At 59.5% G+C, this 461373-nt stretch carries 347 protein-coding genes, 2 pseudogenes and 1 other annotated feature (2 of these 350 only partly in view); of the genes and pseudogenes, 182 read left to right on the top strand and 167 right to left on the bottom strand.

Annotation, left to right across the window (positions count from 1 at the left end):
- Positions 1-2211, top strand: partial view of an ATP-dependent chaperone ClpB gene (gene clpB, locus H6650_11150; GenBank protein ID MCB8952560.1) — the 3' portion only. The gene continues 393 nt to the left of window position 1, outside the view; 2211 of the gene's 2604 nt are visible here — the last part of the coding sequence; its start codon lies off the left edge, out of view; its stop codon occupies positions 2209-2211.
- A gap of 306 nt (positions 2212-2517) precedes the next feature.
- On the opposite strand, the gene H6650_11145 is transcribed toward clpB, so the two are convergent.
- The 5 genes from H6650_11145 to H6650_11125 all read right to left on the bottom strand — a co-directional run bounded on the left by H6650_11145 (position 2518) and on the right by H6650_11125 (position 8007).
- Positions 2518-2979, bottom strand: coding sequence for a hypothetical protein (locus H6650_11145; GenBank protein ID MCB8952559.1), 462 nt, complete (start codon positions 2977-2979; stop codon positions 2518-2520).
- A gap of 189 nt (positions 2980-3168) precedes the next feature.
- A complete protein-coding gene (locus tag H6650_11140) occupies positions 3169-4245 on the bottom strand; it encodes a redoxin domain-containing protein (GenBank protein MCB8952558.1) in 1077 nt (358 codons plus the stop codon).
- Positions 4246-4462: 217 nt separating this feature from the next.
- Positions 4463-5098, bottom strand: a complete 636-nt coding sequence (locus H6650_11135; protein ID MCB8952557.1) for a hypothetical protein — start codon at positions 5096-5098, stop codon at positions 4463-4465.
- Positions 5099-5113: 15 nt separating this feature from the next.
- On the bottom strand, positions 5114-5416 hold the full coding sequence (locus H6650_11130; protein ID MCB8952556.1) for a hypothetical protein: 303 nt from the start codon (positions 5414-5416) through the stop codon (positions 5114-5116).
- 140 nt (positions 5417-5556) lie between these two features.
- Positions 5557-8007: a copper-translocating P-type ATPase gene (locus H6650_11125; protein ID MCB8952555.1), complete on the bottom strand. Its 2451-nt coding sequence runs from the start codon at positions 8005-8007 to the stop codon at positions 5557-5559.
- Positions 8008-8401: 394 nt separating this feature from the next.
- Here H6650_11125 and H6650_11120 point away from each other — a divergent pair, with 394 nt between their 5' ends.
- Genes H6650_11120 through pabB form a run of 3 tightly spaced genes read left to right on the top strand, consistent with a single transcriptional unit; the run spans position 8402 to position 17600 of the window.
- Positions 8402-14884, top strand: a complete 6483-nt coding sequence (locus H6650_11120; protein MCB8952554.1) for a PHP domain-containing protein — start codon at positions 8402-8404, stop codon at positions 14882-14884.
- Positions 14885-14891: 7 nt separating this feature from the next.
- Entirely contained in the window at positions 14892-15833 is a 942-nt protein-coding gene (locus tag H6650_11115) for a DMT family transporter (protein MCB8952553.1), read from the top strand.
- A 6-nt stretch (positions 15834-15839) separates the two neighbouring features.
- Positions 15840-17600 (top strand): aminodeoxychorismate synthase component I, encoded by a 1761-nt coding sequence (gene pabB / locus H6650_11110; protein MCB8952552.1) that lies wholly within the window; start codon positions 15840-15842, stop codon positions 17598-17600.
- Between the two features lie 199 nt (positions 17601-17799).
- On the opposite strand, the gene H6650_11105 is transcribed toward pabB, so the two are convergent.
- Both H6650_11105 and H6650_11100 read right to left on the bottom strand, forming a co-directional pair.
- A complete protein-coding gene (locus tag H6650_11105) occupies positions 17800-20556 on the bottom strand; it encodes an exo-alpha-sialidase (GenBank protein ID MCB8952551.1) in 2757 nt (918 codons plus the stop codon).
- Positions 20557-22251: 1695 nt separating this feature from the next.
- Complete coding sequence (locus tag H6650_11100; GenBank protein ID MCB8952550.1) at positions 22252-22479, bottom strand: hypothetical protein; 228 nt, start codon at positions 22477-22479, stop codon at positions 22252-22254.
- A 271-nt stretch (positions 22480-22750) separates the two neighbouring features.
- Here H6650_11100 and H6650_11095 point away from each other — a divergent pair, with 271 nt between their 5' ends.
- The gene (locus H6650_11095; GenBank protein ID MCB8952549.1) at positions 22751-23794 is read left to right on the top strand and encodes a hypothetical protein; all 1044 of its coding nucleotides are present in this window, start codon (positions 22751-22753) and stop codon (positions 23792-23794) included.
- Positions 23795-24040: 246 nt separating this feature from the next.
- On the opposite strand, the gene H6650_11090 is transcribed toward H6650_11095, so the two are convergent.
- From H6650_11090 to H6650_11045, 10 genes are all read right to left on the bottom strand, one after another.
- Positions 24041-24919, bottom strand: coding sequence for a hypothetical protein (locus H6650_11090; GenBank protein MCB8952548.1), 879 nt, complete (start codon positions 24917-24919; stop codon positions 24041-24043).
- Between the two features lie 335 nt (positions 24920-25254).
- Entirely contained in the window at positions 25255-26928 is a 1674-nt protein-coding gene (locus H6650_11085; protein ID MCB8952547.1) for a hypothetical protein, read from the bottom strand.
- Positions 26929-26947: 19 nt separating this feature from the next.
- Entirely contained in the window at positions 26948-27904 is a 957-nt protein-coding gene (locus tag H6650_11080) for a pyridoxal-phosphate dependent enzyme (protein ID MCB8952546.1), read from the bottom strand.
- A 325-nt stretch (positions 27905-28229) separates the two neighbouring features.
- On the bottom strand, positions 28230-28979 hold the full coding sequence (locus H6650_11075) for a GNAT family N-acetyltransferase (GenBank protein ID MCB8952545.1): 750 nt from the start codon (positions 28977-28979) through the stop codon (positions 28230-28232).
- A 191-nt stretch (positions 28980-29170) separates the two neighbouring features.
- Positions 29171-29536, bottom strand: coding sequence for a response regulator (locus H6650_11070; GenBank protein ID MCB8952544.1), 366 nt, complete (start codon positions 29534-29536; stop codon positions 29171-29173).
- An 81-nt stretch (positions 29537-29617) separates the two neighbouring features.
- The gene (locus H6650_11065) at positions 29618-30019 is read right to left on the bottom strand and encodes a PPOX class F420-dependent oxidoreductase (protein MCB8952543.1); all 402 of its coding nucleotides are present in this window, start codon (positions 30017-30019) and stop codon (positions 29618-29620) included.
- A gap of 148 nt (positions 30020-30167) precedes the next feature.
- Positions 30168-30425, bottom strand: coding sequence for a Trm112 family protein (locus H6650_11060; protein ID MCB8952542.1), 258 nt, complete (start codon positions 30423-30425; stop codon positions 30168-30170).
- Positions 30426-30558: 133 nt separating this feature from the next.
- Positions 30559-31269, bottom strand: coding sequence for a metal-dependent transcriptional regulator (locus tag H6650_11055; GenBank protein MCB8952541.1), 711 nt, complete (start codon positions 31267-31269; stop codon positions 30559-30561).
- Between the two features lie 153 nt (positions 31270-31422).
- Positions 31423-31575 carry a hypothetical protein gene (locus H6650_11050; protein MCB8952540.1) on the bottom strand — a complete coding sequence of 51 codons (153 nt, stop codon included), beginning with the start codon at positions 31573-31575 and terminating at the stop codon, positions 31423-31425.
- A gap of 6 nt (positions 31576-31581) precedes the next feature.
- Complete coding sequence (locus tag H6650_11045) at positions 31582-34113, bottom strand: tetratricopeptide repeat protein (protein MCB8952539.1); 2532 nt, start codon at positions 34111-34113, stop codon at positions 31582-31584.
- A 193-nt stretch (positions 34114-34306) separates the two neighbouring features.
- Between H6650_11045 and H6650_11040 the strand changes: the two genes are divergently transcribed.
- The 10 genes from H6650_11040 to H6650_10995 all read left to right on the top strand — a co-directional run bounded on the left by H6650_11040 (position 34307) and on the right by H6650_10995 (position 56359).
- Positions 34307-35494 carry an ABC transporter permease gene (locus H6650_11040; protein MCB8952538.1) on the top strand — a complete coding sequence of 396 codons (1188 nt, stop codon included), beginning with the start codon at positions 34307-34309 and terminating at the stop codon, positions 35492-35494.
- A gap of 38 nt (positions 35495-35532) precedes the next feature.
- Entirely contained in the window at positions 35533-36510 is a 978-nt protein-coding gene (locus H6650_11035; GenBank protein MCB8952537.1) for an ABC transporter permease, read from the top strand.
- A gap of 335 nt (positions 36511-36845) precedes the next feature.
- Positions 36846-37817: a hypothetical protein gene (locus tag H6650_11030; protein MCB8952536.1), complete on the top strand. Its 972-nt coding sequence runs from the start codon at positions 36846-36848 to the stop codon at positions 37815-37817.
- A 1150-nt stretch (positions 37818-38967) separates the two neighbouring features.
- Positions 38968-41256 (top strand): tetratricopeptide repeat protein, encoded by a 2289-nt coding sequence (locus tag H6650_11025; protein MCB8952535.1) that lies wholly within the window; start codon positions 38968-38970, stop codon positions 41254-41256.
- 24 nt (positions 41257-41280) lie between these two features.
- Positions 41281-44145 carry a CHAT domain-containing protein gene (locus H6650_11020; GenBank protein MCB8952534.1) on the top strand — a complete coding sequence of 955 codons (2865 nt, stop codon included), beginning with the start codon at positions 41281-41283 and terminating at the stop codon, positions 44143-44145.
- A gap of 191 nt (positions 44146-44336) precedes the next feature.
- Entirely contained in the window at positions 44337-48233 is a 3897-nt protein-coding gene (locus tag H6650_11015) for a CHAT domain-containing protein (protein MCB8952533.1), read from the top strand.
- A gap of 79 nt (positions 48234-48312) precedes the next feature.
- Positions 48313-50115 carry a hypothetical protein gene (locus H6650_11010; GenBank protein MCB8952532.1) on the top strand — a complete coding sequence of 601 codons (1803 nt, stop codon included), beginning with the start codon at positions 48313-48315 and terminating at the stop codon, positions 50113-50115.
- A gap of 641 nt (positions 50116-50756) precedes the next feature.
- A complete protein-coding gene (locus H6650_11005; GenBank protein MCB8952531.1) occupies positions 50757-52574 on the top strand; it encodes an ABC transporter ATP-binding protein in 1818 nt (605 codons plus the stop codon).
- Positions 52567-54447, top strand: coding sequence for an ABC transporter ATP-binding protein (locus H6650_11000; protein MCB8952530.1), 1881 nt, complete (start codon positions 52567-52569; stop codon positions 54445-54447). The genes H6650_11005 and H6650_11000 overlap by 8 nt, the downstream gene beginning before the upstream one ends.
- A gap of 178 nt (positions 54448-54625) precedes the next feature.
- On the top strand, positions 54626-56359 hold the full coding sequence (locus H6650_10995; protein MCB8952529.1) for a Rieske (2Fe-2S) protein: 1734 nt from the start codon (positions 54626-54628) through the stop codon (positions 56357-56359).
- 66 nt (positions 56360-56425) lie between these two features.
- Here the strand turns inward: H6650_10995 and H6650_10990 are convergent, their stop codons facing one another.
- From H6650_10990 to H6650_10980, 3 genes are all read right to left on the bottom strand, one after another.
- The gene (locus H6650_10990; protein ID MCB8952528.1) at positions 56426-57409 is read right to left on the bottom strand and encodes an HD domain-containing protein; all 984 of its coding nucleotides are present in this window, start codon (positions 57407-57409) and stop codon (positions 56426-56428) included.
- A 72-nt stretch (positions 57410-57481) separates the two neighbouring features.
- Positions 57482-58186 carry an SDR family oxidoreductase gene (locus tag H6650_10985; protein ID MCB8952527.1) on the bottom strand — a complete coding sequence of 235 codons (705 nt, stop codon included), beginning with the start codon at positions 58184-58186 and terminating at the stop codon, positions 57482-57484.
- Between the two features lie 3 nt (positions 58187-58189).
- The gene (locus tag H6650_10980; protein MCB8952526.1) at positions 58190-59464 is read right to left on the bottom strand and encodes an MFS transporter; all 1275 of its coding nucleotides are present in this window, start codon (positions 59462-59464) and stop codon (positions 58190-58192) included.
- A gap of 257 nt (positions 59465-59721) precedes the next feature.
- Here H6650_10980 and H6650_10975 point away from each other — a divergent pair, with 257 nt between their 5' ends.
- The gene (locus H6650_10975; GenBank protein ID MCB8952525.1) at positions 59722-61416 is read left to right on the top strand and encodes a PPC domain-containing protein; all 1695 of its coding nucleotides are present in this window, start codon (positions 59722-59724) and stop codon (positions 61414-61416) included.
- 184 nt (positions 61417-61600) lie between these two features.
- Here the strand turns inward: H6650_10975 and H6650_10970 are convergent, their stop codons facing one another.
- Entirely contained in the window at positions 61601-62248 is a 648-nt protein-coding gene (locus H6650_10970) for a sulfite oxidase-like oxidoreductase (GenBank protein MCB8952524.1), read from the bottom strand.
- A gap of 497 nt (positions 62249-62745) precedes the next feature.
- Here H6650_10970 and H6650_10965 point away from each other — a divergent pair, with 497 nt between their 5' ends.
- Positions 62746-63924: an MFS transporter gene (locus H6650_10965; GenBank protein ID MCB8952523.1), complete on the top strand. Its 1179-nt coding sequence runs from the start codon at positions 62746-62748 to the stop codon at positions 63922-63924.
- Positions 63925-63948: 24 nt separating this feature from the next.
- On the opposite strand, the gene purB is transcribed toward H6650_10965, so the two are convergent.
- Complete coding sequence (purB, locus tag H6650_10960; GenBank protein ID MCB8952522.1) at positions 63949-65346, bottom strand: adenylosuccinate lyase; 1398 nt, start codon at positions 65344-65346, stop codon at positions 63949-63951.
- A 107-nt stretch (positions 65347-65453) separates the two neighbouring features.
- Complete coding sequence (locus tag H6650_10955; protein MCB8952521.1) at positions 65454-65687, bottom strand: hypothetical protein; 234 nt, start codon at positions 65685-65687, stop codon at positions 65454-65456.
- On the opposite strand from H6650_10955, the gene H6650_10950 reads away from it, so the two are divergent.
- Together H6650_10950 and H6650_10945 are read left to right on the top strand one after the other, a co-directional pair.
- On the top strand, positions 65686-65958 hold the full coding sequence (locus tag H6650_10950) for a hypothetical protein (GenBank protein MCB8952520.1): 273 nt from the start codon (positions 65686-65688) through the stop codon (positions 65956-65958). The genes H6650_10955 and H6650_10950 overlap by 2 nt on opposite strands.
- Before the next feature lie 415 nt (positions 65959-66373).
- On the top strand, positions 66374-67642 hold the full coding sequence (locus H6650_10945; protein ID MCB8952519.1) for a dienelactone hydrolase family protein: 1269 nt from the start codon (positions 66374-66376) through the stop codon (positions 67640-67642).
- Between the two features lie 155 nt (positions 67643-67797).
- Here the strand turns inward: H6650_10945 and H6650_10940 are convergent, their stop codons facing one another.
- The 7 genes from H6650_10940 to H6650_10910 all read right to left on the bottom strand — a co-directional run bounded on the left by H6650_10940 (position 67798) and on the right by H6650_10910 (position 81428).
- On the bottom strand, positions 67798-69591 hold the full coding sequence (locus H6650_10940) for a hypothetical protein (GenBank protein MCB8952518.1): 1794 nt from the start codon (positions 69589-69591) through the stop codon (positions 67798-67800).
- A 138-nt stretch (positions 69592-69729) separates the two neighbouring features.
- Positions 69730-71193, bottom strand: coding sequence for a hypothetical protein (locus H6650_10935; GenBank protein MCB8952517.1), 1464 nt, complete (start codon positions 71191-71193; stop codon positions 69730-69732).
- Entirely contained in the window at positions 71193-72023 is an 831-nt protein-coding gene (locus H6650_10930) for a hypothetical protein (protein ID MCB8952516.1), read from the bottom strand. The genes H6650_10935 and H6650_10930 overlap by 1 nt, the downstream gene beginning before the upstream one ends.
- A 64-nt stretch (positions 72024-72087) precedes the next feature.
- Positions 72088-77712 carry an EVE domain-containing protein gene (locus tag H6650_10925; protein ID MCB8952515.1) on the bottom strand — a complete coding sequence of 1875 codons (5625 nt, stop codon included), beginning with the start codon at positions 77710-77712 and terminating at the stop codon, positions 72088-72090.
- 172 nt (positions 77713-77884) lie between these two features.
- Entirely contained in the window at positions 77885-79144 is a 1260-nt protein-coding gene (pepT, locus tag H6650_10920; protein ID MCB8952514.1) for a peptidase T, read from the bottom strand.
- Between the two features lie 73 nt (positions 79145-79217).
- Complete coding sequence (locus H6650_10915) at positions 79218-80252, bottom strand: polyprenyl synthetase family protein (GenBank protein MCB8952513.1); 1035 nt, start codon at positions 80250-80252, stop codon at positions 79218-79220.
- Positions 80253-80372: 120 nt separating this feature from the next.
- Positions 80373-81428, bottom strand: a complete 1056-nt coding sequence (locus H6650_10910; GenBank protein ID MCB8952512.1) for a type 2 isopentenyl-diphosphate Delta-isomerase — start codon at positions 81426-81428, stop codon at positions 80373-80375.
- Positions 81429-81905: 477 nt separating this feature from the next.
- Between H6650_10910 and H6650_10905 the strand changes: the two genes are divergently transcribed.
- The 5 genes from H6650_10905 (at position 81906) to H6650_10885 (ending at position 86651) form a co-directional block, all read left to right on the top strand.
- Positions 81906-82847, top strand: coding sequence for an SDR family oxidoreductase (locus tag H6650_10905; protein MCB8952511.1), 942 nt, complete (start codon positions 81906-81908; stop codon positions 82845-82847).
- A gap of 17 nt (positions 82848-82864) precedes the next feature.
- A complete protein-coding gene (locus H6650_10900; protein MCB8952510.1) occupies positions 82865-84376 on the top strand; it encodes an O-antigen ligase family protein in 1512 nt (503 codons plus the stop codon).
- Positions 84373-84933, top strand: coding sequence for a GtrA family protein (locus tag H6650_10895; protein ID MCB8952509.1), 561 nt, complete (start codon positions 84373-84375; stop codon positions 84931-84933). The genes H6650_10900 and H6650_10895 overlap by 4 nt, the downstream gene beginning before the upstream one ends.
- A gap of 78 nt (positions 84934-85011) precedes the next feature.
- Complete coding sequence (locus H6650_10890) at positions 85012-85431, top strand: four helix bundle protein (protein ID MCB8952508.1); 420 nt, start codon at positions 85012-85014, stop codon at positions 85429-85431.
- A gap of 23 nt (positions 85432-85454) precedes the next feature.
- Positions 85455-86651 (top strand): glycosyltransferase family 4 protein, encoded by a 1197-nt coding sequence (locus tag H6650_10885; protein ID MCB8952507.1) that lies wholly within the window; start codon positions 85455-85457, stop codon positions 86649-86651.
- A 461-nt stretch (positions 86652-87112) separates the two neighbouring features.
- On the opposite strand, the gene H6650_10880 is transcribed toward H6650_10885, so the two are convergent.
- Complete coding sequence (locus tag H6650_10880; GenBank protein MCB8952506.1) at positions 87113-88009, bottom strand: sulfotransferase; 897 nt, start codon at positions 88007-88009, stop codon at positions 87113-87115.
- A gap of 83 nt (positions 88010-88092) precedes the next feature.
- On the opposite strand from H6650_10880, the gene H6650_10875 reads away from it, so the two are divergent.
- On the top strand, positions 88093-89265 hold the full coding sequence (locus tag H6650_10875; protein MCB8952505.1) for a hypothetical protein: 1173 nt from the start codon (positions 88093-88095) through the stop codon (positions 89263-89265).
- 87 nt (positions 89266-89352) lie between these two features.
- On the opposite strand, the gene H6650_10870 is transcribed toward H6650_10875, so the two are convergent.
- Both H6650_10870 and H6650_10865 read right to left on the bottom strand, forming a co-directional pair.
- A complete protein-coding gene (locus H6650_10870; GenBank protein ID MCB8952504.1) occupies positions 89353-91224 on the bottom strand; it encodes a bifunctional homocysteine S-methyltransferase/methylenetetrahydrofolate reductase in 1872 nt (623 codons plus the stop codon).
- A gap of 20 nt (positions 91225-91244) precedes the next feature.
- Complete coding sequence (locus tag H6650_10865; protein ID MCB8952503.1) at positions 91245-92333, bottom strand: LCP family protein; 1089 nt, start codon at positions 92331-92333, stop codon at positions 91245-91247.
- A 753-nt stretch (positions 92334-93086) separates the two neighbouring features.
- Between H6650_10865 and moaA the strand changes: the two genes are divergently transcribed.
- Positions 93087-94067: a GTP 3',8-cyclase MoaA gene (gene moaA, locus H6650_10860; protein ID MCB8952502.1), complete on the top strand. Its 981-nt coding sequence runs from the start codon at positions 93087-93089 to the stop codon at positions 94065-94067.
- Positions 94068-94151: 84 nt separating this feature from the next.
- Here the strand turns inward: moaA and H6650_10855 are convergent, their stop codons facing one another.
- The 5 genes from H6650_10855 to H6650_10835 form a co-directional block, all read right to left on the bottom strand.
- Positions 94152-95093, bottom strand: coding sequence for a glycosyltransferase family 2 protein (locus tag H6650_10855; GenBank protein MCB8952501.1), 942 nt, complete (start codon positions 95091-95093; stop codon positions 94152-94154).
- 206 nt (positions 95094-95299) lie between these two features.
- Positions 95300-96082 carry an endonuclease/exonuclease/phosphatase family protein gene (locus tag H6650_10850; GenBank protein MCB8952500.1) on the bottom strand — a complete coding sequence of 261 codons (783 nt, stop codon included), beginning with the start codon at positions 96080-96082 and terminating at the stop codon, positions 95300-95302.
- Between the two features lie 90 nt (positions 96083-96172).
- Positions 96173-97672, bottom strand: a complete 1500-nt coding sequence (locus H6650_10845) for a glycoside hydrolase (protein MCB8952499.1) — start codon at positions 97670-97672, stop codon at positions 96173-96175.
- Between the two features lie 167 nt (positions 97673-97839).
- Positions 97840-98568, bottom strand: a complete 729-nt coding sequence (locus H6650_10840) for a hypothetical protein (GenBank protein MCB8952498.1) — start codon at positions 98566-98568, stop codon at positions 97840-97842.
- A gap of 64 nt (positions 98569-98632) precedes the next feature.
- Positions 98633-99958 (bottom strand): peptidylprolyl isomerase, encoded by a 1326-nt coding sequence (locus H6650_10835; protein ID MCB8952497.1) that lies wholly within the window; start codon positions 99956-99958, stop codon positions 98633-98635.
- 407 nt (positions 99959-100365) lie between these two features.
- Between H6650_10835 and H6650_10830 the strand changes: the two genes are divergently transcribed.
- Together H6650_10830 and aroC are read left to right on the top strand one after the other, a co-directional pair.
- Complete coding sequence (locus H6650_10830; protein MCB8952496.1) at positions 100366-100815, top strand: hypothetical protein; 450 nt, start codon at positions 100366-100368, stop codon at positions 100813-100815.
- A gap of 5 nt (positions 100816-100820) precedes the next feature.
- Positions 100821-102008: a chorismate synthase gene (gene aroC, locus H6650_10825; protein ID MCB8952495.1), complete on the top strand. Its 1188-nt coding sequence runs from the start codon at positions 100821-100823 to the stop codon at positions 102006-102008.
- Positions 102009-102268: 260 nt separating this feature from the next.
- On the opposite strand, the gene H6650_10820 is transcribed toward aroC, so the two are convergent.
- Positions 102269-102730, bottom strand: a complete 462-nt coding sequence (locus tag H6650_10820; protein ID MCB8952494.1) for a hypothetical protein — start codon at positions 102728-102730, stop codon at positions 102269-102271.
- A gap of 624 nt (positions 102731-103354) precedes the next feature.
- On the bottom strand, positions 103355-103789 hold the full coding sequence (locus H6650_10815) for a hypothetical protein (protein ID MCB8952493.1): 435 nt from the start codon (positions 103787-103789) through the stop codon (positions 103355-103357).
- On the opposite strand from H6650_10815, the gene H6650_10810 reads away from it, so the two are divergent.
- Complete coding sequence (locus H6650_10810; protein ID MCB8952492.1) at positions 103788-104228, top strand: hypothetical protein; 441 nt, start codon at positions 103788-103790, stop codon at positions 104226-104228. The two genes, H6650_10815 and H6650_10810, sit on opposite strands and share 2 nt — an antisense overlap.
- A 321-nt stretch (positions 104229-104549) precedes the next feature.
- Here the strand turns inward: H6650_10810 and H6650_10805 are convergent, their stop codons facing one another.
- The gene (locus H6650_10805; protein MCB8952491.1) at positions 104550-104984 is read right to left on the bottom strand and encodes a hypothetical protein; all 435 of its coding nucleotides are present in this window, start codon (positions 104982-104984) and stop codon (positions 104550-104552) included.
- 566 nt (positions 104985-105550) lie between these two features.
- On the opposite strand from H6650_10805, the gene H6650_10800 reads away from it, so the two are divergent.
- From H6650_10800 to H6650_10790, 3 genes are read left to right on the top strand one after another with little or no spacing between them, the layout of a single operon-like run.
- A complete protein-coding gene (locus tag H6650_10800) occupies positions 105551-106741 on the top strand; it encodes a phosphotransferase (protein MCB8952490.1) in 1191 nt (396 codons plus the stop codon).
- A gap of 29 nt (positions 106742-106770) precedes the next feature.
- Complete coding sequence (locus H6650_10795; protein MCB8952489.1) at positions 106771-107271, top strand: DUF456 domain-containing protein; 501 nt, start codon at positions 106771-106773, stop codon at positions 107269-107271.
- Positions 107272-107279: 8 nt separating this feature from the next.
- The gene (locus H6650_10790; protein MCB8952488.1) at positions 107280-107648 is read left to right on the top strand and encodes a hypothetical protein; all 369 of its coding nucleotides are present in this window, start codon (positions 107280-107282) and stop codon (positions 107646-107648) included.
- Between the two features lie 147 nt (positions 107649-107795).
- Here H6650_10790 and H6650_10785 read toward each other — a convergent pair whose 3' ends face one another.
- From H6650_10785 to H6650_10770, 4 genes are all read right to left on the bottom strand, one after another.
- Entirely contained in the window at positions 107796-108788 is a 993-nt protein-coding gene (locus H6650_10785; protein ID MCB8952487.1) for a M42 family metallopeptidase, read from the bottom strand.
- 181 nt (positions 108789-108969) lie between these two features.
- Positions 108970-110448 (bottom strand): IMP dehydrogenase, encoded by a 1479-nt coding sequence (gene guaB / locus H6650_10780; protein ID MCB8952486.1) that lies wholly within the window; start codon positions 110446-110448, stop codon positions 108970-108972.
- Positions 110449-110571: 123 nt separating this feature from the next.
- The gene (gene lgt, locus H6650_10775; protein ID MCB8952485.1) at positions 110572-111459 is read right to left on the bottom strand and encodes a prolipoprotein diacylglyceryl transferase; all 888 of its coding nucleotides are present in this window, start codon (positions 111457-111459) and stop codon (positions 110572-110574) included.
- A gap of 114 nt (positions 111460-111573) precedes the next feature.
- Positions 111574-113136 carry a sulfatase gene (locus tag H6650_10770; protein ID MCB8952484.1) on the bottom strand — a complete coding sequence of 521 codons (1563 nt, stop codon included), beginning with the start codon at positions 113134-113136 and terminating at the stop codon, positions 111574-111576.
- Between the two features lie 315 nt (positions 113137-113451).
- Between H6650_10770 and H6650_10765 the strand changes: the two genes are divergently transcribed.
- The 5 genes from H6650_10765 (at position 113452) to H6650_10745 (ending at position 120841) form a co-directional block, all read left to right on the top strand.
- A complete protein-coding gene (locus H6650_10765; protein MCB8952483.1) occupies positions 113452-114732 on the top strand; it encodes a DNA replication/repair protein RecF in 1281 nt (426 codons plus the stop codon).
- A gap of 265 nt (positions 114733-114997) precedes the next feature.
- Positions 114998-116959 carry a response regulator gene (locus tag H6650_10760; GenBank protein MCB8952482.1) on the top strand — a complete coding sequence of 654 codons (1962 nt, stop codon included), beginning with the start codon at positions 114998-115000 and terminating at the stop codon, positions 116957-116959.
- Positions 116960-117269: 310 nt separating this feature from the next.
- Positions 117270-118202: a succinate dehydrogenase, cytochrome b556 subunit gene (gene sdhC / locus H6650_10755; GenBank protein ID MCB8952481.1), complete on the top strand. Its 933-nt coding sequence runs from the start codon at positions 117270-117272 to the stop codon at positions 118200-118202.
- Positions 118203-118229: 27 nt separating this feature from the next.
- Positions 118230-120020 (top strand): succinate dehydrogenase flavoprotein subunit, encoded by a 1791-nt coding sequence (locus H6650_10750; protein ID MCB8952480.1) that lies wholly within the window; start codon positions 118230-118232, stop codon positions 120018-120020.
- A gap of 95 nt (positions 120021-120115) precedes the next feature.
- Positions 120116-120841, top strand: a complete 726-nt coding sequence (locus H6650_10745) for a succinate dehydrogenase iron-sulfur subunit (GenBank protein MCB8952479.1) — start codon at positions 120116-120118, stop codon at positions 120839-120841.
- A 49-nt stretch (positions 120842-120890) separates the two neighbouring features.
- On the opposite strand, the gene H6650_10740 is transcribed toward H6650_10745, so the two are convergent.
- The 13 genes and pseudogenes from H6650_10740 to H6650_10680 all read right to left on the bottom strand — a co-directional run bounded on the left by H6650_10740 (position 120891) and on the right by H6650_10680 (position 133786).
- Positions 120891-121790, bottom strand: a complete 900-nt coding sequence (locus H6650_10740) for a R2-like ligand-binding oxidase (GenBank protein MCB8952478.1) — start codon at positions 121788-121790, stop codon at positions 120891-120893.
- Positions 121791-121927: 137 nt separating this feature from the next.
- On the bottom strand, positions 121928-122788 hold the full coding sequence (gene pheA / locus H6650_10735) for a prephenate dehydratase (GenBank protein ID MCB8952477.1): 861 nt from the start codon (positions 122786-122788) through the stop codon (positions 121928-121930).
- A gap of 3 nt (positions 122789-122791) precedes the next feature.
- Positions 122792-123727 (bottom strand): universal stress protein, encoded by a 936-nt coding sequence (locus H6650_10730; protein MCB8952476.1) that lies wholly within the window; start codon positions 123725-123727, stop codon positions 122792-122794.
- 178 nt (positions 123728-123905) lie between these two features.
- Positions 123906-124472, bottom strand: coding sequence for a 2-oxoacid:acceptor oxidoreductase family protein (locus tag H6650_10725; GenBank protein ID MCB8952475.1), 567 nt, complete (start codon positions 124470-124472; stop codon positions 123906-123908).
- 118 nt (positions 124473-124590) lie between these two features.
- Positions 124591-125862 carry a PLP-dependent aminotransferase family protein gene (locus H6650_10720; GenBank protein ID MCB8952474.1) on the bottom strand — a complete coding sequence of 424 codons (1272 nt, stop codon included), beginning with the start codon at positions 125860-125862 and terminating at the stop codon, positions 124591-124593.
- Between the two features lie 20 nt (positions 125863-125882).
- Entirely contained in the window at positions 125883-126674 is a 792-nt protein-coding gene (locus H6650_10715; protein ID MCB8952473.1) for a 2-oxoglutarate oxidoreductase, read from the bottom strand.
- Positions 126658-127758, bottom strand: a complete 1101-nt coding sequence (vorB, locus tag H6650_10710) for a 3-methyl-2-oxobutanoate dehydrogenase subunit VorB (GenBank protein ID MCB8952472.1) — start codon at positions 127756-127758, stop codon at positions 126658-126660. The genes H6650_10715 and vorB overlap by 17 nt, the downstream gene beginning before the upstream one ends.
- Positions 127751-128005, bottom strand: coding sequence for a 4Fe-4S binding protein (locus tag H6650_10705; GenBank protein MCB8952471.1), 255 nt, complete (start codon positions 128003-128005; stop codon positions 127751-127753). The genes vorB and H6650_10705 overlap by 8 nt, the downstream gene beginning before the upstream one ends.
- 560 nt (positions 128006-128565) lie before the next feature.
- Positions 128566-129045 carry an NUDIX hydrolase gene (locus tag H6650_10700; GenBank protein ID MCB8952470.1) on the bottom strand — a complete coding sequence of 160 codons (480 nt, stop codon included), beginning with the start codon at positions 129043-129045 and terminating at the stop codon, positions 128566-128568.
- A gap of 79 nt (positions 129046-129124) precedes the next feature.
- Positions 129125-131239, bottom strand: a complete 2115-nt coding sequence (locus H6650_10695; GenBank protein MCB8952469.1) for a UvrD-helicase domain-containing protein — start codon at positions 131237-131239, stop codon at positions 129125-129127.
- A gap of 31 nt (positions 131240-131270) precedes the next feature.
- Positions 131271-131618 (bottom strand): annotated as a pseudogene (locus H6650_10690) (type II toxin-antitoxin system PemK/MazF family toxin).
- The gene (locus tag H6650_10685; GenBank protein ID MCB8952468.1) at positions 131615-131854 is read right to left on the bottom strand and encodes a DUF2281 domain-containing protein; all 240 of its coding nucleotides are present in this window, start codon (positions 131852-131854) and stop codon (positions 131615-131617) included. Before H6650_10685 ends, H6650_10690 begins: the two are co-directional and overlap by 4 nt.
- 30 nt (positions 131855-131884) lie before the next feature.
- Entirely contained in the window at positions 131885-133786 is a 1902-nt protein-coding gene (locus tag H6650_10680) for an FHA domain-containing protein (protein MCB8952467.1), read from the bottom strand.
- Positions 133787-133932: 146 nt separating this feature from the next.
- On the opposite strand from H6650_10680, the gene H6650_10675 reads away from it, so the two are divergent.
- From H6650_10675 to H6650_10665, 3 genes are all read left to right on the top strand, one after another.
- Positions 133933-135849, top strand: coding sequence for an FHA domain-containing protein (locus H6650_10675; protein ID MCB8952466.1), 1917 nt, complete (start codon positions 133933-133935; stop codon positions 135847-135849).
- Between the two features lie 261 nt (positions 135850-136110).
- Complete coding sequence (locus H6650_10670; GenBank protein ID MCB8952465.1) at positions 136111-136425, top strand: hypothetical protein; 315 nt, start codon at positions 136111-136113, stop codon at positions 136423-136425.
- A gap of 3 nt (positions 136426-136428) precedes the next feature.
- A complete protein-coding gene (locus H6650_10665; GenBank protein MCB8952464.1) occupies positions 136429-137118 on the top strand; it encodes an HAD family phosphatase in 690 nt (229 codons plus the stop codon).
- A 5-nt stretch (positions 137119-137123) separates the two neighbouring features.
- Here H6650_10665 and H6650_10660 read toward each other — a convergent pair whose 3' ends face one another.
- From H6650_10660 to H6650_10615, 10 genes and pseudogenes are all read right to left on the bottom strand, one after another.
- Positions 137124-137969 carry a winged helix DNA-binding domain-containing protein gene (locus tag H6650_10660; protein MCB8952463.1) on the bottom strand — a complete coding sequence of 282 codons (846 nt, stop codon included), beginning with the start codon at positions 137967-137969 and terminating at the stop codon, positions 137124-137126.
- Positions 137966-138430: a DUF1003 domain-containing protein gene (locus H6650_10655; protein MCB8952462.1), complete on the bottom strand. Its 465-nt coding sequence runs from the start codon at positions 138428-138430 to the stop codon at positions 137966-137968. Before H6650_10655 ends, H6650_10660 begins: the two co-directional genes overlap by 4 nt.
- Before the next feature lie 298 nt (positions 138431-138728).
- Positions 138729-139742, bottom strand: coding sequence for a fumarylacetoacetate hydrolase family protein (locus tag H6650_10650; GenBank protein MCB8952461.1), 1014 nt, complete (start codon positions 139740-139742; stop codon positions 138729-138731).
- 122 nt (positions 139743-139864) lie between these two features.
- Positions 139865-140125, bottom strand: coding sequence for a hypothetical protein (locus tag H6650_10645; protein ID MCB8952460.1), 261 nt, complete (start codon positions 140123-140125; stop codon positions 139865-139867).
- 365 nt (positions 140126-140490) lie between these two features.
- On the bottom strand, positions 140491-142845 hold the full coding sequence (locus tag H6650_10640; protein ID MCB8952459.1) for an SUMF1/EgtB/PvdO family nonheme iron enzyme: 2355 nt from the start codon (positions 142843-142845) through the stop codon (positions 140491-140493).
- 249 nt (positions 142846-143094) lie between these two features.
- Positions 143095-143292, bottom strand: a complete 198-nt coding sequence (locus H6650_10635; GenBank protein MCB8952458.1) for an SUMF1/EgtB/PvdO family nonheme iron enzyme — start codon at positions 143290-143292, stop codon at positions 143095-143097.
- The gene (gene avd, locus H6650_10630; GenBank protein ID MCB8952457.1) at positions 143292-143663 is read right to left on the bottom strand and encodes a diversity-generating retroelement protein Avd; all 372 of its coding nucleotides are present in this window, start codon (positions 143661-143663) and stop codon (positions 143292-143294) included. Before avd ends, H6650_10635 begins: the two co-directional genes overlap by 1 nt.
- A pseudogene (locus H6650_10625) lies at positions 143641-144770 on the bottom strand (group II intron reverse transcriptase domain-containing protein). Before H6650_10625 ends, avd begins: the two are co-directional and overlap by 23 nt.
- Before the next feature lie 105 nt (positions 144771-144875).
- Positions 144876-146942 (bottom strand): SUMF1/EgtB/PvdO family nonheme iron enzyme, encoded by a 2067-nt coding sequence (locus H6650_10620; protein ID MCB8952456.1) that lies wholly within the window; start codon positions 146940-146942, stop codon positions 144876-144878.
- A gap of 366 nt (positions 146943-147308) precedes the next feature.
- Complete coding sequence (locus tag H6650_10615; GenBank protein ID MCB8952455.1) at positions 147309-148433, bottom strand: MBL fold metallo-hydrolase; 1125 nt, start codon at positions 148431-148433, stop codon at positions 147309-147311.
- A 181-nt stretch (positions 148434-148614) separates the two neighbouring features.
- Between H6650_10615 and H6650_10610 the strand changes: the two genes are divergently transcribed.
- Positions 148615-149403 carry an SDR family oxidoreductase gene (locus H6650_10610; protein ID MCB8952454.1) on the top strand — a complete coding sequence of 263 codons (789 nt, stop codon included), beginning with the start codon at positions 148615-148617 and terminating at the stop codon, positions 149401-149403.
- A 71-nt stretch (positions 149404-149474) separates the two neighbouring features.
- On the opposite strand, the gene H6650_10605 is transcribed toward H6650_10610, so the two are convergent.
- Together H6650_10605 and H6650_10600 are read right to left on the bottom strand one after the other, a co-directional pair.
- Positions 149475-150545, bottom strand: coding sequence for a hypothetical protein (locus H6650_10605; GenBank protein MCB8952453.1), 1071 nt, complete (start codon positions 150543-150545; stop codon positions 149475-149477).
- Entirely contained in the window at positions 150542-150832 is a 291-nt protein-coding gene (locus H6650_10600) for a cupin domain-containing protein (GenBank protein MCB8952452.1), read from the bottom strand. Before H6650_10600 ends, H6650_10605 begins: the two co-directional genes overlap by 4 nt.
- A gap of 364 nt (positions 150833-151196) precedes the next feature.
- On the opposite strand from H6650_10600, the gene H6650_10595 reads away from it, so the two are divergent.
- Positions 151197-152345 carry a creatininase family protein gene (locus tag H6650_10595; GenBank protein ID MCB8952451.1) on the top strand — a complete coding sequence of 383 codons (1149 nt, stop codon included), beginning with the start codon at positions 151197-151199 and terminating at the stop codon, positions 152343-152345.
- Positions 152346-152418: 73 nt separating this feature from the next.
- Here the strand turns inward: H6650_10595 and H6650_10590 are convergent, their stop codons facing one another.
- The 4 genes from H6650_10590 to H6650_10575 form a co-directional block, all read right to left on the bottom strand.
- Positions 152419-154149 (bottom strand): thiamine pyrophosphate-binding protein, encoded by a 1731-nt coding sequence (locus tag H6650_10590; protein ID MCB8952450.1) that lies wholly within the window; start codon positions 154147-154149, stop codon positions 152419-152421.
- 215 nt (positions 154150-154364) lie between these two features.
- Positions 154365-154994 carry a DUF47 family protein gene (locus tag H6650_10585; protein MCB8952449.1) on the bottom strand — a complete coding sequence of 210 codons (630 nt, stop codon included), beginning with the start codon at positions 154992-154994 and terminating at the stop codon, positions 154365-154367.
- Positions 154995-155085: 91 nt separating this feature from the next.
- Entirely contained in the window at positions 155086-156072 is a 987-nt protein-coding gene (locus H6650_10580) for an inorganic phosphate transporter (protein ID MCB8952448.1), read from the bottom strand.
- Positions 156073-156461: 389 nt separating this feature from the next.
- Positions 156462-157511 carry a twin-arginine translocation signal domain-containing protein gene (locus tag H6650_10575; protein MCB8952447.1) on the bottom strand — a complete coding sequence of 350 codons (1050 nt, stop codon included), beginning with the start codon at positions 157509-157511 and terminating at the stop codon, positions 156462-156464.
- Positions 157512-157723: 212 nt separating this feature from the next.
- On the opposite strand from H6650_10575, the gene H6650_10570 reads away from it, so the two are divergent.
- The 11 genes from H6650_10570 to H6650_10520 all read left to right on the top strand — a co-directional run bounded on the left by H6650_10570 (position 157724) and on the right by H6650_10520 (position 169315).
- On the top strand, positions 157724-158590 hold the full coding sequence (locus H6650_10570; protein ID MCB8952446.1) for an ABC transporter permease: 867 nt from the start codon (positions 157724-157726) through the stop codon (positions 158588-158590).
- A 389-nt stretch (positions 158591-158979) separates the two neighbouring features.
- Positions 158980-159516 carry a hypothetical protein gene (locus tag H6650_10565; GenBank protein ID MCB8952445.1) on the top strand — a complete coding sequence of 179 codons (537 nt, stop codon included), beginning with the start codon at positions 158980-158982 and terminating at the stop codon, positions 159514-159516.
- A 384-nt stretch (positions 159517-159900) separates the two neighbouring features.
- Positions 159901-160356, top strand: coding sequence for a hypothetical protein (locus tag H6650_10560; GenBank protein ID MCB8952444.1), 456 nt, complete (start codon positions 159901-159903; stop codon positions 160354-160356).
- Positions 160357-160781: 425 nt separating this feature from the next.
- Positions 160782-161021 (top strand): DUF433 domain-containing protein, encoded by a 240-nt coding sequence (locus H6650_10555; GenBank protein MCB8952443.1) that lies wholly within the window; start codon positions 160782-160784, stop codon positions 161019-161021.
- A complete protein-coding gene (locus H6650_10550; GenBank protein MCB8952442.1) occupies positions 161018-161242 on the top strand; it encodes a DUF5615 family PIN-like protein in 225 nt (74 codons plus the stop codon). Before H6650_10555 ends, H6650_10550 begins: the two co-directional genes overlap by 4 nt.
- A 279-nt stretch (positions 161243-161521) precedes the next feature.
- Positions 161522-163084 (top strand): LCP family protein, encoded by a 1563-nt coding sequence (locus H6650_10545; protein ID MCB8952441.1) that lies wholly within the window; start codon positions 161522-161524, stop codon positions 163082-163084.
- Between the two features lie 350 nt (positions 163085-163434).
- Positions 163435-164763: an MFS transporter gene (locus H6650_10540; GenBank protein MCB8952440.1), complete on the top strand. Its 1329-nt coding sequence runs from the start codon at positions 163435-163437 to the stop codon at positions 164761-164763.
- A gap of 321 nt (positions 164764-165084) precedes the next feature.
- Positions 165085-165597 (top strand): thioredoxin family protein, encoded by a 513-nt coding sequence (locus tag H6650_10535; GenBank protein MCB8952439.1) that lies wholly within the window; start codon positions 165085-165087, stop codon positions 165595-165597.
- Positions 165598-165640: 43 nt separating this feature from the next.
- Entirely contained in the window at positions 165641-166576 is a 936-nt protein-coding gene (locus H6650_10530) for a hypothetical protein (protein ID MCB8952438.1), read from the top strand.
- A gap of 228 nt (positions 166577-166804) precedes the next feature.
- Entirely contained in the window at positions 166805-167299 is a 495-nt protein-coding gene (locus tag H6650_10525; GenBank protein ID MCB8952437.1) for a flavin reductase family protein, read from the top strand.
- Positions 167300-167659: 360 nt separating this feature from the next.
- Positions 167660-169315 (top strand): NAD-dependent malic enzyme, encoded by a 1656-nt coding sequence (locus H6650_10520; GenBank protein ID MCB8952436.1) that lies wholly within the window; start codon positions 167660-167662, stop codon positions 169313-169315.
- 132 nt (positions 169316-169447) lie between these two features.
- On the opposite strand, the gene H6650_10515 is transcribed toward H6650_10520, so the two are convergent.
- Positions 169448-169999 carry a PadR family transcriptional regulator gene (locus H6650_10515; GenBank protein MCB8952435.1) on the bottom strand — a complete coding sequence of 184 codons (552 nt, stop codon included), beginning with the start codon at positions 169997-169999 and terminating at the stop codon, positions 169448-169450.
- A gap of 137 nt (positions 170000-170136) precedes the next feature.
- Here H6650_10515 and H6650_10510 point away from each other — a divergent pair, with 137 nt between their 5' ends.
- The 8 genes from H6650_10510 to H6650_10475 all read left to right on the top strand — a co-directional run bounded on the left by H6650_10510 (position 170137) and on the right by H6650_10475 (position 184480).
- Positions 170137-172026: an alpha/beta fold hydrolase gene (locus H6650_10510; GenBank protein MCB8952434.1), complete on the top strand. Its 1890-nt coding sequence runs from the start codon at positions 170137-170139 to the stop codon at positions 172024-172026.
- 1082 nt (positions 172027-173108) lie between these two features.
- Entirely contained in the window at positions 173109-174404 is a 1296-nt protein-coding gene (locus H6650_10505) for a glycosyltransferase family 1 protein (protein ID MCB8952433.1), read from the top strand.
- 396 nt (positions 174405-174800) lie between these two features.
- Complete coding sequence (locus H6650_10500) at positions 174801-176375, top strand: methionine--tRNA ligase (protein MCB8952432.1); 1575 nt, start codon at positions 174801-174803, stop codon at positions 176373-176375.
- Between the two features lie 222 nt (positions 176376-176597).
- Positions 176598-177104, top strand: coding sequence for a GNAT family N-acetyltransferase (locus H6650_10495; protein MCB8952431.1), 507 nt, complete (start codon positions 176598-176600; stop codon positions 177102-177104).
- 26 nt (positions 177105-177130) lie between these two features.
- On the top strand, positions 177131-179239 hold the full coding sequence (locus H6650_10490; protein ID MCB8952430.1) for an SAM-dependent DNA methyltransferase: 2109 nt from the start codon (positions 177131-177133) through the stop codon (positions 179237-179239).
- A complete protein-coding gene (locus H6650_10485; protein ID MCB8952429.1) occupies positions 179236-180633 on the top strand; it encodes a restriction endonuclease subunit S in 1398 nt (465 codons plus the stop codon). The genes H6650_10490 and H6650_10485 overlap by 4 nt, the downstream gene beginning before the upstream one ends.
- A gap of 217 nt (positions 180634-180850) precedes the next feature.
- On the top strand, positions 180851-181426 hold the full coding sequence (locus H6650_10480; protein MCB8952428.1) for a transposase: 576 nt from the start codon (positions 180851-180853) through the stop codon (positions 181424-181426).
- 18 nt (positions 181427-181444) lie between these two features.
- The gene (locus H6650_10475; GenBank protein ID MCB8952427.1) at positions 181445-184480 is read left to right on the top strand and encodes a type I restriction endonuclease subunit R; all 3036 of its coding nucleotides are present in this window, start codon (positions 181445-181447) and stop codon (positions 184478-184480) included.
- On the opposite strand, the gene H6650_10470 is transcribed toward H6650_10475, so the two are convergent.
- From H6650_10470 to H6650_10435, 8 genes are all read right to left on the bottom strand, one after another.
- Positions 184424-185446: a YihY/virulence factor BrkB family protein gene (locus tag H6650_10470; protein ID MCB8952426.1), complete on the bottom strand. Its 1023-nt coding sequence runs from the start codon at positions 185444-185446 to the stop codon at positions 184424-184426. The two genes, H6650_10475 and H6650_10470, sit on opposite strands and share 57 nt — an antisense overlap.
- A gap of 53 nt (positions 185447-185499) precedes the next feature.
- Positions 185500-186831: an FAD-dependent oxidoreductase gene (locus H6650_10465; protein ID MCB8952425.1), complete on the bottom strand. Its 1332-nt coding sequence runs from the start codon at positions 186829-186831 to the stop codon at positions 185500-185502.
- A 14-nt stretch (positions 186832-186845) separates the two neighbouring features.
- Positions 186846-188009 (bottom strand): cystathionine gamma-synthase, encoded by a 1164-nt coding sequence (locus H6650_10460; GenBank protein MCB8952424.1) that lies wholly within the window; start codon positions 188007-188009, stop codon positions 186846-186848.
- A gap of 376 nt (positions 188010-188385) precedes the next feature.
- A complete protein-coding gene (locus H6650_10455; protein MCB8952423.1) occupies positions 188386-188778 on the bottom strand; it encodes a hypothetical protein in 393 nt (130 codons plus the stop codon).
- Between the two features lie 24 nt (positions 188779-188802).
- Entirely contained in the window at positions 188803-189726 is a 924-nt protein-coding gene (locus H6650_10450) for a hypothetical protein (GenBank protein ID MCB8952422.1), read from the bottom strand.
- A complete protein-coding gene (locus H6650_10445; GenBank protein MCB8952421.1) occupies positions 189726-191993 on the bottom strand; it encodes a hypothetical protein in 2268 nt (755 codons plus the stop codon). Before H6650_10445 ends, H6650_10450 begins: the two co-directional genes overlap by 1 nt.
- Before the next feature lie 816 nt (positions 191994-192809).
- Positions 192810-193595, bottom strand: a complete 786-nt coding sequence (locus H6650_10440) for a hypothetical protein (protein ID MCB8952420.1) — start codon at positions 193593-193595, stop codon at positions 192810-192812.
- A gap of 421 nt (positions 193596-194016) precedes the next feature.
- The gene (locus H6650_10435) at positions 194017-194181 is read right to left on the bottom strand and encodes a PLP-dependent transferase (protein ID MCB8952419.1); all 165 of its coding nucleotides are present in this window, start codon (positions 194179-194181) and stop codon (positions 194017-194019) included.
- Between the two features lie 299 nt (positions 194182-194480).
- On the opposite strand from H6650_10435, the gene H6650_10430 reads away from it, so the two are divergent.
- Positions 194481-198281, top strand: a complete 3801-nt coding sequence (locus tag H6650_10430) for a PAS domain S-box protein (protein MCB8952418.1) — start codon at positions 194481-194483, stop codon at positions 198279-198281.
- Between the two features lie 52 nt (positions 198282-198333).
- Here H6650_10430 and H6650_10425 read toward each other — a convergent pair whose 3' ends face one another.
- The 10 genes from H6650_10425 to H6650_10380 form a co-directional block, all read right to left on the bottom strand.
- On the bottom strand, positions 198334-198804 hold the full coding sequence (locus H6650_10425; protein ID MCB8952417.1) for a nuclear transport factor 2 family protein: 471 nt from the start codon (positions 198802-198804) through the stop codon (positions 198334-198336).
- An 18-nt stretch (positions 198805-198822) separates the two neighbouring features.
- Positions 198823-199737: a restriction endonuclease gene (locus tag H6650_10420; protein MCB8952416.1), complete on the bottom strand. Its 915-nt coding sequence runs from the start codon at positions 199735-199737 to the stop codon at positions 198823-198825.
- Positions 199738-199767: 30 nt separating this feature from the next.
- Entirely contained in the window at positions 199768-200664 is an 897-nt protein-coding gene (locus H6650_10415; GenBank protein MCB8952415.1) for an alpha/beta hydrolase, read from the bottom strand.
- Between the two features lie 11 nt (positions 200665-200675).
- Positions 200676-201095: a redoxin domain-containing protein gene (locus H6650_10410; GenBank protein ID MCB8952414.1), complete on the bottom strand. Its 420-nt coding sequence runs from the start codon at positions 201093-201095 to the stop codon at positions 200676-200678.
- Between the two features lie 183 nt (positions 201096-201278).
- Positions 201279-202631: a membrane dipeptidase gene (locus H6650_10405; GenBank protein MCB8952413.1), complete on the bottom strand. Its 1353-nt coding sequence runs from the start codon at positions 202629-202631 to the stop codon at positions 201279-201281.
- Entirely contained in the window at positions 202628-203416 is a 789-nt protein-coding gene (locus H6650_10400; GenBank protein ID MCB8952412.1) for an SDR family oxidoreductase, read from the bottom strand. Before H6650_10400 ends, H6650_10405 begins: the two co-directional genes overlap by 4 nt.
- Before the next feature lie 5 nt (positions 203417-203421).
- A complete protein-coding gene (locus H6650_10395) occupies positions 203422-204297 on the bottom strand; it encodes a deoxyribonuclease IV (protein ID MCB8952411.1) in 876 nt (291 codons plus the stop codon).
- Between the two features lie 67 nt (positions 204298-204364).
- Positions 204365-205045 (bottom strand): hypothetical protein, encoded by a 681-nt coding sequence (locus H6650_10390; GenBank protein ID MCB8952410.1) that lies wholly within the window; start codon positions 205043-205045, stop codon positions 204365-204367.
- A 286-nt stretch (positions 205046-205331) separates the two neighbouring features.
- On the bottom strand, positions 205332-205556 hold the full coding sequence (locus H6650_10385; protein ID MCB8952409.1) for a hypothetical protein: 225 nt from the start codon (positions 205554-205556) through the stop codon (positions 205332-205334).
- A 98-nt stretch (positions 205557-205654) separates the two neighbouring features.
- Complete coding sequence (locus tag H6650_10380; protein ID MCB8952408.1) at positions 205655-206449, bottom strand: LysM peptidoglycan-binding domain-containing protein; 795 nt, start codon at positions 206447-206449, stop codon at positions 205655-205657.
- Positions 206450-206740: 291 nt separating this feature from the next.
- Here H6650_10380 and H6650_10375 point away from each other — a divergent pair, with 291 nt between their 5' ends.
- The 5 genes from H6650_10375 to H6650_10355 all read left to right on the top strand — a co-directional run bounded on the left by H6650_10375 (position 206741) and on the right by H6650_10355 (position 212118).
- Positions 206741-208174 carry a glycogen synthase gene (locus H6650_10375; GenBank protein ID MCB8952407.1) on the top strand — a complete coding sequence of 478 codons (1434 nt, stop codon included), beginning with the start codon at positions 206741-206743 and terminating at the stop codon, positions 208172-208174.
- A 165-nt stretch (positions 208175-208339) separates the two neighbouring features.
- Positions 208340-210511, top strand: coding sequence for a DUF1926 domain-containing protein (locus H6650_10370; GenBank protein MCB8952406.1), 2172 nt, complete (start codon positions 208340-208342; stop codon positions 210509-210511).
- Positions 210512-210617: 106 nt separating this feature from the next.
- Positions 210618-211241: a class I SAM-dependent methyltransferase gene (locus tag H6650_10365; protein ID MCB8952405.1), complete on the top strand. Its 624-nt coding sequence runs from the start codon at positions 210618-210620 to the stop codon at positions 211239-211241.
- A gap of 307 nt (positions 211242-211548) precedes the next feature.
- The gene (locus tag H6650_10360) at positions 211549-211860 is read left to right on the top strand and encodes a nucleotidyltransferase family protein (protein ID MCB8952404.1); all 312 of its coding nucleotides are present in this window, start codon (positions 211549-211551) and stop codon (positions 211858-211860) included.
- Positions 211861-212118 (top strand): DUF86 domain-containing protein, encoded by a 258-nt coding sequence (locus H6650_10355; protein ID MCB8952403.1) that lies wholly within the window; start codon positions 211861-211863, stop codon positions 212116-212118.
- 438 nt (positions 212119-212556) lie between these two features.
- Here H6650_10355 and H6650_10350 read toward each other — a convergent pair whose 3' ends face one another.
- Together H6650_10350 and H6650_10345 are read right to left on the bottom strand one after the other, a co-directional pair.
- The gene (locus tag H6650_10350; GenBank protein MCB8952402.1) at positions 212557-213891 is read right to left on the bottom strand and encodes an MFS transporter; all 1335 of its coding nucleotides are present in this window, start codon (positions 213889-213891) and stop codon (positions 212557-212559) included.
- A 72-nt stretch (positions 213892-213963) separates the two neighbouring features.
- Positions 213964-214704 carry a 1-acyl-sn-glycerol-3-phosphate acyltransferase gene (locus H6650_10345; protein MCB8952401.1) on the bottom strand — a complete coding sequence of 247 codons (741 nt, stop codon included), beginning with the start codon at positions 214702-214704 and terminating at the stop codon, positions 213964-213966.
- Positions 214705-214843: 139 nt separating this feature from the next.
- Here H6650_10345 and H6650_10340 point away from each other — a divergent pair, with 139 nt between their 5' ends.
- Positions 214844-217921: an SUMF1/EgtB/PvdO family nonheme iron enzyme gene (locus H6650_10340; protein MCB8952400.1), complete on the top strand. Its 3078-nt coding sequence runs from the start codon at positions 214844-214846 to the stop codon at positions 217919-217921.
- A gap of 1450 nt (positions 217922-219371) precedes the next feature.
- Here H6650_10340 and H6650_10335 read toward each other — a convergent pair.
- A complete protein-coding gene (locus H6650_10335; GenBank protein ID MCB8952399.1) occupies positions 219372-220502 on the bottom strand; it encodes a hypothetical protein in 1131 nt (376 codons plus the stop codon).
- A gap of 49 nt (positions 220503-220551) precedes the next feature.
- Positions 220552-220896, bottom strand: coding sequence for a hypothetical protein (locus tag H6650_10330; GenBank protein MCB8952398.1), 345 nt, complete (start codon positions 220894-220896; stop codon positions 220552-220554).
- Between the two features lie 115 nt (positions 220897-221011).
- Positions 221012-221276, top strand: a binding site (T-box leader).
- Between the two features lie 355 nt (positions 221277-221631).
- Between H6650_10330 and H6650_10325 the strand changes: the two genes are divergently transcribed.
- The 8 genes from H6650_10325 to H6650_10290 all read left to right on the top strand — a co-directional run bounded on the left by H6650_10325 (position 221632) and on the right by H6650_10290 (position 231112).
- Positions 221632-224319, top strand: coding sequence for a valine--tRNA ligase (locus H6650_10325; GenBank protein MCB8952397.1), 2688 nt, complete (start codon positions 221632-221634; stop codon positions 224317-224319).
- Positions 224320-224332: 13 nt separating this feature from the next.
- Positions 224333-224710, top strand: coding sequence for a hypothetical protein (locus H6650_10320; GenBank protein ID MCB8952396.1), 378 nt, complete (start codon positions 224333-224335; stop codon positions 224708-224710).
- Positions 224703-225911 (top strand): glycosyltransferase family 4 protein, encoded by a 1209-nt coding sequence (locus tag H6650_10315; GenBank protein ID MCB8952395.1) that lies wholly within the window; start codon positions 224703-224705, stop codon positions 225909-225911. The genes H6650_10320 and H6650_10315 overlap by 8 nt, the downstream gene beginning before the upstream one ends.
- A 13-nt stretch (positions 225912-225924) precedes the next feature.
- Positions 225925-226413 (top strand): hypothetical protein, encoded by a 489-nt coding sequence (locus H6650_10310; GenBank protein MCB8952394.1) that lies wholly within the window; start codon positions 225925-225927, stop codon positions 226411-226413.
- A gap of 40 nt (positions 226414-226453) precedes the next feature.
- Positions 226454-227662, top strand: a complete 1209-nt coding sequence (locus H6650_10305) for a PQQ-dependent sugar dehydrogenase (protein MCB8952393.1) — start codon at positions 226454-226456, stop codon at positions 227660-227662.
- On the top strand, positions 227659-228732 hold the full coding sequence (locus H6650_10300; GenBank protein MCB8952392.1) for a glycosyltransferase family 4 protein: 1074 nt from the start codon (positions 227659-227661) through the stop codon (positions 228730-228732). Before H6650_10305 ends, H6650_10300 begins: the two co-directional genes overlap by 4 nt.
- Before the next feature lie 173 nt (positions 228733-228905).
- Complete coding sequence (locus H6650_10295; GenBank protein MCB8952391.1) at positions 228906-229913, top strand: FkbM family methyltransferase; 1008 nt, start codon at positions 228906-228908, stop codon at positions 229911-229913.
- Positions 229910-231112: a glycosyltransferase family 4 protein gene (locus tag H6650_10290; GenBank protein MCB8952390.1), complete on the top strand. Its 1203-nt coding sequence runs from the start codon at positions 229910-229912 to the stop codon at positions 231110-231112. The genes H6650_10295 and H6650_10290 overlap by 4 nt, the downstream gene beginning before the upstream one ends.
- Here H6650_10290 and H6650_10285 read toward each other — a convergent pair.
- Positions 231102-233423: a PD40 domain-containing protein gene (locus H6650_10285; GenBank protein ID MCB8952389.1), complete on the bottom strand. Its 2322-nt coding sequence runs from the start codon at positions 233421-233423 to the stop codon at positions 231102-231104. The two genes, H6650_10290 and H6650_10285, sit on opposite strands and share 11 nt — an antisense overlap.
- 499 nt (positions 233424-233922) lie before the next feature.
- Here H6650_10285 and H6650_10280 point away from each other — a divergent pair, with 499 nt between their 5' ends.
- From H6650_10280 to H6650_10240, 9 genes are all read left to right on the top strand, one after another.
- Positions 233923-235902, top strand: coding sequence for a VCBS repeat-containing protein (locus tag H6650_10280; GenBank protein ID MCB8952388.1), 1980 nt, complete (start codon positions 233923-233925; stop codon positions 235900-235902).
- A 291-nt stretch (positions 235903-236193) separates the two neighbouring features.
- Entirely contained in the window at positions 236194-238179 is a 1986-nt protein-coding gene (locus H6650_10275) for a VCBS repeat-containing protein (GenBank protein MCB8952387.1), read from the top strand.
- A gap of 10 nt (positions 238180-238189) precedes the next feature.
- Positions 238190-239542, top strand: a complete 1353-nt coding sequence (locus H6650_10270) for a glycosyltransferase family 4 protein (protein MCB8952386.1) — start codon at positions 238190-238192, stop codon at positions 239540-239542.
- A gap of 110 nt (positions 239543-239652) precedes the next feature.
- Positions 239653-240933: a glycosyltransferase family 4 protein gene (locus H6650_10265; GenBank protein MCB8952385.1), complete on the top strand. Its 1281-nt coding sequence runs from the start codon at positions 239653-239655 to the stop codon at positions 240931-240933.
- A gap of 168 nt (positions 240934-241101) precedes the next feature.
- Entirely contained in the window at positions 241102-242355 is a 1254-nt protein-coding gene (locus H6650_10260) for a glycosyltransferase family 4 protein (GenBank protein MCB8952384.1), read from the top strand.
- A gap of 642 nt (positions 242356-242997) precedes the next feature.
- Entirely contained in the window at positions 242998-244059 is a 1062-nt protein-coding gene (locus tag H6650_10255) for a DUF4097 family beta strand repeat protein (GenBank protein ID MCB8952383.1), read from the top strand.
- A gap of 59 nt (positions 244060-244118) precedes the next feature.
- A complete protein-coding gene (locus H6650_10250; protein MCB8952382.1) occupies positions 244119-244859 on the top strand; it encodes a DUF4157 domain-containing protein in 741 nt (246 codons plus the stop codon).
- A 100-nt stretch (positions 244860-244959) separates the two neighbouring features.
- Positions 244960-247557, top strand: a complete 2598-nt coding sequence (locus tag H6650_10245; GenBank protein ID MCB8952381.1) for a protein kinase — start codon at positions 244960-244962, stop codon at positions 247555-247557.
- 659 nt (positions 247558-248216) lie between these two features.
- Positions 248217-250196: a peptide ABC transporter substrate-binding protein gene (locus tag H6650_10240; protein ID MCB8952380.1), complete on the top strand. Its 1980-nt coding sequence runs from the start codon at positions 248217-248219 to the stop codon at positions 250194-250196.
- A 123-nt stretch (positions 250197-250319) separates the two neighbouring features.
- Here the strand turns inward: H6650_10240 and H6650_10235 are convergent, their stop codons facing one another.
- Complete coding sequence (locus H6650_10235) at positions 250320-251447, bottom strand: molybdopterin-dependent oxidoreductase (protein MCB8952379.1); 1128 nt, start codon at positions 251445-251447, stop codon at positions 250320-250322.
- A gap of 594 nt (positions 251448-252041) precedes the next feature.
- Here H6650_10235 and H6650_10230 point away from each other — a divergent pair.
- The 6 genes from H6650_10230 to H6650_10205 all read left to right on the top strand — a co-directional run bounded on the left by H6650_10230 (position 252042) and on the right by H6650_10205 (position 260177).
- Positions 252042-253991, top strand: a complete 1950-nt coding sequence (locus H6650_10230; protein ID MCB8952378.1) for a peptide ABC transporter substrate-binding protein — start codon at positions 252042-252044, stop codon at positions 253989-253991.
- A gap of 441 nt (positions 253992-254432) precedes the next feature.
- Complete coding sequence (locus H6650_10225) at positions 254433-255620, top strand: ABC transporter permease (GenBank protein ID MCB8952377.1); 1188 nt, start codon at positions 254433-254435, stop codon at positions 255618-255620.
- A gap of 38 nt (positions 255621-255658) precedes the next feature.
- Positions 255659-256636: an ABC transporter permease gene (locus H6650_10220; GenBank protein ID MCB8952376.1), complete on the top strand. Its 978-nt coding sequence runs from the start codon at positions 255659-255661 to the stop codon at positions 256634-256636.
- A 25-nt stretch (positions 256637-256661) separates the two neighbouring features.
- Entirely contained in the window at positions 256662-257642 is a 981-nt protein-coding gene (locus H6650_10215; GenBank protein ID MCB8952375.1) for an ABC transporter ATP-binding protein, read from the top strand.
- A 17-nt stretch (positions 257643-257659) separates the two neighbouring features.
- Positions 257660-258715, top strand: coding sequence for a dipeptide ABC transporter ATP-binding protein (locus H6650_10210; GenBank protein ID MCB8952374.1), 1056 nt, complete (start codon positions 257660-257662; stop codon positions 258713-258715).
- Positions 258716-258929: 214 nt separating this feature from the next.
- A complete protein-coding gene (locus H6650_10205; protein MCB8952373.1) occupies positions 258930-260177 on the top strand; it encodes a response regulator in 1248 nt (415 codons plus the stop codon).
- A gap of 101 nt (positions 260178-260278) precedes the next feature.
- Here H6650_10205 and H6650_10200 read toward each other — a convergent pair whose 3' ends face one another.
- Positions 260279-261184, bottom strand: a complete 906-nt coding sequence (locus tag H6650_10200) for a RimK family alpha-L-glutamate ligase (protein ID MCB8952372.1) — start codon at positions 261182-261184, stop codon at positions 260279-260281.
- Between the two features lie 250 nt (positions 261185-261434).
- Here H6650_10200 and H6650_10195 point away from each other — a divergent pair, with 250 nt between their 5' ends.
- The 16 genes from H6650_10195 to H6650_10120 all read left to right on the top strand — a co-directional run bounded on the left by H6650_10195 (position 261435) and on the right by H6650_10120 (position 279516).
- A complete protein-coding gene (locus H6650_10195; GenBank protein ID MCB8952371.1) occupies positions 261435-262223 on the top strand; it encodes a polyprenol monophosphomannose synthase in 789 nt (262 codons plus the stop codon).
- The gene (locus H6650_10190) at positions 262220-263122 is read left to right on the top strand and encodes a class I SAM-dependent methyltransferase (GenBank protein ID MCB8952370.1); all 903 of its coding nucleotides are present in this window, start codon (positions 262220-262222) and stop codon (positions 263120-263122) included. The genes H6650_10195 and H6650_10190 overlap by 4 nt, the downstream gene beginning before the upstream one ends.
- 48 nt (positions 263123-263170) lie before the next feature.
- Positions 263171-264610, top strand: coding sequence for a hypothetical protein (locus H6650_10185; protein ID MCB8952369.1), 1440 nt, complete (start codon positions 263171-263173; stop codon positions 264608-264610).
- A gap of 61 nt (positions 264611-264671) precedes the next feature.
- Positions 264672-266246, top strand: a complete 1575-nt coding sequence (locus tag H6650_10180) for a hypothetical protein (GenBank protein ID MCB8952368.1) — start codon at positions 264672-264674, stop codon at positions 266244-266246.
- 11 nt (positions 266247-266257) lie between these two features.
- Positions 266258-267847, top strand: a complete 1590-nt coding sequence (locus H6650_10175) for a hypothetical protein (GenBank protein ID MCB8952367.1) — start codon at positions 266258-266260, stop codon at positions 267845-267847.
- A gap of 243 nt (positions 267848-268090) precedes the next feature.
- Positions 268091-268783: a response regulator transcription factor gene (locus H6650_10170; protein MCB8952366.1), complete on the top strand. Its 693-nt coding sequence runs from the start codon at positions 268091-268093 to the stop codon at positions 268781-268783.
- Positions 268784-268895: 112 nt separating this feature from the next.
- On the top strand, positions 268896-269963 hold the full coding sequence (locus tag H6650_10165) for a sensor histidine kinase (GenBank protein MCB8952365.1): 1068 nt from the start codon (positions 268896-268898) through the stop codon (positions 269961-269963).
- A gap of 225 nt (positions 269964-270188) precedes the next feature.
- Positions 270189-270344: a Flp family type IVb pilin gene (locus tag H6650_10160; protein ID MCB8952364.1), complete on the top strand. Its 156-nt coding sequence runs from the start codon at positions 270189-270191 to the stop codon at positions 270342-270344.
- 368 nt (positions 270345-270712) lie between these two features.
- A complete protein-coding gene (locus tag H6650_10155) occupies positions 270713-271960 on the top strand; it encodes a response regulator (GenBank protein MCB8952363.1) in 1248 nt (415 codons plus the stop codon).
- A 157-nt stretch (positions 271961-272117) separates the two neighbouring features.
- Positions 272118-273494, top strand: a complete 1377-nt coding sequence (locus H6650_10150) for a CpaF family protein (GenBank protein ID MCB8952362.1) — start codon at positions 272118-272120, stop codon at positions 273492-273494.
- Between the two features lie 138 nt (positions 273495-273632).
- Entirely contained in the window at positions 273633-274625 is a 993-nt protein-coding gene (locus H6650_10145) for a type II secretion system F family protein (protein MCB8952361.1), read from the top strand.
- Between the two features lie 363 nt (positions 274626-274988).
- Entirely contained in the window at positions 274989-275930 is a 942-nt protein-coding gene (locus tag H6650_10140) for a type II secretion system F family protein (GenBank protein MCB8952360.1), read from the top strand.
- A gap of 280 nt (positions 275931-276210) precedes the next feature.
- Positions 276211-276813 carry a ComF family protein gene (locus tag H6650_10135; GenBank protein MCB8952359.1) on the top strand — a complete coding sequence of 201 codons (603 nt, stop codon included), beginning with the start codon at positions 276211-276213 and terminating at the stop codon, positions 276811-276813.
- 76 nt (positions 276814-276889) lie between these two features.
- The gene (gene raiA / locus H6650_10130) at positions 276890-277456 is read left to right on the top strand and encodes a ribosome-associated translation inhibitor RaiA (protein ID MCB8952358.1); all 567 of its coding nucleotides are present in this window, start codon (positions 276890-276892) and stop codon (positions 277454-277456) included.
- Positions 277457-277554: 98 nt separating this feature from the next.
- The gene (locus tag H6650_10125) at positions 277555-278661 is read left to right on the top strand and encodes a hypothetical protein (GenBank protein MCB8952357.1); all 1107 of its coding nucleotides are present in this window, start codon (positions 277555-277557) and stop codon (positions 278659-278661) included.
- A gap of 369 nt (positions 278662-279030) precedes the next feature.
- Positions 279031-279516, top strand: a complete 486-nt coding sequence (locus H6650_10120; GenBank protein MCB8952356.1) for a low molecular weight protein arginine phosphatase — start codon at positions 279031-279033, stop codon at positions 279514-279516.
- Positions 279517-279530: 14 nt separating this feature from the next.
- On the opposite strand, the gene H6650_10115 is transcribed toward H6650_10120, so the two are convergent.
- Entirely contained in the window at positions 279531-280034 is a 504-nt protein-coding gene (locus tag H6650_10115; protein MCB8952355.1) for an HNH endonuclease, read from the bottom strand.
- 459 nt (positions 280035-280493) lie between these two features.
- Between H6650_10115 and H6650_10110 the strand changes: the two genes are divergently transcribed.
- From H6650_10110 to H6650_10080, 7 genes are all read left to right on the top strand, one after another.
- Positions 280494-281765, top strand: coding sequence for a PQQ-dependent sugar dehydrogenase (locus tag H6650_10110; protein MCB8952354.1), 1272 nt, complete (start codon positions 280494-280496; stop codon positions 281763-281765).
- A 734-nt stretch (positions 281766-282499) separates the two neighbouring features.
- Positions 282500-284239, top strand: coding sequence for a hypothetical protein (locus tag H6650_10105; protein ID MCB8952353.1), 1740 nt, complete (start codon positions 282500-282502; stop codon positions 284237-284239).
- A gap of 1 nt (position 284240) precedes the next feature.
- On the top strand, positions 284241-284840 hold the full coding sequence (locus H6650_10100; GenBank protein ID MCB8952352.1) for a hypothetical protein: 600 nt from the start codon (positions 284241-284243) through the stop codon (positions 284838-284840).
- Between the two features lie 65 nt (positions 284841-284905).
- The gene (locus tag H6650_10095; GenBank protein MCB8952351.1) at positions 284906-285727 is read left to right on the top strand and encodes a hypothetical protein; all 822 of its coding nucleotides are present in this window, start codon (positions 284906-284908) and stop codon (positions 285725-285727) included.
- A gap of 97 nt (positions 285728-285824) precedes the next feature.
- The gene (locus tag H6650_10090; protein MCB8952350.1) at positions 285825-286580 is read left to right on the top strand and encodes a Nif3-like dinuclear metal center hexameric protein; all 756 of its coding nucleotides are present in this window, start codon (positions 285825-285827) and stop codon (positions 286578-286580) included.
- Between the two features lie 544 nt (positions 286581-287124).
- Positions 287125-288396 carry a Glu/Leu/Phe/Val dehydrogenase gene (locus H6650_10085; GenBank protein ID MCB8952349.1) on the top strand — a complete coding sequence of 424 codons (1272 nt, stop codon included), beginning with the start codon at positions 287125-287127 and terminating at the stop codon, positions 288394-288396.
- Between the two features lie 192 nt (positions 288397-288588).
- Positions 288589-289767 (top strand): glycine C-acetyltransferase, encoded by a 1179-nt coding sequence (locus H6650_10080; GenBank protein ID MCB8952348.1) that lies wholly within the window; start codon positions 288589-288591, stop codon positions 289765-289767.
- 218 nt (positions 289768-289985) lie between these two features.
- Here H6650_10080 and H6650_10075 read toward each other — a convergent pair whose 3' ends face one another.
- The 7 genes from H6650_10075 to rfbD form a co-directional block, all read right to left on the bottom strand.
- Positions 289986-291395, bottom strand: a complete 1410-nt coding sequence (locus H6650_10075) for an MBL fold metallo-hydrolase (GenBank protein ID MCB8952347.1) — start codon at positions 291393-291395, stop codon at positions 289986-289988.
- A gap of 138 nt (positions 291396-291533) precedes the next feature.
- Complete coding sequence (locus H6650_10070) at positions 291534-292673, bottom strand: HRDC domain-containing protein (GenBank protein ID MCB8952346.1); 1140 nt, start codon at positions 292671-292673, stop codon at positions 291534-291536.
- A gap of 3 nt (positions 292674-292676) precedes the next feature.
- Entirely contained in the window at positions 292677-294575 is a 1899-nt protein-coding gene (locus H6650_10065; protein ID MCB8952345.1) for an ABC transporter ATP-binding protein, read from the bottom strand.
- Positions 294576-295053: 478 nt separating this feature from the next.
- Positions 295054-295692, bottom strand: coding sequence for a ribonuclease HII (locus tag H6650_10060; protein MCB8952344.1), 639 nt, complete (start codon positions 295690-295692; stop codon positions 295054-295056).
- A gap of 19 nt (positions 295693-295711) precedes the next feature.
- The gene (locus H6650_10055) at positions 295712-296449 is read right to left on the bottom strand and encodes a glycosyltransferase family 2 protein (GenBank protein ID MCB8952343.1); all 738 of its coding nucleotides are present in this window, start codon (positions 296447-296449) and stop codon (positions 295712-295714) included.
- Between the two features lie 143 nt (positions 296450-296592).
- On the bottom strand, positions 296593-297558 hold the full coding sequence (locus H6650_10050) for a glycosyltransferase family 2 protein (GenBank protein ID MCB8952342.1): 966 nt from the start codon (positions 297556-297558) through the stop codon (positions 296593-296595).
- 75 nt (positions 297559-297633) lie between these two features.
- The gene (gene rfbD / locus H6650_10045) at positions 297634-298467 is read right to left on the bottom strand and encodes a dTDP-4-dehydrorhamnose reductase (GenBank protein MCB8952341.1); all 834 of its coding nucleotides are present in this window, start codon (positions 298465-298467) and stop codon (positions 297634-297636) included.
- Between the two features lie 98 nt (positions 298468-298565).
- Here rfbD and trmD point away from each other — a divergent pair, with 98 nt between their 5' ends.
- The 24 genes from trmD (at position 298566) to H6650_09925 (ending at position 327116) form a co-directional block, all read left to right on the top strand.
- A complete protein-coding gene (trmD, locus tag H6650_10040; protein ID MCB8952340.1) occupies positions 298566-299303 on the top strand; it encodes a tRNA (guanosine(37)-N1)-methyltransferase TrmD in 738 nt (245 codons plus the stop codon).
- A gap of 334 nt (positions 299304-299637) precedes the next feature.
- Entirely contained in the window at positions 299638-300063 is a 426-nt protein-coding gene (mraZ, locus tag H6650_10035) for a division/cell wall cluster transcriptional repressor MraZ (protein MCB8952339.1), read from the top strand.
- 3 nt (positions 300064-300066) lie between these two features.
- The gene (rsmH, locus tag H6650_10030; protein ID MCB8952338.1) at positions 300067-301008 is read left to right on the top strand and encodes a 16S rRNA (cytosine(1402)-N(4))-methyltransferase RsmH; all 942 of its coding nucleotides are present in this window, start codon (positions 300067-300069) and stop codon (positions 301006-301008) included.
- A gap of 14 nt (positions 301009-301022) precedes the next feature.
- Entirely contained in the window at positions 301023-301505 is a 483-nt protein-coding gene (locus H6650_10025) for a septum formation initiator family protein (protein MCB8952337.1), read from the top strand.
- On the top strand, positions 301495-303195 hold the full coding sequence (locus H6650_10020; protein MCB8952336.1) for a penicillin-binding protein 2: 1701 nt from the start codon (positions 301495-301497) through the stop codon (positions 303193-303195). The genes H6650_10025 and H6650_10020 overlap by 11 nt, the downstream gene beginning before the upstream one ends.
- 31 nt (positions 303196-303226) lie before the next feature.
- Entirely contained in the window at positions 303227-304660 is a 1434-nt protein-coding gene (murF, locus tag H6650_10015) for a UDP-N-acetylmuramoyl-tripeptide--D-alanyl-D-alanine ligase (protein MCB8952335.1), read from the top strand.
- A 16-nt stretch (positions 304661-304676) separates the two neighbouring features.
- Positions 304677-305675 carry a phospho-N-acetylmuramoyl-pentapeptide-transferase gene (gene mraY, locus H6650_10010; GenBank protein ID MCB8952334.1) on the top strand — a complete coding sequence of 333 codons (999 nt, stop codon included), beginning with the start codon at positions 304677-304679 and terminating at the stop codon, positions 305673-305675.
- A 4-nt stretch (positions 305676-305679) separates the two neighbouring features.
- Entirely contained in the window at positions 305680-307053 is a 1374-nt protein-coding gene (murD, locus tag H6650_10005) for a UDP-N-acetylmuramoyl-L-alanine--D-glutamate ligase (protein MCB8952333.1), read from the top strand.
- Between the two features lie 240 nt (positions 307054-307293).
- Complete coding sequence (ftsW, locus tag H6650_10000; protein MCB8952332.1) at positions 307294-308490, top strand: putative lipid II flippase FtsW; 1197 nt, start codon at positions 307294-307296, stop codon at positions 308488-308490.
- Entirely contained in the window at positions 308487-309590 is a 1104-nt protein-coding gene (locus H6650_09995) for a UDP-N-acetylglucosamine--N-acetylmuramyl-(pentapeptide) pyrophosphoryl-undecaprenol N-acetylglucosamine transferase (GenBank protein ID MCB8952331.1), read from the top strand. The genes ftsW and H6650_09995 overlap by 4 nt, the downstream gene beginning before the upstream one ends.
- A gap of 3 nt (positions 309591-309593) precedes the next feature.
- Positions 309594-310199 (top strand): CvpA family protein, encoded by a 606-nt coding sequence (locus H6650_09990; protein ID MCB8952330.1) that lies wholly within the window; start codon positions 309594-309596, stop codon positions 310197-310199.
- Positions 310200-310239: 40 nt separating this feature from the next.
- Positions 310240-311658 (top strand): UDP-N-acetylmuramate--L-alanine ligase, encoded by a 1419-nt coding sequence (murC, locus tag H6650_09985; GenBank protein MCB8952329.1) that lies wholly within the window; start codon positions 310240-310242, stop codon positions 311656-311658.
- Between the two features lie 87 nt (positions 311659-311745).
- Complete coding sequence (murB, locus tag H6650_09980; protein ID MCB8952328.1) at positions 311746-312708, top strand: UDP-N-acetylmuramate dehydrogenase; 963 nt, start codon at positions 311746-311748, stop codon at positions 312706-312708.
- Entirely contained in the window at positions 312708-313853 is a 1146-nt protein-coding gene (locus tag H6650_09975) for a D-alanine--D-alanine ligase (GenBank protein MCB8952327.1), read from the top strand. Before murB ends, H6650_09975 begins: the two co-directional genes overlap by 1 nt.
- 12 nt (positions 313854-313865) lie before the next feature.
- Positions 313866-314831: an FtsQ-type POTRA domain-containing protein gene (locus H6650_09970; protein MCB8952326.1), complete on the top strand. Its 966-nt coding sequence runs from the start codon at positions 313866-313868 to the stop codon at positions 314829-314831.
- Positions 314832-315216: 385 nt separating this feature from the next.
- On the top strand, positions 315217-316434 hold the full coding sequence (gene ftsA / locus H6650_09965; GenBank protein MCB8952325.1) for a cell division protein FtsA: 1218 nt from the start codon (positions 315217-315219) through the stop codon (positions 316432-316434).
- A 339-nt stretch (positions 316435-316773) separates the two neighbouring features.
- Entirely contained in the window at positions 316774-317898 is a 1125-nt protein-coding gene (gene ftsZ / locus H6650_09960; protein ID MCB8952324.1) for a cell division protein FtsZ, read from the top strand.
- A 116-nt stretch (positions 317899-318014) separates the two neighbouring features.
- A complete protein-coding gene (locus H6650_09955; GenBank protein MCB8952323.1) occupies positions 318015-319799 on the top strand; it encodes a lipase maturation factor family protein in 1785 nt (594 codons plus the stop codon).
- A gap of 294 nt (positions 319800-320093) precedes the next feature.
- Positions 320094-320558, top strand: coding sequence for a transcriptional repressor NrdR (gene nrdR, locus H6650_09950; GenBank protein MCB8952322.1), 465 nt, complete (start codon positions 320094-320096; stop codon positions 320556-320558).
- Between the two features lie 276 nt (positions 320559-320834).
- Positions 320835-321731, top strand: a complete 897-nt coding sequence (locus tag H6650_09945) for a site-specific DNA-methyltransferase (GenBank protein ID MCB8952321.1) — start codon at positions 320835-320837, stop codon at positions 321729-321731.
- Positions 321728-322678, top strand: a complete 951-nt coding sequence (locus H6650_09940) for a hypothetical protein (GenBank protein MCB8952320.1) — start codon at positions 321728-321730, stop codon at positions 322676-322678. Before H6650_09945 ends, H6650_09940 begins: the two co-directional genes overlap by 4 nt.
- A gap of 51 nt (positions 322679-322729) precedes the next feature.
- Positions 322730-323110 carry a hypothetical protein gene (locus H6650_09935; protein MCB8952319.1) on the top strand — a complete coding sequence of 127 codons (381 nt, stop codon included), beginning with the start codon at positions 322730-322732 and terminating at the stop codon, positions 323108-323110.
- A 68-nt stretch (positions 323111-323178) separates the two neighbouring features.
- Positions 323179-326721 carry a ribonucleoside reductase class II gene (locus H6650_09930; GenBank protein ID MCB8952318.1) on the top strand — a complete coding sequence of 1181 codons (3543 nt, stop codon included), beginning with the start codon at positions 323179-323181 and terminating at the stop codon, positions 326719-326721.
- Positions 326722-326951: 230 nt separating this feature from the next.
- A complete protein-coding gene (locus H6650_09925) occupies positions 326952-327116 on the top strand; it encodes a hypothetical protein (protein MCB8952317.1) in 165 nt (54 codons plus the stop codon).
- A 129-nt stretch (positions 327117-327245) separates the two neighbouring features.
- Here the strand turns inward: H6650_09925 and H6650_09920 are convergent, their stop codons facing one another.
- The 3 genes from H6650_09920 to H6650_09910 all read right to left on the bottom strand — a co-directional run bounded on the left by H6650_09920 (position 327246) and on the right by H6650_09910 (position 332673).
- Positions 327246-330611, bottom strand: coding sequence for a lamin tail domain-containing protein (locus H6650_09920; GenBank protein MCB8952316.1), 3366 nt, complete (start codon positions 330609-330611; stop codon positions 327246-327248).
- A 32-nt stretch (positions 330612-330643) separates the two neighbouring features.
- Positions 330644-331240 (bottom strand): GNAT family N-acetyltransferase, encoded by a 597-nt coding sequence (locus H6650_09915; GenBank protein ID MCB8952315.1) that lies wholly within the window; start codon positions 331238-331240, stop codon positions 330644-330646.
- 122 nt (positions 331241-331362) lie between these two features.
- Positions 331363-332673 (bottom strand): hypothetical protein, encoded by a 1311-nt coding sequence (locus tag H6650_09910; GenBank protein MCB8952314.1) that lies wholly within the window; start codon positions 332671-332673, stop codon positions 331363-331365.
- A gap of 425 nt (positions 332674-333098) precedes the next feature.
- Here H6650_09910 and H6650_09905 point away from each other — a divergent pair, with 425 nt between their 5' ends.
- The 5 genes from H6650_09905 to H6650_09885 all read left to right on the top strand — a co-directional run bounded on the left by H6650_09905 (position 333099) and on the right by H6650_09885 (position 342155).
- Entirely contained in the window at positions 333099-334010 is a 912-nt protein-coding gene (locus tag H6650_09905) for a pseudouridine-5'-phosphate glycosidase (GenBank protein MCB8952313.1), read from the top strand.
- 403 nt (positions 334011-334413) lie between these two features.
- A complete protein-coding gene (locus tag H6650_09900) occupies positions 334414-335883 on the top strand; it encodes a GAF domain-containing sensor histidine kinase (GenBank protein MCB8952312.1) in 1470 nt (489 codons plus the stop codon).
- Positions 335884-335979: 96 nt separating this feature from the next.
- A complete protein-coding gene (locus tag H6650_09895) occupies positions 335980-337476 on the top strand; it encodes a hypothetical protein (protein MCB8952311.1) in 1497 nt (498 codons plus the stop codon).
- A 252-nt stretch (positions 337477-337728) separates the two neighbouring features.
- Positions 337729-339315: a murein biosynthesis integral membrane protein MurJ gene (gene murJ, locus H6650_09890; protein MCB8952310.1), complete on the top strand. Its 1587-nt coding sequence runs from the start codon at positions 337729-337731 to the stop codon at positions 339313-339315.
- A 464-nt stretch (positions 339316-339779) separates the two neighbouring features.
- The gene (locus H6650_09885) at positions 339780-342155 is read left to right on the top strand and encodes an AAA family ATPase (protein ID MCB8952309.1); all 2376 of its coding nucleotides are present in this window, start codon (positions 339780-339782) and stop codon (positions 342153-342155) included.
- Between the two features lie 70 nt (positions 342156-342225).
- Here the strand turns inward: H6650_09885 and H6650_09880 are convergent, their stop codons facing one another.
- Together H6650_09880 and H6650_09875 are read right to left on the bottom strand one after the other, a co-directional pair.
- Positions 342226-343131 carry an FAD-dependent oxidoreductase gene (locus H6650_09880; protein MCB8952308.1) on the bottom strand — a complete coding sequence of 302 codons (906 nt, stop codon included), beginning with the start codon at positions 343129-343131 and terminating at the stop codon, positions 342226-342228.
- Positions 343132-343140: 9 nt separating this feature from the next.
- The gene (locus H6650_09875; protein ID MCB8952307.1) at positions 343141-344511 is read right to left on the bottom strand and encodes an NADP-dependent malic enzyme; all 1371 of its coding nucleotides are present in this window, start codon (positions 344509-344511) and stop codon (positions 343141-343143) included.
- Between the two features lie 557 nt (positions 344512-345068).
- On the opposite strand from H6650_09875, the gene H6650_09870 reads away from it, so the two are divergent.
- The 3 genes from H6650_09870 (at position 345069) to H6650_09860 (ending at position 348969) form a co-directional block, all read left to right on the top strand.
- Positions 345069-346847, top strand: coding sequence for a formate--tetrahydrofolate ligase (locus tag H6650_09870; protein ID MCB8952306.1), 1779 nt, complete (start codon positions 345069-345071; stop codon positions 346845-346847).
- A gap of 62 nt (positions 346848-346909) precedes the next feature.
- On the top strand, positions 346910-348298 hold the full coding sequence (locus H6650_09865; GenBank protein MCB8952305.1) for a cytochrome P450: 1389 nt from the start codon (positions 346910-346912) through the stop codon (positions 348296-348298).
- Entirely contained in the window at positions 348295-348969 is a 675-nt protein-coding gene (locus H6650_09860) for a DUF3159 domain-containing protein (protein ID MCB8952304.1), read from the top strand. The genes H6650_09865 and H6650_09860 overlap by 4 nt, the downstream gene beginning before the upstream one ends.
- A 43-nt stretch (positions 348970-349012) precedes the next feature.
- On the opposite strand, the gene H6650_09855 is transcribed toward H6650_09860, so the two are convergent.
- Positions 349013-349582 carry a GNAT family N-acetyltransferase gene (locus tag H6650_09855; protein ID MCB8952303.1) on the bottom strand — a complete coding sequence of 190 codons (570 nt, stop codon included), beginning with the start codon at positions 349580-349582 and terminating at the stop codon, positions 349013-349015.
- 534 nt (positions 349583-350116) lie between these two features.
- Positions 350117-353116, bottom strand: a complete 3000-nt coding sequence (gene priA / locus H6650_09850; protein MCB8952302.1) for a primosomal protein N' — start codon at positions 353114-353116, stop codon at positions 350117-350119.
- A gap of 143 nt (positions 353117-353259) precedes the next feature.
- Between priA and H6650_09845 the strand changes: the two genes are divergently transcribed.
- Both H6650_09845 and H6650_09840 read left to right on the top strand, forming a co-directional pair.
- A complete protein-coding gene (locus H6650_09845; GenBank protein ID MCB8952301.1) occupies positions 353260-353982 on the top strand; it encodes a hypothetical protein in 723 nt (240 codons plus the stop codon).
- A gap of 66 nt (positions 353983-354048) precedes the next feature.
- On the top strand, positions 354049-355212 hold the full coding sequence (locus H6650_09840; protein MCB8952300.1) for an acyl-CoA dehydrogenase family protein: 1164 nt from the start codon (positions 354049-354051) through the stop codon (positions 355210-355212).
- Between the two features lie 361 nt (positions 355213-355573).
- On the opposite strand, the gene H6650_09835 is transcribed toward H6650_09840, so the two are convergent.
- The 15 genes from H6650_09835 to H6650_09765 form a co-directional block, all read right to left on the bottom strand.
- Positions 355574-357223 carry a CTP synthase gene (locus H6650_09835; protein ID MCB8952299.1) on the bottom strand — a complete coding sequence of 550 codons (1650 nt, stop codon included), beginning with the start codon at positions 357221-357223 and terminating at the stop codon, positions 355574-355576.
- A gap of 343 nt (positions 357224-357566) precedes the next feature.
- Positions 357567-357935 (bottom strand): roadblock/LC7 domain-containing protein, encoded by a 369-nt coding sequence (locus H6650_09830; protein ID MCB8952298.1) that lies wholly within the window; start codon positions 357933-357935, stop codon positions 357567-357569.
- Positions 357936-358258: 323 nt separating this feature from the next.
- A complete protein-coding gene (locus tag H6650_09825; protein MCB8952297.1) occupies positions 358259-359761 on the bottom strand; it encodes a DUF4129 domain-containing protein in 1503 nt (500 codons plus the stop codon).
- Between the two features lie 9 nt (positions 359762-359770).
- Positions 359771-361234: a DUF58 domain-containing protein gene (locus H6650_09820; GenBank protein ID MCB8952296.1), complete on the bottom strand. Its 1464-nt coding sequence runs from the start codon at positions 361232-361234 to the stop codon at positions 359771-359773.
- 113 nt (positions 361235-361347) lie between these two features.
- Positions 361348-363180 (bottom strand): sulfatase, encoded by a 1833-nt coding sequence (locus tag H6650_09815; protein MCB8952295.1) that lies wholly within the window; start codon positions 363178-363180, stop codon positions 361348-361350.
- A gap of 264 nt (positions 363181-363444) precedes the next feature.
- On the bottom strand, positions 363445-364380 hold the full coding sequence (locus H6650_09810; GenBank protein MCB8952294.1) for a MoxR family ATPase: 936 nt from the start codon (positions 364378-364380) through the stop codon (positions 363445-363447).
- Positions 364381-364547: 167 nt separating this feature from the next.
- A complete protein-coding gene (locus H6650_09805; GenBank protein MCB8952293.1) occupies positions 364548-365213 on the bottom strand; it encodes a glycosyltransferase family 2 protein in 666 nt (221 codons plus the stop codon).
- A gap of 220 nt (positions 365214-365433) precedes the next feature.
- Complete coding sequence (locus H6650_09800; protein MCB8952292.1) at positions 365434-366633, bottom strand: AMP-binding protein; 1200 nt, start codon at positions 366631-366633, stop codon at positions 365434-365436.
- 58 nt (positions 366634-366691) lie between these two features.
- A complete protein-coding gene (locus tag H6650_09795; protein ID MCB8952291.1) occupies positions 366692-367489 on the bottom strand; it encodes an ABC transporter ATP-binding protein in 798 nt (265 codons plus the stop codon).
- 153 nt (positions 367490-367642) lie between these two features.
- Positions 367643-369442 (bottom strand): ABC transporter substrate-binding protein, encoded by a 1800-nt coding sequence (locus H6650_09790; protein ID MCB8952290.1) that lies wholly within the window; start codon positions 369440-369442, stop codon positions 367643-367645.
- Between the two features lie 215 nt (positions 369443-369657).
- On the bottom strand, positions 369658-370782 hold the full coding sequence (locus tag H6650_09785; protein ID MCB8952289.1) for a branched-chain amino acid ABC transporter permease: 1125 nt from the start codon (positions 370780-370782) through the stop codon (positions 369658-369660).
- Positions 370783-371012: 230 nt separating this feature from the next.
- Positions 371013-372044 (bottom strand): branched-chain amino acid ABC transporter permease, encoded by a 1032-nt coding sequence (locus H6650_09780; protein MCB8952288.1) that lies wholly within the window; start codon positions 372042-372044, stop codon positions 371013-371015.
- A 144-nt stretch (positions 372045-372188) separates the two neighbouring features.
- Positions 372189-374108 (bottom strand): AMP-binding protein, encoded by a 1920-nt coding sequence (locus tag H6650_09775; protein ID MCB8952287.1) that lies wholly within the window; start codon positions 374106-374108, stop codon positions 372189-372191.
- A 262-nt stretch (positions 374109-374370) separates the two neighbouring features.
- Positions 374371-375144: an ABC transporter ATP-binding protein gene (locus H6650_09770; GenBank protein ID MCB8952286.1), complete on the bottom strand. Its 774-nt coding sequence runs from the start codon at positions 375142-375144 to the stop codon at positions 374371-374373.
- Between the two features lie 236 nt (positions 375145-375380).
- Positions 375381-376193 (bottom strand): 3'(2'),5'-bisphosphate nucleotidase CysQ, encoded by an 813-nt coding sequence (locus tag H6650_09765; GenBank protein ID MCB8952285.1) that lies wholly within the window; start codon positions 376191-376193, stop codon positions 375381-375383.
- A 258-nt stretch (positions 376194-376451) separates the two neighbouring features.
- Here H6650_09765 and H6650_09760 point away from each other — a divergent pair, with 258 nt between their 5' ends.
- A complete protein-coding gene (locus H6650_09760) occupies positions 376452-378491 on the top strand; it encodes a glycosyltransferase family 39 protein (protein MCB8952284.1) in 2040 nt (679 codons plus the stop codon).
- Positions 378492-378802: 311 nt separating this feature from the next.
- Here H6650_09760 and H6650_09755 read toward each other — a convergent pair whose 3' ends face one another.
- Complete coding sequence (locus tag H6650_09755; GenBank protein ID MCB8952283.1) at positions 378803-380191, bottom strand: cystathionine beta-synthase; 1389 nt, start codon at positions 380189-380191, stop codon at positions 378803-378805.
- Between the two features lie 371 nt (positions 380192-380562).
- On the opposite strand from H6650_09755, the gene H6650_09750 reads away from it, so the two are divergent.
- Positions 380563-381948: a LysM peptidoglycan-binding domain-containing protein gene (locus tag H6650_09750; GenBank protein MCB8952282.1), complete on the top strand. Its 1386-nt coding sequence runs from the start codon at positions 380563-380565 to the stop codon at positions 381946-381948.
- Positions 381949-382492: 544 nt separating this feature from the next.
- The gene (locus H6650_09745; protein MCB8952281.1) at positions 382493-383821 is read left to right on the top strand and encodes an FAD-dependent oxidoreductase; all 1329 of its coding nucleotides are present in this window, start codon (positions 382493-382495) and stop codon (positions 383819-383821) included.
- Positions 383822-384105: 284 nt separating this feature from the next.
- On the opposite strand, the gene H6650_09740 is transcribed toward H6650_09745, so the two are convergent.
- The 3 genes from H6650_09740 to H6650_09730 form a co-directional block, all read right to left on the bottom strand.
- Entirely contained in the window at positions 384106-384420 is a 315-nt protein-coding gene (locus H6650_09740) for a hypothetical protein (GenBank protein ID MCB8952280.1), read from the bottom strand.
- Between the two features lie 193 nt (positions 384421-384613).
- Complete coding sequence (gene lon, locus H6650_09735; protein ID MCB8952279.1) at positions 384614-387061, bottom strand: endopeptidase La; 2448 nt, start codon at positions 387059-387061, stop codon at positions 384614-384616.
- A gap of 32 nt (positions 387062-387093) precedes the next feature.
- Entirely contained in the window at positions 387094-388494 is a 1401-nt protein-coding gene (locus H6650_09730; protein MCB8952278.1) for a bifunctional folylpolyglutamate synthase/dihydrofolate synthase, read from the bottom strand.
- Positions 388495-388712: 218 nt separating this feature from the next.
- Between H6650_09730 and H6650_09725 the strand changes: the two genes are divergently transcribed.
- Together H6650_09725 and H6650_09720 are read left to right on the top strand one after the other, a co-directional pair.
- On the top strand, positions 388713-389078 hold the full coding sequence (locus tag H6650_09725; protein ID MCB8952277.1) for a hypothetical protein: 366 nt from the start codon (positions 388713-388715) through the stop codon (positions 389076-389078).
- Between the two features lie 323 nt (positions 389079-389401).
- Positions 389402-389926 (top strand): YIP1 family protein, encoded by a 525-nt coding sequence (locus tag H6650_09720; GenBank protein ID MCB8952276.1) that lies wholly within the window; start codon positions 389402-389404, stop codon positions 389924-389926.
- Between the two features lie 90 nt (positions 389927-390016).
- Here H6650_09720 and H6650_09715 read toward each other — a convergent pair whose 3' ends face one another.
- The 4 genes from H6650_09715 to uvrB form a co-directional block, all read right to left on the bottom strand.
- The gene (locus H6650_09715) at positions 390017-390466 is read right to left on the bottom strand and encodes a DUF402 domain-containing protein (GenBank protein MCB8952275.1); all 450 of its coding nucleotides are present in this window, start codon (positions 390464-390466) and stop codon (positions 390017-390019) included.
- Positions 390467-390503: 37 nt separating this feature from the next.
- Positions 390504-392237 (bottom strand): dynamin family protein, encoded by a 1734-nt coding sequence (locus H6650_09710; protein ID MCB8952274.1) that lies wholly within the window; start codon positions 392235-392237, stop codon positions 390504-390506.
- A gap of 110 nt (positions 392238-392347) precedes the next feature.
- The gene (locus H6650_09705; GenBank protein MCB8952273.1) at positions 392348-392653 is read right to left on the bottom strand and encodes a hypothetical protein; all 306 of its coding nucleotides are present in this window, start codon (positions 392651-392653) and stop codon (positions 392348-392350) included.
- Between the two features lie 163 nt (positions 392654-392816).
- The gene (uvrB, locus tag H6650_09700; protein MCB8952272.1) at positions 392817-394889 is read right to left on the bottom strand and encodes an excinuclease ABC subunit UvrB; all 2073 of its coding nucleotides are present in this window, start codon (positions 394887-394889) and stop codon (positions 392817-392819) included.
- Positions 394890-395257: 368 nt separating this feature from the next.
- On the opposite strand from uvrB, the gene cadA reads away from it, so the two are divergent.
- Positions 395258-397675: a cadmium-translocating P-type ATPase gene (gene cadA / locus H6650_09695; protein ID MCB8952271.1), complete on the top strand. Its 2418-nt coding sequence runs from the start codon at positions 395258-395260 to the stop codon at positions 397673-397675.
- 198 nt (positions 397676-397873) lie between these two features.
- On the opposite strand, the gene H6650_09690 is transcribed toward cadA, so the two are convergent.
- Positions 397874-399988 (bottom strand): Ig-like domain-containing protein, encoded by a 2115-nt coding sequence (locus tag H6650_09690; GenBank protein ID MCB8952270.1) that lies wholly within the window; start codon positions 399986-399988, stop codon positions 397874-397876.
- A gap of 594 nt (positions 399989-400582) precedes the next feature.
- Between H6650_09690 and H6650_09685 the strand changes: the two genes are divergently transcribed.
- The 4 genes from H6650_09685 to H6650_09670 all read left to right on the top strand — a co-directional run bounded on the left by H6650_09685 (position 400583) and on the right by H6650_09670 (position 404707).
- Positions 400583-401398 (top strand): CHRD domain-containing protein, encoded by an 816-nt coding sequence (locus H6650_09685; protein MCB8952269.1) that lies wholly within the window; start codon positions 400583-400585, stop codon positions 401396-401398.
- A 473-nt stretch (positions 401399-401871) separates the two neighbouring features.
- Entirely contained in the window at positions 401872-402912 is a 1041-nt protein-coding gene (locus H6650_09680) for a quinone-dependent dihydroorotate dehydrogenase (protein MCB8952268.1), read from the top strand.
- 244 nt (positions 402913-403156) lie between these two features.
- Positions 403157-403429 (top strand): acylphosphatase, encoded by a 273-nt coding sequence (locus H6650_09675; GenBank protein ID MCB8952267.1) that lies wholly within the window; start codon positions 403157-403159, stop codon positions 403427-403429.
- A 9-nt stretch (positions 403430-403438) separates the two neighbouring features.
- The gene (locus H6650_09670; GenBank protein MCB8952266.1) at positions 403439-404707 is read left to right on the top strand and encodes a hypothetical protein; all 1269 of its coding nucleotides are present in this window, start codon (positions 403439-403441) and stop codon (positions 404705-404707) included.
- A 40-nt stretch (positions 404708-404747) separates the two neighbouring features.
- On the opposite strand, the gene H6650_09665 is transcribed toward H6650_09670, so the two are convergent.
- The 7 genes from H6650_09665 to H6650_09635 form a co-directional block, all read right to left on the bottom strand.
- Positions 404748-405989: a hypothetical protein gene (locus tag H6650_09665; protein MCB8952265.1), complete on the bottom strand. Its 1242-nt coding sequence runs from the start codon at positions 405987-405989 to the stop codon at positions 404748-404750.
- 476 nt (positions 405990-406465) lie between these two features.
- Entirely contained in the window at positions 406466-406951 is a 486-nt protein-coding gene (locus H6650_09660; protein ID MCB8952264.1) for a DUF3368 domain-containing protein, read from the bottom strand.
- Positions 406951-407226, bottom strand: a complete 276-nt coding sequence (locus H6650_09655; protein MCB8952263.1) for a UPF0175 family protein — start codon at positions 407224-407226, stop codon at positions 406951-406953. Before H6650_09655 ends, H6650_09660 begins: the two co-directional genes overlap by 1 nt.
- A 401-nt stretch (positions 407227-407627) precedes the next feature.
- Positions 407628-407903 (bottom strand): BrnA antitoxin family protein, encoded by a 276-nt coding sequence (locus tag H6650_09650; protein MCB8952262.1) that lies wholly within the window; start codon positions 407901-407903, stop codon positions 407628-407630.
- On the bottom strand, positions 407893-408159 hold the full coding sequence (locus H6650_09645; GenBank protein MCB8952261.1) for a BrnT family toxin: 267 nt from the start codon (positions 408157-408159) through the stop codon (positions 407893-407895). Before H6650_09645 ends, H6650_09650 begins: the two co-directional genes overlap by 11 nt.
- Before the next feature lie 614 nt (positions 408160-408773).
- Positions 408774-410357, bottom strand: a complete 1584-nt coding sequence (locus H6650_09640) for an ATP-binding protein (protein ID MCB8952260.1) — start codon at positions 410355-410357, stop codon at positions 408774-408776.
- A gap of 304 nt (positions 410358-410661) precedes the next feature.
- A complete protein-coding gene (locus H6650_09635; GenBank protein ID MCB8952259.1) occupies positions 410662-411423 on the bottom strand; it encodes a hypothetical protein in 762 nt (253 codons plus the stop codon).
- 278 nt (positions 411424-411701) lie between these two features.
- Between H6650_09635 and H6650_09630 the strand changes: the two genes are divergently transcribed.
- Positions 411702-413570: a VCBS repeat-containing protein gene (locus H6650_09630; GenBank protein ID MCB8952258.1), complete on the top strand. Its 1869-nt coding sequence runs from the start codon at positions 411702-411704 to the stop codon at positions 413568-413570.
- A gap of 51 nt (positions 413571-413621) precedes the next feature.
- On the opposite strand, the gene H6650_09625 is transcribed toward H6650_09630, so the two are convergent.
- Both H6650_09625 and H6650_09620 read right to left on the bottom strand, forming a co-directional pair.
- Positions 413622-414659: a GNAT family N-acetyltransferase gene (locus tag H6650_09625; protein MCB8952257.1), complete on the bottom strand. Its 1038-nt coding sequence runs from the start codon at positions 414657-414659 to the stop codon at positions 413622-413624.
- 12 nt (positions 414660-414671) lie between these two features.
- Positions 414672-415292 (bottom strand): HAD family phosphatase, encoded by a 621-nt coding sequence (locus tag H6650_09620; protein ID MCB8952256.1) that lies wholly within the window; start codon positions 415290-415292, stop codon positions 414672-414674.
- A 589-nt stretch (positions 415293-415881) separates the two neighbouring features.
- Between H6650_09620 and H6650_09615 the strand changes: the two genes are divergently transcribed.
- On the top strand, positions 415882-416901 hold the full coding sequence (locus tag H6650_09615; protein MCB8952255.1) for a zinc-binding dehydrogenase: 1020 nt from the start codon (positions 415882-415884) through the stop codon (positions 416899-416901).
- Between the two features lie 55 nt (positions 416902-416956).
- On the opposite strand, the gene H6650_09610 is transcribed toward H6650_09615, so the two are convergent.
- The 3 genes from H6650_09610 to H6650_09600 all read right to left on the bottom strand — a co-directional run bounded on the left by H6650_09610 (position 416957) and on the right by H6650_09600 (position 419428).
- Positions 416957-417535, bottom strand: coding sequence for a hypothetical protein (locus tag H6650_09610; protein MCB8952254.1), 579 nt, complete (start codon positions 417533-417535; stop codon positions 416957-416959).
- A gap of 233 nt (positions 417536-417768) precedes the next feature.
- Positions 417769-418563, bottom strand: coding sequence for a sortase (locus tag H6650_09605; GenBank protein ID MCB8952253.1), 795 nt, complete (start codon positions 418561-418563; stop codon positions 417769-417771).
- An 85-nt stretch (positions 418564-418648) separates the two neighbouring features.
- A complete protein-coding gene (locus H6650_09600) occupies positions 418649-419428 on the bottom strand; it encodes an NAD-dependent deacylase (protein ID MCB8952252.1) in 780 nt (259 codons plus the stop codon).
- Positions 419429-419736: 308 nt separating this feature from the next.
- On the opposite strand from H6650_09600, the gene H6650_09595 reads away from it, so the two are divergent.
- The 5 genes from H6650_09595 to H6650_09575 all read left to right on the top strand — a co-directional run bounded on the left by H6650_09595 (position 419737) and on the right by H6650_09575 (position 425115).
- Positions 419737-420930, top strand: coding sequence for an acyl-CoA dehydrogenase family protein (locus tag H6650_09595; GenBank protein ID MCB8952251.1), 1194 nt, complete (start codon positions 419737-419739; stop codon positions 420928-420930).
- A gap of 3 nt (positions 420931-420933) precedes the next feature.
- Positions 420934-422004: a phosphotransferase family protein gene (locus tag H6650_09590; GenBank protein MCB8952250.1), complete on the top strand. Its 1071-nt coding sequence runs from the start codon at positions 420934-420936 to the stop codon at positions 422002-422004.
- A 63-nt stretch (positions 422005-422067) separates the two neighbouring features.
- A complete protein-coding gene (locus H6650_09585) occupies positions 422068-424221 on the top strand; it encodes an SBBP repeat-containing protein (GenBank protein MCB8952249.1) in 2154 nt (717 codons plus the stop codon).
- An 88-nt stretch (positions 424222-424309) separates the two neighbouring features.
- Positions 424310-424573 carry a UPF0175 family protein gene (locus tag H6650_09580; protein ID MCB8952248.1) on the top strand — a complete coding sequence of 88 codons (264 nt, stop codon included), beginning with the start codon at positions 424310-424312 and terminating at the stop codon, positions 424571-424573.
- Positions 424570-425115, top strand: a complete 546-nt coding sequence (locus H6650_09575; protein ID MCB8952247.1) for a DUF3368 domain-containing protein — start codon at positions 424570-424572, stop codon at positions 425113-425115. Before H6650_09580 ends, H6650_09575 begins: the two co-directional genes overlap by 4 nt.
- Positions 425116-425190: 75 nt before the next feature.
- Here H6650_09575 and H6650_09570 read toward each other — a convergent pair whose 3' ends face one another.
- The 6 genes from H6650_09570 to H6650_09545 all read right to left on the bottom strand — a co-directional run bounded on the left by H6650_09570 (position 425191) and on the right by H6650_09545 (position 430566).
- The gene (locus H6650_09570; protein ID MCB8952246.1) at positions 425191-426168 is read right to left on the bottom strand and encodes a D-cysteine desulfhydrase family protein; all 978 of its coding nucleotides are present in this window, start codon (positions 426166-426168) and stop codon (positions 425191-425193) included.
- Between the two features lie 405 nt (positions 426169-426573).
- Positions 426574-426723, bottom strand: a complete 150-nt coding sequence (locus H6650_09565) for a hypothetical protein (GenBank protein MCB8952245.1) — start codon at positions 426721-426723, stop codon at positions 426574-426576.
- The gene (locus H6650_09560; GenBank protein MCB8952244.1) at positions 426720-426905 is read right to left on the bottom strand and encodes a hypothetical protein; all 186 of its coding nucleotides are present in this window, start codon (positions 426903-426905) and stop codon (positions 426720-426722) included. The genes H6650_09565 and H6650_09560 overlap by 4 nt, the downstream gene beginning before the upstream one ends.
- Entirely contained in the window at positions 426902-427144 is a 243-nt protein-coding gene (locus tag H6650_09555; protein MCB8952243.1) for a hypothetical protein, read from the bottom strand. Before H6650_09555 ends, H6650_09560 begins: the two co-directional genes overlap by 4 nt.
- Before the next feature lie 109 nt (positions 427145-427253).
- Positions 427254-428654: a cytochrome P450 gene (locus H6650_09550; GenBank protein MCB8952242.1), complete on the bottom strand. Its 1401-nt coding sequence runs from the start codon at positions 428652-428654 to the stop codon at positions 427254-427256.
- A gap of 577 nt (positions 428655-429231) precedes the next feature.
- Positions 429232-430566, bottom strand: coding sequence for a choice-of-anchor B family protein (locus H6650_09545; protein MCB8952241.1), 1335 nt, complete (start codon positions 430564-430566; stop codon positions 429232-429234).
- Positions 430567-430983: 417 nt separating this feature from the next.
- On the opposite strand from H6650_09545, the gene H6650_09540 reads away from it, so the two are divergent.
- Entirely contained in the window at positions 430984-431427 is a 444-nt protein-coding gene (locus tag H6650_09540; GenBank protein ID MCB8952240.1) for a copper chaperone PCu(A)C, read from the top strand.
- 3 nt (positions 431428-431430) lie between these two features.
- Entirely contained in the window at positions 431431-432654 is a 1224-nt protein-coding gene (locus H6650_09535) for a metallophosphoesterase (protein ID MCB8952239.1), read from the top strand.
- A 15-nt stretch (positions 432655-432669) separates the two neighbouring features.
- On the opposite strand, the gene H6650_09530 is transcribed toward H6650_09535, so the two are convergent.
- Positions 432670-432888, bottom strand: coding sequence for a hypothetical protein (locus H6650_09530; GenBank protein MCB8952238.1), 219 nt, complete (start codon positions 432886-432888; stop codon positions 432670-432672).
- Between the two features lie 227 nt (positions 432889-433115).
- On the bottom strand, positions 433116-434222 hold the full coding sequence (ansA, locus tag H6650_09525) for an asparaginase (protein MCB8952237.1): 1107 nt from the start codon (positions 434220-434222) through the stop codon (positions 433116-433118).
- Between the two features lie 35 nt (positions 434223-434257).
- Here ansA and H6650_09520 point away from each other — a divergent pair, with 35 nt between their 5' ends.
- The 4 genes from H6650_09520 (at position 434258) to H6650_09505 (ending at position 440834) form a co-directional block, all read left to right on the top strand.
- The gene (locus H6650_09520) at positions 434258-435586 is read left to right on the top strand and encodes a restriction endonuclease (protein ID MCB8952236.1); all 1329 of its coding nucleotides are present in this window, start codon (positions 434258-434260) and stop codon (positions 435584-435586) included.
- A 117-nt stretch (positions 435587-435703) separates the two neighbouring features.
- On the top strand, positions 435704-437161 hold the full coding sequence (locus tag H6650_09515) for an arginine decarboxylase (GenBank protein MCB8952235.1): 1458 nt from the start codon (positions 435704-435706) through the stop codon (positions 437159-437161).
- A 352-nt stretch (positions 437162-437513) separates the two neighbouring features.
- A complete protein-coding gene (locus tag H6650_09510) occupies positions 437514-439145 on the top strand; it encodes an ABC transporter substrate-binding protein (GenBank protein ID MCB8952234.1) in 1632 nt (543 codons plus the stop codon).
- A gap of 27 nt (positions 439146-439172) precedes the next feature.
- A complete protein-coding gene (locus H6650_09505; GenBank protein MCB8952233.1) occupies positions 439173-440834 on the top strand; it encodes a substrate-binding domain-containing protein in 1662 nt (553 codons plus the stop codon).
- 49 nt (positions 440835-440883) lie between these two features.
- On the opposite strand, the gene H6650_09500 is transcribed toward H6650_09505, so the two are convergent.
- The gene (locus H6650_09500; protein ID MCB8952232.1) at positions 440884-441969 is read right to left on the bottom strand and encodes a L,D-transpeptidase; all 1086 of its coding nucleotides are present in this window, start codon (positions 441967-441969) and stop codon (positions 440884-440886) included.
- Between the two features lie 127 nt (positions 441970-442096).
- Positions 442097-442798 (bottom strand): hypothetical protein, encoded by a 702-nt coding sequence (locus H6650_09495; GenBank protein ID MCB8952231.1) that lies wholly within the window; start codon positions 442796-442798, stop codon positions 442097-442099.
- A gap of 249 nt (positions 442799-443047) precedes the next feature.
- Between H6650_09495 and H6650_09490 the strand changes: the two genes are divergently transcribed.
- Entirely contained in the window at positions 443048-443242 is a 195-nt protein-coding gene (locus H6650_09490) for a hypothetical protein (protein MCB8952230.1), read from the top strand.
- A gap of 275 nt (positions 443243-443517) precedes the next feature.
- Here H6650_09490 and H6650_09485 read toward each other — a convergent pair whose 3' ends face one another.
- Complete coding sequence (locus H6650_09485) at positions 443518-443883, bottom strand: response regulator (protein MCB8952229.1); 366 nt, start codon at positions 443881-443883, stop codon at positions 443518-443520.
- Positions 443880-445736 (bottom strand): PAS domain-containing protein, encoded by a 1857-nt coding sequence (locus H6650_09480; protein MCB8952228.1) that lies wholly within the window; start codon positions 445734-445736, stop codon positions 443880-443882. Before H6650_09480 ends, H6650_09485 begins: the two co-directional genes overlap by 4 nt.
- A 345-nt stretch (positions 445737-446081) precedes the next feature.
- Here H6650_09480 and H6650_09475 point away from each other — a divergent pair, with 345 nt between their 5' ends.
- From H6650_09475 to H6650_09465, 3 genes are all read left to right on the top strand, one after another.
- Complete coding sequence (locus H6650_09475; GenBank protein ID MCB8952227.1) at positions 446082-447170, top strand: peptidoglycan bridge formation glycyltransferase FemA/FemB family protein; 1089 nt, start codon at positions 446082-446084, stop codon at positions 447168-447170.
- Positions 447171-447258: 88 nt separating this feature from the next.
- On the top strand, positions 447259-448317 hold the full coding sequence (locus H6650_09470) for a peptidoglycan bridge formation glycyltransferase FemA/FemB family protein (protein ID MCB8952226.1): 1059 nt from the start codon (positions 447259-447261) through the stop codon (positions 448315-448317).
- 182 nt (positions 448318-448499) lie between these two features.
- The gene (locus H6650_09465; protein MCB8952225.1) at positions 448500-449579 is read left to right on the top strand and encodes an isocitrate dehydrogenase; all 1080 of its coding nucleotides are present in this window, start codon (positions 448500-448502) and stop codon (positions 449577-449579) included.
- Positions 449580-449660: 81 nt separating this feature from the next.
- On the opposite strand, the gene H6650_09460 is transcribed toward H6650_09465, so the two are convergent.
- Both H6650_09460 and H6650_09455 read right to left on the bottom strand, forming a co-directional pair.
- Positions 449661-450095 carry a YccF domain-containing protein gene (locus H6650_09460; protein ID MCB8952224.1) on the bottom strand — a complete coding sequence of 145 codons (435 nt, stop codon included), beginning with the start codon at positions 450093-450095 and terminating at the stop codon, positions 449661-449663.
- Positions 450096-450173: 78 nt separating this feature from the next.
- Positions 450174-450836: a DUF4389 domain-containing protein gene (locus H6650_09455; protein ID MCB8952223.1), complete on the bottom strand. Its 663-nt coding sequence runs from the start codon at positions 450834-450836 to the stop codon at positions 450174-450176.
- A gap of 344 nt (positions 450837-451180) precedes the next feature.
- Here H6650_09455 and H6650_09450 point away from each other — a divergent pair, with 344 nt between their 5' ends.
- From H6650_09450 to H6650_09440, 3 genes are all read left to right on the top strand, one after another.
- Positions 451181-452239 (top strand): PQQ-dependent sugar dehydrogenase, encoded by a 1059-nt coding sequence (locus H6650_09450; GenBank protein ID MCB8952222.1) that lies wholly within the window; start codon positions 451181-451183, stop codon positions 452237-452239.
- A 153-nt stretch (positions 452240-452392) separates the two neighbouring features.
- On the top strand, positions 452393-452938 hold the full coding sequence (locus H6650_09445; protein MCB8952221.1) for a hypothetical protein: 546 nt from the start codon (positions 452393-452395) through the stop codon (positions 452936-452938).
- Between the two features lie 51 nt (positions 452939-452989).
- Positions 452990-453940: an aldo/keto reductase gene (locus H6650_09440; protein MCB8952220.1), complete on the top strand. Its 951-nt coding sequence runs from the start codon at positions 452990-452992 to the stop codon at positions 453938-453940.
- A gap of 23 nt (positions 453941-453963) precedes the next feature.
- Here the strand turns inward: H6650_09440 and H6650_09435 are convergent, their stop codons facing one another.
- Positions 453964-454722, bottom strand: coding sequence for a carbon-nitrogen family hydrolase (locus H6650_09435; protein ID MCB8952219.1), 759 nt, complete (start codon positions 454720-454722; stop codon positions 453964-453966).
- A 245-nt stretch (positions 454723-454967) separates the two neighbouring features.
- Here H6650_09435 and H6650_09430 point away from each other — a divergent pair, with 245 nt between their 5' ends.
- The 3 genes from H6650_09430 to H6650_09420 all read left to right on the top strand — a co-directional run bounded on the left by H6650_09430 (position 454968) and on the right by H6650_09420 (position 458331).
- Entirely contained in the window at positions 454968-456167 is a 1200-nt protein-coding gene (locus tag H6650_09430) for an aminotransferase class I/II-fold pyridoxal phosphate-dependent enzyme (protein ID MCB8952218.1), read from the top strand.
- Position 456168: 1 nt separating this feature from the next.
- Positions 456169-457203, top strand: a complete 1035-nt coding sequence (locus H6650_09425; GenBank protein ID MCB8952217.1) for a hypothetical protein — start codon at positions 456169-456171, stop codon at positions 457201-457203.
- 114 nt (positions 457204-457317) lie between these two features.
- Entirely contained in the window at positions 457318-458331 is a 1014-nt protein-coding gene (locus tag H6650_09420) for a choice-of-anchor L domain-containing protein (GenBank protein ID MCB8952216.1), read from the top strand.
- Here the strand turns inward: H6650_09420 and H6650_09415 are convergent.
- Entirely contained in the window at positions 458274-459605 is a 1332-nt protein-coding gene (locus H6650_09415; GenBank protein ID MCB8952215.1) for an AAA family ATPase, read from the bottom strand. The genes H6650_09420 and H6650_09415 overlap by 58 nt on opposite strands.
- A 924-nt stretch (positions 459606-460529) precedes the next feature.
- Between H6650_09415 and rpoC the strand changes: the two genes are divergently transcribed.
- Positions 460530-461373: the 5' portion of a DNA-directed RNA polymerase subunit beta' gene (gene rpoC, locus H6650_09410; GenBank protein ID MCB8952214.1), read on the top strand. It continues 3482 nt past the right edge of the window; only the first 844 of its 4326 coding nucleotides appear in the window; it begins with the start codon at positions 460530-460532; its stop codon lies beyond the right edge, outside the window.

Genomic DNA, 461373 nt, shown 5'->3' with positions numbered 1-461373 from the left:
GGCATCACCCCCGACAACGTTCTCCAGGCCCTTTCCACCATTCGCGGCGGCCAGCGCGTCACCAGCCAGGACCCGGAAAGCACCTACGACGCCCTCGCCAAATATGGCCGCGACCTCACCAAAATGGCGCGCCTGGGCAAACTGGACCCCGTCATTGGCCGCGACGAGGAAATCCGCCGCGTTAGCCAGGTCCTCAGCCGCCGCACCAAAAACAACCCCGTCCTCATTGGCGAGGCCGGCGTGGGCAAGACGGCCATCGTCGAGGGATTGGCGCAGCGCATCGCCAACGGAGACGTGCCGGAAAGCATGAAGCACAAAGACCTGATCGGTCTCGATCTCGCCAGCCTCGTTGCCGGGGCCAAATATCGCGGCGAATTTGAGGAACGGCTGAAGGCGGTGCTGCAAGAGATCACGGACAGCGAAGGGCGCATTATTTTGTTCATTGACGAACTGCACACGATGGTGGGCGCGGGCGCGGCGGAGGGGAGCATGGACGCCAGCAACATGCTCAAGCCGATGCTGGCCCGCGGCGAACTGCACACCATCGGCGCCACCACGCTGGACGAATACCGCAAATACATTGAGAAGGACGCCGCCCTGGAGCGACGCTTTCAGCCCGTTTTCGTGGACGAGCCATCCGTGGAAGATACCATCTCCATTTTGCGCGGCCTGAAGGAGCGGTACGAGGTGCATCATGGCGTGCGCATCCAGGATGGGGCCGTCATTGCCGCCGCGACCCTCTCCCAACGTTACATTACGGACCGCCAGCTTCCCGACAAGGCGATTGACTTGATTGACGAAGCGGCCAGCCGTCTGAAGATGGCGATTGAGTCCAAACCGGCGGAACTGGATCGGGTGGATCGGCAGATTTTGCAATTGGAGATTGAGCGAGAATCGCTGCGGAAGGAGCGGGATAAGGCGTCAAAGGATCGCCTGGGCGTGATTGAGGCGGAAATCGCGGAATTGCAGGAGCGGGGTAATGCGCTGCGGGCGCAGTGGGAAACGGAGAAGACGGCCATCCAGGAAGTGCGAGCCACAAAGGCCAGGATGGACGAGACGCGCACGCAGATTGAGCAGGCGGAGCGGGAGATGGACCTGGCGGCGGCGGCCCGCTTGCGCTATGGCACGTTGGTGGAACTGGAGCAACAGTTGACGAAGCAGGAGCAGCGGCTGGCGCAATTGCAGCATGGCGGCGCGCTGCTGAAAGAGGAGGTAGACGCGGAGGATATCGCCGATATTGTTTCCCATTGGACGGGTATCCCCGTGAGCAAGCTGTTGGAAGGGGAGGTGGAGAAGCTGTTGCACATGGAAGAGCGGCTGCACCGGCGCGTCGTGGGGCAGGATGAGGCCATCCGCGCCGTGAGCAGCGCCGTGCGGCGGGCGCGCGCCGGCTTGCAGGACAGGCAGCGACCGATTGGCTCCTTCATTTTCCTGGGACCGACGGGCGTGGGCAAGACGGAACTGGCGCGGGCGCTGGCGGAATTCCTGTTTGATGACGAGGCTGCGATGGTGCGCATTGATATGAGCGAGTACCAGGAGCGGCACACGGTTAGCCGCCTGATTGGCGCGCCCCCCGGTTATGTGGGGTACGACGAGGGCGGGCAGTTGACGGAAGCGGTGCGCCGCCGTCCGTATTCCGTTGTGCTGTTTGACGAAATCGAGAAAGCGCACGCGGATGTGTTCAACACGCTGCTGCAAGTGTTGGACGATGGCCGCCTTACGGATGGGCATGGTCGCTCGGTCAATTTCAAGAATACGGTGGTGATCATGACCAGCAACGTGGGCAGCCAGTTCTTGTTGGGGGACAGCTACGACCCACAGCGGGCGCTGACGGCGCTGCGGACGACGTTCCGCCCGGAGTTCTTGAACCGCGTGGACGAGATCATTACGTTTGATCCGCTGAGCCGGGAAGACCTGGCGCAAATTGTGGAGATTCAGGCGGAGCGGATGCGGGGGTTGCTGGCGGAGCGGCGCATGTCGCTGGCCTTTACGGAGGCGGCGCGGCAGTTTGTGGCAAATGAGGGGTATGACCCTGCGTATGGGGCGCGGCCCATCAAGCGCACGCTGCAAAGGCTGGTGGCGGATCCGTTGGCGCTGGCGATTCTCCAAGGCGCGTTCGCGGATGGTGATAGGATTGTGGTGGATGTGGCGGATGGGGCGCTGACGTTTCGCAAGGCGTTCCCCATGAGTGAGGTATACCATGAGGGGTGAAAATAGTCACGGCGTGCGCGGATGACGCGGATTTGTCTTGACGATGGTTGGCGGGCGGCGCTTCTGACAATTATCGACTCGAGTCTGGCGAAATCCACATATGGTGACCGGAGTCGAGGCTTTAGCCGGGTTAAACCATATGGTGACCGGAGTCGAGGCTTTAGCCGGGTTAAACCATATGGTGACCGGAGTCGAGGCTTTAGCCGGGTTAAACCCCATATATGGGCCGGCTGAAGCCTCCATGCCTAAAACGCCAGAGTCCCGTTATCAATTGACCATTGCTCACTACCAACTGAACACTACCACTTACCGTTTGGTCCACTCCCACATGCCATAGGCGATTTCTTTGCTCAGGGGGTGGCCGGCTTCACGCAGGGCGACGCCGATTTCGCCAAAGTGGTAGGATTCATGGGCGATGAGGTAGCCGAGAAATGCCGGCACGCTCCCCCCAAACCCCTTAATTTTCCCCGCCGCCACGCCCCGCTCAAACAAGACCGCCACGGCTGCGCCGGACGCCGTCAACGCCCGGCGCAGCCGCTCGCGGTCCAGCGCGTCGCCGCGGGCAATGCGCGGCAGCGGCTCCCACAAATCCGCCGCCGATACCTGCAACCAGGTCAGGCGCACACCGTGGATGTGGGCAAACATTTGCGCGAATCCCCGCCCTTGCTTCCGCTTTCCTACAGCAAAAGCCTCCTCCGCCACGCCATCCAGCAAATACAAGCCAATGCGGTTATGAATCCGCCATGCTTCGACAAGTTGTTCATCCATAATAGTGTTTAGTGGGTGGTGGTCAGTTGACAGTTGGTAGTTTTTCGTTGACTGTTTGTGACTATACAGGTCATCTGCCCAGATTGGACCAATTTGCTCTGGTTAAATCCTGTTAATGTCTACAAAATTGGTCCAATCTCTCGGAGACGTGAATAGATACGACTGTTTTTCGTTGACTGTTAGACAAGTTTACTCGCCCCTCGCCCCTCGCCCCTCCCTGACGCACGTCGTAAAGGTAAACGAGTAGACGGCGAGGCCGGTTGCCTGGAAGATGAGTTGCAATTGGTGTTCGCCGAAGTCAGGGTTACGCACGAGTTCGTAGAGGCGGGGGCGGGTGACGTTGACGAAACTGATGCCGTATTCGTCGATTTGCACGTCCTGACCGGCGATGCCTGGATGCAGCCAGCGCCGGTCTTGTTTGAGCAGCACGCGCCTTTCTTGTGCCGGCATTAACCCCAAGCGCAACGCCACCTCATCCCCCGTCGGGCTAAGGACAGCGTTTACACCCACGGCGGCAAAAGGCAGTTCCAGATAGCCGTTGTCCTGCCCGGCGAAGGCGATGTACTCCGGGTGCGCTTGCCAGAAACCGTCTACGTAGAAGGAGCCAGTTTGCCACGCCTCGCGCGGGGGCAGGCGGTAGAGCATAGGGGTTTCCAGAACGTACCCTTCCGGGTTGCCCAGCAGGCCGCCAAAGAGGCCGGTGGCGAAACCGGTGTGCAGTTCGGGGGTGGAGGGGTAGCAGACCGCGCCGGATCGATCTTCGGGACGGAGGGGGGGCATGAGTGCCGGCAAGGTCGCTGCCGGATCGCGGAGGCGCAGCAGTTCTTGGATGGCGCGCTCCGTCTCGGCGTAATACCCCTCACCCTGTCGCCGGTAGCGAATGTAGCCGTCGGCATCTACCAGGACTTTCGTGGGCCAGGCGCGGGTGGCGAAGCGATGCCAGTTCTCATACGCATTGTCGAGCAGAATGGGGTAGTCAAGACCAAACTCGGCCGCGGCCATCTCCAGTTGTTGGCGGTCATGGGCGAATTTGAATTCGGGGGCATGGATGCCGATGATGGTCAGCCCTTTGTCCGCGTAGCGCGCGTGCCACGCGCGCATGTAGGGCAGGGTGCGCAGGCAGTTGATGCAGGTGTAGTCCCAGAAGTCGATCAGGAGAACCTGTCCGCGCAGTTGTTCGCGGGCGAGTGGGGGTGTGTTTAACCAGGGGCCGGGGGCAAATGCCGGCATTCTCACTATCCGCGCGTCCAACAAAGAATCAGTCATGCCCCTATTTTATTGCGAATTTGCCGCCTTGCCAGCCGCGCGGAAGCGAGATTGGTTCATTCCCCAAGAACGGCAACTACTAACGCTCACTAGTACCTCGACAACCTAAAAATGAGGGGTGAGGAGTGCGGCATCCTCAGATGCCGCCCATTCGCATCTGAGGATGCGAACTCCTCCAAATTACATTGTTGAGGCACTAGAAGAACTGCCATGGCCTTTAGAGGGCGGGGCGTTGGTGGTCGTTCTGGCCCCAGCGCCAGGTGAGCCAGGTGGCGGCGATGGCGAAAAGGAGGAACATGCCGGCAAATGTCACCTGAATCCCGCGCGAAGAGGACGAGCTGATCGGGTTGCGTGGGTGCAGCACCAGTGGCGTCACGCGCATGACCCACACCATGAACAGCGCCAGCGCCAGGTGCAGCCCGCCGCGCAAACGCGGCCACGGCAGCCAGCCGCCGGCGACCTGCGTAATCAAGCCGAAGGCCAGCAAATTGAGTGCGGCGGCCATGCGCGGCTCCTGCCAAAATGGCGCACCCCAGTTCACCCGCGCCGCCAGAATGCTCAACAACAGCCCTGCCGCGAAAAAGCCCAACCCCACCCAGCCGATACGTTGGCTCCACGCCTGTGCTGACAGATTGGCCGTGAATAGGGTCACGGCTCCGATCACGCCCGCTACGGCCAGGGACGTCATGCCGACCCAGGTGAGGGCGACGTGGACGTACACGGCGCGAATGCCCTGCCCCAACGTTTGTTCCGCCGGAGCCAGGCGTAAAATGAGGAGGGCGAGCAGGAGCGTGCCGGCAAAAACAAGCCAGTCAGCGAGGCGAATGGAGGAGCGCGTCTTGTTCGTTTTCATAATAAAGGTTTGGCGTTACATCAATGTGAGGACGATGTCGCGCACGCTGCCGTCCACCGTCAGGGCGTCGCCGCGGCGAATCAGGGCGTTGTAGGCATCATCCTTGCGCAGTTGTTGTGACAGGCTATCCAGCGCATTCAGATCGCGAAAGTCCATGACCCAATGAATCGCCCCCAAATCGCCAAATCGCTCGGTGTAGACCTCGATCTGGCCCACGGTGTAATGTGTGTTGAGGTATTCGGCCACCTCTTTGGCCCAGGCAACGGCTTCGATGTTCTTGCCGTTGCGGGGACGAATGCTGCGCTGGAGTCTGATCATGGCGTACGGTTGCGTTGTGATGCCTGAATGCCCGTGCGGGGTTGCGCGAGACAAGGAAAAGGGTGTGCCCAACCCAAACGGGAGCACACCCATGATTATGCGGCTGCGTGTTAATCGCTGGTTCTATTGTACCGGCCAGTTTACAGTTTGACACGCCGCAGGCGCAAGGCATTGGAGACGACGCTGATGCTGGAGAAGGCCATGGCCCCGGCGGCGAGTATGGGGTGAAGTTGGCGCAGGAATGTGGGAGCCCAGTCGAAGGGAGCGAGAATGCCGGCAGCAATCGGAATCAACGCCGCATTATACCCAAACGCCCACAGCAGATTTTCCTTGATATTGCGCATCGTCGCCTGCGACAGCCGGATCGCCTGTGGTACGCTGCGCAAATCCCCGCGCATCAACGTCACATCCGCCGTCTCCATGGCCACATCCGTACCCGTGCCAATCGCCATGCCCACATCCGCCTGCGCCAGCGCCGGCGCGTCATTGATGCCGTCCCCCACCATCGCCACGCGGAATCCCTCCTGTTGCAAGCGCGCCACATGCGCCACCTTGTCCCCCGGCAGCACCTCCGCGAACACGCGATCAATCCCCACCTCCGCCGCAATTTGCCGCGCCGTTGCCTCGTTGTCCCCCGTGAGCATCACCACTTGCAAGCCCAGGTCGTGCATGGCGGCCACCGCCTCCCGCGATCCCTCCTTTATCGTATCCGCCACGCCGATCAAGGCGCTGGCCTGACCATCCACCGCCAGCCACATGGCCGTTTTCGCTTCTCGCTGCAACTGTTCCGCCCGCCGTTCCAGGCCATGCAACGCCACCTGCTCTTGCCGCATCAGGCGCAGGTTACCCACCAGCACCCTGCGCCCGTCCACCTGTGCGGCAATACCCTGCCCGGTAATGCTGCGGAAGGCGGCGGGCTGGCTCAGCGGCAACCCCTTTTCCAACGCCGAACGCACAATCGCCTCCCCCAGGGGATGCTCCGACCCGCGCTCCGCCGAGGCCGCCAGCCGCAGCAGTTCGTCTGCTTCCGCCGCCGCTGCTTCGTCGGCAATGACGTCCGTCACCGACGGCTCGCCCCGCGTAATCGTGCCCGTTTTGTCCAGCACCACGGCGGTCAGCCGTTGCGCTTGCTCCAATGCCGCGCTGTCTTTGAAGAGAATGCCCTGCTCCGCCCCCTTGCCCACGCCGACCATGATGGAGGTGGGCGTGGCCAGGCCCATGGCGCAGGGGCAGGCGATGACCAGCACGGCCACCAACCGCACCAGCGCCGGCGTGAAGCCCGACCCGCTCGCCAGCCAGATGACGAATGTGAGCAGCGCCAGGCTAATGACCACGGGCACAAAGACGGCGGCTACCTGGTCTACCACGCGCTGGATGGGGGCTTTGCTGCCTTGCGCCTGTTCGACCAGCTTGATAATTTGCGCCAGGGCCGTTTCCTTGCCCACCTTCGTTGCTTCAAAATGGAGCAGACCTTGCTTGTTCAGCGTGGCGCCGATCACGTCGTCCCCAACTTGCTTACTGACGGGCAGGCTCTCGCCGGTGATCATGCTTTCGTCTACGGCGGAGCGCCCTTCGATGATGACGCCATCGACGGGGATTTTTTCTCCGGGGCGCACGACGACGATGTCCCCGGCGATTACTTCGGCGATGGGGATGTCCACCTCATTGCCGTCGCGCGCCACGCGCGCCGTTTTCGGTTGCAGGCCGATTAGCTTCTTAATGGCTTCGCTGGTGTGGCCTTTGGCGCGCGCTTCCAGCAGCTTGCCCAACACGATCAGGGTAATGATGGCCGCGGAAGTCTCGAAATAGACGTGTCCCGGCGCGCCCAGGATAACGGCGACGCTGTAGACATAGGCCACCGAGGAGCCGAGCGCAACCAGCACGTCCATGTTGGCGGAGCGATTCCGTAGCGATTTGAACGCGCCGGTGTAATAATCCTTGCCCACGTAGAACTGCACCGGCGTGGCCAGCACCCAGAACAGCACATTGACCCAGGGAGCGTGCGCCCATTCGCCCAGCAGGCCAAAGTCGCGCCCCATGCTGAGTAGAAACAGGGGCAGCGTGAAAATGAGGCCGACGAGAAAGCGCCGCTGCTGGTGGCGCATTTCGCCGGCGCGGGCTTCCGCTTCGGCGTCGGGCAGCTCTTCCAGTGCGGCGGCTTCCACCACATCGTAGCCGGCCCGGCGCACGGCGGCGACCATGTCCGCGCGCGCCACCTGGCCGGGCACGTAGCGGATGGTGGCTTTTTCGCTGGCCAGATTGACGCCGGCTTCCAGCACGCCCGGTAGTTTGTTCAGGCGGCGTTCGATGGTGTTGGCGCAGTTGGCGCACGTCATGCCCAGCAGGGAGAGGTCGAGGCTGGCCGTGGGCACGTCGTAGCCGGCGCGCTGGATGCGGGCGATCACGTCTTGCGTGACGGCGCGTGCGTCGCCGGCATCGCGGTCGTAGCTGAATGTGACTTTTTCGCTGGCGAAATTAACGGTGGCGGTTTGGACGCCGGCGGCTTTTTTGGCGTTGCGTTCGACGGCGGCCACGCAGTTGGCGCAGGTCATGCCGAGTACGGGGAGGGTGATTTGGTCTTCGTGTGTCATGGGGGGAGTTGATAGTTGGAAGTTGGTCGCGTTTTATTTGGTGACGATGATACCCATACCCCCTGGGGGGGGATATGGGTGGATCATAGCAGATTTGGGGGCGGATTTCAAGTGACAATCAACAGGTCAATGGAAGACGGGAAACGGAATGAGCGCCACACCAACCGTCAACTTCCCCCTGTCGCAATGGCGCAATCATGCTATACTGGTCGTGCGGGAGATTACAACAAAACATCTCGCATAGCCATCGGAACGGCGGAATGCCGGCATCTAGTAACCGTCCACAAATAAATCCCCGGCGTCGCGGCTCAGCCGGCAGCGTTGCCGGCTGAAGCCGCGATGCCGAAATGGGAAGGAAATGTGGACAGCCACCTGACACCCCGGGCCAGACATCATGAGCAACGACCAGAAGGAATTTGTCCACCTCCACGTCCACAGCGAATACTCCCTCCTCGACGGTCTCAGCCGCCTCAAAGACCTCGTCAACCGCGCCATCGAACTCAACCAGCCCGCGATTGCCCTCACCGACCATGGGGCCATGTACGGGACGATGGAATTCTACAAAGCGTGCAAAGCCGCCGACCTCAAACCCATCATCGGCATAGAGACCTACCTGGCCGCCCGCACCCTGGCCGACCGCGACCCCTATCTGGACAAAAACCGCTTCCACATGCTGCTGCTGGCCGAGAACGACGCCGGCTATCGCAACTTGCTGGAAATCGCCACCACTGCCCAACTCGAGGGCTACTACTACAAGCCGCGCATTGACCGCGACTTTATGGCGCGCCACGCCGAAGGACTGATCGCCACCACCGGCTGCATGGCCGCCGAAATTCCGCGGGCCATCGGCGACGGCAACATGAAGCTGGCGCACCAGCTCATGGGCGAATACGTGGACATTTTTGGTCGGGATCGCCTCTTCATTGAACTACAAGAACACAGCATACCGGAGCTGACCCATATCAACAAAATGCTGTTGGAAATGGCCCCCCAATATGGTTTGGCGGGCAATTTCCTGGCGACCAACGATGTCCACTACACGTTAGCCAGCGACGCCGACCCCCATGACATTCTCCTCTGCGTGCAGACGAGTTCCACGTTCCAACAGGAAAAGCGGATGCGCTTTTCCGATAAAGGGTACTACCTGAAGTCGTACGATGAGATGGCCGCGCTGTTTGGCCATATCCCGGGCGCGCTGGACAACAGCTTGCGCGTGGCGGAGATGTGCGACGTCAGCCTCGGTTTCGGTGGGTATCATCTACCTGTTTTTGCAGTGCCGGCATCATACACCCCTGAAACCTACCTGCGCGAACTGTGCGAAGCGGGCCTGATCTGGCGTTATGGCGCGGAACGGGCCGCCTCAGACCAGGGACTGCGCCAGCGCCTCAACCACGAACTGGGCATCATCCACCGCATGGGGTTTAACTCCTACTTCCTCATCGTCTGGGACCTGTGCGAGTGGGCTGCGCGCAGCGACCGCTGGTGGCAATTGCACCACGACCCGCACCCCTACGATAGTTACGAAGCGTGGAAAAAGCACGACATCTGGTGGAACGTGCGCGGTTCGGGCGCCGGCTCCGTCGTCGCCTACACCCTGGGCATCACCAGCATCGATCCCCTGGCAAACGGCCTGATTTTCGAGCGATTCCTCAATCCCGGGCGCGTTTCCATGCCCGACATTGACCTGGACTATCCTGACGACGTGCGCCATTTGATGGTGGAATACACCATGCGCCGCTACGGGCGCGACAAAGTCGCCCAGATCATCACGTTTGGCACGATGGGCGCGCGCGCGGCCATCCGCGACGTGGGGCGGGCGCTGGATATGCCGCTGCCCGACGTGGACCGGCTGGCGCGCCTGATTCCGGCTGTACCGGGCAAGCCCGTGAAGATTGAAAACGTGCTGGACAAAGAGCATGAGTTCTACTCCGCGGAACTGGAGGAGGTTTACCGCTCCGACAAGGCCGCCCGCGAGTTGATCGAAACCGCGCGCAACCTGGAAGGGATCACGCGCCATGCCTCCAGCCATGCGGCGGGCGTGATCGTCTCCGATAAGCCCCTGCAGGAATACGTCCCCCTGAACCGCCCCACCAGTGGCGACGAAGGCCTGGGGGGCCTGGATCGGGTGACGCAGTGGCCCATGGAAATCGTGGAAGGGATCGGGCTGCTTAAGGTTGATTTCCTCGGCCTGAGTACGCTCACGGTGATGCGGCGCGCGGCGCGCCTGATTGAAGAGCGACACGGCGTCGTGTACACGATGGATAATATCCCCTATGACGAGGGACACGTCGGGCCAGATCCGGAACGACGGCCAGAGAAACTGTTCGACATGCTGGCGCGCGGCGAAGTAGCGGGCGTCTTCCAGGTGGAAGGGGCGGGCATGCGCAAACTGATGATGGAGATGAAGCCGCATCGCTTCGACCACATCGTCGCCGCCATCTCTCTCTACCGCCCCGGCCCAATGGAAAATATCCCCACTTACATTGACCGGATGCATGGCAAACAGCCGGTTCAGTATCACCACCCTGATTTAGAGTCGATTCTGGGTGATACGTATGGCATTTGTGTCAGCGGCGATAGCCTGGTGACGGACGTTCGCACCGGTCAACGATTTAGGCTGGATGAACTGAGTGATTGCGATGATTTTATGATTCAGGGCGTTAATGAACGGTGGGAAATGGCTGCTGGCCAGGTACTCCACTGGATTGACAGCGGTTACAAAGAAGTGTACCGTCTTACTTTACGTAATGGTGCATCCATCAAGATCACGGCGGATCACCGATTGTTAACCGAACATGGTTGGCGTCCGCTCGTCGATCTGCAAGCCGGCGATTATGTAGCTGTTCCACCGCGACTACTTGAGCCACAAGAACCTCTGAGTTTTGATCGACGCAAGCTGCGGCTGCTGGCCTATCTGATAGCGGATGGCAGTTTGGCTAGCATGGCATCTGTTGACTTTGTTTCCGAGGAGTCTGCATTATTAAAAGAGTATGAAATGTGCCTGGCCGCTTTTCCAGGGATTCGGGCGTCCTTCACGCAACAGGTGCGTGGCGTTGTCCGGATTGGCGCCGCCAAAGAAACTAATTTGGAAGCACATTATCATGCGCCTAATGAATTGCTGGCCTGGCTGCGTGAATTGGGCCTAAAACACGCTCCCGGTAGTGCACCCGGAGGCTTGCGGAGTCATGAGAAGTTTGTACCATCATTTGTCTTTGCCCTTAATAATGAAGATGTGGCATTTTTCTTGGCTTCGTTATGGGATTGCGATGGATATGTGGGGCGCAAACTGTGTCACTACAAAACAATCTCATGCCAGCTAGCAGAAGATGTCAAAACCTTACTGCTTCGCTTGGGTATCTCGACTTCCATTTATAAAAGTCACTACCACAACGGTAATGAGGCACGGATCGGGTATCAGGTGACATTGTACGATACGGCTTTTTTTGCAGAGCAAATCGGCATATGGATGGTGTCAGAAAAGCGAAACAGAGCGGGTCATGGACAGGTGCATCCTACTATTGCCCGCGACCTATTTGTCAAAGAATTGGAACAGGCGACCGATCTTTCCTATCGGGCACTGATGGCAGAGTACGGTATCAGCCGACAACATTTCGGACCCAAGGGTCGTCAACGTGAACGTATAGCGTCTCATATCGTACGTCCAGTTGCTGAAGCGCTGAATTTATCAGGAACTGAGCGGCGACTCAAGGTGCATTGGGAAGAAATCACAGCTATCGAACCGGCAGGCGTTGATCACGTTTACGATTTGACCGTCGCGGGATTACATAGTTTCGTTGCCAACAACATCATTGTTCACAACTGTATCTATCAAGAACAGATCATCCAGATTGCTTCTAAACTGGCGGGGTATGAGCCGGGCGAGGCGGACATGATCCGCAAGGCGGTGTCGAAGAAGAAGAAAGATTTGATGGAGAAGCACCGCATCCAGTTCACGGAGGGGGCGATGGCGCGTGGCCTCAGCCGCGAGACGTGCGATGCTATTTGGGGGGATATTGAGTTCTTTGCCCGCTATGGTTTTAACAAATGCTTGCCCGGTGATGTGGAGGTGGTGGATGGGGAGAGTGGCCGTCTCCTGCGCATTGAGGACCTGTACAACCGCAAAGCTGCCATTGATCAAACCGTTACTTGTGATGTTTCATCATTAAAATTGCAAACGGGACAGGTCGTGGAGGTGCTGGACAATGGCGTAAAGCCTGTTTATCGGCTCACGACAGCTTTAGGCAAACAGATTGAAGCCACCTCGAATCATCCTTTTTATACTTTTGCTGGTTGGCAATGGTTGGGTGATCTGGAAGTTGGGCAGCAGATTGCTTTGCCTCGTTCACTGCCGATTGAGGGCAAAAATGAGTGGCCGGAACATGAGGTCATTGCCTTAGGTCATTTGTTAGCGGAGGGGAATTTGTGCCATCCTCACTCGGTTTATTTTTATAGCCAGCAGGAAGCCAGTTTGCAGGATTATGTAAAAGCGGCAGAACATTTTGACAATGTGGCCTGTTCGGTGTCGCTGCATCACGAGACGTATTCAGTGTATGCGCGGCGGGTGAATCGACAGAAGCCGCCGGGAATTGTAACATGGGCAAAGCGGTTGGGTATTTGGGGCAAGAATGCTCGGGAGAAAGAAATTCCGGCGGAGGTTTTTACCCTGAATAATGGGCAACTCGCTTTGTTATTGGGGCGAATGTGGGATGGGGATGGCTCTGTGCTTACCCAAGCGCGGAATTCAGTACATGCCTACTATGCGACAGCTTCAGAGCGGTTGGGACGGCAGGTGCAGCATTTGCTGCTGCGTCTAGGGATTATGAGCAGTTTTCGGATGCAGCAGTTTGGGTATAAGGACGGTCGCATTGGTTATCAAGTGCATGTGATGGGTAGTGAACACATGCTTCGCTTTGCGCAATTGCTTGGTCCTCATTTGCCGCGGGAGGATCAGCGAGCGATTTGTACCGCTCTGGTGAAACAGATGGGACAGGCAGATACGTCGGCGCGAGATACGATTCCGCTGGCTGTTAAGGAGATCGTTCGTGATGAGAAAGCGAATGCCGGCATAACCTGGACGCAGTTAAATGGGGATACAGGGATTGGGCAACGCGAGTTTTATCCCACAAATGCGCCTACGAAGAAGGGATTTCGGCGGGAGACGATTGGCCGTCTAGCCGGCTATTTTGACAGCGATGAGTTACGTCGTTACGCGGAAAGCGATATTTATTGGGATGAGATTGTGGCGATTGAGTATGTGGGGGAGAAGCAGACGTATGATTTGACGATTGCCGATACCCATAACTTAATTGCCAATGATATTTTGGTGCATAACAGTCACGCCGCTGATTATGCTAAAGTGACTTGCCAGACCGCCTTCTTGAAGGCGCATTATCCGGTGGAGTACCTGACGGCCATGCTCAGCGTGGAGCGGGACAACACGGAAAAGGTGCGCCGCTATTTTGCCGAGGCGCAAAGCCTGGGTATTGCCGTGGCCCCGCCGGACGTGAATCTTTCCGGGCTGGACTTCACGATTGAGGATGAGGGAGAGCGGCACGTTATTCGCTTTGGGTTGGGGGCGATCAAAAATGCGGGCGAGGCGGCGCTGCGGTTGATTCTGGATGAGCGGGAAGCCAATCGTCCGTTTACGGACTTGCAAGATTTGTGTAATCGCGTGGATTTGCGGCGGGTGGGCAAGCGCGCCCTGGAGTTTATGGCGAAAGGGCGGGCGTTTGATTCCTGGGGGACGCCGGCGCAGTTCCTGGAGGCGTTGGACCGCATCCTGAGCGAAAGCGGAACGTCGCACGACGCGGCGGCGGCGGGGCAGTTGAGCCTGTTTGATGGGTTGTTTGGCGCGCAGGTGAAGATTGAGGTGCAACTGCTGCCGGAGGCGAAGAAGGTCGATTACAAGCAGGTGTTGGAGTGGGAGAAAGAGGCGCTGGGGGTGTACGTGTCGGAGCATCCGCTGGAGCGGCCATTGGCGCTGTTGCAGTCGCGCACAAACGCGGTACTGTCGGAGTTGGATGAGTTGTGGCAGGGGAGGCCGGTTTGTGTTGCCGGCATGATCAGCACCCTGCGCACCCTCACCACCAAGAAAGGGGACCCCATGGCTTTCGGTGCCCTCGAAGACCTGGAAGCCAGCGTCGAAGTCGTCTTCTTCCCGCGCACCTGGAAACAAGTGCGCGACCAGGTGCAGGTAGACCAGGTGATGCTCGTGCGCGGCAAGGTCCAGGTGGAAGAGACGCGCACCAAAATCATCGTGGATTCGGTGCAAACGAGCCTGGAACTGGCCTCCGACGCCGACGAGCCGACGTCGGGCGTGGAAGCAAACGCTGGCCGCGCGGCGGGGGAAGCGACGCTGCCGCCGGGCCAATCCCGTCTGGCCGAACCGACAGCGAATTATGCATTGGATGACGGCGACTATGGTCCGCCGCCGCCCTTCGACGATGATTGGGAGCCAGATTATTTGCCGCCGCCGCCGCCCAACTTCATGGAGGGGCTGGCGATGGCCCCATCGGCGGCGTCTCGGGAAAAGGGAGCAGCAAATGGGAACGGCGCGGGACGCGGCAATGGCAAACCTGCCGGCCAGCCCGCGTCGCCGTCTGTGGCCACGCCGGAAAATGTGACCACATCCGCCGCGTCCGCCGCGCCCGCGCCATCGCGGACGCTGGTGGTGCAGATTGATCCGCGGCGCAACTGGCGTGAAGCGTGCCGGCAATCGGTGAAAATTGCCGGCAAATACCAGGGCCACGACCGCCTCCGCCTGCAAATCGTGGGGCAGCGCGGCCTCGTCATGGACTTTCCCAACCACCGTACCCAGGCGTGCGCCGAACTGGTGCAGGCATTAAGCGGCGTGCCTGGGGTCACACACGTGGAATAACCCGCCCTTGTCTACCTCCCAACCAACTGAGCGTACCATTCTATTCAGCTATCTGGCGCTGGCGGCCGGCGTCATTTGCATGGGCTTCTCCGGCATCTTCGTCAAGTGGGCCAACGCCCCCGGCCCCGTCACCGGCTTTTACCGCATGATCATCGTCGTGCTGCTGCTGGCGGGTCCCTTCTGGCGGCGCGTGCGCCGACGTCCGCAGCCCGGCGCGTCCTGGTGGAGCCGTTTTCCGCGGTCGGCCACGCGCATCGCCTTGCTCAGTGGTCTTTTTTTCGCCTGCGATCTGACCTTGTGGAACACGGGGATTTTGCTCAGTGGGGCCACGAATCCCACGTTGATGGGCAATACGTCACCGCTGTGGGTGGGGATTGGCGCCTATTTTCTTTTCCGGGAGAAACTGGGGCGTCATTTCTGGCTGGGGTTGGGGCTGGCGCTGGCGGGGGCGGTGCTGATTCTGGGGTTGGATGCGCTGCGAGGGTTTTCGTTGGGACTGGGGACGTCACTGGGGCTGTTTGCCGGCATGTTCTACGGCGCATACTTCCTGGCCACCCAACGCAGCCGCCAGACGTTGGATTCCCTCACCGCTTTCTGGCTGGCCGCCGCCAGTTCCACCGTCGTCCTGCTCCTGTTTTGCCTCGTCGCCCGGCTGCCGCTACTCGGTTACTCAATGAAATCCTACCTCAGCTTCCTGGGGTTGGGGTTGATTGTGCATGGTTTAGGGCAGTTTGCGTTTAGTTACGCGTTGGGGTATTTGCCGGCATCCCTCGTCTCTCCCGCCGGCCTGGGCCAACCCATCGTCACCGCCCTGCTGGCCGTTCCCCTCCTGGGCGAAACGATCACGCGCGGGCAGATCGTCGGTGGCCTGGCCGTACTCACGGGCATTTACATCGTCCATCGCAGCCGCCAGCGCCCCCGCCGTTCCGCGGCCCTGGCTCGCGGGTAGATACTGATGGCTGCGCGGGTGATGATCCAGGTTGGCGATGGTTGGCTGTTGTTTCAGCGGCCGCGGCGCGTTGTGGTGGCTGATGGGGTGGAGGGGGTAATGCCGGCACTCCAGGCCATCGAAACCGCCGTGAATCAAAATGGACAATACGCCGCCGGATTCCTCGCCTACGAAGCCGCCGCCGCCTTCGGGCTGACCGTCTACAGCGCGGACCAACTGCCCGGCGGATTGCCCTGGCTCTGGTTTGGCCTCTTCGACGCTCCCACCCGCCTCCCCCGGCTCTCCCCCGCTGCCGCCGCCTACCAGATCGGCCCCTGGCAGCCCGTGCTGACCCCGGCAGCCTACCATGCCGGCATCGGTCGGATAAAGTCCCACATCGCCCGCGGCCAAACCTACCAGATCAACTACACATTTCCGCTCCACGCCCCTTTTGCCGGAGACCCCTACGCCCTCTTCGTGGACCTGGCCGCCGCGCAACAGGGAGAGTACGCCGCCTACCTCGACAACGGCGAGTGGGCCATCTGTTCCGCTTCGCCGGAACTCTTTTTCCGCCTGGATGGCGACCGCCTGACATCCCGCCCGATGAAGGGTTCCGCCCCACGCGGGCGCACACTGGAGGAAGATGAAGCCAACATGGCCTGGCTGGCGCAGTCGGAAAAGAACCGGGCCGAGAATGTGATGATCGTGGATATGATCCGCAATGATATGGGGCGGATTGCCGGCACGGGCAGCGTGAGCGTGCCCCATCTGTTTACCGTGGAGCGGTATCCCACCATTCTGCAAATGACGTCCACCGTGACGGCCACCACCGACGCTCCCGTAACCGATATTTTGGCGCATATGTTTCCCTGCGCGTCCATCACCGGTGCGCCCAAAGTGCGCACCATGGAGCTGATCCGCGACCTGGAGCCGCAGCCGCGCGGCGTCTACACGGGCAGCATCGGCGTCATCGCCCCCGGGCGGAAAGCTCGGTTCCAGGTCGCCATTCGCACCGTCGTTGTAGATCGCTCGCGGCAGCAAGCCATTTATGGCGTTGGCAGCGGCGTGGTATGGGATTCTGACGCTGCCGGCGAGTGGGAGGAATGCCTGCTCAAGGCGCGGGTGCTGACTGCCCGGCGTCCCCCCTTTTCACTGCTGGAATCGCTGCTGTGGGACGAGAGGGACGGTTACTTCCTTTTGCCTGACCACCTGGCGCGCCTCTCTGCTTCCGCCGCCTATTTTGCGATTCCGCTTGACCTGCCCGGTATCGAACGGGCGCTGATGCGCTACGCGGTCCATCTGCGCGGGCGCTGCAAAGTACGGCTGCTGGTGGGCGCGGCGGGCGAATCACACATCATGCACGAGCCGTTAGCGCTCATGCCGGCATCCGAAACCATACCCATCGGCCTGTCGCCCACGTCCATCGACAGCAACGATGTCTGGCTGTACCACAAGACGACGCACCGCGCCGTTTATGACGCCGCCCGCGCCGCCCGTCCCGATTGCGACGACGTGTTGCTGTGGAACGAGCGCGGCGAACTGACGGAAACGACCACCGCCAACATCGTCCTCGAACTGGACGGCGTCCTGGCCACGCCTCCCGTCACCTGCGGCCTGCTTCCCGGCACCCTTCGCGCCAGCCTCCTCCGCCGCGACCCCCTGACGCCCACCCCCAACGGCCTCCCGCTTCAGGAGCGCACCCTCACCCCCGCAGATCTCAACCGCTGCCAGGCCATCTACCTCATCAATTCTGTCCGCCGCTGGCGTCCCGCCCGCCTGCTTTCCTGAAACAAAGGCCCACGAAGCTGAAATACAGTTCCGCAGGCCTTTGTTTTATGTCAATGGAGACGCCGTGAACGGTGGCACATCATCATAGATTTCGCGGATTTTTGATTTATCCGCGCGTTTCCGCGTTCATCGGCGTCCTACTCTCGCAGGGAATGCCGGCAGTTCACCAGTTGCATTGTCCCGGCGTCGGTGTGTTTCCCTACTTGGGTTGCACCGCTACGCCGTTGCCGCAGGTGGTGTAACCTGGATACAGGTAGCACACTGCCAGCGACGACGCCAGCGGAGCATTGCCGTAGTAGTAGGAGAGACCCACCGTGCCGCCTTGATTTTCAATGCCGGCAGAATGGTTCCCGCCATCCGAAGGCGCATTCATGTAGTGGACCTCAACGTTGTTGCTGTTGGCGAACAACTTGAACTCCATCGTCACCAGGTTGCCACTCGGATAGTGCGGCACATTGGTGAACTGTACCACAAAACGCTGGTTGGGAGCCGTCCCCAACGTCTGGTAGTGAATCGTCCCACCCGCGGCCGGATTCAGATCTTCCCACCAGCCGGAGATGACGCCGTTCGGCGTCGCCGAATTCGGCAGTTGCTGCCCGGAACAGCAGCCGCTGCTCGAACCCGCGTTCACCGTCAGGAAACCATTAGAACTGACGTAAATGCTGGTGTAATCCGTGCCATAGTAGTTGAAGGTGAACCCTGTGGGGATCGCCACGCTCACCTGATCATCACCGAGCGTCAACGACGTGCCCGTTCCGGAGATGTCCTCGAAGTTGTACGACACCGGACCGGAATTGGAGTCGGTGCAGGAGTAGCCGTAGGCATCAGGCGGGCAGACGGGCGCGAATTCCTGGGTGCGGAAGTAGCGTGGCGCGGAGAAACTGCCGGCACCGCAGGCGTTGTAAGCGCGCACAGACCACAAGTAGTTGGTGAGCGTGTCCAACGGCGCGGCAAACGTGTAGCTCGTGTCGGTCGTGACCCCATAAACGAGTTGTCCGGTGGTCAGGTTCTTCACGATGATCAGGTACTGCAAACCCTGAGCCGGGGCGTCCCAGTCAAAGGTTGGCGTCACCGATACGTTTTGCTCGTTGGCCATGGGGTAAACCAGCGGGGAAGCGCCCGGGGCGGCGGTGAACAGGTTCAGATCCACCGACTTGGTCTTGGTTCCGGTCGTGGATGTGCCGGAAACATCAATGGTGTAACTGCCGGGAGCCGCGCTGGAGCCGGCCAGAACCAGGTAGCTGGTTCCGGGCGGGATCACCGGGTTGGTGCTGAAGTACGGGTTGTAGCCGGTGGGCACGCCGCTGGCGCTCAGCGCCACCGGGTCGGTGAAGCCCAACACCTGGCCGACCGCTACGTTATAGACCGCATTGTTGGGCACGCAGATGTTGCGATTCGCGGGCGTCACGTCCAGCGTGAAGTCCGGGGAGAACGCCTGCTTGTCGAACCACACGTCCGGGTCCTGGTGGCCGCTGACGACGTTGCGGTCATCCGACCACTGGATGTAGCCAAAGCCGGGAACCTGCGTCTGGGTGTCATAGTCACCGTGGTAGCAGGTGGCCAGGTTCGGGTCCAGGTAGATGGGGGACTGCACGTCGCTGATCAACTGGCTGGGTTGCCAGGTGACGCCGCCATCCTCGGAAACGCGGATGTAGTATTGGAAGAGCAGGTTGTTGCCATCATTGCGCCGGTCATACCAGCCGGCGACGACGCGCCCGGTGGCGCTCACGCTCAAGGTGGGCTGATACTGGTCGCGGGTGGTGCCGTCATCGTTCAACAGGATTTCTGGCTGCCAGGTGGCGCCATTGTCCGTGGAACGACGATAGTACACGTTAACCACGTCACCGGTGTTGTAGCCATCGGGGTCGTAGGAGTAAATGGCGTGCAGGTTGCCATTGGGGCCAACGGCGATTTGCGGTGAGGGCAGGTAACGGATGTTGCCGTTCAACGCCGGACGTCCGCAACTGGCGGTAGGCGTCGCGGCGCGCGGATTGACCTGACCCGTCATGGGGTTCGTGACCAGGCTGTAGGAGACGCCGCCGTTGGTGGAGCGGGCGATTTCGATGTCAATCGGACCGGAGGAGTACGGATTCCAACGCACCCAACCCACGTACACGTCCCCGTTGGGGGCGACGGTGGGCCAGGCGCCCTGGACATCCACGCCGGAGGCGCTCAAGGCCACGGGCGTGGACCAGTTGGTGCCGTTGTCGGAGTAGGTGCTGAAGATGCGCGCGCCGGCATTGAAGTCGGTCCAGGCAACGTAGAGACGGCCATAGTGCGGGCTGGCCGGGGTATTGTCCACGGCCATCAGCTCTTTGTCGTCCCCGCCGCCGCTGTGAATCAGGGCATGGAACTGGAACGAGGCGCAGTCATTGGTGGAGCGCCAGATACCCAGACCGCTCTGGTCCAGGGCGGCGAAGTAGAAGTAGCCATCCGACTTGCGCCAGACGAGGCTGGGGTCGCCAAAGGAGCGGCTGCCCAATGCGCCGCCGTCCACGAAGCTGGCGCCGCCATCGGTGGAGCGGCTGAAGCCGGTGTACCCCTGACCCTGCACGACGCCACTGTAGCCGTCGTTGTAGCCGGAGCAGATGGTGCCGGTGTTTTCGTTCACGGCGATGGTGGTTTCGCTTTGGGTCGTGGCCGTGCCCGTCTCGCCGGTGGAGTTATTCACTTGTACGTCCACGCCACCGAGGAGGGCGGCGGTTTCCGGCGTCATGGGGGCGCTGACCTGGCCCAGCTCATTGGCGCGGCCACAGGCCAGCAGCAGTTTGGTCTCGAACATGCCACCCATGCGCTCGCGGGCGGCGGGGTTGTCCAGCAGGCTACAATTGTTTTCGGCGGCAGCCTTTTCCGCGCCAAGAAGTGCGGGCGCATCTGCGTGAGTTGCCAGAACCTGGGTGAACAACAACGTTAAAGTCAAGAGCGAACCAAAAAACAAGACCCGTATTTTTGACATGACACTTTTTCCTTTCTTGTCTGGGTGGGAACAGCTTTCTTGGCACTTGGGAATCATCTTGATTGAACGCAACCACTAACGTTCTCTGGAGATTGGACCAAATTCACGTAGTCAATGGCCATTTTCACCAGAGAAAATGGGTTCAATCTGGCCTAGCAGTTACGATTGAACAACTGGACATAGCACCTCCTTTAAGTCGCCGTCCGCAATTAAATCAGCGGAAATGTGCGGACAGCGGCTATCATGAATAGCTTGTCAGTAACCGTCCGTAAAAAAGCGTGAAGTTATTTTCGGGCGGTTACTAAGAATGGGGGTCAGTGGATAGCGGGCAGTGATCAGAAGCGCCGCCTCTGAACTATCCATCAAGGGGGGGACGCGGAAAAACGCGGACGAAGCAAAACCCGCGCACTCCGCGAGATCTTGATAAATTCTATCCATCGTGGTGTGCCCCGCGCATGGGTGACTCCTTGCTGGATGCTGGGAATGGCATGTGGGCGGAATCGCTCTGGATTGTGAGTCTTGTGAGCATCTTCCACATGTTGGTTTCATTCGGTTCGGTCGTACACGCCCCATAAAACGGGTTGCCATCAACAAAGATATTCAGTTGGTTGCTTCAATTGAGTGAGAAAGACAAAGAAGTCCATCATGGCGCTGTCCGCCGCCACGTTGGATGAAAGACGACAAAAGTCCTGGCCGGGCAAAATGATGTCAAAGCTCGTTCGAGACTCTTGTAGTCTGTTTTCAGGACAGTCTTGGCCAGGCGTGTCGACGTCAGTGTTGGTGAGCGTCCAGAATTTAGTTCTCTCCAAGATTGGTTCATTCTCCAAGAATGAACCAATCTGAAAAGGGGGAGCCTTGCTAGACACTCACTTGGTTGAAGCCTTGTGCCGTCTATTTTCAAGACGTCCAACGGTGCAAGTGCAATACACTTCTGGACTCTGGCGTTTTTGGAGTAGAGGCTTCAGCCGGTCCACATATGGGGGTTGACCCGGCTAAAGCCTCGACTCCGATCACCCTATGTGGAATTCGCCAAACTCCAGTACACTTTTCCAGAGTGCGCGTGACAAAGATCTGGTTTGTAAGTGCGCCGCGCCTCCGGGGGGAGCCGTGACGAGAAGGTTACATCTGGCATGACATGCGTACTATAGATAGTTACTCCATATTTGTCAAAGGGTGTTTTCATTTCAGTTGACTGTGGCTTGCTGTAGGACAATTCGCTGAATTGCCCTCCGCCGTGAAGGGACAAGTTAGGCAAATTGTCCTACGGCGCGGGCAGCCTGAGCAACCTATTTGAAACACACGTTTTGTCAAAAAGGTTCGGTGGGCCGCGACTATTCCCATTTTGACGCTTGATAGCGGGGCCGGGACGGGCGCCGTCTGAATAACGACCAACACGCCGTCACCCGCCTGTCTCGCCCCTTTGCCGGTGGCAAAAGGGTGCGATGGCATGGCGAAACCGCCGCTCCTTTGTCGCCATAGGATTCCGGACCATGCCACCCTGCGTTGCATTATCCCAAGTTGAGCATTGCCGGAGCCTGTGGATAGTGTGTCCGCGTGTATCTATTCAGCCTCTAGGGTATATGGTCCCAGATATCTTCCCGGAAGCTCGATTTCAAGCTCAAAACGCCGCATTATTCCGTTCATTTGGCATCGAAACAGCTTCCGGGAAGGTGGTCGTGAATTGTTACGTCCGCGTTAGCCTTTTTTCTTTTCGTCCGGGGAAGGTTTCCTGCCATCTCCCAGTTTTGCCAGCCGCCCGCTGGCGTAATATTCATCCCCTGTATCCCCATTCTTTTTCAGCCGCCCATCGGGATAGTATTCATCGCCAGAGGCCCCATTTTTCTTCAACTGTCCGTCGACGTAGTACTCATCGCCGGTGTCCCCGTTCTTTTTCAGTCGTCCATTCTCCCAGTATTCGTCCACGTTTTTCTCCCTGTGTTTTCAGAAGCGATGGCAGCGGTGCCGCCGGATGCGTTTACTTCCACAAACTTTATGACTTTTGCGGACCGGATTTGCTCTTTTTGGGGGAGAGGAGGGGCGGGACTTAAGGATGTGTTAACCTGGCGGGGTGGGGGAAAGATGCCGGCATTTCACTTGTCATGCCAGAAACATCCGGTAGAATGCGGTTTGCAATTCGCGGACGACTGCCTTTTGTTGTTCATGTGCCGGCAAAAACCCAAAAGAAGATAATGTCATGGGGAATTTCAACCCAAAACGACAGCGGCAATTGCCGCCATCGATTTACATCTGGCGCGTGGCGCAAATCGCATCCTGGCTGGTAGGCCTTTACATTCTCTATAACCTGATTTTCCACGCTGCCGTCGGCCTCAATCTGTTTTGGAATATCTTGATCACCCTCGCTCCGGCGATCCTGGTTCTGGCTACTGGCGCGTGGCGCAACCTCTGCCCCATGGCGACCACGGCGCTGTTTCCGAGTCGCCGCGGTTTTGCGCGCCGCAAGAGATTGACCAGGGCACAGATCAGCCGCCTTAACCTGGTCGCCGTCATCGCCTTGTTTATCCTGGTCCCATTGCGACACGCGATATTTGACACGAATGGCCTGGCTACCGCTTTCCTGATCATGGGGCTGGCAACGATAGCGGTCTTTGTCGGCATCCGTTATGAGTGGAAAAGCGCCTGGTGCGCCGGTTTATGCCCCATCTACCCGGTGGAAAAGCTGTATGGGTCGCGCAACAGCGTGTCGTTACCCAATATCTTTTGCCAGGAGTGCTACCGCTGTGTTACGCCTTGCCCGGATATAACGCCCGGCCTGCATCTTCTATCCGTGAAGACGACGGTTCACGATAGGCTGGCGGGGGTTATGATGGTTGGGGCGTTTCCGGGATTTGTCTGGGGATGGTTCCAGGTCCCCAGTACCTCCAGCGCGATTAACCCGCGGCAGTTGCTGGCGATTTTTGTGCCTCCGCTGTTCGGGTTGGTCGTCACGACGCTGTTGTTTCTGGCGTTACGCCGGTTTGTGCCGGCAAACGTTCTTGTCAGGTTGTTCTCCGCCGCCGCTGTATCCTGCTACTATTGGTTCCGGCTGCCGGCATTTTTCGGGTTTGGGAGCTTCCCTGGCGCGGGAGTGGTGCTGGATTTGTCGGGGAAGATGCCGGCATTTTTCATGCCGGCAATTACCGTGGCGACCACCGCCTTCTTCGTCTGGTGGATCGTCCTCCGCAAACAAAAAAAGACGGGTTGGCTGCTGCGACCCGTCCATGCGGATAAAGAAACCTGAACACGGCAACCGCCCACTCCCGAAGTGCCAGCCGTGCCAGACTGGGAATGGGTTATGACTTGTGCCGGCATCTGGTCAAGCGTGCGCTTCATTTCCGGCGAAAAAACATGGAGGGGCGCCTGTCCTCCCTGCTTCCCCAGGAATCCACGCCGGGGAAGCGGGTTGTCCGATTTGGAAAATCGGACTACGAAGGGGTTGTGGGAATGAAAAGCCGAGTCCGTTCAACCTCACCTGGACCCCCCCCGGTTACTCGACCCCACCCAATTGTCGTAGCCGTGCCAGGCGTTCCGGCTCATTGGCGACGAGCCACGGGTCTTGTGAAAGTTGAGCATAGGCGAGGGCAAATGCACGGCGGGCTTCTTCCGGGTTGCGTTGTAGCGCGTGCAGGCATTCGGCGATTTCCTCTAGCACATACATCCCCGGTTCGCCGGCTGCTTCGTACTCGGCCATCAACTCCCGCTGCATCGCCAGCGCCGTTTCGACTTCGCCCAGAGAGCGCAGCGCGCGCGCCACGCACCAGCGAGCAATGCGAATCTGCGCGCGTCCGCCCTGCTGTTTGCGCCAGGCCAGCGCCTTCTCAAAATAGGCCAGCGCCTGCACGTAATCCTCCTGGTCGTGCCAACTCCAGCCCATGTTATTGTAAAGGGAGCCAAGCCAGTTTCGCGCGCGGGCATCGTTGGTTTGTTCCGCCAGAGCCACGGCTTGCAGATTCCATGCCATTTGCGCGGCGGGCGGTTCGATAATGCCCATCATGTGCGCGGCGTCGATGGCGTAGAAATCTTCGCCGGCGGCTGAGGCTTCTTCCCAGGCAGTCAGGAACAAGGGACGAGCCTCCTCGGGGTGTCTGGCGGAGTTATAGACGCGACCTCGTTCCAGCAGATAACGAACACGGGCGCGCGGCCAGTCGGGTTGCAGCATCGCTTCCGCCGTGTCCAGAGTCTCGTGCGCGGCGGCAAACTGGCGCTGTAGCCCCTGCGTGCGGGCGATCTGGGTGAGGAGTTGCGCTGTGTAGGAGGTGTGTGGCGCAGCCTCCGCCAGCCGTTCCCGAAACAGGGTTTCCGTCTGTGCCGGATGGTCATAGTCCCAAAGCGGGTCAAAATCGGTCGTCTCATCCATTCCTGACATGGGCTGTCCTCCAGAAAACTGTCTCACAAAAGATTGGACCAATTTTCTCTGGTGAAAATGGCTATTGAGCGCGTGAAATTGGTCCAATCTATCACAAATAACACAAATTCACCTTTGCGCCTTCATTCCTACTGTTCTGTCTGAAACCTTTCTGGAAGCTCACTTCCAGGCCAGAGTCGCCTCATAAACAGCTTCCAGGAAGAATCGTTACTGGACACTGGCGTTTTGGGCGTGGAGGCTTCAGCCGACCCCCATATGGGGGTTTGAGCCGGCTAACGCCGCGACTCCGGCTACCATATGGGGGTTTCGCCAGACTGCGGTACGTTAACAAGACACTACTCGTCCAACAAAATAACGGGTTCTTGATAGTAGCGCAGGCGGCTGCGGGCGAGTTTTTCCGCCAGGAACTGGTTGAACCAGGAGCGTTTGGCGGCGAGGGGTTCGTCTTGCTTCAGGTGCGCCAGGTCGAGATTGAGGCGGAGGATGCGGCCAGGAATGATGAAACGGGTGAGACCTGCCGGCATTAAATCCCCGCGACTGGCTACTTCAAACACCGTTTCCGGGCTGAACTGCGGGAAAACCACCAACGTTTGCATCTGCGGATACTGCCCCAGCAGCCGCCCCAGGTCTGTCGTCAGCGTGCGTTCCACGCTGCCCCAAACCGTATAGGCATGGACAATCTGGTTCAGCATACCCAACCGCGACCCCTCAGACACGATTTCCGCCAACAGCGCCGAGCCATCCTGATTGAGAAAGTAGCAAAGAGCGTTGCGCTCTTGCAGCGCCAGATGCGCCTGGTCCGCGGAGATGGATGTGAGGCGCAAACCGGCCAGGTCGCGCAGCCGGGCGACCAGCTCCGCGAAAGGAGCTTCGCTGGAGACGGCGTGATACCAGGTGTGCAGCCCGAAGCCTTCCCGGTCGGTGGGCACGACCTGGACCACGGTGTAGGGGAAGCCGAGACGTTTGAGGGCGGTGGAGCGAGTGGCGCCATCGAGAACGATATACTGCTCGCCCCATTCGGCCACGATAGGCGGGTTCACGAGGCGGCCTTCCGCTTCCAGCCCTTCCATGAGGCGGGCGACGCGCTTGTCGTCGGTGTATTCGTGGGGGATGACGCGCTCGCTGGGCACGATTTTGAGGGAAAGCGAGTCGCTGGGCGGCTGCACCCGCAGCACGTCAATCACCTGTCGCGCCAGGTCGCGGTCGCGTGCCTGGCTGTCGTGTTCTTCCCAGTTAAGGGGGGGCACGGGGATGAGGCGCGGATGCGTGAAGTCGTAATCCGGGGGCAGGGTGAGGGCCGCGCCGGTCAGGTGTCCGCTGCTGAGGGCCTGGGCGACGGCGTGGAGATCGACGATGCCGGCATGGGCCGTATTCACCAGAAACGCACCCGACGGCATCAGGGCCAACTCGTCCGCGCCAATCAGGTGGCGCGTTTCCTCATTAAAAGGCACGTGCAGGCTGACGAAATCCGCCTGGCGCAGCAGGTCGGGCAGATCGGCGACTTCCACGCCCGCCGCCAATGCCAGTTCGGGCGTGAGGCGGGGCTGGTTGACCAGAATGTGCATGTCGAAGGCGTGGGCGCGTTTGGCAACCTGACGCCCCACGCGGCCAAACCCAACGAGGCCGATGCGCCGGTCGGCCAGGGAGAAGCGATGGCCGAGGCTGGTCAGCCGTAGCAGCAAGCTGATGGTTTGTTCGGCGAGGGCCACGGAGTTGCCCACATCGCCGGAGCGCACTTCGATGCCCATGAGGCGGGCGGCGCTGACGTCGATCTGGTCCAGGCGGCTGCCTGTGCAGGCGATCACGCGCAGGTTGTAGGCGGCTTCGATCAGCCGCTCGTCTACATGGGTGTCGCTGCCGACGATGAGGGCGTGGTAGGGGCCGATCTGTTGTGCCAGGTCGCCGGAGTTGAGGTGTGGGTGTATGTCTACTTTCGCTACCTGGCGCAGGAGGGAAATGCCGGCACTATCAAATGAATCAACTATTAGCACACGTGTGGGATCGGACAAAATCAAACCTCCAATGTTCTTACTCTTTCAAGTATAGCGCCACATTACCGCCGCTAAAAATGACACCCACCCGCTGCCCCGGCTGCGAGAATGTGCCCATCAGCAGAGGGGCCAGGGCGACGGCGGCGCTGGGTTCAATGATCAGCTTCAGCCGCTGCCAGACGAATTGCAGTGTCTCGCGGATGGCCTCCTCGCTCACGGTGGTCATGTCCGCCACGTATTGGCGCATGATGGAGAGATTGCGCCGGCCAATGAATCGCGTACGCAGGCCATCGGCGATGGTGTCGGGCACCGTGGGCAGGGTGTGGATAACGCCGGTGCGGAAAGATTCGTTGGCGTCGGCGGCTTTTTCCGGCTCTACGCCAATGACGCGGCAAGTGGGGCGGCGACCGGCGGTGGCCAGGGCCGTGCCGCTGATTAAGCCACCGCCGCCCACGGGCACAAACAGCAGGTCCAGGTCGCCCACTTCGTCGAACAGTTCCCAGGCGGCTGTGCCCTGCCCGGCAATGACGTATTCGTTATCATACGGGTGGATGAGTGTGTAGCCGTGAGCGCGCACCAGTTCGGCGGAAACGCGCTCGCGTGCGGCGGCATCGCAAGGGATGATGGTGGCGCCGTATCCCGCGGTGGCCGCGCGCTTGACGGCAGGGGCGTCGTGGGGCATGACGACGTAGGCGGGCACGCCCAGCAGCCGGGCGGCCAGGGCCACGCCCTGGGCATGGTTGCCGCTGGAATGGGTGATGACGCCGCGCGCGCGCTGCGCGGCGGTCAGGTGGCTGATGGCGTTGTAGGCGCCGCGAAATTTGAATGCGCCTACTCGCTGGAAGTTTTCGCATTTGAGGAAAATTTCCCGCCCACAGCGGGCGTTGAGGGTGCGGGAGGTGAAGACGGGGGTGCGGTTGACCACCCCGGCCAGGTGGGTGGCCGCCTGCGCGACGTCGGCGGGCGTGGGGATGATGATGTCGTTTGGGGTCATTAGCTTGTCTTGTTTGCGAGTGATGACTTGGCGACCCTCCGGGAATGGCTTTACACTTTTCGCGGACGGTACTGACAAGGTTGGTTCATTCTCCAGGAATGGTAACGGCTAAGCCAGACTGGACCAATTTTCTCCGGTGAAAATGGTCAGTGAGTGCGTGAAATCGGTCCAATCTCCAGAGAGAACGACATTTTGGACGCTCACTGCCAGGCTGTCCGTCCATTTCCGCTAATTTTATTGCGGACAGCCGCTAATTTTATTGCGGACAGCCGCTAATTTTATTGCGGACAGCCGCTAATTTTATTGCGCCCAGCCATTGACGTGTTTATGGGCGCACCATTTCGATGCGGCGGAAGGCGTCGAAGTAGCCGACACGCTGAAAACCGGGCCATTTGGGGTCGGCGGCGGCGATGTTTTCGATCATGGTGTCTTTGCGCGGGTGGTGCTGGTGAATGGCGTGCAAGATGGCGGCGGTGACGATGACGGGGTCGCCGGCCATGACTTCGACGACGATGCGCGTGAGTTGGAATTTGCCGACGTCGAAGCTGGCCCATCCGTAGCCGCCATGCCGGCATTTAACCATCAAAGCTTCGAGTTGGTCCACGTTGTGCATGGATTCCGTCTCGTTGAGCCAGTTGGGTTTTTCGCGGCGGTTGGCGAGGAGGGGCAGGACGTCGGCGCGGGTGAGGGGGATGATCTCGCGGATGGTGCTGGCGATGGTGGCGGGGGAGTCGCGGGGGATGGGGGAGCGGCGGACGACGAGGAGTTCGCGGGTTGTGCGGAAACCGTATCGTTGGAAGAGGTGAAATGCCGGCATATTCCCCTTAATCACCTCCAACCACACCGTTTCGATCTGTCGCTCCCGTGCCGCGTCTAGCAGAAAAGTCATGATTGCCCGCCCCGCGCCCGCCTGTCGCCGCTCCGGGATCACGCCCAACCGCGTGATCCACGCCCGCCCCGGACGCACGCCCAACATGCCCAAGCCAAATGGTCCCGCCTCATCCGTGAGGACGCAGGAGGCGGATAGCGACACATCGTAGACGCGCATGTACTCCGCCAGACGCGCCGCACTCATAGGCATGGGAACGATGTAATCGGAGCGCGTCTGGTTATAAAGCTCGGTAAGCTCCTCCAGGCTGAACTGGTCAGCAGGTTGCGCTTTCAGGGTGACACTCTCTTTTGTGGCGCGGCAGCCCCCTGGCTCCGTTGATCATCCACTACCAATCCCGGAGGCTGCGCCATGATGAATCCCCTTGTCGGTCGGGCCTATGATTGGATGTAGGCCGCAATTTGCGTGGGAAATTCGCGCACGTTGATCGGTTTGAGGATGCAGCCGTCGCATCCGTAGCGCTCGGCCATGGCCAGCGCTGTGTCGCGTGGCCAGGCGGTGATGGCGACGATGGGGACATGGGCCAGGTGGGGAAGTTCGCGCAGCAGCAGGATAACGGTTTGCCCGTCGATGTCGGGCAGGCCGAGGTCAATGAGGATGAGGTCCGGCTGTTCGCGGCTGGCGATCTCCAACCCTTGTTCACCCGTGCCGGCATCCAGCAACCGGTAAGGATGCGGCTCCAAGATACGGTGAATCAACAGCAAATTGCGCGGATCATCTTCGATATGCAGGACAGTCTTCATAACCTGGCAACCATACCAATCTGTGTCGTGGATGGCGAAATTCCCGCCGACGTCAAAAAAGCTCCCTGAAGGGAGCTTTTTTCAGCGGTTGCTGGTATTCACCCGCGTTGGTTCAATCTTGTAGATGCAGCGCTGCTCGCCTTCGGGCAGCGGGTACCTGGCCCAGTCCGTGTATTTTCGCGCCAGCGCGTTAATGTGCGCCTCGGCAGCCGAACCTGTCTCGTACGCAACGACCGTGCCGCGAATCTCCAACCAGCGGTACGGATTGGTGGGATCAATGGCCGTGATGGCTACCTGGGGATGGGCGCGCATGTTTTTGTCCTTTTGCCGGCCCAGGGCGGAATTGACCCAGACCTGATTGCCGTGGCGGTCGCACCAGACGGGGGTGGCCTGCGGCTGCCCATTCGGCATCACGGTCGCCAGGACGACGACGACGTTCTTGTCGAGCAAATCGTAATAATCTTCGGGAATTTGTGCGCTCATGAAGTGTTCCTTGCCAGGGGGCAAATTGGGTGGTAAATGAGGACGAGAGGTTTCCCTGTGGGTTCGCGCCAAATCAGCTTTGGCCTGGCCGATACACAAGAACCCTTCCCGTGTACCCGTCATTTCCAATCTTAAATACGGACGCGCCCTATGCAGCCGGCGGGGGCACGGGCAGGTCTTCCACGGGTGTGTCTTTCCATTTTTCCCCTTCTTCGATGAGCATGACGGGGATGCCATCCCGAATCGGGTACTTCAGCCCGGAGTCGGCGCAGACGAGCCAGGTGTTCCGCACAAGTTCCAGCCGTCCCGGGTCGTCGCCGTATTTTTCTTTTTCCTGAACGGCCAGAGGGCAGCGGAGAATTTCCAGCAGGTCCGCGCTAATAGGAAGGGTGGCTGTTTCGCTCATGAGTGTTCCTTGCATAGTGGTTGGTTGGTGGTTGTTAATGGGTGAAATGATACGTCTTTCATGGATATGGGGCAAGGGGTGGCGCGTGTGCGTGTGTGGGTTTGCCGGTCCCTTGCTCCTCGCGCCATGCCCCTCACTCAATGACTTCGACCATGACGGCTTGGGCGATGGCCTGGCCGACGATGCGGTCTTCGTTGTCGATGACGACGGTGATAGGGCCGGTGAAGGGGGCGACGTGCTTGACTTTGAGCATGGTTCCGGGGGTGAGGCCGAGTTCGGCGAGGTAGCGGAGCATTTCGCTATTTTCATCATTCAAAACGTAGGCGACGCGGGCGTAAGTGCCGGCATTTAACCCCGCCAACGATTCCGCCTCCACCACCGCCATCACCCCATCCTTGCTGGGGATCGGGTTGCCGTGCGGATCAAAAAGCGGGTAGTTCAACGCCGCGGCAATACGCTCCTCCAGCTTCTCGCTAATCACATGTTCCAGTATATCCGCCTGCTCGTGCACCTCGTCCCAACCAAAGCCCAGCGCCTCCATCAAGAAAAGCTCAATCAGGCGGTGATGGCGAATCACCTCCAGGGCGATGCGCGTCCCCGTTTCCGTCAGCGTAACCCCATAATGCTTCTCGTAATTAACCAGGTGCAGCCGGGCTAATCGTTGGATCATACTCGTCACCGACCCCGGCTTCACATCGCGCGCCTCGGCGATGCGCGAGGTCGTCACCGGCGATTCCTCCTCCGCGAGCATGTAGATAGTCTTCAAATAATCCTCAATCGCCTGATGGTTCAGACTATTTCGTTGTTCCGACGAACCTGTCTCCAGGGTATTGATTTTTGGCATACTGACCTCTGAATTTAGGTGTTTCAAAAAATTTAACATAGCCCACCATGATTGTCAAGTTGCCGTGAAAACAGGGGGCGGAACGCGGGTTGGTGGACTGCAAACGTTGTTTACGCACGGAGTGTGCCATGTGGAATGAACATCCTCAGGCGTTCACGGACGATGGGGGCTTTGGGTCAGGCTGCCGGCATTATTGGCGCGTGGTCTTGTCTCTGACAGGGAGGTGGTGGGGCGGGCGTGATGCCGGCACTGTTCATACCGACCAGAAGGAGCCGTGCGAAAACTCCCCGCGCGACGGATCACCACGGGGGGTTATACCTGATGCGGTTGGATGGCGTGGGCCTGCTGCCAGATTATCACTTCGGCGGCCTTGGGGTGGCCGATGGTCTTGAACAGGTTGACGCTGGCGGCGGCGTGCGCCTGCGCCTGTGGCCAGCGGGCCTGGATGGCGGCGGCGCGGGCCAGTCCAAACAATGCTTCCGCCATCATGGCTTGATTGCCGGCATCTTTGGCCATTCCCAACACCTCCACAAACATCCCTTCCGCCTCGACCCCCGCATCCCGCAGCAGCAGCACCTCCCCCTGCGCCAGCAGGATACCGCTCAGGCGTGAAAAGTGACCCAGCGCCCGCGCCAATGCCATCGCCTCCCGCAAACAGGTCGTGGCTGCCGGCAAATCCCCCTCCTCAAGCGCGATCAACCCCAGATCGCGCAAGATCGCCGTCTCCCGTTCCCGCTGCCCCATCTGCCGCACCAACTCCAGGCTGGCGTGCAAATAGCGCGCGGCCTCCCCCAGGTCTCCCTGATCCTCCGCCAACATCCCCAGCGCCCAATACAACCCGCTGCGCAAATCCAACTCCCCCGCCGACTGCGCCAGTGCCAGCCCTTCCTCATAAAACGCTTCCGCCCGCGCATAATCGCCGCGCATAAACGCCTGCACCCCCAGGCCACGCAGCAAGTTGCTGACGACGTTGCTCTGCCCCACCCCCCGCGCCAGCGCCAAACCCTCCTGATAGTACGCATCCGCCAGCGCATAATCGCCGCGCCGCGCCGCCAATACCCCCAGATTCCGCAGTAGATCGCTGATCAGGGCCGCGTTTGCCTCATATGCCGCACCATTCTCCGGTTCTGGTGGCTGGGCGCGGGCCAGCGTCAGCCCTTCCTCATAGTATGTTTCCGCGGCATCGTATTGACCACGCCGCTGCGCCAACCGCCCCAACCCGCGCAGCACGGGCACGAGCGCCGGGGCTGGTTCCCCCCGCCGCAGTGCGTTTTCCGTACGCCCCAATTGCTCCGTCGCCAGGTCGTAGTAGCCGTGTGTTTCCCAAAAGGAGTAAATGGCGGCGACGCCGGCGGGGAGCACGGATAGGAGTGCCGTGTCTGCCGGGAGGCTGTCCTCCTCAGCCTGGGCGGTGGCAATTTGCACGCTGTTAAGCAGATGATCCTGCTCCAGGGTCAGCGCCTGCATATCGCGCGCGTGGGCGGCGGCAAAGGTCAAGTAGTAGACGGCCAGCCGCCGCTCGTGGTCAAGACATGCGGCTGGCGACAGTTGCTCCCGCGCGAATGCGCGCACGAGTGGATGAAGTTGATACCGTCCCGGACGTCCTTGCTGTACCAGGGAGAGGCTAAAGAGCTGCCGCAGCAGATCTTCCGCATCTTCCAATGGCGTGGCGCTGATGACGGCTGCCGCCTCCGGGCCAAAATCCTCCCCCCTGATCACGCCCAGCGCCGCGAAAAACTGGCGCGCTGCCGCCGATAGCCCATCGTAGCTGGCGTGCAACGAGAGGCGCACGTTCTGGTCTTCAAAGGCGAGTTCCTGCAAGCGGCGCTGTTCTTGTCGCAAGCGGCGCAGGAAGGCGGATTCCGACCAGCCGGGTTCGTAGGCCAGGCGGCTGGCGGCGATGTCCACCGCCAGGGGCAGATGGCCGAGGGCGGCGGCGATGGCGCGCCGGCTTTCGCGCACCGCGGGGTCCGGTTCTTCTCCCAGCAGTTTGCGGAAAAGTTGCAGCGATTCCCGCCCGTCTTCGTTAAATGGGCCGACGGGGAACTGTGCGCCGCCGCGCGCTACGGAGAGATTGCGGCGGCGGGTGGTGATGAGGACGACGCAGTGGGTGGTGGGAGGCAGTAGCGGCTGCGCCTGCGCGCTCCGTTCCACATTGTCCAGCACGATTAGGGCGCGTTTGGCGGCCAGCAGTTCGCGCACGACGCGCCCGCGGCTGTCAATGTCCACATAGGGGGACGCGTCCACGCCATAGGCGTTGGCGAATGTACTCAGGATGGACATGGGGTCGGAGATGTCTACGCGCGCCCACAGAATGCCGTCCGGGAAATGGGGGCGGAGTTGGTATGCCAGGTGTGCGGCGAGCGTGGTTTTGCCCGCGCCGGCCATACCGTATAGGGTGACAACGGCCCCCTGCTGGCTGCTGAGGAGGGTGTTGGCGAGGTGTTCCAGGAGGGTGGCGCGTCCTACAAAATAGGAGAGGTCGGGGATGGCCTGGAAGGGGGCCGGGAGGGGGGGCGTGTCGGCGATGGGAGTGGTCCAGGAGGCAAGGAGATGCGTGAGTTCGACGTTGGCTTCGTTTTGGGCCAGCAGGCGCAGTTCGGCGAGACCTGGGTGTCCGGCGGCTTCTAGCAGGCGGCTGGCTTCCGTGGGGGAGAGGCGCAGGGCGGCGAGGAGGCGTAGCAGGTCTTCATGTCCGCGTGGTCGCTTGACACGTCCTTCAGTCCAGTTGACGATGGTGGCTTTGGGAATGCCGGCAAGTTTGCTCAACTGACCGGTCGTGTATCCAGAGCGCTCCACAAACTGGCTCAATATCTCCGCGAATAAGAAGGGGTCGGTGGCCATTTGCGCTTTTACTGTCGCCAAATCATAGTAATTGGGTTCGTCAGGGTGATGGTAGCATGATAAATGCCGGCAAACTAATACACTTTTGATACAAAAACAGGCCAGAAATCAGCTCGTGTTTATCGTATTCTAACATAAGACCCACCAACTCGCGGTGACCAGACTTACACCCAATCGAACAGAGGAGACAAATATGACGAATTATCTCATTCGGCGAGGGCTACAGATGATCATGGTGGTATTCGGAGCCACCATTGCCATCTACGTGCTGCTGCAAGCCGCACCGGGCGACCCGTTGTCCGGCATCAACCTGGGCGGAGACCGCCGCGCCCGCTTCACGGAACACGAGATCGACGTGATGCGCGCGAACCTGGGGCTGAACCGGCCGGTGTGGCTGGGGTATTTGACCTGGGTTGCGGGGGAAGATTGGGTTGATGAATTGGGGAACGCCATCGGCAACCCGGGGAACGCCAAGACGTTGCCGGTGACGGGCACATGGGCGGACTTCCAGTTGGCGCAATGCCGGGATGCGGGGGGGACGAACGAAGGGGTAGATACGTCCCGGGGGTATCCGTGTCAGCGGGGGATCGTGCGCGGGGACTGGGGTAAGTCGTGGAAACTGGCGCGGGGACAGGACGTGATGGGCATCATCGAAGGGCGCATCAAGGACACGAGCATCCTGATGGCCTCGGCGACGCTGTTTTCGCTGCTGATCGCCGTGCCCATCGGCATCATCTCGGCCGTGCGGCAGTACTCGGCGCTGGACTACGCGGTGACGACGTTCAGCTTCTTTGGGATATCGATGCCGGCATTCTGGTTTGGCCTGATGCTGGTCATCCTCTTCGGACTCACCTTCAAGAACTGGGGGCTGCCATTCTTCCCCACGGGGAACGTGGTGGACCTGCGCATCTTGCCGGGCAGCATTCAGGACGTACTGGGGGTGAGCGCCGGGTCACTGGGGGACCGCATCATCCACCTGATCCTGCCGACCATCATGCTCAGCCTGCTGTACCTGGCGGGGTGGAGCCGCTTCCTGCGTTCGTCGATGCTGGAAGTGCTGCGGCAAGACTACGTGCGCACGGCGCGGGCCAAAGGGCTGAGCGAGCGGGTCGTCATTCTGAAACACGCGACGCGCAACGCCCTCATCCCGCTCATCACCATCGTCGTGTTCCAGATACCGGGCATCTTCGGCGGGGCGATCCTCACCGAAACCATCTTCAACTATCCGGGGATGGGGCGGTTGTTCATCTCCGCGCTGGGGCAGAGCGACTGGCCCATCGTCATGGGCTACCTGTTCATCACGGCCATCCTGGTGGTCGTCGCCACCCTGGTGGGCGACCTGCTGTACACGGTGGTAGACCCGCGCATCCGCTTCGAGTAAACCGCATAACCCATACCATACACCAGAAGGAAGGAATCATGTCCGTAGCCGAACTAGACGTAGATGCCCTGCAGGCGGAAGCCCTGCTGACGAGCAAACCCGAACCCCTGTTACTGACCTATTGGAACCGGCTGCGCCGGCATCGCCTGGCGACCGCCAGCCTGGTGGTCATTCTGCTGATGCTGCTGACCGTGGTCGTCGGTCCGATGGTGATGGGGAGTCGCACCTACTACAACTACGCGCAGAAGCAAGACATGCCGTACACGCGAGACACGCAAGACCTGCTGAACCGCAACGCCGCGCCCTCGGTGGAACATCCGCTGGGGACGGACGAATTGGGGCGGGACGTCCTCATGCGGCTGCTGCTGGCGGGGCAACTCTCCCTATTCATCGCCTTCACCGTGACCATCTTCCAGGAAACGATAGGCATCTTCATCGGAGCCGTCTCCGGGTACTTCGGTGGCCTGGTGGACAACCTGATCCAGCGGCTGGTGGAATTCATCATCATCCTGCCCGGGCTACCGCTACTGTTGACCCTCTCGGCGCTGTTGCGGAACGTCTCCATCCCGTTCCTCAAGCCGGAGTGGGGGCAAGCGGTGGTCATCGTCCTCATCCTGGTGACACTGGGGTGGACCGGGTCGTGCCGCCTGGCGCGGGCGATGGTGCTGAGCCTGCGCAACCAGGAATTCACGGAAGCCTCGAAAGCACTGGGGCTGTCCGACCTGCGCATCATCGTGCGGCACATGCTGCCGAACGCGCTGCCGCCGATCATCGTCAGTGCCACGCTGGGGTTTGGCGGCGTGATCATCTACGAATCGGCGTTGAGCTTCCTGGGGTTTGGCATTCAGCAGCCGGTGGCGACGTGGGGGAACATGCTGCAAGACGTGCAGAAAGACATGTTCACCGCGCCGTGGAAGGCCTTCTATCCGGGATTTGCCATCTTCATCACGTCGCTGGCATTCAATTACTTTGGTGACGGTCTGCGGGACGCCCTTGACCCGCGCCTGAAGCTGTAGCACGCTCCTGTTTGCGCGTTTTACCATTCAGAAGTTCAACTTCTCCGAGAAGTTGAACTTCTTGGTTTGTTCCCAACCCTCTCCTTAATGTGTCGCGCCCTATATTCTGGCTTCGAATAAGATGACACAGATCGTGTATTTTGACGGAATTTGTCACTTTTTCCCCGGCAAACTCCAATTTAGAATCAATCCGGCGCAGGGAGAGACGGCGCGACTTCTCTCATGCGTCATGAAGGAGGCGAGACCGGCGGAAGACAAGGCGTTAGCCATTGTCCAGATAGATGATGCGCTGCCTGTCCCGCCCCTGTCGTACGCATGTCCCCAAAGGCACTGTTTTGATTTCTTTGCTCCTTGCCGCCTTTTCTGAACAGGCGTACAATGCAGCAGTTTTCACCCCAAGTAGTTCACTGAATATGGAGGACAAAATGAAGGTTTCCGCAAGAGTTTTTACGTTACTCGGCTTGATGGCGCTTGCCTTGTTTGTAGCTATGCCGCACCAGCAGGCTGTCGCCAATGATGCCCAGATTGATCGTATCGTGCGTAGTGGCAACACGATTGTCAATCTGGATACGATGGAAGTTACATTCCTGGGCGCCGATGCGGTTGCGCCCGCTGCTCCGGCAGCCGAAGTATTACAGAACCCTGGTTTTGAAACGGGCGTCCTGGCTCCCTGGTACACAACCAATAACCAGTGGTCCGTGATCAACTCCGGATGTCAGAGCGGTTCGTATTGCGCGACGGATATTGGCAATTATTGGATTCAGCAGGATTTTGCCGGCATCCCCGGTACCCAGATCACCAGTATTGCTTTTTGGAGCCGTCAACCAGAAGCCGCTATTCAGGCTGTTGACCTGTTGTACTCGGACGGCACCTACTATGAGAACATCGTCTTCCCGACTGCTGACTGGCAGCGGTTTGATGTGACCTCCTGGCTGGACCCGAACAAGACCTTGACAGGCATTCGTCTTTGGGGATACTCCGGTGGCGGTGGTGACCCGGATGTTACCGTCATTGACAACGTTTCCGTGATTGGCGGTTGCAGTCCCGTTAGCACGAGCGTGACTCTGAGTCCAAATCTCTCCCTTAGTGTTTCCACCGGCGACACCAACAAGTATTGGCTCGTACGGCTGTACTTCGCCAACGGCACGTCCCAGACAGCTGTTCAGACCGGTTTGCCGGCATGTTTCTCCAACACCTTCAACACCAACTACGTTCCGACCAATCCCCCGGTGACGTCCATCTGTTCCTTTGTGTATGATCCGGCGGTACCGGGTGTGGTAGCGCAAAATTGCGCCCCCGTACCGTAGGCAAAGGCGGCGCGCCTTTTCGGTAACATATCTTCCTCTTGAGAAAGGAGACAGGCAATTGCCTGTCTCCTTTTTTTGAAGTATTGTCTTCTTGATGACCTTGTCCTCTATCTGCCGGCAATTGCATTTGGGTTGATCAGATTCCCACTTTCATAGACAATGGGCAAGAGTAATATGCATGTTTGTGCGACGACTGGCTCCGGCACATAAGGTGCGTTAGCGCGATACAACTGGTCGATCCACCGTTTTATTTGGCTCATTCGGATTTCGCGGGGTTTGCCCCACATATGGGTTTGGCGTCGCGGCTTTGGCCGGTTCTTGCGCACATATTCCGGCTAAAGCCTCCACTCTCCGCGAATTCCTGGAGAACCTTTTATTTTAGGGTGATTTCTTACTCCAGTAGTGGCAATGTGCCTTACCGAATTTACATATGACTATAAATGACCCGTTATCTGTCCATGAACTTAATCTACGGTGCTTATTAAAAAAACTGGGCAAAGAGCACCCTCATTACCAGGAAGCGTTGGTTTACCAGCAGCGCTTGATGGACAATATCAATCATGCGCGCCGATTTGGGGACTCAAACAATCTAAAATCTGAAAGAGCAGAGATTATCGATCATCTGAATTTTCTATCCTTGTCTGTTTGGGGCATTCCATTTGCTGAATTGTGTCCTGAATCTGATGTGGAACTTCCGCGGCCACGGGCGGAGACGCCGGTGCAGACGGACGAACAGCCTTATGAAACGGCCTGGAAATGGACATTGCGCATAGTCGTGTTCCTGGCGGGAATCCTATCGGTCCTCTGGCTTGTTTTTGAGCCGGGTTTCGAACCGCTGATTGCGACAATTACCAGTGTTTCCGGCCTTGTTACTTATCTGGTACTGAGTCATTCCCGGTCGCAGCAGTATCTGGATCGTTTCCTGGCGATCATTTTGGTATTTCTTGCGCTCATATTGGTCAGCCTGTTTGTTTTAAGCAAGGAGCCATCCAATCCGATAGTGACCGTGACGGTTCCCGCTATTCGAACGACGATTAACGCTGATCCTTCTGTTCTTCCCCCGACGGACCAACTTGACACGTCTCTTCTTGTTAACCTGGCAATTGCGGACTTCTCACACCTTCAGCGGACCATCCAGGAAAATTCTCGCTTGCGGACGTTTCTGTACCATCCTGCCCCTGCCCTGAGTCTGGCGGTTTACGATCAGGTCCTGGCCGCGGGTTATGAGGATGGCAGCCTGATTCTTTGGGATTTGAATGCCGGTCAGACTCTGGGCCATCCACGGGGTAGTGAATCGGAAGCAGGGGTATGGAGTTTGGCGTTTAGTCCTGATGGTCAAATGCTGGCTGCCGGCATTGCGGACGGAACTATCCTGCTTTGGGACGTAACCACCCAACAACAAATAGGCTCTGTCACCCAGGGGCATCATGGTGTTGTCTCCAGCGTTGCCTTTGGCCCGAATGGGGCCACGCTGGTGTCCGGCGGGGCCGATGGGGCGATCATTTTTTGGACCAGTGATCTTCTGCAACAGCAGGCAAGCATGACCCAGGCGCATGTCGCTCCTGTATGGCGGATTGCCTTCCATCCTGATGGCAACTGGCTGGCATCGGCCGGTGAGGATGGACAGATCATTTTGTGGGATGTGGCGACGCGAGAACCTGTGCAACAGTGGTCGCAAGGGTTTGGCATTAAAACGTTGGTGTTCAATGTTGATGGAACGCAATTGTTGGTTGGCAACAATCATGGCCAGATAGACACGTACGATGTATCCGGTAATAATGATCATGGCATTCCTTTAGCGGAACAAGCATCGGCAATTACAGGCATGGCGCTCAGCCCGGATGGGCGGATGTTGGCTGCCGGTAGCTGCGTGAAAAGAGAGGCGTATGGTTTTTGCCGGCAGGGAGAAGTGCGTCTCTGGCAGATGGATTCAGGCCAACCGGACGCTTCCCCCATTTCGACAACCGTACTCAAAGGTGAGGTCTGGGATGTCGTATTTAGTGCGGATGGGAAGTTCCTCGTTGCCACCAGTCCTGATGGCGTGATACCGGTTTGGTTCCTTGATCCCCCGCTGTTGCCATCCGTAGAGGATTGGACTGCCTGGGAAGCGCGGGCCTGCAAAATGGCGAACCGTAATCTGACGGAGAGCGAATGGCAGATGTATTTGCCGGGGGAGCCGTATCGTTTACTTTGTCCGGGATTGCCGGCAGTTTCTTCCTCCCTTGCCGCACCGGAGACAGGCCTGTTGTTGTTAGCAGAGGAAGGGCGGGTTGAGTGGAAGACGGAGGGGATGGAGAAGTTTGTGCCGGCATCTCCCGGCACAAACCTGCTTGCCGGTGACGAATTACGCCTTGAACCCGCTATGGCCGCCTTGTTGTTATGTGAAGACATGACCGTTTTCCAGATTCCCGAGGGGATTTACCCCATTGGCGCACACTGCGTCTCGCCGCGAGAGGACGTGAATTTGCTTGTTGACTGGCAAGGGGAACTCACCGTGAAGCGGGCAAATTGGACGGATTCCAGGCCGGCTGCCCCGCATATGGTTCTTCATCGCGGGGATATATTGTCGCTGTCCGTGGGAGGGAATGCGCGACTACTCTGCGAAAATGGGGATTACCGGGAAATGCCGGCAGGCGTCACCCTGGACGTGCGCGATATTTGTCCCAGAGGCATTGCCCGACTGGGAGACCTGGAAGACAGCAGCCGGGGGACTCGTGGGGATACGGATCCCCTCATTCCATACATCATTAGCCCGCGTATGACCCATTTACTCACGCGCCAACCCACGCTGCGCTGGCATGAGGCGCCGGGCGCAACCCTGTACACCGTGCGCATTGTTGGGCTTAATTGGGAGACGGAAACAAGCGAGACGTATGTGAATGGCGCTGATGTTCCGCCCCTGCAAGAGGGGGAAATCTATTTGCTGATTGTGGAGACGGATAATGATCGTTCCTCGCGCGAAGAAGGTGTGCCCGGTTTAGGATTCTTGCTGTTGCCGGAAGCAGAAGCCACGGTTGTGCAAAAAGCCCAGGCGGACATCATGGCGCTAGGTCTGCCGCCTGAATCGGAGGCGCTGACCCTGGCGCATTTGTATATTGAGTATGACTTGCTCGCGGAAGCGATTGAATACCTGTCTGCGGTGGTAGATGCCGGCACACAAACGGCTGCCATCTATCGTCTTCTGGGCGCACTATGCCGGCAAATTGGTCTACCCTTAATGGCGGAGTCGCAATACCTACAAGCCATCTCCCTGGCACAAAACGAGAACGAGATCGACGGATTAGCCTTGTATCAGGCGGAATTGGGGGAAATTTACCTGGATTTAGGGGATAAGGTAGAAGCAGTGCGCTGGTTTGAGGCAGCGCGCCGGAATTATGAAATTCTAGGTGACGCGCAGCAAGCGGAAGACGTGATCCAGAAAGTTGAAGATCTCAAATAACCTCTCGTTCTTGAGGATTGCCTGATGAATCTGATGCCCAAATATGCTTTATTCGCTTTGATTTTGCTCATTACCCGGTTGGCAAACTCGCCGGCTTTGGCTAACCACCTGCCGCGTACACAATCAGCACCGGTTGAACAGTGCGCCCTTGGCATGGTGTTTTTCACGGCCGGTCAGCGCACGACAGCAAAGCAGCAGCTAGAAACAGGATTTGCTGGCTTACAGGAGACGGATAATCCTGACCCGAATATTTTCGGACAGTGTGCGCTTTTCTTGGGCCATTTACGCTTTAGTATCGGCAACCTGGACGCGGCAGTGGCGGCATACAATGTGGCGCTAACGCAGTTTGAAACAATCGGCGACGATCAATTGCGTTGGACGGCTCTGTTTGGCATCGGCTCTATATTGATGCAGCAAATGCGCCTCGAAGAGGCCCAAAACACGCTGACCACAGCCTTCGAACTCGCTCGTGATTCCAGGCAAGTTTGGGTTCCCGCGGACATTCAGTTCCTGGCTAGAGTTATTTCATTGAATAACCTGGCCGTCGTTGGATCTGGGCTTGCGGTACAGGATGAAGCGTGCGCGGAGGACCTACATTGCGGGCCTTTTGAAGAAGTTATGAAGCAGTTCAAATCAGTTTTGACAGAACTCCAAAGTATGACGGTTGCTGTTACTCCTAATGATGCGCAGGATCAGCCGGGACTATTATCGCTGCTGCAAAACGGGACCATCACTGTCCCGCTCAACCAGGGTATGCAAATGGTCGTCCTGATAAGTATTGGGGAGGCATATCGTTCGCAAGAAATGTATGCCGAGGCCTATGAGTCGTATGACCAGGCGCAATTGCTCGCGGAACGTGCCTTGGAAGATACGGGAATTGCCCGCAATATCAGCCAACAATTCGGCCTTATTACCAACGCGCTTGCGCTGAAGGGGGAAGGGCTGGCATTGCAGGCGGAAGGCGATTTGGACACGGCGCTTACCTGCTTACGGGAGGCGGAAACTTTACTGCGGCAGGGAAACAAACGGCTTCTATTGGCGCTTGTTTTGGCGGACATTGGCGACCTGTTGCAGGCGCGTCACGAGCCAGATGAATCGTTTGCTGCCTTTGCAGAAGCGTTTGATCTGCTGGCGGAGATGCGCCTTGTCACCAATCAGCAGGCGAATTTCGTGCCTGTTGATAGCGGCGCGCAAATGACGCCGTTTCTTTTGACGGATTCCCTCACGCAAGTGGTTGACTTGTACAAGCACGTTACCAACCTGTACTATGAAGCAGGGCGATATGAGGAGGCTTTTTATACGGCGGAACGAGGGCGCGCGCGCGTGTTTCTGGACATGATGCGCGTGAAAGCCCCCGAGATATTGGACGATCAGGGAAACAATTTGCTTGTACGCGAACAAGAAGCGTATATTCTGCGACAATTGGCGGAGGACGACCTGACTCTGGCGCAGCTTTTGGATCTGGATGGTCTGACAAAAGTTGCTATGCAACGGGAATTAACCGGCGCTGAAGCGGCGTATGCCGAGATTGTCAAACAAATTCAAGCGCGCGGGGAATCCACTAACATGTTCTTTACCGGGGAGGATGAACATGTCCTTACGGTGCCAGAGATACAGGCGCGGCTTGATTCAGAAACAACATTGGTTTCGTACTTTCTCTACACCGACTTAAACAAACAAGACCATTTTTACGCCTTCGTTATCACCCGGGAAGCGTTTACAACCATTCCGTTACCCATTACGCGCGACGAATTGGAGAACACTATCTTCAACTTTCGCTCTTTTCGCAAGCTGGATGCGCCCCCCCATACGGAGGAGTTGCGACGCTTATATGATACCCTTATCAGCCCCTTTGTTGATGAATTAAACACCCCCTATTTGCTGATTGTTCCACATGACGTTCTGCACTATGTGCCATTTACAGCTTTGAGCGATAGGGAACTATTCTTGGGTGAGCAATTTATTGTGACGATTTTGCCCTCCGCCAGCACGCTGGCTTCCTTGCCGGCAGCGCGAGAAACGACTTTGCCGCCACTTCTCCTGGGAGACCCGCGTAACCAACTTGAGTTTGGCGATGAAGAAGTAGAGGCGATAGCCGAATTGTATGCAACTATCCCCTTTACCCGGTCCGCGGCAACGGAAGGGCTTGTCTGGAGGCAGGCCGGTCAGAGCGGTATTTTGCACATTGCCGCCCACGGCACGTTTGATAATCAGGCTCCGATGGAAAGTCGGTTATTTTTGGCTCCTGAGGGTGATTTTGATGGCGACTTGCACGTTTACGAGATGTACGGCCTTGATCTGAAGCAAACGAACCTGGTCGTTTTTACAGCGTGTCAATTGGATCTGGAAAAGGGTGTCGGCGCCGGGGATGATGTGGTGGCCATGAATCGCGCTTTGCTTTATGCCGGCACGCCCTCCGCCATAACCAGCCTTTGGAATGTAGATGACGAAACAACGACCTTACTGATGACGTCCTTTTATGCCCATTTGCAGGCGGGTCTGGGTAAGGCTGTTGCCTTACAGCAGGCGCAAATTGATTTACGCGCGCAGTATCCGCAATATGCACACCCTTACTATTGGGCAGGGTTTGTTTTTATGGGAGATGCCGGCAAAACAAATACTTCCCTACCAGGCACCCCGCCCCCCATCTCGACCGTCACGCCCACGGAGTTTCCAACGCCGACGTTGCTGGCTACGGCCATGTCCACGGCGACGCCAACGCCGCTGCCGTTGAGTACGACAATATCCACAGCGACAGCGCCCATAGCCGCACCAACCGGTCAACCCAAAAGTGAAAATTCAGGTGGCGGCGGTCTTTGTAACAGTGTGATAGGCCCTGTTGGATTAGTCCTGCTATTTGGTCTGCGAAAGATACGTCGGCGGACTTGATCTTGATATTGCTGGGATAAGCATCAAACGTCGTAACTATGCACGTCTCCGAGAGATTGGACCAATTTTGTAGCATTAAAGATTGACTCTACTGAAAAAAGGTCAAAAACCGGGTTTTTAAACCCGGTTTTTTCAGTGAATCTGGGCAGATGACCCGTATAGTCACTTTTTACATTGACAGGATGAATAAAATGACGGGCAAACGTTATTATCGTCGATTTTGTGTTTGGCTAATCATATTCGCGGTCGGTTTCATGGAGATGCCGGCATCAGCCCACGCCGCCCCCATCACGCCCCACAGCACCTTCCAGATTCCAGCACCCACGGAAAACGCGCCCATTTGCCCCGCTCCGCCCCAACCGGAAACCTCTCCTCCTCCCCCTCTCGCTGAAACCGATTCAATTGTCGGCCTACCCACCGCGGGAGAGACGTTTGCGCCTGTTCCTGCCTTTAGCCCCCAACTGGAAGCCCTGCGCGCAGCCGCTTTCTTGCTGGGCGAGGGTGATCGCCTCCAGGCAAGCGATATTGACGCGGCGCGAGATAAATGGTTGGCGGCAGCCGACGCCTACACGGACGCGGGGGACCAATTAGGCGTAGCCGATGCCTACCTGCGTCTGGCGGACTCTTACCAGGCAGCAGCCATTTTCGACCCGGTGAGCCTGGATCTGGCAATCACGTATTACCAGCAAGTGATATGGGCCGCCGCCGATGTATACGAAACCCTGATCCAAAAGGATCTGACGTTTGACCAGGATTTGTTAAATGAAGCAGAGAGTCAGTATGAACAAGGGGTGGCCGCATACGATGCCGGCAATTGCGCCGCCGCAACCCCATTTTTTACACAAGCTCGCCAGCTTTACCAACAAGCCGATTTTGGTTCTGGCGAAATGCGCGCGATCGTTGGCATTGTTCGTTGCAAGATTGATAACAATGACTTTCTCGGGGCGATGCTGCCGCTATTCGATGCGCTCACCATTGTCAGTAAACTCCCTCTCGGTAGTTCCGCTGATGAACGCTACCTGGAAGGAATGGACTTTTACGAACAAGGGCGTTGGGATGAAGCCGTCACCGCCTTAGAGGAAGCGCAAGCGCAATACGAGGCCGCCGGTCAACAGTCAGAAGTTGCCCAGGTAACCCAAGACCTGGCCAACGTTTATGCCAGTAAAGGAGATTTCCCTCAGGCGCAGACTCTGTACCAGGACGCCTTAAACCTGTTTTTGTCCATTGATGACGAATATAGCCTCTACAATCAGGCCGCCGCACACCATAATTTGGGCAACCTGGCCATGCAAATGGGGCGTTATGAGGAGGCAATTCGTCAACTGACGACGGCGATAGAATTATGGCAGGGTATTGGCGAGCCAGCGCAAGAAGTGGATTCGCGCAACAGTCTAGGGTTGACTTTGCGCGAACAGGGCAATTATGGCCTTGCATTGCGCCGCCTGGAAGAGGCGTTGGCGCTGCAACAGGAACTACCGCCTGATTCAGGAACGGAGGGGGATTTGTTGACCAATGTCGGCTCCGTTTACTATGCCCAGGGTAGGTATGAGCAGGCCATTCTCTTGTACCAACAGGCGCTTTCTTTGTACCAGGAACTTCCGCTGCGCCTGAAGGAAGCGCAGGCTCTTAGCAATATCGCCTCCGCATACGCCGGATTAGGGCGTTATGATGAGGCGTTAGCGTTGTATGACCAGGTTTTAGCCATTGCCGCTGCTTCTGGCGTTCCCCGCCTGACGGACATCACGCAAATGAATATCGCCAACGTCCAGACGCAACGGGGTGATTACCAACAAGCATTGACCATCTACCTGACTATTTTGCCCCATTTTATGGCTAATGGAGAGGACCCCGCCGTTGCCAGCGTGGAAGCCAATATCGGCGCCGCCTACCAGCGCCTCGGTGACTGGGAAAATGCCATTGCTCATTTGTCCGTGGCGCGAAGTTCTGCCGATACCAGTGGTAATCTCTCCACGATAGGAGATATTCGGAATAATCTTGGCGCTGTAGCCGTTGCCGCGGGCGATTACGCTAATGGGGAGGCTTGTCTACAACAGTCGCTGGACATCTGGCAAGTAAGCAACAACCAGGTTGCGGCCGGTCGCGTTTTGGGTAACCTGGCGTTGTTGTCTGTCGGGGAAAACGATTTCTCCCAATCCGTTACCTGGGCAGAAGAAGGCATCCACCTCAACGTCCAAAACGCCAATCAGGCTGACCTGGGTCGGCTCTGGCTTGCTCTTGGTCTCGGCCATTTCGGTATGGGTGATGCTGTTTCTGCCCTGGCGGATGGGCGGCAGGTCGTGCGGTCAGGCGAGGAAAGTGGGGATTTAGCTTTAGAAATGGCGGGACACGTTCTTGTTGCCGGCATTTACGAAATCAACGGCGATACGCCCACTGCCTACGCTCACGCGCAGACAGCCGTCGCCCGGTTGGAAGCGTTGCAGGGTTTGATCACCGTGGCGGAACTGAAGACAATGTTCTTTAACCAATTGGTGGACGCCTACACGCTGGCCGTGGAATTAGCCGTCAAACAAGGCCTATTTGAAGACGCCTTCCACCTGGCGGAACAAGCCCGCGCCCGTGCTTTTCTCGATCAGGTAGTCAATGGACAGGTCAATTTTCGCCTGAGAGCAGATTCGGCTTTGTTAGCCGAAGAGCAAACACTGCGCGAACAACTGGCGGCTCGTCGTACCCAGCTGATAACCCTGCGTGCGCAATCTGGCACTGATGACAATGTGGAAGCAATTGCGGCGGTAACGGCGGAAATCGAAGGGTTAGAGGAAAATTACACAGACTTATTGCTGCGGTTGCAATTACTCAGTCCAGAAACCGGCTCTCTGTTCTCCGTAGAAGCTGCTTCGTTGGCTGAAATACAACAAAACCTGCTCCCTGACACCACGTTAGTTTCCTATTTTGTGCTTTCGGACAGCAGCCTGGCATTTGTACTTACAGCGGACAGTTTCACGTCCGTTTCTTTACCTGCTGGTCGGCAGGCCTTACTCGCCCAGGTGGAAACGCTGCGCCTGACGGATTTCGCCCGCCTGGACGAAACGCACTTGACTTCTCTTCGCCAGTTGTATGACTGGCTCATTGCCCCTTTGCTTCCTCACTTACAGACCGGGCGCTTGATTATTGTGCCCCACAATGTCTTGCATTACGTTCCATTCGCCGCATTGACGGATGGAGAGCGTCATTTGCTTGACGATTATACCCTTACTTCGCTGCCCACTGCCGGCATTTTGCGCTTCCTGGTAGAAAAACGTAAACCAGAGGCGGGTTCTCTCCTGGCCATGGGTGGACCAACAAGCGACGAACCCGGACTCGGCGTGCTAAGATCTGCCCCCAAAGAAGTCGAGACGATTGCCACCTTGTTTAACAGCCGGCCCTTTCTCGGTGCGGCAGCTACTGAGAGCGAGGTGGTGGTTCACGGTGGGCGGAATAATATCCTACACCTGGCGGCGCACGGGAAATATAACGCCGCAAACCCTTTGTTTAGCACCATTTACCTGGCGGCGGATGATGCCAACGATGGCCGATTGACGGTGCAAGAAATTTACGAGTTGGATCTGAATTCGGCCACGAATCTGGTTACTTTAAGCGCCTGCGAGACGCAAGTGGGTGAATTTAGCGCGGGGGACGAGGTGGTGGCTTTGAATCGGGCTTTCTTATATGCCGGCACGCCATCCGTCATCGCCAGTCTCTGGAATGTCAATGATGAAGCCACCGCCCTGCTGATGGAGCGCTTTTACACGCATTGGCGGAATGGCCTGAGTAAGGCCGCCGCGCTACGACAGGCGCAAATAGATACGCGTCGCCAATATCCGCACCCCTACTACTGGGCCGGTTTTGTGTTGACGGGGGATGGGGGGGATACGATAGGGGTTTTGCCGGCAGCAACCAGAACACCTGAACTATCCGTAACCGCGTCGCCTGCCCTGTCCATGACGACAACGCCCGTTGCTACAAACCCGGCAGCAGACCCGGAAGAAAATGCGCAAACCAATGCCGGCAACAATGGACAATACATCGCCCTTGTCTTTCTCATAGTAGCCGTCGTCGTCATTATCTGGCTCGGCGCAAGACGGAAATAAATCCTCTCGCGGCGACTTCCATCCGTTCGCCCGCTGAAATGATCCGGCGATTAATCCTTTACCAAAAGCAGGATGCCCTATGAACAGTGACGTGCCTCAGATTGAGAACCGCCTTACGACCTCCCTGCCCGCTCACGTTAAAAAAACGCTGCGGGCTATGTTTCCCGACTATCGTCGAATCGTCGTCAAATCCGAATTCCAAAGCGGCCTTAGCGGCGGGCGCGTCTTTCTGATTCGGCCTATTCAACACAACGGACCAGAACTGCCGGGAGTTGTCAAAATCGATTACCATGAACGTATCAAACGTGAATGGCTTGCCTATCAAAAGTATATCCGCAACAAACTACCGCGTGTTGCCGAGATTCGAGATGAGCCTGTTTATTTACCCGGTACGTCATGGGGCGGCTTATGGTATCCTTTGGCCGGCGCAGGCGCTTTCGAAATCACCAGTTTGCGTCGTTTCCTCTCCCAGGAAGCCATAAATAACGGACAAGAGACCCTGGCAAACAGCGTGTTCAAAAGTCTCCACACCCTCTGGCGGCAAAATAGCGTTCAACCCGAATTCGATTTTCAAGCACACTATAACGATTTTCTCCCCGTCAATTTATCCATTGAGGTCGCTACTCCTCCCCAGGGGACACAGTTACGCTGGCTGCATCCCGACACGACATCTCAAACCTGTTATACAGGTGAGTACGTTCAGATTTCCGGTTTCCAGGTCGTTAACGTGTCCCGCGCGAAGCACCGGATCACGCTGGATATCCCCCCTACTTTGCCTGGCGCTTATCGTCTACACCTTTCTCCTGTTGACGTGACGCAATATGAAATGGGGGAAATCGTGAACGAACCGTTTATTGGCAAGATCCAGGCAACTCGCGGGGAACAATTGCATCGACAAGTCACGGATGCGCTTGGCGAACAGGCTGATTTAACTTCTCCGGTCCTGGTGCTGCCTGATGGAGAAACGCTGCCCAACCCACTTCGAACGTGGACCGACAGCCTCAATCAGTCACGCGACGTGTATGTTGCCGGCATTCATGGCGACATGAATCTGGAAAATATACTCATCGAGATGGATAGTGGCGTTGCCTACCTGATCGATTTTGCCAAATCGCGGCAGGATCATGTGCTGCGCGACTTGTTGCACCTGGAAATGGCCGTTGTCACGGAGATGATGTCCCAGGCTTTTTCCGAGGCAGCACTGTCACCGGAAAAAATCTGCGCTTTCTATCAACGGTTGCATTGCGCCATGTCATACCCTGACCAGATCACCCCCCTTCCTGGTTTGGAAAAACCGTTCACGATTCTCCTGACCATTCGCCAGGCTGCCGCCGATTATTTGTTCACGCGAGACGATTGGACAGAGTATTATCATGGCCTTACCCTCTACCTGATGGGCGCCCTGAAATTTCCGCACCTGGATAGGTTGCCCACCGCCCCCCTCCCTAAGCAATTGGCCTTTTGGGGAGCCGCCGTATCACGGAAGTTGCTGCAAGCGTCAACTCCCTGTAACCAATACATGTCCAACACGCCAATCGGGCAAAACGATCCCGCCTCTACAGAACGGCGCGATATTTCTCCCGGTCCTCTCCCTCCAGGTGCGCCTGATGCCGGCACAATCCCCCCAGTTTCGTACCCATCCAATGATCTGTTTTCTGGCTACCGACGCGGCCTGGCGTACCTGCTAGAACAGATGGGGCGGCAGCACCCGCGTTATCACGAAGCGCTGCAATATCAGCAGCGGCTAAACGAAAGTCTCGCGCGCACGAAACGCTTTGGCGACACGGAAACGCGCCGGGCCGAACGGTCCGAGATCGTTTCTTATCTCAATGAACTGACGCTGACCGTTCTGAATCGGTCTTTCAACGAGCTTTGGCAGTGAAAGGAGAATCCAATTCCCCATATCCATACTGTTTGACATAGCACCTGCCAGCGAGTAAAATTTCCATAATGGTTAGATAATTGTCGAACAACCTGGAGGTTCGTAGATGGACTCTCGCCTGATGTTCCATCAAGTTCCATGCGGTTACGGGACGCAGCATCTGGCAAACCGACAGCGCGTGTCTCTGGTTGTCTCTGGCACTGCATCATCGCCAGTAAGCTAAAGCGGTCATTGGAATTCGGCTCTCCCCGCCCCGCATGTTCGATGAAACCATGCGGGGCTTTTTTATTGCCGGCATGCCCCGCGAGCGCCGAAATTGAGCTTCCCCAAAAAAACAAAAAACGGCGCAAGCCAAAGAGCCACGCCGTTTCTACAAGTATACTCACATTGTACCACAAATCGCCCCATCGCAAAATGACCTAAAGTCTAGTTTACATCACTGCTCTTTCTCGTTATGCTGCTTATTCCGTAGTAACGACGAGTCAAACCCGCAATAGTGGATGGCCCTATGGCCCCAAAGGAGCAGCAATCGTAAGGCAACGGTGGCGCAAGTGGCGGGCGCGCGCCCGTTTGCGCGTAATGGCACGCGCTACAATCAATTGGACATTCATCAAAATTCTCTACCGCGGAGGAAGGCGCTTATGACCAGACGACTTGGCATTTACAGCCGCTTGCTCAATTATCTTCGCCCTTACTGGAAACAGGTGCTGCTGGCCTATGGCGGAATGCTCTCGGCTACGCTGCTGAATCTGTTCGTACCGCAAATTATCAAAGACGCGATTGACCGGGGGGTGAATGCCGGCATTTCTCGTCCCCTCTTCATTGCCGGCAGCATCATCCTGGCCATCGCCCTCGTGCGCGCCATCGCCGGCTTCTGCGAACTCTTCTTCGGCGAATGGCTCACCCACCGCGTCGCCTACGACCTGCGCAACCAATACTACGACCGCGTGCAAAACCTCCCCTTCGCCTTTCACGACCAATCCCACACCGGCGACCTCATGAGCCGCGCCACCAGCGACATCGGCGAAACCGAACGATTCGTCGGCGTCGGCCTCATGGGACTCTTCTCCACCACCCTCATGCTCATCGGCGTCATCATCGCCATGTTCCTCGAAAGCGGACAACTCGCCCTCCTCGCCCTCCTACCCATGCCCATCCTCATCTACGCCACCCTCCGTTTTGGCCATATCGTGCGCGGCATGTCCAAGACCGTCCAGGCCCAGGTAGGAACCATCTCCAAAACCATGCAAGAAAGCCTCACCGGCATTCGCGTCGTCAAAGCCTTTGCCCGCGAACCCTACGAACTGCAAAAATTCGACAAAGAAAACGGCCAATGGTTTTCTGATCGCTACAGCCTCATCCTGCAATGGGCCAACCACTGGCCCTTCTTCACCTTCCTCGTCGCCGCCAGCATCTTCCTCCTCCTCTGGTTCGGCGGCCCGCGCGCCCTGGCCGGCGACATCACCGTCGGCACGCTTTTTGCCCTCATCTCCTACGTCCTCATGCTCAACGGCCCCGTCCAGCGGCTTGGCTTTCTCGTCAACCTGGCGGCCTCCGCCGGCGCCAGCGCCTCCCGCGTCTTCGAGATTGTGGACACTCCCAACGAAGTCGGCGACCGACCCGACGCCGCCACGCTCACCCAGGTCCAGGGAGCCGTCACCTTTGATCGCGTCAGCTTCGGCTACCGTGACGACCAGCGCATTCTGCACGAGGTTTCCTTCCACGCCGCCCCCGGCCAGACCATCGCCCTCATTGGCCCCACCGGTTCCGGCAAATCCACCATCACCAACCTCATTCCCCGCTTCTACGAGCCAAGTCATGGGCGCATCCTCGTTGACGACCACGACGTGCGGCACATCACGGCGCACAGCCTGCGCCAGCACATCGGCATCGTGCTGCAAGAGCCGTTCCTCTTTAGCCAGAGCATCGCCGAGAACATCGCCTATGGCAAGCCGCACGCATCGCCGGAGGAGATTGTCGCCGCGGCACGGGCGGCGCGCGCCCATGATTTCATCAGTGAGTTCCCAGAGGGGTACGATACGCGCGTGGGCGAGCGTGGCGTCACCGTCAGCGGCGGTCAAAAGCAGCGCATCGCCATCGCCCGTGCCCTCCTCGCCGATCCGCGCATCCTTATTCTCGACGACTCCACCAGCAGCGTGGACACGGAGACGGAACACCTGATTCAGCAGGCGCTGAACACCCTCATGGAAGACCGCACCACATTCATCATTGCCCAACGCCTGCTCACGCTGAAAAATGCCGACTGCATTCTGGTGCTGGATGGCGGGCGCATTGTGCAGCGGGGCACGCACGACGAACTGCTGCGGCAGGAGGGGCTGTACCGCGAGATTTACGACCTGCAGCTACGCGACCAGGAAGCGTTTGTGGCGCTGCAAGGGCGCATGGCGATGATGGCGAGCAGCGAGCAGCAAAGTATAGGAAGGGAAGGAAATGTTTAGGACAAGAAACACGGATGACGAAGAGCGACTGCGCCGCGAGGCGCGCGTCAAAGATTTGCTGCCCGATGAAAGAGACGAGGACATTCTGGGCAAGGCGTACGACAGCCGATTGACGGCCCGCCTCCTGCGCTACAACCTGCCCTACGGCCGGCGCTGGATTCTGGCGCTGGTCTTGATGATGGCGACCGCACTGTTTAGCGTCGCCGGGCCATGGCTCATTGGCCGCGCCATCGATGACGGCGTGCGCGCGGGGGATTGGCAGCAGTTGCGCTATTGGACATTGGTATTCGTGATGGTGGCTCTGGCGGAATGGATCACCAACCGTTTTCGCGTGGCAATAATGGGATACGTGGGGACGCGCGTGGTGGCGGACATTCGCAGTGAACTGTTCCGCCATCTGCACCGTCTGTCGTTGAACTTCTACAACAATTACAGCGTGGGCCGCCTCATGAGTCGCCTGCTCAGCGACGTGGACGTGCTGCAAGATTTCATCACCTGGTCGATTACGGGGTTGGTGCGAGCGGTGTTCACGCTGGTGGGCATCATCATCGCTATGCTGGCGCTCAACTGGAAGCTGGCGCTGGTGGCCTTTGCCGTCCTGCCCCTGATGATTGCCCTCACGAACTACTGGCGCGTGCGCGTGCGCCAGGTCTATCGCGCCACACGGACCCGGCTGTCATTGATTAACGGCTATCTCAACGAATCCATCACGGGGATTCGGGTGACGAAGAGCTTCACCCGCGAGGAACGCAACGCCCGCTATTTTGATGATCTCAACCACTCCTATTTTGACGCTAACGTGAACGCTTCCCGGCTCACGGCGGTTTTCTTCCCCGGCGTGGACTTCATGGGGTCTTTTGCCACGGCGTTGGTCATTGGCGTGGGTGGGCTGTTGGTCATTGGCAGCTCGCTTACGGCAGGCACGCTGATCGCGTTTGTGCTGTACGTGGAGCGGTTCTTTGAGCCGGTGCGTGAACTGGCGCGCCGCTACAACTCTTTTCAATCAACGATGGCCGCCAGCGAGCGCATGTTCCGTCTGTTGGATACGGAACCTGATCTGGTGGATGCGGTGGATGCTTATGAAATGCCGGCAATTTCCGGCCACGTCCAATTCGATCACGTCAGCTTTGGCTACAAAGAAGATGAACCCATCCTGCAAGACTTCAACCTGACCACGCAGCCGGGGCAGCGCATTGCCCTCGTGGGCGAGACAGGCGCGGGCAAAAGCACCGTCATCCGTCTCCTGTCCCGCTTTTTTGACGTGCGGGATGGGGCTATCCGCATTGATGGTCACGACATCCGGGAAGTCACTGCCGCCAGCCTGCGCACGCAGTTGGGCATTGTGCTGCAAGACACCTTCCTCTTCTCCGGCACGATCCTGGACAACATCCGCTATGGGCGGTTGGAGGCCACGGATGCGGAAGCCGTGACCGCGGCCAAAGCCGTAGGCGCGCACGCCTTCATCAGCCGCATGCCTGATGGCTACGATACGGAAGTCGGCGAGAACGGCGTCAATCTGAGCGTGGGGCAGCGGCAGCTTGTTTCCTTTGCGCGCGCGCTGTTGGCGGATCCGCGCATCCTCATTCTGGACGAGGCCACCAGCAGCGTGGACACGACCACGGAGAAGGTCATTGAGCAGGCACTAGATCGGCTGATGGCCGGGCGCACCAGCTTCGTCATTGCCCATCGCTTGAGCACCATTGTCAATGCGGACCAGATTGTGGTGATGGATCATGGTCGCATTGTGGAGTTGGGCACGCATGAGGCGTTGCTGCGGCGGCGCGGGCGCTACTACAACCTGTACACGATGCAGTGGGCGGCGCAGACCGCGGAACAACCCATTCTGGCGGGAGCGAACGGGCAACAACATTAGGCGCGGCGCACTTCCCAGACTGGAGCCGTTTGCAAAAACGGCTCCAGTCTCCCGCCCCCTGTCCCTTCGTACAGGTTCCCCCATGTCCCTGCGGCGGATGCGGTCGGGACCGATTCATGCTATCCTGAGCCAACCATCAACTGACAACCATTAACCATTAACTCCTCAGGAATTTGCCATGACTTCTCACCACTTTGTTCGCGCTGCTTCGCTGGCTGACGTGCGAGAGCAGGGTATTTTGACGACCCAGGTAGACGGCCACACCGTGGCTATTTTCAACACCAGCGAGGGCATTTTTGCCGTGGATAATCGCTGCCCGCATATGGGGTTTCCGCTGGACCGGGGGACCGTGCAGGATGGTATTCTCACCTGTTACTGGCATTACGCCCGGTTCGACATGAAGAGCGGCGGTACATTTGATCTTTTTGCCGACGATGCCCGCGTTTTCCCTGTGGAAGTTCGGGATGAGGCGGTGTGGGTGGACGTGCGCGCGCGCGCGAATTCCCACGCCCATCAGGAAGAGCGGCTGCGCGTGGGCCTGGAGCGGGATTTGCCGCTGGTGATTGCCAAGTCGGTGCTGACGCTGTTGGGGGATGGGGCGGATTGGCGCCGCGCCGTCGCCCCTTTTCGCATTGGTCTGGATTTTGGGGCGCGCTATCGCCAGGGGGGCTGGGGGCAGGGGTTGACGATTCTCACGTGTATGATGAATTTATTGCCGGCATTGCCGCCTGAAGACCGCCCCCGTGCCCTGTATCAAGGGCTGTCGGCGGTGGCCGCGGATAGCTTTAACCACCCACCGCGCTTCGTCGTGCGCCCGCTACCGGGCGAGCGTGTGGACGTGGGCACGCTGAAGCGCTGGTTTCGCCAGTTTGTGGAGGTGCGGGACGACGAGGGGGCGGAGCGGTGCATCATCTCCGCTATTCGCGCGGGCGCAGACCAGGCGCAGATGGCGGATATGCTGTTCGCGGCGGCCACGGACCACCGCTACATCCAGATCGGGCACGTGTTGGATTTTACGAACAAGGCGCTGGAGGCGTTGGACGTGGCCGGCTGGGATATGGCGGAGCAGGTGCTGCCCAGTCTGGCTACCAATTTCGCGCGCGCCAGCCGCATGGAGGAGGCGAATGCGTGGCGCAATCCGGTGGACCTGATTGCGATCCTGGAGGCGGCGTTCGCGGAGATGCCAGGGGCATTGTCACAAGGGCAGGCGAACCGGGGACATTGGGCGGGAGAGGCGGCGCTGCTGGCTGTTTTGCTGCAAGATGATCCGCGAGCCATTGCGGATGGCCTGTTGGCGGCGTTGGCGGACGGGGCGACGGAAGTGGCGTTGGCGGCGGTGGTGAGTCACGCGGCGGCGCTGCGTATTGCCCGGTTCCATACGAGTAATGAGTTTGGTGACTGGGATACCGCTTTGCATACGTTTACGTTTGCGAACGGGGTGGAACAGGGACTGCGGCGCGCGCCGTCCGTGGAATTGCTGCGCGGGGTGTTTGACGCGGCGATGAGTGTGTATCTGGATCGTTTTTTGAATATCCCGCCGGCGCGGCTGCCGCGGGTGGGTGATGCGGGCGGGGTTTTGTTGGAGGAGATGCCGGCACTACTCAATCAACAGCAGCAGGTGAATAATGCCGGCACAACCGTCGCCCAATTCCTCTATCAAGACGGCGACCCGGCCCAACTGCGCGCCATGCTGGGCAAACTCCTCCTCCGCGAAGACCGCGACTTCCATACCATCCAGGCCATCGAAGCCGCCTGCAAACAATCCACCCTCCTGCCCCCAGCCGCCGCCGCCCACGCCCTCATCGCCGCCGCCCGTTACCTGGCCGCCCACGCCCCCACCGTGCGCGCCCAGGGGCAGACCTATCAGATTGCCAATCGCCTGCATCGGGGCGAGAAGCTGTTTGAGGGATAAGCACCACCTGCCTTCCCGGAAGCTATTTCGACGCGAGATGCCATGAATCGAGCTTCCGGGAAGGTCTCATTGCGGGATCACGCGCATGGGCCACTTGCCCTGCTTCCGCGCCAGGTAAGCACGCCGCCGCGCCGCAAAGTCGGCATCCAGCGCGGAGAGGGGCAGAAGCTGCCCATTTTGCCACACATCCGGGTCAATGGTTCGGATTTTGGTGCTGATAGTAAAACTGGGAGCAGCCTCGTCCCGGATAAAACGTGTGCCCGGGTGGACCAGGCACAACAGGTCTTGCAGCGGGGCGTCCTGGCTTTCCTGCATCCGTGCCCAGACCACCTCATCCGTGAGCCAGAAATCGTCTTCCGTCAGCACCCCCACCTCCAGCGCCCGCCGAATGGCCCGCGCCGTCAGCTCATACAGCCCTACCTCCCGAAAGTCAGCCCAACTGCAATTGTCGGCCATCATGTACACGTCCGCCAACCAGCGGGCAACGCCCACATCATCCACGGCCACCCGCCCGTCGCGCACGACCAGATGGTCCAGTGCCCGGTGTACCTGCGCCGTTGTCGCCAGGCCCAGGTCCTGGGAATCCCGCAGACAGTAATCAAGTCGATCGGCGCATAGGGCGGGAGCCGACTGCTCCAGCAAGGGAAAAGCCGCCTCATCCATAAAATCGCGCCAATCGCGGCCCCATTGCGCCAGTAGTTGCGGTAGGTCGCTGCGCGCCACAAACGCTTCCTTTACCTCTTCGTGGTAGCTTTGGCCGTCATGGTTATCGAAGACGTAGTCAATGACGTGGCTGAAGGCGGTGTGGCTGATGTCGTGCAGCAGGGCGGCGATCTGTTCGTCGAGGGAGCCCCCGAGCCGCCGCACCAGCAGCATCACGCCCACGGAATGGTCGAAGCGCGTGATCGGTGTGGTGATGCGCAGCAGGCCGGTGATGCCGTGTTGCAGTACGCCGCGCAGCCGCTGCACCGCGGCCGATTGCAGGAGCGCGAGCAGAATTGGTTCGTTGAGTTCTACCTGTCCGTAAACGGGATCGTGAATGGTTGACATAGCGGGTCTTCCCGGCGTTACCGTTCCTTCAAACTGACGATGCAATTCCGTACTTCATTTCATCGTCAGCTCTTACCAGGAGATGGGGCGGCGGTCGCGGAAGAACTGACCGCTGGGGCCGTCATCGGGCAGCAGCGCCAGCCAGACGGCCGTGTCGGCTCCTTCGGCAATGGAGCGGGGCGCGCCGGGACCGCCCATCTCGGTGCGTACCCAGCCCGGACACATGGCGTTGACCAGAATTCTCGCGCTCCGTAGCTCATCCGCGAGGATGCGTGTGTGCAGGTTGAGAATGATTTTGGAGAGGCTGTAGGCGGGGTAGCTGGAGCCGAGGTTGCCCAGTTCCCCGTAGCCGCTGGAGACGTTGACGATGCGCCCGTGCCCGCTTTTGCGGAGCAGGGGGACGAGCGCCTGGCAGAGCATGAGGGGACCGAAGGCGTTTGTGTCCAGGGTACGTTGCAGTACGTCCATGTCCAGGGTGAGGAGGGAGTGGTGGTTGTCGATGTAGATGCCGGCATTATTCACCAAAATGTGCAGCCGTCCGTAAAATTGGGTGACAAACGTCGCTAGCCGGGCAATGCTCCGCGCGTCCGTCACATCCAGTTGGTGAAACGCGACATCCAACCCCTCAGCCGCCAACGTTTCTCGCGCGGCCTCTCCTTTGACTGTATCCCGGCTGGTGAGGACCACACGAACGCCTTGCTGCGCCAGTTGCCGGCATATCTCCAACCCAATCCCCCGATTTGCTCCCGTAACAACCGCAATCCTGTCTTTCATCATTATTCAGGCCGGTAAATGAGTGGTGCGCGGCGAGAGGATCCGCCAGATCGTGAGCGTGAGCAGCAGCAGCCCAAACCCCAGGCCGATGCTGCTTACCAACCTGATGCCGCCGCCGGCGAAAATGAGACCGGAACTGAGACTGGCCGCGCCGCCCATCAACCCTACCACCGTCTCGCTGGCGCCTTGCGTGCGCCCCCGTTCCGCCGGCGCCAACTGGCTGGCGAGGAGAGAAGAGCCGGCGATGTAGCAGAAGTTCCAGCCCAGGCCTAGCAGGAACAGCGCCACAACCAGAGGAACGATCTGCGGCGAGATGGGGGCGATGAGGCTGGAGAGGAGCAACAGCAACGTGCCGCAGGCAATGATGGCGAACTGGCCGAAGCGTTCAATTAACCAGCCGGTGACGCTGGAGAGACCAAACATACCCAGCGTATGCGCCATGATCACCCCGGAGATGGCCTCGCGGGAGTGGTCGAAGTGACTCATGTGTACGGGGGTAATCACCATGAGCAGGCTCATGATGAACTGGCTGATGGCCATGGAGAGGACGGCCAACTGCGCTCTGCCGCCCCGGAATATCTCCAACAGGGGGCGCGCCTGCCGGTCGGATTGATCCGCCAGATCGGGAAGGGGGTAGGCGGCGGCTATTTGGCGACCAATTTGGAGGGGGTCGGGGCGCAGCAGGAGGAAGGTGATGAGCAGCCCGAGGGCGAAGAGGAGCGTGGCGGCCAGGAAGGGGCCGGCATTTTCCGGCAGGCCCCAGGCGGCGGCCAGTCGGGAGGTGGGGCCAACGAGTAGAGGACCGCCAATGGAGCCAATTGTGCCGGCAAAAACCACCAACCCAATCGCCCGTGCCTGTTCCGCCGGTGGCTGTACTTCCGCCGCCACATAACGCGCCTGATCCGCCCCGGCGCGCATCATGCCCATTAGCGCCGCCCCCGCCAGGAATCCCCACAGAGAGCCGTTGACAATGGCCGCCACGGAGACAAACGCCCCCAGCGTGCCCAACACAAACCCCAGCGACAGCCCGGAGCGCCGCCCCCAACGATCCATCAGCCAGCCGATGGGGTAGGCCATCAGGGCGCGGCTAATCAGCGTGACAGTGCTGGGCAGGCCCGCCGCTTGCTCATTGGCCGCCAGCGTGGAGGCGATGATGGGGGACAGGGTGAAAGCGGCAATAAAGGCCGCCGAGAATAGGCTCTGTCCAATGAACAAAGCGTTGATAATGCGGCGCGCGGTGGCGCGCAGGTCACTGGTTTCAGGCGGGGGTTGTCGCGTCATGGGGCGCAATGTTACCACAGATGCGTGAAAGGACAGCAGGAGTTTGGTCTTGCCGGGTAGGCGCGCGCCGGTCACTTCTTTTGGGTTCGTTCGAGAATTACTTTGGATTTTCCCACAAGTAAGAACCCTTCCAGCGCATCCGTCATTTCCAAATCTATTAACGGATGCGCCCTTATGGCCGCATGAGCATTTACCGTACTCGCGGCAAATGCTGGTATGATCGGGAAGAGAAGCGTACAATGGACAAGGACCGAGAAATGATGCGCATTCGTTCAACTACTGTTTTTGTTACTGCCACACTCATCATCGTCTCCGCCCTGTTGCTGATTGGTTGCCGCGAGGGGGGCGCGGAGAGTACGTTTGCCGGTTGGGCATCGGGGGGAACGCTGCCACCGTTGGTAAATCGCACCGAGACGTTGTCGCTGGCTGAACTGGCGCAAAATCCACGGGCTTATGCCGGCATCACCCTCCAACTCACCGGCCAATTCCACCGCGCCGCTCCGCTTGTCTGCTCCTCCGTCACCCGCCGCTCCCCCGCCGCCTGGCTGCTCAGCGACGGCCAGAACCAGATTGCCATGGGCGGCAGCTTCGACCAGTTGAGCCGTATCGCCCCCGATAACCTCACCATCACCGTTGTCGGGCGTTGGTGGGTGTGGCGCGGCCCCGTCGGCTGTGGCAAAAACCTCCCGGCGACCGAAGTCTGGTATCTCGACGTGAGCGAAATCGTGGCCCCCAACCCCCTCACCAACGCCACGCTGACGCCCACCGACGAGGAAATTGCCGCGCTGCCGCCCACACCCGTGCCGCCGGAAATCCCGCCGCCCCCATCAGAAACCGCGCTTCCCACCGCGGAGACCCCGCCGCCGGAAGCCACCCTGCCTTCCGACCTCAGCGATCTGCTCACTATCACACCTGATCTGGGCGGTTTTCCCACGCTGCCGCCCGACCTGGGGCTAGGGGATCTCGGCTTCACGCTCACGTTGGAGCTGCCCCCCGAACTGCTCACGCCACCCGTCTTTAGCGAAACGAAAACGGCCACGCCAACGCCATCGGGATCAGGAGGTGGCGCTGGCACGCCCACCATGACGACCACGCCCACGCCCACAACGGAACAGAAACAAACCGAGACGCCCACGCCCCCCGTTGGCCTGTCGCCCACGGCCACGGTCACGCCCACGCCAAACCCCAACAATACGCCTACGCCTACGGCGACAACGGGACCATCTCCTACGCCCACGCCCACGGCGACGACGGGACCATCCCCCACGCCTACGGCGACGGTGTCCGGCAACCTGGTAGACAAAGGCAGCCTGGAGGCGCAGGACCTGGTGATTGAGATATTGGCGGCGGGGTTGACGGATCAATGGTCTTTTGTCGTGGATAACACGGACGTGCTGACCATCAATGTTGATGCGCCTGTGGACATGAATATGGTTGTCACTGTGTTAGACGGCAATAATAATGTGATTAAGACACAGGATAACGCGACCGGCGGCGCTCCCGAAATCGTGGTTACGGAGTTGCCCGGTGCCGGCACTTATTTCATCCGCGTGAACGAGGCAACGGGTCAGTCAGGCAGCTACTCCATGATCTTGCAAGACAGCGGCGCCTACCCCTTCATTTTCCAGGGCACGCTCGTCTATGGCGATGCCGAATCCGCCTTGATAGTTCCAAATAGCGACCACTTCTGGCACTTCATGGGGAATCAAGGAGATAGCATCGCCATTCTCGTCGCTCCCAACGACAATGAGTCGGACGTCTTTTTCGAGTTGTTCGGTCCTGACGCCACCGACCTGTTGGGTGAACCGGTAGATGATGGCGGCGCGGGTGTGCCTGAATTCTTGATCAGCTTTACGCTGCCGGAAACAGGTTTCTACGCCATCCATGTGGGCGAGTACAACTTCGCGGCGGCGGATTATTCCATATCACTGGATTCTTTTTCCTTTCCATAACGCCCCGTCGCTATTGGACAGTCGGTAAAACAAAAACCTTAAAGGTCTTGGAGACCTTTAAGGTTTGGTCAATTGGCGGTACTTCATCCGCCTGATTATGCCGCATGGCGAATGGCCGTACGTTTATAGGCCAATTCGCCAGATAAACCGAACAAGACAGCGTCTTATTCGGCTGACGTGTGAATTACCAGCGGTAACTGAACCGCTGTTCTTGCCACGGGTCCGCCTCGTTGTTGTAACCATTGCGTTCCCAGAATCCCGGTTGGTCCGTGGCGCGGAATTCTAGCCCCCGTAGCCACTTGCCCCCCTTCCAAAAATAGGCCGTACGCGACTCGCTGCGGTCCGCGAAGCTGCCCACCACCACACGCAGCGGGTAGCCATGTTCCGGGTCCAGCGGCTTCCCATCAAAATGCGTCGCCAACAGCACATTGTCCATCAGCAGCAGATCCAACGGCGTGTTCGTCGTATACCCTTGCTCGCAGTGCTGAATCACAAATTTAGCATCCGGCTTTGGGCGCACAATGCCTTCGTCCACCAGCGTCTTTAGCGACACGCCTTCCCATAACGTGTCAAACTTCGACCAGCGCGTGACGCAGTGTATGTCCATCGTCACCTGTGTGCGTGGTAGTTGGTTGAATTCCGCCCAGTTCCACACTTTTTCTTCCTCAACCAGGCCAAAAATGCGAAAATTCCAGGTGTTGGGATTGAAGGGGGGAACTGTGCCGTAATGCAGCACGGGAAATTTCTGCGTTAGCGACTGCCCTGGGGGCAGGCGATTCTGCTCGCGGGCATCATCCTCTTGCTTACGGCGTTCAGTAATTCTCCGAAACATAAAAACGCTCCTTCACTGTTGAATCTTCCCGGAAGTTTTTTCGGACCAGCAGTGTCTCCTGACAGCTTCCGGGAAGGTGGTGGTGAATCGTCTGTTGCTGAATCTTCCCGGAAGCTAGATTGCGGGCCAGCAGTGCCTCCTGACAGCTTCCGGGAAGGTGGTGGTGAATCGTCTGTTGCTGAATCTTCCCGGAAGCTAGATTGCGGACCAGCAGTGCCTCCTGACAGCTTCCGGGAAGGTGGTGAATAGATACGGTTATTGTAGCAAAAGATATTGCGTAGGGCTTACGAGAACATAAGAGACCGATACAGTTTTGGCCGTGAAATGTGTACAATCCTGCCGGCAATCATGCCATGAAGAACGTCATTGCGCCACAGTTTCGTCATCTTACTCTGGAGATTGGATCAATTTCACGCACTCAACGACCCTTTTCACAAGATTGGTTTATTCTCCAAGAATGAACCAATCTGAATGAAACTTGATGATGGGAAGGTAGTATGCTCCGACAAAACAAGGCGTATGTGGCGGTGGCCCTGACGCACTTCACCGTGGATGTGTTGAACAACAGCCGCACGCTACTGATTGCCATTCTGGCGCTGAGCCTGGGGTTGAGCAACGCGCAGGTGGCCCTGGTGGCGCTGCTGTATAACGTGGGCAGCGCCGTGATGCAGCCCCTGTTTGGCTGGCTGGCGGATCGCTTTGGCGCGCGCTGGTTGGTGCTGGGGGGGATTGGCTGGATGATCCTGTTTTATGGGCTGGCGGCGTTGGCGGGGGATTGGCTGGCGCTGGTGGCGTTGACGGTGGCCGGCGTGGGGTCGGGGGCGTTCCATCCCACGGGGACGATGGTCGCCAGTCAGGCGAGCACGACGCGACGCACGCAGGCAACGGCTTACTTTTTCACGGCGGGGCAGTTAGGGTTGTTTTTGGGGCCGGTTTTTGCCGGCATTCTCCTCCAACTCCGCGGCCGTCCAGGTGTCATTCTCCTGCCCCTGCTGGCCCTCATCGTCTTCCTCCTCGACTGGCGCTGGCTCCCACCCACCGCGCCGCCCCACGGACACGACCATGCCTCATCCACCCCCGCCCGCACCCGCGCCGCGCCGCGCGGCTTTCTGGCGCTCCTCCTCTTCGTGATCATCATCAGCGCGAACACCGTGAGCATCTCCACCCTCACCTTCGCCCCCAAGCTGTTCACCGAGGCGGGTTACGCCGCCGGCTACGTGGGCTGGCTCACCGGCTTGTTCATGCTCGGGTCCGCCGTGGGCGGGATAGTGGGCGGCCACCTGGCGGATCGCCGGGGGGGCAAGTGGCCGATTCTGTTGGGGATGAGTGCCGGCATCCTCCCCGCCTACTTCTACATCCCCAATCACGGCATCGTCCAACTCCTCCTCCTCCTCCTGGCCGGCTTCTTTGTTGGCATGCCGCACAGCGTCCTCGTCATTCAAGTGCAATCCATGCTGCCGGGGCGGCAGGCACTGGCCTCCGGCCTCACCCTGGGCGTCATGTTCTTTGGCGGCTCCGTGGGCAGCACCGTCGTAGGCGCGTTGGCCGATCAGGTGGGCCTGGCGACTGCCCTGCAGCGCACGGCCTTTGTCCTGTTCGCCGCCCTGCTGGCCGCGCTGCTGTACCCGGCGCGGAAACGCGCTCCGGTCGTGGTCGCCGCATCCCCCCCATCCTAAGCCTTACCGGTCTCCGAAGACCTGTCAAGTTTCCACGATGGCTTGCGCCTGCTGCGCCAGGGCGCGGGCGCGGGCGGCGGCTGTGCCCGTATGGGCGGCGGCGGACATCAGGTCACGGATGGTGGCCGGCGGCAAATGGTCCGTGAAGCGGGCGTCCGCGGCCAACCGCTCCGCGAGCGGATTGGGCGCGCCCTGGCGGATGGCTTCCCATGCTGCCAGACTATGCTCGCGTAGCCACTCATGTCCCTCCTGGCGGCTAACGCCCGCGCCCACCAGCGCCATGAGGACGCGCTCCGTGGCGGCAAAGGGGCCGTAGATGTCCATGTTGCGGGCGATGGCCGCTTCGTCTACGTGCATCTGGGAAATGACGCGCGTCATGCGCCGCAGCATCTCGTCCGTGGCCAGGAAGGCTTCCGGTTGAAACAGGCGGCGATTGGCGGAGTCATCCAGGCTGCGCTCCAGAATGGCCTGGCTGGCGTTGTCCCAGGCCATGCTTACCGTTCCGGCCACGAAGCGGGCCAGGGAGCAGACGTTTTCCATGTTGATGGGGTTGCGTTTGAAGGGCATGGCGGAAGAGCCGACCTGCCGCGCGGCGAATGGCTCCGCCCACTCGCCAAAGGGGGGGGATTGTAACACACGGAAGTCGAAGGCCAGCTTGTGCAGCGAGGCGGCCAGCGCCGCCAGCGTCTGCTGCACGCGCAAATCCTGCTGGCGGGTGTAGGTCTGGGTGGTGATGGGGAAGGTGGGCAACGCCAGCCGGGACATGGCGCGCGCCTCCATTTCCGCCGCACTCATGCCGCTGCCCTGGAGGATTTCCACGAAGCTGGCCTGTGTGCCCACCGCGCCTTTGAAGCCTTTGCCTTTGATTCCTGCCTTGAGCGTTTGCAGGGCGGCGTAGTCGGCAAGCAGGTCTTGCGCATAGACAGCGAAGCGGTAGCCGAGGGTGGTGGGTTCGGCGGGTTGGATGTGGGTGAAGGCAAGGGTGGGCGTGCCGGCATATTGCTCGATTTTGGCGACCAGAGCCAGGAGAAGCTGCCGCAGTTGCGCGATGAGGAGGTGGGTGGCCTGGCGCAGGCGCAGGGCATTGACGTTGTCGTTGACGTCGGCGCTGGTAGCGCCCCAATGGATGACGCCGCCGCCGATGGGGCATTGTTCCGCGTAGCAGCGGATTTCGGCCATCACGTCGTGGCGCGTCTCTTGTTCGATAGCCAGGGCGCGGGGGATGTCGATGTCGTCGATGTGGGCCTGCAGGTCGGCAAGTTGGGCGGGGGTGACAATGCCGGCATCCTGCTGCGCTGCCGCCAATGCCACCCAAACCTGCCGCATCAAGCGCCGCTTGTGTTCCTCAGACCAGACGTGGCGCATCTCGTCGCTGCCGTAGCGCCAGGTGAGGGGGGAAATGAATGTATCGTGATTGAACATGGGCGTGGTGCGTGGCGAGTGGCGAGTGGTGAGTGGCGAGTGGCGAGTGGCGAGTGGCGAGTTCACTCGCAAACTCGCAGACTCGCAGACTCGCAGACTCGCAACCGCTACCGCTCGCGGGCGGCGACGCGGCTTTCGGCGATGGCGGTCACGAGGGCCGCCGCCAATTGCGTGGCTTGCTCCGGCGTGAGGAAGATGTTGGTCTCGTCCGCGATGAAGATCTTCTCGTTGGGTGGACAATCTTCCTCGAAGCAGATGCAGATATTGTCAGCAAACGCCTCGTCTGTTTCCTCGTAAAAGACTTCCACTTTCAAACTGTCGTCAAGTAACATGATAGGCATGGTCGTGACTCCTTCGAAAATAATCTTCCCGGAAGCTTCGTCACGGATGATGGCCCTGGGTAACAGCTTCCGGGAAGATGTTGTCAATGATGGTGGCGTGCCGCGGCGCATGAAGTCTCCTCTGCAAATAATCTTCCCGGAAGCTTCGTCACGGATGATGGCCCTGGGTAACAGCTTCCGGGAAGATGTTGTCATTGATGGTGGCGTGCCGCGGCGCATGAAGTCTCCTCTGCAAATAGTGGTCAGTTGGCAGTTTGCAGTTGACAATTGACTCTACTGAAAAAAGGCCCAAAACCGGGTTTTTACACATGAACCACTCTGGTAATTTCGGCCGGACACTCGAAAAACCCGGTTTTTTCAGTGAACTCACAATTGGTAGGAGCGCCGCGCGCAGGGGGGACTCCTTTGAAGATAACTTGTCGGGCAAGTTCTCAACGACTGTTGGTGAGTTTCTAGCCCCCTTGGTGGTCTTTGCTTTCACGGATCTGCTGCCATTTTCCGCGGATCGGGCCGCATACTACGCATTATTATAGCCGGGGTTTATGGGCATAACCAGATAGAACAGGTGCGCGATTCATGTTCGATACATAGACAATCATTGTGCAAAAATTGGAATCGTTTATAATGGAGATGTCGCCGCGATTGGGGCGGCGCCGATGATGTTTACATCCATACAGGAGTGAGCGATGAGCAGAAAACTGTCCTTGAGTATTCTCGTTGTGTTTGTCATGCTGTTTGCGGTGACGCTGGTGGCGGCGCAAACTGGACCGGTCGCTGAGCCGGAAATGCCGGCATTACCCCAAATTCCCGACCCCGCGCAACCAGGACCCTATGAGGTAGGCTGGCGGCTGATTACGGTAACGCGCCCCGACGCCACCACATTTGAAGCCTGGTTCTTCTATCCGGCAATTGCGACCGGCCCGGATCAACCCTACGACAGCAGCGGCGCGCCGTACGCGGCCATCTCGTTTGCCCATGGCTATCTGGCTCCGCCTTTGATCTACCAGGGTAATTACGAGCATCTGGTTTCCTGGGGCTATTTCCTGATTGCTTCCAAATCGGGTAGTGGTTTGTTCCCCTCGCATCCCGCGTTTGCCGATGATTTGCAATACACATTGACCTGGCTGGAAGATGAAAACGGGAACGCGGCTTCGGAACTGTACCAGCAGGTGGATACGGACCATTTTGGCCTGTCCGGGCACTCCATGGGCGGCGGGGTGAGTATCCTGGCGGCGGCGGAAGACCCGCGCGTGAAGGCGGTGATCAACCTGGCGGCGGCGAAGACGTTCCCCGATTCGGCGATTGTGGCCATGGAGAACATTCACGCGCCGATTGCGCTGTTGGGTGGCAGTGATGACTTCATCGCGCCCGTGGCGAATCACCAGCAGCCGATGTATGACAACGGCAATGCGCCGCGCCTGTTGGCGGTGCTGCAAGGGGGCGACCATTGCGCCTTTGCCAGTGGATTGGGGAATTGCGGCGGGGGGATGCCGGCAGAAACCCAACTCACGATCACCAACCGCTGGCTTACCGCCTTCTTTAACCTCTACCTGAAAGAGCAGCCCATCTACGCCTGGTACGTCTGGGGACCGATCATGACCTTTGACCCGCAAGTGACGACGCAGCATGACGCGGGCTTTGTCGTGGCCCCCTTCTTCCAGAACGACAGCGGCGGTCCCGGGCAAACCGTTAGCTACACGCTGACGCTGACCAATAACGGCGATGATCCCGCCGCCTTCAGCCTGTCGGCTTACCTGAACCAGTGGACCACCACCATCACGCCTGCCGTCACGCCCACGCTGTCCCCCGGCGAAAGCGCCACCATCACCGTGGACGTGCTCATCCCTGGCGCGCCGGGGACACTCAACGACAAGGCCCTCATCGTCGCCACCAACAACAACGATGGCCTCACGATTCAATATGGCCTGCTTGTGACGACCATTCCCACGCCGTAGGGAGTTTGCGGGTTTGCGAGTTTGCGAGTGGCGAGTTTGCGGGTTTGCGAGTGGCGAGTTTGCGGGTTTGCGAGTGGCGAGTTTGCGGGTTTGCGAGTGGCGAGTTTGCGAGTTAACTCGCCCCTCGCCCCTCGCCCCTCGCCCCTCGCCACTCGCTACTCGCCCCCCGCCTCTTTCTTGTTGTAGATGCTGCTGAGGTTGATGGTTTGCGCGCCGATGAGGTTCGTGCCTACGCCCCAGAGCAGAATGGTGATGTAGTCCTCGCGGTTGGCCCCGAAGGTGGGGGCGTTGGCGTAGAGGGTGATGTAGCCGACGAGGAGGGTAAAGAGGAAAACGGCCAGCATCAGGCCGAGGCGGCCCCATTGCAACCCCAGCGCCACGCGGCGCAGCGCGGACTCGCGCCGGTTGAGTGACATGGCCAGCTCCGCCACGGGCGTAGCAGGCCCAACGCCGACCCCATGCGCCTCCTCAATGAAGCCCTCATCGCTGATCCGCGTCGCGGCCTGGGCCTCGCTGATGATTTGCTGGATTTCGGCGAGGCTGGCGGCGTTGTTGACTTTGCCGGCAATTTCCGCCGCGGTGGATGCCGGCAATCCGGCCATCTCCGTCACCATCTTTTGCGCCGTTTCCAGGTTGCCCTTCACCTCACCGAGCGACGCGCGCGCGCTGCCCAGCGACAACAACTCGCCTATCCGCGCATCCGACTCAATGGCATCGAGGACTGCCAGTAGCTTGCGTTCATACGTTTCCATCCCCTTCAGCTGATCCACGCCCTCCCGCACAGGGACCAACTCCTGCCGCAAAAACTGCACACTGGCGTCCATCGCCGCGTCAATGTCCGTCTGCACCTGCTTCACCAGCGTTTCCAGGTCGCCGGCAGGCGCTCCCGCCAGCAATTTGTCCTGCGCCTTCCGCAGCTTGTCGCCGATGGCGGCTTGCTGGTCTTGCTGGAGGTGATCGTGCGCCGCCAGTTGCGCCTCCAGTCTCTCCATATCCTTGAGCAGCTTATAGCGCGCCTGGCCGCCGTTGTTCCACCAGTTGATGGCCAGGCCGAGGATGGGGCCGATGAGCAGCAGAAGAATGGGCAGCAGGGGACCATCTTTCACCTTGATGGTGAGCGGAATCTGGATGGCGGTGTCCTGGTTGCGCACGGTGATGTGCAGGATGCCGTTGTATTCGTCTGCCGGCAAATTGCGCCCCGCCACCACCACTTCCACTGTCTTCGCTTCCTGGCTTTGCAGTAGCAGCGGCAGCGCCGTGGTCACGCTCACGGCGTCTTGCGGCAGCGTCTCCCCTTTGGTTCCGCGCATGGTGAGGACCGTGGCGCTTTGCACGGTGGCTTCCCCTTTTCCACTTTGCAGCAGGGTGAGGGTGACGTTGCTCAGGGGCGGGTCATCCGTGACGACGTTGGGGCGGCCAAAGGGGGTGCTGAGGATGCCGGGATTGACGGAGAGGGTGAGGCTTTTGGAGTTGATGCCGGCATCTACATTTGGCGTCAGCTCCAGCGTCACGTCCAGCGGCAGCGTCAACGGCTGGTCCGCCGGGCGCTCATCATATAGCAGTTCGATCTCCCCTTGAAAATGCCCCTCTTTCGTTCCATTGATGGAGACCGTAAAACTTTGCGGCTGGCTCAACGAGTCCACCTGCGCCGGATTGAGGGTGACGGCGCTGCTGACCAGCACGGTTCCCGTTGTCGTGTCCACCAGGTCATTAATCACGAACGAAAGATTCGTGACGGTGGTATCTTGCACAATCAAGGTGAAGGTGCGCTGGCCTGGTTCGTTGACTGTGCCGGCATACGTCAACGCCGTCTCGCTCAACCGAACAATGCCCGCCGGTTCCGCCTGACTGGTGTCCTCCGCGGGCGTGTCCGGTCCTTGCGCGTAGGCCACGCGCGCGCCCAGGCCGATGAGTAAACTAACTAACAAGAATCGCCAAACTTTCGACATTTTGACATCCTCCTTAATTTCAGAGACGGAGAACACAAACGCCTCGCAGACTTTTGTACTCCGTTCGTGGCTCAAATCTTCCCGGAAGCTCGATTCACAACCCAAGTCATTTAGTGCCCAAATAGCTTTCGGGAAGGTCTACGCGCCGCTGGCGGCCATCCGCGCGGGGCGCAGCCGCGCCGCCGGGTCGCCGCAGATGACAAAGGCGCGCGCGTCGTTGGCCGCCGTCCACAGGCGCACAACGTCTTTCTCCTTTGGCTGCAACTTCTCAAATTTCTCCAAAAATCCCCCTTTGTTCGTCAATTCCGCCAGCAAATCCAAAAACGTGCGCTTAAACGTCTGCGTAGCGCAGCCGATAGGCTTGCCCACGAGCATCAGTTGCAGCGAATCCTCAAACGAACCGGTCCAGTACCCCACGCCCGGCCAACCGTAAGAGTAGCTCCAGGTGCGCTCCACGTGCCCCACGAAGGCCAGCGCCCCTTGCGCCAGCAACCGCTGCGGCAGCGCGGACATGAAGGGGGCGGGGGCGATTTGCCGCGGTACGCGGTTATAGAACTGGGCGAAATCTTCGATTCGCGGCGTGCCGGCACTGTAGCAGGCATACGAGAACATAATCAAACCGTTCAGGTCCAGGTCCGGGGAGACATCCTGCCCGCGCACGTACATGGATGCCGGCACTTCACCACCCGTCCATGCCTTGCTCCCCGGCCACTCCGCGCACAACAGCCCGCCCTGGTCGCTCGCCTGCCGTTGATGCCCGCTGTCAAAACCGATGCCGTGCGAGGTGGAAAAGATCATCGCGGGCTGGTCCGTGCCGCGCCCCAGCAGGTCGAGAAGCGCGGCGCGGGTAGCCGCCGCGTCCGTGATGGGTTCTGCTCGATATGCCTGGGGCAGCTTTTTGAGCAGGCGCAACTCGTTATTCTCTAATTTTTGCAGCAACGGTTTCGCCAGATGCGTCACCGTCTGGTCAATCAAGGGATCGTTCTCGTGCGTGGGCGCGAAAACGGCCACGCGCCGCTGCCGGTCAATGGCCGTTGCCTCCTCATAAGCAATCAGGCCGTCCACATAGCGGCGGAAGGCGGCCACGTCATACCCATTTGGCCCTTGCGGATTGCCGAAAAAGAGCCGCCCCACCGCGTGTTCGCGCAGCTCATATTGAAAGGTGAAGGAAATTTCCGTGGGCGCGGCGACGATGAGCAGGTAGTAAGGAAGGATTTCGGGGTCAATGAGGCCGGGCGGATGCTTATGGCGCAGATGGAAATCAAAAACGGACTCTCCGGGGACGTAAATGAACGGTTCCCACGCGCTCTGGCGGTGCGCCAGCAGGTCGGCGATGATGGCGCGCACCGACGTGGGGGTGTTTGGATGGTAGATGACGCCCCAGCCGACGTCGGCGACGTCGGTTTCGTCAAAGCCGGCGCGCACGCCGAGGACGTTTTCGTTGAACGCTTGCTGCAAATTGGAGAGCAGCGTGCGCTCCTGTTCGGGAACGCCCTTGTCTTTCTTGCTGATCGCCTCCGCCAGGTCCAGGGCGTTGGCGGGGGGCGTGAGCGGTTGCCCCGTGCCGCCATTGACGCCGTTGAAGTTCAGTTCAAAATCCATCAGGTTCCTCCCTCTGGGGTTGAGCGCAGCAGCGATGCGCTGAGTGCTATCCAACCATCTTCCCATGGGCCGGTTTGTGCCGGCAAACACACCACCCGCGTCCCCACTTCCTGCAACGCCTCCCAGGAGGGTTGCAGCACCAGCGCCCGATACCGCCGGTACAGCCGCGCCGCGTGCGCGTACTCCTCAAAACGCACCGTTTGCGCCTTCAGCAAATGCTGCTCCGTGACGTAATCGGGCGTGCTGATTTCCGCCAGGCGCACGTTGCGCCACAAGACGTTCAGGCTGGTTTCGATCTGCCCCAACGGTTCGGCGGTGGCGCGCAGCGGCTGATTCGGTCCCATCTGGTAGAAGAAGCCGCGGCGAATGCTCTCCGGGACCAGGCGCAGGCAGTCGTTGATCTGCGTCATCAGGTATTTCAGAAGTTGGTTTTCCGGTGTGTCGAATCGTTGATGGACTTGCCGGCATACATACCGGTTCGGATTAAAGCCATCGTTGTGGCGCGCCTTGTACGTGGCCGGCCACAGAATGCGCCCGCGCACCTGCCCTTCGTAGAGGACGGCCTGTTGCTCCGTGCTGCGCGTGAGCTGTTGCAGCAGGCGGCTGAGGGTGTGCGTGACGAAGGCGACAGTACTCTGATTGCCATTGTTGTCCAGGTCGAGCAGGAAGTAGGTTGCCAGGAGGACGGGGTCCAGCGCAATCGCGGGCGCAGTCGGGGCTTCCACGCGCGCCAGGTGGTAAATCAGCCGCCCCATCACGGCAGGGAAGCCTTGCGCGTCTACTCGCGGGCGGGGGGCAAAACCAATGGGCGGGGCAAGAGGAGCAAACATCACTCTCTATGGTTCATGAGGGAGGGCAAGTTCGTAGAAATTCGTGTCATTCGTGTCAAAAACGCTAATGCGCCTTGCTCCAGTCGCGGATGTGCGGGTAAAGTAGTTGAATGCGGGTCAGGATTTGTTCGCGGTGGGATGCCAGGGGGGGGGCGCTAAACTGGATATCGCGCAAGTGGTGGTGGATGGCGAGGATGCTCTCGTAGTCGAGCGCATCCAACTGCGGCACAACGTAGAGCAGGAACGATTCCGCCATCAGCCTGCGGGCCAGGTTGTCGTTAATGGGCGGAGGCGCGGGCGGCTCCGCCGCGAGGACGGGCGGGGCCTGGTTTTTCATTTCCTCGCGATAACGATCACCTAAATACTCAATCATGTCTTTGATGATGGCCGGCCCCAGAGCGCGTCGCTTCATGAGTGGGTTTTCGCTGTTTGCAGCCAGTAGGATAGGTGTCTTTTTCTCGCGGTCCAGGAGGACGCGGAAGGCCTGTTGCACGACGCTCATGGCTTCCCAGGCGGGTTCGTCGTCGTCCGCGCTCTTTTTGGCTGCCAGCGTTAACTGCTGCTTGCCCAGCCATTTGTCCACGAGCCAGTTGTACGTTTCTGGGGCGGGCAGGTCCAGGTCAATGAAGGCGAAGCGGCGCATGAAGGCCAGGGACATGGCGAAGAGGGAGGATTTGTCGTAGACGTTCATCGTGCCGATGATGCGCCAGTTGGGGTGGATGATGTAGCTGTAGGGGGTTCGGTCCGGGGGATACCAGGATTCGCCGCCGGATGCCGGCAAAACCCGAATCTCCTCCTTCCCCACCCGATAAGGCAGCGTCACCGCCTGCCCGGAAAGAACCGTGAACAACTCGCCAAACGCCTTGTCAATCTCGGCGCGGTTGATCTCGTCAATGATCAGCCAGTTCGCGGTGCGGATTGCCTCCAGGAAGATGCCCAGGCGGAATTGCAGCGTTTGCTGCTGCGTGGGCACGTAGCCGCCTACGGTGTCGAAGGTGGTCCAGTCGGCGGTGGCGGTGGCAAGGACGCCGCCGGGGGTGAAGTTCTGTTTGTCCTGTTCGTCCTGTTTGTCCTGTTCGTCCTGTTTGTCCTGCTTGTCCTGTTTGTTTTTGGCGGCAAAGGCGCAGATGTCTTGCGCCAGGGAGGTTTTGCCTGTGCCTGGGGGACCGGTGAGGATGATGTGTTTGCCGGCATTCAACGCCGAAGCAATCTGCGCGAAAATTTCCGACGGCAATTCAATCCCGCTGTTCTCCTTCACATGTTTTTGTAGCGCCGACCCGCTCATCCGCACCGGGCGCGCCAGCGTCCGATCCAGCCCCGCCTGATCCTGCGTTGGCGGCCCCGCTTCCGGCGACACGGGCGCATCCAGGCGGTTGGCGAGCAACCCTTGCAGCGCCCCCACGAGGCTGGTCGCGTCCACCGTGCTGGCGCTGCCCAACTGCGCCAGCGGGCGGCGGTCCAACTGCGCCAGCGGCGGGCGGAACGTGTCCTTTTCCTGCCGCTTCACCGCGAACAGCTTGCCATCTTGCTGCCCCATGATCAGCACGGGAATGCCCCAGGTCCAGCTATCCGGCTGCGCCGTGTACAGGTCGTGGCGCGTGGCCGCCATGGCCATGTCCACCCGCCCGCTGCGCGCCAGGTCGCCATAGAACCGCTGCGTGAACACCTGCGCCGCGTCAATAGGTATGTTTTTCTGCATGGCGATGACAGCGGGGACGTTTGCGCCCACCAGCCGCGACGCCAGTGAGCGATACACCTGGCCTGTCTCCAGGAACGCCCCTTCCGCCGCCGCCGCTTCTGGCCCCGTAGCCGCGCTGAGGCAGGTTGCCAGCACAATCAGGCGCAAATCCTCGCTGCTCGTCACCCCGTTCACAAAATCTTGCGCCGAAATGAGTTCAAATTCGCGCGCCCTGTTTTCCAGGACGACAAAAAATTCATCCCCCAGGTAGATGCCGTGGGCGATCAGGTGCAGCGCGTGAATGTTGCGCGCGCCCGGTGCGTGGCTCTTTTGCAGCCGTTCCTTGATGGCGTCCAGGTCAAAACGCTCGTCGGCGGCGCTGTGCATCACCTCGTAGCTCATCCATCCCTTTTCCACCAGCGGGGCCATCGCCCGCCGAATCACGTCCAGTTCCTTGTCCACCAGCAGCGGTTGCAGCTTGCTGATGGGGCCGCGCCCCTCGCTGAGGTTGGCGGGGTTGGCGATGACGAAGAGGGCATTGACGGGCTGCGCTTCCAGCGGCGGGATCGCCTCGCGCCCCCCTTGCAGGCGGTAATAGGGAGAGAATTCGCGCACGGCCAGGGGTTTCTCTTCCCCCTCTTCCGCCAGAAATTCCCACTTGTAAGGATACGCCTCGGAATCCGCGTCCACACGCAGTTGCCAGCGCATCTTTCCTTTGGTGCGGTCGCGGGCGATGATGTAGCCTGCTGCTGTGTCGCGTCCCTGAAAATCTGGCGCGGCGTCGCTGTTGATCAAACCCTTGAACAGCAACCGCCCGTACCGCATCGGCGCCAACAACATCTCTTGCCGCAGTTCGTTGTGCGACAGGAGGTTGCGGCTGCGGAATTCCGTTTTATTGTTCAACGTCAGGCTGATGGTTCTGTCGTTCACGTCCACGATGATGCGCCCTTCGTCCGGGGGCGGTTCGGGCAGCTTTTGCCAGCCAATGACCACGGGGGTAATCACTTGCGTTCGTGTTTCCGTTCGCGTGCCGTTGGCAACCTCTTGCGGTGGGAGTTCCTGTAGCTCTTCCCCCTCCTGTTCCTCTTTTGCCGGCACTGACGGCGTTGGCTTTGTTCCTTCTTCCGTGGAATGCGTCGGCGCGCTTATTGGCGCGGCCTCCGTGACCTGAATCTCCGCGAACAGCAAGGGGCCGAACGGTTCCTCCTTTTCGTTGTGTAATCTCCAGGTGCTGCGCCGTTTCCCTGGCGTTTCTGGCGCAATCATGGGTATGTCCAGAACGGTCTCCGCGCCGGGAGGGACGGTTTCGGGCACGGTGACGATATCCGGCGCGCCCATGCGGTCGTCGCTGACGCAAGCAAGTTGATAGCGATCATCCCAGGTGGTGTTGCCGCTGTTGCGCACGCGCCACGCTTTGCTGAAGGTTGCGCCTGGGGCAACTTCCGTCCCCTCTTCCGTGTCCACGTCTTCCAGGAAAATGGCGTCGTCCACCGGTTCCGGGGGAATCACCTCAATGTCCATGAAAAAGGAGTCGCTGAATAACTGGCCCTGTTCATTCCGCAGCCGCCAGGTGCTACGCCGCTTGCCCGGCTCCGTCGGCGCAGTCAGGGAAACGGAGAGAATGGTGTCCGCTCCCGGAGCCACTTCTTCATCCAGCGACGCCGCATCGGGGCCGTCCAGGTGGTCACCGCCAATAAACACGAGTTGATACTGCTTGTTCCAGGTTGTGTTGCCGGCATTGTGGACGCGCCACTGTTTCTCGAAGCGGGACCCAGTGGCAACCTCCGACCCAGGGGGAAAGGATTCGTCTGACACAAACATGGCATTGTCGCGCGGTTTGGCCTGCACAGTGACGGACATTTGATATGGGTCTGAGGTGACGGCTTCCGTGCCCGTGTGCAGCGTGTAGGTCCAGGCTAATGTTTGCGGGCCGGCGGCGGTGGGGCGGAGGATGGGCGCGAGTTCGACTATTTGGCCGGGGGGGATGTCTGCCGGCATTGTCGCCGGACGTATTCGTAATTCAATCGAGGCGCTTTCCAGCCTCAAGTCGCCTGCGGTTCCCTTCTCCCAGGTCACGTTGCCGCGATTGCGCACCGTCACGCGGGCGGGCGTCTCTCGCCCTGCCATCAGATCGGTGGGCAGCGCCACGTCGGTGATGATGGGATGGTATTCGAGGGGGGTGTGGGATGCCGGCAAATCCGCCGCATTCAGGTCTGGATTGTGGTAGCGAATCAGCTCACGAATCACGGACCACTCAAACGGCGTCACGGCGGCGAAGCCAATCTGGTTCACGCGCACCTTTTCCGTTTCCGGCACGGCGTCGCGCAGCATTTCCAGCGTAATCGGCTTGTCCAGCAGCCGATCCGGGGCGATATTCACCGCCTGAGCTGCTTCATGATCATAAGGCTGCCCCACAATGTGCCCCAGCCCCACAATCGCTCGCTCGTCGCTGGCGGAAGCGTAAGCCAGCACCACGTCCCCGTCGCCCGCCTCGCGCAGGCGGCTCTGGTTTAAGGAACCGGTTGCCCCCGTCCAGTTAATGGGCGTGCTGTCGTAGCTGGCCGAGGCGAACGCTTGCCGCCAATCAAAACGATCCGCACTCGCCACGACCAACCATACCTGCTTCTCTCGCTGTTCCGCCCGCTTTCTGGCGTCCTCCAGCGCCGATTCCTGGCGGGCGACCTCGCTCTCGAAGGCGCGCCACGCTTCCGCGCCTACCAGGGGCAGTTGCTCTAGCTTGCCTTGCATGCCGGTTACTGCTTGCACAAAAGGCGCGCGTTGGTCGGCGGGGAGCGCGTACAAACGTTGATTCAGTTCGTTGATGCGCCCCTGCAAGTCTTCATACTGGTGCAATACGGCTTCCAACTGCTCCAGGTCCCGCCGCCAGGCTTCGGCGGTATCCGTTGTGGCCGGACGGCCTGCCAGGTCTCGCTGCGCGGCGCTCAGTCGCTGTCTGAATTCGGATTCCGCGCCCAGGGCGGCGATCTGCTCAATCAGCTTTTGCTGGAACCCATAAGCGGAGAGCCATGCGTCCCGGTGTTCGTCCCAATTGTCCCAGACATCTTCGGCCGTTTTGAGCGTGGCCGCGGCCATCTCCAGTTGGTTGTCGTCAATAGATCCTTTTGTCAGGCTTACATTTTCGGTGATGCTATTTTGGAAGCGCCGTGGCAGGCGTTCGTCTTTCTCGACCCGTGTCTCCAGGTCGCGGATACGTGACAGGAGCGCATCCCGCTGCTGCTGGGCATCCATTTCTGCTTGCAGGGCATGGACGCGCTCATCCTGGGGAGCCAGCCTGCTGGCCCGCGCCAACACCTCGCGGGCTTCATCCTTTCCGCCTTGCCGGAAGATGGTGGCTGCAAGCGTGACATTGGCGAATACATTTTGGGGATCTCTCTCCAGCGCTTTCTGAAGATAATCTGTTGCCTCCTCATAACGTCCCTCGCGGTAGGCCAGATCGCCGAGTCTCCCGAGCGCGGTTACGATGGCTTCTTGATCTCCTATTGATTCGAAAATGTCCAAAGCTCTTTCGAGAGACTCTTTGGAGTCTCGTTCTTCCAGAAGTTGATACGCCTGGCGGCGGCTGGCGTCGCCAACATCAGCCGCGTATTTCGTGGTTGATGCGCTGCTCGGTGGCGCGTAGGTTTGTGGGCCGATGCTTTGCGCGGAATAGGCCTCGTCAGGGGGATTGAGGCGATCGATGAGGTCGGCCAGTTGGCCGGCGCAGCTATCTTTGGGGTTGGCGCGGTCGCGTAGGACTTGCAGGAACAGGAGGAGGGCGTTTTCACCGCTGTTGTTCTGGCGTGGCAGCAGGTAGCTGATGAGGGCGTCTACGCGGGCGCTGGCGTTGCCCGCTTCGGGCACGTTGTCGCGCCAGGGGGACAGGCGGCTGTCTACAAAGACGGCGCGCAGCTTGGGGTCGTCGTCAAAGGGGCCGCAGTTGCGCAAGACGCGGCGCAGCGAGGCCAGCGTCGCGGGATCGAGATCGGTTCGGTTGCTGTTGTATGGTGTCACGTTCCCTCCTGGTGAGCGGTTTACATAAACACTTTACACGATTTAGAGGGGCAAGTCAACGGGGCGGAGGGAGGGGGGGGAGAGAGATTGGACCAATTTTGTAGACATTAATAGGATTTAACCAGAGCAAATTGGTCCAATCTGGGCAGATGACCTGTATAGTCACTCTTTTTTAAGGTTCAGGTCCAGGACTTCCAGCCCAGAGTTGGACGAGGTTGAGGCAGACCTGGGTGGCGCGGGCCATGTCTTGCAGGCTGACGTATTCGAGGGGGCCGTGGATGTTGTGCATGCCGGTGAAGAGGTTGGGGGTGGGCAGGCCGCGTTCGGTGAGGCGGGAGCCGTCGGTGCCGCCGCGAATGGGGCGGATGATAGGGGAGATGCCCGCCTGCTCAATAGCCGCCACCGCCAGTTCCACGGGTTTCATATTATCTTCCAGCCAGTAGCGCATGTTGCGGTACTGTGGGGTGATCTGGCAGTCAATGCCGGCACGTGGTTCCGCAACCCGCAGCCGATCACACACTTCCCGCAGCCGCGCGCCATGCGCCGCCAACCCTTCCCGCTCGAAATCGCGCAAAATAAAGTGAATTTCCGCCTGCGCCGTGCTACCGCTTAACTTATACGGATGGATAAAGCCTTCCTTCTCACTGGTGGTGGCCGGCGTGAGCGTGTCCTGGGGCAGCGCCAGCAAGAGTTGAGCGGCCAGCGTGAGGGCGTTGACCATCTTCCCTTTGGCGTCGCCGGGATGGATGGAAACGCCTGTGATGGTGACGACCGCTTTATCGGCGGAGAAGGTTTCGTAGGTGATCTCGCCCGCTTCGCCGCCGTCCAGCGTGTAGGCCACGTCGGCGGCCAGGTCCTCCAGGCGCAGCCCTTCCGTGCCCCGCCCCACTTCTTCGTCCGGCGTGAAGCAGACGCGCACGTCGCCATGGGGGATTTCCGGGTGCGCCAGAAGATTCGCGGCCAGGGTCATGATGATGGCCACGCCCGCCTTGTCATCCGCGCCGAGCAGGGTTGTGCCGCTAGCCGTCACCAGGTCCTCCCCGATTTGCCCGGAGAGGAAGCGGCTGTTTTCCGGCGTGAGTACCTGGGCGGGGTCGTCGGGGAGGGTGATGGGACCGCCCTGGTAGTTGCGGTGGACAATGGGCTTGACGCCGCTGCCGCTGAAGTCGGTGGCGGTGTCCACATGGGCGAGGAAGGCGACGGCGGGGGCGTGGGGTTGGTTGCCGGGGATGGTGGCGAGGACGCAGGCGTAATCGGTGAGGCGCACGTCGCTGGCCCCCATCTGGCGCAGTTCGTCCGCCAGCAGGCGCAGCAGGTCAAGCTGGCTGGCGGTGCTGGGGGTGGTCTGGTTGGCCTCGTCGCTTTGGGTGTCTATCTGGACGTAGCGGAGGAAACGGTCTTCGAGTTCGAGTAGGTAATTTTGCCAGGTCATGTCTATCCTCAAGATCACAGATTGCTGATGGCGGCACTTCTGACCACTGACAACTATCCACTGATCACTCTTTCTAGCTGATGCGGCCGAGGAGTTGGTGGGTGAGGTGGATGAGGGGTTGGCTGGTGTGGTGAATGCCGGCAACTTCCCCCAAATAACCCAGCGCCAAATCCGTATACGCCCGCTCCTGGGTTTCCGCGTATGGTCGCGCTTCGGCCTCATCCAGCAGCGCAATCGCCCGCGGCACAAAATCCGCCGGCGCGGGGTCGGCGGCGTAAAGCTGGCGCAGCGCCTCGCTGCGCTCCAGGCCATAGAGAACGGGCAGGCTCTTCTTGCGCGTGACGATGTCCGTCGCCGCCGACTTGCCGATCACGGCTTCTTCGCCCCAGATGCCCAGAATATCGTCGCGCACCTGGAACGCCAGCCCCAGGTTGAGCGCGAAGGCGGCGAAATGGGCTATCGTCTGGGCGTCTTTGCCGGCGACCAGCGCCCCCAATTCGGCGCTGAGGGCGATCAGGACCGCCGTTTTGCCGCGAATCATCTCCAGGTATTCGTCCACGCTGACGTTGGCGCGTGTCTCAAAGCGCATGTCCGCGTACTGGCCGCGCGTGAGGTCCATGCACGTTTCATCCAGGCGGCGCAGGGCGCGCACGACGGCGGCGGCGGGCACGTTGTTGTCCAACAGGCGCGCCAGAGCCAGGTGCGCGGCGGCAAACATGGCGTCGCCGCTGTTGATGGCCTGCGGCACGCCCCACAACGTCCAGAGGGTAGGACGCCCGCGCCGCGTGGGACTGTCGTCCTGAATATCGTCGTGAATCAGGGTGAAATTGTGCAGGATTTCGATGGCGGCGGCGGCGGGGACGGCCTGCTCCCAGTCGCCGCCGGCGGCGTGGCAGCAGAGGAGGCAAAGGAGGGGGCGGATGCGTTTGCCGCTGTGGACGCGCACGGGGCGCAGGTCGGCGTCTACCCACCCCATGTGATAGTGCATCATACCTTGAAACAGGTCGGGTGGGGCGTCGCCGGCTTCCAACACGCTGCGCATTTCGGTTTCCACGGCGGCGATCATTGTTTTGGAAAGAGTGGTAAACGTGTCTGTCGTTGGCTGCATGTTCCCAAAAACCTTTGTTGGCTAACGGCGCATCCGAGAACACCTTGCGGAATCGTTGGATGCGCTTGATGTGACGTTCTAACCCGCAGAAGGGCAAGTTGCTTTCGGCGGTCACTAAAATCAGGAGAAGGTGGGGTGGAGGGGTGTCTGGCCGAGTTGGTGGAGGTCGGCGGCCCCGGCGCAAAACATGGCGATGCGTAGTTCTTGCGTGATGGTGTCGGCCAGTTCGACGACGGCGTCCGCCCCACCGGAGACGGCGGCGCGGAGGAAGTCGCCGGCGATGCCGCCCAGGTTGGCGCCGAGGGCGATGCACTTGGCGATGTCGATGCCCGTTTTCAGGCCGCCGCTGGCGAAGATGGGGAGGTTGGGCGCGCCTTGCCGGCAAAAACGTACGGCGTCGGCGGTGGGAATGCCCCAATCAATGAAGTTGCCGGCAATGCGCGCATGGCGACTTGTGGGGGCGCGGTACATTTCTACCTGGCTCCAGCTTGTGCCACCCGCGCCGGCGACGTCGATGGCGGCGATGCCGGCATCGGCCAGGCGGCGGGCGGTGGCGGCATCGAAGCCCCACCCCACTTCTTTGGCGATGACGGGTACGGGAAAATGCCGGCACAACGCCTCCACCTTACCCAACAAACCCCGAAAATCCCCATCCCCTTCCGGCTGCACCGCCTCCTGCAGCGCATTGAAATGCAAAATCAGCGCATCCGCCTGGGCCATCTCCACCGCCCGTTGCATCTGCGCCGGTCCATACCCATAATTAAGCTGCACCGCGCCCACGTTAGCGAACAACAGAATATCCGGGGCCACGTCCCGCACCTGGAACGTGTACGCCAGATTGTCGTTTTCAATCGCCGCGCGCATGGAGCCTAGCCCCATGGCCATGCCCACCTGCTGCGCCGCCATCGCCAGGGCGCGGTTGATCTGGTACGCTTCCTCGGTTCCCCCCGTCATGGAAGAAATAAAGACAGGCGTGGACAGCCGCTTCCCCCAAAGAACGCTCGACGTGTCAATCTCCGCCAGGTTGTATTCAGGCAGCGCCTGATGCAAAAACGTCACCTTCTCCAGTCCTGTACTCAGGGCTTTGAAGGCGACATCTTCCTCGACGTTGATGCGGATGTGGTCTGCTTTGCGCTGCTCAACCTGGCTGGCGCCAGGGCCATCCTCATGGATCATGGAGATTCTCCCGCGGAAACAGTGATTGGTTGAAGGACGAGTTACGAGTTACGAATGACGAGTTACAAATGACGAAGGACAAAAGATTGCCCTGCGCCAGCGGCAGGCAGGGAAGCTTGTCGCAAGGTGCAAACGTATCTCTACAGGAAAAGTATACCTTGCCCAGGATGGTTTTGCGAACACGACCGCGAATTGCCCTTGCCCCCGCCGGGCGGCAATTTCCGCAAATGCTGATGGGTATTTGCCGGATTCCGTGTAATATAGGGGGAGATGCCAGCGCCGGGTAAACGTGGTCATATCACGGGTTTTTGCCGGCGGCTTGGGTGTTACAATGAATGAAAAGGACGGTTGTCCGCGCGAGCCTGTCGAAATTGCCGGAGATGCCAGATGGCGATCCCCACGAGGCGATGGAGCGTCGTGGTAACGGGCTATGATCCACTGATTACCGTTCACCGACCACTTCTTTGAGGAGGAAATATGCGTGTACTGATCACGGGGGGCGCGGGTTTTCTTGGTTCCCATTTATGCGAAAGATTCCTGGCGGAAGGCCACACGGTCGTTGCCATGGACAATCTGATCACGGGTAGCACCGATAACATCGCCCATTTGATCTCCCACGAACGTTTCAGCTTTATCAAGCACAACGTCAGCAACTACATCTACCTTGATGGTCCGGTGGATGCGGTGTTGCACTTTGCCTCGCCGGCCAGCCCCAATGACTACCTGGAGCATCCCATCCACACCCTAAAGGTTGGCTCGTTGGGCACGCTGAACACGATTGGTCTGGCCAAGGCGAAGGGTGCGCGCTACCTGCTGGCTTCCACCAGCGAAGTGTATGGCGACCCGCAGGTCAATCCCCAGCCCGAAACCTACTGGGGACACGTCAATCCCATTGGTCCGCGTGGCGTCTATGACGAGGCCAAACGATTTGCCGAGGCGATGACGATGGCTTACCAGCGGTATCACGGCGTGGAGACGCGCATAGTGCGCATCTTCAACACGTATGGGCCACGGATGCGTTTGAATGATGGGCGGGTTGTGCCCAATTTCATCAAGCAGGCGCTGTTGGGCGAGCCGCTGACGGTGTACATGGGTGGCAAGCAGACGCGCTCCTTCCAGTATTGTAGCGATCTGGTAGAGGGCATCTATCGGCTGCTGCTGTCGGATGAGCGTTTGCCCGTGAACATTGGCAATCCGAACGAGATGACGATTTTGGACTTTGCGCATGAGGTGGTGCGAATTGCCGGCAGCAAATCCGAGATTCATTTCGTGGAACCAACCGACGAGCGCATCACCGACGACCCCAAAGTGCGTCGCCCGGACATCAGCAAAGCGCGTGCCGTGTTGGGCTGGGAACCGAAAGTTGGCCTGGAAGAAGGGCTGCGCAAGACCCTGGATTACTTCCGCGGCCGCGTCTAAAGGTAGCCTGTTACCCTATGTTAGATGTGCGCGTGAACGCCAGGCGGCAGCGTATCGGGCTGCTTGCCTGGCCTCCCTATCATGTGGGGTGGGGGGCCGCGCTGGCGGCGTTGGGCCTGGGGTTGGCGGTGGCGCTGCTGCCGTTGTGGGCCGCCGTCGTGCTGGTGGTTGCCGCGGTGGCTCTGCTGCTGACGTTGATCGATCCGCTGGTCGGATTGGGGCTGGCGCTGCTGGCGGGGCCTTTTGGCGCGTTTGAGAATCGGGTGTGGGGCAACCAACTCCTGGACAGCGGCCAACTGCTTTTTTTTGTGGTGGTGGCTGTGTGGCTGAGCAAAGGGGTGTTGCGGCGGGCGATCAAGCTGCCGCTGTCGTGGCCCCATTTGCCGCTGGCCCTGTTCGCCGGCGTGGCGACTATCTCGCTGTTGGATGCGCCGTCGTTGGTTTTGGGGTTTCGGGAGTTGATTAAGTGGGTGGAGATAGGCTTGTTGATGGTTATGGTGGTGGATTTGCCGGAGGTGTCGCCGTTGTTGCGGCGAATGCCGGCATCCTGGACCCCGCGACTATTTGTCGGTATCCTGCTGCTGGCGGGGATGAGCCAGGCCCTGGGCGGCATCTGGCAGGCCGTCATTCGCGGCAGCGGTCCCGACTTCTTCCACGTCTCCGGGCGTTTCTACCGCCCCTATGGGACGTTTGACCAGCCGAACCCGTTTGGCGGCTTCGTGGGCATGAATGCCTGCCTGGCCTGGGGGACGCTGGTCGGCCTCGTCGTGGCGCATTGGCGCGCCCGTTCCTGGGGGACATGGACAGACCGGGGGTGGCTGCTGTTTCTGGGCGTGGCGGCGGGGACGACGACGGCGGCGCTGGTGCTTTCCTGGAGTCGGGGGGCGTGGTTGGGCTTTGTTGCCGGCATCGCAACCCTGCTTTTTTTCTGGCCACGGCGGCGGGTGTGGGGCGCGGCGGTGCTGGTTGGGGGGCTGGCGCTATTTGTGCTGGCGCTGGCCGCCGGATGGATTCCGGCGTCAATTACGGCGCGCCTCACCGGGTTTACGGCGGAGTTTAGTCTGGGCGACGTGCGCGGCGTGGATATTACGCAGGCGGACTATGCTGTGTTAGAGCGGCTGGCTCATTGGCAGTCGGCGCTGGAGATGGCCCGCGACCATCTGTGGCTGGGGGTGGGCTTTGGCAATTATGAAGCGGCTTACGCGGATTATGCCTTCCTCAACTGGCCCGCGGCGCTGGGACACGCGCACAATTACTATCTAAACCTGCTGGCGGAAACAGGCGTGGTCGGTATAATCGCCTACTTTGTGTTCTGGCTGGTGGTGGTCGGGCAGGGCGTTTGGCTGCTGCGACGATTACCATCGGCGGAGCGGGGCATGGCGCTGGGGTTGCTGGCGGTGTGCGCGGCTCTGGCGGTGCATCATCTGGTTGACAAGCTGTACGTGAATAACATTTATGTTCATTTGGGCGTGATGTTGGGGTTGCAGCAGCTTTTGGCGCGAAATGGTCTGGCGCGGAGTGAGTTATGAGTGCGTTTTTTCATGCGATTGTGGGCAGAACGGGGCTGAATCCGGTTGAGGCGAAGCGGTTTGTGAAGTTCACGGTGGTGGGGGCGGTGGGGGCCGTGGTGGATTTCGGCTCGTTTAATCTGTTGGTGAGTGTTTTTCAGCATACGGGGTGGGTGACGGGACGGATTATGCCGGCATTTGCCGGCACTCTCTCCTTCATCCTGGCCATCATCAGCAACTTCATCTGGAACCGCTACTGGACCTACCCTGACTCGCGCAGCAAGCCTCTTGTACGCCAGTTCCTGCAATTCTTCTTCGTCAACGCCCTCGCCCTTCTCATCCGCGTGCCCATCCTCACCTACACCTCCCAGCCCTTTGCCCACCTGACCGCCTGGCTCGTTCCATCGTTCAGCGAAGCCGTCACCCTGCGCCTGGGCAAAAACCTGGCCCTGGCGTTGGCCGTCGGCCTGGCCATGTTCTGGAACTTTTTCGTCAATCGCTACTGGACGTACAGCGACGTGGACAAGGGGAGGGGTGAGTGGCGAGGGGTGAGTGGCGAGGGGCGAGTGAGCGAGTGAGCGGGGGGCGAGGTTGGTTGCGATAGGCTCAAACGGGGCCGCCTCGAGTTGTTGAGATGATATGTGTGAGGGTTGAAGATGAGGGAAAGGCCACGCAGTTTTGATGCCTGGCGTGAGACGGTACATCCTTCGCTGTTGCATGATCCTTTGTGGCAGTTTCATGTTTATCCGAAAGCGCTTTTCTTGTACGATCTTGCCTGGGGAGATTGCGAATATCTACTGAAGGATGTGAGGGGAGCGACCATTGCGAAGCAGTTGATCCGCAGTGTCGGGTCCATCAGTGCCAATATCGAAGAGGGATATGGTCGTGGCTTTGGCAAGGATTATGCATTTCGTTTGCGCATAGCGGTGGCGGAAGCTCGTGAATCTCGCGGGTGGTATTGGCGAGGGCATCTGCTTTTGCCCGCCCAGGTGTTGACGCATCGACTTGATTTGCTGAATGAAATCATCTCTATGCTCGTTCCCAATGTTGTAAGTCAACGTAAACATGGTGAGTGAAAGGCAAGGGCAAAGGGTGCGTGGTGAGTAAACTCGCAAACTCGCAAACTCGCAAACTCGCAGACTCTCCGCGAATCGGGATTGACGTGACGGCGGCGGTGACGCAGGGGGGAGGGATTGGGCGGTATACGCGGGAGTTGGTGTGGGCGCTGGCGGAGGCGGATAAGACGACGGCGTATCATTTGTTTCATGCGAAAATGCCGGCATCTCCCCCCGTCCCCAATCCGCTTCCCACCGCCGCCAACATGCGCCGCCACCCGGCTCCCCTCAGCGACCGCTGGCTCTACCGCCTCTGGCATCGCCTGCGCGTCCCCCTCCCCGTCAACTGGTTCACCGGTCCCATTGATCTCTACCACTCCCCCGATTTCGTCCTGCCCCCCGTGCGCGGCGGCGTGCCCACCCTCCTCACTGTCCATGACCTCTCCTTCATCCACTACCCGCAAACCTTCACGCCTGCGTTGGTTGCTTATTTGAACCGGGTTGTGCCGGCATCCGTTGCCCGCGCCACCCACATCCTCGCCGACTCCCAGGCCACCCGTGCCGACCTCATTGACCTGTGGCAGGTTCCCGAAACCAAAATCACCGTCCTCTACAGCGGCGTCAGCGAGAAATTCCGCCCGGTCACGGAAAAGCGGCGACTGGCCGCCGTGCGTGACCGCTACGGGTTGGGCGAATCCCCCTACCTGTTGAGCGTAGGCACGCTGCAGCCGCGCAAAAACTACCAGATGCTCGTGCGCGCCTTCAAAGGCGTGGCCGCGCAGTGGCCGCACAACCTGTACATCGCCGGCGGCAAGGGGTGGCTCTACGAGGAAATGATGGCCGAAGTCGCCGCGCAGGGCTTGCGGGAGCGCGTCAAATTCCTCGGCTTCGTCGATGACGCGGACCTCCCCACCCTCTACAGCGCCGCCACACTTTTTCTCTTCCCCAGCCTCTACGAGGGGTTCGGGCTGCCCCTGCTGGAAGCGATGGCCTGCGGCGTGCCCGTGGTCAGCGCCGCGACGTCCAGCCTGGTGGAAGTGGCCGGGCAGGCCGCCTGGCTGCTGCCGCCGCGTGACGAGCGCGCCTGGCAGGACACCATGCACCGCCTGCTGCTGGACACGCCCCGCCGCACCAAAATGGTGGCCGAAGGCTTCCGCCAGGCGCACCGCTTCACCTGGCGCGAAACCGCGCGGCAACTGCTGACCATCTACCGGCGACTGTTGAAGAGGTATGAGGTATGAGGTATGAGGTATGAGGTATGAGGTATGAGGTATGAGGTATGAGGGGGAGTTGGTTCGTGGATTTGTTGCTCGCTAAGCTGCCCTCGCAAACTTGCCACGCGCCACGCGCCACTTGCAAACTTGCCCCCGCAAACTCGCCACTCGCCACTCACAAACTCGCCACTCACAAACTCGCCCCTCGCCCCTCGCCACCTGCAAACTTGCGCCTCGCCCCTCGCCCCTCGCCACCTGCAAACTTGCGCCTCGCCCCTCGCAAACTTGCCCCTCGCCCCTCGCCACCCGCAAACTTGCCCCTCGCCCCTCGCCACCCGCAAACTTGCTCCTCGCCCCTCGCCACCTGCAAACTTGCCCCTCGCCCCTCGCCACCCGCAAACTTGCCCCTCGCCCCTCGCCACCTGCAAACTTGCGCCTCGCCCCTCGCCACTTGCCAGTTGCAAACTCGCCACTCGCAAACCGGCCCCTCACCCTAGCCAGGCGGAAAGGTCGCGTTGGAGGAGGTCTTGCAGGTGGAGGATGTCGTCGCGGAAGGTCGCGGTGAGGTTGGCGCGGAGTTGGGGAGGGAGCGGGGGGCGGCGCAGCGGCCAGGCGTTCAGTAAGCGGCGATAGCGGTGACGCAGTCCGGGGGGGATTCGTTGCCGCGCGCGTTTCCAGCGGGCGGCGGCCAGCAGCCGGTATAACGGCTCGCCACGCGGCACGCCGCCGACGTTGGTGCGGTGCGGCAGCGCGGGCGTGAAGGAGTCCTCTACCCCCAGAAAGGCGAAAATCCGCCGCGCCGTGGCGGTCGGGTCTGCCTGGAAGTCGTCATAGAGGCAGACGTGCAGCCGCGCCCGCTCGAAGTGCGCCAGATACCGCCGCAACTGCGCCGCATAGGCCCCCATCTGGCGATAATGCCACAACGGCTCCCAGCCCTGGGCAATGCGCTCCGGTTCGGCGCGCAGGGCGGCGGCGAAATCCAGCGTCTCCCGCCCGTCGCGCAGGAGGTGCAGGTAGGCGGCGTAGGCGCGGTCCGCCGGGTGGCGCAAGATGGCGATGAGGCGCGCATCGGGCAGGGCGTGGGCGATGCGCGCGGCGGCATATGGGTGGTAGAGGTAGGCGGTGGAGGCTTCGCCGATGGCGGTGGCTGTGCCGGCATTTGCGAACAACCGCGCATAATCCGCCCATCTCGTGACCACATACGGGCTGAGGGCAGCCCAGTCCCCCGGTCCGCGCACATCCAGCGACTGCTCCATCCAGGCAAAATAACTCGGCTCCTTATTGCCGGCAAAATACACATCAGGATGCTGATCCAGGGTGGCAAAAAGAGCCGTCGTGCCGGCTTTGGCCGCGCCGATGAGGAGGAAGTTGGGCAGGGGCGTCATGGCGCGATTATATCCGCTGTGTATCTTGAGACGAGACCCAGTACAATAGAGGTATGCAGCAAGGAAGAAAGGGAAACGAGCGTATGATGGACCGGGTGAATGGGGCGCGACGGGTGTCCTGGAAACGGGCGTTGGCCCTGTTCTTGGCGCTGCGATTGTTTCTCACCCTCTGGGGCGGTGTCGTGACGACGCTTGTGCCCCTTCCGGCCACGCCGGACGAGGAGCTGCGCCCCTATCTCGGCGCGGAGATTCTCCGCGAGGGGGCGGCGGGGTTGTTGTTGGGGCCGTGGCAGCGCTTTGACACCAACCGGTACGTGCGGATTGCGCGCCAGGGGTATGCCGCCGTCGAGGATTCCGTCTTTCCGCCGCTCTATCCGCTGCTGATTCGCGCCGGGGCCTGGCTGATTCCCGCCGCGCCCACGACGGCGGCCATGATGGCGGCGATGGTGGTGAGCAATCTGGCCTGTTTGGGGGCGTTTTATCTGTTTCATCGCCAGGCGACGCGGAAAATCGGCGAAAGCGGCGCGAATCGGGCGCTGGTGTACCTGGGATTGTTTCCGACGGGCTTTTTTCTGTTTGCCGGGTACACGGAGCCGCTGTTTTTGCTGTTGGCGTTGGCGAGTTTGGTGGCGGCGGAGAGGGGAGAGGGGGTGAATGCCGGCATTTTCGCCCTCCTCGCCACCGTGACCCGCACCACCGGCGTCCTGCTCATCCTCCCCCTGGCCTATGCCGCCTGGACCGCCCGCCCCCGCCGCTGGTCCTCCCTGTTGTCGGCCACCCTGCCCGCCTGGGGTTTCCTCGGCTTCCTCCTCTATCGTCATGGAGTGGGGCTACCGCCCATCGGCCAGGTCTATGCCCGGTTCTGGCATCAGACCACCAGCCTGCCCGGCGCCGACCTGATCACGGCGGCCCGCATCCTGCTCACGGGTCGGGGCGTGCGCGCGGGCGAGTTCACGCTGCTGCTGGACTTTGGCGTCGTCTTCTTGCTGCTGGCGACGATCGGGGTCACGTTTCGCCGCTTCGGTCCCCTCTATGGCCTCTACGCGGCGGCCATGCTCCTGTTCATGCTGCTGCCCCGCTCCGACCTGAAGCCGTTGTACTCTTTCATGCGCTATGCGTTGGCCTTCTTTCCGCTGTTCTGGTGGTGGGGTGTGGCGGGCCAAAACCCGTGGCGTCACCGCCTCATTCTCTATCTCTCGTTGCTGCTCTGGTTCTATTTCAGTGGGCAGTTCTTTATCTGGGGGTGGGTGGCGTAGGGAGTGGGCGCGTGGCGAGTTTGCGGCGCCGGTTGGTATTATTGGGGCAGTCCTTGACGCCAGCGCGTGTCCCTAACCCTCATCCCTTCACAAAACGTCTAACACGTCGGCAACGAGGTCGTAGCGGCCAAATGCCGGCATCAAATAAACCCCCTGCGTAAATTCGCGCATCTCTAACAGGAGTTCCTGGGCGATTTTCACCCCTTCCTGCTGTGGATCGACGGTCTGGCGCATCCGTTCCCGGTAAATGTCCGGGATGTGGATGCCGGGCACTTCGTTGTGTAGGAATTCGGCGTTATTGCTGTTGAAGAGGGGGTTAATGCCGGCAATCACCGGAATCAAATCCCCATACGTCTCCGCATATTGCCGCAAAAACGCACGCGCTGCCGGCACGTCAAACACTGGCTGCGACAGGGCAAAATCCGCTCCGCTGCGAATCTTCTTCCGCAGCAGGCGCATCTCCCGTTGCGGGTCTCCGGGATTCAGGCTGATAGCGCAGCCGACAACAAAGCCCGTCGGCTGGTCAATAGACTGCCCCGCCTTATCCACGCCCTGATTAAGCTGCATCTTGATCAACTCAATCAAGCCCGTGGGCACAATGTCATAATTGTCCATCGCTTCCGGGTAATCCCCGATCCGCGTCGGGTCGCCCATCACCACAAACAGGTTGCGTACCCCCAGCGCGTGCGCCGCCAGCAAGTCCCCCTGCACGCGCAGCAGGTTGCGCCCGCGCGTGGGGAAGTGCAAGATCGCTTCCATGCCCACCTGCTGCTGCACCAGGTACGCCGCCGCCCAGGCGCTCATGCGCATCCGCGCCAGCGGGCTGTCCGCCACGTCGATGAAGTGCGCGCCCGCTTCTTTGAGCATATGCGCGCCGGCCAGCAAACGCTCCGTAGTCAGGCCGCGCGGTGGACTCATTTCCACGGTGACGACGAACCGGCCTGCCTCCAACATTTCCGCCAACGCCGTGGGGCGTTCTGCCGGCACTTTTCCCCCCTCACTCCCCTCTACCGACACCCGCGGCAGCTCCCGCGCACTGGCTCCAGGCGTATCCAGCGCCGCCCGCATCGCCCGAATATGCGCCTCCGTCGTGCCGCAGCAGCCGCCCACCAGACGCGCCCCCGCCTTCACAAACGCGCGCGCATACTCGCCGAAGTACGCCGGCGTCGCCGGATAAAGCACCCGTCCGCCCTCCGTCTGTTGCGGCCAGCCCGCGTTCGGAGAAACCGCCAGCACCGCCTCCGGAACCGCCGCACGCATGGCCACCAGCAAGCGCAACACCTGCGCCGGGCCGCTGCTACAGTTAACGCCCACGGCATCCACGTCCAGCGCCATCAACTTCTGCGCCACGTCCGCCGGCCGGTTCCCCAGCAGTGTGCGGTCATCCCGCGTGAACGTCATCTGCGCCACGATGGGCAGGTCGGGCGCGATGGCGCGCGCCGCGCGCACCGCCGCCTCCACCTCCTTCACATCGGACATCGTTTCAATCAGTAGCAGGTCAATGCCCGCCGCGCCGGGCAGCCCTTCAGGTGGGGCCACCAGCGCCGCAAGCTGTTCGCCAAAAGCCGCTTCCGCCTGCTCGCGCTTCACCCGACCCAGCGGGGCCAGGCGCACCCCCAATGGTCCCACGGACCCGGCCAGCAGCACGGGCTTGAACGCGCCCATGATGACGCGCCGCGCCAGAGCCACGGCGGCCTTGTTGATGGCTTCTACCTCGTCCTCCAGTCCGTATTCGCTCAGTTTGTAACGATTCGCGCCAAAGCTGTTCGTCTCGATCATGTCCGCGCCGGCGTCAATGTACAGGCGGTGAATTTCCGCCACCAGCGCCGGATTGTCCCGGCTGAGGGCGTCGAAACATTGCCCGATGTGCGCGCCCCGCGCGTGCAGCATCGTGCCCATCGCCCCATCCAGAAGCAGTGGCCCCTGGTTCAATCGTTCCCGGAATGCTTCTCGATTCATACGATTTCCTCTTCCCATGCCTATTGATCGAAAAACAGTGACTGGATCAGCGCTGCCGCCTTGTCGTTGACCAACACCAGCACGCTCGCGCCCGCTTCCGTGGTGTAGCTGATCACATAATCGTAGTCCAACACGTCGCTCCTGATATTCTCCGCCGGAATGTCGCTGGCCGTCTTCGCCAGGCGCAAAATCTGGTCCAGGCTCAGGTCGGTCCGCACCCCTTCGCCCACTTGTTGGAACAGGAAAGGAACCTGCCGCAGTAGATCGCCTACGCCCATGTTTAGCATGTGGTCGCGCACGGCCAGGACAACCTGCTGCTGCCGCTGTGCCCGCCCGAAGTCGTTGTCTACGTGGCGCGTGCGCGCATATTTTAACGCCAGCGCCCCGTCCATATGCTGCCAACCGGCGGGGATATACAGCGGATCGTAGCCGTAATACATGTCCGGGTAGGTTGGATCGTAAATGTCAAAGGGCACGTTGACGTCAATGCCGCCCAGCGCGTCCACCGTTTGCACCACGGCGTTGAAGTCTACGAGAATGTAGTGGTCAATGGGGATGCCCAGGTTGTAGGTGATGGTTTGCATGGAGAGCGCCGCGCCGCCGGCCGGGTTGTTGCCGCGCGCGCCGTAGACGAAGGCGGTGTTGATGCGATCCCGGCCATAGCCGGGGATGACGACGTAGAGGTCGCGGGGGACGGAGAGGATGGATGCCTGGTTGGTGGCGGGGTTGAAGGAGAGGAGCATCATGGTGTCCGTGCGGGAGATGAAGGGGTCGCCCGGACGACGGTCAATGCCCATCAAGAGGACGGTGATACGCTGCGATCCTTGCCACGGCTCTTGCGTGGGCAGGGGGGTGGGCGTTGGCTCGTCAGGTGGTAGGGAAGGGACAAACGGCGGTCCCTCCTGCCCCAACGGGCTCAAGTCAATGCCGGCTACTTCTTCCGCCGCCGCCGCTACCGGATTGAAGGGGCGATGCAAGAAGGCGTCGGCGGTGAGGAAGACGAAGATAGAGACGCTGATGCCGGAGGCGACAAAAGCGATGGTCAAAATGGCGCTGAGCCACGCGGGTAAAATGACCCGCCTTACTTTGCGAGGGGAGAAGTCAGACACACACTCTCCTTGTAGGGCGAGTTTCCAAACTCGCCTGAAAAAAGTTAACGGTTGACTCACCCGCGCCGCCCAGGAACCGGGTTTGGGGGGTGTTGTCGTTGGCGGTGGATGCCGGCATGACGAGCATTCTCATCGTACGGTTATTCCGGCGCGACGCGCTTTCCCAGCGTGTCTTCCAGGTAAGGTTCTGGCGTCTGGCGAAATCCGCATAAAGTGATCGGAGTCGAGGCTTTAGCCGGATAAAACCCCATACGTGGGGCGGCTGAAGCCTCCAAGCCTATAACGCCAGTGTCCCGTAAGGATTATAGCCAGCCTGCGTCAATAAAGCAGATGTACGCCCACCGCTTGTACTACGAGTGAGCGGCGTCGCCACCACCTATTTTTGTTAAAAAGCTAAGAAAAATAGCAAAAACCTTTGACTTTCGGTGGAATTGGCGTTAGATTACGATGCGGATGCGACACACTTTCTCCGTGTGCCGCGCTTAAAATGGTATGTGCAAGTGCTGCCGTTTGGGTGGCTATTCGTTGTTTTCGGGTAACCGCTTAACCCATTGCCTGAGCCTGCCGCAGGCAATGGGGACTTCCACAAGGATTTCGACAAGGACTTCGACAAGGGCTTTGACAAGGGCTTTGTTTGACGAGCCTGGCCCACAAGAGAGTTAGCCGTTTCGTTTTCGGGGCACATATGGAAGACGCGCGCGGCGCGGCATTTCCTTCTGGCGTCCCGGTTTCGCAAGTGAGAACAGGTGATTCATGGCTCAAGACCGCTTTGGCCGCGACATCAGCTACCTACGTATTTCCCTCACCGACAAGTGCAATTTGCGCTGCGTCTACTGCATGCCGGAAGATATGACGTTCCGTCCGCGCCAGGAACTGCTGCAAGATGAGGAGATATTGCGCCTGGTGGGTGTGTTTGCCGACCTGGGCTTCCATAAATTTCGCCTCACGGGGGGCGAACCGACGGTGCGCGCGGACCTGGTCGGGTTGGTGCGGGGCATTGCCCAGACGCCCGGCGTGGACACGGTGGCGATGACGACCAATGGGGTGCTGCTGGAGCAGATGGCGCAGCCGTTGGCGGAGGCGGGTTTGCAGCGGGTGAACGTGAGCATTGATACGCTGGACCCGCGGAAGTTCCGCCAGGTGACGCGGTGGGGGGATGTGCAGGATGTGTGGGCGGGCATTGCCGCGGCGGAGCGCGTCGGGCTGCGTGTGAAGCTGAACGCGGTGGTGGTGCGCGGCTACAATGATCGGGAGGATGTGGTGGACCTGGCGCGACTGACGTTGTTCAAGCCGTGGCAAGTGCGCTTCATTGAGATGATGCCGTTTGGGGATGTGGCGGATTTTCAGCAGGCGGGCGTGGTTCCTGAAGAAGAATTGCGGGCGACGATTGTGGCGGCGTTGGGGCCGCTGACGTTGGTGAATGCGGGGGAGTTGGATGGCGAGGCGCGTATCTATCGGCTGGCGGAGGGATTGGGGACGCTGGGCTTTATCAGTTCCGTGACGCAACCTTTTTGCGCTTCTTGTACGCGCGCCCGGCTGACGGCGGATGGCAAGCTGCGGTTGTGCCTGCTGCGGGAGCGGGAGTTTGACGTGCTAACACCGCTACGCCAGGGAGCCAGCGATGAGGCGCTAAAGGCGGAACTGCGCGAGGCGATCTGGTGGAAGCCGTGGGGGCATGGCTTGTCGCAAAACGTGATTCCGCTGAATCGCGTCATGTCTGAGATTGGGGGGTGAAGGGGAAAGCATAAGGTATGAACTTCATACCTCATACCTCATACCTCATACCTCATACATACCTCATACCTCATACCTCATACCTTATTCTTCGACTCCCCATGCCTTGTCGATCAGGTACAGAGGCCGGCCTTTGACTTCGTCGTAGATGCGGCCGAGGTATTCGCCGATGATGCCCAGGCTGATGAGTTGGACGCCGCCGAGGAAGAGGACGGCGACGAGGGTGGTGGCCTGTCCGGTGAGTTCTGTGTGTGCGGTGAAGAGGCGCAGGAAGATGACGATGAGGATGGCCAGGGCGGAGATGCCGGCCATGGCGAAGCCGAGGTAGGTGGCGAGTTGGAGGGGGAAGTAGGAGAAGCTGGTGATGGCGTTGAGGGCGAAGGGGAGCATTTGCCGCACGCTGCCGAACTTGGAAGTGCCGGCATATCGCGCATGACGCCGATAGGGAACCCCCGTTTGCCTGTACCCCACCCAGGGAACCATCCCGCGCAGAAACCGGTTCCGTTCCGGCATCCGCCGGATCGCCTCCACGACCCGCCGATCCATTAGCCGAAAGTCCCCCGTATCCAGTGGAATGCCAATACCCGTAATCCGGTCAATCAGGCGATAGAACACCACCGCCGTAAACTTCTTAAACCACGTCTCCCCTTCCCGCTCCGTACGCACCCCATAAACCACATCGTACCCCTCGCGCCATTTAGCGATCATCTCCGGGAATACCTCCGGCGGGTCCTGCAAGTCCGCGTCCGTGAGGATAATGGCATCCCCGCTAACATGGTCCAGGCCGGCGGTGACGGCGATCTGGAAGCCAAAATTACGTGAAAAACTGATCCCCTTCACGCGCTCATCCTGGTTGTGTAACTCGGCAATGATGGCCGCCGAGCGGTCGCGGCTGCCGTCATTGACCAGCACCAGTTCCCAGCTTTCTTTCATGCCGTCCATCACGGCGGCCACCCGTCGATACAACTCAGGCAGCACTTCTTCTTCATTGTAGACCGGAGCGATAATGGAAATTGTTGGCTTCATCTCATTAACTCTATCTCGGGTACGACCAGCGGCGCAATAAAGGCGTCACCCTGGTATTCATTTGGCGTGTTTCCACTCCTTACGGTGGGCAATTCGGCGAATTGTCCTACAGTCGGCATGCCACGGTGGGCAGTTCGGCGAATTGTTCTACGGTGAGTGACACATAACGCGAATCACACTATTGTTGTTATACACGCCTGCTTTTGTCAATGCGGAGAGACGTTTTCCACTTCAATCACCGCCAGCACGCCTACGTGGTCCGATGGGTAGAGGGTGTTGTCCGTAGGCGAGGGGGACTTGCAGATGAGGTGCGCCTGTTTTACCCGGTGTATGGCCGGGGAGACAAAAATGTAGTCCAAACAGCCAGACCAATCGGACGGGCCGGACAGAGCCGTGGGAAAGGTTGCCAACGGCTCGTGCCCCACGGCTTCGGCAAAGGCAGAGCGGTATACCTGCTTCATGCGCCGGATGGCCGGTCCCGTTGGCGTCTCGTTGAAATCTCCGGCGATGATTTGATAAGGCACGCGATTGCGGTCATTGAGCCAGCCCATCAATCTCGTGACCTGCTCGGTGCGTGCTTCCTGGTCGCGGGCGACGTGGTGCAAGTGCAAAGCCACGAAATCAACTGTGCGGCCCGATGGCAGTTCCAGGTTAGCCCGCAGCGCCACGCGCCCCTCATACCCCAACCCCAGGGTATCGCGGGCGACGACGGGCAGCCGTGTAAGAATGCCCACGCCCTCGAAGTATCCCTTGATCAGGTGGCGTTTGCGGGCCAGCAGCAGGCGATAGGGATGCCGCCGAGAGCCACTGAGGCGCACGTTTAGCTGCCGCTGCAACCAGTGGCCTTGCCCAATAGGGAAAGAGATTTCCTGCAAACTGATCAGGTCGGGCTGCGCCTGGAGAAGCTGCGACGCCAACAGATCTCGCCGTTGCAGCCAGCGGTCGGCCCGGTTGCGCAAGTTGAGCGTGGCTACCCGTAAAGTGGACATAGGGGAATGGCGAGTGGCGAGTAGCAAGGGGCGCGTCGCATAGCCCCCTCATACCTCATACCTCATACCTCATACCTCATACCTCATACCTCATACCTCGATCACCGTTGTGCCGGCAGGAACGGCCATCTGCACTTTTCCTTCCACATCCTGCACCACCAACGTAAACGGCAGCGTCGTTGTCACCGTGATCCGCTCCCGGTCGCCCAGGATGTCCAGCGTGCCATCAGGCCCCAGCGGGTACTGATACACTCCATACGCCGCCTCCGCCGCCAACTGGCGATCCCAGGTCACCCGTCGCTGCGGCCAATCCACATTCAGCCCGATCACATCTTCCAGCAACACGGCAATCGGCGTCAGGCCCGTCCAACCAACGAAGTTTGGCTTGGCCGGCTCTCCGGGCGCGGCGCTTTCTGGCGCATAATTTTCCCAGAAAGTGTCCGTCCGTTCAAACACCGTGCACACATGCGTGAGGTGGTTCACGGCGATTTCGTGCGCCAGCGCCGCCTGGTTCACCGCCCGTAGCCCTTTCAGTACCATGTAGTTGGTGGGGGACCAGATGCCTCCTCGCCAATAGTCGCCATTGGCCGCATAGCCATCGCTGTCGGCGGCCTGGCTGGGCACGCGGTGGAAGCGGTTGAACGTGAGCGGGTCGCGCAGATGCTTCACGAATGGGAGCAGACGCTCCCCCGGAACCATTTCCGGGTCTAGCAGCCCCCAGTAAGCGCCAATGCTTTTCACGGGCGAGAAGTGCCCTTGCGCGTCAATGTCGTGGTAGAAACTGGTTTCGCTGTTCCACATGCGCGCGTTGACTTCCTGAATGAGGTGAACGCGCTCGTGCACCAGTGGTTGGATATACTCCCGTTCGCCGAGCAGTTCGGCCATCTGCCACAGGAGCAGGCAGTTCAGCGCGGCCTGGAGATTGGCGTCCAGCCAGGTCCAATGCCGGTGATGGTGCATGCCATCCGGCACGCGCGTCTGGTTGTCCATGCCGCTGCTGAGGCCGGTGGTCCAGTAGAGGCCATTGGGCCAGGTGCGGTTGGCGCGACACCAGCGGTGATAGGTGAGCAGGGGCCAGAATACGTCATGCAGGCGGCTGCTGTCGCCCGTGGCGCGGAAGTAGTCCCATTCCGCCCAGGCCAGGATATTGGGGCCGGTGCTGTTGGGATCAAAAGGATGGAAGAAATCGTGGCCGTCTTCGGTATTGATTTCGCGGCAGATGTAGCCATCACGGTGCTGGTGGGCGTAGAAATTATCCAGCGTGCCCATGAAGTAGAAGGCGCGCCGTCCATAGAGGCCGAAGTGCATCATGAAGGCGCTGTCCCACAGGAAGGTGTTTTCGTTGAAGGCGGTGTCGATGAAATTGGCGATAAAGCCGGCCAGGGGGCTGGCGCGGCGGAGGTTGAGCCAGGCGAGTTCCCAGGCGCGCCAATACATTTCGACCCACTGCGGATGCTCCGGCAAGATGGGGATGGGCAGGCGAGCGCGGACTTCTGTGTACAGAGGGATGCGGGGCGCGTGGCAGGTGCGGTCAAGAAAGGGGTTTTTGTTTACCAGCGGTTCGGTGGGGCGTAAATAGGTGGTGGGCATGGGCGAGTAATGTGTGTGCGAGTGGCACTGGTCTTCGTTTTCCGTGGTTTGTTACAAACTTCTTGAGATTGGACCAATTTCACACGCTCAACGGCTATTTTCACCAGAGAAAATTGGTCCTATCGGACTTAGCAGTTACCTTCTCGATATTTCGGGGAATACGTCCGTTATTTGTTATCCACCCACAGTTCGGCGGAGCCGGCGACGCGGAGGCCGTCGTCGCCAAGACCGGCGACGCGAAGGCTATAGCTGATGGAGACGTTATTGCGTAGTTGGCCGGTCCAGGCGATGGAGTCGCCAAAAGCGAAATAGGGATAGCCGTTGCCGCCGGAGAGGCGAGCCATGCGTTGGGGGACGTTTTCCGGGCCGCCGGGTTCGACGATGCTTTCGTAGACGAGGGTGGTGCCGGGGATGGTTCTGCCGGCAGGAATCAGATATTGTACGACGATATTGGTGTAATGGAGGCTGGCCGCCGCCGGGGGCGCCGCCGCCGGAGTGGGGTTGAAGATGTTCAATGTAACGGGGCCGGCGGCGACCAGTTTACCCAGGAGGGTGGTCGTGAGACGCAGGTTATAGTTGCCGACGACGCCGGGGGCCACCACGCCGTTCCAGGCAAAGGAGTCGCCAGACCGTTTGCTGGCGGACAGTCCACCGATGGTTACGTCGTAGCTGCCGGCATTTTGCCCCACATAGCGTAATTCGGACCCAGGCACGGTGTCCCCGGGATTGAGGCCGATGCGGTAGAGGGGGATGGTGAGGATGAGGGTGTCGCCCATGGGGGTCGGCAGAGGCGCGGGGGTTGGCTCCTGGTTGCCACCGATGTTGGGGATGGCGCAGGCAAGTGCCGGCATCATCAACAAAACCATCAAGCCGAGAAGAGGCATCCACTTCTTCATTTTTGCTCCGACGCCAGAAAACGCGCGGCGCGCCTCCGCGGAAGCGCGCCGCGCCGGTTCCACTTTATGGTGCTTGCTCCTCAATCGTCACCGATTCGATGACGTCACCGGGAGGCGCCTCCGGATCCGTGGATGGATCGCGCGGCGTGATTTTTTGCACCACGTCCATCCCGTCGATCACGCGGCCAAAGATAGTGTAGCCGCCGTCAAGCTGGCTCACGTCGCCCAGTGTGATATACCATTGGCTGCCGTTCCGGTCCGCGCCGGAATTGGCCATCGCCACCATGCCCACCTCCGCGTGCGTCAGCGCCGGGTCAATTTCATTGGGGATGAAGTAGCCGGGGCCGCCAAAGCCCGTGCCCGTGGGGTCGCCCGTCTGAGCCACGAAATCCGGCAGGACGCGGTGGAAAGTGATGCCGTCGAACCAGCCCTCCCGCGCGAGGAAGACGAAGTTGTTCACCGTCTCTGGCGCGGATTTCGGCAGCAGTTCGATCACAAACTCGTCGCCGGAGGCCATCTTTACGCGGGCGTAGTAAGTCGCGTCTGTGTCAATCGTCATAGGTGGCGGGGCAGCGTAGGCACGTTGCTCCAGCAACGTCAGTCTGATCACGGCGTCCCAATAGTAGTAAGTGGGGGGAACTTGTTCACCGGTGACCACTTCGCCATTAAAAAAGAGGGACGGGGTTCCGGGCAGACTCAGGTTGATAGCTTCTTCGCGGGAAACGTCCACAAGGTTGAAATACACGCCATCGTCCAGCTCCGTGGTAAATTTATCCACGTCCAGACCTAACTCACGGGCATAGCTGATGAACTGCTCACGCGCGCCGGCGGCGTCCAGGTTGGCAAAGTCCGCCTGGTGCGCAAACAACATGTCGTGGTATTCCCAGAACTGGCCTTGCGCGCCGGCGGCTTCCGCGGCTTCCGCGGCCTTCTGGGCGTTGGGGTGAATGTTTACCAGGGGGAAATGACGGTAGATAAGGCGTACGTCATTGGGGTAGGCGTCGAGAACCTGGTGCAGCAGTGGGGCCAGGCTGCTACAGCCCGGACATTGGAAATCGCTGTACTCAATGATGGTGATGTAGGCATCCGTGGCCGCGCCGCGAACGTGGTCGTCAGGACGAACCATGCTGGCGGCGGCGACGGCGGCGGCAAGGTCTTCCGCGGGGGCGTCCGTGGTGGTGTCGGTGGGGGCGGCGGTGGTAGCGGGGGCGTCTTGCGCGGCGTTGGTGTCTGTGGCGACATCGGCCGTGGTGTCGGCGTCAGCGGCGTTGGCGGTTTCATCGCCGGCGGCGGTCGTGGCGGCTGGGGCGGTGGGTTCTTGCGTTGTACCTGACGCCCCGCAGGCGACCAGGAACAAGAGTGTGAGGAGTAAGAATACGACTTTTTTCATTAATACTTCCTTCGAGAATTTCCTGTAAGGCGAGTCTCTCACTCGCTTGAAAAAAAGTTGACAGTTGACACTTGGAAGTCTTTCGTGCCGGTTTGGGCCGACACGAGGAACCTTTTCATCCGTCGTGGCGCGCTCCGCGCACGGGGAACGCCTCTGGACTTCATGGGAGAATGCCGGTTTGGGAGACGAAAATGGGAGAGGGGGCAGAATTCCCTCAGGCAGGTATGGTGACGTTGTCAATGGCGACGTGCCGGCATTTCACAAGCGATGGAATGTGTCGCGCGTCGCGCATTCTACCATGTAACAGGGGATGAGGGTAGAATTGGAACTATGAGGTAGGCGGTAGGCGGTAGGAGGCGGGAGGGGGAACTTGTCGCGCGTAAACTTGCGGACTTCTGGAGGTTTTGATGATGAAACGGTTATGGCTTGGGATGATGGTGTTGGCGTTGGCGCTGGTGTTGGCGGCTTGTGGGGGGGGCGGTGGGGCGGAGACGCCGGCGGCGACGGCTGCGCCGGTGGAAGAGGGATATCCGCCGCCAACCGTGGCGATTACGCCGGCGCAAGGGTATCCCGCGCCGCGCCCGACGCCGACGCTGCCCACGGGGTATCCTGATGACGGGCGCGTGTGGTTGATTAAGCCGGTGGGGATGCAGTGCCAGGAGCCGGAGTCGAATTTGAATCAGGAGGTAGCGGTGTTGCAGAACAATGGCATTCTCGTGTTGGCCTCCCAGATGACCAGTCTGGCTGTGTGTGAGGCGTGCGAGGTGTGTCCTACGAGCGAGCATTACCGCATTTTGGTGGCCCCGGAGCAGATTGAGGCGGCGAAGCGGTTTGGCTGGGAAGAGGAGCCGCGATGAATCGTTTGCGTTTCCTCACGGCGGGCGAGTCCCATGGTCCCGGATTGACGGCCATTTTGGAAGGAATGCCGGCAGGACTCCCCCTCGACCACGCCCAACTCAACCAGCAAATGGCCCGGCGCCAGGTGGGATACGGCTCCGGCGGGCGCATGAAAATCGAGAAGGACGCCATCCGCCTCAGCAGCGGCTACATGAACGGGCACACCACCGGTGGTCCCATTGCCCTGCATATCGACAACCTGGACTACGCCAAATGGCGCGACCGCCTGATTCCGCCGATGACGACGCCCCGCCCCGGTCACGCCGACCTCACCGGCGCGATCAAGTACGGCTATGGCGAACTGCGCCTGGCGCTGGAGCGCGCCTCGGCGCGGGAGACGGCGGCGCGTGTGGCTGTGGGGGCGGTATGCCGGCAACTGCTGGCCCACTTCCACATCACCATTGGCAGCTACGTCGTCAGCATCGGGGAGGTGGTGGCGCACATTCCCGATGAGATGCCTTACGCGGCGCGATTCGCCGCCGCCGAGGGTAACGAAGTGCGCTGCCCCTTGCCGGAGACAGCGGCGCAGATGGAGGCCGCTATCTGGCAAACGATGCAGCAGAAGGACACCATCGGTGGCGTCTTTGAGGTCGTGGCTTTGGGTGCGCCGCCCGGATTGGGTAGCCATGTGCATTGGGACCGTCGTCTGGACGCGCTACTGATGTGGGCGATTGGCTCCATCCATGCCGTGAAGGGGGTGGAAATTGGCCCGGCGTTTGCCAACGCGGCGCGCCCTGGCTCCGAGGTCCACGACGAGATCTTTCTGGCACAGAATGGGCAGCGGCTCTATCGCCAGACGAACCACGCTGGCGGCTTTGAGGGGGGCATCACCACAGGGGAGCCAATTGTGGCGCGGGCGGCCATGAAGCCCATCTCCACCGTGCTGAACCCCCGCCGTTCCGTCAATCTGGCGTCAGGCGCGGCGGACGTGACCACGTATGAGCGCAGCGATTTTTGCGCCGTGCCCCGCGCCGCCGTGGTGGGGGAGGCGATGATGGCGATTGTGCTGGCGGATGCGCTGCTGGAGAAGTTGGGGGGGGATAGCCTGGCGGAGATGTCGCCGCGCTTTGCCGCGCTGCGTCGGGCGCGTCTGGATGCGCTGCCTATGGATGACGCTCCCTGGCGGTTCGACTATGATGACGCGGCACAGTGAAAGGAGTTGACCGCCCCGAAGCCCGATTTGCATTGTTTGTTGCGTATCTTCTCAATAAAGTGGGGCGAAGCTGGTTGAGCCTGTCGAAACCAATGGCCTTCGACAGGCTCAGGCCGCGGTTCCCCCGACATATTAAGGAGCTACCTGAATTGAGACAAAAAAAGAGGGCTAACGACAGACTCTGTCGTTAACCCTCTTGTAACAGGATGATCAGTGGCCGACCATCAGGAAGGCCAACTGATCTATCCGTCACGAGTGCATTAGTTGCCCAGGGAGGAGCCGGTGGCCTCAGGAGCGAACGGGCAGGTCGCGCCCCACGCATAGTCACCAGAGTTGAGTGGCGGATCGCCAGGGGTGTAGGGCAGCCAGTAGTGCGCCCATTGGCGGGGGGTGAAGTCGAGTTTGGTGAGGACGTTGGAGCCGATGTTGAAGACGACTGCCGCGCCCAGGCCGCTGGCCGGCGGAATCGGGACGCCCGCGGGCGTGAAGGTGCCGAAGACGAACGGTTCGGTGGCGCAGCCAGTGCGGTTACCGGTGATGGTGGGCGGGGTGGTCCATGCGAGGTGCATGCCGTCGCAGTAGCAGCTGGTGGGGCTGCTGAGGAAGATGAGGTCAACGGAGCCTTGCGTGCCGGCATCTTTGCCAGAAGCGAAGGCGGAAACGGCTACCATCAGGGAAGCCATCAAAACAAAAACGAACAACAGGGTAAGCTTTTTCTTCATGTCTCCTGGTTCTCCTTAGACTGAAACCTGCTGGTATCCGTGCGACCGGACGTCTATGCAAGCGTATTGATGAGACATTACTGCTTTGCATGAAATGCCGGCAAAACACAACGAGTTTTCAATCTTGTCTTCTGCTTTTTTTGATACAACGAATACTGTACAGTATGGGCACGGACGAGGAAATAATACTTGACAATGGGACTGCTGTCAACTGATTGATCACGTGAGGGTGCGCGGGGTTTTGGTTGACGCCGTCGTTTTTGTAGGGCAAATAGCGTCCCGCGCGAGGGCGCTGCGCGCCTGACGACGCCCTCGACCCTGGCAGAAACCCGTGGTTTTCCCTCGTATTTCTGTGAGAGATTTCGGACTTGCGGGTCATCAACAGAAGTTCCGCACACCCATCACGCGAATCCCCTCATATCGGAACAGGATGCTGGCGTTGTCGCCGACCTCCGTATGGGGTTTGATCCCGGCCAAAGCCGTGACTCCGATGCCGCGTAGGGGTTTCGCCGGACTTGAGTCAAGACGTGTGCCCAAAACAAAAAGAGCCAACCACGTAATGGTTGGCTCTTTTGCAGAACCAGGAGATCTGGTTACTTGTACTTATTGGTCGAGTGTGTACGCTTAGTTGCCGAGGGAGCTGGCGCCGCCTTCCATCGCGGGGCAGCCGAAGCCGAACGTGCCACTATTGACCAGGTTGCCACCGAAGTCATAGTGCGCCCAAGCGCGCGGATTGAAGGTCATCTTGGTGTAGATTTGCCAGTCGGGAATGACAATGATAGCGCCCGTGCCCGTGGGGACGACGGGGTTCTGCTGGCCGACGAAGGAACCCTGGATCGCGCCGGTGACGCAGCCGCACTGCGCGCCGCTGATGCCGTAAGCATTGGGCAACTGGTGACCCATGGAAACACCGTCGCAATAAGGATTGCCGGCAGCATCCTGGAAGGTGATGTCAATGGGATTCGGGGGCACGTTGACAGCGGCGAAGCTGCTGCCAGAACGGAAGGCGAAAAGGCCAACCAGGACGACAAACGCGAACAAAAGACCAAACTTTTTCATGCTATTCTCCCTTGAGATTTGGATGATTTGCGACTTGCGCAACCGATGGAACCTTTTGCCGCGCAACCAAAAGCGAACGTGGCTTAATCCACATCCCCATTGGCGGCACTGCCAGGAAAACGCCGATTGGCAGCCTGTTGGTTTGAGCTTGGATCAAAAACTGATGGTAGTATTGCAGTACTGCTCTACGAAACGTCAATATGTTAGCGGAAAACCATTGATCGTGCAAGGGTTTTGTATAAAGTTCGGCAATATTCGTTTAGCGACGTTTTATGCAGGGGCGGACACGCAGGACATCATCCTGGCGACAATCAACACCCTGTCGCTCGCCCGTCTCTCCCCTTTGTGTCGTGACAAAGGCGCGACGGCGCGGAGCAGAGACGGCTTATCCGGTGATATGTCCGATCACCACGTGTGGATTTCGCCGGATTCAAGCTGAGAATGGCTGCTGCGCGAATCTTTTGGAGCCAGGTTGCGTCCCCAAACGAAAAAGAGCCAACCACCACGTGGTTGGCTCTTTCGCAGACTAGATGGCTTGTTGTTTGAGCCTATGTGCTCAGGGCGCATCCGTTGTTAAATCTGGAGTGACTATACAGGTCATCTGCCCAGATTGGACCAATTTGCTCTGGTTGAATCTTATTGATGTCTACAAAATTGGTCCAATCTCTCGGAGACGTGAATAGTTACTATCTGGAATTGACGGATGCGCGGGAACGGTTCTTGCTTGTCGGGCAACCCAACGTTGCTTTTGAGCGAACCCTTAGTTGCCGAGGGAACTGACGCCCCCTTCCATCGCGGGGCAGCCATAGGCAAATGTACCGCTGTTGACGTAGCCCCCACCATAGGCGTAGTGCGTCCAGGCGCGGGGGTTGAACGTTAACTTGGTGTAAATCTGCCAATCGGGGATGATGACGAGAGCACCCGTGCCCGTGGGAACGATGGGGTTGTTGGGACCTACGAAGGAACCCTGAATCGCGCCCGTGACACAGCCGCATTGGCTGCCGCTAATGGCGTAGCCATTGGGCAACTGGTGGTTGATGGAGAGGCCGTCGCAATAGGGGTTGCCGGCGGCATCCTGGAACGTGAGGGGAATGGGGTTTGGGGGTACGTTCACGGCGGCAAAGCTGCTGCCAGAACGAAATGCAAAGAGACCGACCAACACGACAAACGCGAACAGCAAAACGAACTTTTTCATGCTACTCTCCTCTAATCGTGAGTGATTCGCGCCTTTTATTGTTAACGCGGCTGGTCAGCACGGCCTATGTTGGGAAGGGGTTCCGCACAAACAGCGTTCCCGCCAGGAAGCGCCAACTTGTAAGGTCGCATTGCCGAAATATGAAATTTCTTGGATAGTTGTGGGTGAAATGGTGCAGCAAACACCAAGATGCGCACATAATAGATCAAGGGCATCGAATTGTCAATATGCCCCGTCGTCACGTTATCGAAGCGGAATTACTTGATTTTGCCGCGTTTTGCCGCATAATCTTCAAGGTTCGGCGATGGGCCAGGCCTGGACTATGGCCTGTTTTACGAAATGCGCATTCCGCATTACAATCTGGTTGGCTGCCTCTAGTGATAACCCGGACCTGTTCGAGACTGACGCAGTCTCGGAGTCTGCTTCAGTCTCCAACCACGAAACAATCAGGGTAACTACTAACGCTCTCTGGAGATTGGACCAATTTTACGCGCTCAATGCCCATTTTCACCAGAGAGAATTGGTCCAATCTGGCTTAGCAGTTACCAATCAGGAAGTAACCAAGCGTGAGAGGAATTGAGCTAATCAGCCGTGACCCGGCTGCCTGGACGGCTATATTACAAGAACGCGCGGAGACGGACGCGGTCGTCGTGCGGCACGTGCGCGCCGTCTCGCTGGGCGACGGCTTCACGCGCTACTTCCTCACCTTGAAGGGGCATTCTGATCCGATTACGCTGATAGGCAAGCGCACCACCCCGACGGAGGCTGCCTTTTACCGTGATTTCAGCGCCCGCCTCGGTTTCCTCGCGCCGCGCTGTTGGTACAGCTACGTGGATGAGGAACGGGGCTGGGTTGTGATGGAAGATGTGCCCAACGACCGCCCACCGAGACGGTGGGGAGACCGTGATGTGGAGCGCGTGGTGGGGAATCTGGCGGCGCTGCATATTGCCTGCTGGAACCGGGTGGAGGATTTGCGGGTCTTTGATTGGCTGCCGTGGCGATTATGGCCGATGGGCATTGAGTCGTCCCGGTCGCGGAAATTGAACGCGGGGCTGCTGTCGTTGGGGGATTTGGAAATGCCGGCATCTCACGCCCTCGCCAGCGCCGGTCCTCTGATAGGAGAATTCGAGCGCGCCGCCCGTTGCCTGGAACGGCTGCAACAAGGAGGCCCGTGGCCTGGCGTGATTGAGCAGGAGCATATTGACGCCCTGGCCGATTTGCTAGACGATCCTGTACCCATGCTGTACCCTTTGCGCTCGCTGCCCAGTACGCTGCTGCACGGGGAGCCGGGGTTGCGGCATTGGCGGTTGACGCTGTTTGGGGATTGTAATCTGCTTGATTGGCGGACGGTGTGCATCGGTCCGTCTTTGTGCGATCTGGTGAGTTTTATTGAGGATATGGAGCGGGTACATACGCTAGATGCCGGCAGGCAACCCCGCGAGGTAACGCAACTGCGCGCAGAAACAATCGTAGACACCTACCTTCTGCGACTCTACGAAGCCTTGTGGCCCCTTTTCAATGCCCGCGAGGTACGCAAGGCAATGCCGGCAGCCCACTGCCTCTACATCATCACCCACTGGTTGCCCATCCTCGACGACTGGGTCGCCCCTCTATCCCCGGACAATGCGACTCCGGCGTATTCTCCACGTATAACGGAACAGCAATTACGACAAGCCGGTCGCCTCGCCGCCGTCCGCTACCGCCCCTACCTGACCGACCTGTTCCAGCGTTTTCTACATGCTTATCGCAATTTGTAGGCGCGACGCGCCACGGTAGGGAGCAATCCGTGTTAGCTTACTTTTTTCAATCACTTACGTTTGGCGTCACCGTTGGCTTTATGCTTCTGGGCGTCGTGGGTGTCATCGTGCCCGTCTTCCCCGGAATGCTCCTCGTCTGGCTAAGCCTGCTAGGCTACGCCATCTTTGATGGCTTCCACGCCATTGGGTGGGGGTTGTTCCTTGTCCTGTCCCTGTTCGCGCTGGCGACGGGCACCGCGGATCTGTGGCTGCCCCTGGTGGGCGCAAAGGCCACGGGTGCTTCGCGGCGGGGCATGATCTACGGTACGGTGGGCGCACTGGCCGGTTTCTTGATCTTCAACTTGCCGGGAGCCATAATCGGCTATGCGTTGGGGGTTGTGCTGGGCGAATACCAGCGACATGGTGATTGGCGGCAGGCGCTGCGGGCCAGCATGGGGGGATTGGCGGGCATGGGGGTTTCTACCTTAATCCAGTTGGGGGCCAGTATCATCATCCTGGTCGTGTTTGTATGGCGTGTTCTCAGCTTCTAGGAGGCGACATGACGGCGGAACAATTACGGTCGATTGGTTTGGTCGCTGCCGGCATTCTCGCCATCAACCTCATGCTCTTCACCCTCCTCATTATTCTCGCCTACCGCCGCGTCCGCCACCTGCATATCCCTCCCGACGCCGACTTCACGCAAACCCTGCTCCACGTCCCCCTCCTCCTCGTACTGGCGATTGACCTCCTCGATCTCACCCTCGACATCTTCAGCGTCCCCATCGTCTGGATCATCCTCGACCGCATGAACCTGCGCGCCCTGCGCAACGTCTCCGTCATCGAAGCCGCCATTCCCTTCACCCAACCCATCCCCACCCTCACCCTCGCCTGGTTCGGCGTCAGGCTGTTGCGGCGGGAGAAGACTTGAAGGACGAAGGATGGGAGCGGATGACGCGCGGATTGGGGCGGATGACGCGCGGATCGGGGCGGACGACGGTCACTAAAATGGGTCCAATCTCCAGAGAGCGTTAGTCGTTACCAAGACTGAACCAATCCCGCCCTTCGTCTCTCGTGGTTACAGGTCAATCGGGTTGGCGAGGATTTCCACCAGCAAGCGCACGCACTGCTCCACGTCACCCGCGTCCACCGTTTCGCTGGGGGAATGCACGTAGCGACACGGGATGGAAATACAGCCGGCGGCGCAGCCCGGTCCGGCGATTTGCATCGGGCGGGCATCCGTCGTGCCCCCGTCCAGCACTTCCAACTGGTACGGAATTTGCGCCGCCTCCGCGTGCCGGCGCATCAAGCGCACCAGGCCGCTGTGGGCGATCATGCCGCTGTCCTTCACCTTGATAGCCGCGCCATCCCCCAGGCGCACAGCCATCGGGCGCGCTTCCGGCACGTCTCCCGTCAAGGTTACGTCCAGGGCAATGCCCACATCCGGGCTGATGGCATTCGCCGCCGTTTGCGCTCCGCGCGTGCCCACTTCCTCCTGCACGCTGAAGACGAAGTAAACGTCGTGCGGCGTGTTCGCCAGCCGCTGCAGCGCCTCAATGGACACCACGCAGCCGATGCGGTCATCCATGGATTTGGCGGAAAGGCGGTTGCCCTGAATCACCAGTGGGCGATAGAAGCCGGCGGGCGCGCCCACACTCACGGGGCAATCCTCACGGCTGGTCGCACCCACGTCAATGAAATACTTATGCAGCGGGTGCAACCGGTCCCGCTCCTCAAAGCGGTCCGCGTGGATAACGCCCACCGTGCCATCGGCGAACTGCACGCGCCCGCCCAACAGCGTATGCGGAGAAACGCCGCCGATGTTGGTGAAGCGGAGGAAGCCGTCGGCGGTGATGTGCGTGATCATCACGCCAATCTCGTCCATATGCGCGGCGATCATCACCTTCAGGCCGCTGCCGTTTCCCTTTTTGCGCGCAATCAAATTGCCCAGAGCGTCCACACTGACTTCGTCGGCGTAGGGGGCGATTTCGGGATGGATGATCTGGCGCATCTGGTCTTCAAAACCAGAGGGGCCAAACGCTTCAACGAGTTTCTTGATCAGTTCGTTCATCGGAAATCCTGTGGGAGCGCTTGCGGGCGGTTGGGAGATACAGTAGAGCCAGAAAGCGATGCGAGTTTGACGAATTCTTACAAAACTATCTTCTCGGAAGCTGTTTTCATGCCAAATAACGGGCATGATGAGGCGCTCTGGGTCTGAGCGCGCTCCCGGAAAGGTTCGCATAACGCCGACATCAACGTCGGAACTGGTAATTGGGCGCGTCCTGGATGATGCGGATGCTGTGTGGGTGGCTTTCCATGAGGCCGGCATTGGTGATGCGAATAAACTGGGCTTTTTGGCGCAGTTCTTCCAGGTTGCCCGCGCCGACGTAGCCCATGCCGGCACGCACGCCGCCCACCATCTGATACAGCACATCCGCCAGCTTCCCTTTATAGGGAACCTGCCCCTCAATTCCTTCGGGGACCAGTTTGCTGCGTTCGCCCGACGCCTGACCACTGCCATAGCGGTCCGCGCCGTACCCCTGCATTGCGCCCAGGCTGCCCATGCCGCGATACACCTTGTAGCGGCGGCCTTCGTAGTGGATGATCTCGCCCGGGCTTTCCTCCAGGCCGGCCAGGAGGGAGCCGAGCATGACGGCATCCGCGCCGGCGGCCAGGGCTTTGACAATGTCGCCGCTGTACTTGATGCCGCCGTCGGCGATGGCCGGGATGTTTTGACGGTGGGCTTCGGCGGCGCACTCAAAAACGGCATGAATCTGGGGTACGCCGACGCCGGAGATGATGCGGGTGGTGCAGATGGAGCCGGCGCCAATGCCAATTTTGACGGCGTCGGCGCCGGCGGCGATGAGATCGCGTGTGCCTTGCGTGGTGGCGACATTGCCGGCAATCACCGGCACGGACGGATAGCGGCGTTTTGCTTCCGCCAGCGTGTCGATGACCGAACGGGCGTGGCCGTGCGCCGTGTCAATCACCACGGCGTCCACGCCGGCGTGCACCAGCCCCTCCATGCGCTCCAACCCTTTCTCGCCCACGCCCACCGCTGCCGCGCACAGCAGCCGCCCATTGTCGTCCGTGACCGCCAGGGGGTAATCGATCTTCTTCAAAATGTCCTTGACCGTGATCAAGCCCTTGAGGCGGCCCTCGTTGTCCACCAGCGGGAGTTTTTCGATGCGGTGACGGTGCAGGATTTCTTTGGCGTTTTCCAGGCTGGTTCCCACGGGAGCCGTGATCAGGTTGTGGGCGGTCATGAAGTCGGCGACGGGCTGCGCCCCAGGCGTGACGAAGCGAGTGTCACGATTGGTGAGGATGCCCACCAGCCGTCCGTTTTCATCGGTGATCGGTACGCCGGAGATGTGGTAGCGGCTCATGATGGCTTCCGCGTCCGCCAGGGTAGCGGTCGGGGGTAGCGTGATGGGGTCCACAATCATGCCGGCTTCGGAGCGTTTTACTTTGTCTACCTCGTCGGCCTGTTCGCCGGCGGAGAGGTTGCGGTGGATGACGCCCACGCCGCCCAGCCGCGCCAGGCTGATAGCCATTTTGCCTTCGGTGACGGTGTCCATGGCGGCGGAGAGGATGGGGATGTTGAGGTGTAAATTGCCGGCAAGTCGCGTACTCAGGTCGACTTCCGACGGCAATACGGAAGACGGCCCTGGTGCTAACAAAACGTCATCAAACGTCAGCGCCAGGGTATTGAATTTCTCTTCAATCGTCATAGTTGCTCCTGCATTCGTGTTACCACGTACCGCGGCCCAATTAGGGATGGCAAAAGAACGAGGAAAGCCGCACGCTACATGGGTTCATTCTCTCGGAATGGACCCATCTTAAACGGATGCGCCCTAACGAGATTGCTGCCGTCGTGGCTTAGGTTTGCGCACGCGCGGTTTGCGTCGTGGTGCCAGCGCCAGCTTGCCGTAGCGGCCCATGATTATGAGCGCGCCGACGACGGCCAGACCTAACGCCAGCAGCATGGAGTAGGTGATCAGGCTGTTGCCGATGGCGGGTTGGTCGGGGCGGAACAGTTCGATCCAGGCGCGCCCGCCACCCCACCAGATCAGAAAGGCGCCAAAAAGTGTACCCGCCTTCCACTGGCCGCGGAAACGGCGGTTGAGATAGGTGAGCAAGAAGAAGCCGATGAACAGCCAGATGGATTCGTAGAGAAAAGTGGGATGAAAACGAGTATCCGGCGGGTAGAGGGCAAGGTCATTGTACGGGGGAATGCGGTTGTCAATCAGGATGCCCCAGGGGAGTTTGGTGGGAGGGCCGTAGAGTTCCTGATTGATGAAGTTGCCCCAGCGACCGATGGCTTGTGCCAACAGCAGCGCGGGTCCGGCTACGTCGGCGTAGTCCCAGAAGTTGAGTTTGCGCCAGCGGATGTAGAGGAAACCGACAAGGGCGGCGCCCACGAAGCCGCCGAGGATGTTGGCCCCGCCGGCGCGGATGTTGATGACGTCCAGGAAGGAGGTGTAGGCGGCGCGATTGCCGGCAATAATTGCATCCTGAAACACGTACCACAAGCGCGCAAACAGGTAGCCAAACAGAACCACCAGCAGCAGCCCGTTGTACAGATCATCAACGCTCTGCCCGCGCTTCTCAATTTCGCGCCCGGCCCACCACGCACCCAGCACAATGCCGACGGTGATGATGATGCCGTACCAGTAGACGGGGAACCCGTTGCCAATAGGAATGGTAAAAGCCACCGGATCAATTTTCAAAAAATCGAGCATGAATTAATTCCTTTTTCACCCTGTCGGTTTGATCTATTGCACACGCACTCGTCACTGCAAAGCCCGATTGGACCAATTTTCTCTGGCGAAATTGGTCCAATCTCCTGGTAGCACTCACTCAATATAACCCAATCCCCGCAGGCGCTGCAAAAGCTTATCGTCGTCCATCTGTAACAGCGCGCCGGCGGTCAGTTGGTCCCGCTGGTTTTCCACGCGGCGGGCGACGCGGTTGAGCATCCGCGCCAGTTGATCCGCTTCCGTGGGCATGTGCGCCAGGCGGTTGTGCAATTCCAGAGGATCGTGTTGGAGTTGAAACAACTCGTCTGGCTGGCCGTCTACCTGAATCAGCTTCATGTCGTCCTGAACTATGGCTTGCCGCCGCGCCAGGCAGCGGAATGGCTCCAGGAGTTCCGGCTGGCGATGTTCGATAGCGCGCACGAAGTTCAGCGGCGGGTAGACATCGGCGTAGGCAACGCCTTGTTCGGGGTCCTGGCCGCGAATGGTTTGTTTAAGGGAGAGGTTGTGGATTTCGCCTGGGTCGAGTTGGGGGATGTCGGGGAGAATGCCGGCAGCGTCCAATAAAGTGTGGTAGACGCGGCGCGTGCTCACGGGGGTGGCGACGCGGGTGGGGGCCATCTGCGCCGGCCAATGCAGCAGCATGGGCACATGCACCAACTCCTGGTAGGCGACAAAAGCGTGCCCGAAATATCCATGCTCTCCCAGGCTGTCTCCGTGATCGGCCACGACCAGCGTCATCGTGTTTTCTCGTTGGCTCCGCTCCGCGAGCGCATCGAACAGTTGCCCCAGGTAATGGTCCTGATAAGCCACTTCCGCGTCGTACATATCGTTGAGAACCCGAGCCTCCAGTTCGTCCAATGGTTGGGACAATGGCGCGGCCCAGCGATATGCTTCCCGGTTCCAGGCATGCAGAATGGCGCGGGCTTCGCGGTTGGTGCGCAGCGTGGGCGCCACCTGGTCAATAAACGACTGCGGAGGCCAGAAGGGCAAATGCGTTTCCATCAAGTTGAGGAAGAGGAAAAGCGGCTGGGATGATTGGCTGCGCTCCCGTTGGCGCAAAAACCAGGCTACATCCTGTACGGAGCGTTCGTTTTGCCCCTTGAAACGGGCCAACCGTGACCAGAGTGGTGTGAGCCAGGTGTTTAAGGATACGCTAAAGGCAAGGTCCGATTGTCCGAAGAAGTTCTGGATGGGGTAGGAGATGCGGCGCAGGAACTGCGTGTACCATTCGGCGGCGATATTGAAAGGCCAGGGGAAGCGGCTGGAGCTGCGGGGTACGGTGGGAATGGCCCCCCCATAATTGTAGAAGGTGTGGAAGCCGCGCTTGAAGCCGTTGTCCAGGATGCCCACCAACGGATTGTTGCAGAAGCCAACGGTTTGGTAGCCGGCTGCTTGCAGCACTTCGGCCAGATGGGGACGATCTGGGGGGAGGCTCTGGTTGGATTGGGTTACCTGGTGCGCGGTGGGGTAGAGGCCGGTGAACATGGAGGCATGGCTGGGGATAGTCCATTGGGCGGCGGAAATGGCCTGTTCGAAGAGGACGCTCTGGGCGGCGAAGGCATCCAGGTGGGGGGTGAGAGGCCGATGATAACCGTAACAGCCGAGGCGGTCGGCGCGCTGGGTGTCAAGTACAATGAAAATGATGTCAGGTTGGTTCATGGCATGACCGAGACTTTTCTTCGTAAGGGTCAATACAGATGTGAAGCATTTTTACAGGATGCCACGCTATGAGAGCGGCGTTTATAAGTGCGTCGCGCCGCTGAATCGTGAAGCGTAACCGTCGCATACGGAAAAGATGGCGTGTGTCTGGGAATCCGCGCGGTTTTGATTGTTCCCGTAAATGCGTGATTGCGTGCTTCTTTACCAGCGCACAAGCATAGCATGGAGGTAATAGCGTCGCAAACTTTACACCGGCGCAGCAAACTACGGCATGGCATCCCGTTTTGCTTATGCTAAAATTCACGAGTAACGTCATTGACTTTCCCCGATTCCACGTATATGTATCTCTCGCATTTATCGCTGACGAATTTTCGCAATTATGGCCGACTAGAACTTGACTTCAATGCGGGTCCGGTTTTGTTGTATGGGCGGAATGCGCAAGGGAAGACGAATTTGTTGGAGGCGGTTTATTATCTGGCAACGACGCGCTCGCCGCACGCGGATACTGATCAACAGTTGTTGAACTGGACGGCGAATGAGACGGAGGATGTGGTCGTGGTGGGGAGATTGGCGGCGCAGGTGGTGACAAATGCCGGCACAAAACACCTGGAAATGCGCCTCATCAAAGAGCAAAAAAACCGCAATGGCAGTAGTTTTCGCCGCGAAGCACTCGTCAACCGGCGCAAAGTGCGCCTGATGGACCTGATTGGCAACCTGCGCGCCACCCTCTTTTTGCCAGAAGACCTCCAACTCGTGACCGGTCCTCCCGCCAGCCGCCGCCGCTACGCAGACATCACGCTTTGCCAGGTGGATCCCATTTACTGCCGCAACCTGGCCGCCTACAACAAAGTCCTGGAACAACGCAACGCCCTCCTGCGCCAGATCAACGAAAGCGGCGGCGGGCGAGATGTGCTGCCCATCTTCACGGACAGATTGGTCAAACTGGGTAGCCACATATTTGCGCGGCGGGCCATCCTTTTCGCCTATCTTGCCCATGCCGCGCAGCGCATTCATTACGAAGATTTGACCAATCGCCTGGAAACGATCCGCCTCAATTATTTGCCGCGCTTGGAAGATGCGCAACCTGGTCGCAGCCGTGAAGAAAATGACGCCGTGGCGGACATGATCACGATAGCCGATTGGCTGCGCACACAGCCCGAAGGAAAGCAGGAAGCCATCATCGACCGCTATCAGCGCGCCATTGAAACGAGCGTGGATCAGGATATTGCGCGTGGCAGCACCAGTCTCGGTCCACACCGCGACGACTGGTTCTTCCAGGTGAATGGCCGCCCCCTTTCCAGCTATGGCTCCCGCGGCCAGCAGCGCAGCGCCATGCTGGCGCTGAAACTGGCGGAAATCGGCTGGATGAAGGAGCAGACGGGCGAGACGCCGATTTTGCTGTTGGATGAGGTAGCGGCGGAATTGGATGCGCGGCGGCGGGAACTTCTGCTGGAAGTGACGCAAAAGGCCAGCCAGGCGATCTTGACAACGACGGATCCAGGGATGTTTGCCGGCACTTTCCTGCAACAAGCCCAAACATTACATGTATCCAACGGGCGCGTCACCCACGACGCGCCACTTAGGAACGGAAATTAAATCAGACAATGAAGTTGTTTCCTTACCGTTCCTGCAAACTGACGATGCAATTCCGTACCTTATTTCATCGTCAGTCCTTAGCCGCATAACACCATAGACGAACAGGACAAGTCGCCCATCAACCCATGCTCGCGCGGCCCCGTGAAGCCCATGATCCCACGGAAACGGCTGCCCCAGGCGCCAACGCCCGATCTGCGCTCAGGTTTACACGAACGCGCCGCGGCTCATTTCAGGACACGTATATGGCCGCCCGGAAAAGAAACCCATGAATGCCTATTATCATTCCGCAGCGTCAGAGACTATCCTAATCGTAGATGATCACGAAGCCAACCGAATGCTCCTGGCCTCCCAATTGCAGCTTGAAGGATACCGCACTATCCAGGCCAGCGACGGGCAGGAAGGCGTGAACCTGGCGGAAACGGAACGCCCTGACTTGATTCTGCTCGACGTGATGATGCCCGTGATGAACGGATTTCAGGTTTGCAGCCAGCTCAAAAGCCAATCCGAAACCGCCGTCATTCCCATTATCATGGTCACGGCACTGCGGGACGTGCAGTACCGCATCAAAGGTATTGAAGTCGGGGCCGACGAGTTCCTTTACCGTCCCCACCATCGAGAAGAGTTGTTGGTCCGCGTGCGTTCGCTCATCCAGCTCAAACATACGCGGCAGCGGCTGGAGCAAGAACGAAATCGCCTGCAACTGTTGTACACCATTGGCCAGGCCATCAATACCCAATTGAACCTGGAGCAAATGATGGCTGACATCATTGTACATACGCAGCAAGCCGTGGAAGCGGAAAAGGGGAATATCATTCTCCTGAACGACAAGGGACAGGTAACACACAAAATTATGGTGCGGGCGGGTAAGAAGGCGGAAATATCCCATCAGGCTTCTCCTACCGTTATGCGACAGGGGCTGGCGGGTTGGCTGGTGCGGCACAATCGTGGTGAGATCATTCCCGATGTAGCCGTAGACAAACGTTGGATAACGTTGCCGGATGACACGGAACAAGTCGGTTCGGCCATCGGTGTGCCGCTCTCTCGTGCCGCCCGCAGAGTGGTGGGTGTGTTGATCCTGGTACACAGTCGGCGGAATTATTTCCAGCCGGAACATCTCTCGCTGTTGGAGACTATTGGTAACCAGTTGACGGCGGCCATTGAGAATGCCTATCTGTTTGCCGAAATCAGTGAACAACGGCAGAAGTTGGAGGCGTTGTTGGCGCAATCTTCCGATGCCATCATCACGACGGATGAGCGCGGACGTATCGCGCTAGTCAACCATGCCGCGGAGTCTTTGTTTACCTTGAATGGGCGGGAAATTGCCGGCAGGCTCGTACAAGACGTGCCCCATCTCAAATCCATTCTCTCCCTCTTCAACAACGGACGGCTCTCCTCCAAAGGCGAAATTACCCTTTCCGACGAGAAAACATTGCACGCCAGTGTCTCCGCAATCCCGGAAGTGGGCTATGTAGCCGTGATGCAGGACATTACTGAGCTGAAAAGATTGGAAGCGCAGCGACTACAGCAAGAACGCAGCGAAAAAATCAAGGTCAAGGAAACCTTCTCCCGCTACATGGGACCGGGTCTATTGGAACACGTACTCTCCAAAGAACCCAGCCTGCTGGGGCGACGCGAACGGCGGCAGGCAGTGGTTATGTTTGCCGACCTGCGCGATTCTACGCGCATGATCGTCGATGTCGAAGCCGACCAGGCGATTAAAGTATTGAATGAGCATTTCACGCACATGACGGAGATCGTTTACGAATACAACGGCACCATTTTTGACCTGGCCGGCGATGAACTGATGATAGGTTTCAATGTTCCGTTCGATCAGCCTGACGCCGTGCGGCGCGCTGTACTCACGGCATTACGAATGCAGCGAATATTCGACCGATTACGGCAGAAATGGTATGAGCAAGTCGGCACGGAACTGGGGTTGGGCATTGGCATTGACCAGGGCGAGGTTGTTGTCGGAAACGTGGGCGCGGAAACGCGCATGAACTTTGCCATGGTGGGGGAGGCGGTGAACACAGCGCACCGGCTGGTAGACCTGGCCGGCGACGGGCAAATCATCATATCGCAGAGTATCTACGATGCCATCAGCCCGTCGCCAGCCTCGTTATTCAACCTGGTCGAATTCACACCCATGGGGCCAACGGCGCTCAAAGGCAAATCGCGCGCGCAAGAACTTTACATAGCCCACAGCGTCCGCACTCCGCTGCAATAAGGGGGCAGACGGCAACGCGCGCCCAAAATACCCCTCACCCGCAATCTTTCACTGTCCCCCATTTACAGACAGTGCTATAATCCCTCAAGCGTTTTTACAGTGTTCAGTTACCCTGGAGGCATTTGGAGACACATCCCCATGATGTCCAAAGGGCGATGTCCGCCGGAAGCCTCTCCAGATTGCGCCCGCCAATGCTCCGCAATGCCTCATTTTCCTGAATGAGGCCCGCGATTATCAGCATACAATTACTGCGGACGCGCTCCCTCACGCTGTCACGACGGCGTGTCACCCTGACCCATTGGAGGTACTTATGTCATCATTGAAGCTCACAGTCGTGGAGAGCATCCGTTACCGTGGGAACATAGGCCAATGGAGTTGGATTTCACACCGCATTTCCGGCCTGGCAATCCTCTCCTTCCTCGTCATTCATGTCTGGGACACAGCCAACGCCACCTTCTGGCCCGAGATGTACGGCTATACCGTGGAAGTCTTCAAATGGCTGCCTTTCAGCGTCGGTGAAATCGGCCTTATGGCCGCTATCCTGTTTCACGCCTTCAACGGCATTCGCATTAGCCTGCTCGACTTCAAGCCCGCCTGGTGGAAATATCAGGAACAAACCGCCCGCTTCGTCTGGGGGCTGTTTGCTGTTGCCTTCGTGCCGTTGGGCTACCTGATGCTCCGCTCCACCATCAGCCACTGCCGCGAACTATCCGCGGAGGGCCTCAGCTGCATGACCTTCCCCGTGCCTACGGGCGTTAACGCCAACGGCACGGTTTTGGGCATCGCCATTGGCGTCCTCGTCGTCGGCGTAATTCTGTGGTTTGTGCTGCGGCGGCCACCGGCCAACGCCGGCGACCGTCCTCGTCGTCCGGCGGGCGGGTCCACCCTGGAACGCTACGGCTTCCTCTTTATGCGCCTCTCCGGTATTTCGCTGCTGCTGCTGGCCGTCGGTCACATGGTTTTGCAACACATTTTCCGCGACGTGCATAATCTGACGCTGCAAGTTGTCGCCGATGCATGGCGCTCCTGGGGCTGGCGCGCCTATGACCTGTTTCTGCTGGCCTTCGCCGCCACACATGGCCTCAACGGTTTCCGCAACGTGCTGGAAGATTACGTTCACGATGAAGCCAAAGTGCGCGGCATCAATCGCGCGCTGGCTATTTTCCTGATCATTACCATTATCTGGTCGGCTATCGCCATCTTCAGCTTCCAGCCGACTGCCGTTATGGCCCAGGTCCCCTGAGAGCCACAGACATAGAGGCAAAATCACATGTCACAACCTCACATACACCATTTTGACGCCGTCATCGTGGGCGCGGGCGGCGCTGGCCTGATGGCGGCGCTGCACGCCAGTAAGTCGGTCAAAGTCGCCGTTTTGTCCAAGCTCTACCCCACACGCTCCCACACGGGCGCGGCCCAGGGAGGCATCAGCGCTGCTCTGGCGAACAAAGATGACGAGACGGACAGTTGGGAATGGCACGCCTACGATACTGTAAAAGGCTCCGATTATCTCGCCGACCAGGATACGGTAGACGTGATGTGTAAGGAAGCCATCGATGCCGTCATTGAACTGGAACACATGGGTCTGCCCTTTGATCGCTTCCCCAACGGCAAAATTTCGCAGCGCCGCTTTGGCGGTCATACCAATAACGAAACCGGCAAGCCGGTCCACCGCGCCTGCCACGCCGCCGACCGCACGGGGCACATGATCTTGCAGACGCTGTACCAGCAGTGCATTAAGAACAACGTCAATTTCTACGACGAGTACCAGGTCGTAGACTTGATCCGCGTGGGCAACCAGGTGCGCGGCATTGTTGCCGTGGATATTGCCACGGGCGATTTCCACATCTTCCACAGCAAAGCGGTGCTTTTTGCCACGGGCGGCTGGGGTCGTTGTTGGGAAGTGACTTCCAACGCCCATTCGCTCACCGGAGATGGCGCGGCGATCTGTTTGCGTCGCGGTGTACCGTTGGAGGATATGGAATTCTTCCAATTCCATCCGACGGGCATCTTCAAACTGGGCATCCTGATCACCGAAGGCGTGCGCGGCGAGGGCGGCGTGCTGCTGAACGCGGACGGGGAGCGGTTTATGGAGCGGTACGCGCCTTCCATCAAAGACCTGGCCAGCCGCGACGTGGTCAGCCGGGCCATTTACCTGGAAGTAGAGCGCGGCAAGGGCATCAACGGCAAGAACTACGTGCATCTGGACGTGCGTCCGCAGACGGTCAACGCCTATTTCGAGAAAGAGGGGGAGACGAAGCGCATTGACGATGCTTATATTGAAGCGAAATTGCCGGACATCGCCGACTTCACGCGCACCTATCTGGGCATTGATCCCTTGAAGGAGCCGATGCCGGTGCAGCCGACGGCTCACTACGCCATGGGGGGCATTCCTACGGACGTGGACGGGCGCGTGGTGCTAGATACGCAGGGGACGGTGCTGGACGGGATGTACGCGGCAGGGGAGGTCGCCTGTGTCTCCGTACACGGCGCGAACCGCCTGGGGACGAATTCGCTGGTAGACCTGGTTGTGTTCGGGCGGCGTAGCGGCAAGCACATGGTTGAGTATTGTAACCAGACTGACCTGGCTCCGCTGCCCGATGGGGCTGCCGACGAGATCATGGCGGAGTTCGAGCGCATTCGCGCGCACAAGGGAACCGTCAAGCCCCACCTGGTGCGGGAGAAGATGCAGAAAGCCATGACGGCCAATGTGGGCGTCTTCCGCACGGAGGAACTGCTGCAACGGGGGAAAAACACGCTGCGCGTTTTGCAGCAGGAATACCGGGACATCCTGGTGGATGACAAGGGCAAGCAGTTCAATACGGACTTGCTGGAGGCGTGGGAACTGGGCTGTCTGCTGGACCTGGCGGAGGTGACGACGCTTTCGGCGCTGGCGCGCACGGAGAGCCGTGGCGGCCATGCGCGTGATGATTATCCAGAGCGAGATGATGTGAACTGGCTGAAGCACACCTTCTGCGCGCGCCGGGAAGATGGCAGCTATGAATTGCGTTACAAACCCGTGACGTTGGGACGTTACGAGCCGAAAAAGCGCGTCTACTAGGAAATCACAGATGGCGCAGATGACGCCGATGGCGCAGTTTTTCTCGTCGGCGTTTTTCCGCGTGAATCAGTATCCTGTTATTTGAGGAGATGATGATGCAAGTTTTATTACGCATTCGACGCTACAACCCGGAACTGCGGGACAAACCGTGGTGGGGTGAGTATACGCTTGATAACGTGGCTCCCAACGATACGGTGTTGGAACTGTTGCATCGGGTGAAGTGGACGATGGATGGTTCTTTATCGCTGCGACGTTCGTGCGCGCATGGCGTGTGCGGTTCCGATGCCATTCGCATCAATGGGGCTAACGCGCTGGCGTGCAAGACGTTGGTGAGCCGTCTGGCAAAACCGGGCCAGGAGGTTTTGAAGATTCAGGTGGAACCGATTCTGGGTTTGCCGGTGCTGAAGGACTTGATTGTGGACATGGGGCCGTTCATGGACCACTACAAGTCGGTGATGCCGTATTTCATCAATGATAGTCCCGTGCCGGCAAATGGCCGCGAACGCCTGCAATCGCCAGAAGACCGGGCCATCTTCGACGACACCACCAAGTGCATCTTGTGCGCCGCCTGCACCACATCCTGCCCCAGCTTCTGGGCCAACGACCAGTACGTGGGACCGGCGGCCATTGTGCAGGCGCACCGCTTCATCTTCGACAGCCGGGATGAGGGCGCGGAGGCGCGGCTGGCGGTTGTTGGGGACACGATGGGCGTGTGGAAGTGCCGCACCGTGTTTAACTGCACCAACGCCTGCCCGCGCGAAATTGAGATCACGCGGGCGATTGGCGAGGTAAAACACGCGCTGACGAGCGGCAAGCGTTAACGCACTGATGAAAACCGGGTTTCTATGAGAAACCCGGTTTTTGTTTTTTTCAGGCGTCGTCGTGGTCTATGGCGTCTTGGGTGACGCGGTAGATGTCGTTGAGGGAGGCGCCGCGGGCGCGTTCGAGGCGGGCAATGCGTTTTTCCACCTGGCTCATGGCGTAGCCGATGAACTCCGCTTCCGTGATGTCGAAGGGTTTGGGGTCGTCGTAGGCGGATAGTCCCTCGCTGATGATGGTGATTGCCGGCATCACCAACTCATTAAACGTATCCTCCACCACCTGCCATAAAGAGTCATCCGCCGCGATCAGGCGCGAAAGCAGGTAAATGCCATAGGCGATGTGGCGGGATTCGTCCTGCTTCAGATAGTAAATGCCTTGCCGCTGACCGGGGAATAAATCTCGCTTTGCCATCACCGTAAAATAGGCGTGGTAGCCTGTTTCCGCCAGCATGCCTTCCACGACCATGTTGTAGGTCACGGAGGCGCGCACCTGGGCGGCGGGGGAGGGATCGTCGCGCAGGGCTTGCAGGGATGCCGGCAGCGCCTCATAAAAAATTGCGCGGTAACTGGGCGTGTGGTAATGATTCAGATTCCCCTGGACGCCCGCTACCTCCACCAGAAAGCGGTTGAAGAAATCGGTGTGCTTCGCCTCCTCCCAGAGAAACGTCGTCAGATACATCTCCTCTTCCAGGCGACCCTCCCGGGCAATCGCCATGATCAGGGGCAGCAAGTCCAGCGTCACCGCCTCCTCGCCCGATTGAAACAGCGAGGTCAAACGCAACACCAGGTCTTGTTCATCCGGCGTCAGGCGCTGCCAATCCGCCTTGTCCTGGCTAAAGTCCAGGTCGTCGGGATTCCAGATGCCCAGCCGTTTCGCCTTTTCGTATAGACGCATGGGCGGGGAGGTGCGGTCTAATCCGCGCGTGGTAGTGACAAAAGATTGGTGCATGGGAGACTCCTGGAAACAGTAAGTGGTTTGTAACTATTCACGTCTCCGAGAGATTGGACCAATTTTGTAGACATATAGGATTTAACGAGAGCAAATTGGTCCAATCTGGGCAGATGACCTGTATAGTCACGGTGGTTTTAGTTTTCGGTTGGTGGTTCGTCGGACATCGGTTGTTGGGCGGCGGGGTAGGAGCCGAGGAGTTTGAGGGAGGAGGCGCGTTTGAGGATGCCCAGCAGGGCGGCGCGTACGTGGGGGTCGTCCTCGTGCCCCTCGAAATCAACGAAGAAGCGGTAATGCCAGGGGCGGTTACGCCGGGGGCGGGATTCGATCTTGGTCAGGTTGATGTCGCGCCGGGCCAGTTCGCCCAGGACGTGATAGAGTGCGCCGGGGATGTGGCGGGTGGTGAAGATGATGGAGGTTTTGCTGGGGTCGCGGCGGGGCGGGTCGGCGCTGCCGAGGAGAAAAAAGCGCGTATAATTGGCGGTTTCGTCCTCAATGCCGGCATTTAACACCTCCAACCCATAAATTTCGGCGGCGAGGCGGCTGGCGATGGCCGCCGTGTGTGGTTGGGGATGGGCGGCCAGATCGCGGGCCGCGCCCGCCGTATCGTAATCCACGACCGGCTCCAGTTCCAGGCGGCGCAATGTGCGCGCGCACTGCGCCAGCGCCTGCGGATGGGAGCGCGCGCGCCGCACGTCGCTGAGGGGCGTGGCCGGCGGGGCCAGGAGGCAGTGGCTAACGCGGAAGATGACTTCCGCCTGGATGCGCAGGTCGTGGTCGCTGAGTTCGTCGTAGGCGGGGATGACGGTTCCGGCGAGGGAGTTTTCCACGGGGAGCATTCCGTGCGTGGCTTGACCGTGGTGGATGGCGTCGAAAATGCCGGCAAAACTCACGCAAGGCAGCACACGCACCCGGTCGCCAAAATGCTGGTGGATGGCCTGATGCGAGTATGCCCCCAGTTCTCCCTGGAAGGCGACGACGGGCGCGGATTCGCTCATCATTTACGGGGTTGGCTGGCCGGCGGATGGGGATCGAATGATCAGGAGCGAGGCTTCCGTGCCGCGCATCACTTTTTCCGTGACGCTGCCGTAGACCCAGCGCTGCACGCCCGTGCGCCCGTGCGAGGCCATGACGATGAGGCTTTCCGGGACTTCTGCCGCCGTCTGCAGAATGCGCTCCGCGGCAGCGCCGAGGAGGAGCGATTTTTGCGGCGTGCGCCCCGGCTGCTCGTGGCGGGCGGCGATTTCGTTCAGGTAGAGGGCGGCGTTTGCCAGGGCCGCGTCGGTCAACTGCTCCACGGCGTCATCGTCGGCGAGGGCCAGTTCGATGACCATCTCCTCGACGACGTTGTGGGCTACGGGGGGTTCGACGCGCAACAGGGTGACGGGCGCGTGCAGCAGGTCGGCCAGGGCCAGGCCGGGGGAAAGGGCTTGTTCGGCTACGGTGGAGCCGTCGAGGGTGATGAAGATGCGTTGAATGCCGGCATCCTGCGCGCGCGAGACGAGGACGGGACAGGGCGCGTGGCGCAGCACCCGCTCCGTGACGCTGCCGAAAACCCAACGGGTGAGGCCGGCGATGCCCCGCGGCGACATCACGATCAGGTCTATGTTTTCCGTTTGCGCCATGTCCACGATAATGCCGGCCGGGTCTCCCTCCACCACGCGCGTGTACACCACAATCCCCTCTTCGCGCAGATTCGTCGCCAGGCGGTCCAGATACGCGGCGGCGGCGCGCACGGCATCCTCCGCCGTATACTCCCGCCAGCGCGCGTCGTAATGCTCCGTCACCGCCGGCAGCAGTGACTCTTGCAGGTCGAAAATGGGCACGCGCAGCAACATCAAGCTGCCGCCTCCTTGCGCCGCCAGCGCCGTCGCCAGGGGCAAGGCGCGTTCGGCCAACTCAGAGCCATCTAAAGGGACGAGTATCTTCTGGAACATAAAGTGTCTCCGCGTATGATGAAAGCTGTTGATGATGGATAGGCAGTAGATCGTTGTCCGCCGATTGCGGAATACATAAGAGGGGCGCGGCGTCCCTGTGAGAAGACCCAACGCCCCTCTTCTTTATAGCGCAAAAAGGGAGATGCGCCCACTAGTTGCAGGCGCATCGGTGGCGCGTCTATTCGCTCAAGTTCAAGCTAACCGTTTCGCCGCTGGCGAGGGCAAAGCCGCGCCGCAAGACTTGCAGGTTGCTCTCAATCAGATGCTCTTTGGTAGCGGGCAGGTGTTCTACCAGCGCGTTTGCCACCACGGAGAGCGGCAGCACGGGGCGTTTGCCTAGCATGGCGCCCACGGCGGCCATGTTCAGCATTTTGTCGCTGCCCAGTTCGTTGGCAATGGTGTTTGCCGGCACGTAGACAACATCAATGTCCGTGCGGGTGGATTGCATGGCGACGATGGCGCTGTTGACGACCAGCAGGCCGCCTGGCTTGACCAGCGGCTCATATTTCTCGAAGGAGGGTTGGTTAAGAACGATGGCGATGTCTGGGCGGGCGACGATGGGCGCGCCGATGGGCGCGTCGCTGATGATGACGGTGCAGTTAGCCGTACCACCACGCATTTCCGGGCCGTAGGAGGGGATCCAGGTGACGTTGTGGCGGTAGTCCATGCCGGCATATGCCAGCAACTGCCCCGCGAACAACACCCCCTGACCGCCAAAGCCGGCGATAACGATTGAAGTCTCCATTATATACTCCTCTGAAAATGATCTTCCCGGAAGCTCATTCACGGATGATGGTCCTGGGTAACAGCTTCCGGGAAGATGTTGTCATTTATGGTGGTGTGCTGCCGCACATGAAGTCTCCTCATGCAAAACTCAGTTCCCGTGGCATTTCCACGGCCAGCGCCGCGGCAATGACTTCTCCCAACCGCTTGATGCCCAACTCAATGTTTTCCGGCTGGGCATTGGAAAAATTCAGGCGGAATGTGTTATGACCGCTGCCATCCGGGTAGAAGGCCGTGCCCGGCACGAAGGCCACCTTGTTGGCGATGGCTTGTTCCAGCAATTTGGTCGCGTCCAGAGATGCCGGCAGCGTCACCCACAGGAACAGGCCGCCGCGAGGCCGCGTCCAGCTCACCTCCGGTGGGAAGTACCGTTCCAGCGCCGCGAGCATAATGTTCCGTCGCTCGCGGTAAACGCGGCGAATCAGGCGCACATGCTCCTTCAGGAACCCATTTTTGATCACTTCATGGGCCACCATCTGCACGAAAATGCTGCTGTGCAGGTCCATTCCCTGCTTGGCCATCACGCACCGCTTGATCACGTCCGTCGGGGCCACCACCCATCCCAGGCGTAGACCGGGCGCCAGCGTCTTGGAGAACGTACTCAGGTAGATGACGTTGCCGCGCAAATAGCCGCGCCCGTTGCCGTTGTTGCCGGGGCGGTGGTTGAGTTTGGCCGCGTCCAGCACGACCAGCGGTGGCAGATGTTCCTCTTCAAAACGTAACGAGCCGTAGGGATCGTCTTCGATGATGGGGATGCCATACCGGTCGGACATGGCGATTAGTTCTTGTCGTCGTTCCAGCGAGAGGGTGACGCCGCCCGGATTCTGGAAGTTGGGCAAGATGTACATGAATTTGGGGCCGCTGCAGAGCGCCTCTTCCAGCAGGTCGGTGCGCAGCCCATCGTCATCAATGGGCACGGTCACGAATTCCGCCTGGTAGGCGTGCCACGCTTGCAGCGCGCCGAGGTAGGTGGGACGCTCGGTGAGGACGGTGTCGCCGGGGTTGATCAGGACTTTGCCGATCAGGTCCAGCGCCTGTTGCGATCCGCTGGTGATGAGCACGTTTTCCGGCGCGGCTTCGATGCCGTATTGGGCCATTGAGTCCACAATAAACTGGCGCAAGGGCAAATACCCCTCGGTGGTGCTGTATTGCAGCGCCTTGCTGCCGTGCGCCCGCAAAACGCGCGCCGTGGCTTCCTCAAATTGGGTTACGGGGAAAAGTTCGGGGGCGGGCAGGCCGCCGGCGAACGAAATGATGTCCGGTTGTTCGGTTAGTTTGAGCAGTTCGCGGATGACGGAACTGCCCATGCCATGCATTCGCTGCGCATAGCGGTTTTTCCACGGGGTCGTCATGGTCTCATCTCCTGTGAGAATTAGCGGCGACCGCGCCGCGTCGTGTCTTGCAGTTCGTCGATCACTTTGTAGTCGCCCAGAGGGTAGTAGGGGATCATGCTTTCCTTGATCCAGTCCAGCGCGTCGCAAGGCGTCAGGCCCCAGTTGGTGGGGCAGGAGGAGAGCAGTTCCACGATGCTGAAGCCGAGGCCGCGCATTTGGGCGGTAAAGGCAGTTTTGACGGCTTTTTTCGCCTGGATGACGTGACGGGCATCGTGCAGGCTGCGGCGGACGCTGTAGACGGTTCCGGGTAGGCCGGCCAGCAGTTCCGCCATGCGGACCGGCTGACCGGTGAGGTGGGCGTCTCGTCCGAAGGGGGAGGAGGTGGTTTTTTGCCCGATGAGGCTGGTGGGGGCCATTTGCCCACCCGTCATGCCGTAGATGGCGTTATTGATGAAGATAACGGTGATTTGCTCGCCGCGGCTGGCGGCGTGGACGACTTCGCCCATGCCGATGGAGGCCAGGTCGCCGTCGCCCTGGTAGGTGAAGACGATTTTGTCGGGGTGGACACGCTTGATGCCGGTGGCCATGGCGGGGGCGCGCCCGTGGGCGGCTTCGCAGGCGTCTACGTCGAAGTAGTTGTAGGCGAAGACGGAGCAGCCGACGGAGGCGACGAGGATGGTGTCGTTTTGCAGGCCGAGTTCGTCGATGACTTCGGCGACGAGGCGGTGGGCGGTTCCGTGGGTGCAGCCGGGGCAGTAGTGCGTGTAGACGTCGGCCAGGGATTGGGGACGCTGATAGACGATTTCTTCCTGGTTAGTTAAGGTGACCATTGCCGCCCTCCGGGGTAAATGCCGGCACTTCTTCCCGCGCCAGCAGCATACGAACCTCATTCTCTACTTCTTCCGGCATCGGAATGGTGCCGCCCATGCGACCCAGGAACCGCACCGGAAGACGATTGCCCAGATACTCACGCACATCATGCACCATCTGGCCCGCGTTCATCTCCACAACCAGCACGGCCTTTGCCGGCCGCGTTGCCGCCAACAGCGCCTTTTCCGGGAAAGGCCACAACGAAATGGGGCGGAACAACCCCACTTTCAGCCCTTCGCCCTGCAAGCGCTGCATGGCCGTTTGCGCCACGCGCGCCGCCGTGCCAAAGGCCACCAACAGCACATCCGCGTCTTCCGTGTTTTGTGTTTCGTAGCGCACTTCGCGCGCCATGATGCGCATGAGCTTGGCCTGAAGCTGCTGGTTCAAGGTTTCCAGGTTGGCCGCCCCCAGGTACAGGGAATTGATGATATTCCGTGGGCGTCCTTTTGCGCCCGTGAGCGCCCATTGCGGGCGTCTTTCTGGCAGCGGACGCATGGGGGGGAGTTCCGCCGGTTCCATCATCTGCCCGATAGCGCCGTCGGCCACCACGAAGACCAGTGTGCGGTACTCCTGCGCCAGATCAAAGGCCAGCACCGTCAAGTCGATGGCTTCCTGCACGGTGGAAGGAGCCAGCACAATCGGGTGGAAATCCCCATGACCCGCCGATTTGGTTACCTGGTAGTAGTCGGATTGGCTAGGCTGGATGTTTCCCAGGCCGGGGCCGCCGCGCATGATGTCAATTACCACGGCGGGCACTTCGGAGCCGGCCATGTAGCTGAAACCTTCCTGCATGAGGCTGATGCCGGGGCTGCTGGAGGAGGTCATGACGTGCGCGCCGGCGGCGGCGGCGCCGTAGACCATGTTCACGGCGGCTACTTCGCTTTCCGCTTGCAAGAAAACACGCCCGAGTTCGATCATGCGTTTGGACATGTGTTCCAGCAGTTCTGTCTGGGGCGTGATGGGATAACCAAAATAGGCGTCGCAGCCCGCGCGAATGGCGGCTTCGGCGAAAGCAACGTTTCCTTTGAGCAATTCCTTAGGCATAGCTCATTTCCTCCTGTTTGCGGGCTGGGGCAACGTCCTTGTAGACGGTGATGCAGCCATCGGGGCAAACGGTGGCGCAGAGGGCGCAGCCGGTGCAATCGTGCATCGGGTCTAGCAAGATGACCGGACGATACCCTTTGGCATTGAGTTCTTCCGCGAATATCAGGATGTCTTTTGGACAGGCATCGCGGCAGAGTTCGCAGCCTTTGCACCGTTCGACGTCAATGACGATACGACCGTGGGCCATTATCTTTATCCTCCATTTGGCGTATCAATTGGGAAATTGATTGAGGTTGGTTGTGTGAAAAGAAGGGATGGCAGTCTGGGGGCCATGAACCGGGCAGGCGACGCCGCCAGTCGGGATGTTTGGGGTGGGGTAGTGCCCCGTGCCGGCATTTGTGGACGAGTACGTTTGTGGGGTCACTAAGTCGGCTGGTGGCGGACATGCAGGCTGTCATCTCCAACGAAAGGAAAATCAGACCTGGAGCCGAGAGGGGCAAAATAATCCGCGAATCGGGTTGCCTGGCAAAGGGTTGGTTTCTCGGAGGGATCGAAAAATATCCAGGCAACGAAATCGTTTCCTGACCGTTCCCGCGGACTGACGAGGCCGTTTGGTATTGTATGCTATCGTCAGACCTTGTTGCGGCGTTTGCTCCAGCCCTCGCTCCAAATCTAAATGTGCAATCGGATCAAGCTGGGAATGATGAAAATGGTGCAACCAGGGAAGCAATAATCCACCATCAGTATCGCAAATGTGGGCTGACATCCGTAGTGACAAACGCAGTCATCTGTCATGACCAATGTCATTTATGGATGGTAGTCCGTTGGTGGTTGGCGGTTGATGGTTGGCGGCGCGGATTGCGTCCGCATCAAGTCCAGCAGCCCGGTGGGATAGAGCGGGGGCGCGCCGGGGGCGCGGAAGAAGTCCAGCGACTTCCAGTGCGCGTAGAACGGTTTCCCGTTGTCCTCAACGCCCTGGACGCGCGGGGGCACGTAGAAGGAGGGATCGACGAAGGTGGCGTCATATACCAGCACGATCTCATGGCCGGGGCGGCTGGCATAGGTGAAGATGTTCTCCAGTGTGCCCAGGTAGCGCAGGGCGGTAATTTCCGCGCCCAATTCTTCGCGTAGTTCGCGGCGGAGGGCGATGGCGCTGTGTTCGCCAAACTCAATGCCCCCGCCCAGGGGCCGGTAGAACGTCTGTTGCTTGACGGGATCGTAACCCTCCATCACGAGGATGTGGTTTTTGTGGCGGAAAAGGCAGATGACGAGCGGGCGAATGGGCATGGGAATGGGCAACAATCACTGAAAAAACCGGGTTTTCATGTGTAAAAACCCGGTTTTTGGCCTTTTTTCAGTAGAGTCATCATTCCACTTGCAACCAACCATTTCCTTCCTGGATGGGTTGGAGGGCGCGCCAGAGTGCGCCGGTCTGGCGTTGGCCGCGGCGGTCAAGGTCGCTGTAGGTGATGAGGACGGCTTCGGCGCAGCGGCTGGTGAGGCCGTGGATGACGCTGTTGAGCAGTTCGGTGCGCACCTCGATGTCTTCTTGCGCGGTCCACAACTGCGCTTCGGGGCGGCTTTGTACCATGACGAAGGCGTTGCTCAGGGGTTGGTAGGGGGTTTGCCACCAGCCCATGATGTTGCATTCGAGCCAGACCTGAATGCGGCTGCTGATGCCGGAGAGGAGGTAGCCGTAGGTGGTGGCGATGACGACGCCGTCGGGGTCGGGCGGGTCGCCCAGGTCGGGTGGGTTGGCGGTGACGAGGCCTTGATGAATGCCGGCAATAAACGCTTCCCCAATCGCCGCCGGTGTGTCCAAACCAATCGCCGCCGCCGACTCCCGCAGGCGCGTGGCCGTGCGCACGAGCCAGTCGCAGATGGCCGCGCCCGCCAGGTCCGGTTCCGGCTGAAAATCCGTTTGCGAGAGCAAATCGTTGAACAACTGGTAGAGGAAGGCATCCAGTGGCAGCGCGCCGCCGCCATATTCCTGCAACCATAGGCGCAGCCGCTCAATCAACGCCACCATGCGCGGCCCAATGCGCGCTTCCATTTCCGGCAGGAGGTGGTCGGCGGGCATGAGAACGCCTGCCGCTGTGTCGTACAGGTGTCTGACGGCCAGGCTGGCGCGAATGGGATCCAGGCCGGCGATGCTCAGGGTGAGGGCTTCGGCGACATCGTAGGTGGAGGGGCGGATGTCGTGATCTGGCGTGGTGGCCCATTCGGGGTGGGCCAGCGCCAGCCAGGTGAGCCAGGCGCGCACGCGCGGTTCTTCGCGGGGGCTGGATCGGCGGCGCAGCAGGCGGTAGGGAATGCCGGCACGTCGCAGTTCTTCGCGCAGGGTATATTGCAGCGCCCCGTCGAGGTAGGGGGCGATCAGGGCGATTTCGGCGGGCGGGACGTTTAATTCCTCTATGATGCGGTGCAAAATTGCCGGCAGCATCAGCAACATCTCGCGGCGGTAGCGCGTCTTTACCGTGCCCAGCATGGCCTCCGTGGCCTGCGTTGCCGCGCCATCGTGCTGGATAAGCAGGAAATTGCCGATATGGCGCGCCAGGTGGGACATGGCCGGATTGGAAGTGTGGCTTTCCGCATCGGTGAAGTGGAACCGCTGCGCGCAGTGGTCGGCCAGCCGTCGCGCGCTGGCGGGGTCGGCGGAGAGGAAGCGACGATACCCGCCCCCCTCGTCATAGGCGATGACCACCGACTCAATCTGGTCCATCAGGTCGGCGACGAGGTTTTGCGCCGCGTAGGTGTGTTCCTCAATGTTGTCCACCATCACGTGGCGGTATCGCTCGCTGAAATAGTGGCGGAAGTGGGGCGCGTGCACCAGGTGGGTATCAAAAACCTGAATCGTGAGGGAGAAGTCCAGCAGGCTGTTTTCCAGGCAAAACTGGCGAAAACGGCGCGCGGCCGCGGCGGCGTCCGCGAGCAATCGGAGTTGGTCCGGCTCGTGCTGCCACACTTGCGCCTGGCGGGCGATGGCTTCGTCCAGCGTGAGACCATTGAAGGCGGCGCGATTGAGGATGTCAATAAGTTGGCTGACGATGCGCTGCGGACGCAGGCGCAGGCCGGCAAAGGCACCTTCCGCCTGCATGGGCGCGAGGATGCGCCACATGAGCAGTTGGGCCATGTCATATTCGAGAAAGGCGGGGGGCTTGTGGGGGTTGGTGAAGCCGGCGACGCGGGCCACGAGGGGCCAGAAGAGGACGACCATTTCCCGCGCCAGGCTGTTGTAGGTGGTGATGTTCAGTTGGGCGTAGGGGCCGAGGTTGGAGGCCTGGATCAATTCCAGGAAGGGTTGCTCGTGGCCGTATTCGGAGACGAGGACGAGGATGTTGTAGGCGGAGACGCCTTCTCGCAGCAGGCGCAGCAGGCGGTGTTGCAGGACGGTGGATTTGCCCGTGCCGGCATTTCCGAGCAGCAATGTGTTTCCCTCTGTCTCAATGGCTTCCAATTGCAGCGGCGTCAATTCAATCATGGAATGTCAATTTGTTGGTGGTTGGCAACAACTATTGAGATAGCAACCAGTTAGCGAGATTGGTTCTGATACGCGCTAAACGAGAGGCATCTACCTCACCAATTGCGCCCAGCAATAGGCTTTCATTCACTACTGCCAGACGCCCCACACGAACCAGGCTGGTGTTTTTTAGGCCGGATTGAACGAAATCCAGGTCCGTTGTCTCAATAACATCGTCGAAATCATGAGTACGATGGTGGATCTGAGAAGAAATCATGCAAAGTAACCAATCATCAAAAGAGCCAGGCAACTGCCCTACGATGAGGGCGGGGCGAAGTTTGCCTTCTTGCGGATTGGTCAGCGGGAAAGGGAAGAGAACGATTTACCCGGCGCGTGTCATCCAAATCTTTCCTTCAAATCGGCAACCGTGTAATCTGGTCCCTCTTCTTCTTCCATTCCACGCATCGCCATCGCCAAAGACATCTTCATCCATTCGCGGTCTTCGTGGTTCGGCAAATCGTTTTTGGGGGGAGATTCGACTTTTGCTAATAGGAACTCAACGAAATTCAGAACCTCAATTTGCAACGGCTCAGGAAGGTTAAGAATGCGTTGCTGAACTTTCTCCGCGACGGTCATACCCTGGTCTCCTTAAATCGATACACTTCCTTACCGCCAATGAAAAATCAAACTCACCGCCCCCAGACGAATCTCGTCCCCATCCAGCAGCGGCGTGCCGTAGCCGGGAACCACCTGCCCATTGACCAACGTGCCACTCGTACTCTGCTCGTCGTACACGCGAAACTCATCATCTTGCTCGCTGTAAATGATGCTGGCGTGCAGGCGAGAGACGGTGATGTCGTTCTCAAAGACAATATCCGAGTTGGCCGGGGAGCGCCCCAGGCGCGTCTCCACAATTTCAATCGGGATGTAGCGCGGCAGGTCGGTCACGGATTCCACGATCTCCAGGTAGGGCGCGGTCTCCTTTTCCGCGGCGGGGGCGGGCGGGGGCGGCGCGGCGGGGGCGGCGGGTGTGGTGGGCGTGGCGCGGCGGGCGCGTGGGGCGCGGGATGGCAGGCGCAGCGAACTCAGCCATTCGCCTGCGCCGGAGAGGTTTTGCGGCAGGCGGGCGCGTACCGCCGGATTCCTGCCCAGCAAGACCAGAACGGCCAGCACCAGCGCCAGACTGAGGCAGTACAAAACCAGCCGCCCCAGGAGTGACAGAAAAGAGCTGCCCGGCGCGATCTCTTCGGGAACCTGCTCAGCACCCTCCTCAATGCGCAGCGTGACGACGGGGCTGGTGGCGCGCAGCCCTTGCTCGTCCTCAATAACAATTTCCAGGGTGTTGTCGCCATACTGAAACTGGCTGATCTCCACCTGGAAATCGTCCAGCGATTGCACGTTAGGCTCCGCGGCCACCAGCCCGTTTACGAGAAGTTGGGCGCGATTGATGGCGCGCGGCGTGCCATCCAGCCAGGAGACGGTGGCGCTGAGGCGTAGTTTTACGGGGGAATCCAGATCGGGTAGCGTGAGCGTGCGGCTTTCCGGGGGAAGGTTGATGACCACGCTGGGGGTGTTGGCGGCGACGCTAACAGTGGCGGAGGCGCTCACGCCCGGTTCGTTAGCCAGGCTGACGTTGATGGGAAACTCGCCCCCCGTGGGGTTAGGGATGGTGTAGCGGATGATGGTGCGCGGGCTGAACTGGGCGATGCGCGCCCAGATAGCGGTGAGCGATTCCGCGTCGTCCAGCGCGCCGGCAAGGCCGCGGGCGTTGGCGGCGACCGTTTGCAGATAGGCGCGACCCGGTTCAGGCAGGTTCAGGTTGGCGTTGTCCAGCCAGATGGTGTGGATGGGGATGCCCTGCGCGGCGGCGGTCTGGTACAGTGCGGCGGGTTCGTGCTGTGTGCTGACCACGTCTGTGCCGTCGGAGATGATCACGAGACTGGGGGCCAGTCCGGGATGGGGCAGCAGGGAGGGCATGGATGCCAGCAAACCCACGGCGCTGTCCACGAGGGCGGTGGGGCCGCTGAGGGTGGGCAGTGGCTGGCCGAAGAAGTTGATGACGGCGTTGTGGAAGCCGGTGGGGGCCAGAAGTTGCTGCGCGCCGGTTTCGCCGACCTGGTAGATGGCGATGTAGTCCACGTCTTCGCGCATGTAGAGGTTGCTGGCGTAGGTGAGGATGGCGTTTTGCAGTGTGGGGAGGCTATCGCTGACGCCGGGCGGGGTGTCTACGAGAAAGAGGGTGAATGTGCCGGTGGTGTTGGGGGGGAGTGTGCCGGCATCTCCCAACCCCGCCACCTGCACGTCCAACGCCTGCTCCCCATTGTGCTGCACCACCACCTGCGCCGGCGTCAGCGCCAACGGCTGGCCTGCGCCATCAAAGCCGTAGACATACACGTCAACCGTGGGGGCCGTGCCGGCATTTGTCCCCGAAATAAACAGGCGACTCCCCGGACGCGGCGCGCCTTCCTGCGCCTGCGCCGCCGTTGACCCCAAATCCGCCGCCAGCCAGAGCATGGCGACCATTCCCAACCAGATAATCTTCCTGAAAAACGCTCGTTTGTGTGGCATGTCCCTTCCTCTCTCTGACGATGACCATGATATAATAACAGACGTGAGGGAAAACGTCATGAGGTATGAAGGTATGAAGGTATGAGGTATGAGGTATGAGGTATGAGGTATGAGGTATGAAGGTATGAGGTATGAAGGTATGAGGTATGAGGTATGAGGGGGGCGAGGGCGTGAAGCGGTTGCGTGTTTGGTGGGGGTTGGGCGGTTTGGCGCTGGCGCTCCTGTTGACGGGCGTGGTGGGGGCGCAGGCGGGGGCGCGGCTGCGGATTACGCAGGTGGATACGGCGGCATTTCCCACGGTGCGCCTGAACGTGATCGCCAGCGACGAAGCCCTCAGCCCGATCACGGACCTGAGCGCGTTAACCCTTACGGAAGCAGACCAGAGCATCTCCGACCTGACTCTGACGCGCGTGCCCGTGGGCGTGGAGATGATTTTCGTCATTGATGCCGACGACAGCCTGTTGCAGACGGATGGCGGTAATGCCCTGAGTCGGCGCGAAATCGTGCGCGACGCCATTTTGCGCTACGCGGCGGAATACATGAACCCCGCCGGGCGGGATCGGGTGAGCATCATCATCCCGGATGGGCAAGAGGGGGCGCTGCTCCTGGAGCGGGCGAGCGCGGCGGCCCAAGTGGCGGAAGCTATTGATGCGTATGAGCCAACGGAACTCCCCCTGACGACCCCGCTGGCGGCGATGATGGACCTGGCGCTGGGTCAGGCGACGGCGGGCGCGGCGGAGGGGCGGTTCCAGGCGGTGTTGCTGTTCACGAATGGGGGCGAAATGGCCGGTCAACTGGATGTTGCCGCGTTTAATGCGGCGGCGCAAGGGTTGTCACTGCCTGTGTTTGCCGGCATTCTCGGCGCGCGAGCCGATGCGAATGAGATTGCCAATGTGGAGCAGTTGACGGAACCGGGGCGCGCTTTTTGGGTGCATATGCCGGCATCCACCGACGCCGACCCCATCTACACCACCATACAAGCCCATGCCACCCAGACCCAAATCAGCTACCCCTCCAACCTGCGCCGCGGCGGCAGCTACACCGTCACCGTCAGCCTCGGCGACGCCCAGGCCAACCGCGCCTTCTCCCTCACTATTGAGCCGCCGCAACTGCAACTGATCAGCAGCAACGCCCAACCTCTCCAGCGCGTGGGGCAAGCGGCGGATACCCCCCTCTTTCAACTCCAGCCCGCCGACATGACCCTGCAAGCCCGCGTGCGCTGGCCGGATGGATACGCGCGCGCCCTCTCCCAGGTGACGCTGCTCGTTGATGGCGTCGAATCGCTGCCCCTGAATACGCCAGAAGTAGATGCCGACGGGATTTTGCAACTGGTCTGGGACATTGGCGGACTGGACGCCGGCGTTTACGCCGTCACCCTGCAAGTCGCCGATGTCTTTGGCTACACCGCGCAGACGGAACCGGTTCCCTTCACTATTGCTGTCAGTCGGCCACAGCCTACCGTCGCTCCCACGCCTACGGCCACGCCCCCGCCGCCGCCGACTGCCTCCGCCGCGCGCCTGGTTGCCAGTTTGTTGGGACGTCTATATGCCGGCATGGGGGGTATGCCGGCACTGCTGACGGTGGGGCTGGGAGTGGCGGCAGTGGGCGTGCTGGTCCTCTTGCTACGGCTGCGCCGCCGCCGCCAGCGCCAGCCGGTGCAGAACAGTTCCGTGGCCGACCGGCTGGATGCCCTGCTCGAACCGGCGACCACGCCCGCCCTTGTGGAAGAGGAAGCCGACGCGCCCGTTCTCGCCCCTACCGCCGGCCCGCGCCTGGTGATCCAGGCGAATGGCGAACCACAAGAAGGCGACATCTCCCTCGCCGGTGGCAACGTGACCATGGGGCGCGACCCGGAACTGGTGGACGTGGTATTCGCGCACCGCAGTGTTTCCCGCCTGCACGCGCGCATCAAGCAGAGCGAGGGGCGTTTCTGGCTCTACGACGAAGGCAGCGCCACGGGCACGTATTTGAACTACGTGCGCGTGGGCCTGATGCCGCAGCCGCTACAAGATCGGGACGAGGTGCATGTGGGGCAGGTGCATCTGCGGTTTTTTAGCGACTAAACCGGCGTAACTGATAAGCCAGATTGGACCAATTTTCTCTGGCGAAAAGAGTCATTGAGCGCGTGAAATTGGTCCAATCTCCAGAGAGCGTTAGTAGTTACAAACCGGCGCGGAAATGGAAAACGGTTAACTTGTGACTCTACTGAAAAAAGGCCAAAAACCGGGTTTTTACACATGAACCACTCTGGTAATTTTGGCCGGACAATCGAAAAACCCGGTTTTTTCAGTGAACTCACAATTAATTGCTCCGGAGTTGAAACAATGATCCTCAACAAAGATGATGCTGTTGTTACCCAAGATGGCGTACAGTTGGGCGTGGCGCGCGTGGTTTATCACCGCGATCCCACGGAAGTGAATCCTGATCTGCTGCTCTATGGCAGCTATCTGGAGGTGGAAAATCTGGATTACGGGGATAACTACTTCGTGCCCATGGATTTTGTGGCGGCGCATGATGCCGGCATTCACCGCCTCACCCTCGCCGTCAAATTCAAACAAGTGCTGGACCGCACCTGGACTCGCCAGCCCGACTTCGTCGCGCATGGCCGGGCCGTCGTCGAACACCTGATTGCGCCTTAAACCATGCCCCGATTGCGCCGCCCCCATGCGCCGATCCGCGCCCTTGTTCTCGACCTGGACGGGACAATGGTGGATTCAGAACCCCTTTCCCGTCATGCCTGGGGCATCTTCTTGCAACAACATGGCCTGGTTCTGGATGAAGCCGTTTACGCGCGCATGGTGGGGCGGCGCGCTGACGAAAGCGCCCGCCTGTTGCAAAGTCATTTTGGTCTGGCGCTGTCGGTGGGGGAGATTATTGCCGGCAAAAACGCGGTCTGGTCGCACATCTGGCAGCAAGGTTTGCCGCCTATGCCCGGTTTGGATGCGTTGATTGCCGGCATTTCCGCGCGCGAATTACCCTGGGCCGTGGCCACATCCAGCCCGAGTCACTATGCGCGGCAGGTGCTGTCCCGGCTGCGCTTGCGTCCGTGGGCCATCGTGGGGGGAGATGAGGTGGCGCATGGCAAACCCGCGCCGGATGTCTACCTCACCGCTATCACGCGGTTGGGCGTGGCGGCGGCGGATTGTCTGGCGGTGGAGGATTCTGGACCGGGGTGTGTGGCGGCGTTAAATGCCGGCATGACCGTCGCCGCCATCCCCAACCCCCTCACGCCCGTCGCCAGCCTTCCTCCTGTCCATTATGTTTGTGAGTCACTTGCCGGCATCCTCCCTCTCCTCCCCAACTTTTCAGATGGATTCATTCTCCCGGAATGAACCCATCACGCCCCCACCACCAGGCTACCCAGCGCATAGCCGCCCTTAACCTCTGCCACCAGCACCCCTTTCGCCACCAGCGCCGCCAACGTCTTCCCCACATCCCCCGCCTTCCACTGGAATAATTTCCGCGCCTCTTCCGCCGTGGCCGCACCCATGGCAGCGAAGTAGGCGGACAGGATTTTCTCGCGTGCTTCCTTACGGCTGATGGGACGGGCCAGCGCGGGCAAATCCGCATACCACTGATGCACGCACGCATAAACGTGGCTGTAGCGCCACGCACCCGCCTCCGCCACCCCCACCGGCAAAATCCTGAAATCCTGTTGCAGCGTCACCAGCGCCCGGTCAAACGCGCTCTTGCTCCCCTTGCTGCTCAAATGCGCCTCCCGCCGCAGCCGCACCGTATCCATCGGTCCCCCCGCCAGTAGCGTTTCGTACACCAGCCTCGCTTCCCGCGTCATCAGTCCCTGCTGATACTGCGCCAGATAATCGCTCTCCGGCGCGCCAAAGTTCTCGCTCAAGGCGTAAAAATAGGGCGTCATCTCCAGCGAAATAAACGTCCCCTTCCCCCGCAGAATCTTCGCGTAGTACCACGCCCGCGCTCCCAACATCCCGTCTTTCCAGCCCCAGGTTACGTGCCCCGGATCATCGTGTTCGTCCGCCACGGGCCGCTCCCCTGCCACCGCCGCCCACAGGCTGGGAAACAGGACGCCCTTGATCGGCCAGAAGTAAACGAACCCCCGTTCCGCCACAAAATCAACCGCTTCCGCCTGTGTCCGCACAGGCTGGCGCAAGCGAAACGTCTCCGCCCGATGCGCCGCCAGCCGTGCCATGTCCAACGTCGTCGTCATGGCTGTTGCCCCTGCTGCGCTTGCAATTCCACCAGCATCTCATGCAGGCGGGCGATGGCCTCATTTTGCGCCGCCAGGTTATCCAACATGGCCCGGATTTCCTCCTCCGCCTTCTGATTGATGAGGAAATCGTTGTGCGCCTCCAACCGGTCGCGCGCCGCCTGTCGGTTCTGGCTCATCATGATCACGGGCGCGGTGAAGGCGGCTTGCGTAGACAGAATCAAGTTCATGAGGATGAACGGGTACGGGTCCCAATGCCGCAAAAAACCGACCACATTCAGCATGATCCACAGCAGCAGCAAAAGAGATTGCCCAATCAGAAAAGGCCAGGAACCGACAAAATTAGCAACCCAATCCGCCGCCCGTTGTCCTGGCGTAAGTTGCGCCGTGAACACCTGGTTTACGTCTTGCACCGGTGGGTGATAATGAATGAATGGTTGGGGAAATTTCAACTTGGGCATGTTGTGCTCCTGGTTTGTCAAGGCGTTCATCTTCCTCGGAGAAGTTGAACTGCTAAAACGGATGTGTAATGCTGCCATGCATTGGATGGACAGATGCGGACAATTCCCCCCAAAAGAGAGGACAAAATGATCAAGGTATCCGTACCCAAAATGTGCTGCTGGTTATTTTGCTGGTTGTGGGAATCGCCAATGGCGCGTCATTGGTGGCCTGATTAGGCTCCTGCAAGAAGTTCAACTTCTTCAGAGAAGTTGAACTTCTAAAATGGGAAGTTGTTTTTAGACGGTCACTTAATAAGCGTTAGCCGGCGCGAATGACCCGGTTGCGCAGCGTGCCCAGGCCCGTCACCGAGAGGGCCACCACGTCGCCCGCCTGCAAATAGCGCCCCATCTCCATGCCGCAGCCGCGTCCCTCCGCCCCAGAACAGGTGCCCGATCCCAAAAACTCGCCCGGATAAAGTGTTTCCGCCTGCGAAATGTAGGCGATGATGTCCGCGAAAGTCCAGTGCATATCCGCCGTGCTGCCGCGTGACCATTCCTCCCCATTAATGGTCGCCGTCATGGTCAGGCTGTAGGGATCGGGCACCTCCTCCGGCGTCACCAGATACGGGCCAATGGCGTTACCCCCGTCAAAATCCTTCCCTTTCGCCGGTCCCAGGCGGCCTCCCTGTTCCTTCATCTGCATGTCGCGGGCCGAGAAATCGTTGTAAATAGTGTAGCCGCCAATGTAGTCGTGCGCCCGGCTTGTGGGAATATCCCGCCCCGTCCGGCCAATGTACACGCCCCACTCCAACTCATAGTCAAACCGCCGCGTATACGGCGGCATCGTCACATCCGCGTCCGGGCCAATCACAGAGAAGCGGTTGCCCTTGTAGTAAATGGGGCGCTCATACCACGCCTTGTTCAGGCGATACGCCAGCGAACGTCGCCGACCAAAGCGGCGCTCAATCCACTCATCCACCGGAGCCAGTTTCTTCAGCCCCGCCACGCGGATGCTGTTGATGATGTGCTGCTCAAACGACATGCAATCCCGCAGCGACTCCGGGCGCGGCACGGGGGAGAGCAGCGTCACGTCCGCCAGGGGCACCACGGCCTCCGGCGGGCGCTGGTCGGCCACGTAGGCCGCCACTTCCTGCGCCAGTTCCCGCGCTGCCACGCCGCCGCGCAAAAAGGCCAGCATATCCGCAAAATGGGGAGAGGATTTGCCGCTGCGGGCCCGCATCCCCGCCGCTAACGCCGCAATCGTTTGTTCCCCATCCAGCAAAACCCCAATCTGCGGGGAGTCGCCTGACTTTACAAAGGTGGCTAATTTCATGGTTGCCCTCCCAAGAGGAAAATTACCCGGCTAGCCAATTCTCGGTTTGCAGTGCATCAATGAAAGTAAAGTGCCGATCAGCCCCCATCAGCCGGCTGGCATGGTTGGTGTCGAGCAAGTACTTAGCCATGTTCTAGCAAGTCCATTTGGCGCATGGCTTCGATATCTGCCAGGAGCATTTCCAGCTCCCCTTCCTCGAATTGAAGCGGCCCGATTTCTGCCAGTTTTTCCAGGATGGCCGATGCTGAACCACGTGGAGGTTGAGGCGTGTACCGCTGGCGTAAGTAGTGTGCAAAATCCATCAATGCCTGCGCTTTTTCAAATGGCAAATCGGCGAGGATGCTTTCCAGTTCTTTGGTTTGTGTGGCGATCGTTGGAGTCATGTTTAATCTCCTGCGAAAATAATGAATGGTGAATGGTGAACTGTGAATTATGAAGTAGTGACTTCTTCGAAAATAACCTTGTAGGGCGAGTTTCCAACTCACCTCACACTTACATCTCTCGTGGTGCGCCCAGCTCATGGGGAACTCGTATACAAGCGACGATGACATTGCCGATTAATGTTACCTTCCTGCCTAATTGTAGCACAAGCAAAGAGCTTATTCGTAGGTAAAGATAGTGGGTCTTCATCTATTGCGCCCGTGCTGGCGGCGAAATTTTGGGCGACCCGCTGCGCGGGGAAGGGTGGGGGACACCCCCACACCCCCGCGGAAAAAAACCAGAAAACAGCATTCCAGTAACCAGTAGTTCAGAAAGGCGTGCTCGCGCAGCGGAACCCCACATTGATGTTCCTAATGTGGGGAGTGAGCCTGTTGCGGAGGGCGCAGCGCACGAGGTCGCGGTCGTCGTACCACGAGCCGCCCCGCATCACGCGAACATTTGTTCCACCCTCGTCATTGCGGTCATCATCCTTTTCATAAGGGTAAGCAGCATATTGGCTGCGACACCACTCCCAGACATTGCCCGCCATATCCGCGCCGCCATAGGGACTGTCTCCTTGTGGACTATACCGGCCCACCGGCGTGGTCTGGCCCACCTTACTGCCATGGAAGTTGCACAGCTTATCATTCGGTTCCGCTGCGCCCCAGGGAAAAGCGCGACTGTCCGTACCTCGCGCGCCCTTCTCCCATTCCGCTTCCGTGGGCAAATGGATGCCCCCGCCCGTCGCTGCCGCCGCCCAGGCGCAAAACGCGGCGGCCTCATACCAGCTGACGCCGACCACGGGCTGCTGCGCTCCATTCCACTTTTTGTCCGTCCAATAGCGCGGCTGCGTCCACTTAGCCGCCTGTCGCTGCTGCCACCCTGCCGCCGTCCACCAACGCTTTTCTTCATAGCCGCCCGCCTCCATGAACAGGCGAAACTGCGCGTTCGTCACCGGATACCGCGCCAGCCAGAAGCCGCCCACATGCACCTCGTGGATCGGTTTCTCGTCGCCAAAATCCTCGCTCCCCATCGTAAACTTTCCGCCTGGCACCCAGCACCAGGCCATTTCCAGCGGCGCCGCGCCTGTGACGATGTGTGGGATGGCGACGTTGGCGGGCGGCGCGGCCAGGACGGGCGCTTTCGCTACCGGGATTGGCGCGGGAATTGCGCTTCTCGTCACCGCCTCGTCGCGGCTCCCTATTTCCTGCTGCCACGCCTGCGCCAGTTGCGCCAGCCGCTGTTGGCAGGCATCCCCCGCAGGCGCGCGCTCGCTCAGGACGTGCAGAAACAGCACCAGCGCATTCTCTCCCGCGTCGTTGTCGCGTTGATACAAATATTCGATGGTGTACGCCACCCGCTCCGCCTGGCTAGCCGCCTGCGGCAGCCCACTGCGCCACGGCGCCAGCCGCCTGTCCACGAAAACGGCTCGCAACGCGCGGTCCGTGGCAAAAGGACCGCAGTCGGACAGCGCGCCGCGTAACTGGCTGTAAAGGTGGGGAGGAATGCCGCCGCTACGTTCGTCAGGCGGCGTGGCGGGCGGGGTTGCGCCCGCCTGAAGGTCGAAAATGCGCCCATCTCTGGCGCGCATGAACAACACAGGCGTGCCCCACTCTAACGAACGGTCGTTCGCCAGGGCAATTGCCTTACGCGCTTCCGTGACGGCGGTGTCTACGGGCAGGTCATCGGCCAGGCTCTCATAAAACCACTCCGCCAGCAGCAGAGCGGCCGCGTCGCTAATCTCGTACTGCATCGCCAGCACCGCGGGAACGCCGCGCCGCACCAGCGTGGCCGCCGTGCTGGAGAAAACGTCCAGGTCGCCGCCGCGCGCTCCCTCGCAGGCATTGAGCACGACCAGTCGCAGCGAATGGTGATCGCCCAGCAACAGCGCCAGTTTGTTGGCCGTGAGCGCCTGCGCCCGACCTTGCTGATCCGCTAGCCAGAGTACGCCTTCGTCTCGCGCGGCGTCAAAGCTGCCATGCCCAATAAAATGGAAGATGTGGTACGGCTCGCGGCGCGTGCGGCGCAGCGCCCGTTGCAAATCGGTGACGGTTTGTCCCGTCAGCCAGGTTATGTCAATAGCCGCGCCGCGCTGTGCCGCCAGCGCCTGTTCCACGCGCTGTTTTTCCAGGTCAACGTCTAGCTGCGGCAAATCATATGGACTGCACACCATGCCCAGGATGCGCAACGGCGGCGTGACCTGCAATGGGGTGACCGGTTGCGCCAGTTCCAGGTAGCGCACAATGGGCGTGTCCCGCGAGAGGCAAATGAATTCATCACGACGCGGCTCCAGCAGAAACTCCCACGGCAGGCGCGCCCATTCGGGCGGCTGCAGCCGCAGCTTGATGCGCACGCCCTGCGCGGCGCCGCCGGCCAGGAGGCGACTTTCGTAAAACAGGCTGCGCACGTCTCCCTGGAAGACGGTCTCAAAGAGTCTCTGACCAAAGCGGCGCACTGCCTCTTCCTCGGGAGAGAGGGCGCGACGGCTGCGCGTGCGCGACCGCAGCAGCGCGTTTTCCAGGCGTAACTGTAGCCGCTCCATATCGCGGGCGTCGAACGGGAAGGGAATAACCTCAGGCCGCTGCGTTTCGCCCGCCGGAGAAGCAACGACGGAAACCTCATACTGCCCTTCCGTGTTGGCCGGTTCAATTTGCAGTTCAAAGTCAAGATAATGTCCGCTCATGGTCGTATGATGGGGTAACAGGTGATTGATTATAGACGGAAGGCAGGCTGTGCCCTGCCTTCGGGTGGCCGCCGCGCCGACGTTCGGTGGGGTACACCTACCAGAAGGCGCTGCCGCCGGGATTATCTGGTTGCCTGTAAAAGCGTCAACCTGGAACGGCGCGTGCACTCCTTTCTGACACAGTGGTTGAGCAGCATCTGCCGCCCATCACCGTCGGGCGTTGCCGCCCCGACACCAGCCGCCGTCGCTTTAAGACGACTGCGGCATCTTGATCGGTCTCCAACGAGTGTTCGCGCAGCGGAACCCCACATTGTTGTTCCTATTGTGGGGAGTGTTCCTGTTGCGGTTGGCGCAGCGCACGTGGTCGCGGTTGTTGTTCCACGAGCCGCCCCGCACCTCTGCGCGCCGTCCCAACAGAGGGCGTACACAGCGCCCTATCTGCCACATTAGCTGACATTGCTGCCTTTTTCCCTTTTCTGCTTAGCCAGCCAGCCGCCGAGCAGCCGTCCGATTTCGTCCAGCAGCCGCGCCGCATGTTCATATTGGCGCGGTCCCATGAGCTTCATGTCGCGGCACAGTCGTACATTGAGTCGAATTTGCTCTAGCAAGACGTCTGCCTGCTTCAGATTCTCGTCTACATCCACGCGCCGCCCGGCGGCAACCAGGTGGTCGTAGAAATCCAGCGACTTTTGCTGCAGCCGCTGCGCCAGGAGGAACCGTTGGGATTTGGGGAAATCCAGCGTCAACGGCAGCAGCCAGCGCAGCCAGTCGTAGGTGCGCACGAAAATGGGGGACTCAGGCCGCTTCGGGGACGTCATGGGGCGTTTCCAAAACAAATGGCGGCGGCGCTAACAAAAGCACGCTGCTCAATACCGCTTCACGCAAATGCCAGGTATTGCCGTGCGCCGCATGGGCTACCCAGCTTTGGACGGACTGGTTCACTTTCTCCAGGGGGAGTTCTCCGGCGGCGTAAGCGGCTGCCTGCCGCCGCAGTTTGCGCTGGAAGCGACGGGCGTTGCCCTGGCGCAGCCGCCGATGCGTGGCAAAGTGGCGAAAGCCAAGAAAGTCAATGCCCAGGTGGGTGGGGAAGACGACGCTTTTGCGCGGATGAAGCTGCAGCCGCCTTGCGTCCAGGAAAGCGGCAATGGCTGCCTTCCATTCGTGAAGCTGCGCCTTGTCGTCATGAAAGAGGAGAAAGTCGTCCACGTAACGAATGTACGCTTTGCATTTCAGGTCGCGCTTCACGTATTGGTCCAGTTCGTTGAGCAGGACGTTGGCCCAAAACTGAGAGGTGAGATTGCCTATGGGTAAACCGCGGGGGCGCATCACGGCTAACAAATTGCCCTGGCCGCCAGCAGTGAAGTCTTCGGAGAACCAGTGTGGGGTATATTCGCTGGACAGGACGCCGGCGCCGCTGTCCAGAATGAGGTCAATGAGGCGCAGCGTCTGCTTGTCGCGCAAGGGTCGGGCGAGGATGTGGCGCAGCACGGCATGGTCTATGCTGGGGAAGAACTGGGCAATGTCCCCCTTGAGGACGTAACGATGGCCGCGCAAGAAGTGCGTGCAGCGGTCCAGGGCGCGATGCGTCCCTTTGCCCACCTGGTTGGCGTAGCTGTCGTGAATGAACTGGCGTTCGTAAATGGGCCGGTGACGTTCATGAGCGCGTGGTGGACGACGCGGTCGGAGAAAGGGGCGGCGCTGATTTTGCGCCGCTTCGGTTCGTTGATGTAAAAACTGGTGTAGCCGCCAGGTCGCCAGGTTTCACTTTGCAGTTCGCGTTCCAGGCGCAGTAGTTCTCGCTCCAGGTTATATTCAAAAGCGGCGACGCCAGATTTATCCCGTTTACCTTTACGCGCTTTGTAAAAGGCGTCTAAAAGATTCGGGAAAGAGGCGATTTGCGCATAGAGATGGCGGTAGGTCTTCATCACTTTTGCCAAATTTTTAGCGATCCGCTACGCGGAGAAGGGTGGGGGACACCCCCACACCCCCGCGGAAAAAAACCAGAAAACAGCATGCCAGTAACCAGTAGTTCAGAAAGGAGTGCTCGCGCAGCGGAACCCCACAAAGGCGTACCTACCGTGGGGAGTGTCCCCGCGGCGGGAGGCGCAGCGCACGTGGTCGCGGAGGTTGAGCCACGAGCCGCCCCGCACCACACGATATTTCCAGCCAAAATCATCATGCTGCGCCGACGATGCGGGATAAGCGGCATACCAGGCGTCGCACCACTCCCAGACGTTGCCGCTCATATCCAGCAGACCATATTGGCTGGCGCCCGCGTAGTAGCTACCCGCGGGCGTTGTATTCACCTTTTTCAACAGGTCGCCGCTGTTCTTATCCCACCATTTGTTCCATTCACTGGCATTCTTGATTTCACGCCCGGCTAATCGTTCCGCGCTGTTGACGCGGGCGCTGTCCCATTCATTTCCCCAGGGATAGCGCCGCCCGTCGCCGCCGCGCGCGCCTTTTTCCCATTGTTCCTCCGTGGGCAGGGCTTTGCCCGCCCAACGGGCGTAGGCCTGGGCGTCTTCCCAACTGACCAATACGACGGGATGCCGCCGCAAACCATCTGGGGGACGCCGCTGTTTTTCATCCCAATTATACGGCTGTCCCCAATCTTCCGCGACCAGGGGAACCGGGTAATCGGGGTTTTCAGCCAGGAAACGTATGTAGTCGTGATGCGTCACCGGGGTCAAGTCCATGTAATAAGCGGGCAACGTGACGGTGCGCCGCGGCGTTTCGGCCATCGTCCAACGAATGTCCCAACCAAACTCTTCTGACAGCGCCCGCGCTTCCTCTTCCGTTGTCCCCATGATAAAGGGGCCGGCGGGAATGAGCGCCATTTCCTTCTCGTCTTTGACCCAGACAATGCGCGGCGGCAGCTTTTCCACGCCCCGCAACTGCTCCCAGGATTCAATCAGGGGCAAGCCGCGCGCGTTTAAGCGCCAGGGCGGCGGTTGTTTTTTGCGCTCCTTTTGCGGCAAAGCGGGCGCATCCGCCAGGTCAAACAAGACGCCGTCGGGAGCGTGCGTGAAGATGACGGGCGTGCCCCATTCCAGCGAGTTCTGGCGGCTGAAGGTGATGCTCTTGCGCGCATCGCTGACGGCGGTTTCCGTGGGCAGCCCGTCGGCCAGCGCCTCGTAAAACGTGCGCGCGAATTCAATCGCGGCGGCGTCCGTAATCGCGTACTGCATGGCCAGGACGCAGGGGATGCCGCTGCGCACCAGGGTAGCGGCGGTGCTGGAAAAGACGTCGTCGCCGCTTTGCCCCCCCTCGCAGGCGTTGAGCAGGACCACGCGCAGCGGGTCGTGGTCGCCCAACAGTCGCCCCAGGCTGGCAGCCGTCATGCGCCGCGAATTACCTTGCGTATCAGCAAAGAGGAGATACCCCTCGTTTTGCAGCCGGTCAAAGCCGCCGTGCCCGATGAAGTGGAAAATGTGCCATTGTTGGCGGCGCAGCGCCCGGTGCAAGTCGCGCCAGCCCTGCCCGTCCAACCAGGTGAGTTCCACCAGCCCATCGGTGCGCAGGTCAGCCAGCGCCTGTTCGACGCGCTCCTTTTCCACGGCTACGTCTAATTGCGCCTGATCGGCGGGGTTGGCGACCATGCCCAGGATGCGCAGCGGCGGCGTCACGGTTAGGGGGCGCAGCGGGCGCGGCAGTTCCAGGTAGCGCAGCAGGGGCGTGCGTTGAGAGAGGGCCAGGTACGCGTCATACCGCTGGTCGTAGAGGAATTCCCAGGGGAGCGCCGCCAGCGCCGGGTCCTGGATGCGTAGTTTCAGCCGCAGTCCTTTGCCTGACTGCCGGCAGCGGTCATGGCTGACGGCGTAGCGGCGGCCAATTTCGCCCACCATGAGGAAGTCAAAGAGGGCTTTGCCAAACGCCATCACGTCCTGCTCGCTTTTCGTGAGGGCGCGGCGGCGACCGCCGCTGGATTTGAGCAGGGCGTTTTCTAGCTGCGCCAGGCGCAGTTTCAGGGCGACGGCATCAAAGGGGAAATCAACCGTCTCCTGCGCTTCGCCGGCGGGGGAGTGCAGCACCGCCACGCGGTAGGTGCGGCCAGCGATGGCTTCGATACTGACGTCAAAATCCTCATATTGCACGGGTGCTTCTCCAGAAGTATGCTGCCGGGTAGATTATTCTCGAGTCTGGCGAAATCCACATATGGTGATCGGAGTCGAGGCTTTAGCCGGGTCATATGGTGATCGGATCGGAGTCGAGGCTTTAGCCGGGTCATATGGTGATCGGAGTCGAGGCTTCAGCCGGGTCAAACCCCATATGTGGGCCGGCTGAAGCCTCCACTCCCAAAAACGCCAGAGTCCAGATTATTTATGAACCAGATGTGACGATGGGGTTGCCCGGCGGCGATTATACTGCATTATGATGTGAAGGGCGTTCTTGTCGCGCAATTCGCCGAATTGAGGGGACAAAACGGCGTTTTGTCCTACGAGGGGGTGATGGCGGTACGCTCAGGCCTGGCCGCGCCGGCGCATGATGGTGGGGGCGGCATGGGGGCGTTCGTGGGCCAGGAGGGCTTGCCGGCGCATGATGTTCAGCAGTTCCGGTGGTTTGGGGTGGTCGGTGCGCCCTTGCAGGTGGCGGTAGAGGGTATGCGTGCTGGTGAGGAGGCGTTCGGGGGAGTCCCAGTCGGCGAAGGGCTGGCGGGCGTAGTCGGGCGCGAGCAGGATGTCGCGCGCGGCGGCCCGCGGAGAAAGCCCCGCCTGATACCGTTCCGTCACCTCTTTTTGTACGTATTCCCAATACCCCTTCACCAGGCGCACGCCTTCTTTGTCCGTGAGCGGGCCATGTCCGGGCACAATCAGGTCCACGTCCAACGCCAGGATGTGGTCCAGAGCCGCAAGCCAGTTCTCCACCGGGCCGGCCCACATCACGGGCGTGGAGCCGATGAAGAGAATATCGGCGGCGTAGAGGAGGCGGGCGTCGGGGACGTGAACCATCAAGTCGCCCTGCGTATGGGCGGGACCGACTTCGATGAGGTGGACGCCGCGCCCGCCTACGTCCAGCGCCAGTTCGCCGCTGAAAGTGCGTTTGGCGGGGAAATGCACCACCCCGGCGAAATCATAGGGGCGCACCATCTGTTGGAACCAGTGTCCGACTTTGGCCGCGCCGAACAGATGCAGCAGGCTCAGCGCCCGCCCCACGTTGCCCAACAGCAGCATCGTGCGCGGCTGCGTCACCAGCATCTCGCGGTAACTGGCTTCCGAGGTGATTATGTCCGCCTGGCTGACGAGCAGGTTGCCCCAGAAATGGTCGCCATCGGCGTGCGTGTTCACCACGGTGTGCAGGGGGGCATTCCGCAGCAGCGGCTCCAGGGCGGCGAGCATGGCGCGCGTGTAGGGCAGGTCCCAGAGCGTGTCTACCAGCAGCGAGGCTCCGTCGCCGACGATCAGCCCGGCGTTGGATTCACCCCAGGAGCCGTTGGGCACGAGCCAGGCGTAGCTGTCGCGCCCCAGGTCGTACAGTCCTTCGGTGTAGTGGGGCACGGCCTGATAGCGCGTGCGGGTCGCGCCGGAAGCGGTGATGGGTTGGCGGTTTGCCATGAGGGATAGATAGGCGGGGGTTGGGTCCGGCATGGGCTGTCTCCAAAGGAGTTATGTAAATTGGGTGATACGGGGTGTAAAAAAGCACGCGCCTATTGTAGCCGTGCTATACTTGCAAGACCATAACTACTAACGCGCTCTGGAAATTGGTCCAATCTGGCTTAGCCGTTACGCAAGACCAATCAATGATGTGAATCAGTGGAGGAATGAGGCGATGGATTTGCAATTAGAAGACAAGGTGGCGCTGGTGACGGCGGCTTCGAAGGGGTTGGGCAAGGCGGCGGCGCGGGCGCTGGCCGCTGAAGGGGCGCGGGTGGTGATGTGCGCCCGGAGCGAACTGATTGAAACGGCGGCGGCGGAGATTCGCGCGGAAACGGGGGCGCGGGTGGTGGCGGCTCGCGCCGATGTGACGGTGGCGGCGGACGTGGCGCGGCTGGCGCAGGTTGCGTTGGACGAGTTCGGGCGCATTGATATTCTAATTACCAATGCGGGTGGTCCGCGTCCGGGGCGATTTCTGGATTTGATGCCGGCAGATTGGGAAGCCGCGGCCCAGTTAACGTTGATGAGCGCCGTGCGCCTCTGCTATGCAGTTGTGCCCATTATGCTGGCGCAGGGGAGTGGCAGCATCGTAGCGATTGAGTCGGTATCCATCAAGCAGCCCGTGGACAACCTGATTTTGTCCAACGCGCTGCGGCTGGCCGTGATCGGCATGTTGAAGTCGATGGCGAACGAGTTGGGACCGCGTGGGATTCGCGTGAATTCGATCAATCCGACTTTTACCTGGACGGAACGGGTGGCGCAGTTGTTGCAGAGCCGGATTGCCGGCACGGGCGCGGACATTGAGGAAGAGGCGGAGAAAATCGCGGCCACCATTCCCCTGCGGCGGATGGGGGATGTGGCGGAGTTTGGGCGGGCGATTGCCTGGCTGGCTTCTCCCGCGGCCTCGTTTATTCACGGCCACAACCTCATGTTTGATGGCGGGGCGTCGCAGTTTCCTGTTTAGGAACCATCCAGAATCAAGTTCTCCCCAAGATTGGTTCATTCTCTAAGAATGAACCAATCCTGGGGGGACGGTTACGCACGGGCGGGGGTTGGTTGGCGCAGGCTGATGGCCGTGTTGAGCAGGAAGAGGAGGAGGACGGCGACGTTCAGCAGGCCGCCCCAACGACGGGCGAAGGGGGAGAGGGTCAGGTCGCCAATGAGGCGCAGTAGGAGGGAGAGGTGGAGCAGCACCAGAGGCAGGTAGAAGCGGACGTGATAGGTGATGGGGCGTTCGAGGATGGCGGGGAAGATGATGGGGGCGTGGCCGAAGATCATGGCGAAGACGAAGCCGAGAAACCAGGCGTGCAGAATGGCGTCGTAGTAGACGCCGGCGGGCATGCCGCCGAAGATGAGGGCGAGCAGGCTGCCGACGCCCAGCCAGGCGTAGCCGGATAGGAGGCAGATGGCGATAAAGCGGGGGAGGCCGTGTTGGCGCACGGTGCGCCGGGCGAGGTCGTAGCGCAGGAGCCAGGCGGCCAGGGCCAGGAATCCTATGCTGGTGAGGCGAATGCCGGCATCATACACCCCCACGGAAAGCACCAGTCCGATAAGGACCAGCAACAACGCCCCCAGGAACAACTGCCGGGCGCGGCGTGGCGGACGCAGAATGCGGCTCAATTCCAGCCGCTCTCCGGCGATGGTGAGAATGAGAAAACTCGCCCACCACAAAACGGCCTGATGGATCGGACGCCCCAGCAGCCAAATGACGTTGCCCACGAACCAGAGCCAGGCCGCCCCCGCCATAACGCCCGTATGCAGCGCGGGATGCTGCCGCAGCATGACGAGGAACAGGGCGGCCAATCCCAGGCTGCCGAGCGTGATGAGCCAACTGCCCCACCCGATGATGCCGACCATCAAGGCCAGTGCGCCGGCGGCGGCGACTCCGGGGATGATGTAGGCGGCGCGCCGGTTGAGGCTGACGACGCGCTCCAGAGCGATCAGCGTGCCCAGGAAGCCACCAATCATGAGGGGGCCGTGGCTTTGGGCCAGGCGAGGCTGCCAGGTGGGTAACGTCCAGCCGATGCGCAGCAGGCCGGCCCACATGGCCACGAGCAGGGCAAGGATGGCGAGGAGGAGAAGGGGGAGGCGGAGGGCCGGCTTCATGATTTTAGCAGGAGGAGGAGCATGGTGACGGGGGTTTGGGCGAGGATGGCGTGGGGGAGATGTGCCGGCATATGCACCCACGTCCCCGCCTTCGCCATCTTCACCTCCTCACCCAGCGTCAACCGCGCCTCGCCGCTGAGAAAGTGCAAAATTGCCGGGTGCGAGGCCGTATGTTCCGACAACTCCTGCCCGGCGGCGAAGCCGAATAAAATGGCGTTGGCCTTCTCGCCACGGAAAAATGCGCGGCTGACAATGCTTTCCGTTGGCGCATCCCCCACCAGCGTCATCAAATCAGGAATAAACTCAAAAGCCTCCATATTTTTCTCTCCGTTGTCAGATGTTCGTTTTTAGTTGCTAGCTGCCTGTCGGAAATAGAAAGTAGAACGCAGATTTCGCGGATTGCACGCAGATTTCGCAGATTTTTACGACCAAGAGAGCCTGAATCCGCGTTTTCCGCGTTAATCCGTGTCCCCAAAGAGAAGCAGAAAGAGTTCTCCGACAGCCAGCCAGGACTCTATGTTACCAGATGGCGGATGCATGACCAGGGGGACGCCGACGCCAGGTGGCGGCGTGCAAGGGAGGTGGAATCGTGCCTTGCTTTTTGCCCCGCACCGCTTGTCACCATTCACGCCTCTCGTACAATGGATGGGCATGAACACCGAATTCTTTTCCTACGAGACGATGACGTGGCCGGAGGTGGCGGCGCTGCCGCGCGATACGCCGCTGCTGCTGCCGCTGGGCGAGGGGTATGACCTGGCGCGGGCGGCGAGCGCGTTGGGGCAGCCCGCGCGCGTGGGCGTGCTGCCGCCGCTGCCGTTTGGCTGGCGCGGCAGTGGGTTGGCGGTGGCGGAGTCGCTGTTGGGGCGGCTGGTGGCGAATCTGCTGGATAGTTTACGCGAGGATGGTTTTTCCCGCGTGTTCGCGCTGACGCCCACGGGGGTGGACCTGGGGTTGGGTGGCGGTCGGCTGGCGCTGCCACATGTGTCGCAAGCCGCGCCTGCTCTGCCGCTGCCGGCATTTTCCGAACGGGACAAAGTGGTCATCATCCCCATCGGGCACACGGAGCAGCACGGCTTCCATCTCCCCCTGTCCACGGACACGTTGATTATTGAGGCGATTGGGCAGGGGGCGACGGCGGTTGTGCCGGCATTAGCCACCTGCCTGCCCGTGTTTCCTTATGGCGTGAGTACCCATCGGTACGCTTTTGCCGGCACGCTCAACACCGGCGGCCGCGCATTCGAGGATTTTTGGCTGGCCATCGTGGACGCCCTCGTCGCCCGCGGCTTCGACCGTTTCTACCTCATGAGCGGGCACGGCGGCAGTTGCTCCTTCCTCGTCAACGTCGTCAAATACGCGGGCGAACGCCACCGCCGCATCTTTTGCGCCACCGCCTGGCTGCACACGTCCGCGCACATCGCCGCCCCGGTGGTGCAGGCTGCGCGCCGCTCCGCCCGCGGCGGCATGGGGCACGCGGGCGAGTTGGAAACGGCCATGATCTTGCATTTGCGCCCCGACCTGACGCGCATGGATCAGGTGGTGGACGAGACAGACTTCATTGCCACGGACAGTTATTACATGGATTGGGTCGAAGGGGGGGCGCTGGTGGCAAATCCGCCGTGGGAGGATGACACGGCCACGGGGGCATATGGCGCGGGCAGTCTGGCGACGGTGGAGAATGGGGTGAGGTGGTTAAATGCCGGCATTGCCGAAAAGGTCGCCCACATCCACGAAATCCACGAACAGCACACGCGGCGGGAAGCCAAACGCCAGCGCGTGCTCGGCCCGTTCTCAGACACTTGAGCCTCCTGTTATTTTCTGATGCCGCCATCGGCCCGGGTCCATTGCGCGTCCCGCGGGCCGATGGTGGTTTGCGCTACATGGAGATGGACCCCTTGCGGAAGTCGGTGCGGCCAATGAGGATGTTCACGAGGACGGGGCGGCCCTGGCGGGCGATGGCTTGCGCTTCACGCAGGCAGGGGAGCAGGTCTTCTTCCCGTTCGATGAGGATGCCCGCGCCGCCGTATCCTTGCGCGGCTTCGTGGTAGGCGGTGTGAACGAGGTCGGTTCCCACGGAATCGCCGAGGAGGTCCACCTGGTCGCGGGCGATCTGGGACCAGGCGGCGTCGTTTCCGATGATGGCGATGATGGGGAGATTGTGCCGGCAAAACGTATCAAATTCCGCCAGGCTATACGCCACCGACCCATCCCCATACAACACCCACACCTCCGCTTGCGGTCGGCACAACTTCGCCCCCAACGCAAAGCCACCCCCCACCCCCAACGTGCCAAACACCCCCGGATCGAGCCACGACAGCGGCGCGCGCGGGCGCACAATGTAAGAAGCAGTAGCGACAAAATCCCCCCCGTCTCCTACAATCACGCTCTCCTCGTCAATGACCGCCTCCAATGCGCGGCACACCTGAATAGGATTGACATAATCCGTCGGCGCGGACGCCTGCGCCGCAATGTCCGCGTCACGGGCCGCGTTGCGCTGGCTTAATGTCTCCTGCCACGCCGCCCATTGGCCGCTGGAGACCGGGGCCGCTGCCGCCAGCGCGCGCAAAAAGAGACCGGCATCCGCCGCCACGCCCAGCGTTGGTCGGCGATTTTGACGCATCTCCGCGCGGCTGCGGTTGGCGGCGATCACGGGCGTGCGACGCGGCGCATACGCCCCATACTTGAGGCGGAAATCATTGGGCACGCCCGCCAGGATGATCAGGTCCGCTTCCTTCAGCGCCTGCCCACGCCCATGCCGCATGTGCAGCGGATGCCGGCCCAACAGCCCGCGCCCCATCCCGGAAAGGTACGTGGGAATGCCCAGGCGCAGGATCGCGTCGCGCAAGGCGGCGGCGTCCGCCGGCGCGCCCAGCAGCGCCTGGCTGCCCACGACGAGGACGGGGCGCCGCGCCGCCGCCAGCATCTCCGCCGCTGCCCGTACCTGACCCATAGGCGGTCGCGGCGCGGAAACGGGCGTCGGTTCCTCCGCGCGCTGCTCCCCGGCGCGGGCGAACACGTTGTTCACGTGCCAATTTACATACCCATTGGTGACGCGGCTGGCCAGGGAGCGCCCGCGGCTGAGGCTGGCCGCCGTCCACTCGCGCACCACTGCTTCCGGGTAAAGGATGTCGATGGGCAGTTCCACGAACACGGGGCCGGGGACACCGCTTTGGGCGATGGCGAAGGCGCGCGTGAGCGCGGGCACGATCTCGCGCACGGCGCGCACCGCTTTCGCCCACTTCACATGCGGGCGCATCAGGGCCATCTGGTCAATATCTTGCAGCGCGCCGCGCCCCTTGAGCAGCGTGGGAGCCGCGCCGCCCAGCAGCACCACGGGCGACTGCGCCAACTGCGCGTTTTTCACGGCGGTGATGGTGTTCGTCAGGCCGGGGCCGGCCGTGACCGCGGCCACGCCCGGTACGCCCGTCAGCCGCGCCGCCGCGTCCGCCGCAAACACGGCGGTTGCCTCGTGGCGCGTATCCACGATGCGGATGCCCAGCGCTTTGGCGGCTACGAGGATGGGGGAGATGTGCCCGCCGCAGAGGGTGAAGAGAGAAGGCACGCCCTGCCGGCGCAGCACTTCGGCGACGAGGACGCCGCCATGCAATGTTTCGGCGCGAGGGGTCACGAATTCCTCCCGTGAAAATAATCTTCCCGAGTAACTGTTCAGCCTCAGGGGTATATGGTTCAAGATATCTTCCCGGAAGCTCGATTTCAAGCCCCAAATGCCTCACCATTCAATTCATTTGGCATCAAAACAGCTTCCGGGAAGGTGGTCGTGAATAGTTGCCTCTTTTGGTGGCATATGGCTCCCCCTGCGCGTCAGCTCCACTTGATGTGGATGTCCATGATCACGTCCGCGGCGCGGTCCCCCTGGTCGGCGGCGTTGGAGAGGTGGCGCAGCACTTCCCGCGTTTTCAAGATAAGCATGAGATTTTCGTCTGCGTCAGGCTCCTGGAACAAGTCGGCGAGGATAACGCGATAGGCGGCCTCCACTTGATTTTCCAGCTTTTTGGCCCGCCGCGCATGTTCGGAGGCCACGCCCGGATTGTCCGATAAGCGCAATGTGGCCAGGTGCAGTTCACGGGCCATGTCCATGAGCAATCCGGCGATCTGCACCAGGGCGGGGGAAGGCTCAATCTGGAAGATTTGCATTTCCTCCACAGTTGAGTAGACATAATCAACAAAGTTGTCCAGAGCGCGGGAGAGGGCGAAGAGGTCTTCGCGATCCAGGGGCGTGACGAATGTATCCAGCAGGTTGTCAATGAGGATACGCTGCACCTCGTCCGCTTCTCGTTCGACCATTTTGGCCTGCTCCCCTTTCTTGGGAATGGGCTTGCGCAGGTAGGCTTGCAGCGCTTCCACGCTGGCGACGGCGTACTCGCCCTGCTGGATGATCAGGGGGACGAAGGTGTCTCGCTTGGGTTGCAAGAATCGTTTTAGCCAATCCATGTTGCGCTCCTGGATGTAAACCTTCCCGGAAGCTTTCTCATTCGCGCAATTCGGCTGCAACACGGCTTCCGGGAAGATGTTCGATAAGACATTAGGTCAGCAGCCAGTTCATCGGGAAGTAAAAAAGGACGGCAAGGAGGGCGGAAAGGGGGATGGTGAGGACCCAGGCGACGAGCATTTCGTAACCGACTTGCCAGCGTACTTTAGAAACGCGCTGGGCCGCGCCCGCGCCCATGATGGCGGAACTCATGACCTGGGTGGTGCTGACGGGACCGCCAAACATGGCCGCGCCGAGGATGACGCCGGCGCCGGCGATCTGGGAGACGAAGCCGTCCACGGGGCGGATTTTGTAGATGCGACCGCCGAGGGTTTTGATGAGTCGCCAGCCGCCTGTTGCCGTGCCCAGGGCGATCATGCCGGCACTGATCGCAATCACCCACAGTGGCACCGCAAAGGAGTCAATCGCCCCCTCAATCACCAGGCCCAGCGTGATGATGCCCATCGTCTTTTGCGCATCATTCGCCCCGTGGCTCAACGCCAGCGCCACCGCCGTCACCACCTGCGCCCGCTTGAAAAAGCGATTGATGCGCGGCGTCGCGCCCCGCGCCAGGAACCGCGTTAGATTCATCAGAATATAGCTGGTGATCAAACCCAGCACGGGCGAAATAAACAAGGCAATGACGATTTTGATCAGCCCTTGCATGTTGACGGCGGCCAGCCCGTTGCTAATGGCGACTGCGCCGATCAGGCCGCCAACCAGTGCGTGCGAGGAACTGGAGGGAACACCGAGCAGCCAGGTGATGATATTCCAGACGACGGCGGACAGCATGGCGGCAATGACGACGGGCAGCGTCACGTGTGCGGGGTCAACCAACCCCTCTCCGATGGTCTTGGCGACGGCCACGCCAAACAGAAACGGGCCAACGAAGTGCGCCGCCGCCGCCAGTAGCAGCACGGCTCGTGGGGACATGGCCCGCGAGGCTATCGGCGTAGCTACGATGTTGGAACTATCATGAAAACCGTTCAGAAAGTCGAAGGTAACGGCCGTCAGCAACAGCAGGTAGAAAGAGAAACTCATATAGGAACGTGAAATGCAACTACTAACGCTCTCTGGAGATTGGACCAATGTCACGCGCTCAATGGCCATCTTCACCAGAGAAATTTGATCCAATCTGGCGTAGCAGTTACTGAGAAATTAAGGTCAACGAGTCGCCAGGTCGTTTGCGACGCAAATGGCGAAGCGTGGCCACGAGATGGTGTGATGTTAACAGAATGTTAACAGGTCGCTTAGTATAGAAAAAAAAGGGAAATGTGGCAAAAAGGTGATTACAGAACGACGGATCCTATCGTGGGCTGAGTCTGGCGAAGCCCAGGTTGCCTGCTCAGGCTCAGGCAACGGGCACGTAGTGGCGCAAAAAGGGGAAAAGGCGTGGCGCGCCGACAGACGGGGGCATCGCACGGTGGTGGTCAGATTTGGTGTTCCTGGCGGTAGTCGGCGATCAGTTGGCGCACGAGGCGGCGGTCGGCGATGGCTTGCTGTACAGGCGTGGCTAACTGCTCTTCGTAGGTGGCGTGGGTCTCGCGGGCGCGGGTGATCGCCGTGGGGATTGGGTCCATTGTTTGCTGGCGCAGCGGCGTGATCAGGCGGCTGTGGATGCGCTGCTGTCCCGCTTCTTCCGCCAGCCATAGGTCCAATGGGTCGGCGACGTTGGCGCGCAGGCCGTTGATGGTGTGTGGCGTTTCGTTGAGGAGGGCGGTGAGGGCGTCAATGACGAGGATGGCGGTGCTGCCAATGCCGAAGGGGAGCCATTTGAGGATGTCTTTGAACCAGTCGTCGAGCATGTCGAAGAAAGTGCCGGCACGAGCCACCACCTGCCGCAAGACCTGTTCCAACCCATCGAGGTATCCGCCCAGTTTGCTCATTTGATTCGCGAGCCAGCGCCGCCCGCTGTCCACCAGCGGAACTTGCGCTTCCAGTTCCGCCAGGGCGCGTTCTCCGGCGTCCAGCCCTTCGCTGAGCGTGGGCAGGTGGTCCAGCAGCCCCCCCAGCGTCTCCCCGACGGCGTTGAGGCCGTTGTCGATCAGGGTCTCCACGTCCAGGCCATCAAGCTGATCATAGAGAGCCACCAGCCCGGAGAGGACGCCCAACTCGTTGTGGGCGGTGTTCAACTCCTGCTGCATCGCCTGCACCATGTCCCCCTGGCCGGTGGCCGTTTGCAGACTTTCGATCTTGCGCTGCGCGGCGGCGAGTTCCGCCTGCAGGCGCATGTTGTCCGCTTGCGCGGCTACAAGTTGACTGAAGAGATCGGCGCTTTCTTGCGCCACGGGCATGGTGGTTTGGGCGCGGGTGAGCGGCGCGACGGGCGCGGCGGCGGGCATGATGGCGGCGCTTTCGCCTGCATTGTTGAGGACAAAAGCCGCGCTGGCTCCGGCAGCGGCGGCTCCGGCGGCGGCGGCCACGGCGGTTTGCAGGAAGCCGCGACGGCTGAGGTTGTTGTTGACGGGCGTCTGGGACATGATAACCTCGCTGTGACTTGAGCAAGACCTGCCAGGTTTAGCTTGTTTACAGGACCGCTTCTTGAGAAACCCCGGCAGGTTCATGGGAATACGTGGATTATATGGGGTTGGGGGAAGCGGGACAATGGCGACTGCCGCTTGCCAATTGCCGGTTGTGGGGGAACTTACTATAATCGCTCATATGGATGCCAAAGTATGCGAGAGATCCGTTTATGCAACAATCGCTGACCGCTGAAGAGACGATCGGCTCCGCCGCGCGCCGGCATGTACGCGAGCTGGTTCAATACCGCTTTTTGCTGCGTAATTTGGTCGCCCGCGACCTGAAGGTGCGCTATAAGAATTCCCTCCTGGGTGTTTTTTGGAGTTTGCTGAATCCGCTGCTGATGATGGTCGTCTTCAGCCTTATCTTTACGATTTTTCGCAATGACGGGGTGCGCGATTATTCCGTCTTTTTCCTGGTGGGGCTGATTCCGTGGAACTTTTTCAGTTCGTCGCTGATGGCGGGGACGGTTTCCATCACCAGCAATGACGCGCTGATTAAGAAAGTGTATTTTCCGCGTGAATTGTTGCCGTCGGCGGCCATTCTCTCCAACCTGGTCCATTTTCTGATAGCCTTGCTGGTGTTGGTGGGCTTTCTCTATGGCTCTGGCCTGGGGCTGACGGTTCACGCGCTGTGGGTTCCCCTGATTTTGTTGACGCAACTTATCTTTACGCTGGGGTTGGCACTGTTTTGTGGCGCGCTGCACGTTTTTTATCGGGATGTGGTGATGATCCTGGACGTGCTGCTGTTGGCGGGTTTTTTCCTGACGCCCATTTTTTATCCTTTGGAACTGTATGGGGCGCGGCAGGTGATTGCCGGCATTTCCTTTGTCCCGGCGCAACTGATGCGCTGGCTCAACCCCATGGCCTCCATTGTTGACGCCTATCGCACCGTCCTTTGGGGCACGACCGGCAGCAGCGGCCCCGCGCCCATGGATCTTGCCTTCTTCGCGCGCACCCTGATCACGGCCATTATCACCTTGCTTGTCGGGTACACTCTTTTCGCACGCACACAGCACCTTTTTGGCGAGAAGCTGTAACCATATCCGAGCCATCAACTGCAACGGCCACCCCACCGCTCCCCGCCAGGCTGAATTTGATTTTGCTATTTATGCCGGCAGTTGAGCGCCATCTCCTGCCCCCAATCGCCATCACTATCGGATTTTCGATAGCGATGGCGATAGCGACATGAGTTAGCGCAACAGCGGCGGGTTTAAGACCAGATTACGTGCCAACGTGCCATAAATGGCTGGACATCTTTGGTTTCCCCTAATCGAGAGAAAATAGGGGGTGCAAAAAAGGGCGTGTTGATGGATGATTAGTATGTGAAAACAAACACCAACACCAACACGCCCACAGCTATCAATTATCAGGTGCAACAAGCAGCGGTGATACGAGTCAATACGCGCCATCCGCGGAGATGGAAAAGGTGTACAAGCAGGTCGGCAAAAAGCTGACGGAGACAGACCTGGCCCTCTTTGATGCTGGATTTTCATTGGTTGATGCTGTCAGGCATGGGGTGAATAACTGTGTGGTACGGCTAGCCAAAAATTGCACCTTTGGCAAGACAGCGGGCAAGATACCGCCACGAACCGCCAAGAAGGGGCCAACGCCCAGCCACCGCCAGGCTGAAGTGGTGCGCCCATTGGCGCGAAAGCATGGGGACAATCTTCTGCCTGCGTCCAAACCAACGCAAACGCACACACTTGTTGCTGAGGATAGCGTTGAAATAAAGGTTGAGGTCTGGTCCCCCGTCTACTTCCTGGAGCGACATCTGGACCGGGTTGAAGACGAAAAGCGTAAGCGCCAATTACGACACACACGCCTACAGGTTGTCGCTATTCACCACCCTGATTTCGAAGACCCGCTGCTGCTGGGTACGCCTGTGTTGGAACTGACCGCTGCCTCCATGCAGGCGGTTTATCCAGAACGCTGGCTGATTTGCTCTGTCCTGCCGGGTGGGTAAACAAGTTGTCACGATAGGGGATGCCAGGTGGGGTGGTGGGAATGCCGGCAATTACCCCACCCCGCAAACCAGCCACAAATCTAAATGAAACCGGGCGAAATTGTTCCTCATTGTAAAGGTGCTAAAATATCCGTCATGAACGATGGGTGTTGGACAATTTCTCTTCGTGGCGGTTGAAAAACCGCATCTAACACAACCACCCGTTCCACGTCTTTTTTGGCGAAGGTATTGTAATGACACAAACTGTTTCTTTTGAACGCAGGGGCAAAATCAGCGAACTGGATCGTTCATTTGATCTGGATTTTTGGCAAGCCCAATCCTCAGAAGCCCGTTTTGAGGCGACCTGGGAGCTAATTGTTCATTATGTCAAAGTTAAGGGCATAGATGTTCGTCAACTCCGATTACAGCGATCTGTTGAAAATTTTCAACGACAACAAGGTTAAGTATCTGGTAATTGGCGGGTACGCCGTCATCCAGTACGCCGAACCCCGCTTCACAAAAGACCTTGACCTTTGGATCAGCACTGATGTGGATAACGCTCAGGCTGTTTACAACTCTCTTCAAGAGTTTGGCGCGCCACTTGTCGGTTTAACCGAAGCTGATTTTGCCGAGGAAGGCTATTTTTACCAAATGGGTGTTCCGCCGGTACGGATAGATATTTTGATGGGTATACCTGGTTTACAGTTCGCCGAAGCATGGCAGCGAAGAATTGAAGTGAAATTTGATGATCTTCCAGTCGTTTTTATTTCGCGCCAAGACTTGATTACTTCCAAACGTGCTTCTGGACGTCTACAAGATAAGATTGATGCTGACCTGTTATCCCAGACCAAAGATGATTGACTGCTATTGTTTGATTGGTTGATTGGTTTACGAATGGCGCTTAAATAAGTTGGTCAAGATTGGTTCAATTTTCGGAGATTGAACCAATCTGAGTGGATAAGCTATTTAATTTTCGTTCCTTAGCCATGTCTGTTGTCGCCAGTTGTACCGGTTGCGCTGACCTGCCGGATGGGCAAACAAGTTGTCATGATGGGGGACGCCAGGTGGTTTGCTGAGAATGCCGGCAATTACCCACCCCACAAACCAGCCACGAACAAAGTTTTGTCAAATCTTCAGAGATGATTTGACAAATCTACCCCCCCACAAACCAGCCACAGCAGGAATGCCGGCATTGAGCCACTACCTGTGATCCTGTGCCGCCTGAGAGCCTGGACGAAGCTGTTGATCAGTTTTATACTTGTCTTCAAGACCTCGGCGATGGAGAAATGGAAACATTGGCCTTGCTAAAGCGCATCACGATTAACCCGGAAATCTGTCATGGGAAGCCATGCATTCGCGGATTACGCTACCCGATCGAGGTGATCCTGGAATTGCTGAGTGCCGGCATGAGCAATGAGGAAATTCTGGCGGACTATGAAGATCTGGAGCCTGAAGATATTTTGGCCGTACTTGCCTTTGCTACACGGCTCAGTCAAGTGAAACGGCTAGAGACCGTATTGGCATGAAGTTCCTCGTTGATGCACATTTGCCCAAACGTTTAGCCGTACAACTGATTGTGGCAGGGCATGATGCACTTCATACCCTCGACTTGCCGTTAGAAAACTACACCCCTTCACTGAAAAAACCGGGTTTTTCGATTGTCCGGCAAAAATTACCAGAGTGGTTCATGTGTAAAAACCCGGTTTTTGACCTTTTTTCAGTAGAGTCAAGGTTAAATATCTGGTAATTGACGGATACGCCGTCATCCAGTACGCCGAACCCCGCTTCACAAAAGACCTTGACCTTTGGTGTTGTCCACAAGATAAGCCTGATGTTGACCCGTTATCCCAGGCCACAGATGATTGACTGCCACAGCTATCTTGATAGCCGCTATCTTGATAGCCGCTATCTTGATAGCCGCTATCTTGATAGCCGCTATCTTGATAGCCGCTATCATAGATAGCTTTCCGATGAAAACATGAAGTTGCTTTCGGATGGCACTAACGCCATTGCCACGCCCAGACATATGATGAATTGGACCCTTCGCCGCCTGCTTTGCTCTGTCGTCTGGCTCTTCCTTCTGGCTGCTCCGCCGCTTGTTGCCTGCCAATCTTCCCGCCCAATGGGTGCGCAAAGAGTGGCGGGTGTACCCACCCTCGTGCCGACTGCCCGGGCAATGACCGAAACGCCGCCCCCGTCGCCTCGCTTCACCATGACGCCTACCCCGCCCTTGACCGTCACGCCCGGTCCTTCTGGCACACCCACCCGCACTGCCGCGCCGACACGCACCCCGGTTCCCTCTCCCACGCCCACGGAAACGCCCACACCCGTGCCGCCGTGGCTATCTACCATTGCCGTGGACACGCCGCGCCCCAACGCCACCGATTCACGCGAACTGCCCATTCCCACGGCGGTTCCTACCTACGAGTTGCCCGATGGCGCAATCAACATCCTGCTGCTGGGTAACGACACTCCCCTTAGCTCCGGCGCCTCCAATACGGATACTATTTTGATCGTTTCCGTCAACGTCAGGAACAAGACAGCCGCCATGCTCTCCCTTCCCCGCGATCTTTACGTTTATGTTCCTGGCTGGCGCATGGCGAACATCAATCAGGCCCTCTCACATGGCGATGCCGTCGGCTACCCGACGGGGGCCATTGGCCAGGTCAAAGACACCATCCTCTACAATTTTGGCGTACCGGTTCATTATTTTGCCCAGATTGACTTCGCCGGTTTCCGGCAAGTTGTGGACGCATTGGGGGGGGTGGACATTGCCGTGGGTTGTTCGCTGACGGATTGGCGGCTCAAATCGCCTGATCTGAATGTGAATGTGGAGGAAAACTGGGAGATGTTTACGCTGGAGCAGGGCGTTTACCATATGGATGGCGACCTGGCTTTATGGTATGCGCGCTCGCGCAAGACGACGAGCGATTTTGACCGCAACCGCCGCCAGCAGCAGATTTTGCACGCGCTCCTGAATAAGGGGGTTGATCTCAATTTGCTCGAAGATATACCTGCCCTGTGGGAAACCTATCGGGATTCGGTGCGGACGGACCTGGACATTGGTCGTATTTTACAGTTCGCCACCATTGCCTCGTCTATTCGCGAAAATGGTATTGAGCATTTGCACCTTCTGCCGGAGGACATGATTATTTGGCGTCCTCCGACTTACCAGCAGGATGTGTTTTTGGTTAACTGGGACACGACACAGACGGTCGTGCAGCGGTTGTTCACCCTCTCCAGCCTCAATCGGTCCAACCGCGTGCCTGTTTACGTGGAGTTGCTCAACCACACGGGCAATCCGGACATGGCGCTGCTGGCGGCGGACAATCTTGCCTGGCAGGGATTTATTCCCATCATCAACCCGGAGGAAGGATCGGTTGATGATTATACGGAAGTGACTTATTATGCCAGTTCTTTCAAGGGTTCCTATGACTGGCTGCTGAGTTGGGTACTGGACCAGGAATCATCTACTTTTCTCTTGAATCAAGACGATGATGCTTATCCCTATAATTACCGGGTGGTCTTGGGCGCGGATTTTAATCCCTGCCGCCGCCAGCAGTATGCTCCCCGCGAGAATTTGCCGTAGGAGAATGCCGGCATTCTCCCCCTCACCCCACCATCATCCCCCCAATTGTCTGATTCCATGCAAAAAGTGCGGCGCGCGCGTATAATCACGCCGCGTGCGAAGTAGTCGGCTGCCGCGCCGCTGCTCTCATTTTGTGCTAATTCTAATTCGTGCCAACCAGATTCCGTATCATCTTCCCGGAAATCGATCTTCCGGGAAGATTCGGACAAATCCGCCTCATGTCAAGACCCCCTTCCCGGAAGCTGTTTTGACGTCAACGAACATTGAGCTTCCGGGAAGATTCAGGCAGATCTGCCTCATGATCGCCGTCCAGGTCGCGCTGGACGCACTTTCGCAGGAGGGATGATTGTATGAATGACAGGCGTGAGATATTGGGATGGACGATGTACGACTGGGCTAATTCAGCCTTCAGTACAACCGTCGTCACGGCGTTGTTAGGTCCGTACATTTTGGCGCTGGCGGAGGCCAGCAGTACCCCGCTGGTTCTGCTGGGCCTGCGGATCGAGCCGGCGGCTATTTATCCTTTTTCGGTCTCATTATCCGTTTTGCTGCAAGTTTTATTTCTGCCGCTTTTGGGGACGGTGGCGGACTATACCAACCTGAAGAAGCGCATGATGATGACGTTCGCCTACGCCGGCGCCGCGGCGACGATTCTGCTGTTCTTCGTGAAGGCGGATATGCCGCTCTTTGGCACGAATGGGGCCGTGCTGGTGGGCAGCATCCTCTTTATTGTGGCGAATCTCTCTTTTGGCGCGGCCATTGTCTTTTACAATGCGTTTTTGCCGGACATCACCACGCCGGATCAGCGGGATGCGGTCAGTTCGCGCGGTTTTGCCTATGGGTATTTGGGCGGCGGCTTGCTGCTGCTGCTGAACCTGGGTTTGTTGGCGATGATGGAGGATACGGCGTTGGCAGTGCGTATCAGTCTGGCAAGTGCCGGCATTTGGTGGCTCCTCTTCACCATCATCTTCCCTCAAAAACGCCTCGTCCAACGCGACCCCGCCCGCCAGCTCCCCGAAGGCGAAAACCTGCTCACCCACGGCATCAAACAAATCTACCACACCCTCAGCGAAATGCGGCGCAAATACCCCGCCACCCTGCGCTACCTCATCGCCTACCTCATCTACAACGACGGCATCCAGACCGTCATCGTCGTCGCCGCCGCCTACGCCAGCGACGAACTCAAAGTCGAAGCCCAAACCATCCTGCTTCTCGTCCTCATGATCCAGTTCGTCGCCTTTGGCGGCGCGCTCCTCTTCGGCTACATGGCGCGGCGCATAGGCGCGAAGCGGTCCATCATCATCAGCCTCGTCCTCTGGTCCGCCGTCGTCATCTATGCCTTTGCCTTCCTCACCAATACCGTCCAACTTTTCATCCTCGGCGTCGTCATCGCTACCGTCCTCGGTGGCTCCCAGGCGCTCAGCCGCTCCCTTTTCTCCCAAATGATCCCTCCCGACCAGGAATCGGAATACTTCGGCTTCTACGAAATCAGCGAACGAGGCACTTCCTGGATTGGTCCGCTCGTTTTTGGCCTGGCAGTGCAAATCTTCGGCCAACAGCGACCGGCCATCATCTCCCTGATCATCTTCTTCATCGTTGGCCTGTTGCTGCTCAGCCGCGTGGACGTGCGCAAAGCGATCCTGGACGCCGGGCACGATCCCACGGGCGTGGTGTTGTAGAGGTATGAGGTATGAGGTATGAGGTATGAGGTATGAGGTATGAGGGATGAGGGATGAGGGATGAGGGATGAGGTATGAGGTATGAGGGATGAGGTATGAGGGATGAGGTATGAGGGTTTAGTTGGTTAGTGGTGGGTTGGGTGCGAGCCTGGATGCTCGCCACTCGCAAACTCGCCACTCGCAAACTCGCCACTCGCCACTCGCCACTCGCCACTCGCCACTCGCCACTCGCCACTCGCCACTCGCCACTCGCCACTCGCCACTCGCCACTCGCCACTCGCCACTCGCCACTCGCCGCTCGCCAACCCGCAAACCGCAAAAATGCTGCAAATCGCCAATCGTTTTTCCTTCTTGCTCTTTGTTCTGCCCACCGTCGTGATCGGCATCATCCTGCTGCTGCGCACCCGGCGTACGCCACCACGCCTGGCCGTCGTAGGGCTGATTATGCTGGCGTTAGCATCGGGGTACTTTCTGCTGCGTCCGGGCGCGGGTACGGCCCCGCCGGACGAACTGGGAGTGCTGCTGGTGCAGCCGGTCAGCCGCCCCGTGCTGCTGGAGATATTCTCCAACTACTGCGTCGGCTGCCTGCGCGCCGAGCCTGTGGTTGACGGTCTGCGCCAGGAGTGGGGCGATGCCGTGGAGGTGGTGCGGCTAAACATCAACGAACCCCGCGCCGCCGAGGTGGCAACCCGTTTCAACTTCCAATTTACGCCCACCTTTATCCTGTTCACGGCGGATGGACAGGAGGTGTGGCGGCAAGTGGGGGGCATTGACCCGGCCGCGGTGCGCAGCGTGGTTGATGCGCTGCTGCAAAATGGCGGAGGCGAAACATGAGTTTGTATCAGGACGACCGACGTGCGGAGGTAAGTGCGGCGGTATGAACGGTAAATCGGTGCTGCTGTTCTTCATGGATGGCGTAGGCATGGGCAGCGATGACGCGGATGCCAATCCGTTTGTGACGGCGCGGATGCCCCGCCTGCGGGAATTGCTCGGCGCGGATTGGTTCCTGGCGGGACGCGGACGGATCACCACGCCCCGCGCCAGCCTCATCCCCACGGATGCCAATCTGAACATGCCGCGTAGCCCGCAGAGCGCCACGGGGCAGGCCACCATCCTCACGGGGCGCAACGTGAGCGCCCTTATCGGCCAGCATTATGGCCCCAAGCCGGACAGCCAGATCACGGCCATCATCGCGGAGGGGACGCTGTTTCATGAGGTCGTGAAGACGGGGGGGCGGGCAGCCTTAATCACGCCTTACCCGGAACGCTTCTTCGAGGGCATCAGTAGTGGTTTGCGCTTGCTTTCCGCCGTGCCGCTGGCGGCCACCAGCGCGGGATTGTCGTTGATGACGGTGGATGATTTGCGCGCGGGGCGAGCGGTTAGCCCGGACTTTACAGGGCAGGCGTGGCGTGACTTCCTCGGCTACGACGATGTGCCCCTCCTTAGCCTGAACGGGGCAGGGCGGCGCATCGCGCAAATAGCGCGCCAATATCAGTTTTGCTTCTTCGAACATTGGCCTACTGACCATCGTGGCCATCGCGGTTCATTGGCGGAGGCGCGGCAGCATTTGGAGATGGTGGACGGGGCGATCGGTGGCATCCTCGATGGCTGGGCGGAGGCGGGAGATGAGGGCATGGTGATCATCACCAGTGATCATGGTAACATTGAAGACAAGACGCATCGTCAGCACACGCTCAATCCCGTGCCCACGATCCTGGTGGGCCGGGGGCATGCGGAGATGGCGGACCTCGTTCATGATTTGAGCGATATTGCCACGATTGTGCGGCGGGTGCTGGCATTGGACGCGGATTGACGTGGAGGAGCGGATTTTTTCGGGTCTTTTGGGTCTCGCGGGGTTTTCGGCCGGTCACACTGAATGAACAGGAAAACGGGCGGTCCGTCTTTATCCGCGTCTTCTCCCATTTACTCATTTGCGGTACCTGCTAAGCCAGATTGGCCCCATTTTCTCTGGTGAAAATGGCTATTGAGCGCGTGAAATGGGTCCAATCTCCAGAATGCGAAGGATCACTGAAGGCTGTTTATGTTGGTAGACTCTTTCGATTTTCGTGATGCGCTGCGCCATTTTCCTTCCGGCGTGACCATCGTCACTATCAAATGCGGTGAAATCGTTCATGGTCTCACCGTTTCCGCTTTCGCTTCTATTTCTCCAACGCCGCCGTTGATCATGGTGGCGATTGACCACAAACATACGGCTTTCTCTTTGCTGGAGACGCCGGGAGCCGTCTTTGCCGTGAACATTTTGCACGAGGACCAGGCCCCGCTCTCGGATCGTTTTGCCTGGATGCCGGAAGAGACACGCTTTGACGGGGGCGAATGGACCACGGCGGCGACGGGCGCGCCGATTTTGGCGAATGCGCTGGCCTGGCTGGATTGTACGATTTACGCGACGTATGTTGCCGGCACGCACAACATCTACGTGGGCGAAGTCATCAGCAGCGGCGTGCCCCGTCCCGATGCGCCCCCGCTCGTCTACTGGAACCGTGGCTATCGCCACCTGGCAACAGAACGCGACTAGACGCGGAAGGACGAGAGCTACATTCGTCCGTATCTATTCAGCCTGGAGATCTTCCCGGAAGCTCAATGTGAAGCCAAAACGCCTCATCGTTCAAATCATTTGGCATCAAAATAGCTTCCGGGAAGGTGGTCGTAGTCACATTCGTCCTTCGTCATTCATCCTTCGTCATTCATCCCTTCCCGCGAATACCTGACAAAACTCACGTGCCAGACGTGACGTTCTAATATATCGTCTGCTCTCCCCCCGTCTTATAATCAGGCGCAGTTGCTTATGAAGGCAACTGGAGTCATGTGCTGGCCACAAGATGTCGGTTGGCACTATGTCTCTGATTCTTTCTTACATTTCACGGAGAGCACTCCCATGTCCGCTAAAGTTGAACAACTGTCTGAACTGCCACACGGGGTGGACCTGCTGCATAATCCACTCTTGAACCAGGGAACCGCTTTCACGGAGGCGGAACGCGATCAACTAGGGCTGCGCGGCCTGCTGCCGCCCCGCGTTATTCCCATGGAGATGCAGGCGTGGCGCATTCTGGAGAATTTCCGCCAGAAGAAGTCTGACCTGGAAAAATATGTTTACATGATTGACCTGGAGGATCGAAACGAAACGCTTTTCTACCGTGTGATCATCGACAATCTGGAAGAGATGATGCCCATCATCTATACACCCACGGTGGGGAAGGCGTGCCAGGAGTATGGGCACATTTTCCGCCGCCCGCGCGGGCTGTACATTTCTATTAAGGATCGGGGTCGCGTGGCGCAAATACTGGAGAACTGGCCTTTTGATGATGTGCGCGTGATTGTGGTCACGGATGGGGAACGTATTTTGGGGTTGGGCGACCTGGGCGCGAATGGGATGGGGATTCCGGTGGGCAAGCTGTCGTTGTATACGGCTTGTGCCGGCATTCATCCCGCCACCACCTTGCCCATCACCATCGACGTCGGAACCAACAACAAAGAACTGCTGGACGATCCTCTCTACATCGGCCTCGGTCAGCATCGCGTGCGTGGCGCGGAGTACGACGCCCTCATTGACGAATTCGTGCAGGCCGTACGGCGGCGCTTCCCCCATGCCCTGATCCAGTTTGAAGATTTCGCCAACATGAACGCCTTCCGCCTGCTGCAACACTATCGCCATCAGGCGTGTGCGTTCAACGACGACATCCAGGGGACGGCCGCCGTCACGCTGGCGGGGCTGTTGTCGGCTTTGCGGCTCACGGGCGGCAACCTGGCGGACCAGAAGATTCTCTTCCTGGGCGCGGGCGAGGCGGGGATCGGGATTGCGGATTTGATTGTGTCGGCGATGGTCGATGCCGGCATTCCCGAAGAAGTCGCGCGCTGGCAATGCTGGTTCGTGGACTCCCGCGGCCTCGTCGTCAAAAGCCGCGCCGACCTGGCCCCCCACAAGCGCCCCTACGCCCACGAACACCCGCCCGTGTCTGACCTCCTCTCCGCCGTTGAAGCCCTGCACCCCACCGCCCTCATTGGCGTCTCCGGGCAGCCGGCTACCTTCACCCAACCCGTTGTCGAAACCATGGCGGCCCTCAACGAACGACCCATCATCTTTGCCCTCTCCAACCCCACCGCCAACTCCGAATGCACCGCCGCCCAGGCGTACACCTGGAGCCAGGGCAAAGCCATCTTCGCCAGCGGCAGCCCCTTCCCCACTTTCACTCTGGGCAACCAGACCTTCGTTCCTGGTCAAGGGAATAACGCTTACATCTTTCCCGGCGTCGGGCTTGGCGTGGTTGTTTCCGCGGCGCGCCACGTGAGCGACGAAATGTTCCACGCCGCCGCCAAAACCCTGGCCGCTCTCGTCTCCGAAAGCGACCTGGACAAAGGGCGCATCTACCCCTCGCTCAAGCGCATCCGCGAGGTCTCCCTGGCTATCGCCGTGGCCGTGGCCGAGGTGGCTTACGAGCAGGACCTGGCTGCCGCTCCCCGCCCCGCCGATCTCGTGGCCGCCGTTCAGGCGATCATGTACGAGCCTGTCTACAAAAATTATTCAGCGGGGTAGGTGACTGCGCGCCAGGATCGGCGTTTCTGATCGGATACTTGACTGGACGCGGTGGCTTGAATGCCGGCATGAGATCTGCCAGGTTTGCTTGCAAGACGCCCTCTTGCGGGAAAACCCGGCAGGTCTTTTGTTTTATGGCGCCATTTTTAAGATGCGAATGGTATTTTCCACCCACTCGATCTCAAACTGGTAGCGGCGGATACCGTATTCCAACGAGAACATCTCCCGTATCATCCCCTGCCGTAGCGCATCCGCGGGGAGAGGTACGGGCATATGCAGCGATGCCGCCCGCCGCTGCAATTCCTTTATCTCCATCCCCAGTTCCGCCAGCCGAACCTCCAGCACACGCAGTTGTTGCGCCACGGTGATGGCATCGCTGAAATGTAACTGCGCCAGGAAAGCATTGTTTGTTCCTGATGTTTTTCCCGGTTCAGCCAGCCAATCTCGCAGTTCTTGCCTTCCCGCATCCGTCAGCGAATAAACCTTCTTGTTCGGGCTGTCCTCCTGAATAACAACCTCAAACGCCACCCATCCTTTCTTCTGCATTTCGCTCAGGGAGCGATAAATACGGCTGGTGTCCGCTTCCCAGAAGAAGTGGATGACCATCTCTAATTCTTTCTTCAAATCGTAGCCAGACTTCGGTTCTTTCCGCAGCATACCCAAAATAATATGTGGTAGGGACATTGGTGATTTCCTCTTGACAGGTGGACCGCTCCTGTGTACTATATGCGCATGTCTATATTTGCGGACGCAGATAGATGCGCGCACAAGTATTCTACCACTCTTCGTCTGAAAGGGCAATCACTGTTGTGGAGGTTGAGATGAACAAGTTCTTCTGGTTGGCGCTCGTCGGCGCGTTTTTTGCGCTCACGCTCGGTCCCGTGGTGGTGAAACAGGTGTCTCCCGCGGAAGCGCGTTCCTACGATGGCGCGCATCTGGCCGATCTGCAATACACGGAGGTTTCGTTTCGTAATGAGGCGCAAGATTTGAATCTTGCCGGCATGTTATTCATTCCTGAAGGCGTGGGACCCTTCCCCGCTGTCGTCGTCATACACGGTGCCAATACCAGCGTCCGCGACAACATCTGGTATCTGACCATGACGCAGTACCTGCAAGAGAATGGCGTCGCCGTCCTCCTGCCCGACAAACGCGGGTCCGAGAAATCCGAAGGCAATTGGCGCACTTCCAGCTACGAAGACCTGGCAACCGACACGCTTGCGGCCATTGACTTTATGCGCAATCAGCAACTCGTCCGCGTCTCTCAGTTAGGCATTATCGGCATGAGCCAGGGCGGGCAAATATCGCCCCTGGTTGCCGTCCAATCGCCCGATGTTGCTTTCCTCGTAGCCGTGGTGGGCACATCGCTCTCCAGCTATGACGTGTTGCATTACGAAGAAGTCAACAACCTGCGAGAAATCGGTTTCTTGCCCGGCATTGCCGACCTGATTGCCTATCCTTCCACCTACGTACTGCGGAAATTCCGACAGCGGGATTTCTGGGACGCGGTGGGCAACTTTGATGGCCTGCCATACTGGCAAAAACTCTCGATCCCGGCCCAGGTGATGTATGGCAGCGCGGATCCCAACGTTCCCGCTGCCGCCAGCCAGGCGCGGCTGGAAGCGCTGCGCAAGGACAACATCCGCGTGATCGTCTACGAAGGCTCGGAACACGCGCTGCAAGACCCGCCGGGAGAAGGCAATAGCATCTTTCGCACCGCCGCGCTGCAAGACCTCCTCGATTTCATCACGACAGTCGTTCCCGCGCCTTCCGTCACCTTTGCCGCCCCTGATTTTGTCTTCCAGGGTGACGATCCATCAATGCCCATCCTCGCGCATTCGCCATCGCCGGACATGGCCGATCTGTACATCAATCCGGGGGCGATTCTGTTTCACGATGGTCAGTTCCATATGTTTTGCAACAGCTTTACCGGTTGGCCCGGCGTGATCAAAGTCGGTTATGCCACATCCCCGGATGGCTATCATTGGCGACTGGCGCAAGACGCACCCGTTTTCAGCACGGATCAGATTCCCTTTGGCAATGGCATGGCGGACATTTCCTCCGTCGTTGTTCTGGACGATGGAACGTGGGTAATGTATTTCCATACATTGGGCACTGGCGAGATAGGACGTGCCGTTGCCACCTCGCCCTTTGGCCCCTGGACAGCGAACCCACAACCCGTGCTGACGCCTGGCCCGCGGGGGGCGTGGGACCACGGCGGCTTACGTTGGCCCAGCGTGATCCGGGATGGAAACGCATTTTTCATGTACTACGGCGGGCAAACCATTGGCGTGTATGGCATTGGCGCGGCCACGTCCCCCGATGGCATTCATTGGCGGAAATACAATGATCCGGCCACCACGGAAGAGGCTTTTGCGGAGAGCGATCCTGTCCTCATACCGGAGGTGGAGTGGGAATCTATCAAAGCGGATCGCCCGCACGTGACTCGCTCCGCTGATGGCTTTGTCATGTTGTACCAGGCAGGCGTATCCCTGAACACGCGCGGGTTGGCTATCAGCGATGATGGCCTGCACTGGCACAAGTATGCTGACAATCCGGTTATCACCCAGAGTATGTTCCCCGTCGCCAATGGTAAAACGTGGGATGCCACGCTGCTGTATCACGATGATGTGTACTATTACGTCATGGAAATTGGGACGCTAAGCGGGACGGATCTGTATCTGGCGACTCATCAAGGTGCACTGCGGCGGTGAGAGGAGAGGGGAAACATCATCTTGATTGTAATTCTCCAGAAGTGACGCACTTTTGCGGCGCGCTGAGTCAAGAAAATGGCGTTCAGAAGTGCGTCACACCTCGGGAGGGCGGATAGTTGCGGCGCGGATTTTGCGCACGACACAGATTGTATTTTGCCCCTGCTGATTCCTGTTCTGTCTTCGAAGGAAAAACCTCATGCCGAATTATCAATTCAAAAAAGGAGTGTTTTTTGTCAAGGGCGCGCGCCGTGGTGCCATTCTGGACACCAACACTGAAATTGTAAAGCCAACTGGTCATTGAGAACTGAAAGAATTCAAAGAGTGTGACCTTCACAATCAAACAGGAACTGAAGATGAAAGAGCTTGAATTGTTGTTAGAAGACGAACCTGAGATCATCTGCGTATCTTCCCATCATACGGACTACGAGTCTATGGCTTGTTCGCCGGAGAGGGTCCCATCTATGGCTTGTTCGCCTCAAAGAGAAACTTTTCCAAGTTGTTCTCCGGAGCGGTGAAAGAGGTTCATGCCTGCCACACGGTTTGCGCAGTTGTGTCTCGTGTATCAATTATGGCCGGCTCCGCAGTCCATTTTCGTCTCTATGGATGTGGGCCTGCCAGGTTTCCTCGCGAAATAGGCCCGTAAGCAAGCAAAATATGGGCATGTCTTGCTCGAGAAGCTGGAGATTGAACGGCCACCGTCGTTTGTAGCTGCCAGACTTTGGCGTTTTTGGAGTGGAGGCTTCAGCCGGCCCACATGCGTGGGTTGACCCGGCTAAAGCCTCAACTCCGATCACCATCTATGGACTTCGCCAGACTCGAAAGCTGTATATGTCAGTCGAGGGCTGAGTTTGTCAAAGCCCGGCTCCCTTCGACAAACGCAACCAACGCTGCCACGATCTATTGGAATGACGCCTGCGCTGCCCAAATGGTCTGATTACTGACCTCTCGCCAAACAGCAAACCAAAAATGCAACGATACAGTTCTACATAATTGTGATAATTGGGTACACTTATCGGCGTTTAGAGACGTAACACGCGGGATATGCTCAGTCATCCCATTCCGTATGCTGAAAGGCGGCCAATATGAGAGTTTTTATTCTAACGGCTGGTTCGCGGGGTGATGTCCAACCTTACGTGGCCTTGGGCAAAGGACTCATAGCGGCAGGGCACGCTGCTACGTTGTGTACTTGTTCCAGTTTCGAGCCGTTTATCACCCAACATGGCATCGCCTATGGGTACATGAATAACGACTTCATCAAGCTCGTTGATTCAGAAGCGGGACGAGAAGCCATGGAAGGCGGGGCCAATGCCATCAATTTAGTCAAGTCCATGATTAAATTGATGAAAGAGTCCAAATCCCTGAACCGAGAGATGATGAAAGATGCCTGGATCGCCGCGCAGGAGGCGGAACCGGACATCATCATTTTCCACCCAAAAGCCCTGGCAGGTTCGCATATCGCGGAGAAATTGCGTGTTCCTGCCATCCTGGCGGTTCCCGTGCCTGTTCTTGTGCCGACGGGAGAATTTCCGGCAGTGGGCTTCCCCGATCTGAAACTGGGAAGCGGGTTTAATAAGCTGTCATATGCGATATTGCACAGGGGATATCACAATTATGACGATGTCGTAAACGAATTTCGGCAGGACGTTTTGGGCCTGGGCAAATATCCAAAATCAACAACACCGATGCAAATGGCCGACGGCAGTCCGATACCAGTTCTTCACGCATATAGTGAACACGTTTGGTCGCGGCCACATGACTGGCCGGAAACAGCCCATGTAACCGGCTACTGGTTTTTAGACCGGACAGAGGAGTGGAAACCACCAAAAAGGTTGGAGATCTTCCTTGAAGCGGGGGAACCGCCGGTTTATGTTGGTTTTGGCAGCATGGCCGGACGCGACCCGGAACGGATAGCGAATATGGTTGTGAAGGCTTTGCAAAGAGCCAGGCTGCGCGGCATTATGGCTACGGGGTGGGGTGGATTGTCGGCGATTGATTTGCCGGCAACAATCTACCAGATTGAGAAAGTTCCCCACGACTGGCTGTTTCCCAGAGTTGGCGCAGTCGTGCATCACGGTGGCGCGGGAACGACGGCGGCGGGACTAAGGGCAGGAAAACCATCGGTCATTTGCCCATTCATTATCGACCAGCCGCTATGGGGGGCAAGCGTGCATTCGCTTGGTGCTGGTCCCAAACCCATCCCGCAAAAAAAGCTAACCGTTGATAATCTGACACAAGCCCTTGAGGAAGCGACATCCAATCCTTCCATTCGAGAAAGAGCCGAACAGGTTGGCAGGAAAATCAGCAGTGAAAATGGGATTGCGAGCGCCATCACTCTTATTGAGAACTTCGCCAAGAATGCGCGGGCATCAAGCGTCTGACAGTCCCGTGCTCCCGATTTGTGCCCACGGCAGCGGGGCGAATCGGACGATTTTATGGTCGGGTGTGACGCCGCCGCCGGGGGGCGCTGGCCTGCGCGAATTCAAGCAGGTGCGTGAAAACGCACGAATACGGGCTGATTCTGGCGGCAAAAGACCAACGTTTTCTTGACAACTTGCCCCAGGACTGGGTATCATTTGGCTGCGATGATGAATCAGGTTGCTCCCTCTTCACTTAATATGATGCGCATGGGTCCATTCACACCCATGCGCCCAGCCGCCTGAGTCGTTCGCGTTTTTTATCTGTTAGAAAAGGCCGCCCGCATGGGCGGCCTTTTTTGTTTTCTCTCCACGGCAACCGGCAACCAACAACTGACCCCACTCAACTGGAAAGCGCTCATGAACAACACCATCCCCTGGACTATCACAACGGCAATTCCCTACGTCAACGCTCGCCCGCATCTTGGCTTTGCCCTGGAAATCGTGTTGACCGATGCCCTGGCCCGCTTTCAACGCCTGCGCGGGCGGGATGTCTGGTTTCTCACGGGCACGGACGAAAACAGTCTGAAAAACGTGCAGGCTGCCGCCGAGGAAGGTATTCCCACACAGGCGCTGGTGGACCGCAACGCGGCAGCTTTCTACGATTTGCGAGAGGCGCTAAACCTCTCTTTTGACGACTTCATCCGCACCAGCGTGGACCCGCGCCACCTGGCGGGCGCGGCCCGTTTGTGGCGTGCCTGCGCCGATCATGGCGACATCTACAAGCAGACCTACGGCGGCCTTTACTGCGTGGGCTGCGAGACGTTTTACACGGAAAAGGAACTGTGGCAGGGGCTTTGCCCGGAGCATCTCACCGCGCCGGAGTGGGTGGAGGAGGAAAACTACTTTTTTCGCCTTTCCCGCTATGAGGAAACGCTGCTGGCGCTGATCGAATCGGGCCAACTGCGAATTGAGCCGAACCGCCGTCAAAATGAGGTGCTCAACTTTATTCGCCAGGGTCTGCGGGATTTTAGCATTTCCCGTAGCGTCAACCGCGCCCGCGGTTGGGGCATCCCGGTTCCTGACGATCCCACGCAGGTGATGTACGTCTGGTTTGACGCCCTGGGCAATTACATCACCGCCCTGGATTATGCCACGGAAAGCGCCCACTATCGTCGCCGTTGGTTGGAGTGCCCTGACCGCATTCACGTCATTGGCAAGGGGATCATTCGCTTTCACGCGGTGTACTGGCCGGCGATGCTGCTCAGCGCGGGCGTGCCGTTGCCTACGACGATTTTCGTGCATGGTTACGTGAACGTGGATGGTCAGAAGATCGGCAAAAGCCTGGGCAATGCCATTGATCCGGTAGCTTTGGTAAACGAGTATGGCGTGGATAGTGTGCGCTACTACCTGCTGCGAGAGATTCGGGCGGTGGATGATGGGGATTTTACGCCGGCGCGCTTCGTCCAGGCGCATAATGGGGACCTGGCGGATCGGCTGGGCAACCTGCTGAATCGGGTGATGCGCATGATAGGACGGTATGAGCATGGGGTGATTCCCGCGCCCGACCCGGCGGTGCGGGGGGAGGCGGATGCACGCCTGATCATGACGGCCCGGCAGATGCCGGCACTAATTGAATCAGCCATGTCGCAATTCCTGCCGCACGATGCCCTGGGCGCGATTTGGGGCTTGGTGGCGGCGGGAAACCGGTACGTGGATGAGATGGCGCCGTGGGTGTTGGCGGGACGACGCCGGGCAGGGGACGCGGAAGCCGCCGCCCTTCTGTCCACCACCCTCTACAATCTTGCGGAAGCGCTGCGCCTGATAGCGTATCTTTGCCAGCCCTTTCTCCCGCACACCGCCGCCGCCATCGCCGCGCAGCTTAACGTCTCCCTGGAAGGCGCATGGGCAGAGGCGACCGCCTGGGGTGGTTTGCCGCCGGGTCGCTCCGTGCAACCCGGTCCGGTATTGTTTCCCAAGCTGCCCGAGGCGTAACCGCCGGTCGTCGCGCAGGCAAGAAGAACCGGATAAAATAGGGGCGCGTTTTTCTAGAGATTGGAGTAACATCTCAATATTTCGGGGGAAACGAGGCCTGAGCCTGTCGCAGGCCGTTGGTTTCGACAGGCTCAACCAACTTTGCCGCAATTTATTGAGAAGATACAGATTGGACCAATTTGGCTTAGCCGTTGCGCTGCCAGAAACAAACCGGATTTTCCCATGGATGCAAGACTGCCGATCCTCCAGCCTATTCGCCAGGAGCAGATCGCCGAAGCCAAACGGCTCATTGTCACGGTGGCGCGCAACATCTACCGCTGGCCCGCGTCCGTGGACGAGATGCTGCGCCATTTTGCCGCGCGCGGCGAACTGAGCGACATGGACGACATCCAGGCGAACTATCTCGACCAGGGCGGGCTGTTCCTGGCGGTCATGCACGACGGGCGGCTGATTGGCACAGGCGCGCTGCGGCGGTTGGATGCGGACACGGCGGAACTGAAGCGGCTGTGGCTGCTGGAAGCGTACCACGGCCAGGGCATCGGCTTTCGCCTGATGCAAGAACTGCTGACCTTTGCCCGCGCATCCGGCTATGCGCGTATCGTGTTGCAAACCGATTATGAGCAAACACGCGCCATCCGCTTTTACACCCGCCTCGGATTCATGCCGATCCCGCCCTACCGCGAGGATGCCGGGGATGTGTACATGGCGCTGCCCCTTCCAGGACGTTGAGAGCTTCCGGGAAGGTTGGAGAGACGATGCACAACTTCACTCAAAAAGCTAACCTCATCTGGGAGATTGCCGACCTGCTGCGCGGTGACTACAAACCCCGCGAATACGTTGACGTTATCCTGCCCCTGACCGTCCTCTACCGGCTCGATCTGGCCATTGCCCCCACCCGGCAGCAAGTGCGGCAAGCGTACCAGAAATATTATGGCAAACTCGACGACCTGCGCCATCTGTTGGCCGGCAAGGCCGGCGGGCCAGTCTACAACACCTCCCAATTCGACTGGCACACCCTGTTGCAGGCCCCCGACGACATCGGCCAGAACCTGCTCCATTACCTCAACGGCTACAGCCCGGAAGTCCAGGACATCATCGAAAAGTTCGACTTCCGCCGCCAGATCAGCCGGCTGCAAGCGGCGAAGCTGATCTACCCGGTGCTGCAAGCGTTCCTCAAGGTAGACCTGCACCCGGACACCGTCTCCACCCTGGAGATGGGCTACATCTTCGAAGAGCTGATCCGCCGCTTCAGCGAGCAGTACAACGAAACGGCCGGCGAACATTTCACCCCCCGCGAAATCATCCGCCTGATGGTGGAATTGATCTTCAGCAAGGATGACGAGGTGCTGCACGTGCCCGGCAAAATCCGTACCGTTTTCGACCCTGCCTGCGGCACAGGGGGGATGTTGACCGAGGCCAAAAATTACATTTTGGAGCGCAATCCCGCCGCCACCGTCATCCTCTTTGGCCAGGAGTTGAACCCCAATGCCTACGCCGTGGCCAAGTCGGATATGCTGCTCAAGGGGGAAGAGCCGGACAACATCGTCTACGGCAACAGCTTCAGCGAAGATGGGCATAAAGGCCGCCGCTTCAACCTCATGCTGTCCAATCCCCCGTTTGGCGTCTCCTGGAAGAAGGTGGAGTGGGTGATCAAGCAGGAGTATGAGCAGTTGGGCCACGATGGCCGCTTTGGGGCCGGCACGCCGCGCATCAACGACGGCGCTCTGCTCTTTTTGCAGCACATGCTCAGCAAGATGGACGCCGATGAGGGCAGCCGCATCGCCATTATCTTCAACGGTTCGCCGCTGTTTACGGGAGATGCCGGCAGCGGCGAAAGCGAAATCCGCCGTTGGATCATCGAAAACGACTGGCTGGAAGGGATCATCGCCCTGCCCGACCAGCTTTTCTACAACACCGGCATCAACACCTACATCTGGGTGCTGACCAACCGCAAAAGCCAGCGCCGCCGGGGCAAAATCCAGTTGGTCAATGGAGCCGAGTTCTACCAGAAGATGCGCAAAAGCCTGGGCAGCAAGCGGCACGAAATCAGCCTGGCCCAGATTGGCGAATTGGCATCCATTTACCGGGCGTTTGCCGATGGGGAACACAGCCGGGTCTACCCCAACCATTTCTTTGGCTACCGCAAGGTGCGCATTGACCGCCCGCTGCGGCTCAGCTTTGCCTTTACCCCGGAGCGCATCGCCCGGCTGGAGGAGCAGAGCGCCTTCCAGCAGTTGGCCCGGAGCCGCAAGAAAGACCCCCAGGCGCGGGCCGCCGAAGAAGAGGCCGGGCGGGAACAGCAGGCCGCCATCCGCCAGCTTTTGACCACACTGCCCCAGTCCACCTACAGCGATCGGGCCGCCTTCAGCCGCGACTTGAAGCGGCTGGCCAAACAGCAGGGCGTGAAGTTGACCCAAACCTTGCTCAAGGCCATTGTCGGGGCGGTGGGGGAGCGGGATTCGGGGGCGGCTGTCTGTTTTGTGGACGACAGCAAAAAGAAGGGGCCGGAGGCGGACGGCGAATTGCGCGATTATGAAAGCGTGCCCCTGCCGGAGCAGGCCCAGTCCGCCGACTACACCCCCGGCGATTCCTGGCTGGATGAGCGCGTGCCGCTGACGGAGGATGTGTGGGATTACTTCAAGCGCGAGGTGCGCCCCCATGTGCCCGACGCCTTCATTGACACCACCTGGACGGATGAACGGGATGGTCAGGTGGGGCGGGTGGGGTATGAGATCAGCTTTACCCGCTACTTCTACAAATACCAGCCGCCGCGTCCGCTTGGAGAGATTGAAGCTGACATTAAAGAGTTAGAGATGGAAATCGTTACTCTTCTTGGCGAGGTTACAGGAAAGGTAGCTCTATGATGCTCCAGCGACGAGCAGACTTGCAACGCACGGGCAATCCCTGGCTTACCAAGTTGCCGAAGGATTGGCAATTGCTTCGGCTCAAGTTTCTGTGTGAAATCAATCCAGGCAAGTCTGAGATAGCCAGCATGAAATTAGATACGAGCGTGTCGTTCTTGCCGATGGAACTTATCGGCGACGATGGTACGCTTACGCTGACGGAAACCCGCGAGTTGGGGCAAGTGTATGCTGGGTTCACATATTTCCGAGAAGGTGATGTTGTTGTTGCCAAAATAACTCCTTGCTTTGAGAACGGAAAAGGTGCGATTTGTAAAGGGCTTGTTAACGGCATTGGATTTGGGACAACAGAACTGCATGTTCTTCGCCCGAAATCATTCCTTGATAATCGTTTCCTGTACTACATTACCCATTCAGAACTTTTCCGGAACACTGGAACGGCGCTAATGACCGGAGCAGCAGGACAAAAGCGCGTCCCACCGAGTTTTTTGGCAGATTTTGAGATAGGGGTTCCATCGGTGGAAGAGCAGCGAGCCATAGCTGACTTTTTATATGAGCAAACGGCCAAAATTGATGCGCTGATAGACAAGAAGCGGCAGTTGATCGCTTTGTTGCAGGAAAAGCGCACCGCGCTGATCAGCCACGCCGTTACCAAAGGGCTGGACCCGACGATGCCGATGAAGGAGAGTGGGGTGGCGTGGTTGGGGGAAATGCCGGCACATTGGACACTTCTACGGTTGAAGTATGTTAGCAAAATTCAATCCGGGCTTACGCTCGGACGAGATTTACGTAACCGGGAAACCATTCGTTGTCCCTATTTGAGAGTGGCAAACGTTCAAGATGGGTACTTGGATTTGGATGAAATTACTTATGTTGATATATTGCCACACGAAGTTGACCGCTATCGTCTACAGCATGGTGATGTACTAATGACTGAGGGCGGTGACTTCGATAAATTAGGGCGGGGCTATGTCTGGGATAGTCAGATTGATGACATGCTGCACCAGAACCATGTCTTTGCAGTTCGAGTTGACCGCCATTGCATAAAACCGCACTATTTAGCGCACTTAACAGCCTCGTTGCATGGTAAGAACTATTTCACAAGCACTTCACAGCAAACTACCAATCTCGCAACCATCAACCAGCAGAAACTTAATAACTTTCCTATTCCATTGCCCCCAATCAAGGAGCAACAAGAGATTCTTAACCTCATAGCAGTTTCATCTGCCTATTTCAAGCGTCTTTTAACTCTAACTGCTGATGCTATTTCCAAGCTAGAAGAATACCGCACCGCCCTCATCTCCGCCGCCGTCACCGGCCAGATCGACGTCCGCCCCCATGTTGCGCCCGCCCCCTCCCCCACTTTCCCGGAAACTTTGGAGTTTCCGGGAAAGTGAAAGAAGGCTCTCCAAGATGAGCATCGTACCGCCCGCATCTCCGCCGCCGTCACCGGCCAAATCGACGTCCGGTCCCATACTATCCCGGAAACTTTGGAGTTTCCGGGATAGTTCCATGAATATCGGCGTTCTAGGATTAGGAGAACGCCACCCCGCCACTATCCCGGAAACTTTGGAGTTTCCGGGATAGTGGCGGGCATCGCACAGAGAATCTCCCATGCCTCGCAGAACCACTCCCTTCCTCAACGGCCATTACTACCATATCTACAACCGTGGCGCCGGCAAACATGCCATCTTCAAAGAACAAGACAATTACCTCTACATCCTCCGCCAAACCAAGGATTGTGCCCGCCTGTTCAACCTGACCATCATCGCCTACGTCCTGATGCCCAATCATTACCACTTCCTCATCAGGCAAGATAGTGACGCACCCGTCTCGGAACTACCCAAGCGCGTATTTGGTGGCTATTCACGGGCCGTCAATCGCCGCTATGGTTGGAGCGGGACCCTCTTTGAAGGTCGTTTCCAGGCAATCCACATCACCGAAGATGCCCACCTGCGCCATCTTTGCCGCTACATCCACGCCAACCCCGTGCTACATGGTTTCGTGAATACACCTGAAACGTGGCCTTACTCCAACTACCTGGAATGGATTGGCAAAAGACCGGGAACCCTGGTCAATCACGCCTTTATCCAGGAATATTTTCCAAACCGGAGTGATTACATTCAATTTGTCCGCGACCTGATTGAGGGTCGTTCCCCTATCCCGGAAACTCTAAAGTTTCCGGGATAGTGAAAAAGGAATCATCAAATGGACATCAGCGAAAAAGGGTTCGAAGACCAGATAGAAGCATACTTGCGTGACGTACACGGCTACCGCAGCCACGACGGGCGCAAAACAGCCGGGCGTTACGACGTCGCCAACTGCCTGGACGTTGACCTGCTGCTGGAATTCCTCACCGCCACCCAGCCCGCCGCCTGGCAGCAGTTGCTCGACCAGCACGGCACTGCCCTCCGCCAAAAATTCCTCGACCGCCTGACCAAACAACGCAAACGACACGGAACCCTCCACCTGCTGCGCAACGGCATCAAGGATTACGGCGTCTACTTCGACCTGGCCTACTTCCGGCCGGCCACCACCCTCAACCCGGAACACCAGGCCAACTACGGCAAGAACATCTTCTCCGTCATGCGCCAGGTGCAGTACAGCGCCAAAAACAACAATAGCATTGACATGGTTCTCTTCCTCAATGGCCTGCCCATCGCCACCCTTGAGCTAAAAAACAAGCTCACCGGCCAAAACGCCATCAACGCCATTGTCCAATACCAGAAAGACCGCGACCCGCGTGGCGAACCGCTGCTGGCTTTCAAACGCTGCCTGGTGCATTTTGCTGTAGACGGGGACGAGGTGTACATGACCACCCACCTGCGCGGCGCGGCTACCTACTTTTTGCCTTTCAACCAGGGGCGGGACGGGGCTGCCGGCAATCCGATCAACCCACACGGCTACGCCAGCAGCTATTTGTGGGCGGAGATTTTCGCCCCTGATAACTTGTTGGAACTGCTGGCCCATTTCATCCATCTGGAAACAGACCTGGACAGCCAGCGGGAAAAGCTAATCTTCCCCCGCTACCACCAGCGGGACGCGGTGCGCCAGCTGATTGCCCACGCCCGCACGCATGGCCCTGGTCATAACTATTTGATTCAGCACAGTGCCGGCAGCGGCAAATCCAACTCCATCGCCTGGCTCGCCCACCGCCTGTCGTCCCTGCACGATGATGCTAACCGGCGCGTTTTCGACTCCGTCATCGTCATCACCGACCGCCGCATCCTGGACCGTCAGCTACGCGACACCATCCTCCAGTTCGAGAGACAAACCGGCATCGTCCAGGCCATTGACCAGCACAGCAGCCAGCTTGCGGAAGCCCTGGAAAGCGGCAGCCCCATCATCGTCACCACCCTGCAAAAATTTCCCTTTGTCGTGGACAAGGTCGGCCAACTGGCCGGGCGGCGATTCGCCATCATCGCCGACGAAGCCCACTCCTCCCAGACCGGCGAAACTAGCAAGAGTTTGAAGCAGGTGTTGGGGGACAACCACCTTCCCGGAAGCTCCGAAGCTTCCGGGAAGGTGGTCGAGGACGGCGAAGACCTGATCAACACCAGCATGGCCGCCCGCGGACAACAACCCAACCTCAGTTTCTTCGCCTTCACCGCCACCCCCAAGCAAAAGACGCTGGAACTGTTCGGCGTGAAGCGGTCCGATGGCAGTTATCATCCCTCTCACCTCTACTCCATGCGCCAGGCCATTGAAGAAGGGTTTATCCTTGACGTACTGGCCAACTACACCACCCACCAGACCTTTTTCAACCTGCTCAAAACCATCGAAGACGACCCCCGCTACCCCAAAAGCAAAGCCATCGGCCAGATGAAACGCTTTGTCGGCCTGCATGAGTTCACCATCGCCCGCAAAACGGCCATCATGGTGGACCATTTCTGGCACACCACCCGCCACCGCATCCCCACCCCAAAGGGTGTTGGCCAGGCTAAGGCCATGGTGGTCACCAGCAGCCGGCTGCACGCCATCCGCTACAAGCTGGCCTTCGACAAATACATCAAGCAACAAGGCTACCCGCTCAAGGCCCTGGTCGCCTTCTCCGGCGAAGTTGAGGATGGGGGCAAGAAATATACCGAAGCCGGCATGAACGGCTTCCCCGACACGCAAACGGCAGGTGCGTTTGACAAACCGGATTGCCATTTCCTGATCGTGGCCGAGAAGTTCCAGACCGGCTTTGACCAGCCGCTGCTGCACACCATGTACGTGGACAAGGTACTCAGCGGGGTCAATGCCGTGCAAACCCTCAGCCGCCTCAACCGCACCCATCCGGCCAAGACGGAAACGATGGTGCTGGACTTTGTCAACGAAGCCGAGCATATCCGCCAATCGTTCCAGCCCTACTACGAAGCCACCCTGCTCAGCGAGGGCAGCGACCCCAACAAGCTGTATGACATCTACGACGAATTGGGCGACTTCAACCTGTATACCGATGATGAGGTGCGCCAGGTGGCCGAACTATTCCTCACCCAAGGGGAAAAAGCGGCCAAACTTCAGCCATTGCTGAAAACGGTGGTCACCCGCTTCACTTATTTGCCTGGTGCTGAACAGAAAGACCATTTCCGTTCGCTGCTGCAAGGGTATATCCGTCTCTATGCCTTCTTGTCCCAGGTGATGCCCTTCCAGGATGCCGACCTGGAGCGGCTCTATCTCTTCGCCCGCCTGTTGAATCGGATGCTGCCCCGCGGACGCAACCAGCTACCGCTGAGCGTCCAGGAAAATATTGACCTGGAAAGCTACCGCATTCAGCAGACCCACAGTGGCCCCCTTGCGCTGGAACAACAAAACGGTGGCGTCCTTGATCCCCTGTCCGAACATCCGGTGGGTGGAGAGGATGAGGAGATCAAAGAGCCGCTCAGCCAGATTTTGGCTGAACTCAACGAGCGTTTTGGCACAGAATTTGACGATGGAGACAAAGTCTTTTTTGCAGAGTTGTCTACCCGGCTAGCCAATCATGAAAGCATCCAGCACAGTGCCAGGGTGAACAGCAAGGAGCATGTGCGCCTGCTGTTTGAGTCGTTGTTTCCCGGCGTGCTGCAAACGATGATTGAGTCGAATTTCGATCTTTACAAACGGATCACGGATTCAGCCGAGTTTCGCCAGACGGTGATTGCTATGTTGTTTGAAGAGGTGTATCCACACCTTCCCGGAAGCTACCAGCTTCCGGGAAGGTCGGTGTTAGCGGCGGCGGGACGCGGCGACGAGACCGGCGAGGAAGGCGAGGGCGGCGGGTAGTACCCAGAAGGGGGTCGGGGCTTTGGGGGTTTGGGTGGGGGGCGCGGTGGCGAGGGCAGGCCAGGGTGGGTCTCCTGTGGCGGTGGCGATGGTTAATGCCGGCATTCTCTCCTCCCCCACACCCCGCCACGAACCATACGCCCGCGCATACACCTTCGTAAACTCCGCCCCAAACAAAAAAATCTGCGCCGAATAGTACACCCACACCAGCAGCACGACCAACGACCCCGCCGCCCCAAACGTCGAACGATAACTGGCGCTGCCCAGGTAAAGCCCAATCAAGTACTTGCCAAACGTAAAAAGAATGGCCGCCAGCAGCGCCCCGCCCCACACATCCCGCCAGACAACCGCCGTATTCGGCAGCAGGCGGAAGACCAACGCGCAGCTAAACGTCATCACCAAAAGCGACACGAGTATGTCCGTTAAGGGAATCGCTTCCACGAGCAGGGGCGCAATGTTGTGTAGCGCCTGGTGCAAGGCGGAAACCAACGTCACCGCCACCAGCGAGGCCACCATCAGCCCGCCCAGGCCCAAGACCATGGATACGGCCACGAACCGCTGCCAGGCAAAAGCCACGATGCCGCTGGTCCGCGCATTCGCCACGCCCCAGACCGCGTTCAGCGCCTGCTGAATCTGGCTGAACAGGTTGGATGCCGCCCAGATCAAGGTGGCGAAGCCCAGCGTAGAGGCGATCACGCCTGATTCCGTCTGGCCGGCATTTTTTACCATCTCCTGCACCATGTCTGCCGTTTGCGCGCCCACGATGCCGCTGATCTGGTTGAAAAGTTGACCGGAAACCGCCTGCTGGCCGAAGATCATGCCGGCAATCGCTATCGCAATCACCAGCAGCGGCGCAATAGAAAACAGCGTGTAATAAGCCAGCGCCGCCGCCAGCCGCGAGGCATTATCCTCGCCCCACGCCTTCCCGGCTGCCGACAACAAAGTGAGCCATTTTTTTACATTCATGCGGGTCCCTTGAAGTTTTCAGTTGGCGGTCGATAGTTGGTCGTCGTTGCTTATCAGATTGGTTCATTCTTGGAGAATGAACCAATCTTGGCCTGGACGGTTGCCAGTTCGGCGGCGGCGCGCAGGCCGGCCAGATATGCGCCGTGGACGGTGGCGTAGTAGTCGCGGTGCGTGGCCTCGCCCGCGAAAAAGAGCCGATCCCCCACGGGCGCGGCCAGGGCGTTGAAATCGTCCGGCGTCGCCCCCACGGGCACGTAGCTGTAGCTGCCGCCGGCGAAGGGATCATCGCGCCAGCGGGTGATGGTCCAGGCGGTGGGCGCGGGAATGGCCGGGCCAAACAGGCGACGCAGCACGCCCATGACGCCCGCCACGATGTCCGCGTCCGGTTGGCGCTCCAGTGCGGCGGCAAAACGCCCACTGGTGAAGGCCAGCAGCAGCGGACGTCCGGTGAACGGCATCAGGTTGAGGAAATCGTCAAAGGTGTTTTCTTCCGCCGCCAGGTAGCCAAGCTGCAACGCCTCCGGGGGCCAGAATGGGCGCGGAAAGGCGAGGATGATCTTGTTCAATAGCCCCATGCCCAGGCGGTGAATGGCCGCGCGTTTGGCGGCGGGCAGCGGCGGATCGAAGCGCACGCGCCCTGATTGCAGCACGCCTAGCGGCAGGGTGCAAATCACCCGGTCCGCGCGGAACACGCCCTGGCCGGTCTCCACGAGGACGCCATCCTCGCGCCGGCTGACGGCGTGGACGACATGGCTCAGGCGTACATCCAGGCCGGCGGCGAGCGCGCGCGCCAGTTGACCGTATCCCTGGGGCAGAATGTGGTCGTCGCCGCCGAACGTCTCGAATTCCTGGCTGTGCCACAGGGAGAGGTCGTCCAGGTCGGCGGCGTCTTCATGCTCCCACAACATGCGCAGGCTGTAGCGTAGGGCGCGGTGGGCGGCGGGCGTGAGCGGTGCGTCCGCCAGCACGCGCCGCAACCCGGTGGCGATGGAGATGTCGGCGGTGGTGGTGGGGCGCAGTGCCTCCAGCGCGGCCACGACCTGCTGCCGCTCCGCCTTCATGCGGGCGAAGGCGGCGGCGGGCAGTGGCGTGCCATCCTGGTCGTAGAGGCGCACCTGGTCGTAATCGGTGTGCGTGGTGAGGATGCCGTGGGTTTGGGCCAGGGCGGTGATGGGGTTGCCCGCGACGCCATGTATCCAGGACGCGCCCAGGTCTATGGGCACGCCGAGGTGGTGGTCCGTCCAGGTGCGCCCGCCGAGGCGGTCCCGCGCTTCCAGCAGGGTGACGCGGCGGCCTTGTTCTTGCAGGTGGTGGGCGGCGCTGAGGCCGGAAATGCCGGCACCGATCACCAAAATGCGTTCGTCGTTTGCGTGGGACGTAGTCATACGTGTGCCGTTGGTCAGCCGATTTTGCGCAGGGCCTGGGCCAGGTCGCTGATCAGGTCCTGGGGGTTTTCAATGCCGGCACTTACGCGCACCAACCCCGGATCAATCGCCAGTGGTGAATCCGCCACGGAAGCGTGCGTCATCGGCGCGGGCAGTTCAATCAAGGACTCCACGCCGCCGAGCGATTCCGCCAACGTGAACAGCCGCGTTTCGCGCGCCAGCAGACGGGCGGCGGATTCACCTCCGTGCAGAATGAAGGAGATCATGCCGCCGGGACCGGCCATTTGCCGCCGTGCCAGGTCATGCTGTGGGTGGCTTTCCAGGCCGGGATAGATGACTTCGGCCACGGCGGGGTGGTCTGTCAGGAATTGGGCGATCTGGGTGGCGTTGTCGCAGTGGCGGGCCATGCGCAGGGCGAGCGTCTTGATGCCGCGCAGGGTAAGGAAGCAGTCCATGGGGCCGGGCACGGCGCCGACGGCGTTTTGCAGGAATTTGAGTTGTTCGTAGTGGGCGGTGTCGTTGAGGACGAGGACGCCGCCGACCACGTCGGAGTGGCCGCCGATGTACTTGGTGGTGCTGTGGACGACGAAATCCGCGCCCAGGGTGAGGGGGCGCTGCAAGGCGGGGGAGGCGAAGGTGTTGTCCACACCCAACCAGGCCCCGTGCGCGTGGGCGATGCCGGCAACCGCGGCGATGTCACTGATGCGCAGCATGGGGTTGGTGGGCGTTTCCAACCAGACGAGGCGGGTGTTGGGGCGCAGCGCGGCGGCCACGGCGGCGGTGTCCGTGGTGTCCGCGTAGCTGAATTCGATGCCGTAGCGGGATAGGATTTTGTCGAACAGGCGGAAGGTGCCGCCGTAAACGTCGTTGCCGGAGAGGACGTGTTCGCCGGGATTGACGAGGCGCAGGAGGGTGTCGATGGCGGCCATGCCGGAGGCGAAGGCGAGGGCGTGTTTGCCTTGTTCCAGGGCGGCGATGGCGTTGTGCAGGACGGTGCGGGTGGGGTTGTCGGTGCGGCTGTATTCGTACCCTTTGTGCTGGGCGACGTCGGGCTGGGCGTAGGTGCTGGTCTGGTAGATGGGGGTCATGACGGCGCCGGTTTGGGGATCGGGGGAAATGCCGGCATGAACCGTCAACGTGTCGAATTGAAAATCAGTCTCATGGGGGTGGGAAGGCATCGTATTCTCTCTGAGATGGGTGCGTGCCCGCCGGGGCGGCATGTCCGCCTGAGCGGGCTGAATGAAAAAGAAAACCGGCGCGTATTGTCGCTCCGCCGCGCTTAATCGGCAACCTGGAATGAAAACGGGCGGAAGAGAGGCAATGCCCCCGCTTTTAGGTTTGGGATTGATGGGAGTGCTGGAGCAGTTCTTGCTTATGGGCTGGCGGGCTGTTGGAGAAGTCAGTCTGCATTTCTTTAGGACACGGATTGACGCGGGAAAACGCGGATTCAGGCTCTTTTGGCCGTGGAAATCCGCGAAACCCGTATCCAATCCGCGTCCCGTCCCTCTTTTTCCGACAAGCGACTATGTTTTCGCGTTGTGTCTGGAAACTGGCTTATGAGTGGGGCGCGATCAGTCGTTCGACTGACAACCACCAATTAAATGCGCGATCGACATAATTGACTATTGGCGTGTCAACTAGACTTGGTCGTGCGTACCAGATAACGACTCCCGCTATCACAAAGAGGAAAACCCACATGGACAAGCGGCGTGTATTCTTCAGGATGAATACAACCAAATCGCCAAAGAAATAGGTGCCTGGCAGTGGCTTTAGTCCCAGGCGACGTAGTTGGGTTGTCATCCAAAATTCCGGCAACAAGACCAGTGGCAACAACGAGCGTCCTAACCAATCCATTACCATGAAGGCTCCGCCTACGATTAAGGCAAACCGCCACGGCATGGGGGCCAGAAAGATTAATGCCAAAATGTCGTGTAATACGTTAGCCATGGCTACACCTTTATGATGGAATACCTATGATGATGCGTCTTCGTTATTATTCCCCGCCGTGCCATCAGAAAGCGGTAAAAAGTTGACTCCCAACCCATCCACTAGTTTTTGTAGGGCGCGTTTTCCCACGCTTTCTAGCTGAAATCCATCCAACACATCTTCTTCCAGCATGAACTTTAGCACTTCCAACTGCTGCTTCATTTCCAATTGGCGCTGGCTGTCGATCATTTGTATGATTGCCGGCACATCGTTCGGATTATTCGCCAACTGGAGAGCGAGCAATTGCCATTGCCCCTGCTCAATAAGGGGCCCATAGAAACTCATTTTTGATTTCAAGTACTTCTGCTCAAGTTCATCTTTTTGTTGCTGTAGTTGAGCTTCTCGTTCCACAAGAACGGCGTCCCGATCGTATTGCCGCAGTCGCCGAATATAGGTCCGAGCATCTTCTTCAAGGGTTAGCCTCACAATAACGCGATGTAGGACGATCCCAATGTCATACGTTTGCGATTCAAGCACTCTATCAATCGCTTGTTCAGCGTCTTTGCTTCGCTCAACATCAAATTGGCGGCTAATATCTCGCATCGTTTTGATGATCAGATCGGTCAAGACAGCCTCCGCGTCTGTAACGCGATGCGTTACAATAAGAGCGGGATCATTGACGGAACACGTTACCTGAGCAGAAGCATTGAAATTGAAAGCATCACTCTGGCACGGGAGTGTCGTGTTAAAACTGAAAGTATGGGTACTCACATCTACTCTGTAAATCTTCCGGTACTTGCCCCACCGAATTTCTCCGGCCGTTAACCGGCTACCGGGTAGTAACGTCGTCAAGGAGTGCCCTTCACGGTAGAGGACGAGCGCCACACCTGGTTCTGGAGACGGGACCGACTGGAACAAATTCCAGCCGGGACTATTTTCTTCGGATAATATCGGCTTATAACTGGACATTACTTTTCACCTCGTTCGTGGAAACTATCTGTCATAAGTTGATTGATACTCGTCAATAACTTTTCCGCGCATAAGCTCTTTTTTTCGGGGTCCATGCTCCAGCGCTGCAGGTAGAATTTGAGTCGCTCTTTTTCCCTTAAACTGCCTTGTCGGAAAATCGATACCATCATTCGCGCCAGAGCCTGACAAAGAAGGTCATCATTGTCAGCCGATATGCACCACTCGCGAAAGGCGCTCAGGGCCAGTTTGCGCGTTGGTTTATGATTCAGGCTGTCCCGCCACAAATCAACAATCAAGCGATTATGGCTGTCGTTTTCTTCGGCTAACCAGAGTAGGGTGGGCCATTTGCCGGCATCTTCCTTTGCTTCAATTGTGGAGTTCAACGCAATATGCAGAAAGATGAACAGCCCCGTACTGGACAAAGCCTTGTTCTTGTTATCTTTGCCCCATTCTTGTAACGTCGTCAGAATCCTAAGGTAGTAATTGGTGGAATGTCGCCCCATTTCAAATAAGGCTGCCGTGCTACTACTCACAATTCCCAATAGCCGCACATCTCCCCGTTGCGCTATGAAGCGAATATCCTGCAAGGCGATCTCAGGAAACCGAAGTCCAACCAGCCAGCCATAGGCCGCCGCCGCCGTCCAAGAGAGCCTCCAGTTATCACGCAGCGTACTCCAATGATGAAGCAATCCCAATACTTGCGGGGCAAAAGTACCTTCCCAGACAGGGATACCAAGAGCAAAAGCAGCGGATAGACGGGCGTGCCCATCTTTATGATTCGCCCATGACAACAACACATCACGACGAATCAGACCAAAATCGTATTTTGCCAATTCCCCCACCGCCGCTGAGGCACGGATACGAACTTCATAAGGGGCATTTGATCCTAGCTCGTACAGCCACTTCAGCAATGTGGCGTGCAAACCATCGTAATTCTCCCAAACGTATTTTAGAATGGCCGGCGAAAACTGTGGGTCGTCAAAAAGAATGAGCTTGACGGGGTGAAGCCCAAACTCACTGTTTTCATAACCATCGACTGTATGAGCGCAAGCCATGCTTATGCGATCATTGAAGCTCCGGCCAAAAAGGGAGTCAGCCACATTCTCAGTTTGTTTCCCTTTCCCAGGTATTGCTATTGCCTGCAAGCGTTCATAAGCATCTCGAATCATGCTGGAAACGGCGCCATTCAACACCGCCAGGTTAATCATGAATAACCTGTCATCAACATCAGGATGACTTGCAAACCACTCCACCACGCGCGCGCGCACACGCCTGGCGAAGCGGGCTACCGCTTCTTCCAGGTTAAAGGAACCCTGAACAACCTGGCTCACCAGGGCGCCAAGGTGATCTATCTCGCGGGGCAATAAATGACTGTTTAGCAACTGTGTCACGGTTTGGTGCTGAACAAGCTCCGCCGCTGTTTGTCGCAGATTGCCGTCGGATACATACCAATTCAAGTGCTTCTCTAATATCTTGTCAGGCGCGGGAATCTCATTCCAGGCCACCGCATATAACTCGGTGGTAGGAGTCTGCAATTGGACACGATTGTCAATCGTGATGACAAGGTAACTACCCTGTTGTTGTAATTGCGCGTGCAGTCGTTTTAAGGCAAAGGGGGTAAGTTTCGTCGCCTGTTCGGGGGACCAGGTGTCAATCACATACCCACGTCCAAGCGCCCAGTGATAGGTCTGCAAGGCCTTGAATTCGATGCTAGGGTTGATTTCCAGTAGTGGCTTGTCCTGAATCTCAGCCAGTAAATGGAGGGCGCTGGTCCATTTCCCCCAATTGGTTTGTCCGTATAGAATCAGGACACGTTTTTCGGCCAGGATCTGTCGCGCCTGCTGGTAGGGGTAGGGTGGTTTATAGACCGCTTTGATTTTTATTAGTGTGCGTGTGGTAATTTGGTCAACCCCAATAGCATCAATGTCTTGAAACGTCCTCTTCGTATGGTCGCCCATGGTAAATGGGCTGCCTGTGTCATAATGGGCGTCACCGCCAATCATGCTTCCCCCAATCGTCGTTCCGCCGTCAAAAAAGGGGCCAGTGCGCGCGTCAATATACACAGAAGCAACCGGCGTTCCCCGCAGTATTTCGCGCAGAATCCGCGAGAACTCTTCTTTTCGTTGGGTGAAATCTAGTTGTTCGGGAATTGAGTTGGGACGTTCCGATTGGTCATCATTAGATGCTTCAGATGTCGGGGGCTGTTCTCTATTATTGGCAGGTGGCGTATTTTCTTCTTCGATAGGATCATCAGATAACATGCTCATCTATTTTCCTTATCCTCTCGTAACGATTATTTACTTGAGTCTTTCGCAGGCAACATGGACTTCGACATCACCCCACGAGAAGGCCAGTAGTTGCGTCTTCGTACTAATGTATAAGCCAGATAGGATCAATTTTCTCTGGTGAAAATGGCTATTGAGCGCCTGAAATTGGTCCAATTTCCAGGAGATATGCCAAAACATTATAATTCAGATAACTATTTGGCCTCCAGGGTATATGGTCTCACAAACCTTCCCGGAAGGTAACTACTAAGCCAGATTGGACCAATTTGCTCTGGTGAAAATCGCCATTGAACGCGTGAAATTGGTCCAATCTCCAGAGAGCGTTAGTAGTTACCCCGGAAGCTCAATTTCAGGCCAAAAGCATCTTGTTGATCGCGTCACTTGCTAGAGTCTGGCGAAATCGCAACTATTCACGTTTCCGAGAGATTGGACCAATTTTGTAAACATCAAATAGGATTTGACCAGAGCAAATTGGTCCAATCTGGGCAGATGACCTGTATAGTCACGCAAAATCTACATATAGTGACCGCGGTCGCGGCTCTAGTTGGGTCAAACCGCCCTACGTGGGCCGGCTGGAGCCTCCGCTACAAAAACGCCCGTGTCCAGTGACGAGGTAACGGCGTATCCCCTTGCCTGATCTGTTGCTCCGTTGCCTGAGCTTGCCGAAGGCCATATGGGTTTCGACAAGCTCAACCCACGAGCGGTTGGGCCGTTACTCTTCGGCATCAAAACAACTTCCGGGAAGGTGGTCGTGAATAGACTCATTTGGTGGCTAACCTGAAACAGTCCAAGAACCGTTCAGCCCGGCGCGCATAATTTATTGAAAGGCATGTTCAAGGTATCCAGGCTTAATCGATTAAGGTTCGCTATGATTTCAGTCCGCGCTACACGAATAGATTGTGGATCTCCATAAAGGCGCGCCTGTTGGATGTTATCCGCTAATTGTCGTTGGTAGGACAGCACTTCCGAATACTGAGGTTGTCCTCGGTCCAATTGCGCTAACAATCGTTCCACGCCTTGGGTGTAAGAAGACAAACTGTCTGCCGTGGATTGGGAGAGGTTCGCTTCGCCGGCATATAAGGTGGAGTCCTTCATATCTCCATAAATGTAGGTTTTCCCCCCCAACATGAAATCTCCGTGAGCCGTGGTATCACCCTGAAAAAACGTCCCCTGGCGCAGGTCATAGTGTGTCTCGCCACCGGTTCGAGGAGGCGTATTGTCCGGGTAGACCTTTTCACTTTCTTCAGAAGAGGGGGGCATGCCGATTTGTGTTAGTTCTTGACCGTTCAGGTGGCGATAGTTTCCGGCCCGAAGCAGTTGGTCGGCCGACTCTCTTGTTTTCACTCCGCCGCACATATGTAACACTTTCAATAAGCCTACCAGAAGTGGTCGGTCATCTTTATGGATTTGGCTATCATCTCGTTCCCAGTTGCTAATCGTGACGGATGAGTACTTGATCCCGGTTGTGTTCTCTAGTAATTCAGCCAGACGCTCTTGCGTTAAAGGTCCCCCACGTACTGGATCTGTGCTGTTGCGTCGACACCGGCTAAGTAACTCTCCAAAGCTATTTGTTTTCTGCGTCATTTCGGCTCTGCTCCATAATTATTTTGATGGGATCATTGTATCTTTTCAATAAAGTGGGGCAAAGTTGGTTGAGCCTGTCGAAACCAATGGCCTCTGACAAGCTCAGGCCGCGGTTTCCCCGAAATATTGAGAAGTTACGGATCATTCTTCCCAGGGTATGCTGTCGATCTGTTAATTTTCGTCAGTATGCTACTTCCAGCGACGGTAAAATGTTATCTTCTGGTAACTGCTAAGCCAGATTGGACCAATTTTCTCCGGTGAATAGGGTCATTGAGCACCGGAAATTGGTCCAATCTCCAGAGAGCGTTAGTAGTTACATCTTCTGAAATAATACGCCTATTCCATGGAAGAATGCAAGTAGTTATCCATGTGGGCACGGAATTATCGTCAATGGCGACGAGAGCTTACGAAAATCGACAGACTATCCTGATTCGTACCCTTTGTGCTGGGCGACGTCGGGCTGGGCGTAGGTGCTGGTCTGGTAGATGGGGGTCATGACGGCGCCGGTTTGGGGATCGGGGGAAATGCCGGCATGAACCGTCAACGTGTCGAATTGAAAATCAGTCTCATGGGGGTGGGAAGGCATCGTATTCTCTCTGAGATGGGTGCGTGCCCGCCGGGGCGGCATGTCCGCCTGAGCGGGCTGAATGAAAAAGAAAACCGGCGCGTATTGTCGCTCCGCCGCGCTTAATCGGCAACCTGGCACGACAACGAGTAGAATTGGGACTATATGCCCGGCTGATAGCCAGTTAGTATCATTGCCTCTCTCTGTGACTCTAGTAGTATTAGGGTTGAGATTCGGACTGAAGTCGTTTCCCTGAGTGCCATCGATTCTCAAGTTGTTCCTGTCTTCCCCGGGTTCTCCCCCATTGTGGAGTTAAGCGCATGGTTTCCGAGCCTTTTGAACCTGAATGGACTGTGGATGACGTGGCGAAGTCCAGCTTGGCGCCGCGGGATGCCGGCACGAATGCTGAACTTGGCGCGGCGCTGGATAACATCGTCTATCACAGTCTTTCCTTCCTGACCCCCATTCTGGCGCTTCTGTTTGGCCTCTACGCTCTCGCCTATTCACTGATTTATCCTCCCCCGGTGGGAATGTGGGTGGCGCAGGCAAATGCCGGCATTGTCCTCTTCTGCCTACTGGTATCTCTCCTGCTGCGGCGAGAATGGCTGCCGCGCTCCCGGATACACGCCCTGGCCGCGTTGGTGGCCACCGCTATCATGGTCACCAGTTGGTTGCAAGTGGTATGGCAGCAAAACGCGCAAGCCAGCGTCAACCTGTTGCTGGTGATTCTGGCCGTTGGATTCGTTTTTGTCTCCACGCACTGGCTGCTTCTCCTCGACCTGATCGTCCTGACCGGCTGGTACTTGTTGGTCCGTCGCGTTCCCGACCCCGCATGGCTGTCCCTGCATTTTTCCTTGGGCATCGCTCTGGCGCTGTCCACAATTGTGCATATGGTGCGGCTGCGCACACTGCGACGGGCCGTCTTATTAGGGCTGCAAAACGCGCGACAGCGCCAGGACCTGACGCAGGCTTATGCCCAGGTGCGGCAACAACTGCGGCAGCAGCAGAAGACCGAGGAGGCTTTGCGCAAGAGCGAGATAATTTATCGCTCGCTGTTTGAGAAAACACAGGCGGTGAAGCTGCTGATTGACCCGGAGACGGGCGCGCTGGTTGACGCCAATCCCGCCGCTTGCGATTTTTACGGTTACACGCGGGATGATCTGCTGCAAATGCACATCACCGACATCAACACGCTGCCGCCGGAGCAGGTGCGAGAAGAAATGGTGCGCGCGAAGGCCGAGGAGCGGGCCTATTTTCTCTTTTTGCATCGGCTGGCCTCCGGGGAGGTGCGCAACGTGGAGGTGTATTCCAGTCCCATTACAATGGCGGAGCGCACATTGCTATTTTCCATCGTACACGATATTTCCGATCGCGTGCAGGCGGAGGCACAGGTGCGCTATCAGGCGGTGGTGCTGCAAAACGTGTCTGATGCGGTCATTTCCACGGACTTGCATTACGTTGTGCAGAGCTGGAATCGTGCGGCGCGGGAGATTTATGGCTGGCGGGAGGAGGAGGTGATTGGGCGTTCGCTGCCCAGACTGCTGCGCACGGCGTATATTGGCATGACGCCGGAAATGGTGGAGGCGCAATTCCTACAAGACGGTTTCTGGCAGGGGGAGATCGTTCAGCAGCGCAAGGATGGGCAGCGGGTACACATTCAGGCGTTGCTGCGGTATGTTTGGGATGATGCCGGCATACCTGTCGCCATCGTCGCCACCAATCGAGACATATCCATCCAGAAACGGACGGAGCGCCTGCTGCAAACCCGCTTGAAAATGCAGCTCTTTATCGCTCGTCTCTCCACGGAGTTCATCAACTGCCCCACGAACGAAATCGACGCCAAAATTCAAGAGGCCCTCGCGGAAACCTGTCGCTTCGCCGACGTTGATCAGGCCGCCATTCACCTGCTGGTCGAGGATACCGACGACACCTTTGCCCTGGCCTATGAATGGAGCAGTCCCGATCTGTCCAAGCCCCAATCCATGTCACAATTGCAGTGTTTGCGCTTGAAAATGCATCTCTCCCGCACCGGACACATCTACCTGCCCAGTGTGAACTCGCTTCCTGCTCATGCCGTAGCCGAGCGCAAGACGATACTGGAATCAGGCGCCAAATCAGCCATCGCCTTTTCCCTCACGGCTACGGGGGATTTCCTGGGGTATTTTACGCTGGTTTCCTATTCACACGAAAATGCCTGGGACCACGACTTGTTTGATCTGTTTCGCCTCATCGCGGACATTCTCACCAGCGCCCTGGCGCGAAAGTCGTCCGACGAGGCTCTGCACGAAAGCAATATGCGTTTCCGCCAACTGGTGGAGACGACGCGGGTTGTGCCCTTTGAAGCGCGCTTCGGTACGTCTCAATTCACCTACGTGGGACCGCAGGCGGTGGACCTGCTGGGCTATCCGCAGGCAGAATGGTATCAACCTGATTTTTGGGTTAGTCATCTCCACTCCGCCGACAGGCACAAGGCGGTCTCCTATTACCAGCAGGCGGCGGACGAAAAGCTGCATTACGAACTGGAATATCGCATGATTGCCGCCGATGGGCGCGTGGTCTGGATTCATCACGTCGTCAGCGTAGAGAAAGAGCGCGGTCAAGGATTGTCGCATGGTTTTCTCGTCGATATTTCGCAGCGGCGGCGGATCGAAGCCTCCTATCAAATGCTATTAGAACAGTCTCTGCAAGGCCTGGTCGTCTACCAGGGGCGACGATTTGTCTTCGTGAACCCCGCGGCGGCCAAAATCATTGGCTACAGCGTGGAAGAAATGCTCGCCCTTTCTCCCCCAGAAATCGACAATCTGGTTCCCACCTCCCAGCAACCCCTTTATGAGCGCATTCGCCACCAACTGGCGCGGACATCGCAACCTTCGCACCACGAACTCCAGGCCGTGCGGAAAGATGGCACGCTGGTCTGGTTGCACATCTTTCCTAACGTCATTGAGTATCAGGATCAGCCTGCCGTGCAGGTGGTGGTGATTGATGTCAGCGAGCGCAAGCGTACGGAAGAGGCGCTACGGCAGGCGCAGAAGTTGGAAAGCCTGGGCGTGTTGGCCGGCGGGATTGCACACGATTTTAACAATCTCCTGGTAGCCATGATGGGACAGACGGCTCTGGCACGCGCCCGTTTGCCGGAAGGCAGCCCTGCCTTCCCCCATATCCAAAAGGCCGTGACCGCCGCCGAACGGGCAGCCGACCTGACACGGCAACTGCTGGCTTATTCCGGCCAGGGCAAGTTCCAGGTTGTCCCCGTGAATTTGAACACGCTCATTCAGGAGAATTTGCACTTGCTGGCCGTGGCCGTGCCCCGTGGCGTGGAGATGTGTCCCCGGTTCGCGGAATCGTTACCCATGATTTTGGCGGATAAGGGGCAGATGCAGCAGGTGGTGATGAACCTGATTATTAACGCGGCGGAGGCGATTGGCGACGAACCGGGGAGGGTGGAAGTGGCGACGGGTGTGCAGACGATTGGGGCTAATCAAGTGGAGGTGTGGCAGTTTACGGGGGAACCGCTGGCGGCGGGGCGCTATGTGTGTTTGCGCGTGTCCGATAATGGTTGTGGTATGGAGCGGGAGACGATTTCGCGTATTTTCGATCCGTTTTTTACGACGAAATTCGCGGGGCGGGGGTTAGGATTGGCGGCCGTCCTGGGGATTGTGCGCGGGCATCATGGTGGGTTGCAAGTCGAGAGTAAACCGGGCAAGGGCACGATATTTTCGTTATTTTTCCCTCCCATTGAGCAGGAGGCGGTGGCTCCGCCTTACCGCGAAAAATCGGTGCTGGTGATTGATGCGGATGTGTCGGTGCGCCAGGCGATCAGCGATATTCTGGCGTTGGAGGATTGGAGAGTGCTGGAGGCGGAGAGTGGAGATGCCGGCATTGCCCACTACCGCGACAACTGGCAAGACATCGCCCTTATTTTTCTTGATCAGGCCCTTCCTGGCAGCCACAGTATCTCCGCGGCAATGCGCGACATCAATCCCGCCCTCACCCTCGTGCTTTGCTCCACCTACGGCCAACGCCAGGCCATGCGCGCATTTGCGGGCGTGGCCATAGACGGCTATCTGCAAAAACCCTTCCGCGCGCGCCAACTCCTGGAGATCGTGAACCGGTTCGGGTGATAGGGGTTTGCGGGTGGCGGGTTTGCCGGTTTGCGAGTGAGCTTGCCTCTCGCTACTCACCTCTCGCTTGCAGGAAGCGGTCAAGGTTGCGGTTGGCGGTGGATTGTACTTTGTTGCGCAAGATGGGGGACCAGCCGAGGAGCAAGCCCGTTGTCCCCAGCGCCTGACGGCTCCAGCGCCAGAAGCTGAAACTGTCCACGTGGCGCACAATTTGCCCGTTCTCGAATTGGAAGCGGGCTTCAATAACGTTATGCACCGCGCGGCCCGTGGTGGAGAAGGTGTACCACGCTTCCCAATGGGCGCGGCCCTGTTGCTCGTCCGCCTGCACGTTGGCGAACGTGACGCGCAAATCCTGGCCGCTTTCGCAAAGCATGTGCCACATGCCGCCCGCGCGCGGGCCGTGCAGGTCAAAGACGGGGTCGGTGAAGTGGATTTGGGGGGCGTAGTGGGCGATCATGCCGGCATAATCCCGCCGCCCAAAACAAGTGTAAAAATCGGTGATGGCCTTTTCATTGAAGTGCATTGATTTTGTCCCTTGAAATTACTCTTCAGTGAAGTAATCCGAGTCAACGCGCTTCAATTCATATGAAGCTATGCTCGTTACCCCAATGTTGAAATCAATCATCAACTGCGCCAACGTGTCGCCATCAATCAAGACAATTTTGCTGTCGATAATTGACGTATATTCACGGGCCGAAGAAGTGAAGTCAGAAGTTGTGATAAAAATGCCCTTCCGGGCACGTTGTCCCTGTAAAGCACCGGCGAATTTTTGTATTTCCGGTCTGCCAACTGTATTGTTGTTATCCCATCGTTTTGCTTGAATATAGACAATATCCAACCCAAGCCTATCTTCCTTGATGATTCCATCAATACCGCCATCGCCGCTCTTGCCAATGGCCGCGCCTGCGTCCCTTCGAGTGCCCCCATAGCCCATTTTCAGGAGGAGGTCGATAACCAATCGCTCGAAAAAAGCGGGTGAACAGCTTTTGATCGTTTGTAGCAACTCGACCACAAGCCCACTCCGAACTCTCTGATAAGCAGCCTCGATTTCTTCCTCAGGCGTGTGCATTTCGCTTTCAGAATCCTCTGAATTTTGCTCGTACTTCGTCTTTTGAGGTTGTTGGAATGCCACAAATTCGGCGAACTGTTTCAAAAAGGCGTTATTGATGGCTGTTGGCTTTTGCGCCAAGACCTGGTGTCCACGATCACTGATCTGAAAATGACCACGCCGCGTAGCAATCAGCAGCCCGGCTTTCTTAAGATAGGTACGTGCCCACCCAACGCGATTATCAAAAGTAGCTTGTTGACCACTCGGCAACAATTCCTTTCTTTCATCATCCGTTAGTTGATACGTTTCGGCCAAAGCATCAATCGCCTCGCGTAGAGAGTGTTCTTGATCGTCAGCCGCGAACTTTAAGAGAGGAAGCATGATTGTCTGATAACCTGGTATTGTCATGATATTGCTTTACTCCAACTATGGTAACTACTAAGCCAGATTGGACCAATTTGCTCTGGTGAAAATCGCCATTGAGCGCGTGAAATTGGTCCAATCTCCAGAGAGCAAGAAGCGCAGAGGAATCTCCACCCGCGCCTGCCAGGCCGTTTCCGAATGGTCCGCGCCGGAGAACTTGCGCGTGAGCCAATCCTCGCCGAACTGGTAGCCCATCCGCCGCAGCCGCGCGTCCATCTGCTGCTGAAACGGCTCATAATTGGCGTCCAGCCCCTCCGTGCCATAGTCAAAATACAGCCGATGCTGACCGGGCGCGGGCACGGCGGCGGCCATTTGCGTCACCAGAGCCGCGCCGCCGGCGGGCCAATGGGTGGAAAGACAACCCGCGCCGCCGAAAATTCGGGGGTACTCGCTGAGGGCATAGAGGGAGACGAGACCGCCCATGCTGGAACCCATGATGAAGGTATGCGGTTGACCGGGGCGGGTGCGGTAGGCGGCGTCAATAAAGGGCTTCACTTCCGTGACGAGGAAGCGGAGATAAGCGTCTGATTGCGGCGGGCCGCCGTTTTGGGCGATGAAGGGGGCCAGCAGAGCGGCTGCTGCCTGTTCCACCGGTTTTTGTGGCATGTAGTCGCGCCAGCGTGTGTCGCTGTGCCAGACGCCCACGACAATGGCTCCGGCGATCACGCCCGCCTGCGTCAGGCGTGTGACCGCCTCATCCACGCCCCAATCAACGCCGGTGTTGGCAATCGTGGGGTCGAACAGGTTTTTTCCGTCGTGCATGTAGATGACGGGCAAGCGGGCGTCGTTCGTCGGCGCGTAGTTTGGCGGTAGCCAGACATCCACATGCCGCGCGGCCACGAATTGGGAGGCAAAGTCTGGGTAGCGGTGGATAACGCCGCCGTCATCCGCCAGGATGATGGTTTGGTACATAGGTGGTTCAGCTACCTTCCCGCAAGCTCCGAGCTTCCGGGAAGATTCCTTTGGAGGACCGCTAAAATCCGGGCCATGGAGGGGCGGTCCGTGGGGTCGCGGCTGGGGTGCGACAGTTGGACGATGCCGCGCGCGTCAATAATGAAATCGCCGCCTAGCTGGTGCGGATCGCCGCGTTTGCCGAATGTTTCCCGCCGTTGCAGCACGGCTTTGGAATAGTACCACAAGTTGGCCGGACTCCAGGAGCGAAAAACGGAGGCTTCCAGACCGTAGGCGCGGTAGGCCGCGCGCTCCGGGTCCACCAGGAAGGGGAAGGGGGATTGCGTTTCTTGCAGCCAGACGTGGGCCCAGTAGGGCGTGCCAAAAGAGATGGTGACGACATCGGTGTTCGTTGCTTGAATTTGCGCGTGGTGGGACACAACCTGTGCCACATGGTCTCGGCACGGCAGTCAGGCCAGGTGGCGCAGGAAGATGAGCAGCAAGGAGCGATTGTTGCTCCAGTAGGAGGCGAGGGGGGCCGGGTGGCCATCCAGCAAGGAAAGGGTGATGTTGGGGGCGGGTTGCCCGGGGCGTAGTCGAGGCATGAGGTTAGCTTCCAGGAAGGTGATGCGATGTTAGTGATTGAAGCTGCGTTGGAGCAGATTGAGCCAGTTGCCGCCCATAATGCCGGCAACATCCCCCTCCCGATACCCTTTTTGCCGCAGCGCCGCCGCCAGATTGGGCAGGTCCGCCGCCGAATCCAGACCCGTGGGAATATCCCCCGCGCCAAAGCCGCCATCCATGTCGCTGCCAATGCCCACATGCGCTGCGTCTCCCAAAACCTGGCAGATGTGGTCAATATGCGCCACCACATGATCCAGCGTCACCTGCGCCTTGGGGTCTCCCTTCCGGTAGCCGGCGCGCAGGAACACGTTGTACAACACCACCCCCATCAGGCCATCCCGCTCGCCAATGAGCCGAATCTGTTGATCGCTGAGCTGGCGCGGACCGGGAACCAGGGCGCGGGCGTTGCAGTGGGTCGCTACGACGGTTCCCTGGTAGCGGTCCAACGCTTCCAGGCTGGCGATTTCGCTGAGGTGGGTGATGTCCAGCAGCAGCCCATAGTCAGCCATCATCTCCATCAGGCGATACCCATCCGGCGTAATGCCGCCCTGATCGCGCCACGCACCCGCCGCGTAGCGCGTATCATCCCAGGCGAGGCCAATGCTGCGCACGCCGCGCGCAATCCACTGCTCCAGTTCCTCCGGTTCGCGGATGGGGTCTGCTCCTTCCATTGCCGGCACAATGCCTAGCAGCGGCGTCTGGCCCGGTTGGTGGCTGGCGACCACTTCTTGCAGCGCCGCCCGGTCCGTGACCAGGCGCACCGCTTCGATTTCGTCCGCCAGGCGGTGATAGTAATCCAACTGCGCCATGCCTTTGCGGTGGGCGTCGCGCCCATCTTCATAGGTGGTCGGCTCGTGGTAGACAAACTTCATGGGGGACTTCAGGGGCATGACGAAGATGCTGGCGAGGGCCAGCCCCACGCCACCCTGTATCAGGTCGGGCAGGGAGATGGTGGCGATACCATTGGGGGAGGGGGCATCCGCTTCTTGCTGCCGCAGTTCGGCCACGGTGTGGCGGAAGTCGCGGTTGAACTTGAGGCTGTTGTAGGCGATGTCCAGGTGTCCATCGACGATGAAGAGGGGGGCATCACCGGGCGCGTGTCGGGCCAGCGCGGATACTTCGGCGCGCAGTTGCTCGCGCAAGGCGGGGGGTAGTTCGTTCCAGGGGGCGTTGATGATGGCGCCCTGGAGGGCGTAGACGAGGTTGAGGCTGACGTTGTAGCCCAGGTCCTGGAGTTGGCGGTAGGCGGCGACGGGGCCGACGGCCTCCAGTTGGGAGAGGTTGTGGATGCCGATGGCGTGGAGCCAGCGTTCGGTTTGCTGGCCGATGTTGCGCAGATCGGAGAGGCGGGTGCTGTTGCTCATGGAACCAATCCTTGAAGTCCTTTGACGATGAGGCCGGAGACGCGGGCGTTGAGGCGACGGGGGAGGAAGCGGGGGAGGAAGACGAGGAGGCGGTTGGCGCTGCCGGGGATGATGAGGTGGGTCTGGCCGAGGTTGTTCAGGGTTTCGCGGACGACGGCGGCGGGTTCCATGGGGAGGAGGGGGCCAATGCCGGCATTTTCATGAAACTCCGTGCGCGTATGACCGGGGGCAACCACCAGGACGTCCACGCCGTGCCGCCGCATCTCCGCCGCCATCCCTTCACCGAGGAAGAGATTGTAGGCTTTTGTGCCGGCATAATTCGTCCAGTTCGGCGTCGGCACAAACCCCACAATCGACGACATAAACACAATCCCCCCGCGTCCCCGCTCCCGCATCAAGCCCCCATACGCATGGCTCAAAATCAGCGGCGCGCGGCAGTTCAGGTGCAGCATCTCAATCTGTCGTTCCAACGGCAGTTCCGTCAGCGCACCCGTCAGGCTGAACCCCGCATTATTCACCAGCAGGTTAACCTCCAGCCCCTCGGTCGCCCGCGCCAGCGTCGGCCAGAAATCCTCCCGCGACAGGTCCAGCCCCACCGCCACCGCCTCCACGCCATGCGCCTCCTGTAGCGCATATCCCAAATCGTAGAGCCGCTCCTTGCGCCGCGCCACCAGCACCAGATTCAGGCCATGCGCCGCCAACTGGCGCGCAAACTCCGCCCCCAACCCCGCCGACGCCCCCGTCACCAGCGCCCACGGCCCGTATCTGTCCACCAGGGATGTCATAGCGACTAATCCGAGAGCGTGATAAGTCCGCGCAGCGTAGCCAGGTTCACCTGATTCATGTCAATCTCCCGCCCTTCCTCATCCTTCTCCGTGGGCTTCGTTTCCAGGTGCGCGGCATGGTTGGCCCAGCGCGGATCGTTGACGAAATTGGCGAAGCCGGCAAGACCAATCTGCCCCTGGCCGATATGCGCGTGCCGGTCTTTGTTCTCGCCCAGCCCATGCTGGCTGTCGTTGAAATGGAAGCACCGGATTTGCTCCAGGCCAATGGCGTGGTCAAACGCCGTCATCGTTTGCGCGTAGGTTTCCGGGGTGCGGATGTCGTAGCCGGCGGCAAAAACGTGGCAAGTGTCGAAGCAGACGCCCAGGCGCGGATGCGGGCCGCTTTCCGCCAGCAGGTAAGCCAACTGCGCAAAGCTCGCACCCAAATTGGTTCCCTGCCCGGCCATTGTCTCCAGGCAGATGGTGGTCTGGCACTGTTCCGTCTCTTGCAGCAGCCGCGTCAGCGCCCGCGCGATGGCGTCCAGCCCGGATTGCTCGTCACCGTTGACGAAAGAGCCGGGATGGAAGGTGAGGAACGACAGGCCAAACGCATCCGCCCGCTCCACCTCGTCCTTGAGCGCCTGATACGATTTTTCCCACAGGGCCGGGTCCGGGGAGGCCACGTTGATCAGGTAGCTGGCGTGGACGGCCACGGGGTCGATGTGGCTGTACGTGGCTTGCGCCTCCCGGAAAGCGGCGACGTCCGCCTCCGTGATCGGTTTCGCCTTCCACTGGCGGTTGCTTTTGGTGAAGATGAGCATGGTATCGCAGCCGGCCTCATCGCCGCGGGCAAACGCCCTGTACGCGCCCCCTGCCGTACTCATGTGTGCGCCTAATCGCATGAAGAACTCCTCTTGTCTTGTCAAAAGCCCGATTTTTGTCAAAAATCGGGCTTTGCTGGCTACGGGATTATTCGGATTCCGGTAGCAACGCAGCCTCTAACGCCTCAATGCGCGCTTCCATATCCAGCATTGTTTGCTGCATCGCTTCCACTTCTCGCGTCGCGCCGCAGCGGAAGATGTTGCCGTTGTTGGTGATGCACAATAGGCCGCCGAAACCAGAGCCATCTGGGGCCGAATTTGGGAGTCCGCTAACGGCCAACCGGGAAAGCGGGTTTGTGGTGCCGATGCCCACATTGCCTGCCGGTTTAATGGAAAAGACGTCGGCCCCATTGCCAAACTGATAGCTAAAAATCCGCAGATCGCCCTGGGTTTGGTTGTAGATGTTCCAATGGCTCGTACCCCCTTCGCGCAGAATGAGACCGGCTGGTTGGCCCGCGGCCGCATCGGCAACGTATTGAGCTGACCCGCTGAGAGGGGGACCGCTGCTTTGGAGCAGCAGGCGCACATCTGAGGCGCTATTCAACACATGGAGATTGGCGGTGGGGCTTGATGTGCCAACGCCAAAATTGGTCCCATCGCTGTACAGGTTGGTGGCGATGCCAATGCCCTGTCCAGGCGTGTAGATGAGGGCAAATCCTCCCGCTCCGTTGATTTTTTCGGCGAAAGATTGAGCAAATGTGGTTGTCAAGGCCACAAGGAGCAACACCATTGCCCCGAATACGCCAACTAAAATACGCCAATGCTTCATCGGTTTTTCCTCCTTATGAAAAGACCTCGTCGGGCGGCTTTCTAACGCGCCTGTAACTACTAACGCTCTCTGGAGATTGGACCAATTTCACGCTTTCAATGGCGATTTTCACCAGAGCAAATTGGTCCAATCTGGCTTAGTAGTTACACGCGCCTGAAAAAAGTTGACAGTTGGCGGTATTGGCAACACCGCCTGCTCGCGGATGACACAAGACTCCGCGCAATCCTGATTGTCGATTCGGAAAAAACCCGATTCTGTCAAAAATCGGGTTTTTTGGGCCGTGCGGTTAATAGTCGTACTCTTCGGGCATTTCGCTGCCGAAGTAGCCGATATGACGGTCGCCGGAGATGGTATAGACGCCATCACCCGCGATGCGCCAGATGGGCTTGCCTCCCAGGTCTAGCACGAATTTCCCTTCGATGCGTCCGGTCGGCTCGCCTTCGAGGGTGTACAGGGTGTTTCCGCGTAAATAAGCGAATGCTTCGCCCCGGGGATCGATAAGTGCACGCATGACAACCTCCATTGCTCACAGTGGCAGGTGCGACGCGCTTGCCCCGCAATGTCGATTACAGGTGCGTCGCACCTTTGGGGTTTCTGCTTCAACTACTTTCAGGGGGCCGGAATGGTGTATTCCGCTTGCAGGACGCCTGCCGGGTTGCGCAGGGTTATGGTGTCACCAATGTGCCAGATTGCTTGTTCCAGCCCCCAATACAGGTCGGTGGAATTGTCTTGTCCTGCTTCGGTGTGGACGCTGATGCCGGCATTTAACTCATCACTGCCGCCAAAAAGCGTGACCTGATCAAACGTATAAACGCGCCCCACCGGATCGGAGAGCGTCCAGCCCTGTAGCGCCACCGTCTGGCTGCCGCTGTTGCGAATAAAAACGGCCTCATCCGTGAGACTGCCCACACCAATCACGGCCACGATCTCCACGTTAACGTCTCCCTGCACAAACGCCGCCGTGACCGTGGGCAGCGCGGCCTGGGTAGGCGCGGCGGTGGGCGGCGGGGCCGTGGGCGTCGTCAGGCCGCCGACGGGGATGATCAGCGACTGACCCGCGTTGATGACGTTCGGGTTGTCCAGACCATTGGCGGCCATGATGTCCGCCACGGGTACGTCGAATTCGGTGGCGATTTTGCCCAGCGTGTCGCCGGACTGCACGACGTAGACGGGTGGGCCTTCATTGGTTTCCGGCGCGGGGGTGGCTTCTTCCGGTGGTGCGTTGTTGACTTCCGCCGGCAATGCCGGCACAAAAACCGTGGTCGCGGCGGCGGCGGGCGTGCTGGCGGCTGCCGGTTCCACCGCCGGGTGTCTCTGCTCCCACCAGAACAGGATCGCCAGGATCACGGCGGCGGAAACAATGACGTTGATCAGGATAAAGGGCAACATGCGACGTAATGACATAGGAATCTCCACTTAGATTGTACACGATTCAGCCCTGGCGTGAAAAGGCGTGGCAGTCGTTGCCGGTTGCCGGTTGTCGGCAGGTAGTTGATGTTGGTTTTTGGTCGCGGATCGGGCACAATTGGGTTTATCATAGCGAACCATTGAGTTCACTGAAAAAACCGGGTTTTTCGAGTGTCCGGCCGAAATTACCAGAGTGGTTCATGTGTAAAAACCCGGTTTTTGGCCTTTTTTCAGTAGAGTCAACCATTTGGTCTCGCGCAGTTTGCTCTTGCCGTAAAAGAAGGTGCCATGATGGATCGTTCACTGAAGATTTTGTTTCTTAGCGCGGAGGTGGCTCCGTTTGCCAAAACGGGGGGATTGGGAGACGTGGCCGGGGCGCTGCCCAAGGCGTTGCGGAAGATGGGGCATGATGTGCGGGTGGTGATGCCGGCATACGCCAAAATCGAAGCAGGTTATCCCGGCGTCCAGGGCACGGACATCATCCTGGATGTGCCCACCGGCAGCGGTTCCGTGCGCGCCGGCGTCTTCGAGAGCGTCCTCCCCGGCAGCGACGTGCCCGTCTACTTCATCGCCGAACGCAACCTCTACAATCGGCCCAACATCTACGGCTACTGGGACGACCCCTACCGCTTCGCCTTTTTCAGCCGCGCCGCCCTCGACCTGGCCGCCGTCCTCGGTTGGCGGCCCGACGTGTTGCACGCCCACGACTGGCACGCTGCCCCGGCCATCACCTGGCTGGCAACCTCCGGGCAGGTCTACGAATTCTTCCGCGGCATCCCTTCCCTCTTCACCATCCATAACCTGGCGCACCAGGGCCTCACCAGTTGGAACATCTTCGACTACCTGGGCATCCAGACCCACTCCCTGCTCGAGGAGCGTTATGGCGAAGTCAACTTCATGGCGCGCGGCATCTTCCACGCCACCATGATCAACACCGTCAGCCCCTCCTACGCGCGCGAGATCATGACGCCCGACGGGGGGGCGCACTTGGATGGCCTGCTGCGTCACCGCCAGCAAGATTTGCACGGCATCCTCAACGGCATCGACACGGATGTGTGGGACCCGGCCACGGACGATCGCATCAAGTTCCATTACGACGCGCAAAATCTGGCGGCGAAAGCGCAAAACAAGCGCGCTTTGCAGCAGTTCATGGGGCTGCCGCAGCGGGACGATGTGCCGCTGCTGGCGATGGTCTCCCGCCTCGACTTCCAGAAGGGGTTGGATATTTTAGGGCACGCGCTGCATTTGCTGCTCAACGGCATGGCGGGCGAAGCGCAGTTCGTGGTTTTGGGCACGGGCGCGGCGGAATATGAGGATATGTTCCGTAATCTGGCGCATTATCACAAAGAACACATGACGGCGGTGTTGGCGTATAATGCGGGGTTGGCGCCTCAGATTTATGCCGGCAGCGACATGTTCCTCATGCCCTCTCGTTTTGAACCGTGCGGCCTGGGGCAGATGATCGCCATGCGCTACGGCAGCGTCCCCGTCGTGCGCGCCACCGGCGGCCTGGTGGACACCGTCAGCGAAGGGCACACCGGCTTCCTCTTCTACCCCATGGACAGCTACGCCCTGTGGCACGCCATGCAGCGGGCCATGTACGTCTACTACCGCGACAAAGAGAGCTGGGGATATATCCAGGCCAACGGCATGAACACCGACTTTTCCTGGGACCGCTTCGCTCGCAGCTACCAGCAGCTATTCGAGTGGCTGGCTAAATAACGGCCAACTGCTCTGACACGTCGTAGACTCAGACTGGAGTTTGGCGAATTCCATATAGGATGATCGGAGTCGAGGCTTTAGCCGGGTCAACTCCCCTATGTGGACCGGTTGAAGCCTCCACGCCAAAAACGCCAGAGTCCAGTCTCATATTAAACGGAGAACGCCATGACAAAACTTTACCTGGCTCTGGCCTTGCACAATCACCAACCCGTCGGCAACTTCGATTGGGTATTTGAAGAGGCCTACCAAAAAGCCTATTTGCCCATGCTGGAGGCGCTGGAACGGCATCCGGGCGTGCGCCTGGCGGTGCATAATACCGGGCCGCTGTTGGATTGGCTGTTGCAAGCCCACCCGGAATACGTGGCGCGGCTGGCGGCGCTGGCGGCGGCGGGGCAGGTGGAGATGATGACGGGTGGTTACTATGAGCCGATCCTGGTGTCGCTGCCGGACAATGATAAGCATAACCAGTTGCGCAAGTTGACGGACGCGGTGCAGGAGCATTTTGGTTACGAGGCGACGGGGGCGTGGCTGGCGGAGCGGGTGTGGGAACCCCACCTGCCGAAGCCGCTGCATGAGGCGGGGGTGCAGTTTATTATTGTGGACGATACGCATTTGCGATATGCCGGCAAAACCGACGACGAAATGTTCGGCTACTACGTCACCGAGGAGCAGGGGCATCCCCTGAAAGTGTTCGCCAGCGCCAAACACCTGCGCTACACCGTTCCCTGGTCGCCCGTGTCGGAGGTGATCACCTGGCTGCGCCACGTCGCCGACAGCGACATCTTGCCCGACCTCTACCGCAACAGCGCCAGAGTTGCCGTGATGGGTGACGACGGGGAGAAGTTTGGCCTCTGGCCGGGCACGTATGCCCACTGCTGGACCAATGGGTGGGTCGATGATTTCTTTGCCGCCCTGGAGGAAAACGGCGACTGGTTGGAGACGATTCCGCCGGGGGAGTTTGCCGCGACCCGGTCGGCGCTGGGGGCGGTGTACATGACGGCGGCTTCGTATGATGAGATGACGGAATGGGCGCTGCCGGCGGAGATGAGTGCCGGCATCACCCGCGTCAAACACGAACTCCAGGCAGCCGGACGGGACGACATCCTCCGCTTCCTCAAGGGCGGCCTCTGGCGCGGCTTCATGGCAAAATACGCCGAAGTCAACCAGATGCACAAAAAAGCCCTCTGGGTCAGCCACAAAGTCAACGCCATGCCCCCAGGCAAAGCGAAAGAACGCGCCCTGGAAGCCCTCTGGGCCGCCCAGTGCAACTGCGGCTACTGGCACGGCCTTTTTGGCGGCATCTACCTCTTCCACATCCGCGGCATCAACTACCGCAACCTGATCACCGCCGAAACCCTGGCGGACAAGGAAGCCTACGGCTCCGGCTGGGTCCACTGGGTGAAAACGGACTTCAACCGGGATGGCGCGGACGAACTCATCCTCACCAACGAACGCCAATGGCTTTGCTTCGATCTGCTCCACGGCGGCGCGCTCGTCGAATGGGACTGGCGCGACGCGCCCTACAACTTGCTCAACACCATTTCCCGCTACCCCGAATGGTATCATGACGAAATCCGCGCCGCCGCCGCCGAAGGCCGCATCCACCTCAAACCGGCCAATGGCGAAGCGCTCACCAACGTGCATGAGCGCGGCGTGCTGGTGAAGGAACTGGGGCTGGAGCGAAAACTGTTCTACGATGGGTATCGGCGTGGCGCACTGCAAGACCATTTCCTCCCGCCGGATGCCGCTTTGCCTGATTTTGCCGCCGCGCGTGCCCGCGAATGGGGCGACTACCTCCAGAATCCCTACGCCGTGGACGTACAAGGGGACGCCGACGGTCTCACGGCTGTGCTGACTCGCCAGGGGCGCGTGAACAATATCCCGGTCGCCCTGCGCAAAGCGGTGCGCCTGGAGGTGGATGGTCACACCCTGCGCGTGCGCTATCACCTGCGCAACGAGGGCGACGGGCCGCTGCACTGTCGCTTCGGCGTGGAAAACAACTGGGGTCTGGAAGGGGGGCAGGATCCGCTCACCTATTTCCTGGGATTGGAAGACGAGGCAGGCGCGCGCCGCTATCCGGGCCAATCGGGAACGGCCAGCGACATCACCGCCTTCTCCCTCGTCAGCGACATTATTACCGTGCGCAGCCGCGTGGACCTTAGTCTGTCGCTGCCGGCATCCGTCTGGTTCTTCCCATTTGAGAGCGTCACCAACTCCGAGGCCGGCTATGAGGCCAATTACCAGGGAACCAGCATCCTCACCCACTGGCCCCTTTCCCTGGCTCCCGGCGAGGCCTGGGAGGTCGAACTTCGTTTCACTTTGGGTGTAGCGGAGTGACCTCTTTCGTACCGGATTGCCCGTTTTCCTGGCCGTGAGACGTTAATGACCATCCGTCAATTACCTTTCGCCAGAAGTTCAACTTCTGCGCAGGAGTTGAACTTCTATGTTTGATGACCACGTGAAGCGGAATTTGCAACTGTATTATGACCAGACGGCGGCGGAGCGGGACGGGCGGGGGATTGCGGACTGGAAGGCGGCGGAAAGGGGGCGTTTTCTGGCGCTGTTGCGGGCGGAGGGAATGCGGCGGCTCTTGGAGATTGGCGCGGGACCGGGCCGGGATGGGTTGTTTTTTCAGCGGCAGGGGCTGGAGGTGGTTTGTACGGATTTGTCGGCGGAGATGGTGGCGTTATGCCGGCATAAAAACCTCACCGCGCACATCATGGACTTCTACCACCTCGACTTTCCCCCCGCCACCTTCGACGCCGTCTACGCCCTCAACTGCCTGCTGCACGTCCCCAAAGCGGACCTGCCCCAGGTTTTAGCGCAGATACAGCGCGTCCTGCGACCCGGCGGCCTCTTTTTCTTCGGCGCCTATGGTGGCAAGGAACACGAAGGCGTCTGGCCTGACGATCCGCGCGAACCGCGACGGTACTTCTCCTTCTACCTCGACGCGCAAATCCAGCAGGCCGTCAGCCCCTTTTTCGACCTCGTTTCCTTCCGCGCCATCCAACTGGAAGACGTAGAGGACCACCACTTCCAGTCCATGATCTGGCGTCTCCCTTCGTGATTGACCCGTCTTCTGAAAACGACTACAATCAAACTGGCATTTGCCCGAACATGGGGGAGCGAGGTTGCCTTTTACTGTAAAGGAGCGTGAGCAGTGCGGCAATCAGTCAGAGGTGTCATAGGCCAGGATGGAAAATTGAGAATTCCGGGGAAAATAGATTGACTGGAGTGTGGCGAAATCCACATATGGTGACCAGAGTCGCGGCTTTAGCCGCATCAAACGCCATATGTGGGTCGGCTGAAGCCGCCACGCCAAAAACGCCAGTGTCCAGTTGGTCACTGCGTCAGATTACGAGTCAGGTGTCGGGATGACTGTGCATACGAAAGAGGACGTCTTTTCCCTTATTCAAGAATACTGTCTCACCCTTCAAGGGTTAGGCGTAAGAAGATTGGGCCTGTTTGGTTCATTTGTTTGTGAAAAACAGACCGGTGATAGCGATGTAGATATACTGGTGGAGTTTGAGCGCGGACGTAAGACGTTTGACAACTTTATCAACGTTGCGTTTCTGCTAGAGAAGATATTTGGGCGACGAGTGGAACTGGTTACACCGGAGTCCCTCAGTCCCTACATCGGTCCCCGGATTATGGATGAAGTGGAGTATGTCCCGTTCGGCGATTGAATACTTGCAGCATATCCTTGTAGTATCGAAATCATTGGTGAAGCGACAAAACAGGCTCCAGACGATCTGAAACAGAAGTATGGTCATTTGGCCTGGCGAGCGATGGCCGGCATGCGTGATCGGTTGGTACATGGCTACTTCGGCGTAGATTACGACATTGTGTGGGACGTTGTGGTGAATAAAGTGCCGGCATTACACCAAGAGATCAAACAGATCATTGAAGCCGAAAGCGCTCCTGGTTCATTTGATTCTGACTGAGTGCCGGGAACCTGAGGAGCGGAGATCAAACTGGCGCTGCAATTCGCGTTTTATTTCAGCGCCAGTCCTAACGTGGACAAGCCACAACCCAAAAGGTTCCGCGTCAAAGATCACACGGATTTGTAACTATTCACGTCTCCGAAAGATTGGACCAATTTTGTAGACATTAATAGGATTTAACCAGAGCAAATTGGTCCAATCTGGGCAGATGACCTGTATAGTCACACGGATTTTTTCTTTTATCCGCGAAATCTGCGCAATCTTGAGTTCACTGAAAAAACCGGGTTTTTCGAGTGCCCGGCCAAAATTACCAGAGTGGTTCATGTGTAAAAACCCGGTTTTTGGCCTTTTTTCAGTCCTGCCAGAAGTTCAACTTCTTCAGAGAAGTTGAACTTCTAAATGTTTAGGCGGTTGATTCTGATTGAGGGCAGAGAGCTGCTAATCCGCGCCAGCCAACACCGTCTCCCGCGCCGCCCGAATTCCTCGCGCCTCATTCACCGTGAGCAGCAGCAGCAATCCCACCACCAAAAATCCGGCAATGGATAGAATCGCCGTGCGCTGGCCGATTTGCTCCGCCACGGCAGCCACAACGCCGCGCGCTTCCTCGTTCGCGGCCACGGCAGCGGCCAGCAAGCCATAAATCGTGGGGCCAATAAAAGAAGACGTGCGTCCCGCCACGGCAAACAAGCCGAAGAATTCGGCGCTGTGTCCCGGCGGGCTGAGCTGCCCCACCAACGTGCGGCTCACCGACTGCACCCCCGTCAGCGCAAAACCGGCCAGCGCGCCGATCAGATAGAAGCCCACAATGGAGTCGTTAAAATACATCCAGACCACCGCGCCGATCATCAACAGCAGCGAGATAATCAGGGCGCTTTTGCTGTTCCAGCGGTCCGTGGCCAGGCCAAAGACATAAGCGCCGATGACGCTGGTGATCTGCACCATGATGATGAAGATAATCAACTGCTCCTGGGTCATGCCGTAGAGGACCACGCCGATGATGGCCGCGAAGTCCAGCGCCATGATGATGCCGTCGTTGAAGATGATGAAGGCGGCCATGAATTTCAGGAATTCGCCGAAGTTGCGCGCCTTGCGTAGCGTGCGCCACAGGCGGCGGAAACCCAGCGTGAGGTAATTGTCGCCCGGCGGTAGCGGCTGCGGTTCGGCGCGTTCGCGCAGCCAGAGGAAGATGGGGATGGCGGAGAGGGCAAAAAAGACGGCGGTGATCACCAGAGAGAGCCGCACGATGAAGGGGCCTTTGATGAGGACGATGAGGGGGAGCACAATCAGCAGGCAAAGGATGCCGCCGGCGGAGCCGATGGCCCAGCCATTGCCGGAGATGCGCCCGATATTTTCCGGCGTGGTGATCTCTGGCAGCAGCCCATTGTAGAAAACTTGCGAACTGCGGTAGCCAATTTCCGCCAGGATGAAGAACGTCATGCCCATCACCACGTCCCCTTGTTGCACAAAGAAAAGCAGGGCGGTGAAGATGACGCAGAGCATGGTGTAAAAAAAGAGGAGCCGTTTTTTAGCGGCGGAGTAGTCGGCGATGGCGCCCAATATGGGCGAAGTGACGGCAACGCAGAGCATGGCAATGCCTACGGCGATGCCCCACAGCCGCGTGCCCTCCGCGCCACCGACAACCTGCTCCTTGAAGTAAGCGGAAAAGATAGCCAACAGCACGACGGCGGCATAAGCGGAGTTGCCGAAATCGTAGAGATACCAGGCCCAGTATTCACGGCGCGTCACCTGGGGAGGCGTATGGGATGCGTGCATGGTCCACTCCTGATGGGTATGGGTGTATGTGGTTGATGGATGAAGCAGGTGCGGCGGCAGCGCGCCGCGAGGTCAAAGGTCCGCGTCGTTGTCCCACGGGTAAACCGCGGCGGCGGCGGCGGCGGCCCGCTGCGTCGGGTCACTGGCATAGACGCCGTGCTGCGCGGGCGGAAGAAGAGCGGCAATACGCCGCATGATCTCGTGGCCGACTTCTTCCAGTTCCTCTCGCCGGGCGCGCCCGCGGGTGGTGACGTGGAAGGGGCCAAATGGCCGGCCGATGCGAATGGTCACGCGCGCCCGTTTGCCACGCCCCAGGCGGGGGAAAACGTCGTTGAGGCCGGTGATGCCCATGGGGAGAAGGCGGGCGTTTGTCTGGCTGGCGAGGAAGGCCGTGCCGGGGCGGGCGGGGCGCAGAACGGTGGCCCAACTGCCCGCTTCTGGGAAAATACCGAGGATGCCGCCATGGGCGAGGATGGTGGTGGCGTGGCGCAGGGCGTCGCGCGAGGCTTTGCCGCGATGGACGGGCAGAATGCCCCACATTTTGGGGATGATGGTGACGGCGGCGGGGGCGTTGGGCATTTGCGCGCCGCCGATGAATTCGGTGGTCCAGGGGACGCAGGTGACGACGGCGACGGGGTCGGCGTAGTGGAAGTGGTTGGCAACGAGGAGGAGGGGACCGGAGGATGGCATATTTTCCTCCCCAATTACCTCAAAACGAGCAAGCGTCCGCAGGGTCAGCCGTGCAAGCCTCTGCAGCACAACCCGCGTCACGCGCCGCCGCGGATAAGCAAAAGGGAGAGCGTCAACTGGCATAAAACGAGTTTATCTTGCCCGCCAGCAAGCGTCAACTTTCGATGCCCGATCTCTACCGTTCCCCGTCTGGTTTCTGGTATCATTGCCCGACTAATGGCTCGATAACAAACCAGGGGTAGAAAAGATGAATTTGCCCGGCTTGCCTGACCTGCTTACGCAGCATTTTGATGCCCACGAACTGCGGCAACTTTGCCTAGACCTCGCCATCGCCTGCGCGGACCTGCCCGGCGACGCCCCCATCCGCCAGGCTCAGTGGTTGGTTGCGCAATGCCTGGACCACGGTCGTTTGCCCGCTCTCGGCGCTCGTTGCCGTGCACGACGTCCGCGGGTGGAATGGCCCGACCTGGATCACGCGGCCGCGGAACTGGCCGCCATGCGGCAAACGACGAACGCGTTGGTCGAGACGGTCAAGGATGAAACGTTACGGGCGGCCATGTTGGCCCCATTGCAGGAGAAAGAGGCTGGTTTGCTCGCTTACCTGCTGGGCAGCGGCGCTGTGGCCCAGGGAGAAGGAGCGAAAGCGATAGGGGCAGGGGCGGTGGATGCCGGCAACGCGCACACAGGCGGCTCCATTGTCACGGGCAAAGCGAAAGTCGGGGGAGATTTCACGGGCGGGGATAGATTTGACATCCACGCCGGACCGGGAGCCACGGTCGTCATTGGCCCAGAAACCGCCGCGCCGCCTCCGTTTGACCGCACCACGGTCCTCGGCCGTTACCTGGACCACACCGTTGCCCATACCCGCTACCTGCATTTGCAGGGCGTTAGCGCCGGCGGCAAGCTGGTGCACATTGAATTGGAGCGCATCTATGTCACCTTGCGCGCCACGCAGCAGCGGCTGGTTTCCGCGACCGAACGGGCGGCGGCGGAGGGGCGCTGGCTGGCGGCCGAGACGCAACGGGCCCCTGGCGAACGGCGGCGCGGCGGCGGCGACGAAACCGTCATGGAGACCAGGATTGTCAGCGTCAACGAGGCGCTCGCCGCCCACCGGCGGCTGGTGGTGTTGGGCGACCCCGGCAGCGGCAAGACCACGCTGCTGCGTTACCTGGCGCTGCTTTACGCCCGCGCTTTCCAGGAACAGCCGGACGGGATTCGCGCCAAACTCGGGCTGGACGAAGCGGGGCTGCTGCCTATCCTCCTTCCCCTGCGGCAGGTGGGCGGCTTCCTCAAAAACCACGCCGAGGAGAGCGTCGAAGGGCACAAGCTGCTGCTGGACTTCCTCCAGCGTTACCTGCAGCAGGAGCGCATTGACGTCCCCCTGCGCTTCTTTGATCCTTACTTGACCGGTGGCCAGGCGGTCGTTTTGCTGGATGGGCTGGACGAAGTGCCGGGGGCTGACCTGCGCCGCCGCGTGGCCCGCCTGGTGGAAGCGTTTACCCGCGCCTATCCGGACTGCCGTTACGTCGTCGCCAGCCGCATTGTCGGCTACGAGGGGGCGGCGCGATTGGGCGAGGCGTATGCGGCGACCACCGTACAGGATTTCACCCTGTCGGACGTAGCGCATTTCCTCCGTTATTGGCACCAACTGGTTTACGCCGGCCAGATGGGGTCGGGCGAGCCGGCGGTGCACGCGGCGGCGCGGCAGACGGAGGACCTCATGGCCGCCATTCGCGGCAATGAGCGCATCCGCGAACTGGCGATTAACCCGCTGCTGTTGACCGTCATTGCCCTGGTGCATCAGGAGCGGGTGAAGCTGCCCGACCGCCGCGCCGAACTCTACGCCGAGGCGGTGGCCGTGCTGCTGGGCAAATGGGACGAGGCGCGCGGCGTCGTCCCCGAGCAGCCCATCCTGCCCGACCGTCCCTTTGACGTCACTGACCGCCGCCTGCTGCTGCAAAATGTGGCCCTGCAAATGCACGAGCAAGAGCAAAAGGAAATGGAGGCGGAGGCCTTGCGCGATCTGCTGCGGCAGCTTTTCCGCCCCCTGGTAGCCGACGATGACCGGGCGGACAGGGCCGTTACCCGCTTTTTGCGCCTGATAGAGGCGCGCACCGGCCTGCTGGTGGCCCGGGGAGGCGGGGTGTATGCCTTTTCCCACCTCACCTTTCAGGAGTACCTGGCGGCGCTGGCGGTGGCGGGGCGGGATGATTACGTGGCCTACACTCTGGCGCGCAGCGGCGAGACGTGGTGGCGGGAGGTGATTTTGCTACAGGCGGGTCACTTGAGCTTGCAGAGCCAGGAGCGTACCAACCGCCTGATAGCGGCCATTGCCAACCGCAAGATAGAGCCGGTACGCTACCACAATCTGGTGCTGGCTGCCGAATGTTTGCGCGACGTAGGCGCGGGGCGGGTAGACCAGGACGTTGCCGAGGACGTTTCGCGACGGCTGCGCGCTGACCTGGAAGCGCCTCTGCCGCAAAATCGTTGGGCGCGCTTGTTCAAGAAGGAGGAGCAGTTGACCAAAGAGTGGGTTGAACAGCGCAGCGCGGCCATGAACGCCCTGGTGCGCGCCGGGGCGGGCTACTGGCGGCCGCCTTATGGCGAACCGGAGTGGGTGGAAATACCCGCCGGGGCGTTTACGATGGGCAGCGATAAGGGGAATTCTGCTGAACAACCCGTTCACGCCCTTTCCCTGCCCGCTTACGCCATTGCCCGCGTTCCCGTAACCAATGCGCAGTATTTGCTCTTTGTCACGGCGACGGGGTATTCCGCCCCTCCTCATTGGCGGGAGAATCGGCCGCCTAAGGGACTGGAAAGCCATCCGGTGGTCAATGTGAGTTGGGATGACGCCATGGCTTACTGCCGCTGGCTGCGGGAGGTGACGGGCAAGCCGATTACGCTGCCCAGCGAGGCGGAATGGGAGAAGGCGGCGCGCGGCAGCCAGGATGCGTGGGAATACCCCTGGGGAGACGCCTTTGACCGCCTGCGCTGCAACGGCAAGGAATTAGGGTTGGGGACGACCACGCCCGTGGGCATTTTCCCGGACGGGGCCAGCCCGTATGGGGTGTTAGACATGAGCGGCAACGTGTGGGAATGGACGCGCACCATTTGGGGCGATTGGGACGGTAAAGATTTTCAGTCTGTCTTTCGGTATCCCTATGAACCGGAGGACGGTCGCGAAGACATGCGCCAAAAGGATGAACGGGTGAGGTTTTTGCGGGGTGGCGCCTGGTGGAACGACGCTCCGGCGCTGCGTTGCGCGGCTCGCAGCGGGGACAACCCGGACTTCAGGTACGACTACTTCGGTTTTCGGGTGTGCGTGTCCGTGCGCCCGTAATGGGCTCTTATCACAGTGAGGCAGAAACCTCACTTCCTGCGGAAATGGAAGTTGCACAGCGTCTAACCTGGCGTTGAAAGACAAAGGGGACAACAGCATGACGTAAAAAAGGGAGACAGATGTTCGTCAGTAACAGATGGGTTCCCTCAAGTGCAATCTCGACAAGGTGAAAGCTGGATTGCCTGAAGCCTAAGGTTAAGCGGCATAACCCACCAACGGGTAGGCAAGCTGGAGCCACTACTTCCTGGATAGGTGCTAGCGACGAGCGCTTATATCCGCCCAGGAGACGCAACCCAAGTATTCAAGGCTAATGACCTGAAAGGGCCACCAAATCGAGAGCATCTGGATAAGAGACTAAACGGGGATTGCTCAGTGTGACGCCAGGGAACTGGCTGGCGGCAGCAGAGCCTGAAAATCAGGACGGGCAACGGAGTCGGCGTAGTCAGCGGCAGGGGAGAACGACCTGCCTACGGAGCGCGGGAAAGAAGCTGCGTGCAACAGGCGAAGGCCGACAGGGAAACCAATTGCAGGATATGAGAGGAGCATTAAAAGTGCAAGACCCAAACATATTGCTGGCAACACTACAAAATGGCGCAAAAGCCAGAAGCAAAGTTTTGGCCGTGTTCCAGAAGCTCTACAACCCAGAGCCATGGCTAGCAGCTAATGGCGTATGAGCAGATAGCGTCTCGTCCGGAGCAACATGACAAAAGGCGTGAATGGGAGAAAACCGATTGACGGTACGGGAATGAACGGATAACGAGGATGATAGCATCGCGAAACGTCCCGGTACAAACCCCAACCCGTCCTGTCGCCGCTACATCCCGAAAGGTGCGACGACGCGCCAGGGATACCCAGTGCGGAAGATAAGCATTCCAAACCGTCGTCAAACTCATCTTGGAAGCCATATATGAACCCCTTCACGGAAACATCACATGGATACAGGCCAGGAAGAAGTTGGTCACAGCATTGGAACAGGTCAAGAAATGGATGGGGTCAGGTGGTGGATAGAAAGAGGGTGAAGGTTGTTGCGACGTGACAACATGAGGCGATACCTTTAGGTGACAACAACATGATGGGCTATTAGCCAAACCTATCGCACCATGGGACAAAACGATTCCATCTCCCAATGACTGACGCATATTATCCACGCCTGGAAAGGGCGAAGGTATGTGGCGCGTAATAGGGGATTCCAACTGGCAAACGACTTTGACTAACTATGCACCATCTGGGAATTGCCACTGAGAATACGTCATACCCTTACAGCCAAATTGGATGCATGGCGCAGTCAGCTGGAACCGATTCTCAGAACTCCCGATTCTGTCCATTCTCCACATCTCTGATTGGCCCAATCTTCCTGACAGCATGAGGATATACGTGAACGAAACTGACCTCCATACAACTGGCGGAAACGCTCAACTCTGATCAGAAGGGTGCGTTCAAAAGTTGTGGGCTAGTATCGGTGACGCAGGGGCCACTTGTTGTTGCGCCAGGGATGAGCGAGTTTGGCCGTACTCGATGAAGCATTGACGGTGTCGTTGTCAGGTAGTTCTCCCCAATCGACCTGTACAGACGCAAAAGTGAGCGGGGGCGGCGATGGGTGGCGTGGCAGGTGTCGAGGCTGGAGACGCTGTTGGCGCTGAGAAATAAGACGCTGCTGGCAAATAGCGCGCCACCCCGTCTGCCACCGCTGATTACAAATCAAGTTGCGCAAGGCCAGCATGGGGTTGAGACTGGTCTCGGCCCAGCGCATGCCCGCCTGTTTCATACGTCGCTGCATGACCACCTTGTTGCCACTCTCCCCAATGCCGGAACCAATCGGCAGTTGTTGCCGTCGGAAATGGGGGTAATCAATCATGGGCAGACGGGTTTGCAGGTATTGAATGGCTTGCGCTATCTCTTGATTTTCGCCGTCAGGGTCGTGTTGGGTCTGCAATAGGCGCAAGTCGGCAATCGTCCGCTGGGGTGGTTTCTTTCCTAATTGTTTGCTGGCTGCGGCATACCAGGATTTGAAGGACTCGCTGTCCTCTCCGTAAACGGCTTTCCCGACAGCCGCCACATAGGACTGCGCATGGGCGAAGTCAATCACGCGCACCGCATCTGGGCAATGATAATCGATGAAGGATTGAATCCACCGCGCCCCGTCATTGACCGCGGCTACCCGCTGCGCATTCTCCCCCCCTCGTTGCTGCCATTCATACAGCGCATGGTGGCTGAAAGATTCCGATGCCTCTACCCGCGAGAAATAGCTCAACTTGTCCGTTTTCACCACGATTTTCCCCTTTTCTGCGTGCCAATGACTGGCAAACTCCCCGAAAGTAGCCGTTTTCACTTCGCGCCACTCGCCACTGGTCAGTTGCACAAAGGCCCCGTCAGCACACAACACCAATTGTGCCGGTGTGGCCGTGGCCGGCGGCGCTTCCCTTTCTAGCCGTTCCACCTCGGCGAGCATCAACTGTTCGGCCACCTGCCCATGCCGCAAGGTGACATCACGGACCGCACCGCGAGAAACGGTGATACCCCACATCAGTTTGAGTTCCTCCTGGGCTTCGCCATAGGGAAGTCGGCTCCCCAACCGTGTCATTGCCTCCTGCACCTGCGGGGTGAAATGTCCACTGACTAATCCCAGCGCCTCATCCAGGGGGAAAAAGCGTCATCCCGCAAGCTGGACAACGCATTTGTTCCCGGTTGAGTTCAATCACCTGGTCCTCTTTGCTGCGCAAGCGCCGTTTTTTCTTTCCATTTGGTTTCATGACCTCCTGACATGCCGGGCAAAGCGGTTTGCTCATGTCCGGCTCTTGGCAGGACATCTCCCCAAGCAGGTCTTCGACGAGTTGTTGACGCAATTGTGCCAATTCAGCGTCGACAGCCTCTTCGATTTCGGTGAGTGTGTACTGGCGTTGCTGCCGCCACCACACGTGGATATTGGTTTCCAATTCTGCAAATTTATCGTGCCAAGATTGTTCATTCGTGTTCATACTGACTATTTTGCTCGCTTCTCCATTCTTACACAACTTTTGAACGCACCCAACCTGAAATTGGGTATTGCTCTCCCTTTCCCCATCCGCTATACTACTTGCCAAACTTGAACAAGCAAAAACGATGACTGGGAGGAGTAAGCGGCTCCCCTGATGACAGAGATTGCCTCTCTAAAACAGAGAGCGAGGGTCACCGGCTGAGAGCCTTCGCACTTCAGACGCCGCCGAACGTCGCCCAGGAGTTGACAGGCCGAAGGGCATTTTGCCTGCGTAAGCCTCGTTCGGGTACGCCCGTTATAGCGTTAAAGTGTCGCGGCGACCAGGGAGGTTGCCGCGGAACCAAGGTGGTACCGCGTGAGATCAACTCTCTCGTCCTTGCTGGATGAGAGAGTTTTTTATTGTCAGGATGCGCGCCGCCGACCACGATTGGCGCATCTGAGGAGACAACATGGGCCGCGACGGGCCGTCCTCCAGGAATTCGCGGGGAGTGGAGGCTTTTGCCGGAATGTGTGCGCAAGAACCGGCTAAAGCCTTGACTCAAGAACCGGCTAAAGCCTTGACTCCAAATCTATATGTGGGGCAGACCCCGCGAAATCCGAAAGAGCCTGAAAACGTTATCACAGATTTCGCAGATGACGCAGATTTATAATGAAAATGGTGTGCCGTCGTAGCCCGATTTTCCAAATCGGGCGGGCGATTTGGAAAATCGCCCTACATTTTTGAAGGAGTGCTGATATGACCGACATGCCCAAGGCATACGATTTCGCCAACACGGAGGAACGACTTTACCAATGGTGGGAGGCAAATGGCTGGTTTCGACCGGAAGCGCGCCCGCCGGAGGCGAAGCCGTTTGTGATTTCCATTCCGCCGCCAAATGTGACCGGAGAACTGCATCAGGGTCATGCGATGTTCGTGGCGCTGGAGGATTTGATGATCCGGCGGGCGCGGATGCAGGGGCGGGCGGCGTTGTGGGTTCCGGGGTCGGACCATGCCGGCATCGCCACCCAACTCCAGGTCGAAAAACTCCTGCTGCGCACCGAAGAAGTCACCCGCGAGGAAATCGGGCGCGAAGAATTCGTGCGCCGCACCTGGCAGTGGAAAGAAAAATACGGCAGCCGCATCACTACCCAACTGCGCCGCCTCGGCGCCTCCTGCGATTGGGACCGTCAACGCTTCACCCTGGACAACGGCCTCTCTCGCGCCGTGCATGAAGCGTTCATTCGCCTCTACCGCATGGGCCTCATCTACCAGGGCGAATACCTGGTGAACTGGTCGCCCGGCCTGCAAACGGCCGTCTCCGACCTGGAAGTGGAATACCGCGAGGAGCCGGGTTTCCTCTACTACTTCCAGTATCCGGTGCAGGGGGGCGGCTTCCTGCCCGTAGCCACCACGCGCCCGGAAACCATCCTCGGCGACACCGCCGTGGCCGTGCATCCCGACGACGAACGCTACCAGGCCTTCATCGGCAAAATGGCCCTCGTGCCCATGCTCAACCGCGAAATCCCCATCATCGCCGACGCGTACGTGGACATGGCTTTTGGCACGGGCGCGTTGAAGATCACGCCCGGCCACGATCCCAATGACTTCGAGATTGGGCGGCGGCATGGGCTGGCGATGGTGAATGTGATGAATAAGGATGCAACAATGAGCGCGGCGGCGGGGGCGTATGCCGGCATGGACCGCTTCGCCTGTCGTGAGAAACTGTGGGCGGACATGGCCGCCGCCGGCCTCACCATTCGCCGCGAAGCCTACACCCTCAATGTCCCCCGCAGCCAGCGTGGCGGCGAAATCATCGAACCCCTCATCAGCAAACAGTGGTTCGTGAACGCCAAACCGATGGCCGAAATGGGCCTCGCCGCCGTGCGCAGCGGGCGCATCCGCATCGTGCCCGAACGCTTCAACAAAGTGTGGGAGAACTGGCTCACCAATATCCGCCCCTGGTGCATCAGCCGCCAGCTCTGGTGGGGGCATCGCATCCCTATCTGGTACGTGGATGGCGACCACAACCACCCCATTGCCGCCCACGACGAGGCGGACGCCTACCGCCAGGCGCGCGCGCAATACGGAGATGGCGTCGCGTTGGAGCAGGACCCCGACGTGCTCGATACCTGGTTCTCCAGCGCCCTCTGGCCTTTCAGCACCCTCGGCTGGCCGGACGAAACACCCGACTTGGCCCGCTACTTCCCCACGGACGTTCTGGAAACGGGCTACGACATTCTCTTCTTCTGGGTGGCGCGCATGGTGATGACCAGCCTGCTGTTCACCAATGATATTCCCTTCCACACCATCTACCTGCACGGGCTTGTCAGAGATGAAGAGGGGGAGAAGATGAGCAAAACGGCCGGCAACGTGGTGGACCCGCTCGAAGTCATGGACGAATACGGCACGGATGCCCTGCGCTTCACCCTGCTCACGGGCAGCACGCCGGGCAACGACATGAACCTCTCCCTGGCGAAAGTCGCCAGCAATCGCAACTTCGCCAACAAAATCTGGAACATGGCCCGCTTCGTGGTGCGCGGCATCGAACAGGTGACGCCCGCCGACCGACCTGCCGCCCCTGCCTACACCGCCGCCGACCGCTGGATTCTCACCCGCCTCAGCGAGCTGATCAACACCGCCGACCGCCTCTTCGACAACTACCTCTATGGCGAGGCAGGTCGCCAGATTTACGACTTCCTCTGGGGCGACTATGCCGACTGGTATCTGGAGCAGGCCAAAGTGCAGCTTGCCAAAGGCGGGGCTACCGCCTGGACCACCCTGGCCGTGGCGCGGCAGGTGCTGGACGCCTGCCTGCGCCTGCTGCATCCCTACATCCCCTTTGTCACCGAAGAGACGTGGCAACAGCTTAAGTCGGCCTTCCAGGCGGCGGACCTGGGCATCGCTCCCGCCGAAGGGTGGGCGGATGCGCTCATCATCGCCGACTGGCCCACGGCGGACCTGGATGATCAGGCGTCCGCCGCCGCCTTTACGCAGTTGCGCGATCTGATTCGGGCGATTCGCGCGGCGCGGGCGGACAATCAGGTGGACGCCAGCCGCCGCATTGCCGCCTTCATTCAAGGCGGCGCGCACACCGCCTTCCTGGAAAGCCAGCGTGATGTCCTCACCTTCCTGGCGCGCCTGGACGATGACCGCCTGACTATCGCCGACTCGATTGCCGCGCCCGACCAGGCGCTGACGCTGTCGTTGGGCGAGATTACGTGCTATCTGCCACTTGCCGGCATGGTGGACCTGGAGAAAGAGCAGGCGCGGCTGCAAGCGGAACTGGCGGACGCGGACAAGGAGATAGCGCGGCTGCGTAAACTGCTGTCCGGCCCCTTTGCCCAGCGCGCTCCGGCGGACGTGGTGCAGCGGGAGCGGGACAAGCTGGCCCAAATCGAAGCCAGCCACGCGCGGATCGGTGAACGACTGGCGTCACTCGGCTGAACAGGGAAGGGTGATGATGAGTGAACCAGAAGTCAACGTCGAAGAAATCATGCAGCAGATCCGCGCCGAGATTCTGGCCCAGCGCGCGGCGCAAACGGGACAACCGCCGGTCGTCTCCGTCAGCGGGCGGCGCTTTTCGCCGGCATTCTACGAGCATCTCTATCAGGCCGGTCTGGCCTACGACCAGATCAAGCCGCGCATCTTTGTCAGCAAAGTGCCCATCCCCCTCATCGGCCCCCTCATCGAGTGGGCGCGGCGCAAGGTGCATGAGTTGGTGCTGTTCTACCTCAACCAGATGGCCGCGGAGCAGATGAAGGTGAATACGCACCTGCTGCGGGCGTTGAGTGTTCTGGGTGAGGACCTGGAACGGGAACAGGCGCGGGATGAGTGAAGCCCAGCCCGACATTAACGTTGCGTTCGTGACGCCGTGGTATGGAGCGGATATTCCGGGGGGGATGGAGGCGGAAACGAGGCGGACGGCGGAGCGGTTGGTGCATGCCGGCATTTCCGCCCACATCCTCACCACCACCATCCGCGACTTCTTCGCCGACTGGAGCAAAAACCACCACAAAACCACCCGCGAAACCATCAACGGCGTCCCCGTGCGCCGCTTCCCCGTGCGGCGGCGGGACCGCGCCGCCTTCGACGCCGTCAACTGGCGCCTGATGCAGAACCTGCCCATCACGCCGCGGCAGGAGCAGACCTACATCCGCCAGATGATCAACTGCCCCGACCTCTACGACCACATCCGCACCGCCCCCGCCAGCACCCTCTTCCTCTTCATCCCCTACATGTTCGCCACCACCTACTACGGCGCGCAGGTCTGGCCGCGACGCAGCCTCGTCATCCCCTGCCTGCACGACGAAAGCTACGCCCGCCTCAGCCTCTACCGCCAGGTTTTCCCCCACGTGCGCGGCCTCATTCTGCACACGGAGGCCGAATTGGCCCTGGCGGACGCGCTCTACCCGCGGGATGAGGGGCAGTTGCGCGTGGTGTTGGGGGAGGGGGTGGATACGGATTGGCAGGGGGACGAGGACCGCTTTCGCCAGAAATATGGCATCCGGGGGGATTTTGTGCTGGTGGCGGGGCGGAAGGATGCCGGCAAAAACACTCCCCTCCTCCTCGATTACTGGCGACGATACGTCCATCAGCGCCGCCCCTCCCTGCGCCTGCTCTTCATTGGACCGGGCGACATCACCATCCCTCTCGACCTGGCCGATTCCGTCGTGGACCTCGGCTTCGTCCCGCGCCAGGACAAATACGACGCCCACGCCGCCTCCCTCCTCTTGTGTCAGCCCTCCACCAACGAGAGCTTTTCCCTGGTGCTGATGGAAAGCTGGCTGGCGCAGCGACCGGCACTGGTCCACGCGGATTGCGCGGTCACGGTGGAGCAGTGCCAGAAAGCGAATGCTGGTTTATACTTCGCCGATTATGATGAATTCGCCGCCACGCTGGACTACTTCCAGGCGCAACCCCAGACGGCGCGCCGCATGGGGGAGCAGGGTCGGCGCTACGTGCTGGCGAATTTCCATTGGGACGTGGTGGTGGCGCGTTATCGGGCGCTGCTGGCGCGCGTGGCGCGTGGCGCGTAGGATGGGTGGCGTGATGGCGGAGTATTTTTCTTATACGGACCCGGTGCCGGAGGGGTGGGTGGAGGTGGATGAGGCGATGCCGGCATTGCTGACGAAGGTGCGCGCTGGTCTGGCAACACGGGCGCGCGCCTGGGGAGCGGAGCCGCCCCGTTTTGGCATTTTTAGCCCGGCGGCGACCCTGGAGGACGCGGCGAACGTCGCCGATTTAGAAGGCGTCGCCGACCACTTGCGCCAGGCGCTGACCCTGATGCAGCAGCAAGACACGACCCCCGTTTTGGCCCCGTCTCCGGCGACGCGGCTGCCCGTGCTGGGGCGGCTGTGGGCGCTGGTGCGGGCGCAGGCGCACCAACTCGTCCTCTTTTACGTCAACCGGCAGGCGGCGAACACCGTCCAGGTGCAGCAACACCTGCTGGCGGCGGTGAGCGCGTTGGCGCGGATGATGGCCGCGCGGCAGGATGCGCCCGATCAACCAGAGGAGGAAGTGGACGGCCTGCCTTATTGAGCCATCAGGAAGCGTTGGGAGCCTGGGCTGTCCCGAAGCGATGAAGAAACAAGCGAATTTATGGCTCTTTTTGTGCGTTGGACTGGTCGGTTTACTCGGGTTCAGTCGCTCATGGCTCACGCGGCTGGAGGCGTCTTCCGCCGCCGATTTCCGGGTGTATTTGCCCCATTTCCGGGCAACGGGGGGGATATGGGGCACCACGTTTGCCACGGGGTTGGCGCAGCCGACGAGCATCAAGAACGACGGCACGGATCGCCTCTACGTCACCGAACGAGAGGGAACCATCCGCATTATTGAAGCTGACGGCACACTGCTGTCGAACCTGTTCCTGGACATTTCCGACGAAGTCAACGCTAATTTTACGGAGCAGGGATTGCTGGGACTGGCTTTTCATCCTGATTATGCCGGCAACGGTCGCTTCTACCTCACCTACACAAACCAATCCGGCGACGTCGTTCTGTCCCGTTTCACCGTCAGTGGCGACAACCCGGACGCGGCGGACGCGGGCAGCGAAACCCCCCTGCTCACCGTGACGCAGTACAATGCCGCGCACCAGGGCGGCGACCTGGCCTTCGGCCCCGACGGCTACCTCTACATCAGCCTGGGGGATGGCGGTTACGGCACGGGCGTCGATTTCGCGCAGCGGCCCGATTACCTCGTAGGCAAGATTTTGCGGCTGGACGTGGACGGGGGCGAGCCTTACGCCATTCCCGCGGACAATCCGTTTGTGGGGGTGGACGGGGCGTATGGCGAGATATGGCAGGTCGGGTTCCGCAATCCGTGGCGCATCAGTTTTGATGCCGGCACGGGCGACCTGTATATCGGCGACGTGGGCGAGAGTAGTTGGGAGGAGGTGGACGTTTTGCCGGCATCTACTCCCGGTGGCCTCAACTTTGGCTGGCGCTGCTACGAAGGGTTCGCGCCCCTGAATCTGGATGGGTGTGGCGAAGAAGCCTCGTTTACGTTTCCGGCGGCGGTGTATGCGCACGATGCCGGCAACTGCGCCATCACCGGCGGCTACGTTTACCGTGGCACGCAATACCCCGCTTTGCAGGGAACCTACCTCTTCGCCGACTTCTGCGGCGGCGGCGTCTGGGGACTTTCCGCCGCGCCGGCAGGGACGTGGCAAATGCGTAAACTCGGCGAAGTCGGCCACAACATCACCACCTTCGGCCAGGGTAGCGACGGTGAACTCTACGTCGCCGACACCTTCGACGGGCACCTCATCAAACTGGGATACACGCCATGAAACCGCGCGCGTTGCATCAGGTGCTGGTGGGCGCCACCGCCGGGGACGCCATCACCGACCATGCGCTGATGATCCAGCGCTGGCTGCGAGCGGACGGCTACGAATCCGACATCTTCGCCGAACACATTCACCCCAGCATGGCAGATAGGGTGCGCCCCTTTGCCCGCTATCGTCCGCGACGACGCGAGCCGTGGCTCATCTTTCACCACAGCGTGGGCGACCCGATGGTGGCCCAAGTCACCGCCCTCTCGCCCCGCCTGATCCTGATTTATCACAACATCACGCCGGCGCGGTATTTTGCCGGCATTGATCCCGCCTGGGTGCATCGTGCGCGCCTGGGAGAACAGCAACTGGCCCGGCTACAACCACGCGCCGACCTGGCGCTGGCCGTCTCCGACTACAACGCCGCCGACCTACGCGCCGCCGGCTTTGACAACGTGGCCGTGCTGCCTTTGCCGCTGGACGCCGCCCCCTATCAAGGGGCGCTGAACGAAACCCTGGCCGCCGACCTGCGCGCGCACCCAGGTCCGCTCCTCCTGTTCGTCGGACGCCTGGCCCCCAACAAGCGGCAGGAGGACTTGCTCAAGCTACTCTTTTACCTGCGTCGCCTGCGCCCTACGGCGCGGCTGGCGCTGGTGGGCGACCCATGGGTGATGGGGTACGGGGATTGGCTGCGCGGGGAGGCGACGCGGTTGGGAATGGGCGACGCATTGCTGCTGCCGGGGAAGGTGCTGGCGGCGGACCTGGTGACGTATTACCGCTGCGCCGATTGGTTTGTGTCCATGAGCGAGCATGAGGGATTTGGCAAGCCGTTGGTGGAGTGCATGGCGGCGGAGCTGCCGGTGCTGGCATTTGCGGCGGGGGCGGTTCCCGCCACGCTGGGCGATGCCGGCATTCTCTTTCACCACAAACATTACCCCGCCCTCGCCGAACTCATCCACCTTCTGCTGGACGACGCCCCCCTGCGCCGGCGCCTCATTGCCCGCCAGCGCCAACGCCTCCCCACCTTCCTCGAACCCGCGGTGCGCCGCGCCTGGAACGCGCATTTGGCCGACGTGATCAGCGGGTAGGGGCAGTTGGGGGATAGTTGCCCGGTTTCCCGTAAAAAGCGGGTTTCCCAGGGCCACCGTTTCCCTGTTTCCCATGGGAGTGTGATAAAATAGATTGGTTCATTCTTGGAGAATGAACCAATCTGAAACACAAGCACGCTTCTCTCTCATGCCCGTTCATGGTGTTGGCCGCAATGACCCTATTGACCGATAACTCACCCTCCCCTCCCGGAGACCGCCCGTTTCATGAGGCCACCATTGAAGACGTACGGTACTGCTATCGCCTGCTGCTGCGGCGTGAGCCAGACCCCCAGGGTTGGACTTATTGGCAAGAATTGTTGGAAAAACAACCGCTGACGATTGATACCCTGGTTGACGATTTCCTCAACCGCCCCGAATTCCGACGACTTCAGGCGGAAGCATCCCACCCGCACCTCCTCGAGCTGACTGACTTCAAGCTGTATGTGCGCCTCAATGACCGCCAGGTTGGGGCCGTCATCGCCCGTGACCGCGTCTACGAGCCGCACGTTACCGGCGAAATCCAACGCCTGCTGCGTCCGGGGCACGTTTTCCTGGACATCGGCGCCAACGTAGGCTATTACACGATCATGGCCGGTCAACTCGTGGGTGCGCAGGGGCACGTCATCGCCTTTGAGCCGAACCTACAAAACTGCGAATTGATTCACCGCAGCGTGGCCGCCAACGGACTGACCAACGTGATGCTGCACCCCTACGCCCTGGCGGAAGCTCGCGAGACCTTACGCCTGGCGGTGGGCGAGGATAGCACGCGCGGGCGACTGTTGGATAAGGCCGCCGGCCAGCCGCTGGACCTGGATGTGGATGTGCTGCCGGTGGAAGCGGTGGTGCTGGATGATTACCTGGGGGCGCTGCCGCAGCTTGACGTGGTGAAAATGGACATCGAGGGCGCGGAGCCGCGGGCGCTGCGGGGTATGACGCAGCTTGTGCGCCAGCTTCGCCCCGTCATCGTCACCGATTTTTCGCCCTACTTGATCCAGGAAACCAGCCGCACTGCCCCGGAGTCATTCGTGCAGGCGCTGCTCGATCTCGATTACCAGGTGCGGGTGCTGCCGGCATCTGGCGAGAAACTTCCGCCGATGATGCCGGCACAAATCATGACCTATTTTGCCGCCGGCGAGGAAACCCACCTGGACCTGGTAGCCACGCCCGTGGAGGGTGGGTGAGCGCGGCGGACGGACCGCGTCTGGCGTTCGTCGTGCAGCGGTATGGCGCGGACGTGAACGGCGGCGCGGAACAGGCGGCGCGCGCGCTGGCGGAGCATCTCACCGCGCTCGCCGACGTCCACGTCATCACCACCTGCGCCCGCGACTACACCACCTGGGCCAACGTCTACGCGGCGGGAGAGAGCCAGGTCAACGGTGTGACGGTGCATCGTTTCCCCGTAGACCGCCAGCGGGACTGGCGGCGGGCGGCGCGGCGGACGAACCGGCTGCTGCATCAGGAACACACGCTGGCGGATGAGGTCGCCTGGGTGCGGGCGCAGGGGCCGTACTCGTCGCCGCTGCTGCGCTTCGTGGCCGAGTCGGCGGACCGGTTCGACCTGTTCGTTTTCGTCACGTACGTCTACGCGACCACGTTTTTTGGCCTGCCGCTGGTGGCGCACAAGGCGGTGTTGTTGCCAACCGCGCATGACGAGCCTTATTTGTATTTGCCGGCATTCATCCCCCTCTTCCGTCAGCCCCAACTCATCATCCACCTCACCGAACCGGAGCGCGACCTGGTGCGTCGCGTCATTGGCCCTCCCCTGCCGCCGCAGCTTCTCATCGGCCTCGGGCTGGACGCGCCCGCGCCCGACCCGCAGGCGCCCGCCCGTTTTCGCCAGAAATACGGCATCGAAGAAGACTTTCTCCTGTATGCGGGGCGCGTCACCGAAGCGAAAAACGTGCCGCAACTGCTGGACTTCTTCCACCGTTATCGCGCCCGGCACCTACGCCCCTTAAAGTTGGTGTTGCTGGGGCGGGCGCATATGTCTTTGCCGGCATTTGACGATGTGCTGCCCCTCGGTTTTGTGTCGGAGGAGGACAAACACGACGCGATGCAGGCGGCCACCGTGTTTGTGATGCCGTCCGCCTATGAGAGTCTGTCCATCGTTTGCCTGGAGGCGTGGCACGCGGGCACGCCCGTGCTGGCGAATGGGGCGTGCGATGTGCTGAAGCACCAGTGCGTGCAGAGCGGCGGCGGCCTGTACTACACCAGTTATGATGAGTTCCAGGCCGCCCTGAATCGTTTGCTGGCATCCGCCGATTTGCGGCGGCGATTAGGCGCGGCGGGGCAGGCTTTCGTCCGGCGCACGTATCACTGGCCCGTTGTGCGTGCGCAGTATGCCGGCATTCTCCGCACCCTCCTCCCCGCTACCGTTTAGAAAACGGCAAATACACCGTATACCCCACAATCTCCCCCTGCGCCGCGCTCATCGTCATCCCCACAAATGTCTCCAGCGGCGGCAAATTGGCCCGCTCCGCGGCGATAGCTTGCCGCAAGGCCGGGCTGCCCGCCGCCGTCAGCGCATCCAGCACCTCTTCCAGCGCCGCCACCTGCCCCGCCGTGATCGTGGCCGTTTCCCCTTCGCCATTCACCAGCGAGACGAGCGCCGGCTCCCACGCGGACAAACCCGTCAACAGCAGATCCCACAGCGCCGGATCGGCGAAAATGAGATCGCGCATTTCGTCGCTGTGCGTGTAATACAGGTCAATGTAGTGCTGGCCCGCCGATGTGGTGAGAATGGTGTCGCGCAGATGGTAGTAGACCGACAACCGGGGAATAAAAACATCCAGCGCGCCCTGGATTTTGCCGGCAAGCGGATTCTCGGAAAACAGGAAGCAAACCATCTCATCCAGCATACAGGCATCTTCGGCGCTGCAAAGGTAGAAGTCGGTCGTGAGCGTATCACTGTTGTCGTTCAGATTGGGATCAGGCGTGTCCGAAAACGCGGAAACCGTGACCGTCATGGAACCCTGGTAGACCTGCGCCGGATTTTCCAGGAGGCCGCCGCTGCCGCCAACCGTTGCCACGCCGCCGCCGCCAACATCGCCGAAATCGCACGGATTCTGGTAGCAATTCCCCTGGCTGGGGGGATTCCAGAATGACAGGAAGCTGTTTATGTTGCGGTACATGCCGGCATTGATAGCCGCTTCTGGCCCCGCGTTTTGCACCGTCACCTGGAACGCCGCGTTTGTGCCCAACACCGCCGTCGGGCCGCTGATGGACACCGATAGATTGGCGCCAGAGGAGGGCGTGATCGCGCGGTCGTGCAAGAAAACGTCCGACTGGAAATTTAGGTCCAGCGGAATCAAATCGGCGGCGTCGGAATCAAAGGCAATCCGTTCCCCATTGCCGGAGATGGCCGTATTAAACGATTGTCCCGTGTAAGTCGGGCTGCCATTCCTGTTCACGCTGACGAGCATCAAGTCGCTTCCGCCGGCTTCATCGAACACGCCGTTCGCGTCCGCGTCCCGATCGAGCAGGAAAACGTCGCTGCCGTAGTTGGCGTCGCCGCTGATGAAGTTGCTGGCGGCGGATTCAAAGGCCACGAAGCGGCCATCCGTAGAGAGCGCGGGATTATTGGACCAGTCGTCTCCCTCCTCCCCATCGTTGGATTGGCTCACCAGGGTGGTCATGCCGGCACGCCAGTCGCGCACGAAAATATGCTGCCGGAAGGGAGCCGTGCCCCCGGCGACAAGATTGTGCGCCAATGACTCAAAAGCCACCTGGCCGCCATCGGGCGAAATGGCCGCCACATAGGAGAAATTGTCGGCGGGCGAGCCATCCGCCCCCACGGAAATGAGAACCACGGCCACCTCACCCGTTTCATCGAACACGCCATCCTCGTCCGCATCCCGGTCATACAGAAAGATGTCGCCGGCGTTGTTGCTGTCGCCGGCGACCAGGTTCGTCGCGGAGGAAGTGTAGACGATAAAACGGCCATCGGCGGAGATGGCCGGGTCGCTGGAGGGCGCATTGGCCCCCGCGCCGGCGGCGGTCACGGAGACGCGTCTGGTGCTGACGGCGCCCGGTTCGTCGAAGATGCCGTCTTCGTCCGCGTCCCGGTCATGCAAGAAGATGTCGGTGTAGGGAGCGTATTCGGGGATGAGATTGCCGGCACTGGACTCAAACACCACGTAGCGCCCATCAGCGGAAATGGCCGGATTCCGCGACGTGTTGTTCCCCGGCGTGCCATCAGACGCGATAGAAACCTGTACCGTCGTCTGCAACTGGCTGTCGTAGACAAAAACATCCCGCCAACCGTTGGCCGCCCCGATTCCCAGGTTATCGGCCAATGAGGTGAAGGCCACAAAGCGCCCACTCGCGGCCATCGCCGGTTCGGATGAGTCATTGTTGCCCGGCTCACCGTCGTCGTTCACCGAGGCCAGCGTCACCTGCCCCGTCTGCCGCTCCTTGATGAAGATGTGCCATTGGCCGTTTGTGGCCGTGGAATGCAGATTGGTCGCCGCCGAAACGAAGGCCACGACGTTGCCGTCGGCGGTCATCGCCGGCGTATAGGCGTGGTTGTTGGCCTCTCCTCCATTGGCCGAGGTAGAGATGCGAGTGGTGAACGCTTGTAGCGCAGCCGATGGAGGCACCTCCGCTACGGCTCGCGTGATGGACAGCACGGCGGCAACGAGGGTGATGAGAATAAAGGTGGCGACGAGGGTGAGGGTTCTTGGGGCCTGCATTTCATTTCTCCAAAGAATCATGGTGCGTCGGACAACGAGATTTCGGGAGGATGTGCATCCTCCCTTTATGTCGATTTCTCGTTGTCGTATTGGTGAGTTGTCGTCAAGTGGCGGCAATTTCCGCGCTGAGAATAAAAAGGCACGGTGGCTGCCGGCATTTTACACCGGAATCCCACACCCCCAAACCGCGCTGCCGCGCCTTAACCCGCCAACTGCCGTCTCATGACCAAAGTCCCACGAACTTTTCATCTACCTGTGCCCCATTTAACACACGGCTCGTCACCTGTGTCATACCCTGATGGCAACGATTCAGCTTCAGGGTTACATAGTCCAAGAGATCTTCCCGGAAGCCCAATTTCAAGCCCAAAATGCCGCATCATTCAGATCGTTTAGCATCAAAACAACTTCCGGGAAGATGGTGGCGAATAGTTACCCCTAACAACCAACCGAAAACAGCCAACCGCCCCCACCCAAATCCAACTGTCATTGTTCCCTAACCATGCCTCATTCTCGTATCCTGCTCCTTATACTGCCCCTCATCGCCATTTCCACCTTCTGGTATGCGCCCGCCGGTTTTGCGGACGCGGCAGAGGTGAATGGGGGCATCACCGCGCCGAAATGGACGGTGGACCTGTCCGCCTACAGTCGCACGTGTAACAACGGCACGAAGGACTGTCAGGAAAGCTCCCCGGCCCTGGCGGACGTCAATGGGGATGGCTACCCGGATGTCGTGGTTGCTACCAACAAGGGGTACGTGGTGGCGGTGGGCCACAATGGGGTGATTTTGTGGGCGGTGGATACGGCGGCGGCTTTTGGCATGAATGCCGGCACGCAAAACATCCAATCCTCCCCCGCCGTTGCCGACATTGACGGAGACGGCTGGCCGGAAATCGTCGTCGGCGCCGGACGACCCCCCGACGACTGCCCCGCCCCCCACCGTGGTGGCGTCATCGTCCTCACGCACAATGGCGCGGTGCGCCCTGGCTGGCCCCGCTTTAGCGTTGACCCCAACAGCGGCAACTGCCATGATACGGTCGTCAGCACGCCCGCCCTGGGCAACCTGGACAACGACCCCGACCTGGAGATAATTGCCGGCAGTTTCGACCGCCGCGTCTACGCCTGGAACCCCGATGGCTCCCTCCTCCCCGGATTCCCCCCCAGCAGCTACCACCTCTCCCGCTTCCCCGACTGGCCCAACCTCGTCGGTCGCCTCGCCGACACCATCTGGAGTTCCCCCGCCCTTGCCGATGTCAACCGCGACGGTCAACTCGACATTTTTATCGGCAGCGACGAGGGCAACTACGACAATCGTTTTGGCGGCGACGCCCACGGGTGGACCTGTCCCTACGCCCCGCCCCCCGGCGGCACCGCCGGCTACTGCGGCGGCTCCCTCTACGGACTCACCAACACCGGCGCGCTCCTGCCCGGCTTTCCCCGCTACTTGCTGGAAATCGTTCAATCCACGCCCGCCATCGCCGACGTTACCGGCGACGGCTTTCCCGAAGTTTTCGCGGCCACGGGAACCTACTACTACAACAACAGCCCCGACCACCCAACCGCCGGCTTCATCCTCAATGGTTGGAACCATCAGGGCAATGTCCTCCCCGGCTGGCCCGTAGTCCTCGGCGGAGCCGCGCCCTCCTCCCCCGCCATCGGCAACATCGCCGGTGACGCCCGCCCCGAAATCATCATTCCCGCTTTTGACTCCCGCATCTACGCCTTCTTCAGCAGTGGGCAACCCGTGCCCGGATTCCCCATGACGCCCCGCCGCGAAAAGGGACAGACCGGCACGCAATTTGCCGACAGCGTCGTCCTCGGCGACTACGATGGCGATGGTCTGATGGAGATTTTCCTCAACAACAGTTGGACCATCACCGTCGTGGACGGAAACGGGCAACAGTTGACGGGAGACAACTTCCCTCATAACGCGCTCCCCATCTTTTATACCTCCGGCTCGCTGCTCAACGACCCCGCCGTAGGCGATCTTGACGGAGATGGTCGGTTGGAACTCGTGGCGCAGAACAGCAAACTAATCGTTTACGACCTGCCCCAGGCATCGGCGGAGGCAGACTGGCCCATGTTCAAGCAGAATGCGCGCCGCACGGCCACGCCGCGGCGCCCCGCGCATATGGCAACGACCCCCGCGGTCATCCGCATTTTCCAGCAAGTGGGCGCGGATGCGCCGATTACCAGTCGCCTCTCCCTGCAAAATCAGGGCGACGATCTGTTGGCGTGGCAAGCGCAGCCGCCTGCCGCCATTACCTTGTCCATCAGTAGTGGTACGCTTTCGCCGGGTGATGCCACTGCCGTGACCATTTCGCCGGAACAGGTGTTTACCGAAGGCGTGTACACGTTGGGCGCGCTGGTGCTTACGGCCACTGCCGGCGACTATCCTGCTGTTGGCAGCCCCACGCTGGTTCCCATGACGCTCATTGTCGGCGACATTCATACCGTTTACACGCCGCTGGTGACGCGCTGAGTGTGAATGGCGGACCCAACTGACGAGGCAATTCCGTTTCCTTGCCCTATCGCGGTAGGCGAGAGCCGCTAACCAGTCGCCTACTTGTTTTGTAAAGCCCCTTTTTTGCCGGCAAAACGATGCAGACACCATGACGCAGGTCGTGACCAAAGTCCCACGCACCTTGCCTGGGGCTGTGTTGTGCTTTACACGGAAACTGCAATCCATCCCCTATGCTTCCCACAAATCGAGACAAGTGATTGTCCAGCCTTGCGTGCTGTTGAAAACCTGACAACTCGAGATGGGACGTATATGAATTCTAAGACACGACTGATTTTTCTCAGCCTTATCCTCTTCATGGCTTTCTTGAACATTCCGGTCACTTATTCCGGCGCACCCGATCCTGGTGCTGGCGTAGCCCCCCGCAAATGGGAAGTAAACCTGAGCGCCTACAGTCGCTCGTGCAGCAATGGGACCACGCATTGCCACTTCAGTTCGCCCGCGCTGGCGGATTTGAACGGCGACGGCTTGCCAGACATCGTGGTCGGGACGAATAAGGGGTATGTGGTGGCGATCCGCAACAACGGGGCGGTTTTGTGGGTACGAGACGTGGCGCCGGCGTTTGGAATGCCGGCAGGTACACACGAAATAGCCTCATCCCCCGCCGTCGCCGACATAGACAACGACGGCCTGCCTGAAATCGTCGTCGGCGTCGGCGCAACCGCCGACCAATGCGGCCCCGTACACCATGGTGGCATGATCGTCCTGGAAAACGACGGCTCCATCCGATCCGGCTGGCCCCGCCAATCCTACGACCAGAACGGCGATGGCTGCCGCGACAGCATCTACAGCACCCCCGCCCTGGTCAACCTGGACAACGACCCGCAGTTGGAGATCGTCGCCGGTGGCTTTGACAAACGCCTCTACGCCTGGAACCCCGACGGTTCCCTCCTGCCCGGCTTTCCCCCCTCCAGCTACCATTACAGCCGCCTGCCCGACTGGACCAACCTCAACGGCGCGCTGGCGGACACCGTCTGGAGTTCGCCAGCCGTCACGGACGTGAACGGCGATGGCCTGCCCGACATCTTCGTCGGCACGGACGAGGGCGGCTACGATTCCCGCTATGGTGGCAACGCCCACGGTTGGACCTGTCCCTATGCCCCTCCGGCAGGACGCCCCGCGGGCTACTGTGGCGGCTCCCTCTACGGCTTACAGCAAGACGGCTCCTTCCTCGCCGGCTTTCCCCAATACATTCTGGAAATCATCCAATCCACGCCGGCCATTGCCGATGTCACCGGCGACGGCTATCCGGAAATCTTCGTGGGCACGGGCACATTCTACAACCAGAACAGCCCTTCCCACCCTACCAATGGCTTCGTCCTCAATGGCTGGGATCGCCACGGGAATTCCCTCCCCGGCTGGCCGAAACAACTCAGCGGCCTTTCGCCGGCTTCTCCCGTGATTGGGGACATTGCCGGAGACAGCGCACCGGAAATCATCGTACCCACGTTTGACTCCAGGCTGTATGCCTTCTTCGCCAACGGGCAGCCCGTTCCCGGTTTCCCCATGACGCCGCGCCGCGAGCAGGGGCAAACCGGCGTCACGTTTGACCAGAGTCCCGTCCTGGGCGATTATGATGGAGACGGCAAGATGGAGATCTTCCTCAACAACAGTTGGACCGTTACCGTGATTGATGGAGATGGGCAGCAGTTGACGGGGGACGATTTCCCGAACAATACCCGCCCCATCTACTACACGTATGGCCCCCTGCTGAACAGCCCCGCCGTGGGCGACATTGACGGCGATGGCCGACTGGAACTGATCGCCCAAAACAGCATCGTGTATGCCTTTGACCTGGATAGCTCCACATCCGCGGCGGATTGGCCGCTGTTCAAGCGGAATGCGCAGCGCACCAGCGCCATCCCCGCGCCGCCGCGCCTGCATTTGGGCGTGGATGACATCACGCTGCTGCATGGAATCGGCGAGCCAGGAAACGCGCAAAAGACGCTCGTGATTCCTAACATGTCTGAAGAGACCATATCCTGGTCCATCTCCACCGTCGGGTCGGGACTGTGGGCGTCGCCATCGTCTGGGACGATTGCGTCCGGCGGCACGGCGGAGGTGACGGTGACGGTGGTGGTGTACCAATATGAAGAAGGCGTGACGGCCGTGGGCGAGGTGGACATCCATGCCAGCGTGGGAGGCGCGCCCATTGCCGGCAGTCCCGCTACGCTCCCGGTCACGCTACATCTGGGCACAATCAGCGACGTGTATACGCCGGGTATCTTTCATCCGTGATTGTCCGAAAATGAACAATCACCTTCCCAGAAGCTATCTTGACGTAGCTTCTGGGAAGGTCTCCTGGTACACCTTCAAGCGTTCGCCAAAATGGGGCAAGGCGGCTACTATTCCCCTCATGCGCCTGCTCTTTCTCACCCCCGCCTATCCTCCCGTTCCCGGTGGCGGCGAACGATACGTTCAATCCCTCGCGCACATCCTCAGCCAACGTGGACATCAACTGACCGTCATCACCAGCGCCGCCGCGGCTGAAGCTGATTTTTGGCGTGGCGTTTCCGTCGCGGCGCGGGACCTGCCGGCAAATGATGGGGTTACGATTATGCGTTGTTCGTTGCGACCCATCACCGGTGGGCGGGCGGCGCTGATGGCGCGTCGCCGCATTATGGCCGGTATCTCGCTGTTGCCCGCCGTGCCGCCGGGCTGGCTGGAGCGCCTGGCCCGCGCTTTCCCGCCGCTGGTGGGATTGGATGAGGTGTTGGCACGGCTCCCCATCCCCGACGTGGTACACGCTTTCAATCTTTCCTGGGAGTATCCGGCGCTGGCCGGCCGGCATTATGCCGGCATTCACCACCTCCCCTACTTCCTCACCCCCTACGCCCACATCGGCCCCGGTGTCAACGCCCTGGTCGCCCGCTACGTCACCATGCCGCATCAGCGCCGCCTGCTGGCTGCCGCCGACGCCATCCTCACTTTGACGGAGGCCACTGCCGCGGGTTTGCGAGATGCCGGCATTTCCTGCCGGCATCTGCGCGTCATTGGCGCGGGCATCGATCCCCAACCGCCCGCTTTGCCACCAGACACCCTGACCCGCTTCCTCCTGCCCACGCCCTTCGCCCTTTTCTTGGGGCGCGCCAACGCGGACAAAGGCGCGTTGGACGCCGCCCGCGCCGTGCTGCGGCTGCGCCGCGCCGGTCGATCCATATCCCTCGTCCTGGCCGGAACCGCCACCCCCGAATTCACTCGTTTTATCGCCCGGCTGCCCGCGGTGGACAGGACCGCCATTTACCATCTAGGCCCGGTTAGTGAAACAGAGAAGCACGCCCTCCTGGAAGCGTGCGCCATGTTGCTGCTCCCCTCGCGCACCGACGCCCTGGGCCTGGTGCTGCTGGAAGCGTGGCAGCACGCCCGCCCCGTCATTGGCGCGCGCGCCGGCGGCATCCCCGGTGTCATTGACGACGGCGAAAACGGGTTGCTGATTGATTATGGCGACGTGGCCGGGTTGGCCGGGGCGATAGGCGATCTGTTGGCGCAGCCGGACCGCGCCGGGACCATGGGGGAGGCGGGGCGGCGGAAAAATCTCACCACGTACACCTGGGACGAAGTGGCCCGGCGCGTGGAAGCGGCCTACGCATTGGCCTGCTGACGCCTGACCATCTCCTGTCAGGGAGCGGACTTAAATAAGATGACGAAGTCATTTCCTTACCGCTACTTCAAGCTGGCAATGCACATCTTTTTTCATCGCCACTCCTAAACATGCGTATTTTGAACCTGATTCAGCGATATTATCCGGCCCACGGCGGCGCGGAACGGCATCTGGGCGAGATTGCGCGGCGGCTGGCGGCGGCAGGGCACGATGTGACCGTGCTGACGACGGATGCGCGGGGCTTTGAACTGTTTTGGCAGCCGGATTTGCCGCGTATCTCGCCGGCGGAGGAGGTGCATGAGGGGGTGCGGATCTTGCGTTTTCCCGTGCGTCATCTGCCCGGAATGCCTGCCAGCTATGATGCCGCGCGGCGGTTGTTGTGGCTGCTGTCGCGGATACGCCCGTTGCCTGTTGCTATTTCGCATAGAGTAGCGCGGTGGACGCCGAAAGTGCCGGCATTACGCCACTGGCTGAACACGACCACGGACCCATTCGACCTGGTCGTCGGTGTCAACATCTGCTACGAAACCTTCCTCGAAGCCGGCTGGCAATTGGCTCGCCGCCGCCGCCTGCCATTCGTAACCCATCCGCTTACCCATCTCGGCGCCGGTCCCACACCCGGCAGCGATCCCATCAGCCAGTTCTACACCATGCGCCACCAGGTCGCCCTGGTGCGTGCCGGCCAGGCGGCAGTGATGATGACGGCGGCGGAACAGCAGTTTTATGCGCGGCGGGGTGTTCCTGTCGCCCGCCTACCCGTGATGGGAACGGGTGTCAATGCGGCGGACGTGTTGGGGGGGCATGGCGAAAGATGGCGCTGGCGGCATGGCGTGAAGCAGCCATTGCTGTTGTCGTTGTCCACGATGTCGGTGGACAAGGGAACGGTGCAGACGGTGGAGGCGGCGCGGTTGTTGTGGCGGGAAGGGGAGCAGGTGGGGTTGGTACTTGCCGGCATTTCCACCGCCCCCTTTCAATCCTACCTCAACCAACTGCCCGACGCCGACCGGGAACGCATCCTCGTGTTGGGTCCCGTTGATGACGCCACCCGGCGCGACTTACTCGCCGCCTGTGATATATTTGTGATGCCCTCCCGCGTCGATTCCTTTGGCATCACCTATTTGGAAGCGTGGCTCTACGGCAAACCCGTCATCGGCGCGGACGCCTGGGGCATCAAGGAGGGCGTGATTGTCGCCGGGGAAGATGGGTTGCTTGTGCCCTTTGGCGACGCGGCGGCCCTGGCGGCGGCCATTTCCCGCCTGCTGCACCAACCCGACCTGGCCCATCGGCTGGGCCAGCGCGGCCAGGCCAAAGTGTACGCACGCCACACCTGGGACCGCGTCATGCCCCAGATCGAGAACCTGTACCGCGCCGTCGTGACGAAAGAAAAATAGCATCGGATTCCCGTCCCAGACTGGCGTCGTTTCCCAAACTATTCCAGTCTCTCCTGACGGCAATCATTCAACAATTTTCCGTAACTACTAACGCGTTCTGGAGATGGGACCAATTTCACCGGAGAAAATTAGTCCCATCTCATTTACCCATTCATTATTCCCTCCCTCATGCGCATTCTTCACCTCGTTCACCAATACCCGCCCGACTACGTGGGCGGCACGGAATTGTACACGCAGCAGTTGGCGGCGCAGTTGGTGGCGCGTGGTCACGATGTGGCCGTGTTTTTCCGGCGCGACGGCGCGGAAGCCTCCCTGGAGGGATGGCGCGAACCGGGCGGGGCGCGGGTTTGGGCGGCAACATCGCGTCCGGTGACGCCCACGGGCCGCTTCCTGGCGACGTTTGGCGACCAATTGCTGGATGCGGCGCTGGCGCAGGTGCTGCGCGAGGAGCAGCCGGATGTGGTTCACGTGCAGCATTTGCTGGGATTACCCGCCTCGTTGCCGGTACAATTGCGGCGGCGCGGACTTCCTTATTTACTGACGCTGCACGACTTCTGGTGGGTGTGCGCCAACGCGCAGTTGGTCACGAACTACGATGAAACCATTTGCGCGGGGCCGCGTCTGTGGTTGAACTGTGCGCGCTGTGCGCTGGCGCGCGCGGGGCGGGGTGGTTTGTGGCCGCTTTCTCCGGCGTTGGTTCCGCTGCTGGCCATGCGCGCCGCACGGCTGCGTCCTGTCTGGGAGGGTGCCAGCCGCTTGATTGCGCCGACGCGGTTTGTGCGAGCATTGTATGGCGAACTGGGGCTGCCGGAGGAGCGGATCATGGTTGTGCCCCATGGGATTGCGCTGCCACGAAAAATGCCGGCACGCACCCGACCCGCAACCGGCAACCTTCACGTAGGATACGTCGGCGGCATCGCCTGGCAAAAAGGGGTACACGTTCTCGTCGAGGCCGTTGCCGGCATTCCCGATAACGCCGTCCAACTCACCATTTACGGCAACATGGCCGCCTATCCTGACTATGCGCGCGCGCTGCGGCAAATGGCCCCCCGCGCCCCCATCCATTTCGCGGGCCAGGTAGACCGCCAACAATTATGGCAGGAACTCGTCCACCTGGACGTCCTCGTCGTCCCCTCCCTCTGGTACGAAACTGCCGCGCTGGTCATCCAGGAGGCATTTGCCGCCGGCGTACCCGTGGTCGCCTCCAACCTGGGGGCGCTGGCCGAGCGCGTACGGCACAACGTGGATGGCCTCCTCGTTCCCCCCGGTGACAGCGCCGCCCTGCGCGCCGCCCTGCTGACGCTGGCGCAAGACCGCGAGCGGCTGGTGCAGCTCAGCCTGGGCATCCAACCCGTGCGCACCATCGCCGCGCACGTAGACGAAATCGAAGCCCTCTACCGGCGAGCCGTGTACGGACATTAACTCGTCATATCGATAAAGAGTGTCATAGTCCCGATCTCGTTGTCCCCAACCCCAATATCAGTTGGTCCTTCTCCGCTTAGGACTAACGACGAAATAAAGCACGGAATTGCATCGTCAGTTTGATTTAATTGCCGTTCCTTGACAACAAAAACAGGTATGCTCCTTGATGAGTAACTACCTGGCCCGTTGCCTGAGCCTGCCGAAGGCAATATCTGCTTCGACAAGCTCAGCCCACGAGAGGGTTAGCAGTTACCACAAAGTGGTGGAATCACCATTGTCGCCATGTTCGCCATAACAGAAACGTGGTTTGCGCGACGAATCCGGACTGGCTGCGTATTGATATTGTGGGTGCGCGGCCCGATAGGGGCCGTCACTCGCTTGCCAGTTCGCCCATCCTTTATAGACAATTTTGGTAACTACTAACGCTCTCTGGAGATTGGACCAATTTCACCAGAGAAAATTGGTCCAATCTGGCTTAGCAGTTACCAATTTTGCGGGAATTGTTGGCGCGGCCTCTTGTCTTCTACGTCTTTTCCCGACAACAGCGGTGGGTTTCGCCATTTCGCTAACCAGGCCGACCCACTGTCAACTAGCAACCGTCAACTGCCAGTCGTTGACAGCTTTTCCCGAAGGAGCAGTAGCATGACCGAGTTAAAACAAGAAGAAAAAAGCGTGAGACCCGTTTATGTCAGGCGGCATTCGCCGTCCATGTTTGGCCCGATTTTGTTGATCAGCGTTGGCGTGTACTTCTTGCTGCAAAATCTGGGCATCGTGTCCAATCTGAACTGGGTGGCGGCGCTGCAACTGTGGCCGCTGCTGCTGGTTTTCGGCGGCATCAACATCATCGTGCGTCAGGCCCCGCGCCCGTTCGGATCTCTCCTTAGCCTGATCGTGGCCCTCCTCACCGTGGCTGTTTTTGGTTACGTTCTTCTCAGTTCCAGCGATACCGTGTTTAGCCGTTTTGGTATTACCCCATCGGTCCCGGAACTGCATCGGGAGCCGATTGAGTATAGCGCCGATGTGAGCAGCGCGGATGTGCGTATTGACTTCGGCGCGCCGGGGGCGGACCTGTACGCGCTCAGTGACAGCGCCAGCGTGATCAAGGGCGAAGTGACGTATGGGAATCGGCTGAACTTTGACGCGAGCAGTGCCAGCAGCAAAGCCACCATTGACCTGGCCACGGAAGATGCCGGCGGCTTTGTCTTCAACCCGGCTACCTGGTTTTCCTGGAATGAGGCGCAGCGGTGGGACATTGGCCTCAGCCCGGACGTGTCACTTGATCTGCGCCTCGGCGTTAACTCTGGCGCCGTTGACCTGGACATGCGCGGCCTGCAGGTGACCTACCTGGACATGAATGGCGGTTCTGGCCATGCCCAAGTCGTTATGGCCGATGGCGACTATGATGCTGCTTTTGACCTGGGTTCGGGCAGCGTGACAATGACGCTGCCGGCATCTGGGCGGCACGAAATTGAGATCAATAGCGGTTCCGGCTCTGTCACCATCCACCTACCCGATTCCATGCAACTCCGCATGGAAGTAAATCGCGGCAGCGGTGGTTTCAACGCCGGCGGTCGGCTGAACCAGATCGACAACGACGAAGATAACCCCGTCTGGGAAACCGAGGGTTATGGCGACAGCGCCAACCAGCTTACTCTCGTCATCAGGCAGGGTTCAGGCAGCATCAACGTTAAATCCGGCAACTGACGGACGACGGCTGGCTGGCTGATTGGCAGGCATTGTCCGCCGCGGGTATGATTATGCCCATGTGGGCGGATAAGGCGCAACGCGCCATCACATGGCTGGCGAAAAGGCTGCAAGATAGCTGGCTCTGGCCCTGGAATCTCTGGCGAGATGGGGCAGTGCGGTGGCGGCGGCTGCAGGTAACTGCTGCCGCCGCTGTGCGTTGGCGGCGCGCTGCCGCGCCAATGCCCCCGCTCACCACGCTGCATCGCCTGGGTGTCCAGCTTTTCGACCTGGTTGGCGGCCCGGAGATAGCGCAGGCGCTGCTGCGCTGGTTTGCGCATACGACGCCCTTGACCAGTATGGAGGTCGCCGCTGCCGCCACTCTGTTTGGCTGGGACGGCCTCCGCTATCAGGACGTGCGCGTATCGACAGGGGGCATCCTTTCCTTGATATTCCATTTAAATGGCGAACGCGCCTTCGCCACCTGGCATACCATCCATCTGCCACGGTCGGGTCGGCATACACGCGCCAATTTGCCCCTGCTGATGCATGAACTGACGCACGTTTACCAGTACGAGAAAGTTGGCACGCTGTACATGACGGAGGCCATCCTGGCGCAGTGGCGCGACGGCCCGGCGTGCTATGACTACGGCGGGGTGGCCGGGTTGGTGGCGGCCTATGAGGCGCGTCAGGGGCCGGGGTACTTCAACCGCGAGGCGCAGGCGCGGATTGTGCAGGATTATTTTGTCAGATGCCGGCATAACGCCGACACCACCGCCTACGAACCCTTCATTCACGCCCTGCGCCGGGGAGAACTGTAGCCGGGGGAACCAAACGGCCCCGCCGCGCGTCTAACCAGATGGTATAGAACAAACCCTCCCCAAGATTGGTTCATTCTCCAAGAATCAAGACGGAAACCACATGAGCAATCTCGTCGGCAAACAAATCGAACGGTATCGCATTGACGCCCTGTTGGGGCAGGGGGGCATGGGAGCCGTCTACCTCGCCTACGACCTCAACCTCACCCGCCTCGTCAGCCTGAAAGTGATGCACGAACATCTGGGGCGCGAACCGGAATTCCGCCAGCGATTCTGGAAAGAAGCGCAAGTTGCCGCTCGCCTCGATCATGCTGCCATCGTGCGCGTTTACGATTTCGGCTCCTACCAGGAATTACTCTACCTGGTCATGGCCTACGTGCCCGGCCTTAGCCTGCGTGCGGCGCTGCGCCAGGCACAGGAGCAGGCGCAGTGGATTGATTTACGTGAAGGGCTTTGGGTGTTGGCTCAGGTTGCCGATGCCCTCGATTACGCCCATCGCCAGGGCGTCGTCCACCGCGACATCAAACCGGACAATGTGCTGCTACAACCGCTGGAACGATCCGAGCGCGCCGAAGAGCCGCCCATTCGCGCCCTCGTCGCCGATTTTGGCCTGGCGAAAATTCTGGAAGGCGACTTCAGCACCCAATCGGGAACCATGCTGGGCACGCTTTCCTACATGGCGCCCGAACACATCCTGGGCGAAGCCGTGGATGGTCGCGCCGACCTCTACGCCGTGGGCGTGATGCTGTATGAGATGGCTACGGGGCGGCTGCCGTTCCAGATCAAATCGCCCACGGACGCCGTGGTGAAACACCTGCGCGAGACGCCGCCGCCGCCGCAAACCGTGCGCCCGGACCTGCCCGCGCCCGTTGCCGCGCTGATCAGCCGGGCGATTGCCCGTGACCCGCTGGCGCGCTACCAGACGGGCGCGGAACTGGCCGCCGCCTTGCGTCAACTGGCGCGCGAGCGGGATGGGTTGGATGTGGCCGCGCCGCCAACGGCGGTGGGGCCGATGTTGAGCCTGACCGCCTCCGTTCGCCTCTCCGCCTCGCGCCAGATGCCGCCGGAACCCCCGCCGACGTTGCTGCCGGAGTCGCCGGTTTCCCCGCTACCGGGGGAGCGGTTGGTCGTTGAGTGCAGCGATCAGCCCGCGCAGACGATACCTCTGACGCAGGCTGCTTTGACCGTGGGGCGGGCCGAGCAGAACCAGATTGTGCTGGCGGGCAACGGTATCTCGCGTATGCACGTGCGCCTGGAACGAACCGACGCCGGCTGGCATGTGACCGACCTGGGCAGCACCAACGGCACGCGCCTGGGGGAAGAGCCTCTGGATCCCCATAATCCGCATCCATGGCCACCGGGCGTTCCACTACGACTTGGCCCCTGTACGCTGCGCTGGTTTGCGTCAGCATCTGCGGCGGTAGCGGCCGCGCCCGCGCCCGCGCCGCCCGCGTCCACGCCCGCGCCCGCGCCCCCAGTTGCCTCTTCAGGTCGGTCCTGGCCGCTGCCGGCATGGTTGATTGCCGTCGTTCTGGTGCTGCTGGTGGCGGCCTGCCTGTCCGCGGCGGCGCTGCTCTCTTTTGTGCGGGAGCGGGATGTGGCGGCGGCGGCCACGGTGCAGGTGGCGGCGCAACAGGCGGCGGCGACGAGTACGCAGCGGGCCGTGGCGGCGCAGACCACGGCTACGATGGCCGCCCTGGCCACGGCCCAGGCGGAAGCAGACGCGGCAGCCGCGGCAACGGCCACGGCGGAGATGGCCCGCCAGTTGGGGGATGATGATGGGGATGGCCTCGCCAATGGGGAGGAGGAGAAGTTGGGGACGAATCCGCAAGTGGCGGATACGGATGGGGATGGCCTGACGGATGGGGTGGAGGTGAATGAGGTTCATTCCGACCCGCTGCGGGCGGATAGTGATGGGGATGGGATGGCGGATGGGGCGGAGGTGGATGCCGGCAGAAATCCCACCATCGCCGAAACCGCTACGCCCACGCCCACGCGCACGCCCTTGCCCACGGTCACGCCTACGCCTGCGCCCACGCAAACCCCAACGCCGACGCCGACGCCGACGCTGGTCGTGCAGCAGTTGCAAACGTGGGACCACGGTCTACGTCTCCTTTCTGGTCAGCGCCGCTATAGCTTGCTTATGCCGGCAGCAGGCCCCATCAGCCTCACGCTTAGTTGGAATGATGGCGGGCCGCAAGAACTCGACGTGCGCCTGGTGAACCCGGAGACGGGCGCGGTGGCGGCGCAGGCGAATGGCGGCAGCCCGCTCCAGTTTGTCTACACGCTCACGGATGGGGACCTGGGGCTGGGGCGTGCGTGGGATGTGGTGATTGAAAATGCCGGCAGCGCCGCCGCCGACGCCTCATTGACCCTACTCTATCCGTCAGGCGGCCCCCTGACCGACCAATTTCTGCTGACGCCGGAGAATGCCAGCCAGATTAGCGTGATAATGCCGGCAGGCGTCGGCGTGCTTGTGGCTCGCACAACCTGGAGCGGCATTACCCCAGAGGCACTTTCGCTGCGGATCTTTGGACCCGGGCACATAACGCCCTACGCCGAACGGACGGGACCACCCCCGTTGGCGCTCAGTTACCGCCTGCTGCCTGACCAATGGCGGGCGGGAGACGTCTGGTGGGTGGAGTTGACCGTCGTTGGGCAGACAGACGCCAGCGGCAGCATGAACCTTGTCTATCCGTAGGGCAGGGCAGATGCTCGATTCTTCTTCACTGATTGGCCGATACCGGTTTCCGCCGCTGAATCGGCGACGCTATTGGGGCTGAACCCGGCCCGTCTCTCCGGAGCCGTAGACTTCCACATTTGAGCGATAGTCCACTTTGTTGAACACCGTAAGCGTGCCTGCCTGGTGGCGCACTACGAGGGGAACGACGGTCGTTGCCATGCCTCGCTCGTCGCGTCCGCGCGCCGTTCGGCAGGCGCGAGCGGCGTCAGGAAAAAGTCACCGAAATGACACTTAATAGACATCTTATAAAGAAAAATAGATAAAATATCTCGATCTATTTTTCTCATGGAAACCCTATTGACACTAAGATGACACCATCGTATAATGTTTATTGTCCTTATCATGCGCCCTGAATAGCAGGGTGTTGGGTTGTGGAGCGGGGGACATGTTGGACCCAGGTCCCCGCGGCCGACTTTCTTGTAGGAGGTGATGCGCGCAATTGATGGACTTTCTTGTTGATGTGGAAGACAGCTTTGTTTTGCGCGTATTGGTGGCGGTTTGCGATGCCGGCAAAACGCGCACCCTAGACTCAGGAACGGGGACAATCCGTTCCCATCCCGTATTGTGATGGCCGCGCGCAAGCGGTACCATCCCATTTGAACTAATCGGAGGAAAAGATGCTTTCGTACAAACGATTTGCCCTTATTGTGGCAATCCTGGCAATGGGTGTACTCATCCTGGCCGCCTGCCAGCCGGAAGTGGTGAAGGAGACGGTTGAAGTCACCCGCGTCGTTACCGAGGAAGTGATGGTGGAAGGGCAGGCCCAAGAAGTGACGCGCGTGGTCGTGGAGCAAGTTGAAGTGACACCGACCCCGGCGCTCGTGCCTGCCGAACCGAAGAACCTGATCGTCTGCATGGCGCAGGAACCGGAAACGTTGTACGTTTACGGTGGCAACATGCTGGCGCAATCCGCCGTTCTGCACGCTATCTATGAGAACGACGTCACCACGCTTTCCTACGCCTATCAGGCGCAGGGCGTGGAGAAAATCCCCTCGATTGCTGATGGAGATGCTTACTTCGAGACAGTCACCGTCAACGCTGGCGACAAGGTGATGGACAAAGACAACAACCCCACCACTCTGGAAGAGGGCCTCGTTGTCCTGAACGCGAACGGCGACGAAGTGACCTTCGATGGCAGCACTCCGGTGGAAATGAAACAAATGGTCGTCGAAATGACCATGAAACCGCGCATCTGGTCTGATGGCACGCCTGTAACGGCTGATGACTCCGTCTACAGCTATGAATTGGCCGTCGACCCGGATACACCGCGCGGCAAATTCCAGGTTGACCGCACCGCCAGCTACGAGGCCAAGGATGACCTGACGACAATCTGGCGCGGTCTTCCCGGCTTTGTGGACTCCCAATACTATCTGAATGGTCCCGCCAACTGGCCGGTTCTGCCGCGCCACGCCTGGAGCGGCTTCACTGCATCTGAGTTGCTGGAAGCGGAACAGAGTTCCCGCATGCCGATGGGCGATGGCGCCTTCATGGTGACCGAATGGATCGCCGGCGACCATATCACCCTGGTGAAGAACCCCAACTACTACCGCGCTTCCGAAGGACTGCCCTACCTGGACAGCGTCACCTACAAGTTCGTTCCGGATACCAACCAGTTGATTGCCCAGCTTCTGGCGGGGCAGTGCGACATTGGCACGCAGGATGGCATGGACGTGACGCAGGCCCCGTTCCTCATTGAAGCGGAAAACAGCGGCATTCTCGTTCCCTACTTCCAGACGGGTACCGTGTTTGAGCACATCGACTTCAACATTGACCCCTGGGACTCCACGGCACGCGGTGGCGACCGCATTATCTGGTTTGATGATGTGCGCGTGCGCCAGGCGATGACCATGTGTACTGATCGGCAAAGCATGGTGGATAACATCCTGTATGGCCGTTCCGAGGTGATCAGCAGCTACATCCCCAGCGTCCATCCGCTCTTTAACCAGGACAACAAGCAGTGGCCGTACGACGTGGACGCCGCCAACAAATTGCTGGATGATGCCGGCTTCCTGGATACGGATGGCGATGGCATCCGCAACCACCCGACCACGGGCGAGAACTTCAAAGTGAACCTGGGTACGACTTCCGGCAATGAGATGCGCCAGCAGTTGACGCAAATCTTCAAGGAGAACATGATCCAGTGCGGGATTGACATCGAACTCGAATACCTGCCCGCGAGCGAGTGGTTCGCCGATGGTCCGGATGGTCCGCTGTTTGGCCGTACGTTTGACCTGGGCGAGTTTGCCTGGTTGACGGGCGTGGACCCGTCCTGCAACCTGTACATCACGGACGAGATCCCTGGCCCACCGGAAGAGGGTTATAAGGCTGGCTGGGGCGGCTCAAACGAAACGGGTTGGAGCAATGCCGACTATGATGTCGCTTGCAAGGCGGCGCTGGCTTCGTTGCCGGGTACGCCGGAGTACGAGCAGTATCACAAGCAGGCGCAGTTGATTTTCTCGGAGAACGTGCCCGTTATCCCGTTGTTCCTGCGCTTGAAGGTGGCCGCGGCCCGTCCCGAAGTGCTGAACTTTGGCGTGGACCCGACGCAGAACTCAGAGTTGTACAACATCTTTGAGATCGACCTGAAGCAGCCCTAATGTGTTAAAGTAGGCTGACTTGCCGTGGCAGATGCTTGTGGCGGCAGGTCATGCGCTAAAAAAGAAAGAGCGGCAAACGATCAGCGTTTGCCGCTCTTTTTGTTTCCGCCGCCCGCGCGGTTTTTATCCTTGTGCGCCGATGACGCGAATGGTTAGTTGCTGCATTTCATCGACGCCGTCAGGGAAGGCGCCGCCCAGCAGTCGGTTGGCGCGACCAGGGAGGGATTGATCGTTGCCGGCATTGTCCGTTGTATTAGCCAGGATGCGGTAAGTGCCGGCATTTCCCCCCTGCACGCGCACCCACCAATGCGTCCAAACTAGCGACGACGGTCCGCGCAGCAGCTCCGCCTGCTGCCATGTCGCGCCTCCGTCCAGGCTCACCTCCACCCCCTCCAGGCCCACATCCGTGGCATTGGCGATGCCGCCGACGTAAAAATCGGGCGACTGCGTACTGTTTTCGGGGGGTGTTTCGATAATGGCCGTGGGATTGATTCGCGCCTCGTCGCTCCAGCCCTGTGATTCCCAGTGCCCCAGGTGCGGCGTGCGCTGCACGGTGACGCGGTGCAGCCACTTGGGTTGTTTTTGCCCATAGCGACCAGGCCAGAGGCAGCGGAGGGGGAAGCCATGCGCGGCAGGGAGGGGGTCTCCGTTCATTTCGTAGACGAGGAGGGCGTTTTCGTCCAGGGCCAGGGAGGCGGGGATGCCTGTGTCGTAGCCATCCAGGGATTCGAGTTTGAGGTGGTGGGTGGGGGATTGAATGCCGGCATCCGCCAACAACTGCTTCATCCGCACCCCCTTCCACATCGCATTGCCGATTAAGTTCCCCCCCACCGGATTACTGATACATTGCAGCGTGCGCATCTGGATAACGGATGGGTAAGCCATGATCTCCGCCAATGATAGAGACAAGGGCCGATCAACCACGCCCATAATTTCCAGGCGGTAGCTCGCCACGTCCACGTCTGGCGGTGGTTCCGGATTGTATTTGAGTGTATAAAAGTCCTCATTCGGCGTGATGCGCGTGGTCGTTGGCGGTTGCCAGGGCGGGGGCGAAGGGGGTGTGGCCGTTGCCGCGGCGGGCGTGGTTGTGGCTGCCGCCGCACTTGCCGCTGGCGTAGGGAGAGTGGTTGCGTCTGGCGGCGGATTTGGGGGGCGACAGGCCGCCACCAGGAAGCCCGCGCTGCCTCCGGCCAGCAGTCGCAGCATGTCCCGCCGGGAGAATTGTCTGGGTGAAGCCGTTGCAGCCGTCATCGTATGCTCCGTGGTAGTGGGGCGCGGGCGGATACGCTGCCGTCGCCGCGGGGGTTTTCTTTTCAGAATTGTAGCAATTTCCCGCCACGGCGCGGAATTCTGGCGTCGGCGCGTTTGAGCGAACAACCCCGACTGTCACCGATATGACCTTTTCAAGTCCATTTGGAATGCCCAATCCGGCTCAAAAACGAGTAATGTCACCCAAATGTCACCATAAAGCCACTAATAAGCCGTTTTGTTGCCTTGTTTTTGCCCACCGTTTCTAATAGTATTGAATCCAGAATGTGTGTACCAACCCAAATCCTAATTGGTGCGCTCTCACAAAACGAATCGGTTTGTGTGGCTTGGGAATAGAGACCGGTTGATGGTTGAAATGCCGGCACATGCAACACACTCTGAAGCTGCGCCTGCCACCAGGTTCATGCCGCGCAGCGGACAAACAGCAGATATGAATCTGCACCCCCCTACTATTTTGAGATTATCGTACAGGCTGATGGCCCAAGAACCATCGCCAGCGATAACTGGGCACAAACCCCAATTTTCACTCTAATTGTTTACCAGAGTTACGTGCGTTCTTAAGGAGGAACCCAAACTATGAAAATGGTAAAACGATGGTGGGTCATTGCGGCTATTTTGGTCCTCGGCGCCGTCGTCCTCGCTGCCTGCCAGCCTGAGGTCGTCACGGAAACGGTCGAAGTGACCCGCGTAGTCAAAGAAGAAGTAGTTGTTGAAGGCCAACCCGTCGAGGTAACTCGCGTGGTTGTCGAAGAAAAAATCGTGGAAGTGGAACCGACCGCCGCTCCGGTGGAAGCCAAGCCAAAAGACCTGATCGTCTGCATGGCTCAGGAACCGGAAACCCTCTACGTCTATGGCGGCAGCATGTTGGCCATGAGCGCCGTTCTCCATGCCGTTTATGAGAACAACCTCACCACGCTGTCCTATGGCTACCAGGCACAGGGCATTGAGAAAGTGCCTTCGCTCTCTGATGGCGATGCCTTCTTTGAAACCGTGACCGTCAATCCTGGCGACATGGTGGTTGACGCCGATGTCAACCCCGTGGCCTGGGGCGAAGAAGTCACCGTCACGAACGCGAATGACGAAGAAGTGGCCTTTGACGGCAGCCCTGTGGAAATGAAGCAGTTGGTTGTCCAGTTCACCATCAAGCCGCGCGTCTGGTCTGACGGCACGCCCGTGAGCGCTGATGACTCCGTCTACAGCTTCGAAATCGCCTCCGACCCCGACACGCAAAGCTCCAAATACACAATTGATCGTACGGCCAGCTATGCGGCCACCGGCGACCTGACCGTGGAATGGCGCGGTCTGCCCGGCTATCTTGACTCCCAATACTTCACCAACTTCTGGACGCCGCTGCCGCGTCACGCCTGGGGTGGTCTTACCGCTGCCGAGCTGAACGAAGCGGAAGAAAGCTCCCGTATGCCCATGGGCGACGGCCCCTTCATGATTACTGAATGGGTCGCCGGCGACAACATCAGCCTGGTGAAGAACCCCAACTACTATCGTGCTTCCGAAGGTCTCCCCTACGTGGACACCGTCACCTACAAGTTCGTCCCCGATACCAACCAGCTCATTGCCCAGTTGCTTGCCGGTCAGTGCGACATTGGTACGCAGGACGGTATGGACGTCGGCCAATCCCCGTTCTTGATTGAAGCGGAAGCCAATGGCATTTTGGTGCCCTACTTCCAGACCGGTACGGTGTTTGAGCACATTGACTTCAACATCCAGCCCTACGACGACCGCACCGTCTGGTTCGACGACGTGCGTGTGCGTCAGGCCTTCACGATGTGCACCGACCGCCAGAGCATGGTGGACAACATCCTCTATGGCCGTTCCGAAGTTATCAGCAGCTACATCCCCAGCGTCCACCCGCTGTTCAACCAGAACAACGTACAGTGGCCGTACGACGTGGATGCCGCCAACAAACTTCTGGACGAAGCTGGCTTCACGGATTCGGATGGCGACGGTCTCCGCAACCACCCGACCACCGGTGAGAACTTCATCGTGACGTTGGGCACGACCACCGGCAACGAAATGCGTCAGCAGTTGACCCAGATCTTCAAGGAAAATCTGTCTGCTTGTGGCGTTCAGATTGACCTGTATTACCTGCCCGCCGGCGAGTGGTTCGCTGACGGCCCCGAAGGCCCGCTGTTTGGCCGTACCTTTGACCTGGGCGAATTCGCCTGGTTGACCGGTGTGGACCCCTCCTGCAACCTGTACATCACCGACGAAATCCCCGGCCCACCGGAAGAAGGTTATGCCGGTTGGGGTGGCGCGAACGAAACGGGTTGGAGCAATGCGGACTACGATACGGCTTGCAAGGCGGCCCTGGCTTCTCTGCCGGGTACAGCCGAGTATGAGCAAAATCACAAGGATGCCCAGCTGATCTTCTCCGAGAACGTGCCTGTGATTCCGTTGTTCCTGCGCCTGAAGGTTGCCGCGGCCCGTCCCGAAGTCATGAACTTCGGCGTGGACCCGACCCAGAACTCGGAGCTGTACAACATCTTCGAGATCGATCTCAACCAATAGGCTCTTGACAGGGGTTTGATGCCTTAAATGAGAATGGCAGCACCAGGTTTGGTGCTGCCATTTTTCTTTTCCCACGGAAAAACAGACTTTGGAAGTTTCGACGTAATAGGTTAAAATTTCGCATCGTCGCATTCTGCTACATCCTGCCGGTTTATTTGTATCTTTCTTCATGAAAGCTCTCCTTCTGTCTTCCAGCTTCCATATCGCTCTGATTGTTCCTGTCCAGGCCCGTCCGTACGGTGGGTCCCGCGCACGCGCTGTCCGGTATGATGGCTTGTGGAAACGGAATAAATCGCTTGGCAAATAGCTTCATATGGTTACAATATGTCGGCGTATTCGCCAAGATGACCCCCTCTCATGACATTGATGGCAACGATAACTCCGCGAGATGCCGGCATTAACGCCCATCTTCAAGAGCACATATAGTTTGGAGGTAAAGAGATGACGAATTATCTCATTCGACGAGGGCTACAGATGATCATGGTGGTATTCGGAGCCACCATTGCCATCTACGTGCTGCTGCAAGCCGCACCGGGCGACCCGTTGTCCGGCATCAACCTGGGCGGAGACCGCCGCGCCCGCTTCACGGAACACGAGATCGACGTGATGCGCGCGAACCTGGGGCTGAACCGGCCGGTGTGGCTGGGGTATTTGACCTGGGTTGCGGGGGAAGATTGGGTTGATGAATTGGGGAACGCCATCGGCAACCCGGGGAACGCCAAGACGCTGCCGGTGACGGGGACGTGGGCGGATTTCCAGTTGGCACAATGCCGGGATGCGGGTGGGACGAACGAAGGCGTAGAACCGGGCAAGGGGTATCCATGCCAGCGGGGGATCGTGCGCGGGGACTGGGGCAAGTCGTGGAAACTGGCACGGGGACAGGACGTGATGGGCATCATCGAAGGGCGCATCAAGGACACGACCATCCTGATGGCCTCGGCGACGCTGTTTTCGTTGCTGATCGCCGTGCCCATCGGCATCATCTCGGCCGTGCGGCAGTACTCGGCGCTGGACTATGCGGTGACGACGTTCAGCTTCTTTGGGATATCGATGCCGGCATTCTGGTTTGGCCTGATGCTGGTCATCCTCTTCGGACTCACCTTCAAGAACTGGGGGCTGCCATTCTTCCCCACGGGGAACGTGGTGGACCTGCGCATCTTGCCGGGCAGCATTCAGGACGTACTAGGGGTGAGCGCCGGGTCACTGGGGGACCGCATCATCCACCTGGTCCTGCCGACCATCATGCTCAGCCTGCTGTACCTGGCGGGGTGGAGCCGCTTCCTGCGCTCGTCGATGCTGGAAGTACTGCGGCAAGACTACGTGCGCACGGCACGGGCCAAAGGACTGAGCGAGCGGGTCGTGATTCTGAAACACGCCACGCGCAACGCCCTCATCCCGCTCATCACCATCGTCGTGTTCCAGATACCGGGCATCTTCGGCGGGGCGATCCTCACCGAAACCATCTTCAACTACCCGGGGATGGGGCGGTTGTTCATCTCCGCGCTGGGGCAGAGCGACTGGCCCATCGTCATGGGCTACCTGTTCATCACGGCCATCCTGGTGGTCGTCGCCACCCTGGTGGGCGACCTGCTGTACACGGTGGTAGACCCGCGCATCCGCTTCGAGTAAACCGCATAGCGCATACCTAAAATCTGAAGGAAGGAACCATGTCCGTAGCCGAACTAGACGTAGATGCCCTGCAGGCGGAAGCCCTGCTGACGAGCAAACCCGAACCCCTGTTACTGACCTATTGGAACCGGCTGCGCCGGCATCGCCTGGCGACCGCCAGCCTGGTGGTCATTCTGCTGATGCTCCTGACCGTGGTCGTCGGTCCGATGGTGATGGGGAGTCGCACCTACTACAACTACGCGCAGAAGCAAGACATGCCGTACACGCGAGACACGCAAGACCTGCTGAACCGCAACGCCGCGCCCTCGGTGGAACATCCGCTGGGGACGGACGAATTGGGGCGGGACGTCCTCATGCGGCTGCTGCTGGCGGGGCAACTCTCCCTATTCATCGCCTTCACCGTGACCATCTTCCAGGAAACGATAGGCATCTTCATCGGAGCCGTCTCCGGGTACTTCGGTGGCCTGGTGGACAACCTGATCCAGCGGCTGGTGGAATTCATCATCATCCTGCCCGGGCTACCGCTACTGTTGACCCTCTCGGCGCTGTTGCGGAACGTCTCCATCCCGTTCCTCAAGCCGGAGTGGGGGCAAGCGGTGGTCATCGTCCTCATCCTGGTGACACTGGGGTGGACCGGGTCGTGCCGCCTGGCGCGGGCGATGGTGCTGAGCCTGCGCAACCAGGAATTCACGGAAGCCTCGAAAGCATTGGGGCTGTCCGACCTGCGCATCATCGTGCGGCACATGCTGCCGAACGCGCTGCCGCCGATCATCGTCAGTGCCACGCTGGGGTTTGGCGGCGTGATCATCTACGAATCGGCGTTGAGCTTCCTGGGGTTTGGCATTCAGCAGCCGGTGGCGACGTGGGGGAACATGCTGCAAGACGTGCAGAAAGACATGTTCACCGCGCCGTGGAAGGCCTTCTATCCGGGATTTGCCATCTTCATCACGTCGCTGGCATTCAATTACTTTGGTGACGGTCTGCGGGACGCCCTCGACCCGCGCCTGAAGCTGTAGTTTTCTCACACAAAGGGGTAGGCAAGTGGAAAAGGAAAACATCCTTGAAGTAAAAGGGCTTAAGACCCAATTCTTCACTGAAGGCGGTGTTGTTCGCGCTGTAGACGGCGTTGACTTCGCTGTCAAACGGGGTGAGGTACTGGGTATTGTTGGTGAATCGGGATGCGGCAAGAGCGTCACCTCGCTTTCGATTATGCGCCTGATAGGACAACCGGGGAAGATCGTAGATGGGAATATCATCTTCGATAACGTGGATCTGGTGAATACGCCAGAATCCAAGATGATGAAGATTCGAGGAAATCGTATCTCAATGATCTTCCAGCAACCCACAAGTTGTTTGAATCCGGTCTTTCGTGTGGGTGAGCAGTTGTCCGAAGTGCTTTTTATTCACCAGGACCTGGGGAAAGAGGCGGGCGAAAAGCGGGCCATTGAGCTATTGACGATGGTGGGAATTCCTGAGCCAGAGTCGCGTATCAAAGCATTCCCACATGAATTGTCAGGCGGTATGGCGCAGCGTGTGATGATCGCTATGGCCCTGGCTTGCGTGCCGGAACTGCTGATTGCCGACGAGCCTACCACCGCCCTGGATGTGACGATTCAGGCGCAGATTTTGGACTTGATGCGCAATCTCCGCTCTAAAATGGATACCTCTATTATCCTGATCACGCATGACTTGGGCGTCGTGGCGGAAATGTGCGACCGGGTGGATGTGATGTATGCCGGGCGTATCGTGGAGGAGGCTTCCGTTTATGACCTGTTCCAGACGCCGAAACATCCCTACACAACAGCCCTGATTGGCTCAACGCCCGTTTTGGGGCAGACTGACAAGGAGTTGACGACTATTCCTGGTTCCGTCCCCAATTTGACCGATTTGCCCCCAGGGTGCAAGTTTGCTCCCCGTTGTGTTGAGCGCGTGCGCAATGAATTGGAAATCTGCACTCAGGAAGAGCCGCAATTGAAATTGATTGCGCCGAACCACAAAGTGCGCTGCTGGTTGTACGAGTAAGAGGAGAGGCGTGACTCATGTCCTATAAGAAAAAACAAGGCCCCGAGCGAGAAAAACGAGTTCTGTTAGAGGTGAAGAACTTGCAGAAATTCTTCCCCGTACGCGCTGGCTTGCTGCAACGGGTGAAAGCCTGGGTTAAGGCTGTGGATGATGTTTCCTTCTTCATTTATGAAGGCGAATCGTTTGGTCTGGTAGGCGAGTCGGGCTGCGGCAAAACAACAGTGGGACGCACGATTTTGCGTTTGCTGCCGGCAACAAGCGGGACCGTCACTTTTGATGGGCAAAACATCTTTGACCTCAACGGCGCGGACTTGAAGAAGATGCGCCGCGACATGCAGATTATCTTCCAAGACCCGTATTCCTCGCTGGATCCGCGTATGCCCGTCGGCGAGAGCATTGGCGAAGGATTGCGCGTACACACGAAGAAGAACGCGCAGGAGCGGTATGACGTCGTCGTGGAGATGCTCACCCGCGTTGGCTTGCGCGCCGACCATGCCCGTCGCTATCCGCACGAGTTTTCTGGTGGTCAGCGGCAGCGCATCGGCATCGCCCGCGCTCTGGCCCTCCGCCCCAAATTCATCGTGTGCGACGAACCTGTCTCCGCTTTGGATGTGTCCATTCAAGCCCAGGTGCTGAACATTCTGAAAGAACTCCAGTCGGAATTTGGTCTGACGTATCTTTTCATTGCGCATAATCTGAGCGTGGTGGAACACTTCAGCGACCGCGTAGGTGTGATGTATCTGGGCAAGATCGTGGAAGTGGCCGCGCGCGAAGACCTGTATGCCGATCCGCTGCATCCGTATACACAGGCCCTTCTGTCCGCGATTCCCGTGCCCGATCCTACCTACAAACGCAAGCGCATTATTCTGGAAGGGGACGTGCCCAGCCCGCTGAATCCGCCGCGTGGCTGTCGTTTTCACACACGTTGCCCGTTGGCTTTCGATAAATGCTCTCAGGATGAGCCGGTGCTGAAAGATTATGGCAATCTGCATTATGCGGCCTGCTGGTTATTGGAGACAGGCGAGCCAGGCGCGAGCAAGATTGTGCGGCACGTCGAAATTGAGGCGACGTGAGTGGAGCGCGGATGCGTCATTTGCGCATGTTACCAGGAGCTGTCCGCAGATAAGTTGGCGGAATTGTGCGGACAGCTTGTCAGTAGCCCGTCTGATAAAGTGTGAAGTTGTTTTCGGACGGCTACTTAGGGGCAAGCTGCGTGCTTGCCCCTGTTTTTTTTTGCCTTGATGCGGTTGAGCCTTTCCCACATCCGGCGGCTGTCGAGAGAATCCAATGGCTGAAGAAAAGAATATCCTGGTTGTGGATGACTACTTCGAGATGCTGTCTTTCCTGCGCTCGATATTGGAGCTATCTGATCAGAGCTATCGCGTGACGGGTGTGCCGTCTGCGGAAGAAGGAATGCTGGAACTGCAGCAGAATGCGTATGATCTGTTAATCACGGATTTGCGGCTGCCCGGCATTAGCGGTTTTGACCTGGTGCGGCAGGCGCGGCGGCGGCGTCCGCGTATGCCCGTTATCATGATTACGGCCTACAGTTCGGACGAGGGGCGGCAGGAGGCGACGGACCTGGGCGTTTTTCGCTATTTCCGCAAGCCATTGGATACGGATGGGTTGCTGGCGGCGGTGCATGAGGCGTTGCGCACGCGCCCGGAGGCCGGGCACGGAAGGGGGGCGACGGTGCCGGTGGCTGACTCCGTGGGCCATGTGGAAAGCGAGTCGCCGATGGGGACGTTGACGGATATTGCCCGCCGCCTGACGATGCTGCGGGCGGATACATCGGCGACGCAGGTAGCCCTGGCGCGGTTGGATGGGACGCTTTTGCATGATACGGGGGGGCAGTGGAGCGAGAAAATGCCGGCACTCACCCAAACCATCGCTCGCAACATGAAAAGCAGCTACGATCTGGCACAGCAGCTAGAAAGCCACGAACCCTTCACCATCCAGTATCAGGCCGGCCAGCGCGTGGACGTGTACAGCGCCAATGTCGGCGCGGATCACTTCGTCACCATCTTGATTGATGCCCAGACCCGTCGCGGGCGCATTGGCACGGTGTGGGTGTTTGCGCAGCGCGCCGTCGCCGATCTGCTGAATTTGTTGCCGGCATCGGCATCGGCATCGGCATCGGCTCCGCCACCCGCCCCCCCATCTTCCGAGCCGACTCGTCTGACAGTCGAGGCCGTTGCCGCGCTTCCCGCCGCGGAACCATCTCCGCCCCCCGCTGCGCCTATTGCCGAATCGGATTATCAGGCCATCGAAATTGTTGCCACGCCCCCAGTAGAAGAACCAACGCCGTCGCCTCCTCCATCCGTTGCCGCGACACCCCCGCCGGTTGAACCCGCCCCGCTACCATTGGCAGACCTGGCTGCGGCCATGGGGCCGGGGATACAGGTGGAGGAAATCGATCTGGATGCATTTTGGGAGCAGGCGAGCGAGATGGAAGAGCGTTCTGGTATGCGGGGGATTTCCTGGGAGGAAGCGCGCGAGCAAGGATTGATTGGTCGTATCATGGACGAAAGGTAACGATTAACGCGCTCTGAAGATTGGACCAATTTCACCGGAGAAAACGGGTCCAATCTGGCTTAGCAGTTACGACGAAAGAGGAAAGGGGGAGTAGGGGCAGGCTATCGCCGGCGGCGATGGCGACGTAGGCGCGACGTTTGCCGCTGCTGCTGTTCCAGATAGCTGACAATATGACCGGCCACGTCCTGTTGCGTCACGCGCTCGATTCCCTCCAGGCCGGGCGAGGAGTTGGCTTCCAACACCAGGGGGCCGCGAGAAGACTCAATCACGTCGATGCCCCCCACGGATAGGTGCAACGCCGCCGCCGCCCGCAGCGCCAACTTTTCCAGGTGTGCCGGCAGCGCAATCTCCTTGGCCACGCCGCCCTGGTGCAAATTGGCGCGAAAATCTCCGACAGGCGCGCTGCGCTCCATGGCCGCCACGCAGCGATTCCCCACGACGATAATGCGAAAATCCTTGCCCTGAGCTTCGGGAACGAACTCCTGCACCAGTAGTTGCAGGGGGGACGTTTGCCATACATTGATGAGGCGCTGCAGCATTTCCAGGTCATGTACCAGCATCACGCCCCGGCCTTGCGTACCCTGACGTTGTTTTAGCACGATAGGGAAGCCGCCCATTTTCTCGATGGCCGGCAACAGTTCCGGTGTTGAGGATACCAGCATGGTATGGGGCACGGGGATGTCGGCGCGGGTAAGGATTCGCATACTGGCGTATTTGTCTCGCGAGTTGCCGATGGCGCTGGCCGTGGCCGTGAGGAAAACGCCCTGTGACTCATAGTGGCGCACGACCATGATGCCGTATTGCGTGATCGATGTGCCGACGCGGGGGATGAGGCCATCCACGGAGGTCAGGCGGGGATGGGGATTGCGGCTGGTGATGCGGGTGAGTTGGATGGCGGCGCGGATGGTGTCAATGAGGATCGCGTTATGTCCGCGATGCCGGCATGTTTCCAGCAGGCGGCGCGTGCTATATAGCGAAGGATTGCGGGTAAGGATACCTATTCTCATCGTGACCGTTGTTCCGCACATCATACTGCTGTCAGGCAGCGTCGCCAGGGCGCAAAACCAGCATACATGATAACTGAATCATATTCCCGGCGCGCGGGTATGTCAAAATGCGCATTGTGATAACAGGCTCAGGCCACATACCAGGACCTCTGTGTTTTGACCCGCCTACTTGTTGCCGCTAAAATCATGCCCCGGGTCCTACGAATGATCCCATCTGAGCGGGGCGCGTCCCTGATATGAGAACGAAGTAATGATACAACCGCAAGCGGACAATCCTTTTTCCAACCCTATTGAGACCTACGTTGTTGTGCCGACTTACAATGAGGCCGACAACGTGGATGATCTACTGGCGCAGCTTCTGGCGTTGCCCGTTTCCCTGGGCGTGATTGTGGTGGACGATAATTCCCCCGACGGCACGGGCGAGATGGCGGACCGCTGGGCGGCGCGCTATCCGCGACAGGTGCATGTCATTCACCGTCCGGGAAAAATGGGGCTGGGCACGGCCTATATCGCCGGCTATAAGCTGGCGCTGGAGACGTTGGGCGCGACGCGGGTGATGACGATGGACGCGGATTTTTCGCACCATCCGCGTTATATTCCGGCCATGATTGAGATGAGTCGCCACAAACATGTGGTTATTGGTTCGCGCTACGTGCCTGGCGGCGGGCAGCGGAACTGGGGGTGGCGACGCATTGTGTTGAGCTGGGCCGCGAATCTGGTGACGCACATGCTTTTGGGCTTGCAAGCGCGAGATACGACGGCGGGATTTCGCCTGTATCGCCGCGAGGTGTTGGCATCTATCCCGTTGGACGAGGTTTTTTCCAGCGGCTACTCCTTCTTGGTGGAGATGCTGTTTATGTGCCAGCGGCGGGGATGGCAGATTGGGGAAGTGCCGATTATTTTTGAGGATCGGCGCAAGGGGCAGACAAAAATCTCGCGCCAGGAAATTTTCAAGGCGCAGTACACGGTGCTGCGCCTGTTTGTTCGTCGCTTGCGGGGCAGAGAACCGCAGCGGGCATCGGTACCGGTGACTTCATGAAGTATGTCAATTGCAATTTGTGTGGGCGGGATGAGTGGCGGGTGCGCCTGCCGGCAACGGTTTCCGCCAACGGGAACCTGGATGTGCGCGCTTTTCGGTGCACGAGCGCTGATTATGGACAGCACCCGCAGATTGTGGAATGCCGGCATTGCGGCTACGTATACGCCAATCCCCGCTGGCCCGCCGATCAACTGCTGGACGCCTACGTCAACGTCGAAGACGAAACCTACGTCAATGAACGGCAGGGGCGACTGCTGACCTTCCGCAAACATCTGGCCGCCATGCAGAAACATACCGGTCCCGCGCAAGGTCGCCGCCTGCTTGATGTGGGCGCATACATTGGCGTGTTTGTGGAAGTTGCCCTGGAGGCGGGATGGGACGCTCGCGGCGTGGAGCCATCGGAATGGGCCGTGCGGGAAGCGCAGGCGCATGGCCTGCCTGTGCTGCACGGAACCCAGGAGGCGGCGGACCTGGACGGACAGCAGTTTGATGTGATCACCATGTGGGACGTGATCGAACACGTCGCCGATCCGGCGGCGGAATTGGCCCGCGCCTACGACCTGCTGCGTCCGGGAGGCCTCATTGCCGTGCATACCATGGACATCGACAGCCTCACTGCCCGCTTCATGGGGACGCGCTGGCCCTGGTTGATGGAAATGCACATCCACTATTTCAGCCGCCGTACGCTGGCCCAAATGCTACAAAATCAAGGATATGAAATCATCTGGTCGGGCGCGGAGGGGCGTTATCTGCGCCTCGGCTACCTGGCCTCGCGGTTGGGTGGCCTCAACCAACGCCTGGGCCAATGGACCGACCGCCTGGTGCGTCGCTTCCACCTGGCGGAACTCGCCATCCCCGTCAACTTCGGCGACCTCTTCACCGTCTATGCGCGGAAGTAGTTGACGGTTGACGGTTGACGGTTGAAAGTCTCCAACTACCCACTCCCCATGACCACCCGACGACTTTTCACCACGCTATTTCTCCTGGCGCTGTTTGCCATGGCTGTGCGGGCGACGATTGACCCGGATATGTGGTGGCATCTGCGCACGGGGGCGTATATTTTGCAGGCGGGCATTCCGCGGCAGGATGTGTTTTCTTACACGGTTCCCAACCACGCCTGGGTGACGCATGAGTGGTTGTCGCAGGTGGTTTTGTGGGGGGTGTATGTGGCCGGGGGAATGCCGGCACTTATCCTCTCCACCGCCGCCCTCATCACCCTCACCTTCGCCCTCATCTACTACAGCAGCCCCGGTCGCCCCTATCTTGCCGCCTTCGTCACCCTCCTGGCGGCCATCGCCTCCTCCATCGTCTGGGGAGCCAGGCCACAAATGTTCAACCTCCTCCTCCTGGCCCTCTTCATCTACCTGCTGGAGGCGTATCGCAGCGGACGTCTCTCCGCGCGCGCCTTGTGGGTCTTCCTGCCCCTCACCGCGCTCTGGGCCAACTTGCATAGCGGCTACCTGGTGGGCATCGTCCTCCTGGCGGCGGTTGTTGTCGGCGAGTCCTGGCAGCGCCTGACGCGCGGCACGGATGTGTTCACCTGGGCGCAAATCCGCCGCCTGGCCTTGACCACGCTCCTCTCCTTCCTCGCCGCCGCCCTCAACCCAAATGGTCCCGCGCTCTGGCTGTACCCGTTTGCCACGTTGGGCAGCGGCGCGATGCAGGCGCACATTCAGGAGTGGCTCTCGCCGGATTTCCATTTGCCTATCTTCTGGGCTTTTGCCGGCATGATGATGCTGGGCGTGCTGAGTTTAAGCCTGAGCCGCGCGCGTCCGACCTGGACGGACATGCTCCTCTTGCTGGGAACGTTCGCCGCGGGCTTGCTCTCCGCCCGCCACATCCCTATCTTTGCGCTGGTGGCGACGCCGGTGATATGCCGGCATCTCCTCCTCGCCACCGCCAACACCCCTCTCCACGCCATTTTTGCCGGCAGCCACCCCGCCCCCAAAGGCGCACCCGCCCTCAATTGGCTCCTCATCCTCCTCTCCCTGCTCGTCGTCACCGCCTGGTCCGCTCGCGTCATCCAGGACAACGACGCCGCCATCGCCGACCATTTTCCCGTCCGCGCCGTGGACTACCTCATCGCCCACGACATGGACCAGGCCCACGGCTACAACAGCTACGGCTGGGGCGGCTACCTCATCTGGCGCGGCCTGCCCGTCTTCGTCGATGGCCGTGCCGACGTGTATAGGGATGATTTCCTACTCTATTACCTCAAAACGCTCGAACTTCAACCCGATTGGGACGCGCCGCTGCGCCAATTTGATGTAGACTACGTGCTGATGGAGCGCGGCGCACCGCTGACCACCCTGCTCGCCAGCCAACCTGACTGGCAAGAAGCGTATGCCGATGCCGTGGCCCAAATCTTTGTCAAAGTTGATGAATAACAGGCACCATCAGCCTGTTCGCCCCGCGGCGGCGTGGGCATATACCTGATTGACCCGGCGGATGAGCGACGCACCCCCTGATTCTTCCTCTCCCTGGCGACGACATCGATCCGATTGGAAATGGATCATCCTTCTTGGCCTGCTCATCCAGGCTGGATGGGGCGCGCGTCTCACGCACCCCTCCTACATGGACGCCTACTACTACACCACCAGCGGCCACCGCCTGGCGCAAGGCTATGGGTTCACCACCCAGGTCGTCTGGCAATACCTGGACCAGCCCCAGAGCATCCCCGCGCCCAGCCACACCTACTGGATGCCCCTGCCCGCCCTCCTGGCCGCCGCCGGCTACGCCATCGCCGACAACTTCCGCGCCGCCCAAATCCCCTTCTGGCTCCTGGCCGGGCTGCTCCCCTGGCTCAGTTTCCTCATTAGCAGCGTCCTCAGCGGCGAACGCTGGCAGGCGTGGACGGCGGCCCTGTTTACGGCGGCGGGCGGCTATTACGCCGCTTATTTCAGCCAGCCCACCACTTTTGCCCCCTTTGCCTGGGGCGGCGGGTTGGGTTTGTTGGCGCTGGCCTGGGCGACGATGCGCCCGCGCCCGCGTTACTGGCTGCTGGCGGGCTTCCTCGCGGGGCTGGCGCACCTCACGCGCGCCGATGGCCTCCTCTTCCTCCTCGTGGGAGGGGGGTTGTGGGGCGTGGACCTGGCGCGGACGCGCGCCTGGCGGCAGGGGGCGCTGGCGGGATTGGCGCTGCTTTGCGGCTATCTGTTGGTGATGCTGCCCTGGTTCTGGCACAACATGGTCGTTCTGGGACGCCCGCTGCCCACGGTGGGCACGCAGACGATTTTTCTCACGACCTACGATGACCTCTTCGCCTACAATCGCACCTTCACCTGGCAAACCTATCTGGCCTGGGGCTGGGGCAATATCCTGCGCTCCAAGCTGGCGGCGTTCTGGCTGGCGATACAGACGTTTATCGCCGTCTCCGGACTGATATTCCTGTCCCCGTTTATCCTGCTGGCATGGGTGCGGTGGGGGCGGGCGGACAAATGGCCGTGGCTGCGCCCGTTGACGTGGTATGCGCTGGGGCTGCTGGCCGTCATGGTGCTGGTTTTCACCTTTCCCAGCGGGCGCGGCAGCGTGCTGCACTCCTCGGCGGCGATCTGGCCGTGGATGACGCCGTTGGCGGCGGGGGGGATTGGCATGGTGGTGGATGCGGTGGCCGGGCGTTTGTCTCACTGGCAGCCGGCGCGCGCGAAGCGGATGTTTGCCGGCATGTTCCTGCTCATTGCCGCCGTCGTCAGCCTGGTCACCTCCGGGGTGCAGCCGCTGCGGGACAAAGAGGCGTCCATTGTGGAGCAAATCGGGCGCACGCTCCCCTCCGGAACCATCGTCATGCTCCCCGATTCCCCCATGTACTACTACCACACGGGCAACCCGGCCATCAACCTGCCCAACGAACCCCCGGATACACTGCTGCAAGTGGCCGACAAATTCCACGCCACCTACCTCATCCTTGACCCCGGCTATCCTGCGCCGCTGCAAGGGATTTATGACAATACCAGCCGCCATCCACGCATCCATTTTGTGGCGGATTATGATGGCATTCGGCTCTACCAGCTTTTGCCGCCGTAAGGGTTTCGCCCATGACCACACCCTCTGCTGCCCCATCACCCTGGTATCAGCGCCATCCTGGCTGGTTGGCGGCGCTGGCGGCGCTGGCTTGTGTTTTCCTTTACTTGTGGTTGGCGCGCCCGCTGTTGGGTTTCCCTCTGGATGATGCCTGGATTCACCAGGTCTATGCCCGCAATCTGGGGCTGACCGGTCGTTGGGAATACGCGCCGGGAACCGCTGGCTCCGGCTCTACTTCCCCCTTGTGGACCCTCTGGCTGGCGCTGGGATACGTGCTGCGCGTCCCGTTTCGCTGGTGGGCGTATGGCGCGGGGGTGGCTTGCCTCGCCTGGTTGGGGGGCGTCAGTGCTGCCCTCTGGCGTGTTCTGTGGCCGGGCCGGGCGTCGCTGGCCTGGATGGGCGGGTTGGTTGTGGTCTTTACCTGGCCACTGGTGTGGGCGGCGGCCAGCGGCATGGAGACGTTGCTTTTTGCGGCGCTGGGTTTCACTTTGCTGTGGCAGTTTTTGCGAAAATGCCGGCACATCCATGGACGCACCGCCGTCGGTATGGGAATACTTGGCGGCCTGCTCATTCTCACCCGTCCCGACGGCCTGGTGTTGTTATTCATTCTGAGCGTGGCCTGGCTTCTGCCCACTGCCGGGTCGCCGCCGCGCCGCCATTGGGGCGGGTTCCTGTTGGCGCTGCTGCTCACGCTGCTGCCCTACTTCATTTTCAACTACGCCACCAGCCACCACCTATGGCCGAACACGTTTTACGCCAAACAGGCTGAATATGCCGCGTTGCAGGCGCGTCCCCTGGCGGGGCGCGTCCTCCATCTGCTCTACTTCACGCTGGGCGGTCCGCCAGACGGGTGGCGCGGCATGAGCGCCGCCCACTTGCTGCTGCTGCCGGGGCTGGTCTTCGCGGGCTGGCAGGCGGCGCGGGATGACTGGCGCAGCCGACGATTGTGCGTCGCCCTCCCACTGCTGTGGGCCGGCGGGCACGTGTTCCTCTATGCCTGGCGGCTGCCCGTCACCTTTCAGCATGGGCGCTATCTGCTGCCGATTATGCCGGTGTGGGCGCTGTCTGGGTTGGCGGGTTGGGTCTGGCTGCTACGCCAGCCGGCGCTCATGACCTGGCGCTGGCGGACCGTGCGTCTAGGCTGGCTGGCGGCGCGTGTGGCCGCGGCTACGTTTGGTGTGCTGCTTCTCTTCTTCCTCGCCTGGGGCGGGCGGCAGTACCGCGCGGATGTGGCTTTCATTGAGGCGGAAATGGTCGCTACCGCCCATTGGCTGCGGGCGAACACCGCGCCGCAAGCGCTCATTGCCGCCCACGACATTGGGGCCATCGGCTACTTCGCGCGGCGTCCGCTGCTGGACCTGGCCGGTCTGGTTTCCCCGCAATTGACGCCGCTGCTACACGACGAGAACCTCGTGGCGCGTTATGTCGTCCGCGGTGGTGCTGATTATCTGGTGACGGCTCCTGGCTGGACCTATGCGGTGCTGACCGAAGATAGTAGCGCAGTCACGCTTGTGTTCCAAACGGACTACGCCTGGACGCGCCAGCAAGGGCTTAATAACATGGAGGTTTATGAACTGCGCCCGGCGGGGAGTGGTTTGCCGTAGGTATCTGGTTCGGGTATACTGCGCGCACACTGGATTTTGTATTTCTCCGCAGTCCCCAAAGGTGCAGTGTCCCTCCCCGCAGAATATCTACCGTGCAGTTGAACAGGCGAGGGCGTCGTACCCATGCAGTTTTGTCTTACGCAACGAGACAGACTGCCTTTTCACTCGTTGGCGTTTCCGGTTGATGCCGGCATTTCCACCCCAATCAGCGAACGAGTCCCGCACAACAAAGAGAGTGTTATCATGTCAGAGATTGATTTGCTAATCGTAGATGATCATCCGATGTTCCGCCAGGGGCTGCGCGACGTTTTGGAAACAGACCCACGCTTCTCCATCGTCGGGCAGGCGGCTGATGGCGAGGTCGCCATTGAACTGGCGCAGCAGGTGTTGCCAGACGTTATCTTGATGGACATTAATCTGCCCACGATCAACGGCTTGCAGGTGACGCGCACCATCAGGGCGCGCCTGCCGGAGACGAAAGTTATCGTCATTACCGGCTACGACGACGTTGAGCAGGTTTTCCATGCGCTGCGTGCCGGGGCATCCGCCTACTGTCCGAAAGACATTACGCCGGAAGCCCTGATCGACACCGTCTGTGAGGTACACGCTGGCCGGTACATTGTCGATGGCAAGAAAATGAACTACGACGAAGTGACCTACTGGATTGAGCAGAAGGTAGGTCGGGTGACAGGGGCACTCAGCAGCGACGCGGAGGATCTGTTTGTTCCCTTATCACCGCGCGAGATGGAAATTTTGGAGCACGTCACGCGAGGCTTGAGCAACAAAGAAATCGCCTACAAGTTGGGCATTAGTCACCAAACGGTGAAAAACCATATGACGGCCATTCTGCGTAAACTGCGTGTCGAGGACCGCACGCAGGCGGCTGTGTATGCGCTCAGTCGTGGCTGGGTGCGCCTGGAAAACCCGCGTAGCTAGGGGGGCATCCGTTTTAAGGGCGTCGCTCAGAAACTGACGGATGTGCTAGAAGGGTTCGTGTCTGGCGGAAAATTCAGAGCCAATTTGGAACGAACCCCAGGAGTGTTTGCCTATGGCGGAAAAAGCGGCCATTAAAGAAGACTTCTCGCTGCAAGCGCTGATTGAGGAGACGATCAAAGACCATGAACAAACGCAGCGTGAATTGAAAGAGATCGATCTCCTCATTCAACAGAGCGCGGCGGAAGTAGAACGGCTGGCGCAGCGGAATGCGCAGGTCGCCAATTACGTGCGCCAGCTTCAGGCCAATTTCGAAACAGTTCCCAGGGACGACATCAAGGAGGCGTATGAGGCGTTGCAAACGGCGCAGCAGCGCCTCTTCACGATGCGGGGCCAACTGGAGAAGTTGCAAAGCGATCAACGAAACCTGGAGCGGCTGGCGGAGTTCCAGCGTCGCCTCCTGCATACCACGGACGGCATTGGGATGTTGCCTAATCGCCCGCGCAGCCGATCTGGGGATCAGTCCGATGTCGTGCGGGTGATCCAGGCGCAGGAAGTAGAGCGCCAGAGCCTGGTGCGGCGGATGCACGATGGTCCCGCTTCTTCGCTAAGTAATTTCATCTTGCAGGCGGAGATTTGCCAGCGGTTCTTTGACACGGACGCGGATCGCGCGCGCGCGGAACTGAACGCGCTCAAAAGTGCCGCCGCCGCCACCTTTGGCGCTATCAAGAATTTCATTTTTGATTTGCGCCCGATGATGTTGGATGACCTGGGCGTTGTTCCCACGCTACGGCGCTACGTGGAGGCTTTTCAGGAACAGAGCGGCGTGCCGGTGTCCATCACGGTGACGGGCATTGAGCGTCGCCTGGAGGGCCATATTGAGGTGACGATCTTCCGCGCCGTGCAAGAGCTGCTGAACAATGCGCGCAAGCACGCGCAGCCGACACAAGTTCAGGTGCATCTGGACATGGGGGAAGACAGAGTGCTGGCGGTTGTCGAGGACAATGGCAGTGGCTTTATCGTGGACGATACGTTTAGCACGGTGGCGCGGGGTACCATCGGGCTGCCTTCGATTCGTGACCGGCTGGGGATGTTGGGCGGCGAGTTGACGCTGCAAAGCAACCTGGGGCAGGGAACGCGGGCGGAATTCGTCATTCCTGTGGCTCAAACCGTGGGAACGTGAAAAGATGACATACGCAGACCGATTTTCGTGGCGAGTGGTGGTTAGATGCGTCACCAACCGGTGAAAAACATCAATATGGGTCGCGCTATTCTCGTATGCCCACCCTTTTTTGAGTACCACGATCCTATTGCTTTAGAGTGGGCCATCGCCTATCATTTGCTCATACCGTTTGGTATTATCAAAGTTCATTTGTGCAATCCAAATTATCGTTAGGAGGTACTGGAAATGTTGTTTTTACATCGTGAAGAAGGTCAGGGTCTGGTAGAGTATGCACTGGTCCTGGTGTTGGTCGCGGTCGTCGTCATCGCCATCTTGACCCTCCTGGGGCCGCAGATTGGCAACGTCTTCAGCAAGATCACCTACGGACTCAGCGGCGCCTAAGCCTTTGTCCGACACTCCTTTTTGCCGTAAGGCTAAAGCCCTATCAATTGTATTGATAGGGCTTTTTTTTTGGGGGGAGCGAGGCTAAAGGCTCAACCGTTATTTCATCGTCAGTCCTTATCGTCACAGGAGCGCCTGGTTTCGGGAAGCGTCAAACGGTTTCAGCAGATTATTGAGAAGATACTGAGGCTGGCAGGAAACCAGACGGGTCGTTTCCCGGCTACCCGTTGGCAGTAGGACAAATAGGTGATCTGGTAGCCTTCACCCTGTTCATCAACCTTGTATAATTACGAAGCCGGAATGGTTGTGAAAATCATTCTTGTTCCACTTGTCTCCCGCTTTGATTGCCGTATTTCTTCTGCATATCCATGTCCACAAAAATACGTGTCCTCATTGTAGATGACCTGGTAGAAACGAGGCAGAATGTAGCCAAGTTGCTGCAATTCGAGCCTGATATTGAGGTTGTTGGTCAAGCCAGCAGCGGCGAGGAAGCCATTGCTTTGGTAAAGAACCTGCAGCCAGATGTGGTGTTGATGGATATAAACATGCCCGGGGTGGATGGAATTGTCGCCAGCCGTGCGATCATCCAGGCCGTTCCCGGCACGCAAATTGTGATCATGTCGGTGCAGAGCGAGGCGGACTATTTACGCCGCGCTATGCTCGCGGGGGCGCGCGATTTTCTGATGAAACCCTTTTCGGGTGAGCAGTTGTCGGCGGCGGTGCGCAGCGTGTATGAATCGCGTCCGCGGCTGGCCCCGCAGCCGCGTAACCATTACGAAATGGGAAACAATGGGGCAGAGCGCCAGCGAGAAGGGAAAATGCTGGCGGTTTATAGCCCGAAGGGGGGCAGCGGGTGTTCAACGATTGCCGTGAATACAGCCGTGCATTTTGCCATGAATGGTCACGCTACGTTGCTGCTGGACGGGAGTTTTCAGTTTGGCGACGTGGGCGTGATGTTGAACATGAAATCGGCGGCTACCATTCTGGACTTGATTGAGCGTACGGGGGAATTGGATGCAGACTTGATAGGCAGTGTGCTGCTGACGCATTCCAGCGGGCTGAAGGTGCTGCTGGCGCCGCCGCGTCCGGAAATGGCGGAACTGGTGACGACGGAGCGGCTGGAGAAATTGCTGAAGTTCCTGCGTGGGATGTTTTCGTATGTCGTGGTGGATACAAGCCGTGAGTTGTCGGAAGTGACGCTGGCGCTGCTGGATCAGGCGGACCATGTGTTATTGGTGACGCAACAAGATTTGCCGAATTTGAAGAGCGCCAGCTTGTTTTATGATCTGGCGTACAGTCTGGAATATCGACCGTCGAAGATCATGTTAGTGGTGAATCGCGTGTCGTCGAAATTGGGGATTTCCGTGAAGGATATTGCCGGCATTCTCAAACAACCCGTACTCGCTACCATACCCGAAGACGACCTCGCCGCTATCACCGCCGCCACCCGCGGTTACGCCCTGGTTTCCGGTCCTGCCCAACGCCGCCCTATTGCCACCGCCCTGACCACACTGGGCGACACCTTGTTAGACAAATTGCAGCCGGAACCCGAACTCCAACTGGAAACAGATAGTCGTCTGACGACCCGACTGAGCCGTCTTTTTAATACGCGCTGAGCGCTGAGCACCATCCAGAGGTGCGATGCGCTTATGAACGCCATTTGCGCAGGCGCGACACCCGGTAGAAGTGCGTCTCACTTGTTTGTATTGACACCGCGCTGACGCCCATTAGGGTTTTTTCTCTGATGCGCGGCCCGGTTGGTGGAGAAACGAAATGTCCTTATTGAATCGCATTGAACGCAACCAGAGACCTGACCAAGCCGAACAGTCTACGCTGCAAGACTTGCGCATCAAGCGGGCCTCTCCCGTCGCCACCTCCCGCGACGCCTACACCGACATGAAGACCCGTATCCAGCAGAAGCTCATAGCGGAACTGGACCCCAGCATGGACATCACCCAGACATCCGAAGTGCGCGCCACCATCCAGGAGATGTTTGAGGCCATGCTGCAAGAAGAGCGCAGCAGCGTCCTCAGTCGTAGTGAAAAACAAAAGCTGTTCGAGTCCATCGTTGCCGAAATCCTCGGTTTTGGTCCGCTGGAACAGTTCCTGGGTAACGATGACATCACGGAAATTATGGTCAATGGTCCCAAGAATGTCTACATTGAACAGAAAGGGCGCATCATCAAGACGCCCGTCACCTTTGAGAACAACGACCATCTCATGCGCATCATTGACCGCATTGTTGCCCCCCTGGGGCGGCGCATCGACGAGGGTTCGCCGATGGTGGATGCCCGCCTGCCCGATGGATCCCGCGTCAATGCCGTCATTCCCCCCATCTCTCTGGTAGGTCCTACTTTGACCATCCGTATTTTCTCGAAGACGCCGCTGACTGTGGAAAACCTGATTGAATTAGGTTCCATCACGCCGGAAGCCGTTGAGTTTTTGAAGGCGTGCGTCATCGCCAAAGTCAACGTGATTATTTCGGGCGGTACAGGTTCTGGGAAGACCACGCTGCTGAATATCCTTTCCGGCTTCATTCCGAACAATGATCGTATCGTCACCATTGAAAACGCCGCTGAATTGCAACTGCGCCAGGAGCATGTGGTCACGCTGGAATCGCGCCCGCCGAACGTGGAGGGGCGCGGCCAGGTAACGATTCAAGACCTGGTGATTAACTCACTGCGTATGCGCCCCGACCGTATTGTAGTCGGCGAGGTCCGCGGCGGTGAGGCGCTGGATATGTTACAGGCGATGAATACGGGTCATGATGGCAGCCTGACGACACTGCACGCGAACAGCCCGCGCGACATGCTGGCCCGCCTGGAGACGTTGGTGTTGATGGCCGGCATGGACCTGCCGCACCGGGCGATTCGTGAGCAAATCGCTTCGGCGGTTGACCTGGTGGTGCAGCAGGAGCGTATGCGTGATGGCACACGTAAGGTGACGTCAATTAGCGAGATTCAGGGGATGGAGGGGGATGTGATTACGATGTCGGAGATCTTCCGATTTGAGCAGACGGGGCTGGAAAATGGGCGGGTGATCGGAAGGCTGCGTCCCACGGGGCTGCGCCCCAAGTTTATGTACCGGTTGCAGGAGGCAGGGATTACGCTGCCGCCGTCGATTTTTGGAATTGGAGCGCGTTCTCGATGAAAATGCCGGCACGCACGGAGCGAAGGGCGCATCCGTTAACAAAGGCTTCGCTCGGGAATTGACGAATGCGCTTGAAGGGTTCTTATGCATTGGAAAGTCCAAAGCCAATTCCAAGCGAACCCGAAGGAGTACTGACTGATGTCACCCTACCTCTTGATCATTCTTGGATTGGGCGCGTTGATGCTATTTGGTGCCGGCATTGGCCTGCTTGCTGGTGGGGGCAGTTCCGTAGACGAACGCCTGGAAGAGTTCGTAGGCAGCCCCACCGCCCTGGCCATGCCGGAAGCACCCTCGGTCAGCCGGCGCAAAGAGGGAGCCGGCGACCGATTCGATAACGTCCTCGCCAGTCGTGGTTTTGGGGCCAAAATCCGTGACCGCATTTCCCGCGCCGATGTCAAATTGCACGTCCACGAATACATTCTGCTGCAAATTGGCGTCTGCATCGGCCTGGGATTCTTGAGCTACTCGTTCTTTGGTGATTCCCTTATTTTGGGCATCGCCGGCGCAATCATCGGCTTGCGTGTGCCTCGCCTGTACCTCTCTTTTAAGGCTTCTAGTCGCCTGGTCGCCTTTGACAAGCAACTTAGCGACACCCTCAACCTGTGGGTGAACTCGCTTCGCTCCGGCTACAGTGTGCTGCTGGCCATGGAAACTATTGCCACCGAACTGCCGCCGCCTGTCTCCAGAGAATTCGAGCGCGTTGTGCAGGAAGTCCGCCTGGGCTTGAGCCTCCCGCAGGCGTTGAACAACATGTTGCGCCGCGTCCCCAGCGACGACCTGGATCTCGTGGTCACGGCCGTCAACATCCAACGTGAAGTCGGCGGTAATCTCGCCGAAATTTTGGACATCATCAGTTTCACGATTCGAGAGCGTGTGCGCATCAAGGGCGAAATCCGCACCCTGACGGCACAAGGCCGCGTTTCCGGTTGGATCGTAGGGCTGCTGCCCCTATTCCTCACCCTCATCCTCTACCGACTGAATCCTACCTACATGGGCGAACTCTGGGTGATGGAGCGCCCTTTTATCCTTACCAACGTGCTGCCTTGTGGTTGGTTGGTGATTGCCAGCGGCCTGCTGATGATTCTCGCTGGCGTGGCCGTGATCCGCAAAATCGTGAACATCGAAGTTTAGCGGTAACTGCTAAGCTCCACCAGAGAAAATTGGTCCCATCTCCAGAGAGCGTTAGTAGTTACGTCTAGGAACGGAAATTGAATAAGACAACGAAGTTCTACCGTTCCTGCAAACTGACGATGCAATTCCGTACTTTTTTCATCGTCAGTCCTTAGCGTGCCGTACCGCGCGTTCCCGATTGGCCTAAGGACTGGCGCAAAATCAACTTCGGATTATCCGGTAAGTAAGAACCCTTTCAGCGCATCCGTCAATTCCTGAGCAAAGCCTCTGTTAACGGATGCACCCTAAGTGGCTGTCCGCAATCAAGTTAGCGGAAAAGTGTGAAGTCATTTTCGGACGGTTACTAAGCGCCAGGAGAGGTAGATGATGCAAGCAGTCGTGATTTTGTTGCTGGCAGCCGTGCTGGTGGTTGGCTCCGTCCTCCTGCTGCGCCGCTCGGAGGGTGATCCACTGGCAGACCGTATTGAAGAGTATGCGGCGCGGGAAGAAATCGCCTCCATCGAAGAGATTGAGTTATCGCTTCCATTTTCTGACCGGGTGTTGGTTCCTCTGGTGCGGCGATTGAGCAAACTGGTCGTGCGCATGACGCCGCAATCGGTGTTGGATAGTACGACGCGGCGGTTGGAACTGGCGGGCAGTCCGCGCAACATGACGGCGGCTGAGTTTTGGGTTTACAGCGGCGTTTTCACGGTGGGTTTTTCCGCGCTCATGTTCTTGATGATGGTGCGCGTGGGGCAGCCGCCTGAGCCAAACAAGCGACTGCTGTATTCGTTGGCGGCGTTTGCCATCGGCATGATTTTGCCGCACATGCTTTTGCGCTCGCGCATTGACCGACGCAAGCAGGCCATTATCAAGAAGTTCCCCGATGCGCTGGACTTGATGACGATTTGCGTCGATGCGGGCCTGACGTTTGATGGGGCTATGGCGCAGGTGGCGGGGAAGTGGGATGATCCACTTTCGCAGGAGTTTGCGCGCGTGGTCAATGAACTGCAATTGGGGAAGTCGCGGCGGCAGGCGCTGCGAGATATGTCGGATCGCGCCGATGTGCCCGATGTGAGCAGCTTTGTGGCTTCGATTTTGCAGGCCGACCAGTTGGGCGTGAGCATCGGCAAGGTGCTGCGGATTCAGTCGGAGCAGATGCGTATTCGGCGACGGCAGCGGGCGGAGGAACTGGCGCACCAGGCTCCCGTGAAGATGACGATTCCGCTGGTGTTTTTGATTTTTCCATCGATTTTGCTTGTGTTGTTGGGTCCGGCGATCTTCCAGGTCATTCGCAGCGACGCGCTGCGCGGTTTAATCGGATAAACCGGTTGGCGTATGCCAGGGGGCCAGGGATTCGCCGGTCGGAAAGGTTGTATTTTGCCGGCATTTTTTCTTTAAGCTGGAATGCCATAGAGCCAGCCATAAACTGAGTTGACGGTTCGCCATGAGCCTGGGCGAGCCGCGTGGGGTAGTTGGTTTGCCAGACATTCATGCTGGCGCGCAGCGGGTGCTTTCCTGGCTGACGCGCATTTCTTCATTCTTTGTGCCTTCCGCGTGTGGTGGCTGCCGGCGCCCCGGGGAACTAATTTGCGCTGAGTGCCGTATGCGCGCCATCCCCATTGACTGGCCGATGTGTCTCCGCTGCGGTCGGCGCATGGCGCAAACGGTGGAGCGGTGTTGGTCATGCCGGCACAATGCCACGCCCATGGACCAGGTACACGCCGCCTTCTTGTATACTGAGCCTATATCGACTATCATTCATCAAATGAAATATAAAGGCGCTTTTGCCCTGGCTGCGCCACTGGTAGAATTGATGCTGCGTCACCCGGTGCAGTGGCACAATCCGCCGGAACTGCTTGTGCCTGTGCCATTGCACCCCGTACGTCAGCGCCAAAGAGGGTATAATCAATCGACGCTGCTGGCGCGGGAACTCGCCCACCACTGGCGAATACCGGTTGACGAAAAGGCCTTACAGCGCATTCGTTACACAACGCCGCAGGTTGGCCTCAATGCCATTGAGCGGCACGCCAACGTCGCCGGCGCATTTGTCGCCGATCCGCAACGGGTACAAAACAAACACATTTTACTGATCGATGATGTGTACACCACCGGAGCAACGCTTTCTGCCGCTACCCTTGCTCTGCAAGAAGCGGGAACCTGTTCGGTTGCTGCCTTCTGCGCTGCCCGCAGAGGGCGAACCGGATGATCGCATTCTATCCGCGCAAGCGCGCTGCTCGCGGACAACGACACTATCCTGACCACCATTCTTAAAGGAGAGTACTATGGACTTCGAGATCTATACCCATAGCATGGAACTGACACCCCGGCTGGAGAACTACGTTGCCAAGAAAACGGAACGGCTGGACCGCTACATGCCCAATCTGGCAACTGTTCGCGTAGACCTGACGGAACAAAACGCCCGCAGTGCCGTCGAGCGGCAGATTGCCCAGATCACGATTCGGGATAGCCGCGGTACTATCTTGCGCGCCGAGGAACGCAGCAATGATATGTTTGCTTCTATTGACGCCGTCATTGACAAAATCTATCGTCAGATCAGCCGGTATCGCGGTAAACAGCGTCGTAATCGGCGCGGCGCGGCGGAGCCAGAATATCTGGGTGAGCCGCTGCCTTTGCCGGAAGAAGCTGGCGCACTCGACGAAGAGGGAGCCGTTATCGTGCGGGAGAAGCGCTTCCCGCTGATGCCGATGTCGGCGCAAGAAGCGATTGACCAGATGCTGTTGTTGGGGCACGATTTCTACGTATTCTTCAACGCGGACCGCCAGGCCATCAATGTGGTTTACAAGCGGCGTGATGGCAATTACGGCATGCTCCTGCCGGAAATGGATTAGGGTTTCGGATGTGCATGGAGGGCAATCGCGTCGCGCGGGCGCGATTGCCCTTTTTTTGTCTCTGGCATGGGGAACGTCACCGGTTTGAGGAGGCATCAGTGGTTACAGCGGTGGTGATGGTGGGCGAACTGGGGCAGGGAACCGACCCGGTTAACTGGGTGCGCGGCGCGCGCCAGGCGGCGGCTTGCGACCTGATGGCGCAGTTGCGGCGGCAGCCACTGGTGCAAAAAGTCGTACTGGTTGCGCCCAATGCGGTGGCGTTGGCCCCGGATGGCGTGATTCCCGTGGCGTCGCCTGCCGGACCGGTACATGTGGGGGCGTTCCTGGCTGAGTTGACGGCGACGTTTGGGATTGAGCGGCTGCTGTATTTTGGCGGTGGTTCCGCGCCGCTGTTGAGCGAGGCGGAACTGGGGGAACTCGTGGCGCAGTTGGCGGCGGCGGAGCGCCTGGTGACGACGAATAATCAATTTTCTAGCGATTGGGCCGGCATTGTGCCGGCATCTATTCTTCCCCAATACGCCCCTCGCCTCCCCCGTGACAATATGCTCGGCTGGGTTCTTTCCACCGAAGCGGGGCTGCCCCTCGCCGTTTTGCCCGTCAGCGCCGCCAGCCGCCTGGACATCGACACACCTACCGACCTGCTGGCATTGCGTTTATGCCGGCATACCCAACCCCACCTCCACCGCTACCTCTCCCAACTCCCCCTGGACACCACCGATCTCAAGCAGGCCATCGACATCCTGGCAACACCGGCGCGGCGCGTCTTTATTGCCGGCAGAATCAGCCCGGAAGTATGGCAATCCCTCAACCGCGTCAGCCGCTGCTGGCTGCGCGTGCTGGCCGAGGAGCGAGGCATGGTTTCCAGCGGGCGACGCGCGCGCGGCGAAGTCTACTCCCTGCTGGCGGAACAAATGTCTCTGGTCGGCTTGCCTACCTTTTTTACGCGGCTGGCGGACTGGGCCGACCTGGCCTTCATAGACACCCGCGTTCTCTGGACCAGTCTGGGGCATGATCCCGCCGCCGCCGATCGTTTTGCCTCCGATCTCGGCCTTTGGCAACAAATCGCCCATCCCTGGGTGGCCGAAATGACACGCGCGGCGCAGGCGTCCGCCGTTCCCGTCATTCTGGGCGGGCATTCGCTCATGGCGGGCGATATGCTCGCGCTCTGCGACCTGGTGGCGGCCAGGCACGGCGCCGCGGCATGAACCTGGCGCCCACCTTCCCGGAAGCTGCCTTGAGACGTTTTGGACCTGGCATTGAACTTCTGGGGTAACTACTAACGCTCTCTGGAGATTGGACCGATTTTTCACGCGTTCGAAAATTGGTCCAATTGAGCTTAGGGTTCTCTCGGAATTAACTTCGGACTTTCCCACACATAAGAACCCTTCCAGCGCATCCGTCAATTCCCGAGCGAAGCCTTTATTAACGGATGCGCCCTTAGGACGGACGATCCAATAAAGTGCGGAATGGCATCGTCAGTTTGAAGGAACGGTAAGGAAACAACTTCGTTGTCTTATTTTAATTCCGTTCCTTAGCAGTTGCCTTCCGGGAACGTTAATAGAGGTTGTTGTTGTATGCCCACTATCCTCATTGTCTGCACGGCAAATATCTGCCGCTCTCCGGTGGCGGAGGCGCTGCTGCGGCGGCAACTGACCGCTCTGCCCATTGAAGCGGAGTCGTGGACGGTCGTTTCTGCCGGCACATGGGCATTGGTTGGTCGCCCCCCCGCTCTCTACAGCCAGGAAATGATGCGCGAACATGGCCTGGAGGTGGGCGACAAACGCGCGCAAATGATCACGTCTGGCCTGATGCAGCAGGCGGACCTGGTGCTGTGCATGGAGGCCGGTCACGCCGAAGCATTGCGCGTCGAATTTCCCGCAGACGCGACCAAAGTTTATCTCTTGTCGGAAATGGTGGGGCTAAAATACAGTATCAGCGACCCTTACGGCGGCCCCCGCGAGGGCTACGCGGCGATGTTCCGCGAACTGAGTCGTCTGCTCGATGAAGGGCTTCCCCGAATTGTGGCGCTGGCCCGCGCCCAGGCCGCCCGCCGGTCATAGCTTCCTGGAAGCGGCTACCATCCTTCCAGGAATTCGTTCCACTCCTGCCGTTTTTCCAGATGGTTGCCAAATAGATAAAAGGCGGATGGGTTTGGCTCGAATGGGCGGCGACGCAGTTGCATGTTTGCCTGATCCAGCATCTTGCCCCCCTTGCGCCGGTTGCACGGGGCGCACGCGGCTACCAGGTTATACCAGCTATGGCTGCCGCCTGCATGGCGCGGCACCACGTGGTCAATGGTCAGGAGGTTGGTCTTGCGTCCGCAGTACTGGCAAGTGTAATCGTCCCGCCGCAAAATCTCCCGCTTGGAAAGGGCGATCTGCGGACGGGGGCGTTTGACCATATATGCCAGTTTGATGACGGAGGGGATTTCAAATTGGTCGCTGCTGGTGTGGATGTAGCCGCGCCCGTTAAGGACGATTTCCGCTTTGCCGGCAAGCAGCAAGTTCAATGCGCGTTTGATGTTACAAACGTGCAGAGGCTCGTAGTTGATGTTCAAGATGAGCACCGGCTCGTTCAATTTCATAAGCTTGCCCATAGCCGCGTGCAGTATAGCACGGGTGTTAAACCCAAGTCAATTAACAGAATGTTAAGGACTGACGATGAAATAAAGTACGGAATTGCATCGTCAGTTTGAAGGAACGGTAAGGAAACGACTGCGTTGTCTTACCTAATTCCGTTCCTTAAGATTGGAAACAACCGCTGCGCTGGCAGGGTCCTTGCTTGTCGGATAGTCCAAAGTTAATTTCGCATGAACCCTGAAGTGTCGTCGATGTCGGGTAACAACTAACGCTCTCTGAAAATTGGTGCAATCGGGCTTGGCAGTTACGATGCCGGCATTAACCAGACAATCCATTTCTCGCCCCCAAACTATTCCCAGTTTGCTTTCCATCAGGCCCGCCACGACACCTTGACCAAAGCCAAAAGGCGAGAATAATTCCCAAAATCAACCACTTGACTACCCACAAGGAAGGTTTTCATGCCTGCTGATTCGACAGACCTCCCCCCATCAACCCGAGCCGCGCTTGCTCCCAAACCGGGGCCGCGAACGGGCGCATTCCTGCTTATCTTGCTCCTGACCATGATCGGAACGACCCTCATCCTCGCTGTTCGTCCGGGACAGGGCGCCGAGTCATCGGCCATTTTCTTGCCTCTCATGTTGGCCCCCCGCGAATTTGAGATCACGCCCGCCGTTGGCAGCTTTGGTCCCATCACGGACATCACCCATGCCGGCGACGACCGTCTGTTTGTCGTGGAAAAAGCCGGCAAAATATCCGTCATCCAGCCGCAAGGCAACATCACCACCTTCATGGACATCAGCGCCCGCGTGGAAAGCACCGGGCAGGAACAGGGACTCCTGGCCCTGGCATTTCACCCCGACTACGCTCAGAACGGCTACTTCTTTGTCACCTACACAGCGCAGAGCGGCGTGCAATGGGAAGTGCGCACCTCTCGCTTCCGCGTGACCGCCGACGCGAACGTGGCCGACCCGAACAGTGAGCTAATCATCATGCAAATCAGTGAGCAAGGCATCCTCCACAATGGCGGCGGCCTGGCTTTCAACCCCCGTGACGGCTATCTCTACCAGGGCGTCGGGGACGATTCCCAGTTCCTCGTGGCGCAAGACGGCAATTCCGTGCTGGGCAAAATCATCCGCATGGATGTGAGCAGCGTGGTGAACGGGGCCGTGTCCGCGCCGCGACACATGCACCCCTTCCTGGACGCCCAGGCGCTGGTTTCCGCCGAAGTGTGGGCCATGGGGTTCCGCAATCCGTGGCGGTTTGCCATTGACCCCGTGCGCGGCCACATTTTCGTAGGTGATGTGGGGGACCGCTCGTGGGAAGAAGTGGACATCATTCCCGATGGCAGCCCCGGTTGGAACTTTGGTTGGCCCTGTCTGGAGGGACCATTGGTCGTCCTCACCGATGGTGTATGCGCCGACCAGTGGCGATTCACGCCACCCGCCTACACCTACCCCCACGGCCACGGCGAGGGCACGGGCTGCGCCGTCATTGGCGGCAAGGTGCTGCGCCCGGAAACGGATGGCCGCTTCATCTTCGCCGATTCCTGTCGTCTTTCCTTCTTCGCCATGACCTACGCGGACGGCGTTGCCAGCACGGTTCCATTAGGCAACCTGGAGGGGGTAGACTTGTTTTTGAACACGTTTGGCGAGGACAATCAGGGCAACCTTTATCTGGGCATGTTCTGGATACCTGATCCCGGACCGTTGTACGAAGTGTACGTGCCCTGAATCGGGCGCGGAAAAAGCGTAAGTGTTCTCTGGAAATTGGTCCAATCTGGCCTAGCAGTTACGATTAAGTGGCTATCCGCAATTAAATTGGCGGAAGTGTGCGGACAGCGGCTCTCATGGATAGCCCCTATCCATGAGAGCTGGTGGTAGCCGTCCGTAAAAAGCGTGAAGTTGTTTTCGGACGGTTACGAAGGGTTCGTACACAATTGACTTTGGATTATCCGACAAGCAAGAACCCTTCCAGCGCATCCGTTGTTTCCAATCTTAAATACGGATGCGGCTAAGAGACTGGAGTCTGGCGCAAGCTACATATGGTGGCCGGCGTCGCGGCTTTGGCCGGGATCAAACGCCATATGTGGGCCGGCTGAAGCCAGTCCAAAAACGCCAGTGTCCGGTAAGAGCTTGGTTCATTCTTGGAAAATGAACCAAGCTCACTCATCGTCTTCATAGCGGTAGACGTGGAGGGAGGCTTTTTCTATAATGGTAACTACTAACGCTCTCTGGAGATTGGTCCAATCTGGCTTAGGCCTGACGATGGAATAAAGTACGGAATTGCATCGTCAGTTTGAAGGAACGGTAAGGAAACAACTTCGTTGTCTTGTTTGATGTCTGTTCCTTAGCAGTTGCCTATAATGTTTGTAAGCACACGGGTGCGCCGCGTTCATTAGCCATATGTGGTTGAGAGTCGCCGGGCGGTGCATTTTTGCCTCCCTTTTCCGCGCAAGGAGTCGCCAATGACCAGTATCTTTCCCGTTTTATCCTCGCTGACGGAACTTCTCACGGGGAGCGTCACGGATGATTTCAAGAAGCTGATCAAGCCCGGCCCCCTGGTGGCTGCGGCGATCTTCCTTGCTCTCAACCAGGTGCTGGTTTTGCCTGCGTTGCGCCAACATCGGATTGTCGTCATCCTTGCTTTTGAGTCTTTATCCACGACCTGGCAGGTGCTGCTGGGGACTTTCATCCTGTTTGTGTCTGGGTATTTGCTGAACGCTTCGGGGACGACGTTTGTGAACCTGATTAGCGGGCAAATTATTCGAGATACCTGGTTGGGCGATAAGGGCGTTGCCCGGCAGCGGCAGATTCTGGAGGGGCTGCTGGCGAAACTGCGGGCATACGCCGATGATGAGACGGGGGATGAGGCGGTGCGGACCGCCGCCGCGCGCGCGACGCAGCGATTAGCGACGGATTTTCCCGAACCGATGGCGCTGGCTCCGACGCAGTTGGGCAATATCCTGGCGAATCCGGCCAGTTATACGTGGAATCAGTATGGGGTGCATCTGGATACGATGTGGCCGGCGATGGAGGCGGTGCTGCGGGCGGAAAACGATCCATTACGGCAGGGAATTGCCGGCAGAATGGATGCCCTCATCTTTCTCGCCAGTCTGGCCGGTGTTTCTGGCCTCGTTGCCGGTGAAATTTTGCTGCTGCGGCTTTGGTGGGGACCGTTGTGGCATCTGCTCTGGCTGCCCGTCCTCGGACTCTTCGCCTACACAGCCTACGCTACCGCCATACCCCAGGCGCGGGCATGGGCGCGCGACATGCGTCTGGCATTTGATCTGCATCTGGATGCCGTGGCCGCGAAGTTGAAACTGCGCCCGCTGGCCACGTATGAACATTTGACGGCCACGTTGGAGGAGGGAACGGGACAGATGCAAAGCCCGCGCATGGGGCGTTGGGAAGCGGTGTCCCGCTGGTTGCTGTATGGCGCGCTGCGGCTGCCTCAGGAAAACTGGACCAATCGGTTGGCTATGCCCCGGCGGGAGCCAGACTGGTATTACGAACCGCCGCAGCCGGCCAGCCCGCTATCTGATGTCTCTTTGCTTTATCCTCCTACGGTTAGTGTGACGCTGGAGCAGCAGCGGCTGCCGGCATGGGAACTGCGGAATAGGCGCGTTGCGTTGTTGGCTGCCTGCCGCGTTGCTTACCTGTTTGGCATCACCAATGAATCGGCGGGGGACCATGCCGCGCCCGCGCGCAATGTGTTTCTCCTGGTGGGAGACAAACGCGCGCCCGTGCTGCCCGCTTCCATCGTGGGGCGGTTGAATCAGGCGGATGTTTTGCATGGTTTACGACAGCCAGGTCCGCCGGACAAGGTCCTGTGGGGTCTGGGCGATATTGCGCCACGGACGACGGTCTGGCTGCGCTATGAAGTGGATTATGATCCGCGCTTGAAGATTATGGTCGAAAATGCGACGCTGCTGGAAGTAAAGCCGGTTGGCGTGGATGCGGTTAAGCTTTTCCTGCAAACGGACGGGCCGCGGGATGTGACGGTGATGGTGACGCGGCTGACGAAGATGCAGGTGATGCCGGCAAAAATTCACCTCGTTGTGGCGCATTCAGACAAAGTGTTAACGCCTGTGCCCGTCACCGTGGTGGATGAATCGAGCGTTGCCTGGCGGATTGAGGGCGTGCCGCAAGATAAAATCATCCAATGTGTTCTCCGCCCCGCGCAAGTTAGAGATGAGGAGTCATAAGATGGATAAGCAGCATGAATTGTGGCAGTCGCTGCTGCAAGAGTTGGGGCTGAGCCGGCAAGAGGCCAGCGCCTGGCAGCAATATGTGATTGAAATCCCGCGTGAGATTGACCCGTTGCGTAAAGATGCCGGCATGAAAGGGGAGTTCATTGAGGAATCTCTAGGTGGTCCCCTCATTCTGCGGCTGGCGGGTCGGCCATCTCCGTGTCAATTCCAGCCGTTGACGGGCGTTTCCCGTGACCCGTTTCATCTTGAAAAAGAGGATTGCCAGAATGTGGGGAAAGCGGATAACGTATACGGCTACTGGTTGGCGTTCGAAGATTCTGGCAATCCGCTGAATGCCGCCGACTACAACAATATCGGCTGTGCCGTGATGTGGAAAAAGCCGCCCGATGAGACACTGGCGCGAGATATGTTTGATAGGGCGTTGAAAAAGGGCGGAAGCGGCCTGGATACGGTGCGACGGAACAGGCAACTGTTGCAGCATCCAAAGCCGCTGGTGGTGACGCGGGATGCTTTCAACCGCGTACTGGCGGACGAGGCTTTTTCCTCTTTGTGGCGACCGAAGGATGATGCCACTATCCTGGGGCCGTGGGAATAGATGAGAATGGAACGACGGGTGTTTGTGCGCCTGTTTGCGTTGTTCTTGGGCGCGGGAAGGGCGTGATGGAGAATGTGGTAAATTTTATTGGCCGTACCTGGCGCTGGCTACTGATGGGTCTGTTTGTTTGGGTGTTGCTGCGGCTGGCGTTGGATTTGGATGCGACGCTGACGCCGCCGCCGGTGTTGCGGGATGTGGCTGTGCCGGCATCTTCCTTCGTCGGCGGCGTAGAGGGGCTTTCTGCCGGCAAAATCCTCCACCTCACCGTCTTCGTCCCCAATGCCCAAAGCACACCCGAAGCAGCCCTACAAACCGCGGGAGAGGTGCGCGACACGCTGGGCGCAGACCGCACAGCCGCGCTCCTGGCCGTGCCCGCCGCCGCCGCCCCCACCCTCGAAGCAGCTTTGCTAAATGCCGGCACAAAACTAACCTACCATTCCCTCTCCGACTGGCCTACCGCCACGCCCCTACCCACGCCCGCGCCCACGCTCACACCCACGGCGACGCTGGCGCCTGGCGAAACCCCGACTATCACGCCCACGCCCACGCCACAGAAAGGTAAACTGTATTGGACCCTCTCCCTTGAACGCAACCGCGCCCCGCTGGATGGATTCATGCCCGGTATGCCGGCACGCCTGGTCATACTGGCGCAGCTTCCCACGAACAACGACACCGAGACCATCACCCCGCCCACCGCGTTCGCCGCCTGCGCCATCGTGATGGCGTTCCAGGACGCGACCGGGCAACTTGTCACCACGGATGTGCCCGCCGACGCGGTCGCAGTCGTCCTGCAAATCAGCGCCACTGACCTGCCCGACCTGCTGCTCAACCTGAAGTACGCCAGCGACATCTACCTGGCGGCGGACCAGAGCTGCGCCGAAGCGTGAGGAATGAGAGGCGGGGGACACGTGGCCCAAGGTGGCCCCGCCACGCGCCAACGCGCACACTTGCCATTCGCAAACCCGCAAACCCAAAAGGTGGACAATGAAACGAAACGAACTGACAACCTACCTCGACGACTACTTGCGCATCGGCGACATCAAAGACTATGGACCGCAAGGGCTGCAATTGGAAAGCGATAACCAGGAAGTGCGCCGCGTGGCCCTGGCCGTGGACGTCGCCCCGCCCGTGATCGAGGCCGCCGGCGCGTGGGGGGCGGATATGCTGCTGGTGCATCATGGCATTCTCTGGCGCAGCGTGGAACGGCTGGCGGGACCACTGGGAGAGCGGGTACGACGGCTGCTGCGGCACGGCATCAACCTCTATGCCGCCCATCTGCCGCTGGACGCCCACGCGGAAGTCGGGAACAACGCCGTGCTGGCGCGTCTCCTCAACGTAAAAGCCGAAGCGTGGTGGTGCGAGGTGATGGGCACGAAGTTGGGCGTATGTGGACCGCTGCCGGAATCCGCGCCACTATCCCAGTTTGTGCAGCAGGTGAATGAGCAACTGCACACCACGGCTCGCGTCTTGTCCCATGGTCCCGCCCTGGTGAACCGCGTAGCCATTCTATCAGGCTTTGGCGCGGACGAGGTAGCGGCGGCGGCAGCCCTGGGCGCGGACACCTACGTAACCGGCGAAACGTCGCACGCCCACTATTGGGCCGCGGCGGACCACCACCTGAACGTGATTTTCGCCGGCCATTACGCCACGGAAACGGTGGGCGTGCAGGCGCTGGGGGCGCATCTGGCGCGGCATTTTGGCCTGGAGACCCGGTTCTTTGATTTTCCTACGGATATGTGATGACCGAATGGATTGCGTGGGGAGCCTCTTGCCGATCATCATGAAGATGCGCCAGGTGAGGTGACGATCTCGGTCACTTTTGCTAACATTGCCTGAGCGTTACTCCTAAGGAGCGGAATTAAATAAGATGACGAAATCATTTCTTTACCGCTCCTTCAAACTGGCGATGCAATGCGCCAATCCTAAGCCAGATGGGACCAATTTTCTCCGGTGAAAATGGCCGTTGAGCGCGTGAAATTGGTCCAATCTCCAGAGGTCGTTAGTCGTTACGCCTGAGTGTGCTTGGTAAGCAAGACCCGCCCGTTTTCCGCAAGAAACAATCGCGCAAACAGGCAGAGTCTGGCAGGTTTACGTGAATAGCGGCATGATTTCTACTTCGGTATGGGGCTGGCGCTATTCCCCAACCCCACACCCATTCCCAACTTCCTCACGCTGACGCAGATTTTTGTTTGATCCGCGTTTTTGCGTTCAATCGCGTCCTACTTTTGCAGGGGGCGAATTGGAAATTCGCCCTACAAGATACTTTCGAAGGAGGCTCTTTCCCATGACCCAAGAAAAACGGACTGTTCTGGACAATGTCACGGACCAGTTCAATAAGGCCGCGGATCTGATGCAACTCGACGATGACGTGCGGCGCATCCTTGCTCATCCCACGAACGAAATCGTCGTCAACTTTCCCGTGAAAATGGACGACGGCCACATTGAGATGTTTACCGGCTATCGCGTGCAGCACAACAGCGCCCTCGGCCCTTATAAGGGCGGTCTGCGTTATCATCCCGCCGTAGAAATCAACGAAGTGCGCGCCCTGGCAGCCTGGATGACCTGGAAAACGGCCGTAGCACACATTCCACTAGGGGGGGCTAAGGGGGGAATCCGTCTCGATCCCGGCCAATACTCGCTGCGCGAGCTGGAGCATATCACCCGCCGCTTTACCTTCGCGCTGGGCAGCAACATCGGCCCTGAGTACGATATTCCCGCCCCCGATGTGAACACCAATGCCCAGATCATGGCCTGGATTTTGGACACCTATTTTTCCATGATGCCCCCGCAGGATCGGCAGCGATGTTCGCATGTGGTCACCGGGAAGCCGATTGAGTCCGGCGGCAGTGTGGGACGCGACAAGGCCACGGGGCAGGGGGTCGTGTTCTTGATTGACCGTTGGGCGCAGGATAATGCCTTTGACCTGTCCCAGGCCACCTACTTTGTGCAGGGATTCGGCAATGTGGGTTCGTGGGCGGCGCGTCTGCTCAAACCGTATGGGGCCAAAATGATGGCCGTGGAAGACGCCAGCGGCGCGATCTACAATGCGGAGGGGATTGATCCCGATGCGCTGGTGGCGTATACGGCGACCAGTCCCCGACACGGGATTGCCGGCTTCCCTGGCGCGACGCCTGTTGATCATGCGACGTTTATGGCGACGGAGGCAGACGTCTTTATCCCTGCCGCGCTGGAGAACCAGATCACGGCGGAAACGGCGCCGCTGCTGCGAACGCGCCTGGTGGCGGAAGGGGCCAATGGGCCGACGGACCCGGACGGGGACGCGGTTTTGCAGCAAAACGGGATTGCGCTGCTGCCCGACATTCTCTGCAATGCCGGCGGCGTCATTGTCAGCTACTTTGAGTGGTTGCAAAACAAGCGCAGCGAATTTTGGGACCTGGACGAAGTGGATTCTAAGCTGCTGAAACTGATGAACCAGGCTTATGATCGTGTCCATAAAGCGGCGACCTGGTACGAAACGGATTGGCGCACGGCGGCCTACATCGTGGCGCTCAGGCGTCTGGAGCGTGTCTACACGGAGCGAGGCATTTTCCCGTAGGAAACAGTGAAAACGGGTGGTAACAAAACCAGATTGGACTAATTTTCTCTGGTGAAATTGGTCCAATCTCCAGAATTAATTGAAACGGTTAATGGATGTCACGATTGCGGCGGTCCGTTAAAACGGGGGTCCGTTAAAACAGGCACTGCCAGTTGTCAACCATTAACCGTCAACTTTCCCCGAGGAGTTATAATGAGCAGCACGGTAAGTTGGATTGAAGATGAGATTGCCGCTTTGAAGGAGGCGGGATTGTTTAACGTGATCCGCACGATTGAGTCGCCCATGGATGCGTGGGTGACGATTGATGGGCGGCGCGTGTTGAATTTTTGCGCGAATAATTACCTGGGGCTGGCGAACCATCCGCGGCTGCGGCAGGCGGCGAAGTCGGCGATTGATTCGCATGGTATTGGTCCGGGGGCGGTGCGGTCAATTGCCGGCACAATGGACCTCCACCTCCAACTCGAAAACAACCTGGCCGCCTTCAAACGCGCCGCCGCTTGCATCACCTTCCAGAGCGGCTTCACCGCCAACCTGGCGACCATCCCCGCCCTCGTTGGCCGCGGCGACATCATCTTCTCCGATGAACTGAACCATGCCAGCATCATTGACGGCTCCCGCCTGAGCCGCGCCGAAATCGTGCGCTACGCCCACAACGACGTGGACGACTTGCGGCGCAAAATCGCGGAAACCACGACCACCAACCGCCGCCTGATCGTCACCGATGGCGTTTTTAGCATGGATGGCGACATTGCCCCGCTGGACAAAATCTGCGACGTGGCGAATGAGCATGGCATTATGCTCATGGTGGACGACGCGCACGGCGAGGGCGTCCTGGGCGAGGGGGGACGCGGGATCGTGGACCATTTCGGCCTGCACGGGCGGGTGGATGTGGAAGTGGGGACGTTGAGTAAGGCGTTTGGCGTGATGGGGGGGCTGGTTGCCGGCAAACAACCCATCATTGATTGGCTGCGGCAGCGCGGACGCCCCTTCATCTTCTCTAGCGCCATGACGGTTCCCGATGTGGCTGCCTGCACCGAGGCCGTCAACGTGTTGCAGGAGTCAACGGAGTTGGTGGACCGCCTCTGGGCCAACGCGAAGGTCTTCAAGGAAGGGATGCGGCAGATGGGCTTCGACACCGGTCATTCGCAAACGCCTATTGTGCCCGTCATGTTGGGCGAAGCGCCGCTGGCGCAGCAGTTCAGCCGTCGTTTGTTTGCGGAAGGTGTGTTTGCAATGGCCATTGGCTACCCCACCGTGCCCCAGGGCAAGGCGCGCATCCGCGTGATGAACTCCGCCGCGCACGCGCCCGCCGATTTGGAGCTGGCGCTGGAGACATTTGGCCGCGTGGGCCGCGAACTGGGCGTTATTTGAGTGGCGAGTTTGCGAGGATGCGGGTGGCGAGTTTGCGAGTAGCGAGTTTGCGAGTAGCGAGTTTGCGAGTAGCGAGTTTGCGAGTAGCGAGTCTACTCGCCCCTCGCCCCTCGCCCCTCGCCCCTTGCCCCTCGCCCCTCGCCCCTCGCCCCTCGCCCCTTGCCCCTCGCCCCTCGCCCCTCGCCCCTTGCCCCTCGCCCCTCGCCCCTCGCCCCTCCTCAAACGGTAAAAGTTTGGCCGAGGGTGGGAACGTTGACGTCGGGGAGGCCCGCTGTTTTGCGCAGGGTGTCGGCGAAGGCGAGGGAGACATCCTCGTCACCGTGGACGACGTAGGTGTGTTGCGGGCGGCGCTGGAAGTGGGCCACCCAGTCGAGCAGTTCGCCGCGGTCGGCGTGGGCGCTGAAGCCCTGGATGCTTTCCACGCGGGCGCGCAGGCGGTACTTTTCGCCGAAGATGCGTACTTCTGGCTGCCGTTCCACAATACGTCGCCCTAGAGTGTCAGGGGCCTGCCAGCCGACGATGAGGATGGTGTTGTGGCGGTCCTCGATGTTGTTTTTCAGGTGGTGGAGGATGCGGCCCGTTTCCGCCATGCCGCTGGCGCTGATGATCACGGCTGGCTCGCGCAGGTCGTTGAGGGCTTTGGACTGGTAGACGGCGCGGGTATATTGCATTCGCTCAAAACCAAAGGGGTCGGAGCCGGGGGCGGTGAGCATGAATTCGGCGACTTCGTCGTCGTATGCTTCGGGATGCAGGCGGTAGACGGAGGTGGCATCAATGGCCAGGGGGCTGTCTACAAAGACGGAGAGGTTGGCGGGGATTTTGCCATCGTTGATGGAGCGATGCAGGCGGTAGACAAGTTCCTGGGTGCGGCCTACGGCAAATGCCGGCACTATCACCTTCCCCCCGCGCCGATACGTATCATTAACCACCTTCTCCAGCAAATGACTCGCCTCGTCCGTTGATTCATGCTCGCGCGTGCCATACGTGCTTTCAATCAACAGCACATCCGCCTCTTGCAAAAAAGTGGGATCGCGCAAGATAGGCCGGTCCGGGCGACCCAAATCACCGCTAAACACCAGCCGCACATCTTGCCCCGTCTCCTTATCCACAATATCCAGCGCCACAATCGCCGAGCCGAGGATGTGCCCCGCGTCATAAAACGTCAGCGTAACTTCCGGCGTGATTTTGTATGGGCGCTCATAGCCAATGGCAATGAAGTATTTCATGCACTCCACCGCGTCCGGCGTGCGATAAATCGGCGCCAACGGAGGCTGATTCTCTCGCGCCCGTTTCTTGTTCACGTACTCAATATCCGATTCCTGAATGCGGGCGCTGTCCCGCAGCATAATTGTGCACAAGTCCCGCGTCGCATAGGTGCAGATAATATCGCCGCGGAAACCGCTCTTCACCAGGTTAGGGATGTTGCCGCTGTGGTCGATGTGCGCGTGCGAGAGAATCAGGACATCGACCTCTTCCACCGCGAAGGGCAAATGCAAATTACGTTCATAACTTTCTGCCCGCTTGCCTTGATAAAAGCCGCAGTCCAGCAATATCTTGCTCCCATTGACGGTCAGCAAATGCTGCGAACCGGTCACGGTACGCACGGCACCATGGAATGTTATTTTCACAATGAACTCCTAACCTGGGTTACTTGAAAAGACTTCGCCACGAATTTGACGAATTTTACGAATACCTTCCCGGAAGCTGTTTTGCCAAACGGTCTGAATGATGCGGCGTTTGGGGTTTGAAATCGAGCTTCCGGGAAGTTAACGTCTTTGCTGTTTTTTTTGGAGGAGGCGGATGATTTCCTGACCGTATTGCTGTTGCCGCCACGGTCCCAACGAGGAAACGGATGCCAGTTCGGACAGATCTCGTGGATTGGCATGAGCCAGGTCCCAAAGGGACTGGCGGCTGAGGATCACGTCTGATTCCACGCCCCGCGCGACCGCCCGCCGGCGTCGCCATTCGTGCAGCAGATCGTACCGATTGACCACTTCTTCGGGGAGGCGCGGTCCGCGCGCCGGGCGACGCGGAGGGCCGTCTTGGCGTCCCTGGCGGATGGCCTGCAAGATTTTTTGCCCGTACCGCTTGACCTGGCCCGTGGTCATGCCATGAATGCTGCGCAGGTCGTCGAGGTGTTCCGGCGCTTCGCGGGCGAGTTGGAGCATGGTCTTGCCGCCAAATATCTTGAAGGGAGGGCGATCCTGTCGTTCCGCCTCTTTCTCGCGGAAAATGTAGAGCGCACGCAAGATGGCTTGCTGCTGGCGCGAGAGGTCGCGCACGCCATTGACGGACCAGAAACCATCGGGGTCGAAGGTTTGTTCCGCCGGATGCACCTGGCATTGCTCTTGGAATAGTTCCATCGCTTCTTCCCAGTGCCCGGCTGCTTGCAAGGCAGTGGCGAAGTCGTCGCGCAGGGTGAGGAGGAAGTGCGTATCGCTTTGGGCGTATTCCAGTTGCGAGGCGGAGAGGGGGCGGCGGCACCAGTTGGCTTTTTGGTGGCGTTTGTCCAGCTCGACGCCGTAGCGGTCTTTGAGGATGTTGGCCAGCCCCATGTGGGCGTAGCCCAAAATGCGTGCCGCCCACATGGTGTCAAACAGGTTGGACATTTGCCAGTCGAACTGTTTCTTCATGAGGATGAGGTCGTATTCGCCGGAGTGCAGCACTTTTTCGATGTGGGGGTCTTCGATGAGGTGGCCCATGCCGGCAAAATCCAGATCAGCCAACGGGTCAATCACATAATCCTGGTCCGGCAGCGAAATTTGCATCAGGCAGATCTGCTCGCGGTAGGCATAGAGACTGTTTGCTTCCAGGTCCAACGCGAACCGCTTCGCGGCGTGTAGGCGGTTCAGGCAGGTCTCCCAGGCGTCAGGTGTGTTTACGAAAGTGGCGGGGGGAAAATTCATGCGTCAGGCTTGTAGTTGTGAGTTGTAAATGTCGGCGTAAATGGGGCTGTTCTCCAATAGTTCCTCGTGCGTGCCTTGCGCGACAATGCTGCCTTTGTCCAGTACCAAAATCTGGTCTGCGTTAATCACCGTGCTGATGCGCTGCGCGATCACAAAACTGGTGCGCCCTTTCATCAGGCGATCCAACGCCTGTTGAATTTGATATTCCGTGGTCAGGTCCACGCTGCTGGTGGAGTCATCCAAGATCAAGATGTGGGGGTCGAGCAGCAGGGCGCGGGCAATCGCCACGCGCTGCTTTTGCCCGCCGCTGAGGGTGGAGCCGCGTTCGCCCACCGGTGTGTCGTACCCCTGGGGGAAGGACATGATGAAGTCGTGGGCGGCGGCGGCTTTGGCGGCGTTGATCACTTCTTCTTCGCTGGCGTCCGGGCGACCAAAGGCGATGTTATCCCGAATGGTGCCACTGAAGAGGGTGGTCTCTTGCAGCACAATGCCGATGCGTTGTCGCAGGCTTTCGATAGTCACGTCGCGCACGTCTTGCCCGTCAATGAGGATGCGCCCTTCGCTGGCGTCGTAGAAGCGGGGGATCAGGTTGATGATGGTGGTTTTGCCGCTGCCGGTGGAGCCGAGCAGGGCGATCGTCTGGCCCGGGTTTGCCTGGAATGTGACATCGCGCAGGACGGGGTCGCTGCTGGCGAAGTAGCGGAACGTGACGTTATCAAAAGTGACGTGCCCCTCAATGTCTTCCAGAACGTGGGCGTCTGGCCTGTTTTCTACGTCATTTTTGGCGTCCAGGATTTCAAAGATGCGTTGGGCACTGGTGGCGGCCTGGGCGGTGATGGAGATGATGAAGCCGAGTTGGCCCATAGGCAGGAACAGGTAGGTGAGGTAGAGGCTGAATTTTTGCCACTCGCCTACGGTGAGGAGGCCGTTGATGATTTGTCGTCCGCCGAAGTAGAGGACGGCAGCCTGGGCCAGGAGGGCGAGGAGGAAGATGCCGGGGAAGAGGAAGGAGAAGACTTTGCTGATGATGAGGCGTTGGTTCAGGAGACGGTCGATGCTGTTGTTGAAGCGGGCGGTTTCTTTGTCTTCACTGGCAAATGCGCGGACGACTTTAATGCCGGCAAGATTCTCCTGCAAAATTGTGTTCACCCGGGATAGACGCTGCTGTACCTCGCGGAACAACGGCTGCGACCGCGCCCCAAACAAGCCAAAAACGAACATCGTCAACGGCAGCAGCGGTACCACCAGCAGCGTCAACTGGATATTCGTCACCACCAGCAGCGTCAGCGTGCCCACCAGCAGCACCACCGCCTGTAATGCCACCAGCACGCCGCGGCCAATAAACGCGCGTAGCTTTTCCACGTCGTCCGTGGCTCGAATCATCAACTGCCCCGTCTGATTACGGTCGTGGTAGCTGAAGCTGAGGCGCTGAATTTTGGCGAAGATGTCGTTGCGAAACTCGAAGGCCACATTTTCCGATAGGATTTGCGCCATGTAGTTTTGCGCGAAGGAGAGAACGCCGCGCACCAGGGAGAGGACGATGATCACGATCATGCCCGTGAGCAGGGCGCGGGGGGCCTGGCTGAGGTCAATTTGCAGGCTGGCGGGATCGATGCCCAGCTTTTGCGCGGCGGCCTGCTGCAAATCGGGGGCCATCGTGAGGATGTCTTTGCGGTTGGCGTTGATGGTGATGGTGTCGATGATGCGCTGCACGAACTGGGGGACGGCCAGTTGGGCCACCAGGGCCAGCGCCAGCGCGCCATAGGCGGCGGCGGTCAGTTTTTTGTAGCGACGTAGATAACTGACCGCGCGCCAGAGGGATTTTTGCCCCTCGGCGGAAATGCGTTTGTTTGCGGCGGATTTTTCGCGCCGTCTTTGTCTTCGATTGGTAGCTACGGTCATACTTCTTTGTCCGTCAGTGGGTTATGGTTTCGAGGGCGACGCGCAAAACTGGTGCTGCGTATTTCAGCGGTAGCCCAGAGATTGGTTCATTTTCCAGGTATGAACCAATCTGAACTTGAGACCCTATTGTAGCAGTGTTTGGCCTTAATTCTAACTGGAGTCTGGCGAAAGGGTGCGCGGAACTTTTGTTGATAACCCATAAGCCCATTGCCTCTCACAGAAATACGGGGAACACAAGTTGTTTCCGCCCGAGTCGAGGGCGTCGCCTCGGCGCTGCGCGCCTGGCGCGGAACAGTATTCGCCCCACAAAAATGACGGTGTCGACAAAAACCCCGCGCACCCCTGGCGAAATCCACATAGGGTGGCCGGCGTCGCGGCTTTAGCCAGACCAAACGCCATATGTGGGTTGGCTGAAGCCGCCACACCAAAAACGCCAGTGTCCCGTTCCAAGTTCGGCGTGGCATTCAGTCTCCGGCCATCAACCATCAACCGCCAGCAGCGTCGGGCGAATGGGCGCGAAGGAGTGGCGGTGAATAGCGGTAGGGCCGTGGTGGGCGAGAGCGTGTAGGTGGGCCTGGGTTCCGTATCCTTTGTGGCGGGCGAAGCCGTAGGCGGGATATTGGCTGTCCAGCGCCAGCATGTGGCGGTCGCGGGTGACTTTGGCCAGGATGGAGGCGGCGGCGATGCTCAGGCTGAGGCCATCGCCGCGGATGATGGCTTGCTGCGGCTGCGTCAGTTGGCGCAGACGGATACGTCCGTCAATGAGCAGGTAGCTGGCCGGCGGCACGAGCTGACGCACGGCGGCGACCATGGCCTGGTGGGTGGCGGGGAGGATGCCGATTTCGTCAATGATGGCGGCGGCGGCGCTGCCCACGGCCCAGGCGAGGGCATGGGTGATGATCAGGTCGTAGAGGCGTTCCCGCTGCCGCGCGGTGAGTTGCTTGGAGTCGTTGACGGCGACCAACCGCGCCAGCCGGTCAGGATTGTTGAGGGGGAGGATGACGGCGGCGGCGACGACGGGGCCGGCCAATGCGCCTCGTCCCGCTTCGTCAATGCCGGCAATCAACCACTCCCCCCTTCGCTCTATAATCTCTTGCTCAAACGTCAAATCAGGCATTGGACGGCTGCCAATGGCGTCAGCGGCGGGGATAGACGCCCGTCATCAGGTTCCAGCGGATTTTCAGCGTTTCTCCGATAGTGTCCAAATAATCCCACCGTTGCACGTGCGTGCCGGCATCGTCTATCCAATCCGCGGCAATCACAGCCGTTTTGTAGCCATAGCGACGGGCCAGCGCCAGTGCCTCAATATCGAACCCCCAGCGGTCGATACGCGCCGCGCCGAAGATGCGTTCCGCCGCCTCCGCCGTAAACGCCTTGAAGCCACACTGCGTGTCCCAGATGCCGGGCACGGCCATGAGTTGGATGAAAAGATTGCCGGCATTTCCCAAAAATCGCTTCAAAAATGGCTGCGGAACCGCCTGCCGCGCGCCGGGTACATCCTTCGCATCCCGCGAGCAAATCACCACGTCGTACCCCTGCGCCAGGAACGGCTGCATCTGGTCAAAATGCGCCATATCCGTGGAATTATCCGCATCCGTGAACAGGCGAATCCCGCCCCGCGCCGCCAGCATCCCCTCCCGTACCGTGTAACCCTTTCCCCGATTTTCCCGCCGGTCCAGCCAGCGGAACTGTTCCTTGTCCGCGGCAAATGCCTCCACCACGCCGCGCGTATTGTCCGTGCAACCGTCGAGGGCCACAATCACTTCCCATGAAAATGGCTGCGGCAACAGGTAGGCATAAATTGCTGCCAGGGTCTTGGGGAGGCGGGTTTCTTCATTGTAGGCGGGGATAATGACGGAGAGATACGGATTCATGAGGAAAGATGGTTGGGAATCAGGGTTTTCTCTTGTGTAGGCCGGTATCTTCGTTGCGTTTGGGGTGGGGATGCCGGCATATGCAACCGCTCAAGCGGAAACATAAGGTGAATCACTTACCTGTTTCAAGTCAAGGGTGAATGTTACTTGGCTCCTCCGGTATCGTCAATAGGCGTCAGCAGGGCCAGCAGGGAGTCATCGGTAATGCGCCGGTTTGCCTGGATCTCACGCCGCTTGCGCCACATCTTTGGCAGGCCAAGCAGACCCGCCACCTGCCCCCGCAGCCTGGCCCGCGCCGCCGCGCCGCGCCAATGGCGCAGCGCCGCGCGCGTGATCTCCCACTGCCCGCGCAGCACCAGCCGCCAGTTTTGCCGTAGCAGGCTGGCCGGATAATTCTTCCAGATCAGGTAGAGAAAGTTGCGCCCGTCGTAGTAGCTGCCGGTGACGCTGCCGCCGGTGGCCTTCAGTTTGTGGTAGACGATGGCCGTGGGCACATACAGCACCGCCCAGCCGGCCAGATGGGCGCGCCAGCCCAGGTCTACGTCCTCGCAGGAGAAGAAGAAATCGTCATCCAGCAGCCCGATCTCGTCCAGCATGGCGCGGCGGTAGGCGGCGGCCCCCCCGCAGGCGCTAAAAACGGCTTCCTCGCGCTCGTATTGCCCTTCGTCTTTTTGCCACACGCCGCGATTGCCGGGGATGCCATCGACGCGGTAGAAGTCGCCGGCGGTGTGGAAATGGTCGCGGCGGTCGAAGAGGAGCATTTTGCTGGCGACGCTGCCCACATGCGGGTGACGGGTAAAGGCGTCCAGGATGGCGGCGAGCCAGCCGGGATCAGTTTCGGTGTCGTTGTTGAGGAGGATGAGGATGGGGGATTGGGCGGCGCGCATGCCGGCATTACACGCCCCCGTAAACCCCCGATTCTCCCCCAACGCCAGTAGCCGCACCTCAGGAAACGCCCGGCGCACATACGCCTGCGAGCCATCCGTCGAACCATTGTCCACCAGCAGCACCTCAAAATCGGCGCGGGTCTGGCGGCGCAAGCTGCCCAGGCAGTCGTCCAGGTGCTGCTTGCCGTTCCAGTGGGGAATGATGATCGAGGCGGCGGGCATAGGAGGTGTTGTCATTTAGATTGGTCCAATCTCCGAGATTGGACCAATCTTGCCAAATTAATAACGGGCGATTACTTAAACTGTTCGCAAATAAGCGGCGAGTGCTTCTTGCCAGGGGCGCAGGGTAATGCCCAGCGCGGCGGCGGCGTTGTTGTGCAGCGCGCCAAAGCGGGGTGGGGTGGACGCACGCACAAACGCTTGCCCCAAAATGGGGGTGTTGCGCACGTGCGTTAGATTTTCCTGGCGCAAAATCTCGTTGGCGAACGCCCACCGTGAACATGCGCCCGCGTTGACCAGGTGGAAGATGCCGTACTGCCGCGCCGCAATCAGTTGGGCGATGCCCGCGGCCAGGTCGGCGGCGTAGGTGGGGTTGCCCACCTCGTCCGTGACCACGCGCACCTGCCCGGTGCGGTGGGCGCGGTCGAGGATGGCGTGGATGAAGTTGCGCCCGCCGGCGGCGAAGACCCAGGCGGTGCGTACGATGGCGCAGCGGCGCGCGAGGGTGCGGGCGTACATCTCGCCGGCGGCTTTGGATTGTCCGTAGGGGTTGATGGGGTCGGGCGTGTCCCATTCAGCGTATCCGTGGGGATTTGTGCCGGCAAAAACCTCATTCGTACTCACATAAATCAGCGCCGCCCCCACCGATTCGCAAGCCAGGGCCACATTCTGCGTCCCCAACCCGTTCACGCGGTAAGCCAGTTGCGGGTCGCGGGCGCAACCGTCCACGTCCGTGTACGCCGCGCAGTGGACAATCACATCAGGTTGCGCCACCCGCACCGCCGCCCCCACCGATTCGCGGTCGCTCACCTCCACGTCGGGCCGATTGGCGGGAATACATTCATGTTCGGTCAAGACCGCTTGCAGCGCGCGTCCCACCTGCCCGCGCGCGCCCGTAATCATAATGCGCATAAGAAACCTCCACCCCGAATTATACCAGCGAACGACCGATCCACCGCAACCACTGACTCGCCGCTGCCAACTCCCCGCGATTCATGTATATTTACGCCATGCGCATAGACATCCTCACGCTGTTCCCCGACATGTTTCCCGACTACCTGAATGCCAGTATTTTGCGGCGGGCGCAAGATGCCGGCATTCTCCACCTCCACCTGCACAACATTCGTGACTACGCTGCCGGCAAACACCGCATCACCGACGAGCCCCCCTACGGCGGCGGCGGCGGCATGGTCCTCAAACCCGCGCCCATCTTCGCCGCCGTAGAAGCCATCCTGGCCGACCCACCCGCCGCCACGCCGCCCCCCATCATCCTCCTCACGCCACAAGGTCGCCTCTTTAACCAGGCCCTCGCCGCCGAACTGGCGCGGCAGCCCCGCCTGCTGCTGCTCTGTGGACGCTACGAAGGCGTAGACGAGCGCGTGCGCCAGCACCTCGTCAGCGACGAAATCTCCATCGGCGATTTTGTCCTCACCGGCGGCGAATTGGCGGCCATGGTTCTCATTGATGCCGTGGCCCGCCTGCTGCCCGGCGTCCTCGGCGCGGAAGATGCCGCCGACCAGGACAGCCACGCCACCGGCCTGCTGGAAGGCCCCCACTACACCCGCCCGGAGACCTTTCGCGGCTGGTCCGTGCCCCCCGTCCTCCGCTCCGGCCACGCCGCCCAAATTGCCCGCTGGCGGCGACAAGAAGCCCTCCGCCGCACCTGGCGCCGCCGCCCCGAACTCTTGCTGACCGCCGCGCTCAGTGAAGAAGATCGCCAGTTTCTGGCCGTTCTGGCGCTTGAATAGGTGACGGTTGACGGTTGGCGCTTGCCTGCCCTCCGTGGCCTGCTCAGTGGATCCTTTCCCGCTTTTTTGTTCCCGAAATTGATACGCAAACGCGCGCCGCCGCGCGTGTGGCCCGCTGCAAGCCGGTTGTCAGTGGGTTGCCCCTACGCGCGTTCCGACGTCGGATCGGCGCCGTTTTCCCTGTCGCCGCAACCTTAAAAATTCACGTTTGCACCTTTCGTTTGTGGCGCGTTTGGTGTATACTTTGCCGTATAGTGGGTCAAAGTGGTACGAAGTGGGGCAAAAAGGTCCACATTGGCCAGAAAATCATCCCAGAATGGGGCAATTAGAACAGATGTTCTTAGGCGAGTTCGTCCACACCATCGACGATAAAGGGCGTTTGACCATTCCCGCCAAGTTCCGCGGCGAACTGGCGGCCGGGCTGGTGATTACGCGCGGCTTCGACCGCAACCTGATGCTGTTTCCGCTGGATGGCTGGCAGAACCTGGCGGACGAAATCGCTACCCGGCCTCTCAGCGATGAGGGGATGCGGGCTTTCCGGCGGCGCGTTTTTTCCGGCGCGGCGGACCTGGTGCCGGATCGTCAGGGTCGGATTGTTTTGCCGGCATATCTGCGCGAATTTGCCGGCATTGAAACAGAAGTCGTCGTCACCGGCATGTACAACTACCTGGAAATTTGGAACGCCGACAACTGGCAAGCCGTACGCACCGAAGTCGAAGAAAGCGACGATGCCACCCGCTGGGATGACCTGGGGATTTGATGGATGTCGGCCACATCGGACGCCGCCCATATCCCTGTTCTCTTCCAGGAAACCATGCACATATTGCGCCCCCACGCCGGCGGGCGCTACATCGACGGCACAGTAGGCGCGGGCGGTCATACAGCGGGCCTGCTGGCCGCATCCGCCCCGGACGGAAAGGTCCTCGCCTTTGACCGCGACCCGGAAGCCATCTCTTTTGCCCGCGCCCGTCTGCAATCGGACGCCAGCCGTGTGACATTTATCAATGCCAGTTACGCCGAAATGGGCCAACTGGCGCCAACCTATGGTTTCAACCAGGTTGATGGTGTTTTGCTCGACCTGGGGTTGTCCTCCCGCCAGTTGGAAGATGGTCTGCGCGGGTTTTCGTTCTTACGGGACGGCCCCCTGGATATGCGCTTCGATCCGCGCCGGGGCAAAACGGCGGCGGACCTCATTAACACACTGTCAGAAACCGATCTAGCCAGCCTGTTCTGGCATTATGGCGAAGAGCGATCCAGTCGTAAAATTGCTCGCGCCATCGTCCTGGCACGACCGCTGCACACAACGGGGGAGCTGCGGCAGGTGATCGAAGCGGTCATGGGGCGACGTGGACGTAAGCACCCCGCCACCCAGGTTTTCCAGGCGCTGCGGATTGTCGTCAACGAGGAGTTGGCGGCGGTGGAAAAAGGGTTGGCTGCCGGCATCGACCTGCTCAAGCCGGGCGGGCGCATGGCCGTGATCAGCTTTCACTCGCTAGAAGACCGCCTGGTCAAGCAGACATTCCGCCAACTTTCCCGCGACTGTGTTTGCCCGCCGCAACAGCCAATTTGCACTTGCGATGCCCACGCCGTTGTCCAGTTGGTGACGCGCAAGGCAGTTCAGCCGGGCGACGAAGAAATCGCCGCCAATCCACGCAGCCGCAGCGCCCGCCTGCGCGTCGTGGAGAAGAGAAGTGGCGTGGCGTAGTTGATGGTTTTACCATGTCCGATCCCGTTCCCTCCGCTCGTCAACGCGCCGCCGAAGCGCTGAAGAAACTCCCCTGGCTGACTGAAGCGCAAGCGGCTCTTGGCTGGGGCATTATTCTCATCCTGATTGCCCTGCTAGGAGCGATTTATCTCAGCCAGACGAGTCGCACGGCCATTGTGGGGCGACGGATACAGGCGCTGCAGGAGGAACTGGATAACCTGAAACAGAGCAATGGGGAACTGGAATCGGCGATTGCCACGGCGCAATCATTGGATCGGTTGGAAAATGAGGCGCGACGGCTGGGATTCGTCCCGCCGCGCTCCGAGGAGATTGAATATCTGGTTGTGCCGGGTTATCCCGTGATGGAAAATGCCGGCATTTCTCCCACCCCCAACGCCATCATCCGCAAACCCCCGCACACCATGCGCGAAGCCATATGGCTCCTCCTTAAAGCCACATTCGGCAACCTCGTGCAAGGAGAATCTGGTGAACAGTAGTCAAATCAGGCGTACCTGGATCATTATCATCGGCCTTTGCTTCTTCACCGTCATCATTGTCGGGCGTCTTTTTGCCTTCCAGGTGGTGCAAGGGAACGCTTGGGTAGAACAAGGTCGCCGGGCCGAGATCGTCCAGGTGCGCGACGATCCAGAGCGGGGCATCATCTACGACCGCAATGGCGCCGTCCTCGCCGCCAACGCCGCGGACTACCAGATCAGCGCCGCCCCCAATCTGGTGCAGGATGCGGGAGAAGTTGCCACTACCCTCGCCCCCATCATGGAAGAACCGCGTAATCGAATCCAGGCTGAACTGGAATCGGCGCAATCCTTTGTCATGTTGGCCCCCCGCGTCGGCGCGGACATCGCGGACGCCGTGCGCGTTCATGATTTTGATGGCATCCAGATTGATCCGTTGCCGCGCCGCATTTACCCGCAGGGCAGCCTGCTCAGCCACGTCCTCGGTTACGTTGATTTCGACAATCAGGGCGGCTCCGGCCTGGAGGGGCAGTATCAGCGTGTGCTGGCCGGCGAGGCCGCCAGCGCCAGCGTAAATATCTCCCCGCTCACCTTCCAACCCAACGTCATCGCCCGCGAGGGGGCGGACCTGGTGCTGACTATTGACCGCACCGTGCAATACGCGGTGGAGCAAGCGCTCTCGGATGCCCTGATCGAGCATCAAGCGCGCTCCGGTACAATCATCGTCATGGACCCGCGCACGGGCGCTATCCTGGCGATGGCCAGCAAGCCGGATTACACACCGTACGATTTTTACAAACATGACGCCGGGTTACTGCTCAACCCCGCCATCAGTCGGATGTATGAGCCGGGGTCAGTCATGAAGCTGATCACCATGGCCGCCGCTCTTGACTCCGGCACGGTGACGCCACAGAGCACCTACTACGACTCCGGCGTGATTGAGATGGGCGGCAGCCAGATGTACAACTGGGACCGCAGCGCCCCAGGGTTGACGGACATGACCACGCTGTTGTCCCGTTCACTGAACGTAGGCGCGGCCACGCTGGCTTCCTGGATGGGGCCGGACGTGTTTTACCATTACATGGAGAAGTTCAACTTTGGCCGACCCACGGGCATTGATCTGATGGCGGAAGCAATTGGCATCATGCCGCTGCCCGGTGATGAGAACTGGACGGAAGCCAGCCTGGGGACGAATGCCTTCGGCCAGGGGTTGGCGGTGACGCCGCTGCAAATGATCGTGGCCGCATCGGCGCTGGCAAACGATGGCAAGCTCATGCAGCCCTACGTGGTGCAGGAGATTCACGCGCAGGGGCAGGTGCTGCGGCACGAGCCGACGGTGCTGAGCCAGGCGGTGAGCAAGGAGACGGCGCGGCAGTTGACGGCGATGGCCGTTAACGCGGTGGCGAGTGAGGTGTATGAGGCGCAGGTGGATGGGTACACGATTGCCGGCAAAACCGGCACGGCCCAGATTGCGGAAGGCGGCATTTACCTGCTCAACGACGTCATCGGCTCCTTTATTGGCTGGCTGCCGGCGGATAACCCGGAAATCATTGTCCTGGTGAAGCTGGACCGCCCACAACTAAACCCGTGGGGTTCGCAGACTGCCGCCCCGACCTTCGCCAGTCTGGCGCAAGAGTTGGTCGTCCTCCTGGACATCCCGCCAGACCGGGTTCGTCTCCAGGCCGACATCATGGCGGCGCGAGGTGGTAATTGATAAGGGGCAAGGCACTCGTTTGCCGAGGATCATGATTACGCTTGGACACGTTTTTGCCGCTCTCACGGATTATCAGCCGCGTGGTCAGGAACCGGCGCTGACGTCGGTAGTCATTGACAGCCGCCAGGCCGTGAAGGGCAGCTTGTTTGTGGCTTTTGTCGGCGAGAATGTGGATGGGCACGATTTCGTGGAGGATGCGTTTCGTCGCGGCGCGGTGGCGGCGTTGGTGCAGCGGCCCGTGGCTCGTTCTTACCATACGGTGCGGCTGCGCGCCGGGGATACGAATGGGGAAGGGTTGGCGGAAATACCGGCATCTCCCCTCTGCCTCCTCGTAGATAACACCCTGGATGCCTTGCAGCGGATCGCCGCCTACTGGCGACGCCGGCACCACCTCACCGTCGTCGGCATCACCGGTAGCGTCGGCAAAACCTCCACCAAAGAATTGACCGCCGCCGTCCTCTCCCGGCGCGGTCGCACCTTAAAATCAGAAGGCAACTACAACAACGAGATCGGCCTTCCCCTGACCGTACTGCAATTGAACGCGCGTCACCGGTACGCCGTGCTGGAAATGGGCATGTACGCCACGGGCGAAATCGCCACCCTCTGCCGTATTGCCGCCCCCGCCATCGGCGTCGTCACCAACGTCGGCCCGGTGCATCTGGAGCGGTTGGGCAGCCTGGAGGCAATCGTAGCCGCCAAGCAAGAGTTGGTGGCGGCGCTGCCCGCCGACGGCGTGGCTATCCTCAACCGGGACGAGCCGCTGGTGATGGGCATGGCCGCGCACACGGCGGCGCGCGTCTTCACCTATGGCCTCGGCGACAATGGGGACGCGCCGCGGGCCGACCTGTGGGCGGACGAGATCGCTTCCATGGGGCTGGATGGCATTCGTTTTCGCCTGCACTATCAAGGCGCGACACTGTACATTCGTGTCCCGCTGCTGGGGCGGCACAGCGTACACACGGCGCTGCGGGCGGCGGCAGTGGGCCTGAACTGCGGCCTCAGTTGGGATGAGATCGTCACGGGGCTGCAAGATCGCCGCACGCAGTTGCGCCTGGTGGCCGTTGACGGACCGCGCGGCTCGCTCCTGATCGACGACACGTACAACTCCAGCCCGGAATCGGCGATTGCGGCGCTCAATTTGCTGGCGGACCTGGACGGACGACGCATTGCCGTGATGGGTGATATGTTGGAATTGGGCGCGGCAGCGGAGCAGGGTCACCGCATGGTGGCGCGGCGGGCGGTGGATGTGGCGGATATTTTGATCACGGTTGGTCCGTTGGGGCGCATGATGGGGGAGGAGGCGCTGGCTTTGGGAATGCCGGCATCTCACGTCCATATCCTCCCCGACCACACCGCCGCGGCCGCCCTGCTGGCAACCGTCATCGAACCCGACGACGTCATCCTCGTCAAAGGCTCGCGCGGCGTCCACCTGGACCAACTGGTAACGGCCTTAAGTACGTCGTGAAGAGTAGATAGGCAACATGGCATTTGCACTCACAATAGGCGGCGTCACCTTCTTGCTGGCCGTGATCTGGGGCAGCCCCCTGATCGAATTGATGCGGCGGCTGCGTCTGGGCAAACAGATTCGCATCGAAGGGCCGCAATCGCACATGAAAAAGATGGGCACACCGGCCATGGGCGGCATCCTCATCGTCGGTTGGACCGTGATCATCAGCATTGTGGTGAACATCGTGCAGTTGGTGAAACTGCAAGTGATCGCCGAAAGCGTGATCATTCCCCTCGGCGTGATGGTCGCCTACGCCATTTTGGGCGGCATCGACGATTACCAGGGTTTTCGCCAGCGGCCCGGCGTGGGCATGCTGGCGCGCTACAAAATCTGGTATCAGGTCGCCATCGGTCTGGCGGCCGCGATTCTGCTCTTCATTCTGAATGACCGGCACGGCTTCGTGGCTGTGCCCACCGTGCCCTTGCTGCTGGACATGGGCATTTGGTACGTGCCCGTGGCGACTTTCGTGATTGTGGCGACGGCGAATGCGGTGAATTTTACGGATGGATTGGATGGACTTGCCGGCATTATCACAGCCACCGCGTTCGCCATCTACGGCGTTATCGCCTTCATGCAAGACCAGCAGTTCCTGCTCGTTTACTGCTTCGTCGTGGTCGGCTCCTGCTTTGCTTTCCTCTGGTTCAACGCCCACCCCGCGCAGATGTTCATGGGCGACGTTGGCTCCCAGGCGCTGGGCGGCGCGCTGGGCGTGGTCGCCCTGATGACGAACCAGTGGCTTATCTTGCCCGTGGTGGCTTTTGTCCCCGTTGCCACCACGGTTTCCGTCGTCTTACAAGTTGCCTCGGCGGTCCTGAGCCGCCGTTTCCTGGGGCGAGATATTCGCCCTTTCAAGATGTCCCCTCTGCACAACCATTTTGTCGTCACCGGCTGGAGCGAGACGCAAATTGTGCAGCGATGGTGGCTGATCGGTATCCTGTCGGGCATGATCGGCCTGGCGCTGGCGTTGATATAGAAGAATGGACACGTTAACTGGCAAACACCTCCTCATCCTCGGTCTGGCGCGGCAGGGCATGGCTCTGGCGCGTTTCGCCGTGTCGGTGGGGGCAAAGGTGACGGTGTCCGACTTGCGCCTGGCGGAACAATTGCAAGCAAATCTGGCGGCGCTGGCCGACTGCCCGATAGCGTACGTTTTGGGTGAACATCCGTTGTCGTTGTTGGATGGCGTGGATGTGGTGGCGGTGAGCGGCAGCGTGCCGGCATCCGCGCCCATTGTGCGGGTGGCGGTTGAGCGGGGCATCCCGGTAACGAATGATTCGCAGCTTTTCGCCGAACGCAACCCCGCCCGCCGCACCATGGGGATTACAGGAAGTGCCGGCAAAACCACCACCACCACCCTCACCGGACGCCTCTGCCTGGCCAGTGGCGTCACCACCTGGGTTGGCGGCAACATCGGCCAGCCCCTCATCGGCTGCCTGGACCAGATTCAGCCCCAGGATTACGTCGTGCAGGAACTTTCCAGCTTCCAGCTTGAATGGTGGCGCCGCAGCCCCGCCGTGGCCGCCGTGCTGAACATCACGCCTAACCACCTGGACCGCCACCGCACCATGGCCGCCTACAGCGACGCCAAAGCCAACATCCTGCGCCACCAGGAGCAAGACGGCGTGGCCGTCCTCTGCGCCGATGACCCCGGCGCCCTGGCCCTGGCCCCCCTGGTGCGCGGGCGGCTGCGCCTCTTCAGTCGGCGGCAAACCGTCACCGATGGCGCCTTCCTGCGCGACAAGCAGCTCTGGCTGGCAGACGATGGGCGCGCCACACCCGTTTGCGCCCTGGAAGACATTCAACTGCGCGGCCAGCACAACATCTCGAATGTCCTCGCGGCCATCACCCTGGCGGATAGCGTGGGTGTCCCTGCCGCCGTCATGCGCGAGGCCATTGCCAGCTTTACCGGCGTGCCCCACCGCCTGGAACCCGTGCGCGTCCTCCACGGCGTCCTCTACATTAACGACTCCATCGCCACCGCGCCGGAGCGCGCCCTGGCCGCCATCAACGCCTTCCACGAACCGTTGGTGCTGCTGGCCGGTGGGCGGGACAAAGATATGGTCTGGGACGATTGGGCGCGCACCGTGCAACAGCGCGTCAAAGCCGTCGTCCTCTTTGGCCTGCTCGCGCCGGCGCTGGCGGACTATCTGGCGGCGCAGTCGCGTAATGGGCAAACGCCGCCGCCCGTGGTGCGCTGTCACACACTCGGCGAGGCCGTGCAGGCGGCGGCGCGGCTGGCGCAACCCGGCGACGTGGTTCTCCTCTCCCCCGGCGGAACCAGCTACGACGCTTACACCGATTTCGTCGCCCGCGGCGAGCATTTTCGGCAGTTGGTGCGGGACCTGTGTTGAGCTTCCGGGAAGGTTTGCAGGAAGATTTGTCCTTATGCCTACCTTCCACCTTCCCGGAAGATGCAAATGGCGTACGCCGAACTTCCGGGAAGGTTTCCTGGTAGATGCGGCCTAATGCCCACCTTCCACCTTCCCGGAAGATGCAAATGGCGTACGCCGAACTTCCGGGAAGGTTTCCTGGTAGATGCGGCCTAATGCCCACCTTCCCGGAAGATGCTGAATTATCGTGAGAAAGAGCTTATGACAGCCATTCGCTTTGTTGGCAAACAAAATAATCGCGTCGGTTCCCACCTGCGCCTGAAGTTTGATTACTGGTTGGCGCTGGCGGTTGCCGGACTGCTGGTGGTGGGCATGCTGATGGTCTACAGCACCACCTTTGATTATGGCGTCCTCTTTCACGAGGGGGATGCCACGTTCTTCTTTGAACGCCAATTGCAGGCGCTGGCGATTGGTCTGGTGGCTATTTTCGTGATCATGCAGTTTGATTACCACTTGCTGCGCCGTTTTAGCGTGCCCCTGCTGGTGGGCACGCTGCTGCTGCTGGTTGTCACGCTATTCTTCGGCGAAGCGATTTTTGGGGCGCGACGTGGTCTGTCCGGCGGCTCCTATCAGCCGTCGGAGGTCGCCAAACTGGTGACGATTTTGTACATCGCGCACTGGTTGTCCACCAAAGGGGACCGCATCCGCGACCTGACGTATGGATTGGTGCCGTTTTCGGTGATTACGGGCGTGGTGTGCGCCTTGATCGTGCGCCAGCCAGACCTGAGTACGGCGGCTTTGATTGCCTTGATCAGCTACTCGCTGTTTTTTGTGGCGGGAGCGGATTGGCGGCAGTTGAGCGTTGCCGGCATTATCGGACTGGTCGCGTTTGTCTTCCTCATGCTCACCCTGCCCCACGCCCGCGGGCGCGTAGACGCCTACGCCGCCGCCCTGCGCGACCCCAGCCAGGCAAGCTGGCACGTGCAGCAATCCCTCATTGCCCTGGCAAATGGCCGCTGGTTTGGCGTCGGCCTGGGTGAAAGCACGCAGAAATTCGGTCCCCTGCCCGCCGCGCACACCGACAGCGTTTTCGCCGTCCTCGGCGAAGAAATGGGCCTTCTGGGCTGTCTCCTCACCATCGCCCTGTTTGGCATTCTCGTCTGGCGCGGCTTCCGCACCGCGCGCAAAGCGCGTGACAACTACGGTTCGCTGCTGGCCCTGGGCATCACCTGCTGGCTCAGCTTCCAGGCCCTCATCAACATCGCCGTGATCACCGCCGTCGTCCCCTTCACCGGGCTGCCGCTGCCGTTTCTCAGCTACGGTGGCTCCTCGCTGGCGATTTCTCTCGTGGGCGTGGGCATTTTGCTAAACATCTCGCGGGACGCGGCCATCAACACGCGCATTCAGGGGCAGCGCCCACCCCGCGCCCGCACGATGCCGGCAGGAGGCCCAGGGTGAGAGTGATGATTTGCGGCGGTGGCACAGGCGGCCACATCTACCCCGCGCTTTCCGTGGTGGACGCCCTCAGCGCGGACAGGCCAGACCTGGACGTACTCTGGGTGGGCACGCGCGGCCAGACGGAAGAGCGGCTGGTTCCGCGCGCGGGCATTCGTTTGCACACCATTCGCGGCGGTCCGATTGTGGGCGTGCCCCTGGTCACGCGGCTGCAAAACGGGGCGCAACTGTTGTGGAGTCTGGGCAGCGCCTTTCGCCTCCTGCGCCGCTTTCGCCCACAGGTGTTGTTCATGACGGGCGGCTACGTGAATGTGCCGGTGGCGCTGGCGGCGCGATTGCGGCGGGTTCCGGCGGCGATCTATTTGCCGGACATTGAGCCGGGCGCGGCGATTCGCTTTCTCAGCCGCTTTGTGGACAAGGTGGCTTGCACCAGTGATGATTCGGCGGTTTATTTTAATGCCGGCATCACCGAAACCACCGGCTATCCCGTACGGGCGGAACTACGCGCCGCGGCCCGCAAGGATAAAACCGCCGCCCTGGCCCAATTCGACCTGCGCCCCGACCGCCTCACCCTGTTCGTCTTTGGTGGCAGCCGTGGCGCACAATCCATCAACCGGGCGCTCATGCGTATTTTGCCGGCACTCCTGACCCAGTACCAGGTCATCCACATCAGCGGCACACTCACCTGGCCGGAAGTCGAGGCCAACGCCGCCCAACTACCCGCCGACCTGCGCGCCCATTATCGCCCCTACGCCTACCTGGACGACGAAATGGGGCCGGCTTTCCGTGCCGCCGATCTCGTCGTCGCTCGCGGCGGAGCCAGTATGTTGGGCGAATGCCCCGCCTTTGGCCTGCCCGCCATTCTTGTCCCCTACCCCTTTGCCTGGCGTTACCAAAAGGTGAACGCCGACTACCTGGCCGCCCGTGGCGCGGCCATCCGATTGGACGACGAGCGTATGGCCGCTGAACTGCTGCCCACCATTCAAGCCATTCTTTCTGATGCGGCGCGGCGCGTGGCTATGTCCACGGCGGCGGCAGCCCTGGACCAACCAGACTCAGCGCAACGCATCGGTCGGTTGCTGACGCGGTTGGCGGAGAAATAACGGATGCTCAGTCTGCAAACCGTATTCTGGATTATGATCGGCTTTTTTGCCCTGATCGGCTTCCTGCGCGGCTGGACGAAGGAAGTTATCGCCACATCTGGGCTGGTGCTGTCCCTGTTCGCCGTGGACCGGTTTGGCGTCCTCATCGTCTCCCTACTCACCAACGTGCCCACCGACTCCAGCACGATTGCCGACCCTTACGCCGGGCTGCGCCAGCAGTTCTACGTGCTGGCCCTGGTGCACCTGCTCATCGCCTTCTTCAGCTATCAAGGTCCTTCTCTGGCAGGGCAGCTATCGGGCGGGCGTTTTGTCGCCCGTTTGCGGGACAACTTGCAGGAGAAACTTCTGGGCGCGATTGTCGGCGGTTTCAATGGCTACCTCATCGTCGGGACGCTGTGGTCGTTTCTGGAGTATCGCATCATCTCGCCCGGTAGTTATGAGCGACTGGTGCGCAACGTCCCCTATGCCTTCGATCCCGCCACCATCATCCGCCCCGACTTCGACACCTTCGCGTCGCTGGTGGAGAAGCTCCCCCTGCCCCTGCTGGCGCCTTACCTGCCGATCCTGATCGTACTCGTCTTCCTGTTCGTTATTGTCGTCATGATCTAGCCGATCCCTACCTATTGACCATTCACTTATGGCCACGCTTATGTCCTTCGCTCCTGACACTTTTCTACTCGCCCCGCACATGCACGTCCACATCGTGGGCATTGGCGGCAGCGGCATGTCTGCCATTGCCCAGGTGTTGTTGGGGCAGGGCTATCCTGTTTCCGGCTCCGACATGCAGGCGAATGCGCTCACGGCGGCGCTGCAAGCGGCGGGCGCGACCGTCTTTGTGGGGCACGCGGCGGGGCATGTGGCCGGCGCGGATGTGGTGGTGATTTCCTCCGCCGTGCCCGCGGATAACGTGGAACGGCTGGCCGCGCGGCAGGCGGGCATTCCCGTGCTCAAGCGGGCGGATTTTCTGCGAGCGCTGATGCATGATCAGACCTGCATCGCTGTGGCGGGATCGCATGGCAAGACGACGACGACGGCCATGATCAGCCACATCCTGATCGCCGCCGGGCGCGACCCCAGCGTGATTGCCGGCGGCGTGCTGCCCAGCCTGGGCAGCAACGGGCGCGCGGGGCGCAGCCGCCTGTTTGTGATTGAGGCGGATGAGTATGATTACATGTTTTTGGGGCTGCGCCCAACGGTGGCCGTGATCACGAACGTGGAACACGACCACCCGGATTTGTTCCCCACGGAGGCGGCGTATCGAGAGGCATTTGTCCGTTTTGCCCGCTTGCTGCCCCCGGGCGGCGAGTTGGTGGCTTGCGCCGAGGACGAGGGGGCGCGGGCGGTGCTGGCCCGGTTGGCGCTGATGGATGTGAAGCTGGCGACGTATGGACTGATGGGTAACGGGCAGACGCCTGATTGGCGGGCGTTGGATGTGCGCCCGAATCAGTTGGGCGGCTCCGATTTTCTGGTGCAGTCGGGAAGCGAGACGCTGGGTGTGGCCCGCCTGCGCGTGCCTGGGCGGCATAATGTGCTGAATGGGTTGGCGGCGCTGGCGGCGGTGGCGTATGTGGGCGTGCCTTTTGTGGAGGCGATGCCGGCATTAGCCACGTTCACCGGCGTCGGACGGCGCTTCCAAATCCTCGGCGAAGCGGGAGATGTCACCATCATCGACGACTACGCCCACCACCCCACGGAAATCCGCGCCAGCCTGGCCGCCGCGCGCCAGCGATTCCCCGGACAACGCATCTGGGCCGTGTGGCAGCCGCACACCTACAGCCGCACCCACCTGCTGCAAGCGGAATTCGCCCGCAGCTTCCAGGACGCCGATTGTGTCATCGGCCTGGCCATCTACCGTAGCCGCGAGCGGGACACATTGGGCATGACGACGGAGAAAGTTCTGGCGCAAATGGACCACTCGGACGCCCGCGCCATCCCCGCCCGCGAAGAAGCCGCCGCCTACTTGCTGGACCATGTGCAGCCGGGCGACGTGGTGATCCTGCTGGGCGCGGGCGACGGCAACGCCGTAGGCGAGTGGCTCCTGGATGGGCTGCGGCAGAAAGATGGTTAATCGCAACTACTAACGCTCTCTGGCGATTGGACCAATCAGATTGGTTCAATCTCCGAAGATTGAACCAATGAACCACTCGAGCAGCGTATGAACTTACAAACCTCGCTTATGGATGCGATTTTGACTCACTTCCACGCCACGTTTGGCGAACAATTCCAGTTGAATGTGCCGATGTCGCGCTATACGACGGCACGTATTGGCGGCCCGGCGGAGATGTTCGTCATGGTGACGAATGCGGACGAGCTGCGGCAGGCGGCGGAACTGGCTTATAACTCGCACATTCCCTACTTTATTTTGGGTGGGGGGTCGAATGTGTTGGTGGCGGATGCCGGCATTTCCGGCCTTGTCATCTTCAATCGCGCCCGCCAGATGCGCTTCCGCCACACCGGCGCCCACGTCGTCTGTACCGTCGAATCCGGCATGAACCTCTCCTCCCTGGCGCGCCAGTGCATCGCCAAAGGGCTGGGCGGCCTGGAATGGGCCATCAGCGTGCCCGGAACCGTCGGCGGGGCCGTCGTCGGCAACTCCGGCGCGCATGGCAGCGACATGTCCAGCAACGTGCGCACCGTCACCCTGTGGAAACCGGGCGTGGGCGTCCGCACCTACAGCCGCGAGGAAATGGGTTACGCCTACCGCGACAGCGTGCTGAAACAGGAACAGGGCACGGACCGCTCCCGCCGCGTCGTCCTCTCCGTGGAACTGGAGTTGAAGCCCGAACCCGTGGATGTACTCACCGCGCACGCGGACGGCTTTATCGCCTACCGCAAAGAGACGCAACCCGGCGGCGCAAGCTGCGGCTCCATGTTCAAAAACCCGCCACACTTCTACGCGGGCTACTTGATTGACGCCGCCGGCTTGAAAGGGTATCGGCGCGGTGGTGCGCACATCTCCGAAAAGCACGCCAACTTCTTCATTAACGATGGCGATGCTACCGCCGAAGACGTACACGGCCTCATTGCCGAGGCGTGGAACGTGGTGCGTGAGAAGTTTGGCGTCGAAATGGAACTGGAAGTGGAACTGGTTGGCGACTGGCGGTTTGAACAGGAATGATGGCAGAGCAAAAGCGTAAGCTACGGGTAGGCGTTATTTTCGGCGGTCGATCTGGCGAACATGATGTGTCGCTGCAATCGGCGCAGTCGGTGATGGCCGCCCTGGATAAGGAAAAGTACGAGGTGGTTCCCATTGGCATCACGCGACAGGGAGGCTGGCTCACGGGGGACCCGATGATGGCGCTGGCCGCGGGTCGCGCGGCGGCGGCGCAGCCGGCAACGCTGCTGCCCGATCCGGAGTCGGCGGCGCTGCTGCAAGTGGAAAAAGTGGCGGCGCGGCCGGCGGCGATGTCCGAAGTGGCTCATCTGGACGTGATTCTGCCTGTGCTGCATGGCCCGAATGGCGAGGATGGTACGGTGCAGGGGTTGTTGGAACTTGCCGGCATTCCTTACGTGGGCGCGGGCGTGGTTGGCTCCGCCGTGGGCATGGACAAAGCCATCTTCAAAGCCGTGATGCAGGCGCACGGCATCCCCGTGCTGCCGTGGAAGCTTGTCCTGAAAACGGCGTGGCTGGCCGACGCGGAGGCCGTGCTGGATGAAATCGAAGCCGCGCTCGCCTATCCCGTCTTCACCAAACCCGCTAATTTGGGTTCCAGCGTGGGCATCTGCAAATGCACCGGGCGCGACGAACTGCGGCGCGGCCTGGACGAAGCGGCCCGATACGATCGGCGGCTGGTGGTGGAGCAGGGCATTCCGGCGCGCGAGCTGGAAGTAGCCGTGCTGGGCAACGAAGACCCCATCGCCAGCGTGGTGGGCGAGGTGCGCCCGCGCCGCGCTTTTTACGATTACGTGGCGAAATACATGGTGGCTCCCGGTTCCGCCGATGAATCAGAACTGCTGATTCCCGCGCCGTTGTCGGCGGCGGAGTCGGACGAGGTGCGTCGGCTGGCATTGGCCGCGTATCGGGCGATTGATTGCGCCGGGTTGGGGCGGGTAGATTTGCTCATGGACCGGGAGAGCGGCGCGCTCTACCTGAATGAGATTAACACGATGCCCGGTTTTACGCGCATTTCCATGTATCCCAAATTGTGGGAGGCCAGCGGCCTGCCGTATCCGCGGCTGCTGGACAAGTTGATTGAGTTGGCGCTGGCCCGCGAGGCACAGAAGTCGGCGTTGCAGCGCACGTATGACGCGCCTGTGTCGTGATGGGTGGTATGAATGATGAGTGAGAAACGGTCTACGAATCGACGGTTGCGGAAACAACCTGCTGTGCGGCGGATGCAAGTGGCAATGCCGGCATCTCCCCCCAAACTCGCCATACCCCGCACCGCCAAAAAACGGCGGCGGCGTAACAACCCTACCTTCCAGCGCCCCCTGGCCCTGCTGAAGCAGTTTGTCGTGACCTCCCGCTGGATCAGTCTGGGCATCCTCCTCATCTGCGCCGCCGCCCTCTACCTCGTCAGCGGCGACCAGACCTTCACCCTCACGGCCATTCCCGTGGAAGGGGCGCAGGCCATTCCGCCGCAAGAGATCGCCGCCGCCAGCGGGCTGGCCGGTGTCCACATTTTTGCCGCCGACCCCGACCGGGCCGCGCGCCAGGTGGCCGCATTGCCCGGCGTTATCTCCGCCACCGTCAGCCTGGAATGGCCTAACCAGGTCTTGATCCAGGTGCGCGAGGACACACCCGTGGCCGTGTGGGTGCAGGAGGGTCAATCCTATTGGATTAATCGGCAGGGCACCCTCATCCCCGAGCGTGCCTCCGTCCCCGGATTGCTGCAAATCCAGGCGGAGGGAGACGCCTCCTTGATTACCCTGTCGCCCGATCCCGCCGGTGAGGATACGGCGGAGACGGAGACGAATGAGGCGGGTGCGCCCACGCCAGAGGCGGCCATGACGGCGGCGCTGCGCTTTGTGCCGGCGGAAGTGCTGCGTGGGGCGCTGCTGCTGCGCCAACTGCGTCCCAACATCGAGTCGCTTTATTACGACCCGCGCGGCGGCCTCAGCTACCAGGATGGTCGCGGCTGGCGGGCGTATTTTGGGGTGGGGGAGGACATGGCGCAGAAACTGACCGTTTATGAGACGCTGGTGGACCGTCTGTTGGCGGAAGGGCGCGCGCCGCAATACATCAGCGTCAGCAACCCGCGCAAGCCATTTTTCCTGGCGACTGGCGGTGGCGATCAGTGATACTACCTTTTTTCAGATTGGTTGATTCTCCAAGGTAACTATTCACGTCTCCGAGAGATTGGACCAATTTTGTAGACATCAATAAGATTCAACCAGAGCAAATTGGTCCAATCTGGGCAGATGACCTGTATAGTCACTCTCCAAGAATGAATCAATCTTGGGGAGAACTGAATTCTGGACGGTTACTTGGGAACGGAAAGCAAATAAGACAACGAAGTTGTTTCCTTCAAACTGGCGATGCAATTCCGTACTTTGTTTCATCGTCAGTCCTTAGTAATCGTTCGGAATTAAGCTCGCGGAGATTGGTTCAATCTGTCAGATTGAACCAATCTGCAAATCGCTAAGTTGTTTTTGAACGATTACTTGGTTTGAGGTGGTGGTGGTAATGGAAGAGATCATTTTTGCGCTGGACATCGGTACGACAAAGGTGTGCGCTCTGGTGGGCGAGGTGCGCGCCGGGCAGTTGCGCATTATCGGGTTGGGTAGTGAGCCGGCGGTGGGGATGCGCAAGGGTATGATCGTGGATGTGAATGAGGCGGCGCTGGTGATTGCGCGCGCGGTGGAGAAGGCGGAACAGACGTCGGGCTACAGCCTGTCGCGGGCGCTGGTGAGCATGGCGGGGGAGCATATCAGTTCGACGAATAATCGGGGGACAGTGGCGGTGGGGCGGAATAATGCCGGCATTTCTCCCGAAGACATCGACCGCGCTCTGGATGCCGCCCAGGCCATCGCCATCCCCCAGAACCGGCAGATTGTCCACCTGGTTCCCCGCCGCTTTAGCGTGGACGAGAACGAGGGCGTGCGCAACCCCGTGGGCATGTTTGGCTACCGCCTGGAAGTCGAAGCCCACATCGTTACCGCGGCCAACCCCGCCCTGATGAACCTGCAAAAATGCGCCGATGTCGTGGGCATCAAAGTCGAAGAGTTCGTCCTCAATGCCCTGGCCTCCGCCGAAGCCATTCTCGAACCTACCGAACGGGAAATGGGCGTGCTGGTGGCGGACATCGGCGGCGGTACAACGGACCTGGCCCTGTTCGTCGATGGCATGGTGTGGCACACCAGCGTCATCCCCGTGGGCGGCAATCACGTCACCAACGACATCGCCATTGGCCTGCGCGTGCCCTTCGAGGTGGCCGAACGGGTGAAATTGCAGTACGGCGACTGTCGCCCGGAACAAATCGATTCCGATTCCATCTTCACGGTGGAGCCATTCGGCGGCGAGAAAATCCAGGTAGGGCGGCAAGACCTGGCCCACGTGATTGAGGCGCGCGTGGAGGAGATTTTCCAACTGGTGCTGCGCGATATTCGAGAATCGGGGTATGACGGGATGTTGCCTGCCGGCATTGTCCTTACCGGAGGCGCGGCGCAGTTACGAGGCATTGCCCAGGTCGCCTACCGCGTGTTGGGCGTGCCCGCCCGCGTCGCCAACCCGCGCAACCTGGCCGGCCTGGTGGACTCACTGCACAGCCCCGCCTACGCCACCAGCGTCGGCCTGTTGCAATGGGCCATCAGCGGCCAAAACAGCTATCGCCCGCGCCCGCGCCAGGGGGAATGGGGGCGTCGGCTAGGGACGATCTTCAAGGCGCTGCTGCCGGGACCATGATGATGGCGCATGGTCCAACGAACCTTCCCGGAAGCTCAATTCCAGGCCCAAAGCGTTCTGTTGTTCGAGTCATTTAACATCAAAACAACTTCCGGGAGGATGGTGGTGAATAGTGACGAATGATGAACACAAGTGGTGAGACCAGGTGCGTTTTCGGGAATTCATCAGCTATTCCCAAATTCATGGGATTTCGCAACTGCTAAGCCAGATTGGACCCATTTTCTCTGAAATGGGTCCAATCTCCAGAATAGGATTTTTATATCACAGCGGTATCGTGACTGTTCTAACCAGGAGATGAGGATTATGTACGGTAAACAAGTCAAGCGAGAGGTACAAAGAATGCCGGAATTGGAAGGTTCCGCCCTCATTCGCGTCGTCGGCGTTGGTGGCGGCGGCAGCAATGCCGTCAACCGCATGATTGCCGAGGGCATCGTTGGCGTTGATTTCATCGCCATCAACACGGATCGGCAGGCGATCATGGGCAGCGGCGCGCCGCAACGCCTGGTGATCGGCGAACGGTCCACGCGCGGCCTGGGCGCGGGGGGCAATCCCGAGGTGGGGCAGAAGGCGGCGGAGGAGTCGCTGGAAGAACTGCACGAGCTGTTGCGCGGTTCGGATATGGTGTTTGTCACTGCCGGCATGGGGGGTGGCACAGGCACGGGCGCGGTTCCCATCGTCGCCAAAGTTGCCCGCGAAGAAGGCGCGCTCACCATTGGCGTCGTCACGCGCCCCTTCAGCTTTGAAGGGACCAAGCGCGCCAAAGTGGCCGAGTCGGGCATCGAAGCGTTGAAGGAACATTCCGACACGCTCATCGTCATTCCCAACGACCGCCTGCTGGAAGCCGCCGACAAGCGCGTTTCTTTGCTGGATTCGTTCCGTCTGGCGGATGACGTGCTGCGCCAGGGCATCCAGGGCATCAGCGAATTGATCACCGTGCCCGGCCTGATCAACCTGGACTTCGCCGACGTGCAGGCGATTATGTCCATGGGCGGCGCGGCCCTGATGGCTGTGGGCAGTGGCAAGGGCGAAGACCGGGCGCGCACGGCGGCGGAGCAGGCGCTCTCCAGCCGCCTGCTGGACGTGACCATCGACGGTGCGCGTGGCATCCTCTTCAACGTCACCGGCGGCCCCGACCTGAGCCTGTTTGAAATCAATCAGGCAGCCTCCATCATCCGCGAGACGGCACATCCCGATGTGAACCTCATCTTTGGCGCGGTTATTGACGAGAACATGGGGGACGAGGTGCGTATCACGGTCATTGCCACGGGTTTTGAGCACGCGATTCCTTCGCTGCGGCACATTGCGCCACCGGTGGAGCGTTCGCTGCCCACGGGGCAGCCGGTGCGTGAGCGGGCGTCCGTGCCCGTTTCCGCTCGCCGCGAGACGGAAGCACGCCGTACGGCGGAGACATTCCGCCCCGATGATTTGGAGATTCCCACGTTCCTCCGCCGTCGTCGCAGCTAGCCGCGGATGAGGGGAGGACGTAAACGAGCGCGGATAGACGCGGATAAAGATATGGCTCCGCGTCATCCGTGGTCGTTTTCATGTTGTTTGATGCCTGTGTATGCTGTTACGGGGTCATGAGTAATCATCCGCCGTGGCGCGATTACTGGTTGGGCCGGGTGGATAGCCGCCCGCTGGCGGTTTTTCGCATCTTTTTTGGCGCGCTGGTGCTGAAAATGGCCGTGCAATATGTTCCATTGGCGCGGCCTTTTTTCAGCGATGCCGGCATTGTCCCCCGCGCCGCCCGTCTTACCGGTCCCCTACGCGAAACCCCCTCCCTGCTGTATGCCTTCCCTTCCGCGTGGATGGCACAGGCGTTTCTGCTGCTGTGGGCGGCGGCGGCTTTCTGCCTGCTCGTCGGCTACCGCACGCGCCTGGCGGCGGTTCTCGTCTTTGTTGGCTCCCTCTCCGTTTTTGAACGTAACCTGTTCGTTCTGAATGGCGCGGACCAGGTGGTGCAGGTTCTCAGCTTTTGGGCGATGTTTTTGCCCCTGGGCGACACGTACGCCGTGGACGCCGTGCGCCGGCGATGGGCGGCGTACCGTCTGAGCGGCAGGTGGGAGGATTTGCGCGTTTCCGCCGCGCCTCGCCGCGCTTTTGCCTTCCCGGTGCGTTTGCTGCAGATACAAATGGGGCTGATTTATCTTTTTACGGGGTTGTATAAGCTGCGCGGTGGGGTCTGGCTGGATGGGACGGCGCTGCATTATGTGTTGCAGTTGCCGGCATTTTTGCAACCCACCGGCGCATGGTTTTTTAGTGTCGCCCCCGCGTGGCTGCTGGCCTTCCTCACGCACTACACCTTGTGGATCGAACTGGCCTTTGTGCTGTTCATGTTCCTGCCCTGGGGCCAGCCGGCGCTGCGTCTGGCGGGCCTGATCCTGGCGACGGCGTTGCAAGTGGGCATTGGCGGCCTGATGAGTATTTTTAACTTCCAGGCGGTTATGGTCATCGGCACGTTCGTTTTTTTGGAGCCGGATTGGATTGTGGCGGTGGAGCGGGGGCTGCGATGGACGCGGGATGTGTCGTTTGTGCCGTTTTGGTCGGGCGCGCCGCGTTGGTTTTTTCTGGTGTTGGCGGGCACGCGCGCGGATGAGGTGACGCAGACGGCGGATTGGCCGGATGGCGATGTGTGGGTGAAGGATGGGGGGGGAGGGAGAAATGCCGGCACAGCCGCGCGCCAACGCCTGCTGGGACACCTCTTTCTCAGCCGCCTCTGGCTCTGGCTCGTCCGCTTTTGGCCGGAGCGCAACCCCTCCGCCTCCGTTGTGGCCTTAACCCCCGCCGCCCCCACCGATACACGCCCGCCGGCCTTTTTTCGTTCCTTGCCCCCCTGGTGGACGATGGCGCGGCGCGGCTTGCTGGTCGTCAGCCTCAGCCTGGTCATGGGCAGCGTCCTGTGGGTGAACCTGCGCGGCCTGCTCAAGCCGTGGGTTCCACCGGTGACGGGGCTGGCGCGCACCATCTTGCTCGCCACGGAGCTTACGCAGCGTTGGGATATGTTCGCTACCGGTGGACCACGTACCTGGCGTTGGGTGGCCGTCACGGGCCAGTTCGCCGATGGGGCTACCCTGGACCTGCAAACTGGCGAACCGCCCCTGGATGCTCCGCCTCGCTGGTCCAGGGGAACCGGGCTGCGCTGGCGCGAATTTAACGCCAACGTCGCCGAACTACAGTTCCCCTGGATGCTGCAAAACTGGGGCGATTATCTCTGTCGCACCTATCCGACCGGTACGCCCGCCGCGCCCCTGCGGCATGTTCAGTTCACCCTGCGTAGCCGCCACACTTTCCCCCCCGGTGGTCAGCCCGACCCCACGATCACGGACGAGCCGCTGCTCCTCTTTTCCTGCGCTGATTCCTCCTGAATCAAGACCCCGACCGGCCCGAAACCTCACCCGGTGCCCAGACGCACGGCATGGGCCGGCTTTGTTTGTCTGGCTACATTCTGCCGGAGTAGATGCCGGCATGAAAATTTTAAGGTGAAAAATCCATAAACCACGCTTGCCGGGGGTATGCCTCTATGCTATAATTCTGACCATTCTGTACACGCCAAATGTGGGGGCTTGCAATTCCCGATACCTCATATATGCCGCTTTTCGCTCGTATGTTCCCGTTTGTTTTGTCGTCTGGGTGCCGCCGGTTGCAACAAGAGGTTTTCCATGAAATGTCCATATTGTGGTCACGAAAAAACCCGTGTCATTGATACCAATCATGACGGACGTGGTGGCATCCGTCGTCGGCGCGTATGCGTCAACTGCGATGAACGCTTCAGCACCTACGAGCGCCCCATTCTGGCGACGCCGCTGTTGGTCAAGCGGGACGGCACGCGGGAGGAGTTCTCGCGGGATAAACTGGCCGAGGGCATTCGCCTGGCCTGCGCCAAGCGCCCCGTGGCCGCGGCGGACATTGAGCGCGTCGTGGGGGAAATCGAGTCGGAGCTGCAAATGATGGGCAAAGCGGAAGTCTCCAGCCGCATCGTCGGCGACAAAGTGATCAAGCGGCTGAAGGACGTGGACCAGGTGGCCTACATCCGCTATGCCACCGTCTATCTGCGCCTGGGCGACCTGGAAGCCATCCGCAACGAAATCGACCGCCTCGTCAGCGAAAGCCAAGGCTCTCGGTAGGGCGCAGCCAAGAAGTAATCGCGGAATCGTTGGATGCGCTTGAAGTGACCTTCTAACCTGCAAAGCGGCAAGTTGTCGTTGGACGGTCATTTAGCCGGTAGGTTTTCTCTTGTCGCTGCCTCGCCAGAACCAAGATCAGCAAGGGTAGTCCCACTTATGGACAACACAGACGATAATGCAGACTTCCTGATTCAAGCCTTAAGAGAACCGGGTTTGAAATATGCGCGTGGTGAACAACCGTCGTTGTTTTCTGAGAAGGAATTGCTGAAAGGGGAAATGCTTCCCGTTGATACAGATGACGCCGTGGAACCGCAATTGTTATATAAGCATCCACACGGCGTGATTTATGTTGGCGATTCCTTCAGGTGGCTTTCATCCGTCGAAAGCGAGTCTATCGATCTGGTCATTGCCGATCCCCCATACAACATCAATAAGGCGGAGTGGGATTCCTTTGAATCACAGCAAGCCTATGTCCAATGGTCGTTAAGGTGGATAGAACAGGCGGCGCGTGTGTTAAAACCAAGCGGGACGCTCTATGTTTGTGGCTTTTCCGAGATTCTGGCGGATATTAAACTCCCTGCATTGAAGTTTTTTGCCGGGTGTCGTTGGCTGATATGGCATTATAAAAATAAGGCCAACCTTCGTTCTGATTGGGGGCGGTCGCACGAGAGCATTTTGCATTTCCGCAAAAGCAAGACGTTCACATTTAACCTGGACGATGTTCGTATTCCTTATGGAAATCATACGACCCAATATCCTGAACGAACTCAGGCGGAAACAAGTCAATATGGGAATAGGGCGGGTGCGCGTACGAATCAAGTCTGGCGACCGAATCCAAGAGGCGCCAAGCCTCGTGATGTGATAGAGATTCCGACAACATGTAACGGGATGCACGAATCAACACCGCATCCAACCCAAAAACCGGAAGAACTTATCCGCAAATTGGTTTTGGCCTCGTCGAATGAAGGCGATTTAGTGATTGATCCATTTTTGGGTTCAGGGACGACGGCTGTTGTCGCGGAGCAGTTAGGGCGAAAATGGATGGGGTGTGATCTTTCTGAAATTTACTGTCAGTGGGCCATTGAGCGGATTGAACGGATAAAAGATTGGCCTGTGGAAAAATGGATTGAATTCGATCTGAATAATTCAAATCGGAGGAAATCGATCCGATGACATCACAGGTATCTTTACCTGACCTTCAGGTAAGCGTTCAAGATAGAGCGGCTTTTGGGCAGCTTGAAGATTATTATGCACTGGCTCATGATTTCTTGAGCTTTCTTGAGGAAGCTCAATTGACGCGCATTGTTTCGCCGAACGATCATCGCTATGTGTTTTATCAGTACGACCGAGAATTTGGACATCGCATAACGCGACCTTTGAATTCAGATCTATTCATTGATAGGGCAGATGATTTTCAAGCAGCGGGCGAGAATTTTATGTCATTTTTAGGAGACCTGAGGCGCTTAGGAGCCGAAATGGCGCACCAGGCGTCTGTTCAGACGTATTTGATGACCGGGGAAGTCAACAAAGTGGTTTATACCTGCCAGCAAATCGTGGGGAGTATTGGCGATTCCCTTGAAAATTCCAATCAGTCGCGTAAGCGAATAGGCCAACTTTTCGAAAACCTGGTGAGATTGCTGCTTGTAGAGATCGGCTTTACATGCAGTAACCGGACGATTTCCATACCTATCCCGGATTCCCCAGACTATTCCATGTCTTATGAACTTGATCTTGTATTTTCTAAGAAGGGAGCAATTCTGGCGTCTGAAAGCGCTTTGCTCTATCCGGGAGAAATAGTCGGTTCGGTTAAGACAACGAGTAAGGATCGCGTTGACAAGGTTTTCTTGGACAAGTTTCTTCTTAATCGGCTATTGGGCCGCGAGATCAAGATGATTGCCATATTCCTGCACGATGTTCAGCGGGCACGCAGGGCAAACAGCATCTTTGGCGTCAATTCTACTTTCAAGACGAATCATTTCTTGGGGTATACGGTGGCGCTTAATCGGTTAGATGGCGTTTATTACGTTGATCCGCGTCCGGAAATGAGAACTGATCCACGTTTGCGTCAAGAAATCGACGATTTTCAGGCATTTCTCACGCGAGATGTCTGGCAATTGTGAGATCACGCCTGATCGGTTCCTGCCAGTCGCATTGAGTTGGATGTGCCGTACATGGAAACTGCTTTGGAAGAGTTGTTTGTGCTGTCTAATCCAGTGGGACAGGAGATGGCTGTATGGGGAGATGCGCGACTGGAGATTGCTTATTTCTTGTCGTCAGAGAGGCCGAACGAGCGATATGTGACTTCGGTGCGGGCTGTTGTGCTGCGGGGGGAGTCGGTGTTGGTTGTGCGAGATAGCGATGATACATTCCATGTTGTTCCCGGCGGGCGGCGGGAACCGGGGGAAAGCGTGGCGGAAACGCTTTCCTGGCTACAGCGGCGACATACCTTCCCGCGGCGCGGGCGGCGGATGAACATGTGCGGGAGGCATTCTGGCTGCCACTGGCGGCGGCAAAAGAACTCAAAATGGATGGGAGCCAGAAGCGTCTTTTAGAAGCGGTGCAGCTTCTTGTGGCGGGCATAGAGTAGCAGCGTGGTCCGCGAAAAAACATCCTGGAGGAAATGATGCTCAGAGAGGCAAAGCAAAATTCGGTCAACGGGGCGGCGCGGCCGGAATTGCGGATCAGCGAGAATGCACTGGCCGTCTTGCGGCGGCGCTATTTGCGCCGGGGACCGGATGGGAAGCCAATTGAATCCGTAGCGGAGATGTTTTACCGCGTGGCCAGCCATGTGGCGGGCGTGGAGGACGAGGGGGAGGCGCAGGCGGTGGCAGAGGCTTTCTACGAATTGCTGACGACGTTCCGATTCATGCCGAATAGTCCGACGTTTACGGGGGCGGGAACGCCGCTGGGGCAGTTGGCGGCCTGTTTTGTGCTGCCGATTGAGGATGATATGGGGCGGGATAGTGCCGGCATTTTCCAAACCCTCCGCGACGCTGCCCTCATCCAGCAAACCGGCGGCGGCAATGGCTTCTCCTTCTCCCGCCTGCGCCCCAAAGGCGCGCTCGTGAAAAGCTCCGCCGGGCAAGCCACCGGTCCCGTCGGCTTCCTGCGCGTCTACGACCAGGCCTTTGGCGAGATAGCCCAAGGCGGTACCCGCAGGGGGGCCAATATGGCTGTGCTGCGCGTGGACCACCCGGATATCTTTGAGTTCATTTCCTGCAAGGCCAGCGAACACGCCATCACCAACTTCAACATCTCCGTGGGCATCACGGACGACTTCATGTGCGCCGTGCGCGACGATACAACCTTCGACCTGATCAACCCGCGAGATGGCGTCGTCTGGCGCACGGTACAGGCACGTGAGTTGTTTGATGAAATCGTCAAATACGCCTACAGCAACGGCGAGCCGGGCGTCCTCTTCCTCGACGCGGCCAACCGCACCAACCCCGTGCCACACCTGTACGAACTTGAGGCGACCAATCCCTGCGTTACGGGTGACACAAGGATTTACACGGCGAACGGGTTGTATCAAGCGGCTGAATTGGCGGCAGCCGACGCCTTGCCCGTTGTGGTTGATGGTCGCTTTGACGTAGACACATTACAACCGGCCAGCGCCGTTTTTGCTACGGGGGTCAAAGACGTTTTCCGCGTGACAACGCGGGAAGGATATGAAGTGCGTTTGACGGCCAATCATCAGGTCATGACCGCGCGGGGCTGGGTTGCTGCCGGCCAGTTGCAACCAGGCGACCAGATTCATATCCTTAATCGTCCGGGTGCGTTTGGTACAGAGGGTTCGCGGGAATTGGGGTTGGTACTGGGCTGGCTAGTCGGTGATGGCACTGTCAATCAAATCAGAGCTGTTCTTTCCTTTTTCGGGACGGAAAAGACGGAATTAGCGCCCACTTTCGCGGACGCTGTGACCACGCTTGTGGACAAAGATGATCGATACAAACAAAACACGCATCGGTTCTATCCCGTCCAGCCGACTGAGATCGCGGGACGTGACGAAGTTCGTGTGCAATCTGATAGATTGCGCCACCTGGCGGCACAATATGGCCTGGACGAGAATAAGCTGCAAGTGCCAGAGGTTATTTTTCGTGGTAGCCAGGAGACGCAGCAAGCATTTTTACAGGCGTTGTTCACGGCTGACGGCACGATGGCCGATGGTGGCGACAAGGGGAGCAGCGTGCGGCTGACATCCATCAGCGTCGCGTTGTTACAAGATGTACAGCGCCTGCTGTTGAATTTTGGCATCGCCAGCCGCATCGATCGTGAAAGACGGACAGCAGGATGGCGAGAATTGCCAGATGGCACAGGGGGGACTGCGCCATACTGGTGTCAGGCGTATCATGAACTCGTTATTTCGCAGGACAATTTGCTGCGTTTTGCCCGGCGCGTTGGCTTTTTGAGCCAGGCAAAACAGACATCTCTGCTCGATTGCCTGGCCCATATGACGCATGGTCCTGATCGAGAGAGGTTTGTCGCCCATGTGCAAGCCGTCGAACCGGATGGACGGGAGATGGTATATGATTTGTCGCAGCCTTCGACGCATTCCTTTGTAGCCAATGGGTTGGTGGTCCACAATTGCGGCGAGCAATGGTTGGGCGCATACGAAAACTGCTGTCTGGGGTCCATCAATCTGGCGAATCATTTTGCGCCTGACGGGGCAGTTGACTGGGAAAAACTGGCGCAGACGACGGCGCTGGCGACCCGTTTTCTGGATGATGTGGTGTCGGCGAATGCGTATGTGCCGGCAGTTCCGCAACTGAAGGAGGCCGCTTTCCGCGCGCGCCGCATTGGGTTGGGCATTATGGGGCTGGCGGATTTGATGTATCATGCCGGCATTCGCTACGGTTCCGCCGAAGGTCAAGCGTTTGCCGCCCAGGTGATGGAGTTCGTCCGCTTCCACTGCATGAAGACCAGCATTGAACTCTCCCGCGTACGTGGCCCCTTCTTGTCCATTAAGGGTAGCATCTACGACCCCGACAACTTGCGTTGGACGCCACCCCAACCCCTTTTCCCTTACGCGCGCGATTTTGGGCGACCGGTGTTGAATTGGGATGAGATTGTTGCCGGCATTCGCCAGCACGGCATCCGCAACGCCGCCCAAACCACCGTCGCCCCCACGGGAACCATCGCCACCGTCTCCGGTTGCGAAGGCTACGGCTGCGAACCTGTCTTCGCCCTCGCCTACGTCCGCCACGTCAACGACAATGGCAAAGACCTGCAACTCACCTACACCAGCCCTCTCTTTGCCCAGGCCCTGCTTGATGCGGGGCTGGACGAGGCCACTCGCAACCACATCATCGAACACGTCGTGCAGGTTGGCACCTGTCAGGATTTACCGGAATTGCCGGCATCCATTCGCCACACCTTCGTCGTCTCCCAGGACATTAGCGCCGCCGAACATGTGCAAATGCAGGCCGCTATCCAGGCATTTGTGGACAACAGCATCTCCAAAACCTGCAACTTTCCGGCCACCGCGCAGCCGGAAGACGTGGCGCAGGCCTACATGTCCGCCTGGGAACTGGGCTGCAAAGGGCTTACCGTCTACGTAACCGGTTCGCGGGACAAGGTCGTGCTGGAAACCCACGCCACCAAAAAGGCCAAAGAACCGGAGGCCGCCGAACCGGCGCGACAGCCGGCGCTGTGGCCCGCGGAAACGAAGAAGCCGCGCCCCAGGCAGCTCAAAGGCGTGACCCACCGTATTACCACGCCTCTGGGAACCGCCTACGTCACCATCAATGAAAATGGCGGCAACCAGCCGTTCGAAGTATTTCTGCAAACGTCTAAGGCCGGGAGCGACACGGCCGCCGTCTCCGAGGCGATTGGCCGTCTGATCAGCTACATTTTGCGCCTCTCGTCCTCCGTTCCTCCACGCGAGCGGATGCGGGAAGTTGTGAATCAATTGGGCGGCATTGGCGGCGGGCGTCCGCTGGGCTTTGGCTCCAACCGCGTGCTGTCACTGCCGGATGGTGTGGCTCAGGTGCTGAATGATTACCTGTTGGTGGACCAATCCACCCAAGACAATGAACACAGGGTGGCGAAAGCGGAGATGCACCGCCTGCCTATTGGCGACCTGTGTCCCGAATGTGGTGAAGCAGCCGTCGTCAATGAAGAAGGATGTCGCAAATGCTATGCCTGTGGCTACAGCGAATGCTGAGACGGCGGTGACAGGCAGCCGGAAAGCGCGAGGCTTTTGTCGCAAATTCGCCACGAAGTTGAAATGGCTCCGCTCTCGTCGTTTGCTCTGCTTCTGGAAAGCGGTTAATATTATTTTCGTTCCGCCACACTGGTGAAAAGGCTCGTGAGCAACAGCGGTAGCGTCGCAACGACGAATCTGCATGACGCCCGTTCCCTTTCCGGAGTGTCACACGGCAATTGAGGCATCACATGCAAGAAGACAAACGAGAGACGCAAACTGAGGAAAAGAAGGTTTACGAACCACCGGCCATCATTTATGAAGGCATTATCAGTACACGAGCCGGGACACCGGCTTTGGGATTGGCTCCAGATCAAGACCCGGGCATTAATCCGGAAGATCTGTTTGGTAAATAGCCCAGGGCACTGTAACTGCTCAAAGATTGGTTCATTCTCCAAGAATGAACCAATCTTGAGGAGCATGGCCGGTAATGGTCCATTGGCGACTTTCCCAGAGAAGTCGCCAGGCGTTTTCGTTTTAGGGGGTCAGGGAAATGCCGGCACGTTCCCCGGCGTCGGTGGGAAAACATCACGGAAGTCGGCGGGGCAGTTATTCGTGTCTCGCCAGTGGGGATACCGCTCCAGCGCGTGCCCATTGTCGATCACGGCGCAGGCGATGACGCCGGGGAACTGTCCCGTGCCATAGCTGATGGCATCCACCGCCTTGTTATCCGGTCCGCGCAAGATCACCTCATCCCCGCCATTGCCCAATTGGAAGTACGTGTCCGGCGAACCCCAGGCCGGGTCATCGATCAGGTCGGGGATATTGCCGTTCGTATCCAAAATCTCGAAATCGGGATTGAAGCCATAGAGCGCCTGGAAAGCCGTGGCCTTTGCCGCCACCACCAGCGTTTCCCCCGGAGCCAGCGTCACGCCTGCCGGGAAGCGGCGCAAATCCTCAAAATCCGTTATGTTTACGGCATCCCCCAACGCATAATTGCTCAGGTCCATAACGCTGCCCGTGGGATTCACGATCTCCACAAATTCCGCGTCATCCGATCCCGTGGGGTCATACATCACTTCGCTGATCAACGGATAGGTCGCCGCCCCCTGGAAATTAAAGGAGAACGTGGGCACGTAGGCGCGGTTGGGCCAGTCGCGCTGGAACATGTCCGCCAGCAGCGCAAACGCTTCGTCGGACTGCACTTGCAGCGCCAGCTCCCGGTTCCCTTTGTTAGACTGCTCACTGCCGTTGATGCTGCCCACGTGGATGTAGCCGTGCCCGGCCAGGCGCACGAGTACCATTTTGTTGTGGATGCCCAGTCCCGCCGGGTTGCCCAGAGCGCAAATAACTTGCAACCCTTCGCCGCGGGCCACGCTTTTCACATAGTCACAAGTGGCCTGGTTGCTCGTGGGGGAGTTGGGATCATCCAGCGCCCCATCCAGCAGCAGGCGCACGGTGGCGCCGCGCCGGGCGGCGTTGAGGTAGGCTTCCAGGCGCAGATTGGGGTCGGCGGTGGGGGTGCTGTCGCTGCTGCCCCAGTGTGGTGGTTCGTCAAGCTGCTGCACCAGCACCAGGTCGCCCGTGCCGGCCTGATTCACCAGTCCGAGGAGGCTGTTCTGGTCGCGCAGGCTGTTTTCGGGTGAATGGACCACTTCAAAGGAGAATGTGCCCTGGAAGACGGCGGGCGTGGGGTAGCGCACGGTGTAGGTGATGCCGCCGCTTTCGGTGATGGGCACGAAGCCGGGGGAGGGCGCGCCATACGTGGGGTCGGCGGCCTGCCACTGTTTCAGGTCGGTGTGTGTCAGGGGGGCGTAGTCGGCGGTGAAGATGTCGTGCACGCGGGCGATGACGCCGGGGGCGTCGGTGAAGAGGACCAGGCCGCGCCGTCCCCAGGTTCCGTCTGCTTTGTCGTCGTTGGGCAGGCTGTTCAGGCTCATGTTTTCGCTGCTGATAGCGACGCGCGCGTTGTCTACGAGGATGAATTTGGCGTGCAGGTAGCTGTAGCGGTCGTGGATGTCGTTGTCGTCGTCGGAGATCATGAACCAGCAGGAAATGCCGGCACTATCCAACTCCTGGCACACATATTTTTCCTGGTCCGAAAGGCCGCCCGTGGGACCCCCCTCCAGCAGCAGGGACACCGCCACGCCGCGATTGGCGGCGGCGATAAGGGCATCGGCCACCCCCACATTCTCAAAGGTGAGCGATTCCATGATGATGCTGCTTTGGGCGCTGTTGATGTGGTCTACGATGGCCTGGAAGGCGTTGTCGGGGGCGATGGCGATGCGCAGTTCGGCGAATTCGGTGGATTGGGCGGTGAAGAAGAAGGCGTCCAGGTCCCAGCCGGGATAGCGTACTTTGCGCCCGTTGACGGTGTCCGCTGTGGATTGCGCCCAATCGGCGGCGGTGTTTGTGTCGGGAACGGGCAGGTTGGTGGCCTGGTCGCGCATGCGGTAGAGAATCTGGCCGTTGCTGCCGGAGGCGCTGCCCACGGAGAAAGGTTGCACGGCGGCGCCGGACCAACCGTTTTGACCGGTGTTGCCGTTTTCGTAAACGAGCGTGTCTACGACGTTGCCTATGTCGTCCAGCAGCACCACCTCATCGCCCGTATTGGTATAACCCGGCCACCCTCCCTCCATCTCCGGCACTTCCGGCAGGGTGTCGTCCGTTTCAAAGTCCGGCGGCGCGCCAAAGGAGAAGCTAAAAGCGGTGGCACCGCGGGCAAGCCAGAGGCGCTGGCCGGGGGCGATGCTGGTTCCGGCGGGGAGGACGGCCCCGGAACCGGGGTCGCCGTTGTCGGTGATGCGCCAACCGCTGATGTCCACGGAGGTTGTGCCGGCATTGACCAACTGCACCGCCTCATCCAGGTCCCCGGAAACGTAGCCATCGTACAAAATTGCCTCAATCAACACCACGGGCGTCGTCCCATCGCTGATGACGGTGGTGGCGCCGGCCTGATTGTTGCCCAGGTTCGACTCCGCGCTGCTCGTAGCAGCCACGATCTGGTTCGTGACGCTGCCGCTGGCGTTGGCGGCCACGGCCACGTTCACGTGAAAAGTGATGTTGGTGGGGGTGAGGACTTCCCCGATGCTCCAGACGAGCGTCTGCGCGTCGGGTTGGCTGAGGGGGAAGCCGCCGTCGTCGCTGAGGTAGCTGAGGCCGATGGGCAGGGTGTCGGTGAGGGTGACGCCGTTGGCTGTGGCGCTGCCGGCATTTTGCAGCCCGATCTGGTAGGTAATGTTGCTGCCGGGCGCGGCGATGGCCGGGCCGGATTTGCTGGCGACCAGGTCCGGTTCGCCCGCGGGCGGGGTGATCGACCAGCTTGAATTGGGCTGGCGCGGCGTGCCGTTGATGGCGTTGCCGTTGGCGTCCAGGCCGTTGCGGGTGATGCCGTCGTTGCTCACCCAGTTGGCATCGCTATCGCTAACGTCAGGGTCGAGGCGTTCCATGGAATGACGGTCTGGAGGTAGCGTGCCGGCAGGCCAGACGTCGCCATCCCCGTTGGCCGTGTCAATCACGCTGCTGCCGGCATCTCGCAAAATAAGTGTTTCACCGCCATCCGTAAGCGCGCCCGTGTAAATCTGGTCGGCGGCAAGGTTGGAAATGGTGGTATCATCCGTGCGCTCTAACAAAAAAAAGCTGTTAGCTTCGATTTGGCCGGAGAGAATAATGCTGAGGCCATCTTCAATGGTCCAGCCGGTCAAGTCAATGGCCTGGTTTGTGGTGTTGTAGAGTTCCATCCATTCGTCGGAACTGGAGGCGGCAGTACCGCTCCAGGCGACTTCGCTAATGATCACGTCGCCGGGGGCGGCGGTGGGGCGCTGGGCTTGCAGGGGATGGGAGAGGAGGAGAGAGAGAAGGAGGGTGAGGGTGAATGCCGGCATCAGCCAGAACAGAAGGCGTCTTGACATGGGAATACTCTCCGTTGCGTGTCTCGGGCGATTTATTCAACTTCTGCCTGGAATTCTATCACGCCCACCACTTGTAGCCACGGCGGTTCCGGCAGCGAATTGCGCCCAATCCGCATCCCCAACCGCCGCATCACCCCTATTGACCCCTCATTATCATAATTCGTTTCCGCCACAATGCGCCGCAAGCGCAAATGCTGAAAGGCGTAATCAACCATCGCCTGCGCCGCTTCCGTGGCATAGCCGCGCCGCTGATGCGTTGGCGAAATGGCGTAGAAAAGGCCAAACTCCGGCGAGACGCGGTCCGCCTCAACGGTGGCCGCCATCCCCGGAACCTGGGCAAAGGCATTCAAACAGGGCACATAACCACAGGAGCCAATCAATTCGCCCGTCGCTTGAAGGACGATGGCCCGATCCCCGTAGGGCGGCTGGTTCAACTGCGCCAACTGTGTGTAATTAAGCACGGTCCATTGCAGCCATTCGGCCCGCTGCGCACGCGCCGTCACTGTTACCGTGCCGAGATCGGCGTCGGCCAGTTCTTCGTCAAACAGGCGATACGCATCCGCCAGATCCGCCAGCGCAAAAGGGCGAATTTGCAGGCGGGGTGTTTCCAAAATGGGCATTTCCAACATGATAACGTCCTCGGCGTGCGCGCCAATAGGGAACGCCCGTGCAAGCCCTTCATGCTTGCACGGGCGCAACGGGATGCTGTTGTTTGGGGTGAAGCGGGACGGCGGTTGCCGTTGCCTGCCGTTTACACCTTGATCAGAGAGTCATCGCTGCCGAATTCGTTTGGTACGTAGGCATCGGCAGCCCAATCGTTGTCCCAGCGCTCACCGTCAAGCAGGTACCGGAAGCGGTAAGACTGTTCGGTGGGCAAAGACACGGTCAGGCTGAAGCTGCCATCCTTTAGCTTCTTCATTGGGTGCGACGTGGTGTCCCAATCATTGAAGTCGCCTACGAGATGAACCGTTTCCGCGCTGACTTCCGCCGGCAATTTGAACGTCACGCGGCAAAAATTTCTTGTCTTCGTATAATTCTTCACCAACATAATATTCTCCTCATACATCTTCACTTCTGTTTCTTGTCGGTCCTGCTCATCCTCATCATACTCAATCGTCACCGTGCTGTCCGATTGATCTAGAATGCGCCACGGCGGTGGCGCTTCCTGCCCGAACAGCCGCAGCACGTGCCGCGCCAGCTTGTCCAGGCTCCCCTCCTTATACTGGTGCGCCAGTGCCCGGGCCATCACTTCCAGCGAACTGTTGGCATCCAGGCCGAATTGCGCAATCACGGCGTCACGGTGGATGGACAACCATACGAACAAGTCTGTTTCTGTACGTTCGGGAAAATTGACCAGCAAACCGGCTTCCCGAATAATCTGCACGACGGGGAGATAGATGATGTCGTACCAGGCGGCCACGGCCTCCGCGTAAGGCATTTCCTGGCGATCTATGTAGGAAAGCTGCGCCTGCAAATCCTCAATTTGGGCCAGTAATTCCGTAAAACGACCTGGCGTTGTCACCTCAATGTCCTGCTCCGGTCGCAGCGTGTCCAGGTGTGTCGCTTCCAGGAAATTGCGGCGGCCAAAGCGGATCAAAACCTCGTCCAGTGAATCATCGGGACCGATCTGAACCTCCTCTGGAAACTGCCATACATGCGCCTCGATGGTCTCATTGCCCATGGCTTTAGCCACGGAAGCGCGATGATTGCCATCTTTGATAAAGTACACGTCGCCAATTTGGTACACTTCGATGGGTGGCCACCCTTCAGCCGCGGTCGCCAGCGAATGTACATTAACCCAACGCGCTTGCAAACTGTCGTTGAGCGGCTGCAAACCGCGATTAAACTCGCGGTAGCGACCCACGCTGCCCACAATTTTCCGGATGGGGATTTGCTGAATGCCCCGATACATGGGGTTCCGCTGCTTGAGCTGGGCGCGAATGGTCTCGAACGGCAACAGTTGCAGGTCGCGTCCGCTGAGGCGGGCGACCAATTGTCGTCGACGAGCCTGGCGGCGCGCTTGCTTAAATTCGTTCAGGGCGGTTGTTTTTTCATCTGTCATGTTTTCAGTTTAACGGGGATCCGGTCTCCTTTCAATATGCATTATGTCTGAATTCAATGGCGGGCTGATCGTGCAGCTTATGGTATGATCACTGTGTGGCGTGATCGGTGCCGTGTGGCCCAAGTGTACACGATAATTGGCAACTATTCAGCTTGCGGGAAGGGGGGCGTGAATAGATGCTGCCGGCCAGGGGTTCGTTCAAAATTGGGTTTCGATTATCCGGCAGGTAAGAATCCGTCCGGCGCGCTTCAATCCCTGTGCGAAGGTTACCTACGGAACGGAAATTAAACAAGACAACGAAGTTGTTTCCTTGCCGTTCCTGCAAACTGACGATGCCATTCCGAACTTTATCTCATCGTCAGTCCTAGACGGAAGCGTGCTGAGGATGCAAGCCGCGCGGAAATGGTTTGGGGTACAGGTTTGTGATGAATCAACTGCTACATTTTTTGCCTGAAGTGGAGGCGGCGCTGCGCGCGGGCGCGGCGGTGGTCGCTCTGGAAAGTACGCTGATCACGCATGGATTGCCTTTTCCCCGCAACGTGGAGACGGCGGCGGCGATTGAGGCGGCGGTGCGGGAGGTGGGGGCCGTGCCGGCAACGATTGCCATCTTGAGCGGGCGGATTCATGTGGGATTGACGGCGGCGCAATTGTCTTACCTGGGCCAGCGTCCGCCGGGGACGGTGCGTAAATGTAGCCGTCGTGACTTGCCGCTGGCGCTGGCGTTGGGGGAGGATGGGGCGACGACGGTGGCGGGGACGATGATTGTGGCGCGAGAGGCGGGGATTGAGTTGTTTGCGACGGGGGGGATTGGTGGTGTGCATCGGGGGCATCCGTTTGATGTTAGTGCGGATTTGCGGGAGTTGGGGCGCACGCCGGTGACGGTGGTGTGCAGTGGGGCGAAGTCGATTTTGGATCTGGCGGCGACGCGGGAGGTGTTGGAGACGAACGGAGTGACGGTGGTGGGGTATGGGACGGATGAAATGCCGGCATTTTACTCCCCCACCAGCGGCCTTCCCGTAGACGCCCGCCTGGACACGCCGGCGCAGGTGGCTGCCCTCGTCCGCGCCCGCCGCCGCCTTGACCTGCAATCCGCCACGCTCGTCACCGTGCCCGTGCCGGCGGACGCGGCCCTGTCCCCCACTGCCGCCGAATCGGCCATCGTTCAGGCCACGCAGGAGGCGGACGCTGCCGGCATTCACGGCCCGGCGGCCACGCCGTGGCTCTTGCAGCGCGTGTTGGAATTGACCGATGGGGCCAGTCTGGAGGCGAATACGGCTTTGTTGCGGCATAATGCCGGCATTGCTGCCCGCATCGCCCGCGTCCTGAGCGAAGAGTGACCCGGTGAATGGGGGAATTCGGGCATAGTCAAAGACGCCCAACCGCCAACTCCCCTCAATGAAGCCATCATCCTATCGAATTTTATTTCCTGTTCGGTATAATGAAATAGTGTAACCGTTCACCACCACCTCCCGAACGCTGTTTTGATGCCAGATAACTTGAATGATGAGACGCTTTGTGCCTGAAATCGAGCTTCCGGGAAGATACCGTGGTACACGGGTTTGGTACTGTCCGCACATTTCCGCTAACTTAATTGCGGACAGCCACTAGGTAGCCCTCCAAAAACGAGTTCGCGTTTTCATCGGACGGCTACTGACAAGCTGTCCGCACAATTCCGCTAACTTAATTGCGGACAGCCACTAAGTCCTGAGCAGTTGATTTGCAACAAACTCCAGGGATGAAATGCGCAAGAAGAAAAACGCCGCCACGCTTCTCCGGGAAGGATTTCGCCGCCTCAACTGGGCTATCTTCCTCCTATTTTTGCTGGGTCTGATAGGAATGGCCGCGGCATTTTGGGGGCTGCGCACGCTGTTATGGCAGGGTGATGCGGCACTCTGGTTGCCGGCATTAGGGTTGGCGGGAGCCGTCCTGCTGCTGTTGGCGGCGTTGGTGATGATGGTCGTCATCCAGATTGGCGGCCAGACGCGGGCGGTGACGCTGGTGAGCGTGGATGATGAGTTGAACACGCTGCGGGTGGCGAGCAACCGGGCGCGCGCTTTGCAGCAGATGGCTTCTACGATTAGCGGCACGCTCAGTTTTGAGCGTGTGATGGATGTGGCGTTGGATGCGGCGAGCCTGGTGCTGGAGGAGTTGGGCGTGCCGGCACAATCCTTGACGGGGGCGGTCTTTCTTTATGATGCGGGGAAGCTGGTTCCGGTGGCCGCCCGCCGTTTTGCCGCCCGTGATTTTGAGCAAGAGGTGGGGGATAATGCCGGCATCATCGCCGAATCCCTCAAAAACGCCGAACCCATCAGCACCGATAAGCCCGCCCAGGACCCCGAACTGCGTAAACTCATCGCCTTTCAAACCTGCCAGAGCGCCGTTTGCATTCCCCTGCGCGCCGGCTTTCAACTCTTTGGAGCCATGATCATCGGCACGGAATTTGGCGTTGAATTCAGCCAGGATCGTTTCGAGTTCTTCAAAGCCGTTGCCGATCAGTCCGTCATCGCCCTGCAAAATGCCCAACTCTACCAGGACCTGCGCGCCGAAAAACAACGCCTGATCGAAGCGGACGAAGAAGCCCGCAAAGAACTGGCGCGCAGCCTTCACGACGGTCCCACGCAAAGCATCGCCGCCATCGCCATGCACATCAACTTCGTGCGCAGCCTCATGGTCAGGGACCCGCGCCAGGCCCTCGACGAACTGATCAAAGTGGAGCGGCTGGCAAAGCGGACCTCCAAAGAAATACGGGGCATGTTGTTTGCCCTGCGCCCATTGGTGTTGGAGACAGACGGCCTGGCCGCGGCCATCGAAGCCGCCATAGAAAAAATCCGCGAGACGGACAAAATCAAGATGCGGCTGGTGGGCGGCGACTACGCGGAATTGTTAGACCAACCCACGCAAACCGTTGTCTTTTCCATCATTGAAGAAGCGTTGGGCAATGCGCGCAAATATGCCGAGGCCAGCATGATCGAGGTGCGTTTATGGCGGGAAGGGGACCTGTTCGTGGCTCGCGTGCAGGATGATGGCGTTGGGTTTGACGTGGGCGAAGTGAACGCCAACTATACGGCGCGGGGCAGCCTGGGCATGGTGAACATGCGCGAACGGGCGGAGCGGATCGAGGGTTCCATCAAGGTTGATTCCGTGCCCGGACGCGGCACGGCGGTGACGCTCATTGTGCCCCTCAAGAAACGAAATGCTCCCGCCGGATAAATGCTCATGAAAGTGCCGCATACCGGTTCATTGGTCAAGGCGCGCCGCGCCGACAAGTACCCCGATCAGCCGTCATAGAAGCTTGTGCAATCCCGTTTGCGGCAGATCCCTCTTTCCGTTCTCTTCTCCTCTAGCCTGGCCGGCTATGTGCTACTGCGGCTGTGGTTCCCCTTTCACCGCTACTACCTGACCGTTCCGCTGCGTGATGTGCGCGGCTTCACGCCCTCGTTGGCGGCGGGGTTGGCCTATGCCGCGCTGTTGTCCGCCCTGTTTGGCCTGCATGGACTGGCCTATGCCCGTGTGCGCCGCGATCCCCCACGCCGTCCGTTTCTGATGATTATGCTGGGTTCACTGCTGCTGGCCGTGCCTCTGCTGACCACATACCCGATCAACGCGACGGACCTGTACCGCTACGCGATTCGGGGGCGTGTGAGCAGCGTTTACGGGCAGAGTCCATTTGTTTCGCCGCCGGACGCTTTCGCGCAAGACCCGTATTTGCCGCTGGCGGGGGAGTGGGCGGGGGAAACATCGCCATATGGCCCACTCTGGGAGGGGGCGGCCAGCGTGGTGACGGGCGTGGCTCCGGCCGATTTTTGGCTGAATTTGCTCTCGTTCAAGGTGCTGGCCGCGTTGGCTTTCTGGTTGATGGGGGTGCTGCTGTGGCGGATTTTGGTGACTGACCCGGACCGATTGTCGCGCGCGGAAAATGCCGGCACGCTTCTCCTCTGGGCCTGGAATCCTGCCCTGCTGCTTATCTTCATCGTCGATGGACACAATGATGCCCTCATGCTGCTCTGGCTCCTGCTCGGCTGGTGGTTCATTCGCCGCCGCCGACCTACCATTGGCTTTTGGGTTGCCGTCCTGGCCGCGCTCACCAAACCCATCGCCTTGCTGGCCTTGCCCTTTCTCTTTCTCGCCGCCTGGCGCAACGCCGCCCGCGTCAACAGCCACTCCCTAAGCCCGCGCCTGGGACCATTTGCCCCCCTGGTTTATGTCTCTCAACTGGCGTTCGTCCTGGCCGCTTTGGGTGGCAGCGCCGCGCTCGTCACCCTTGCCTTTCTCCCCTTTGGCTCGCCGCTGCAACTGGCGGGGCGACTGCTGCGCGAAGCAACCACGTTTGCCGGTTTCTCCCCGGCCACGCTCCTGATTTTGCTTATGGAGCGGTTGGGGTGGTCCCTGACCGTGACGCAAGTCAGTCGTCTGACGACCGTTTTGTTCACCCTGGCGGGGGCGTGGTTGGGCTGGTTGGCGCTGCGCGGGCGGGCGACGCCGCGTAGCATCGCCGATGCCTTCATCGCCTACGTGTGGCAGGCATTGGCCTTTCGCATCTGGTACGCGGCCTGGCCCCTTATCTGGCTGCTGGTCGATGATGATGACGAGGTGGCGCGGCGACGCAGGCGGGTGGGGTTATGGTTTCTTTTCACGACGCAGCTTTCGGTGGTTATCTACGGGCACGTGTGGCAGTACTTGCTGGCGCGGGAGTTCCTGTGGGCGCATCTGGTGGGCGTGCCGTTTGTGTTTGGGCTGCCCTGGCTGGCCACGCGGGATTGGCGGGGACGCGGCAAAAGGCTGGAGCGGCGGATCGATGCGTGAGCAAGCGTTTGTGAATTGATTCACTTCCGTAGGTTTTGCGTCGAATTTGCGTCGAATTTGCGTACAGCATTACTCGGTCTATTGTTCTAAAATACGAAGCATCAAATCTCTTCTTCTCCTCCTTTTGAATGAGAGTCTTGGTTCGGCGCCCTTGACTCTCACGAAATTTCCAGGCCAGCTTTTTAGCTGGCCTGTTTTTTTGCCGCCGGGCAAAGTACGCGCCAACGCCCATCTCGGCGTATAATTCCCCGCATGTCCGCTAATCCCAATTCGTCTTCCCATTCAACCGCGCGCGCGCAGGTGCTGCAAGCTGCCGGCATTGTCATGATGGCCATGGTCCTGAGTCGGCTATTGGGATTGGGGCGCGATGTGGTCATCAACTACTACTACGACGCCCTCAGCCTGGAAGCGAACGCCTACGCCATCGCCAGCCGCTATCCCCAACTCATCTTCACCGTCATTGCCGGCGGCGCGCTTGGCTCCGCCTTCATTCCCACGTTTGCCGCCTATTTCGCCCGCGACGATGCGGAGGGGGGCTGGCGACTATTTTCGGTCATCATCAATCTGGCGACGCTGGCAACGACGGTGGTTGCCGGCATTACGTTTCTCTTCACGCCACAAATTGTCCGGCTGGCATACCCGGAACTGGTGCGCGACAATGCCGCGTTGCTGCCGATGACGGCCGACCTGATGCGCGTGATGCTGCTGTCGCCGATCATTTTCGGCGTGAGCGGGGTGGTGATGGGGGCTTTGAATGCGCGGCAGCATTTTTTGCTGCCGGCATTAGCGGGCAGCGTCTACAACATCGGCATTATGCTGGGAGCCGTGCTATGGCCGGGGAATGTGATGGGGTTGGGGTACGGCGTAGTCATTGGTTCGTTGGGGCATCTGTTGGTGCAAATGCCGGCACTGCGCCAAAAACAAGCCCGCTACACCCCCTATCTCACCCTGCGCGATCCCGGCGTGCGCCAGGTCCTCCGCCTCATGGCCCCCCGCGTCGTCGGCCTTTCCTTTAGCGAGATCACCATCGTCGTCACCCAATTCCTGGCTCAAGTCATGCCGCTGGGTAGCATTCGCGCCCTGGACCAGGCATGGCGCGTCATGAGCATGCCCCTCGGCTTCCTCGGGCAAGCCCTGGGCATCGCCGCCTTTCCCACCTTCGCCACCCTCGCCGCCGAAGCTAACTTCCGCGACATGCGCCGTATCCTGGCGGACACGCTGCGCCTTATCACCTTTCTCGGCTTGCCCGCGGCCGTCCTCCTTGGGGTCCTGCGCCAACCGCTGATAACGCTTTTTTTTCAACGCGGCGATTTCGGCGAAACCGCCACGCAATACGTTGCCTGGGCGCTTCTCTTCTACGCCGTGGGATTGGTCAGCCTGGCCGCTATCGAAGTGATCGCCCGCGCCTTCTACGCCCTCGGCGACACAGTGACGCCCGTGCTGGCCGGTGCTGCGCAGCTTCTGCTCATGATCGTGCTGGGCCTCTGGTTCAGCCGCACCCTTTTCCCCGCCCTGGAATGGCTCCCCTTCGGCGGGCTGGCTCTAGGACACAGCCTCTCCAACTGGGTGGAGATGGGCATCCTGCTCTGGCTGCTGCGACGCAAAATGGGCGGCGTTGATGGCCGGCATTTATGGGATGGTGTATGGCGCATGACCGTGGCGGCGCTGGCTCTGGGTCTGGCAGCGCAGTTTACCTATCACATTAGCCAGGAAGCCGGCGTCCTTCTTTCCCTTGTGCTGGGGGGAACCGCTGGTGGGCTGGCTTATCTGGCCGTCAGCCTGGTGCTGCACCTGCGCGAGCCATACCTCCTGCTGCGGCCACTGCGACGCCGCGCCTGACCGCCTCCTGCAATTCTCAATCTCGTACGGGGGGGGCGCGGAACCTTTTTGCGCCAGGCATATGGCGTCTTCTCCGCGCCGGCTCACCCTTTTGCCACCGGCATGGGGCGAGGCAGGCGGGTGACAGCGGATTGGTCGCCATCCCGATGACGCCCCGCTTCTGCGTGAAACCCCGCAAGACGAGAATGGCTGAGCGTGCAAGTGGCAGGCTGCGAATCCGCAAAAAACGCCCCTCTTACCACAATGTGTTAAAATGCGCATGGCTGCCCGCCAGGCCTGCCTGTTGCCGTTCATCACAACGCGGAGTAACATTCTGTGCTTTTTCGCGGTGTGATGCGCCGGAAGATCGCGCCGCACCAGAACGAGAGCAAAAACAGATGTAACAGCTAAGCCAGATTGGACCAATTTCCAGAGAGCGTTAGTCGTTACGAATAGATCACTTCAGCAAAAGGGAACGTTATTCCATGTCCTTTTCCGCGTTAACGCCAGAACAGCTACGTCGTGTCTGTTCTTTGGATCATGTTTCATTTACGACGACGTCCGATTTGGACGCGCAAAACACGATCATTGGGCAGCCACGTGGAACGCGCGCCATTGAGTTTGGCATTGGCATTCGCAGCCCTGGCTACAATATCTTTGTCCTCGGGGAGACAGGCACGGGACGGATCACGGCCATTCGCCGCTTCCTCCGCCACAAGACGCTTGATCGCTCCATTCCCCCGGACTGGGTGTACGTGCATAATTTCGCCACGCCCCATCGCCCGCGGGCCATTCGGTTTGCCGCCGGCGCGGGCGGCGCCTTCAAGGCGGAGATGGATGCGTTGCTGGTTTGTCTGCGCGAGGATTTGCCCAAAGCGTTTGAGAATGAGTCGTATCGGGATGAAGTGGAGAAGATTCGGCTGCGATTTGAGGATCGACAGTCGGAGGTTTTTACGACGGTGCAGCAGAAGGCGCAGGCGCAGGGGTATACGATTTTGCGCACGGCAGCGGGTTTGGACATTGCGCCCCTGGTGGATGGGCAGGTGATGACGCCGGAGATGTTCCAGCAATTGCCGGCAGAACGCCAGCGCGCTATCGACAAAGAAACCCAGGCGCTCAATGCCGAACTGGAAGACGCTTACTACCAGATTCGTCTCTTTGAAACAGATACGCGTGCCGGCATTGACGCCCTCAACCGCCAGGTCGCCGAAACGACCCTTGCCCACACCTTTGCCCATTTGCGGCAGCAATACCAGGCGGAAAAAGAAGTCCTCACCTACCTGGAAGAACTGTACAAAGACATCCTGGACAATGTGGCCGACTTCCTCCCCAACGAGGAGCATGAGGGTGAGTTGGACCTGCGCCGCTACACCGTCAATCTGCTTGTGGACAACAGCCAGACCAGCGGTGTGCCCGTTATTTTCGAGGCCAATCCCACCTATCCCAATCTGTTTGGACGCATTGAGTACGAAATGATCTATGGGGCCATGACCACCCACTTCACCAACATCAAGGCTGGCAGCCTCCATGCGGCCAATGGTGGTTACCTGGTGCTCAACGTGCGCGACCTGTTGCAATACGAAACCTCCTGGGAGGCGCTCAAGCGCGCCCTCAAGGAGCAGGAGATTCGGCTGCAATCGCCAGGGACCTTTGATGGCGGCAGCCAGGTGCTGGCAAAATCGCTGGACCCGGAAGCCATTCCGCTTTCCACCAAGATCATTCTCCTCGGCAGCCCGCGTCTCTATTATGCCCTCTATGAAACGGACGAGGATTTTGGCGAGTTGTTCAAAGTGAAGGCGGATTTCAACTCGGATATGCCCCGCAATGATGAAAACGAGTTGGAGTATGCGCGCTTTATTGCCAGTCGCTGCCAGGAGGAAGGTTTGTGCCACTTCGACCGTTCTTCCGTCGCCAAAGTGATTGAGTATGGTTCTCGCCTCAGCGCACATCAGGACAAGCTGACAACGCGCTTTGGTCTGGTGACGGACATTGTGCGCGAGGCCAGCTACTGGGCTACACTGCGCGGCGCGGATATGGTGACGGCGGAAGACGTGAAGAAGGCGATTGATGAACAGGTTTATCGGGCCAACGAGGTGGAGGAACGCATCCAGGAGCAGTTCGATGAAAACATCATTATGGTGACGACGGAAGGAAGCGTGGTGGGGCAGGTGAATGGCCTTTCCGTGTTGGATATGGGGGATTATGCTTTTGGGCAGCCCAGCCGCATTACGGCGCAGACGTACATGGGTGAAGAAGGGGTAGTCAATATCGACCGCGAGGTGGAGATGGCCGGTCCGTTGCACAACAAGGGGCTGCTGACGCTGGTTGGCTATCTTGGCGGCACGTATGCGCAGGATCAGCCGCTATCTCTTTCCGCCAGCCTGGCGTTTGAGCAAAATTATGGGGGGATTGACGGAGATAGTGCTTCTTCGGCGGAGTTGTACGCGCTGCTTTCCAGCCTGTCCGGGGTTCCGGTGAATCAGGGAAGGGCGGTGACGGGTTCGGTGAATCAGCGGGGCGAGGTGCAGCCAATTGGCGGCGTGACGGAAAAGATCGAGGGGTTTTTTGCGCTGTGCAAGAAGCGGGGGTTGAATGAAGACCAGGGTGTGTTGATTCCGGTGGGGAACGTGAAGCATGTGATGGTGAGTGAGGAGGTGGTGGAGGCGGTGCGCGCGGGGCGTTTTCATGTGTGGGCAGTGCGCACGATTGATGAGGGGATCGAGTTGTTGATGGGCAAGAATGCCGGCAAACGCAACAAAGACGGCGCGTATCCCGAAGGCAGCATCCACTACCTCGTCCAGGCCCGCCTGCGCGAACTGGCCGAAGAACTCAAACAATTTGGCGAAAGCGACGACGAATAAGAGCAGACTACAAAAGTCTCCAACCGACGCTGACACCAACACGCCCGGCCAAGACTTTTGTAGTCTTCGTTCATAGACGCGGCAGCAAATAATCGTAGGCGCTGAGGGCCGCCTTCACGCCCTCTCCCACCGCCACTAATACCTGCTCCGCGTAGATGTTCGTCACATCTCCGGCGGCGAAAATGCCCGGCGTGCTGCTGCGATTGTAGCAGTCCACCTTGATGAAGCCACTTTCGTCCAAAGCCACCAGGTCCGCCACCATTTCCGAGTTCGGCAGCAGCGCCTCTTCCACGAACGCGCCATCAATGTCGATCTCCTGTTGTTCTCCCGTGGGGCTTTGCACGACCACCCGATTACAATACCCGTTGCCCTTGACGGCCTTGACGTGATACCGTTCCAGGATGGTCACGTTGGCCGCGCGGCTCAACTTCTGCCCCAGATCGGTACGCAGCATCTCTTTTGAGGGGCCAATCACGTGGACGTGCGCGGCTACGGTGGCTAACTCGCTGGCGGAGCGCAGCGCCAACTCTCCATCCCCAATCACCGCCGTTTCCTTGTCAATGAACAGTGGCGCGTAGCTCAGCGCCGAGTAGCAGAGGCCACGCGAGAGATACTCCCGTTCTCCGGGCACATTCAGCCACTGCTGCCGCGCCCCCGTAGCCACAATCACCGCGCGCGCGAACAGTTCGCCGCCCCCCTTCGTGTACACCGCAAAACCATCATCTTGCCGCTCGACGCGCGTGACGGATTCCATGTGGCGGGCGAACTTCAGGTACTCCAGTTCACTGCGAAACTTGTTCACGACCTCAATGCCGTTGATCACCTGGTACGCTTCAATATCGGGCAGTTCCAGATGATAATTCGTTTTGCCGCCCAAATCCTGGGAAACAAGAAGCACATTCAATCTTTTGCGGATGGCGTAGATGGTCGCGGTCAATCCCGCCGGGCCACCGCCAATTACGATTAAGTCATACATCGTTTTACCTCACATTTCGTCCGCGGGGGCTTCGGCGATGAAGCCATTGTCCATCATCATGCGCGTCAACTCGCGCGAGCGGCCAATCATGGCCGTAGCGTGGTTGTAAAGCGCATCGTAGCTGCGCGTCAATCTGGCGACGCCCTGCTCCTGCGCCATCATGCCTACGGCGGCCGCCTCTCGCGGGAAAACTTCCCAGTCATCCATCGTCGGCAAGATATGTTCGTCGTCCAGGCGGTCCCCAATTTGCGTCGCCAACGCCTGCGCCGCCGCGAAGCACATCTCATCTGTGATGGTGTGCGCGCGCACATCCAGGACGCCACGGAAAATGCCGGGGAATCCGAGCGAATTGTTTACCTGGTTGGGGAAGTCGGAGCGGCCCGTGGCCACGATGCGCGCGCCGGCGGCACGCGCTTCCCACGGCCAGATTTCCGGCACGGGGTTGGCGCAGGCAAAGACGATGGCTTCTTCGTTCATGCGCGCTACCCATTCGGGCAAAATGGTGTCAGGCCCGGGCCTGGATAGGGCAATGACCACGTCCATGCCCGCGAGCGCCTCGGGAATGCCACCCTGCCGCCCGTCTCCGTTAGTGACCTGGCAATAGTGCCATTTGTCCACGTATTCCGCGCGGCGCAGCGCCAGATCGCGGCGATGGTCGCCCAGGATACCTTTGCTGTCCACCATGACGCAGTGGGTAGGGTCGACGCCCCAGGCGAAGATGAGGCGGGCGCACGCGACGTTAGACGCGCCACAGCCAACAAAAGCAATGCGCACGTCTTCCTTCTGCTTCCCCACCACTTTCAGGGCATTCATCAACCCGGCCAACGTGACGGTGGCCGTCCCTTGCTGATCATCGTGCCAGACGGGGATTTCCGCTTTTTCGCGCAGGGTGTCCAGGATGCGGAAGCACTTGGGTTGGGCGAGGTCTTCCAGATTGATACCGCCAAACGAAGGTTGCAGCATCAACACGGCATCAATGATGCGCGCCGGATCCTTGGTGTCTAGCATAATGGGGACCGCGTCCACGCCGCCGAGATACTTGTAGAGGAGCGCCTTACCTTCCATCACCGGTAGACCGGCCTTCGGGCCGATGTCGCCCAAGCCCAACACGCGCGTGCCATCGCTGACGACCGCCACGGTATTCCACTTGTTCGTGTAGTCGTAGACTTTCTCAGGATCGGCGGCGATGGCGCGGCAGGGTTCGGCGACGCCTGGCGTATACCAGATGGCAAAGTCATTGAAATCGCGCACGGTGCATTTCAGCGCCGTCTCTATTTTGCCCCGATAGAAAGGATGCAACTTCATCGCCGCCGCCGTAGGTTTACGCGCCTTGGCGAGAAGCTCCGTAACGTTGACGGTTTCTTCTTTTATTTTCAACATGACGTGACTTCCTTGGGAGGGGCGAGGGGCGAGGGGCGAGTTGACTCGCAAACTCGCGTACTCGCAAACTCGCGTACTCGCAAACTCGCATACTCCAATTGAAGGGGGGGAGAGGGCTATCCCACGACTGTTCCTGGTAACATGATCTGGCTTTTATGGGGCGAACACAAGTGATGTTTTGGTTGTGTATGGCGTGATGAATGTCATTTGATGCCGGCATGGTATCTTCTCAATAAAGTGGGGCGAAGTTGGTTGAGCCTGTCGAAACCAATGGCCTTCGACAAGCTCAGGCTGCGGGTTCCCCGAAATATTGAGAAAGTTACCCGGCACGGATAACAAACGACAATCGTCTGACAAGAATGCACTTTTCCCCTGCCAGGGTGACATTCCCTGTGTATAATTAACCCCGACTTGCAACTGTTCAGGTTCTCAAGGTAGAATCGCCAGTCTTTCATACGTGCGGGGCCATCGCTTGAGAAAAATCAGCAGGGTTTCATAACATGGCGTTACCCAATCGCTAAAATCAGACCCCACATTCCTATCATCAAGGAGAAAAAATGAGCACGCATAATCGAATTCATCCAGTCCCTTCTGACCTGGAGATTGCACAGGCCGCGACCGTTCGCCCGATCATGGAAATCGCCGCGGACCTGGGATTGGAGGCAGATGACCTGATCTTGTTTGGACGCAACAAAGCCAAAGTGCATTTGGACGTGCTGCAAAAAGTGGCCGACCGCCCACGCGGCAAATACATCGACGTAACGGCCATTACGCCTACACCGTTGGGCGAAGGGAAAACCACGACGACGGTCGGTTTAGTGCAGGGATTGGGCGCGTTGGGGCACAAGGCGATTGCCTGTATTCGCCAGCCGAGCCAGGGGCCAACCTTCGGCATCAAGGGCGGGGCGGCCGGCGGCGGCTACAGCCAGATCATTCCTATGGAAGATTTCAATCTTCACCTGACAGGGGACATTCACGCCATTACGGCGGCCCACAATCTGGTGGCCGCGGCGATTGACGCCCGCTGGTATCACGAAGACCGCATGAGCGACGCCCAGCTAGAGGCAAGCGGCCTGAAGCGGTTGGACATCGATCCTTATAGCATCACCTGGAACCGCGTGATCGACGTGAATGACCGGGCGCTGCGCAACATCATCATCGGGTTGGGGCCGAAAGTGGATGGTCGCCCGCGGCAGTCAGGGTACGACATCACCGTCGCCAGCGAGATTATGGCGATTTTGGCTTTGGTGGACGGGCACGATTACCGCTCCACGCTGCGCGACCTGCGCCAGCGATGCGGACGCATCGTCGTCGCTAGCAGCAAGGACAAGAAGCCGATCACCCTGGAAGACCTGGGTGTGGCGGGAGCCGTGACCGTCTTGATGAAGGACGCCATCCATCCCAACCTGATGCAGACGTTGGAAGGGCAAGCGGCCTTCGTCCATGCGGGGCCGTTCGCCAATATCGCGCACGGCAATTCCTCTATCGTGGCCGACCGTATTGCCCTGCATCTGGGGGATTACGTGGTCACGGAGTCCGGGTTTGGCGCGGACATTGGCATGGAGAAGTTCTTCGACATCAAGTGCCGCTATTCAGGGCTGATTCCAGACTGCGTGGTGCTGGTGGCGACGATTCGGGCGTTGAAGATGCACGGCGGTGGGCCGCGCGTCGTGCCCGGTAAGCCACTGGACAAGGCGTACACGGAAGAAAACCTGGAGCTGCTGGGCAAGGGTATGGACAACCTGGCGGCGCACATTCGCAACGCGCGTCGTTATGGCGTGCCCGTCGTGGTGGCGGTGAACAAGTTCCACACGGACACGGCGGCGGAAGTGGCGCTGGTGCGGCAGATGGCCGTATCCGCGGGTGCGGAAGTGGCGGCCATGAGCGATCATTGGGCGAATGGCGGCGATGGCGCCCGGGAATTGGCGCAGGCAGTGGTGGCCGCGTGCGAAAAACCGGCGAATTTCGAGTTTCTTTATCCGCTGGATGTGTCTATCAAGCAGAAGATCGAAACCATCGCCCGCGAGATTTATGGCGCGGCGGATGTGAGTTACGAGCCGTTGGCGGAGCAGCAGATCAAGCAGTATGAGGCGAATGGGTTTGGCGGATTGCCGATTTGCATGGCGAAGACGCACTTGAGCATCAGCCACGATCCGTCGTTGAAGAACGCGCCGACCGGTTTTACCGTGCCGGTGCGCGAGGTGCGGGCATCCGTGGGCGCGGGTTTCATTTACCCGCTGCTGGGCGAAATGCGCACGATGCCCGGCCTGGGCAGTAAGCCCGCGTACATGAACGTGGATATTGATGAAGATGGACGGGTCGTTGGCCTGTTTTGATAGGATTGGCGCAAGAGATGGGTCCAATTCATGGGAATTGGACCCGTCAAGGGTGGTTAATTGTGACAGCAGTTTATACGGAGTTGCGGCTACCGCCTGGCCCCAGGGGGCGTCCGCTGTTAGGGAGTACGTTCGATATTGCGCGCGCGCCGTTGGAGACGGTGCTGGCCGGGTGGCGTCAGTATGGGGATGTGGTGCGGTATCGCGTGGGAAATCGCTATTTCTGTGTGGTTTCTCATCCTGATCTGGCCCAGGAAGTGCTACAGAACACGAAAGATCGGTTTCTGAAGCCGTATCGGCGGGATGGCAAGCCGGTGGGCTTGCAGATGTTGCTGGGAAATGGGCTGCTGACGAATGCGGACCATGATTCCTGGTTGCGGCAGCGGCGCATGATGCAGCCGATGTTTCACCGGCGGCAGGTGGGCGTGATGGCGGAGACGATGACGGCGATGGGGGAGCGGATGCTGGCGCGTTGGGAGCAGGAGGTAGGCGTGGGCGGGGAGGTTGATCTGTCGTTCGAGATGATGCGGGTGACGATGGATATTATTACGCGTACGATGTTTAGCGCGGAGGTGGGGGGAGATGCCGGCAAAATCGGCCCCGCCATCGTCACAGCAGCAGAATTCGCCTCGCAGCACGCCCGTCACCCCTTCCACGCGCCCCTGAGCTGGCCGACACCCGCCAACCGTCGCTTCCGGGAGGCGATGGCATTGGTCACGGACCTGGTGGAGGGGCTGATCGACGAGCGGCGGGCGCACCCGGAGGTGCATGGAGACTTGTTGGACATGCTGCTGACGGCGCGGGATGAGGAGACCGGGGAGGGGATGACGGATAAGCAGTTGCAGAACGAGGTGGCGACGATTTTCGCGGCGGGTCATGAGACGACGGCGAATGCGCTTACCTGGACGTGGTACGCGCTGTCGCGGAATCCGCATGTGCTGCGCCGTTTGCAGGAGGAGGTGGATGAGGTGCTGGGCGGGCGCGTGCCGACGGTGGCGGATGTGCCGGCATTATCCTACACGGAACGGGTTTTTCAAGAGGCGCTGCGCCTGTATCCGCCCGCGCCGCTGGTGCCGCGGGTTGTGCCCGTGGATGAGGTGTTGGGGGGGTATAAAATGCCGGCACGCACCCTCCTCACCGTCTCCATCCTCAACATCCACCGCCACCCCGACTTCTGGCCCGACCCCGAAACCTTCGACCCCGACCGCTTCACCCCCGAAAACAGCCACGGGCGGCACCGCTTCGCCTTCATGCCCTTTGGCGGCGGCCCCCGTCTCTGCATCGGCAACAACTTCGCCATGATGGAAGGCACGCTGCTGCTGGCCCTCATGGCCCAACATTACGAACTACGCCTCAAACCCGGCCATCCCGTCGCCTTCAAATTCGCCGTCACCCTGCGCCCCCGCTACGGCATGCGCATGACGCTGCACCCCCGCCGCCCCGCCTCATGAACAAGCTGCAAGAACTGGTGGCGGAATTCAAAACCGTTTTGGGGGAGCGGGGCACGCTTCTGGATTTGATTCTGCCGCCGCTCCTCTTCCTTCTCGTCAACAGCCTCTTTGGCGCGCAGGCGGCGATGGGCGCTGCCCTGGCGCTGGCCGTGGGATTGGGCGGGCTGCGCCTGTGGCGGCGTCAGCCCGTGTGGTATGCGCTGGGCGGCGTCCTTGCCGTCCTGCTGGCGTTATTCCTGGTGCGGCTCGTGGGCAGCGCCGCCGGTTTTTTCCTGCCCAACATCCTTTCCGGCGCGCTCACGTTGCTCATCACGTTTCTCAGTTTGCTGGTGGGGCGCCCCCTGGTCGCCTGGACCAGTTTCATCGCCCGCCGCTGGCCCTGGAACTGGTACTGGCATCCCCGCGTGCGCCCCGCCTACACGGAAGTGACCTGGCTGTGGGTGGGATATTTCGCGCTGCGGTTGTGGACGCAATGGTTATATTGGCAGCAGGGCGACGTCAATGCGCTGGCCGTGATCAACCTGGCCACCGGCTGGCCTGGAACCATCCTCTTGCTGGCGCTCAGCTATCTTTACGGGACGTGGCGTTTACGCCAACTGCGCGGCCCCAGCGTGACCGAGTTCCAGCAAAATCTCCCCCCTCCCTGGATCGGTCAACGCCGCGGCTTTTGAGAACGGGTCATTCGCCGTTTCTCCCATGGGTCCCATGCGCCAGTCACACGATGCGTTTGGCCATGATGATGTCCGGCTTGCCCCAACCGTTGGCGTCCGGCACGACGCCGACGATGGCGTACCCCAGCTTCTCGTAAAAACTGTACGGATGGCCGCGCAAGTTGCGAATCTGGGCGATTCGCTGCCACAAATCCGCGTATAAATCCACCCCGCTCAGCGTCGTCATTCCGTCCTCGTCATCCGACCCCAGCAGCACCGTCAGCCCGCCCCTTTGCCGCACCTGCTCCTCCAGGTCCAACACCAGCGCTCGCCCGATGCCCTGCCGCTGCTGCGCCGGGTCCACCACCAGCGGGTGCAGCTCCCACACACGGCCATCATACTCTGGTCGCCCGCCGATCCAACCCAACACGCGCCCATCGGCGGCAAGGGCGGCGCGGCAGATCATCTCCGGGGCCAGGCACTCACGCACCTCCGCCAGCGCGCTGGCCATATCCGGCCAGGCGCCCGGCCAATGTCCCGCAAACCCCGCCACCAACAGCGCCGCCGCCTGCTGCACAGCGGCAGCATCCTCTTCACGTAAGTAGTTGATCGCAAAAACAGGCGTTGTTCTCATCACCGGCCTGATTCTCCTCCGAAAGTAATCTTCCCGGAAGCTCAGTCACAGATGATGGCCCTGGGGAGCAGCTTCCGGGAAGATGTTGTCATAGATGGTGGTACGTCGTGGCGCGTGCCGTCTCCTTCGAAAATGTAGGGCGATTTTCCAAATCGCCGGCCCGATTTGGAGAATCGGGCTACGACGGCACATCATTTTCATTCAAGGTGGTCGGCGGCAGCCGGTGAAGTCTCCTCTGAAAATGTAGGGTGGTTTTCCAAAGAGTGTTTCAAACAGGTTGCTCAGGCTGCCCGCGCCGTAGGACAATTTGCCTAAATTGTCCCTTCACGGCGGAGGACAATTCAGCGAATTGTCCTACAGCCAGCAGCAGTCACCTGAAATGAAACACACTCTTTTCCAAATCGCCCGCCCGATTTGGAGAATCGGGCTACGACGGCACATCATTTTCATTCATGATGGTGCGCCGCGATCATGGGGGATTCCTGTGGTCTGGTAAATCAGCGCGCGAAAGTGGTGATCGGCGTCCTTGATTTGCTAGAGGGTGCTGACGGGGTCAATGTCAATGACCCACTGGGCGGAGAGAGGGACGGCGCGGAGGAGGCGGGTGGGGTCGGGGGAGCGGAGGAGGATTTGCCAGCGATAGCGCCCTTTGATGCGGCTGAAGAAGGGGGGCGTGGGGCCGAGGACTTCCGTGGCGCTGAGGGCTAGCGCCTGCGCTTCCTGGCGCAACGCCTGGGCGATGCGGGTGGCCTCCCGCTGCGCGCGTTCGTTGATCGGGTCGGCGATGACCAGCCGTGCCAGACGGCGGAAGGGGGGCAGGCTGTGCTGCGTGCGGAAGCGGATCTCCTCCAGGTAGAAGCTGACGAAATCGTGGTCGGCGGCGGCCTGGATGGCGTAATGTTCCGGCTGGTAGGTTTGCACGATGACGCGCCCGCCGAGGAGGCCGCGCCCGGCGCGCCCGGCTACTTGCGCCAGCAGTTGGAAGGCGCGTTCACCGCTGCGGTAGTCGGGCAGCCCCAGGGCCACGTCGGCGGAAATGACGCCGACCAGCGTCACCAGGGGCAAGTCCAGCCCTTTGGCGATCATCTGCGTGCCTACGAGGATGTCCGCTTCCTGGTTGATGAAGTTGGCGAGGAGGGTTTCGTGCGTGTCTTTGCCCGCCGTCGTGTCCCGATCCCAACGCACGATGCGCGCCATCGGCCAGGCCTGTTGTACGCGCTCTTGCAGTTCCTCCGTGCCCAGGCCGAAGTATTTGATGCGCGTGGAGCCGCACCGGGGGCAGGTTTCGGGGATGGGTTCGCGTCGCCCGCAGTGGTGGCAGACGATTTGCATGTGCGGGCGGTGGTAGGTGAGGGGGATGTCGCAGCGGGGGCAGTTGAGGACGAGGCCGCAGTCGCGGCAGTTGATGAAGGTGGCTGTGCCGCGACGGTTGAGGAAGAGGATGATCTGTTCTCGCCGTGCCAGGGTCTCGCTGATGGCGCGCTGCAAGTCGCGGCTGAAGATGGTGCGATTGCCGCTGCGGAGTTCCTGGCGCAGGTCCACGATCTGCACCGGCGGCATGGGAATGGTGAGGGCGTCGTCTGGGTCGTCACCTTGCTGCGTGTAGCGCGAAGTGAGGTGCAGGCGGTCGGCCTGGCCGCTGATGCGCTGGCGATGGCCCATGATGCGGCGGGGGAGTTCCAGAAGCTGGTATTTTTGGGCGCGAGCGCGGTGGTAGGTGACCAGGTCGGGGGTGGCGCTGCCCATGATGACGGTTGCGCCGACGATTTGGCTCAGCCGGATGGCCGTTTCGCGGGCGTGGTAGTAGGGAGGCGGCACGGGGGGCGTTTGCTTGTAGCTGTTGTCGTGTTCTTCGTCCAGCACGATCACGCCCAGGTTGTCCAGGGGGGTGAATAGGGCGCTGCGCGGACCGATGACGATGTCGAATAGTCCCTGGCGGGCGCGCCGCCAGGTGTCGTACCGTTCGCCGTCGCTGAGGCGGCTGTGCAGCACGGCCACGCGCCCGGGAAAGCGGGCGGCGAAGCGGCGCACCGTTTGCGGTGTGAGGGCGATTTCGGGGACGAGGACGATGGCCTGCCGCCCCTGGGAGAGGGCCAGGTCAATGGCCCGCATGTAGATTTCCGTTTTGCCGCTGCCGGTGACGCCGTGGAGGAGGAAAGGGAGCGCGGCGGGTGATTCGTCGGCCGATTCCGGCCCGTCTGCCTCATTTTCGTCCGGTTCGTCGCCGACGTCATCATCGTCCAGGCCGGCGAGCATGGCAATTTTGATGCGGCCCCAAACGCGCGCCTGGTCGTTGGTGAGCAGCGGGGGCTGCATGGGCACGAAGTCGCGGTCGGCGAGGGGGTCGCGCCACACTTCCATGGAGCCGAAGCGGATGAGGTCGTGCCGGGCGAGGCGGCGCAGGTGGTTGAGGTTGGCGTTTGTGGCCGCGTAGAGGTCGGTGAGGCTGACGGGTTGGGCGGCCTGGGACAGGGTGGTGAGGATGGCGTGGTAAATGGTCGCGCCGCGGAGGGCGAGGATGTGGTCCAGCACTTGAGCGGGGGGCATGGCGAGGCTGAGGGTGGCGGGTTGGGTGATGGGGGTGACGAGGCCGCGCGCCTGGAGTTGTGCCAGGATGTTAGGGGGGATGTCGGGGGTGGCGGTGGGGAGTTGTTGCAGTTGGGTTTGCCATTGTGCCGGCATTTCTTGCAACGGCGCGACAGTCACCCACACCACCGTTTCCGCCTGGCGCCGCACCAACCCCGCGGCGACCAGCTTCGCCACATGCGCGGGCGTGGCCTGCGCCGCCGCCAGCACATCTTCCTCCCTGGGCAGCGGATCCGCGCTGTCACCAAGATACGTGAGAACGTCCGCCTGTTTATTGGCCCGTCCAAGCTGCCGCGCCGCCGCCCAAATCTGGCGTGGCCCGCCGATCAATTCCACCGTGCGCAGTTCGCGCGGGCGCATACGGGGCGTATCCAGCACCGAGCCTTTGATCAGGATATTGCGCCGTACCAGTTGATTGGCCGCTGTTTCCCACTTTACTTTGGGCAGCGCCCGCCGGATTTGCCGCCCACGCATGTCGCCGCGCTCGCGCAGCAGGTCGATCAGGGCTTGTTGCCCCTCCGTCAGGCGGCCCGCGCCATCCCACCACGGATTGACGTCCAGGGTGATGTCCGCCCAGCGGGTGAGGCCAGGGGGCAGCATCAGGCGCACGCAGGCGTTCAGGGGGGCCAGGTAATAGACGCTGAGCCAGTGTGCCAGTTCGATTTGCCACGGTCGCAGTACCGGTTCGGCGTCTACGAGGGCGATGATGGGCTTGGTTTCCGGCACGGGGGCCACGTTGTCGAAGCGGATGATCAGCCCCTGAGCCAGGCGGCTGCCGAATTCGATTTCCACGAGGTGGCCGACGCGCAGGGTGGCGCGCATGTCCTGGGGGACGTGGTAGTGGAAGGTGCCTTCCAGGGCGGCTTCGACGTTGATCACCAGTTCGGCGAAGGGGCTGCCGACGGGCGGGTCGCTTGCGGGCGAAGTGGGCGAAAAGGATGTGTCCATAAGTGTGGCGGCGATTATTGAGCGTGCTTGTGGCGCAATGAAGTGGTGGGTGTGCCGTTGCCGGCATCTGCCAGCGAAAAACGGTCAACTGTGCGGCAAAATGTCTTGTCAGAATGGGTTGGGCGGACTATCATCTGCATGTAATGATACCATCCGCCGACAATCCTACCATCCTCTGGGGCGACCCGGAACATGCCGGCATTCGCCTGCTCCTCCTGCCACTACTGCTAACGGGCTACCTGCTCGGTTACTACCTGCTGCGCGTGCTGCTGAATGCCCTCACCCCCGAAAGCGACTTCATTACCCTCATCTCCTGCGTGGGCGGGCTGCCGCTTGGTTTGGGATTCTCCTACGCGGGCGAGAGCCTGCTGAAGCGTTTTTGGCGCAGCCGGCGCGCCCTCGTGCTGGATGGGGAGACGATCCAGTTGCAGGTCAATTTGCAAACCGCACGCCGTTTGCAAACGCGGCGCAACCTGGACCTGCTCTGCTGGTCTTTTCCCCTGGACGCCTACCCGCGTGGCGGGCGCGAGCGGCGCGCACCGCGTCGGTGGCTCTGCCTGGCCTGCCAACTGCGCCAGGGGGACGAACGCTTGATTGCCTTCACCTTTGCCGCCCCGGAGGCGGCGGCGGAGTTGATGGCGGCGGGAGATTTTCGCGCCATCGATCCGGCGGACGTGTACGACACCTCGTTGTCCGGTCGCATGACGCAGCCGACGGTGCGGCCAACGATTCCCTCGGAGGTGTTGGCGGGCAAGGATGGCAAGTTTTGGGTGGCGGAGCGTTACCGCTGGCAGGAGGGCATCGAGTTGATACCCGCCGATTTGGGCACGTTGCTGGCGTATGTGCGCCAGGCGCAGGCGACGTAAAATCCACTGATTGTTCGCGGCGGTTTTCGCGTCCGCCGTATCTCACACGACGTTTGGAGGAAGTTCATGTTTGATTTTATTACGGAAGAGCACAAGATGATTCAGCAGGCGGCGCGTGATTTTGCGCGGAAAGCGATTGCGCCGATTGCCGAGCATCATGATGAGACGGGGGAGTTTCCCCTGGAAACGGTGCGCCAGATGGGCCAGCTTGGCTTCATGGGGATTGAAGTGCCGGAGGCGTATGGGGGCGCGGGTATGGATGCGCTGGCGTATGCGCTGGCGTTGACGGAGATCAGCAAGGCGGACGCCAGCCACGGCACGATTATGTCCGTGAATAATTCGCTGGTGTGCCACGGGTTGATGAAGTTTGGCACGGAGGCGCAGAAGCAGGCGTATCTGGTGCCGATTGCCACGGGGAAGAAGATTGGGGCTTATAGTTTGACGGAGCCGATGAGCGGCAGCGATGCCGGCAATATGAAGAGCCGCGCCGTGTTGAATGATGCCGGCACGCACTACATCATCAACGGGCGTAAATCCTGGGTCACTTCCGCCCCCCACGCGGACATCATTGTCCTGTTCACCATGACGCAGCCGGAGAAGCAGCACCGGGGCATTACGGCGTTCCTGATTGACACGGACCGTCCCGGTTTTGCGCGGGGGAAGACGGAGCCGAAGTTGGGTATTCGCGCCAGCGCCACCAGCGAGATTATGTTCGACAATTACGAATGCCCGGTGGAGAATCGGCTGGGGCAGGAGGGGGATGGGTTTAAGATTGCGATGCAGGTGCTGGATGCCGGCAGAATCGGCATTGCCGCGCAGGCCCTGGGTATCGCCGAGGCCGCCCTGGAAGCCAGCATCGCCTACGCTCAGGAGCGGGAAGCGTTCGGCCAGAAGATCGGCCAGTTCCAGATGATCCAGCAGAAACTGGCGGACATGAAAACGCGCGTAGAAGCCAGCCGCTTGCTCATATACCAGGCGGCATTGGCGAAAAAGGCGACACAGCAAACAGGGGGTCGCTACACGTTGGAATCGAGTATGGCCAAGCTGTTTGCCAGCGAAACGGCTATGTGGGTGACCACGCAGGCGATCCAGATTCACGGCGGCATGGGGTATAGCAAGGAGATGCCTCTGGAGCGGTACTTCCGCGACGCCAAAATCACGGAGATTTACGAAGGAACCAGCGAAATCCAGCGCATGGTCATTGCCCGCACCCTGACGGGGTTGCGGTAACGGCGGCTTATGGGTTGTGCGCGTGATCTCGTCCAGAGAGAATGAATCAATCGGAGACGAGTAACAAAAAAAGACCCCGCCGACCGGCGGGGTCTTTTTGTTTCCTGAGGAGGTGGGTAATCTGGTAGGCGGGCGCCTACCAGATTACCTCGGGGGGAGCCATAAGTGAGGTGTTCCGTAAACGGGCGCTTACGAAATTTCACCTCGGGGGGGAGCCACTTGTATTATTGCAAACTATTAGATATTTGTCAACCATCAAAACCGATCAAATCTGTCCCATTTCACGATTTGTCAAGCAAGTGCACGGCAATCTGGTTGTACAGTTTTTTACAGGTGCGGTGTATGGCAGGGTGGGGGCGCATCAGGCGACGGCGAGCGTGGCGCCGTTTTGATGAACGGCGTTCCCCCGTGTTTCCTGGTGTACGATGGCCGCGGCGATGAAGTCGCGGAAAAGGGGATGGGGGCGATTGGGGCGGCTTTTGAACTCTGGATGGAACTGGCTGCCGATCATGAAGGGGTGATCGCGCATTTCGGCGATTTCCACCAGACGGTTATCGGGCGAAAGGCCGCTGAAGACCATGCCGTTGGTCTCGAAGAGGGCGCGGAAGGCGTTGTTGAACTCCCACCGATGGCGGTGACGTTCCTGCACGATGGGTTCTTGATAGGCGGCGGCGGCTTTTGTGCCGGCAACAAGGTGGCACGGATATGCTCCCAGGCGCATGGTTCCGCCCATGTCCGTCATCTCATGCTGGTCGGGCATGAGGCTGATGATGGGGTATTCGGTGTTGGCGTCAAATTCGGTGCTGTTGGGTTCGTCATTTTGCAGCAGATGACGGGCGAATTCGATGCACATGACTTGCATGCCCAGGCAGAGTCCGAGGTAGGGGACCTGGTGCTTACGCGCCCAACGTGCGGCCATCACTTTGCCTTCAATGCCGCGGTAGCCGAAGCCGCCGGGGACGACGACGCCATCCAGGGTGGGGAAGTGCTCCCACCCTTTACCTTTTTCCAGGTCACCGGAGTGAATCCAGATGATTTCTACCTGGCGGTTGTTGGAAATGCCGGCATGGTACAAAGCCTCCCGCACACTCATATAGGCGTCGTGTAGTTCCACGTACTTCCCGACCAGGCCAATACGAATGCTTGTTTTCGGCGCGGTGAGCCGCGTAATCAGGTTGCGCCACTCCGCCAGATCAGGGAGAGATGCCGGCAGGCGCAACTTCTCCAGCACCAGGTCCGCCAGCCCCGTTTCCTCCAATTCCAGGGGAATGTTATACAAAATATCCGCCGTCACCGCCGGAATGACCGCCTTCTCCGGCACGTTGGAGAAGAGCGCAATTTTGCGAATGTGTTCTTGCTCAATGGGATGATCCGCGCGGGCAATAATCGCGTCAGGCTGAATGCCAATGCTGCGCAGTTCGCGTACGCTGTGTTGCGTGGGTTTCGTCTTCAGCTCGCGGCTGGCCCCAATGTAGGGGAGGAAGGTGACGTGAACGTAGAGCGTGTTCTCCGGCCCCAGATCGGCGCGCATCTGGCGCAGCGCCTCCAAGAATGGCAGGCTCTCAATGTCCCCCACCGTGCCCCCTACCTCAATTAACACCACATCCGCTTCCGATTTTTCCGCCACGCGGTGCATACACCGCTTGATCTCATTGGTGATATGCGGAATGACCTGAATAGTGCCGCCCAGATAATCCCCGCGCCGCTCTTTGGCGATCACTTCCGCGTAAACCCGGCCTGTGGTCACGTTGGACACCTGGTTCAGGTTGATGTCGATGAAGCGCTCATAATGCCCGAGATCGAGGTCCGTTTCCGCGCCATCTTCGGTGACAAATACTTCCCCGTGCTGGTAGGGGGACATTGTGCCGGGGTCCACGTTGATGTAGGGGTCGAGTTTTTGCACGCCGACGGTGAGGCCGCGCGCCTTCAGCAGCCGTCCCAGGGCGGCGGCGGTGACGCCTTTGCCTACGGAACTGACGACGCCTCCCGTGAAAAAGATGAATTTGGTCATAAGATTTCTTCCTCTCCCACTGTGAAGATGGTCTGTGCCAGACGGATTGTACCCAAAAACAAAACGTGAAACGTGGCAAGAGGCTTCACATTTCACGCCAGGACGCTATAAAAATGGCTGGTTACATCATTCACTGAAAAAACCGGGTTTTTCGATTGTCCGGCGAAATTGCCAGAGTGGTTCATGTGTAAAAACCCGGTTTTTGACCTTTTTTCAGTAGAGTCAACTATTGTACCCCAAAACAGAAGTGGGGCATGTTATGCAAGATAACATGCCCCACAGTTGTTGCGATGCCGGCACTTTTTCAATTGTCGCCTGTCAGTAGTCGGGCCTGTTTCTTTGCCTAAAGCAGGCGTGCCAGGTCGTTCGCCGCTCTCTTGGCGTCGAGGAAGATCAACCCCAGTTTGGCTTCGCTGCGTGCGAGGACGGTGAGTACGGCCTCTTCGCCGACAGCCATGAGGACGATAATTCCTTTGGAGCCGCTGATGTAGACGCGGTCCAATTGTCCGCGCGCCAATTCGCTGGCGATGCGATCACCAAGAGACAGCATCGCGGCGGACATGGCGGAAATGCGGTCTTCGTCTACGCCTGCCGGCAGCGAGGAAGCCATGATCAGCCCGTCAACGCTGACAACCGCGGATGCTTCGATGCTGGGTGTGCTGGCCTGCAAATCGCGCAGGCGATCCACCATCATTTCAGTACGTGATCTCATCTAAAACTCCTTGAACATAGTGGTCAGTGGATAGTAATCAGTGGTGAGAAGCGCCGCGAGTTTGTCTTGTCTACTTTCGTAGGCTGCCGCCGAAAACAGAGGCCGGCGAGTCGCGGGTTGTGAGCGGAAACGTCGTCAGGGCGCTGGTGCCCAACAATTCTCAGGATGAGCCTGGAGGCAGGGATTCTGGCATTATGTAAGGCTAATTGTCGGGCATGTTACCATATCGATTTTTGCATGTCAAACCGGAAGGTCGTCCAATTGACAGGAAAATGGTACGGGCAGCGGGGAACAGGGCCGGATGAGGGCGAATTTGCCCGTCGTTATTGTTCCTCGGCGGGCAGTGTGTTTAGTAGGGTGCGCCAGGCTGCCAGAATTTGCTCCAGTTCCGCGCGTGTTTCTGGGATTTCGCCGTAGCGCACGCGCACATACGCCTGGGTGATCAGTTGGGTTTCGGTGGCGGCTTGCGGCCAGACGCGCGCCAGCGAGGTCAGGTATTCGTAGGGTGTTTCCGCTTCCAGGCGTGGATAGCCGAAGCTCTCGGCCACATCGCTCATCTGCTGGTAGATGCGCCGAATGGAGGCGGCGGCGCGTTGCCGCTGTCGGCCACTGAGGCGGCCCCAAAGCCGACGCAAGCGCCCGCCTCCTTCCTCCCCCAAGACCGGCTCCAGGTAGAGTTCGCCATCGTCGCGGGAACTGAGGCGGCGGCGGGCCATGGTGTTGGTGAGGGTGACGGCGGCGGCAAGGATGATGAGGATGATGAGGATGAGGAAAATGAGGCGCAGGTTGCCAAAATTGCGCGCGCCGCCGGGTTGGGTGAGCCATTCGACCAGGCTATCGAAGGTGTTGCTGCCCAAGTCGCCGGAGGTGTCGGGGGGAGGTTGGGCGGCTAAACTGCCGGGGAAGAGGGCGCGAATGGCCTGGGCAAGGGAGATGATGGCCGCAAATACGAAGTCGATGAGGGCGAGGAGGGGTTGGGCGACGTAGGTGATGGCGGCGAGGGTGGTGGTGGCGGCAAAGGCGATGGCCAGCCAGATGGGGCCTAACCAGTTGCGGAGAAAGAGGAGGGCATTGCGGCCGGTGGCGGCGGCGAAAATGCCGGCACTCAACGTAATCACCCCGCTGGCCATGGCCACCACCGCAAACCAGCGCACCGTCATCGAATGCCCATGGCGCGCCTCTCCCTGTTCGATCTCCTCCGCCCGCGTCAGCGCCACGCTGATCAGACTGGACAGCATGTACAACAGCACAAAGGGAGCCACCCGTGCCGCCTGTTGGTTGCCCGCCAGCGCAATTAAGATGGGCGCCAGGATCAATGCGCCCACGCGCAACCGTAGCCCCAGGCGGTCTACGTCCACTTCCCGCCCGATGAGGGCGATGCCCCGCGACCAGCTCAGGCTTACGAAGATCACGACTGTCACGTCCCGAATCCAAAATGGATTGCCCGATTGGGTGAGGCGGGCGTAGAAGGCGGATAACCAGCGAAAGCCGAGCAACGACGTGTCTTCGTAAAGGAGTTGGTTTAGAGCCAGGAACAACACGGGCAGGAGCAGTCCGATAAGGATGAGCTGCTGCCGTCCGTGCGAGACGTGGGCGAGATTGAAGACGCGGCTGAGGTTGAAGGGGATGAGGATGAGGAGGAATAGAAGAAGCCCCAGTTGGTAGATCGGCCAATAGCGTGCCCAGGGGGTGAAGGCGACGGCCAGGCAGCCGACGAGGGCGGCTTCGGCTCCGGCCCAGGCGAGGTAGAGCAGTTCGTGCCGCGTATAGCGCCATATCTCGCGCCATGGGGGGTGTTGTGACCAGGTGCTGCTGTCGGCGCTCATCAGCCTCCGCTATGCTCCTTCCAGATCGCCGTGGCGGATGGTTTCCGCGTCGGGGATGGCGGTGGGGGTGGGGATGGTGTCCAGGGTGGCGGTCTGTGAGGGGGCGTGAAATGCCGGCATACTCCCCGGCAAATGAAAGTACGCAATCCCATCCAACCGGAACGACGGCGCATCCTCCCCCAAATAAAGCAGCGCAATACGCCTGCCCGCTTCCTTCAGGCGCATCAACCCTACCAGCATCTCCTCCGTCAGCACCGCCGTCACCAGCACCAGCGTCGCCGCCCACGGCAGGCGCGGACTCTCCCGCTGCATCAACAGTTCAATCGAACCCGTGGCAAACTCTGTCACCGCCGCCAGCGCCTCCAGCACGTGCATTAACTGCTCCGGCGCGCGCCCCGGCGGGACGCGGATCGGCTGATCCGACTTGGGCACGGAGCCATTCGCGTAGAGTCCCAGCCCCCACTTTTGTTCGCTGGCGAAGCTGGCGATGGAGCCGGCCACGCTCACCGCGCGCTCCAGCAGCGCGGGAAAATGCCCCTGCCAATGCTTGGGCATCGTCGCCACGTTCAAGAAGATCACCACGGTCATGCCCGTGGATGGATCGTACACCTTTGTTTGCAAGCTACCACGGCGGGCGGTTGCTTTCCAATGCACGTCGCGGAAGCGGTCCTGCGGATGGTAGTCGCGGATGCCCTGCGTTTTGATGGGGTCGGTAAACAGGCTATGGCGTGTGGTGAGAGGGCCGAAGAGTTCTTTTGCCGGCAATCCCAACTCCGTCAGCGACCATATTTGCGGGTAAACCACCAGCGTATCCCGATAATCCCGCATCTGCTGCGTCGTGAACAACGTAAATATGTCACCCGAATTGTAGCGTACCGGTCCCAACTGCTTAAAGCCGCGCTGCCCAAACATCAGCGTAAACGTACGTTTTTTGCGTTCATGCCCGGCCATGGAAAACGTATTTTGCAGCACATACCGCCCCGTTGTCTCCCCCTGCACTTTGGAAAGCGAACTCGCCTCCTCCGGCGCAATCGGCATGTCATCCTGGAATTGCAGCCACGTCAGCGGCAGCGTCTTCTGGTTCAGGATATGCAGCGTCATCTCCACCGGTTCGCCCGGAAACACATGCGTGCGGTCAAAATGCCGCTCATACGTCACGTTGATCAGCGCGTTATTCTTCCACCACGTACTTACCCACACCACCAACAGCAGCGCCGCCCCTAACGCCAACGCCGCTGTATTTCGTCCCAGAGTAAACCCCGCTATCAGGAAAACGACCGCCAGTGGAACCCAGGCGTCGCTAAAAATGCTGTTGTCTCGTTCCCGCACCACCAGCCCGCGCGCCTCCGCCGTTTCCTCCAGCGTCGGCAGCTTGCCACGCATCAGGTTCCGCGCCATTTGCTTGCGCGCTTCACGTGTGCGGTCTGGTTGTTTTTCCTGCACAACCAGTTGGACGTTTTCCAGATTATTCATAGCGCGCGCAAGCGTGTCCTATCAATCCGTCGCATTCTCGAGAATGTGCGTGTTTGTTCGGTAACGAGCATCCAGTGTAAAAAACGAAAGTCGTCTCTTGCTGATCGCATAGCTTACTTCTGAACAGGAAACAGAGGGAGAAACACGCTGTCATCAAAAGTAAAAGCGATATTGACTGTCGCTTCTGCTTGACTGGTGCCATCACTCACGCTGAATTCAAAGCTGTCTTCTAAGGTTACGTCAGTTGGGACATAGATAATGGATACAGACCAACCAGGAACGACGGGAATGATCCGGTCGCCGGCCATGATTTCTTTTCCTATGTTCACGCCGTCAGTCGTTTCAAAAAGTTGGCCGTGCGCGGGTAGGTCGGTGATTTCGAAGAGCAGGTAATCCAGGTTTGCATCTTCCCCGGTTAATTGAATTTGAATGTTTTGTTGTAGAGGCGCACGGATTGCTTGCATGCCGGCATTCGGGGCCGTATCAGGCAGCAATTGTCCCAAAAGGATTGACTCCAGTTCAGTGACAACGTGCGTTACTGTAACGGGGGTATTTGCCGTTAGCAAATTGTGCCATTCAAAAGGGTCTTTGACGCGAGCATACAATTCTTCTTCGCGGGGCGTGCCCGGATTATCAAGATCATATCGAATGTAAGCCCAATCTTGTGTCCTGATGGACACCCGATTGGTGCCGACCATGTCTGAATTATCCAGAAATGTGACAACCGGCCAGGGCCAGTAGGCGTCTGGGTCCTGCAATAATGGCATCAGACTACGACCATCGCGGGGAAAATCGGTGGGCGGCGGTAGACCGGCTAAGGCTGAAATCGTGGGGAACAAATCCATCGATGAAACAGGCGTGGACACCGTACTGCCTGGCGTGGTGATGCCGGGGGCCTTGATGATCAACGCCATTTGTGTTGTTTCTTCCCATAGTGTGTATTTGCCGAGATGGTACTTCTCCCCCAGGTGATACCCCTGATCACTCCAGACAATGATAATTGTGTTGTCGAGAAGATGACGCTGGTCCAGCGCATCCATTACCAGGCCGATTTGCTCATCAACGTAGGTGATAGATGCCAGGTAATGGGCGACCATCTGTCGCCACTCCGTATCATTATCAAAAATGTACGTTTTGTCATAGTAATTACCGCTATTAGAAGCGATGTTGTAGCCAGTTGTGGGTATATCGTCCAAATCATCATTCGCTATTGCCGGCAACTTGATGCGCTCCAAAGGATATTGGTTCAGGATTCGAGTCGGAATATAACGGGGTGAGTGCGGCAAAGTGAATCCGACGCTGACAAAAAAGGGTTTAGTGTCAGGCATTGATTGGATGATGGAAAGCGCATTCCGCCCGACCTTGTAATCGGTCATGTCCGATTCTTGATAGTATTGTTGCCGCGGGGAAAGAACGTCCTCGATAGAACCCCAATCCTGGTTTCGAGATTCATAGTACTCTGTTAGCCCATTCACGGGCGCGTTGAGTGCTTCTACCATGAACGCGGCGTTATAGTTGGCGTTCCACCACGGCTCGGCATTTTGTTGATCGCCACTGTGAAACGTTTTCCCGCTATTGGCGACAAAATAACCCTTTTGCACGAAAAGCTCGAAGATGGTTTTAATGTCGTGGATGCCGTCCCCATAATTCTGGTAAGCCACATTGTCAGGATTCGCCAGATAGTCACGCCATGCTTTTTCGTCGCTGCTGTTTCCCGTTATGTTTGTGGATGAGGGGCGCAGACCGGTGAGCATACTGATGCGCGCGGGATTACACAGGGCGGCGCTGGTATGAGCATCCACGAATAAGGTCCCCTCGGCTGCGATAGAGTCCAGGTTCGGGGTTGACGCCTGTCCGCCATAGAGTCCCATCGGTCTGGTAGCCAGATCATCAATGGTTATCAACAGTATGTTTGGCTCTTCAGGTGGTGTGATGTCGGGTTGCACGGACGCGCTACAGTTCACGAGAAACGAAGAGAGGAGCAGAAATGATGTCAGGCAAATTAAGCGTATATGTTTTTTTTGCATTTTCTAAACTGTAACCGCATTGTCGCGGAGCTGGTCCCTGTTGTCGTAATAGTGCCGGCATTGTATCTATTCGATCTTCCCGGAAGCTCGATTTCAAGCTCAACACGCCGCATGATTCAGATCATTTGGCGTCAAAACAGCTTCCGGGAAGGTGGTCGTGAATAGTTGCCGGCATTCTGCTATCTACCGCTCAACAGGAACCGGGACAGTGTTCACCACGTCCTGGATGATTTCCTCTGGTTGGCGACCGCGCAGGCGCGTTTGGGGATTGACCATCAGGCGATGGGTAAGGACGAAGGGAGCCATGTACTTCACGTCGTCGGGAATGACGAAATCGCGCCCTTCGATGGCCGCGCGCGCCTGGCAGGTGCGGTAGAGGGCCATTGTAGCGCGTGGGCTGGCTCCCAATTCAATGTCAGGGTGCGAGCGGGTGGTGCGGCAAATGTTCACGATGTAGTTGCGCACCGACGTTTCCACGCGCACGGCGCGCACCTCCTCCTGCATCGCCAGAATTTCCGCCGGTTCCACCACGCTGGACAATGTTTCCAGCGGATCGCTGCGCTCAAAGCGCAGCACAATCTCGTTTTCTTGCTCTACGGTGGGATACCCCATGAACACTTTCATTAAGAAGCGGTCCAGTTGCGCCTCCGGGAGGGGAAACGTGCCTTCCAGTTCAATGGGGTTCTGCGTTGCCAGCACCAGGAAGGGGCGGGGCAGGCGGTGGGTGGCAATGTCCACCGTGACCTGTCGCTCCTGCATCGCTTCCAGCAGCGCCGACTGCGTGCGTGGCGTGGCGCGGTTGATTTCGTCCGCCAGCAGGATTTCCGCGAAGATGGGGCCGGCCCGAAACTCAAATTCCTGCTCCCGCTGGTTGTAGTAGTAAATGCCGGTCACATCGGAGGGGAGCAGGTCGGGGGTGAATTGGATGCGGCGAAAGCGGCAGCCAAGCGAGGCGGCGACCGTTTTCGCCAGCATCGTCTTGCCTGTGCCCGGCACGTCTTCCAGCAGCACGTGCCCTTCGCAGAGGAGGGCGATCAAGGCCAGGTCAATGACTTTGTCCTTGCCGACGATCACTTTTTGGATATTTTGGCGCAGGGTAGCGGCGGTGTTGGCAATCATGGGCGGTTTCCGTTGCAAGTGTGGGGAGGATGGCGCAGCGGCGGACCGTGGCGCATGGATGGAAGATCAGGGCAGAATTCTACCACGAGGGACAATTCCGTGACAAATCGGTGGCGTTTCGTGCGGTTCAAAACAGCTTTCGGGAAGAAACGCTGTTTCTTTGGCTGTCAGGGCTGCCAGAAGCGGCATTTGAGCAACCAGAGAACGGTGGGAAAGCCATCCAGGGGGGTGAGTTTTTTGCCTTCTTTGCGGTGTTGGTAGCGGATGGGTGTTTCTACGATTTTGACGTGGGCGCGTAGGAGTTTGGCGCTGATCTCCGCTTCGATTTCAAAGCGGCTGCTCTCCAGTTGCAGGGATTGAATCAGTTGGGCGTCAATCAGCTTGTAGCAGGTTTCCATGTCCGCCAGTTTGCTGCCGTAGAGGAGGTTGGCGACCCAGGTGACGAAGTAGTTGCCCCAACGCATGATGCGGGTGCGGTGGCTGAGGTCACGCACGCCATAGACGGCTTGCGCTCCTTTTTCCTGGTAGACGCGCATCAGGTCGATGTAATCTTCAGGGAAGTATTCGAAGTCAGCATCCTGGATGATAACGACATCACCGGTGACATGACTCAGGCCGGTACGAATGGCCGCGCCTTTACCTTGATTGATCGCGTGTTGGAAAAAGCGAAGTTCGGGGATATTGGCGGCCTGGATGTGTGGCGCGACGCTGTTTTGGGAACCATCGTCTACAACGATGATCTCTTTTTCCACGGGGACGGCGTGGACGCGGCGCAGCAGTTCGACGATGGTTGCGTCTTCGTTGTAGACGGGGATTATGACGGATAGTTTCATCTATTCTTGTTCCAGGGTGTGACTATTGTACCGTCAGCGGGGTGACGCATTTACAAAACGGCATTCTTGTGTGTGGTGCCATGGCCAGTGTGTTGCACCTGCCGCACGAGCACGGCGGGTATTATAGGGCAATCGCGGGCAAAGCAAAAGAAAGCAGGGGGATATGGCGCGCGGGGAAGTGCGCCGTCTTTGTGTGGGGATGCGGAAAAGGAGGGGGAGATCAGTCCCAGTGTCGCCGATCTATCATGCCGGGACCGTCGATGGCGGTGACGAATTGGACTTCATCCACACGGACGCGGCAGACCTGGCGAATGGCTTCTTGCAGGTGGGCGGCGACTGCTTCGTCGCCGGTTCCCACGACGCGGACGAGAAAATGATCGCGCGAATCAGGACGGGTGACGATGCCTTGAATGCCGGCATAATACCCCACCTGCGCCGCCGCAAAACGAAGCTGATTCGGATGCACAAACATCCCCCGAATCTTCACCGCCTCCCCCCGGCGGCCCACCAACATGATTGACCGCTCCGCCTGACTGCTGGCCCCCGGATTGGGGTCCACATTGACGGCCATATCCCCCGTGCCCAGGCGGATGAGCGGGTAAGCGTGGCTGAAATTCGTCACCACCACTTCGCCCACTTCGCCCGCGCCCACGTTGTCGCCCGTTTCCGGGTCCACGATCTGGATAATGGGTTCCGGCAGCAGGCGCATGGCCAGCCCCCCTTCCGTGTTCAGCGCCAGGAAGCCAAGCTCGGCGGTGGCATACGCATTGCCCACGGTGAGGTTGTAGGTTTCCGTGAAGGTCTGGCGGGCGGCGGCGGAGAGGGGTTCGGCAGTGAGGAACGCTTTGCGCAGTTGGTACTGGCCGGCGAAGTCGTGCCCCATTTCCGCCGTTTTTTGCAGCAGGGCGCTGAGGAAGCTGGGCGTGCCCACGTAACCGGTTACGCCCAGGTCGGCCATCATTTTGAGCTGCAAATCGCTGTTGCCGATGCCGCCGGGGACGACGGTGCAGCCCAGGGAAACGAGCGCCTGATCCAGCAGGAGACCTGCCGGCACAAGATGATACGAAAGCGTATTCAATACCACGTCATCCGGCGTAAAACCGCTTTGCGCCAGCGCCAGACGCGCCATGCCCACGAGCGAATCATCATCCCCCGCATCCGGTTCGTAAATCGGGCCGGGAGAGAAGAAGATGTGGCGCACCTGGCTCATGGGCACGCCCAACATGCCGCCGAAGGGTGGGTCGGCCTGCTGCAGGGCCACGACTTCGTCTTTGGGCAGCACGGGAATGCGGCTGAGATCGGCAACCGTGCGGATGTCATGGGCAGAAAGCCCGGCCTCATCCAGCCGCCGCCGCATCAAAGGCGTATTTTGGTACGCTGCCGCCACCAATGCCGCAATCCGTTCATCCAACCCGTTCATGTTTTCTCTCCACCTGGCACTTCGCGTAAGTGCGTCCTGTTGACGTGAATCAAAATCGTTATCCCAACCACCGCTTGCGCCGTTTGTAATGCTTGACTTCACGGTAGCTCTTGCGTTCGCCCAACTGAGTGAGGCCCAGATAGAACTCCTTGATGTCCGCGTTTTGGGCGAGTTGGGCGGAAGCGCCGTCGAGGACGATGCGGCCCGTTTCCATGACATAGGCGTATTCGGACGTGCGCAGGGCGATGCTGGCGTTTTGTTCTACGACCAGCATGGAAACGCCTGATTCGGCGTTGACGTTGCGTATGATCTCGAAGATTTCCTGCACCAGGAGAGGGGCCAGCCCTAGAGAGGGTTCGTCCAGCAACATGAGGCGGGGTTTGGACATGAGGGCGCGGCCAATGGCGACCATCTGCTGTTCGCCGCCGGAGAGGTAGCCCGCCGTTTTGTGGCGCAATTTTTGCAGCAGGGGAAAGTGGTGGTAGACCTCGTCCAGGCGGCGGCTTATTTCGCTGCCGCTGATGCGGTGGACGAGGGCGCCGGTGCGCAGGTTTTCTTCGGCGGTGAGGTGTTGGAATAGGCGGCGACCTTCAAGGACCTGGACGATGCCCAGGCGGGAGATTTCTTCCGCCGGCATTTTATCCAACCGCTGCCCCTCGAATTCAATGCTGCCCCGCGTCACTGCGCCATCTTCGCGCAGCAGCAGGCCCGAAATAGCCTTCAACGTCGTTGTTTTGCCTGCGCCATTGGCCCCCAAGAGGGACACAATCTGCCCCTCGCCCACTTCCAGGGAGACGCCGCGTAGCACGAGGATAACGTCGCTGTAGATGACTTCGATGTTGTTGATTTTTAGCATGGGCCTGGTCCAGCAACCTTCCTGGAAGCTCGCAGCTTCCAGGAAGGTACATACACACATACGACCTTCCTGGAAGCTCACAGTTTTCAGGAAGACTCACACATACACGACCTTCCTGGAAGCTCACCGCTTCCAGGAAGGTACACACACAGATTACGGCAGTTCAAAGGTCTCGGCGGGACGCAGCGATGGGGCTTCGGTGAAGTCTTGCAGCACGACAAACGCATCCGGGCCGCCCTGAATCTGGCGAATCTGGGCCATGCGCGGGGAGCGGTTGTTGTTGCTGAAGTCTACGATGAAGACGCCGTCCAACACGTTGTACTGACCGAGGTCAATCAGGCCTTGCGTGATGGTTTCGCCGGAAAGATTGGCCCAACCATTTTCGTCAATAGCTTTTTCGGCTGCTTTGACGGCCAGGTCCACGCCGGCGAAGGTGAGGAGGTAGCCCACGGATTGTAGTTCGGGTGGGCGCTCGTTTTCGGTGAAGACTTTGCTGATGTACTGGATGCCGGCATTATCCTGGTCCGTCCACCACAGATAGGGGAAGGCGGAGATCATGCCCACGGCCAGCGTCGGGTCGCTCAGGTAAGCATACGTCGCCAGGTCCATGGCCCAGTTATTCGCGCCCACCAGGAAGCTTTGGCGCAGACCCAGCACGCCCAACGCATTGAGGATGGAGGCGGGACCAAAGGCCAGCGTATTCGTGTAGATGACGTTGGCCCCCGCGGCCTGCGCGTTGAGGATGGCCGTCGAGGCATCCGCGGTGGGGGTGGGATCGATCAGTTCCTCGGCGACAATGGTCACGCCCAGGGATTCCGCGTAAGCGCGGCTTTCCGGCGTGAGCGCGCCCTGCCCGTAGGCGGTGGGCCAACTGATGTAGGCCAGGTTGATTTCGTCCCCGGCGCCCGCCGGTTTCACCGCGTCCCAGTTGGCCGCGATGTAGTCCAGGAAGAGGCCGAACTGTTCGGGGTAGATGGGGGCATAGCCGAAGGTGTAGCCGGAATCGGGGCCGTAGAAGGCGACCGAGCTGAGGCCGGCGGCCAGGTTGGGGATTTTGTCTTCGCGGAAGCGGCTGGCCAGGGCTTCGCCGTCACCGGAGCCGTAGGTGAACATCATGAGGACGTTGTCGTCTTCGCTGGTGTAGCGGTCATAGGCGGCCACGGCGGCGTCCACGCTGCTCTGGGTGTCGGTGAATTCCAGGTTGATGGTGGCCCCATAGATGCCACGACCGGCGTTGGCGGCGGCGACGGCGTCGTTGAAACCGGTGACGAGGGGGGCGGTGATGCCGGCAAGCGGACCAGACAGGTCGCCAAAGTGATAGAAGGTGAGGGTGCGGGGCGTGAGGACGTGATCGATGACGTGGATGATGCCGTTAGATGCCGGCACATCCGCCATCACCACATTCGCCTCACCATTGATCACCACGCCGCCATCGCGCACGTCAATGCTGAGGTTGCGGCCTTCCAGCATCGTCGGCGCGTAGCTCAAGCCGACCACATCAGCGGAGGTCACTGTGCCGGCCACCACATGGTAGAGCAGGGTGTCGGCATCCGCGGCGGCCCCGCCCATCGCCTCAAAAGCAGCGTTGGTCGGCGCGAACACGGTGAATTCGCCGCCGCCGAGCGTATCCGCCAGGCCCGCCGCCGTCACCGCTTCCGCCAGCATGGAGAATTCCGGATCCGCCGCGGCGATTTCCGCGATGGTCATCGTGGAGGTGTCCATCATCGGTTCCTCGGTCGGCGCTTCCGTGGGTTCTTCCATGGGGGCTTCCGTGGGTTCTTCCATGGGCGCTTCCGTCGGCTCTTCCATAGGGGCTTCCGTTGGCTCTTCCATGGGGGCTTCCGTGGGAACCGGCGCGGGTGTGGCGGTTGGTTCCGCCGCCGGGCTGCTGCACGCAACCATAACACCCAGCAAAAGAATGATAATTACCAGAATTCGCATTCGTTTAAGCATGTCTCTTCTCCTCAAGATTTCGTGGCTGCTCGTTCGATTGCAGACCACGGATTTTGCTGCATGATTTCCTGAAAAATGTCTGGGTAGGGGTTGGGTTAAAAGGGTGTCAGGCACTCACCTCCTTAGTGGCTGTTCGCAATTAAGCTAGTGGAATTGTGCGAACAGCTTGTTAGTAACCGTCCGATGAAAACGTGAAGTTATTTTCGGACGGTTACTTAGTGCGCAAAGGGCCGCAGCCGCCAGGCGGCTTTGATGAGCTGCCAGCGGTAGGCGAGGCCGCGCGGCTCGAAGACAAGAAACAGCATCAGCGCCAGGCCAAAAATGAGGGGGCGGAGGGCGGCGGTGGCGGTTCCTTCGATGGCCGGAATGAGGTCAATGAGGATGGGGGTGATGATGACGACGGCCTCTTCGATGAGGAGGACGAGGGTGACGCCGAAGAAGGGGCCGACGCTGGTCCCCAGGCCGCCGACGACGAGCATACCCAGCATGAGGACGGAGCTGGTGAGGTTGACGGTTTCGGAGTTGATGAAGCGGAGGTTGTGGGCGAGGAGGGCGCCGGCAATGCCGGCATAAACCGCCGCCAAAAAGAACGCGCGTAGCTTATACGTGAATAAATTGATCCCCAACAACTCCGCCGCCAGGTCATTATCCCGCACGGACACCAGCGCCCGCCCAAAACGGCTGCGCGAGATATTATGCGTGGCAATTGTGGTGATCATCAGCACCGTCAGCGTAATCAAAAGGAAAGAACTGGGTTCGCCGAAGCTGAAAAAGCAGGCATTTGCGTCCGCCTTGTACGTTGTGCCCAACAAGCAAGAATTGGCAATAACGGGGATTTTCAAGCTGACGATGGCCACATTGATTCCTTGCGCCCCGTTGAGGACGTCCTTGAATGAGTTGCGCGCAAACCAGGGGATAATGAACTGCGCCCCGAGCGTGGCCATCACCAGGTAAAAGCCCTTCACGCGCAGCGAAGGCAGGCCAAACAGCAGCCCCACCAGCCCGGCCACCAGCCCGGCCACGGGCAGCGCCAGGAAGAAACTCCAACCGAGGTTTCCCACCAACAGCGCGGACACATACCCGCCCACGGTCATAAACGCCGCCTGCCCCAGAGAAATCTGGCCCGTGTAACCGGTGAGAATGTTTAGCCCCTGCACGGCGATGATGAAAATGCCGATGCGGTTGACCAGGGAGATGACTGTGCCGCTGCCGTAGAGGGGCAGGGTGTAGAGTGCGACCAGGCAAAGGAACAGCACCACATACTGCCAGCGTTGCCGCAGTACGGCCATGTCTTGTTCATATCGGCGGTCAAAGTCGCCCGCGGGTCTGGAAACAGCCATAAACAGCTCTCTTTACCTTTTTAGATTGGTTTATTCTCCAAGAATGAACCAATCTTTGAGTTCACTGAAAAAACCGGGTTTTTCGAGTGTCCGGCCGAAATGTGTAAAAACCCGGTTTTTGGCCTTTTTTCAGTAGAGTCAATCTTTAAATTGTCGAAGCCCATGTCTTCGGCCGGCTCAGGCAACGGGCCAAGTCGTTCCCTTCTGCCTTCAAACATCCGCCTTTCGCCCTAAATCCGCTCAATCCGCTTCTGCCCAAACAGACCGTCCGGGCGAATCACGAGGACGATTAGGAGAATGATGTAAGGGACGATTTCCTTGGAGTTGCGGATGGCCTGGGCCGCCTCCGCGCCGAGGAAGAAGTCGTTGTTGGGCAGGGCGACGATGCCCTGAAACAGGCCGATGATCAGGCCGCCGATGACGGCTCCGGGGATGGATTCCAGGCCGCCGAGGAGGACGGCGGGGAAGGCGGCAAGGACGACGATGGGCAGGCTGAGGTCGAGGCCGCTGGCGGTGGCGATGAGGATACCGCCGATGGTGGCGATGATGCCGGCAATGGCCCAGGAAAAACCAAACACGCGGTTGATGCGAATGCCTACTGCCTGCGCGGTTTCATGGTTTTCCGCCGTCGCCCGCATGGAAAGGCCCGTGCGCGTGTACTGGAAGAAGACGTACAGGAGCACGACGCAGGCCATGGCCACCATGAAGGACCAGAAGAGGTCCTGGCGCAGGATGACGATGAGGCAGCCGGGTTGGGGGTCTCCTCCGAACGCGAAATGACAGTTGGCAACAGTGCCGGCATTTTGTGCCAGCGGCAGCGTAATGCGATACGGATTCGACGTCGAAAACAGCACCGGAAAATTCCGTTGCGTCGGCCCAAACGTCAGAATCGTCAACCCTTGCAGGACCTGGCTCAACGCCAGCGTCATCAAAATAATCGACAGCAGCGGCTGCCCCGTCATCGGTCGCAGCGCCAACCGCTCAATCACCAGCCCCAACACAATCGACGTCAACAGCGCCAGCACAATCGCCAGCCCAATCCGCGGCAGAAAATTCTCGTCTCCCGGCAAAATCCGCCCCAGCGCATTCTCCGAGGAATACCACCACGTCGCCATCGCCCCAATCAGGAGCATCTGCCCATGCGCGAAGTTGAAAATCTCCGAGGACTTGTAAATAAGCACCAGCCCTAACGCAATCAGGGCGATGGGTCCGCCACTCAACAAGCCCGTTACCGCGAATTGGGGGAGAAGCTGCCAGTTCATGCCTTCTTTCCTAAAGTGACCGTCCCCAAATAACTTCCCTTTTCAGATTGGTTCATTCTCCAGGAATGAATCGATCTTGGGGAGGACTAAATTCTGGACGCTCACGAATCTGAATGGAGGAACATCGTTCCTCCCTTGCCTCATTTACGCCACGGCGGTGGCAATGCGCAGCGACGTCTCAATAAAACCCTCGCTGCCATCCTGATACCGCACCGGCGCGCGCACCACCAGGCTCTCCTTATTGGCATACATCGCCTCAATAATCGCCTGGTAGCGATCATACAGGACACCACGACGCAGCTTGCGCGACCGCGTCATCTCCGCCTCATCCGCATCGAATTCCTTATGTAGCAGCACGTAGCGGCGAATCCGACCTTGCGGCGGCAAATTCTCGTTAACGCCCTGCACCGCTTTCAGCACCAGTTCATATACCTGCGGCTTCTGCGATAGGTCCGTAAAAGTGGTGTATCCAATGCCGCTGCGCTCCGCCCAGTTGCCCACGTTGGCGAAATCAATAATCACCAGGGCCGTCACGTAATCCCGCGTCCGGTCCCCAATGGCCATTACGTCGCGCACGTAGGGGCTGAACTTCAGCCGCCCCTCAATGAACTGTGGCGAAAATCGCTCCCCATTGGAGAGCGTGATCATGTCCTTGACACGGTCCAGGTAAATGATGTGGCCGTCTTCATCAATGTAGCCCGCATCCCCGGTGCGGAACCAGCGCGCGCCATCCGCATCCACCAGCAGCGCCTCCGCCGTTTTTTCCGGGTTTTTGTAGTACCCCTGGAAAACCGTAGGGCCGCCGATCTGGATTTCGCCATCTTCCGAGGTGCGCATGGGAATGCCCGGCGCGGGCTGCCCGACGCTGGCGAACTTGATGTCGTTGTCGCGGTGCAGTGTCACCCCGCCCGTCACTTCCGTGGAGCCGTAAATCTGCTTCAAATTGATACCCAGCGCGTGGAAGAAACGCATCGCGTCCGGGCTGAGGGCGGCCCCGGCGGTGTAGGCGGAGCGAATGCGGGACAGCCCCAACTGATCCCGAATAGGCGCGAAGACCAGCCAATTGCCCAATTGATATGCGGCGCGCGTCGCCAGCCCCAGACGCTCGTTGGTAAACCGTCGGTCGGCGACTTTGTAACCAACCGGCAAAAACGTTTCGTACAGCTTCCGATTCAGCCAGGAGGATTCGTTGATGCGCACCTGTACGTTGCCCACCAGGTTGTCCCATAGGCGGGAGTTGTAGAGCAAACCCTGCGGCGCGATTTCGCGCACGTTTTCGCGCACGGTTTCCGGTTCTTCGGGGAAGTTCATGATCACGCCCGTGATCACGTGGGGAGCCACGCCCAGCGCGTGTTCGCCAATCCAGCCCAACGGCAGCAGGCTGACATGGTTATCTGTATCATAACGGACGTCTACCTGTTGAAATGCTTGCGTGATCACCACCAGGTTGTCGTGCGTGAGCATGGCCCCTTTGGGCAACCCGGTCGTGCCGGATGTGTAGCAGAGGATGCATAAGTCCTGGCCGCGCCCCAGGGCAACTTCCTGCTCGAAGCGGTCTGGCTCTTGCGCCAGCAGTTCTCGCCCCAATGCCTGCACCTCCGTAAAGGCGACCAGCCACGGCTCGTCGTAATTCCACAAGCCGCGATCATCCCAGTAGATCACGCGCTCCACTTTGGGAATCTCGGCGCGAATTTCCAGTAGTTTGTCGCACTGCTCCTGGTCCTTCGCCAGGACAAAGCGAGCGTCGCTGTGGTCCACGATGTAGGCGATTTCGCTGCTGATGGCGTCGGTGAATAGGCCTACCTGAACGCCGCCCGCCGCCAGCAAGCCCAGATACCCCCAGAGATATTGGCGGTCGTTGTCACCGACCGTGGCGACGTGGTCGCCGCGCTGCATGCCCAGGGCGATCAGGCCGAGGGCGAAATCGCGCACGTTTTCGTAGGATTGCTGCCAGTTGAATTCCTGCCAGATGCCGAATTCTTTCTGGCGCAGGGCGACTTTCTTGTCCCCGTATTGGTGGACAAGTCGCAGGAAATGTTGGGGGAGGGTTTCCGGGGTGTTCATAACGGTCAGGTTGGCGATGAAATGAGATGCGAATGGCAGCGCTCTTGTCTTGATCTTCCGGGAAGCTGTTTATGAGACGACGCTGGCCTGCGAGTGAGCTTCCAGGAAGGTCGGTTGGTATCTTCTCAATAAAGGGTGGTCACGTTGGTTGAGCTTGTCGAAACCAACGGCCTTCGACAAGCTCAGGCCAGGTTTCCCCTGAGGTATTGAGAATTTACGTCTGTCGGGTAACAAGAACCACGCAAGTCTTTCTGAATCGCTGCTACGCCTCGCCGAGGTAGGCGCGGATGACGTCGGGATTGTTCTTGATCTCATCGGGGTTGCCGTCGCCGATTTTGACGCCAAAATCGAGTACGACGACGCGGTGGGAGATGTCCATGACGAGGCCCATGTCGTGTTCAATGAGGATGACGGTGATGCCGCGACGTTCGTGGATGTCCAGAATGAAGCGGGCCATGTCTTCTTTTTCTTCCACGTTCATGCCGGCCATGGGTTCGTCGAGCAGCAGCAAGGTGGGTTCCAGGGCAAGGGCGCGTCCCAGTTCGACCCGCTTACGCAGGCCATAGGAGAGCGCGCCGACGATGGATTTGCGGACGTGGGCGATTTCCAGAAAGTCGATTATTTCCTCGACGACGTATCGGTGGCGGGTTTCCTCCCGCTGCGCTGCGCCCCAGTAGATCATGCTTTGCAGGCTGTTCTGCTTCATGTGGATGTGGCGGGCGGCCATGAGGTTGTCGAGGGTGCTTAGTCCTGTGTAGAGGGCGATGTTTTGGAAGGTGCGGGCGAGACCGAGGCTGGCGATTTTGTACGGCGGGATCTTGGTGAGGTCGCTGTCCTGGAATATGACGCGGCCTTGTTGTGGGCGATAGAAGCCGCTGATGCAGTTGAGGATGGAGGTTTTGCCGGCACCATTAGGCCCGATGATGGCTCGAATTTCTCCCTGGCGCACATCAAAATTGATGTTGCTGAGAACGGCGGTTCCACCAAAATGTAAGGAAACATTTTCGGCGCTGAGCAGAATGTTGTCTGAACTCATACCTGTAAGATTGTTGGATGGGGGCGCGAATAGGTGCGCGGCGTTTTCAGGAAGTTATGAGACGGCGGCTGGCTTTTCTGGCGACAGCAGTTAGCCTACACAAAGCTATCATAGGCGATGTTTCTATGCAAGTTTTTGGTAGGTTGTGCGGGATTGGGGGACGCGGAGGGGCGCGGATATGGGGTTGAGCAATAGCCCTGGTCCGTGTTTTCCGCGCTTATCCGCGTCCCCCTTTTTTAGACGCGGTAGACGAAGCCGGGTTCTTTGCGGGCGGCTCCGTAGGGGGCGAGGGTGGCGACGAGTTCGTTGTGTAGCAGACCGTTGTCGGCGATGATGCCGTTGACTTTGGGGAAGGGTTTGTTGTAGGTGATGGGGTCGTTGTTCAGGTCAACGACGCGCCCGCCGCTTTCTTCGATAAGGAAGCTGCCGGCACAAATGTCCCATTCGTGCTTGGGTCCGCGGCTCCAGGTGGCATCGCAAATGCCGGCACTCACCCGCGCCAACTTATAGGCAATACTCCCCACAATCTTCAACTGCACCAGGTCCGTAAACGGTTCAAACTCCCCCTTCTTGATTTCCGAACGACTGGCGTCAATCGCCGCCCCGGCCAGCGCCGCGCGCGGGCTAAGGACGGCCGCCCGCCCATTGTACAGCGTGCCCTGCCCCTTCGCCGCCTGGAACAACTCCCCCGTTGCCGGGCTGTAAATCACGCTGAGGATTGGCTGCCCCGCTTCCACCAGCGCCACGGCCACGGAGAACTCTGGGATGCCCATCACAAACTCTTTTGTCCCATCCAGCGGGTCCACCACCCACACGTACTTCTTGTTCAGGCGGTCGGGGTTGTCGCGCGTTTCTTCGCTGAGCCAGCCCGCTTCCGGCAGCAGCGCCAGCAGCCGTTCTTTGAGCAACGTGTCCGCGGCGAAGTCCGCATCGGTGACGGGGTTGTCGGGACTTTTGTCGGCCACTTCAAAAGATGAATGGTAATACCCCATGATGGCCGCGCCGGCGGCGCGGGTGATTTCGATAACGTCGTTCAGTAAATGTTGCATTGGTAACTCCTTCAGAAAATACCTTGTAGGACGAGTTTCCAACTCGTCCACGCTTTCAATACAGACAGGATGCGAATGAATGCGGAAAACCGCGGATAAAACAGAAATCCGAGTTATCCGTGACTATTTTCATCCATCGTGGTACAGGCTGTTTTCCCCCACCCGTTTGATGTTTGAACCGGCAGGAGAGTATAGTGAGAATGGGAGAGGCGCGCAAGGCTTGACAGAGCCAGAGGCTGGCCTGATACTTGTGCGCCTATGAGAGAGAAATTTCTGCCGGCATTATCCCTACACACCTCACTCATCCTGGCGCTGCGGGCACAGCAACTCCTCCCCGACTCCGCCCACACCGACGCGGCTGTCTGGCTGTTTCTGGCGGCCATTCTCCTTTTCCTCGGCGGCATTCACTTTTGGCCGGATGCCGGCAGCCAATCAGGCGAGGATTGGCCCACCATCGCCCCGCCCGCGCAAACCGTTTACACGATGGCGGGACATCCCTGGTGGCAGTTGGTCCTGGTGTTGGCATCGTCGGCGTTGGCCGCGTTTGCCTATCGCCATTTTGCCTTCGACACCTTCACCCGCTCAGGCGTGCTCGCCTGGGTTGGTTCCCTGGCGCTGTTCCTGTTGACCTTTGCCGAACTGCCCGCCGCCTGGCTACAAGAGCGGCTGGCACGACTCCGGCAGGGGGAGTGGCCCATCCGGCTGCACTGGCATCGCCTGGCACTGCTCCTCATTTTCCTGGTGGCCGTCTATTTTCGCGTGCATCGACTGGCGCAAGTGCCATCGGAGTTGGGCAGCGACCAGGCGGAAAAATTACTGGACGTGCAGGACGTTCTCAACGGACTGCGCCCTATCTTCTTCCCGCGCAACACCGGGCGCGAAGCGTTCCAGTTTTACCTGACGGCCCTCCTCATCCGCTACACCCCGCTGGAGATCAGCCACCTGGCCCTAAAAGTGGGCACGGTGATGATCAGCCTGCTCGCGTTTCCCTTCACCTACCTCTTGAGTAAAGAGTTGTTTGATCGGCGCATGGGGCTGCTCACCGTAACGCTGCTCTCTATCTCCCACTGGCATGTTGCCATCAGCCGCGTTGGCCTGCGCTTTCCTTTCACGCCCGCTTTTGCCGCCCCCACTCTCTATTTCCTGGTGCGCGCCTTCCGCACCAATCGGCGCAACGATTGGCTCGCCTGTGGCCTGTTCCTCGGCGTCGGGCTGCACACCTACATTCCCATGCGCATGGTTCCTTTGCTGCTGCTGCTGTTGGTGCTGCTGAAAGCCGCGTTGGATGGACGGTTGGCGCGGCGGCGGCGTCCGCCGACGGAAAGCACGGCGCTGAGGTGGGCTTTCTGGCAAAATGGTGTGTTGGCGGGGGCGACCAGTTTCCTGGTATTTTTGCCGTTGTTTCGTTACATGATGGACCAGCCGTCCATGTTCTGGTATCGCGTCACCACGCGCTCTTCGGATGCGCTGGGGCAGGAAAGTGTCTGGCAAACGCTGGCCGTTTTCTGGCAAAATGTGAAAAACGCGGCGTTGATGTTTAATTATCGCGGGGATGTGGTGTTTGCCAATACGATCCCCTTCTCGCCGGTGCTGGACTGGGTGACGGGAGGGCTGTTTGTCCTGGGGCTGGTGTATTTGCTCTGGCGGCTGGTGGCCCGCCGTGACCGCCGTCCGCTTTATTTGCTGCTGATGCTGTTTATGCTGGTGCTGCCGTCCATTCTCAGCATTGCGTTTCCCAATGAGAATCCCAGCGTGGTGCGCACGGGCGGGGCTATTCCCATTGCCATGATGATTGCGGCGCTGCCGTTGTGGGCGACGTGGAATCGTTTTGCCGGCACTTTCGCCGGAGCAGGACGATTCTACGTGGCGTTGCTGCTGCTGACTATCTTCGTCATGGCCGGGCGGGAGAATTACAACTGGTACTTTGTGCGTTACGATGAACAGTTCCGCCACAGTATCTGGAATGCGAGCGAAATGGGGCAGGTGGTGCGCGGTTTTGTGGACAGCATTGGGGATTTTGATCATGCGTACCACATTCCGTATCCGTATTGGGTGGACACGCGGGCGATTGCCATTGATGCCGGCAACATTAACTGGAACAACGTCGTCATGGATGTGCGCTCCGCCCTGGAGCAGCAGCGGCTAGACCCGGCTCCGAAGCTATACCTCTACTACCTGCCCGACAGCGACGCCCGCCAATGGCTGCATCAAATTTTCCCCAGCGGCACGGACTCCCATTACGCTTCCCAGGTCGGCCCGGACAAAGACTTTGGCGTCTATTTCGTGCCGGGGGAGTAGCGAGGGAGGTAGGAGGTATGAGGTAGGAGGTATGAGGTAGGAGGTATGAGGGTGGTTGGTGTAGATTGGTGGATTTGTGAGTCGGGGTAGTCGCGCACTTGCCACTCGCTACTTGCCACTCGCTACTTGTCCCTCGCTACTTGTCCCTCGCCATTCGTCCCTCGCTACTTGTCCCTCGCCATTCGTCCCTCGCTACTTGTCCCTCGCCATTCGTCCCTCGCTACTTGTCCCTCGCTACTTGTCCCTCGCTACTTGTCCCTCGCCATTCGTCCCTCGCTACTTGTCCCTCGCCACTCGCTTCCCGCAAACGCTTATCGCAGTTGTTGCGAGGCCAGGTAGTCCAGGATGTCGATTTTGGTGAGGATGCCTTCCGGCTTGGTGCCCGTGGAGATCACGACCACGTCTGTATGGCTGAAGATGCCCATGAGGGATTCCAGCGGGGCGTTGGGGCGCACAATGGTCACGTTGGGGTCGATCAGGGATTCGATTGTCTCGTCCGGCGTGTGCGCGTGATCGGCGGTGAGCATGTGTAGCAGCAGGTCTACTTCACGCACAATGCCCAGTAAATTGCCGGCATCGTCCACCACCGGCGCCTGCGAGATACTGTTTTCCTTGAACACCGCCACCACATCCGTCATCAAGTCCCGCGGATGCAGGGTGATGATGCTCGTTATGCTCTTCGCCATGTTCACATCCTGCGCCCGCGAATCAACCCAGGCCCGTTCCAGAAAGCCATTTTCGCGCATCCACTCGTCGTCGAGGAATTTGCTGAGATAGCGCGAACCGGAGTCCGGCAGCAGCACCACCATCACATCATCCGGCCCCAGGTTGTGCGTGCGCGCATATTTCACCGCGCCGGCCATTGCGGAGCCGCAGGAGCCGCCCACAAACAACCCCTCTTCGCGCACCAGGCGGCGCGCCATGAGAAAGCTCTCGCGGTCATTCACCTGCACAATCGAGTCCACGACGCTTAAATCCGTGGTGCTAGGCAGGAAATCCTCGCCAATGCCCTCCACTTTGTAGCTTTCCGCCTTCACGGTGCGCCCACTGCGGTGCAGTTCGTAGAGGATGGAACCAATCGGATCGACGCCGACGACTTGTACGTCGCGGCTTTGCTCCTTCAGGTAGCGCCCCACGCCGCTGATCGTGCCACCGGTTCCCATGCCGGCAACAAAATGCGTGATTCTGCCGGCAGTTTGTTGCCACAATTCCGGCCCGGTTCCCTCGTAATGGGAAAGCGGATTCACCGGATTATGATACTGGTTCGCCAGGATCGCGTTGGGCGTTTCCGCCACCAGCCGCTCCGCCACCTTGTAGTAGCTGCGCGGATCATCCGGCTCCACCGCCGTCGGCGTCACCACCACGCGCGCGCCAAAAGCCCGCAGCAGCAAAATCTTCTCCTGTGACATCTTATCCGGCATCACAAAAATCGTCTTGTATCCCTTGATGGCCGCGGCAATGGCCAGTCCCACGCCTGTGTTGCCCGACGTGGACTCCACAATCGTGCCACCTGGCTTAAGCCGCCCGCTGCGCTCCGCCTCTGCGATGATAGTATAGCCAATACGGTCCTTCACGGAGCCGCCGGGATTGAAGAATTCGACTTTTGCCAGAACCGTGCAGGGCAGATCCGCCGCGACGGAGTTGATACGCACCAATGGCGTATTGCCAATGGTCTCTACAATGTTATTGAAAACGGTCATTTCTTGTGTGTCACTCATTTTGATCATACAAAACCTATTTGGAAAGGGGATTCAAACAAAAACCACGCCTTGTTCTGCCCAGACACAAGGCGAGGAAAGGACGAAACGAGTAGTGCGCGACGATAGGCGCAAGGATACTATACACCTATGGAGGGAGCAAGCCGTGCGGTGGTCCGGGGTGTCATTCCCAGAGATGGTCGTTTGTGTTACACTTGCATTGGCGAAGTCTGCCGACGGCGTGGGGAGGAGAAGTGTGATGCACACACAAATGAGCTTCGTGGCCCAACACACTAAAACGTGCGTCGCGCTTGTGCCACTACTCCGCCGCCTCATTTGCTTTTGGGAGCATTGCACAATTTTGGAGGGTCATTATGAAGAAGCTGCGTTTTGTTTCACTACTGTTGGCATTGGTCGTGTCGCTGGTTTTGGTGACGACGGCTGCCGCGGATACGACTTACGTGGTGCAGTGGGGGGATACCCTGGCATCCATTGCCCGTCGCTACGACACCACGATCACGGCGATTGCTCAGGCGAACAGTATCCTGAATCCGAACCTGATTTATGCGGGGCAAACGCTGATTATTCCCACGGGGGGAGGGACACCGCCGCCACCCGCGCCGCCGCCGGCGCCCGGACCGGGCACGACGTACACGGTGCAGCCCGGCGACACGCTGTATCGCATTGCGCTGCGCTTTGGGGTGACGGTGCAGGCGATTGCCCAGGCCAATGGGATCGCCAATGTGAATTTGATTTATGTGGGGCAGGTGTTGCAAATTCCGGGCGCCGGCGGAGGAACGCCGCCACCGCCTGCGCCGGGTCCCACGTCAATGGGCTTGGGCGGGCAGACGCAGTCGTTGGCGCACCCGGATTTGATGAAAAATGCCGGCATGACCTGGGTCAAATTCCAGCATAAATGGACACCCGGTGACGATCCCGGGGCGCTGGCGGGCAACATCCAATTGGGCAAGAACAATGGCTTCAAAGTCCTCTACAGCATTACCGGAGCCAACGTCTATCCGCAGCCCAATTCTATTGACTTCAATGCCTTTGTCTCGTTTGTGCGTGGCGTCGCCTCCCTGGCCGCGCCCCCCGACGCCATCGAAATCTGGAATGAGATGAACATCGATTTCGAGTGGCCCGCGGGGCAGATTGATCCCACGAGCTACGTAAATAACATGCTCAAGCCCGCCTACAATGCCGTTAAGAGCGCAAACAGTGGCATCCTCGTCATCAGCGGCGCGCCCGCGCCCACCGGCTTCGATAATGGGACAAATGCGTGGGCGGACAACCGGTATATTGCCGGCATGGCCGCCGCCGGAGCCGTCAATTACATGGATTGCGTTGGCGTTCACCACAACGCCGGAGCCACCGCCCCTGGTGCCACCAGCGGTCATCCCGGCGGCTCTCACTACAGTTGGTACTACCAGGCCACCCGCGATCTGTACGACAACACCTTTGGCGGCGCGCGCCCCGTTTGCTTCACCGAACTTGGCTACCTCTCCGGTGAGGGGTTTAGTAAGCTGCCCGCCAACTTTAGCTGGGCCAGCGGCACATCCGTGGCCGAGCAGGCGCAATGGCTGGCGGAAGCGTACAGCCTCTCCGCCGGCAGCGGGCGCGTGCGTTTGCTCATCATCTACAACGTCGATTTCACCCTTTACAACCCCGATGGCGACCCGCAGGCGGGTTATGCCATGCTCCGTCCCGATGGTTCTTGCCCGGCCTGCGACGCCTTGCACGGCGTCACCGGCGGCCAATAGCCCGGCGTCCCTTTACGCACGGGCTTGTACTTGCACGATGCCCGCATTTAGTGGCTCTTTCGGATCTCCGGGGGAGTGGAGGCTTCAGCCGGAACACGATGCCCGCATTTAGTGGCTCTTTCGGATCTCCGGGGGAGTGGAGGCTTCAGCCGGAACGGTTCCGACTCAAGTCTCCACTCCACGAGATCTTCCCGGAAGCTCGATTTCAAACCCAAAACGCCTCATCATTCGGCTTGTTTGGCAGCAAAACAGCTTCCGGGAAGGTGGTCGTGAATAGTGACGGAGAATGAACCAATCCTAAATGGACACGACTGCCCTATCTTTTCTCCTGAAGACGTGACACTCATCATGCAATCCCCGTTACGAGTGCCATTGACACGCAGGGGGGGCATCATATACTAATTAACTGTGCCGGACGGGGCTTGACGTGGCTTGTATGCCGGCACAAGCGAAGACAACTCTCGGCCTCTCATGAGATCTCACTGGACAATTGGGCGAACGGCGCATCGGCTTCGCCTCATTCTTATAAGGAGCGCGGCATCTTATGGACATAAGCAGCAATAAGCATTACGTGGCGGTGGTGGGCGCGGGACCCGCGGGCCTCTATGCGGCCAAAGAATTGGCGGATAATGGCGTCCACGTAACCCTGTTCAATCGTGACATCAAACCTGGCGGGTTGGCCGAATACGGCATCTATCCCGACAAATACAAAATGAAATCGGGACTGCGGCGGCAGTTCAGCCAGATTTTGGATACGGAGTCGATTGACTACTTCGGCAACGTAACCGTCGGCAATGATGGGGATGTGACGCTGGACGAACTGCGGCAAATGGGGTTCGATGCCATCCTGGTGACGGTTGGGGCGCAGGGGACCAAGTGGTTGGGCCTGGAGGGGGAAAATCTGCGGGGCGTTTATCACGCCAAAGATTTAGTGTACCACTACAACCATTTGCCCCCCTTCAGCCAGGAGAAATTCGACATCGGTCGCCGCGTCGCCATCATCGGCGTGGGCAACGTGATGCTAGACATTGCTCACTGGGCCATCCGCGATCTGAAGGTGGATGAGGTGGTCGCCGTGGCACGGCGTGGCCCGGCGGAAGTCAAGTTCACCAAGAAAGAGATGGAAATTGTGGGGGCGAACTTGGATCTTGCGGCGCTGGATGCGGAGTTGGCGCGCTGCAAGCCGGTGATGGATGGCGTCGCGCAGGATGCGCAGGCGGCACGAGACTACATTGTGGCCGGACTGGCGCGGGCGCTGGAGCCTGTGTCGGAAACGAAATTGCGCTTTGATTTTCTTGCCTCACCCTACCGCATTCTCGGCGAAGATGGCCGCGTCACGGGGCTGGAAGTGGAGGAAACGACCTTGCTCCCCCGTGGCGACGATACCAAAGCAAAGGGGCTGGGGACATATCGCGTCATTCCCGTGGACACCGTGGTTTTTGCCATCGGCGACCGCGTAGACGAAGGTTTTGGCCTACCGGTGGCCTGGAATGAGTTCGTCAAGCGCGAGAATCCGCGCTTCCCCGTTGATGGCAACTCGTATGAGGTTTTCGATCCGGCGACAAATCAGGCGATAGATGATGTCTTTGTGGCCGGTTGGGCGCGCAAAGCGAGCGAGGGATTGGTGGGCGCGGCGCGTAAGGATGGCACGAACGGGGCCAAAGCCGTGCTGCAATACCTGGCGACAAAAGAGGCTGCCGCGGCATCGCCCCTGCCCGGTGTGGTGGCGCGGGTGCAGTCCCTTGATGGGCAGGTGGTACGCAAGGTGGATGTGCGCAAGTTAGAAGCAGTGGAAGCGCGTATTGCGGCGGAGCGCCATTTGCCGGAGTTTAAGTTCGACAGCAACGAAGAGATGTTGGCGGCTATTAAGTGAGCGTCTAGATGGGTTCATTCTTGGAGGACGAATGACGAATATGTCGTTCGTCCTACCGGGAGGGCGCTGTTGCCGCCTGACAACCATCAACTAACCACGATTTTCGGTAATTACTAACGCTCTCAGGAGATTGGACCAATTTTACGCGCGCAATGACCATTTTCACCAGAAAAAATTGGTCCAATCTGGCATAGCAGTTACGATTTTCGTGGGAATTGACCCGCGATAGCGCGATACTGTTTTGTTGGCAAAGGCGGAAGGAGTTCTCCTTCCGCTTTTGTGCGTTAATGGGCGGCCGGAAGTTGTCGTAGTTCCCGCCAGCGTTCCAGCGCGCCGGTGCGGAATAGAGCAGGGTCGAAGTCGGCCAATGATTCCCAACCTTCGACGCTGGCCAGATTATGCGCCTCTTCCGTTAGTTCGATTTCCAGCGTACGCCCGTCGGTGTGCATCTCAATGGTCAATAGTTCCTGGCCATCGTCGATGATGTCGCGTACGCAAAGGCGGTCACTGCCTTCAGGGTAGCGGATGAAGGCAGCGGAGCAGCGCTGGCAAAATGGCAGACTGGCATCACATAAATCTCGGTCAATGACAACACGCATGGTCGTTACTCCTTCGCGGTGCGAGGGGGGCGCCGCGCGAGTGGCGCGCCGGGGAAGAGCGCACTTTGATTAATAAACCCAATTCATGATGGCGCAAATTGGGCTTTCTGCCTAGTGACAGGTGTCATGAAAAAACGCGCCGTTTGGCGGACGGCGCGTTTTTCGTCGGTTCAGATGGGAGCGGGGCAGGCTTTTAGTTGGGTGAGAGGGTTTCGACAGGGGTGGGAACGGGAAAGGGGAGGAGCAGGGCGGCGTCCAGGACTTCGTTGATGCGTTCGACGAGGATGAAGTTGAGGTCCTGACGCAGTTTTTTTGGGATTTTTTGCAGGCTGTTTTCGTTTTTGCGGGGCATGACAAAGGTGGTAATGCCGGCACGTCTGGCCGCCAGCGCCTTTTCCCGAATCCCCCCCACCGGCAGCACCCGCCCGCGCAGCGTGATTTCCCCCGTCAGCCCCACATCGCGCCGGATAGGACGATTGGTGAAGGCGGAAACCAGCGCCGTCACCAGAGCCACGCCCGCCGAAGGACCGTCCTTGGGCACGGAGCCTTCGGGAATGTGTATATGCACGTCGTGGTTTTCAAATATCTCCACAGACACGCCCCAATCAGCGGCATGGCCGCGCGTATAGCTGAGGGCTGCCTGGGCGCTTTCCTGCATGACCTCGCCCATCTGCCCCGTGAGGGTGAGGCCGCCTTTGCCGGGCATGAGGATGACTTCAATTGCCAGGATGTCACCGCCGGCGGCCGTCCAGGCCACGCCGGTGGCGACGCCCACTTCATCTTCTTCGCGCATGAGTTCCGGCGTAATTGGCGCGGGGCCGAGGAGGTCCTCCAACTGTTTGGCGGAAATACGCCGTGCGTATCGCCGCCGTTCGGCCACGCGGCGGGCGGTCTTGCGGCAGATGTTGGCGATTTCTCGCTCCAGGTTGCGCACGCCGGCTTCGTAGGTGTACTGGCGGATGAGCATTTTCAGCGCGTCTTCTTCAAAGCGCAGCCCGGCTTTGAGCAGGCCATGTTGGGCGATCTGGCGGGGGATGATGAATTGCCGGCATATTTCCAACTTCTCCTCCTCCAAATATCCCGAAAACTCAATCACCTCCATGCGGTCGCGCAGCGCCGGCGGAATCGGGTCCAGCCAGTTGGCCGTCGTAATAAACAGCGCGTGTGACAGGTCGAAATCCAGTTCCAGGTAATGGTCGGAGAAAGCATTGTTTTGCTCCGGGTCCAGCACTTCCAGCAGCGCCGACGAAGGATCGCCGCGAAAATCCTGACCCAGCTTGTCGATTTCGTCCAGCATAAACAGCGGGTTATTCGTGCCCGCGCGCCGGATTGCCTGAACAATCCGCCCCGGCATGGCGCCAATGTACGTGCGGCGGTGGCCGCGAATCTCCGCCTCATCCCGCACGCCGCCTAAACTGACGCGCACGAATTTGCGCCCCAGCGCCCGCGCAATGGACCGTCCCAACGAGGTTTTGCCCGTGCCGGGCGGGCCAACAAAGCAAAGGATGGGCGTGCGCATCGTTTTGGGCGCAATTTGTTTGACGGCAATGAATTCCAGGATGCGGTCCTTGATGCGCTCCAGGCCAAAATGGTCCGCGTCCAACACCTCGCCTGCGTGGCGCACGTCCAGGTTGTCCTCCGACTGTTCATACCAGGGCAGATCGAGAATGAGGTCCAGGTAGGTGCGGATGACGCCGACCTCCGGGGACATAGGGGGCATGGCTTGCAGGCGGGAAAGTTCTTTGTCCACTTTGGCCCGCACTTCCTCCGGCAGTTTCTTTTGATCAATGGCCTGCCGCAGTTCCGCCAGTTCTTGCGTGAAGACGTCCATTTCCCCCAATTCGCCCTGGATGACGCGCATTTGCTCGCGCAGAAAATGCTCTCGCTGCGATCGGTCCACTTCTTGCTGCACTTTGGCGTGAATTTCGTCCTCAAGCTCCAATACGTCCAGCTCTTGCGCCAGGAGGATGCTCACCTTTTGCAGCCGTGCGGTGGGGTTGATGGTTTCCAGGATGTCCTGACGCATGTCGATAGATAGGCTGAGGGCGGAAGCCACGAAGTCGGCCAGCCAGCCCGGCTCGTCGATGTTCATGGCGAAGGTGAAAAGCTCGTCGGGCAGGTTACGATTGAGGTCCACGACTTTTTCAAACAGGGCCATGACGGCGCGCATGGAGGCCTCCGTCGCGGGTTCCCAATCGACCGGCTCCGGCACGATGCGCGCCCGCACGCGCATATATGGTTCCCACTGCGTGAACTCCAGGATTTCTACGCGGTTGCGTCCCTGGGCCAGTACACTGGTGGAGTTGTCGGGCATGCGCATGGTGCGCCCTACGCTGGCTTCCGTGCCAAACAGGAAGATGTCGTCCACGTCGGGGTCTTCAACCTCGCCGTCTATTTGCGCGGCGACGATGATGGGTTCGCTGTGAGAGGTGGCTGCCTGGATCGCGCTGAGGGAGCGCTGGCGATCTATGAATAGAGGCATGACCATCTGTGGATACAGGATCAGGTCGCGTAGGGGGATGAAGGGGCAGTTAATGGTGCCATCCGGGCTGACGACCTCGTTGACCTGGAACAGTTCGTTATTGAGGTCAAACTCCGTGAGGAAGTCGGGAAACTGCGGCAACTCAAAATCATCTCTCATGTTTAGATGGTCCTTCAGCGGCTGGGATTTCGTTAATGCGTTGGCCTGCTCAAGTCTGATTGTAGACGTTCCCACTGATTTAGCAAATCGCCGACGATGTAGAGCGAGCCGGTGACGCAGATGAGGTCGGCGGGGCTGCTTTGCTGCCAAAGGGTGCGCAGGCCATGCACCAGATTGGGACTGATTTGGATGCTGCCGCCGAGAGTGGCGGCGACTTGTTGCAGGTGGGTGGGATCGGCGGCGCGGGGGTGGGTGGAGCGGGTGACGACGATGTTGGTGGAAAGAGGGAGGAGTGCGCGGAGAATGCCGGCAAAATCCTTATCCCGCGTCACGCCCAACAAAAACCGGCAGCGGCGGTCCGGAAACAGATCGCGCAGCGCCTGCGCCAGTTTGGCCGCGGAATCCCCGTTGTGCGCGCCGTCAAGTAGAATATCCGGCCCCTCTTCGGACGATGCCGGCAGGCGTTGCAGCCGTCCCGGCCATTGTGTGTGCGCAAAACCTGCCTGCACCGCCGCCGTCGTCAGGGTGGGAAAATGGGGTTGTACCTGGTCCAGCGCCGCCAGGGCCACGGCGGCGTTGACCTGTTGGTGATAGCCCGGTAGCGACAGCGTCAACAGTCGTTCCGTGGCGGCGGGATTGGGTGCGCGCTGATCATAGACGGCCACCTGCGACAGCGTGGGGTCCAGGGCGCGCGTGGCCAGGGTCACGTCCTGCCCTACGAGCGTGGTCGGCGCGTCACGGCTGGCGGCGATGTCGCGCAGGCGGCGCAGCGCCTCTGGCGGCTGCGGCGCGATGACTACGGGTACGCCCGGCTTAATGATGCCCCCTTTTTCGCCGGCGATCGCCGCCAGCGTTTCGCCGAGCAAGGCGGTGTGGTCGTAGCTGATGGACGTGATCACGGCGACGAGGGGAGTGAGGGCGTTGGTGGCATCCAGCCGCCCGCCGAGGCCGACTTCCACCACGGCGATGTCTACTTTCTCCTGGGCGAAGTGCATGAAGGCCAGGGCGGTGACGAGTTCAAACCAGGTGAGGCCGGGGATGGTGGGGATGACCGGGCGCAGTTGGTCCACGAGGGCGACAAAGGCGGCCTGGCTGATGCGCCCGTCTTCGTCCGCCGGGGTGAGGATGCGGATGCGTTCGCGGAAGTCGATCAGGTGGGGTGAGGTGTAGAGGCCGACTTTGAGGCCGGCGGCGCGCAGGGCGGCGGCGCAGTAGGCGGCGACGGAGCCTTTGCCTTTGGTGCCGGCAATGTGGATGGCTTTCAGGCGTTCGTGTGGGGAGCCGAGGGCGGCGAGGAGGCGACCGGGGCGGGTGGGATCCATTTTGTCGGGGCCGTAGAGTGCCGGCATTTTCTTTTCATAATCGATGAACTGTTGCAAATAGGCTTGAGCCGCTGCAAAAGCGGGCGTGATCGGTTCGGGACGTAAGAACATGGGAGTGATTGTAGCTGATGCCCGAATTCAGGGGCAAAAAGTGATATACTTCATTGGCTTGGCGGTAGCTACCCATGACCGACCGCCAACCGCTAAGGAACGGAAATTAAATAAGCCAACGAAGTTCTTTCCTTACCGCTCCTTCAAACTGGCGATGCCATGCACATCTTATTCTATCGCCAGTCCTAACCACCAACTATCCACGACGAGGAACATCAATGCTGGTTCAAATTCATGGAACGCTGGCCAATACGGTCTGGTTATTTTTCTTGCTAATTGGGTTATGGGGCCTGGTGCGGGCGATTCGCGGGCAGGGCGTCGATGGCAATTACCTGGGGGCACTCGTCATCGGGGAGGGGTTGTATGTGCTGCAAGGCATTCTGGGATTTGTCTTGTGGCTGGAGGGGGGGCGTCCGGGGCGTGCCGGCATTCACCTCCTCTACGGCATCTTTTCCATGCTTTTTCTCCCCTTCATGTTTGGCGTCCTGCGCGGCGACGAAAGCCATCGCGGCCAATGGGTCTACGCCCTCGTGACCTTGTTTCTCTTTGGCGTTGCCCTGCGCGCCATCTACACGGGCAGTTAGTGGCTGCCGACAATGAAGTTAGTGGAAATGTGCGGATAACGGCTATCATGGATAACGGCTATCATGGATAGCGGCTATCCACAATAGCGGCTATCATGGATAGCGGCAGTAACCGTCCGCAAAAAGTGTGAAGTTGTTTTCGGACGGTTACTTGGTAGTCGGTGTTGCCGGGTTTTTGCCGGCAGCCCTTCGGCGCGCTTCCCTGGCCCAAATTGTCGCCCATCCATCTACTTTTCATGAGGAACTTCGATTAAACGATGGTGTTTAACATAGTGGAACGATTGGTTCCACCATGCACACGTCATCTATCTCAGGAGGCAAAGATGTTGAACCGTATTATGGGTGTGCTCAAACTGGATGCCAACACGTTTGAGGAGATCGAACACGACCAGGGCGCAACGATGGAAGCGTTGATCATCGTGATCGTCGTGGCCCTGGTCAGTGGTCTTGGCAGTGGCGTTTTGAGCGACAACTTCATTGGTGGCTTCCTTAGCTCGGCCATCAGCGCGGTCATTGGTTGGCTGGTTTGGTCGGCGACCACTTACTTCGTGGGCACATCGCTGTTTGGCGGCAAGGCGGACATGGGCGAGATGATGCGCGTTATTGGCTACTCCTACGCGCCGCAGATTCTCAGCTTTATTCCCTGTGTTGGTTTTCTGGCGCTGCTCTGGTCGTTGGCCGCGGGCTTCATCGCCGTGCGCCAGGGACTTGATCTGGACAACGTGAAGGCGTTGTTGACGATCGTGGTTGGCTTTATCCTGGTCTTGATCGTTTCCTTTGTTCTGGGCCTGATATTTGGTGTCGGTGTGTTGGGTATTGGCGCGCTGACGGGCGCACTGGGGGGATAAGGCGTCGTCCTCTCCCGGGCAAGACCGGGCAATGCCGGCACGTTTACGCCAATGAAGAACGCCCTCGCCATGCGCGAGGGCGTTGTTGTTTCAGGTGGGGAGTTGGCCGTTTTGGGCGAGGGTGAGGAGTTGACGTAAGGCTTGCAAGCCGTGGGCGCGGTCGTGAGGGGGGATGGTCAGGGAGGCGAATTCGTCTTCGTCCAGGATGCGGGTCTGGCCGTTGGCGGCGACCCACAGGTCCAGCGCCAGGTCGGCGCAGCGCACGGCCTCCGCGGTAATGTGCGCCGGGCGGCAGATGTTGCAGTACCAGCCCTTATGCGTCCGGTCGTCTCGATCATAGATGGCGAAGACGTTATACCAGCGGTCGTTGTAAAAATACTCCACGAAGCGGTCCTGCCGGTTGAAGGTTGTGTACCCCAGGTCCATATCCGGGCGGTTGAAGAATGCCTCCAGGCGCACGGCATTGGGGTGGCGTTCTAGCAGCGTGGCCGGATACTGCCACACTTCGCGTCCCGTTTCGTCCAACTTGTAGACAATCATGCGACCTGTCGAGAATGAGTACGCCGCCAACCGCCTTTTACCCGCCTAACTGGGCGCGTAGTCCGGCGATATGCGCTTCCAATTCTTCGACGTGATCGCGCTGGGCCACCAGTTTCTGGTTTTCGGCGCGCACGAAGCGGCTGAAGGGGGCGATGGCGTCTTCGATGCGTTGGTGGCCGCGGCGCATTTCGCGGTCGAACTGTTCGTTGAGGGTTTCGGTGAGGCGTTGGCGCAGGTCGTTTAGTTTGGTGGAGAGTTCCTGGTTGGCTTTGCGGCGGCGGGCGGGGAGGACGAGTAAGCCTAATGTGACGGCGGTGATGCCGGCAATTACACCCGTGGCATCAAGAAAGGCGACATGCGTTGCCAGGGCGATCAGCGCGCCCAGGCTGGCCCCGCCCAGCGTCAGCCCGGCTGTCTCTATGACCGATTTTCGCGCCACATCCGCCAACTGGCTGGCCTCAAACCGCTGGTCGTAACTGGCAATTGTCTCATGCGCGGCGCGGCCAATGGAGTCGATCAGTCGCTGCCGGTCGTAGGCGAGCGTGCCTTCCTTGGGACCGCCTTGCCCGATGATGCGCTCGTCATTTTCCTGGCGTCGTCGCGTCAGATGCTCGGCGACCGCCGTCCATTGTCGCAAATCCTGCTCCACCAGCCAATCGACCATTTCGCCGACGCGCCGTTCGATGAGTTGCGGCGTGTTCCCCACCACATCCTGCTCGAACCGCTGGCGAATGTGTTCCTTGCGCATCAGGTCGGGCATACGGAAAAGGCGCATATATTCGTCGAAGAAGTTGCGCCCGCGCATTTCCATGTCAAAAAGGAGGTTGTTGATCTCGCTGATGCGGCTCTCAAAATTGCGCTGCATGTCGTTGTGGTACAGGGACATTTGCCGGTCCACGTCTTCTAGCAAGGTGGTATCGCGGCGCAGGCTTTCCAGGTCGTCGTCGGTGAGGTCGAGCTGTTTTTTGACGAGTTTGTGCCCGACGCCGAGGGGGTTGAGCAGTTTGAGGCGGAAGCGTCCGTTGTCATCCAGGGTGTCACGGATGAATGTTTCCAGGGGTTCGAGGCCGCTGCTGCTCCAGAGGCGCGGGTCGCCGGCTTTGGCACGTTGGGCACGTTTGGAGGAGATGGCGAAAATTGCCGGCACATTACCCAACAAATCCCGCGCCGCCTGCCGTACAAAATCCAGAATCTGGTTCACTTCGGCGTCATCGGTGAGGATGTCGATTTTGTTGATGACGATGACGATTTTCTTGCCCCACTGCCGGATTTTGTCCAGGAATTGGCGTTCGCTTTCCGTGAAGGGGCGGTCGGCGGAAGAGACGAAGAGGACCAGGTCGCTGCGGGGAATAAACTCCGTGGTGAGGGTTTCGTGTTCGCGCAGGATGGCGTTTGTGCCGGGGGTGTCCACGATATTGATGCTGCGCAGCAGTTCAACAGGGGCGGTTTGCTCCCAGACGCCTTTTTCGATGGGCTTTTGCTTGCTTTCTGGCCCGAATTTGAGGAGGTAAATCTGGCTGGTGGTGGGGGTGACGCCTTCGGCCAGGAGGGGCGTGCCCAGGAGTGCGTTGATGAAGGAGGATTTGCCGGCATTAAACTCCCCCGCCACCACTAACAAAAACAACTCGTCTAACTGCCTGATCGACTCCGCCAGCGCGTCCCGGTCTTCAAAAGGCGCTTTCAGGTCCGCCAATACATCCCGCAGCCGGCCTAACGTGTCCCGCGTGCGCTTCAATAACTCTTCCTGGTCACTGTTCAATATCGTTTGCATAGGTGTTCTTCAGTTGTTGGATCGGGTGGAAGATCCGTTTCTTACGTATCGCGCTGGTGGCGCAACGTCCAATGAACCTGACCAACTAACGCGGACAAAAAGGGATTGTGCTACGCCAGTGAATCCCGGGCTTCCAGTTCCCACAGGCGAATCCCTGGATATTGCCAGCGCAGCGTTGTCTGGTCGTGGATGCCGGGAACGGCGTAAGCGCCATTGTCTTGTCGTCCCGCTCCGCTGCTCACGTCTATGACGACGCTGTGCAGCCGTGTTGCGTCCGCGGCGGTTGGCAGACCGATGTCCCGCCGTACGATGGCGCTCAAATAGCCGAGTTCGCGCAGCGGCATGGGTTCCGCTGTTGTCACCACAATCGTCAGCTTGATTGTTCCAGATAATTGATACGCATGAAATTGGTTCAATCTCCAGAGAGCGTTAGTAGTCACCCAAAGTTTAGCATAAAGCCCAGACAAAAGGAAACCGGCGAACGTCTCTTCTCCTGAACACGAAACCGCAAAGGTCTTCATGACCTTTGCGGTTTCGTATGGCTCAGGACCCTTCAGGTTTGGTCGTGAAGGAAGTCGGCTACTCCTTCTCCAGGCGGCGCAGCCGTTCCCATTCGGGCAAATCGGGGCTGGTGGTGGAATCTTTGAGCACCATCACGCCGCGCAGTTCCATGACCTGGTCGCGCAACACGGCGGCTTTCTCGAACTCCAACGCCTGGGCGGCCTGCTTCATCTGCTTTTCCAGTTCCTGAATCAGGCGGTGCAGTTCGTCCTTGGGCATGTCCGCCGGTCTGATGGCTTTCGTCTGGTAGCCGCCCGCCGATTCGGCCAGGGCCATTTCCTCTTCCGCGTGCTGCGCGGCTAACTGTCCCGTCAGGTCATAGACGGCTTTGACGATGCTGCGCGGTTCGATGCCGTGCTCCTGGTTGTATGCTTCCTGTTTCTGGCGGCGTTCGTTGGTGACGGTGATGGCGTTCTGCATCGCCTCCGTTATTTTGTCCCCATACATGATGACCGTGCCTTCGACGTGGCGGGCAGCGCGGCCAATCGTCTGCACCAGGGCGGTCTCGGAGCGGAGGAAGCCTTGCTGGTCGGCGTCCAGGATGGCGACGAGGGAGACTTCCGGCAGGTCCAGTCCTTCGCGCAGCAAGTTGATGCCCACAATGACGTCGAACACGCCCATGCGCAGGTCGCGCAGGATTTCGGTGCGTTCCAGGGTGTCAATTTCCGAGTGGAGATAATGCACTTTGACGCCCATCTCCAGCAGGTAATCGCTGAGGTCTTCGGCCATGCGCTTGGTGAGGGTGGTGACGAGGACGCGCTGACCTTGTTCGGTGCGTCGGCGAATCTCGCCCAGGAGGTCGTCCACTTGCCCTTTGGTGGGGCGCACCTCGATTTGGGGGTCGAGGATGCCCGTGGGGCGGATGACTTGATGCACGATGCGCTGCGAAAGGTCCAATTCATAGGTGTTGGGCGTGGCGCTGGTGAAGATGACCTGGTTGATGCGCTCCAGGAATTCGTCGTAATGGAGGGGGCGGTTGTCCAGGGCGCTGGGGAGGCGGAAACCGTAGTCTACGAGGGTTTCTTTGCGGCTGCGGTCGCCGCGCCACATGCCGCGTACCTGGGGAATGGTCATATGGCTCTCGTCGATGATGAGGAGGAAGTCGTGGGGGAAGTAGTCGAGAAGGGTCCAGGGGGGATCGCCGGCCTGTCGCTGGTCGAGGTGGCGGCTGTAGTTTTCGATGCCGGCAGTATGCCCAATCTCTCGCAGCATTTCCAGGTCGTACATGGTGCGCTGCTCAATCCGCTGTGCTTCCAGAAACATCTTGTTCGCCTGGAAATGGGCGATGCGTTCGTTCAGTTCCATTTCGATGTCGTTAATGGCTTGCGACAGTTTCTCTTCATCGGTGATGAACTGCTTGGCGGGGAAGATTTCCACGCTGAAATGTTCGACCAAGACTTCGCCGGTGAGCGGATCGATCTCCACGATGCGGTCAATTTCGTCGCCCCAGAATTCGATGCTGTAGGCGGTTTCGGCATATGCCGGCAAAATCTGCAACGTATCTCCCCGCACCCGAAAAGTCCCTCGCCGCAGCTCTATGTCATTGCGCTCATACTGGATATTCACCAGATGGCGCAACACCGTATCCCGCCGGTAATGGCTGCCGCGCGCCAACTTCACCGTCACCTTGCCCCACGCCTCCGGGTTGCCAATGCCATAGATGCAGGAGACAGACGCCACCACGATCACATCGCGGCGGCTGAGGACGTTGGTCGTGGCTTGCAGGCGTAGGCGGTCGATCTCCTCGTTGATGTCGGTTTCTTTTTCGATGTACAGGTCATGCCGCGGCACATACGCTTCCGGCTGGTAGTAGTCGTAGTAGCTGACGAAGTAGGAAACCGCATTGTCTGGGAAAAATTCGCGGAATTCGCTGTATAATTGAGCTGCCAGCGTCTTGTTGTGCGCCAGCACCAGGGTTGGGCGCTGTGTCTGGGCAATCACGTTGCCGATGGTGTACGTTTTGCCCGTTCCCGTGGCTCCCAGCAAGGTCTGGAAGCGTTCCCCACTGCTGATTCCCTCAACAAGCTGCGCAATGGCGGTGGGCTGGTCGCCGGTTGGCCGGAAATCGGACACAAGTTTGAACTCAGGCATCGTTTTCCTCCGTGACGTCGATTGGCTTTCGCGTGGATAAGATGGTGAGAATGGGCTGTTCTGCCCAGAAGAAATGGTAGAACGAAAGTTCGCTATTCTAACACAAATGACGCCGTGTAGCCAGCGGAGCGCGTCATTTTCGGGGGATTTCTCGCTGCGCTGGGGATGACAGGGCAGCCGGAAACGCGCGCGCTACATGCTAAAATTGAGCGGTGTTGGTGGGGGGATGCCGGCATTTCCCCCCACCACCGTTGAATTTTTGTGTGGGTAATGTATAATTTAACCACAGTTAACTCTGTTTTTCGCATCGATTAAAACACCCGGCGGCTGGCCGCCACCATCCACTTGAAACCAACATGACCACATCAATGCAAAAAACCGTCAACGGACGGCTACAGGACACTCACGAGGAAGAGGAAAGCTGCCTGGACCTGATCCAGGACGCCGTGGCAGACCAACCCGGCATCGTTCAGGTTCAGGTAGACACCCGGCAAGAGAAATTCTCCCTGGCTTACGACCCGCAACAGGTGTCTGAATCCGACATCAACCAGGTGATGCACGACGTAGGACCTATCCTGCGGCAACGCTGGGATAGCTGCGTCATGCGCCTCGGCAAGCAGGGCGGGCGCGCCTGCGAATCCTGCGCCCTGGCGCTGGAGAATCGTCTGCGCCAGGTGGATGGCGTGCAGCGAGCCACCGCCAGCTACATGGGCGGCGCGCTGACCGTCTACTACGACCAGAAAATCATTTCCCCCGACCAGATCAGGCAGAGGGTGCGGGCACTCGGCGCGCCGTTGGTGACGGAAGCAGCGGCGGAAGTCGCCGCCATCCCCCCGGACATATTCTCACGCCTGCGCGCCTGGCTGGGCACGGATCAGGCGGAAATCATCTTCACCATCATCACCTTCATTGGCATGGCGGTTGGATTCATCACCCGCCGCCTGGACGTGGCACTTGTGCCCACCGTGGCCTATGCCGTGGCCTATGTCACCGGCGGCTACTACGGCCTCGTGGCCGGCCTGCAATCGCTGCGCCACCGCACAATAGACGTGGACCTGCTCATGGTCCTGGCCGCGTTGGGCGCGGCGCTGGTGAATGCGCCGTTTGAAGGCGTCATGCTTTTGTTCCTCTTCTCGCTCTCCAACGTGCTGCAAAGCCTGGCCATGGACCGCACGCGCAGCGCCATCCGCAGCTTGATGAAGCTGCGTCCCAATGAGGCCCTGGTGCGGCGCGGTGGGCGCACGATGGAATTGCCCATCGAGCAAATCTTCGTGGGCGACCTGATGATCGTGCGCCCCGGCGACCGCATTCCGCTAGATGGCGAAATCGTCGAGGGAACGAGCAGCCTGGACCAGTCCGCCATCACCGGAGAGTCCATCCCCGTGCGCAAGGAGGTGGGGGATACGGTGCTGGCCGGATCGATTAATCAGCAGGGCGGGCTGGAGGTGCGCGTGACGCGCCTGGCGCAGGACTCGACGATTGCCCGGCTCATTAAGTTGGTGGAGGAAGCGCAAAGCGAGAAGGCCAAAACGCAGCGGTTTATTGACACGGCGGAGCAGTATTATGCGCTGGGCGTGATAATCATGACGGCGCTGGCGATTGCGATTCCCGTTTTGATTCTGGGGCAGTCGTTTTCCAGCGCGTTTTATCGCGCCATGACGTTGATGGTGGCTGCTTCACCTTGCGCGCTCGTTATCAGCACGCCGGCCACGGTGTTGTCGGCGATTGGTAATGGGGCACGGCGCGGTGTGCTGTTTAAGGGTGGCGCTTACGTGGAGCAGGCGGCGACCATCCAGGTGATCGCGTTTGATAAGACGGGAACGCTGACGGTGGGGCGACCGGCGATGACGGACGTTATCCGGCTGCCGGATGCGCGGGAGTCGGAGGCGGAATTGCTGCGCCTGGCGGCGGCGGTGGAGGCAAAATCAGAGCATCCGCTGGCGCAGGCAATTACGCAGGCGGCGCAGCAGCGGAATCTGGCACTGCCGGAAGTGAAGGATTTTCAGTCGGAGACGGGCCTGGGTGTGCGGGCGCAGGTGGATGGGGAGCGGATTGCCGTGGGCAACCAGCGCTATTTCGCGGCTTTTGATGTGGAGAATGGGGCTGAGGTGGAAGGGGTGATGGCGGCGTTGCACGATGCCGGCAAAACCGCCGTCATCATCGCACGCATGAAAGATGGAAAAGCGCATTTGCTGGGCGTCATTGGCATCGCCGATATCCTGCGACCGGACGCCGCCGCCGTCGTGCGGCAGCTTAAAGCCCTTGGCGTGGCCCACATCGTCATGCTCACGGGCGACAACCCCCGCGTCGCCCAGGCCATCGCCCGCGAAGTCGGCTTAGACGAAGTCCATGCCGGCCTCATGCCCGAAGACAAGATGAACATCATCAAGGAATTGGGTCAGAAATACGGCCCCGTCGCCATGGTCGGCGATGGCGTCAACGACGCCCCGGCGCTGGCGCTGGCGGAGATCGGCATTGCCATGGGCGCGGCCGGCACGGACGTGGCTCTGGAAAGCGCCGAAGTCGTCCTCATGGCCGATGACCTGAACAACATTCCCTACGTCATCGCCCTCAGCCGCCAGACGCGCAAAACCCTGCTGCAAAACCTCACATTCGCCATCGGCATGATCCTGGTCCTCATCTTGTCCGTGTTGGGCTTTAACCTGGCACTGCCCTTGAGCGTGGTCGGGCACGAAGGCAGCACCGTCCTCGTTTCACTCAATGGCCTGCGCATGTTGGGCTACCGGTATCAACCCAAGCCCACGGACCAGGCGGTGGCTGAATAATTGTTCGTGACTGGCCTCTGGCGTTTCAGGAGTGGGGGCTTCAGCCGAGCCACATAAGGGTTAAACCCGGCTAAAGCCTCGACTCCGGTCCCCCTATATGGTTTCAGCCGCTGGCCTCTGGCGTTTCAGGAGTGGAGGCTTCAGCCGACCCACATAAGGGTTAAACCCGGCTAAAGCCTCGACTCCGGTCCCTCTATGTTACGGCTGCAAAACGGTGATGGCCGTGCCGTTGCTGTCGCCATCAGGATCATGGTTGGCGTTGGCGTTGTAGGTGTGCGTGCCTTCCGTCACGGATGTGACGGTGAAGGTGACGCTGCTCTGGTTCCCTTTGATATTGTTTTTGCTCACGGAGCATTGCCCGTTGCCATCGGTGGTGCAGGAGTCTGAGCCAGACGCGCCCCCACTCCAATCGCCGGAGACCGTGGCATTCGCCAGAGGCGAATCGCCGGCGTCGTGAACGGTGATGGTGACGGTGGCGTTCCAGCGACCGCGATTGGCCGGCGTGCTGCTGCCATCCAGGTCGCCCACGTGCATCGTGCTGTTGGGATCGGGCGTGGGTGAGGGCGTGGGCGGCGGGGCGGTGGGGGTTGGCGCCGGCGGGGTGGGCGTGGGCAGCGGGCCTCCACTGCAATTGGGGTAGTTGAATGAGCCAATGTAAGTACCCCAGCGCCCGTTGCTGGTTCCCGTATTCTTGCTGTATTCACCCAGATACCAGAACGTGACGCCATCGGGGCCAATGGTCATTTCCGTATAGTCGCCCCAGCGGCGGGGTACGCTGTCGAAGGCGGTATAGGTGATTTCACCTGCTTTGAGTTGCGCTTCCGCCTGGAGCGTGCCGGCAGGATCGCCGCTTTCTCGCCCGGTGTACCAGACGGCGGGGAACATGCTGGTGCTGGATTTGGTGTAGCCGACGACCATGTCATTGCAGTGGTTGGCCGCCAGATCGCCGAAGAAGCGGTACTGCCCATTACTGGCGTAGACGCCCGCATCCACGACGGTGGCCGTGGCGGGATTGATTTGCGCCCAACGGATGCAGTCTACTGTGCCGCTACCGGGGTTGCAGGCAATCGTTTGCACGGTCCAACCATAACCATTGCGATACTCAAAGTCTTGCGGGCGGAAGTCGTTGGCCTGTACATTGCTGCCGCCTGATTGGGGGACGTCGAGAGGCATGCCGGCAGTTACACCGGTGGCTGCCTGCAAATCGACGGTTCCGACGGCGCTAAAGTTGTTCGCGCCAAAAGGATCGTTCCAGGAAAAGACGGTGTAGTCGCGTCCATTGTAGTTGGTTTCCGTGAGGAAATAGTGCGGGCCGCTGCTGGGCCAGGTTCCCTGTGCCCAACCGTGCAGATTGAGCGGCTGGGGCGTGTCCTCGGCAACGCCCAGGCCGACGCTCACGGCGCTGGCGGATGCGCCGGCATACATAGCGGCTTTGTCAAAGGCCCAAACGCGACCTTCTTTGAACTGATTGCCGCGGAAGATGTTGGCCCCCATGTAGATGGCGTCGCGGCCTACGCCGGCGTGGGGATAGTCGAAGAAGTCGCGCCGCCCGGAGACGGTGCTAAAAGAGTAGAGATACCAGGAGCCGGTGGGGTTTCCGGATTGGGAAACGGCCAGGCAATAGTCCGTGCCATTGGCGTCGATTCCCAAAATGAAGCGGTCGGCGGATTCGTCGTAGAGGACGTTGGGGTCGAAGACGCCGGTGCAGTTGGGATCGGCGCTCATGAAACTGGCAAACGTGATGGGACCGGTGAGCGCGGTCCCGCTGGTGTTGTAGATTTGGAAGGCGACGTTAACGACGGCGATGAGGTGGTTGGGGCCAGCCGCCAGTTCGGGGTCGGGAGGGACGTTGCCGCCGCCGCCGCAACATTGGGTGTAGTCGAGGCTGGCGAAGCTAATGCCGGCATTGGGCGCATCCAACCCCGGCCCAGTGACAGCCTGGCTGATCCCCGCCGCCGGTGGCAGCTTGCGCGATTCGGCCTGCATGGCTTCCAGGGCTGCCGCGCTGACGATCCCCTCATGTTCGGCCAGGTCAATTTCACCTCGCTGCCAGCGATCATATTGATTGTTTGGGTCATACACATTAGCGGGAATGTCCGCCAGATTTACGACGATGGGCGACACTTGTTCCGTGCCGGCAGCAGGCTGCGCATCGGCATTGTCGTTGCTCGCCCCCACGGGAGCAAATGATTGCAACGCCTGCTGGCGGGCGACCGTTTCCGTAGTCGGACCAGAGCGCATGAACAGGAGTGCGGTTCCCAGGATGGCGAGAACCAACACAAGCAGAAGGCGACGGGCTTTTGAAGCGGACATAAGAACTCCTTTGCAATTGTTGTGCTTTTGCAACTATTCACGACCACCTTCCCGGAAACGGTGTTGACGCTAGATGAGTGGCTTTGGGCTTGAAATTGAGTTTCCGGGAAGATCTCTAGGACCCTATATCCCAGAGGCTGAATCGTTGCGTGCTTTTTAGTTGAAGATAGACAAATGCGGCTTGCCGCCCAAAATGAGCAAGCCATAGGGATCATGCGAGCGTATCGTTTTGTTGCGGCGGAGATGGATTTCGTGATGACGGAAAGATAGCGGGAATAGTGACGCGAGATTTGCGTCAAGTGTTCGGGGAATCGAACCAGAGCAACGTGAAGCAGGCCCGCACGTCGAAGTATCCCTATTGTACAGCGTGTTTCTGCTCTTGAAAACCAACACCGGTTTGATGGTTTGATTGGTTCATTTGGGTATTTTGAGTCATGTTTGCGGACATTATTCTTATTTTTCCAACAATTATGAGGGAATGATGAGGTTTTTTGCCGGTCCCGTCGGTCGGAAAATCAGCTTTCGTTATACTTGGCGCGTGCTGTCAATCCCCCATTACCTTTCTTATCGAGCACAACGCTCAGGAGGAAAACGATGATCTCGCGGAATCGCTTGATTCATACCCGTTTCACGCATTTAGTTGTCCCCTTTTCTCTTTTCTTGCTCCTTTTTTTGCTTGCCGCTCAAGCGCGCCAGGTAGGCCAGGCGCAGGCGGTGGCGCTGCCGGCATCTCAGTGTGTTTCCTTCTCCTTTACTCTCAGCGGCGCGGAGGAAGTGCCGCCCAATGGCAGCCCGGCCACCGGCAATGGCGTGGTTGTCATTGACACGGTCTTGAACCAGTTGAGCTATAACATCAGCTACGCCGGCTTGCAGGGTACGGAGACCGCCGCCCACATTCATGGATTTGCGCCGCCGGGAACAAATGCCGGCATTCTCTACCCCCTTCCTGCCGGCAATCCCAAAATCGGCAGCATCACCTACACCGAAGACCAGGAAGCCAACCTCCTCGCCGGCCTCTCCTACGTCAACATTCATACCACCGCCTTCCCCGGCGGCGAAATTCGCGGCCAGATCGACGATCCCCTCATCGGCTGCGGCACGCCCACGCCAACCCCCACGCCCCAACCCACCATGACGCCCACCCCGCCCCCCTGCGACCCCACCGCCGTCAACGTTACCTACAATCCCCTCACCGCCAGCTACGCCACCGGCGACACGGGCAAATACTTCCGCATCTTCCTCTACAACCCCACCAACGCCCAAACCATGACCTTGTTCCAGACAAACCTGCCCGCCTGTTACACCAACACCATCAACACCGCCTTCAACGTCCCCCAGGGCCTCTACGCCTGCGCCTTCCTCTACGACACCACCACGCAAAATCTGACGCTGGACTGCACACCAAACTAAACGCCCTAATTGTGAGGAACGCCGCTCCTTTAGGAACGGCGTTCCTGCCTACCCGCAACTTGCCCCTGCCCCTCTCCCACATACCTGGGAGAGGGGCAGTTTTGCGTTGCGTGGTTGCCGGCAAACAGGCTGACGGAATTGTGTCAGTAGCCATCGGGTGAAAATGCAACGCTGTTTTTAAGCGGCGCCTGATGGAGTAAACTACTGTCCTGGCAAGCGTATTTTGACAGGAAATGGTAGGTCAATTCAGCGAATTGACCAGACAAAACAGCGTCTTGTCCTACAGCGCGTTCCCCGCGCTTCCGACTTGACGTAACACGACCGGAGGTCACGAAAGAACCGCACCATAAACGCGCCCAATCGAAAAGGCCAAAAACCGGGTTTTTACACATGAACCACTCTGGTAATTTTGGCCGGGCACTCGAAAAACCCGGTTTTTTCAGTGAACTCACCCATTCACCCATTATATTCCCATGAACCCGTACCAAACCCTGATTTTCCCCTGGCTGCGTCGCATGGACGCGGAAACCGCCCACGAACGCACGTTGACCGCCCTGGCACTGGCCCAGCGCACTGCCGTGGGACGCGCTTTCCTTGCCGCTATTCGTGGCGCGGTGCCGGACCAACCCGTCACGCTGTTTGGCCTTACATTCCCCAACGTCCTCGGCGTGGCTGCCGGCTTTGACAAAGACGCGCGCGTGGCCGTGGGATTGGGGGCGTTGGGTTTTGGCCACGTCGAGGTGGGTACGCTGACGCCGCGCCCGCAGGCGGGTAACCCGCGCCCCCGCGTCTTTCGCCTGGCCAAAGACAACGCCATCATCAATCGCATGGGGTTCCCCAACGGGGGCGTGCAGGCCACCCTGCCGCGCTTGCAGGCGCTGCGCCGTGCCCCGCGCTCTTTTGTGGTGGGCGTGAGCCTGGGTAAACAGAAGGAAACGCCGTTGGAGGCGGCGCTGGCGGATTACGTGGCGGTGATGGAGGCTGTTTTTCCCTATGCCGACTACCTGGCCGTCAACGTTAGCTCGCCGAACACGCCCGATTTGCGTCGGCTGCAGGGAGGGGATTATCTGGACGGTCTGCTGCGGGGCATTTCCGCGGCGAACGGGGCGCTGGCTACGCGCCACGTTGTCCCGCCCCGCCCCCTGCTGGTGAAAATCGCCCCCGACCTCACCTGGGATGAATTGGACCAGATTCTGGCGGCGGCGCGGGCGTGCGCGATCAGCGGCATCATTGCTACGAATACGACGATTGCCCGCCCAGGGCTGCGCAGCGCGGCGCGGGCGGAGGCGGGCGGGCTGAGTGGGCGGCCTTTGCGCGCGCGTAGTCTGGAGATTGTGGCGTATGTGGCGGAAAATGCCGGCACGCTCCCCATCATCGGCGTCGGCGGCATTGCCACGGCGGGGGACGCCCGCGCCATGCTTGACGCCGGCGCATCCTTGCTGCAGCTCTACACCGGCATGGTCTACCACGGTCCCGGCATTGCCGGCCACATCCTGCGCGCCCTGAATGAGTGAGCCGGTGCGCACCCTTTTAGCTTGACCAGACCGATTCGCCCATTGACCATGGCCATCGCGCCGCCGATGCTTCCCCACCAAAAGCACCACGCGCCGGCGGCGACATTCGCCCTGCCGTCTAACCGGGATATAATCGGCGGTGGTATCTATTCGTGACCGTCTTCCCGGAAGTTGTGTTGATGCGAACTGGCTTGATTCGCTTCCGGGATGTTTTTGCCGGCAACCACGCACAGGATATGGAAGCATGATGCGATTAGAAGCAACCGTTTATGGTCGGGTGCAGGGGGTCTTTTTTCGCCAGACCACCGTGCGCCAGGCGCGTCAGCTCCATCTGACGGGATGGGTGCGCAATCAGCCGGATGGCTCCGTGGCCGTTGTCGCGGAGGGGGACGAACCGGCGCTGCGCCAGTTCCATGCCTTTTTGCGCCAGGGACCGCCCGATGCTCACGTTGAGCGCGTGGACGAGCAGTGGCTGCCCGCCACGCATGAATTTTCCCAGTTTGGCGTCCATTATTGACTTCTCACCATGATGAGCAACGATACACTTGCCAGCCGTCAACGTCTGGCCTGGTTTTTCCTGGCCGGTTCTTTTCTCGTTTGTGCCGCTATCGCCGTCATAACGCCCATCCTCATCAGTCGCGGCATTCAGCACGCTACTCGCCCATTGACTATTGAGGCCGTCGCCAATCAGGGGACGGTGGGCATTTTTCACGAGGACACGGGCACGAGCGCCCTGTTTACCGGAGAACCGACGCGCGCGGTAGATGCCGGCAGCCGCATTCTTACCAATGCCACGGACAGCGCCCTGCTTGTGGTGTATCCTCCCGATCATGGGCGCATTCTGGGGCGCATCCAGGTGTATGGCAACACCAATCTTGTGCTTGAGCAGGCGACCATGCCCCGCTTCCGCGTCAGCGATGATCTGCCGCAAATGGTCATCACCCTCACCGGCGGGCGCGTGCGGCTGAGTTTGCCGTCTGATGAAGCCGTTGGGTTTCAAGTGATTGTGAAGACGCCCCATGGCCAGGCGCTGTTGGGGCAAGGGGGGCAATACTCGCTTTCCGTGAGCAATGCGGAGACGGAGTTGTCCGTGCAGGAGGGCGGGGCGGACGTCCGCGCCGCCGGGCAAACGTTGCGCCTGGGCATGGATGAGCGCGCGCTGGTGACGGCGGGCAATCCGCCCAGCGGACCGTTGAGCACGGAGCGGAACCTGTTGCAAAATGGAGATTTCAGCCAGGGTTTGTCGGATTGGGCCGTGCTGGATTGGAACGTGGAGCGGACGGATCAGCCGACGGGGGATTTGGGCGTGCAGGATCGCATTGGGGAGCCGACGCTGGTGATGCGCCGCCTCGGTTTGGGGCACGCGGACACCGGTGTGCGGCAGATCGTGGATAAGGATGTGACGGATTTCAGGTCTCTGCAATTGATTGTTTCCATGTTGATAAATGAGCAGAGCCTGGCGGTGTGTGGGAATCGGGGCAGCGAGTGCCCGTTGACGGTGCGGATTGAGTATGAGGATGTCAGCGGGGGGGTGCGGGCGTGGCAGCAGGGCTTTTATGCGGTGGGGGCAGTGGCTTCGGATACGCCGGATGTGTGCGTTTCTTGCCCGCCGCCGCGCAATCCGCACGAGCAGGTGACGCTGGGGCAGGTGAAGTTTTATGAGTCGGATGATTTACTGCAAAGGCTGCGGCAGCAAGATATTCAGGTGGCGTATATTCGCAATGTGACGTTGATCGCGTCGGGGCACACGTTTGACGTGGAGGTGATTGACGTGGCGTTGATGGCGGCGGAGTAAGGGAGGGGATGCGGACGAGCGTGGATAGAGGCGGAAGTGCTCAATCTTGGGGTGGAAGCCAGTTGCGCAGCCAGGCTTCGAGGTCGGTGGGGCTGTTGACGACGATGGGGATGAAGCGGGTTCCGGGGTAGTGTTGGTGGAACCAGGTGGCGGTGAGCATTTCCGGCCAGTGGTGGGGGTTGATGGCGAGGACATGGCGGTCGGGGAGGTTGCCAATGCCGGCATCATCCGCCGAAAACCCCACCGTATAGCGACCATCAAAACTCCCGCGCGCCGCTGCCGCCAACCACGTCCCATCCGCCGTCGGCGGTAGCAGCACATAAACACGCCGGTAACTTACGCGCGGTTCCCCTCGCGGAGCCTGTTGCGCCGCCACTTCCAGCGGGTCCGGCGGCTCAATGCGTAGCAACTGCTGCGCCAGCAACCGCGCCCCCTGGTCCCCCACAAAGCGCACATCGTATAACCCCGCTTCGTCCACGCGCAAGCGGTACTGCCACGTATGCCGCTCTTGCTCCCGCCGCGCCGCCAACAGCGGCAAATTCTCCCACACCTTCTCCGGTCGCAACACCCAAATCCCCGCGTACACCTGCTCCCGGATCGAGGAAACCGTTATTTCAACATCGTCCCCTGGCTGCGGCTCCTCTGGCTGGAAGCGCAAGTAGGTGTCTCCCTGCCCCACGATGGTGATGCCGCGGCGGTAGCTGCCGATGGGCGTCAGGCGGGCATTGCGCCAGAAGACGCACTGCTGCCGCTTGGGCAGCGCGGGCGCGGACTTGAGATAGATGGTGATGACGTTCGTTTCCGCCTCGAATTCCATCTCCAGCGTGCGCCACTTGCTCAATGGCTGCATCGGTTCATGCCAGATGATCAGCGGGCTGGCGGGATCGAGGCCGCCGGTGGGGTCCACGCCTATCTGCACGTTGACGTCGCTTGGCTCCGCTTTGCTGCCCGGCGTTTCGTCCTCGCTGGACCAGGCCATGGCCTCTATGCTCAGTTCATATAAATTGCCGGCAGCGGCGGGAACCTGCTGAAAAAGGCCGCCCTGGTGCGTGCCCCAGGGGGAGTCTACCTGCTGCACCAGTCGGCCATCGAGGGGGTAGGGGCCGTAGGTGGGGGTGAGGTTTTGCCACAGGGGTTGGGTGCTGCGCTGGGGAATCCACCATGGCGCCCAACCAAACGGGGTTTGCATGGTTGGCTGTTCGCGGTAGGTGACGTAATTGCCGGCAAAGGAGCCGTTTTGCAGAAGGTTGATCTGAGCCATGAGGGAACCAGGAAGCGCCATGTGCCGCGCCTGATTCTTTTTCTCAGGCGCACTACTCCCGGATTTTTAACAAACTGCGGCGCAATCGCAATAGGCTTTTTGACCTGTTGGGGATGGCTTGTTTGTTTAGTGGGAGGGGGGAGAATGCCGGCATTCTTGCTCATTCCAGGCATCAAACCCATTTTGTCAGTCTGCTGCTTTTGGATGGGAACGTGAAAAGAGGGGTTTGGGGAACTCAGGGGGGACCGGCGAGCATTGGCGCAAGTTTCATAACGCCGCGCTCACCTTGCCCCGCCGCTTTGGGCGGGGTCGGATGCCGGCATTGTGTAACCGCAGCATTCGGTCGGTGGCATCAGCGGCCGGGCGAACGCTTGAAATCACGAGATTACGGGTGGGTAAAACTACCTGCAATGCAAATGCGCCGCCGCGGACCCAAACCAATTCCTATTAAACGCAGCATAGCAATGATTTGTTGGGCCGCTGTTTGGTCTGTTCCGTCATTCATTTGCTTGCCGCAAAACTGCATCGACTACACTTTGACTAATGCTGAAACTTTGCCGACGTAACTGCTCTAAATCAGGTCGAATGGTTGGTATCAACCCGGCTTCTTTCGCTTTCAGCAAAATACCAACTGTGCCTATCTTTTGGATACCCAACTGGTTTAGCTTTCGACGCCCCTTTTTTTCATCCATCAGTACCCACGCGGCGCCCATTTCGCGGGCTAATATAATGGTTTCAGCTTCACCCAAATCTAACTCATCTAGCAGAACCTCAACCGCCAAACGGTCCTTAACGTTGACTGTTTCTATCCAACTCGCAACTGAGACTTCCTTTTTTGCGCCACCAACTTCTCGTCCACTGACTGTAGCCTCATCATAGACGGCTTGAGCAATGTAGATTTTGCCAAATATTTGGTGGAGTAAGTTAAACCTTTGAATGGAAGCCAACCCGATCAAAGGGGTCGTGTTGGAAACAACTATCATTACACCTCACTCTCTAAGGCCTCAACTGCCGCAAATTCTTCGGCTAATTCATCTGGCGTATAGTCAATGAAAGCGATTCCGCGTGCCCGGAGCAATGCCAAAAAATCAATCCGGCTCATTTTCAAGAGTTTAGCGGCTTTACCGGATGAAATACGTTCTTCGGTAAACAGTGACAACACCAACCATTCTGTCACACGCCGTTGAACCTCAGCTTGGTTGAGACCAAACTGAAGGAAGGATTTTGGCACTTGAATTTCAAAATTCGTTTCTAACATCTGGACATCTCTCAGGGGCCGTGGCTGTGTTAGGGAAGTTAAGAGAACGGCGCAAAGACCTGTCAAATTGTGTGACCTTCGTCATGCGGTTTGGTCTGGCGGGTCGGCGCAGGTGAATGCCGGCAATTATAGTTATGGTCCGGCAGCGTGGCAAACCGATGGAATGCAAACACGCTCGATGCAGGCAACCCGCAAGAACGACTTGTTTGACGGGGGGATAGCGGGGTGCGCACGATGGATGAGTATAATGCCGGCATGGGGAGATGCCGGCATTCTTGCTCATTCCAGGCATCAAACCCATTTTGTCAGTCTGCTGCTTTTGGATGGGAACGTGAAAAGAGGGGTTTGGGGAACTCAGTTTCCTGACGGGGGACCGGCGAGCATTGGCAGGGATTTCATATTTAGGGAGAAGGACTTCTTACCTGCCCAATTTGAGGAATTTCTTCGTGAAGAATTCGTCGTAGCATAGATTCTGTTACGGGCTTATCGGTTGTCTGACTTAAATACTCGCGGAGGGCTTCATTGATTAACGTTTGATAGCCTGTTCCAGCTTCCTCTGCTCTTGAACGAAATTCTTCAATAATGCTGTCATCAAGGTAAATAGTGATACGGGTTTTCCCTTTACTCGAGAGAATTGCCCCACGCTTACCTTTTGAGAAGTCATATTCATTCTTCATAGTCTTTCACCTCACGACGTGTTGCCCGTCGAACTGATATTAGCCTGATGTCATCATTGCGAAAAGTGTAAACGACAACAAGAATCTGGTTTGCGCTTCCCAAACCTATGGCTATCCACCTGTCTTCCTGCTCAGAATATGGGTCTTCCTGATGTATCGCTAATGGATCGTAGAAAACACCTTCCGCATCAGCAAATGATACCTTGTGCTTTTGGAAATTGCTCTTGGCTTTTGCGGGGTCGAATTGAAATTTCATCCACCCAATTGTATGCATATCATACATACATGTCAATATAGAAAATATGAGTATGCACCGACAGCGCAGCAACCCGCAAGAACGACTTGTTTGACGGGGGGATAGCGGGGTGCGCACGATGGATGAGTATAATGCCGGCATGGGGAGATGCCGGCATTATCGCTCATTCCAGGCGTCAAACCCGCTTTGCCAGTCTTCTGCTTGTGGATGGGAGCGTGAAAAGAGGCATTCGGGGGACTCTGTCTCTCGACTCGTACACGACGGCTTAAATAGACCCATACCTACAGGTACTCCTACCAGATCCGTAACTTGGCAATGTCAGACAGGCAACTACTACGGGTCCATGAACAACGGGAAATAGGAATTGTAGGCCCGTTTACGCCGGGCTGTATTAGGGACTGGCGAGCATTAGCGCAAGACTCAACGCTACCTTCACTTGCCCTGGCGTGGTCGTCCAATGCCTTTGCCATTCACCAAACATCTGACCGTCCGAGGCATCGCGCCAGCGTCAAGTGAAAGGGTTGTTAGGCTTTTTTTCTCTCTGAGTAACAATCCAAATGTCGTCGCCGAATTGACAACGGTTTTGCCTGACCACATTACTGCTGTAAACCCAGTTACAAATCTTCAACAAAAAGACGCGGCTGCAAACTGTAAAGGTCAAGTTGCTTCATATACCGGTCCATTTTGCTTAAGACATAATTGGCTAAAGTGGAAGGGGTTTTGTTCACAGTATAAAACATTTCAACACAAATGATTTTTGACGGATCATGTTTAATCAAGATGTCAGGTCGTATACCTTCCAAAAACGGGTGTGCACATTCTGCAACTATATCCGATTCACTCCACTCCAAACTTTCTCTCAATCCTTGCGCTAAACAATGGTTAATTGGCTGGTCGCTTGTATTTTGGGTGAAATGATTAATCTCCATAAATGGCGTTTCAGCATTTTTGATAGATTGAGCAGATGCACCACTTCGCCGCTTTCCTAATTTTGCTGGTTCCCCCTTTAACTGCCTGACTAGTGGCGAAGATCCCAAAAATCGCTTTGCAATTACAGGCTTCTTCCAGTTTTCAATTGTGTTCGCCCATATTTTGGTTAACAATTCTAAGTCTACACGATAATGTACGCCATGGGCAGCTACGCAAGATACCACAGCATTTGTTGGTAAGAACATTATCTTGGTTCGAAATGCACCCCGAAGGGCAAATTGTAGCCGCCTTGGATTCCAATCGGCAGATCGTTGAGCATTGCCAGACACGTATTCCGAAAGCCGTCTGTAATCAGCATCCCAAGCATCATCGGGCGCGTAAGGTGATTTACGGGCAAATTGACTGACAATTGATTCAGCATCTGGATAACAAACTATAATCCAAACCTCTGTAGGTTTTGGAATCCTTCCGATGATTTGTTCTAGTTCACCACTTTTTTGTTGCCATTCCACTTTAACAGCTTGAAGATAATGCCTTATAGTTCTTCTTGAAATGTTTTCACGTTTCAACCTGTCTGCGATCACCCGCAATTCGTCATCGTTCAAAAGAAAATCATCAAACGAAAAGCCTGGATTCAGGGTGGAAATAGTATCTTTAGCAATCCGAGGGAACTCCTTTATTTGAGGTCCCATAAATTCTAGAATTGGTTCTTGTGAAAAAACTGTACCCGATACAGCAGATGCCAATTCTAGCAATTTCTCCGCATCTTCTTTCTCAGTTACAGGCCAAATGATCAAGACCGGATTCTTCCGCAATAACCCATTTACATTTCTGAAGAATGCACGAATATCTTCCTGTTCTTGACCTGCAAGATTTTCAAGATAGTTGATCACAATCGTGGGAATAGTGTCGGGCTTTTGAGACTTAATTTGTTGTTGAATTATTTTCTGTAACTTCTGGTAAAGTAAGTGGAGCGGTTTAGCCTGCCCCCCAAAAAAATTATTAGCATCAATTTCAATGATGTCAGAAATTGGCAAGTGTTTTCGCCACGTTAAGGAAAGAACGAATGTGGATTTACCTACACCTGGTAAACCAAAAAGCAAGACAATTTTCCCCGAGTTTTTGATAGTTTGAGCAATAAGAGCAAGGCTTTTCTCGGCTTCTTCCACGGGGACTACAAATTGTGACATTTGTGCATAATCATTGCCAAGTTCCTTGACTAAATCTTCGTAAGTATCAGGTAATATAAGCTGCCTTATCTCTTTCATGGTTGTTAGCTGATATGCCTCAATTTACATTTGCCTAACGTATAAGGATTCATACGGCGCGTCCAAAAGGAGCCTGCAAGAACCAGAGGGTGAGCCACCGTAATTGGGGCAAGTATAATGAGGTAGGGTCGCGGGAGCAAAAAAGCGATGCTGTTGGTGTGCATCAGACGCCTGCCGTCCTGTTTGGGAGATGGTCGCCCTCGTTTGGGGTGCTATCTGTTAGAAAACGGGCAGGGGGTGGCGAAATCACGCTTGCTGCCGGCAACCCGCAAGAACGACTTGTTTAACCTGCTGCCGTTTGCCGTCAGTTGCTCTCGTTCGCGCAGGTTGGCGCTGCCGTGCAGGTGGCGGGACCGCTCTGGCAGGCGTAGTTGACGGCCATGCCCAGGAAGGGGGAGGGGTCCAGCGTGTTGGCGATCTCCAGTTCGTTCAAGTAGTGACCGTGGCCGTCGTCGCGCACGATGGAAAAGTGCAGATGCGTCCAGATGCGCCCCCCGGCGGCGCCGTTGTAGTTGCCCGTGTACCCCAGCAGCGTTCCCTGGGGCACGAACAGTTCGCGCGTGCCGGGGGGAAAGGCGGGGTCGATGTAGACAGTCTTGCCCGTGGCGTCGGCCATATGCGTGTAGTACAGCCAGATTTGTTCGTCGGGATTCAATGGATTGCGCGGCACGCGCTGGATCAGGGTGCTGACCCAATCCGCCTCGCGGGTGATGTAGCCGTCGTAGGCGGCGTAGACGGGCGTTGTGCCCGGGTCGCTGTCGCTGAAGATGTCGATGCCTTGATGCCGGTGGGCGGAACTGTAGGGGCCGCGGGGATCTCCGTAGAGCAGGCCGATGAAGCCAGATGCCGGCAAAACAAAAGGCGCACCCGGGCAAGTTTCCCGCTGTACCGTCACCAGCGAGGCGCGCGCGGCGGCGTCCCCCCGCGCCCACAGCACCATCGCGCCGTTGCGCGGGTCGTCGGCTGCCCGGTTCAAATAGAACCACCCTGCCGCGCCCAACAAGAGAAGAACGCCCAATACCACCCCACCTACCACCAAAGGTCGTCGCCACCGCGCAATTGTCATTTTGCCTCAGATTTATTCCCAAGGAATAGCGTGTATTACGGCCATTGTTTCTTCCCGCGGAAAGCGTGTCACGTTGACTCGTGCTTCTATGCTACAATATCCGACGTCGTTTCACGAGGCGTATTGGGTTTCTTCCATCAACCCGTCATTCTTGCATAAACCTTCTCTTTGATTCTATCGTTGAGTTGTCAGGAGAAAAACAGGCAGTTAGATGTGCCTGATCCGCTTCGTTTCACCCCCGAAGAATGACATGAGCGATATAAAGGAGTTCGTGCGCCATGAAAGGCAAGATGATTTTCCCGTTCTTCCTACTCATTTTTTGTTTGTTGGCGGTGCGTACCCATGCTTCCACGGCGGCGCCTCCGCCTGCCTCCCCAGAAACGATCAGCTATGTGGAGTCGTCGGCGGGGCTGGGCGTGCCCGTGATGGAGTCGGGGCGCACGGAACTGGAATTTGGCGACGTGAACGGCGACGGACACCCGGACCTGCTCTCCATTGGCGACCACGGTTCCCCCTTCATCAACACGGGCGAGCATGGCATCATGGTCTGGTTTGGCGATGGCGCGGGCGCGTGGTCGGTGTTCCAATATGGCGACTTCGGCTATGGCGGCCTGGCTGTGGGCGACGTGAACAATGATGGCGACCTGGATGTGGGGTATGGGATGCACCACAACTATTCAGGCACGGATCTGGGCGACCAGATTCTGGAGGTGGCCCTGGGGGATGGCACGGGCCAGAACTGGATGGCTTGGGATGATGGCCTGGCGACGAATGGGGAGACGTGGGGGATGTTCGGTACCGATTTTGCCGACGTGGATAACGATGGCGACCTGGACCTGGCTTCCGCTTCGTTTGGCTGCTGCGCCGGCGTGCATGTCTATTTGAACCAGGGGGATGGGACGTGGACGCAGAGTTTTGGCTATCTGGGTGGCAATTCGGACATGGACATGACGTTTGGGGATGTCAATGGGGATGGGCTGGCCGATTTCGCCACGGCGAACCAGAATGGGACGGTGTATGTGGGGGATGGGAGCGGTGGATTCACGCCGGCAGATGGGAATTTGCCGCCGGGTGGTGCGTTGGGGCGTACGGGGATTGATCTGGGGGATGTGAATGGGGATGGGGGAGATGAGTTGTCGTTTTGTAATGGAAGCGGTGGCATTGAGGTGTGGGGGATGGTGGCGGAGGGGGTGTGGCAGTCGTTGTCGAGTGGATTGCCGGCATCTGCCTGGTGTGAAGCGACGCAGTTGCAGGACATGAACGTGGACGGCTTCGTCGATGTGGCGGCAGCCGGTGAGGGGCATGTGGGTGTGTGGTTGGGGAATAATGCCGGCACTTGGATCCCCGTCGCCACCTTCACCCTCCCCACGCCCGGCTACATCGAAGCCTTCCGCGTTGGTCCCGACGCCGACCACAACGGCTACCCCGACATCGCCCTCATTTCCGACGAAGGCAACTGGCCCAACGACCGCAACCATCCCCACTTCTTCAAAGAAGCCTCCGTTCCCGCCGCACTCACCATCTCCCCCCTATCACCGCGACCGGGAGCCACCCTGCGCGCCGGCGCGGTCCACTTTATTGATTGGGTCAGCGCCGTGCCCGCCCAGGCCGCCTCCAGCGTCACATTGGAACTATCCCTCAACGGCCCCAACGGTCCCTGGACGCCCATCGCCGCCGACCTGCCCAACAACGGGCGGGCGCAGTGGCGGCTGCCTCCCGACCTGCCCGCAACGGACAATGCCTACGTGCGCTACACCGTCACCACCGCCGGCGGCAGCGCCAGCGGCACGACACCTGCGCCCTTCACCATCATTGGCGCGCCCGTCACGGACACGATGCACATTTATGGCATCTGGCTGGCCGGGCGGACGCTGCCCAATGGCGCCATCGCCTTCTCCCTGGTGCGCGTGAATGATGCCGACGGCGGCCCCGTAGCCGGCGCCGCCGTTTCCGTGGCCCTCACCACGCCCACGGGGCAGGTGCGACACAAGCAGGCCCTCACCGCCGCCAATGGCTTCGCCTGGTTCTACGTCTGGTCCGCCAGCGGGGGCGCGTGGACCACCTGCGTCGAGGATGTGAGCCAGCCCGCTTACGTTTACGATCCCAACCAAAACAACGAGACGTGCGATACGCTCGTTTTTCCATGAAAATGGGCATGGCCTGGGCGGATGACCCGACCCAAACCATGCCCCCGTGAACTATTCCAGCGTTTCCAGGCTCAACTCTTCGCCGGGGCGAATCAGTTTGTCGTAGGTGTCGAACCGGCGCGTAACGGCCATGCCGGCTTTTTCGTACAAACGGGTTGCGCCGGTGAGGCTGCCGGCATCCACGCCGAGACCGACGCGCTGTTTGCCGCGTGCGTACATTTCGACGAACGAATACTGTAGGAGAGCCAGCCCCAGCCCTTGCCGCCGCCAGGGACGACGCACGCCGAGTATGCCGACCCAACCCAGGTTTTCATCTTCGGGTAGACGGGGGGAGCAGAGGCTAATGCCGGCAATTTCCTCCCCATCCATCGCCAAAAACCACAGCGCCGGATCAAAATCCTTGTCCGTCTCCATCATGTGCCGCCACCGCGCCAGCACCTTCTCCTCCGATTCCGGCACATGACCCCAATGATCGCTGAAAGACTCTTCCACCGCCTGGAAAATGGCGCGCAGATCAGGTCGTTCCACCAGGGTACGCACCACGATGTGCGGCGGGAACCGCGGCGGCGCGGGCGGCTGCTCCAGGTCAATTACCATGCGATAGAAGTGGCGGACCATCTTCATCCCGCGCGCCTCGAACAACGCCTTTGTCGGCTGATACGTACTCACGCAGCCGGCGCGCACGCTGAACAGCGCATGTGCCGGGAGGCGGCTCAACGCCTGCCGCGCGCGCGCCTCCGCCCAATCCAGCAGGTACGAACCGATGCCCAACCCTTCGTAATCCGGGTGGACGCGGCCCCATAACCACGGATGAACCGGCGTTTCCGCGACATCCCACACTTCCATATACCCCACAATCATCCCTTCCGGGGACAAGACCACCTGCGAACTTCGCTCCAGATCGAATCCGGGCGTTTGCCATTCCACATAGGTCTCTTCCAGGTCGAACTCCTCGTAGCCAATCTGGGCCACGGCGCTGGCGTTGAGCAGTTCCGTGACCGCGGGCGCATCCGCCATTGTCGCCGGGCGGGCGCCAAAGCCTTTTGGCAGTTCACCGGTCAATACTTCTTCCGTGAAAACATCTAGCATGATAACATCTCCTCATGTGCTGTCGTCGTCAACCACGACGCTCAGAAGACTCAACTGCGCGAGCAAGTCCACATCTGACGTGAAATGAACGGCAGCCAGGCCCACAGCCCGCGCGCCGGCCACGTTGGCTGCCATATCGTCAATAAAAACGGCCTCTTGCGGCCCGCATCCTATCCGGCTCAGCGCCCGTTCAAAAATACGCGCATCCGGCTTCATGATTCCCTCCTCGGCGGACACCACGATTTCGTCAAAAGCATCGGCAATCGGATACTGCGTATGCAGCACATGGCGCAGGCCATCAAAAGCATTGCTGATAATGCCTGTCCGGTAGCCGCGCCGCAGGCGGCGAATATCGCGTACCAGGCCGCTATCCAGCCGGTCGCCGGCCCAAAAGTCGCGGCGAAACTGGTCCAGGTCCGCCGCGGGCAGTTGCAGCGTGTGCCCAACCCATTGCCAATGCGCTTCTTCCGTTACCTCGCCTCGTTGGGCCATGTGCCCACGTTCGCTGTTCAGGACGAGCGCTTCCAATCCACCTGGGGGCAGCCCCAGACGTTTCTCCCAGCGCTGCCGCGGACCCTGGTCAAACGTGCGCAGCAGCACCCCACCGACATCAAAAAGAATGGCTTTTATCATATTTCCCTCTGTGGTTAGAAAAGTTGACGATTGTTTAGATTGGTTCATTCTCGGAGAAAGGTACTGCCAGGCCAGATTGGACCAATTTTCTCTGGTGAAATCGGTCAATCTCCAGAGAGCGTTAGTAGTTACCAAGAATGAACAAATCTTGAGGAACCGGGGCAACAAAAAAGGACGTGAGCCGTGCCCACGTCCTTCTGGTTCCGCGCCAACCGGGTGCGGAGAAAAGAAAAAGGCCGCAGGCAATGGTTGCGCTGCGGCCTGAGAGTTGTTGTTGCAAGTTATGTCAACTGTCAGGATGCAGACGCACGCCCGGATCGACGGCTCCGCCGCCATATCCGCTGATGTTGCTGATTGCTTGGATAGTGATCATCATAGCGTGCTTCTCCTGTCGTGATAGTCGCTCACTCTTGAGCGCCGCAAAAAATGTAGCACAGGCGGCAAAAAGTGTCAAGCATTGTAATTTAAGAATCCCCTTTGCAGTCTGGCTGGATTGCATTATGATTCCTCGTGTTGCAGGCGCGGCACGCCTGGGCGCGCCGCGCCCGCGCCGGATAACAGAAAAGTCACTCCTTACCTGAACATTGCCATGAAACAAGTCTGGATCACCAAAGCCGGTCCCCCAGAAGTGCTAAAGTTGCAAGAAGCGCCCGATCCTGTTCCGCGCACGGGGGAGGTGCGCTTGCGCGTGGAGGCCAGCGGCGTCAACTTCGCGGACATTCTGGGGCGCATGGGGGTTTATCCTGATGCCCCCGCCATTCCCTACGTGCCCGGTTATGAAGTGGCGGGCACGATTGATCTCCTCGGCCAGGGCGTCACCGGATTAAAGGAGGGGGAAAAGGTGATGGCGCTGACCCATTTTGGCGGCTACAGTGACGTGGTTTGCGTGCCCTATCGCCACGTTTTCACACGCCTGGAGTGGATGAGCGCCGCCGATGCCGCCGCGCTGCCCTTGAACTACCTGACGGCTTATTTGATGCTCGTCGTGATGGGATCCCTTCGTGCCGGCAGTCGTGTCCTGATTCATGGCGCGGGCGGCGGCGTGGGATTGGCGGCGCTGGACATTTGCCGCATTCTGGGCGCGCAGACCTATGGCACGGCGTCCCCAGGAAAGCACCCGTTCTTGCGCGAACGCGGCCTGACGCACGCCCTGGATTACGTCAGCCCTGATTATGAGCAGGCGCTGATGGACCTGACCGGCGGAGCGGGGGTGGACATTGTGCTGGAGCCGCAGGGGGGGCCGCACTGGCGCAAGAATTACGGTTTGCTGGCCCCTACCGGGCGCGTGATCTATTTCGGCATCAGTTATGTGGCTGCCGGCAAAAAACGCTCCCTGCGCCAGATGTTCAACCTGCTACGCAACCTTCCCTTCTTCACGCCCATCAAGCTGATCAACGAAAACAAGGGTGTGATGGGCTTCAACCTGGTGCATTTGTGGGACGAAGTGGACCTGCTGCGAGCGGCCATGGCCCAGATCATCGACTGGTACGACGCCGCCCTCTTCCGCCCGCACATCGACCGTTCCTTCCGCTTCCACGAAGCCGACGCCGCCCATCACTTCATTCAGGACAGACAAAACACAGGCAAAGTCCTGCTGCTACCCCAATGAGCGGCAAGTGGTGAGCATGCCCGCAAAACCCCGCCCACCAACCGCCCCTCCTACCTCATACCTCCTCCCTCCGCTTCCCCATTGCCGCGCCGACGCCGGCCAGCAACAGGCCGCCCAACAAAAGGGCTATCAGCGCCGGGGCAATAGGTGCACCGGCTTCGGGGAGGAGGGTTGCGCCGCCGCCGCTGCCGGCATTTGCCAGGCAGAAATCAACCCCCAAAGCCACCTTACGCCCATCCTCATTCACCAACGTGACGGCAATTGGGTCGGTGGAAGAAACCACCCAACCCGCCGGCGGTTCCGCACTGACCTCCCACGTACCAAAGCCCACGGCAACGAGACCGTAGGTTCCATTCTCGCCAGATTGCAGGTAAATGGCATCTCCGCCGCTGCTGGTGAAACGGATGGGAATGCCGGCAATCACCGCATCCCCCACGCCGCACTTCCCATCAAAATTCACATCTTCGTACACCGTGCCCCGGATCGACCCATTGGCCGGGGCGGTATCCGTGCCCGTGTTCCCCGTGGGGGGAATGGTAGTGGGTGTCGGGCGCGGGTCTTGGGCAAAGGCCGTGCCGGCAAAAACCAACCACACCGTCAAAATCAACACACTTGCTTTTAACTTCATCATCATAAAACCTCCTGCGAAAATATCCTGTAGGGCGAGTTTCTAACTCGTCTCTTTCAAGGGTAAGACGTGGAAAACGCGGATAAAAGAAGCCGTGGATCGTGAATAGCGGTCAGAAGCGCGTTTTTTGATTTTCGTTGGTAACGGCTAAGCCAGATTGGACCAATTTCTAGAGAGCGTTAGTGGTTACTTTCGTTGACTGTTAATCGTCGATTGCTGACGGCCGACGCGCCAGCCCATCAAGGCGTCTCCGCCGCCGGCCGCGCCACCACCACCAGCCGGTGCGAATTGCCCGTATAAGGCCAACACGTAATCAGCGTCAACCGCTCATCCGCCGTTGGCTCAATCCAGCGCGCATTCTCCAGGCGCGTGGCCGTCGTTTCCCCGCGCTCCGGCAGCCGCAGCGTCTCGCTCACCACAAACCGGTACACCGTCTCCCCGGCATAGGCCACAATCTCATCCCCCGCCTCCAGGTCAGCCAGATGGCGGAAAACCTCTCCGTAAATGTTGTGATGCCCGTTGAGAACGGTATTCCCGCCCGCGCCCAACACGGCGCTGGTGTCGTGCCAGCCAACCACGGGCGCATTAGGCACATTCCATTGCAAATAGGTCTGCCCGCCTGCCCGCACCGTGGTCACGCCAATCGCCGCCACCGGCGCATCCAGGCCAATGCGTGGGATCGACAGGCGCGTGGGCTGGTTGGGCAGCGCCGCGCGCGCCACCAGCCGGGGAGCCAGGTCCGCCGCCGCCAGCGAGGGAAGTTCGCCGCGCGCCGGGGTCTCCGGCAGGAAAACGCCGCCGCGCCATGCCTCCGCCTCCAGCGCCGTTGTCGCCAGGGGCATGGGCGTGGGCAGCGTGACGGGGGTGGCATACGCGGGGACGATGGCCAGCGCCAATCGTTGTGGCAAATCGACCGGCGCCAGCGCCCACAGCAGGATGGCCGTCAGCGCCATCATCAACCCGATGATGACCAGGGCCGCGCCCAGGGGAATGCGTGGGGGGGGGGAATGGGTCTTTTTCCGCGTCGGTGTCATGCAGCTTCCCTCGGTCGTGGCAATCAACAGGGTTGCGCCTCAAGTATAAAAGATGACAAACGTTATGGAAAGTCGCCCAATCGTCCTATGCGCCGTTCCCAAAAGGCGCGTTTTCATCGCCGGTTTGATGATCTGGCCAGGCGGCGCGCAGGAGTGCCGGCATTATCTCTCCCGCGGGGCCATCCAACCACAAAGAAGCATACGGCGTCAGGGGGGTCTGTTGCGGATTGACTTCTACCAGGAAGTGACCGTTCTCGGCGGCGGCCAGCGGCAGCGCGGCGGCGGGGTAAACCAGCGCCGATGTGCCAATGGAGAAGAAGATGTCGCACGTTTTGGCGGCGTGCATGGCCTGGGAGATGTTAAATGCCGGCAGCGACTCGCCAAACCACACCACATCCGGGCGCAGCAAACTGCCACAAACCGGGCAGCGCGGCGGCGGAGCATTCGTCTCCGCCCAATCCGTCACCGGATGGCGGTTCTCAAAACAAATCGTGCGCGTGATATTCCCATGCAACTCAATCACCGCCGGACTCCCCGCGCGCTGGTGCAAGTTATCGATATTCTGCGTGATCAGCGTCAGCCGTGGCGTCACGGCCGCCAGCGCCGCCAGCGCCCGGTGTCCCGCATTCGGCTCCGCCGCCAGCACCAGCCCCCGCCGCCACGTATACCATTCCCACACCAGGCGCGGGTCGCGCCGGAAAGCTTGCGGCGTCGCCAGTTCCTGCGGGTCATACTGCGCCCACAGCCCTGTTTGCGCCTCGCGGAACGTAGGAATGCCCGACTCCGCCGAAATGCCCGCCCCCGTCAGCACCGCCACATGCCGCGCTGCCCGCAGCGTTGTCAAAAGCGAATCCGGAAACTTCATATGATCCTCCCCTTTGTAGGACGCGCATAAACGCGGAAAATGCGGATGGGAAAGAAACGGCGCCCAAAGTGAATCATGGCCGTTGGTCAAATGCGCGTTGTTCGTTTTCCGTTGACGGTTGATTGTTCATTGTTCCAAAGCAGTCTATCATACAATAGTCAGGCGCGCTGCCTGCCAGGTTATTTAGATTGGTTCATTCTGCGTAACTACTAGCGCTCTCTGGAGACTGGACCCATTTCGCCAGAGAAAATTGCCCCAATCTGGCTTGGCAGTTACTCTGCAAGAATGAACCAATCTTGGAGGTCATTATGCTACCGGAACAACTAGATCAAATCGTTCAGACCGTCCGCGCCTTCATCCGCGAGGAGGTGATGCCGCTGGAGCCGGCCTTTCTCAACGGCTCATTTGCCGCTTTGCTGCCCACGCTGCAAGAAAAGCGGCGGCAGGTGAAAGCATTGGGGCTGTGGACCCCGCAAGTGCCGCAGGCCTACGGCGGCATGGGGCTGACGCTGCCCGAATTCGCCCGCGTCAGCGAGGAACTGGGGCGCAGTCCCCTGGGTCATTATCTGTTTAACTGCCAGGCTCCCGATTCCGGCAACATGGAGGTGTTGATTGAGCATGGCACGCCGGAGCAGCAGGCGCGCTACTTGCACCCGCTGGTGGCCGGGGAGATTCGCAGTTGCTTCTCCATGACGGAACCGGACGCGCCTGGCTCCAATCCCACCTGGCTGGAGACCACGGCGGTCAAAGAGGGCGACGACTACGTGATTAACGGGCGCAAATGGTTCACGTCGTCGGCGGAGGGCGCGGCCTTCGCCATCGTCATGGCCGTCACCAACCCGGAGGCGGAGAGCCGTCACCAGCGCGCCAGCCAGATCATCGTGCCCACGGACACGCCTGGCTTCCGCCTGGTGCGCAATATCTCCGTGATGGGGACGCCGGGGGCGGACCATGCCAGCCACGCGGAGATCAGCTATGAGGATTGCCGCGTGCCGCAAAGCAACCGACTGGGGGCGGAGGGGCATGGTTTTGCCATTGCGCAGGAGCGGTTGGGACCGGGGCGCATCCATCATTGTATGCGCTGGATTGGTATTTGCGAGCGGGCGTTTGCGTTGATGTGCCGGCATTCTCTCACACGGCAAGTCGCTCCGGGACGCTATCTGGGCGAACAACAAACGGTACAAAACTGGATCGCCGAAAGCCGGGCGGAGATCAACGCCGCCCGCCTCATGGTCCTCGACGCCGCCGAAAAAATCCACCGCCACGGCGCCTACGCCGCCCGTATCGACATCTCCCTGATCAAGTTCTTCGTCGCCAACACCTTGCAGCGCGTGCTGGACCGCGCCATCCAGGCGCACGGCGCATTGGGCGTCACCGACGATACGCCGCTGGCCTTCTGGTACGCGCACGAACGAGCTGCCCGCATCTACGATGGGCCGGACGAGGTGCATAAAATGAGCGTAGCCCGCCACATTTTGCGCGCCATGCGCGACGAGGCATAACGTATGCGCCAGAACGAGCAAGACACCATGCCCATGCGCCCCGACGAACGGCTGGATGAAGCGCGGCTGGCGGCCTACTTGCGCGGGCGCCTGCCGGGCAGCGACGAACCGTTGGCGGTGCGCCAATTCGGCGGCGGCAAGGCCAATTTGACCTACTTGTTGGATTATGGCGCGCGGCAATACGTGTTGCGCCGCCCGCCGCTGGGGCCGGTCGCGCCCTCGGCGCACGACATGGAGCGGGAGTACCGCGTCCTTTCCGTGCTGCATCAGGCGTTCCCCCTGGCCCCCCGCGCTTTTCTGTTTTGCGACGATGTGGCCGTGGCCGGCGCGCCCTTTTTCGTGATGGAGCGGCGCGAGGGCGTGGTCGTGCGCACGCAGATGCCCGCTATCTACGCGGCACGGACGGACGCGGCGCGCCGCATGAGTGAGACGCTCGTGGACGTGCTGGTGGCGCTGCAAGCGGTGGATTATGGCGCGTTGGGGCTGGCGGGGTTGGGGCGGCCCGATGGCTTTGTGGCGCGGCAAGTGGATGGTTGGTATCGGCGCTGGCAGCGGGCCAAAGTGGCGGAGACGCCGGCCATGGAATCGGTGTATACGTGGCTGCGAACGCACATTCCCCCCTCTCCCGCGCCGACGCTGGTGCATAATGATTTCAAACTGGATAATGTGATGTTGGCAGCGGATGATCCGGGTCGGGCGGTGGCGGTGTTTGACTGGGATATGTGTACGTTGGGCGATCCGTTGTGCGATTTGGGGGCGCTGCTGGCGTATTGGACGGAGCCGGACGACCCGCCCTATCTGCGGATGGTGGCGGCCAGCATTATGCCGCCGGGTGAGGCCGGTTTTTTGCGGCGGGCGGAGTTGGTGCGGCGTTATGCGGCCGTCAGCGGGCGGGACGTGTCGCACATTCGCTTTTATCACGCGCTGGGCGTGTTCCGCGTGGCGGTGATTCTGGCGCAAATTTATGTGCGTTTTGTGCGCGGACAGACTCAGGATAGCCGTTTTGCCGGCATGGGCCAACTCATCCCCCTCCTCGCCGAAGCAGCGGAGATGATTTGCGACGGTCGCCTGTAGTTCGCCTATCCCCCATGCTATAATCACCGCCTGACGGCAAGTAAACAACGGAGAAAAACACACATGACAACACGATTTTGGCGCGCGGCCCTCGTTGGGTTGCTGATTATGGGCGTAGGCATTTGGGGCTGGTGGGGATGGCGGCAGGCCGCCGCCGCGCCCACCAACGCGGCAGGGGGCGCGTCCCCTATCCTGTTTGTGCAAAATGTGGGTCAATTTCCGTCCGCCGTCCGCTTCCGCGCCGATGCCGGCAATCACACCCTCTGGTTCACCCACGATGCCATCTACGTAGACGCCCGGCGGTTCCCATTGGCGGCGACGCACATCACCCCGTTTGCCCCGCGCGACACGGTCGTTTCCTACTATCAAGGGGGGCGGCAGTTCGTGAATGTGCCCGTGTGGGGCGGGCTGCGTTTTGCCGGCGTGCAGCCGGGGCTGGACCTGGAAATGAGCGGCGCGGGTGGTCAGTTGCGCCGCCAATGGCTGCGCCGGGGGCAACCCGTGACGCTGGCGGCGGCGCAAGACCCGCTGGCGGCGTGGCCTCTGGCAACTGCGGTGACGCACGCGCCGGCGGATTGGCCTTTTAGTTTTAGCAGCTACCTGGGCGGGATTTACGCGGATGAGGGAGATGGCATTGGCGTGGATAGCGACGGCAACGTGTACGTGGGCGGCACAACCACGTCGCAGCCGTTCCCCGGCGTGGGACCCGCCGCGCCCGACCACGGCGTTGACGTGTATGTGGCGAAGTTCCTGCCCGATGGCAGTGATCTGGATTACGTCATCCATTTCAATCCGCCCAGCAGCGCGCCTGATTATGGTTACGGTTTTACGGTGGATGACATGGGCAATGCTTACCTGGCAGGAAGCACGGACTCACCTGATTTCCCGGTTACGCCTGGCGCTCATGACACCACGTACGGTGGAGGGAGTGATGGCTTCCTCATCAAAGTGGATGCAAGTGGGCAGGTTGTTTATGCGACTTTTCTTGGCGGAACAGATTTCGATCTGGCTAATGGCGTGGCGGTGGATGCAAACGGCAGGGCGTATGTTGTTGGCAGCACATGGTCCTCTGATTTTATTACGAACATCATTGGCCCTGCCGACAATCGCAGTCCATTCGTTGCTCGCATAAGCGCGGACGGCTCCAGTCTGGAGCGAGGGTTCGTTGTTGGGGGCAGTGGCATTGACGAGGCGACGGCAGTGGCCGTGGATGATTCGGGTTTCGTCTACTTTTCCGGTTGGACGAATTCGCAGGATATGCCGACCACTGCTGGTTCTTTCTCACCTACACCTTTTGGCGGTTGGGATGTCTATGTCTTTGAGTTAAATCTAAATGCCGGCACGGTGGTTTATGGCACATATTTGGGCGGTAGTGATGAAGACCGAGGGGCGGGGCTGGCCCTCAATGCCGGCGGCAACGTGTTTGTAACCGGGATGACCCGCTCGAGTGACTTCCCCACCAGTGCGGGGGCCTATGATCGAACGTTTGGCGGTGGAGATTGTGGCCTACCCTGCCCGGATGCCTTCGTCGCCCGCCTGAATGCGACGGGGTCGGCGCTGGTGTACGGCACGTTTTTGGGTGGATTGGGCAGCGACCAGGGGGCGGAGATCGTTTTGGACGGCCAGAACCGCGCCCTGGTGACGGGCAAAACGCAGGCGGCGGATTTTCCCGTGGCGGGAAATGGCTTTGATAATGCCCTGGACGGGATGCAGGACGCTTTTCTGGCGCGGTTGGACGCGGCGGGGCAGTCGCTGCTTTACGGCACGTACCTGGGAGGCGGCAACGTGGATGAAGGGTTGGCCGTGGCGCTGGATGGCGCGGACATGGTTTACCTGACGGGGCAGACGGATTCGGACGATTTTCCGACGACGGCGGGCGCGTATGATGAGACGCACAACAGCATTGAGACGGATGCGTTTGTGTTGAAGATGACGCTGGGGGCGGCGCCGACGCCAACACCCACACCGACAGAGACGGCCACAGCCACACCCAGCGCCACGCCAACGGCCACGGCGACGCCTGCGCCCACAAATACGGCGACGCCCGGCCCCTCTCCCACGCCTTCGCGGACGCCGACGGCGACGGCCACGCCAACGGTCACGGCGACGCCGACGGTCACGCAGACGCCGATGCCGTCAGCGACGCCCACAGCGACGCCGGAAGTGGAGAATTGGGATGTGTATATGCCGGCACTTTTCCACCTCGGCAACCCATAGCGGGTTCCAACAGGTTTTTGGCAATTTCCGCGGGGCTTCTTGTGCAGTATAATGGGGGAGTAGACGTGATGATAATCTGGAGGTCGTTATGCAAGCGGTTCAGGTTGAGTTGAACGAACAGTTGGTTGCTTTGTTGCAGGCCCTAAACCGGCCAGTACACGAAACCGCCCAAGAGTTGATAGTGATTGAACTGTATCGACAGCGACGTATTAGCAGCGGGAAAGCAGCGGAGCTGTTGGATATGTCAAGAGATGCCTTTATTGCGTATACTTCTCGACTAGGAATCCCCTTTTTTGATATGACGATGGATGAATGGGCGGCAGAGAGGCAACGATTGGAAATGATTCAATGACTTCCGTTGCCATTGCGGATGCCAGTTGTCTGATTGCGTTGCACCAAATAACAGCATTAGACATGAGTTCACTGAAAAACCGGGTTTTTCGATTGTCCGGCAAAAATTACCAGAGTGGTTCATGTGTAAAAACCCGGTTTTTGACCTTTCAGTCAATCTATGTCCCGCCCGCAGTTATGCAAGAAATCCGCACGGTTCGCCCGCGACCAGATTGGGTCATCGTGCAACCATTGCAACAGCCGCTCAGTGCTGATGTGTTGCGCGCTTCGTTGGGGGCTGGAGAAAGTCAGGTTATTGGTCTTGCCATAGAATTGACGCTAACGAAAAGAGATATGGTCGTCATTTTGGACGACTTACCTGCCAGACGCCTTGCGGAAGGTTTGGGGCTTTTTGTGCTAGGCACGTTGGGAATTCTGATGTTGGCGAAGAGGCGTGGAGTGATTTCAGTTTTACGCCCTTTGCTGGACCTCCTACGCAACCATGATTTTCGGATAGCTGACAATCTATATGAACAGGTGCTTAAGGGTAGTGGAGAATGGTAAACTGAACGGCTGAGGGGCAGCATTGAGCGCTCCTTCTTGCCGTGATGAAATGTGACGAATGATTTTTGCGCGCTTTCAGATGAGTTTGTCCGCATAGGCGAAGAGTGCCGGCATTCCTCCCGTGTGCCAGAATAAAACCTTGTGCCCGCGCCGGAAGGCCCCCCAGCGAATCAGGTCAACCAACCCGCCCATCGCCCGCCCCGTGTACACCGGGTCCAGCAAAATCCCCTCAAACTGCCCCAGCAAGCGCATCGCTTCCAGTTCCGTCTCCCCCATCACCGCGTAACCGCCCCCCAGATAATCATCATTCACTTCCACCTGGTCCGCGACCGACACCGTCCCCAGGTCCAGGTGCGTGGCCGTCGCCGTGGCCAGCGCCGCCACCTGCGTTTGCAGCGCCTGCGCCTCGTGGTCCACGCTGATTCCCAGAATTTTGCCACGGAAGCCAAAAACTCGCGCCCCCAGCACGATGCCCGCCTGCGTGCCGCCGCTGCTGCTGGCAAACACAATGAAGTCCACGTTGAGCGGCATCGCCGCCAACTGCGCCATCAGCTCCTCCATGGCCAGCACGTAGCTGGCCGCCCCGAAGACGTTGGAGCCACCCAGGGGGATGACGTAGGGTTTGCGCCCCATGGCCTTCACTTCCGCGGCCACGGCGGCCATCACTTCCGCGCCGGGGCGGTCATCGCACCAGTAGAGGTGCGCGCCCAGGAGTCGGTCCAGGAGGATATTGCCGGTGCTGGTGGGCGGCTCCGTCCCGCGCAGCACCAGGCTGCACCCCAGACCAAAATGCGCGGCGGCGGCGGCGGTTTGCCGGCAATGGTTGCTTTGCGGCGCGCCCGTCGTAATCAAATGATCGCACCCCTGCGCCAGCGCATCCGCCACCAGGAACTCCAGCTTGCGCGTTTTGTTACCGCCACCCGCCAGCCCGGTCTGGTCGTCCCGCTTGATGAACAACTGGGGTCCTCCCAGATGCCGTGTTAATCGTTCCAGTGGTTCCACGGGTGTGGGCAGGTGGGCAATGCGGACGCGATCTGGATACCTGGGGTTCATCAACCTTTCCTTGACGTAACTGCTAACGCTCTCTGGAGATTGGACCAATTTCACGCGCTCAGTGACTCTTTTCGCCAGAGAAAATGGGTCCAATCTGGCTCAGCAGTTACTCCTTGACTTGCTTTTGACCGCAAGCGACGCCGATGTTTACGAAATGAGGCGGACATACCTCATGGCGTTGATTTTAGAGCGCAACGGGGAAAATTTCAATGCGTCCGGTCAGATGGGGCGAAATGCCGGCACGCAAAAAAACGCGCACCTCGATACGTCATTCTCAGGATGCGCGACGTTCAGTACCAGACCGATTGGCAAAAGCGGGATGGTTTGTGCGTCATTCCTTTTTCAGGAATGTTTGCGGATTGAAAATCTCCAAGGTGGAGTTTACAAAGTCGTTTTCATTGCGGGTCACGATGACGGGATATTTTCCCGCTTTGCCGCGCTTTCTTGAATGGCATCTTCAAAATCAGCCAGGTCTGAGTGAAGCGCGTCTCTGATGACCTGCTTCTCCACACCAGCGACTTCTACATACTCCAGCAAACCTGAAATGAAATTCATGGCAGCCGCATGGCCTTTTGCTTTGCGAGTAATGTAATACAAATCGGTAATCTCGTGGCCGTGACGTACAGAGCGACATGTGCTCGTTCTGCCTCTTCGAACAAACTCATTGCCTGTTCCACAAATGGTTGGCGTTCCAGGGCAATGTCCAGGATGACGTTTGTATCAATCAGAATCTTCATCCATATTTTTCCTGCAAGTACTCGGCCTTCAGTTGTTCTGGATCAAACTCCTTGAGGAACCCGCGCCACTTTTTCAGAAATGTGATGATAGATGGGACCGGTGTGGGACTGGGTTCCGGCGGGTTTTCTGGACCGAGGACGATGAAGACTTCAACTTGTTGATTGACCCATTTGGCAATCCGCGGAATCTGGATGATGCCGTCTTCTTGTATGGTTGTTTGAAACTTGTAGGCTTCCATCGGTCAATGTTCCTTCGTGCCAAGATGGGTTCGTTCTCCAAGAATGAACCCATCTGTCCTAATACGATGGGCCGCCGAGAAGTCAAGGTCTTCTGCCGGCATGGGCGCGTCAGGCGCGCGGCTGCAGGCGCATGGGCAGGCCCCCTTTGGGCCGCAGCGTGATCAGCGGTTCAACTTCCACGGGAGCGGCGCTGACCGGCTGCCAGCGGTAACGCTGCACCAGCGAGGCGAGAATCAACTGCGCTTCGGTGAGGGCGAAGCTGTTGCCGATACATTGGCGCGGTCCGCCGCCAAATGGTACGTAGGCAAAGCGGGGACGTTCGGCTACCCGCGCGGGCGTGAAGCGTTCGGGATCGAAGGTTTCCGGTTGCGGCCAGAATTCGGGGTGACGGTGGGTGATGTAGGGGAAGAGGGTGAGGGCGGATTGGGCATCGACGCGGTAGCCGCCTACTTCGTCCGCCTCCTGCGCCCAGCGGGCGATGGCGTAGGCGGGCGGATAGAGGCGCATCGTCTCGTCAATGACCATGCTGGTGTAGGTGAGCCGTGGCAGGTCTTCCATGCTCACGGTTCGTCCGGCCAGCACGTCGTCAATCTCTGCTTCCAGGCGGCGGGCGACGTCGGGATGCCGGGCGAGCAGGTAGAGTACCCAACTGAGGGCGACGGCGGTTGTTTCGTGTCCGGCGAGCAGCAGCGTCATCACTTCGTCGCGTAGTTGCCGGTCGGTCATGGCGGCGCCGGTTTCTTCGTCGCGGGCCAGCATGAGCATGGAGAGGAGGTCGCCGTGGTCTTTGTTGTCGGCGTGGCGGTCGCTGATGATTTGGTGGACAACGGTGTCGAGGGTGTGAATGCCGGCATTTAATCTCCGCGTCGTGGGCACAAAAGGCATCCGCACCGTAAACGGGGCAAACGGCTGCATCGTCAGGCGCGTGATAATGTGGTTCACATCCGTGAACGCCGTCCCCACCGTGCTTGCCTGCCCCGTCAGGTCCATACTGAACAGCGTCAGGCCGGCGATCTCCAGCGTCAGCTGCGTCATCTCCGCGCTCACGTCCAACGGCTGCCCATCTCGCGCCGCCGTATGCCAGCGGTCCAGCATCCGCGCCGTGGCCTGCACCATCGTCTCGCCAAAGCTGGCGACACGGCGGCGGTGGAAGGCAGGCTGCGCCAGCCGCCGCTGTCGCCGCCAGAAATCCCCATCGCTGGTCAGCAGGCCATTGCCCACCAATGGCTCCATCACCTGAAACGTGGGGCTGGGCATCTTGGTGTAGTTGCGGTTGTTGTCCTGCAAAATGTGCTTGTAATGGTCCGGGTGGAAGAACAGGTAGCCATAGTAGTGCAGAAAGAAGCGCATCCGGACCGCATCGCCATACTGCCGGTGCATACGGATGACCGTTCCCAGCGAATCTTGCTGGAACTCGCGCACCGTACCCGTGACGAAGTGCCCCTTGGGGCCAGGCGGATATGGGCTGGCGGTAATCTGCGTGGGGGAAGGGGAAGTAAGCGTAGACATAAGATTCCTCGATGGTAGGTTGGCGGTTGTCCGTGGGTGGTGGACTAAACCGTCTCCCGGCAGGCGCGCCGTTTTCTGGACTGGAGCAGTCCCTCAGCGCGTCATGTATTCGTTGATGATTGCGTGGCTGCGTTATGCAGACGGCGGAAATTGCTTGTGAACAATTTCACAAAAAAGAATACAAAAATCTCCCGCGCTTGTCAAGTCATCAAATGGTCATTTGGTCAACAGCCAATGGCATACGAACAGCGCGCTTCCGCAAGTTGTTCCCAGACCATTGCTCGCTATTCTCTTCGCGTTTTGAAAAGGGAAAGGGGAAGAGGGGGAGGGAAGGCTAAAGCCTCAAACCGGCTTTGACATCGATCCGCCGGCCAAGACTTTTGTAGTCGGTCCTGAAAACAGACTACAAAAGTCTCAAACCGCCTTTGACATCAAGATTCTTTCGGATTTCGCGGGGTCTGCCTCACATATGGGCTTGGCGTCGAGGCTTCAGCCCGTTCTTGCGCACCTATTCCGGCTAAAGCCTCCACTCCCCGCGAGTGCCTGGAGAACCGGCTTTTGTCGTCCGGGGTCGGGGTCAGGCGCGTTGTTTGCGCCAGGCGAGGATGACGAGGGAGAGGCTGCCGAGCAGGAGCAGGGGGAGCCAGAGGGGGGTGGCGGGAATGCCGGCAAAACCGCTCAAACTCACACTCGTCGGCGCTTCCGGCACATATTGCAGCAAATAGAGACCGCCCGCCGTCGTGCTGACGCTGACGAAGTCATCCCACCACGGGTAATTACTCCACGACCCTTCCTGCGCGATACTGTTCGTCTCCGGCATCACGTCGAAGTAACCCACCTCCGTGAAGTCGGTGCCCGGCAGGTTGCTGATGTCCAGAATGTGCAGCCCCGCCGTCCAGTTGGTTTCATAAGCCAGATGGCCGACGATGTACAGGTTGTGGTCGCGCGAGGTGTTGTCGTGTTCGTAGTAGCCGAGATAGTGCGGGTTATCCAGGTCGGTGACATCAAAAGCGTAGGTGCGCGTGTTGATGCCCAAATTTTGCTCATCCATCGTGTCGCTGAGAAGCCAATACTTGCGATCTGCCGTCAGGGAGCCTTGATGCGCGCGCTGGATCGTGGGATAACCAAAGCGGGCGATGACGACAGGGTTTTCCTTGTCCGTTACGTCGTCAATACCCATGTCATCGTCGCTGCCGGTGAAGCAGATTTCGCGCCCGGTGTAATCGGCGTCCGGCCCGTCATACATGATGCATTCGCTGTCGGACAGCGGGGCGTCGTCCGTGGCCACGCAGCCGGCAAAGGTGGGATTGAGCGGGTCCTGGATGTTGACGACGTGGATGGCCGCATCGCAGGTGTTGGAGCGGAAAGCGTAGAGATAACCGCTTTCCTCGTTAATCCACAGGTTGTGGCCGGGGCCAAAGCCATCGTAGAAGGCGTCGGCGGTGAAGGTTTCCGGCGGGTTGGTCACGTCGCGCAGTTTCGTCAGGTCAAAGACCTGGACGCCGCTTGACGTGGGAATATCCGCCGTGATAAAGGCATAATTCTCGTAAACCTTGATGTCGCGCCACTGCGAAGCGCCGTCCGCCCCCATGAGCGTGCCCAGAAAAACGGGGCCGGTGGGGTCGGACACATCGATGAAGGTGGTTCGGTCCGAGATGCCAAAGACGACATAATCTTTGCCTGTATCCGGGTCCGTCCAGCCCCAATGGTCGTTGCCATGGAGGTCGGGATTGGTGACGCCCATGTCCGCCAGCGTGACCTGACCGAGCAAGTTGACGTTTTCGCAGGGGTAAATGTCCGCGTAGCCATCAACGCAGTCAACGCTTTGGGTGTTGGCGTGGGCGCGCCCGCCGACCAGCAATATGATGCCGGCCAGCACAATGATAAGGGCAAATCGGGGAACATGACGCATGAGAGGGAACTCCTTATTTATTTCACAAGAGATCAGGCCCGCAAGAAGCCGGGACGCAAAGAGCGGGACCGCAAAAAGCGGGGTCGCAAAAAGCGGGGTCGCAAATGAGGATGACGTGATTCTACTCCTCCTTGCCTTGCATGCCAATGGCGGCGGCGTGCAGCAAATGGCAATTTGGGGGACACCTGGCGTAGGGGGAACGGCGTGGCCTTTTCTTGTTCAGGCGGGCGACCTCTTCTCCGCGCTGTCTCACCTTTGTGTGACCCAGGGGGGCGAGACAGGCGGGAGACGAGGCGCCGGTCGGTATCCAGATGCTGCCCCGCCTGTTCCGCCCGACACAAGACCTGAGAAAATAAGAAAGGCTGGGTGGCGTGGCGGATGGTTGAATTTCGCCCTGCTTTGGCTATAATGCACGCCATGAAGACTTTGTTACGTTTTTCACACACTTTGTTCGTGCCTTTGATGTTGCTGTTGGTTGCCTGTGGCGCGCAAGCGTCAGGCGTTCAGGTGACGGACGTTTGGGGACGGCCTTCACCGATGATGGCGCAATCGGGGGCGTTTTATATGACCATCGAAAACAAGGGAGCGGAGGATGACGCGCTGCTGCGTGTGGAGACTGCCGCCTGCGGGGTGACGGAACTGCACGAATCGTCGATGGACGATGCGGGTGTGATGCAGATGCGCCCCGTGGAGGGGGGACGCATTGAGATTCCCGCGGGTGGCACGGTGACGCTGAAGGCGGGCGGGCTGCACGTGATGTGTTTGCAAATGCCGCAGGCGTTTGCGACGGGTGAGAAGATTCCGCTGACGCTGGTGTTTGAAAATGCCGGCACGCTCCCCATCGAAGCCGAAATCCGTTAACCCATGATCCCCCCTTTGCGCAGCGCGCCGGAAACGGTTTGGCAGGTGCGGCCTTCATCCGCGCCCCGGCTCGATCTGCTGGAACAAAGCTGGCTGCACAAAGGGATGTTGTGGTTCTACCGGCCCGCGGCCTGGACCTGGCCGCGGGTAGCCGCCCTCAGCCTGCTGCTGGTGTTCCTGCTGGCAGGCTGGTGGCGGCTTTTTGTCTCGCCGGACGCTGCCTGGCGCGCCGGCGGCCTCATGCTCCTTTTTGCCGCGACCGACGCGCTGTGGTTGGCGTCGCTGCCGCGTCTGGGCATCTCCTGGGGCGAATGGCGTTCCCACCTCTTTGTGCTGGCGACGCCGCGCCTGTTTCTGGCGGCGGCGCTGGCGTTCCTGGCTCACTGGCTGCCGAATGGGGCCTTGCTCCTTTTGGCCGCCGTGCAGTTAACGGGGACGCTGCTCCTCATTTGGGGGACGTGGATTGAACCACATCGCCTGTCGCTGACCCGGTTGCATGTGCCGGTTGCCGGCATTCACGCCCCCCTCCACATTCTACACGTCAGCGACCTGCACGTGGAACGATTCTCGCGGCGGGAGCAGCGCGTCCTGGAGCTGGCGCGCCAGGCGAACCCGGACCTGATCCTGATCACGGGGGACTATCTCAACCTGTCGTATGTGCATGACGCGGCGGCGCAGGCGGCGTCGCGCCGGGTGCTGCGCCAGTTGCGCGCTCGGTTGGGGGTTTTTGCTACGCTGGGGAGTCCGCCGTTGGATGTGCGGGAGATAATGCCGGCATTTTTCCACGACCTCCCTATCCACCTGCTGCGCCACCAGGCCCGCCTCCTCGACCTCGGTGACGGCCGGCAGTTGGCGCTTCTGGGCATTGATTGCAGCCACGATCTCCCCTACGACGCGGCCATTTTGCAGGAATTGACCGCGGCCTTGCCCCCCGCCGTTCCCCGCATTCTGCTTTATCACTCACCCGAACTCATGCCGGAGGCAAATGCCGGCAACATTGACCTCTACCTCTGCGGCCACACCCACGGCGGCCAGATTCGCCTCCCCTTCTACGGCGCGCTCCTCACCAGTTCGCAGTTGGGCAAACAATACGAAATGGGGCACTATCAGGCCGGGCGCACCCACCTCTACGTCAGTCGCGGCATCGGCCTGGAAGGATTGAGCGCCCCCCGTGTGCGCTTCCTCTGCCCTCCCGAAATCACCCTGATAACACTCCACCCCGCCTGACGTCCTCCCCTGCCGCTATGCGCACGTCTTGGACGCCAGCCAGTTCAGCAGCAAAAAGCAGCAAACCACAAACGGGAAAACGCCATACAGCGTATCGCTGACGGAGTGCGAATGGCTATCCACGGCCACGAAGACCTGGACGCAGAAAGCCAGAGCCACCAGCGCCGCCACATACCCTTGCCAGGAAACCGGGCGGTAAACCCACCCCCATGCTTTGAACCACGACTGCTTCATATCATCGCCTCGCTTTGCCCCGATCCGGGCATATCCTGGAGAACATCGGGAAAAACCGGTTTCCGGGCATTGCGCGTAATGGCGCCCAGGGAGAGGAAACCGGGTTGTCTGGTAACGTCGTCCTTTAGACAGCCAGAGCTTCATCCTGGAGCAGACGGTCCCTTGTGCCCTCATCTGCCCATAATCGTACTCCTTTCAGAGCGCGAGTTCAAGCACTCGGACAGTGGCTACTGGCGGCGGCGATAACTTACCAGCCGCCGTCGCAGCATATCGGTTGCCGGCGGCACTTCCGCCGGCGGTGTCAGTTCGCCGCGCAAATTCTCCTGCACCAGCCGCCGCACCTGCGTGGGTGTATACCCTTTCGCAAAAAGATAAAACAGCTTCGTCAGCGCCGCTTCCGCCGTCATATCGTAGCCGCTGACCACCCCCACATCCAGCAGCGCCCGTCCCGTGGCATACAGCCGCAGGTCCGCCGAACCGCGCAGCGGTTGCGCCACGTCCACGATGACCACCCCCTGCTCTGTTGCCGCCGCCAATGCCTGCATAAATGGGCGATTGTGCGCGGGTGCGTTCCCCGCGCCGAAGCATTCCAGCACGACCCCTTGCACCGGCGGGGCCAAAATCGTGCTGAGATATTCCGCCTTCAGTCCGGGAAAGAGGCGAAACGCGGCCACGACCGCATCCCCAATCTGTACGACGGTCGGCGGATCGGTGGTCTCGTCTATCGTGCCCGGCGCGTTGGCTAACTCCCAATCGATCTCGAAGTTGATGCCCGCCAGGCCCACGGGGGGAAAGTTGGGCGAGGCAAAGGCGGCAAAAGCGTCGGTGTCTACTTTTACAGTGCGGTTGCCGCGGAACAGGTTGTTGTGGAAATAGAGAAAAACCCCGGCCAGATGGCGGTGATATTTTCCCAGGATCATGAGGGAGGAGAGTAGATTTTCCAGGGCGTCGCTGCGCGGTTCCGCCAGGGGAATTTGTGAGCCGGTGAGGATGACGGGCTTACCCAGGTTTTCTAGCATGAAAGAGAGGGCGGAGGCGGTGAAGGACATGGTGTCCGTGCCGTGCAGGACGAGGAAACCGTCGTAATGCTCGTAGTGGGCGTAGATAACGCGGGCGATTTCTCCCCAGTTGGCGGGCGTCATGTTGGCGCTGTCCAATAGCGGTTGGAACTGGTAAATGTCGTAGTGGGGGATGGCTTCGGCTTGAAACTGGGGTATGTGCGCCATCAGGTGTTGTAAGTAACCGGGGATAGGTTGATACCCGTTGGCCGTTTTTTTCATGCCGACGGTGCCGCCGGTGTAGGCGATGAAGATGCGTGCTTTGTTACTGGACATGTGCGCTGGTCCTTGTTGCGTGTGGGGCAGGGGAAATGCCGGCATCAACCACCCCACCCACGACCAGAACGAGTATAATCAGGCAGTCGGCGCGGCAGTTGCGGAATGCCGGCAAGTATAACAGGCACAGCCCACTCCTGAACAAAAACCCGTCGTTTTCCATCACCACCATGAGCAGCCAGAGCAGACAAACGCTTTCCCTTGCCGAATATACCCCCCACTTCCTGCCGGCCCACCAACTCCCGGAGGCGTTGGGAACCCGCTTGTGGCAGCAGTACGGGCGGCAAATTTCCGTGGAATTTCCCTCGCCGAAAACGGGTGGGCAGTGGCGGCTCACCTCACTGGGGTGGGTCGGGCACATTCCCCTGCATCCCGATTTCCATCTGCGCTTGCAACCGAAAACACCCCTGGCAAACCTGTTCGGCATGATGACGTATGCCTACAGGCTGCGAAGCTGGCGCTGGTTGGACGGATTGACCACCAGCGCCTCGCTGCCGGAATTTTATGAGCAGTTGGCCCGGCTGCTGGCGGAGCGCGTACTGCTGCGGGCGCGGCAAGGATTGCGCCGCGATTATGTGTCGCGGGAAGCCTCGCTGCCGTTCCTGCGCGGGCGGCTGAACCTGGCGGCGGCACTGCGGCAGCCGCCAGCGGTCACGCTGCCTTGCCGCTACCAGGAGCAAACGACGGACACGACGGACAACCAGATTCTGGCCTGGACCTTGTGGCTCGTCGCGCACAGCCCGCTGCTGAGCGACTCCACACGCCTGCTGCTACGGCGCGCCTTCTGGACGCTGCATGGATTGGTGCGTTTGCGCCCGGTGTTGCCGTGGGAATGCCTTGACCGCCCTTATGACCGCCTCAATTTGGACTACGCGCCGCTGCACGCCATTTGCCGCTTTTTCCTCACGCACACGGGACCCGACCACCAGAGTGGAGGGGAACCGATGTGGCCTTTCCTGGTGGACATGGCCCGCCTATACGAGCTGTTCGTGGCCGAATGGTTGCAGGCGCATCTGCCCGCCGCCTACACGCTGAAGGCGCAGGAGCAGGTCAGCTTTGATGACGGTGCGCTTCGTTTACGGATTGACCTGGCTCTCTATCATGCCGCTGGCGCGTCGCCCCTGGCCGTGTTGGACACGAAATACAAGCTGGCCGCGCAACCGACGGCGGAAGACGTGACCCAGATTGTCGCTTACGCCCAAGCAAAACAATGCGCGCAGGCCATCCTCATCTACCCCGCTCCCCTGGCGCGCCCCTTTCACATCCGGGTTGGTCAGGTGCAGGTGCGCGCGCTCCCCTTTGCCCTGGATGGCGATCTGGAAGCGGGAGGAGAGTGGCTCCTGGCGCAGCTTGCGCTTGTCTGAGGACCGGTAGTGGTATAATGAATGCAACTGAACAGGCGTACCGCGCCGCCGGCGGTCGTTTGTTTTCACAGGTGCGACGGCAAGGGCATCGCACGTGACAAGGACGAGTGGCTTACTATGACGCATCCCATCATCGGCTGGGAGCGGGAAACACCCGTTCCCGACGGCCATCGCTTCAATGATTACTTGCACGTGGTACAGGGGGAACTCCATTTTGGCGGCGTCAATCTGGCGCAGCTTTTCCTCAAAGATCGCAACGCCGTTGAGGGGCCGGCATTTCCGGGAATTGGGAAATCATTGCCCAGCCCGTTGGAAATCGTCTACCTGCCCAAGATTCGGGAGCGCATTGCGGCAATGCAGGCGTTTTTTGCGCAGGCGCGCGCCGAATTGGGCTACGCCGGCCAGTTTCATTACGCCTATGCCTCCAAAGCGAACGCGGCGGAGGAGGTAATCCGTACCACGTTGGGCGCGGGGGCCAATCATGAGATGTCGTCCGTGGTGGATGTGGCAATTGCCTTCCTCATGATTGAGCGCGGACTGCTGACACCGGATCGTTTCGTTATCTGTAACGGCTTTAAGGCGGCGGGTACGGATTATGCGCAAAGCATACTCAACCTGCGCCGGGCGCATGAGCGGCTGATCCCGGTCATTGAGGACCTGGGCGAATTGCCGCCACTGGTATCGTCGGAGCAGCGGTTTCAGGTCGGGCTGCGGCATAAGACGTATGGCCCACATGCGGACGCGGCGGAGATGGATGCGTATGATTCTCGCTTTGGGCTGGATAATGAGATGCTGTGGCGGGCGGCCAGTTATGTGACGGCGGCGCCGAATCTGACGCTGCGGTTGTATCATGGCATGGTGGGTAGCCAGTTGACGGACCCGGAGGAGTTCATCCGGCGGTTGACGCCGCCGCTAGAGATGTTTGCGCGGCTGCGGCAGCGGTATCCGTCGTTGTCGATATTCAATTTTGGCGGGGGAATGCCGGCACCGATGACGCTGGACTTTGATTTTGACTATCTCGACTTCGTGCGCCGCCTCCTGCGTACCTCCCAGGAGATTTGCGACCGGTATGGCGTGCCCGTGCCCGACATCATGGGCGAATTTGGCCGTTACACCACCACTGAACATGGCGCGCACCTGTTCAAGGTGATCACGGTCAAAGAAAACAACTCCCCGTATCCGTGGTACATCATCGACGGCTCCATTATGACCTCGTTTCCGGACAGTTGGGCCTTGGGAGAGCATTTCATTGTTCTTCCCCTGACCCATCTGGACAAACCGTTCCAGCGGGTGCAACTTGGTGGCCTCACGTGTGATAGCGACGATATCTATCCACCCAAACACAGCCACTCTCCCCTCTACCTACCCGTGGAAACGGACGACCTCTACCTGGGGTTCTTTGGCATTGGCGCTTATCAGGAGATGCTGGGTGGGGTGCGGGGCAGCAAACATTGCGTTTTGCCCGAATCAGATGAATTGATCGTGGACCAGGACGAAAATGGTCGCTACCATTTTGAACGGGTCGGCGGCCAGTCTTTTGATGAGGTACTGCGCAACCTCGGCTTCATCAAGTAGAAGGCGGGTGGCGGAAAGCAGAAGGCGAAGGGGGCTGCCGATTGTCGGAAAGACGACAGGCCCGGATTGCGACGCCCCACCATTTCCCACGTAATTTGTAGTAAGACGCCCGTCGTAAGGCGGGTGTTTGCCCGGTGAAACGTATCTGGATAGGGCGTTGTACCGTTGGTGACTTCGAAGAAACATTATTCGTTCGTAACTATTCACGTCTCCGAGAGATTGGACCAATTTTGTAGACATCAATAAGATTCAACCAGAGCAAATTGGTCCAATCTGGGCAGATGACCTGTATAGTCACATTCGTTCATCAATTTGCTTGCGCGGAAATTGATGATGGAAAGGAGCATTGTCCATGCAGAACATTGACCGTACCCGCCTTGTCTTTATTGGCATTGTGGGGCTGGCTCTATTGGTCATCTGTGGTGTGGGGGCCTACAGTCTGGTGCGCGGCAGGATGGAGGCGGATGTGACGCCGACGCCTGTTGTTACGGTGAATGCCGGCATCACCCCCACCCCCGCCGCCCAATTAGAGTCGCCCGATCCCATCTTCGCCCCGTCAGCCAACCTTGACGACGGCTTGCCGACCTACGTCTGCGGCGCGGATGCCTTCGGCAGCTACTTCACCTTGCAGCAGATGCAGGTTTCCGGGCAGGACGTTGCGCATGGCTTCCACCTGAGCATCGTCCCCTTCTTCCTGGATGACGACCCCGCCTACGACGTTTCCGAAGAGCAACGAACAGCTTTGTTGGAAAGCGGCCAGTGGGACTGCCTGCTGACGACGCTGGACTCTGTCGCCTTGAAGAATCCCGGCGTGATTACGGCTATCGTTGACGAAAGCGCCGGTGCGGACCAGTTGTGGGGGCGTGGCATCAGCACGATCAACGACCTGAAAGGCAAGCGCATCACCTTCTCTCGCGGCAGCGTCGGCGAGTATTTCGCTTACTACGCCTTGTCCATTGCCGAGGTAAACCCCCGCTTCGACGTGACCCTCGTGCCGCAGGACAGCGTCGCCGACGCCGTGGCCGCCTTCAACGCGGAGCAGGCGGACGTCGTTTCCGGCTGGGAGCCGGACATTTACGACGCCGAGGCCACGGGCGGGCAGCCGTTGCTCAGTTCGGCGCAAATGCGTATCGTGGTCGATGTCATTGTCACTTCGCGGCAGAGCCTGAACAGCGAAACGGACCTGGTGCAATCGTTCCACGATGCCTGGTTTGCCACGTTGAAAGATCAGTTCGAGGATTTCGACACGGCGGCGGCGAACATTGCCGCCTGGGGACACAACGATTGGAGCTTCGTCTATGCGGAAACGGCCAGCAGCGATTTGCGCGCCTGGCTGGAGAGCGTGGCGCAGGCGGACCTGGGCGACAATGCGTTTGTGATGCGCGACCCCACGCCGCTTTACAACCGTCTGGAGATTGCCCGGCGCGTCTGGACGATTTCCATTTCCGGCCTGCAAATTCCTGATTACGACGTGCAAGACCTCGTGGATACGCGCTTTGTGGAGCGGTCGGCGCAGCAAGCAAGTCTGCAGGCCAATGGCAAACCGGTGAACGATACTTTTTCGATTTCGGCCCAGCTCGACCTTTCCGGCGTGGATACGGAAGCGGCGACGACGTTAGCGGTGCTGCCCTGCCGTAAGTTCGACTTCTTGCCGGAATCGACGGAGTTGACGCTGGAGGCGCGCCGGCGTCTGGATGAGTGCGTTATTCCCACGTTGTCGCAGAGTATCGGCCTTTTCCTGGAAGTGAAGGGCTCTTCTGCCTGGCCGGCCAATGACCCGCCGTATGCGGAGCAGGAGATTCTTGATTTTGCCGAGGCGCGGGCGCAATCGGTGGTGGATTACCTGGTTTCGCAGGGGATTGACCCGGCGCGTTTTATTGTGACGGCGCAGCTTCCGCCGGAGGATCATCGCAATACGGATGACGCGGTGAAACAGGCGGAGGACCGGTACGTGGAGATGACGCTGATCACGGTGGGACGCTGACGTGGGATATGAAGGAGAATGTGAGCGATGATAAAAAGATCTCGCGGTTGGTGGTGGCTGGTGGTGGCGTTGATGATGCCGGCATTTGCCTGTACCCTGACCCAAAGCGATGGACCCCCGCGCAATGCCGTCCAGATTGACATCCTGGCGAACACCAGCCTCACCGCCTGGCTTGCCGACAGCGTCGCTGATTTCAACGCTGCCGGCATCGAAAACGCGGACGGCGATCCCATCTACATCAACTTGCTGCCGGCCACGGAGGCCGGGCAAGCTGTCGTTGACCTGCGTGATGGGCAAGTCAACCCCACCCTCTGGATTCCTGACGACAAAGTTTGGGCCAACATTCTGGCCGACCGGGGCGGTGGCGCCTTCCAGTCCGATTGCGTTAGCGTGGCACAAAGCCCGCTGGTGATCGCCCTCTGGCGACCGCTGGCGGAGGCCCTCGGCTGGCCTGGGCGCGACCTGGGCTGGTTGGACATTGGTAGCCTGGCCGCGGATTCGTCCGCCTGGGCGTACTACAGCGGCGGCCAGTATGGCGCAACCCTGCGCCTGGGACACACCCATCCTGGCCTGTCGGCCACGGGCGCGAGTACGCTGCTGGCTCTTGTGCAGGCGGCGCAGTCGAAAACGGAAGCGGTTTCGCCGCAAGATATTCAGCAGCCGATTGTGCAGGCGTCTGTGGGCGCGTTTGAGGGGGGCGTTTCCTGGTTTAGCAGTGATACGGACAGCCTGGGGCGCACGATGGCGGAGCGCGGCCCCACTTTCCTCGGTGCCGGCATTATGTACGAGAGTACCGTTCTGCAATATGGGCGCAGCACCGAACCTGATGGTCTTGTGCCGGTTTACCCGTTTGAAGGGACGTTTGTGGCTGCTCATCCGGCGTGCGTGAACGAAAATGCCGGCACGCAGCAACAAGAAGCCGCCCGTCTTTTCCGCGACTATCTGACCGGCGCGGATGGACAGACCCGCGCCGTGGCGCATGGCCTGCGCCCCGTGAACAACACCGTACCCGCGGCGGCCCCACTGGACGCGGCGCACGGCGTCGATCTGGCGCAGCCGCAAACGGTGTTTGGCGCGCCCGGCATTGATGCCGTGTACAGTATTCAGGAAATCTGGCAGGCGGCGCGCAAGGACGTGAACATGGTGATGCTGCTGGACGTTTCCGGCAGTATGCGCGGCTCCAAAATGGAGAATATGCGCCAGGCGGCGATTCAGTTTGTACAGCAGATGGGCGATGAGGACTATCTCACCCTGATCGCTTTTTCTGATGCGCTGAACGTGGTGGTGGACCACGAACAGGTGGGAACGTTCCGCGAGGCGATTGTGGCCCAAATTCAGGGGCTGGAAGCGCGGGGCGATACGGCGCTCTATGATGCGATTGGCCTGGGGGCGGAGCGCATCGCGGAGACAACCACGCCGCAGACGACGAATGCCCTGGTGGTTCTCACGGATGGTCTGGATACGTACAGCTACCGTTACAGTTTTGACGAGCGGCTGATCGATGCGGCGGCGGCGAACGGTACGACGGTGTTCACCATTGCGTATGGGTCTGATGCGGATGAAACGTTGTTGCAGGAACTGGCCCAGCGGACGTTTGGCAATTTCTATCTGGGGAATGAGGCGAGTATTGCCGGCATCTACGAAGAAATGTCCGCCGCATTCGGAGGCAGCCTCGGAGTTGGCCGCTGATACTCATGGCGGATTGGTCCAATCTGGGTGATTGGACCAATCCCCATCGCTATCCATCCCGCTGCCCAAAACGGGTGAAGTAATGGGTGGGGTCCGACGTATGCACATAGACCCACAACGCATCCGGCCCCGTCGCCGACCAGTTGTAAACCCACTGCGCGGCCAGCGGCGGCATGTTCACGCAGCCGTGGCTATGCTTGTAGCCAAAACGGTCGTGCCAATACGCCCCGTGTAAGGCGATCTCCATCACCTTATCGAAATACATCGTATACGGCACATCTTCCACCACGTAGTAGTCAACCTTCCCCTCGGCCCCATCCATCAACGTCTCATCCCACCGGTCCCACACCTGGTACAACCCCTCCCGCGTCGGCCAGCGATTGAGGCCACTGGAAATGAGCGAGGCAAACACCATGCGGTCCCCTTCGTAGGCGGCAAAAGTTTGCTCGTATAGGTCCACTTCCGACCAAAACTCATTCTCCCCCACCTCCGCCGGTCGCGGACTGGGGTCAACCAACCCCACATACGTCTGCCGGATCCAGCGGTCCCCGCCAATGTTGTACCAAATCCAGTCATCGTCTGTGGGAACCACCTGCGCGTCCATGACCTCAAAAAACGTGTACCGTTCCAGCATGGAGTAATCGGGATTGGGTTCGCCCCCCGGCGTGCTGCTGGGGCGGACGCGCGCCAATATCCAGCCAAAAGGACGCTCTGGCGGACTGGTGAGGACGACGCCGCTGAATTGGGAAATTTCCACGGGGCGGATCGCGCTTTCCGGCACATACTCGCCCGGATTGATCATGTACCACAACTCGCCCTGGTCATTTTTCAAGGGATAATTCACGCTGACATAAAAATAGCCACGTCCTACGTTGCGCAGCGGGGCGACCGCTGTGGTTGGTTCCGGGTATACGTTGACGTAGTCGTCCAGGTAGGCATAGCTACGATGGTCTAGCAGGCCGTCCGGTTCGGGAATAGGGGAGACAAACTGCGGCGGCACGGGGCGGGTTTCGCAAATGTAGCCGAGGTTGGCGGAGTGGAAGTAGCATTGCGCTGCTACGACGCGCTGCGCGGTGAGTCCTATTCCCAATGTTATGAAGATGAAGAAGGCTAAGGACCGGACTGATTTGGGCATGTTTTCACACTCTCCAGGGTTTGATGAAGGGGGGATGCCGGCAATACTGATTGCCACACCTGGCCAGGACCGTTCTCAAAACAGGGCCTGGCTAATACAAGAATCCGCGCCTTTTTTTCTGTTCCGGCTATTGCGGATGCAAAATGCGCCCGCAACTGCCGCAATAGACAAGCTGGCCTTCGCCGGCCTCGCGCACCTTGTTCGCGGAGACCGTCACACGGCAGCCCTGGCAGACATTTTGCTTCAGTCCGGCCACCGCGACGCCATTTCGCTGCTTGCGCCGAATATGTTCATATTCCGTCAGCAGCGAGCCGTCAATGATCGTGATATGCGCCTGGCGCGCCTGCTGCAGGCGTTGAATCTGCTCAACCAACTGCGCCTGCTCTTGCCGTAGCCGCGCCTGTTCCCGATTCCACGCCCGTGCAATCTGCTGCCAGACAGTGGTTGCTTCTTCGTTGGTGGCAGTGCACTCGTCCACCATGATCATGGCTTCCAGCAGTTCATCCTCCAATGTGGCGCGATGGCGTCCCAGCGCTTCCAGGTTTAGCTGCAAGTCGCTCAACGCTTTCGGATTCTTCACATTGCCGGAATAGAGCTGGTTTTCCGTTTGCTTGTGCTTGTCTTTGACCTCTTGCAAGGCCAGGTTGCGCTCCCGCTGCTGCTTCTGCCAGGTTTCCAGATCGGCGGCGGTATTTTGGGCGGTGGCGCGGGCTGTTTGCACTTCTTCTGTTTCCTGTTGCCCGGCCAGAACCTCGTTCAGGCGCAATTTTGCCTGCCGAAGTTCCACGTCAATCTGCTGCAAGCGGTATAGTTGGTCAATTTGCGTCATGATTCACGGTTAAGAAGGTAGATGCGGAGATTGTGCCGCATGATTTTCATCTCTCTCCATTGTAACACCAAATGAGGCGACCGCGGAAGCGTTTGCGGGGCGGAAATTGGGCGTTAGCCAGGTGGCAATTGCCGCGACGACCTCTTCCCGGCCGTCTTGACGATGATTCAGCGTGTCCGTCATTCCCAAATCAGGTTCTTTTCTTTATTTCATCGTCAGTCCTTAAAGTCGGTGTGCGCGGGATTTTTCTTGATTTTCGCGGAAGTTGGTTTCGTTGCGGCCTGGGGGGATGTTGTGGTCGCTACCGCCGGCAATGATCCGGAACGGGGCGCGCCGGGTGTTGCCGAAGTTGACCTGGGAGATGGGGGTGAACTGGACGAAGGCTATCTGCAAGATGATGCGGCCGGTTTGGGGAACATTGTGCGGCCAGTGGGACTTGATTGACGGAGTTACGGAAATGCCGGCAAAGATAATCTCACTACATCACGCCGGTTGCCCAGAGTGGCGAACACGTTGACATTAGCGCGTACAGTGGCCCGGCAGAAGTGGAGCAGGACGCCGCGCGGAGGTGCGACGCCATGATCAACTTTTGCGCCATCAGGCGTATTCTCCCAAGACACCGCTGGCGGCAGGGCAGCGCCCGTGCCTGGTTCCTGGTGGGGAAAGGCATCCCGCCGCTTTCGATCCACGCACGTCACTTGTATTTTGCCACGCGCCACTCATGGTTGCGGGCGCAGGCGGTTGGCAAACCGGCGCAACTGGTGGAAACTGACCGGCTTCACCAAAACCAGGTCCGCTTGTTGGTGCAGCATGGCCGCAAGTCCTGAATCGGCCGTAGCAATAATCAGGCGCGTTTGCGCCAGGTGATCGCTTTGCCGGATTGCCGAAAGGATTTGCATTCCCGAAACCTGTGGCAGATGCATGTCCAGAACCACCAGCTCAGGCGTTAATTCCTCTAGCCGACGCAGCGCCTCTTCGCCGTCCGCGATAATCTCGGCTCTGTAATCGGCCAATTGCAGCGCCCGTGAAAAGATGGTCGCCAAAGTGTCATCATCTTCGATGACCAGGGCAGTAGGTTGACTCACGTTGTTGCCTCGGTATTTTGCAGCAAGGGCAGCGTCACTGTGAAGATGCTGCCCTGCCGTGGCGCGCTATCTACGCTGATATGACCGTTCATCAGCGTTACAAGCTGCCTGACAATTGTCAGCCCCAACCCCATCCCTTGCTCGTTTCGGCTCCTATTGTAGTCGAGCTGTTGGAACGGCTCAAAAATGCGCTCGTGCAAGGTTGGGGGAATGCCTACCCCTTCGTCCACCACGCGAAATCCCCAGTGCCCCTCGTCCGCGCGAAATACCTGCACCTCGATCTTCCCCTTGGGCGTAAACTTGATAGCGTTGTCCACCAGGTTGACCATCACCTGAAACAGACGTGTGTCATCGCCCAGGAGAATCGGGGGCACATCTTCTTCTACATGCGTCACCATGGTCAACTTGTGCGCCGCCGCCGCGGCCTCTGTCGTTTCTATCACCCGATTCACCAGTTGGTCAACCGGGAAAGGGGCAATTTCCAGATGAAAATCGTCCTGCTCCAGGCGAATTTGCTCCAGCATATCGTTGACCAGCTTGGTCAGGTAACGTGTCCGTTCCACGATTTTCTTGAGTGCGTCCTGTTGCGGCGGTGATACCGGGCCGTAGATGCCGTATTCCAGCATTTCCGCCATGCCCATCACCCCATTCAATGGCGTACGCAGTTCATGCCCCACTTTGGCGAGTAGTGCTGCTTTGGCTTCCGCCAGGGCTACGGCTCGCTCCGCATGTCGCAGCGCCGTAATTTCTTGCAGTAATACAAGGCGACCCCCAATACGCCCCCTTTCATTTAGGATAGGGGAGATGCGTAGCGTGAAGAACCGTTCCGACTCTCCCCCCACAATGCGGAGTTCTTCCTCCGTCGTCACTTTGTTCAAATAGGGCTGGGTATAGCTGCTCCATTCCCCCAGCACGTCCCCCATACGTTGCCCGATGACGTCTTTGTCGCGCAAACCAAACAGATTCTCGGCGGCGGGATTGACGTCTGCCACGCGGTTGTGCTTGTCCACGACCAGCATCGCAATGCTCATATTTTGCACGACAAGGGAGCGAGCAATAGGGGGAAGCGAGAACAGACGCGCCCGCGTAATTCCCAGGCCAAAAATCAACATACTCAACGTGAAGGCAAATGGGGTCAGGTCGAGCTGTGGGATGGGACTGAGGCGCGTCAGGTAGAGGGCGTTGGCGATCCATGGTAGAGCAGGACTGAGTAGCAAGATAGCCAACTGCCAGCGATACACGGCTGCCAGCCCGCGCAAGGCGACGAACAGTCCTAACGAACCGAGGAAGAGCAGCACATAGGAATAGATAAAGAAGAGAAACCAGCCAGGCCCGTATGTGGCGTCAAACGTGGCAAAAGGGCCATTTGTGTTCAGGGAGATGGTTTGCCAAAAGATGTGATGCCAACTGTTGGTAAAGGCCAGAACGATGGCTAACAGAGGAATAGCAAAGAGGCGGAGAAAGCGCGAGGGAGAGGTCCAACGGGTGCGTCCCGCGTAGCTCTGCGCAAAGAGGAACCAGTTGACGGGGAGGGACGCAATGCCCGTATACTGCCACTGTGCCCAGAACGTCTTACCTTGTAGGGTGGGGGCGATAAGTTCCAACGCATAGGTGGCAGCCCAGGCGGTGATGGAGAGCGACACGCCAAAGAACCAGGGGGACCAGCTTTGCTTTTGTCGCCAGACATAGACGGCGATGGTCAGGGAAACCAGCGCGGATAGCAGCAGAAGAAGGGTGGTCAGAATGGTCTGCCAGTTCATCACGATTGGGCCAAAGCGGAATATCACGGCAGGATGGGGGCACAAGAACAGAGTGGGTGTGCCGATTGCTACTGTATAGTCTAATGCCGGCATCCAGCACGGTCAATCCGCCATTGGTCACTTCCATAGGCAATAAGGGGCTGTCTGCAATTAAGTTGGCGGAAATGTGCGGACAGCCGCTATCCTTGATAGCCTGGCAGTAACCGTCCATAAAAAGGGTGAAGCTATTTTCGGACGGTTACTGGGGACTGACGATGAAATAAAGTACGGAATTGCCTCGTCAGTTTGCAGGAACGTAAGGAGACAACTTCGTTGTCTTATTTTCCGTTCCTAAGGTTCGGGGCAGGGGAAAAGCGTTATCCCTTTTGCGCCGCCTGTTGGCTGTTCATTGTGGGGCTGGTCGTTCGGCAATGCCTTACAAACAGGTATAATCAGTTTATGGTTAACCGAATTCTGGAACTGGAATTGGAGGAAGCGCCCTACAGTGAGGAGGATGCGGAGTGGGATGCTTTCGTGGCTGCTCACCCGCACGGCAGTTTGTTGCAAACGAGTCAGTGGGCGCGGTTGAAGGGGCGTTTTGGCTGGACGGCGTCGCGGGTGTGGCTGCGCCAGGATGGTCGCCTGGTGGCCGGGGCGCAGATTTTGTACCGGGCGCGGGCGTTGGGGGTGGTGCGTATGGGGTACATTCCGCATGGGCCGCTGGTGGATTGGGAGAATGATGAGCAGGTGGCGGTGTTGTTTAATCAGATTGATATGGCGGCTTATCGCAATCGTGCCGGCATTCTCAAAATCGAACCCCTCCTCTGGCAAAACGCCTTCTCCCCATCACGCTGGGAAGCATTATGCCGGCAACACGGCTGCCTTCCCCACACCGACACCATCCAGCCCCCGCAGACCATCCTCATCGATCTGCGTCCTTCCCCTGAAGAAATCCTGGAGCGGATGAAACAAAAAACCCGCTACAACATCCGCCTGGCCGAACGCAAAGGCGTCACCGTGCGCCAGGGGAGCGCCGAAGACCTCGCCACCTTCGCCCACATGATGCAAATCACCGGTCAGCGCAACAACTTCGGCATCCATGTCCCCCGCTACTACCAGGACGCCTTCATCCGCTTCGCCCCCGATCACGTCGGCCTCTTCATCGCCGAATACCAGGGGCAGCCCCTGGCCGGCGTCATGGCCTTTGCCTATGGCCGCCAGGGAGCCTATCTCTACGGCGCGTCCAACGACCAGGAGCGACAGCGAATGCCCACCTACGCCGCGCAGTGGGCCGCCATCCAGTGGGCGCGCGCCCAGGGCTGCGATTACTATGACTTGTGGGGCATCCCCGACCATCCTGAAACAGAATTGGAAGATCGTTTTCAGACGCAGCATGATGGACTGTGGGGCGTCTATCGCTTTAAGCGTGGTTTTGGTGGCGATGTGTACCGCACCGTGGGCAGCGCCGACCGCGCCTACAACAAAACACTCTATCGTCTCTACGAATGGTATCGGCGGCGGGAAACCCCGCCAGCCGCGACCGGCTGACAATTAACGACCGACCGCCAACTGCCTGAACCAATCTTCACAAATCACTATCTTGCAAAGGAGCTGAACCACGACTTCTCCACTCCAACTGGCGACGTCTGCCACTGCCTGGCAGCAGATACTTCAGGCGCTGCCCTACGCGCACGCGCTGCAAAGCTGGACCTGGGGCGCATTCAAGGCGCGTTGGGGGTGGTCGGCGCAGCCGTGGTGGCTGCCCGCCGCCGATGGCTCCCCCGCCGCTGCCGCGCTTGTGCTGAAGCGTAAGCTGCCCCGCTTGCCTTTTTCCATCCTCTACGTGCCAAAAGGCCCGTGCCTCTCCTATGCGGACGCCCCTTTGCGGCAGACGATGCTGGGGGAACTGGAGCGACTGGCCCGCCGCGAGAAGGCGATTTTTATCAAAATTGACCCGGACGTGCCCGTTAGCCGCGGACTGGAACCAGCCGAGCCGGACGCGCTCGGTCAGGCTTTGCTGACGCAGTTAGGGCAACGGGGGTGGCGTTTCTCTAGCAGCCAGATTCAATTTCGCAATACGGTGGAGCTGGATTTGCGCCCGCCAGAGGAAGATTTGCTGGCGGCGATGAAGCAGAAGACGCGCTACAATGTTCGGTTGGCGGGGCGGAAGGAGGTGGTGGTTCGTGCCGGCATTTCTTCCGACCTCCCCCTCCTGGTAAGAATGTACGCGGAGACAGCCGCGCGTGACAACTTCACCGTGCGCCTCCCCGCCTACTACCTGGACGCCTGGGCCGCCCTCCTCCAGGATGGCCTCGGCCATCTCCTCATTGCCGAATATGACCACCAACCCCTGGCCGCCGTCTTCCTCGTCAAATTCGCCAACCGTGCCATTTACATGTACGGCGCATCCGGCGAACAGGAACGGCAGCGAATGCCCAACTATCTGCTACAATGGGAAGCTATCCGTTGGGCCAAGGCGCAGGGCTGCACCGTGTACGATTTCTGGGGCGCGCCTGATGAATTCACCGAATCAGACCCTCTCTGGGGCGTCTGGCGATTCAAAGCAGGCTACAACGGGCAGGTCGTGCGCCACGTAGGTGCGTGGGACTATCCCGCTCGTCCTTTCTGGTATTGGGCATATGCCGTTATGATTCCGCGCTACCTCAATTTCCTGCGCGACAAACAATCCACCTGAGACCACTTTCAGGCAACCACCAAGTAACCGTCCGAAAATTACTTCACACTTTTTACGGACGGTTACTGCCCAGCTATCATAGATAGCCGCTATCCATGATAGCCGCTGTCCGCACATTTCCGCTAACTTAATTGCGGACAGCCACCAACCACCAACCATCAACTTACTCTACAGGAGGCTTCATGACCCGAACCATCGTCGTACTCGAGGGAGACCAGACCGGGCAGGAATTGCTGGAAGAGGCATTGCGCGTATTGCAGTCGAACATCATTCGCTTTGACCTTGATTTTTTGCGCTTTGACCTCAGCCTGGCGAATCGCCGCGCCACACAGAACCAGGTCGTTTATGACGCGGCCCGCGCCATGCGCCAGTATCGTGTCTCCCTGAAGGCGGCAACCATCACGCCGGAAACGGGGGATGTGGGCAGCCCCAACCGTATTTTGCGTGAAGAAATGAACGCCCAGGTGATTTTGCGCACCGGGCGGCGCATCCCCGGCGTGCGCCCCATTGGCGGCGTCTATGCGCCTATCAGTGTGGTGCGCATGGCTCAGGGGGACGCCTACGGGGCGCAGGAATGGCGCGAAGGAGAAGTCGGTTCCGCGGATGAAGTCGCCTTCCGCACGGAACGGATCACCCGCCGCGTTTGCCGCGCCGTGGCTGAGTATGCTTTTCAGCACGCCCGCCGCATGGGGGCGAAGGTGTTTGGCGGCCCAAAGTACACGGTCAGCCCTGTCTATGAAGGCATGTTCAAGGAAGAACTGGATCGGGCGGCGCGTCGCTACCCCGACGTGCGCTACGAACCGCAGCTCATTGACGCGACTTTTGCCTTGCTGCTGGCAACCTCAGGCGATCCGCTGGTCATTCCCAGCCTCAATCGTGACGGCGACCTGCTGTCCGACATGGTGCTGCAGATGTTTGGGTCCATTGCCGGCTCGGAGTCGATGGTGATTAGTCTGGATGAAGAAACGGACGAAGTGACGGGGGTGATGGCGGAAGCGCCGCACGGGACGGCTCCGGCGCTGGAGGGGCGCAACGTGGCGAATCCGATGGCCATGATCCTGGCCTCAGCCGGCTTGCTGGCGCACATGAAGGAATCGGAAGCCAAGCGCGCCAGCCGCGCCATTTACGAGGCGACGCTGGAGACTGTTTACGATGGCATCCGCACTTCGGATATTGGCGGATCGGCGCATACGGACGAGTTTACGAACGAGGTGATTCGGCGGGTGAAGTCGAAGCTGGAAGTGTGGTCTACGTTGTCATAGAATGCTACTATCTTCCCGGAAGCTGTTCCGACGCCAATGGTTCGAGAGTGAGCTTCCGGGAAGGTTTGCCGGCATACGCGCTCAGTTGCGGTGGAGGGTGGTGATCATCGGCAGGGCTTGCAGCATGGGAATGCCTAGTGGTGCGCCGATGATGGTCAGGCAGAGTACGTAGGCGATAATGGCCCACACGAGGCTGAACCACCAGCCAATGAGCAAGAAGTAGATGGCGCGCAGGAGGAAGGGAGTCTGGTGCGTGCCTTCGAAGCGCGTGTCACCCGTCTTGCGGTTGGTGACCCACATGCCGGAGCGGGATTTGAGCGTGAGGACCTGTGGGACGCGGTCCAGCATCCATAATCCCAGCGGCAGACCGATGATGGTGAGGTTGAGCAGCCAGGCGATGAGTATCCAGGCCGCCGTCAGTTCCCAGCCGAAGACGAAGAACCAGATGACGCGCAAGAGGAAGGGAACTTCGCGCACGGGTTCGGCATATTCTGATTTAAGGGTTACGTCTGTCATGGTTGTTGTCCTATCTGATTGGAAGAATGGTCGTGTTTTGTTGTTGCGTCGTTTCCGGCGGATTGATGCCGGCATTCATCAACGCAAACTAAACGGCGGATAGCGGTCTGTCACCAACAGGATAGCATAGGCATCAACCCGCAGTGACCAGCGACCGACGCCAACAACGAAGTCAAAGAGGCTGCGCGGATATTCACCCGTCAACAAAATGGCAAACCAGGCAATCATGGCTACGAATACGGCGGCAACCCAAAGGAACGCCAGCACGATGTAGTGCGGGATCGCCAGTAGCCACTTGATGAGGGGGAGCCACCGATTGAGGTCCTTTGGCACGTTGGGGTAGTCAATTTCCAGGTGGATAGCTTGCTCATCCTCGGTTGACGGATATTCATCGGTCAACAGGAACAGGTAAGCCCAGACTCTGCTACCGAAGCGGATCAGCTCGCGTGAAAAGTCGAACCACCAGCGCGGGTAACGTTGCCGAAAGAGGATCATCAGGACTGTGGCCAGGAAGAGACCTGCGATCAGTCCTCCCGAACTTTCTGAAGCCCTGGAAATGATGTTGCCGGCTTCATTGACCGTTATCGTGCGGGTGATCGTCTGTCCGGCGCCTGTGATCAGGCTCAGGATGATGGCAATGGGGATGATCCAGATGATTCGGAAGAGGGTTGTTAACCTGTCCAGTGTCTGGGGATAGTCTACTTCCAGACGGGCTGCGTATTCAGGGTAATCGTTCATCATGTTCTCCTTCGTAGGGCGATTTTCTACCCACCTGACAGAAAGCTGATAGTTGCCGGTGTCCGCGGCGCAGTCGTTGTGCGCACAAAACAAAAATCCGCGCGATCTCGGCCGTCACAATCTGTGGCCGTCACAATTGGGGATCGTCTTCATCCATCGTGGTCTGCCCCACGTATGGGGGACGCCGGGAAATGATCGCAAGTGGGTCATGGGCGGTGGTCGGGTTCGTCAGTGATTGCCCGTGATTGGTCGCCCATGTTGAAGTCGCGTTCGTCCCTCTATACGCAGCAGGGTAATCGAGGTTGTAGGGCATTAGGCGTGTCTGGTTTGCCGTTGGAGCATGGCGCATGATGAAATGGAGACGCGGGTTGTCATTCCTGGTTGTTTTGTTGTTGGCGGCGTGTGGGAGGACGGGGGATGTGGCGCCGACGGTGATGCCGGCACAAAACGATCTCCAAATGCCGGCAGGCTACCATGCGGAACAGGCGTGGGAGGGGCTGCAAGGCCCGACGCAGATGATCTGGGGACCGGATGGGTGGTTGTGGTTGGCGCAGTTGAATGGCCCGGAAAATGCCGGCACAGGCCAGATCATCGCCCTCTCCCTCCCCGACGGACAGCAGCGTCTCCTGTTGGACAACCTCTTCAAGCCAACCGGACTTGCCTTTCTGGATGGCGCACTGTGGATTGCTGCCGGCAACACGCTCCTGCGTGCCCCCCTGTCCCCGGATGGTCGCCTGGAGCCGCCACAAACCATCCTCGCCGACCTGCCCTACAATAGCCGCTCCAACGGCACATTGACGGTAACGCCAGATGGCTTCCTTATTTACGAAACCAGCGGCAGCCGCCAGGGAAACCAACCTCGCCCTGGGTCGGCCACCTTGTGGCGGCTAGATCCTGCCCATCCAGACCGGCCACAACCCATCGCCACCGGCCTGAAAGGGGCCTACGCGCACACATTTGACGCGGCGGGGCGGCTGTGGATCACGGAGATTGGAGACGATAAAGTGAGCGGAACCGCGCCACCGGATGAGTTGAACCTGGTGGTGATGGGGGCGGATTTTGGTTGGCCTGCCTGTTTTGGCTTTCAGGAAGTGGCCGAGAATTTTGGGGGCACGCCAACCCAATGCGCCCAAACCCGGTCCCCGGTTGCCCTCTTCCCCGCCGCCGCCACGCCCACCGGTGTTCTCGCCTCTCCGTGGGAGCCGGACACGCTGCTCGTGGCCCTGTGGGTGCGCGGCGAAGTCGTGCGCGTGCCGGTGCGGTACGATGGCGATAATGCCCGTGGCGAATCGCTCCCCTTCATCAGCGGCCTGGATCATCCGCAGCACCTGCTGCCCTTGCCGGATGGCGGCCTGCTCCTCAGCGACTATGGGCGTGGGCGTCTTTACCGCATCACCCGCGATTAGGCGTGGCAACAAAACGGGCATTTTATGCGTATTGGGTTGAAGATTCCACCTTTCTGGAAGCTAACAACTTCCAGAGAGGTTCATTCACTTCCAGCAAGTTTCTACCTTCTCGGAACTGAAAACCAGCTTCCAGAAAGGTTCGGGAGAACCAACATGCAAAATCGAGGACAGTTGTACTGGGGCCTGGCAATTATCTTGCTGGGCGTTTTGTTTCTAATTGGGAACTTGACCAACATAGACATTGGCGCGTTTTGTTGGCCGGCGGCGCTCATTTTGGTGGGGATGTGGTTTATCCTGCGCCCGCGCATGACGGGGCCGGATACGGTGGACACGACCAAAATCATTGGCGACATTGATCGCGGCGGTCCCTGGACGGTCTCGTCGGAGGATTTTACCGGTTTCGTGATGGACGTGGACCTGGACATGACGGGCGCGGATATTCCCCTGGGGCAGACGCGCCTGCGCCTGCATGGATTTGTCACGGAGTTGGACATGTTTGTGCCCGCCGATGTGGGTGTGCGCGTGGATTCGGTGGCGTTTGTCACGGAAACGAAGATCAACGGGGAGAAGGCGGAGCATTTCTTCTCCTCCGGCCCGGTACAGACGCTCAACTTCGAGGGGGCGGGACGGCAGATTATCGTTGAGCCGCGTTCGTTTGTGGCGGAAGTGAGTGTGCGGCAAGTTGCCGCTAAAGGATAGGCCGCTTTGGAACGACGTAGATTAGGCCGGTCGGGCTTGCTGGTGACGCGGATGGGGTTGGGGTTGGCGGCGTTGGGGCGACCCGGATACATCAATCTGGGTCATCATGAGGACCTGGAGCGGAATTATGACGTGGCGGTGATGGAGGCGCGGGCGCATGGGGTGTTGGATGCGGCGTGGAATGCCGGCATTCGCTACTTCGATGCCGCCCGTTCCTATGGCCGCGCGGAACCCTTCCTCGCCTCCTGGTTGGCCCGCCGCCGCATCCAGCCGCCAGAAATCACCATCGGCTCCAAATGGGGCTACACCTACACCGCCAACTGGCAAGTCCAGGCCGAACATCACGAAATCAAAGAACACTCCCTGGCCGTGCTCCGCCGCCAACTGGCCGAAAGTCGCGGCTGGTTGGGGGACCACCTCAACCTCTACCAAATCCATTCCGCTACCCTGGAAAGCGACGTGCTGGAAAACGAAGCCGTCCTGGTGGAACTGGCCGCGCTGCAAGCGCAAGGCGTGCGGATTGGCCTTTCCTTGAGCGGGGCGCGGCAGGCGGAGACGCTACGGCGGGCGCTAGACGTGACCATTGACGGGCGACGGCTGTTTGATGCGGTGCAGGCGACCTGGAATTTGTTGGAACCTTCTGCCGGCATTATCCTGGCACAGGCGCGCGCTGCCGGCATGGGCGTAATCGTGAAGGAGGCGCTGGCGAATGGTCGCCTCACACCGCGTAACAATGATCCCACCTTCCGCGCGAAAGCGGCGCTGCTGCAAACCATCGCCGCCGAACGGGAGACGACGATAGACGCCATCGCCCTGGCGGCGGTGCTGGCGCAGCCGTGGGCGGACGTTGTCCTCAGCGGCGCGGCGCGGGCGTCCCACCTGCGCGACAACGTGGCCGCGCTCGACGTGGCCTGGGATGAAGCCCTGGCGCGCCGACTGGCGGACCTGGCGGAGCCGCCGGACGTTTACTGGCGCGTGCGCGGCCAGCTTGCGTGGAACTGAGGGGAGAAAGCGGCGGGCGGCGGTCAGGTGTAGAGGTCGGGGCGGCGGTCGGCGAAGACGGGGATTTTGGCGCGCACGCTTTCTACGAGCGCGGGATCGATGGTGGCCGTGAGCAGCGTTGGCTCCTCGCGTCCGCTGACGACCGTTTCGCCCCAGGGGTCAATGATCATCGAGTGGCCGAAGAAATGGGTCTCCTTGGAGACTCCCACGCGGTTGCAGGCGATGACGAACATCTGGTTCTCGATGGCGCGGGCGCGGAGCAAGGTTTGCCAGTGCATGAGGCGGGGGTGGGGCCATTCCGATGGTACGAACACCATCTTCGCCCCGGCCAACGCATAAGCGCGGAACAACTCCGGGAAGCGCAAATCGTAACAAATCGTCAAGCCTGCCGGCCCCCACGGGGTTTGCACTACTGCGCGCTCCCGCCCCGCCGTCAGAAATTGCTCCTCCTGCATCAGGCGGAACAGGTGCGCCTTGCTATAGACGCCCCCCGCCGCGCCCGTCGGTGTGAACCAGACGGCGGTGTTGCCGTAGCCCCCGGTGGGCAGCCGCGAGAGGCAGGAGCCGAGCATGTGGATGTGGTGTTGTTGGGCCAGGCGGGCGGTTTGCGCGAAAATGCCCTCGCCAATCGCCGCCGCGTGCCGTTCCGCATTTTCCAAATCATACCCGGTGGACCACAGTTCAGGAAAAACCACCAGATCGGAGCCGCGCCGCGCCGCCTCCGCCGTCATATCCGCGACAACGGCCAGATTTTTCTCCGGCTGCCCCAGCGTCACATCCATCTGTCCCAAAGAAATTGTCAACGCCATTCCTACCTCCGCCAATTGACATCGTGCCGCGCTAAGAGATAATGTAGACACTGCCTTGATGCGTGCTGGCCTGCTCCTACCAAGTATACAGGTTGCGCGGACCATTTGCAGTCAGAGCGTTTGGATAAGTGATAGCCAGTTAATGCCGGCACGATGAATCAACGGTATTCCCGGCCACTGGCAACTATCCACTGACCACTATTCTCAAAGGAACGCCCATGTTACGCATGGCTGACCGCGTTGCCCATTTTAGCACGACGATTTTTAGCGAAATGACCAGCCTGGCGAATCAGCACCAGGCGATTAACCTGGGGCAGGGATCCCCCGATTTTGCCGCGCCTGATTTTCTGAAGGAGGCGGCGCGGGCGGCGATTGCCGCGGACGTGAACCAGTATGCGCCCCCTTGGGGACGGCCGCGATTGCGTCGGGCGATTGCCGGCAAAATGGCCCGCCACTATGCCCTTTCCCTTGACCCCGACCGCGAAGTACAGGTGACACATGGCGCTACGGAGGCGATTTTTGCCGGCATTCTCGGCCTGATCAATCCTGGAGACGAAGTCATCCTGTTTGAACCGACCTACGACTCCTACGTGCCCGCCGTGCAACTGGCGGGCGGCGTTCCCCGTTACTACACTTTGCGCCCCCCGGCGTGGACCATCGAACCGGAGACGCTGGCGGCGCTGTTTTCGCCGCGCACGCGGCTGCTGGTGCTGAATACGCCCCATAATCCCACGGGCAAGGTGTTCACATTGGCGGAGTTGGAGATGATTGCGACGTTGTGCCAGGAGTACAATGTGCTGGTACTGGCCGACGAGGTGTATGAGTACATCCTGTTTGATGGATTGGCGCATACGCCTGTTGCCACATTGCCCGGCATGTTTGACCGCACGGTGACGGTTTCCAGCCTGGGGAAGACGTTTAGCGTCACGGGTTGGAAAGTGGGATGGGCTGTGGGACCGGCGGATCTGTTGCAAGCGATGTTCCGAATGCGCCAGTTCATGACGTTTTGCGGGGCCGCGCCGTTGCAGGAGGCGGCTGCCGTGGCGTTGGAGATGGCGGACGGGATGGGTTATTATACGGAACTGGCGCGTCAATATCAGCAAAAGCGGGATTTTCTACGAGCGGCGCTGGCGGAGGTGGGGTTACGCCCCATTACACCGCAAGGGACGTACTTCGTCATGGCGCGGATTGATGGCTTAGGATTTGGGGATGATGTTGGGTTTTGCCGGCATCTTACCACACAAACTGGCGTCGCCGCCATCCCCCCCAGCGCCTTCTACCACCGCCCTGGCGATGGCGCGCATCTGGCCCGCTTCGCCTTCTGCAAAGCGGACGAAACCCTGCGCCAGGCGGCTGCGCGTCTGCGCCATTTTGCCCCTGACGGGAAAGTGACGTCTAGCATACTTCACGGAGAGTAACATGAATCATCCTGATCGTCCTAGCCATGACCAATGGTGGCAACTACTGGAACTGGCGCGCCAGTTGAAGGCGTTGTCCCCCTGGCAATGGATGTACGAAGACCAGATTTTTGGCGTTGAGGACCCCGAAACGGGAGAGATAAACTACGCCAGCATCATGGGAATGTTGGGAGAACATTGCGCCATTGGGTTTTACCTCGGCGAAGAAGCACTCAGCCGTTATGTGTTCATGCAGGAGAACCAGGAACAAGTTACTCCTGAGTTTTTGCTGAATACACGGCAGTTGCAGCTTTCCTTTGAAGACCGTAACATGTTGCGACCCGACGATTATCGTGTCATCAAAGAGTCCGGGCTGAAATTCCGCGGTCGCGGTGCCTGGCCCCTATTTCGCAGCTTTATGGCCGGTTATGCTCCCTGGCGGCTGACGGCGGACGAGGCGCGCTTCATGATTCATGCGCTGCCGCAGGTGATAGACGTGACCGAGCGCGTGCGCGCCAACCCGGATTGGCTGGGGAGGTTTGATGAGGCGGCGGCTCGGCTTATTCGCGTGCCTGAGGCGACCGGGGACGGTTGGTTGTGGCGGGATGATTGGCAACAAATGGCGGTCTTTGCTCCTCCGGCCAGGTATGCTTACCTGGATGAGGCACTTTTGGCCCATTGTAAGAATCTGCCGGTCCGCCGGAAGAAAGTAGAAATCGATTTCTTCTGGCTGCCGATGGGGCTTCAGGATAATGAAGATGAGCGGCCTTGTTACCCTTACATGCTGCTGTGCGTAGATGCCGGCAGCGGCATAATCTTGGGCAACAGTATGATGACCATCAAGACGACCTGGCCCGACCTGTTGGCCGATATTCCCAACCAACTCATGCACATGTTTGGCCGCCTAAACGAGTTGCCGCGGGAGATTCGGCTGGCCAGCCCGCTCATTCATGAATATCTGGTGTTGCTGCAAGAGTATCTTCCCTTACGTTTGAAGGTGGTACCCTCCCTGCCGGGACTGGACATGGCTAGAGATTATCTCTTTGAAATGATGTAACTTGAGACGACGTGACCATCCGTTATGCGCAGGAATTGGCCTGCTGTCTAAGGACGACCACGAACTGGACGTTATCCTGTTGGCTGACCAGTTTTCTTGTGGGAGGGATAAAATGTGAACAACGGGACACGCAGGCGGTGGGTGGGGGCGAGTCTGTTGGCGTTTTGTCTGGCGTTCGTGGGCGGGGGAATGGCTGTGGCGCAGCGCCAACCGCTACCCCTGGATAAAGAAGCCGTGTCCACGACCTGGACGGTTGCTGATTTAACGACAGGCCAGACAGCGGCCGGCCTGGCGGAAATGTTGGTCGGCAGCGGTGTTTCCGTGTCTGATGTGCAATATCAGGGTGTTGCTGAGGCAGGAGCGGTTTTTGTTAGTGCCGCGGGGGCTGTAGGATTCTCGACGGGCATTGTGTTGAGCACGGGGGCGGCGCGAAGTGTGGTCGGTCCCAATCTGTGGGAAACCACGAGTAGTGAAAATCAGGCCGCCGGTGACGCGGATCTGACGGCGTTGGCGGGGCATCCGACCTTTGACGCGGTGACGTTGTCATTTGACTTTATTCCTGACGCGCCGTGGGTCTATTTCCGTTATGTTTTTGCTTCAGAGGAGTACAACGAGTATGCCAACACGGAGTTCAACGACGTCTTTGCTTTTTTCGTAAATGGTGACAATTGCGCGACGGTAGAGGGGGGGCCTGTGTCGGTGAACAGTGTGAATGCCGGCAATCCCCAACCCGGCGAAGATCCCACACCCCATCATCCTGAACTCTTTCGTAACAACGCGCTGTCTGTGGGTGCTCCTCTGGACACGGAGATGGACGGCGTCACCGTTGTGCTCACCTGCGTGGCCGAGGTGACGCCGTTTGCCGTCAATCACCTCAAGCTGGCGATAGCCGATGCCACGGACGACGTGGGGGACTCGGCGGTTTTCATCAAGGCGGGCAGCCTGACAACTGCCCCGACGAGTGTTGGCCTGAGCGATTTTGCCGGCATCTCCCCTTCCTGGCCGCCCTTCCTCCTGTTCTCGCTGTTCCTCTTGTTGATGCCGCCGGTCGGGTGGCTGGTCCGCCGCCGTCAGCGCGCGGGCAACAGTGCCGCTTCTACCTCGGACCAGCGAAACGCCGCCACTTGATCCGCCTGGTTGAAGAAATACTCCTCCAGATAAGGCTCAATCTCCATCCGCCAGATGTCGGCTAATTCCGATGCCAGGTCGGGGCGCAAGAAATAGGAGACGCCCACAGCATAGTGGGGGTCGTTGATCTGGCTGTTCAGTTGTTGCAGCACCGTGATCAGGCCGCGTGGGTCAAAGTTTGTGCCGGCATGATACCGGCGCAGCACCGCATAATCCGGCCACAGTCCAATAAAGGCAAAGCGGCGGCGCAGCGCATAGTCCACCACGGCAATGGAGCGGTCTGCCGTGTTCATCGTGCCAAGCAGGCGTACGTTGGCCGGGATGCGGAAGGATTGTCCCCCGGCTAACGTCACGGACTCGTCGCGGTACTCCAGCAGATACAACAACTCGCCGAAGACGCGCGCCAGATCCGCGCGGTTGATCTCGTCAATGATCAACACGCAACGTCCCCGCCGCCCGGCCGCTGCCGCGCAAAAACGGAGGAAGGCACCATCCGACCAGGCATAGCTAACACCCTCGCCGCCCATCGTTTGTGGGCGGATGCCCTGCACGAAATCTTCGTAGGCGTAAGCCGGGTGGAACTGTACCATCTCCACCAGGCCGTCGCTGCCGCCGACCAGGTGTTGCGCCAGTTTGCGCGCCACAAACGTCTTGCCCGTTCCCGGCGGACCATAGAAGATGGCCTGTTTCTTGCGCTCGATGCCGTTCACCCAGAGCGCCAGTTGCGCTTCGTCCAGGTAGGTGTCGGCGGCGCATTCGGCGAGGGAGTAGGGGGGATTTTGTGCCGGCATTTCCATCATCTCATCCTCGTCCGCCCCGCCTTCTTCCTCATTTTCCTCGCGCAGAACCATGCCCGTGGCGGCAGGAATTGTGTACACGGTTGGCGGCACGTCCAGTTCAATCTGATCACGGCTCTTTAAGCCGCTCGTGCGTGCCCGGCTTTCCCGCGCGCAAACCCAGATGAAGCTCTGCATGTCGATCATGTCGCGGGGACCGAAGTCGGCGAGGCTGTTTTGTAGGGCGTGGACTTGGGCGAGAATGCCGGCATACACCTCCCCATCTGGCCGACTCTGGTACAAATCCCCCGCCCCCATGAACCGCAAAAACCAGCGGGCAATGTCCGGCTTCACGAACATCTCCGTTTGCGGGTGTAGCAGGAAGAGGAAGTAGGTGGGGAAGGTCCATTTTGCCGGCAATTCGTGCCGCTGCGTGTACGCGACAAACCGCTGTAGCCGTCGCGGCGAGGGATCGCCGCCGTACAGCAAATCCCGCATCACCACGCAGAATTCCGCCTTGTTCAAGTGGGGAGCCAGGAGGATGCTCAGGTCGCTTTTTGCCGGCACGCTGCGCCAGAGCAAATTGTTATCACCCCCCAACCGCTGCAGTCGCCGTATCAATTCCTCATAAGCCTGCTCATTTAACAACCCCTGCCACGCCGTCGCCGACAACCACGCCTGCGCCTTCTCCGCGCTCTGTCGCTTATAGTCCACCTCATCCGCCACAAACGGAGGATGCGCAAAACCATCCCACAGCGGATACCGCCTGCGTATCAGCTTGACCAAATCCTCTTGATGCCACTGAGGAACCATCTTCGTCACTATCCCAGGTGTGTTCGTCACGGAGCCGCGCCGTCGCCAACCGCGAACTTTCTTGTTATTTTACCAACGAGATGCTATAATACTCAATTCGAGTGTACCACGAAACCCCAATTTCTCATGGTAATTTTGACCAAGTTCATTTGACGTATTCAAGTTTACCGATATAATACGCTATGTGGGCGTCCAAAAAAAGTATACTCCCTTCCAACACGTGTAGGAGCGTTGGCTAACCGTGCCATACGCTCTTTTTCTGTGTTTACGCGCGGTCCATGTTTTGGGAGTGATTGCACCTTCAGTACATCCGTTCCCACATTTGAAGTGACAGTTGCCGTCGGAGAACCCTTCTCAAGTTTGCGCGGCCAGGCTTCACCGCGGCCTGTTCGAGTCTCGTTTTGTCCCTGTCAACCAGAGACAGGATGACAAACCGTGGCAGGGAGAACTTTCTTACTTCACACATTTTGTACGACGATTCTGGAATCGGCTTGCGGGTTCATTCGCCATTGAATTCTTGGCGTTCCTGGCATGGAATAACCCGACAACTCTTCTACCTACGTCGCCGTGTTTGGTAGTTGAGTCCTAAACAATTCTAGTGGAGGTCACCTGGTGGAGACGACAGAATTTCGTTCCTTACGTATCAGTTTAGCATCCCCGGAGCAAATCAAATCCTGGTCATATGGGGAAGTGACCAAGCCCGAGACCATCAACTATCGCCGCCTGCGACCGGAAAAGGATGGCTTGTTTTGCGAAGCGATTTTTGGCCCGCAGCGTGACTGGCAGTGCTACTGCGGCAAATACAAGAATGTGCGCTACAAGGGGATCATTTGCGACAAGTGCGGTGTGGAAATCACCCGCTCATCGGTGCGGCGTGAGCGCCTGGGGCACATTGAACTGGCCGCCCCGGTGGCCCACGTCTGGTATACGCGCCGTGTCCCCAGCCACATGGGTTTGCTGCTGAATATCTCCCGCCGCAACCTCGACCGTGTCCTCTATTTTGCCCAATACGTGATCACCAGCGTGGATGAAGATGCACGCCAACGCGCTCTGAGAAGACTCGAAGACGAATTGGTGGAAGCGGAACTGAAGTTGGAAGATGAACTACAGGCGGAACTGGACACAGAGACAAACGAACTGGCCGAACGTCGCGCTGCCATCGAAGCGCAGTTGGAGAGTCTCAATGCGCGCTATGACGAGATGGAATCCCGGCACACGGATGAGCTTGTGCGCGAAGCAAAGGTGTTCGAACAGCGGTTACAGAACATGCTTGGCTCCATTGCCGCGGAAGAGTTGAAGCTGGGAGATCGGGTAATTGCCGGCAAAGGTGAAACCATCGTCCGCGCCCACGTCGTCATGCTGCAAGATGTGACCGCCGACCGCCTCACCCTGGTGCAGCAAGAAAACGCCGAAGACCGCGCCCGTGAATTCGCCGAACTCCAGACCGAACTGC

Source organism: Ardenticatenales bacterium, from assembly GCA_020634515.1.
Classification (GTDB): domain Bacteria; phylum Chloroflexota; class Anaerolineae; order Promineifilales; family Promineifilaceae; genus JAGVTM01.
Note: the sequence above shows the minus strand (reverse complement) of the source record. Positions and strands in the feature narration are given on the sequence as shown.

Coding starts and splice junctions, on each gene's coding strand:
- H6650_11145 (MCB8952559.1), bottom strand. CDS start 2,979: ATGGATGAACAACTTGTCGAAGCATGGCGGATTCATAACCGCATTGGC.
- H6650_11140 (MCB8952558.1), bottom strand. CDS start 4,245: ATGACTGATTCTTTGTTGGACGCGCGGATAGTGAGAATGCCGGCATTT.
- H6650_11135 (MCB8952557.1), bottom strand. CDS start 5,098: ATGAAAACGAACAAGACGCGCTCCTCCATTCGCCTCGCTGACTGGCTT.
- H6650_11130 (MCB8952556.1), bottom strand. CDS start 5,416: ATGATCAGACTCCAGCGCAGCATTCGTCCCCGCAACGGCAAGAACATC.
- H6650_11125 (MCB8952555.1), bottom strand. CDS start 8,007: ATGACACACGAAGACCAAATCACCCTCCCCGTACTCGGCATGACCTGC.
- H6650_11120 (MCB8952554.1), top strand. CDS start 8,402: ATGAGCAACGACCAGAAGGAATTTGTCCACCTCCACGTCCACAGCGAA.
- pabB (MCB8952552.1), top strand. CDS start 15,840: ATGGCTGCGCGGGTGATGATCCAGGTTGGCGATGGTTGGCTGTTGTTT.
- H6650_11105 (MCB8952551.1), bottom strand. CDS start 20,556: ATGTCAAAAATACGGGTCTTGTTTTTTGGTTCGCTCTTGACTTTAACG.
- H6650_11095 (MCB8952549.1), top strand. CDS start 22,751: ATGGGGAATTTCAACCCAAAACGACAGCGGCAATTGCCGCCATCGATT.
- H6650_11090 (MCB8952548.1), bottom strand. CDS start 24,919: ATGTCAGGAATGGATGAGACGACCGATTTTGACCCGCTTTGGGACTAT.
- H6650_11080 (MCB8952546.1), bottom strand. CDS start 27,904: ATGACCCCAAACGACATCATCATCCCCACGCCCGCCGACGTCGCGCAG.
- H6650_11075 (MCB8952545.1), bottom strand. CDS start 28,979: ATGAGTGCGGCGCGTCTGGCGGAGTACATGCGCGTCTACGATGTGTCG.
- H6650_11070 (MCB8952544.1), bottom strand. CDS start 29,536: ATGAAGACTGTCCTGCATATCGAAGATGATCCGCGCAATTTGCTGTTG.
- H6650_11065 (MCB8952543.1), bottom strand. CDS start 30,019: ATGAGCGCACAAATTCCCGAAGATTATTACGATTTGCTCGACAAGAAC.
- H6650_11060 (MCB8952542.1), bottom strand. CDS start 30,425: ATGAGCGAAACAGCCACCCTTCCTATTAGCGCGGACCTGCTGGAAATT.
- H6650_11055 (MCB8952541.1), bottom strand. CDS start 31,269: ATGCCAAAAATCAATACCCTGGAGACAGGTTCGTCGGAACAACGAAAT.
- H6650_11045 (MCB8952539.1), bottom strand. CDS start 34,113: ATGGCCACCGACCCCTTCTTATTCGCGGAGATATTGAGCCAGTTTGTG.
- H6650_11040 (MCB8952538.1), top strand. CDS start 34,307: ATGACGAATTATCTCATTCGGCGAGGGCTACAGATGATCATGGTGGTA.
- H6650_11035 (MCB8952537.1), top strand. CDS start 35,533: ATGTCCGTAGCCGAACTAGACGTAGATGCCCTGCAGGCGGAAGCCCTG.
- H6650_11020 (MCB8952534.1), top strand. CDS start 41,281: ATGAATCTGATGCCCAAATATGCTTTATTCGCTTTGATTTTGCTCATT.
- H6650_11015 (MCB8952533.1), top strand. CDS start 44,337: ATGACGGGCAAACGTTATTATCGTCGATTTTGTGTTTGGCTAATCATA.
- H6650_11010 (MCB8952532.1), top strand. CDS start 48,313: ATGAACAGTGACGTGCCTCAGATTGAGAACCGCCTTACGACCTCCCTG.
- H6650_11005 (MCB8952531.1), top strand. CDS start 50,757: ATGACCAGACGACTTGGCATTTACAGCCGCTTGCTCAATTATCTTCGC.
- H6650_11000 (MCB8952530.1), top strand. CDS start 52,567: ATGTTTAGGACAAGAAACACGGATGACGAAGAGCGACTGCGCCGCGAG.
- H6650_10995 (MCB8952529.1), top strand. CDS start 54,626: ATGACTTCTCACCACTTTGTTCGCGCTGCTTCGCTGGCTGACGTGCGA.
- H6650_10990 (MCB8952528.1), bottom strand. CDS start 57,409: ATGTCAACCATTCACGATCCCGTTTACGGACAGGTAGAACTCAACGAA.
- H6650_10985 (MCB8952527.1), bottom strand. CDS start 58,186: ATGATGAAAGACAGGATTGCGGTTGTTACGGGAGCAAATCGGGGGATT.
- H6650_10980 (MCB8952526.1), bottom strand. CDS start 59,464: ATGACGCGACAACCCCCGCCTGAAACCAGTGACCTGCGCGCCACCGCG.
- H6650_10975 (MCB8952525.1), top strand. CDS start 59,722: ATGATGCGCATTCGTTCAACTACTGTTTTTGTTACTGCCACACTCATC.
- H6650_10970 (MCB8952524.1), bottom strand. CDS start 62,248: ATGTTTCGGAGAATTACTGAACGCCGTAAGCAAGAGGATGATGCCCGC.
- H6650_10965 (MCB8952523.1), top strand. CDS start 62,746: ATGCTCCGACAAAACAAGGCGTATGTGGCGGTGGCCCTGACGCACTTC.
- purB (MCB8952522.1), bottom strand. CDS start 65,346: ATGTTCAATCACGATACATTCATTTCCCCCCTCACCTGGCGCTACGGC.
- H6650_10950 (MCB8952520.1), top strand. CDS start 65,686: ATGGTCGTGACTCCTTCGAAAATAATCTTCCCGGAAGCTTCGTCACGG.
- H6650_10955 (MCB8952521.1), bottom strand. CDS start 65,687: ATGCCTATCATGTTACTTGACGACAGTTTGAAAGTGGAAGTCTTTTAC.
- H6650_10945 (MCB8952519.1), top strand. CDS start 66,374: ATGAGCAGAAAACTGTCCTTGAGTATTCTCGTTGTGTTTGTCATGCTG.
- H6650_10940 (MCB8952518.1), bottom strand. CDS start 69,591: ATGTCGAAAGTTTGGCGATTCTTGTTAGTTAGTTTACTCATCGGCCTG.
- H6650_10935 (MCB8952517.1), bottom strand. CDS start 71,193: ATGGATTTTGAACTGAACTTCAACGGCGTCAATGGCGGCACGGGGCAA.
- H6650_10930 (MCB8952516.1), bottom strand. CDS start 72,023: ATGTTTGCTCCTCTTGCCCCGCCCATTGGTTTTGCCCCCCGCCCGCGA.
- pepT (MCB8952514.1), bottom strand. CDS start 79,144: ATGACCTGGCAAAATTACCTACTCGAACTCGAAGACCGTTTCCTCCGC.
- H6650_10915 (MCB8952513.1), bottom strand. CDS start 80,252: ATGCAGCCAACGACAGACACGTTTACCACTCTTTCCAAAACAATGATC.
- H6650_10910 (MCB8952512.1), bottom strand. CDS start 81,428: ATGATCCATGAGGATGGCCCTGGCGCCAGCCAGGTTGAGCAGCGCAAA.
- H6650_10905 (MCB8952511.1), top strand. CDS start 81,906: ATGCGTGTACTGATCACGGGGGGCGCGGGTTTTCTTGGTTCCCATTTA.
- H6650_10900 (MCB8952510.1), top strand. CDS start 82,865: ATGTTAGATGTGCGCGTGAACGCCAGGCGGCAGCGTATCGGGCTGCTT.
- H6650_10895 (MCB8952509.1), top strand. CDS start 84,373: ATGAGTGCGTTTTTTCATGCGATTGTGGGCAGAACGGGGCTGAATCCG.
- H6650_10890 (MCB8952508.1), top strand. CDS start 85,012: ATGAGGGAAAGGCCACGCAGTTTTGATGCCTGGCGTGAGACGGTACAT.
- H6650_10880 (MCB8952506.1), bottom strand. CDS start 88,009: ATGACGCCCCTGCCCAACTTCCTCCTCATCGGCGCGGCCAAAGCCGGC.
- H6650_10875 (MCB8952505.1), top strand. CDS start 88,093: ATGATGGACCGGGTGAATGGGGCGCGACGGGTGTCCTGGAAACGGGCG.
- H6650_10870 (MCB8952504.1), bottom strand. CDS start 91,224: ATGAATCGAGAAGCATTCCGGGAACGATTGAACCAGGGGCCACTGCTT.
- moaA (MCB8952502.1), top strand. CDS start 93,087: ATGGCTCAAGACCGCTTTGGCCGCGACATCAGCTACCTACGTATTTCC.
- H6650_10855 (MCB8952501.1), bottom strand. CDS start 95,093: ATGAAGCCAACAATTTCCATTATCGCTCCGGTCTACAATGAAGAAGAA.
- H6650_10850 (MCB8952500.1), bottom strand. CDS start 96,082: ATGTCCACTTTACGGGTAGCCACGCTCAACTTGCGCAACCGGGCCGAC.
- H6650_10845 (MCB8952499.1), bottom strand. CDS start 97,672: ATGCCCACCACCTATTTACGCCCCACCGAACCGCTGGTAAACAAAAAC.
- H6650_10840 (MCB8952498.1), bottom strand. CDS start 98,568: ATGAAGAAGTGGATGCCTCTTCTCGGCTTGATGGTTTTGTTGATGATG.
- H6650_10835 (MCB8952497.1), bottom strand. CDS start 99,958: ATGAAAAAAGTCGTATTCTTACTCCTCACACTCTTGTTCCTGGTCGCC.
- H6650_10830 (MCB8952496.1), top strand. CDS start 100,366: ATGATGAAACGGTTATGGCTTGGGATGATGGTGTTGGCGTTGGCGCTG.
- H6650_10820 (MCB8952494.1), bottom strand. CDS start 102,730: ATGAAGAAAAAGCTTACCCTGTTGTTCGTTTTTGTTTTGATGGCTTCC.
- H6650_10810 (MCB8952492.1), top strand. CDS start 103,788: ATGCTATTCTCCCTTGAGATTTGGATGATTTGCGACTTGCGCAACCGA.
- H6650_10815 (MCB8952493.1), bottom strand. CDS start 103,789: ATGAAAAAGTTTGGTCTTTTGTTCGCGTTTGTCGTCCTGGTTGGCCTT.
- H6650_10805 (MCB8952491.1), bottom strand. CDS start 104,984: ATGAAAAAGTTCGTTTTGCTGTTCGCGTTTGTCGTGTTGGTCGGTCTC.
- H6650_10790 (MCB8952488.1), top strand. CDS start 107,280: ATGACGGCGGAACAATTACGGTCGATTGGTTTGGTCGCTGCCGGCATT.
- H6650_10785 (MCB8952487.1), bottom strand. CDS start 108,788: ATGAACGAACTGATCAAGAAACTCGTTGAAGCGTTTGGCCCCTCTGGT.
- guaB (MCB8952486.1), bottom strand. CDS start 110,448: ATGACGATTGAAGAGAAATTCAATACCCTGGCGCTGACGTTTGATGAC.
- lgt (MCB8952485.1), bottom strand. CDS start 111,459: ATGCTCGATTTTTTGAAAATTGATCCGGTGGCTTTTACCATTCCTATT.
- H6650_10770 (MCB8952484.1), bottom strand. CDS start 113,136: ATGAACCAACCTGACATCATTTTCATTGTACTTGACACCCAGCGCGCC.
- H6650_10760 (MCB8952482.1), top strand. CDS start 114,998: ATGAATGCCTATTATCATTCCGCAGCGTCAGAGACTATCCTAATCGTA.
- sdhC (MCB8952481.1), top strand. CDS start 117,270: ATGTCATCATTGAAGCTCACAGTCGTGGAGAGCATCCGTTACCGTGGG.
- H6650_10750 (MCB8952480.1), top strand. CDS start 118,230: ATGTCACAACCTCACATACACCATTTTGACGCCGTCATCGTGGGCGCG.
- H6650_10745 (MCB8952479.1), top strand. CDS start 120,116: ATGCAAGTTTTATTACGCATTCGACGCTACAACCCGGAACTGCGGGAC.
- H6650_10740 (MCB8952478.1), bottom strand. CDS start 121,790: ATGCACCAATCTTTTGTCACTACCACGCGCGGATTAGACCGCACCTCC.
- pheA (MCB8952477.1), bottom strand. CDS start 122,788: ATGAGCGAATCCGCGCCCGTCGTCGCCTTCCAGGGAGAACTGGGGGCA.
- H6650_10730 (MCB8952476.1), bottom strand. CDS start 123,727: ATGTTCCAGAAGATACTCGTCCCTTTAGATGGCTCTGAGTTGGCCGAA.
- H6650_10725 (MCB8952475.1), bottom strand. CDS start 124,472: ATGGAGACTTCAATCGTTATCGCCGGCTTTGGCGGTCAGGGGGTGTTG.
- H6650_10720 (MCB8952474.1), bottom strand. CDS start 125,862: ATGACGACCCCGTGGAAAAACCGCTATGCGCAGCGAATGCATGGCATG.
- H6650_10715 (MCB8952473.1), bottom strand. CDS start 126,674: ATGGTCACCTTAACTAACCAGGAAGAAATCGTCTATCAGCGTCCCCAA.
- vorB (MCB8952472.1), bottom strand. CDS start 127,758: ATGCCTAAGGAATTGCTCAAAGGAAACGTTGCTTTCGCCGAAGCCGCC.
- H6650_10705 (MCB8952471.1), bottom strand. CDS start 128,005: ATGGCCCACGGTCGTATCGTCATTGACGTCGAACGGTGCAAAGGCTGC.
- H6650_10700 (MCB8952470.1), bottom strand. CDS start 129,045: ATGCCCATTCGCCCGCTCGTCATCTGCCTTTTCCGCCACAAAAACCAC.
- H6650_10695 (MCB8952469.1), bottom strand. CDS start 131,239: ATGATTGAATTGACGCCGCTGCAATTGGAAGCCATTGAGACAGAGGGA.
- H6650_10685 (MCB8952468.1), bottom strand. CDS start 131,854: ATGACCGTCGCGGAGAAAGTTCAGCAACGCATTCTTAACCTTCCTGAG.
- H6650_10680 (MCB8952467.1), bottom strand. CDS start 133,786: ATGCCACACAAACGAGCGTTTTTCAGGAAGATTATCTGGTTGGGAATG.
- H6650_10675 (MCB8952466.1), top strand. CDS start 133,933: ATGAGGTATGAGGGGGGCGAGGGCGTGAAGCGGTTGCGTGTTTGGTGG.
- H6650_10670 (MCB8952465.1), top strand. CDS start 136,111: ATGATCCTCAACAAAGATGATGCTGTTGTTACCCAAGATGGCGTACAG.
- H6650_10665 (MCB8952464.1), top strand. CDS start 136,429: ATGCCCCGATTGCGCCGCCCCCATGCGCCGATCCGCGCCCTTGTTCTC.
- H6650_10660 (MCB8952463.1), bottom strand. CDS start 137,969: ATGACGACGACGTTGGACATGGCACGGCTGGCGGCGCATCGGGCGGAG.
- H6650_10655 (MCB8952462.1), bottom strand. CDS start 138,430: ATGCCCAAGTTGAAATTTCCCCAACCATTCATTCATTATCACCCACCG.
- H6650_10650 (MCB8952461.1), bottom strand. CDS start 139,742: ATGAAATTAGCCACCTTTGTAAAGTCAGGCGACTCCCCGCAGATTGGG.
- H6650_10645 (MCB8952460.1), bottom strand. CDS start 140,125: ATGACTCCAACGATCGCCACACAAACCAAAGAACTGGAAAGCATCCTC.
- H6650_10640 (MCB8952459.1), bottom strand. CDS start 142,845: ATGAGCGGACATTATCTTGACTTTGAACTGCAAATTGAACCGGCCAAC.
- H6650_10635 (MCB8952458.1), bottom strand. CDS start 143,292: ATGTGGCAGATAGGGCGCTGTGTACGCCCTCTGTTGGGACGGCGCGCA.
- avd (MCB8952457.1), bottom strand. CDS start 143,663: ATGACGTCCCCGAAGCGGCCTGAGTCCCCCATTTTCGTGCGCACCTAC.
- H6650_10615 (MCB8952455.1), bottom strand. CDS start 148,433: ATGCCGGACCCAACCCCCGCCTATCTATCCCTCATGGCAAACCGCCAA.
- H6650_10610 (MCB8952454.1), top strand. CDS start 148,615: ATGGATTTGCAATTAGAAGACAAGGTGGCGCTGGTGACGGCGGCTTCG.
- H6650_10605 (MCB8952453.1), bottom strand. CDS start 150,545: ATGAAGCCGGCCCTCCGCCTCCCCCTTCTCCTCCTCGCCATCCTTGCC.
- H6650_10600 (MCB8952452.1), bottom strand. CDS start 150,832: ATGACGCTGGTGGGGGATGCGCCAACGGAAAGCATTGTCAGCCGCGCA.
- H6650_10595 (MCB8952451.1), top strand. CDS start 151,197: ATGAACACCGAATTCTTTTCCTACGAGACGATGACGTGGCCGGAGGTG.
- H6650_10585 (MCB8952449.1), bottom strand. CDS start 154,994: ATGGATTGGCTAAAACGATTCTTGCAACCCAAGCGAGACACCTTCGTC.
- H6650_10580 (MCB8952448.1), bottom strand. CDS start 156,072: ATGAGTTTCTCTTTCTACCTGCTGTTGCTGACGGCCGTTACCTTCGAC.
- H6650_10575 (MCB8952447.1), bottom strand. CDS start 157,511: ATGTCCCAGACGCCCGTCAACAACAACCTCAGCCGTCGCGGCTTCCTG.
- H6650_10570 (MCB8952446.1), top strand. CDS start 157,724: ATGCAACAATCGCTGACCGCTGAAGAGACGATCGGCTCCGCCGCGCGC.
- H6650_10560 (MCB8952444.1), top strand. CDS start 159,901: ATGTTCGTCAACTCCGATTACAGCGATCTGTTGAAAATTTTCAACGAC.
- H6650_10555 (MCB8952443.1), top strand. CDS start 160,782: ATGGAAACATTGGCCTTGCTAAAGCGCATCACGATTAACCCGGAAATC.
- H6650_10550 (MCB8952442.1), top strand. CDS start 161,018: ATGAAGTTCCTCGTTGATGCACATTTGCCCAAACGTTTAGCCGTACAA.
- H6650_10545 (MCB8952441.1), top strand. CDS start 161,522: ATGATGAATTGGACCCTTCGCCGCCTGCTTTGCTCTGTCGTCTGGCTC.
- H6650_10540 (MCB8952440.1), top strand. CDS start 163,435: ATGAATGACAGGCGTGAGATATTGGGATGGACGATGTACGACTGGGCT.
- H6650_10535 (MCB8952439.1), top strand. CDS start 165,085: ATGCTGCAAATCGCCAATCGTTTTTCCTTCTTGCTCTTTGTTCTGCCC.
- H6650_10530 (MCB8952438.1), top strand. CDS start 165,641: ATGAACGGTAAATCGGTGCTGCTGTTCTTCATGGATGGCGTAGGCATG.
- H6650_10525 (MCB8952437.1), top strand. CDS start 166,805: ATGTTGGTAGACTCTTTCGATTTTCGTGATGCGCTGCGCCATTTTCCT.
- H6650_10520 (MCB8952436.1), top strand. CDS start 167,660: ATGTCCGCTAAAGTTGAACAACTGTCTGAACTGCCACACGGGGTGGAC.
- H6650_10515 (MCB8952435.1), bottom strand. CDS start 169,999: ATGTCCCTACCACATATTATTTTGGGTATGCTGCGGAAAGAACCGAAG.
- H6650_10510 (MCB8952434.1), top strand. CDS start 170,137: ATGAACAAGTTCTTCTGGTTGGCGCTCGTCGGCGCGTTTTTTGCGCTC.
- H6650_10505 (MCB8952433.1), top strand. CDS start 173,109: ATGAGAGTTTTTATTCTAACGGCTGGTTCGCGGGGTGATGTCCAACCT.
- H6650_10500 (MCB8952432.1), top strand. CDS start 174,801: ATGAACAACACCATCCCCTGGACTATCACAACGGCAATTCCCTACGTC.
- H6650_10495 (MCB8952431.1), top strand. CDS start 176,598: ATGGATGCAAGACTGCCGATCCTCCAGCCTATTCGCCAGGAGCAGATC.
- H6650_10490 (MCB8952430.1), top strand. CDS start 177,131: ATGCACAACTTCACTCAAAAAGCTAACCTCATCTGGGAGATTGCCGAC.
- H6650_10485 (MCB8952429.1), top strand. CDS start 179,236: ATGATGCTCCAGCGACGAGCAGACTTGCAACGCACGGGCAATCCCTGG.
- H6650_10480 (MCB8952428.1), top strand. CDS start 180,851: ATGCCTCGCAGAACCACTCCCTTCCTCAACGGCCATTACTACCATATC.
- H6650_10475 (MCB8952427.1), top strand. CDS start 181,445: ATGGACATCAGCGAAAAAGGGTTCGAAGACCAGATAGAAGCATACTTG.
- H6650_10470 (MCB8952426.1), bottom strand. CDS start 185,446: ATGAATGTAAAAAAATGGCTCACTTTGTTGTCGGCAGCCGGGAAGGCG.
- H6650_10465 (MCB8952425.1), bottom strand. CDS start 186,831: ATGACTACGTCCCACGCAAACGACGAACGCATTTTGGTGATCGGTGCC.
- H6650_10460 (MCB8952424.1), bottom strand. CDS start 188,009: ATGCCTTCCCACCCCCATGAGACTGATTTTCAATTCGACACGTTGACG.
- H6650_10455 (MCB8952423.1), bottom strand. CDS start 188,778: ATGGCTAACGTATTACACGACATTTTGGCATTAATCTTTCTGGCCCCC.
- H6650_10450 (MCB8952422.1), bottom strand. CDS start 189,726: ATGTCCAGTTATAAGCCGATATTATCCGAAGAAAATAGTCCCGGCTGG.
- H6650_10445 (MCB8952421.1), bottom strand. CDS start 191,993: ATGAGCATGTTATCTGATGATCCTATCGAAGAAGAAAATACGCCACCT.
- H6650_10440 (MCB8952420.1), bottom strand. CDS start 193,595: ATGACGCAGAAAACAAATAGCTTTGGAGAGTTACTTAGCCGGTGTCGA.
- H6650_10435 (MCB8952419.1), bottom strand. CDS start 194,181: ATGCCTTCCCACCCCCATGAGACTGATTTTCAATTCGACACGTTGACG.
- H6650_10430 (MCB8952418.1), top strand. CDS start 194,481: ATGGTTTCCGAGCCTTTTGAACCTGAATGGACTGTGGATGACGTGGCG.
- H6650_10425 (MCB8952417.1), bottom strand. CDS start 198,804: ATGCACTTCAATGAAAAGGCCATCACCGATTTTTACACTTGTTTTGGG.
- H6650_10420 (MCB8952416.1), bottom strand. CDS start 199,737: ATGACAATACCAGGTTATCAGACAATCATGCTTCCTCTCTTAAAGTTC.
- H6650_10415 (MCB8952415.1), bottom strand. CDS start 200,664: ATGTACCAAACCATCATCCTGGCGGATGACGGCGGCGTTATCCACCGC.
- H6650_10405 (MCB8952413.1), bottom strand. CDS start 202,631: ATGAGCAACAGCACCCGCCTCTCCGATCTGCGCAACATCGGCCAGCAA.
- H6650_10400 (MCB8952412.1), bottom strand. CDS start 203,416: ATGACATCCCTGGTGGACAGATACGGGCCGTGGGCGCTGGTGACGGGG.
- H6650_10395 (MCB8952411.1), bottom strand. CDS start 204,297: ATGCGATTAGGCGCACACATGAGTACGGCAGGGGGCGCGTACAGGGCG.
- H6650_10390 (MCB8952410.1), bottom strand. CDS start 205,045: ATGAAGCATTGGCGTATTTTAGTTGGCGTATTCGGGGCAATGGTGTTG.
- H6650_10385 (MCB8952409.1), bottom strand. CDS start 205,556: ATGCGTGCACTTATCGATCCCCGGGGCGAAGCATTCGCTTATTTACGC.
- H6650_10380 (MCB8952408.1), bottom strand. CDS start 206,449: ATGTCATTACGTCGCATGTTGCCCTTTATCCTGATCAACGTCATTGTT.
- H6650_10375 (MCB8952407.1), top strand. CDS start 206,741: ATGATGGATCGTTCACTGAAGATTTTGTTTCTTAGCGCGGAGGTGGCT.
- H6650_10370 (MCB8952406.1), top strand. CDS start 208,340: ATGACAAAACTTTACCTGGCTCTGGCCTTGCACAATCACCAACCCGTC.
- H6650_10365 (MCB8952405.1), top strand. CDS start 210,618: ATGTTTGATGACCACGTGAAGCGGAATTTGCAACTGTATTATGACCAG.
- H6650_10360 (MCB8952404.1), top strand. CDS start 211,549: ATGACTGTGCATACGAAAGAGGACGTCTTTTCCCTTATTCAAGAATAC.
- H6650_10350 (MCB8952402.1), bottom strand. CDS start 213,891: ATGCACGCATCCCATACGCCTCCCCAGGTGACGCGCCGTGAATACTGG.
- H6650_10345 (MCB8952401.1), bottom strand. CDS start 214,704: ATGCCAGTTGACGCTCTCCCTTTTGCTTATCCGCGGCGGCGCGTGACG.
- H6650_10335 (MCB8952399.1), bottom strand. CDS start 220,502: ATGACACGGTTGGGGAGCCGACTTCCCTATGGCGAAGCCCAGGAGGAA.
- H6650_10330 (MCB8952398.1), bottom strand. CDS start 220,896: ATGAACACGAATGAACAATCTTGGCACGATAAATTTGCAGAATTGGAA.
- H6650_10325 (MCB8952397.1), top strand. CDS start 221,632: ATGACCGACATGCCCAAGGCATACGATTTCGCCAACACGGAGGAACGA.
- H6650_10320 (MCB8952396.1), top strand. CDS start 224,333: ATGATGAGTGAACCAGAAGTCAACGTCGAAGAAATCATGCAGCAGATC.
- H6650_10315 (MCB8952395.1), top strand. CDS start 224,703: ATGAGTGAAGCCCAGCCCGACATTAACGTTGCGTTCGTGACGCCGTGG.
- H6650_10310 (MCB8952394.1), top strand. CDS start 225,925: ATGGCGGAGTATTTTTCTTATACGGACCCGGTGCCGGAGGGGTGGGTG.
- H6650_10305 (MCB8952393.1), top strand. CDS start 226,454: ATGAAGAAACAAGCGAATTTATGGCTCTTTTTGTGCGTTGGACTGGTC.
- H6650_10300 (MCB8952392.1), top strand. CDS start 227,659: ATGAAACCGCGCGCGTTGCATCAGGTGCTGGTGGGCGCCACCGCCGGG.
- H6650_10295 (MCB8952391.1), top strand. CDS start 228,906: ATGACCCTATTGACCGATAACTCACCCTCCCCTCCCGGAGACCGCCCG.
- H6650_10285 (MCB8952389.1), bottom strand. CDS start 233,423: ATGCAGGCCCCAAGAACCCTCACCCTCGTCGCCACCTTTATTCTCATC.
- H6650_10280 (MCB8952388.1), top strand. CDS start 233,923: ATGCCTCATTCTCGTATCCTGCTCCTTATACTGCCCCTCATCGCCATT.
- H6650_10275 (MCB8952387.1), top strand. CDS start 236,194: ATGAATTCTAAGACACGACTGATTTTTCTCAGCCTTATCCTCTTCATG.
- H6650_10270 (MCB8952386.1), top strand. CDS start 238,190: ATGAACAATCACCTTCCCAGAAGCTATCTTGACGTAGCTTCTGGGAAG.
- H6650_10265 (MCB8952385.1), top strand. CDS start 239,653: ATGCGTATTTTGAACCTGATTCAGCGATATTATCCGGCCCACGGCGGC.
- H6650_10260 (MCB8952384.1), top strand. CDS start 241,102: ATGCGCATTCTTCACCTCGTTCACCAATACCCGCCCGACTACGTGGGC.
- H6650_10255 (MCB8952383.1), top strand. CDS start 242,998: ATGACCGAGTTAAAACAAGAAGAAAAAAGCGTGAGACCCGTTTATGTC.
- H6650_10250 (MCB8952382.1), top strand. CDS start 244,119: ATGTGGGCGGATAAGGCGCAACGCGCCATCACATGGCTGGCGAAAAGG.
- H6650_10245 (MCB8952381.1), top strand. CDS start 244,960: ATGAGCAATCTCGTCGGCAAACAAATCGAACGGTATCGCATTGACGCC.
- H6650_10240 (MCB8952380.1), top strand. CDS start 248,217: ATGCTTTCGTACAAACGATTTGCCCTTATTGTGGCAATCCTGGCAATG.
- H6650_10235 (MCB8952379.1), bottom strand. CDS start 251,447: ATGACGGCTGCAACGGCTTCACCCAGACAATTCTCCCGGCGGGACATG.
- H6650_10230 (MCB8952378.1), top strand. CDS start 252,042: ATGAAAATGGTAAAACGATGGTGGGTCATTGCGGCTATTTTGGTCCTC.
- H6650_10225 (MCB8952377.1), top strand. CDS start 254,433: ATGACGAATTATCTCATTCGACGAGGGCTACAGATGATCATGGTGGTA.
- H6650_10220 (MCB8952376.1), top strand. CDS start 255,659: ATGTCCGTAGCCGAACTAGACGTAGATGCCCTGCAGGCGGAAGCCCTG.
- H6650_10210 (MCB8952374.1), top strand. CDS start 257,660: ATGTCCTATAAGAAAAAACAAGGCCCCGAGCGAGAAAAACGAGTTCTG.
- H6650_10205 (MCB8952373.1), top strand. CDS start 258,930: ATGGCTGAAGAAAAGAATATCCTGGTTGTGGATGACTACTTCGAGATG.
- H6650_10200 (MCB8952372.1), bottom strand. CDS start 261,184: ATGAGAATAGGTATCCTTACCCGCAATCCTTCGCTATATAGCACGCGC.
- H6650_10195 (MCB8952371.1), top strand. CDS start 261,435: ATGATACAACCGCAAGCGGACAATCCTTTTTCCAACCCTATTGAGACC.
- H6650_10190 (MCB8952370.1), top strand. CDS start 262,220: ATGAAGTATGTCAATTGCAATTTGTGTGGGCGGGATGAGTGGCGGGTG.
- H6650_10185 (MCB8952369.1), top strand. CDS start 263,171: ATGACCACCCGACGACTTTTCACCACGCTATTTCTCCTGGCGCTGTTT.
- H6650_10180 (MCB8952368.1), top strand. CDS start 264,672: ATGAGCGACGCACCCCCTGATTCTTCCTCTCCCTGGCGACGACATCGA.
- H6650_10175 (MCB8952367.1), top strand. CDS start 266,258: ATGACCACACCCTCTGCTGCCCCATCACCCTGGTATCAGCGCCATCCT.
- H6650_10170 (MCB8952366.1), top strand. CDS start 268,091: ATGTCAGAGATTGATTTGCTAATCGTAGATGATCATCCGATGTTCCGC.
- H6650_10165 (MCB8952365.1), top strand. CDS start 268,896: ATGGCGGAAAAAGCGGCCATTAAAGAAGACTTCTCGCTGCAAGCGCTG.
- H6650_10160 (MCB8952364.1), top strand. CDS start 270,189: ATGTTGTTTTTACATCGTGAAGAAGGTCAGGGTCTGGTAGAGTATGCA.
- H6650_10155 (MCB8952363.1), top strand. CDS start 270,713: ATGTCCACAAAAATACGTGTCCTCATTGTAGATGACCTGGTAGAAACG.
- H6650_10150 (MCB8952362.1), top strand. CDS start 272,118: ATGTCCTTATTGAATCGCATTGAACGCAACCAGAGACCTGACCAAGCC.
- H6650_10145 (MCB8952361.1), top strand. CDS start 273,633: ATGTCACCCTACCTCTTGATCATTCTTGGATTGGGCGCGTTGATGCTA.
- H6650_10140 (MCB8952360.1), top strand. CDS start 274,989: ATGATGCAAGCAGTCGTGATTTTGTTGCTGGCAGCCGTGCTGGTGGTT.
- H6650_10135 (MCB8952359.1), top strand. CDS start 276,211: ATGCGCGCCATCCCCATTGACTGGCCGATGTGTCTCCGCTGCGGTCGG.
- raiA (MCB8952358.1), top strand. CDS start 276,890: ATGGACTTCGAGATCTATACCCATAGCATGGAACTGACACCCCGGCTG.
- H6650_10120 (MCB8952356.1), top strand. CDS start 279,031: ATGCCCACTATCCTCATTGTCTGCACGGCAAATATCTGCCGCTCTCCG.
- H6650_10110 (MCB8952354.1), top strand. CDS start 280,494: ATGCCTGCTGATTCGACAGACCTCCCCCCATCAACCCGAGCCGCGCTT.
- H6650_10105 (MCB8952353.1), top strand. CDS start 282,500: ATGACCAGTATCTTTCCCGTTTTATCCTCGCTGACGGAACTTCTCACG.
- H6650_10100 (MCB8952352.1), top strand. CDS start 284,241: ATGGATAAGCAGCATGAATTGTGGCAGTCGCTGCTGCAAGAGTTGGGG.
- H6650_10095 (MCB8952351.1), top strand. CDS start 284,906: ATGGAGAATGTGGTAAATTTTATTGGCCGTACCTGGCGCTGGCTACTG.
- H6650_10090 (MCB8952350.1), top strand. CDS start 285,825: ATGAAACGAAACGAACTGACAACCTACCTCGACGACTACTTGCGCATC.
- H6650_10085 (MCB8952349.1), top strand. CDS start 287,125: ATGACCCAAGAAAAACGGACTGTTCTGGACAATGTCACGGACCAGTTC.
- H6650_10080 (MCB8952348.1), top strand. CDS start 288,589: ATGAGCAGCACGGTAAGTTGGATTGAAGATGAGATTGCCGCTTTGAAG.
- H6650_10070 (MCB8952346.1), bottom strand. CDS start 292,673: ATGAATTTTCCCCCCGCCACTTTCGTAAACACACCTGACGCCTGGGAG.
- H6650_10065 (MCB8952345.1), bottom strand. CDS start 294,575: ATGACCGTAGCTACCAATCGAAGACAAAGACGGCGCGAAAAATCCGCC.
- H6650_10060 (MCB8952344.1), bottom strand. CDS start 295,692: ATGCCTGATTTGACGTTTGAGCAAGAGATTATAGAGCGAAGGGGGGAG.
- H6650_10055 (MCB8952343.1), bottom strand. CDS start 296,449: ATGAATCCGTATCTCTCCGTCATTATCCCCGCCTACAATGAAGAAACC.
- H6650_10050 (MCB8952342.1), bottom strand. CDS start 297,558: ATGCCCGCCGCCTCGATCATCATTCCCCACTGGAACGGCAAGCAGCAC.
- rfbD (MCB8952341.1), bottom strand. CDS start 298,467: ATGCGCATTATGATTACGGGCGCGCGCGGGCAGGTGGGACGCGCGCTG.
- trmD (MCB8952340.1), top strand. CDS start 298,566: ATGCGCATAGACATCCTCACGCTGTTCCCCGACATGTTTCCCGACTAC.
- mraZ (MCB8952339.1), top strand. CDS start 299,638: ATGTTCTTAGGCGAGTTCGTCCACACCATCGACGATAAAGGGCGTTTG.
- rsmH (MCB8952338.1), top strand. CDS start 300,067: ATGTCGGCCACATCGGACGCCGCCCATATCCCTGTTCTCTTCCAGGAA.
- H6650_10025 (MCB8952337.1), top strand. CDS start 301,023: ATGTCCGATCCCGTTCCCTCCGCTCGTCAACGCGCCGCCGAAGCGCTG.
- murF (MCB8952335.1), top strand. CDS start 303,227: ATGATTACGCTTGGACACGTTTTTGCCGCTCTCACGGATTATCAGCCG.
- mraY (MCB8952334.1), top strand. CDS start 304,677: ATGGCATTTGCACTCACAATAGGCGGCGTCACCTTCTTGCTGGCCGTG.
- murD (MCB8952333.1), top strand. CDS start 305,680: ATGGACACGTTAACTGGCAAACACCTCCTCATCCTCGGTCTGGCGCGG.
- ftsW (MCB8952332.1), top strand. CDS start 307,294: ATGACAGCCATTCGCTTTGTTGGCAAACAAAATAATCGCGTCGGTTCC.
- H6650_09990 (MCB8952330.1), top strand. CDS start 309,594: ATGCTCAGTCTGCAAACCGTATTCTGGATTATGATCGGCTTTTTTGCC.
- murC (MCB8952329.1), top strand. CDS start 310,240: ATGTCCTTCGCTCCTGACACTTTTCTACTCGCCCCGCACATGCACGTC.
- murB (MCB8952328.1), top strand. CDS start 311,746: ATGAACTTACAAACCTCGCTTATGGATGCGATTTTGACTCACTTCCAC.
- H6650_09975 (MCB8952327.1), top strand. CDS start 312,708: ATGGCAGAGCAAAAGCGTAAGCTACGGGTAGGCGTTATTTTCGGCGGT.
- H6650_09970 (MCB8952326.1), top strand. CDS start 313,866: ATGATGAGTGAGAAACGGTCTACGAATCGACGGTTGCGGAAACAACCT.
- ftsA (MCB8952325.1), top strand. CDS start 315,217: ATGGAAGAGATCATTTTTGCGCTGGACATCGGTACGACAAAGGTGTGC.
- ftsZ (MCB8952324.1), top strand. CDS start 316,774: ATGCCGGAATTGGAAGGTTCCGCCCTCATTCGCGTCGTCGGCGTTGGT.
- H6650_09955 (MCB8952323.1), top strand. CDS start 318,015: ATGAGTAATCATCCGCCGTGGCGCGATTACTGGTTGGGCCGGGTGGAT.
- nrdR (MCB8952322.1), top strand. CDS start 320,094: ATGAAATGTCCATATTGTGGTCACGAAAAAACCCGTGTCATTGATACC.
- H6650_09945 (MCB8952321.1), top strand. CDS start 320,835: ATGCTTCCCGTTGATACAGATGACGCCGTGGAACCGCAATTGTTATAT.
- H6650_09940 (MCB8952320.1), top strand. CDS start 321,728: ATGACATCACAGGTATCTTTACCTGACCTTCAGGTAAGCGTTCAAGAT.
- H6650_09935 (MCB8952319.1), top strand. CDS start 322,730: ATGGAAACTGCTTTGGAAGAGTTGTTTGTGCTGTCTAATCCAGTGGGA.
- H6650_09930 (MCB8952318.1), top strand. CDS start 323,179: ATGATGCTCAGAGAGGCAAAGCAAAATTCGGTCAACGGGGCGGCGCGG.
- H6650_09925 (MCB8952317.1), top strand. CDS start 326,952: ATGCAAGAAGACAAACGAGAGACGCAAACTGAGGAAAAGAAGGTTTAC.
- H6650_09920 (MCB8952316.1), bottom strand. CDS start 330,611: ATGTCAAGACGCCTTCTGTTCTGGCTGATGCCGGCATTCACCCTCACC.
- H6650_09915 (MCB8952315.1), bottom strand. CDS start 331,240: ATGTTGGAAATGCCCATTTTGGAAACACCCCGCCTGCAAATTCGCCCT.
- H6650_09910 (MCB8952314.1), bottom strand. CDS start 332,673: ATGACAGATGAAAAAACAACCGCCCTGAACGAATTTAAGCAAGCGCGC.
- H6650_09905 (MCB8952313.1), top strand. CDS start 333,099: ATGAATCAACTGCTACATTTTTTGCCTGAAGTGGAGGCGGCGCTGCGC.
- H6650_09900 (MCB8952312.1), top strand. CDS start 334,414: ATGCGCAAGAAGAAAAACGCCGCCACGCTTCTCCGGGAAGGATTTCGC.
- murJ (MCB8952310.1), top strand. CDS start 337,729: ATGTCCGCTAATCCCAATTCGTCTTCCCATTCAACCGCGCGCGCGCAG.
- H6650_09885 (MCB8952309.1), top strand. CDS start 339,780: ATGTCCTTTTCCGCGTTAACGCCAGAACAGCTACGTCGTGTCTGTTCT.
- H6650_09880 (MCB8952308.1), bottom strand. CDS start 343,131: ATGTATGACTTAATCGTAATTGGCGGTGGCCCGGCGGGATTGACCGCG.
- H6650_09875 (MCB8952307.1), bottom strand. CDS start 344,511: ATGTTGAAAATAAAAGAAGAAACCGTCAACGTTACGGAGCTTCTCGCC.
- H6650_09870 (MCB8952306.1), top strand. CDS start 345,069: ATGAGCACGCATAATCGAATTCATCCAGTCCCTTCTGACCTGGAGATT.
- H6650_09860 (MCB8952304.1), top strand. CDS start 348,295: ATGAACAAGCTGCAAGAACTGGTGGCGGAATTCAAAACCGTTTTGGGG.
- H6650_09855 (MCB8952303.1), bottom strand. CDS start 349,582: ATGAGAACAACGCCTGTTTTTGCGATCAACTACTTACGTGAAGAGGAT.
- priA (MCB8952302.1), bottom strand. CDS start 353,116: ATGGACACATCCTTTTCGCCCACTTCGCCCGCAAGCGACCCGCCCGTC.
- H6650_09845 (MCB8952301.1), top strand. CDS start 353,260: ATGATACCATCCGCCGACAATCCTACCATCCTCTGGGGCGACCCGGAA.
- H6650_09840 (MCB8952300.1), top strand. CDS start 354,049: ATGTTTGATTTTATTACGGAAGAGCACAAGATGATTCAGCAGGCGGCG.
- H6650_09835 (MCB8952299.1), bottom strand. CDS start 357,223: ATGACCAAATTCATCTTTTTCACGGGAGGCGTCGTCAGTTCCGTAGGC.
- H6650_09830 (MCB8952298.1), bottom strand. CDS start 357,935: ATGAGATCACGTACTGAAATGATGGTGGATCGCCTGCGCGATTTGCAG.
- H6650_09825 (MCB8952297.1), bottom strand. CDS start 359,761: ATGAGCGCCGACAGCAGCACCTGGTCACAACACCCCCCATGGCGCGAG.
- H6650_09820 (MCB8952296.1), bottom strand. CDS start 361,234: ATGAATAATCTGGAAAACGTCCAACTGGTTGTGCAGGAAAAACAACCA.
- H6650_09810 (MCB8952294.1), bottom strand. CDS start 364,380: ATGATTGCCAACACCGCCGCTACCCTGCGCCAAAATATCCAAAAAGTG.
- H6650_09805 (MCB8952293.1), bottom strand. CDS start 365,213: ATGAAACTATCCGTCATAATCCCCGTCTACAACGAAGACGCAACCATC.
- H6650_09800 (MCB8952292.1), bottom strand. CDS start 366,633: ATGAACGGGTTGGATGAACGGATTGCGGCATTGGTGGCGGCAGCGTAC.
- H6650_09795 (MCB8952291.1), bottom strand. CDS start 367,489: ATGCTAAAAATCAACAACATCGAAGTCATCTACAGCGACGTTATCCTC.
- H6650_09790 (MCB8952290.1), bottom strand. CDS start 369,442: ATGCTTAAACGAATGCGAATTCTGGTAATTATCATTCTTTTGCTGGGT.
- H6650_09785 (MCB8952289.1), bottom strand. CDS start 370,782: ATGGCTGTTTCCAGACCCGCGGGCGACTTTGACCGCCGATATGAACAA.
- H6650_09780 (MCB8952288.1), bottom strand. CDS start 372,044: ATGAACTGGCAGCTTCTCCCCCAATTCGCGGTAACGGGCTTGTTGAGT.
- H6650_09775 (MCB8952287.1), bottom strand. CDS start 374,108: ATGAACACCCCGGAAACCCTCCCCCAACATTTCCTGCGACTTGTCCAC.
- H6650_09770 (MCB8952286.1), bottom strand. CDS start 375,144: ATGAGTTCAGACAACATTCTGCTCAGCGCCGAAAATGTTTCCTTACAT.
- H6650_09765 (MCB8952285.1), bottom strand. CDS start 376,193: ATGCAACATTTACTGAACGACGTTATCGAAATCACCCGCGCCGCCGGC.
- H6650_09760 (MCB8952284.1), top strand. CDS start 376,452: ATGAGAGAGAAATTTCTGCCGGCATTATCCCTACACACCTCACTCATC.
- H6650_09755 (MCB8952283.1), bottom strand. CDS start 380,191: ATGACCGTTTTCAATAACATTGTAGAGACCATTGGCAATACGCCATTG.
- H6650_09750 (MCB8952282.1), top strand. CDS start 380,563: ATGAAGAAGCTGCGTTTTGTTTCACTACTGTTGGCATTGGTCGTGTCG.
- H6650_09745 (MCB8952281.1), top strand. CDS start 382,493: ATGGACATAAGCAGCAATAAGCATTACGTGGCGGTGGTGGGCGCGGGA.
- H6650_09740 (MCB8952280.1), bottom strand. CDS start 384,420: ATGCGTGTTGTCATTGACCGAGATTTATGTGATGCCAGTCTGCCATTT.
- lon (MCB8952279.1), bottom strand. CDS start 387,061: ATGAGAGATGATTTTGAGTTGCCGCAGTTTCCCGACTTCCTCACGGAG.
- H6650_09730 (MCB8952278.1), bottom strand. CDS start 388,494: ATGTTCTTACGTCCCGAACCGATCACGCCCGCTTTTGCAGCGGCTCAA.
- H6650_09725 (MCB8952277.1), top strand. CDS start 388,713: ATGCTGGTTCAAATTCATGGAACGCTGGCCAATACGGTCTGGTTATTT.
- H6650_09720 (MCB8952276.1), top strand. CDS start 389,402: ATGTTGAACCGTATTATGGGTGTGCTCAAACTGGATGCCAACACGTTT.
- H6650_09715 (MCB8952275.1), bottom strand. CDS start 390,466: ATGATTGTCTACAAGTTGGACGAAACGGGACGCGAAGTGTGGCAGTAT.
- H6650_09710 (MCB8952274.1), bottom strand. CDS start 392,237: ATGCAAACGATATTGAACAGTGACCAGGAAGAGTTATTGAAGCGCACG.
- uvrB (MCB8952272.1), bottom strand. CDS start 394,889: ATGCCTGAGTTCAAACTTGTGTCCGATTTCCGGCCAACCGGCGACCAG.
- cadA (MCB8952271.1), top strand. CDS start 395,258: ATGCAAAAAACCGTCAACGGACGGCTACAGGACACTCACGAGGAAGAG.
- H6650_09690 (MCB8952270.1), bottom strand. CDS start 399,988: ATGTCCGCTTCAAAAGCCCGTCGCCTTCTGCTTGTGTTGGTTCTCGCC.
- H6650_09685 (MCB8952269.1), top strand. CDS start 400,583: ATGATCTCGCGGAATCGCTTGATTCATACCCGTTTCACGCATTTAGTT.
- H6650_09680 (MCB8952268.1), top strand. CDS start 401,872: ATGAACCCGTACCAAACCCTGATTTTCCCCTGGCTGCGTCGCATGGAC.
- H6650_09675 (MCB8952267.1), top strand. CDS start 403,157: ATGATGCGATTAGAAGCAACCGTTTATGGTCGGGTGCAGGGGGTCTTT.
- H6650_09670 (MCB8952266.1), top strand. CDS start 403,439: ATGATGAGCAACGATACACTTGCCAGCCGTCAACGTCTGGCCTGGTTT.
- H6650_09665 (MCB8952265.1), bottom strand. CDS start 405,989: ATGGCGCTTCCTGGTTCCCTCATGGCTCAGATCAACCTTCTGCAAAAC.
- H6650_09660 (MCB8952264.1), bottom strand. CDS start 406,951: ATGATAGTTGTTTCCAACACGACCCCTTTGATCGGGTTGGCTTCCATT.
- H6650_09655 (MCB8952263.1), bottom strand. CDS start 407,226: ATGTTAGAAACGAATTTTGAAATTCAAGTGCCAAAATCCTTCCTTCAG.
- H6650_09650 (MCB8952262.1), bottom strand. CDS start 407,903: ATGAAGAATGAATATGACTTCTCAAAAGGTAAGCGTGGGGCAATTCTC.
- H6650_09645 (MCB8952261.1), bottom strand. CDS start 408,159: ATGAAATTTCAATTCGACCCCGCAAAAGCCAAGAGCAATTTCCAAAAG.
- H6650_09640 (MCB8952260.1), bottom strand. CDS start 410,357: ATGAAAGAGATAAGGCAGCTTATATTACCTGATACTTACGAAGATTTA.
- H6650_09635 (MCB8952259.1), bottom strand. CDS start 411,423: ATGACAATTGCGCGGTGGCGACGACCTTTGGTGGTAGGTGGGGTGGTA.
- H6650_09630 (MCB8952258.1), top strand. CDS start 411,702: ATGAAAGGCAAGATGATTTTCCCGTTCTTCCTACTCATTTTTTGTTTG.
- H6650_09625 (MCB8952257.1), bottom strand. CDS start 414,659: ATGCTAGATGTTTTCACGGAAGAAGTATTGACCGGTGAACTGCCAAAA.
- H6650_09620 (MCB8952256.1), bottom strand. CDS start 415,292: ATGATAAAAGCCATTCTTTTTGATGTCGGTGGGGTGCTGCTGCGCACG.
- H6650_09615 (MCB8952255.1), top strand. CDS start 415,882: ATGAAACAAGTCTGGATCACCAAAGCCGGTCCCCCAGAAGTGCTAAAG.
- H6650_09610 (MCB8952254.1), bottom strand. CDS start 417,535: ATGATGATGAAGTTAAAAGCAAGTGTGTTGATTTTGACGGTGTGGTTG.
- H6650_09605 (MCB8952253.1), bottom strand. CDS start 418,563: ATGACACCGACGCGGAAAAAGACCCATTCCCCCCCCCCACGCATTCCC.
- H6650_09600 (MCB8952252.1), bottom strand. CDS start 419,428: ATGAAGTTTCCGGATTCGCTTTTGACAACGCTGCGGGCAGCGCGGCAT.
- H6650_09595 (MCB8952251.1), top strand. CDS start 419,737: ATGCTACCGGAACAACTAGATCAAATCGTTCAGACCGTCCGCGCCTTC.
- H6650_09590 (MCB8952250.1), top strand. CDS start 420,934: ATGCGCCAGAACGAGCAAGACACCATGCCCATGCGCCCCGACGAACGG.
- H6650_09585 (MCB8952249.1), top strand. CDS start 422,068: ATGACAACACGATTTTGGCGCGCGGCCCTCGTTGGGTTGCTGATTATG.
- H6650_09580 (MCB8952248.1), top strand. CDS start 424,310: ATGCAAGCGGTTCAGGTTGAGTTGAACGAACAGTTGGTTGCTTTGTTG.
- H6650_09575 (MCB8952247.1), top strand. CDS start 424,570: ATGACTTCCGTTGCCATTGCGGATGCCAGTTGTCTGATTGCGTTGCAC.
- H6650_09570 (MCB8952246.1), bottom strand. CDS start 426,168: ATGAACCCCAGGTATCCAGATCGCGTCCGCATTGCCCACCTGCCCACA.
- H6650_09565 (MCB8952245.1), bottom strand. CDS start 426,723: ATGAATTTCATTTCAGGTTTGCTGGAGTATGTAGAAGTCGCTGGTGTG.
- H6650_09560 (MCB8952244.1), bottom strand. CDS start 426,905: ATGAAGATTCTGATTGATACAAACGTCATCCTGGACATTGCCCTGGAA.
- H6650_09555 (MCB8952243.1), bottom strand. CDS start 427,144: ATGGAAGCCTACAAGTTTCAAACAACCATACAAGAAGACGGCATCATC.
- H6650_09550 (MCB8952242.1), bottom strand. CDS start 428,654: ATGTCTACGCTTACTTCCCCTTCCCCCACGCAGATTACCGCCAGCCCA.
- H6650_09545 (MCB8952241.1), bottom strand. CDS start 430,566: ATGCGTCATGTTCCCCGATTTGCCCTTATCATTGTGCTGGCCGGCATC.
- H6650_09540 (MCB8952240.1), top strand. CDS start 430,984: ATGAAGACTTTGTTACGTTTTTCACACACTTTGTTCGTGCCTTTGATG.
- H6650_09535 (MCB8952239.1), top strand. CDS start 431,431: ATGATCCCCCCTTTGCGCAGCGCGCCGGAAACGGTTTGGCAGGTGCGG.
- H6650_09530 (MCB8952238.1), bottom strand. CDS start 432,888: ATGAAGCAGTCGTGGTTCAAAGCATGGGGGTGGGTTTACCGCCCGGTT.
- ansA (MCB8952237.1), bottom strand. CDS start 434,222: ATGTCCAGTAACAAAGCACGCATCTTCATCGCCTACACCGGCGGCACC.
- H6650_09520 (MCB8952236.1), top strand. CDS start 434,258: ATGCCGGCATCAACCACCCCACCCACGACCAGAACGAGTATAATCAGG.
- H6650_09515 (MCB8952235.1), top strand. CDS start 435,704: ATGACGCATCCCATCATCGGCTGGGAGCGGGAAACACCCGTTCCCGAC.
- H6650_09510 (MCB8952234.1), top strand. CDS start 437,514: ATGCAGAACATTGACCGTACCCGCCTTGTCTTTATTGGCATTGTGGGG.
- H6650_09505 (MCB8952233.1), top strand. CDS start 439,173: ATGATAAAAAGATCTCGCGGTTGGTGGTGGCTGGTGGTGGCGTTGATG.
- H6650_09500 (MCB8952232.1), bottom strand. CDS start 441,969: ATGCCCAAATCAGTCCGGTCCTTAGCCTTCTTCATCTTCATAACATTG.
- H6650_09495 (MCB8952231.1), bottom strand. CDS start 442,798: ATGACGCAAATTGACCAACTATACCGCTTGCAGCAGATTGACGTGGAA.
- H6650_09480 (MCB8952228.1), bottom strand. CDS start 445,736: ATGCCGGCATTAGACTATACAGTAGCAATCGGCACACCCACTCTGTTC.
- H6650_09475 (MCB8952227.1), top strand. CDS start 446,082: ATGGTTAACCGAATTCTGGAACTGGAATTGGAGGAAGCGCCCTACAGT.
- H6650_09465 (MCB8952225.1), top strand. CDS start 448,500: ATGACCCGAACCATCGTCGTACTCGAGGGAGACCAGACCGGGCAGGAA.
- H6650_09460 (MCB8952224.1), bottom strand. CDS start 450,095: ATGACAGACGTAACCCTTAAATCAGAATATGCCGAACCCGTGCGCGAA.
- H6650_09455 (MCB8952223.1), bottom strand. CDS start 450,836: ATGATGAACGATTACCCTGAATACGCAGCCCGTCTGGAAGTAGACTAT.
- H6650_09450 (MCB8952222.1), top strand. CDS start 451,181: ATGATGAAATGGAGACGCGGGTTGTCATTCCTGGTTGTTTTGTTGTTG.
- H6650_09445 (MCB8952221.1), top strand. CDS start 452,393: ATGCAAAATCGAGGACAGTTGTACTGGGGCCTGGCAATTATCTTGCTG.
- H6650_09440 (MCB8952220.1), top strand. CDS start 452,990: ATGGGGTTGGGGTTGGCGGCGTTGGGGCGACCCGGATACATCAATCTG.
- H6650_09435 (MCB8952219.1), bottom strand. CDS start 454,722: ATGGATGTGACGCTGGGGCAGCCGGAGAAAAATCTGGCCGTTGTCGCG.
- H6650_09430 (MCB8952218.1), top strand. CDS start 454,968: ATGTTACGCATGGCTGACCGCGTTGCCCATTTTAGCACGACGATTTTT.
- H6650_09425 (MCB8952217.1), top strand. CDS start 456,169: ATGAATCATCCTGATCGTCCTAGCCATGACCAATGGTGGCAACTACTG.
- H6650_09415 (MCB8952215.1), bottom strand. CDS start 459,605: ATGCGGGATTTGCTGTACGGCGGCGATCCCTCGCCGCGACGGCTACAG.